General features: G+C 66.1%; 364 protein-coding genes, 8 tRNA genes, 1 other RNA gene and 1 pseudogene (1 of these 374 only partly in view). 189 read left to right on the forward strand and 185 right to left on the reverse strand.

The features are described from left to right. Window positions 1-239: 239 nt before the first annotated feature. From KF724_04130 to KF724_04150, 5 genes and pseudogenes are all read left to right on the forward strand, one after another. Window positions 240-518, forward strand: coding sequence for a transposase (locus tag KF724_04130; protein MBX3354868.1), 279 nt, complete (start codon window positions 240-242; stop codon window positions 516-518). A gap of 32 nt (window positions 519-550) precedes the next feature. Next, on the forward strand, window positions 551-856 hold the full coding sequence (locus tag KF724_04135) for a hypothetical protein (GenBank protein MBX3354869.1): 306 nt from the start codon (window positions 551-553) through the stop codon (window positions 854-856). A 35-nt stretch (window positions 857-891) separates the two neighbouring features. Then, complete coding sequence (locus KF724_04140) at window positions 892-1,158, forward strand: type II toxin-antitoxin system RelE/ParE family toxin (protein ID MBX3354870.1); 267 nt, start codon at window positions 892-894, stop codon at window positions 1,156-1,158. 7 nt (window positions 1,159-1,165) lie between these two features. Beyond that, window positions 1,166-1,519 carry a helix-turn-helix transcriptional regulator gene (locus tag KF724_04145; GenBank protein ID MBX3354871.1) on the forward strand — a complete coding sequence of 118 codons (354 nt, stop codon included), beginning with the start codon at window positions 1,166-1,168 and terminating at the stop codon, window positions 1,517-1,519. A gap of 940 nt (window positions 1,520-2,459) precedes the next feature. Further along, window positions 2,460-2,756 (forward strand): annotated as a pseudogene (locus KF724_04150) (tyrosine-type recombinase/integrase). 793 nt (window positions 2,757-3,549) lie between these two features. On the opposite strand, the gene KF724_04155 reads toward KF724_04150, so the two are convergent. From KF724_04155 to KF724_04180, 6 genes are all read right to left on the reverse strand, one after another. Continuing rightward, complete coding sequence (locus KF724_04155) at window positions 3,550-4,074, reverse strand: hypothetical protein (GenBank protein ID MBX3354872.1); 525 nt, start codon at window positions 4,072-4,074, stop codon at window positions 3,550-3,552. Between the two features lie 53 nt (window positions 4,075-4,127). After that, on the reverse strand, window positions 4,128-5,174 hold the full coding sequence (locus KF724_04160; GenBank protein MBX3354873.1) for an adenylate/guanylate cyclase domain-containing protein: 1,047 nt from the start codon (window positions 5,172-5,174) through the stop codon (window positions 4,128-4,130). Window positions 5,175-5,435: 261 nt separating this feature from the next. Beyond that, window positions 5,436-5,508 (reverse strand) — tRNA-Gly (locus tag KF724_04165). Window positions 5,509-5,950: 442 nt separating this feature from the next. Beyond that, window positions 5,951-6,805 carry a DUF4405 domain-containing protein gene (locus KF724_04170; GenBank protein MBX3354874.1) on the reverse strand — a complete coding sequence of 285 codons (855 nt, stop codon included), beginning with the start codon at window positions 6,803-6,805 and terminating at the stop codon, window positions 5,951-5,953. Between the two features lie 312 nt (window positions 6,806-7,117). Further along, the gene (locus tag KF724_04175) at window positions 7,118-8,944 is read right to left on the reverse strand and encodes an AAA family ATPase (protein MBX3354875.1); all 1,827 of its coding nucleotides are present in this window, start codon (window positions 8,942-8,944) and stop codon (window positions 7,118-7,120) included. 82 nt (window positions 8,945-9,026) lie between these two features. Further along, a complete protein-coding gene (locus KF724_04180; GenBank protein ID MBX3354876.1) occupies window positions 9,027-10,403 on the reverse strand; it encodes an alkaline phosphatase family protein in 1,377 nt (458 codons plus the stop codon). Between the two features lie 296 nt (window positions 10,404-10,699). On the opposite strand from KF724_04180, the gene KF724_04185 reads away from it, so the two are divergent. The 8 genes from KF724_04185 to KF724_04220 all read left to right on the forward strand — a co-directional run bounded on the left by KF724_04185 (window position 10,700) and on the right by KF724_04220 (window position 23,160). After that, window positions 10,700-12,967, forward strand: a complete 2,268-nt coding sequence (locus KF724_04185) for a hypothetical protein (protein MBX3354877.1) — start codon at window positions 10,700-10,702, stop codon at window positions 12,965-12,967. Window positions 12,968-13,053: 86 nt separating this feature from the next. Continuing rightward, on the forward strand, window positions 13,054-14,076 hold the full coding sequence (locus KF724_04190; protein ID MBX3354878.1) for a hypothetical protein: 1,023 nt from the start codon (window positions 13,054-13,056) through the stop codon (window positions 14,074-14,076). A 49-nt stretch (window positions 14,077-14,125) separates the two neighbouring features. After that, window positions 14,126-15,559 carry an MFS transporter gene (locus tag KF724_04195; protein ID MBX3354879.1) on the forward strand — a complete coding sequence of 478 codons (1,434 nt, stop codon included), beginning with the start codon at window positions 14,126-14,128 and terminating at the stop codon, window positions 15,557-15,559. A gap of 211 nt (window positions 15,560-15,770) precedes the next feature. After that, window positions 15,771-17,123 (forward strand): endonuclease/exonuclease/phosphatase family protein, encoded by a 1,353-nt coding sequence (locus KF724_04200; GenBank protein MBX3354880.1) that lies wholly within the window; start codon window positions 15,771-15,773, stop codon window positions 17,121-17,123. After that, window positions 17,120-18,763, forward strand: a complete 1,644-nt coding sequence (locus tag KF724_04205) for a lipase maturation factor family protein (protein ID MBX3354881.1) — start codon at window positions 17,120-17,122, stop codon at window positions 18,761-18,763. Before KF724_04200 ends, KF724_04205 begins: the two co-directional genes overlap by 4 nt. 3 nt (window positions 18,764-18,766) lie before the next feature. Further along, entirely contained in the window at window positions 18,767-20,656 is a 1,890-nt protein-coding gene (locus tag KF724_04210; protein MBX3354882.1) for a M20/M25/M40 family metallo-hydrolase, read from the forward strand. Between the two features lie 50 nt (window positions 20,657-20,706). Next, complete coding sequence (locus KF724_04215; GenBank protein MBX3354883.1) at window positions 20,707-22,275, forward strand: gamma-glutamyltransferase family protein; 1,569 nt, start codon at window positions 20,707-20,709, stop codon at window positions 22,273-22,275. A gap of 192 nt (window positions 22,276-22,467) precedes the next feature. Next, window positions 22,468-23,160, forward strand: a complete 693-nt coding sequence (locus tag KF724_04220) for a hypothetical protein (GenBank protein ID MBX3354884.1) — start codon at window positions 22,468-22,470, stop codon at window positions 23,158-23,160. 312 nt (window positions 23,161-23,472) lie between these two features. Here the strand turns inward: KF724_04220 and KF724_04225 are convergent, their stop codons facing one another. From KF724_04225 to KF724_04245, 5 genes are all read right to left on the reverse strand, one after another. Continuing rightward, complete coding sequence (locus KF724_04225; protein ID MBX3354885.1) at window positions 23,473-24,798, reverse strand: PDZ domain-containing protein; 1,326 nt, start codon at window positions 24,796-24,798, stop codon at window positions 23,473-23,475. 119 nt (window positions 24,799-24,917) lie between these two features. Next, a complete protein-coding gene (locus KF724_04230) occupies window positions 24,918-25,442 on the reverse strand; it encodes a hypothetical protein (protein MBX3354886.1) in 525 nt (174 codons plus the stop codon). Continuing rightward, a complete protein-coding gene (locus KF724_04235; GenBank protein MBX3354887.1) occupies window positions 25,439-25,948 on the reverse strand; it encodes a sigma-70 family RNA polymerase sigma factor in 510 nt (169 codons plus the stop codon). The genes KF724_04230 and KF724_04235 overlap by 4 nt, the downstream gene beginning before the upstream one ends. A 126-nt stretch (window positions 25,949-26,074) precedes the next feature. Next, the gene (locus tag KF724_04240; protein MBX3354888.1) at window positions 26,075-27,298 is read right to left on the reverse strand and encodes a 23S rRNA (adenine(2503)-C(2))-methyltransferase RlmN; all 1,224 of its coding nucleotides are present in this window, start codon (window positions 27,296-27,298) and stop codon (window positions 26,075-26,077) included. Further along, window positions 27,295-27,693, reverse strand: coding sequence for a lipid-A-disaccharide synthase N-terminal domain-containing protein (locus KF724_04245; GenBank protein ID MBX3354889.1), 399 nt, complete (start codon window positions 27,691-27,693; stop codon window positions 27,295-27,297). The genes KF724_04240 and KF724_04245 overlap by 4 nt, the downstream gene beginning before the upstream one ends. Window positions 27,694-27,782: 89 nt before the next feature. Between KF724_04245 and KF724_04250 the strand changes: the two genes are divergently transcribed. From KF724_04250 to KF724_04275, 6 genes are all read left to right on the forward strand, one after another. Further along, entirely contained in the window at window positions 27,783-28,184 is a 402-nt protein-coding gene (locus KF724_04250) for a 2Fe-2S iron-sulfur cluster binding domain-containing protein (protein MBX3354890.1), read from the forward strand. Beyond that, window positions 28,184-28,399, forward strand: coding sequence for a Fe-S cluster assembly protein IscX (iscX, locus tag KF724_04255; protein ID MBX3354891.1), 216 nt, complete (start codon window positions 28,184-28,186; stop codon window positions 28,397-28,399). Before KF724_04250 ends, iscX begins: the two co-directional genes overlap by 1 nt. 46 nt (window positions 28,400-28,445) lie before the next feature. Beyond that, entirely contained in the window at window positions 28,446-29,435 is a 990-nt protein-coding gene (locus tag KF724_04260; protein MBX3354892.1) for a hypothetical protein, read from the forward strand. Beyond that, entirely contained in the window at window positions 29,432-33,676 is a 4,245-nt protein-coding gene (locus KF724_04265; GenBank protein MBX3354893.1) for a VCBS repeat-containing protein, read from the forward strand. The genes KF724_04260 and KF724_04265 overlap by 4 nt, the downstream gene beginning before the upstream one ends. A gap of 72 nt (window positions 33,677-33,748) precedes the next feature. Then, complete coding sequence (locus KF724_04270) at window positions 33,749-36,643, forward strand: hypothetical protein (protein ID MBX3354894.1); 2,895 nt, start codon at window positions 33,749-33,751, stop codon at window positions 36,641-36,643. Beyond that, entirely contained in the window at window positions 36,640-38,499 is a 1,860-nt protein-coding gene (locus KF724_04275; protein ID MBX3354895.1) for a CRTAC1 family protein, read from the forward strand. The genes KF724_04270 and KF724_04275 overlap by 4 nt, the downstream gene beginning before the upstream one ends. A gap of 206 nt (window positions 38,500-38,705) precedes the next feature. Here KF724_04275 and KF724_04280 read toward each other — a convergent pair whose 3' ends face one another. The 3 genes from KF724_04280 to KF724_04290 all read right to left on the reverse strand — a co-directional run bounded on the left by KF724_04280 (window position 38,706) and on the right by KF724_04290 (window position 45,396). Then, window positions 38,706-40,895 (reverse strand): hypothetical protein, encoded by a 2,190-nt coding sequence (locus tag KF724_04280; GenBank protein MBX3354896.1) that lies wholly within the window; start codon window positions 40,893-40,895, stop codon window positions 38,706-38,708. A gap of 137 nt (window positions 40,896-41,032) precedes the next feature. Continuing rightward, a complete protein-coding gene (locus KF724_04285; GenBank protein ID MBX3354897.1) occupies window positions 41,033-43,639 on the reverse strand; it encodes a VCBS repeat-containing protein in 2,607 nt (868 codons plus the stop codon). Window positions 43,640-43,770: 131 nt separating this feature from the next. Continuing rightward, window positions 43,771-45,396: a hypothetical protein gene (locus KF724_04290; GenBank protein ID MBX3354898.1), complete on the reverse strand. Its 1,626-nt coding sequence runs from the start codon at window positions 45,394-45,396 to the stop codon at window positions 43,771-43,773. Between the two features lie 357 nt (window positions 45,397-45,753). On the opposite strand from KF724_04290, the gene KF724_04295 reads away from it, so the two are divergent. After that, a complete protein-coding gene (locus KF724_04295; GenBank protein ID MBX3354899.1) occupies window positions 45,754-46,800 on the forward strand; it encodes a tetratricopeptide repeat protein in 1,047 nt (348 codons plus the stop codon). Window positions 46,801-46,831: 31 nt separating this feature from the next. Further along, the gene (locus KF724_04300) at window positions 46,832-48,583 is read left to right on the forward strand and encodes a CRTAC1 family protein (protein ID MBX3354900.1); all 1,752 of its coding nucleotides are present in this window, start codon (window positions 46,832-46,834) and stop codon (window positions 48,581-48,583) included. Window positions 48,584-48,714: 131 nt separating this feature from the next. On the opposite strand, the gene cls is transcribed toward KF724_04300, so the two are convergent. The 4 genes from cls to KF724_04320 form a co-directional block, all read right to left on the reverse strand. Continuing rightward, window positions 48,715-50,148 carry a cardiolipin synthase gene (gene cls / locus KF724_04305; protein ID MBX3354901.1) on the reverse strand — a complete coding sequence of 478 codons (1,434 nt, stop codon included), beginning with the start codon at window positions 50,146-50,148 and terminating at the stop codon, window positions 48,715-48,717. A 77-nt stretch (window positions 50,149-50,225) separates the two neighbouring features. Further along, window positions 50,226-50,693 (reverse strand): transcription elongation factor GreA, encoded by a 468-nt coding sequence (locus tag KF724_04310; protein MBX3354902.1) that lies wholly within the window; start codon window positions 50,691-50,693, stop codon window positions 50,226-50,228. Beyond that, window positions 50,684-51,394: a hypothetical protein gene (locus KF724_04315; GenBank protein MBX3354903.1), complete on the reverse strand. Its 711-nt coding sequence runs from the start codon at window positions 51,392-51,394 to the stop codon at window positions 50,684-50,686. The genes KF724_04310 and KF724_04315 overlap by 10 nt, the downstream gene beginning before the upstream one ends. 13 nt (window positions 51,395-51,407) lie before the next feature. Further along, the gene (locus KF724_04320; protein MBX3354904.1) at window positions 51,408-52,220 is read right to left on the reverse strand and encodes a cell division protein FtsQ; all 813 of its coding nucleotides are present in this window, start codon (window positions 52,218-52,220) and stop codon (window positions 51,408-51,410) included. Window positions 52,221-52,363: 143 nt separating this feature from the next. Here KF724_04320 and KF724_04325 point away from each other — a divergent pair, with 143 nt between their 5' ends. After that, window positions 52,364-53,152 (forward strand): heme-binding protein, encoded by a 789-nt coding sequence (locus KF724_04325; GenBank protein ID MBX3354905.1) that lies wholly within the window; start codon window positions 52,364-52,366, stop codon window positions 53,150-53,152. Between the two features lie 185 nt (window positions 53,153-53,337). Here the strand turns inward: KF724_04325 and KF724_04330 are convergent, their stop codons facing one another. Then, on the reverse strand, window positions 53,338-55,050 hold the full coding sequence (locus KF724_04330; GenBank protein ID MBX3354906.1) for a S8 family serine peptidase: 1,713 nt from the start codon (window positions 55,048-55,050) through the stop codon (window positions 53,338-53,340). Between the two features lie 232 nt (window positions 55,051-55,282). Between KF724_04330 and KF724_04335 the strand changes: the two genes are divergently transcribed. Then, window positions 55,283-55,870 carry a sigma-70 family RNA polymerase sigma factor gene (locus tag KF724_04335; protein ID MBX3354907.1) on the forward strand — a complete coding sequence of 196 codons (588 nt, stop codon included), beginning with the start codon at window positions 55,283-55,285 and terminating at the stop codon, window positions 55,868-55,870. A 12-nt stretch (window positions 55,871-55,882) separates the two neighbouring features. Beyond that, on the forward strand, window positions 55,883-58,660 hold the full coding sequence (locus KF724_04340) for a serine/threonine protein kinase (protein ID MBX3354908.1): 2,778 nt from the start codon (window positions 55,883-55,885) through the stop codon (window positions 58,658-58,660). Window positions 58,661-58,761: 101 nt separating this feature from the next. Here the strand turns inward: KF724_04340 and KF724_04345 are convergent, their stop codons facing one another. The 3 genes from KF724_04345 to murC all read right to left on the reverse strand — a co-directional run bounded on the left by KF724_04345 (window position 58,762) and on the right by murC (window position 62,445). Continuing rightward, window positions 58,762-59,847, reverse strand: coding sequence for a D-alanine--D-alanine ligase (locus KF724_04345; GenBank protein MBX3354909.1), 1,086 nt, complete (start codon window positions 59,845-59,847; stop codon window positions 58,762-58,764). Window positions 59,848-59,911: 64 nt separating this feature from the next. Beyond that, complete coding sequence (murB, locus tag KF724_04350) at window positions 59,912-60,850, reverse strand: UDP-N-acetylmuramate dehydrogenase (GenBank protein MBX3354910.1); 939 nt, start codon at window positions 60,848-60,850, stop codon at window positions 59,912-59,914. A gap of 8 nt (window positions 60,851-60,858) precedes the next feature. After that, window positions 60,859-62,445 (reverse strand): UDP-N-acetylmuramate--L-alanine ligase, encoded by a 1,587-nt coding sequence (gene murC / locus KF724_04355; GenBank protein MBX3354911.1) that lies wholly within the window; start codon window positions 62,443-62,445, stop codon window positions 60,859-60,861. Between the two features lie 81 nt (window positions 62,446-62,526). On the opposite strand from murC, the gene KF724_04360 reads away from it, so the two are divergent. The 3 genes from KF724_04360 to KF724_04370 are packed head-to-tail and all read left to right on the forward strand — an operon-like array spanning window position 62,527 to window position 66,721. Then, a complete protein-coding gene (locus KF724_04360) occupies window positions 62,527-63,912 on the forward strand; it encodes a sigma-54-dependent Fis family transcriptional regulator (GenBank protein MBX3354912.1) in 1,386 nt (461 codons plus the stop codon). Between the two features lie 2 nt (window positions 63,913-63,914). Continuing rightward, window positions 63,915-65,561, forward strand: a complete 1,647-nt coding sequence (locus tag KF724_04365; protein ID MBX3354913.1) for an LptF/LptG family permease — start codon at window positions 63,915-63,917, stop codon at window positions 65,559-65,561. Continuing rightward, entirely contained in the window at window positions 65,561-66,721 is a 1,161-nt protein-coding gene (locus KF724_04370; protein ID MBX3354914.1) for an LptF/LptG family permease, read from the forward strand. Before KF724_04365 ends, KF724_04370 begins: the two co-directional genes overlap by 1 nt. A gap of 71 nt (window positions 66,722-66,792) precedes the next feature. Here KF724_04370 and KF724_04375 read toward each other — a convergent pair whose 3' ends face one another. The 3 genes from KF724_04375 to KF724_04385 form a co-directional block, all read right to left on the reverse strand. Next, entirely contained in the window at window positions 66,793-67,872 is a 1,080-nt protein-coding gene (locus tag KF724_04375) for a peptidylprolyl isomerase (GenBank protein MBX3354915.1), read from the reverse strand. Then, complete coding sequence (locus KF724_04380) at window positions 67,869-69,068, reverse strand: hypothetical protein (GenBank protein MBX3354916.1); 1,200 nt, start codon at window positions 69,066-69,068, stop codon at window positions 67,869-67,871. Before KF724_04380 ends, KF724_04375 begins: the two co-directional genes overlap by 4 nt. 70 nt (window positions 69,069-69,138) lie before the next feature. After that, entirely contained in the window at window positions 69,139-71,361 is a 2,223-nt protein-coding gene (locus KF724_04385; protein ID MBX3354917.1) for a hypothetical protein, read from the reverse strand. Window positions 71,362-71,477: 116 nt separating this feature from the next. Here KF724_04385 and KF724_04390 point away from each other — a divergent pair, with 116 nt between their 5' ends. From KF724_04390 to KF724_04425, 8 genes are read left to right on the forward strand one after another with little or no spacing between them, the layout of a single operon-like run. Beyond that, window positions 71,478-72,638: a flagellar basal body P-ring protein FlgI gene (locus KF724_04390; GenBank protein ID MBX3354918.1), complete on the forward strand. Its 1,161-nt coding sequence runs from the start codon at window positions 71,478-71,480 to the stop codon at window positions 72,636-72,638. Continuing rightward, the gene (locus KF724_04395; GenBank protein ID MBX3354919.1) at window positions 72,635-73,024 is read left to right on the forward strand and encodes a hypothetical protein; all 390 of its coding nucleotides are present in this window, start codon (window positions 72,635-72,637) and stop codon (window positions 73,022-73,024) included. Before KF724_04390 ends, KF724_04395 begins: the two co-directional genes overlap by 4 nt. Beyond that, on the forward strand, window positions 73,021-73,563 hold the full coding sequence (flgN, locus tag KF724_04400; protein MBX3354920.1) for a flagellar export chaperone FlgN: 543 nt from the start codon (window positions 73,021-73,023) through the stop codon (window positions 73,561-73,563). The genes KF724_04395 and flgN overlap by 4 nt, the downstream gene beginning before the upstream one ends. 18 nt (window positions 73,564-73,581) lie before the next feature. Further along, window positions 73,582-75,246, forward strand: coding sequence for a flagellar hook-associated protein FlgK (gene flgK, locus KF724_04405; protein ID MBX3354921.1), 1,665 nt, complete (start codon window positions 73,582-73,584; stop codon window positions 75,244-75,246). A gap of 21 nt (window positions 75,247-75,267) precedes the next feature. Next, window positions 75,268-76,887 carry a hypothetical protein gene (locus KF724_04410; GenBank protein ID MBX3354922.1) on the forward strand — a complete coding sequence of 540 codons (1,620 nt, stop codon included), beginning with the start codon at window positions 75,268-75,270 and terminating at the stop codon, window positions 76,885-76,887. 41 nt (window positions 76,888-76,928) lie between these two features. Next, window positions 76,929-77,372, forward strand: coding sequence for a flagellar assembly protein FliW (gene fliW, locus KF724_04415; GenBank protein ID MBX3354923.1), 444 nt, complete (start codon window positions 76,929-76,931; stop codon window positions 77,370-77,372). Window positions 77,373-77,426: 54 nt separating this feature from the next. Beyond that, a complete protein-coding gene (gene csrA / locus KF724_04420) occupies window positions 77,427-77,717 on the forward strand; it encodes a carbon storage regulator CsrA (GenBank protein MBX3354924.1) in 291 nt (96 codons plus the stop codon). Window positions 77,718-77,730: 13 nt separating this feature from the next. Further along, window positions 77,731-79,206 (forward strand): flagellin, encoded by a 1,476-nt coding sequence (locus tag KF724_04425; protein MBX3354925.1) that lies wholly within the window; start codon window positions 77,731-77,733, stop codon window positions 79,204-79,206. A 152-nt stretch (window positions 79,207-79,358) separates the two neighbouring features. Here the strand turns inward: KF724_04425 and rplT are convergent, their stop codons facing one another. From rplT to KF724_04445, 4 genes are all read right to left on the reverse strand, one after another. After that, window positions 79,359-79,718 carry a 50S ribosomal protein L20 gene (rplT, locus tag KF724_04430; GenBank protein MBX3354926.1) on the reverse strand — a complete coding sequence of 120 codons (360 nt, stop codon included), beginning with the start codon at window positions 79,716-79,718 and terminating at the stop codon, window positions 79,359-79,361. A 106-nt stretch (window positions 79,719-79,824) separates the two neighbouring features. Beyond that, a complete protein-coding gene (locus tag KF724_04435) occupies window positions 79,825-80,085 on the reverse strand; it encodes a 50S ribosomal protein L35 (GenBank protein MBX3354927.1) in 261 nt (86 codons plus the stop codon). 48 nt (window positions 80,086-80,133) lie between these two features. Further along, the gene (locus tag KF724_04440; protein ID MBX3354928.1) at window positions 80,134-81,087 is read right to left on the reverse strand and encodes an anti-sigma factor; all 954 of its coding nucleotides are present in this window, start codon (window positions 81,085-81,087) and stop codon (window positions 80,134-80,136) included. 21 nt (window positions 81,088-81,108) lie between these two features. Continuing rightward, window positions 81,109-81,729 carry an RNA polymerase sigma factor gene (locus KF724_04445; GenBank protein MBX3354929.1) on the reverse strand — a complete coding sequence of 207 codons (621 nt, stop codon included), beginning with the start codon at window positions 81,727-81,729 and terminating at the stop codon, window positions 81,109-81,111. 318 nt (window positions 81,730-82,047) lie between these two features. On the opposite strand from KF724_04445, the gene hpnH reads away from it, so the two are divergent. Continuing rightward, a complete protein-coding gene (gene hpnH / locus KF724_04450) occupies window positions 82,048-83,202 on the forward strand; it encodes an adenosyl-hopene transferase HpnH (protein ID MBX3354930.1) in 1,155 nt (384 codons plus the stop codon). A 79-nt stretch (window positions 83,203-83,281) separates the two neighbouring features. On the opposite strand, the gene KF724_04455 is transcribed toward hpnH, so the two are convergent. Both KF724_04455 and KF724_04460 read right to left on the reverse strand, forming a co-directional pair. After that, complete coding sequence (locus KF724_04455) at window positions 83,282-85,450, reverse strand: hypothetical protein (GenBank protein ID MBX3354931.1); 2,169 nt, start codon at window positions 85,448-85,450, stop codon at window positions 83,282-83,284. Window positions 85,451-85,656: 206 nt separating this feature from the next. Beyond that, window positions 85,657-86,214 (reverse strand): phosphoribosylanthranilate isomerase, encoded by a 558-nt coding sequence (locus KF724_04460; protein ID MBX3354932.1) that lies wholly within the window; start codon window positions 86,212-86,214, stop codon window positions 85,657-85,659. 101 nt (window positions 86,215-86,315) lie between these two features. Here KF724_04460 and KF724_04465 point away from each other — a divergent pair, with 101 nt between their 5' ends. Beyond that, window positions 86,316-87,473 (forward strand): citrate synthase, encoded by a 1,158-nt coding sequence (locus KF724_04465; protein ID MBX3354933.1) that lies wholly within the window; start codon window positions 86,316-86,318, stop codon window positions 87,471-87,473. 90 nt (window positions 87,474-87,563) lie between these two features. Here the strand turns inward: KF724_04465 and KF724_04470 are convergent, their stop codons facing one another. Then, window positions 87,564-88,292: an MBL fold metallo-hydrolase gene (locus KF724_04470; GenBank protein ID MBX3354934.1), complete on the reverse strand. Its 729-nt coding sequence runs from the start codon at window positions 88,290-88,292 to the stop codon at window positions 87,564-87,566. Between the two features lie 58 nt (window positions 88,293-88,350). Here KF724_04470 and KF724_04475 point away from each other — a divergent pair, with 58 nt between their 5' ends. The 5 genes from KF724_04475 (at window position 88,351) to KF724_04495 (ending at window position 99,293) form a co-directional block, all read left to right on the forward strand. Next, complete coding sequence (locus KF724_04475) at window positions 88,351-89,877, forward strand: alginate export family protein (protein ID MBX3354935.1); 1,527 nt, start codon at window positions 88,351-88,353, stop codon at window positions 89,875-89,877. Continuing rightward, window positions 89,867-90,553, forward strand: coding sequence for a hypothetical protein (locus KF724_04480; GenBank protein MBX3354936.1), 687 nt, complete (start codon window positions 89,867-89,869; stop codon window positions 90,551-90,553). Before KF724_04475 ends, KF724_04480 begins: the two co-directional genes overlap by 11 nt. A gap of 220 nt (window positions 90,554-90,773) precedes the next feature. Then, complete coding sequence (locus KF724_04485; GenBank protein MBX3354937.1) at window positions 90,774-92,507, forward strand: FecR domain-containing protein; 1,734 nt, start codon at window positions 90,774-90,776, stop codon at window positions 92,505-92,507. 294 nt (window positions 92,508-92,801) lie between these two features. Beyond that, a complete protein-coding gene (locus KF724_04490) occupies window positions 92,802-96,287 on the forward strand; it encodes a FecR domain-containing protein (protein ID MBX3354938.1) in 3,486 nt (1,161 codons plus the stop codon). Window positions 96,288-96,563: 276 nt separating this feature from the next. Continuing rightward, on the forward strand, window positions 96,564-99,293 hold the full coding sequence (locus tag KF724_04495) for an adenylate/guanylate cyclase domain-containing protein (protein MBX3354939.1): 2,730 nt from the start codon (window positions 96,564-96,566) through the stop codon (window positions 99,291-99,293). Between the two features lie 28 nt (window positions 99,294-99,321). Here KF724_04495 and KF724_04500 read toward each other — a convergent pair whose 3' ends face one another. From KF724_04500 to KF724_04520, 5 genes are all read right to left on the reverse strand, one after another. Continuing rightward, a complete protein-coding gene (locus KF724_04500) occupies window positions 99,322-100,686 on the reverse strand; it encodes a SpoIIE family protein phosphatase (protein MBX3354940.1) in 1,365 nt (454 codons plus the stop codon). A 106-nt stretch (window positions 100,687-100,792) separates the two neighbouring features. Next, on the reverse strand, window positions 100,793-102,649 hold the full coding sequence (locus tag KF724_04505; protein MBX3354941.1) for an ABC transporter ATP-binding protein: 1,857 nt from the start codon (window positions 102,647-102,649) through the stop codon (window positions 100,793-100,795). Next, window positions 102,646-104,559, reverse strand: a complete 1,914-nt coding sequence (locus tag KF724_04510) for an ABC transporter ATP-binding protein (GenBank protein MBX3354942.1) — start codon at window positions 104,557-104,559, stop codon at window positions 102,646-102,648. The genes KF724_04505 and KF724_04510 overlap by 4 nt, the downstream gene beginning before the upstream one ends. Beyond that, window positions 104,556-105,860, reverse strand: a complete 1,305-nt coding sequence (gene eno / locus KF724_04515; protein MBX3354943.1) for a phosphopyruvate hydratase — start codon at window positions 105,858-105,860, stop codon at window positions 104,556-104,558. The genes KF724_04510 and eno overlap by 4 nt, the downstream gene beginning before the upstream one ends. A gap of 88 nt (window positions 105,861-105,948) precedes the next feature. Next, window positions 105,949-106,968 carry a hypothetical protein gene (locus KF724_04520; GenBank protein ID MBX3354944.1) on the reverse strand — a complete coding sequence of 340 codons (1,020 nt, stop codon included), beginning with the start codon at window positions 106,966-106,968 and terminating at the stop codon, window positions 105,949-105,951. Between the two features lie 141 nt (window positions 106,969-107,109). Between KF724_04520 and KF724_04525 the strand changes: the two genes are divergently transcribed. The 10 genes from KF724_04525 to KF724_04570 all read left to right on the forward strand — a co-directional run bounded on the left by KF724_04525 (window position 107,110) and on the right by KF724_04570 (window position 117,751). Continuing rightward, the gene (locus KF724_04525; protein MBX3354945.1) at window positions 107,110-107,889 is read left to right on the forward strand and encodes a MotA/TolQ/ExbB proton channel family protein; all 780 of its coding nucleotides are present in this window, start codon (window positions 107,110-107,112) and stop codon (window positions 107,887-107,889) included. A 28-nt stretch (window positions 107,890-107,917) separates the two neighbouring features. Beyond that, entirely contained in the window at window positions 107,918-108,811 is an 894-nt protein-coding gene (locus KF724_04530; protein ID MBX3354946.1) for an OmpA family protein, read from the forward strand. A gap of 102 nt (window positions 108,812-108,913) precedes the next feature. Continuing rightward, window positions 108,914-110,443, forward strand: a complete 1,530-nt coding sequence (locus KF724_04535; GenBank protein ID MBX3354947.1) for a hypothetical protein — start codon at window positions 108,914-108,916, stop codon at window positions 110,441-110,443. A 37-nt stretch (window positions 110,444-110,480) separates the two neighbouring features. Next, window positions 110,481-112,202: an iron ABC transporter permease gene (locus tag KF724_04540; protein MBX3354948.1), complete on the forward strand. Its 1,722-nt coding sequence runs from the start codon at window positions 110,481-110,483 to the stop codon at window positions 112,200-112,202. Between the two features lie 182 nt (window positions 112,203-112,384). Then, window positions 112,385-113,674, forward strand: a complete 1,290-nt coding sequence (locus KF724_04545; protein ID MBX3354949.1) for an NADH-quinone oxidoreductase subunit D — start codon at window positions 112,385-112,387, stop codon at window positions 113,672-113,674. A 72-nt stretch (window positions 113,675-113,746) separates the two neighbouring features. Beyond that, on the forward strand, window positions 113,747-114,346 hold the full coding sequence (locus tag KF724_04550) for an NAD(P)H-dependent oxidoreductase subunit E (GenBank protein ID MBX3354950.1): 600 nt from the start codon (window positions 113,747-113,749) through the stop codon (window positions 114,344-114,346). Further along, the gene (locus KF724_04555; protein MBX3354951.1) at window positions 114,346-114,579 is read left to right on the forward strand and encodes a hypothetical protein; all 234 of its coding nucleotides are present in this window, start codon (window positions 114,346-114,348) and stop codon (window positions 114,577-114,579) included. Before KF724_04550 ends, KF724_04555 begins: the two co-directional genes overlap by 1 nt. Before the next feature lie 18 nt (window positions 114,580-114,597). Beyond that, window positions 114,598-115,947, forward strand: coding sequence for an NADH-quinone oxidoreductase subunit NuoF (gene nuoF, locus KF724_04560; protein ID MBX3354952.1), 1,350 nt, complete (start codon window positions 114,598-114,600; stop codon window positions 115,945-115,947). Then, window positions 115,944-116,471: an rRNA maturation RNase YbeY gene (ybeY, locus tag KF724_04565; GenBank protein ID MBX3354953.1), complete on the forward strand. Its 528-nt coding sequence runs from the start codon at window positions 115,944-115,946 to the stop codon at window positions 116,469-116,471. Before nuoF ends, ybeY begins: the two co-directional genes overlap by 4 nt. Continuing rightward, window positions 116,465-117,751: an HlyC/CorC family transporter gene (locus tag KF724_04570; GenBank protein ID MBX3354954.1), complete on the forward strand. Its 1,287-nt coding sequence runs from the start codon at window positions 116,465-116,467 to the stop codon at window positions 117,749-117,751. Before ybeY ends, KF724_04570 begins: the two co-directional genes overlap by 7 nt. 12 nt (window positions 117,752-117,763) lie before the next feature. Here the strand turns inward: KF724_04570 and lptB are convergent, their stop codons facing one another. Both lptB and KF724_04580 read right to left on the reverse strand, forming a co-directional pair. Further along, on the reverse strand, window positions 117,764-118,498 hold the full coding sequence (gene lptB / locus KF724_04575) for an LPS export ABC transporter ATP-binding protein (protein ID MBX3354955.1): 735 nt from the start codon (window positions 118,496-118,498) through the stop codon (window positions 117,764-117,766). Window position 118,499: 1 nt separating this feature from the next. Next, window positions 118,500-119,042, reverse strand: coding sequence for a PEGA domain-containing protein (locus tag KF724_04580; protein MBX3354956.1), 543 nt, complete (start codon window positions 119,040-119,042; stop codon window positions 118,500-118,502). Between the two features lie 416 nt (window positions 119,043-119,458). Between KF724_04580 and KF724_04585 the strand changes: the two genes are divergently transcribed. Beyond that, window positions 119,459-120,172: an acyloxyacyl hydrolase gene (locus KF724_04585; protein ID MBX3354957.1), complete on the forward strand. Its 714-nt coding sequence runs from the start codon at window positions 119,459-119,461 to the stop codon at window positions 120,170-120,172. An 18-nt stretch (window positions 120,173-120,190) separates the two neighbouring features. Here KF724_04585 and galE read toward each other — a convergent pair whose 3' ends face one another. Then, complete coding sequence (gene galE, locus KF724_04590; GenBank protein ID MBX3354958.1) at window positions 120,191-121,234, reverse strand: UDP-glucose 4-epimerase GalE; 1,044 nt, start codon at window positions 121,232-121,234, stop codon at window positions 120,191-120,193. A 281-nt stretch (window positions 121,235-121,515) separates the two neighbouring features. On the opposite strand from galE, the gene KF724_04595 reads away from it, so the two are divergent. Then, the gene (locus KF724_04595; GenBank protein MBX3354959.1) at window positions 121,516-121,767 is read left to right on the forward strand and encodes a hypothetical protein; all 252 of its coding nucleotides are present in this window, start codon (window positions 121,516-121,518) and stop codon (window positions 121,765-121,767) included. A 4-nt stretch (window positions 121,768-121,771) separates the two neighbouring features. After that, window positions 121,772-122,140, forward strand: a complete 369-nt coding sequence (locus tag KF724_04600; GenBank protein ID MBX3354960.1) for a hypothetical protein — start codon at window positions 121,772-121,774, stop codon at window positions 122,138-122,140. A gap of 53 nt (window positions 122,141-122,193) precedes the next feature. Here the strand turns inward: KF724_04600 and KF724_04605 are convergent, their stop codons facing one another. From KF724_04605 to tadA (KF724_04625), 5 genes are all read right to left on the reverse strand, one after another. Beyond that, complete coding sequence (locus tag KF724_04605) at window positions 122,194-122,502, reverse strand: hypothetical protein (GenBank protein MBX3354961.1); 309 nt, start codon at window positions 122,500-122,502, stop codon at window positions 122,194-122,196. 249 nt (window positions 122,503-122,751) lie between these two features. Beyond that, a complete protein-coding gene (locus KF724_04610; GenBank protein ID MBX3354962.1) occupies window positions 122,752-123,297 on the reverse strand; it encodes a response regulator in 546 nt (181 codons plus the stop codon). Between the two features lie 2 nt (window positions 123,298-123,299). Next, a complete protein-coding gene (locus KF724_04615) occupies window positions 123,300-124,307 on the reverse strand; it encodes a lysophospholipid acyltransferase family protein (protein ID MBX3354963.1) in 1,008 nt (335 codons plus the stop codon). A gap of 61 nt (window positions 124,308-124,368) precedes the next feature. Next, window positions 124,369-125,751, reverse strand: coding sequence for a hypothetical protein (locus KF724_04620; protein ID MBX3354964.1), 1,383 nt, complete (start codon window positions 125,749-125,751; stop codon window positions 124,369-124,371). 64 nt (window positions 125,752-125,815) lie between these two features. After that, window positions 125,816-127,483 (reverse strand): Flp pilus assembly complex ATPase component TadA, encoded by a 1,668-nt coding sequence (gene tadA / locus KF724_04625; protein ID MBX3354965.1) that lies wholly within the window; start codon window positions 127,481-127,483, stop codon window positions 125,816-125,818. 116 nt (window positions 127,484-127,599) lie between these two features. Between tadA (KF724_04625) and rpsT the strand changes: the two genes are divergently transcribed. After that, window positions 127,600-127,881, forward strand: coding sequence for a 30S ribosomal protein S20 (rpsT, locus tag KF724_04630; GenBank protein MBX3354966.1), 282 nt, complete (start codon window positions 127,600-127,602; stop codon window positions 127,879-127,881). 61 nt (window positions 127,882-127,942) lie between these two features. Then, entirely contained in the window at window positions 127,943-128,713 is a 771-nt protein-coding gene (locus KF724_04635) for a CPBP family intramembrane metalloprotease (GenBank protein ID MBX3354967.1), read from the forward strand. 16 nt (window positions 128,714-128,729) lie between these two features. Here KF724_04635 and KF724_04640 read toward each other — a convergent pair whose 3' ends face one another. Beyond that, window positions 128,730-129,746, reverse strand: coding sequence for a magnesium transporter (locus tag KF724_04640; GenBank protein MBX3354968.1), 1,017 nt, complete (start codon window positions 129,744-129,746; stop codon window positions 128,730-128,732). Window positions 129,747-129,786: 40 nt separating this feature from the next. Between KF724_04640 and KF724_04645 the strand changes: the two genes are divergently transcribed. Both KF724_04645 and KF724_04650 read left to right on the forward strand, forming a co-directional pair. Beyond that, complete coding sequence (locus tag KF724_04645) at window positions 129,787-130,314, forward strand: HAD-IIIA family hydrolase (protein ID MBX3354969.1); 528 nt, start codon at window positions 129,787-129,789, stop codon at window positions 130,312-130,314. A gap of 6 nt (window positions 130,315-130,320) precedes the next feature. Next, window positions 130,321-133,872, forward strand: a complete 3,552-nt coding sequence (locus KF724_04650; protein ID MBX3354970.1) for a hypothetical protein — start codon at window positions 130,321-130,323, stop codon at window positions 133,870-133,872. A 46-nt stretch (window positions 133,873-133,918) separates the two neighbouring features. Here the strand turns inward: KF724_04650 and KF724_04655 are convergent, their stop codons facing one another. The 3 genes from KF724_04655 to KF724_04665 form a co-directional block, all read right to left on the reverse strand. Then, window positions 133,919-134,641 (reverse strand): PEP-CTERM sorting domain-containing protein, encoded by a 723-nt coding sequence (locus KF724_04655; protein MBX3354971.1) that lies wholly within the window; start codon window positions 134,639-134,641, stop codon window positions 133,919-133,921. Window positions 134,642-134,808: 167 nt separating this feature from the next. Next, window positions 134,809-135,591, reverse strand: a complete 783-nt coding sequence (locus KF724_04660; protein ID MBX3354972.1) for a hypothetical protein — start codon at window positions 135,589-135,591, stop codon at window positions 134,809-134,811. Next, window positions 135,515-137,257, reverse strand: a complete 1,743-nt coding sequence (locus tag KF724_04665; protein MBX3354973.1) for an FAD-dependent oxidoreductase — start codon at window positions 137,255-137,257, stop codon at window positions 135,515-135,517. Before KF724_04665 ends, KF724_04660 begins: the two co-directional genes overlap by 77 nt. A 113-nt stretch (window positions 137,258-137,370) precedes the next feature. Between KF724_04665 and KF724_04670 the strand changes: the two genes are divergently transcribed. Genes KF724_04670 through pdeM form a run of 7 tightly spaced genes read left to right on the forward strand, consistent with a single transcriptional unit; the run spans window position 137,371 to window position 148,330 of the window. Further along, the gene (locus tag KF724_04670; GenBank protein MBX3354974.1) at window positions 137,371-138,678 is read left to right on the forward strand and encodes an aldehyde dehydrogenase family protein; all 1,308 of its coding nucleotides are present in this window, start codon (window positions 137,371-137,373) and stop codon (window positions 138,676-138,678) included. A gap of 10 nt (window positions 138,679-138,688) precedes the next feature. After that, window positions 138,689-140,305: a phytoene desaturase gene (crtI, locus tag KF724_04675; protein ID MBX3354975.1), complete on the forward strand. Its 1,617-nt coding sequence runs from the start codon at window positions 138,689-138,691 to the stop codon at window positions 140,303-140,305. Next, the gene (locus tag KF724_04680; GenBank protein MBX3354976.1) at window positions 140,281-141,078 is read left to right on the forward strand and encodes a lysophospholipid acyltransferase family protein; all 798 of its coding nucleotides are present in this window, start codon (window positions 140,281-140,283) and stop codon (window positions 141,076-141,078) included. The genes crtI and KF724_04680 overlap by 25 nt, the downstream gene beginning before the upstream one ends. Further along, complete coding sequence (locus KF724_04685; GenBank protein MBX3354977.1) at window positions 141,075-142,289, forward strand: glycosyltransferase; 1,215 nt, start codon at window positions 141,075-141,077, stop codon at window positions 142,287-142,289. The genes KF724_04680 and KF724_04685 overlap by 4 nt, the downstream gene beginning before the upstream one ends. Further along, window positions 142,282-145,071 (forward strand): DUF2339 domain-containing protein, encoded by a 2,790-nt coding sequence (locus tag KF724_04690; GenBank protein MBX3354978.1) that lies wholly within the window; start codon window positions 142,282-142,284, stop codon window positions 145,069-145,071. The genes KF724_04685 and KF724_04690 overlap by 8 nt, the downstream gene beginning before the upstream one ends. A gap of 32 nt (window positions 145,072-145,103) precedes the next feature. Beyond that, window positions 145,104-147,647 carry a ligase-associated DNA damage response DEXH box helicase gene (locus tag KF724_04695; protein MBX3354979.1) on the forward strand — a complete coding sequence of 848 codons (2,544 nt, stop codon included), beginning with the start codon at window positions 145,104-145,106 and terminating at the stop codon, window positions 147,645-147,647. Then, window positions 147,644-148,330, forward strand: a complete 687-nt coding sequence (pdeM, locus tag KF724_04700; GenBank protein ID MBX3354980.1) for a ligase-associated DNA damage response endonuclease PdeM — start codon at window positions 147,644-147,646, stop codon at window positions 148,328-148,330. The genes KF724_04695 and pdeM overlap by 4 nt, the downstream gene beginning before the upstream one ends. Here the strand turns inward: pdeM and KF724_04705 are convergent. Next, complete coding sequence (locus KF724_04705; GenBank protein ID MBX3354981.1) at window positions 148,288-150,303, reverse strand: ABC transporter ATP-binding protein; 2,016 nt, start codon at window positions 150,301-150,303, stop codon at window positions 148,288-148,290. The genes pdeM and KF724_04705 overlap by 43 nt on opposite strands. A 66-nt stretch (window positions 150,304-150,369) precedes the next feature. Here KF724_04705 and KF724_04710 point away from each other — a divergent pair, with 66 nt between their 5' ends. After that, complete coding sequence (locus KF724_04710; protein ID MBX3354982.1) at window positions 150,370-151,710, forward strand: endonuclease/exonuclease/phosphatase family protein; 1,341 nt, start codon at window positions 150,370-150,372, stop codon at window positions 151,708-151,710. Between the two features lie 108 nt (window positions 151,711-151,818). Here KF724_04710 and trpB read toward each other — a convergent pair whose 3' ends face one another. The 5 genes from trpB to KF724_04735 form a co-directional block, all read right to left on the reverse strand. After that, entirely contained in the window at window positions 151,819-152,943 is a 1,125-nt protein-coding gene (gene trpB / locus KF724_04715) for a tryptophan synthase subunit beta (GenBank protein ID MBX3354983.1), read from the reverse strand. Window positions 152,944-153,063: 120 nt separating this feature from the next. Next, on the reverse strand, window positions 153,064-154,083 hold the full coding sequence (locus KF724_04720) for a phosphatidylcholine/phosphatidylserine synthase (GenBank protein MBX3354984.1): 1,020 nt from the start codon (window positions 154,081-154,083) through the stop codon (window positions 153,064-153,066). After that, a complete protein-coding gene (locus KF724_04725; protein ID MBX3354985.1) occupies window positions 154,080-154,970 on the reverse strand; it encodes a hypothetical protein in 891 nt (296 codons plus the stop codon). The genes KF724_04720 and KF724_04725 overlap by 4 nt, the downstream gene beginning before the upstream one ends. After that, the gene (locus KF724_04730; GenBank protein ID MBX3354986.1) at window positions 154,967-156,049 is read right to left on the reverse strand and encodes an LOG family protein; all 1,083 of its coding nucleotides are present in this window, start codon (window positions 156,047-156,049) and stop codon (window positions 154,967-154,969) included. The genes KF724_04725 and KF724_04730 overlap by 4 nt, the downstream gene beginning before the upstream one ends. Beyond that, a complete protein-coding gene (locus tag KF724_04735; GenBank protein MBX3354987.1) occupies window positions 156,046-160,467 on the reverse strand; it encodes a hypothetical protein in 4,422 nt (1,473 codons plus the stop codon). The genes KF724_04730 and KF724_04735 overlap by 4 nt, the downstream gene beginning before the upstream one ends. A gap of 153 nt (window positions 160,468-160,620) precedes the next feature. Between KF724_04735 and KF724_04740 the strand changes: the two genes are divergently transcribed. Then, the gene (locus tag KF724_04740; protein ID MBX3354988.1) at window positions 160,621-160,884 is read left to right on the forward strand and encodes a hypothetical protein; all 264 of its coding nucleotides are present in this window, start codon (window positions 160,621-160,623) and stop codon (window positions 160,882-160,884) included. After that, on the forward strand, window positions 160,881-161,693 hold the full coding sequence (locus KF724_04745) for an SDR family oxidoreductase (GenBank protein ID MBX3354989.1): 813 nt from the start codon (window positions 160,881-160,883) through the stop codon (window positions 161,691-161,693). Before KF724_04740 ends, KF724_04745 begins: the two co-directional genes overlap by 4 nt. Before the next feature lie 55 nt (window positions 161,694-161,748). Here KF724_04745 and KF724_04750 read toward each other — a convergent pair whose 3' ends face one another. Next, complete coding sequence (locus KF724_04750) at window positions 161,749-162,900, reverse strand: hypothetical protein (GenBank protein ID MBX3354990.1); 1,152 nt, start codon at window positions 162,898-162,900, stop codon at window positions 161,749-161,751. On the opposite strand from KF724_04750, the gene KF724_04755 reads away from it, so the two are divergent. Continuing rightward, window positions 162,899-166,087, forward strand: a complete 3,189-nt coding sequence (locus KF724_04755; protein MBX3354991.1) for a valine--tRNA ligase — start codon at window positions 162,899-162,901, stop codon at window positions 166,085-166,087. The genes KF724_04750 and KF724_04755 overlap by 2 nt on opposite strands. 47 nt (window positions 166,088-166,134) lie before the next feature. Then, on the forward strand, window positions 166,135-167,427 hold the full coding sequence (locus KF724_04760) for a hypothetical protein (protein MBX3354992.1): 1,293 nt from the start codon (window positions 166,135-166,137) through the stop codon (window positions 167,425-167,427). A gap of 122 nt (window positions 167,428-167,549) precedes the next feature. Here KF724_04760 and KF724_04765 read toward each other — a convergent pair. Together KF724_04765 and KF724_04770 are read right to left on the reverse strand one after the other, a co-directional pair. Beyond that, window positions 167,550-167,636 (reverse strand) — tRNA-Ser (locus tag KF724_04765). Between the two features lie 27 nt (window positions 167,637-167,663). Then, on the reverse strand, window positions 167,664-168,305 hold the full coding sequence (locus KF724_04770) for a hypothetical protein (GenBank protein ID MBX3354993.1): 642 nt from the start codon (window positions 168,303-168,305) through the stop codon (window positions 167,664-167,666). On the opposite strand from KF724_04770, the gene KF724_04775 reads away from it, so the two are divergent. The 6 genes from KF724_04775 to accC all read left to right on the forward strand — a co-directional run bounded on the left by KF724_04775 (window position 168,304) and on the right by accC (window position 173,837). Beyond that, a complete protein-coding gene (locus KF724_04775; protein MBX3354994.1) occupies window positions 168,304-169,317 on the forward strand; it encodes an ABC transporter substrate-binding protein in 1,014 nt (337 codons plus the stop codon). The two genes, KF724_04770 and KF724_04775, sit on opposite strands and share 2 nt — an antisense overlap. Then, entirely contained in the window at window positions 169,314-170,360 is a 1,047-nt protein-coding gene (locus KF724_04780) for an iron ABC transporter permease (protein MBX3354995.1), read from the forward strand. Before KF724_04775 ends, KF724_04780 begins: the two co-directional genes overlap by 4 nt. Beyond that, window positions 170,357-171,133 (forward strand): ABC transporter ATP-binding protein, encoded by a 777-nt coding sequence (locus KF724_04785; protein MBX3354996.1) that lies wholly within the window; start codon window positions 170,357-170,359, stop codon window positions 171,131-171,133. The genes KF724_04780 and KF724_04785 overlap by 4 nt, the downstream gene beginning before the upstream one ends. A 9-nt stretch (window positions 171,134-171,142) precedes the next feature. Further along, window positions 171,143-171,865: a hypothetical protein gene (locus KF724_04790; GenBank protein MBX3354997.1), complete on the forward strand. Its 723-nt coding sequence runs from the start codon at window positions 171,143-171,145 to the stop codon at window positions 171,863-171,865. Window positions 171,866-171,967: 102 nt separating this feature from the next. Further along, window positions 171,968-172,438 carry an acetyl-CoA carboxylase biotin carboxyl carrier protein gene (gene accB / locus KF724_04795; GenBank protein ID MBX3354998.1) on the forward strand — a complete coding sequence of 157 codons (471 nt, stop codon included), beginning with the start codon at window positions 171,968-171,970 and terminating at the stop codon, window positions 172,436-172,438. Between the two features lie 46 nt (window positions 172,439-172,484). Continuing rightward, window positions 172,485-173,837 carry an acetyl-CoA carboxylase biotin carboxylase subunit gene (gene accC / locus KF724_04800; protein MBX3354999.1) on the forward strand — a complete coding sequence of 451 codons (1,353 nt, stop codon included), beginning with the start codon at window positions 172,485-172,487 and terminating at the stop codon, window positions 173,835-173,837. 48 nt (window positions 173,838-173,885) lie between these two features. Here accC and KF724_04805 read toward each other — a convergent pair whose 3' ends face one another. From KF724_04805 to KF724_04815, 3 genes are read right to left on the reverse strand one after another with little or no spacing between them, the layout of a single operon-like run. After that, entirely contained in the window at window positions 173,886-175,583 is a 1,698-nt protein-coding gene (locus tag KF724_04805; protein ID MBX3355000.1) for a hypothetical protein, read from the reverse strand. A 37-nt stretch (window positions 175,584-175,620) separates the two neighbouring features. Continuing rightward, window positions 175,621-177,366: a Flp pilus assembly complex ATPase component TadA gene (tadA, locus tag KF724_04810; GenBank protein MBX3355001.1), complete on the reverse strand. Its 1,746-nt coding sequence runs from the start codon at window positions 177,364-177,366 to the stop codon at window positions 175,621-175,623. 43 nt (window positions 177,367-177,409) lie between these two features. Next, complete coding sequence (locus KF724_04815; protein MBX3355002.1) at window positions 177,410-178,555, reverse strand: PilT/PilU family type 4a pilus ATPase; 1,146 nt, start codon at window positions 178,553-178,555, stop codon at window positions 177,410-177,412. 95 nt (window positions 178,556-178,650) lie between these two features. On the opposite strand from KF724_04815, the gene guaB reads away from it, so the two are divergent. The 9 genes from guaB (at window position 178,651) to KF724_04860 (ending at window position 193,417) form a co-directional block, all read left to right on the forward strand. After that, a complete protein-coding gene (gene guaB / locus KF724_04820) occupies window positions 178,651-180,150 on the forward strand; it encodes an IMP dehydrogenase (GenBank protein MBX3355003.1) in 1,500 nt (499 codons plus the stop codon). Between the two features lie 418 nt (window positions 180,151-180,568). Continuing rightward, window positions 180,569-182,683: a hypothetical protein gene (locus tag KF724_04825; protein ID MBX3355004.1), complete on the forward strand. Its 2,115-nt coding sequence runs from the start codon at window positions 180,569-180,571 to the stop codon at window positions 182,681-182,683. Between the two features lie 54 nt (window positions 182,684-182,737). Then, window positions 182,738-184,885 carry a hypothetical protein gene (locus tag KF724_04830; GenBank protein MBX3355005.1) on the forward strand — a complete coding sequence of 716 codons (2,148 nt, stop codon included), beginning with the start codon at window positions 182,738-182,740 and terminating at the stop codon, window positions 184,883-184,885. A gap of 233 nt (window positions 184,886-185,118) precedes the next feature. Continuing rightward, window positions 185,119-185,204, forward strand: a tRNA-Leu gene (locus KF724_04835). A gap of 46 nt (window positions 185,205-185,250) precedes the next feature. Then, on the forward strand, window positions 185,251-186,372 hold the full coding sequence (locus KF724_04840) for an alpha-hydroxy-acid oxidizing protein (protein MBX3355006.1): 1,122 nt from the start codon (window positions 185,251-185,253) through the stop codon (window positions 186,370-186,372). A gap of 2 nt (window positions 186,373-186,374) precedes the next feature. Further along, window positions 186,375-187,106, forward strand: coding sequence for an SOS response-associated peptidase (locus tag KF724_04845; protein ID MBX3355007.1), 732 nt, complete (start codon window positions 186,375-186,377; stop codon window positions 187,104-187,106). Window positions 187,107-187,115: 9 nt separating this feature from the next. Further along, a complete protein-coding gene (locus tag KF724_04850) occupies window positions 187,116-187,832 on the forward strand; it encodes a hypothetical protein (protein MBX3355008.1) in 717 nt (238 codons plus the stop codon). A gap of 52 nt (window positions 187,833-187,884) precedes the next feature. Then, window positions 187,885-189,591 (forward strand): DNA polymerase Y family protein, encoded by a 1,707-nt coding sequence (locus KF724_04855; GenBank protein MBX3355009.1) that lies wholly within the window; start codon window positions 187,885-187,887, stop codon window positions 189,589-189,591. A 16-nt stretch (window positions 189,592-189,607) separates the two neighbouring features. Further along, the gene (locus KF724_04860) at window positions 189,608-193,417 is read left to right on the forward strand and encodes an error-prone DNA polymerase (protein ID MBX3355010.1); all 3,810 of its coding nucleotides are present in this window, start codon (window positions 189,608-189,610) and stop codon (window positions 193,415-193,417) included. On the opposite strand, the gene KF724_04865 is transcribed toward KF724_04860, so the two are convergent. From KF724_04865 to KF724_04875, 3 genes are all read right to left on the reverse strand, one after another. Next, the gene (locus KF724_04865) at window positions 193,411-193,569 is read right to left on the reverse strand and encodes a hypothetical protein (protein ID MBX3355011.1); all 159 of its coding nucleotides are present in this window, start codon (window positions 193,567-193,569) and stop codon (window positions 193,411-193,413) included. The two genes, KF724_04860 and KF724_04865, sit on opposite strands and share 7 nt — an antisense overlap. A 146-nt stretch (window positions 193,570-193,715) precedes the next feature. Further along, window positions 193,716-194,477 (reverse strand): di-trans,poly-cis-decaprenylcistransferase, encoded by a 762-nt coding sequence (uppS, locus tag KF724_04870; GenBank protein MBX3355012.1) that lies wholly within the window; start codon window positions 194,475-194,477, stop codon window positions 193,716-193,718. Beyond that, complete coding sequence (locus KF724_04875; protein MBX3355013.1) at window positions 194,474-195,847, reverse strand: adenylosuccinate synthase; 1,374 nt, start codon at window positions 195,845-195,847, stop codon at window positions 194,474-194,476. The genes uppS and KF724_04875 overlap by 4 nt, the downstream gene beginning before the upstream one ends. A gap of 102 nt (window positions 195,848-195,949) precedes the next feature. On the opposite strand from KF724_04875, the gene KF724_04880 reads away from it, so the two are divergent. Both KF724_04880 and hemW read left to right on the forward strand, forming a co-directional pair. Beyond that, the gene (locus KF724_04880) at window positions 195,950-196,153 is read left to right on the forward strand and encodes a hypothetical protein (GenBank protein MBX3355014.1); all 204 of its coding nucleotides are present in this window, start codon (window positions 195,950-195,952) and stop codon (window positions 196,151-196,153) included. Window positions 196,154-196,183: 30 nt separating this feature from the next. Then, entirely contained in the window at window positions 196,184-197,425 is a 1,242-nt protein-coding gene (gene hemW / locus KF724_04885; protein ID MBX3355015.1) for a radical SAM family heme chaperone HemW, read from the forward strand. Here hemW and KF724_04890 read toward each other — a convergent pair. Beyond that, complete coding sequence (locus tag KF724_04890; GenBank protein MBX3355016.1) at window positions 197,422-201,597, reverse strand: hydantoinase B/oxoprolinase family protein; 4,176 nt, start codon at window positions 201,595-201,597, stop codon at window positions 197,422-197,424. The two genes, hemW and KF724_04890, sit on opposite strands and share 4 nt — an antisense overlap. Window positions 201,598-201,684: 87 nt before the next feature. Further along, window positions 201,685-202,092, reverse strand: a complete 408-nt coding sequence (locus KF724_04895) for a hypothetical protein (protein ID MBX3355017.1) — start codon at window positions 202,090-202,092, stop codon at window positions 201,685-201,687. Between the two features lie 51 nt (window positions 202,093-202,143). On the opposite strand from KF724_04895, the gene KF724_04900 reads away from it, so the two are divergent. Then, window positions 202,144-203,067, forward strand: coding sequence for a hypothetical protein (locus KF724_04900; protein ID MBX3355018.1), 924 nt, complete (start codon window positions 202,144-202,146; stop codon window positions 203,065-203,067). Beyond that, a complete protein-coding gene (gene fahA / locus KF724_04905; GenBank protein ID MBX3355019.1) occupies window positions 203,061-204,389 on the forward strand; it encodes a fumarylacetoacetase in 1,329 nt (442 codons plus the stop codon). The genes KF724_04900 and fahA overlap by 7 nt, the downstream gene beginning before the upstream one ends. A 99-nt stretch (window positions 204,390-204,488) precedes the next feature. Here fahA and KF724_04910 read toward each other — a convergent pair whose 3' ends face one another. The 5 genes from KF724_04910 to KF724_04930 form a co-directional block, all read right to left on the reverse strand. Continuing rightward, window positions 204,489-205,247 (reverse strand): DUF899 domain-containing protein, encoded by a 759-nt coding sequence (locus KF724_04910; protein MBX3355020.1) that lies wholly within the window; start codon window positions 205,245-205,247, stop codon window positions 204,489-204,491. 58 nt (window positions 205,248-205,305) lie between these two features. Beyond that, entirely contained in the window at window positions 205,306-205,785 is a 480-nt protein-coding gene (locus tag KF724_04915; GenBank protein ID MBX3355021.1) for an SRPBCC domain-containing protein, read from the reverse strand. 12 nt (window positions 205,786-205,797) lie between these two features. Then, complete coding sequence (locus KF724_04920; GenBank protein ID MBX3355022.1) at window positions 205,798-206,160, reverse strand: helix-turn-helix transcriptional regulator; 363 nt, start codon at window positions 206,158-206,160, stop codon at window positions 205,798-205,800. A gap of 143 nt (window positions 206,161-206,303) precedes the next feature. Next, window positions 206,304-206,846, reverse strand: a complete 543-nt coding sequence (locus KF724_04925; protein MBX3355023.1) for a DUF192 domain-containing protein — start codon at window positions 206,844-206,846, stop codon at window positions 206,304-206,306. Beyond that, window positions 206,843-208,168 (reverse strand): homogentisate 1,2-dioxygenase, encoded by a 1,326-nt coding sequence (locus KF724_04930; GenBank protein ID MBX3355024.1) that lies wholly within the window; start codon window positions 208,166-208,168, stop codon window positions 206,843-206,845. Before KF724_04930 ends, KF724_04925 begins: the two co-directional genes overlap by 4 nt. A 165-nt stretch (window positions 208,169-208,333) precedes the next feature. Between KF724_04930 and KF724_04935 the strand changes: the two genes are divergently transcribed. Then, window positions 208,334-209,152 (forward strand): RNA pseudouridine synthase, encoded by an 819-nt coding sequence (locus tag KF724_04935; GenBank protein MBX3355025.1) that lies wholly within the window; start codon window positions 208,334-208,336, stop codon window positions 209,150-209,152. Here the strand turns inward: KF724_04935 and KF724_04940 are convergent. Next, a complete protein-coding gene (locus tag KF724_04940) occupies window positions 209,083-209,664 on the reverse strand; it encodes a hypothetical protein (GenBank protein MBX3355026.1) in 582 nt (193 codons plus the stop codon). The genes KF724_04935 and KF724_04940 overlap by 70 nt on opposite strands. Then, window positions 209,661-210,881 carry a 4-hydroxyphenylpyruvate dioxygenase gene (hppD, locus tag KF724_04945; GenBank protein ID MBX3355027.1) on the reverse strand — a complete coding sequence of 407 codons (1,221 nt, stop codon included), beginning with the start codon at window positions 210,879-210,881 and terminating at the stop codon, window positions 209,661-209,663. The genes KF724_04940 and hppD overlap by 4 nt, the downstream gene beginning before the upstream one ends. Before the next feature lie 57 nt (window positions 210,882-210,938). On the opposite strand from hppD, the gene KF724_04950 reads away from it, so the two are divergent. Then, complete coding sequence (locus KF724_04950; protein MBX3355028.1) at window positions 210,939-211,076, forward strand: hypothetical protein; 138 nt, start codon at window positions 210,939-210,941, stop codon at window positions 211,074-211,076. 46 nt (window positions 211,077-211,122) lie between these two features. On the opposite strand, the gene KF724_04955 is transcribed toward KF724_04950, so the two are convergent. Further along, complete coding sequence (locus KF724_04955) at window positions 211,123-211,641, reverse strand: adenine phosphoribosyltransferase (protein MBX3355029.1); 519 nt, start codon at window positions 211,639-211,641, stop codon at window positions 211,123-211,125. A gap of 130 nt (window positions 211,642-211,771) precedes the next feature. Here KF724_04955 and KF724_04960 point away from each other — a divergent pair, with 130 nt between their 5' ends. The 3 genes from KF724_04960 to KF724_04970 are packed head-to-tail and all read left to right on the forward strand — an operon-like array spanning window position 211,772 to window position 215,426. Beyond that, complete coding sequence (locus tag KF724_04960; GenBank protein MBX3355030.1) at window positions 211,772-212,113, forward strand: co-chaperone GroES; 342 nt, start codon at window positions 211,772-211,774, stop codon at window positions 212,111-212,113. Then, a complete protein-coding gene (locus tag KF724_04965; protein ID MBX3355031.1) occupies window positions 212,110-213,537 on the forward strand; it encodes a 3-phosphoshikimate 1-carboxyvinyltransferase in 1,428 nt (475 codons plus the stop codon). The genes KF724_04960 and KF724_04965 overlap by 4 nt, the downstream gene beginning before the upstream one ends. A gap of 32 nt (window positions 213,538-213,569) precedes the next feature. Continuing rightward, on the forward strand, window positions 213,570-215,426 hold the full coding sequence (locus KF724_04970; protein MBX3355032.1) for an ABC transporter ATP-binding protein: 1,857 nt from the start codon (window positions 213,570-213,572) through the stop codon (window positions 215,424-215,426). A 22-nt stretch (window positions 215,427-215,448) separates the two neighbouring features. Here KF724_04970 and KF724_04975 read toward each other — a convergent pair whose 3' ends face one another. After that, the gene (locus KF724_04975; GenBank protein MBX3355033.1) at window positions 215,449-216,273 is read right to left on the reverse strand and encodes an alpha/beta fold hydrolase; all 825 of its coding nucleotides are present in this window, start codon (window positions 216,271-216,273) and stop codon (window positions 215,449-215,451) included. A gap of 41 nt (window positions 216,274-216,314) precedes the next feature. Between KF724_04975 and KF724_04980 the strand changes: the two genes are divergently transcribed. Further along, window positions 216,315-217,109 (forward strand): RsmD family RNA methyltransferase, encoded by a 795-nt coding sequence (locus KF724_04980; protein MBX3355034.1) that lies wholly within the window; start codon window positions 216,315-216,317, stop codon window positions 217,107-217,109. A 15-nt stretch (window positions 217,110-217,124) separates the two neighbouring features. Here the strand turns inward: KF724_04980 and KF724_04985 are convergent, their stop codons facing one another. The 9 genes from KF724_04985 to KF724_05025 all read right to left on the reverse strand — a co-directional run bounded on the left by KF724_04985 (window position 217,125) and on the right by KF724_05025 (window position 226,739). Further along, window positions 217,125-218,348 (reverse strand): acetate/propionate family kinase, encoded by a 1,224-nt coding sequence (locus tag KF724_04985; GenBank protein ID MBX3355035.1) that lies wholly within the window; start codon window positions 218,346-218,348, stop codon window positions 217,125-217,127. After that, window positions 218,348-219,361, reverse strand: a complete 1,014-nt coding sequence (locus KF724_04990; GenBank protein ID MBX3355036.1) for a phosphate acetyltransferase — start codon at window positions 219,359-219,361, stop codon at window positions 218,348-218,350. The genes KF724_04985 and KF724_04990 overlap by 1 nt, the downstream gene beginning before the upstream one ends. Further along, window positions 219,358-221,841: a DUF3141 domain-containing protein gene (locus tag KF724_04995; protein ID MBX3355037.1), complete on the reverse strand. Its 2,484-nt coding sequence runs from the start codon at window positions 221,839-221,841 to the stop codon at window positions 219,358-219,360. The genes KF724_04990 and KF724_04995 overlap by 4 nt, the downstream gene beginning before the upstream one ends. 99 nt (window positions 221,842-221,940) lie before the next feature. Beyond that, window positions 221,941-222,735: a 2-C-methyl-D-erythritol 4-phosphate cytidylyltransferase gene (locus tag KF724_05000; GenBank protein ID MBX3355038.1), complete on the reverse strand. Its 795-nt coding sequence runs from the start codon at window positions 222,733-222,735 to the stop codon at window positions 221,941-221,943. Window positions 222,736-222,818: 83 nt separating this feature from the next. Beyond that, complete coding sequence (locus tag KF724_05005; protein ID MBX3355039.1) at window positions 222,819-223,052, reverse strand: hypothetical protein; 234 nt, start codon at window positions 223,050-223,052, stop codon at window positions 222,819-222,821. Next, complete coding sequence (locus KF724_05010) at window positions 223,052-225,130, reverse strand: ferrous iron transporter B (protein ID MBX3355040.1); 2,079 nt, start codon at window positions 225,128-225,130, stop codon at window positions 223,052-223,054. Before KF724_05010 ends, KF724_05005 begins: the two co-directional genes overlap by 1 nt. Continuing rightward, window positions 225,105-225,416, reverse strand: a complete 312-nt coding sequence (locus KF724_05015; protein MBX3355041.1) for a ferrous iron transport protein A — start codon at window positions 225,414-225,416, stop codon at window positions 225,105-225,107. Before KF724_05015 ends, KF724_05010 begins: the two co-directional genes overlap by 26 nt. A gap of 58 nt (window positions 225,417-225,474) precedes the next feature. Next, window positions 225,475-225,783 carry a (2Fe-2S)-binding protein gene (locus tag KF724_05020; protein MBX3355042.1) on the reverse strand — a complete coding sequence of 103 codons (309 nt, stop codon included), beginning with the start codon at window positions 225,781-225,783 and terminating at the stop codon, window positions 225,475-225,477. Further along, window positions 225,780-226,739, reverse strand: a complete 960-nt coding sequence (locus KF724_05025) for a hypothetical protein (GenBank protein MBX3355043.1) — start codon at window positions 226,737-226,739, stop codon at window positions 225,780-225,782. Before KF724_05025 ends, KF724_05020 begins: the two co-directional genes overlap by 4 nt. A gap of 91 nt (window positions 226,740-226,830) precedes the next feature. Here KF724_05025 and KF724_05030 point away from each other — a divergent pair, with 91 nt between their 5' ends. The 11 genes from KF724_05030 (at window position 226,831) to KF724_05080 (ending at window position 241,733) form a co-directional block, all read left to right on the forward strand. Beyond that, entirely contained in the window at window positions 226,831-228,609 is a 1,779-nt protein-coding gene (locus KF724_05030; protein ID MBX3355044.1) for a hypothetical protein, read from the forward strand. Between the two features lie 4 nt (window positions 228,610-228,613). After that, entirely contained in the window at window positions 228,614-229,660 is a 1,047-nt protein-coding gene (locus tag KF724_05035; protein ID MBX3355045.1) for an extracellular solute-binding protein, read from the forward strand. Next, window positions 229,657-232,320, forward strand: coding sequence for an SMP-30/gluconolactonase/LRE family protein (locus KF724_05040; GenBank protein ID MBX3355046.1), 2,664 nt, complete (start codon window positions 229,657-229,659; stop codon window positions 232,318-232,320). The genes KF724_05035 and KF724_05040 overlap by 4 nt, the downstream gene beginning before the upstream one ends. 20 nt (window positions 232,321-232,340) lie before the next feature. Then, window positions 232,341-235,310 (forward strand): VWA domain-containing protein, encoded by a 2,970-nt coding sequence (locus KF724_05045; GenBank protein ID MBX3355047.1) that lies wholly within the window; start codon window positions 232,341-232,343, stop codon window positions 235,308-235,310. A 68-nt stretch (window positions 235,311-235,378) separates the two neighbouring features. Then, window positions 235,379-236,398 carry an AAA family ATPase gene (locus KF724_05050; protein MBX3355048.1) on the forward strand — a complete coding sequence of 340 codons (1,020 nt, stop codon included), beginning with the start codon at window positions 235,379-235,381 and terminating at the stop codon, window positions 236,396-236,398. Between the two features lie 34 nt (window positions 236,399-236,432). After that, the gene (locus KF724_05055) at window positions 236,433-237,374 is read left to right on the forward strand and encodes a DUF58 domain-containing protein (GenBank protein MBX3355049.1); all 942 of its coding nucleotides are present in this window, start codon (window positions 236,433-236,435) and stop codon (window positions 237,372-237,374) included. Then, window positions 237,371-239,359: a VWA domain-containing protein gene (locus KF724_05060; protein MBX3355050.1), complete on the forward strand. Its 1,989-nt coding sequence runs from the start codon at window positions 237,371-237,373 to the stop codon at window positions 239,357-239,359. Before KF724_05055 ends, KF724_05060 begins: the two co-directional genes overlap by 4 nt. 49 nt (window positions 239,360-239,408) lie before the next feature. Next, window positions 239,409-239,735 carry an STAS domain-containing protein gene (locus KF724_05065; protein ID MBX3355051.1) on the forward strand — a complete coding sequence of 109 codons (327 nt, stop codon included), beginning with the start codon at window positions 239,409-239,411 and terminating at the stop codon, window positions 239,733-239,735. A gap of 2 nt (window positions 239,736-239,737) precedes the next feature. Continuing rightward, a complete protein-coding gene (locus KF724_05070) occupies window positions 239,738-240,370 on the forward strand; it encodes a Fe(2+)-trafficking protein (protein MBX3355052.1) in 633 nt (210 codons plus the stop codon). Beyond that, window positions 240,367-241,314: a dihydroorotate dehydrogenase gene (locus tag KF724_05075; protein ID MBX3355053.1), complete on the forward strand. Its 948-nt coding sequence runs from the start codon at window positions 240,367-240,369 to the stop codon at window positions 241,312-241,314. Before KF724_05070 ends, KF724_05075 begins: the two co-directional genes overlap by 4 nt. After that, window positions 241,305-241,733 (forward strand): metallopeptidase family protein, encoded by a 429-nt coding sequence (locus KF724_05080; protein MBX3355054.1) that lies wholly within the window; start codon window positions 241,305-241,307, stop codon window positions 241,731-241,733. The genes KF724_05075 and KF724_05080 overlap by 10 nt, the downstream gene beginning before the upstream one ends. A gap of 3 nt (window positions 241,734-241,736) precedes the next feature. Here KF724_05080 and KF724_05085 read toward each other — a convergent pair whose 3' ends face one another. Genes KF724_05085 through KF724_05105 form a run of 5 tightly spaced genes read right to left on the reverse strand, consistent with a single transcriptional unit; the run spans window position 241,737 to window position 245,036 of the window. Beyond that, entirely contained in the window at window positions 241,737-242,498 is a 762-nt protein-coding gene (locus KF724_05085) for a hypothetical protein (GenBank protein ID MBX3355055.1), read from the reverse strand. A gap of 38 nt (window positions 242,499-242,536) precedes the next feature. Further along, the gene (locus KF724_05090) at window positions 242,537-243,379 is read right to left on the reverse strand and encodes a phosphatidate cytidylyltransferase (GenBank protein MBX3355056.1); all 843 of its coding nucleotides are present in this window, start codon (window positions 243,377-243,379) and stop codon (window positions 242,537-242,539) included. 15 nt (window positions 243,380-243,394) lie between these two features. Next, window positions 243,395-243,778 (reverse strand): rhodanese-like domain-containing protein, encoded by a 384-nt coding sequence (locus KF724_05095; GenBank protein ID MBX3355057.1) that lies wholly within the window; start codon window positions 243,776-243,778, stop codon window positions 243,395-243,397. Next, window positions 243,775-244,347 carry a hypothetical protein gene (locus tag KF724_05100; GenBank protein MBX3355058.1) on the reverse strand — a complete coding sequence of 191 codons (573 nt, stop codon included), beginning with the start codon at window positions 244,345-244,347 and terminating at the stop codon, window positions 243,775-243,777. The genes KF724_05095 and KF724_05100 overlap by 4 nt, the downstream gene beginning before the upstream one ends. Before the next feature lie 50 nt (window positions 244,348-244,397). Further along, window positions 244,398-245,036, reverse strand: a complete 639-nt coding sequence (locus tag KF724_05105) for a RecX family transcriptional regulator (protein ID MBX3355059.1) — start codon at window positions 245,034-245,036, stop codon at window positions 244,398-244,400. A gap of 79 nt (window positions 245,037-245,115) precedes the next feature. Here KF724_05105 and KF724_05110 point away from each other — a divergent pair, with 79 nt between their 5' ends. Then, entirely contained in the window at window positions 245,116-246,687 is a 1,572-nt protein-coding gene (locus tag KF724_05110) for a hypothetical protein (GenBank protein MBX3355060.1), read from the forward strand. On the opposite strand, the gene nth is transcribed toward KF724_05110, so the two are convergent. Together nth and KF724_05120 are read right to left on the reverse strand one after the other, a co-directional pair. Continuing rightward, a complete protein-coding gene (gene nth / locus KF724_05115; GenBank protein MBX3355061.1) occupies window positions 246,599-247,378 on the reverse strand; it encodes an endonuclease III in 780 nt (259 codons plus the stop codon). The genes KF724_05110 and nth overlap by 89 nt on opposite strands. Continuing rightward, window positions 247,375-248,022, reverse strand: a complete 648-nt coding sequence (locus KF724_05120; protein MBX3355062.1) for a hypothetical protein — start codon at window positions 248,020-248,022, stop codon at window positions 247,375-247,377. The genes nth and KF724_05120 overlap by 4 nt, the downstream gene beginning before the upstream one ends. A gap of 50 nt (window positions 248,023-248,072) precedes the next feature. On the opposite strand from KF724_05120, the gene KF724_05125 reads away from it, so the two are divergent. From KF724_05125 to KF724_05145, 5 genes are read left to right on the forward strand one after another with little or no spacing between them, the layout of a single operon-like run. Beyond that, a complete protein-coding gene (locus KF724_05125) occupies window positions 248,073-248,816 on the forward strand; it encodes a hypothetical protein (protein ID MBX3355063.1) in 744 nt (247 codons plus the stop codon). 47 nt (window positions 248,817-248,863) lie between these two features. Then, window positions 248,864-249,268 carry a holo-ACP synthase gene (gene acpS, locus KF724_05130; GenBank protein ID MBX3355064.1) on the forward strand — a complete coding sequence of 135 codons (405 nt, stop codon included), beginning with the start codon at window positions 248,864-248,866 and terminating at the stop codon, window positions 249,266-249,268. A gap of 10 nt (window positions 249,269-249,278) precedes the next feature. After that, window positions 249,279-250,010: a hypothetical protein gene (locus KF724_05135; protein MBX3355065.1), complete on the forward strand. Its 732-nt coding sequence runs from the start codon at window positions 249,279-249,281 to the stop codon at window positions 250,008-250,010. Window positions 250,011-250,014: 4 nt separating this feature from the next. Then, the gene (locus KF724_05140) at window positions 250,015-250,320 is read left to right on the forward strand and encodes a hypothetical protein (GenBank protein MBX3355066.1); all 306 of its coding nucleotides are present in this window, start codon (window positions 250,015-250,017) and stop codon (window positions 250,318-250,320) included. Window positions 250,321-250,366: 46 nt separating this feature from the next. Continuing rightward, on the forward strand, window positions 250,367-251,509 hold the full coding sequence (locus tag KF724_05145; protein ID MBX3355067.1) for an aminotransferase class I/II-fold pyridoxal phosphate-dependent enzyme: 1,143 nt from the start codon (window positions 250,367-250,369) through the stop codon (window positions 251,507-251,509). Window positions 251,510-251,512: 3 nt separating this feature from the next. Here the strand turns inward: KF724_05145 and KF724_05150 are convergent, their stop codons facing one another. Together KF724_05150 and thiS are read right to left on the reverse strand one after the other, a co-directional pair. Next, the gene (locus KF724_05150; protein MBX3355068.1) at window positions 251,513-252,397 is read right to left on the reverse strand and encodes a thiazole synthase; all 885 of its coding nucleotides are present in this window, start codon (window positions 252,395-252,397) and stop codon (window positions 251,513-251,515) included. Window positions 252,398-252,409: 12 nt separating this feature from the next. Then, the gene (gene thiS, locus KF724_05155) at window positions 252,410-252,616 is read right to left on the reverse strand and encodes a sulfur carrier protein ThiS (GenBank protein MBX3355069.1); all 207 of its coding nucleotides are present in this window, start codon (window positions 252,614-252,616) and stop codon (window positions 252,410-252,412) included. A 36-nt stretch (window positions 252,617-252,652) separates the two neighbouring features. Here thiS and KF724_05160 point away from each other — a divergent pair, with 36 nt between their 5' ends. Both KF724_05160 and KF724_05165 read left to right on the forward strand, forming a co-directional pair. Beyond that, window positions 252,653-253,492, forward strand: a complete 840-nt coding sequence (locus KF724_05160; GenBank protein MBX3355070.1) for a hypothetical protein — start codon at window positions 252,653-252,655, stop codon at window positions 253,490-253,492. A 208-nt stretch (window positions 253,493-253,700) separates the two neighbouring features. Next, window positions 253,701-254,156, forward strand: coding sequence for an Hsp20/alpha crystallin family protein (locus tag KF724_05165; protein MBX3355071.1), 456 nt, complete (start codon window positions 253,701-253,703; stop codon window positions 254,154-254,156). Between the two features lie 361 nt (window positions 254,157-254,517). Here KF724_05165 and smc read toward each other — a convergent pair whose 3' ends face one another. From smc to KF724_05180, 3 genes are read right to left on the reverse strand one after another with little or no spacing between them, the layout of a single operon-like run. Next, entirely contained in the window at window positions 254,518-258,348 is a 3,831-nt protein-coding gene (gene smc, locus KF724_05170) for a chromosome segregation protein SMC (protein ID MBX3355072.1), read from the reverse strand. 49 nt (window positions 258,349-258,397) lie between these two features. Continuing rightward, complete coding sequence (locus KF724_05175; GenBank protein ID MBX3355073.1) at window positions 258,398-260,260, reverse strand: flagellar basal body P-ring protein FlgI; 1,863 nt, start codon at window positions 260,258-260,260, stop codon at window positions 258,398-258,400. A 55-nt stretch (window positions 260,261-260,315) separates the two neighbouring features. Next, window positions 260,316-261,044, reverse strand: coding sequence for an RluA family pseudouridine synthase (locus tag KF724_05180; protein MBX3355074.1), 729 nt, complete (start codon window positions 261,042-261,044; stop codon window positions 260,316-260,318). A 97-nt stretch (window positions 261,045-261,141) separates the two neighbouring features. On the opposite strand from KF724_05180, the gene KF724_05185 reads away from it, so the two are divergent. From KF724_05185 to KF724_05210, 6 genes are all read left to right on the forward strand, one after another. Next, a complete protein-coding gene (locus KF724_05185) occupies window positions 261,142-264,606 on the forward strand; it encodes a mechanosensitive ion channel (protein MBX3355075.1) in 3,465 nt (1,154 codons plus the stop codon). Next, window positions 264,603-265,820, forward strand: coding sequence for an aminotransferase class I/II-fold pyridoxal phosphate-dependent enzyme (locus tag KF724_05190; protein ID MBX3355076.1), 1,218 nt, complete (start codon window positions 264,603-264,605; stop codon window positions 265,818-265,820). Before KF724_05185 ends, KF724_05190 begins: the two co-directional genes overlap by 4 nt. A 131-nt stretch (window positions 265,821-265,951) precedes the next feature. Beyond that, a complete protein-coding gene (gene rplU, locus KF724_05195) occupies window positions 265,952-266,272 on the forward strand; it encodes a 50S ribosomal protein L21 (protein MBX3355077.1) in 321 nt (106 codons plus the stop codon). A gap of 68 nt (window positions 266,273-266,340) precedes the next feature. Then, window positions 266,341-266,709: RNase P RNA component class A (rnpB, locus tag KF724_05200), an RNA gene on the forward strand. Window positions 266,710-266,959: 250 nt separating this feature from the next. After that, complete coding sequence (locus tag KF724_05205; GenBank protein MBX3355078.1) at window positions 266,960-267,535, forward strand: hypothetical protein; 576 nt, start codon at window positions 266,960-266,962, stop codon at window positions 267,533-267,535. A gap of 242 nt (window positions 267,536-267,777) precedes the next feature. Beyond that, window positions 267,778-268,452 (forward strand): uracil-DNA glycosylase, encoded by a 675-nt coding sequence (locus KF724_05210; protein MBX3355079.1) that lies wholly within the window; start codon window positions 267,778-267,780, stop codon window positions 268,450-268,452. Between the two features lie 348 nt (window positions 268,453-268,800). Here the strand turns inward: KF724_05210 and dtd are convergent, their stop codons facing one another. Together dtd and amrB are read right to left on the reverse strand one after the other, a co-directional pair. Further along, a complete protein-coding gene (gene dtd / locus KF724_05215; GenBank protein MBX3355080.1) occupies window positions 268,801-269,277 on the reverse strand; it encodes a D-tyrosyl-tRNA(Tyr) deacylase in 477 nt (158 codons plus the stop codon). Further along, entirely contained in the window at window positions 269,274-270,488 is a 1,215-nt protein-coding gene (gene amrB, locus KF724_05220) for an AmmeMemoRadiSam system protein B (GenBank protein MBX3355081.1), read from the reverse strand. Before amrB ends, dtd begins: the two co-directional genes overlap by 4 nt. Window positions 270,489-270,639: 151 nt before the next feature. On the opposite strand from amrB, the gene KF724_05225 reads away from it, so the two are divergent. The 7 genes from KF724_05225 to KF724_05255 all read left to right on the forward strand — a co-directional run bounded on the left by KF724_05225 (window position 270,640) and on the right by KF724_05255 (window position 280,060). Further along, window positions 270,640-272,442 carry an ankyrin repeat domain-containing protein gene (locus KF724_05225; protein ID MBX3355082.1) on the forward strand — a complete coding sequence of 601 codons (1,803 nt, stop codon included), beginning with the start codon at window positions 270,640-270,642 and terminating at the stop codon, window positions 272,440-272,442. Window positions 272,443-272,644: 202 nt separating this feature from the next. Beyond that, complete coding sequence (locus tag KF724_05230) at window positions 272,645-274,192, forward strand: carboxypeptidase M32 (protein ID MBX3355083.1); 1,548 nt, start codon at window positions 272,645-272,647, stop codon at window positions 274,190-274,192. Window positions 274,193-274,286: 94 nt separating this feature from the next. Further along, window positions 274,287-276,149, forward strand: coding sequence for a translational GTPase TypA (gene typA / locus KF724_05235; protein ID MBX3355084.1), 1,863 nt, complete (start codon window positions 274,287-274,289; stop codon window positions 276,147-276,149). Between the two features lie 66 nt (window positions 276,150-276,215). Further along, window positions 276,216-277,043 (forward strand): serine acetyltransferase, encoded by an 828-nt coding sequence (locus KF724_05240; GenBank protein ID MBX3355085.1) that lies wholly within the window; start codon window positions 276,216-276,218, stop codon window positions 277,041-277,043. Window positions 277,044-277,121: 78 nt separating this feature from the next. Further along, window positions 277,122-278,039 (forward strand): cysteine synthase A, encoded by a 918-nt coding sequence (gene cysK, locus KF724_05245; GenBank protein MBX3355086.1) that lies wholly within the window; start codon window positions 277,122-277,124, stop codon window positions 278,037-278,039. 45 nt (window positions 278,040-278,084) lie between these two features. Then, the gene (locus tag KF724_05250; GenBank protein MBX3355087.1) at window positions 278,085-279,356 is read left to right on the forward strand and encodes an aspartate kinase; all 1,272 of its coding nucleotides are present in this window, start codon (window positions 278,085-278,087) and stop codon (window positions 279,354-279,356) included. A gap of 68 nt (window positions 279,357-279,424) precedes the next feature. Continuing rightward, complete coding sequence (locus KF724_05255) at window positions 279,425-280,060, forward strand: transcriptional repressor (GenBank protein ID MBX3355088.1); 636 nt, start codon at window positions 279,425-279,427, stop codon at window positions 280,058-280,060. A 77-nt stretch (window positions 280,061-280,137) separates the two neighbouring features. Here the strand turns inward: KF724_05255 and tsaE are convergent, their stop codons facing one another. The 13 genes from tsaE to tadA (KF724_05320) form a co-directional block, all read right to left on the reverse strand. Further along, the gene (gene tsaE, locus KF724_05260; GenBank protein MBX3355089.1) at window positions 280,138-280,653 is read right to left on the reverse strand and encodes a tRNA (adenosine(37)-N6)-threonylcarbamoyltransferase complex ATPase subunit type 1 TsaE; all 516 of its coding nucleotides are present in this window, start codon (window positions 280,651-280,653) and stop codon (window positions 280,138-280,140) included. After that, window positions 280,640-281,656 carry a thiamine-monophosphate kinase gene (locus tag KF724_05265; GenBank protein MBX3355090.1) on the reverse strand — a complete coding sequence of 339 codons (1,017 nt, stop codon included), beginning with the start codon at window positions 281,654-281,656 and terminating at the stop codon, window positions 280,640-280,642. The genes tsaE and KF724_05265 overlap by 14 nt, the downstream gene beginning before the upstream one ends. After that, window positions 281,653-283,035, reverse strand: a complete 1,383-nt coding sequence (locus KF724_05270; GenBank protein MBX3355091.1) for a hypothetical protein — start codon at window positions 283,033-283,035, stop codon at window positions 281,653-281,655. The genes KF724_05265 and KF724_05270 overlap by 4 nt, the downstream gene beginning before the upstream one ends. Window positions 283,036-283,246: 211 nt before the next feature. Continuing rightward, entirely contained in the window at window positions 283,247-289,906 is a 6,660-nt protein-coding gene (locus KF724_05275) for a hypothetical protein (protein ID MBX3355092.1), read from the reverse strand. Between the two features lie 5 nt (window positions 289,907-289,911). Further along, window positions 289,912-291,744 (reverse strand): hypothetical protein, encoded by a 1,833-nt coding sequence (locus KF724_05280; GenBank protein MBX3355093.1) that lies wholly within the window; start codon window positions 291,742-291,744, stop codon window positions 289,912-289,914. A 3-nt stretch (window positions 291,745-291,747) separates the two neighbouring features. Then, window positions 291,748-293,214: a type II secretion system protein gene (locus tag KF724_05285; GenBank protein MBX3355094.1), complete on the reverse strand. Its 1,467-nt coding sequence runs from the start codon at window positions 293,212-293,214 to the stop codon at window positions 291,748-291,750. Then, on the reverse strand, window positions 293,211-294,155 hold the full coding sequence (locus KF724_05290; protein ID MBX3355095.1) for a prepilin-type N-terminal cleavage/methylation domain-containing protein: 945 nt from the start codon (window positions 294,153-294,155) through the stop codon (window positions 293,211-293,213). Before KF724_05290 ends, KF724_05285 begins: the two co-directional genes overlap by 4 nt. Before the next feature lie 8 nt (window positions 294,156-294,163). Continuing rightward, on the reverse strand, window positions 294,164-294,964 hold the full coding sequence (locus KF724_05295; protein ID MBX3355096.1) for a type II secretion system protein: 801 nt from the start codon (window positions 294,962-294,964) through the stop codon (window positions 294,164-294,166). Then, the gene (locus tag KF724_05300; GenBank protein MBX3355097.1) at window positions 294,961-296,220 is read right to left on the reverse strand and encodes a type II secretion system protein; all 1,260 of its coding nucleotides are present in this window, start codon (window positions 296,218-296,220) and stop codon (window positions 294,961-294,963) included. Before KF724_05300 ends, KF724_05295 begins: the two co-directional genes overlap by 4 nt. Beyond that, window positions 296,220-297,539 (reverse strand): type II secretion system F family protein, encoded by a 1,320-nt coding sequence (locus tag KF724_05305; protein ID MBX3355098.1) that lies wholly within the window; start codon window positions 297,537-297,539, stop codon window positions 296,220-296,222. Before KF724_05305 ends, KF724_05300 begins: the two co-directional genes overlap by 1 nt. Before the next feature lie 71 nt (window positions 297,540-297,610). Beyond that, complete coding sequence (tadA, locus tag KF724_05310; GenBank protein MBX3355099.1) at window positions 297,611-299,353, reverse strand: Flp pilus assembly complex ATPase component TadA; 1,743 nt, start codon at window positions 299,351-299,353, stop codon at window positions 297,611-297,613. Window positions 299,354-299,528: 175 nt separating this feature from the next. Next, window positions 299,529-300,638, reverse strand: a complete 1,110-nt coding sequence (locus KF724_05315; protein ID MBX3355100.1) for a type IV pilus twitching motility protein PilT — start codon at window positions 300,636-300,638, stop codon at window positions 299,529-299,531. A gap of 6 nt (window positions 300,639-300,644) precedes the next feature. Then, on the reverse strand, window positions 300,645-302,387 hold the full coding sequence (tadA, locus tag KF724_05320; GenBank protein ID MBX3355101.1) for a Flp pilus assembly complex ATPase component TadA: 1,743 nt from the start codon (window positions 302,385-302,387) through the stop codon (window positions 300,645-300,647). Between the two features lie 154 nt (window positions 302,388-302,541). On the opposite strand from tadA (KF724_05320), the gene KF724_05325 reads away from it, so the two are divergent. Then, on the forward strand, window positions 302,542-303,222 hold the full coding sequence (locus tag KF724_05325) for a phosphopantothenoylcysteine decarboxylase (protein ID MBX3355102.1): 681 nt from the start codon (window positions 302,542-302,544) through the stop codon (window positions 303,220-303,222). On the opposite strand, the gene KF724_05330 is transcribed toward KF724_05325, so the two are convergent. Continuing rightward, complete coding sequence (locus KF724_05330; GenBank protein MBX3355103.1) at window positions 303,164-304,444, reverse strand: hypothetical protein; 1,281 nt, start codon at window positions 304,442-304,444, stop codon at window positions 303,164-303,166. The genes KF724_05325 and KF724_05330 overlap by 59 nt on opposite strands. Further along, window positions 304,437-305,882, reverse strand: a complete 1,446-nt coding sequence (locus KF724_05335) for a hypothetical protein (protein ID MBX3355104.1) — start codon at window positions 305,880-305,882, stop codon at window positions 304,437-304,439. The genes KF724_05330 and KF724_05335 overlap by 8 nt, the downstream gene beginning before the upstream one ends. A gap of 106 nt (window positions 305,883-305,988) precedes the next feature. On the opposite strand from KF724_05335, the gene gnd reads away from it, so the two are divergent. The 11 genes from gnd to KF724_05390 all read left to right on the forward strand — a co-directional run bounded on the left by gnd (window position 305,989) and on the right by KF724_05390 (window position 318,193). Further along, window positions 305,989-307,002 (forward strand): decarboxylating 6-phosphogluconate dehydrogenase, encoded by a 1,014-nt coding sequence (gene gnd, locus KF724_05340; protein ID MBX3355105.1) that lies wholly within the window; start codon window positions 305,989-305,991, stop codon window positions 307,000-307,002. A 2-nt stretch (window positions 307,003-307,004) separates the two neighbouring features. Then, entirely contained in the window at window positions 307,005-308,447 is a 1,443-nt protein-coding gene (gene zwf / locus KF724_05345; GenBank protein MBX3355106.1) for a glucose-6-phosphate dehydrogenase, read from the forward strand. A gap of 34 nt (window positions 308,448-308,481) precedes the next feature. After that, a tRNA-Leu gene (locus KF724_05350) sits at window positions 308,482-308,567 on the forward strand. Window positions 308,568-308,625: 58 nt separating this feature from the next. Beyond that, entirely contained in the window at window positions 308,626-310,260 is a 1,635-nt protein-coding gene (locus KF724_05355) for a methyl-accepting chemotaxis protein (protein MBX3355107.1), read from the forward strand. A 51-nt stretch (window positions 310,261-310,311) separates the two neighbouring features. Further along, window positions 310,312-310,821, forward strand: a complete 510-nt coding sequence (locus KF724_05360; GenBank protein MBX3355108.1) for a chemotaxis protein CheW — start codon at window positions 310,312-310,314, stop codon at window positions 310,819-310,821. Then, window positions 310,818-311,909 (forward strand): methyltransferase domain-containing protein, encoded by a 1,092-nt coding sequence (locus KF724_05365; GenBank protein MBX3355109.1) that lies wholly within the window; start codon window positions 310,818-310,820, stop codon window positions 311,907-311,909. The genes KF724_05360 and KF724_05365 overlap by 4 nt, the downstream gene beginning before the upstream one ends. Further along, window positions 311,902-312,477, forward strand: coding sequence for a chemotaxis protein CheW (locus KF724_05370; protein ID MBX3355110.1), 576 nt, complete (start codon window positions 311,902-311,904; stop codon window positions 312,475-312,477). The genes KF724_05365 and KF724_05370 overlap by 8 nt, the downstream gene beginning before the upstream one ends. After that, window positions 312,474-314,891 (forward strand): hybrid sensor histidine kinase/response regulator, encoded by a 2,418-nt coding sequence (locus KF724_05375; protein ID MBX3355111.1) that lies wholly within the window; start codon window positions 312,474-312,476, stop codon window positions 314,889-314,891. Before KF724_05370 ends, KF724_05375 begins: the two co-directional genes overlap by 4 nt. After that, window positions 314,888-315,937 carry a chemotaxis-specific protein-glutamate methyltransferase CheB gene (cheB, locus tag KF724_05380; GenBank protein ID MBX3355112.1) on the forward strand — a complete coding sequence of 350 codons (1,050 nt, stop codon included), beginning with the start codon at window positions 314,888-314,890 and terminating at the stop codon, window positions 315,935-315,937. The genes KF724_05375 and cheB overlap by 4 nt, the downstream gene beginning before the upstream one ends. Window positions 315,938-315,943: 6 nt before the next feature. Then, window positions 315,944-317,125 (forward strand): fused response regulator/phosphatase, encoded by a 1,182-nt coding sequence (locus tag KF724_05385; GenBank protein MBX3355113.1) that lies wholly within the window; start codon window positions 315,944-315,946, stop codon window positions 317,123-317,125. Between the two features lie 3 nt (window positions 317,126-317,128). Then, window positions 317,129-318,193 carry an FAD:protein FMN transferase gene (locus KF724_05390; GenBank protein ID MBX3355114.1) on the forward strand — a complete coding sequence of 355 codons (1,065 nt, stop codon included), beginning with the start codon at window positions 317,129-317,131 and terminating at the stop codon, window positions 318,191-318,193. Here the strand turns inward: KF724_05390 and KF724_05395 are convergent. The 8 genes from KF724_05395 to KF724_05430 all read right to left on the reverse strand — a co-directional run bounded on the left by KF724_05395 (window position 318,129) and on the right by KF724_05430 (window position 329,075). Next, entirely contained in the window at window positions 318,129-318,836 is a 708-nt protein-coding gene (locus KF724_05395) for a hypothetical protein (protein MBX3355115.1), read from the reverse strand. The genes KF724_05390 and KF724_05395 overlap by 65 nt on opposite strands. A 12-nt stretch (window positions 318,837-318,848) precedes the next feature. Continuing rightward, on the reverse strand, window positions 318,849-319,433 hold the full coding sequence (locus KF724_05400; protein ID MBX3355116.1) for a Gfo/Idh/MocA family oxidoreductase: 585 nt from the start codon (window positions 319,431-319,433) through the stop codon (window positions 318,849-318,851). Next, window positions 319,430-320,719 carry a Gfo/Idh/MocA family oxidoreductase gene (locus KF724_05405; protein MBX3355117.1) on the reverse strand — a complete coding sequence of 430 codons (1,290 nt, stop codon included), beginning with the start codon at window positions 320,717-320,719 and terminating at the stop codon, window positions 319,430-319,432. The genes KF724_05400 and KF724_05405 overlap by 4 nt, the downstream gene beginning before the upstream one ends. After that, window positions 320,716-321,744: an SUMF1/EgtB/PvdO family nonheme iron enzyme gene (locus KF724_05410; protein MBX3355118.1), complete on the reverse strand. Its 1,029-nt coding sequence runs from the start codon at window positions 321,742-321,744 to the stop codon at window positions 320,716-320,718. Before KF724_05410 ends, KF724_05405 begins: the two co-directional genes overlap by 4 nt. A gap of 3 nt (window positions 321,745-321,747) precedes the next feature. Then, window positions 321,748-324,009: a choice-of-anchor B family protein gene (locus KF724_05415; GenBank protein ID MBX3355119.1), complete on the reverse strand. Its 2,262-nt coding sequence runs from the start codon at window positions 324,007-324,009 to the stop codon at window positions 321,748-321,750. 126 nt (window positions 324,010-324,135) lie between these two features. Next, window positions 324,136-325,434 carry a c-type cytochrome gene (locus tag KF724_05420; GenBank protein MBX3355120.1) on the reverse strand — a complete coding sequence of 433 codons (1,299 nt, stop codon included), beginning with the start codon at window positions 325,432-325,434 and terminating at the stop codon, window positions 324,136-324,138. Continuing rightward, window positions 325,431-327,881, reverse strand: coding sequence for a hypothetical protein (locus tag KF724_05425; protein MBX3355121.1), 2,451 nt, complete (start codon window positions 327,879-327,881; stop codon window positions 325,431-325,433). Before KF724_05425 ends, KF724_05420 begins: the two co-directional genes overlap by 4 nt. 174 nt (window positions 327,882-328,055) lie before the next feature. Continuing rightward, window positions 328,056-329,075: an isocitrate/isopropylmalate dehydrogenase family protein gene (locus tag KF724_05430; protein MBX3355122.1), complete on the reverse strand. Its 1,020-nt coding sequence runs from the start codon at window positions 329,073-329,075 to the stop codon at window positions 328,056-328,058. Window positions 329,076-329,296: 221 nt separating this feature from the next. Between KF724_05430 and KF724_05435 the strand changes: the two genes are divergently transcribed. Together KF724_05435 and KF724_05440 are read left to right on the forward strand one after the other, a co-directional pair. Next, entirely contained in the window at window positions 329,297-330,517 is a 1,221-nt protein-coding gene (locus KF724_05435) for an FAD-dependent oxidoreductase (GenBank protein ID MBX3355123.1), read from the forward strand. Continuing rightward, window positions 330,514-331,308, forward strand: coding sequence for an aldo/keto reductase (locus KF724_05440; GenBank protein ID MBX3355124.1), 795 nt, complete (start codon window positions 330,514-330,516; stop codon window positions 331,306-331,308). Before KF724_05435 ends, KF724_05440 begins: the two co-directional genes overlap by 4 nt. A gap of 55 nt (window positions 331,309-331,363) precedes the next feature. Here the strand turns inward: KF724_05440 and KF724_05445 are convergent, their stop codons facing one another. The 7 genes from KF724_05445 to KF724_05475 all read right to left on the reverse strand — a co-directional run bounded on the left by KF724_05445 (window position 331,364) and on the right by KF724_05475 (window position 340,634). After that, the gene (locus KF724_05445; GenBank protein ID MBX3355125.1) at window positions 331,364-332,341 is read right to left on the reverse strand and encodes a LysM peptidoglycan-binding domain-containing protein; all 978 of its coding nucleotides are present in this window, start codon (window positions 332,339-332,341) and stop codon (window positions 331,364-331,366) included. 30 nt (window positions 332,342-332,371) lie between these two features. Further along, complete coding sequence (gene secF / locus KF724_05450) at window positions 332,372-336,046, reverse strand: protein translocase subunit SecF (protein MBX3355126.1); 3,675 nt, start codon at window positions 336,044-336,046, stop codon at window positions 332,372-332,374. Window positions 336,047-336,135: 89 nt separating this feature from the next. Then, on the reverse strand, window positions 336,136-336,582 hold the full coding sequence (gene yajC / locus KF724_05455) for a preprotein translocase subunit YajC (protein MBX3355127.1): 447 nt from the start codon (window positions 336,580-336,582) through the stop codon (window positions 336,136-336,138). A 10-nt stretch (window positions 336,583-336,592) separates the two neighbouring features. Further along, window positions 336,593-337,879 (reverse strand): queuine tRNA-ribosyltransferase, encoded by a 1,287-nt coding sequence (locus KF724_05460; GenBank protein MBX3355128.1) that lies wholly within the window; start codon window positions 337,877-337,879, stop codon window positions 336,593-336,595. 2 nt (window positions 337,880-337,881) lie between these two features. Next, a complete protein-coding gene (locus KF724_05465) occupies window positions 337,882-339,054 on the reverse strand; it encodes a rhomboid family intramembrane serine protease (GenBank protein ID MBX3355129.1) in 1,173 nt (390 codons plus the stop codon). 12 nt (window positions 339,055-339,066) lie between these two features. Further along, on the reverse strand, window positions 339,067-340,125 hold the full coding sequence (locus tag KF724_05470) for a site-2 protease family protein (protein MBX3355130.1): 1,059 nt from the start codon (window positions 340,123-340,125) through the stop codon (window positions 339,067-339,069). Beyond that, window positions 340,122-340,634, reverse strand: a complete 513-nt coding sequence (locus tag KF724_05475; GenBank protein MBX3355131.1) for an NUDIX hydrolase — start codon at window positions 340,632-340,634, stop codon at window positions 340,122-340,124. Before KF724_05475 ends, KF724_05470 begins: the two co-directional genes overlap by 4 nt. Window positions 340,635-340,688: 54 nt before the next feature. Between KF724_05475 and KF724_05480 the strand changes: the two genes are divergently transcribed. Both KF724_05480 and KF724_05485 read left to right on the forward strand, forming a co-directional pair. Continuing rightward, a complete protein-coding gene (locus KF724_05480) occupies window positions 340,689-341,516 on the forward strand; it encodes an ABC transporter ATP-binding protein (protein ID MBX3355132.1) in 828 nt (275 codons plus the stop codon). 12 nt (window positions 341,517-341,528) lie between these two features. Beyond that, entirely contained in the window at window positions 341,529-342,473 is a 945-nt protein-coding gene (locus KF724_05485) for an MCE family protein (GenBank protein ID MBX3355133.1), read from the forward strand. A 33-nt stretch (window positions 342,474-342,506) separates the two neighbouring features. Here the strand turns inward: KF724_05485 and KF724_05490 are convergent, their stop codons facing one another. The 4 genes from KF724_05490 to xseA are packed head-to-tail and all read right to left on the reverse strand — an operon-like array spanning window position 342,507 to window position 346,354. Next, window positions 342,507-343,157: an OmpA family protein gene (locus tag KF724_05490; GenBank protein MBX3355134.1), complete on the reverse strand. Its 651-nt coding sequence runs from the start codon at window positions 343,155-343,157 to the stop codon at window positions 342,507-342,509. A 2-nt stretch (window positions 343,158-343,159) separates the two neighbouring features. Next, window positions 343,160-344,494 (reverse strand): prepilin peptidase, encoded by a 1,335-nt coding sequence (locus KF724_05495; protein ID MBX3355135.1) that lies wholly within the window; start codon window positions 344,492-344,494, stop codon window positions 343,160-343,162. Window positions 344,495-344,518: 24 nt separating this feature from the next. Further along, window positions 344,519-344,809, reverse strand: coding sequence for an exodeoxyribonuclease VII small subunit (gene xseB, locus KF724_05500; protein MBX3355136.1), 291 nt, complete (start codon window positions 344,807-344,809; stop codon window positions 344,519-344,521). A gap of 12 nt (window positions 344,810-344,821) precedes the next feature. Then, window positions 344,822-346,354, reverse strand: coding sequence for an exodeoxyribonuclease VII large subunit (xseA, locus tag KF724_05505; GenBank protein ID MBX3355137.1), 1,533 nt, complete (start codon window positions 346,352-346,354; stop codon window positions 344,822-344,824). A 24-nt stretch (window positions 346,355-346,378) separates the two neighbouring features. Here xseA and recG point away from each other — a divergent pair, with 24 nt between their 5' ends. The 7 genes from recG (at window position 346,379) to dacB (ending at window position 358,174) form a co-directional block, all read left to right on the forward strand. Next, window positions 346,379-348,484 (forward strand): ATP-dependent DNA helicase RecG, encoded by a 2,106-nt coding sequence (recG, locus tag KF724_05510; protein ID MBX3355138.1) that lies wholly within the window; start codon window positions 346,379-346,381, stop codon window positions 348,482-348,484. A 26-nt stretch (window positions 348,485-348,510) separates the two neighbouring features. Continuing rightward, window positions 348,511-349,242, forward strand: a complete 732-nt coding sequence (locus KF724_05515) for an ABC transporter ATP-binding protein (protein ID MBX3355139.1) — start codon at window positions 348,511-348,513, stop codon at window positions 349,240-349,242. Beyond that, the gene (locus tag KF724_05520; protein ID MBX3355140.1) at window positions 349,239-350,585 is read left to right on the forward strand and encodes an ABC transporter permease; all 1,347 of its coding nucleotides are present in this window, start codon (window positions 349,239-349,241) and stop codon (window positions 350,583-350,585) included. The genes KF724_05515 and KF724_05520 overlap by 4 nt, the downstream gene beginning before the upstream one ends. 68 nt (window positions 350,586-350,653) lie before the next feature. Then, window positions 350,654-351,433, forward strand: coding sequence for a hypothetical protein (locus KF724_05525; protein ID MBX3355141.1), 780 nt, complete (start codon window positions 350,654-350,656; stop codon window positions 351,431-351,433). Window positions 351,434-351,502: 69 nt separating this feature from the next. Further along, a complete protein-coding gene (locus KF724_05530; GenBank protein MBX3355142.1) occupies window positions 351,503-355,210 on the forward strand; it encodes a hypothetical protein in 3,708 nt (1,235 codons plus the stop codon). A 28-nt stretch (window positions 355,211-355,238) separates the two neighbouring features. Further along, window positions 355,239-356,573: an aminoacetone oxidase family FAD-binding enzyme gene (locus tag KF724_05535; protein ID MBX3355143.1), complete on the forward strand. Its 1,335-nt coding sequence runs from the start codon at window positions 355,239-355,241 to the stop codon at window positions 356,571-356,573. A gap of 8 nt (window positions 356,574-356,581) precedes the next feature. Next, window positions 356,582-358,174, forward strand: coding sequence for a D-alanyl-D-alanine carboxypeptidase/D-alanyl-D-alanine-endopeptidase (gene dacB / locus KF724_05540; protein ID MBX3355144.1), 1,593 nt, complete (start codon window positions 356,582-356,584; stop codon window positions 358,172-358,174). A 16-nt stretch (window positions 358,175-358,190) separates the two neighbouring features. Here dacB and KF724_05545 read toward each other — a convergent pair whose 3' ends face one another. After that, window positions 358,191-358,961: a segregation/condensation protein A gene (locus KF724_05545; protein ID MBX3355145.1), complete on the reverse strand. Its 771-nt coding sequence runs from the start codon at window positions 358,959-358,961 to the stop codon at window positions 358,191-358,193. 40 nt (window positions 358,962-359,001) lie between these two features. On the opposite strand from KF724_05545, the gene KF724_05550 reads away from it, so the two are divergent. The 3 genes from KF724_05550 to KF724_05560 all read left to right on the forward strand — a co-directional run bounded on the left by KF724_05550 (window position 359,002) and on the right by KF724_05560 (window position 360,910). Further along, window positions 359,002-360,009 (forward strand): KpsF/GutQ family sugar-phosphate isomerase, encoded by a 1,008-nt coding sequence (locus KF724_05550; protein ID MBX3355146.1) that lies wholly within the window; start codon window positions 359,002-359,004, stop codon window positions 360,007-360,009. Window positions 360,010-360,026: 17 nt separating this feature from the next. Further along, window positions 360,027-360,371, forward strand: a complete 345-nt coding sequence (locus KF724_05555) for an STAS domain-containing protein (protein MBX3355147.1) — start codon at window positions 360,027-360,029, stop codon at window positions 360,369-360,371. Between the two features lie 326 nt (window positions 360,372-360,697). Then, window positions 360,698-360,910 (forward strand): hypothetical protein, encoded by a 213-nt coding sequence (locus KF724_05560; GenBank protein MBX3355148.1) that lies wholly within the window; start codon window positions 360,698-360,700, stop codon window positions 360,908-360,910. Between the two features lie 24 nt (window positions 360,911-360,934). On the opposite strand, the gene KF724_05565 is transcribed toward KF724_05560, so the two are convergent. The 7 genes from KF724_05565 to pyrF all read right to left on the reverse strand — a co-directional run bounded on the left by KF724_05565 (window position 360,935) and on the right by pyrF (window position 371,191). Further along, window positions 360,935-361,420: a response regulator gene (locus KF724_05565; protein MBX3355149.1), complete on the reverse strand. Its 486-nt coding sequence runs from the start codon at window positions 361,418-361,420 to the stop codon at window positions 360,935-360,937. Then, the gene (locus KF724_05570; protein MBX3355150.1) at window positions 361,417-364,437 is read right to left on the reverse strand and encodes an FAD-binding protein; all 3,021 of its coding nucleotides are present in this window, start codon (window positions 364,435-364,437) and stop codon (window positions 361,417-361,419) included. Before KF724_05570 ends, KF724_05565 begins: the two co-directional genes overlap by 4 nt. Next, on the reverse strand, window positions 364,434-365,906 hold the full coding sequence (locus KF724_05575) for a TlpA family protein disulfide reductase (GenBank protein ID MBX3355151.1): 1,473 nt from the start codon (window positions 365,904-365,906) through the stop codon (window positions 364,434-364,436). The genes KF724_05570 and KF724_05575 overlap by 4 nt, the downstream gene beginning before the upstream one ends. Continuing rightward, window positions 365,906-367,264 carry a TlpA family protein disulfide reductase gene (locus tag KF724_05580; GenBank protein MBX3355152.1) on the reverse strand — a complete coding sequence of 453 codons (1,359 nt, stop codon included), beginning with the start codon at window positions 367,262-367,264 and terminating at the stop codon, window positions 365,906-365,908. The genes KF724_05575 and KF724_05580 overlap by 1 nt, the downstream gene beginning before the upstream one ends. A gap of 122 nt (window positions 367,265-367,386) precedes the next feature. Next, window positions 367,387-368,682, reverse strand: a complete 1,296-nt coding sequence (locus KF724_05585; protein MBX3355153.1) for a CinA family nicotinamide mononucleotide deamidase-related protein — start codon at window positions 368,680-368,682, stop codon at window positions 367,387-367,389. Next, window positions 368,679-370,325: an extracellular solute-binding protein gene (locus KF724_05590; protein MBX3355154.1), complete on the reverse strand. Its 1,647-nt coding sequence runs from the start codon at window positions 370,323-370,325 to the stop codon at window positions 368,679-368,681. Before KF724_05590 ends, KF724_05585 begins: the two co-directional genes overlap by 4 nt. Then, window positions 370,322-371,191, reverse strand: coding sequence for an orotidine-5'-phosphate decarboxylase (pyrF, locus tag KF724_05595; GenBank protein MBX3355155.1), 870 nt, complete (start codon window positions 371,189-371,191; stop codon window positions 370,322-370,324). The genes KF724_05590 and pyrF overlap by 4 nt, the downstream gene beginning before the upstream one ends. A 193-nt stretch (window positions 371,192-371,384) precedes the next feature. On the opposite strand from pyrF, the gene KF724_05600 reads away from it, so the two are divergent. From KF724_05600 to KF724_05615, 4 genes are all read left to right on the forward strand, one after another. After that, complete coding sequence (locus KF724_05600) at window positions 371,385-371,789, forward strand: DUF971 domain-containing protein (GenBank protein ID MBX3355156.1); 405 nt, start codon at window positions 371,385-371,387, stop codon at window positions 371,787-371,789. Next, entirely contained in the window at window positions 371,786-372,307 is a 522-nt protein-coding gene (locus KF724_05605; protein MBX3355157.1) for an acyl-CoA thioesterase, read from the forward strand. Before KF724_05600 ends, KF724_05605 begins: the two co-directional genes overlap by 4 nt. Window positions 372,308-372,764: 457 nt before the next feature. After that, window positions 372,765-374,633 (forward strand): metallophosphoesterase, encoded by a 1,869-nt coding sequence (locus KF724_05610; protein MBX3355158.1) that lies wholly within the window; start codon window positions 372,765-372,767, stop codon window positions 374,631-374,633. 138 nt (window positions 374,634-374,771) lie between these two features. Then, complete coding sequence (locus KF724_05615) at window positions 374,772-374,978, forward strand: hypothetical protein (protein ID MBX3355159.1); 207 nt, start codon at window positions 374,772-374,774, stop codon at window positions 374,976-374,978. Window positions 374,979-375,181: 203 nt separating this feature from the next. Here KF724_05615 and KF724_05620 read toward each other — a convergent pair whose 3' ends face one another. After that, entirely contained in the window at window positions 375,182-376,579 is a 1,398-nt protein-coding gene (locus KF724_05620; protein ID MBX3355160.1) for a phosphomannomutase/phosphoglucomutase, read from the reverse strand. 170 nt (window positions 376,580-376,749) lie between these two features. Continuing rightward, a complete protein-coding gene (locus KF724_05625; protein MBX3355161.1) occupies window positions 376,750-377,445 on the reverse strand; it encodes a hypothetical protein in 696 nt (231 codons plus the stop codon). Between the two features lie 476 nt (window positions 377,446-377,921). Here KF724_05625 and rpsB point away from each other — a divergent pair, with 476 nt between their 5' ends. Together rpsB and tsf are read left to right on the forward strand one after the other, a co-directional pair. Next, window positions 377,922-378,794 carry a 30S ribosomal protein S2 gene (rpsB, locus tag KF724_05630; protein ID MBX3355162.1) on the forward strand — a complete coding sequence of 291 codons (873 nt, stop codon included), beginning with the start codon at window positions 377,922-377,924 and terminating at the stop codon, window positions 378,792-378,794. Between the two features lie 103 nt (window positions 378,795-378,897). Beyond that, window positions 378,898-379,719, forward strand: coding sequence for a translation elongation factor Ts (tsf, locus tag KF724_05635; protein MBX3355163.1), 822 nt, complete (start codon window positions 378,898-378,900; stop codon window positions 379,717-379,719). 116 nt (window positions 379,720-379,835) lie between these two features. On the opposite strand, the gene KF724_05640 is transcribed toward tsf, so the two are convergent. The 4 genes from KF724_05640 to KF724_05655 form a co-directional block, all read right to left on the reverse strand. Further along, window positions 379,836-380,306 (reverse strand): hypothetical protein, encoded by a 471-nt coding sequence (locus tag KF724_05640; protein ID MBX3355164.1) that lies wholly within the window; start codon window positions 380,304-380,306, stop codon window positions 379,836-379,838. Then, window positions 380,303-381,598 carry a hypothetical protein gene (locus KF724_05645; protein ID MBX3355165.1) on the reverse strand — a complete coding sequence of 432 codons (1,296 nt, stop codon included), beginning with the start codon at window positions 381,596-381,598 and terminating at the stop codon, window positions 380,303-380,305. Before KF724_05645 ends, KF724_05640 begins: the two co-directional genes overlap by 4 nt. 271 nt (window positions 381,599-381,869) lie before the next feature. Then, the gene (locus KF724_05650; protein ID MBX3355166.1) at window positions 381,870-382,160 is read right to left on the reverse strand and encodes a hypothetical protein; all 291 of its coding nucleotides are present in this window, start codon (window positions 382,158-382,160) and stop codon (window positions 381,870-381,872) included. A gap of 57 nt (window positions 382,161-382,217) precedes the next feature. Further along, window positions 382,218-382,291, reverse strand: a tRNA-Arg gene (locus KF724_05655). A gap of 25 nt (window positions 382,292-382,316) precedes the next feature. On the opposite strand from KF724_05655, the gene KF724_05660 reads away from it, so the two are divergent. Further along, window positions 382,317-383,774 (forward strand): MFS transporter, encoded by a 1,458-nt coding sequence (locus KF724_05660; GenBank protein ID MBX3355167.1) that lies wholly within the window; start codon window positions 382,317-382,319, stop codon window positions 383,772-383,774. 92 nt (window positions 383,775-383,866) lie between these two features. Here KF724_05660 and KF724_05665 read toward each other — a convergent pair whose 3' ends face one another. From KF724_05665 to KF724_05675, 3 genes are read right to left on the reverse strand one after another with little or no spacing between them, the layout of a single operon-like run. Then, the gene (locus KF724_05665) at window positions 383,867-385,630 is read right to left on the reverse strand and encodes a dienelactone hydrolase family protein (protein ID MBX3355168.1); all 1,764 of its coding nucleotides are present in this window, start codon (window positions 385,628-385,630) and stop codon (window positions 383,867-383,869) included. Then, window positions 385,627-387,114, reverse strand: a complete 1,488-nt coding sequence (locus KF724_05670) for a deoxyribodipyrimidine photo-lyase (protein ID MBX3355169.1) — start codon at window positions 387,112-387,114, stop codon at window positions 385,627-385,629. The genes KF724_05665 and KF724_05670 overlap by 4 nt, the downstream gene beginning before the upstream one ends. A 28-nt stretch (window positions 387,115-387,142) precedes the next feature. Next, on the reverse strand, window positions 387,143-388,528 hold the full coding sequence (locus KF724_05675) for a TIGR01777 family oxidoreductase (GenBank protein MBX3355170.1): 1,386 nt from the start codon (window positions 388,526-388,528) through the stop codon (window positions 387,143-387,145). A 65-nt stretch (window positions 388,529-388,593) separates the two neighbouring features. Between KF724_05675 and KF724_05680 the strand changes: the two genes are divergently transcribed. The 3 genes from KF724_05680 to KF724_05690 all read left to right on the forward strand — a co-directional run bounded on the left by KF724_05680 (window position 388,594) and on the right by KF724_05690 (window position 391,390). Beyond that, complete coding sequence (locus KF724_05680; protein ID MBX3355171.1) at window positions 388,594-389,193, forward strand: SIS domain-containing protein; 600 nt, start codon at window positions 388,594-388,596, stop codon at window positions 389,191-389,193. Window positions 389,194-389,272: 79 nt separating this feature from the next. Continuing rightward, window positions 389,273-390,424 carry a hypothetical protein gene (locus KF724_05685; protein MBX3355172.1) on the forward strand — a complete coding sequence of 384 codons (1,152 nt, stop codon included), beginning with the start codon at window positions 389,273-389,275 and terminating at the stop codon, window positions 390,422-390,424. A gap of 27 nt (window positions 390,425-390,451) precedes the next feature. After that, entirely contained in the window at window positions 390,452-391,390 is a 939-nt protein-coding gene (locus KF724_05690; protein MBX3355173.1) for a hypothetical protein, read from the forward strand. Here the strand turns inward: KF724_05690 and tilS are convergent. The 5 genes from tilS to KF724_05715 form a co-directional block, all read right to left on the reverse strand. After that, entirely contained in the window at window positions 391,341-392,522 is a 1,182-nt protein-coding gene (gene tilS / locus KF724_05695) for a tRNA lysidine(34) synthetase TilS (GenBank protein ID MBX3355174.1), read from the reverse strand. The two genes, KF724_05690 and tilS, sit on opposite strands and share 50 nt — an antisense overlap. Then, on the reverse strand, window positions 392,519-394,201 hold the full coding sequence (locus KF724_05700) for a hypothetical protein (GenBank protein MBX3355175.1): 1,683 nt from the start codon (window positions 394,199-394,201) through the stop codon (window positions 392,519-392,521). The genes tilS and KF724_05700 overlap by 4 nt, the downstream gene beginning before the upstream one ends. Window positions 394,202-394,204: 3 nt before the next feature. After that, window positions 394,205-394,762 (reverse strand): hypothetical protein, encoded by a 558-nt coding sequence (locus tag KF724_05705; protein MBX3355176.1) that lies wholly within the window; start codon window positions 394,760-394,762, stop codon window positions 394,205-394,207. Beyond that, complete coding sequence (locus KF724_05710) at window positions 394,759-395,346, reverse strand: RNA polymerase sigma factor (protein MBX3355177.1); 588 nt, start codon at window positions 395,344-395,346, stop codon at window positions 394,759-394,761. Before KF724_05710 ends, KF724_05705 begins: the two co-directional genes overlap by 4 nt. Window positions 395,347-395,601: 255 nt before the next feature. Continuing rightward, the gene (locus KF724_05715) at window positions 395,602-396,384 is read right to left on the reverse strand and encodes a hypothetical protein (protein ID MBX3355178.1); all 783 of its coding nucleotides are present in this window, start codon (window positions 396,382-396,384) and stop codon (window positions 395,602-395,604) included. 209 nt (window positions 396,385-396,593) lie between these two features. On the opposite strand from KF724_05715, the gene ubiE reads away from it, so the two are divergent. The 3 genes from ubiE (at window position 396,594) to KF724_05730 (ending at window position 399,143) form a co-directional block, all read left to right on the forward strand. Further along, entirely contained in the window at window positions 396,594-397,400 is an 807-nt protein-coding gene (gene ubiE, locus KF724_05720) for a bifunctional demethylmenaquinone methyltransferase/2-methoxy-6-polyprenyl-1,4-benzoquinol methylase UbiE (GenBank protein ID MBX3355179.1), read from the forward strand. A gap of 100 nt (window positions 397,401-397,500) precedes the next feature. Further along, on the forward strand, window positions 397,501-398,415 hold the full coding sequence (locus tag KF724_05725; protein MBX3355180.1) for an amidohydrolase family protein: 915 nt from the start codon (window positions 397,501-397,503) through the stop codon (window positions 398,413-398,415). 68 nt (window positions 398,416-398,483) lie between these two features. Further along, window positions 398,484-399,143: a hypothetical protein gene (locus KF724_05730; protein ID MBX3355181.1), complete on the forward strand. Its 660-nt coding sequence runs from the start codon at window positions 398,484-398,486 to the stop codon at window positions 399,141-399,143. Here the strand turns inward: KF724_05730 and KF724_05735 are convergent. The 6 genes from KF724_05735 to pheA all read right to left on the reverse strand — a co-directional run bounded on the left by KF724_05735 (window position 399,080) and on the right by pheA (window position 407,266). Beyond that, window positions 399,080-399,784: an RNA pseudouridine synthase gene (locus tag KF724_05735; GenBank protein ID MBX3355182.1), complete on the reverse strand. Its 705-nt coding sequence runs from the start codon at window positions 399,782-399,784 to the stop codon at window positions 399,080-399,082. The genes KF724_05730 and KF724_05735 overlap by 64 nt on opposite strands. Next, window positions 399,781-400,524 carry an NUDIX domain-containing protein gene (locus tag KF724_05740; protein ID MBX3355183.1) on the reverse strand — a complete coding sequence of 248 codons (744 nt, stop codon included), beginning with the start codon at window positions 400,522-400,524 and terminating at the stop codon, window positions 399,781-399,783. The genes KF724_05735 and KF724_05740 overlap by 4 nt, the downstream gene beginning before the upstream one ends. Before the next feature lie 7 nt (window positions 400,525-400,531). Further along, window positions 400,532-402,703 (reverse strand): hypothetical protein, encoded by a 2,172-nt coding sequence (locus KF724_05745; GenBank protein ID MBX3355184.1) that lies wholly within the window; start codon window positions 402,701-402,703, stop codon window positions 400,532-400,534. A 30-nt stretch (window positions 402,704-402,733) separates the two neighbouring features. Next, window positions 402,734-404,305, reverse strand: coding sequence for an AbgT family transporter (locus KF724_05750; GenBank protein MBX3355185.1), 1,572 nt, complete (start codon window positions 404,303-404,305; stop codon window positions 402,734-402,736). Between the two features lie 253 nt (window positions 404,306-404,558). Next, window positions 404,559-406,046 carry an alpha/beta fold hydrolase gene (locus tag KF724_05755; GenBank protein MBX3355186.1) on the reverse strand — a complete coding sequence of 496 codons (1,488 nt, stop codon included), beginning with the start codon at window positions 406,044-406,046 and terminating at the stop codon, window positions 404,559-404,561. Window positions 406,047-406,096: 50 nt separating this feature from the next. Further along, entirely contained in the window at window positions 406,097-407,266 is a 1,170-nt protein-coding gene (pheA, locus tag KF724_05760) for a prephenate dehydratase (protein ID MBX3355187.1), read from the reverse strand. Window positions 407,267-407,366: 100 nt separating this feature from the next. Here pheA and KF724_05765 point away from each other — a divergent pair, with 100 nt between their 5' ends. From KF724_05765 to KF724_05780, 4 genes are all read left to right on the forward strand, one after another. Continuing rightward, window positions 407,367-408,248 carry a hypothetical protein gene (locus KF724_05765; GenBank protein MBX3355188.1) on the forward strand — a complete coding sequence of 294 codons (882 nt, stop codon included), beginning with the start codon at window positions 407,367-407,369 and terminating at the stop codon, window positions 408,246-408,248. 75 nt (window positions 408,249-408,323) lie between these two features. Further along, window positions 408,324-409,670 carry a diaminopimelate decarboxylase gene (gene lysA, locus KF724_05770; protein ID MBX3355189.1) on the forward strand — a complete coding sequence of 449 codons (1,347 nt, stop codon included), beginning with the start codon at window positions 408,324-408,326 and terminating at the stop codon, window positions 409,668-409,670. 9 nt (window positions 409,671-409,679) lie between these two features. Beyond that, window positions 409,680-410,141 carry an SRPBCC domain-containing protein gene (locus tag KF724_05775; protein MBX3355190.1) on the forward strand — a complete coding sequence of 154 codons (462 nt, stop codon included), beginning with the start codon at window positions 409,680-409,682 and terminating at the stop codon, window positions 410,139-410,141. A gap of 241 nt (window positions 410,142-410,382) precedes the next feature. Beyond that, window positions 410,383-410,772, forward strand: a complete 390-nt coding sequence (locus tag KF724_05780; GenBank protein ID MBX3355191.1) for a hypothetical protein — start codon at window positions 410,383-410,385, stop codon at window positions 410,770-410,772. Window positions 410,773-411,002: 230 nt separating this feature from the next. On the opposite strand, the gene KF724_05785 is transcribed toward KF724_05780, so the two are convergent. Both KF724_05785 and KF724_05790 read right to left on the reverse strand, forming a co-directional pair. After that, window positions 411,003-411,701, reverse strand: a complete 699-nt coding sequence (locus KF724_05785) for a phosphatidylglycerophosphatase A (protein MBX3355192.1) — start codon at window positions 411,699-411,701, stop codon at window positions 411,003-411,005. Then, window positions 411,698-412,345 carry a CDP-alcohol phosphatidyltransferase family protein gene (locus KF724_05790; GenBank protein MBX3355193.1) on the reverse strand — a complete coding sequence of 216 codons (648 nt, stop codon included), beginning with the start codon at window positions 412,343-412,345 and terminating at the stop codon, window positions 411,698-411,700. Before KF724_05790 ends, KF724_05785 begins: the two co-directional genes overlap by 4 nt. A gap of 120 nt (window positions 412,346-412,465) precedes the next feature. On the opposite strand from KF724_05790, the gene KF724_05795 reads away from it, so the two are divergent. The 7 genes from KF724_05795 (at window position 412,466) to KF724_05825 (ending at window position 421,766) form a co-directional block, all read left to right on the forward strand. Then, window positions 412,466-413,491 (forward strand): NADH-quinone oxidoreductase subunit J, encoded by a 1,026-nt coding sequence (locus KF724_05795; protein ID MBX3355194.1) that lies wholly within the window; start codon window positions 412,466-412,468, stop codon window positions 413,489-413,491. Window positions 413,492-413,565: 74 nt separating this feature from the next. After that, window positions 413,566-413,874, forward strand: a complete 309-nt coding sequence (gene nuoK, locus KF724_05800) for an NADH-quinone oxidoreductase subunit NuoK (GenBank protein MBX3355195.1) — start codon at window positions 413,566-413,568, stop codon at window positions 413,872-413,874. Then, window positions 413,871-416,288: an NADH-quinone oxidoreductase subunit L gene (locus KF724_05805; GenBank protein MBX3355196.1), complete on the forward strand. Its 2,418-nt coding sequence runs from the start codon at window positions 413,871-413,873 to the stop codon at window positions 416,286-416,288. Before nuoK ends, KF724_05805 begins: the two co-directional genes overlap by 4 nt. Continuing rightward, complete coding sequence (locus KF724_05810) at window positions 416,285-417,994, forward strand: NADH-quinone oxidoreductase subunit M (GenBank protein ID MBX3355197.1); 1,710 nt, start codon at window positions 416,285-416,287, stop codon at window positions 417,992-417,994. The genes KF724_05805 and KF724_05810 overlap by 4 nt, the downstream gene beginning before the upstream one ends. Next, window positions 417,991-419,700: an NADH-quinone oxidoreductase subunit N gene (locus KF724_05815; GenBank protein MBX3355198.1), complete on the forward strand. Its 1,710-nt coding sequence runs from the start codon at window positions 417,991-417,993 to the stop codon at window positions 419,698-419,700. The genes KF724_05810 and KF724_05815 overlap by 4 nt, the downstream gene beginning before the upstream one ends. Next, window positions 419,678-419,751: transfer RNA gene (locus KF724_05820), tRNA-Arg, on the forward strand. The genes KF724_05815 and KF724_05820 overlap by 23 nt, the downstream gene beginning before the upstream one ends. A gap of 62 nt (window positions 419,752-419,813) precedes the next feature. Then, a complete protein-coding gene (locus tag KF724_05825; GenBank protein MBX3355199.1) occupies window positions 419,814-421,766 on the forward strand; it encodes a PHP domain-containing protein in 1,953 nt (650 codons plus the stop codon). Window positions 421,767-421,966: 200 nt separating this feature from the next. Here the strand turns inward: KF724_05825 and KF724_05830 are convergent, their stop codons facing one another. After that, window positions 421,967-422,707, reverse strand: coding sequence for a type 1 glutamine amidotransferase (locus tag KF724_05830; protein ID MBX3355200.1), 741 nt, complete (start codon window positions 422,705-422,707; stop codon window positions 421,967-421,969). A gap of 69 nt (window positions 422,708-422,776) precedes the next feature. On the opposite strand from KF724_05830, the gene KF724_05835 reads away from it, so the two are divergent. Continuing rightward, a complete protein-coding gene (locus KF724_05835; GenBank protein MBX3355201.1) occupies window positions 422,777-423,130 on the forward strand; it encodes a YraN family protein in 354 nt (117 codons plus the stop codon). Between the two features lie 114 nt (window positions 423,131-423,244). Here KF724_05835 and KF724_05840 read toward each other — a convergent pair whose 3' ends face one another. Then, the gene (locus tag KF724_05840; protein ID MBX3355202.1) at window positions 423,245-424,690 is read right to left on the reverse strand and encodes a peptidylprolyl isomerase; all 1,446 of its coding nucleotides are present in this window, start codon (window positions 424,688-424,690) and stop codon (window positions 423,245-423,247) included. A gap of 83 nt (window positions 424,691-424,773) precedes the next feature. On the opposite strand from KF724_05840, the gene KF724_05845 reads away from it, so the two are divergent. Continuing rightward, window positions 424,774-425,301 (forward strand): DUF1844 domain-containing protein, encoded by a 528-nt coding sequence (locus KF724_05845; protein ID MBX3355203.1) that lies wholly within the window; start codon window positions 424,774-424,776, stop codon window positions 425,299-425,301. Between the two features lie 18 nt (window positions 425,302-425,319). Here the strand turns inward: KF724_05845 and KF724_05850 are convergent, their stop codons facing one another. Next, a complete protein-coding gene (locus tag KF724_05850) occupies window positions 425,320-426,318 on the reverse strand; it encodes a UbiA prenyltransferase family protein (protein ID MBX3355204.1) in 999 nt (332 codons plus the stop codon). After that, entirely contained in the window at window positions 426,311-427,117 is an 807-nt protein-coding gene (locus KF724_05855; protein MBX3355205.1) for a YmdB family metallophosphoesterase, read from the reverse strand. Before KF724_05855 ends, KF724_05850 begins: the two co-directional genes overlap by 8 nt. 64 nt (window positions 427,118-427,181) lie before the next feature. Here KF724_05855 and KF724_05860 point away from each other — a divergent pair, with 64 nt between their 5' ends. Then, a complete protein-coding gene (locus KF724_05860; GenBank protein MBX3355206.1) occupies window positions 427,182-427,817 on the forward strand; it encodes a DUF3553 domain-containing protein in 636 nt (211 codons plus the stop codon). Between the two features lie 221 nt (window positions 427,818-428,038). Continuing rightward, the gene (locus KF724_05865; GenBank protein MBX3355207.1) at window positions 428,039-428,287 is read left to right on the forward strand and encodes a hypothetical protein; all 249 of its coding nucleotides are present in this window, start codon (window positions 428,039-428,041) and stop codon (window positions 428,285-428,287) included. A gap of 33 nt (window positions 428,288-428,320) precedes the next feature. Here the strand turns inward: KF724_05865 and KF724_05870 are convergent, their stop codons facing one another. From KF724_05870 to KF724_05945, 16 genes are all read right to left on the reverse strand, one after another. Beyond that, window positions 428,321-430,159 (reverse strand): VCBS repeat-containing protein, encoded by a 1,839-nt coding sequence (locus KF724_05870; protein MBX3355208.1) that lies wholly within the window; start codon window positions 430,157-430,159, stop codon window positions 428,321-428,323. 194 nt (window positions 430,160-430,353) lie between these two features. Further along, complete coding sequence (locus KF724_05875) at window positions 430,354-434,400, reverse strand: DUF3418 domain-containing protein (GenBank protein MBX3355209.1); 4,047 nt, start codon at window positions 434,398-434,400, stop codon at window positions 430,354-430,356. Next, window positions 434,400-434,472 (reverse strand) — tRNA-Val (locus KF724_05880). The genes KF724_05875 and KF724_05880 overlap by 1 nt, the downstream gene beginning before the upstream one ends. A gap of 78 nt (window positions 434,473-434,550) precedes the next feature. Further along, window positions 434,551-434,624: transfer RNA gene (locus tag KF724_05885), tRNA-Asp, on the reverse strand. Between the two features lie 109 nt (window positions 434,625-434,733). Continuing rightward, window positions 434,734-437,763, reverse strand: a complete 3,030-nt coding sequence (gene polA, locus KF724_05890; protein MBX3355210.1) for a DNA polymerase I — start codon at window positions 437,761-437,763, stop codon at window positions 434,734-434,736. Window positions 437,764-437,779: 16 nt separating this feature from the next. Further along, on the reverse strand, window positions 437,780-439,006 hold the full coding sequence (locus tag KF724_05895; protein ID MBX3355211.1) for a hypothetical protein: 1,227 nt from the start codon (window positions 439,004-439,006) through the stop codon (window positions 437,780-437,782). Between the two features lie 41 nt (window positions 439,007-439,047). Further along, window positions 439,048-439,608 (reverse strand): hypothetical protein, encoded by a 561-nt coding sequence (locus tag KF724_05900; GenBank protein ID MBX3355212.1) that lies wholly within the window; start codon window positions 439,606-439,608, stop codon window positions 439,048-439,050. Beyond that, the gene (locus KF724_05905) at window positions 439,605-440,414 is read right to left on the reverse strand and encodes a hypothetical protein (protein MBX3355213.1); all 810 of its coding nucleotides are present in this window, start codon (window positions 440,412-440,414) and stop codon (window positions 439,605-439,607) included. The genes KF724_05900 and KF724_05905 overlap by 4 nt, the downstream gene beginning before the upstream one ends. A gap of 82 nt (window positions 440,415-440,496) precedes the next feature. Beyond that, complete coding sequence (locus tag KF724_05910) at window positions 440,497-441,534, reverse strand: rod shape-determining protein (GenBank protein MBX3355214.1); 1,038 nt, start codon at window positions 441,532-441,534, stop codon at window positions 440,497-440,499. A gap of 58 nt (window positions 441,535-441,592) precedes the next feature. Next, complete coding sequence (locus KF724_05915; GenBank protein ID MBX3355215.1) at window positions 441,593-441,772, reverse strand: hypothetical protein; 180 nt, start codon at window positions 441,770-441,772, stop codon at window positions 441,593-441,595. Window positions 441,773-441,838: 66 nt separating this feature from the next. Next, complete coding sequence (locus KF724_05920) at window positions 441,839-442,741, reverse strand: hypothetical protein (protein MBX3355216.1); 903 nt, start codon at window positions 442,739-442,741, stop codon at window positions 441,839-441,841. A 101-nt stretch (window positions 442,742-442,842) separates the two neighbouring features. Continuing rightward, a complete protein-coding gene (gene lnt / locus KF724_05925) occupies window positions 442,843-445,704 on the reverse strand; it encodes an apolipoprotein N-acyltransferase (protein ID MBX3355217.1) in 2,862 nt (953 codons plus the stop codon). 57 nt (window positions 445,705-445,761) lie between these two features. After that, window positions 445,762-446,595, reverse strand: a complete 834-nt coding sequence (gene accD, locus KF724_05930) for an acetyl-CoA carboxylase, carboxyltransferase subunit beta (protein MBX3355218.1) — start codon at window positions 446,593-446,595, stop codon at window positions 445,762-445,764. 12 nt (window positions 446,596-446,607) lie between these two features. Continuing rightward, a complete protein-coding gene (gene rpe / locus KF724_05935) occupies window positions 446,608-447,297 on the reverse strand; it encodes a ribulose-phosphate 3-epimerase (GenBank protein MBX3355219.1) in 690 nt (229 codons plus the stop codon). Between the two features lie 79 nt (window positions 447,298-447,376). Then, window positions 447,377-448,477 carry a TlpA family protein disulfide reductase gene (locus KF724_05940; GenBank protein MBX3355220.1) on the reverse strand — a complete coding sequence of 367 codons (1,101 nt, stop codon included), beginning with the start codon at window positions 448,475-448,477 and terminating at the stop codon, window positions 447,377-447,379. Between the two features lie 81 nt (window positions 448,478-448,558). Then, window positions 448,559-449,773, reverse strand: a complete 1,215-nt coding sequence (locus KF724_05945; GenBank protein ID MBX3355221.1) for a phosphoglycerate kinase — start codon at window positions 449,771-449,773, stop codon at window positions 448,559-448,561. On the opposite strand from KF724_05945, the gene miaA reads away from it, so the two are divergent. Both miaA and KF724_05955 read left to right on the forward strand, forming a co-directional pair. After that, window positions 449,757-450,791 carry a tRNA (adenosine(37)-N6)-dimethylallyltransferase MiaA gene (miaA, locus tag KF724_05950; GenBank protein ID MBX3355222.1) on the forward strand — a complete coding sequence of 345 codons (1,035 nt, stop codon included), beginning with the start codon at window positions 449,757-449,759 and terminating at the stop codon, window positions 450,789-450,791. The genes KF724_05945 and miaA overlap by 17 nt on opposite strands. A gap of 83 nt (window positions 450,792-450,874) precedes the next feature. After that, a complete protein-coding gene (locus KF724_05955; protein ID MBX3355223.1) occupies window positions 450,875-453,664 on the forward strand; it encodes a topoisomerase DNA-binding C4 zinc finger domain-containing protein in 2,790 nt (929 codons plus the stop codon). Between the two features lie 41 nt (window positions 453,665-453,705). On the opposite strand, the gene KF724_05960 is transcribed toward KF724_05955, so the two are convergent. Together KF724_05960 and KF724_05965 are read right to left on the reverse strand one after the other, a co-directional pair. Next, window positions 453,706-453,990 carry a hypothetical protein gene (locus KF724_05960; protein MBX3355224.1) on the reverse strand — a complete coding sequence of 95 codons (285 nt, stop codon included), beginning with the start codon at window positions 453,988-453,990 and terminating at the stop codon, window positions 453,706-453,708. A 92-nt stretch (window positions 453,991-454,082) separates the two neighbouring features. Beyond that, the gene (locus tag KF724_05965; GenBank protein ID MBX3355225.1) at window positions 454,083-455,462 is read right to left on the reverse strand and encodes an MFS transporter; all 1,380 of its coding nucleotides are present in this window, start codon (window positions 455,460-455,462) and stop codon (window positions 454,083-454,085) included. Between KF724_05965 and KF724_05970 the strand changes: the two genes are divergently transcribed. The 5 genes from KF724_05970 to KF724_05990 all read left to right on the forward strand — a co-directional run bounded on the left by KF724_05970 (window position 455,446) and on the right by KF724_05990 (window position 459,678). Further along, the gene (locus KF724_05970) at window positions 455,446-455,652 is read left to right on the forward strand and encodes a hypothetical protein (protein MBX3355226.1); all 207 of its coding nucleotides are present in this window, start codon (window positions 455,446-455,448) and stop codon (window positions 455,650-455,652) included. The two genes, KF724_05965 and KF724_05970, sit on opposite strands and share 17 nt — an antisense overlap. 66 nt (window positions 455,653-455,718) lie before the next feature. Continuing rightward, the gene (ispG, locus tag KF724_05975; protein ID MBX3355227.1) at window positions 455,719-456,972 is read left to right on the forward strand and encodes a flavodoxin-dependent (E)-4-hydroxy-3-methylbut-2-enyl-diphosphate synthase; all 1,254 of its coding nucleotides are present in this window, start codon (window positions 455,719-455,721) and stop codon (window positions 456,970-456,972) included. 165 nt (window positions 456,973-457,137) lie between these two features. After that, window positions 457,138-458,109, forward strand: coding sequence for a prepilin-type N-terminal cleavage/methylation domain-containing protein (locus tag KF724_05980; protein MBX3355228.1), 972 nt, complete (start codon window positions 457,138-457,140; stop codon window positions 458,107-458,109). 4 nt (window positions 458,110-458,113) lie between these two features. Next, a complete protein-coding gene (locus KF724_05985) occupies window positions 458,114-458,746 on the forward strand; it encodes a paraquat-inducible protein A (GenBank protein MBX3355229.1) in 633 nt (210 codons plus the stop codon). Further along, window positions 458,743-459,678, forward strand: a complete 936-nt coding sequence (locus KF724_05990; GenBank protein MBX3355230.1) for an MCE family protein — start codon at window positions 458,743-458,745, stop codon at window positions 459,676-459,678. The genes KF724_05985 and KF724_05990 overlap by 4 nt, the downstream gene beginning before the upstream one ends. Before the next feature lie 38 nt (window positions 459,679-459,716). On the opposite strand, the gene KF724_05995 is transcribed toward KF724_05990, so the two are convergent. After that, window positions 459,717-461,373, reverse strand: partial view of a SpoIIE family protein phosphatase gene (locus KF724_05995; GenBank protein MBX3355231.1) — the 3' portion only. Its footprint extends 113 nt past the window's final position; only the last 1,657 of its 1,770 coding nucleotides appear in the window; its start codon lies beyond the right edge, outside the window; its stop codon occupies window positions 459,717-459,719.

Raw genomic sequence — 461,373 nt, forward strand, 5'->3', positions numbered from 1 at the left:
CAACTGGCGGTGGCGAATCCACGCCGTGGGCGTCGGCACGTCATGGACCTGCTGCACCAGGAAGGCTGGGCGATCGGAACGAGACTGATGAAGCGGCTGTGGCGGGTGGAGGGTCTGCTGGTGCCGCAGAATCGCAGGACACGCAGGCGGATCGGGACGGGCGAGCATGACCTGCTCCCCTGGAACTGGTCCGGTCGGAGAGTTGTACTCCTCGATTCCGGATCTGAAAGGAGCCGGACATGGGCAGGCGTCGATTCACGGCGGAGCAGATCGTGCAGATGCTTCGTGAGGCCGAGGTCGAAATGTCGAAGGGGCAGACGATCGCGGTGACGGCGAAGAAGCTTGGCATCACGGACCAGACCTACTACCGGTGGCGTCGCGAGTACGGTGGTCTGAAGGTGGACCAGGCAAAGCGATTCAAGGAGCTCGAGCAGGGGAACACGCGTCTGAAGCGCGTCGTGGCGGATCTCACACTCGACTACCTGATCCTGAAGGAAGCGGCCCGCCCAAACTTCTGAGCCCGCCGAGACGGCGCGAGACGGTCGAGCGCGTGGTGCAAGCGCTGAGCGTGCCGGAGCGGCGGGTCTGCAAGGTCCTGGGTCAGAACCGGGCGACGCATCGGTACGCGGCGAAGCCGCGGAACGATGAGTTGCCGTCGACGGCGCGGATCATCGAGCTGGCAACGACCTACGGGCGCTACGGGTATCGCACGGTGACGGGGCTGAGTGGCCGGGCGATGAGTGAATCTGAGCGGAGAGTCTGGCAGTTCTGTGCGAGCGCCTTGCAGCAGTGTTTGCACGGGGTCGCGGGGCTGTTCGGCCCCGACCGGCGCGTTGACTCAACAAGTGATCAGTGATTGACTATGTCGTCAATTGCCGCTAGAATCGGCGTGTGGCCCGCGTTGTCCTGACCGATTCCGCCGCCAAGGAGCTCGAAGCCCTGCCACTGGTCGCCCATACGCGCATCCTCAAGGTGCTCGAGCGCCTTGCCGATTGGCCGGATGTGAGCGGCGCCAAGCCGATGCGAGGGAGGCTCGCCGGCAGGTTTCGGATCCGGACTGGGGACTATCGAGTCCTCTTCTCTGTGCGCGGTCGAGGAATCGAGACGACAGTCGTCGTCGAGCAGATCGGGCATCGCGACGGCTTCTACGAGGAGTGAACTGATCATGGATCGAGTCAAGGTCAAGCTGGACGATCGCGAATATGTCATCCTCCCCCGCGCCGAGTACGACCGTCTTGCGGGTCGCGCGAAGGCGGCGGACATGCCACCGCTCCCGAAGGCGGATCGCGCTGGAAATGTGCCTGCGGTCGACTACGCCCGGGCATCCCTCGCGCGCAAGATCATCTCGCGGCGAACCGAGGCCGGGCTCAACCAGCGCCAGCTTGCCAAGCTGGCGGGGATCGCGTTCGAGCAACTGAATCGGATCGAGCGGGGCAAGGTGACTCCGACGCTGGCGACGATCGAGTCGATCGAGCGCGGATTCAGGAAGGCGAAAGGGATCAGCAAGAGGCGGAGTTGATGTCGGAATCGGGGACGCGGGGACCACCCGGCCGTTCGGACATCGCCGCAGACTCCCGCGCCACAATCGCCTCGATGTCTGCCAGACTCAGCGGAGCGAACGCATTGCGATCGACGCCGACATCCCACGAGCGTGAAGGGGAGCTGCGACCACTGGCTCACGCAGGCGCCGCGCCGCGTGCGGCGGGTCTGCCAAGAAGCAGGAGCAGGACGGGGGATTCGGCGACTTCGTGATCTCACGGTTCCGGCGGTCGAGCGCTGGCTGCGCGAGCGGGCGGACGAGGGGATGTCAGCGGGCACGCGGAACGGGTACCGCAGGGCGCTCGTGGCGTTTGGGAATTGGTGCGTGCGGAATGGACGACTCGCGGCGAGTCCGCTCGCGAAGGTGGCCACGGCCGACGATCGCGCGGATCGCCGCCGCACGCGCCGGGCGCTCACCGACGACGAGCTCATGCGGCTTCTCGACGCCGCACGGCGACGACCGCTCGCCGAGGCGCTCACGATCCAGAAGGGCAAGCGTCGAGGGCAGCAGGGGGCCAAGGTGAGCGACGCCACGCGCGAGCGACTCGATCGCGCGGGCCGCGAGCGGGCGTTGATCTACAAGACGCTCGTCCTCACCGGCCTCAGAAAGGGCGAGCTCTCGTCGATCTCGATTGGTCAGGTGGATCTCACCGGACCGGTGCCGTACCTGCTCTTGCACCCGAGGGATGAGAAGAACCGTCGCGGCGAGGAGATCCCGCTGCGGAAAGACTTGGCTGCGGAACTGCGTGCGTGGATGGACGAGACGCTGGCCCTCGCGCAGGCGGACGCGCGCGAGCGCGACGAGCCTGTTCCCGCGCGACTGCCGCCGACCACCAAGTTGCTCACGGTGCCGAGCGGCCTGATCCGGATCTTCAATCGCGACCTCGCGTTCGCGGGGATCGCCATGATCAAGAAGGACGAGAAGCGCGGCGGCAAGGAGATCGTTTCGAAGACCGACGAGCGCGGCCGCACGGTCGACATCCATCCGGATCATGGCGCTGCGACACACCTTCGGCACGCACCTCTGCCGCGCCGGCGTCCCGCTGCGCACCGCGCAGGCCGCGATGCGTCACAGCGACCCGAGTCTCACCGCGAATGTCTACACCGACCCGAAGCTGCTCGATGTGGCGGGGGCGGTGGAGAGGTTGCCGAGTCTTCGAAACGTCTCTCCGGAGAGATGCGCGCTTGAATCTGCGAGAGGAGAGTCACGACGATGACCCGCTTCTCCTAGCCGAGGCCGCGCTCGGAGTACGCTGGGGAGGCTAGCCCGCCGCGCCGACTGGTGATTGTCGGTGGCGACCAAGTAGCCTAACCTCTCGTGAGACCGATGGGATCCGGCATTCGCATCAGTGCAATCATGGTCTTGGCCTGCGCGCCACTCGCCGGCTGTCAAACCGTCTCGATGCACGGTGATGCCAAGTGGGTCACGCGCCACCAGCAATGGTTTCAGCTGGCAACCGTAGACACGCTCTCACTCCCCGCAGTCGACGTCGGGCGCCGGGGCGTTTCGTCGTTCCGTGTCCGCGACCTCCCCATGCCGTTGCTTCCAGACACCGTGTACATGGATGTGCCCGAAGACGAGGATGTTGGCTCTGCGCGGACGCAGCCATGGCGCACAGTCGTACTGCGTGTCTGGATAGAGGCCGTCGGCGGGCCGCCGACGAGCGCTGCCGAGATCGCATTCGCTGACGCGAACTGGTCGATGCCCGCGAATGGCTGGGGGCAGCGCAGAGTGGCCGTCCCACTCGATCTTGTTGGAGCTCGCGAATCTTGCGCGGACACGGACTGGCGCAGCTATGACCTCACGGTCGAGGTCTTTGCGCCGTCGGGGCGCGTAGGAGACACAGTGTGGTTGGAAGGCTCTGCGGTCTCGCGAGACTCGGTCTCGGCTGGGACGGGAAGAGACGTCGCCGGTTCTTTGCGAGCCGGAAACGGGAGAGGTGCGAGCTGGTTCTGACGGGAATGCGCCTCGACAAACGGCTCGAGAAGCACAGTTCCGGCGAGATCTATTCAGCCAGACGCGAACCCATCCGCGAGTGGTTCCATATCCCACTCGCCCAAACCCGCAACCTCATGGATGTTCGTACACGTCTTGCGCACCGCGTCCAGAGCACGCTCTGCACCTTTCAACTCATTCCATTCGCGCATATAGCTCGGGATCATCGCGCCTCTTCCAGCGCCGGGACTTCCGTCGTCAGTGTATTCCAACACCTGAGTCTCGGTTCGACTGTGAGCAAGGCCATCTCTGAGTTTGAAAGGGGCCGCGATGACCTGCAGCTCACCCTCACCCCAGTTACATGGGAGACCTAGATCGCTAAGCAAAATCTCCGTCTTGCTTCTCCATGGAAGCCGTTCAAAGTGCTCCCAGTGTCGGATCTTCAAGGGCCCTACATGGTTCAGATATCCCTCGAACATGAAAGCTGAGAACAGCGCGGTCGTCACGCATTCAAGGCCGCTGCCACGCTCTATGGTCTTGGCGTGCTTGAGTGAATGGGCGGCCAGGTTCTCGATCTGCCGGTAGCCGCGTACGGTCATGTGGCCTCGAATCTTGCGAGGTGTGTGCGGCGGTTGTTGACCTTGAGGATCTCTCATCCGGAGATGTCTGTTGGGGCGAGGGTGGGAGTCGTTCCTAACACAATGGTGGGCGGAGGCGCGCTGGGTGGCCACTGCACGCGAGCCAATTGGTAGATCTCTCCCTGACGGTCCTGGTACTCCCAGTCCTGAGGAGGCGTGACAGGTTCGCAGATCTCGCGCCATTGCACATGGAGACCCCGGAGCATTGATTGGCCTATTCTGATCTCCCCCGGTGCAGCCGTAGCTTGAATCTTGGCTGCAAGGTTTGCTACAGCGCCGATGATGTCGAGTGAAGGCGTCCCGCAACCCAGACCAAGGTCCTCGACCACGGCTCTCCCAGAATCAATGCCGACACGAATCTGGATGGCTGGGAGTCCAGCCCGGCCGAGCGATGGCGATATCGCATCCGTCGCAAGCCGCTGAAGGGTAATGGCCCCGTCTATTGCAAGATCGTGGTTCCCGGTGAAGTTCGGTTCGGGAAAGTAGGCGAGCAAGCCATCGCCGGTGAACTTGAGTACGTGTCCGCCGAATCCCCAGATGACGGCGGCGAACTCGCGCAAACACACACGAACCAGTCGCGCGTACGCGTCGCTAGAGAGCGTCGTTGCTAAACGAGTCGAGCCGACAATGTCCGCGGACAGAATGACGAAGTGCGATGTCCCCGGACGGATGTTCGGAACGTGACGCTCGGGGAATGGTTCGTGTGCGGGCGCGTCGCCTGACGATTGCGATAGCGCAGAGTTGATGCAGGGAATGCGCGACTCGACGTACTCGGCGGCGTTGCGTATCTGCGGCAGACTGAAACAGAGGTGCCGTTCACTGAACTGAGAAGCGATGGCTGCCAGAAAGTCTGGCCTCGGATAGAGGACATTGTCGTGAGTGTCCTCCCAGTATTGCCGTCCGTCGACCTCGACCTCCTTGTAGCGGCGAGGATCTGGACGCATGGTAATGGTGACGACCTTGGGATCGTCCGTGTCCTTCACGCTCGTGAATATCAGATCGAACCGGCGAAAGTCGCCGTCTTCGGAAAGCGCCGCAGGACGATCCGTGTCACCGCTCATGGTTCGATCGTACCCGCGCCAACTCGCGTAGCGATCGACGACCGCGCTGCCTCACCCCTTGCCCTTCCCCTTGCACAAGCGCTTGCACAAACTCCCGGCCGCGCCTGTCATCTCGGGTCTACTTGTGGCAATCTAGCGGCCTCTGGCCGACCTCCCGAAGCGCTCGCAAGCCTTGGCGCAACTCGCGCCCGTGTCGCCTCTTGTCCGCTCCGGTCGCGTGCTGTCCGCTCCGGTCGCCTGCTGTCCTCTCGTGACCACGAAAGCGGGTGAAGGGACTCGAACCCTCGACATTCAGCTTGGGAAGCTGACGCTCTACCAACTGAGCTACACCCGCGTGCGCCGGGATTCTACTCGGGGCCCGCGAGGATCGTCACCACACGAGTGATGCCCGCCATCTCGTCGGCGGGTCGGCGCACGCCCAGGCCGTGTGGCAGCAGGAGCCAGGCTGGGGGCCCTCTCTCGACCTCGGGATCGTTACGCCAACCCACGCCGACAGGCAGCGGACGACACCCGCCCCCGTGCGACTGCACCGTCGCAGTCCGGACGCACGCACACTCGGACCACCGCACGCCTGATACTCCCAACGCTCGGACCGTTGAACACTGGGTCCCTCGAATGGCATGACCACCCAACGCTCGGGCCTTCGAACAGTCGCGCGCCCTCACGCGGGAATCTCCCAACGCTCGGACCGTTGAACACTCGGAACTCCGATTGCTCTTGCGCTCGAGCCCCCGGTTGGATGACCCCACTCCCCGGACCCACACAACCGCAGGCCGTCAGGGCTTGATCGCCTCGACCCAGCTCCACAGGAGTTCGAAGTCCGATGACGAGAGCTCATGGCGCCGCAGCGATCGTCCTGCTGAAGGCTCGCGGGCCGCTCTGCTCACCACGCGAAACAGGGCGCTCCTCGCCGCATCGCCGGGCTGGACCCATCGCGTCCCGTGCTGCTCGATCAACAGCCACGCCACAGTATCCGCGCGAACACCTTCCGCCGCATGGCGCGAACCATGGCAGTCAGCGCATCGGTCTGCCAGCAGGCGCGCCACGCGCCGCTCCACTTCGATGAACGGCAGTCCCGTGCCGCCGCGCGCTGGGGCATTGATCGGGTCCGAGTCTGGTCCTGTGTCACCGTCGCCAGCTCGCGCCGCCGCGCCGCTTTCGCGCTGCTCGCTAGTCCCAACGGCTCCGTCGCTCGCATCCGGCAGCACCTCTGTGGCGGCCAACCGATCCCCCTCGGCCCGCAGCGGGTGAAGGGGCGCTGAAAGCGGCCGCACCGCAGCATGGGCGATCACGATCGTCGCGAGCAGGGGCATGACCGCGATGAGGAGCGCCAGCACCGTCGCAAGCCAGGGCCGACCTTCGACGGTAGAACCAAGTCCGAGCCGCTTGCACAGGCCCATCGAGAGCCATCGCCAGTGGAGCGCCACATGCACGGCCAGCACCGCCAGAAGCACGGCGGCGAGCCAGAAGTGAAGCTCGCCCCATTCGTGGCGGAGCCAGCCAAGCAGTTCGTGCGTGCGATTCGTTCCTGGAGGAAGCGCGAACCAGAGCACATAGCCTGTGGCGACCAGCGCCGTCAGGATCACTGCCGCGATAGAGTCGATCAACAGGTTGAGCACGGCACGATTCATGACGAGCGCTCATGGACCATAGAGGCTGTTTCAGAACCCCGCGTCGCTGAGACCGAGCGAGGACGAGCGGCACAAGGAGAGCGAGCGAGGCGCGCTTCAGGGTAGCCGCCGAGCGAAGCTCGAGGCGGTGCTGCGAAGTCGGAGCCTGTCGAAGGCAGCGCGGGTTCTGAAACATCTCTTTCGGCCCGGTGCACCTTTCGACAACTTCCGGCAACCCATGGCGGTTCCCGACCGCACAGGGCCACTTCTGGCGACACCCTGCGGCCCATGGCTCATGACACACCGCTCACTCCGTTGAGTGGAGCACCAGCGTCACATGATTAGTCCTTCCATCAGGCGCTCGAGAACAACCGTTCGCACGCGCTCCATGGGGGAGGCACTCTCGACACGAACCCTCCGCCTGGCATCGATCTCTCCGGGTGACTCAAAGCGGGCCGCCATCGACTGCATCACCGCGACATCGGCGTCAGAGACCTCCTGCGCATCGTGCACCCGGTGCTCAAGCCGACGCCTGAGCTCCATGAGTGGAGCGACACACTCGACAACGATCCACGGCACGGTGGCGGTCGCCGACGCTGGTGCGCGATCGTGAGCACCGGGAGCTCGCTTCTGCCGTCGCTCGACTGCCGATCCGGCAGTGGCGGCCGAGAGCATCGAGACGGTCTCCCTCGCCATCGCCCGAAGCTCCGCCGTGGGGAACGCCGCGTCCACAATCACATGGCGTCCGCACCGGATCGCCTCGGCGGCCATCGTCAAGAGCTCCGAGTAGACGCGCGTGGTGACCGATGCCTCGTACAGCGACGCATCGCCTCGCGCCGTCGGTGGCAGCCCCGCTTGCTGCTTGCGATGCTCATCGCTCCGCAGCACCACCGCTCGCAACGGTCCGGCCAATCCACGCGCCACGGTGCTCTTTCCGCTTCCTGGAAGCCCGCACATCAGGACGAGTGACGGCGGCAGCGCATAACCGACCGCCAGATGCAGGAAGCGAAGCGACTCGCCCTTCGCCCCTCGCATGCGCTCGACCATCGCCCGCACGAGCGCATCATGCAGTCGATACCAGGTCTGGGGAACGAGAAAGTCGCGCTCATGATCGGCATCTTGGGGGTCGCGCGCCACCTCATCGAGGTACGCGTGAGTCACCCGCTCCGCGAGATCGGCGCGCCCGTGCGCATCGAGGTCCATCGCGAGAAACGCCATTTCCGCGCTCGTGTCCCGGACGCGCAGTTCGCGGGAGAAGTCGATGCAGTCAAACGCCGTGGGCGCTCCGGGCACCATGCAGATGTTGCGAGAGTGAAGGTCGCCGTGGCCGTCGACCACGCATCCGCGAGCCCTTCGCGACTCAAGGAGCGGCATGATGTCATCCAGCATGATCAACGCCCGTCGGCTCACGAACTCGATGAGCGTCGTGGTGTCGCCGCTCGAACAGTTCGTTGCCTCCTCCACGGGAGCCTTGGCCGCCCCAGCCTCCGCCACTTGAGCGGTGACCACATGAGCCTCGGGCACTTGAGCCTCAGCCAAATCAGCCTCGGCCGTGCGCGGCTCCCAGCTCGCGAGCGCGGCGAGCGTCTTCGAAAGAGCCAGACGCACGCGCTCGGGGGTGCGCAGCGACGCAAGGTCCCCGCCGCGCGGGGCCGTGCGATGAAAGCGGGCCAGGTGGCGCGCCAGCAGCTCAAGCTCGGCTTCAACGCGGCGGTCCACCCGCCCTTCATCGAGCAGCCGGTTCAGCATCCACTCCGCCGGAAGCGCGCGCATCACCACGCACCAGTCGATCACCCGGCCGCTGGTGCCCGATGGCGGCCAGTCGAGTTGCAGCAGTGAGGATGCACCGAGGTCACCGGCGGCCGCGGCGCAGGGGTGTTCATCCATCGTCCGCAGCGCCGCGACCCCCAGGTAGACCGCCGGTGCAAGGCGGGCATTCAGGACGACCTCATCGCGCACATGGGCCTGCCGCGCGTCGAGCGAGCGATGATCGACGAAACCGAGGTCGAGCCATCGCTTGAACTTGAAGACCAGTTCGGCCGTGATGAACACCCGCGACAGGTGCGTCGTCTCCACTCTGACCGCGTGCTCGTCGACACCAACCGCGCGGGCCACGGCGGCCTTGAGCGCCTCATCCGATGGCTCAGTCAGCGGACTCATCTGATGGTCCTGCGATCCTCCGTTCCGATGGTACCGCCAGCCAGCTCATCCGCCGGTTCACTCAGGGCCATCGTCTGAAGGCTCAATCCGCAGGCTCATCGTGGCCATCGGGCGCCGTCGCGACCGGCGAACCGGCGATACGCGCACTGGGCGAGGTCGCCACCGCAGTTGTGTCAGGTCGAACCACGCGCCACGCCTCGCCCTCTGAGACAACGGCGAGTGGCGTCGCGCCGCCGATGGAACTCCCGTCAATCGTCGGAAGTCCAAGGAGTGCCAGACACAGATTGCCCGCGTCTCCGTTGCGGATAGGAGGCAAGCCGATTCCGATCTCTGGATTCTCCAGTGGACTTGGTCGCACCCGCGACTGCGCGTTGAGCTTGTAGAGATCGGACGGCGCTCGATCTTCGCCCAGCCAGACGAGGAACGGAATGATGAAGTTGCACGGCGCGTCGGGGTTCGTGTGCGTCTTCGCGGGGTCGCCGCCGCCATGGTCGGTGGTGATGACCAGCGCCGTCGAGCCGCGAAGAGCGGGGTTGGACTCGATGTGTGCGATCAGTCGCGACATCCACGCGTCCACGCGGGCCATCGTGCGCAGATAGTGCGAGCCTGGAGTCAGATCCCACTCTTCGGCGTGACCGGCGGTGTCCGGTTCGGCGATGTGAAGAAAGTCCAGCGTGCGCCGATCCTGCGAGGCGAGCCGCGTGAGCCGCGCCATCAGCGCTTCAACAAGATCCTCGCTCGACTCGGCGTGGAGGAAGGCATCGATCTTCGCGCGGCCGTTGTTCTCTCCGGTGCGGTCCTTGGCGCCGCGCGCGCTGCCGTAGGTCTGCTGGAGGAGCCAGAACTTCGTCTTGCCTGTCGACAGGGAGGTCGCCAGGCCGTGGTCGTGCGCGACATCGAACATGCTGGGGACATACCGATTCGCCCGATCGTGAATCGTGCCGCCATGCTTCGGCCCGGGCGGTTCGTCGTTGCGCAGCCATGCGTGTTCGGCCGCGTGCAGGCCTGTCACCATCGCGACATGATTGGGAAGCGTGACGGTGAAGTCCGGATCGGTCCGTGCCTCGAGCGTGTGCGGTCCGCGCATCAGGCGAGCCATCGAAGGCAGCGTCTCGATGATGGGTGACTTCAGAACATCGGCGTGCACGCCGTCGATGCTGATGAGGATCACATGCGGAAAGGCGTCCGGTCGTGCCGCGGCCGCGGCCCGTGCGGCTGCTCTGGCGCGCTCCTCGGCGGTCGGCGGCGTGGCGTTCTCGGAGGCGGCCTCAGGTGATGCCGGAGTTGGATCGGATGCCACCGGCGCTCCGCCGACACCCCGGCGCCCTCCGACGCGTTGGCGCCCGCCAGCATCCTGGCGTGCATCAGCAATCTGAAGTTCGCCCGCAACCTGGAGTTCGCCGATCGGGCCACTGCTCGCCGACACGAACAACGAAAGCGCAAGAAGGAGTGTCGTCATGGCGCCACACGGTAGGTCATCCGCGCAAGGAATCGGTGAGTCCCGTTTCAATCCGCATCGATCCGGCGCGGGGCAGCCATCGTCACATTCGCCTCAGCATGCCGCAAGCCACTGCACGGCACGCGCGAGCGCGGTGCGCCTGTGCGGAAGGACCACCACGATCGGAGATCGGCTGCCCAAGCAGCCGGCATTGGCCCTGGTCGGTCCTCGGGTGTTCATGCACTCCGCATGGCCATCTGTACACTGTGAGCCCACGAAGGGGCGAAACTCATACCTTCAGTTCCCAAGGAGGGACCATGGGGCACGAAGCGATTTCAGCGGAGGGGTGGAACGGGCACCATCGACAGCGGTCGGGCGCGAGGAGCGCTCTCGCGGCTGCCATGGCGGGCATTCTCGGCAGTGCTGCACCTGCGTGGAGTGGCGCCGCAGTTTCGCCACAGGGGCAGGAGCAGGAGCAGGCGGCTCCCGCGCCGTTTCTGACCATCTATGCCGCAGGAGTCGAGAGCCTTCTTCGAAGTCCGAAGGACGCGTGGCTGCGTGGGGCGATCGAACGCATCGAGACCCAGGGAGTGCAACTTCCCCCGGACCTCGCCGCCCAGTTCAACGCCACTCCGCAGAATCGAGTCATGGTGAAGCTCGTGCGCGATCTGCTCACCACTCGAATCATCGGATCGCTCGCGCTCACCGGAGATGACGCAGAGGAGCCGCCGATCCCCCGGGGGCAGATCGCCTTTCTTGGCAACAGCCGTCGCCCGGGGGCGGACCTTGAACCGAACATGATCGACGCGATGCGGCTGTCGGGGCTCTGGTCGAACTTCAAGCCCGTGCCTGGCGCGGCGGGACTCTTCAGCTTCGATCAGGCGGGCTCGCCCACCGTTTACTTCGGATCTGGTCCGGGCGGTGACGGGTCCATCACCTCGCTCAGCGTGGGCATGCGGCCGGTTGAACCAGTGCTCGACTTCACCCGATTCGGAGTGCCCGCAACGCTGCAACCGCAGGGCGTCTTCGAACTCGACTTCACCCCTCTGCAGTCGCTCCTTGGCCTTGGTGCGGCCATGATGCCACAAGGGCCAGATGGTCGCTCGCCCCTCGAAACACTCGGCCTTCTGAGCCGAACGCCGATGATCTTTCGCGCCGCCGCGACCAACGATGGTGTTGAAGGTCGCATCCAGGCGCGCCTCGTCAACGCCGTGCCCGCGATGCAACTTGAGTCAGCGGCGAATGGCCGCACACTGGGGGCGAAGGAGCTGCGGTGGATTCCCGCCGACGCGCAGTGGGCTGCAATGGCGCGCATCGATCTGCCGAGGGCCTTCAATCAGCTCGTTGATCAATACAACCTTCAGGCGGCGCTCTGGGGCGACGACGAGGACTTCATGGATGATGATGAGAGCAGCGCCCTGCTCGGCGTAGCCGACCAATGGACGAAGGAGAACCTCGGCCTCGATCTGCGACGAGACATCATCGCGCCGCTCGGCGACATGGTCGCGTACCAGACGAGCGTCTCGATGGGCGGCGGTGTTTTTGGCTCCGCGGTCATTGTCGGCCTCCGTGATGCGGCCACCATGCAACGCTCGATTGAGCGACTCAGCACCTTGCTTGCCGCCGATTCCTCGGCTTCGAACTCCGGCCTCGGTCTGCGAGCCCGCTCGGTCCCGGGCACGAGGGCCTTCTACTCCTTCTCACTGGCGGGCCTTCCGATTCCCTTCCAGATCGTGATCGGCATGACGGACGACGCGATGGTGATCGGCTTTATGCCGCAGACTGTGACGGCGGCAATCGCACAGGCGTCGAATCCCACCTCGATCGCGACGAGCCCCGCGCTCGCTCCGCTCGGTGGAGCAAAGGCACTCGAGAACGCCCATGCGCTCCTGTGGTTCGACGCCGCGTCGAGCGTGCAGGCGGGCTATGGAACGCTGCTCGGAGTGGCGACCGCAATCGACAGCGCGCTCCTTCCGCAGGCGGGGGCTCCAACGCCGATCGCGACCACCGTGCCGCCCCTCGCCGAACTCGCCAGAGGCGTTCGGCCGAGTCTGCTGGTCGGTCGCATCGACGGCAATGACCTCACATGGGACTATCGCTGCGACGGCAGCTTCACCGTTCAACTGGCAGCCTGGGGATCGCTGGTCGGTGGTGGATTCACTCCCATGTCCATGGCCCTTGCTTCCGCAGTGCTCTCTGCGAGAGCGGTGGATCGGGCCGCATCCGTGGCTGAGACCAGAGGGGGCGCTCGGGACATGCAGCCAGCGACGGAGCTTCGACAGCTCGGAATGGGAATCATGTCCTTCGCCGCCAGTCGCGAGTTCCAGTTCCCCGCGACGCTTGATGAGCTCGTGGCAGCCGGAGCCGTCAAGCAACTGCCACGATCCAGACGAGACGCTCCAGGACTCAACGGCAGGATCGAGTACCGGGCGCCAGCGCCTTCGGAGGCCTTCAACTCGGAACTCCCCATGCTCTGGGAGGGCTACGACTTCTGGCCGGACGGCGGGATCCTTGTGGTCTTCGCCGATCTCAGCCTCAGGAGAATCACAGACGAGCAGGACTTCAGGGGGATGCCCGACCGCTGACACCCAGACGGGCGGCAGATCCTCCGACCCCGCAGAGTCGCCCATCCGCGCGTACGCTGTCGCCAATCCACTGAGGAGCTACATCCATGCGTGTGTCGTCCTGCTGGTCTCTTCATGCTGTCATTGGCGCCGGGATTCTCTTCATCGCATCGACCACCGACGCGCTGGCGAGACAGAGCGCGGGGACCGTCGCGGCCGCTGCAGGGGCGCGAGCGGCAGCGGCATCACCGGCGGATGCCAGATCGGGCACGCCGTTCGTGCTCGCTGTGGAACAGCGTGTGAAGCTCGAGCCGCCGGAATGGGACACGCTGGAGCTGAGAGAACTTGAAGCGCGAATCGTGAACGCCACCTCGGATGCCTGGCGCGCTGAACTCGAGGCGCAGGCCGCGGTACTGCGCGAGCGCATGGATCGAGATGGCGCGTGCGTCCTCCTCGGGCGCTCGGCCGCACGCGGCGACGCTGGCGGGCGACCGACGGCCGTCTTCGTGCCTGCAGGCATGAGCGGATGGGAAGCCGAGCGAGGCAGCACAGTGCGCGTGACACCCTCCGCACGGCCGTGGCCGTCATTGGGGCTTGGCCTGGCCGCGCAGGCGTTCCCGGAGTTGCGAACATTCGGCACGGAGGCTCGTCCCGGATTCGTGGCCTCGGCCATCGAGATCGTGACTCGGAGTGACACGGCTCCGGGCGCGGCCGGCGCCACCACCGAGTCGGTGATCAGGGCGATCCCGGGCCGCGACAAGTCGCCGTGGACGCGAGCAGTGGCTTCGCCACGCACCGAAAGCGCGTCGCTTCAAGTGGAAGGTGGCCCGGAGTCGGGGCCGATCCTGAACGGGCGCGTGCCGATGTCCATCACTGTGCGAAACGCAGGAGTCCAGGCTCTTCCGCCGAGTGAGGTCTTCTTCGAATTCATGGATGCCTCGGGCAATCTCATTCATCGAGAGTTCCAATGGGTCACACCGCAGCGGGCCGCGGCCCTCGAGGCGCGGCTGCCAGCGCTTGCGCCGGGTGCCGTGGCCACCATCGAAACGCCCGTTCCACCGGAGATCGCCGCGCAGGCGCGCTCCTGCCGAGTGCTGATCCTGAGGTTCCTCTCCGGGGTGCCCCGCTGACAGAAGGGTGATGGAGGCGCACCCTCGCCGCCGCGTGATGCGGCGATGAGTGACGCCTCGACTCCGCCATCGCACTCTTGCTGTGCCCGCCCAGCGATCGACCATCCTTGCGGTTGTCGTTGCCGCGCTCGGCTACTTCGTTGACATCTTCGACCTGCTCCTCTTTGCACTGGTGCGACGCGAGTCGCTGCTCGATGTGCTCGGACCGCAGATCGCCGAGCTCCGCGCGGAGCTCGAGGTGCGCTTCGCCGAGATCGTCGATGTGGCGCAGCGCGAGGCTGCGATTGATCTCGCCGTCGACACCTTCCTGCGCAACTGGGGAGCGTGGCTTGACAATGTGCTCCAGACGACCGGCCTGCTCGTCGGTGGACTCGTCTGGGGCATCATTGCCGATCGACGCGGCCGACTCGCCGTGCTCTTCGGCTCGATTCTCTGCTATTCGGTGGCCAACCTTCTCAATGGGCTCATCACCGATGTCGATCGAAACGGGCTCTTCGGCTTCATGCATCTGTTCGGAGTCGGAACGGCGATCGGCCAATACGAAGTGCTCCGCTTTGTCGCCGGTTTCGGCCTGGCTGGAGAACTCGGCGCAGGTGTCACCCTGGTGGCGGAGCTCGTCTCGAAGGAGAATCGCGGCTACGCGACGACGCTGATTGCCACGGTCGGCATTCTCGGCGCAGTCGCGGGCTACTTCGTCACGCAGGTGACCGAATGGCGCACCGCGTTCATCATCGGCGGCGTGCTCGGGCTCGGACTGCTGGCCCTTCGCGTGGGTGTGGTCGAGAGTGGCATGTTCCACCAGGCGCAGCAGCGGCAGGTGCGCGGGCGCGGCGCATTCTGGCTTCTCTTCTGGCCGCCTGAACGACTGGTGCGCTACGCGAGCGTGGTGCTGCTGGCTGTTCCGATCTGGTTCGTGGTGGGCACGCTCGTCAAGTACGCCGATCTCCTCGGTGGCTCGATGGGACTTGTGGGTGAGAACAAGCCTTCGCCCGGACTTGCGGTGATGTGGTGCTATGTGGGGTTGGCCGGGGGCGATCTCGCGAGCGGCCTCCTGAGCCAGTTCATTCGATCAAGACGCGGAGCGATTCTCATCTTCCATGGCCTGACCGGGCTCGCAATGCTCGCGTACTTCACCCTCGCGCCGAGAAGCGTTGAACTCTTCTACGGCGTGGTGGTCGCGCTCGGCTTCGCGTGCGGCTACTGGGCGGTCTTCGTCACGAGTGCGGCGGAGCAGTTCGGAACCAACCTTCGCGCCACGGCCGCGACGACCGCACCGAATGTGGTGCGCTGGTCTGCCGCCGGCAGCTTCCTGCTGTGGCACTGGCTCGAAGGGTGGATCGCCGCCATGCCCGGCCGTACGCAGGCGGAGGCGACCTGGATGGCGGCGGCGGTGGGCGGGGCGCTCGTCCTGACGATCGCGCTCGTGGCGCTCGGCGGCATTCGCGAGACCTTTGGCATCTCCCTCGACTACGAGGAGGAGTAGCGGGGGAGTCATGTCCAAGTGCGGTCGGCCTTCGAGACCGTTTGGCTTCGTCGCTCGCTCAGGATTCTCTGAGGGCGCGACGCCGGGCGGCACCCGCGGGGAGTGGCGGCGGGCCCATGAATCTCCCGGGGGACTCGGGTGCTTGGGGCCAGAAGGGCTCATCGGCTCCCACAATGGTGCGGTGAGAGCACGGCCCCGGTATCGTGAATGCATGCACGCCACTGCGTCGGCTGAATGGAGCATGGGGTGCCGGGGCCGCGAGGCCGCGCGGCGCGTGTTCGCGGCGCTCCGTGTCGTGGTCGCGGCGATCTTGTCGGTCATGCCTGTCAGGGCGTTCATGCCGGCGATGTCATTCACGGTGGCCGTTGCGATCGTGGTTGTTGCAGCCATGGGCACCGCCACAACCGCGAGTGCAGCCGCCGCGAAGATCTCATCCGCGACTGCGCAGGAGAGCGAGCGGGCTGGTGCACCGCGCGCGCTTCGTGTGATCTCCTTCAACATTCGCTTCGATACGCCGAGAGATGAGGAGCGACGGTGGCGCTTCCGCAGCCATCGCGTGATCGAGTTCCTCTCGACCTCGAGCGCCGATTTCATCGGTCTCCAGGAAGTCCTTCCCTCGCAGGGAGCCGAACTCGCCGAGGCGCTGCCCAACTACGGCGTGATCGGCCGCACGCGCGAGCGCAGTTCCGCCGAGGGCGAGGCGAATCCGATCTTCTTCGACCGCGCGAAGTGGGCGCTCGTCGAGAGTCGGACGGGGACCTTCTGGCTCTCGGAGACGCCCTCGGTTCCTGGCAGCAAGTCATGGCGATCGTCGCTTCCGCGCATCGCCACATGGGGGGTCTTTCGCGAACGACTGGGAGAGCAACGCATTCTTGTGCTCAACACGCACTGGGATCACCAGAGCCAGGAAGCTCGCGAGCAGAGCGCCGCCGTCATTGCCGAGTTCCTCGGTCAGGAGGCGGGTGACTTGCCGGTCATCGTGATGGGTGACTTCAATGTCGGACCCGCGAACCCCGCTCGCGAGCGTCTGACAGAAGGCTTCGCAGGCTCGCCGCCGCTGGTCGACACCTTCGCCGTGCTGCACCCCGGCGTCGAACGAAACACAGGCACCTATCACGGCTTCCGTGGCCACGCCTCGGGGCCGAGGATCGATGCGATCCTGGCATCGCATGCGTTCACCGTGCTGGGCGCAGAGATCGATCGTCGCGGCTCGGTGGAGGCGCCGCTCTCGGATCACTATCCGGTGGTGGCCGAACTCAGGTTGAAGTTGGCCAACGGACAAGCGGGCGATGGCGCAAGCGGTCAGGCGCCTTCGGTGAAGGGACCGAATCAGGAAGCTCCGGATTCGTCGCCGAAGCCTGGCGACACCGCGCCGACAGGGCCCCCCTCAGGTGTTCCGCCGAAGAGCGCACCGGTGACGAACCCCCCCGCGCGCGGCGAACCCGCGCCGGCGGATCCTCCCGCACCGGCGGAACCCGCGCCGCCACCGCCGCCGCCATTCCCGCCCGTCGACGATCCGCCCGATCCGGGGCGAGTGAGCCACGAGGCACCTGAACGCCCGTGAGCACACCGCGGCGCGACGACGAGAGTGCCATTCCACTCGACGCCCCGCGGCCCGAGTGGGCGCAGAAGCCGCTGCCCGACATCGTGCCCACCGAGGAGGAGGTTCGCCTTCCGGGCGGAAGCGCCGAGCGCCTCTACATTCCGCCATCACCGCCATGGGTGCGCGGGCGCGAGTGGTTCCTTCGCGGCATCGGAGTGACCTATGTCGTTGCGTTCGCATCGCTCGCCGTGCAGGCGAGGGGGCTCCTTGGCCCGCGCGGCCTCGCGCCGATTGAGGCCGCAGTCAAGTCGCTTGACGAACAGGGCGTGGGCCAGCTCGCGTGGCCATCGCTCTTCCGGGTGCTACCGACCATGGCCCACAGCCCGGAGACGCTTGCGTGGATCGGCGCGGGCTTCGGACTCCTGATGATCGTCGGCCTTCTGCCTCCGCTTGCGGCGCTCGGTGCGTGGCTCTGCTACCTCTCCTTTGTCACGCTCGGAGCGCCGTTTCTCTCGTTTCAGTGGGACTCGCTGCTCCTTGAGAGCGGAGTGCTCGCCCTTCTTGCTTCGCCGTGGACATGGGCCCTCGGCCGAGGGCGAGCGAAGCCGGTGCTTCCGCTCCTGCGTTGGTGCCTCTGGTTCCTCATCGGTCGACTCATGCTTCTCTCCGGCCTGGTGAAGCTCGTCTCGGGTTCACTGCCTTGGCGAGATGGCACCGCGCTCGACTTTCACTGGTGGACACAGCCGCTTCCGAATCCCGTGAGCTGGTGGCTCGGCCAGATGCCGCTCGCGTGCGATCGGATCATGACCTTCGGATCACTCGCTATCGAGTTTGCCGTTCCGCTGCTGATTCTCCTCGGACGCTGGCCGCGCGCCATCGCGGCGCTCCTTGTTCTGCTCCTGCAAGGTGGCATCGCTCTCTCGGGCAACTATGGCTTCTTCAATCTGCTCACCGCTGTCCTTGCGCTTTCGCTCGTCGACGACGAGGTGCTGCGACGACTGCTGCGACGGCCACTCAATGTGCCGATTCCACTCGTCCCATCGAGCTTCGCCCGAACCATGCGATGGTGTGGTGCCGGGTCGGCGGTGGCCGTGGCGCTGCTCGTCGCGCTGCCGTCATCGGTCATGTGGCTTGAGCGCGTCTCCGGACGCGGCGCCGGTCCCTTCGATGCGCTTCCGTCGTGGGTGGGCCGCATGCTTGAGGTGCCGCTCGAAGCCGGCATGCGCTGGCGGCTCGCCTCCGGGTATGGACTCTTCGCCGACATGACGACGACGCGGCCGGAACTGGCGGTCGAGGTCACTCTCGATGGCCGCAACTGGGAGCCGGTGATCTTCCGATGGAAGCCGGGCCCGCTCGATCGTGCACCGCCTCTGGCTCTCCTGCACATGCCGCGGCTCGATTGGCAGATGTGGTTCGCGGCGCTCGCCTTCCCGCGCGGGGAAGCGTGGCAGGCTGAACTCGAGCGAGCGATTCTCGAAGGGCGCCCCGAGGTGCTGGCGCTTCTCGATCGGGTGCCCCTTGGCGGCGCTCGCCCGAGAGCCGTGCGATGGCGGCGCGATCTCTACGAGTTCAGTACCCTTGGCAGTGCTGAGGCGCGCGGCGGCGCGTGGTGGATCGTGAGCGAGATTGGCCGAGGCGGCGGTAGCTTTCTGCGGAGGTAATGCATGGCGTCGGATGCTCCAATGCCGCGAGGCGCATGGATCGTGGGTGCGCTCGGCGCGATCGTGCTGGCGGCGGCGCTGCTCTGGCACCACCAGCCCCGATCGCCGATGGCCTCGAAGGAGCTGCTGACCGAGCTTCTGGGCGATGGATCGCCTCACCCGGTCGGCTCGGAGGCGGGCGCGGCGTTCGCAGCGCGCGTGGCCGAGGCGCTTCGGGACACCGGAGCGGCGGTCGAGATCCAGGATGACATGATTGCGGGCCCCGGAGGCGCACCTCTCAGGATCATCAATGTCCTCGGTCGCATTCATGGCACGAGCAATGGTCCAGCGACATTGCTCACGGCCCACCATGACTCGGTGGCCGCCGGGCCCGGTGCGGCCGACGACGGCGCTGGAGTGGTGAGTGTCATCGAGGCGGCGCGCAAACTGGCGCGCGAAGGCACCAACCGCGATGTCATCTTCCTGCTCACCGATGGCGAGGAGGTCGGCCTCTTCGGCGCCATCACCTTTGCCCTCGGCCACCCGTGGTTCGACGAAGTGGGCAGCGTGGTGAACCTCGACGCGCGGGGCAGTTCGGGACCGTGCCACATCTTCCAGATCGGGTACGGTCAGCGCGCGCTCGTGGAGATCCTGCGAGACAGCGTTCCACGCCCGGTGGCGTCGTCAGTTGCGAATGAGGTCTATCGCAACATGGGCAACGACACCGACTTCACCATCTATCTCAAGGCGGGGCTGCCGGGCTTCAACCTCGCGTTCATCGGCGATGTCCAGCACTATCACCAGCCGAGCGACACGCCGGAGAATCTCCATGCGGGGTCGCTTGCGCACATGCAGGAGACCGCGCTCGCGCTCGTGCGAGCCCTTGACCGCGCCGATCCGATTCCAAGTAAGCGGCCTGGGGGAGTGGATGAACTTCGCAGGCGCTTCGCCGAAGGCGATCCGCGCGCGGTGTCACAGTTGCGCCGAGGCGACTTCAAGGCGCCCGTTGATCCGACGGCGCAGAGCTTCGCCTCCTTCGCGCAGCGCTGGGTGCTCACCTTCGATGTCGGGCTCGTCCCATGGTTTGCCGGAGCTACGGGCGTGCTGCTTCTGTTTGCCTTGACCGTGGCGTGGTGGCGAGGCCTGCTGGGATGCGTCGCTTTCCTCGGCGCGATAGGGCGCCTTCTGCTGCTTGTCTCTGCGATTGGCGGCGCGACCGCCATCGTGGCCCTGGGCATGGGCGTCGTTGGCTGGAGAGAAGGCAGCGGTTGGGTTGGCGGGATCTGGCCGGTTCCGGCGTGGCCATGGTTTGCGGCACTCTGGACCGTGGCGTTCGTGACCGGAGTTGCGCTCTGGCAGCTTGTTCCGGCGCGGTCGGCGTGGGCGAATGTCGCCGCGGGAGTGAGTCTCGTTGCGGCGCTCCTGATTTCGATCTCGCTGCTCATTCCGGCAACGGCGGCGATGCTGCTCCCGCCGGTCGTGATCTCGGCGATCGGGCTGCTGCTCGGCGCGACGCTGCCGCTGGTCGCCGCCGGTATCTCGGCCATGCTGGTTGCATCAGTGGCGCTCTGGGCCATGGTGGCGGTGGTGATCCCGCTCGAGCCCTCGCTCATCGATGCGATCGGCTTCGGCGCGGGGCCTGCGGTCGTGGCATGGCGACCGCTGCTCGTGGTGGCCGTCTTCTGCATTCTGCTTCGAGGGGCGACTCGGCGCGGTGTGCCGAGTGAACCTGCTGCGGATGCTCGGACAAGCAGCGCGCCCGCGCCGCTGCCACTTGCGGCTTCGTCCTCGTCTCTCGCCCCGCTCCCCATCGAGGCGCCGCTTGCCCTTGAGGCCCCGATACCGTCGGAAGCGCCACTCCCCGTGGATGACGACCCGCGCCCCAAACGAGATCGAAGCGAGTGGCGCCCGTGACAATGAACGAGATGCGTTGGGCGAGCCCCTTCGCGTCGAGACGAGTCTCCATGTGCGGTCGCTCGGCGGTCGCCACCAGTCAACCGCTCGCGGCACAGGTCGGCATGGAGATCCTTGCGCAGGGAGGGAACGCGGTCGATGCGGCGATCGCCACCGCTGCGGCGTTGACCGTGGTCGAACCGGTGTCCAACGGTCTCGGCTCCGACGCGTTCGCGATCGTGTGGGATGGCGCCCGCGTGCATGGCCTCAATGGAAGTGGACGCTCGCCGTCGTCCGCTTCGCTCGAACGACTCAATGGTGCTGCGGCGGTGCCGTCACTCGGCTGGGCGCCGATCACGGTTCCGGGCGCGGTGTCGTCGTGGGCCGCGCTCCATCAGCGCTTTGGTTCGCGCCCCTTCGAGAGCCTGCTTCGGCCCGCGGTTGAACTCGCGCGGCAGGGCTATCCCGTCTCGCCCATGTGCGCCGCGGCGTGGAGTCGAGCGATGGAGCGCTACCGCGCTCTCGAATGGGCCGAGCCGTGGCGCGCGACCTTCGCTCCAGGCGGCCGGGCACCGCGGCCCGGCGAGATCGTCACCCTTCCCGATCATGCGGCGACACTTGAAGCGATCGCGAGGTCCACCGGGCGCGAGCTCTACGGCGGCGCATTGGCCCAGGCGATCGTGCGGGCGTCGCACGAAGCGGGCGGCTGGATCTCCCGCGACGATCTCGAAGCGCATGAGCCGCTCTGGCAGGAGCCATGGTCGATCGACTTCCACGGCGCCTCGATCCATGAGATGCCGCCGAACGGACAGGGCGTCGCGGCGCTTCAGGCGATTGCGATCTGCGAGGGTTTCGAGCGGGCATGCAAGGGTGATGAAGCCGGTCTCGCCGCGCATCGCCGCATCGAGGCGGTGCGCCGCGCACTCAGCGATGCCTCGGAGTGCGTCGCCGATCCAGATCTCGGTGTCGAGCGGGCCCGATCGCTCATCTCACCGGAGTCGATTGCCGCCGCGCGACGAGCGATTGCGCCCGACCGCGCGGCACCGCAGGGCCGAACGGCGTGGTGTGTCGGAGGAACCGTCTATCTCTGCGCCGCCGATGCGGGGGGCGTGATGGTCAGCTTCATACAGAGCAACTACGAAGGTTTCGGTTCCGGCGTCGTGATTCCGGGCACGGGCATCGCGATGCAGAATCGGGGAGCGTGCTTCTCGACGGAGCCCGGCCACGCCAATGTCTACGGTCCCTCGAAGCGACCGTATCAGACGATCATTCCCGGTTTCATCACTCGAGGGGGCAATGCGCTCGCCGCCTTCGGCGTGATGGGTGGCTTCATGCAGCCGCAGGGACACCTTCAGGTGGTCGAGCGCATGATTGTTGAGGGACATCATCCGCAGGCAGCTCTCGATGCCCCGCGGTGGCAGGTTCTGCCCGACGGTCGCGTTGCGCTTGAACATGGTCTCGCGCCGCTCGCCGACTCTCTCAGGCGTCGTGGTCACCGCGTCGAGGTGTGCGGCGAGGACGACGATCCCGCTGTCCCTCGCCCGTTCTTCGGCGGCGGTCAGGTCATTCTGCGGCTCGACTCGGGCGTGGTGATCGCAGGCAGCGACTTCCGCCGGGATGGCCTGGCCGTGGTGCGCTGAGAGCGCATGGAACTGCACTGCGGGGAGAAGTGCAGACGGCGATCGGCGGTCCCAGACGGCGCTGCCGGTCCGTAGAAACTGCCGACGCGACGCCGTGTGAAGGGCCTTGTCGCACGCCCCGCGAACTCCCCCCTGAATCGTTACCATCGTCGGCCCGGCGCGAGCCAACCACCGCGCCATGGAGCACGCCCCATGCGTATCTACAGTGACGACGGCGATCGACTCATGGATCCCCCGAAGGGCGGTCCTCGCATCACCATTCTTCCAGCAGGAGATCCGCGAGCCGTCTCGGCGCAGAGGAAGATTCGTCTCCAGTGGGGCCAGCACCTTCTCGACGATGTGCTTGATGGGCGCTATCGAACGGTCGTCTGCGGTGTGAACGAGGAGGACAACTCGCACGGTGTCCTCGGGGAGCTGCTCAAGCTCGTTCCGACGAGCCAGTGGACGCTCGCCAGCGCGACCAGTTACGCGAAGGTCTTCCGCAATGCGGTCTCACTGCATGCAAAGGAAGATCGCGAGCCCTACATCCTGAAGTTCGACCTCGACCGACTTCTCGTCCTGGGCCTGCTCCGGCCGGCGGGGCGGGGGCACTTCAATCTCGAGGACATCTATCGCGGGTTCAGGACCATTGCGAACATGCTCGAAGGTCGAAACGATCGACGGCCGGTGGCAAGCGTCTCGTTCCTCGGCGCGAAGAGCAATCGACTTCTTGATCACACCGGCAACGAGCCATCGCTCGAAGCCGTGCTCAAGGCGATGTACACCGCGGGTTTCGACGGCGATGTCTTTCCACCGGTCGCGTCGTGGGAGTTGCCGCCGACGGGCGTCTTCTCGCGCTACCCGTTTCCCGAGAGCATCGATCGAATGCGCCAGGGGAGCAGTTGACGAGGCGACGGCGCTGGAGCGAGATCCACCTGGTTCCCGAGAGCATCGATCGAATGCGCCAGGGGAGCAGTTGACGAGGCGACGGCGCTGGAGCGAGATCCACCTGGTTCCCGAGAGCATCGATCGAATGCGCCAGGGGAGCAGTTGACGAGGCGACGGCGCTGGAGCGAGATCCACCTGGTTCCCGAGAGCATCGATCGAGTGCGCCAGGGGAGCAGTTGACCGGGCAACTGCGCAAGTGCGAGCGCAACCCGAATCGCCGAGGCCGCTCGCGCGGGGGCTCGGCGACTGCGGGCGTTCATGGACGCGTGTTCAGGGCGCGGGCGGCGGCGGTGGTGGTGGTGGTGGTGGTGTCGCAGCGCTCCCGGCCCGCGGTGCGGGTGGGGCTGGCGGCGGCGAGGGTGGCGTCGGAATCGCCATGGCCTCGAACTCAGCGAGCTTGCGCTGGATGTCGGTGGGCAGGGCGCCGCGTCCACTCTGATGGGGCATCGGTCCCCGGTACATCTCCCGACCGGACTGCACGATTCGAACAAGGTCGCTTTCCGGACCGCGCGTGCGCTCGATGCGAGTCGTGCCATCGTCCCAGACGATCTGCTCGGTCCGCGAGCTGCTCGATGCGGAGTCGCGCGCCTGCCTGACCATGCGTGAAGTGTCATTGGAGGAAGAGCTTCGGCTCGAGCCACCGGAATCGCGAGTCGAACCGCTGGCTGAGCCCTGGGCCGAACCTCCATCGTTGCTCTGGCTTGAGACGCTCTTCGAACCGCGCGCCGGGGGCGCGACGGCGCTCCCTCGAGTGCGCTCTCCGGCATTCGATGAACTGCGATGGAGTGCATCTCCCCCAGCCGCTCCTGGCGCGACAACCGCCGAGCCGCGAATCAACTCAACAAGGCGCGGCGCGAGGTCATTCGAGTTCTCGTCTCGCAGCATCACACTGATGGGCATATCGTCATCAAACCCCAGCGATGCGCGTCGGCCTCCCGGGCCGAGGACCGGCTGAAGTCGTGACCCCAGCGTCGTTGTGATCCGCTGCTCGCGACCGCCGCGATAGACGGTCAGCGTGACTGCGTCCCCAGGCTGATAGCTCCGGATGAGCGCCGCAAGTTGCTCTGAGTTGATGAGCAGTTGATCATCGAGCTTCGCGAGAACATCGAGTCGAGTGAGCCCCGCCGCGGCGGCGGGGCTTCCCTCAGTCACCGTGGTGACGAGCAGGCCCGTTCCGCGGCGAATCGGAAGTTGCGCCGCCGTCTCTGACGAAATCGCCTCGGTGCTCACACCGAGAAATGCCGCGTCTTCCCGCCGCTCCTCAGCTCCCGTTGCATCGAAGTTGAATCGGCGAAGCAGCACATCGTTCTGGGCACCATCCATCATCGCTCGAAGCGTGACCGCGATGGGCGGCATGTCGTCACCGCCACGGCCATCGGGGAAGGCCCATTGGATGATGCGCCCCGGACCTTCGTCGTCGCCGATCATGTTCAGAATGACATCGATCGGCACATCGTCAGTGGCGTCCGCCCCGGAGAGATTGACGATCTTGACCTTCGACGAAGCCGTCATGGGAGGAGCCGTCGGAACTTGGGCGGCGGTGACCGAACCGATCGACGCGGTGGCGGCCATGATGAGGATGGGGTTCAGTTGCATGAAGTGATCTCTGAGGGGGATTGGAAGTGCTCGGGAAATGGACCATTCATCTGACGGTTGATGCGACGGTCACGATGGCGAGAGTCGGCGGAGCATCGAGTGGCTCGATGATGAAGCGGTCAATCCGCGGCGGGGGCACCGAGAAGTGTCCATGTCTCGGGATAGGAGCGCTCCACTGAGACTCCGCGACGAGGGTCGAAGTAACGATCGGTTCGGATCCAGAGCGTGTCGGCGGCCTGAAGCGATCCCGCATCGCCGAGATCGAGTGACCTCGGCTGGGCGAGCGCTGCCGGTCGAACGGAACTCTCTCGAAGAACGAGACTCAGGCCGTCGTCATCGGCATGCTGATCAACGACGGAGAGCGGGCCTGGTCCTGACAGCGCGCCCTGGAGCCGCGCCTGAGTGGACCAACTGCCGGTGACATATCCGACGGCGAGTGCAAAGCCCGCGGCGGCGGCGAGCGGAAGTGCACGCCACCACCATGGCGTCGTCCTCCGCTCGATCATCGCTCCGATGCGGGCATCGAGCATTGCGCTCGGGCGCCTGAGCGGCATCCTCGACAGAAGACGCTCGATGGCCAGATCGACCTGGGCCAACTCGCCCCGTGCTTCATCGGGGGACTGATGATTCGTGGGCTCACTCATTGCACCACCTCCTGAAGTTGATGGCGCAGCGCTTCGACGCCGCGCGAGTACCGCGACGCGACGGTGCCCAGCGGGGCACCGACAGCGGCGGCAATCTGTTCGAATCCGAGGCGACCGACGGCTCGCATCAGGAGAACTTCCTGCTGCTCCGGTGGAAGCGCGTCCATGGCCGTTGCAAGCGCGCGTCGCAAGTCAGATCGCTCGGCGGGAATCGAGTCGTCGAAGAGGGCATCCTCGAAGAGGCCTTCGTCGATCGGCTGTGCGCTGCGCACCTTGCGGCGACGCAGGAGATCCCGCGCGGCGTTGCGAACCGCCGCGTAGAGGTACGCCACTGGATCGCGCTCCGCTCGTGTCGAGGCAAGCAGCCGGCTCACTGCGTCATGGACCGCATCTTCGGCGGCGGCTGAGTCGCGAAGGATCGCGAGGCCGACACTGAAGAGACCCTGCGCGTGCTGTCGGTAGAGCTCTGCAATCTGCCGGTCACGAGCCATGGTCAGATGGAACACGCACGGAGGGACCTCTTCTTTCCCACCACTCTGCGGATTTTTCTGCTGCTCGATCGGGATTCGGCTCGGGGGTGGCCTTGGGGCCTCGGAAACGGGGCTGGCGCGACCGAATCCAGGTCGCTTGCGTCACTCAGGCGCCGTTGAGTCGACGCCCTCCGAAGCAGGCCGGGGATCGACTCTTCGTCGTCGGCGGATCGACTCATTGCCAAGCTGTCCGCAGGCTGCCATCGCGCCGCGCCCCTTGGTCTGGCGACGCTTGCAGAATTGACCGTTGGCCACAGCGCGACTGATGAAGCGCTGTGTCTCATCCTCGGTCGGTGCGCGCCACGGCGAGTCGCGTCGGGGGTTGTAGGGAATCACATTGAGCGAGCTGCGCAGGCCCTTCAGGAGGGCACAAACCTGGTCGCAGTGCTCCGGCGCATCATTCACGCCGGGGATCAGGACATACTCGACGCAGATCGCCGCCGTTGGACGACGGGGGAACTCCCGCAGCGCCGCCATCAGTGTTGCGAGCGGCTCGGCGCGATTGATGGGCATGATCCGGGAGCGGATCTCGTCGTTGGGCGCGTTGAGACTCACCGCGAGATTCAGCCGGTGGAAGCCGGGCCTCCGGATGAACGCGCCCAGTCGGCGAATGCCGTCGGTGCGACCAACCGTCGAAATCGAGATGTTGCTCGCGGCAACGCACGGTCCATTGCGATCGGTCAGGATCTCGACCGCCGCAAGGACCGCGTCGAGGTTGTCCATGGGTTCACCCATTCCCATGAAGACGATGTTCTTGATCTCGAAGCCTCGGCGCAGTGAGCCCGGCTCGCCCGTGATGGCTCGATCGCCGGTCGCATCCGGGGCATCCTCATCGCCAAGCGAGTGTTCGACGAGGTGTCGCGCGACGAACCACTGCGCCACGATCTCCCGCGGCGAAAGGGAGCGCAGCAGGCCCATCTGAGCGGTCTCGCAGAAGGTGCACCCCATGGCACAACCGATCTGGCTTGAGACACAGAGCGTGCGTGAGAAACCTCCGCCGGTGTGAGGCATCGGAATCACCACCGACTCGGTCTCGAGCCCGTCGCCGACATCGAGCGTGAACTTCAGCGTGGTTCCGTCGACGATCGTGCGCGTGATCGCCGGCGTGCGAACTTCGGCATGGGGGAGCGCGTCATCGGGCAGGCGGCCCTTGCGATGTACTGCGCGGTAGGCCGCGAGCGCCTTCTCCCATGACCACTCTCGCTCGCGCGCGGCAGTCACGAAGTCGGCGCTCGTCATGGAGAAGGGGTCGAGCCGCAACGAGGCGCGATTCGCGTCACTCCCGATGCTGGCCGCACCCATGATCGGCAGCGGCGTGGCGCTCACGGTTGATCGCTCCCCTCGGCGGCGACTTCCGCCGCCAACTGCCTCTGCTTGTGACGGGCGATGAGCATCAGGTTCCTCACATAGATGAAGAACGCTCCCTGGCCGAGCACTCCCACGAGGTCGCGCCGCCACGAGAAGTAGAGGATGAGCATGATCGATCCGACCAGGCTCATCCACCAGAAGACTGGTGTGACGACGCTCTCGCGGCGCCGCTCCGACTGGATCCACTGGACCACCATGCGTCCTGAAAAGACGACCTGCCCGATCACGCCGATCGAGACCCAGACGAACCCCGCGGCGCTCTCGATGTTCAGGAGGCGGTAGACCCATGGCCGGGCCGCGCTCTCCGGGAGCCCGGAGGCGAGGAGAAGCAGGGGTTCCATCAGGGCGGCCATGGCCTCAAGACTAGGCGATGCCCCCCGAAATCGCCTACGATCCTGCGTCTCGTTCTCAACTAGCCCTGAAGACGGAGCTTTTGTCCGCCATGCACTTCCGACGCAATGACGACCATGAGCACGGCCCGCCCATCGTTCCGGTCAAGTTCATTCTTGAGGACCCTGCGGGTCTGACGAACACCGAGCAGACGGAGTGGTCGCTGATGGGTGGCGAGGGGGAGTCGCTTCTCGAGATCGCGCTCGATCATGGCATTAACATCGAGCACGCCTGCGGTGGGGTCTGCGCCTGCTCAACCTGCCATGTCTACATCGAGGAGGGCATGAAGGACCTCACTGAGGCGACCGAGGCGGAGGAAGATCGCGTTGAAGAGGCTCCGGCCATTCAGCGCAACAGCCGGCTTGCCTGCCAGTGCGAGTTGAAGGGCAAGGGACCGATCATCGTGCGCGTGCCCGCGTGGAATCGCAACGCCATCAAGGAAGTGCCGCACTGATGTCCCAGTCGGAGCGCCTCCATTGGCTCGATGTGGAGCGGCTCGGCGAAGAGTTGGCCGAGCGGCACCCCGACATCGATCCGATGACCATCGCGTTTCCGCGCCTGAAGGCGCTGGTGGTTTCGCTGCCCATGTTCGAGGAGCAGCCCGGTCATCCATGCAACGAGCGCATTCTCGAGGCCATCCAGCAGGCCTGGCTCGACGAACTGAATTAGGCTCCGATGCATCCGGGGCGGGCGCCCTCGGGCGCGACCACTGCCCATGCGATACCACGCCGCGGCCATCCAAACTTCTTTCGAGAATCCCCGCGATCGATCGGAGATCGCTGACCGTGTCACGCGCATGCTCGAAATGGCGGAGCAGACGATCGGGGGCTATGAACCCTTCTTTGATGTGCGCCTGCTTGTCTTCCCGGAGTTCGCCCACGCGGCACCGGTCTATCTGACGGTCAAGGAGCTGCGCGAGCACCTCGCGGTCGAACTGCCCAATGAGCATGTCGATCGCTATGTGGCCTTCTGTCAGCGCCACGGGTGCTTCATGCAGACGGGCTCCTTCATCGAGCGCGACCCTGCATGGCCCGAGTGCCTCTTCAACACGACGCTGCTCGTGGGACCGGGCGGAGTGCTCAGTCGCTATCGCAAGCTGAACCCGTGGATTCCCTGGGAGGTTCACGCGAGCCCCCACGATCTGCCCGGCTACACGGAGCCGATCCTGCCGGTGATCGAGACGGAGATCGGCCGCCTCGGCTGCGCCATCTGTTACGACTGGCTCTTTCCGGAGACGATCAGGCAACTCGCCTTTGATGGCTGCGAGGTCGCGATCCGCGTCAGCGCCTACATGGACCCATGGGGCGCAACGGCGCCACTTGACTGGTGGACGCTCTTCAATCGCGCCCGCGCCGCGGAGAACACGCTCTTCGTCGTGGCCGCCAATCAAGGCGCGTCGATGGCGGGCTACCCGCCCTTCAGTTGGCCGGGCGGCAGCATGGTGGTTGACTTCGATGGTCGGATCCTCGCGCAGGCCGACCCGGGGCCCGGCGAGAAGGTGGTGGTGGCACCGATCGACCTCGCCCAACTTCGCGCAGAGCGAACGAGGCGGCGCGGTCACGACATGCGCGCCCACCTGCGGAGCGAAGCGTTCACCTATCTCTCGCGCCCATGGCTTGCGCGCGGGCACGCAGAGGGGAAGAGCGAGATCGACATCGCCTCGATCGAAGCGCGGATTCGAGAAGCGAAGGAGCGTCTGCCATGAGCGTGCCACAACGATCTGGGGGCAGCGACTCGGCCGAGGCGCGCGCGCCAGGCCCCCGCCAGCCTCGCGGCCGGGACAGCGACATGGGAATGGCGACCGATGGGGTGAACGCGCCTCGCGCCGGCGCGGTTCGAGGAGCGCTTCGCCATCACCCGCGCGGTCGCTCCGCCGGACCTCGTGGCAGTGGTGAGTGGGGCGTCGTGGTCATGATTGCCGTGATGATCCTCATCGGTGCCCTGGTGGCCGGTGGCATCGTGGTCATCATGAATCAGGTTCGTGAGCGTGCGCGGGCCACGGCGTCTGCGGCACGAGCGGAGCAGCTTGCACAGGAGCTGACCCTCTCGCTGGCTGCACAGGAGATGACCGAGCGCTTCTCCGAGGCGATGGATGAACTGGCGACGAAGGCGAGCGGCGGGAGAGTGGCGACCGTCGAACCGGTTGAACCCGCGGAGCCCGTCGATCCCGTGACTCCCTTCGAACCCGCAGAGTCGCCGAGATCGGGGGCAGCCGAAGCTCCGGCGCGACCAATTGAACCAGTGACGACAACGAACGCCCTCAGGCAGCCGCCGCGAGTGGCACAGGACGAGCCTGTCGGCGCGTGTGTGCCGCTCGCCGCCGCAGGAGTGCTCATCGAGCGTGGTCTTGGCCTCATGAGCCAGTTCGAGTTCTCTCAGGCCGAGCGCATCTTCTCGGGTGCCCTCGAGGCTCTCGATCGGGCATCGACACTGGACGCGCGGCTCCGTGCGGCGCCCGGCTGCACCGAGGCGGTCAACCACGCGAAGCATGTGGCGGCGCTCAATCGTGCGATCGCCATTCTGAACCAGAGCGAACCGGGAGCGCAGGAGAGGGCCATCGGGCTCCTTGAGGAGCTCCTTATGGTGCCCACCGATGATGTGCTCGCTCTTCGAGCGGCGTACTGCCTCGGACTTGGCCACGCTTATCTCGGTCAACCCGAGCGAGCGCTGCCCTTCTTCGAGCTCGCGGCGGTTGCAATTCCCGGTGATGGCGCCGTCCTCTATCAGGTGGCGCAAGCCCATGAGATGCTTGGCGATCGGGCGACGGCGCTCGATCGCTATCTACAGGCATCGCGCCTCGACCCCTTCCAGCGATCGGCGCTTCTCGGGGCGCAGCGACTTCTGGCTCGCGACGGCCGCGACGAGGAAGCCGACGCGGCGCTCAAGGCCTTCCTCGAACTCGAGGACAATCCCCGATCGCGCCTCACCGAGTTCAAGTACACGCGGATGGGGCCGCTGAGCGAGGCGATTCCCCTCGACGGCGATCGGCGCAGGCCCGACCCGGAATCGGGGCCACCGACCGCGTCGGGCGATCTCGCGCGAGAGCGTGCGGCCATTGAGGCGCTGCTCCTCGCGATCGCGCCCGAGTTCGGAACGCTTCTTCCCGAAGCGGGCGCAGCGCTGGCGCCGAGAGCGCAGCCTGCGCTCGATCTTGCCAGTGTGGATGGCGTCGCCGCACTTGGCCGAGGCGTGCCGACGGCCGTCGACCTCGATGGTGACGGAGTCACGGATCTCTTCATCGCCGGCGCCCGCGATGGTGGCCGGGGGAGCGCCATCCTCAAGGGGCGCGCCGATGGCACATTCGTGCTCGTCGAGGATGGGTTGTTCGCTTCAATGGCCGGGGCCGAGTTCGTCGCGTTCGGAGATGTGAACCTCGACGGGCGCCTTGAAGCGCTGGTCGTGACCGGAGCCGAGTCGGTGCTCCTGCGACTCACCGCCGATGGCGCTGCCGAGCGCATTGCGGAGTGGCCCAGCGCCGCCGACGCGATCTGGGTCGATCTCGATCACGACGGTGACCTTGACCTGGTTCTCGCGCTGCGCGATCAACCGCCGATCATTGCGATGAACCGCGGAGAGAAGGGCTTTGAGATGCTCGAGGCCAGCAGCGGATTCAAGCCCGCTCTCAGCCACGCCGAGCGAGTTGTGGCCGGTGACTTCACTGGTGATTCGCTCATCGATCTTCTCTTCTGCGGCCCCGACGGTGCGGAGGTCTGGCTCAACGATCGCTTCTGGTCATGGCGTCGCGATTCAGCCTTCGCACCCATCGAGCGCTCCCGTGCCCGACGCGTGGCCAGTGGTGAGCGGGGGAGTGACGGTCGCGCCCTCATCGCGCTTCTTCGCGAGCACACCGATGGAGTTGAAGCAGTGCTCTTCGCGCCCGGCGCAGGCTCGGCACAGGGCGCGTGGGCCGAGGTGGCGTCGCTCACACTCCCGGGCACGATTGACGAAAGTGAGATCGCCCTCACCGATCTGCTCGGCTCGGGACAGTCGGAGGTGGTGGTGTTCACGGACACTTCCGTCGTCCTGACCGAGATGGAGTGGGGTGGCGCAGGTGCTCTCCGCCAGCGCCTCAGAGTCCCCACGAGTGCCGGAAGCGATCGGCGCATCGCGGCGCTCGCGCCCTTCACCGCACCTGTCATCGTCGAGTGGGGCGAGGCGACTCGGCGCGTGCATGTTCCGGTGGCGCTCGCCCCCGAGGGGACTCCGACGGGCTCTTTCGTGGCCGTCGACTTCCGGGGACGCGTCGATCCATCGCAGTCGATGCGCAGCAACACGCACGGCATCGGCACGCGCTGGGCGAGTCGCGCCGGCTTTCGCTGGGGCGGTGGCTGGGTGCTGCCCGCCGGCGGTGGCCCGGGGCAGGGCATCATGCCGACCCTCATCGGCATTGGAAAGGCTGCGCAGATCGACGCCCTCTTCATGGATTGGCCCGATGGTGTGACGCAATCGGAGATGGCCCTTGCCCCAGGCCGCGTGCATGTCATTTCGGAAGCACAGCGGCAGATCTCGAGTTGTCCGGTCATCTTCGCGTGGGATGGAGAGCGCTTCGTCTTTGAGACCGATGCAATTGGCGTCGGCGGCATCGGTTACCTCGTCGGCGTGCAGCGGCTCGAGGATGGCCGGCTCAAGCCCATCTACGCGCCATCGCGACCTCGTGAGAGCATTCGCCTCCACACCGCCCTCGCGGTCAAGGATGGTGTCTTCGAACTCCGCCTGACCGAGCCGATGGAAGAGGCGTGCTACCTCGACGCCGCGCGGCTTCATGCGTGGCGCGTGCCCGAGGGCTGGTCGCTCGCTCTCGATGAGCGCATGGCCATTCACGGACCCGAGCCGAGTGGTGAAGCGCTCTTCTATCGACACTCGATGACACCATCAGCGGCTGAAGGGATTGAAGTGAGCGTCGATGGACGGCGCTGGTCGGCCGCCGAGGCGCTGCGCGACATCGATCGAGTGGCCGCTGAGTTCGGGCACGCGCACGCTCGCTTCCTCGGGCGCCTCGAGGACATCGGATCGCTCACGCTCCACTTCCCGCAGGCGATCGATGCGCATGCTGGAACTCCTGTCCTGCTGATCGAAGGGTGGGTTGAGTACCCCTACAGCCAGACGAGCTTCGCCATGTGGCAGGAGGAGGCGACGCCGAAGGCGGTCTCGATCGACGCCCTTGACCCCGTAAGCGGGGCCTGGGTCACACTCATCGAAGAGGTCGGCTTCCCCGCGGGCATGACGCGCGAGTGCCTGCTGCCCCTCAGCGGCAAGGGCATTGCACCCTTGCCTGTCGGGTGCGTCGCGCTCCGCTTGCGGACCTCGGTTGAGCTCTTCATCGATCACCTGCGTGTCGCGTGGATCGAGCCCTGTCCGCAGGCGGAGCGCATCGATCTTCCACTCCGCAGCGCCGAGGTCGCCGAGTGCGGCTACCCGCGGAAGCTCGACCTTCCGCAGAAGCGCCCGCTCTATGACTACGACGATCGGCGGCCACTCTGGGATTGCCGCACGCAGCCCGGCCTGTACACCGCGTTCGGCGACTGCACGCCGTTGCTCGAAGGGGCCGATGGCGCCCTCGCCATGTTCGGTCCCGGCGAGGAGATCAGGCTGCGCTTCGACGCGGCACCACTGGCTTCGCTCTCGGCGCTTTCAACCGGTTCTTCGCGATCGCATGATTCGCCCCAGCCGTCGGGCCGATCGTCGGCGGCGAATGGAGCGGCCTCGGCGGGAGCGAGTGAGTTCGATGATCTCGTCATCGCACACGAGGAGCACGGCGCGGAAGACGCCCTGACACTGGTGTTCATCCTGGAACTCGACGGATGGTGCAAGGACATGGACCGCTACACGCGCGACGGCGCCACGCTCGAACCGTTGCCTGAACCCGAGGGCCTTGATGAGGCCGCGCGCGTGCGTCGCGATGCGCTTCATCAGCGATGGAACACGCGCCTCGCGGGCGGCCGCTGAAGGCCGTTTCATCATCGAAGGTCATCACGGAGTGCGCTTCCAGAATCGGCGTGTTGGGGCTATCCTTACCCCATGGCGACTCGCAGGTATGTCCCCGCCGTCGGCCCAAAGCTGGCATGGGTCCTGCGGATCGTGCTCGGTCTGTTCGCGCTTCTGTGCGTGAACAGCGTCTATCTGGCGGCGGTGACCTTCATGAGCTGGGCGGCCACGGGCTATGCCGCTGGCTCGGCCGCGATGGCGGCGGGGGGCTACGACGCGCGGCACTTCGAGAACGCCTTCTACCTGTGGATGTTCCTGCTCCACCTGGTGCTCGGGCTGGCGATCGTTGTGCCCGTGGTGGTCTTCGGGATCATCCACATCGCCAACGCGAGGAATCGCCCGAACAAGCGAGCGATTCGCGCGGGCTATGCGCTCTTCGCAGTCGCGCTCGGTGTGCTCGTCACGGGGATTGCGCTCACGCGCGTGGACATTCGCGGCGTCACCGTGGACCTCAAGCACCCCACCACGCGCGAGATCGTCTACTGGCTGCATGTGCTGCTGCCATTGATGGCGGCGTGGCTCTTTGTTCTGCATCGCCTCGCCGGTCGGCGCATCAAGTGGGCCGTGGGTGCCCGCTGGAGCGCCGTGGCCGCAGCCTTCGCCGGGGGCATGGTGCTCTTCCATCTTTGGAATCCCACGGTCCATCGACCCGGTCCGGCGGCTGGCGCGGCGTACTTCGAGCCGTCGCTTGCGCGCACGGCCACGGGCAACTTCATTCCTGCGGAGATCCTGAACAACTCCGACGACTGCATCTCCTGCCACGCGGACATTCATCGCCAGTGGTCGCACAGCGTGCACGCCTTCTCGAGCTTCAACAATCCGCTCTACACCTTCAGCGTGAGGAAGACGCGCGAACATGCGTTTGAGAAGGACGGCCATGTGCAGGACGCCCGCTTCTGCGCAGGCTGTCACGATCCCGTGCCCTTCTTCTCGGGCATGTTCGAGGATCCGAAGTGGGATGATCCCCATTACGATGTCGCGAGCGACCCGATCGGCAAGGCGAGCATCTCCTGCACCGTCTGCCACTCGATCACCTCCATCAATGGCGTACGGGGCAATGCGGACTACACCATCTCCGAGCCCGAGCCCTATCCATTCGAGCGAAGCGGCAATCCCTTCCTGAAGTGGGTGAGCCAGCAGCTCATCAAGGCGAAGCCGGCCTTCCACAAGCGGACCTTCCTGAAGCCCGAGATTCACCGCAGCGCCGAGTTCTGCTCCACCTGCCACAAGGTCTTCCTGCCGGAAGAACTCAATGATTACAAGTGGCTACGCGGCCAGAATCACTACGACAGTTGGCGCCTCTCCGGCGTGAGCGGTCGAGGCATCCTCTCGTGGTACTACCCGAATGAGCCGCAGACGGATTGCAACTCCTGCCACATGCCCACCGTGGCGAGCAGTGACTTCGGCGCCAAGGTGCGTGATGCCAGCGGCACGCTCACCGTCCGCGATCACATGTTCCCAAGCGCCAACACGGCAATCCCGATCCTCGCGGGCATGAGTGATCACGAGGCGGTCATCCGCGCCCACAAGGAGTTCAACAAGGGCGTGATGAGGCTCGACCTGGTGGCCCTGCGCGAGGGCGGCACGCTCGATGGCGCCCTGCACGCGCCATTGCGTCCAGAGGTTCCCGCACTCGTGGCGGGGCAGGAGTACATGCTCGATGCGGTCGTGCGCACCGTGCGCATCGGCCACGAGTTCACGCAGGGCACCGCCGACAGCAACGAGGTCTATCTTGATGTCACGGTGCTCGCCGACGGCCAGGTGATCGGGCGCATGGGCGGCATGGATGCGGCCGGAGGCCTCGATCCGTGGACGCGCTTCTACAACATCTTCCTGCTCGATCGCGACGGGTACAGGATCGACCGCCGCAACCCCGAACACATCTTCATTCCGCTCTACAACAATCAGGTCCCGCCCGGGGCCGGCGATGTGACACACCTTCGCTTCCGCGTGCCCGATGATGTCCGCTCGTCGATCACGGTGAAGGCGGCGCTCCGCTACCGCAAGTTCGACCTGACCTACCTCAGGCATGTCTACGGCCCCGACACGCGCAACGACCTCCCGATCATGACGCTCGCGACCGATGAGATCACCTTCCCGATCGCCGGTGGAGCGGTCGCGGTGACAGGGCAGGAGCCACCCGGCGCTGCGGCGGGTTTCCCCCTGTGGCAGCGCTGGTACGACTACGCCATCGGGCTTCTGCGCACCTCCGACCGGCCGGGCGGGAAGGGCGAGTTCCGCCAGGCGGAGCATGCCTTTGCTCAGGTCGAGCGGCTCGGGCGCCCCGAAGGTCCGCTCGGCCTCGCTCGCGTGCAACTGGCCGAGGGTCGTGTGAACGACGCGGTCGAGTCACTCGCGCGGGCCGCAAGCCATGACCCGCCGGCCTATCCATGGAGCGTGGCTTGGTTCACCGGTATCGCCAACCGTCAGAACGGCGAGCTCGACGCGGCCATCGAGAGCTTCCGGCGCATTCTCGCCAACGACTTCGCACTCGCGCACGAGCGGGGCTTCGACTTCTCGCTTGATGATCGCGTGCTGGCGGAACTCGCCGATGTGCTCATTGAGCGGGCGCGCCGCACGATCGCCCGGAGCGGAGATCGCGATGCCGCCGAGGCGGATCTGCTTGAAGCGCGCTCGCTCTGCGAACGGGCCCTGCGGATGGATCCCGAGCGATCGGCGACCTGGTACATCCTGGCACGAGCCGAACAGGAACTCGGTGACGAGCGCTCGGCGGAGCGTGCCCTCGCCCATCATGCCCGATACAAGGTGGATGACAACGCGCGAGATCACGCGGTGACCGCGGCGCGGCTTCGCTATCCGGCTGCGAATCATGCTGCCGAGGCCATCGTCATTTATGACCTCCAGCGGCCCGGGGCCTATGAACTGCCGGAGTCAGTAAGCCCCGTCCCGGAGCAGGCGGCTCGATGAGCGCACCCGCGCCGCACGACGAAGAGCATGTTCCGGTGGATGACGCGATCATCGGTCGCGTCTTCTGGCGCAGTCTCGCGGTCGTCACGATCGTGGCGCTGGTCGTGAGCGGCATCTGGTTCGCCACCAGGCCGCGGGCGGCGGTGACTACGGGTTCGAGCGAGCCCGTCGCCGCACCAGTGCAGGCGACGCCCGCCGCGCCGCCCGAAGCCGTGCCATCGATTCCCTTCACCGATATCACGCGCAGTGCCGGAATCGACTTCGATCGGATCAGTGGCGCCGATGGACGCAAGCTCCTCCCCGAGACGCTCGGTGGCGGCGCGGGCTTCGTCGATGTGAACGGGAACGGGCATCCGGACCTTGTGCTGGTTGACGGCGACGCGTGGCCCGATGCGCCGGACGGCGCACGCCGGGGGCGCGGCACGGTGATCTACCTCAACGACGGTCGGGGGAACTTCACGCTCGCAGTGGACACCGGGCTTGAGGCGCCACGCCAGGGCATGGGGTTCGCGGCGGCCGACCTCGACGGTGACGGCCTTCCCGAGCTGGCGATCACGACGACGGAGGGAGTCATCCTCTTCCGCAACGAGACGGTGCCGGGCAACTCCAAGGTGCGATTTCGTGACATCACCGAGGAATCCGGCATTCGCGATCAGGGGTGGAGCACGACGGCGATGTTCCTCGACGCCGATGGCGACGGTCACCTCGATCTGCTGGTCGCGCACTATGTGGTCTGGTCGCCGGAGATCGACTTCAAGGTCGATTACCGTCTCGACGGAGTGAACCGCGCCTACGGCCCGCCGCTGGGGTTCGAGGGAACTCAGCTCTCGCTCTGGCGCAACGATGGCGCGGGGCGATTCACCGAGGTCAGCGCCGAGGCGGGGCTTCATGTTGTGAACCCGTCGACCGGCGTTGCGGTGGGGAAGACCCTCGGTCTCCTCGCCGAGGACTTCAACAACGATGGTCGCCTCGATCTCTTCGTGGCGAATGATCGGACGGCGAACTTTCTCTTTGAGAACCTCGGCGGGGGGCGCTTCCGCGAGATCGGCACCGCTGCGGGGGTGGCCTTCGACCGCGCCGGCGCCTCGACCGGCGCCATGGGTGTCGACGCGGCGCGCCTTCGCACCGCCGATGAGATCGGCATCGCGGTCGGCAACTTCGCCAATGAACCTCACTCGCTCTACATGACGCGCGGTGGGCGATTGAACTTCTCCGATGATGCGCTGGTCGAAGGAGTCGGGGCGCCGACGCGCCTTTCGCTCTCGTTCGGCACGCTCTTTCTCGACCTTGACCTTGATGGCCGACCCGATCTGGTGACGGCGAACGGGCACATCGAGGATCAGATCGAGTCCATCCAGGCGAGCCAGGCCTATGCACAGCGGGCGCAGGCATTCTGGAACGCCGGTGCGAAAGCGCCGCGTCTCTTCGTCGAGATTCCCCCGGAGAAGATCGGCGATCTCGCGCGCCCGGTCGTGGGCCGCGCGCTCGCGGCGGCGGACATCGATGGCGACGGCGACATCGACCTGCTCATCACGCAGCCACAGGGGGCCGTTCTGCTGCTGCGAAATGACCAGGCCCTCGGCAACGCCTTCACCCGTGTGCGACTTCGCGGCTCGCCACCCAATCGCGATGCGATCGGTGCGCGGGTCGAGTGCATTTCCGATGCAGGCACGCAGGTGCAGTGGGTGCAGCCGTCTCGGAGCTACCTGACGGCGAATGAACTGCCGCTGACCTTCGGCCTTGGCAAGAGCGCATCGGCCACCATCCGGGTGCGCTGGCCGAACGGCGACATGCAGGAAGTGCCCGCCGTCATGAGAGGGCTCACCGAGGTCACGCAGGTGCCCTCGGTCCGCTGACCGTGGACCGCACGCGGCCCGCACGCTCGGCGCTCCGCAAGCTCTGCCGGGCCTTCGATCGCACGCGACCTGCGCTCTTGACGCTCCGCCGCCTTCTCCATGAACCTTCCGACCAGCGGGCTGCCCATCGGCTCAACTCCCGAGCGCGCGGATCACACCGAGCTGCTCGTCGGTTCGCCGCTCAAGCGATCTCGTCGATCCGTTGACTACCTGCCGCATGGCCCCCACACGCCGAGCAGGATCGCGATGTCCGCGCCATCGATGGCGCCATTGCCGTCGAGGTCGCCAGCGCACTCCGCGCAGGGGCCCCAGCTTCCAAGAAGGAGCGCAAGGTCCGAGCCATCCACGACTCCGTCGCCGTTCGTATCAGCGGGGCATGGTGCCTCGGTGAGCGTGCCTTCGAGAGTGAACGCATGCGAGAGGACGGTGTCTGGCGAGTCGCCATCCTGCACGGCGAGATTCGTCGGGGCGAAGAGGGTGAAGACGCCGGTGTCCGAGCGCCACGCGTGCACAAGGTCGCCCTGAGAGAGCGCCTGCCCGCTCGGTCCGTAGGTCATCCACGACCACGCCGCGGGCGCTTCGGGTGAACCGTTGTCCCCATGCAGTGAGAGGTAGTAGTCGCCCGGCGGAAGCGGCAGGGCCGTCGCAAGGTCGATGGGCCATGCCGAGGTGCCTCGTTCATCGGGCGACTCGTGATAGGGGATGGGCAGCGCCACAAGGCCCGAGGCGACAAGGTCGCCCGCGACCGGCGCGGGATTGCCCGGCTGGCGCTTGAAGATCGACCAGCCGAGCGATTGGACCACGCCTGGTGTGAACCCATCGGCGGGCGTCACGAAGCCCGTGCCGACGATGCGCCGAAGCGCCCACGCGCGGCCGGCGGGAGGCTCTGGCACGGTGAACGGCGCGGCGAAGCGGCGTAGCGGCGCGGTCGGCGCGACATGACCGACGGGCCACCCGAGATGCACGAGTGCGCCATCGACCCAGGTCCGCCGCTGTCCGCCCGTCGAAGCGATGGTGTTGAATTCGACCGGCGGCGCACAGGAGATGGACGCCGCAAGGGAGACCATCTGGTTGACATTCCATGGATTGAACTTGAGGTTGTCGCCACTCAGTCCGCCGCACCCGTTGATGATCGAACACATGATGTTGCAGTTGTCGGCGCCCTGCCCGTTGCAGTGCTGCGCGTTCCAGTTGTGACCGATCTCGTGCGCCGTCAATCCAACTCGACGGAAGAGGGCCGTCGCCGGTCCCTGGTAGAAGGTCTCGCTTAGCCCATAGCCGATGCTGTCGAGTCCGCCGGCGGGACAGGTGGCGGTGTCATTCCACACCAGGTTGCACATGCCGGGTCGCCATGCGAGGCCGATGATGCTGCCTGGGAAGTTGAAGCCGGCCAGGTGATGCACGAGGTCGCGGCGGATGTTCTTGAGCGGCGGCTCATTCCACTGCGATCGAAACGCGCAAAGGCGCGCATAGATTTCCTGCTCGGTGTAGTCCACCTCGGGGCTGGTGCGGACCAGCGTGGCGGTGATCACGAACCCGATCCCGGCATCGCGCCTGAAGATGAGGTCCGTCGTGTTCATCACCGCCTCAAGGTCAAGGAGCGCCGCTTCGAGAGAGCTTCCATTGATCTGGAAGAAGTCGTAGTCGAGATCGAAGGCGATCTCGGTGATCGCGATCAGGGGCGGGTCGCCGCCGGCCGCAAGGCCGCCCTCGGAGCCCGGTGATGACGGCGCCTCGGGATGGTCGAGCAGATCGCTTCCGCACAGGCCCGGCGCCGCTCGCAGGTCGCGACTCGCGTAGAGCACATGCTTGGGGCGGCCATCGGGGGTGGTGGTGTCGAGGTCAGGGGCAAGCTGCTCCATCGGCTCGATGACGAGCACCTCATCTGGAAGGTGAATGGTGGCCCGGAGCAGGCCGTTCCGAAGTGTGGCGGCGACGAGCGACCCGGAAACTCCTCGCACCACGCCTCGATAAGTCCGAGGCGCGGGCGCGGCGAACTCCTGCAATCCGCCCTCCACGATGGGAACAAGCAGCTCGAAGCGCTGCGCCCGAAGCGAGAAGCGTTCGAGATCGAGGGTGAACGCACGCCCGTCGTTGGCCACTGCCACGCTGAAGGCGCCGCTCCCATCGGGCGGCAGGTGCAGGTCCACTTCGTTCCACGCGCGGAATGCGGAGAGGAGATGATCGGGCGACTGCATCGCATCGTTGAGGGACGCCGCCAGAACCGCTCGTGCGGCTCCGGCCACTGGCTCTGGTCCCGCCACCCCCTTCGAGACCCCGGTCGATGTCGCCGCGGCCATCGTCGCCGCCGCGAGCGCCATCGCCGTCGAGAGCCACGGACTGAATGGCCGGTCGATTCGAGCTGGATCTGAGCGACGCATGCGGTTCGTGGCCATGAGCGAACTCCCTCGACACAGCGGCGAGCGAAGGGGCGAGTCAAGAAAAGAGGCCCCGGTCCTTTGACCGGGGCCTCGACGAACATCAGGGGGCAATCAACGGGTGAGTGCCCGAGTTGCAGTGCAGGGCTCCGGGGTCAGTTGCAGCTTCCCCAGTTGCCGAGCACGATGGCCACATCGGCGCCATTGACCGTGCCATCTCCGCTGAGATCGGCGGTCGGGTCATTGGTGTTCCAGGCACCGAGGATGATGGAGAGGTCGGCACCGTCCACAACGCCATCGTTGTTGATGTCACCCACGCAGGCGGGTGCATCGATGCAGACGACACCCGAGACCACGACATTGTCGATCGCGGCTTCGGTGATCGAGTTGTCGGGGAAGTCCGCCACGCTGAAGCGGATCACCATGTTGGCCGTGGGCGTCAGCAGATCGTTGACCTTGACCGACTTGCGGGACCAGGCGTTCTGCTGCCAATCCACTGTCTCGATGTTGACCCAGGTGGCGCCACCATCGTTGGAGATCTCGCAGACGAGCTTGTCCGCCTCGGCGGGGTTGAGCGCGTCATCGCAGAAGAGCCAGCGCGAATAGGAGAGCATGGGTGACTGGAGACCGGTCAGGTCGAAGGTGGGCGAGGTCAGGACGGTCGGACCACCATCGAGGTCGGAGGCGCTGGCCGCGCCACCCGACACGCCATTCCAGGTCACCATGGCACGGGTGCCATGCGCTGCATTCGGCGGGGCCGCCTGCTTGGTGCCGGGCGCGCCGCCACCGACGGTCGTGCCGACGGGGATCGCCACTTCGAAGCCCTTCTGGGCTGCGGTCATGTTGAAGTTCTGGACAGTCCACCCTTCATTGGTCCCGCTCTCCCAGCTCGTGCTGAGCGCGATCACTTCCTCGACGCCGACAGGGGTCACATAGAAGAGGCCGGGGGCCGCCGAGGGCTCGCGGTAGGGGCCGCCATTGCTGAGCGCGGCTTCGACGAACCACTCCATCTCCTGGCCGCACGCGGCCGGGGGCAAGGAGGCCTTGTAGGTGGTGCCCGAGACGAGCGCGAGCGGCGCCTGGGTCCAGCCGCCATCGGAGCCGCCAACGCGATAGTTCAGCTTCACCGAGTCGGTGAGCAGCGAGCCAACGCCGAGCACGGAGAGAGTCACATTGAACTCCGTCGCGTTCTCCGTCGAGATGATCGTCGGACGGCCGTTCGGGAAGGTGAAATTGATCCCCGCGTTGCGGTTCATGTAGACGATGACGCCGCGGCAGGCACCAAGGACGACATCGAGCCAGCCGTCGCCATCGATATCCATGAGGGCCACATCGAACCAGCCCACGCGGTCGGCCACCGCGGGAATCGCCTGGTTGCCGATGGTGCGGTTCAGCAGGTTGTTGACATTGCTGCCGTTCCAGACATTGCGATAGATGTTCGACGAGCGGTTGGTGTTCGGGCAGAAGGGCCCGAGGTCCGCATCGACATCGGTGATGAAGACATCGGGGTTGCCATCCTTGTCCATGTCCGCGATGCGGATGGTGTGGTCGAACTGGCTCGGGGCGCCGGAGATGTTGTAGACGGTGAAGTTCGGTTCACCCGTCACCGAGTTGCCGGTGTTGATCAGGTAGCGATCGACGCCGTCGTCGGCGACCACGATGTCCAGCTTGCCGTCGCCATTCAGGTCGGCGACCTCGTGGAAGTAGGGCTGGTTGCCGACGCCGGTCTTCGGGCCGAGGAAGCTCGAGCCGGTGCCGGTGTTGGTGAAGACCGCGACGGTCTGCGCGATGGGGCCGAAGTTCGGGGCCTGGCCGAAGGTGAAGCCGGTGAGCGTGGTCAGGCGCACAATGTCATTGATGCCGTCGCCGTTCATGTCGGCGATCGACGCCGAGTTGCCGAAGTTCGAATTGATCTGCGGACCGGTGAGCACCGTCCAGTTGGTGTCGTAGAAGTAGCCGGGTCCGGGGCCGCCCTGGGTGTTGCCCCAGTTGTAGAGCAGCTTGTTGTTGAAGTCGTGCGACGCCTGCATGTCGGGGCTGGTGCGGCACTCGCCCGGATCGTTGGTGTCGCCATCGCCATTCAGGTCGATGCAGATGTTCTGGCCGAAGGTCTCGGCGCGGTCGTAGTCGGTGAAGAAGAGGTCAGGGAAGCCGTCGCCGTTCAGGTCACCCACGGCCAGGTGGCAGAAGCGCGGATTGGCGGCGGCGGGGGGATTCGGCGTCAGCGGGAAGAGCTGGGGAATGCGATCGCGCTGATGCTGGAACCCGAGCCAGTTCCCGTTCGCGTCATTACCGAGGTTGATGTAGACGCGAGGCTGTCCGAGGATCACATTGACGCCGTCGGACATGGTGGTGCCTGTGACCAGGTCAAGCCATCCGTCGCCGTTCACATCGGTCGCCTTGATGACGCGGTCGTTCGTCAGGTCGAAGAAGCCGTTGTAGCCGGCCACATCGGAGCTCGACGCATACTCCGCCGTCCGATCGACAAGAACGCCGCCCTCATTCATGAAGAGCATGTTGGTGAAGCCGCCCACCTGGCTGCCCGCGAACTTGCGGGCCATGGCGAGGTCGATCCACCCGTTGTTGTTGAAGTCGCCCCAGGCGAAATCCTTCTCGAGGTTGTCATTGACCACGAGAGCAGGGTTGGCGACGAGGCGCGTGCCTGTCTGGTTTTCGAGCTTCAGCCACTGGGCCGAGGCCGAAGCGCCCAAGAGCAGCGCCGCTCCGGTGGCAATGAAGGCGTACTGTCGGACACGATGCATGCGGGGTCTCCTTGCGGGGGTGGGGAGCCGAGTGGTCCTTCGAATCTCTGGACCGGCGAATGAGAACGGGAATCCCGCCGGCCCATGGGGACCGGCGGGATGTGTGAATCAGAGGATGGAACCGGGGGCGATTACTGGCACGGGCCCCACGCTCCAAGCACGATGGCGATGTCGGCGCCGTTCACGACGCCGTCGAGGTTGAGGTCGGAGGGCGAGCCGGGGTTCACACCCCAGGCGCCCAGGATCAGCGCGAGGTCGGCGCCATTGACCGAACCATCCTTGTCGAGGTCGGCAAGGCAACCGCAGTTGTCGGGAATTCCGTCGAAGTTGTTGTCGGTGGCAAGCCCAAGAATGATGTCGATGATGTCGGCCTGCCCGTTGAAGTTGCAGTCGGCGAAGGGCTCGTCGCCGTAGTAGGCCAGCGCGAAGTAGTGCAGGTCCTCCATGTCGATCACGCCATCCTGATTGATGTCGTGGATGGCGCACTCGTCGTCGGGAGTGACGGTCTCGAAGAGGCAGAAGAGCTTGAGCATGATCGCATCGACGATCGTGATCTGCTCATCGCCGTCGGCATCGAACTCGAGCTGCCCGAGCGAGCCGAGGAAGTTGATCAGGTGGGCCTGATCCTGAGTGCTCAGGTTCTGGAAGTTGTCCGCCACGAAGGCTCCCTCGTTGAAGAGCCCGTGCGCCAAGATGACCGCCGTGACGCGATTCTCGAAGGTGTCGCCTGCGATCGAACCGTTGTGCATCATCGATTCGCGATTGCGGAGGTTCCAGAGCACCGGCGTGCGCATCTCGCGCTCCGAGGCGCCATCCTGCGCGATCATGTCGGCGAAGTCACCGATGTCATGCAGCAGGAAGTTGCTGTAGGGGCGGATGGTCTTGCCGCGGATGGCATCTTCCAGCGTCAGGCTGTCCGAGGTGGTCCACTCCGGGGTGTGGCAGATGGCGCAGCCGATCGCATTGAAGATCACTTCGCCGGTCATGCCCGCCTTCGGCGTCTGCGGGGGAACCCCGAGGTAGCGCTGGAAGTGGGTCACACGGTCGATGAAGGCGAAGCCATCCTCGTCCTCGATGTCTTCCGGATCCGGCACCAGGTCACACGCGGCAAGGAGCTTGAGGTCCCCGTTCGGCGCCGTCTCGGTCGGGATGAGCCGGTTGGTCAGCCCCATCTCGTTGCGTGCGGCGTCGGCGGAGAAGGTGAGCACGGTGGCGACTTGCGCCTTCCAGCCGAAGCGACCTGCGCGGAGTGGGGAGCCCTTGATGTCTTCGAGCGCCTCGACCCAGTTCACGCGACCGCGGATGCCGTCGCCGTTCAAGTCATCGGGATCGGCGCCGGCAGCGATGTCCTCGTCTGGAATCGCCTCGATGAGTCCGAATGCGAGTGAGCTGTTGGTCACGCGACTGGCGGTGTGCGCGCCCATCGGCAGCCACTCCTCGCAGCCGCTGAAGGCCGTGTTCTGGAAGAGCGACTGCTCCTCGCCGGGCCACAGACTGAAGTTGCCGTCCTCGTCGAGGAAACCGAAGCGCGTTACCGCGAGATTGCCCCAGCCACCCAGCGGCGAAGTGTGGCAGCTCGCGCAGCTCGCCTTGTTGAAGATCGGCCCGAGGCCCTCTTCGGGAGAAATGCCTCGCAGGTACGCGGCGCGCCCCTCGTTGAACAGGTTCATTTCCAACGGCGTCAGCCCTTGCAGCGGCTCGCCAGCCTTGGGCTGCAATTCGATGACTCCGGCGTGCGCTGCGCCAGCAATGAACATGGTCACAGCGAGGGTAGAGAAGGACACTCTCATCATGGTGAGGGGCTCCGAGCTTCAATCGGACTGGACTTGGTGGAACTGAGCGGGGAAGTGGCGAACGGAAACGGATGCGAACATCTCTGCAACTCTCTCAGCAGAGAAACGGACCTCTTTCCGTCCATCCGGTCGAAAGGATGCAGGGAAGAACGGAAACCGAACGGAATATGCAGGACCAATCGAAAATCTGCCTTGGTGACTCAGGATCGGCCCTTCGAACACGGCTAGTCTAACCCGTCGCGTGATTCTGGCTAGTCCAGAAAGCGCCGAAGTTGCCACTCTCAGGACGCGCCGCCAAGAGTTCGGCGTGAAGACCGCACCATGCCACTGATAACCATCTCGATTCTCAATGCCAGCGTGATGCTCGCGCCAATCCAGACCGATATCGTGGCGAAGATTTCTTCGGCGAGTGTCGTGGCGCAGGCGGTTCCGCCAAGCGTCCCGAATCGCGCGCCTCCCTCGCCTCCGCCGTCGCCACCTGCGGGCGCTCCCGCCGGCACGGATCCGTCAAAGCCACCTCTGCCCACGAGAGAGTCCACGCCAAGACCCGCCGTGCCCGCACCACAGGGCGCGCCGCCAAGTCAGGGCATGACGGGCGTGGTCGAGACGGCCGATGGGTCGAGGTATCCCGACGATCGACGACTCATCCTGGTGCGGCGCGGCATTCGCGCGGGGCGCTTTGAAGAGGCGGAAATGATCGCGCGCACGGTTCTGAATGAGCAGCCGGACATTGATCGTGCCGTCTTCTTCCTTGCGCTGGCGATTCACAAGCAGAAGCGCTACGGGCAGGCGCGCGAACTCCTTGAGCGGGCGATGCTTTCTTCGCAGCCCTATCCGGAGCGCGGACATGTCGCCCATTTCCTCGGCTGGTGCTGCTACTACACCGGTGATCTCGCGAGTGCGCGCCACTACTTCGAGATCCACGCCTCGCACTGGCCGAACTTCGACGACACGCACTACGGGCTCGGAGTGATCGCACTCGACGAGGATCGCATCGTCGACGCCGAGGAGTCGTTCAAGACAGCACTGCGCCTCCAGCAGATGCAGCCCGATGACATTCGCTCACAGGCGAAGACGGTGGCGCGGCTGGGCGATGTCGCGCTGCGCCAGGATCAGATCGAGGTTGCCATCGGGCGGTACGAGTCCGCGGTGCGCCTCTGGAGCGATCACTATGAAGCGTGGGCGCGTCTCGCTCGCCTCTATCACCGGGAGGGGCGCGAGGAAGATGCGGAACGCGCCGAGCGCGAAGAGCAGTTGGCGCGAGTCCGGATGGGCCGTGCTGAGGCGAGCGTGCTCGACGGAGCGGCGATCGACCCTGGAACGAATGAGCCCGAGCAACCAAGCGGCGCACCGACCCCGGCGCCATGACGATGAACCTGACCCAAGGAGTGCGATGCTGATGCGTGATCGAGTGAATCGTGGTCGCTTTGCGTTTGGCGTGGCGCTGATTGGAGTCTCGCTCGCCGGTGTGGCCGTGCCAGTCGGCGCAGCGTCGGCGCAGCAGGCGGAACCGAGCGCGGAGAGGGGACCAATCCACTTCTCCGACGGGAGCAGCGCCAGCGGTCTCATCAAGGTGGTGACCACCACCGGGTCGAACCCAAGTCGCTCGGTCCTCGAGGTGAAGGGGTGCGGCCTGCTGGTGATCGACTTCGACAATGACGGTCACCTCGATCTCTTCCTGCCCAATGGGGCAACGCTCGAAGACCCAGAGGCGGGGCCCGGCGCCAAGTTGCTGCGGAACAACGGTGATGGCACCTTCACCGAAGTCACGGCCGAGAGCGGCATCAACCTCACGCGCTGGGCCTTCGGCGGCGCCGTCGGTGACTTCGACGGTGATGGCCTCGATGACATCTATGTCTGCTGCTACGGGCCCGATGTGCTTCTGAAGAACATGGGCGGCGGGCGCTTCGAAGATTGGACCGCGAAGGCGGGCGTGGCGACGCCGGGCTGGAGTGCGCAGGCGGCCTTTGCTGATCTTGACGGCGACGGCGATCTCGACCTCTTCGTGACGCGCTACCTCGACTTCGACCCGGAGCGAGCGATGCCGCCCACTCGATTCAAGGGAGTCGAGGTGATGTCGGGGCCGCATGGCTATCCGCCGCTCGTCGACTTCCTCTACGAGAACATGGGCGACGGGACTTTCGTCGACCGCAGCGAGGAGAGCGGCATCCGCGCGGCGAAGCCCGCCTTCGGTCTCGCGGTGGTCATCGCCGACTTCAATGACAACGGCTTGCCTGACATTCTTGTCGGCAACGACAGCCAGAACAATCACCTCTTCGTCAACGAAGGGGGCCTGCGCTTTCGAGACCAGGCGATGCGCCGCGGTGTCGGCACCAACATGGAGGGATCGGCGCAGGCGACCATGGGAACGGCGCTGGGCGATGTCAACAACGACGGTCTGCCCGACCTCTTCACGACCGTCTTCTCGAGCGACACGAACACGCTCTATGTGAACACGCATCGTTTCTTCTTTGATGATCGGACGAATCAGTATGGTGTGGGGGCACCGAGCCGTGCGCTGCTGGGCTGGGCGGCGGCGTTCGCCGACTTTGATCATGACGGTCTCGAAGACCTTGTCGTCGTGAATGGCCATGTCTATCCGCAGGCGACGCGCGCCTCCATGGACTCCGACTACGAGCAGCCGCCGCTGGTGATGCATCGACAGGGCCAGCGCTTCGTTCCCGTCGACGCAGGCGAAGTCATGCGGCAGAGCTTCCGCGATCGCGCCATGGTCGTCGCGGACTTCGATGGTGACGGCGACCTTGATCTGGTAGTGGCCGGGGTCAATCAGCCGCTCCGATTCCTGCGCAACGACCACGGGGGCGCCGATGACTGGATCATCGTGACCTTGCGCGATGCGAGACCGGGCTCGAAGAACCACCGGGGGATCGGCGCGAAGATCGAGTTGCTGGGGCAGGCGGATCAGCCGATGCCGGGAGTGTCCGAAGGCGACGCGGCGCGGAGCCGATTGGCCACACGCTGGTTCTGGGGCGGCGGTCCGTTCATGAGCAATTGGGCACCGGTGGCGCACTTCGGCCTGGGCGATCGCCCCGGACCGTTCACGCTGCGCATCACCTGGCCCGATCGCACCGTGCAGGAAGTGCCCGGCGTGACGAGGGGAGCCCGGATCGAGGTCCGTCGCGAGTCGTGAGCGGTGGGTGGCGATCGGGGCGGAGGAGTCGATCGAGGCGGTTCGTGCAGAGGGTTTCGGCCCATCGGGCTCGCCCGGTGAACGGGCGAGCGCATCGGCCGGCGCGGCGGACCGGTCCGAATGACCCGCGCTCAGAGCAGCGGACTGAGCAGGCCGGCGGCGTTCTGCGCCAAGCGATCCTGCCAGCGGCGGTGGCGCCACGCGTGGGGCGAGAGCACGACCGACTGATCCATGTAGCCCTGCTGATGGAAGCGCAACTGGCTCGCGAAGTCGGTGTCATAGATGAGCACGCTCTGCTCGAAGTTGATCTCGAAGCTGCGGCGGTCGAGATTCGCAGTCATCACCATGGCGAGCGAACGATCGACGGTGATCGTCTTCGCGTGCAGCAGGCCCCTGGTGAACTCGTGGATGTGCACGCCAGAATCCATCAGGCTCTCGTAGTGGCTGCGGCTGGCGAGCCCGACGAGTCGACTGTCATTGCGCTGCGGTACCACCAGGTGGACCTCGACGCCGCGTCGGGCGGCAATCGCCATCGACTGGTGGAGAGCGGCATCGGGCACGAAGTAGGGGGTTGTAAAAACGAGCTCCTCGCGAGCAACCTGCACGGCCGCCTGCACGAGACTCGTCATCGCGGCATTGTTGAAGTTCGGGCCCGTCGCGACGGTCTGCGCCGCGATGCCGTTGTCAAGAACGGGCGGGTGAACGGAGAGAAGATCCTCGAGGGACTCATTGGTATCGAGGAACCAGTCTTCCAGGAAGATGAGCTGGAGCTCGCGCACGAGCGGACCTTCGATGCGCACGGAGCAATCCACCCAGGGGGCGTAGCGCGCCTTGGGTGCGAACCCGGCGGCGGCGATGTTCTGACTGCCAGTGAAGGCGATGAGGCCATCGACGACCAGAAGCTTGCGATGGTTGCGGACATCGATGCGTCGGGCGAGGCCGCGAAGAAAGTGAACGGGCAGCGCTTCAGCCACCTGCACGCCACCACCCTCGATCGCGCGGCGCAACGGGCTTCGCAGGAACGCGCGGCTGCCGAGGCCGTCGACCATGAGGCGAACCTTGACGCCCCGCGCGGCGGCGCGTCGAAGGGAATCCCCGATGCGCTCGCCCGCGGCGTCAGCCAGGTAGATATAGGTGAGCAGGTGGACATGGTGCGACGCGCCGTCGATCGCCTCGACCATGCGGTCGAGCATTTCGTCGGTGTCACCGTGCAGCGAGAGGCGATTCCCGGCCGTCGCATGGCTGTTGCTGACGCTTTCGGCCAGTCGTGCGAGTTGCTGTTCCACCGGAGAGAGGGTGGAACTTCTCGCGCGCGGATCCTTGTGAATGTGGACCTCCGGGCGATCCAGGCGCGCGAGAATCTCCTTGTGGCGCCGCATGCGATAGCGGCCGAACCACACCTCGCCCAGCAACAGGTAGGCGATGACACCGGCGATCGGGATGGTCATGACCACCACCACCCACGCGAGCGCCACCGAGGGGCGATCGCCCTTGCGGATCACCACCCAGCCCGCAGCCGCGAGCTGAAGAAGGAATCCGGCGATGATGACGGCGAAGTGGAGCAGGTCGGCGTCGCAGTCTGGCCGCGCCCAGAATCACGGCGGGCCGATGGTGACCTTCAAGGGCGGTGTGGCGCGCATCATCATGCGACGATCGCCACCACTTCGAAGCGCTTCTCGCCCCTTGGCAGCACGACCCGGATCGTCTCTCCGATCCTGGCGCGCATCAGGGCTTCGCCCATGGGGCTCGACACGGTGACCTCGATCCAGTCGGAGTCGTCGTCGGTCAGCGAGCCGACGAGCTTGAAGAGCTCGATCGACGAAGAACCCACTTCGCGAAGCTGGACCACCGCACCGAGAAAGACCATGTCCTCGGGCACTTCCATGTTCTCGCCCACCACCTGCACGCGGGCCAGGCGGGCCTCCAGATCGCGAATCTTCGCCTCGTTGTGGCCCTGATCCTCGCGTGCGGCGTGATAGTCGGCGTTCTCCTTGAGATCGCCCTGGGCCCGCGCCTCGGCAATCCGCTCCGAAATGGCCTTGCGCGCAAGAATGCACTCGGCCAGCTGGGCCTCGATGCGCTCCTTGTCGGCCTTGGAGATCAGCTCCATGCTTCGAGCCTATCGCGGTGCGCGGGCATGAGCAACCCGCGGCGCTCATCCCGGGAGCGCTCGCGCCGCCGCCGCACGACGCCGACGAGCAGCGCCAGCGCCCACGCGACGAGCGCCACGCCAAGCGCACCCTCGGCGGCGGCCCAGTCGCGCGGCGCAGGTGGCGCGCCTCCGGGTGAAGCGAGCGCGAGAAGCGCTTCGAGCGGGCCGCCGTGGACGCTCGGGAATGGCGCGACCCATTGCGGTGCAACGGCGCGCAGCGGCATGGCACCGAGCGCCACGAGCAGGACGAGCGCCATCGCCGTGGTGCGCACCCAGCGGCGCGCCGATGGCGTGGCCGCGGCGACGATCGCGCCGACGGTCAGGACACCAATCGCCAGCATCGCCATGATGAGCGCCATGCGCACCGGTGGCCACGGGGTCACGAGTCGCAGAGGCCAGAGCACCATGTTCACCATGCCGAGCACCACGATGAGGTCGAGCACCGTGTCGCGCCATGGTGTTCGAGTGGGGCCCTGGCTCAAGCGCAGAAGAGGCCACGCCACCATCGCGCCGATGGCGCTCGAGAGGATCATCAACCGGACGGCTGGCGTGTAGCTGCTCGTCGCTGCAATCAGCGGTGGCTGAATGCCCATCGACGCGATCCATGAGAGGAAGAGCCACGCCGAGGCGAGGAGAATGAGGCCGCGTGGAAGTGGCATGATGGACGCGCGATTATCGTCGCATACCGACGAAGTCGCCCGTCAGGTTCAGTTCGCCATCGCCCACGGCATCGATGCGGCCGTAATGGTCATAGAGGAACTGGAGGTACGAGAGTTTCTGGTGGGTGGGCACCTCGGCGGCGGAGCCTTCACCCGGGGCGCGGCCCCAGCGGAGCTTGGCATCTCTCGTGGTGCGAAGCGTGAGCGAGCCGTCGTCGCGATAGCGCGAAGTGTCGACGGAAGCGATCTGCGCCCGGAAGGGACGCTCATCGAGCACTCGAAGGAGTGCGAGCGCTGCGGTCACTTCACCACCGCCGTAGCGCTCGCCGGGTGCCACCGGTCGCGGCGCACGGACACCGGTAATGCGCGGGAAGGCGGGAGCTGCGGCGGGGAGGTAGCTCCGGGGCAGGAGCCTGCCGCGCGAATCGATGAGGTGATCGCCATCGTCATCGCGCACGAGCGCCGCGGGCTCGGCCCAGGTCGCGCGCACCTCGACGGCACCGAGCGCAGAGCGCCGCACCTGCGAGAGCGTCTCGATCCACCCGGTCGCAAAGAGCGCGTCGGCAGCAACGCGGAGTCCATCCTGGTCGAAGGGGCTGCCGGAGAGCTGCTCGCGCACAAGCTCCTCGAGCGGGGCGAGGTCGGCGGGAGTCATCCACACGGGCGCGTTGACGAAGTTGACGCGGATGCCGTCGGAAGAGCGTGCCAGATCGGCTCGCGCAACCAGCGAGGGGACCGTGGCCACGATCACCGTAGCTCCGCCGACCAGGGCGGCGACCCACGCGGCGGCAATGCCGGCGATGCGAAGTCGTCGAAGTCGCTCCATTCCATGACACTATCGGAACGGCGCTTCGTCTGACTTCAGCCTTCAGCGGATTCAAAGGGGGCTGGCCATGACCCCCGACTCTGGAAACCCCTTCGGCCCGGTGGCTGGCGAATCCCGAGAGCCCCGTAGACGAACACTGCCGCATGCATCGACTCCGTCCCGCACGCATCCGCCAGTTCCGTGCCCACTGCGGCTTCGTGGCGCTCCTTGCCGCCGCCGCCTGCCAGTCGCCCACCTCAACGGTCCCGATTGCGAACGCCCGTTCGGCTGCAGCGGGGGCCGATGGGGCGCCAGCCACACACGCTTCGGCACCCTCGCTCCGCCGCACTCCTGCCGAGGGGGAGTCGATCCGAGTGGGTGGCGACATGACCTCGGAAGTCACAGGTCGGGATGGGGACTTCCGAGCCGGGCCGTGCAGGATCGACACTCCGCTGCCGCTCGGATACCCGATGCCGACGCCTCCGGGGGCAATCGAGATCAAGAGCTACCCCCTTGTGCGTCGCGCCGAAGTGCGCGGTGGCGGCACCCCCGACAGCGGCATGAACCGCGCCTTCTGGCCGCTCTTCAATCACATCAAGAGCCACGACATCGCCATGACCTCGCCTGTCGAGATGGACTATGGCGATGAGCCGGGTGATTGGACCATGGCGTTCCTCTATCGCTCTCCTGACATGAACCGCGTGGGACAGGAGGGGCGCGTCGAGGTGCGCGACGCCGAACCCACGGTGGTCATCGCGGTGGGCCTGAAGGGTGACTACTCGATGTCGCTCGTTCGGCGCGGCCAGCAGGAAATCGACGCATGGATGGCTTCGCAGAGTGAGTGGGTCTACGATGGTCCGTGGCGATCGTTGTACTACAACGGACCGTCGATCTTCTGGTGGAACAAATGGGCCGAAGTGCAGCGACCGATCAGGCTGGCGCCTGCCTCCTGATTCTCGATCAATGACCCCCGCGTGCGTCGGCGAGCGTGAGTGTGGCTCGCCGACGCGCTGTTGTGGGGCGTGGAGCGAGTCGGTCTCGCTTGCGATCCAGTGAAAAGCGCCGAGGCCCGGGCGAGGCGTTGGCCTGCGACGGACCTCGGCGCTTGAACTTCGCGCCGCCGGACTGGAGAGATGGCTCAGTTCGGAGTGGCCACGATTTCAACCGAATCGATGTCTGCGAAGCGAGCCGTGCTGTTGGCATTCACTCGGAATCGGAGCTTGAAGTTGCTCTTGTTGTTGGCGCTCGCCGGGAGTTGGACGCTGATCGTCTCCCATGAGGTGGCCTTCGTCTGCTCGATGATCTGCCACGCCGAGCCCGTCCACCACTCAACATAGAGCCACTGATTGGAGAGAAGACCCGAGGTCCGCCTCGAGTACTGCACCCTGATGTCCTTGAGACCGGCGGTGCTGATCGACTTCTCCATCCATGAGGATGAGCGCACCCTGGCACCCCACGAGCCGTTCAGCTTGGCCGCGGTTGTGGCGAAGGCATTGGTGTTCTGCACGACCCAGCCTCCGGCGGTCAGATTGCCCGACTCGAAACCGTCGGCGAAGACCACCGAGGGCTGTGGCGGGGGGGAATTGGCCACCAACTGAAGGGCTGCGCCGGCGTTCACGCGACCATAGCCAAAGATGTTGTCCACTCCCGCCGCGCCGAGATCGACACAGGTGGCGCGGACGATCGCCTCGACCTGCGCGGGCGTCAGGCTCGGGTCGTAGGACCAGATGAGCGCACAGAGGCCGGCCACGATGGGCGTGGCGAAGCTTGTGCCATCCACATAGGCGTAGGCGTTGGTTGCCGCTGACGCAGTGGTGCGAATGCTGACGCCCGGAGCCACGAGATCGACGAGCGGCCCGTAGTTCGAGAACGACGCCTTCGTGTCGCTCTGCGTGGTCGCGCCGACGACGATGACATCATCCTCGCGGTTTCCCGTCAGGTTGACATTGCTGTTGCCGGCGGCCCACACCAGGAGCGAGCCGAGCGAGCGCACATAGGTGCCGGTCGTGAAGACGCTGGAGCTGTTGACACCGGAGTAGCTGACACTCGCGACCTTGTCGCCGAACTCGGCGGCGCGGCGAGCCGCGAGGGTCAGGTTCGACAGGGAGGCGCTCCCGTTGCTGCTGTCAGTGACGCGGAGCATGCGGTGGCGCAGGTTCCAGCCCATCCCGGCAATGCCGAGGCCATTGTTGCCGGTGGCGGCCGCAGCACCAGTGCACAGCGTGCCGTGGCCGTTGATGTCATTGATCGGCCCCCCCTGGCTCTCCCACTTCTGCGAGGGCACATGGTAGCCCTCGAGCCTGTTCTGCCAGAGGTCCTGATGGTTCGACAGAATGCCTGTGTCGCAGATGGCCACGACCACGGTGGGCGAACCGATGGTGAAGCTCCACGCGAGGCAACTGTTGAGACGATTGGCCGCGTGGTGCCATTGCTGCGAAAGCAATGGATCGTTGGAGCACGACTGGATCGGGAAGAGAATCCAATCCGGCTCGACATAGGAGAAGCCTCCCGTCGCGAGCAGCCGCGCCGCGATGGAATCTTCCGTCTCACCCGCGGGCACTCGAACGAGGTACTCATCGACCTCGGGGAAGTGGCGCTCGATGCCGATGGCAAGCATCTCCCGCTGGCCTGCGGTCACCAAAAGCAGGCGCTGGAACTCAGGGATGGCGCGCTGCACGGCGTCCGCGGGCTGAATGGGTCGGGCAATCAGGCGCCCGCTGAACTCGCGCTCCCCCGGGATTTCGGTGAATCCCCCGGGGTTGGCGGGCGCCTGGGCCAAGGCGGTGGTGGGAATGAGCGCAGCGACAGCGAGCGCGATTGCCCTCGCTCCACGACGAATCAGGTTGAACACGGGAGTCCTCCTACGAGTGGGGGTGAACCCTGAGGCAAGGTGAAGATAACCCGTCCTTCAGCGATGCCAAGTTCATCGAACAGAAATCCTGAAGCGCTCCAATCTCGATGAGATGGCACTGTTTGAAGGCCAATCGGCTCTCTCAGTTGGCTCCGCTCCGGTGGGCTCGCCATAATGAAGGGGTGTCCGGAGATGCCCGAACGGAGCGTGGACCCTGGTGAGCCATGACGACATGTCGAGGAACGGGGGCGACCTGAGTAATCCGCGCCAGCCCGGCGGCCCGAACGCCTGGCTTGACACCGCCTATGAACAGCTCCGAGCCATGGCCGCCGAGCGGTTGCGGGCCGAAGGTGTCGGCCACACCCTCCAGCCCACGGCGCTCGTCCACGAGGCGTGGCTTCGACTCGCCGGGTCTGCCCAGGGAGCCTTCAAGGACGAGGCTCACTTTCGCGCCGTCGCTGCGCACACGATGCGACAGATCCTGATCGATCACGCCCGCAGGAAGAAGGCGGAGAAGCGGGGTGGCGGGCTGCTTCGTGTCACGCTCGATGCCGCCCTCAACGACTTCAACCCAGGCGCTTCAACACCCGCCTCTGTGATTGGCGAGACCGCGGGAGTCGACCTTCTCGAACTCGACGATGCCATGGAGCGACTTGGGGTGCTCGATGAACGCAAGCTGAGGGTGGTGGAACTCCGCTTCTTTGGGGGGCTGACGATGAAGCAGATCGGCACCGCCCTCGACATCTCGCCCAAGACGGCGGAGGCGGACTGGACGATGGCCCGAGCATGGTTGCGGTCACAGCTCACTGCCGCCGGATGACGGGCGAACTCCATGGATGCCGCCCGATTCGAACAGCTCTCGCGGCTCTTTGAGCGCGTCATCGAGCTTGACGCTGGTGAGCGCCAGCGCGTCATCGATGAAGCGTGCGCTCAAGACCCGGAGTTGCGGAGCCAACTTGCGCGCCTGCTTGAAGCCCACGATGCCGAGGAGGGTGGGCACGCGCTGCTCGAAGGGGGGGTGCGCATCACGACCATGCCATTCAGCCCAGCGCCGGATCCGTCCCCGGAGCTCGGTCCGGGAGGCCTCCATCGCATCGGGCGCTACCGCGTCATTCGGGCGATTGCGAGCGGAGGCATGGGCACGGTCTATCTCGCCGAGCAGGATGAACCTCGTCGCCAGGTGGCGATCAAGCTCCTGCATCCAGGGCTTGCTGGTTCGTCCATTCTGCGTCGCTTTCAGCAGGAGGCGGAACTCCTCGCGCGCCTTCAGCATCCCAGCATTGCTCATGTGTACGAGGTCGGTTCGATCGGCGAGCACGCGCGAGCGCAGCCCTTCATCGCGATGGAGTTCATCGACGGTGCGCCGCTGACCCGGTATGCCTCGAAGGCGAAGCTCGACACCGATGCCCGGCTGCTCCTTATCGCGGAGATTGCCGACGCCGTCGAGTATGCCCACCAGCGGGGCGTGGTCCATCGCGATCTGAAGCCCGCGAACATCCTGGTGGATGCGCAGGGGCGGCCGCGCATTCTCGACTTCGGCGTCGCCCGCGCGGTCGGTGATGAGACGCGCCTGGTCACCATGCAGACTGAGACGGGCCAGTTGATCGGCACCATGCCCTACATGAGCCCCGAGCAGGCCGGGGGTATGGTCAATCAGATCGATGCTCGCGCCGACATCTACGCCCTCGGCGTGGTGGCCTTCGAGCTCCTGGCCGGGCGACTCCCCTATGTGCTTGAAGGCCGGGGTATCCACGAGGTTCTTCGAATCATCAGGGAGGATGAGCCGACGCGCCTCGGCGCCGTCAATCGAACCCTCTCGGGTGATGTCGAGACCGTGGTCGCCCACGCGCTCGAGAAGGAGCCGCAGCGCCGCTACCAGAGCGCCGCGGAGTTCGCGGCCGATCTCCGTGCGGCGGCGAAGCGCGAAGCAATCCGAGCGCGACCGCCGAGCCTTGTCTATCGGGTGAAGACTTTCACTCGCCGGCATCGGGCGCTGGTCGCGGGGACGCTGGCGGTCTTCGTCGCGCTGGTGATCGGGATCATCGCAACCTCGCGGGCTCTCCTCCGGGCGCTCGACGCTGAAGAACTCGCCGCGGTGCGGTTGACCTCGGTCTCCCTCGAGGCGGCGAAGGCGCGGGAGATCAATCGCTTCCTGCTCGAGATGCTCGCCTCGGTCGATCCGCGCACTGCGCGTGACCCCGATGTGCGCATGCGCGAGGTCCTCGATGCCGCCGCCGCCCGGGTCGATGCGGGCGGTGCTCCGACGGCGCCCGAGGTCAACGCCGCAATCCGGCACACGATCGCGTCAACCTATCGGGCGCTGGGGGCCTATGAGCCCGCTCGTCGCTTCGGTGAGGAGGCCCTGCGCATCCGCACCGAGGTGCTGGGGGAGGAGCACCAGGAAACGCTGGAGTCGATGATGGAGCTCTCGGAAGTCCTTCGTGAGTCGGGCGATCTCGCAGGCGCTGAACCGTTGGCGGTTGAAGCGATGCGCTTGGCCCGAGCGATCCACTCGGAACCTCATCGAGCCATGGGAATCGCCCTCAACAACCTGGCGCTCATTCGAAGAGCGCAGGGGCGCAGCGCCGAGGCGCGCGAGTTGAACGAGGAGGCGTTAGCGCTGCGGCGTCTGCTTCACTCCGAGCCCCACATCGACAAGGTGGCCAGCCTGAACAACCTTGCGCTGCTGGCCTACACCCAGGAGCGCGATTCCGAGAGGGCCGAAGCGCTCCTGCGTGAAGCCATCGCGATGTTGGAGACGCTCTATCCCGACGGGCATGTCTACCTCGCCTCGTCGCTTGACAGCCTGGCAAGCGTGGTGGCGTCACGCGGCAATCTCGTCGATGCGGAAGCCCTCTCGCGACGATCGGTCGACATGCGGCGTCGTCTGCTTCCGCCGAATCACGACTTGCTCGGCGAGGGACTGAGCAATCTCGGCTTCATTCTGCGGCGGCAGGGGCGGCTGGATGAGGCGGAGCCCTTCTATCGCGAGTCGCTCGAGATTCGCCGGGTGGCGTGGCCGGGCGATCACCCCGGAGTGGCGACATCACTGAACAACTATGGCCAGCTCATGCGGGCGAGCGGGAGACTCGTGGAAGCTGAACCGCTGCTGCGCGAGGCGCTCGAGATGCGACGGCGTCTCTTTCCCGGAGACAGCGCCATCGTGGCGGCGACGGCGCATGTCCTTGGGTTCATGCTGATTTCGATGGAGCGGTTCGATGAGTCGATCGAGCTCATCGAGGAGTCGTTGGCGATGACCGAGCGACTTTCCGGTGACCAACGCGAGGAGATCGCGACCCGGCGCACCAGCCTCGCGGCGGCCTATCGGGCAGCAATTCGGCTTGATGAGGCGATTCCCCATGCGGAGCACGCGCTCCAAGTACGGCGGGAGCTTCAGGGGCCAGATCACGCGGAGATTGCGCAGGCGCTCTTCGGTCTCGCGCGGCTTCACCGAGAGCGAGATGGCGAGGGCGACAAGGCCTTGGCAGAGTCACTCCTGATCGAAGCGGACGAGATGGCGGACCGGCTTCCATCGCCGCCGCAGGAACTGCTGGATCGGATCAGGGCCATGCTCGCCGAACTCCGGGAAGGGCCGACGGCGGGGGCCTGACCCGAGCGAGGGCGCGAGCAAGTGCGCCGTCCAGATCGTGGACAGGGTCGAATGCCGGGTGTCCCATGCATGGCGCTCTTGCGGCGCTCTCGCGGCGTTCCTCATCGGGGACGAGGACCTTCGCGCGGCCGCTCCTTCTGCGAGGAACCGCGTGCCGCCGAGCGATCGGCGGGGACCGCTCCATCGACGAGCATGGTGCAGAGAGAGGGGAAGTCGATGCCCGCGTGCGCAGCGGCCTTCGGTACGAGCGAGTGATCGGTGAAGCCCGGCATCGTGTTGACCTCGAGGAGCCACGGGCCCGCGTCATCGGCCATGAAGTCGACTCGAGCGAGATGCCGCGCACCGAGTGATCGAAGCAGCGTGGCCGCGTACTCACTCGCCCTTGCAACGACCGACTCCGGGAGAGGCGCGCGCCGGGAACGCATCGATGCCCACGACTCCGCGCGGTGGGGGTCGAGCACATACTCCGTGTCATTGCGAAGGTACTTCGCGTCGTAGTCGTAGAAGCCCTCGGCAGGGACGATCTCAATGACAGGAAGAACGCGGCCCAGCACCCACCCGACGGTGATTTCCCTTCCGGCGATGAGTCGCTCGGCCATGGCCCGCGGGCGGCTCGCGTGAATCCTGCGCCGCGCGTCGGCCACTTCGTCAGCGCTTCGGCAGATGAAGACATCGACCGTCGAGCCGTCGTCAATCGGCTTGATCACGAGCGGCGGCTCGAGGTCGCAGGGCTCTCCCGTCCTGAGTTCGCGCGCCGGCGGGGTGGGCACGCCAATCCGCCGCGCCAGCATCTTGGTCGCGAGTTTGTCCATCGCCAGGCGCGCGGGCTTCGCGCGACATCCGACGAAGGGCCGGCCATCGACTTCGAGGAGTTCCTGAAGGGGGCCGCCCTCGCCCCAGGGACCGTGCAGCGCGGGGAAGATCACTCCGCCCGGCATCGCTCGAAGCTCTTCGAGCGTCGGCCTCTCGATGACCTGCTCGTGGACCGTGCGCCCGGCGCGCCTGAGCGCGGATGCGATCATCGCGCCGCTCTTCAGGCTGACTTCTCGCTCCGCGTCGGGGCCACCCATCAGGACAAGGACTTCGAGCGACTCGTGCGAGCCGCCGCTCGATCCGCTGCCGCTAGCGTGCCGCGTGGCCGAGTGCGGGTCATTGGTCGGTTGAATTGAGGGAGTGGAAGTACTCATGGTGACGGAACCAATTGATGGCAGACTCGGGAGTGCGCGCGGGTCGCGGTTGAATCAACGCGCCTCATGCCTCACCGCGTCGCCAGAAGACGACCTCGGTCTCAAGCTCGATGCCGCTCTCGGCGAGGACTCGCTCGCGAATCTGCCGCACGAGGGCTTCGAGATCGATTGTTCGAGTTCCCGGCGAAACGGTGATGAAGTTGCCGTGTCGATCACTGACGGCCGCGCCGCCCACGCGAACACCCTTCAGCCCGGCACGATCGATCAGCGCTCCCGCGGAGACTCGATGACCATCAGGGGCGATGGGGTTGCGGAACATGCACCCGGCCGAGTGGTCGGCGAGCGGCTGCGTGCTCTTCTTGTAGGCGAAGATCTCCTTCACGCGATTCCGCACCTCGACGGGATCATCCTCAGAGAGCGTGAAGGTGGCCCAGAGAATCACGCCCGCGGGAAGCGACGCATGGCGATAGTCGAAGCGCACCTCGCGGCGAGGGAAGACCACCCGGCTTCCATCAGGGAGAAGCATGCTGACCGCGTGCACTGCATCGCCGATCGATCCATAGCGTCCGCCTGCATTCATGCGGACCGCGCCACCGACGCTCGCCGGAATGCCCGCCATGGCGGAGAGGCCCTCGAGTCCTCGGCGGGCGCAATCCTGCACCAGTTGCGGCAGATCGGCGCCCGCGCCCGCGCGCAGCGTGCCGAGCACGCCCTCGGCATTCGCCTGGACGCGCTTGAAGCAGGGAGCATCGAGTTTCACGACCACGCCGTCGACCCCTTCGTCGGCGACGAGCAGATTCGCCCCGGAACCGAGCACACGAAGGGCGAGGCCCGCCTGATGGCAGCGTCGCATCAGCGTCGCGAGCGCCTCCTCGCTCTGCGGGTGGACGAGCACATCGGCGCGGCCGCCAATTCCGAACCATGTGTGCGCAGCGAGAGGCGCATCGGTCTCGGCGCGGACATCGAGATCGGCGAAGAGGGCGGCGGTTCCGGAGGGTGACACGAGCGGAGTCACGATGGATCGAGGGCTCGGGAGACGGCGTTGCTTCGAAGAGTGCCGGCCGAGGGGCGGTCGGTGCGGCCTTCGGGGCCACGCAGGAAATCGTAGGCGATGCTTCCCACCGGACCTGCGCCCATGACAACCAGCAGGTCGCCGTCGCGGCAGACCACTTCGAGATGCTCGACGATCGCCTCGAAGGGATTGAGGTGGATCGCGTGAACGCCCTTCTCGCGGAGGCGATCGACAAGGTCGTCGGCGCTCACCCGCGTGCGCTCCTGTTCACTGTCGCGAACGAAGTAGATGGGCGGCACGATGACCAGGTCGCAGACGGAAAAGCTCTGCGCGAAGTGCTCCAACAGGAACCGTGTGCGACTGTGCTGGTGGGGCTGGAAGACGCAGATGAGGCGCTCGGGGCGCTCCCTTGCCGCCAGGGCCGTCAGTGTCTTCTCGCACTCAGTCGGGTGATGGCCGTAGTCGTCATAGACGACGACCCGCCCGCCGCCCGGGAGCCGACGCTCGCCAAGGCGCTGGCTGCGCCGATCAAGACCCGCGAAGTTCGACACGGCCTCTTCCACGGCGGAGCGCTCGGCGCCAAGCCAGAGCGCAAGAATGGTGGCCGCCGCCGTGTTGAGGACATTGTGAAGGCCCGGCATCGGGCAGGCGAGGCGCGCGATCTCCTCGCCCTTGTGCGTGATTCGCGCCTGCGTCAGGCGCTGGGGTGGGCTCTGGCCCCGCTCGACTTGATCGCCTTCATCGACCAGGGCCACGACATAATCCGCCGAGGGATCCCAGCCGAAGGTCGCCCACTCGCAGGCGAGGCCCGCGGTCACCTCGCGGCGATGCGCCCCTTCGTGGGCGATGAGCAGGCGCCCGCCGCGCGCGGCGGGCGGCAGTCGTTCGGCGAAGTGTCGGAAGCTCGCAATGATCTCATCGAGTGAGCCGTAGCAGTCGAGGTGATCCTCTTCGATGTTGTTGATGAGCGCCAGGACCGGCCGGTGGTGATGGAAGCTGCGATTGAACTCACACGCCTCCGCCACGAGGATGCCCGGGTCGTTCCGGCGTGGGCCCGAAGGGATTGTCTCCGCACCGAGGCGACTGCCGCCGCCAAGTTGTTCGCAATGGGCACCGACAATCACGCTCGGGTCAAGGCCGGCGTGCACCAGAAGGTGCGCGAGCATGGCCGTGGTGGTGCTCTTGCCGTGCGTGCCCGCGATCGAGATCGAGGTGCGGCCCGACTGGGCGCCACCGAGCGCCTCGGCATAGCCGATCACCGGAATCCCGCGACGCTGTGCGGCGATGAGCTCCGGGTGGTCGGGGGCGATGGCGGCGCTTGCGATCACCACATCGCACTCCTCTGGAAGTTCGCCCCGATCCTGATCGTGGGCGACGGGAACGCCGCGGGCGGTGAGTTCGAGCGTGACGGGACTGGCGGCACGATCGCTTCCGGCGCAGTGGGCGCCGCGCTCGGCGAAGAGCCGGGCGAGCGCGCTCATGCCGCATCCGCCCACCCCGGTGAACCAGAGCGACGATCCGCGAACCTGTCCTCGCTGAAGCCGCTCGAGCGCACTCTCTCGCGACGGGGTTTCTCCGTGGGGCACGGAACGCATGCTACGGCGCCTCGGCATGGCGATCGGGATATCGGCAGCGGGAACGCCCGACCCCTACAATCCGCGCTTCCAATGAGTGAACTCGGCTCGAACGCCACCGACCTCCACGCGCAGGTGCTGATCGTCGACGATGAGGCTGACCACGCGGAGACCATGGCGGAGGCCCTTCGCCGGCCCGGGCATGTCTGCACCATCGTCCACAGCCTTCGGGAGGCGGAGAATGAGCTCCGCCACGGGAGTTTCGATGTCATCGTGACCGACCTGGTCATGGAGCACCAGACGGCCGGCCTCGAGGTTCTGAAGCTCCAGCGCGAAGTCCAGCCCGATGCGGCGACCATCATGGTCACGGCCCACGGCGATGTGCCGACGGCAAAGGCGGCGCTTCAGGGGGGGGCCTACGACTTCATCGAGAAGCCCCTCGACCTTGTGGTCTTCCGCAATCTGGTGCAGCGGGCCGCCGAGACGGTGCTGCTGCGCCACCAGAACGAGCGCCTCCGTGGCGAGGTCGATGCCGCGTACGCCTTCGAAGGGATCATCGGCGACTCGGCCGCGATGCGGCGGGTGATCGACCTCATTCGTCAGGTCGCCCCGAGCACCATCCCGGTCCTCATCGTCGGCGAGAGCGGCACGGGCAAGGAGCTGATCGCGCGCGCCATCCATCGCCACTCGAAGCGGCGCGAGAAGCGCTACGCGACCTTCAACGCGGCAGGGCAGAGCGAGAGCCTGCTCGAGGATCAGCTCTTCGGCCATGTCCGCGGCGCCTTCACCGGCGCCGACCGCGATCGCGAGGGCGTCTTCGAGTACGCCGACGGCGGAACGCTCTTTCTGGACGAGATCGGCGACATGCCCCTCACCATGCAGCCCAAGCTGCTTCGAGTGCTTGAGCTCGGCGAGGTCATCCGGCTCGGGTCGAACGAACCCCGCAAGACCGATGTGCGCTTCATCAGTGCGACCAACAAGGATCTCCGCGGCATGAGCGCCGCCGGTCGCTTTCGCGAGGATCTCTACTTCAGGCTCAAGGGGGCGGAGATCGTGGTGCCTCCGCTGCGCGAGCGGCGCGAAGATGTGCCTTTGCTGGTGCAGCACGCGATCGGGACCTTTTCGGCGGAGGTCGGGCGCCCGCGGCCGCAGATCAGCCAGCCCGCGCTCATGCGCCTGGTGAGCTACCACTGGCCGGGCAATGTGCGCGAACTCATGAATGTCGTGCATCGCATCGTGGTCACCTGCGACGGTCCGACCATCGAACTGCGTCACATTCCCGAGGAGATCAGCGCGAAGGATGGCCCCGACGATGCGTCGATCGGATCGCTCGCAGGGGTCGGGCTCGACAAGGTGGAGAAGGAGGCGATCCGCCAGACGCTGGCGATGACGGGAGGGAACCGCGAACAGGCGGCTCAGCTTCTCGGCATTGGCGAGCGCACGCTCTACCGGAAGCTTCGCGAGTACGGGCTGCGCTGATCATGCCGCTGATCCTGTATCGCCATCTCCTCGCGGAGCTTCTCAAGGTGTTCCTGCTGACGACCACCGTGATCGTGGTGGTCATCGCGTTCGGATCGGCCATCAAGCCGCTTGCGGAGAACTTGCTCGGACCTGCGGCGACGGCCAAGTACATCGCGCTGGCCACGGTGCCGATGCTCCAGTTCGCGATTCCCTTCGCGGGCGGCTTCGCGGCCACCATCGTCTTCCACCGCTTCGCGACCGACAACGAGATCGTGGCGATGGCGTGCTGCGGCCTCTCCTATCGGCGCATCCTGATTCCGGTTGCGGCGTTCGGCGTGATCCTGCTCGCCGTCGTCTTCTGGCTGGTGAACTTCGCGGTTCCGCACTTCTGGACGCTGCTGAAGGAGATCATCACCAAGGACGCGACCGTCGTGCTCGCCGCGTCGATCGAGCGCGGCGAGGCGGTCTCCCCCGACGGAAAGCTCTCGATCTTCGCCGACGGCATGCGGCTCGTTCTCGTGTCGCCCGCCTCCGGTGTCGAGAAGCGCATGGTGCTCTTCGGAGTGGCGGCCATCCAGAGCGACGAGCGACGGCGACCGGTCACCGAGTTCACCGCCGAGAGCGCCACGGTCGACCTCTACCGGATCGGCCGCGAGACATGGATGAAGCTCGCGATGTCGAATGCCACCGTCTTCAGGGCGAGTGAAGGCACGGTGGCGATTGTGCCCCGGGCGCTGCCGGATGCGGTTCGCATCGATCGAGGCTTCGTGCGCACGCCGAAGTACCTCTCCCTGCCGGAGCTCGTTGAACTTCGACGCACGGTGGATCGCCGCGGCGAGGATTTTGACGCGCGGCGCCCGGTTGACCTGCTCCTGACCAAGATCGACGGGTGGTCATGCCTTGGAAGGCTGCTCTCGGGAGGCGGCCGCGCGACCTTCGTTGATGAGGCGAATCGGCGCGAGTACCTGGTTGATGGCGGCGTCGTGGCCGGCAGTGGCATCTCTCCGCGCGACCAGTCGCCGATCGTGGTGACGGAGTACGAGCGCGGCGTCGCCACGAGGCGGGCGCTGACCCAGCGCATCGATCTCTTCTTCGACGATGAGCTACCCCCGGAACAGGCGCCACGATTCGACATGGCCGTTTCCCAGCCGGAGGTGATCGACCTGCGCTCTTCGGAGATGGCACGCATGCGCTGGCCGCAGCGCATCATCGGAGTCGAGGTCCGGACCTGCGGGGCGAGGGATTGGAGTTCGCTCGGCAACGAGGATGCCGCGGCCATGGTGGCGGAAGTGTCGCCCGACAACCCGGGGCCAGCGGAGGACCTGGCGGCCCAGGGCGCTGTCGCCGCGCGCGACCTGCGCCGGGCCGTTCGTCGCACGCAGGAGGACATCCTCTCGCAACTCTCGCAGCGCTTCTTCCAGGCGGCGAGTGCGCCGCTGCTTCTGCTGCTCGGGGCGATTCTGGCGACTTGGAAGCGCCACAGCCTTCCGCTCTCGATCTACCTGCTCAGCTTCATTCCGGCGGTGGCGAACATTCTGCTCCTTGCAAGCGGTCAGCAGCTCATGCGCAGCGGACAGGTTCAGGGGGGCTTCATCATGATGCTTGCGGGAACCGTGGTGCTCGCGATCATCGGCATCGTGGGATACCGGAGGCTGTCGAGGAACTGATGTTTCGCCGAGCCTTCCTCCTTCGACCGCCGCTCTTGGACGCCCATGTGGTGTCGCGCTTTCTCGCGAACTTCGTCCTGCTGTTTGCGCTCCTCTTTGTCTTTGCGATCTCGGTCGATGTGATCGTGCAGGCGGAGACCTTCCTCGATGCGGCGACCGCTGCGGTGCGCGACGGCCGCGCGGGCAATCGCGTGACCGGGGTGATCGCGGTCGTCCTCGACTTCCACGGTCCTCGCGTCTTCCAGTTCTATCAGTACATGCTGGGGTTGGTCGCGATCGGTGCCATGGGCTTCACCTGTGCCCAGATGCATCGCTTCCGGGAGCTGACCGCGGTCATGGCGGCGGGCATCAGCTTGCGGCGCATTGCCATTGCCATCCTGCTCGCGGCGGTGGGGTTGAATGTGCTTCAGGCGATCAACCAGGAGCTCATTCTGCCTCGCCTGGCGCCGATGCTGGTGCGTGATCATCGAGATCTTCAGCGCGCCGGAACCCAATCCTTCCCCGTGACGCTCACGCGCGACGGTGAGAACAACCTCTTCTCGGCGGCACTCTTTGATCCAAACTCGGGCGAGGCGGAGGGGCTGCTCGTGATCGAGCGCAACGAGCGCGGTGCGGCACTGCGACGCGTCCAGGCGGAGCGAGCCACCTACGACCCGGCGCGACGCGGCTGGCTGCTCAGCGACGGCAAGGCGATCGGTCGAGGTCTCAATCCCGATGGGGAGATCGGCAGCGCGGGCAGCGAGGCGGTGTTCATGCAGCCCGTCGACTTCGTCGCCTCGCAGATCACGCCCAAGATGATCGTGGTCCGGCGATTCCGGCTCTACTCGCAGATGCTCGACTATCGGCAGGTGCAACTGATGGGCGAACAGGGAGGTGCCGATGATGGCACCGTCGTGCGCCTGACGCTCGCCCGTTTCGCGGGCCCCATGGCGAACCTGCTCGTCCTGGCGGTGTCGATTCCATTTTTCCTGTTGCGCGAGCCAAGACCGCTGCTCATGCAGAGCGTGAAGGCCTCGGCGGTCGCGGTGCCTGCCATGCTGACGGCGCTGATCTTTCTGACGGTGCCGTTTGAAGACCTGCCGGCGGCGGCGAGCGTGGCGCTGCCCATCGCGGTCCTGATGCCCGCTGCCGCGTGGCGCCTGGCGTATCTGCGGACCTGAACGAGCCGCACGAGTTGGTGGAGTTCACCGCCGCGCGATCGTCGCCACGACGGATCGACGCGTTCTCTCCATCACCGCCGCGCGTCGGTGGGGGCGGCGACACGAACGGCTCGCCAGCTTTCAAGGAGAGCGTCATCGAAGATGGTTGCGTTGCTGGTGTCGCGCAGGATGGAACGGGCGTAGTTCTCCATCAGCAGCCGCTCCTGCGCCCGACGAACAGCCATGCGAGCGCGCTCGCGAGCGCCGGGATCGTTGATGGCGGGCTCCGCGGGGATCTCTCGCTCCAGTCGGATGATGACCCACGCGCGGTCGAGAAGCACCGGCGCGGAGACCTGCCCCGGGGCCAGTGACCAGAGTGCGCTTCTGAAGCTCTGGGGATAGTTGGGATCGAGGCGACTGATGGGCGCGAGCAGCCCGCCGCGTTCCGCGGAGCGATCGGTGGAGCGCTCGACGGCGAGATCGGCGAAGGAAAGGCCTCCCGCGAGTTGCGCCCCGATCGATTCGGCCGTGCGCACATCGGGTACCGCGATGATCCGGCAGACACGCTTGGGGCCATGCGCGGCGTCGAGTGCCGCGATGACGGCTTCATCAGTGACCCGCACCTCCTCGGCGATGAGCGCCCGGAGCGCGGCATTGCGGCGTAGGAGGTCGTTCCATCGCTGCCGCCCGAGGCCTTGCGCAAGTCGAAGCTCGCGAAGGAGCGTCTCCGCCCGTTCCCGCGAGGGGGCGAGCGTCTGGAGCAGCAACTGCTCCTCCTGCGCGATGGCGTCGGCGGAAAGCGTGATGCCCCGTTGCGAGAGGACTTGCTCGAGCCTTCGGTCAATCAACATCTCTTCGAGCACCGTGCCTCCGCTTCGCTCGGCGAGGCGAGGGCGCAGATCGCTCCACTCGATGACGACCTCGTTCCAGATGACGGCGGGTCGCGCATCCGAGGCGCTCGCGCCACTGCCGCGGCGCGCTGGACCGGAATTCGGCGCCGCTCCCTCGCTGTTCAAGTCGGCTGTCGGCACACTGGCTGGCCGACCGGAGTCGGCGGAGGTTGAAGCGCTGGGCGACCGGGGCGGCGACTCGCACCCTGTGCAGAAGGTCAGCGAGCCGAAGAAGAGCATGAATGTGAGGGACCGGGCGCGTCGCCCGGAGTTTGAAGTCATGGCGATGAACCTTCTCCAAAGACGAAAACCTCGGCCACGAGCCGTTGCGCCTCTCGTTCAGCTCTCTGCCGGAGCGAGGCGACTCGTGCGGGATCGATGCCGGGGCCATTTCCGTGCGGATCGCCCGGCGTCGCAAGCGTGTGCAGCGCGTCCATAGCCTGCGCCACCCGCGCGCGGCGCTCCGCCCGAGAGCGTTCGGGGTCGCGAGCTTCGCGGAGCAGTGCCTCGATGGGCGCGAGGGGATCAGGCGGCGGGGCGGCGCTCTTGTCGGCGGCCGGTTCAGCCGACGCCGGGAGGTCGGCCTGCGCACTCGCTTGAGCCGGATCGCTCGTGTTCAGGGCGGTGCGCCCGGCTTCGAGTGACCGAGGCGCCGGGTCGGGCGCACTCGAAGCGCCCGATGCCTCCGGTGTCATCGAGTCCGGCTTGGCTGCGCGAGCGTCGTTTCGAGCGGTTGTGACCGAGCCGGAGTCAGCGCCATTCGATCGCGTTGTTCGAGGCGCCATGACGGCAATCACGATCGCCGCCACCACCACCACGCCGGCGCCCGCGAAGAGCCACCACGGCAGCACGCGCCGACGGGCGGCGGTTCCTGGCGGAGAGGATCCATCAGATGGAAGGGGGCCGGCCTGTCCCGAGGATGAAGTTGGCGCGGGGGCGCTCGATCCACCCACCGTCCGCCGTCGCCGCACCTCGTCGTGGAGACCCTCGCGGAGCTCATCATTGGTCGCAAAGGCGCTGAGGCGCGGCGCTTCGGTCTCATCGAGGTGCGCCGCAGGCGGCTCGTCCTTGGTGGGAAGCCCGAGCGCATTCCGGTCGAGTGGCGCCCCGAACGACGCGCGACACGCAGGGCAGGACTCCATGTCGGGCGTCACCGTCGCCCGGCAACTGTGGCAGACGCCGAGCAGGTGCGCAACGCCCGGAGTTCGCCGTGCGACCATCCACAACTGGCTGGTGGTGGGGCCGCGAAGAATGGTGTCGCGCGTGATGATCTTCTGCGCGACGAAGTCCGCGATCTGCTCCCACGAGCACCCCGGCATGTACGGATGAGTCGCACTGCGAATGAACCACGGCCCCATGCGGGCGAGCGTTCGATCGAGGGTCGTCTGGTCGAGCGGAGTGCCGCACCCCGCGCAGGTGTTCGAGCGCGGCTGCGGGGCACCGCAGAAGGGACAGACGATGGCGTCGGATTGACTCACGAGGGGGCCTGAACGAGTTCACCGAGCAGCACGCGAACCCGGTGGGGTTCGCACCCGCGCCGGGGACACATCACCGTATCACGGCTGGCGGCCGGGATGGTGGCGGAACCTCGAAGAGCCTCGCGCCGCCCGGGAACTCCATGATTGGACGGAGCGGCGCTTCGATGCGGGCCACCGACTCCTCATCGAGCGTTGCTGCAAGCCATCCGCTTCGTCGCCAGATCGACATCATGCCGTGATCAACGAGCACCCAGCCGATGCGCGCCTCACGCAGGCGATCAACAATCGCCGAGCCATCGCGCTCCGCAGTCAGCGCCTCGACAAGCGGATCTCGTGTCCAGACCGTGGAACTCTGGTGCGGTGCACGATAGCGAAAGGTCGCTGCATCGCCGATCAGGAGAACGCGCTGCTCGAGCGCCCTGGCGCGCGGCGCAATCTCGAAGTTCAGGACGAACGCCCGTGACTTCGGCGCCGTCGCGGCGATGGCCGGGGGAAACGCCGCTCTCTCATCACCGGTCATCGCGCGCTCGGCGCCGATCATGAGGGCTGCGTTCTCTCCCTCACTCCAGAACGCGGCGACGGGCTGAAGTGAGACGAGCAGCAGCGGCAACGCGGCGATGAGGCGCAGTGGTGAGCGGCCATCGGTGCGCTGATCCGTGCGACTCGCTCCGACCACACGCACCACGCCGAGAGCCACGGTGGCGGCGGCGATCGGCGCGAGGGGCACAAGGAACCGGCTCTGAAGGTGGGTGAAGGTCATCCATGCGATGAGGGCGAAGGCCAGTCCGGTGGCGAAGGCGGCGGCAAGCCTGCGGGTGTCGCGCGACCAAGCGAGGGTCAGGAGCGCGGGCGCCACAAGCCATGGGAGCACTCCCCAGAAGGGGCGCCACGGCTCACCTGACACAGGCGCACTCCCGAGGCCGAAAATGAAGAATTGACGCCAGAGCGCAAGAAGCCGCTCACCGGGCGATCCTTCCGCGCCATGGGCGCGCTGCCACACCTCGATCTGGTCCGCGCTCCAGGCGCCTGCGCCAAGGAGCCCTGATGCAAATGGAAAGAGGGGATTGCCCGTGGCGATCCAGTTCCGAAGAAGCCATGGAGCGCAGAGGAGAAGGGCGATGAGGGCGGCCACGCCCGCGCTCATCAGCATGGTCATGAGGGCGCCGAGTGCGCTCTGATGGCGCCGCCAATCAGCACCGACGAGCACAAGAACGGCTACGGCGGGCAGAAGAAGCACTCCAGCCGAAAGCTTGGAGCCCACCATGAGAGCACCGCAGACGCCGAGGAGTGCACCCCGCGAACGAAGACTCAGTGGGGCGCCACACACGAGCAGGAGTGCAACGCCACCGAGCGCGGCGCCCATCTCGTTGTACGCCATCGAGCCGGTGACGATCACCCACGGGGTGGCGAGGGTCACGGTCGCCGCGATCAAGGCCGCCAGTGACGCGAGTGCATCGCGATCGGCGCGGGCGCTGTCGATGAATGCTCTCGCCACGCCGCGAGCGACCTCCGCGCCGCACCGCGCAGTGACCAGCGTGATCAGCGCATGAAGAAGCTGGGCTCGCAGGCCCATCAGGGTGGAGTCGCCGCCGAGTGCGAAGAGATGGAGAAAGCCCCCTTCGATCCAACTCGGCAGATAGGCGTAGGCGTTCGTCGCGATTGGCGTCATCGCGCCGAAGTCGCGCCAGTCGCGGGGCAGCGCGAGGTGGTAACTGAGGGCGTCGTAACCGCCGAACTCCGTCGACCAGAGGTGCCCCGGACTGCTGGTCGCCGCGAAGACAAGGACTCCGATGGCGGGCGCCATCGGCCACCACCCAATGCCTGATGCGGGGCTGGCGAACTTGCGTGCTGCATGTGGCATGCGCTCGCGCAGGTGTGAGACGAGCCCTCCGCAGGCAACACCCACGCCAGGAAGGAGGAGCGCCCACGCCACCACCGGCCAGCGCAGGAGACCGAGCGACCCCGCCACCTGTGCGACGAAGAGCAGAAGCGCGACGCCGACGGCGCTCGACAGCGCCCACTGCGCCGAGGAACTCCAGTCGAATCGGATGAAGGGCCGCTCGGTCACCGCCTCCCGCCTCTCGCCTCCGAGCGTCGAACGCATGAGAGCGCGGCACACGAGGGTGCCCCATCCCAGCGCGCTCACCATCCACAGGAGTGGCGCCCACAGGTCCTCAATCAGCGCACCGGCGAACTGAAGCAGCGTGACCTCGGCGCCCATGGGCGAACGGGTCGCCAGAAGCGTGACGGTCGCGACAAGGAGCAGGAGCCCGGCCGGGGCGGACCAGCGCATGATCGGCATCATGCCATGGGGGTGCCATCTGGCGGTGGAATGCAGGCTGGCACACGGCTTGCTTCGAGCGAGGTCGGGCGCCCTCCCTCTCCGATGGGGGGTGACCTCCTTCACCCATGGCGAAACCACACTCCAGACCACATTCGGCCGCTCGGATCGCTCGAAGCGTCCTGATCAGGGCTCCCTTCCTCTGGCTTCTTCTTCCGGCAATCCTTGCGCTGCTCGGCGCAGCGGTTGCCCAAGGCGCCACCGTGCAGGAACTGGTGCGCGTGAAGGGCCATGAGCGAAACACGCTCGTCGGTCTCGGCATCGTGATCGGTCTCAACGGGACCGGCGATCGCAACAAGGACTCGCTGGTCGCCGCCCGTCCTTTCGCGCAGTACCTGAAGAACCTCGATGCCAGCGTCGGCAGTCTCGATGAGCTGCGCCGTACCGACTCCTTCGCGGTGGTGCAGGTGTCCATGTCGATTCCGCCGATGGGCGCTGCCGAAGGCGATCGATTCGATGTCACGGTCAGTTCGCTCTTCAACGCGAAGAGCCTTGCAGGCGGAACACTTGTCGTTTCGATGCTGCGCCTGCCGTTGCCCGATGCGAGTGAGATCCCGGTGATGGCCTTCGCGCAGGGCTCCGTCGAGATTCCCGGCGGCAATCCGCGCGACGGTGTCGTGCGAAGCGGAGGTCAGATGCTCCGCTCGGTCATGGGCGATCCGATCCAGCCCGATGGCTCGGTGCTTCTCATCTTGCGCGATGAATTCGCCGGCTATCCGGTGGCGAGCGCACTCACGACGGTCATCAACGAGGAGATGGCGCTCCTGGGCGAGCGCGGCGTGGCTCGCACCGATGATGCGAAGACGATTCGATTGCGCGTGCCGCAGCGCGACCGCGCGGATCCGTCGAACTTCCTGGCTCGCGTCCTCACCTTCCATGTCGATGGCTCGCTGATCCGCACGCCCGCGCGCGTCGTGGTCAATGAGCGCGAGGGCATCATCGTCGTCACCGACAATGTCGAGATCAGGCCGGTGGCGATCACCCATGCCGGTCTTCAGATCACGACGATCACGCCCGAACCGATCGGCACGCCCGAGTTCCCGGTGGCGACGACCACGCGTTGGGCGGGAGTCGCGACCAATGCGGCGCCAGGGGCACCCGGCAGCACGCGGCTTGCGGATCTGCTCCGCACGCTCGATCAGCTCGACATCTCGGCGCGGGATCAGATCGCCATCATCTATGAACTGCGCCGCTCGGGCGCTCTCTCGGCGGAGATCGTGAGCGAATGAGCGCGATCTCCTCACTGGCGTCACCCGATCCCACGCACCTCGCGCGCGAGGCGGCGGCGTCGTGGTCAAAGTCAACGCAGAGCGTTCGGCCGCTCGCGGACGAGAGTGCCGCATCCTTCGATCGCATGATGGCCGAGAGTGATCGGCGTGAGGCGATCTCCGCTGCCGCGCGCGGCCTGGTGGCGCAGTCGCTCATCCTGCCTGTCTTGAAGGAACTTCGAGGCGGCTCGCTCGCGTGGGGGCCCTTCGCGCCGGGTGATGCGGAGAAGCGGTTCGGGCCGATGCTCGATGTGGCTCTTGCCGACCGCATCGCCGCGAGCCCGCGCATGGCGGCGACCAAGGCAATTGAAGCGCGCCTGCTTGCCCGCGAGAGGGGGGTTGCATGAGCCGCCGTCCCGCAGCAGGCGCGACGATCGCGACGCGACCAGCCGCCACCGCCGAATCGCGCGAAGTGCCGAACGCGATCGTCTCCATTCTCTCCCGCGAACTCGACCAGGTTCGAGCCCTCCGCGAGGCGATCACGGAGGAGCGTCGGGCGGTCGAAGAGGCCGACGCAACGCGACTGCGACACGCTGCCGAGCTCATCCGCGAGCGCTCGCGCGAGCTGGCTGATCTCGAGCGCGCACGAGAGCGAGCATCGCTGGCGCTTGGCGTTGAAGCGGGTGCGCCGCTTGAACACCTGCTGGCGCGCCTGAGTGCAGGCGGTCCTGAGCATGAGGGTGCCACGCGAATCGGTGCGCTTCTTCGGCAGGAAGCGGCCGAAGTGGCGCGGGCCATGGCCGTGGTACGGCGTGCGGCGGAGCGGCTTGCCGCGCATCTGGCGGGCGTGCGGGCCACGGTGTCATCCGATGGCGCCGGGGTCTATGGGCGCCGCGGTCGACTGGCCGCAGGCGAAGGACCGCTTGCGGTGGATCTCCGTCACTAGCGGGAAGGAAGACGAAGCATGAACCTCGGCACTGGATTCCAGATCGGCGCATCGGGCCTCAAGGCGGGGCAGGGGGCGATGCACACGGCGGGCCACAACATGGCGAACGCCATGACGCCGGGCTATCGCCGCCAGCGGATCGGCATGCTGCCGATCTCGGGCGTCCCGCACCTCGGTATCGGGCACAGTGGTCATGGCGTGCGGGTAAGTGGCCTCTCGCGAGCGATCGACATGGCGCTCCTCGCTCGCCTTCGCCATGCGCGCGCCGATGAAGCCGCATCGCTCACAGCGCAGCAGCGCTTCGGCACCATTGAGGATCTCCTCGCCTCCGTTGCGCCGGGTGGCGTCGCGGGCGCCGTCGAGTCATTCATCGACGCATGGGGTAGTGTCGCCGAAGCACCCTCCGACCCGGCCATCCGCGGCGTGATCGTGCAGCAGGGAGTCGGTCTCGCCAAGCAGATCCGGACGCTTCGCCAGCAACTTGTGCAACAGCGCCAGGAGATCGATCAGTCGCTCCAGGATGCCGTAAACAAGGTGAACCAGTTGCTGAGCTCGATCGAGGCGCTCTCGAGCCAGATTGCCGCGGCGGAAGCGGCGGGTGGCGCGGCGCCTTCCCTGCGCGATTCGCGCGACCTGCTCGTGGATGAGCTCTCGACACTCCTCGACCTTGCCGTGGTCGATCGCCCCGACGGCTCGCTTGATCTGCTCATCGGAAGCACACCGATCATGCTCTCGGGAACATCGCTCGGCGTCACGCTCGTTCAGACTGCGGCGGGCACCGGAGTGGCCACGGTGACCGATGGTGCACCGCTCGTGGCCGGAGGCGCGATCGGCGCTCTGCTTGCGAGCCGTGCTGAAGGGGTGCAGACGGAGATCGCGCGCCTCGACGAACTTGCTCAACGCCTCATGCAGGCGGTCAACCGAATCCATGTCGCCGGTCGCGGTCTGCATGGCAGGACCTCGATGACGAGCTTCCTCGGCATCGAGAACGCGGCGATCCCGATTGCGCAGAATCCGCTGCCGTCGCCGGTGACGGCGGGCGTCATCCGAATCCAATTCGGCCCGGCGGGCAGCGAGAACCCCTCGGTCATCGAGATCCAAGTGGATCCGGCGGTCGATTCGCTCCAGCAAATCGCCGCATTGATCACCGGTGCTGCCGGCTCGCCGATCGCCACCGTGAATGGGCAGAACCAGTTGGTCATCGAGGTGCCGCCGGGTGAGACCTTCTCGATTCTCGAAGATCAGACGGGGCTCTTCACCGCCATTCAGTTCGGCGCCTTCTTCACGGGGCTCTCGGCTGCTGACATCGATGTCGATGCGGCGCTCGTCAATGACCCGCTCCTTCTCTCGGTGGCGCTTGGCGAGGATGACACGGCCGTGGCCGCCGCGATGCTCAAGCTTCGGACCACGACGATTGATGCGCTCAACGCCACGCTCGGCGACTGGTGGCGCCTGGGCGATGCGTCGCTTTCGGCCCGCGTGGCAGCGCTCAGCAGCGGGGCCGAGGCGGCGGCGATCGTGCGCCTCGGTCTCCAGTCGCAGGAGCAGGCGATTTCGGGCGTCAACCTCGACGAGGAGGCAATGAACCTCATCGCCGCGCAGGGGCAGTATGAAGCGGCGGCACGCTACATCTCGGCGCTGCAGCAGGCGCTTGACACGCTGCTGCGCATGGCCGCGCGGTGAACCATTGGAGCGACTTCTCCCATGACCATCGACTCCATTCTTCCATCGATGCGAATCGGCGGTGCCGGCGCCCCCGGGCTCCTGAACGGAGTCGGGCGAACGAACGCCTCGCTCGCGCGCGTGCAGATGCAGCTTGTCCTCGGGCAGGCGATGCTCCGAGCGAGCGATGACCCGCAGCGATCGGCAGCGCTGGCTCGCCTGACGGCGTCACTCGAGCAATCCCTCACTCGAAGTGATCTGCTCCTGCGGGGCGCCAACCTGCTCGAAGCGTCCGATGCTCCGCTCGCGCGGTCTCTGGATCTGCTGGCCGAGGCCCGCGCGCTTGTCTCCAAGGACACCACCGCCTCGCTTCCCGAATCGGAGCGCCAGGCGATCGCCACGGAACTTGATCAACTGATCGCGCGCCTCACGACGGAAGGAAACGCCCGCTTTGGTTCGGTGCATCTCTTCGGGGGCACGCGCGCCGGAGGAGCTCCGTGGAATCATCGCGGCGATGGCGTGCTCTACATGGGACGCGGCCGAGGGCTGGATGTGGGCCTCGGCGAACCGGTCACGATCTCGGGACACGAGGCCTTCGGCGGAGTCAGCCGCCGCGTGGATCTCAGCGGCACCGTTGATCTCTCGGCCGGACTCGAGACGCCGCTTGCCGCGTGGGGCGCGGGACCGCTCGGCTCCATCCGCATCTCGGTCGGCTCGATGGTGCAGGTGGTCGATCTCTCAGGAGCTGTCACGCTCAGGGACTTGAAGAACATCGTCGAGGGCCTCGACATGGGGGTTCGCGTCGAGTTCGACGCCGCGACCGGAAAGGCGTGGATTCGCAACGCCCTCTCCGGACCGGGGCTCTCAATCTCCGATCTCACCGGCGACGACACGGCCACGCGGCTCGGCATCGACACGCTGGCGACCTACACGCTCCTCTCGGATTTCAACGACGGGCGCGGTGTCCGCTTCGCCGTTCCGGGAATCGATCCGGTCACGGGGCAGCCGGCGAACAACACCGGCGCGGATCTCCTCATTTCACTGAAGGATGGCCGCTTCTTCGTCGTTGACTTCACCAACGAGACCACGGTCGGGCAGGTCCTGGCCACCATCAATGCCGCCGCTGCCGCCGCGGGGATCTCGCAGGCGGAGTTCTTCGCCGGCCTTCGCGCCAATGGCAATGGCCTGCTCCTGACCGACAACACCGCGGGCCCCGGAGGCTTCACGGTTGCCGGGTTCAACAACTCATGGGCCGCCGAGGATCTCGGCATCCTCGGGGGGACCACGGGCGCAGTGATTGCAGGGGAGGATCGCGCACAAGTTGCCGTTGACGGGGCCTTCACCTGGCTGCTGAGGCTCAGGGACGCCGTCATCGCGGGAGATCCGCTTGGCATCTCGATTGCTTTGGACGGTGTCGACCGTGCCGTTGATCGGGTCGCGTTGGCCCGGAGCGGTGCGGGCGCGAAGGCGTCGCGACTCGCCATGGAACGAGTCGCACTCGAGGAGATCGTGGTGCAGCAGAAGTCGCTCCGAAGCCTTCTTGGAGACATCGATCTGGCCGAGGCCTCGACGAGGCTCTCGCAGCTCTCGGTGCAGCTCCAGGCGGGGCTCGCGGCGCTGGCTCGAGCCGGCTCCCTTTCTCTTCTCCGCTATCTCGGATGACCACAGGAGTGCCCGCGGCTGCGGGCCGTCAGGAGGACGACATGATCTTGCAGACCACACGCTTCGGCGCCGTTGAAGTTGACGAGGGACGACTCATCGACTTCCCCGGCGGATTGCTCGGCTTCGCGAACGCCCGTCGATTCGCGCTCCTTCAGCCCGATGCGCGCGGCGTCTTCTTCTGGCTCCAGAGCACGGAGAACCCCGACCTCGCCTTCGTCGTCACCGATCCGGCGCTCTGGGCCGACGACTTCGCTGCTCCGCTTCGGCCTGAGCAGGTGAGCGAGATCGGCCTGAACGATCCATCGGAGGCGCAGACCTTCGTCATTGTGAATCGTCGCGGCGCGGTCCTGACGGCCAACATGCAGGGGCCCCTGGTGATCAGCGCGGTGACGCGACGGGGCGTGCAGGTCGTGCTTGCCGAGCGCCGCTGGTCGACGCGCCACGAGCTCGTGCGGCTTGAAGGGGCACAGGTGGTGGGAGCCTGATCGAGCAGTTCCCACGGTTCAAGGAAGAGACAACTCTCGGAAGGAGTCCGAACAATGCTGGTGCTCTCTCGGCACATCGATGAATCGATCATGATCGGCGACGAGGTGGAACTCACCATCGTCGACATTCGCGGGGACAAGGTGAGGATCGGAATCAACGCACCCGCCAGCGTGGCGGTCCATCGCAAGGAGGTCTACGAGGCGATCAGGCAGGAGAACGAGCATGCGGCGCGCTTCCGCGGCACGCTTGATTCGATGCCGATTCCGCCGAAGACCGGCGTGCAGGGGCAGCGCGGTGCCCGTCTTGCTTCGGAGAAGCACCCGCCACGGCGCGAGAGCGCCTGAGCATGGAGGCTCCATGACCACCATCAACAGCAACATCGCGGCGCTCATCGCGCACCACGGACTGCTGCGGGCCAACGCCGATCTCTCGGTGCGCCTCGAGCGCATCTCGACGGGCCTCCGAATCAATCGCGGGTCGGACGACCCCGCCGGCCTTGTGAAGGCGAATCGCCTTGCCATGGAATTGAGCGGGCTTCGAGCGGCGATTGATGCCGCCACCCGCGGCAGCGCCATGATCGCGGCAATCGACGGTCAGCTCGCCTCGCTCGCCGACCGGCTCGAAACGCTGAAGGCGCTCGTTTCCGAGCAGGGCGACGGTTCGCCGTTGCCGCCCTCCGAGCGGCAGATCGCGATCGACGCGGAGCTTGCAGGCATTGAAGCGATCGCGAACACGGCGACCTTCGGAGGCAAGCGTCTCCTTGATGGATCACTTGCCTACCGCACCAGCCAGCTCAATCCCGCTCGCATCTCGCGCCTGCATGTCCATCAGGCCGACATGGCGACGGGCGCGCTCAATCTCACCTTCGCGCTTACCGTCGGCGCGGAGCGAGGCGTGCTGTATGCGCCCTTGAACGGAGGTTCGTTCCTTGCCGCAGAGCTGACCGAGGATGTCACCCTCGAGATCGCCGGACCCAAGGGAACGCGCGTCCTCAGCTTCTCCGCAGGCGCGCCATCGGCCCTCATGGTGACCGCGATCAACCAGCTTCGCGATCAGACGGGGATTGAGGCGATCATCACGCAACCATCGGGGATTCCCGCGCTCACATTCAGGACGATCGAGTACGGCTCGAGTCAGACCGTGAGCGTGAAGGCCCTCGGCGGCACTGGAGCGAATTGGAGCACGGTTGCCGCAATCGGTGGCCCGAGTGTGAACTCGGACTCCGGGGTTGACGCCGAGGGTTGGATCAATGGGATCCCCTGGGTCGGCAACGGTCTTCAGGTCTCCCTCAACACCCCGATGATCTCGCTCTCCGCGGTCCTGACCGAGGCCTACGGCACCGTGACAGGGCAGAGCACCGAACTCGTTCAGGTGCGCGGAGGCGGGGTCGCCTTCCAGGTCGGTCCGGGCTCGACCTCGAATGATCGCGTCTTCTTCGGTCTGAATCCGATGATCCCGTCGCAGCTCGGGCGAGTGAAGACGCTGCTGGGAACTCCAGTCGTCCTCTCCGACCTGGTGAGCGGCGGCCAGCTTGCTGTCGGCAACGGCGATCCGACCGATGCGGTGCGCGTCGTGGAAGCGGCCATCCAGGAAGTGTCCATCGCACGAGCGCGCCTCGGGGCCATCGATCGCACGCGCCTTCAGGGCGCGATCGAGTCGCTTCAGTCGGCGATCGAAGCCGCCACGGCCGGACGCGACGCCATCATGGAAGCCGATGTCGCGGAAGAGACCTCGGCGCTCGTGCGTGCGCAGATTCTCTCGCAGGCGTCAATCAGCATGATCGGCATCGCGAATCAGCAGGCGGAATCGCTGCTGAGACTGCTGGGGCGGTGACGCCTCGCCCAAGTCCCGGCGTGACTCCCACTCCGTCCGGAAGCACGGTCGATCTTGGCGTGACCGCTCGAAACGCCAAATGAAGTCAGCGTTCACCGCGCCTCGTCTTGAGACGAGGCAAGGTGGACTGAGCCGAAGCAGGGCGTGTGCACTCAGCGAGCAGCCGACGCGGTCGCCTTCTCAACAAGCGCATCGAAGCTCGCAGGGTCGGCGATCGCCAACTCGGAGAGCATCTTGCGGTTGAGGGCGCTGCCGGCGAGGGCGAGGCCGTGAATGAAGCGGCTGTAGCTCGTCCCGCGCATGCGGCAGGCGGCGGTGATGCGGGTGATCCAGAGCGAACGGAAGTCGCGTCGTCGAAGGCGACGATGACGCCAGGCGTTGCGTCCAGCACGAAGCCGGGCGACCTTCGCCTGCTGCTTCAGTCGGCTCTTGGTTCCGTAGTAGCCGCGAGCCTCTCGAAGAAGCTTGCGACGGGCCTGGGTTCGGGCGGCGCCCTTGCGTACACGGGGCATGCGAACTCTCCTCTGGTGTCCGGCGGAGGCCGCTCAGCGGCGCTTCGAGCCCGACGGACGATGGGGTGCGTGGCGCCGGGGCAACACTGACCTGGCGCGGACGAATTCAGCGCGTGGCTTCCGCCACGACGCCGGCCTCCTTCGAGGCGAGCTTGTCCTCATAGCTGCGAAGAGGACGGCCGAGGATCTTCTCAAGCGCGCCGAGATCGCCTCGGCGGGCATAGCGGCGCTTGCGATAGGTCTGCACCTGAACGCCGCGTTTGTTGCTCTTGAGGTGTCGGCTGTTCGGACGGCCGGCGCGGACGAGACCGCTCTTGGTGATCTTGATCCGCTTCAGCAATCCCTTATGGCTCTTCTGCTTGGGCATGGGTGGGCTCGGGAGGACCGCGCAGCATAGCGGAAAGCCCGCCCGGCGTCACTGGGTCACGAAGACATCATCAGCCCGGGTCGGAAGGCGACCGCTTTCGAGGGCGGTGGGGTCCTCCCGCTCGCAGGGCAGCCAGATGGAATCTCCGGAGGGCAGGAGCGGGGAGAAGAGCCAGCGAATCGAGCCATCGTCGAGGAGGACATTCTGCCCCTGGCTCCGGTGGTTGGCGCTGCTCCTGGCGGCGAAGCCGCGCCACTCGAGCCCCTCATGGAAGCGCTCCATGGCGGGGTTCGCATCGGCCACCATGATGCCGTTCAGGGTGGCGAGGGTCAGTCGTTGCCCCGCTGCGGGGACTCGCAGCGCCATGGCGCCGCGCTCCTTCTCGCAGCCGGGGCATGTGAGGCACTTGGCGCCGATGTAGGCGCGGTGATGCAGCAGTTCGAGGTTCTCGCCATGGCGATAGCGGCGCCAATCGACTCGCTCTGGCGCTTGCTCAAGGTCGCGGACCGATCCGCCCGTGCCGGAACTCAGGAATGAGCCGAGGCCCGCGGCGAGCGGCAGACGACCGTCGTGATCGAGCGCGAAGCGCTCCATGCCGACATGGATCGACGCCATGTTGCGCTCGCACTGCTCGCGAATCGCGGCGTTGCGCATCGAGGCGAGAAGAGGCCAGCCGACGCCGAGCGCGACCAGCACCAGTGCGGCAACGGTGAGTGCATCGGGAAGTCGAAGCAGGCGCGCTTTCGGACGAGCGGTCTCGAGGCGCATCCGTCGGCGCTGCGCGTCCTCCGCAGCATCGATCGACTCAGTCAGGCGCTCGAAAAGCGCCGGTGACGGCGATTCGGCGGGCAGCGCATCGAGATGGCCGAACAGTTCCAGCAGCGCTCGAGCGCGCTGCAGATCCTCGCCATCGAGGCGATCGAGGATCTCCGGATTGAACTCATGCTCGACCAGCAGGTCGAGCATTCGCGCGTCAGCATCACTCAGTTGCGGCAGCGTCATTCGATGGTCCCTCTCACGCCCTCACGAGGTCGATTCATCACTCGATTCGGTCCGGCGTCGCCACAGCGTGGCGAACGAAGCCACGGCGGAGTGGAGCCGGCTTTTCACGGTGCCCAGCGGAATGTCGAGCGCTTCGGCGATCTGGGCGTAGCTCATCCGGTGGAAGTAGCTCAGAAGAAGAATCTCGCGGAGCGGAGGCGACAGCTCATCCATGACGGCCTTCACCTGTTCCGCATCATCACGACGGATGCTCTCGGAGTCCGCCTGATCGGCGGGCGTCGCGAGGAGATCAACGAGCGTCGGACCGGCGGGGTCGCTCCCCATTGGCGCATCGATGCTCCGGTGACCGCGCGTGCGCTGGCGTCGCAGCCAATCGCGCGCCTTGTTCGCAGCGATCGTGAAGAGCCAGGGTCGGAATCGGCGCGCCGGATCGAAGGTGCGTCCGGAGGAGAAGACCTGGAGGAAGGTCTCCTGAAAGACATCGTCCGTGGCGGCGGTGGACCCGAGAAACCGGAAGAGGAAGGCGTGGACTTCCTTCATGTGACGGGCCATCAGCGCGTCGAAGGCCTCCCGGGAGCCGTCGAGGAAGTCGAGCATCAGCGACTCGTCGCTCGGCGCGTCGGGAGAATCGTGCTGCTGCACCGATGGGATCCTAACGGCCTCGCCCGCCGGCGCGGCGGCAGCCCGAGGGCCGCGGCCGCGCCAGTGGGCCGGGAAGAGAGAGGAGAGCATGAGGCCTTGCGCCGGAAGAGCGGCGCCGAACATGGTCATCGAACGCTGCTACGATGCTCGCCAGCCCCCGGGTTCGGACGAACCTCGCGATGGATCGCGGGAAGTCACCCGCCACAGGGGGCCGAGAACCCTGCCCCCTGAGCGGCAGGCCTCAGCCCATCGTCCGCGTTCGCCGCCGAGGCTGCCGTGCTCGGCCTCTCTCTGCCTCTCGAATCGCCCAACGACCCAATGCCCGTACCTCTCAGCCAGATGTGGACCGTGGCGACCTATGTCCTGAAGCAGAAGTTTCAGGGCAGGAAGCGCTATCCGCTGGTGCTCATGCTCGAGCCGCTCTTCCGCTGCAACCTCGCCTGCGCAGGGTGCGGCAAGATCCAGTACCCGCCGCACATCCTGAAGCGGCAGCTCACGGTCGATGAGTGCGTGCGCGCGGTCGAGGAGTGCGGCGCTCCCATGGTGAGCATTCCCGGAGGCGAGCCGCTCCTGCATCCGGAGATCGGTGAGATTGTTCGGGCGCTGGTGGCGCGGCGCAAGTACATCTACCTCTGCACCAACGCGCTGCTCCTGAAGGAGAAGCTCGAAGAGGGCCTCTTCACGCCCAGCAAGTACCTCACCTTCTCGGTGCACATGGATGGTCAGGCGGAGCATCACGACTTCGCCGTCTGCCGCGAGGGCACCTATGAGAAGGCGATCGCGGGCATCCGTCTTGCCGTGGAGCAAGGCTTCAGGGTGACGACCAACACGACGCTCTTCGACAATGCCGACCCCAACTCGGTGCGCGCCTTCTTCGACGAGATGATGGAGATCGGCGTCGAGGGCATGATGCTTTCCCCCGGCTATGCCTACGACAAGGCACCGGATCAGAGCGGCTTCCTGAAGCGGCAGAAGACGAATGAACTTTTCGAGATGATCCTGGCCAATCGAGACGCGGGAAAGCGGAAGTGGCGCTTCAACCAGAGCCCGCTCTTCCTCGAGTTCCTGATGGGGCAGCGTCACTACGAGTGCACGCCGTGGGGGATGCCGACCTACAACATCTTTGGTTGGCAGAAGCCCTGCTATCTGCTGAACGAGGGATACGCCGACTCGTTCAAGGAACTCATCGACGGCACGGAGTGGGACAACTACGGTCGCGCGAGCGGCAATCCCAAGTGCGAGAACTGCATGGTGCACTCGGGCTATGAAGCGAGCGCCGTCAATCACACCTTCAGCTCGTTCGGGGGCATGTTCGCCACGGTGAAGGCGATGCTCTTCAATCGCTACGCGAACCCCGCTGCCGCCGAGCGCCTGACCGAAGAGCGAGCGAAGCCCCACGGGCCCATCGCTCATCTCGTGCAGCTCGGGCTGGCCAAGGATCTCGATCGCGAGGTCGAGCGGTCGGCAGCGTGACTTCGCAGGGAAGGCGGGCGGGCGGGGGCGCACCCCTTCGGATGCGCCCCGCGCCAAGGCCTCACGGTCAGATGCGCGGTCAGTTGCTGGTCGGACAGGGGCCCCAGTTGCCGAGGATGTACGCAAGGTCCGCGCCGTTGACCACGCGGTCGACGACGATGTCAAACGGCTCCTCGAAGATGTGCATCGGCGGAATCGGACCCCACACGGAGAGAAGAAGGGCCAGGTCCTGTCCATCCACAATGCCATCCATGTTCAGATCGCCAATGCAGGGTGGATCGGGAATCGGCCGGCCCGGAGTGATCACGCCGGGATCGAAGTTGTCGAACGGGGGCTGATCGTGTTCGCCGGGCACGAAGTTTCCGCGCGGTCGCTCGGGGTCCAGAGCGGCCACTTGGCAGGCCGCTTCGAAGGCACCCTCGATCACCGGCTTCCAGCCCGTCGGGCCATCCGCCTCGGGTGGTGATCGCTCCAGGTGAATGACCTCCGATGCGGCCGTGGAGATGATGACCTCATCATCGCCGAGGAAGTTGATGCCAACCACGGAGGTGCTCTTCGGAAGCTCGATTTCATCAACGATCGCGAGTTCGAGCGGGCCGACACCCGCCCGCTTCTCATCCGGCGGTGCAAGGCCGAAGAGCGAGGTGGAAGTGGCCGAGGCGTACCAGATGACACCGTCGAGAGGGTTCGCGGCCATCGCGCCGCCCTCTCCCGGGCTGGCGCCTTCCGGCACTGCGTAGACCGTGACTTCCTCATCGTCGGCTCCAAGAATGGCCACCTGGAGACCGTCGCTCGAGAGGAGCATCACCTCGTCAGTGAAGTCGTTGAACTCGATCGCGCTCACCTCGAAGGGGAGCTTGAGCGGTGTCGGTGGTGATCCGAAGTCATCATCGCCATCGGGAAGCGGAATCTCCGCTTCAAGCGGCAGCTCCACTCGATGGAGTTCCTGTCCCGCCACGACATAGATGGCTCGGTTTCGACCCACGACCATATGCTCGGCGCCGTCGATGTCGGCGAGGGTCTCGTTCTGGCCAGTCACGGGATCGATGATCACGATCGAGCGCATCGAGTCGGCGCCGGCCACGCCATTGCCCTTGATGAGACCGATGATCCCCCGGCCATCGGGGTGTCGGGCGGCGCCGACCAGCTCGACTCCAAAGTCAATGGGCTCGCAGACCATTCCACCATTGCCGCCACCACCGCCATTGGGAGCCCACGGATTCTGCGGCTTCATCTTGACGAACTGCGGTGGTTGCCCCGGAACGGCTGGCGCGATCTTGCCGATAGCCGTGCGCGGCCTGACGATGGTCATCCCATCAAGCAGGCTCAGAGTGGAGCCCACCACGAAGTTCGGTGCCTGGTTCTCCGGGAAGATGCGCGTCATCCAGCGGGCGGGGAAGCCCGGCGCAAAGATGCGCACCCACATGTCGCCCGCGTTGTAGACATGCTGCTTGTATTCCGCCTGTGTTCCCAGGACTGGATTGCAGCCATCATCGGCAGGGTCCCGAATTCGGAGCTTGCAGATCGGATCATTGCGGTAGGCACCGGTCATGACCACGAAGTGACCGCCATTGCGCTGCACCACCGGCACCGTGCCCATGAAGCCGACGACCTGGTAGTGGCCGTAGGCAACCATCACCAGCGCGCCGGACATGCCGGTGGCGGCAAGCTGATTCAGGTTCAGACCCTTGACGCCCGTCGCCAGGTAGTGGCTCGCCACGAGAGGCTGGCGATTGACACGGAAGGCGGTGTTCAGGCCCTGCATCATGCCCTTGGTCGAGGTTCCCTGAAGCGACCAGCCCGACCACTGCCCCAGCTTGCCGATGTGCGCGGTCGCCGCGCAGAAGAACGCCGGCTGTCGCCAGATGTCGCCCAGTTGATTGGCCGGAAGCAGTCCCGGGTAGCCATGGTTCGCGGCGTAGATGTAGAGGTTTGTTCCCGCCGTGGGTCCGCAATGCATGCCGCCCGGGTGAAGGATGGCGCAGGCTCCACCTGGCGTCGGGATGCCGGGGAAGGGCGGCAGTGCGCAGTTCGCATTGATCGCGCGCATCTGATCCAGATCCGGCATGTTTGCGCGGACATGGAGGTAGTGCGTCGGCCCCTCCCAGAAGTCCACGCCGTCGGCCTGGGCACCGGCGAGCCCCGTGCATGCCGCGATGGAAGCAATCGTTGCGGCGATGGCCCCTCGGCGACTCTTGCATGTCGAAACCACTTGGACCGACCTGGCCCCAACTTCGCTTCTGCTCATCTGAAACCCTCCCTTGTTATGCGAAAGTTTGCACAAAGTATGCAAAACTTGGAACGATCACAGGGTACCAAGGGTTGCAGTCCTAGTCAAGAGTCGTGCAAGCTTTCGCAGAAAAACTCACGATGGCCACACTGTCTGGCCACAGAGGTCGGTGGCCGATCAATGTGATGGTGGCGGCGCCGCATATCGCCGGGACAGGTCACCCCTCACGCCGCTGCGACAGCGTCGCAAAATGCCCGGATGAGGGCTGGATCCTTTTCGCCCGGACTTCGCTCGACGCCGCTGCTGACATCGACGGCGTAGGGCCGGACCTGCTGGATCGCCTCGGCCACGGTGTCCGGTCGCAGTCCGCCCGCCAGAATCACCGGCTTCTCGAGGATCGGCATCAGCGCCGCCAGTTCGCCGTGATCAAAGGGCACCCCCGAGCCGCCCTCGGGTCCATCGAGAAGCAGGGCGGAGACGGAGGCATGCTTGTCCCAGTGTTTCGCCTTCTCCACAGACCATCGCACGCCGCGAATAACCGGCCGCCCCGCCTCCCATAGGCGGTCGGCGGCGTCCTCCCCATGAACCTGCAGTGTTCCCGGCCACCGAGGGGCGATGGCGGGCCAGTCACTGCCACCGGCGACCACGGCGATCACCGGGACAAGGTCACCCACCGAGGCGTGAATCTCGAGCGCCTGCGTGAGCGAGACCCGGCGCTGGCTTCCTTCCGCAAGAACCACCCCGATCGCATCGGCTCCGGCTTCGACAGCGAACGCCGCCATGACGGCGTCGCGGATACCACAGATCTTGACTCGCGTGCGAGCCCTCATGATTGCCCTAGGATACGGATCTTTCGAACCATCACCCTTTCTTCAGCGACACCATGAGCCAGTCAACCGTGACCTCTTCAGGACCCATTCTCGACAAGGGACTCGCCAACACCATCGCCTCCGAGACGCAGATGAGCTTCATCGATGGAGCGAAGGGCGTGCTCGAGTATGTCGGCTACGACATCGATTCGCTCGCGCGAAACTCGACCTTTGAGGAGGTCGTCTTTCTCCTGTGGAATCGTCGCCTTCCTCGCAAGGCGGAACTGGAGGCGTTCACGGCGGAACTGCGGCGCGAGTACGACCTGCCGAAGGGCATGTGGGACCTGCTCGTCCAGATGCCGCGCGACGCGGCGCCGATGCATGTGCTCCGGACGCTCGTCTCGGCGCTCGCCCTCTTCGACGAGGAACGCGATGACAACTCTCCCGCAGCGAACGCCCGCAAGGCAGTCCGTCTTCTCGCAAAGACCCCGGCGCTCATCGCCAACTTCGATCGCCATCGCAAGGGCAAGTCACTCGTCAAGCCCGATGCGTCACACTCGATCGCGCGATCGTTCCTGACGATGCTCAACGGCGCGCCGCCGACAGAAGCGGTGGAGCGAGCCCTCGATGTCTGCCTGATCCTGCACGCCGACCATGGCTTGAACGCCAGCACCTTCGCGGCGCGGGTCACCATCAGCACACTGAGCGATCTCTACTCGGCCATGACCACGGCCATCGGCACCCTCAAGGGTCCGCTCCACGGCGGCGCGAATGAGGAGGTCATGGTGATGCTCCGCGAGATCGAGTCGATGGACCGTGTCGAGCCCTATATTCGCGAGAAGCTGGCGAAGAAGGATCGGATCATGGGCTTCGGCCATCGCGTCTACAAGGCGCTCGATCCTCGCGCCGGCTACCTGAAGACCTTTGCCAAGCAGGTCGCGAGCGACACCGGAAATCTCCATCTCTACGAGATGAGCACGAAGATCGAGGCGATCATGGCCTCGGAGGTGGCGGCGAAGGGCATCTATCCGAATGTCGACTTCTATTCAGCCACGACCTATCACTCGATCGGCATCGACCTCGATCTCTTCACCTGCATGTTCGCGATGAGCCGCATCTCGGGGTGGGCGGGCCACTGCATCGAGCAGCTCGACGGCAACAAGCTCATCCGGCCGATGGCGGAGTACACCGGACCTCACGACCTGAAGTATCGGCCGATCTCGGAGCGCTGAACTCCGCCGTGTCGCCACGACGCCGGGTTCATCGCATGGGTTCAAGACCCGAGGTGCGCCTCAGCTCGCGTCACCGCGCTGATCGAGCGCTCACGGCGTCAGCACTTCGCCCTGACGAAGCGCCTGAATCGAGGCCTTCCTCTGATCGAAGTCATCGGCGATGTGGGAGAGGCGCATCCGGGAGCGCACGGCGTCGGGCAATGCTTCGAGCTTCTCAAGTTCGGTGTGAGCCGGAGGCGAGCTCGTCTCGTGCACGAAGAGATCACTCTCGGAGAGCCACTTGACCAAGTCAGGGTCCCACGGGGTGTCAGCGCTCCATCCGAAGGAGCGAAGGCCATTGGAGAATCGAAGCGCCGTCGTCGGGACGGGGTGCCGCGTGGGGTGCGTCTCCAGCTCGAGGCCTGCGACGCGCACCGGTCGGCCCGGCTCGACCACATGGAGCGTGAAGTAGTCGGCGAGTGACGCTCGCCCGCCTTGGTCCATGGCTGGGGCGAGTCGCTCCCAGATGCGTGCCGCCGCACCCGGGCCCATGTGCAGGCGGGGCGGCGGGGCGGGTCGCTGTCGCCGCGCCAGCCACTGCTTGAAGCCGAGCGCCTCGAGTCCGTTGCAGTGGTCGCCATGCAGATGAGTGACCACGATGTCCTGAATCGACAGCGGATCGAACTCCCAGCCGGATGCTGCGGACGCCTCAGAAAGGGCGCGGAAGATGCTGTCCGGACAATCGACCAAGATGAGGCCTTCGGGCCCCTCCACCACACAGGAGGTGCCGAAATGTCTCACGCTGAACGCGTCGCCAATGCCGATGATGAGGACGCGCATGGAATCGCAGAAGGGTAGCAAGTTGCCAAGCGAGGGGCGCAGCGGCATACTCCCGCCGATGCTGACTCTCGCGAGTGCACGGAGCTCGCTCCTCGCGTTCATGTCGAGCCTCCTGCTGGCCGCCGTGGCGCAGGGCCAGGGCACGGCCTCGCTCGCAGAGAACCTCCAGCGCCAGCTCAATGTCGAAGACGCGATGGCGCGTGCGGCCTACTTCCGCGACACGCCGATTGCCGATCGTCTGCTGCTCGATGCGGGCGGCAGCTTCAGGTACGGCTTCTACATGCTGGACACCCCGCGAAGTCAGAAGCAGTATCTCCAGCAGCCCGACCTTCGTCTCTTTCTTCTGGCCGAGCTCGATGGCGCGCATCGTTTCTTCGGCCGCCTCCGCTTCGAGTACAACGAGTGGGACTTCCGCGGGACTCGTCCGACTGGTACGGAGGCGGGAGAGGAGGGGTGGCAGAACCCCATTGGTGAGATCTACTGGTACCAGTTCGATCTCGCGGGCCTGCTGGCGAGCCAGGGGGAGAGCATCCGCGACTTCAATGTGCAGGTCCGCGGCGGGCGCCAGTACTACATCTGGACGACGGGCTTGGTGCTTTCGAACTACATCTACGGGGCGCAACTGGACATCACGCTCGGCGACTTCGTCGCCACCGGCATGTACGGCCAGACCGCCGGCAGCGACACCGTCGATTTCGACACCTCGCGCCCGGGCTTCGACAATGACACCGCACGCAAGTATGCCGGAGGCAAGCTCGAGTACCGCGGCATCTCGGGCCATCGCCCCTACGCCTTCTACATGACGCAAGTCGATGGGAATGCCGGACAGCAGACTGTCATTCAGCCGAACATCCTCGGGGGCGTCCCGACCACCTTCCGTTACAACTCGAACTACCTCGGCTTCGGAAGTTCGGGGTCGATCGGGCCGAGCATCATCTATCGGGCGGAGTTCGTGCAGCAGTGGGGCACGACCCTGAGTGACCCTCTCAACCGGAATCCGATCTTCACTCCGGAGACGCTCGCGGGGCAGCCGTTGGCCGTGCCGCAGCAGCCGACCAGCATCAACGCACAGGCAGGGCTCGTCGGGCTCACCTGGCTCGCGCGTGATGAGAGCGACTTCCGAATCGATCTCCAGGTCGTGGTCGGTTCCGGCGACAAGAATCGGCTCGATTCCGGTACGACCTTCGGTGGCATCGCGCCTCGCAATGTCGACAACGCCTTCAACTCGAACGGCTACATCAACACCGGCCTTGCCCTCGCGCCGGCGCCGACCAACATGGTCATTCCATCGCTTGGCGTGAGCCTGAATCCTCTGCCGACCATTCCGCTCTTCAAGGACCTTCGCTACGGCATCACCGGCTACATCTTCAACAAGACGGTGAGCGATGCGCCGATCTCAGTCCTGACTCGTCCGGGCGTTCCCTTCATCGGTGGAGAGATCGACCAGAACCTCGACTGGCGCATTTCCAGCGACCTGAATCTCAACATCCGTTACGGAATCTTCATTCCCCACAAGGACGCCTTCTTCCCCAACGAAGGCAAGATCCGTCAGTTCTTCTATGTGGGGATGACCTATGCGTTCTGATCCCCGCCTTGCCTCGCTTCTCATCGCGGTACTCGCCCTCGTCGTGGCGGGCGGATGTCAGCGCCAGGTGCTGCCGTCGAGTGCCGTGAACGAGTTCCCCTCGGCCGATGATGAACTCGACTTCCTCGATGCCGTCTATCGCATGACGGCGGTGACCAATGACGATGCGCTGCACGGTCTCTTCCTGCTCGCTGATGGTGATGATCCTCACCCCGATTACGAGGCGAGAGTGGCCGCTGCGAAGGCGCGGAAGTGGATGCCATCGGGCTTCGATCGGCCCGCCAATGAGAGCGCCCAGATCGGTTGGATGGCCATGGCTGGCTGTGAGATCTGCGGCGTGAAGGGCGGTCTGACGATGCATGTCATTGGCCCGACGCCGCGCTATTGCACGCGAGAGCTCGTCTACCTGCGGGTGCTGCCGCTGCGAACAGAGAACCAGAGTCTGACCGGACCTGAGTTCACCGACTATCTCAATCGACTTCAGCGCCTCCGAGCCGGCCGGCGTGAGCCTGGGCCCCCCACTCCGCAATCGCTGGGACCGTCGGGAGAGCAGTCCGCCACGCCGATGGACGAGGCGGATGTGATGGAAGGATTGCCGTCACCTGATGGCGGGGGCACGAGTGTTCTTCGAGAGCCGTCGAGTGCATCACCAAGCCCGGTGCCCGGGGCCCCCTAGCGCCATGCGGATCGCGTTGTCAACGACTCTTCGGAGATTGGCCGGGACGCGGACATCGTGCTGGCCGATGGCGACTGGGGTGACTCGCTTCACTCTCGCGCCGCTCGCGGACCGCACGATTCGCGTGTCATGTCGGCCGACGAGTCGTTCGAGTTCATCGCGGTCACCTTGGTCATGGGCGTCTCGGGCCTCCAAGCCTTCATGGAGTTCATTGAGTTCATTGAGTTCATGGACTTCATGGGGTTCTCGATGTTCATGGCCCGAGCGCTCGCTGCGGGCGCTCAGCGTCGTCGTTGTCGGCGCGCTCCTCCTGGCGACGCACGCGGCGCTGGCCCAGGTCGACTCGGCAGCCGTGGCACCGGCGTCGAGTGGTCGTCCACTGGTGGCCGTGGTCATGGAGATCGAGGGACGCGTCCGTGCCCGATCGAGTGAGAGTGGCGAGTGGAAGCCGCTCAAGGTGAACGACCAACTCCGTCCCGGCGCAGAGGTCCAGACGGGCTTGCGATCGACGGCGGCCCTGCGGCTCGGAGTCAATGCGACAGTGCTCATGGATCCCGGCACAACGCTTGTGATTCCCCAACTTGAAGAGGACGCAGCCGCGCTTGTCACGCGACTTGGTGTGCGCCGTGGTCGGCTCGACCTCCGAGTCGACTCGACGGGACTCGCCAACGACTTTCAGGTGATCACGCCGTCGGTCACACTTGCGGTTTCCGGGACCTCGCTCGGCGTGGAAGTGGGGGGTCTGACCGGTTCGTCGGTCACCGGTGCTCGTCTGAACCTGCTCCGCGCAATCGAAGTCCGCTGGCTGTCGGGCCAGGTCTTCGCATTCGGAGATGGAACCAGTTCATCGCTCCTCGCCGATCCGGCACTCCTCGCGCTCTTCGAGAAGCTCGCCACCATGCTGCTCGGTGATGACCCGCCCGATCCCGAGGAGTTGGAGCGATGGCTCGCGCAGCTTCGCAATGCCGCATCGATGTCGCCGGAGATCTTCAACCTCGATGGCATCCAGCGCATCCTGAATGCGGACAGCAGCGCCGGGATCCTCGCGGCGGAGTTCTTCGCGGAGAGCGCGGGCCTGGGGCTGGACGCGCTGGAGCGCATTCGTGACCAGAGTGGCGTTGAAGCGCAGCGCGCGGGTGATGCCGCCGTGCTGGCACAGGCCTTCGCCGCGCAGGCGAGCCAGTACGCCAATGCCGCAATCGCATTGATCCCGGACATTCAAAAGGAGATCGAGTTCCAGACAAAGATTGCCGAGAGCGCTGCCGCATCTGCGTCGGCGTTGAAGGGCCTGACCATCTCCGAAGCGTTGTCGGCCGCGGCCAAGAAGGAGGAAACCGTCGACGCGCTGGCGAACACCATCTTCTGGCTCGACAAGGATTTCAAGGCGGCCATGTTTTATGCCAATCTCGCGTCGGCGAGCGCCGCGATGTCAGCGCAGTTTGCAGCGAACGCTTCGGTGTTCTCGCAGGCCTCGTTTGCAGCGGCCCATGATGCAGCGAAGGCCGCCTCCGCGGCACAGAGCGCCATCGACCAGTTCTTCGTGAAGGTCGCTGGTGCCGATCAGAACGCCGCTGGCGCGGCGGTGCAGGCGCAGATTGCGAGCAATGCAGCCGCCACGGCGCAGGCGCTCAATCAGCTCGCCTCACAACTCGGGAGCGCCATCGGGTCGGCCAGCGCCGCTTCACTGCTCGCCCAGATCAACTCGAACACGCAGAACGCGATCAACGCCTCATCCATCGCGGCCGTGGCGCGCGACCAGGCGCTTCAGGCGGCCCAGGGCGCGCGCACTATGGGCGAGAAGATGCTCTTCAATCATGCGGCGGTCTTTGCCGCTCAGGCTGCGACCGACGCGGCCTCGGCCGCAGCGGCGGCGAATCAGGCGGCCCTCGATGCATTGAAAGCCGAAGGCGCGGCCGAACTCGCCAAGTCGCTGGTCGGCGACAAGGGCAAGTAAGAGGTCCGGCCGGCCCAGATCGAGCCATTCGGCCGCCCGGGACTCAAATCAGCGCTGGACTCAACCAGAAGGCAGGGATGTGGCTCTCGGACCCTGCGCTTCCGAAAGATCGCGGCACAGAATGCCCTATGCTGCCGGGAAGCATCCTTCTCCGTCCCGCCTGCGGAAGGCACTCCGGGAGATGTTTTTGGGACGATCCCCTTCCGGTCAGTTGTCTTGGGTGGCCTGGTATTCGACATTCGGAGGTGCCGAGGCTGGACGGCTTCGGTCGAACGCATAGATAAGGTAGGAACCATGAAGATCAGGAAGAGTCGAATCTCAATCGTGCAGGCGATGGCGCCGTTGGCGGCCATGTGGGCGCTTGCAGGAGTGGCCTCCGCCGCGCCGCAGGACGCACCGGCTGGAAGCTCCGGGAATGGAACCGCGGCGGTCAGCTCCTCAGAAGCCGCATCCGCAAAGCCTCAGGCGATTTTCATCGATGTTCGCGGCCGCGTGCAGTGGCAGGGGCCCGCTCGCGAGGATGGCACGCGTCCTGAGTGGCAGGACGCGAAGGTGAACGATGTCGTCTCCGAGGGCACCTCGATTCGAACGGCGGCAAGCGGTGGCGCTCGAGCGACGCTGCGCGTCGGCTGGAATTCGACCGTGCTGATCGACTCGGGCTCGGTGGTCAACCTTGCTCACCTGAGCAGCGACGAAGAGGCGCATCGGACGCTGGTTGAAGTGCCTCGCGGCCGTGTCGACCTGAAGGTCGATCGCCTCGATCGCGCCAACGACTATCAGATCGCGACCTCCAGCACCACGCTGGCGGTGCGCGGCACATCACTCGCGGTGATGACCGGCAGCCTCGGTGGCTTCGAAATCGCCGGCGCGCGGACCAATGCCATCGACTCGATTGAGTTGCGCTACGCGCTCCAGAACCTTCGGTTCTTCCTCTCCGGTGGAGCACGCAGCTCGAACGAGCGGCCCGATCCCGCCGGCAATGCGTGGATGAACACGGTTGGTCCGCCCGCGATCGCTGGTCTGCTCTCGACTCTTGCCGAGGCGGAGCAGCGCGCGAGCCAGGGCTTCACCAAGACTGACGGCACCACCAAGACAACGCAGGAGCAGCAGCAGCTCCGCGAGTCGGAGACCACGACGCGTGGCGTGACCAGCATCACGCTTTCCGACGCCCAGCTCGACAGCTATGCCTCGCGGGCCCTCTTTGCCGCGGCCGGCGCGGCGTCGCTCCGCGATGTCTGGGTGACGGGCCGACAGGTGGCCGGCGAGGCGCGGGACTTGGCGTCGCTCAGGGCGTCCCAGGCGCAGCAGGCGATCACCGCGCATCAGGCGGCGGTGGCGGCCGCTCAGAGCGCGGCGGCTCAGGCACTCAATCAACTCGGCCTCGCGGTGTCCCATCGGGATGGCGCCGCCAGCGACCGGGCTCAGGCTCACTCGCTCCTCGAGGGAATTCTCGTCAAGATCGACAGCTTCGACTTCACCGGCGCTGAGAGCGACACGCTCACGGTGCATGCGAAGATCGACAGCGCTGCGGTGAACGCCGCGTCGGCATCGGCCGCTGCTGCGGCGGCGCACATCCAGGCGAATGCCGCAGCGCTGGCGAGTGCGCAGAGCACGGCCGCGATCAAGGCCTACGGCCAGGCGCTCATCGGAACGCTGGTCGCGGCGGCGAATTCGACCGACGCTTCAGCCATCACCTCGCAGGCTGCGGAGCTCTGTGCCCAGTTGGCGAGTCTCTCCTCGGAGTGGGCAACCTTGTCGACACGGGCACCGGCGCTCGAGGCGGCGGCGAATGCCGCAGCGCTCGCAACCAACGCCGCAGCGGCCGCGGTGGCGGCGCTCGAGGCGCGCGACAGCGCGTTGGCGGCGGCGTCGCAGGCGACCACGCTCGGACAGCTCATCCTCTTCACCGCGGCAGCGCAGGCGGCGCAGCAGGCGCTCGACCGCGCGAACGCGGCATCGGCCGCTGCCCAGGTGGCGCAGGCCGAGGCGGAGCTGGCCCAGGCGCTTCGTACCGAGTACGCAGTGACGAGCGCGACCCGTGCCCTCGCCCGGGAGTTCGAGGCGGCGGCGGCTCTCTCCGACACCATCAATCTCAGGGACCTCGCGATCTCGAAGCAGGCGGCCGCGCAGGTGGCCGTCGACGCTCATGCCGTGGCGGTAAGCCAGGCGCAGGTCGCGGCATCCGCGGCGCAGGTGGCCCTTGCCGGCGCCCTTCAGTCGGCGTCGGAGGCGGCTTCGCATCGCCAGAGTGCCGAGAGCCATGCGGCGCTGGCTGCGGAGATCGGCCAGAAGGGCACCGATGAGGCGCTCTTGAACGGCGCGCCGATCGAAGTCGGCAATGCGCAGGGTTCGGCGATCGCCGCCGATGTTGCCGCGAGCAGCGCGGAGCAGTTCCGAGACGCCGCGGGCGAGTCAATGATGGCTGCCGTGAGCGCGGCGGAGAGCGCTGAAGTCGCTGCGATGAACTTCCTCGCCTCAGTGGACGCGGCTGCGGCCGCGGCCAGTGGCGCGACCACGAAGAGCCAGATCGCGTCGACCGCGTCGGCGGTGGCGGCGGCGTACGCGCAATTGGCGCTCTCGCTCGCGGGTCAGGCGGGAACCTCTGATGCACTCCAGGCGGCGGCCGCCGCGGTCGCGAGCGCCCAGAACGCGGCGGCGAGCGCGGTTGCGGCCATCGATGCGCGGAACCAGGCGCTGGCCGCGGCGGAAGCGGCGGCAACGCTCGGCGAGAAGGTGCTCTTCGGCGCTGCGGCGATCGCCGCCCAGCAGGCGATCGCAAGCTTCGAGTCGGCAGTCGCTGCGGCGCTTGCGGCTCGTGAAGATGCGATCATGGCGGCGGAAGCGGCGGCTTCAGCCAAGATGCTCCTGGCGAACCAGCAGACCGAGGCGGCGATCGAGCGCATGCTCGCAACGACCGTGCAGTCTGAACTTGCCGCAGCCCAGAAGTCGCTCGCGGAGGGCTTCCGCATTCAGGCTGAGGCGTTCGCCGCTCAGGCGATCACCGCCGTCAATGACCATGGTGCCCAGGTCGGCCTTGCGAGCGACTTTGCCAGCCAATCGCTGGCGGCGCTCGAGGCAGCGATTGGTGCTCGCATCTCGGCGGAAGCCTTCGCCTTTGCCGCGGAGCGATACTACGGAGACACCATCGCGGCCATCCAGGCGCAGAACTTCCAGCAGGCGCTGCTGTCGGTCGGTTTGACCTACGAAGCCGCCAAGGCGAGTAAGGGTTCAGCGGCCGAGGCTGCGATGGCTGCTTCTGACGCCGCGAAGGCGGCCAGCGGCGCGGCGAATGCGAGCGTCGCGGCGGACACGGCGGCCAGCCAGTACTTCAGCATGCTTGGCATGTCGAACACCAACGCCCAGAGCGCGGCGAACGCTGCGGCTGCGGCGGTGGCGGCGTCGCAGGCGGCTCAGAACCTCTCGTCGGCAAGCAATGCTCTTGCAAATGCCGCCGGGACCAAGGACGCGCTTCTGGCTGCTGGTCAGGCGACGCTCAAGGCGGCGGCGGCAGCGACCGCGGCCTCTGATGCGCTCATCGCCCGCGACGCCGCGATCCAGGCTGCGGAGATGGCGGGCACGATGGGCCAGAAGGTCTTCTTCGGAGCCGCGGCGCAGTTTGCGGAGTTCGCCGCGTCGAACGCTCTCGCAGCGTCCAAGGAAGCACTCCTGGCGCAGCAGGCGGCACTCAACGCAGCGTCCAGCGCTGCGGCCGCACAGTCGGCGTATGACCTCGCGGTCGGTGGAACGAGCGCTGGCTCGGCCGTCCGCAAGGCGCAGTGAGATTGGAGCGGCGAGATCGATTGATGACTCGCTGAGATGCCTTTGTTCCGGGGACGATTCAGGCGGCGACGGAGAGATCCGTCGCCGTCTTTGTTGGTGATCCGACGAGGCCGCTGCGTTCTCTCCCCGCGTGCAGTCTCGATTCAGCCGACCATGAAGTGCGCCGGGGTGCGCCATTGATCCCCGCGCCACGAATCCGCGCACCCACAATCCACGCGCCCCTGATCGCGGCCACCGCGGCTCGCGGCCTCCCGTCGTCCTCTATGCTCGCTCGTCGTGGCGAAGGGCACCACACTCAATCGGCCAGCGCTCATCGCAGCGCTTGCGGTGACGGCGCTGGTGCTGCTCCTCGAGCGCCTTGGCAGCCTCGCATCGCTGGAAGGGGCGCTGCTCGATGCCCGCTTCACCTATGGCCGCTCGGCGCCGCGTCCGATCTCCGATCGGATCGTGCTCGTCGGCATCGACGACAGCTCCATCGAGGATGTTGGTCGCTGGCCCTGGCCTCGTTCCCTTCAGGCGAAGGGCATCGACGAGATCCGGCGCGCCGGAGCCGCCGTGGTGGCCTTCGATATCCTGTACGACGCGCCGAGCTTCGCCCCGGATGAGGACGAGGCGTTGGCGCTCGCCATCGAGCGCTGCCAAGGGGTGGTCGGAGCCAACTCCGATCCGATCGATTTTGTCGACGGCGCGTGGGTGAATGCGGATCAATCGACGGCGCTGGGGCGATTGCTCGCGCTCCTTGGGGAGTCAGCGGCGCTCCCGACCGAGGCCGCCATTCGACAAGCAAGCCTCGACGACAAGTGGTCGCGGCGCTTCACGGAAACTCCGACTCGCTTCCGTGAACTGGCTGCGTGGATCAGGCTCGGGGCCCTGCGCTCCGCGGGCACTCTCCCGGGGAGCTTCGAGGATTTCACCCGGGCCATCGGCATTCCCGATGACTTCAGCGGCGCGGCGGCCCGGATCGTGGCGCAGCGGATCTGGGAGAGGGACCGCGCATGGCAAGCCCTTGCGAAATGGATGCCACCTGCCTCCGGGCCTCCATCGCCGAAGGAGACGCCGCCCATTCTCACCATTGCGCGCCGTGCAGGGGGCGTCGGCATGGTCTTCGGCGAACCGGACTCCGATGGCCAGATGCGGCGGGTCCATCCCTTCATCACCACGCCAGGAGGCGACTGCCTGCAACTCGGCATTGCCGCCGCCGCGCGCTTCATGCAAGTCGATCCGCAGCGGGTCAGCGTCAGCTCGGAGCGCGTGCAGGTGGGTGATCGAGGAGTCCCACTGCTCGACGGGATGATCGTCGTCGACTGGCCGACGGCGATGTTCACCGATCGATCGGCCCTTCGCGGTGGCGGTGAGCGACGACCCGCCATTCCCTTTGGCACGCTCGTGCGCGTGGCACAGATCCGTGACGCCGCGGAGCGCAACGAGGCCGCGTGGCAGGCCCTGGTCCCGGAGCTCGCGCCGCTCGTGCAATTGCCCGAAGAGTCACTACGGACCTTGCCGCTCTCCACGGAGTTGCGTGCGAAGGTTCTCGATGAGATCGACTTCTTCCTCGGTGATGACGAGGCGGCGACGACGGCCGACGGCCTTGACCCCACGCTCGAGGTGCCAGCCAAGGGCAAGAGCGATGAAGAGAGCGAGGAAGCGCGCGGGCTCTACATCGCCCGCCTGCTGCGGGCTGCACGCGAACTCATGGACCTGATCCCGACGCGGCGCGAAGAACTCGCCGCGGCCGAGGCGGTGCAGCGGCAGCTTCTCGAAGGTCGCATCGTGTTCATCGGCTTCGTGGCCACGGCCATCGCGGCGGATCAGATCAACTCTCCCTTCGGCTATCGAACGCCCGGTGTCTATGTCCATGCGGCGGTCGCGAACATGGCGCTTGAGGGCCGTGGGTTGCGCTTTGCTCCGGCGTGGTCGGAGCCGCTGGCCACGCTTTTGCTCGGCATTCTGAGTGCGCTCGCGGCGGCCCGGATGACGGCGGGGCGCGGGGCGCTCGCCTCGCTCGGCGCCCTTGTCGTGTATGCCGCGGTGGCGTGGACCCTCTTCGCTCCCGCCTCACTGGTGATCCCGATGGCCGGTCCGATCATCGGTGGCTTTGCAAGCTGGGTCGCGGGAGTCGCGCTGGTCGCGGTCATCAGTCAGCGCGAGCGAGCGAAGATCATTCGCCAGTTCCGAGCCCGAGTCTCCTCCGAGCTGGTCGAGCGCCTGACGGGCGACCCCGATGCCCTGAGCGTGAGGGGTGCCGAGCGCGAGATCACCGTGCTCTTCGGCGACCTCGCCGGATTCACCACGCTTTCGGAGCAACTCGGCGGGCCGCAGGTCGTCTCGACGCTTAATCGCTACATGGGCGCCCTCACGCGCGGTCTCACGGCGCGGCGCGCCTATGTCAACAAGTTCCTCGGTGATGGCCTGCTCGCCTTCTGGTCCGCCTTCGGCGCGGAGCCCGATCAATGCTCGCTGGCGATCGAGAGCGCCGGCGTCTGCCAGCAGGAGGTGGCGCAACTCGGTGAATCCCCGGAGTTCCGAGAGCGTCCTCGCATCAGGCTCAGGCTCGGCATTGCGACCGGCCGCGCCGTCGTTGGGGACTGCGGGGCGCCGCCTGACCTCAATGACTACACGGCGATCGGCGATGTGGTGAATCTCGCCTCGCGCCTGGAGAGTGCCAACAAGCAGTTCGGAACAAGTGTGCTCATTGACGGGCGAACCGCGTCGGCGGCCGGCGGGAGCGCGAAGGGGAGTCTCCTGCGCCTCGGCCGCGTGGTCGTGGTGGGCCAGAGTGTGCCCGTTGAGATCTTCACCATGGTGGACCCCGACTTCCCTGAAACCGCGCGTTGCGCCGTGACGGCTGCCGTCGAAGTCTTCGAGCGAGGTGAGCGCCGCGAGGCGATCGCCGCATGGCAGGAGGTCGAACGAGCGGGTGCGCCCTCGATGGCAAAGCCCTTTCTCGCCGCCCTCGCCGATGAAGAAGAGCCCTGTGACGGCGTGCTGCGCCTGCGGGCGAAGTGAGCGCCGGCCTCTCGATCAGCCCTCTTGGTCAGCTCGGCTGGCGGATCAGGATGATGCCGGTGCGATCATCCGCAGGTGGACCGTGGTGGGTGTGCTCGAGGACGGCATCTCCGATCGCGCGGAGAAGCGCATCGGCGCTGGAGTTCGCCATGCTCCGGACGATCGCCTCGACGCCCTCCTGTCCGAACTGGCGTCCCTCGGGTGACTCGGCCTCATAGAAGCCGTCGGTCAGCGCGAGCACCATGTCACCGGAATCGAGAGTCAGGCTCGTGACCGTGACGGGATCGTCCCACTCGAAGACGCCGAAGGGCGGACCGTCGGTCGCCAGCACCTCGAAGGTGTCGGCGGCGCGGCGATAGATGAGAAGCGGACCCTGCCCTGCGGAAAAGCTCTCGACGGCTCCCGTGGCGGGCTCGATCCGCGCGAGCCAGGCGGTCACAAATCGCCCGCCGGGAAGATCCTCGCAGAGCTGGCCGTTGGTCTCTTCCGCGATCCGCGCGAGAGACTGCCCGAGGCGCACGCCGAGTCGCACCATGCCGCGCGTCTGCATGCTCGACAGCGCAGCACCGATGCCGTGACCTGTCGCATCGGCGAGAAGGAGCTGCACCGCATCGGGCGCCTCATCGGGACGCGCCACCTCTCCGCTGCGCAGTGCGAGCACATCGTACGCATCGCCTCCGCACTGGTCCGCGGGCACGCTCGTCGCAGCAATGTCGAAGCCGGAGATCGTCGGAAGATCGCTCGGAAATGTCTGCTGCTGAATGGTGCGGGCCACGAGCAGATCGCGTTCCATGCGATCTCGGGCGAGGCGATCCTCCATGAGGCGCCCTCGCTTGATCGCCACCGCCGCGTTGGCCGCAAGGCCCTCGGCGACGATTTCATCGGCCCGATCAAAGGCGCCATCCACCTTGTTCAGCACCTGCGCCACCCCGACCAGGTTGCGCTCATGATCAATCAGCGGAATGGCGAGTATGGTGCGCGTTCGAAATCCGGTCGCGAGATCGACCGAACGATTGAATCGCTCGTCGGCGTAGGCGTCGGGAATGTTGACGACCTGAAGCGAGGTCGCAGCCGCCCCGGCGATGCCGCGCTGGGCGGGAATGCGAATGACGGTTGGCGGCGGGGGTGCACCGTCGAGCACCGACGCCTTGGTGCCGTCGCCGATGCCATGGGCCACGGCGGTGAAGAGCTCATCGGTGTTTCCGTCATACTCAAAGACCGTCGCCCGCTCGGCCCGCAGCAGATCGCGCAGCGCGTCGATGACCAGTTGAAGGACACTCTCGAGGTCGCCGCTCTCGGCCAGCCGACGGGAGACCGTCAGCAGCTTCGAAACGGTCTCGGCCGGGAGCCGGGAGAGATCCGGTCCCGTCGTGTCCTGTCGTGGCCGGGGCATGAAGGGGGGATTCTCCGCGACAACGCGCCCCGCGGCAAGCGGTGCCGACAGCGATTCCGCTCGGGCGCTCGCGAGAGTCTTGCATACCCACGCCCGAGTCACGCGATCAACCGGCCAGAACTGAGGCTCCGCGCTCCTCCTCAAACTGCTGGAGATAGAGTCGCCGGTAGTGCCCCTCGGGGATCGTCATGAGCAGGTCGTGCGGGCCATCCTCGAGCACACGACCGCCGGCCACGAAGAGAATCCGATCGGCCCGACGCACCGTCGAGAGTCGATGGGCGATGACCACGCTGATCCGACCGCGCAGGACCTCGTCGATGGCCGCCTGGATGGTGCGCTCGGTCTCCGCATCGACGGAGCTCGTCGCCTCATCCATGATGAAGATGGAGGGGTCGCGCAGCACCGTCCGCGCGAGTGAGACGAGTTGTCTCTGGCCCTGCGAGAGGCGCTCGCCGCCTTCACCGACCATGAACTCCCATCCTCCGGGAAGTCGCTCGACGAAGCGATCGGCGCCGACGCGCGAAGCAGCGCGAATGATCTCCTCCATCGATGCGTCGAGGCGACCAAAGCGGATGTTGGCGGCGATGGTGTCGTTGAAGAGCCAGGGTGTCTGCTGCACGACGCCGAGGCTCCGATGGAGCCACGAGAGTGAGCGGTCGCGCTGGTCAATGCCACCGAGCAGGATGCGTCCGGAGTTCGGTTCGTAGAAGCGGCAGAGGAGACTGGCGATGGTCGTCTTCCCGCCACCGGTAGGACCGACGAGAGCCACGGTCTGTCCCGGCTCGATGACGAGCGAGAGGTCGTCGATGATCGGCTGGCCCTCGACATAGTGGAAGGAGACGCCTTCGAACTCGATGCGCCCGGGGTTGAGCGGCCCGCCGTCGTCGGCCGCTCCGGGCACGGGCGAACGGCGCTGCATATCGATGCGTGCGACCACCTCGGGCGAGTCGCAGATGTCCGGCTCGGTGTCGATGAGGGACTGGACACGCTCCGCCGCCGCCTGCGCTGAGAGCAGATCGGCGAAGCGCTGGGCGAGATCCTGCGCGGGGTACATGAAGAGCAGGGCGTACTGGCAGAACGCGATGAGCGCGCCGGTCGAGAGCTCGCCGGAACCAACCAAGCCTCCGCCGACGCTCGCCGCGAGCGCCACTCCGATCGCGGTGATCGTCGAGACGACAGGGGTGTAAATGGCTCCCTGAAGGGCATGACGCGTGCTCCAGAGTTGCATCTCATCGGCCTTCGCACCGAACTCCTCCGAGGCCTGGCGCTCGCGGACGAGCGCCTTCGTGGTGCGCATGCCCGCGATCGACTCGGCGAAGTTCGCGGTGAGAATCGAGTTCAGGCGACGCGATCGCCGCGAGCTGTGCACCATGATCCGAGCGAACATGAAGCTGGAGACGATGAGCACCGGCACGGTGATCAGGACCACGAGCGCGAGGCTCGGGCGCATCCAGAGCATCGCGACGATCGCCGCCGACATCAGCGCGCTCGCCCAGAAGAGGTCGAGAATGACCCACGGCGCTATCGAACTCACCCGCGTGCAGTCGCTCGTCAGGCGCGAGAGGAGCCATCCCACGGGGCGCCGGTCGAAGTAGGCGAAGGGCAACTGCTGGAGGCGACCGAAGGCGTCCTCACGGAGATCGAAGGCGAGACCCGAGGCGAGTCGTCCCGCGGCATCGATGAAGGAGAAGACACCCGCGCAGAAGATCGCCGCGAGTAGGAGCCAGAGGGCGCCGAGCCAGGCGACCTTGGCCGTCAGGCCATGCTCCATCACCTCGTTGAGGAGCGCCGCATTGACCAGTGGTCTGAGCCCTTCGATGATGGCGATGCCGATTCCGCCCGAGATCAATCCGGCGAGCGGGCCGCGGTACTTGAGCGTGCGCCGCGCGAGACGCCGCCAGAGCGTCCAGTCGAGGCGATCGACATCGTCGCCGGTGATGTCCAGGTCATCGGCGCCGCTCATGGTCTCGCTCCCTTTCGGTCGTGCGCGGCGGGACCACCTGCGAGACCGGAGGCTGCTTCGCGCTCGACCTCGGCGTGCACCTCCCAGAGTCGTCGGAAGAGGCCGGGGCGCTGGCGCAGCTCGTCGGCGCGGCCGATGTCGACCACGCGTCCGCGCTCGAGCACCACGACGCGATCGGCGAGGGTGAGGGTCGAGATGCGATGGGCAATCACGATGGTTGTCCGACGGCCATGGCGCGCACGGATTGCGCCGACGATCTCGCGCTCCGTCTCGTTGTCGACGGCGGAGAGGGCGTCATCGAGAATCAGGACCGGGGCATCACGAAGGAGCGCCCGCGCGATCGCGAGACGCTGGCGCTGCCCACCGGAGAGCGTGATGCCTCGCTCGCCGACAATCGTGTCATACCCCTGTTCGAAACGCTCGATGGTGGTCTGGAGCGCTGCATCGGCCGCCGCCGCGTGGATCGAGTGTTCGTCGGCCTGCGGCGCGGCGATGACGAGGTTCTCTCGGATCGAACGGGAGAAGAGGAACGGCTGCTGGAGCACGCTGGAGATCCGGCTTCGGACCCATGCTCTCGGCAGACGCCCGATGTCGACGCCGTCGAGCGAGATGGTGCCGCGGTCTGGATCGGCCAGTCGCAGGAGGAGATCGATGAGTGTGCTCTTCCCGGATCCCGAAGGGCCCATGAGCGCGACGGTCTCTCCGGGCGCAATCTCGAAGGTGACATCATCAAGAGCCGGCGCCGACTTCGCATCGTGCCGGAAGCCCACGCGGTCGAAGCGCAACGCGCCCTTCAGCGGCTCCGGAGGCGGCGCGAGAGGCGCCGTGGGCGAAGTCTCCTCGGGCTCGCGCAGGATCATGTCGAGGCGATCGATCGACACCGTCGCCTTGCCGAGGTCCGCGAGGATTCGTCCCATCATGCGGAAGGGCCAGAGCCAGAGGTTGACCGCGATCAGGAAGAAGGCGTAGTCGGGCACCGAGAGTGTCCCCTCGGACACGCGCCACAGGCCGAGCCCGATCACGATGCCGAGTTGGAGCAGGCAGAGGAGGTCACTGGCCGACCAGAAGATCGCAAAGAGACGGAAGAGCCCCCGATCGAGATCGCGATGGATGGCGTTCGCCTTGCGGAAGCGTGCTCGTTCGAAGTCGCCGCGATCGAAGGCGCGGACGACGCGGATGCCATTGAGATTCTCCTGGGCCCGCGCCGTGAGCGCACCCTCCGCCTCGTCCTTCGCCAGAAAGCGATGGCGCACACGGTGGAAGAAGACGAGCCCGAACCATGTGATGGGCGGAACCAGAAGCAGGGACGCGACGGTCATCCACGCATCGGTGAAGAGCATGATCGGAATCGCAGCGAGCAGCAGGCTGCTGCAACGGACGATCTCAATCACCTGCATCGCCATGAAGGAGAGGACGGTGTCGACATCGGAAGTGCAGCGTTGCAGCAGGTCGCCGCTCTCGTGCTTGCGGAAGAAGGCGGCCGGCAGTCGATGAAGGTGTTCGTGCAGCTCCTGCCTGAGACGCCGGATCGCTCGCTGGCTCGCGTGGGCGACACACCACCCCTTGAGCCAGAGAAGGCCTCCGGCCAGCGCCGCCGAGAGCGCGACAAAGAGACCGACGCGCCACGGCTCGCGCGCGACCGCTTCCTGGCCTCCCAGAAGCGCCATGGTCATGCGGGCACTGGTCGAGAGCGCTTCGTCGGTACCCTCGCCCATCTCGGTGCCGCGGCGCTCGAACGCGCCGGCGATGGCCGATTGCACTCCCAGCGGCACGCCGTAGGCGACGATGCCGGCCACGACTGCCGACGCGGCGCCCAGGAGGTAGAGCCGTCGCTCGGGTCCGAGCCGCGCCCAGAGGAGACGCACGCGAGACGCGGCGCCGCCGTGATTGGATGCGGCCGCCTCGCTCATCGTTGCCGTTGACTTCCTCCGCCATATCGGGCCGCGGGACCGAGGTCCTCGGCGATCCGGAGCAGGCGGTTGTACTTCGCGTTGCGATCACTGCGGCATGGGGCGCCGGTCTTGATCTGTCCGCAATTGGTGGCGACGGCGAGATCGGCGATGGTCGTGTCCTCGCTCTCCCCGCTGCGATGACTCATGACACAGCGCCAGCCGGCGCGGTGGGCGATCTCCATCGCCTCGAAAGTCTCGGTCAGCGTGCCGATCTGGTTCACCTTGACCAGCAGCGCATTGGCGCACCGATCGCGCACACCGCGCTCGATGAACTTCGGATTGGTCACGAAGAGGTCGTCACCGACGAGCTGCACTCGCGCGCCGAGTCGCTCCGTGAGCAGGCGCCAGCCCTTCCAGTCATCCTCCGCGAGACCATCCTCGATGCTCGCGATGGGCCAGCGGCGCGCCCACTTCTCCCAGAGGTCGACCATCTCCTCGCTCGAGAGGATCTTCTTCGGGTCGCTCTTGAAGAAGCAGTAGCCGCGCTTCTTCACCTTCTTCGCGGCGTTGGCGAGTTCGCTCGTCGCGGGGTCGAGGCAGATGACCACCTGGCGGCCGAGGTCATAGCCGGCACGCTTGACCGCGAGCGCAATCAGCTCGCACGCCTCTTCATTGGCCTTGAGGTTCGGTGCAAAGCCGCCCTCGTCGCCGACGGTCGTATCGAGGTGCCGTTCGTGCAGCACCGAGGCGAGCGCGTGGTAGACCTCCACGCCGGCGCGGAGCGCCTCGCCGAAGTCGTCGAACCCGACCGGCTGGATCATGAACTCCTGGAAGTCAACGGTGTTCGACGCGTGCTTGCCGCCATTCAGGATGTTGAGCATCGGCGCGGGGAGCGTCCGCGCCGACGCACCGCCGAGATAGCGATAGAGCGGCAGTCGGCACGCAGCGGCTGCGGCGTGGGCGACGGCGAGAGAGACTCCCAGGAGCGCGTTCGCACCGAGACGGCTCTTGGTGGGAGTGCCATCGAGGGCGAGAAGTCCCTGGTCAATGAGCGGCTGATCGCGCGCATCAAGTCCGCAGAGGGCGGGGGAGATCCGCTCGTTCACATGGCGAACCGCCTTCGACACACCCTTGCCGAGCCACTTGCGACGATCGCCGTCGCGCAGTTCGACCGCCTCGTGTTCACCCGTGCTGGCGCCGGAGGGAACGATCGCATGACCACTTGCGTCACCCTCAAGGACCACCTCGCACTCGAGCGTGGGGTTGCCTCGAGAATCGAGCACCTGGCGAGCGTGAATGTCGACGATGGTGAAGCTCATGAGTCCTCCATGGGCGGGCAAGCCGCAAGGGGTCGGAGGATACATGACGCCCTTCGAGGAGCGGCGCATGCATGCTTGCACCAGGAGATCAGCAGGCCGCGTGCGCCGGAACGCGCCCCTCGAGGACGGCCCAGACATCGCGCACCACCCAGCTCATCGCTTCCATGGCGTGAAGCGTCCGACTCGCGAGATGTGGCGCAAGGTGGACATTCGCCATGCCGAGGAAGGGGCAAGTCTCGGTGAAGGGCTCCTGCGCGTGCACATCGAGAATGGCTGAAGCGCCCGGGCTGCGCCGCATGAAGCGGGCGAGGGCCTGCTCATCGATCACCAAGCCTCGGCTCGTGTTGAGGAGCACGACATCGGGTCGCATCGACTCGATGAGACCTGCGTCGACGAAGCCCCGATTGGAGGGCCGGCCGTCGCAATGCAGGGAGATGACATCACTTTCGGCAAAGAGCTCGGTGAGCGATACGGGCATGGCACCGCAGCGGCGCTCCGATGGAATGTCGAGAAGATCGTTGTAGACCACTTCGAAGCCGATGGCACGGGCCACCTCGGCCACGCGCGATCCGATGCGCCCGAGCCCGAGTATGCCGAGGCGCAGTTCGCTCATCTGCCAGAGGCCGACGACATCTTCGCGGAGCTGCCGCCACTCCGCGTCGCCTACGGGAGCTTCGAGGAAGAGCCGGGGCCGGAGCGCATCGCAGAGGAGGCAGGTCACATACTCGACAACCGCCTGAGTGTTCGCGTCGGGGGTTGAGACGACTCGGATGCCGCGCTGGCGACACGCGTCGAGATCGATCGAGTCGAGTCCGACCCCGGCGCGACCGACCACGCGCAGCGAAGGAAGGCGCTCAAGCAGCGCCGTGTCGACGCGCGTCGCCGTGCGCACGATCAGCGCCTCGGCGGAGGCCGCAGCCGCGCCGAATTCGGCGGAGTCCGGCGGCCCGTGACTCACCCGACAGCGCGCCTCAAGCCACTCGGTGGGGGCCTCGCTCAAGGGTTCGGTCACGATGACGATGGGGAGTGATCCCACGGCGGGGAACGATAGCCATGTCCCGCTCGCGATGCGCCCCGCAGCCGCCTCGCGCGCCGAGGGAGCCGCCACGCTCCGCCGACCCGACAGCCGTCACAGCCGGCATGACCCGATGCCCGAGTTGCGGCACGCGCCAGCACCGGTGGCGAGGCCGCCGTTGCAGGCCGATCTCCCCATGGGGCCGCATTGATCGCCCCGAGGAGTCCCTTGCGCATGGACAAGTCAAGCATCATTGGCGCCTTCATCGGTACGGCCGCTCTCTTCTGGGTGCTCTGGCGCGCAAGCGAAGGGCACTGGGTGATGTTCTGGTCGGAGAAGGGCTTCGTGGCCGTTCTCGGCGGCACCATCAGCGTGGTGCTGATGGCCATGCCGATGGACAAGCTCCGTTGCGTTCCCGGCTACATCAGGCGCTTCCTCTTCCATAAGGGAACATCGCCCGACGACACGGTGCGCACCATGAGCCGACTCAGCGAGAAGGCGCGCCGCGAGGGCGTGCTCGCGCTGGAGCCGGAACTGGAGACGATCGAGGATCCCTTCCTCCAGCAGGGCCTTCGCATGGCCGTGGACGGGGCCGACGAGGAGACGATTGAATCCACGCTGCGGCTCGAGATCATGGCGATGCAGGAGCGCCACAAGGCGGGCAAGAAGTTCTTCGACCTCGTGAAGCTCTACGGTCCGGGCTACGGCCTGGTGGCGACGCTGATTGGACAGATCGGCATGTTCGGCAACCTCGGCGGCGATGTCGAAGTACTCGGCCACATGCTCGCGGTCGCCGTCACGGCGACGATGTACGGCTGCATCCTCGCGAATGCGATCGCCGGACCGATCGGCGACAAGCTCTCTCTCCGAAGCAGCGAGGAGATCGTCTCCAAGGAGATGATGCTCCAGGGCATTCTCTCGATCCAGGCGGGCGACAACCCCCGCGCCACGCAGGACAAGATGCTCGCCTTCGTGCCGCAGGCAATCCGCGTGCAGCACCGCAAGGCGGCGTGATCCCGTTGAAGCGATCGCAGGTGACTTCATGAGCGATGCACCCAGGAAGAAGGAGGAGGTCGAGGTGGTGGTGAGCGGCGGCGAACGCCCCGCTCGCAAGAAGCACCACTTCTCCCCGGGCCATCCCGAGTATCACGAGGGTGCGCCTGAGTGGCTCATCAGCTTCGCCGACATGGTGATGCTGATGATGGGCTTCTTCGTCATCCTCTTTGCCCTCAACTTCACGCCGAAGCAGTCGGCCGCGCAGTCGCAGTCGCCGGATGATGGCTCCGAGCAGCAGCCGACCCCGGACATGATCGACTTCGCGATCGCCGTGCGGAAGGCCTTCAACAACGAGGTCGATCTCGCAAGCACCAATCCGAAGGACAAGCCGCTCATCGACCGCATTCTCGCCCGCCAGTCCGGCGCCGGTGAAGCGCGCGACGAGGGCGAAGCGGGGCGAGAGCGCGAAGTGCGCTCCATTCGTCCAGCCCCGCGCTTCGGCACAGGTGCCAGCGTGACCTTTGCGGATCAGAGCGCCGAACTCACCGCCGAAGATGCCCAGATGCTCGCGTCGCTCGCGCGCAATCTCCGCGGTCTTCAGAGTGTCATCGAAGTCCGCGGCCACGCCTCGGCGTCGGAAGCGTTCCGGGAGCCCGAGCGCGCCATGCGCCTGGGCTTTGAGCGTGGCTTCGCTGTCGCCGAGATCCTCGCTCGCGAAGGCGTCCAGTGGCGTCGCCTGCGAGTGACGAGCGAGGGTGATCACGATCGGGTCGCACCGTTCCCGCGCGACCCGGCCGACGATCGCCGCAATGCCCGTGCCGAAATCCTCGTCCTCGACCAGGTGGCAGGCGACCCGATTCCGACTCGGCCGACGACTGCTGGATCACCTGATGCGTCCGGAAACGACTCCCCGGAAAGCGGACCGTTGCCAGGACGGTGATGGATGCTAGCCTTCGGGAGTCCCCTCCCGAGAGCACACTCCATGATCAAGATGGTCAAGACTCGCCTTGCAACCCCAATTCGGGCCAAAGCCATCGTCACCTTGGCCGTGTCCGCGACCTGCATCGGCGGTGCCGCGACCTTCGCCTCTGACATCGGTTTCGGGGACCTCGTTGACCGACTCGGTGCGGATCAGGTTCCGACCGGCGCGGGTGTCAATGTGAGCCAGACCGAGGTGATTGCCGGAGGTGCCTACGGGCCATGGCAGGATGATCCCGAGTTCTCGACGATCACCTTCACCGCCATGAGCGGGTCGCCGGGAGTGAGCGGTCACGCCACGGAGGTCGCCAAGAACTTCTACGGCAACACGGTCAGCATCGCGCCGGGCATACCCGGTGTCTGGCTTTACGAGGTCAACAGCTTCCTGAACTCCTATCTGCGCGTGGGGCAGGGGAACTCTGCCTTGCCGCTGGTTCCGCCCGGCGGGGTTCGCATCTTCAATCACAGTTGGATCGGGAGCGCCGGCAGTGCGACCGACAACGATGTGAATCGCCGCGCCGACTTCGCGATGAATCGGGACGACACGCTCTTCATCGCTGGCCTGAACAACACGCTCGGGACGCCGCCGCCACTGATGAACTCCATGTTCAACGGCCTCTCCGTGGGGCGCGCCGATGGAGTTCACAGCTACGGCAATGTCGCGGCGGGGGATGTGCCCGGTCGCATGAAGCCCGAGATTGTCGCCCCGGGGTCGGCCACGAGTTGGACGGCGCCCATCGTCGGATCGGTGGCGGCGCTTCTCTACGAGACGGCCAACACGCTGCCGCTGTCCGCCAATCCCAATGCGCGCAAGGGCGTGGTGATCAAGAGCGCCATCATGGCGGGTGCGCATCGTCGCGCCGGGTGGACGAACAACCCGGTGCTCTCAGGTCCCAATCGAGGTGTCGCGGCGAAGCCGCTCGACACCATCTATGGCGCCGATGTCGTCAACATCAATCGAGCTCACCTCATCCTGACCGCCGGTGAACAGGAGGGTTCGGCCACGGTTCCCTCGTCGCCCTCGATCGGTGCCCGCGGCTGGGACTATCGCTCCATGCTGCCGAACACCACCGTCTACTACCGCTTCACGCTCACCGAGGCGGTCGAGGATGTCAGCATCCTCGTCACATGGAATCGCGCATTCGGCTCGACCATTTCTGCGGGCATCCCCGGCAACCTCGATCTTCGCCTCTTCAAGGTTCTGCCGGGCGCCACGGACCTGCTTCCGCTCACCGGCGATGCTGGGATCGGCGTCTTCGATGCGGGCAATGTCGCCTCGCTGAGCACGGTGGACAATGTCGAGCTGCTCTTCCTGCGGGATCTGGCCGCAGGGGAGTATGTCATCGAGCTCAAGCGGGTCGATGCCGCCGGTATCGCGGTGCAGACCGCTCTCTCCTGGATCATGCCTGAGACACCTGAGACTCCTCCCCCGGTGCCCGGCGATGTCAACGGCGACGGCATCGTGAACGGAGCGGACATCGCCATCGTGCTCGGAAGCTGGGGCGTCTGCATCGGTTGCGCTGCGGACCTGAACGGTGACGGCGTTGTCGATGGCGCGGATCTCTCGGTCGTGCTCGGCAACTGGTCGAGCTGACGCGCTCTGAACCGTTGGCCCGTATTCTCCGCACGCGATGCCTCGCCGCGTGCGCGAATATGTCCAACTGGCGCTTCTTGCGGCCCTGCTCGGGGTCTTTCTGCTGCTTCCGATCTGGCTTGTCGTGCGCGGCGGGTTCACCGACGCCTCGGGACGCTTCACACTGGCCGCGATCGCCGATGTCTTCGCCGATGACATTCTGCGCCGGGGTCTGCTCAATTCGCTTCTGATCGCCACCCTGACCACGGTGCTCGCGATCCTCATCGCGCTGCCGCTGGGCGTGATCGTCTCACGAGCGGCCTTTCCCGGCCGAGGCTTGCTCTCGGGGCTGCTCCTGCTGCCGCTCATCCTGCCGCCCTTTGTCGGGGCGATCGGCATGCGTCACATCCTGGGGCGGGAGGGTTCGCTCAACGCGCTCCTTGTCTCGATGGGGGTGATCGATGCGAGCGTCGATCTTCTCGGCCGCGGCGGGCTGCTGGCGATCGTCATCCTCCAGGCGCTCGCGCTCTACCCCATCATCTTCCTGAATGTCACTGCGGCGCTCGCGAACATCGATCCGGCGCTTGAAGAAGCGGCGAGCAATCTCGGCGCCGGCGCGTGGACCCGCTTCCGACGGGTCACACTGCCGCTCGTCAGACCGGGGATCTTCGCTGGCGCGACGATTGTCTTCATCTGGAGCTTCACGGAGCTTGGAACTCCGCTGATGTTCGAGTTCTACACCGTGACGCCGGTGCAGGTCTTCAACGGCCTGAAGGAGATGCAGACCTCGCGCCAGCCCTATGCGCTGGTGACGGTCATGCTGGGCGTGGCGATCACGCTGTACCTGATCGGCAAGCTTCTCTTGGGCGGGGGCGCCTATGCGATGCAGTCGAAGGCGAGCGTGCGCCGTGAGGAGCGGCCCTTGTCGGGCTGGCGCGCGATCGCCGCCTTCGGAGCGTGCGGATCGGTCATCGCGGTGGCATCGCTCCCGCACATCGGCGTGATCCTCGCGAGCCTTTCGGCGCCGGGGCAGTGGTATGGCTCGGTGATTCCGCAAGCCTTCACGACGGAACACTTCCAGAATGCTCTCTCCCATCCGCTTGCCTCGGGCAGCATTCGGAACAGCCTCTTCCTCTCCCTCTCGGCGGCGCTGGCAGCCACCATCGTGGGGCTCTTCGTCGCGCGGCTGATCGTGCGAGGCACCATTCGAGGTCGCGCGGCGCTCGACGCCCTCGCGATGCTCCCCCTCGCGGTGCCCGGTCTCGTGATGGCCTTCGGCTTCGTCGCACTCTCCCTGACCTGGCCGTTCCGAGGCGGACCTCTCGAAGGCTTCGGGAACATTCTCGGGGCCGATCCCAATCCCTTCCCGTTCCTGATCATCGCCTACGCGGTGCGTCGCCTTCCCTATGTCGTCCGCAGCGCCGTCGCCGGCCTCCAGCAGACGAGCGTGTCGCTTGAGGAGGCGGCGGCGAGTGTCGGCGCTGGCAAGTTCACCACCCTCCGGCGCGTAGTGGTTCCACTCATTGCGGCGAACCTTGCGGCGGGGGCGATTCTCGCCTTCAGCTTCAGCATGCTTGAAGTGAGCGACTCCCTGATTCTCGCGCAGCGCGAGCGTGACTACCCGATCACCAAGGCGATCTGGTCGCTCTACGACCGCCTCGGTGACGGAGACGGCATCGCGAGCGCGATGGGGGTCTGGGCGATGGCGCTTCTGGCCACCACGCTGCTTGGAACATCGGCGCTGATCGGCAAGAAGATGGGCGCGCTCTTCCGGGCCTGACGCCTGACACCGGATCCGACCGCGTCGCGGGCCAACCCCGATGAAGTTCCCGCTGGCGACCATCTCGGTGCGATCATCCGCACGCGCGACGATCAAGCCGGTTTCGGCGGCGATGCCCCGAACTGGACCTTGGTCTGACGGGGTTCGGATGACTTCAACCCCCGCCCCTATACTTCCGCCCCATGCCGTACACGCTGGCGCCAGATGACGCCTTCGGACTTGATGTCGAGAGCACGGAGTACCTGAAGGACCATGTCCAGGCCCCTGATCGATGGGTCCTGAACTTCGGTCCGCAGCATCCGGCGACTCACACCACCCTCCGGATCGTGATCGAACTCGATGGCGAACGCGTGGTCCGGGCCACGCCCCACATCGGTTACCTCCACTCGGGTTTTGAGAAGCTCGCGGAGCATCACGACTACAACCAATATGTCTGCACGGTCAGCCGGATGGACTACATCTCGCCGATCGTGAACGACATCGCCTGGCATCAGGCGGTTGAGGCGCTCTTCGGCATCGGCATCACGCCTCGGTGCCGGGTCATCCGGACGATCATGGCCGAGCTCGGCCGAATCCAGAATCACCTGCTCTGCGTCGGGGCTGCGGCGCTCGACCTCGGGGCCTTCACGGGCTTCCTCTACGGCTTCAACGAGCGCGAGTTCATCTACGACATCGTCGAGTACATCTCCGGCCAGCGCTTCCACCCGGATTGGACGCGCGTGGGCGGCGCGTGGCGCGACATTCCCGACGATGAGGTCTTCCGACGGATGGTGAAGTCGCTCATCAACGAGCGGCTCCCTCGGGCGATCGGCGACCTTGAGAACCTTCTCAATCGCAACCGCATCTTCATCGATCGCCTGACCGGTGTCGGCGCCATCTCGCGTGAAGAGGCCATCGCGTGGAGCCTGACCGGCCCGATGGCGCGGGCAAGCGGTGTGCGGCGCGATCTCCGTAAGGACGAGCCTTACCTCTGCTTCGCCGACAATTGGGATGACGAAGGCGCTGAGGCGGTCAAGTTCAGCGTGCCGGTCGCGCAGGATGGAGATTGCCTGAGCCGCTACCTCGTGCGGGTCGAGGAGCTCAAGCAGTCGATCTCGATCATCAACCAGCTCATCGATCGCATCCCCGGCGGATCAATCAACGCGGTCGCCGACGGCAAGAGCCTCATTCCACCCAAGGCCGATGTCTACGGCTCGATCGAGGGCGTCATTCAGCTCTTCTCAATCGTGATGCACAACCGCGGCTGGGACACGCCGATCGGCGAGGCGTACACGGCCATTGAGAGCCCCAACGGCGAGCTTGGATTCTTCATCGTCGCCGACGGCGGCAAGTATCCATGGCGCGCGAAGTGCCGGCCGCCCAGCTTCATCAACTATCAGGTCTTCCCGAAGCTGATCGAGGGCCACCAACTGGCCGATGTCGTCGCGGTCCTGGGCAGCATCAATGTGATCGCCGCCGAGCTCGACCGCTGAGCCTCTTTGACCGGCGCCCCCGCGAGAGGCGGCGTCAAGCTCCTCTGACTACCCACACCACCGCCTTACACCATGGCCTGGATCACCAAACCGAGCGCCACCGAGAAGATCGCCCGCCGCGCCGAGCCCTATGTGACCGATGCGCATCGGGCGCGCTGGGAGCGGGACCTCATCCCGAAGTACGCGACCCGTCATGGCGCGCTCATGCCGATCCTTCACGAGATCCAGCATGAGCATCGCCACATTCCCCACCAGGCGATGATCGAGATCGCGGACTTCCTCAAGATCACTCCCGCCGATGTCCTTGACACGGTGAGCTTCTACGAGGAGTACACGACCGAGCCGGTCGGGCGCTGCGTCATCGGGATCTGCCAGTCGCTCGCGTGCGAGGCGTGTGGACATCGGGCGCTCGTCGATCATGTCCGTGAGAAGCTCGACCTCGAGCCGCATGAGACGACTGAGGACGGTCTCTTCACGCTGCTCACCCTGGAGTGCCTCGGAAGCTGCGACACTGCGCCGGTCGCGCTCCTCAACGATGTGCTCTATGAGAGCCTGACGGTCGAGCGGCTCGATCAGCTCATCGAGCGCGTGCGGGTCGGGGGCAGTGCCGCCATCCCACACGGCCGCAAGGTGGGGCCGGGCGTGGCCGGCACCGAGGACATCGAGAAGTGATGGAGACCACGGCCGTGGGCCTCATGCGAAATCTCGGGCGCTTTGTCGGCCACATCGCCGCGGGCCTTCGAGCGTCGCCCGGAGCCACGGAGCGACATGAGGTCCGTCGGACAATCGAGGAGTCGACTCGCGATGACGGGGTCATCCTTCGACGCACCGTGATCGAAGAGATCGAGGTCCGCTCAGGCGACACGGGCGGACCCGCGGCCTCGAATGACCCCAGAGCTCAGTAAGCCAACCACCAACGAACCATGCGCCTCGACGAACCCATCCTGACCAAGCGAATCCCTTGTGTGCCCTTCGCCGACCCCGCCAAGCGTCGCACGCACTGGTACGACGACTATGTGCGCACCGGCGGCTACAAGGCCCTCGAGATGGCGCTCGACATGGAGCCCGCGGCGGTCGTCAATGCCGTGAAGGATGCCGTGGTCCGCGGTCGTGGCGGCGCCGGCTTCCCGGCCGGACTCAAGTGGTCATTCCTCCCCGCGCCCGATGGAGGTCGCCGCTATCTCGCGGTCAACTGCGACGAAGCGGAGCCATGCACCTTCAAGGACCGCCTGCTGGTCGACTTCGATCCACACCAGGTCCTCGAGGGCATCGCGATCTGCTGCTGGGCATGCCAGCTCGACACGGCGTACTTCTTCATTCGCGGCGAGTACCACCACCAGGCCCGCATCATGCAGGCGGCGATCGACGAGGCCTATGCGAAGGGCATCTTCGGCAAGGGCGGACTCCTGCGCGGCAAGCGTCCCTTCGCGGTGGAGTGCATTCTGCATCGGAGCGCCGGCGCGTACATCTGCGGCGAGGAGACGGGGTTGCTCGAGGCGATCGAGGGAAAGCGCGGCTGGCCTCGCATCAAGCCGCCGTTTCCTGCGGTCAAGGGGCTCTTCGGTCGCCCGACGATCGTGAACAATGTCGAGACGCTCGCTGCGGCGGTGCATGTCATCGAGCGAGGAAGCCCATGGTGGAAGAAGATCGGTGTTGAGAGCCGCTTCGGTGGGATGCCGAGCTGGGGGCCGAAACTCATGGGCGTCTCCGGGCATGTCAATCGACCCGGCTGCTTCGAAGCGCCGCTGGGCATCAAGCTCTCGACGCTCATTGAGGAGTACTGCGGTGGCATGCGCGGCGGGCGGCGCTTCAAGGGCGCCATTGCCGGTGGCGTCAGCATGGGCATTCTCGGGACCGACCAGTATGAGGCGGCGATGGACTTCGACATCGGGCGCGCCTGTGATGTGCTCGGCCTCGGCACCGCGTGCCCCACGGTCTTCGATGAAGACACGGACATGGTGATGGTCGCGCGCAACATCGCCCGCTTCTTCAAGAACGAGTCATGCGGACAGTGCACGCCCTGCCGCGAAGGCAGCGGCTGGCTGCTCAAGATGCTCCTCCGCATCGAACAGGGCGAAGGCACCAGTGCCGACCTCGATCTGCTCCTTGAGATCGCGGGCAGCATGGGGCTCACGCCGGGCACGACCATCTGCGGACTTGCCGACGGCAACAACTGGGCGCTGCGCACGATCGTGAACAAGTTCCGAGGCGACTTCGAGAAGCGGGTCAAGCCTCGCTTTGTTCCGGTCTATGTCTCGGCGGGAGCGCGGTGACCGAAGCGGATAGGGTCCTGACCGGTGTCGTGGGAGCCTGCGTGGAGGCGGAGGTCCGTGCATGGCTCGCGGATCGGATCTCGGCGGTGATTCCCCATCTCGTCGCACCCGATGGTTCGCCCGTCCGCGTGGCGCGTGTGAGTGTTCGCATCGTGCCCGACCCGGAAATGATCCGCCTGCATGTCGAGGCGATGGGCGAGGCGACGCCGACTGATGTGCTCTCATGGGTGACCGAGGGTGAGCGTGGCGGCGTCGAAGTCGATCTCGCGCTCGGCGCCGATGAAGCCGTAAGGCAGGCGCTGATTCGATCGCATGCGCCCAGAGAAGAGCTGCTCCTCTACGCCGTGCATGGGCTCCTGCATGCCGCGGGCTTTGATGATCGAGCGCAGGAGGACTTCATTCGCATGCACGCGGAAGAAGCGCGACTTCTTGGCGTTGTGGGCGGTGCCGCGCGGGTGGAAAGCGCCGAGTCGCCGGCGTCGGGTCCGCAGGGCCCGGCTGGCGGGGGAGAGCGGCGATGGTGACGCTCCTCCTGACCGCCGTCGTGGTGCTGGCGCTCACGACGCTCTTCTCCGCGCTCAACCTTGCGCTCGTTCAGGCGAGTGAGTCGGCGCTCCTGCGGCGGCTGGAGGCGCAGGGGCGACTTCGACAGGGGCAGTGGATCGTGGAGCGCTGGAGTGCCGTCGATGACGCGGTCAGCTTCCTCCGAACATGGGGGCGCATCGGCTTCTTCGCGCTGGTCCTCTGGGCGATGGCGCATCGCGGTGATGGCACGATCGAAGCCGATCCTCAGCGGGTCATCGAAGCGCTGCTCGTCTCGGCGATCCTGATCTGGCTCTTCACCAGTGTGGTTGCGGGCGCCGTCGCGCGCTATGCCGCGATCGAACTCCTGGCCACCACCATGCCCTTCCTGCACATCATCGAGGTCCTGCTGCGACCGGTGACGGCGATCAGCCGCGCGATCGATGAGGCGGTGAAGCGACTCACCGGGGCCAATCTGCGCGAGGGTGAAGCGGAAGAGGATCTCCTCCGCAGCATCGAGGACACGCAGCGCTCCGGTGGCATTGATCCAGTGGCCGCACGGATGATGGAGAGTGTCGTCCAGTTCACCGACACCGTCGTCGGCGAGGTCATGACTCCCCGGACCGCCATCGAGGGGCTCGCCTACACCGACGACATGGGGGAGATCCGCAACTTCATTCATCGCGAGGGTCACTCGCGCATTCCCGTCTACGAGGGAAGCCTCGATCGGATCGTCGGCATTCTCTATGTCAAAGATCTCGTTTCGCTGCTCGGCACCGATGCCGAGGGGTTCACCCTTCGCCCGCTCCTGCGACAGCCGATTCTCGTGCCCGAGACGAAGCCGGTCCGCGATCTTCTCCTTCAGTTCCAGCGCAGCAAGGTGCATCTTGCGATCGTGATCGATGAGTTCGGCGGGACGGCCGGGCTGGTGACCATCGAGGATGTGCTCGAGGAGATCGTCGGCGAGATCACCGATGAACATGAAGGGCCCTCCGATGAGGCGCCGATGCTGAGAACACTCGGCGATCATGAATGCGAGGCCGAGGGGCGGGTGCCCATGGTGGATGTGGCGTCGCACTTCGGGCTGGAGATGGTCGACGAAGCGCCCTACACCACCGTCGCGGGCTTCGCGCTGCACCACTTCGGACGCGTGCCCGAAGCGGGGGAGATCTTCGAGCGCAACGGTCTGCGCGTCACCATCGTTGAAGCCACTCCCACCGCGATCCTGAAGTTGCGCATCGAGCGATCGACTCCACCGAGTGCCGGCCGCAACGGCGCCTGACGGTCGAGCGCCTCAGTCGAACTCGTCGCCGCGGAATGTGCTCGCGAGGTAGGCGTCGCGCACGAGTGGATCGTTGATGATCGACTTCGGGTCACCATCCCGCAGGTTGCGTCCCTCATGGATGATGTACGCCCGGGTGCAGATGCGCAGCGTCTGCTGCACATTGTGGTCCGTGACGAGCATGGCGATGCCGAGGCTCGCGAGCTTGCGGACCTCCGATTGCAACTCCTCGACGGTGTGAGGATCGACGGCGGCGAAGGGTTCATCAAGCAGCATGAGGCGAGGCTCGGTGATCAGCGCGCGGGCGATCTCCAGCCGTCGGCGCTCACCTCCCGAGCAGGTGCGCGCCTGCTCGCGACGCTTGTGTTCAAGGCCGAACTGGTGGAGGAGCACATCGCAGCGCCGCTGCTGATCCGAGCGCGACATGCGGCGCGTCTGGAGAATCGCGAGGAGATTCTCCTCGACGGTCAGCCGCTGGAAGACACTCGGCTCCTGCGAGAGGTAGCCCATGCCCGCTTGTGCGTGCAGGTACATGGGCAGATTCGTGACATCGCGTCCGGCGAATCGCACCTTTCCACCCTCGGGCGTGATCATGCCGATCGCCATGCGGAAGCTCGTGGTCTTGCCGGCGCCATTGCGACCGAGCAGGCCGACGATCTCGCCGGCCTCGACGGTGAACGAGACTCGGTCGACGACACGGCGACCGTTGTAGCTCTTCACGAGCTCATGGGCTTCAAGAAGCGGCATCTCACGGCGCCGAAGGCGCACCTCCGGCGGGAGCCGTATCAGGAGCTGGAGGCAGCACCGAGGGAGGCGTGGGCACCACGCCGCGCTCGCCATCTTCGCGAGCGGCGGCTTCGACACTCGGCGCGGTCATGATCGCGGTCCTGTCAACCGGCAGGTCGCGCTCGATCACCGCGAGATCGCTCCGAAGGGCGCGGGCGCGCTCGACGAGAGACTCAGGATCCGTGCGGTCGGGAACCAACTCGAAGTGCCACGCGGTCCGGCTCACCGAGGTCCAGGGCGCAAGTTCGCTCACCAAGTCGAGGCCGACCCAATCCCACACGGGCGCTTCCGCACGGCCCATGCCGACCACGCTCTCGTAGCCCTCGAGGGCCAGGCGGACCTCGTAGACGCCGTAATGGTCGAATTCGATCTGGCAGGGGGTCCGGCCCACCTCACGGTCATTCACCCGGACGAGGGCTCCGCTGGGGGTGCTGGTGATGTCAATCTGCCGCCTGACGCAACCAGGAAGGATCAGGAGAGCGCCAAGCAGGATGGGCCACCGCATGGGGAGAGTGTAACGACGGGAGAAACGGTGGGTTGGAGTGCCTAAGTCTCGGTCCAGAAGGATCTTGAAAAATAACTTCTCCGCTTCGCGGGCAACCGTTGACCGGCCCGATCCGAGGGCGATACGCTCCGCCGTCCCTTTGCCTTCTTGCGGTCTTCCAAGGCCGCGAAATCCCGCCGCTCGAGCGTGTCGGAGCGTTCGAGCGGCGGCCCTTTTTTTGCCTTGTCAGACGATCGAGTCATGGGGAGGCCGGTGCATCCGTTGGATGTCGCCTGAGCATTGCAATGGCGACCACCATCTCGCGATCGAGTTTGCTTCGTCATGGATGGCACCCGCAAGGTCGCCTTCCTCAGCGGAGTTCTCTCCATCGCCTCCGAATTGACAGCAGCACGCTCCCGGAGTGATCTTCACTCATCATGCGAAGCTCACTCTCGGCTCGGCGGCGAAGCGACCTTGGTCAGCGGTGGAGCGTGCGCGCCATCGCCGCACTCACGACAACCATCGGGTGCGTCTCACCCGGTCTGGCGGCGACAGAGTCGCTTGATGCGACGATCTCGATGCCGATGACGCGCTTCACCGCGAGTGCGCTCTCCCTTGCACCAGGCGTGGCCGCCTCCGACCAGGCGGCTCCCCCCGATCTCTCGAGCGCGCCAGGCCGCAAGCGCTTCGGTGAAGAGGGCATGGTCACCTTCAACATCTTCGGTGACTACGCCAACGATTTCTCGTCGGCGTGGCTGGCGGGCGGACAATTCGGCATCAGTTGGTTCTTCGCCGACAACCTCAGCCTCGATGTTCAGCTTGAGCAGTGGGGCATCAGCCAGGATGGCCCCAACGCCTACGCGATCGGACCGGCGCTGCTGCTGCGCTGGCACTTCCTCGCCTACGAGACATGGTCGCTCTACGCGGATGCGGGGTGTGGATTCTTCTACGCGACGAATCCGGTGCCGACCGATGGCTCACGCTTCAACTTCACGCCGCGCGTCGGCGTGGGCGCCTCGTTTGCCATCACCGACACAGCGCGCGTGCTCACCGGCGTGCGCTGGCTGCACATCTCGAATGCGAACACGAGCACGCCGAATCCAGGCCGTGACAGCCTGGAGGTCTACGCCGGGCTCTCCTTCGGTTTCTGAACGCCGGGCTCCGCTCGATCATTCGGCGTAGCCGTGGGGATGAGCGCGCCGCCAATGCCACGCGGTGGCGACGGTCTCGTCGAGCGAGGTGAAGCGCGGTGACCACTTGAGCAGGCGATGCGCCTCGCCAGGGTCAGAGAAGAGCTCCGCAGGATCGCCCTCGCGTCGCGGTGCGTCGCGATGCGGAATTGCCGCTCCGGTTACTCGCCGACAGGAGTCGATCACTTCGCGCACCGAGAAACCGCGCCCGATGCCGATGTTCGCGATGAGCGCGGTACCCGGTGCCACGCGCTCCAATGCACTGCGATGGGCGTCAACCAGATCGGTGACATGCACATAGTCGCGCACGCAGGTGCCGTCCGGTGTCGGATAGTCGGCACCGAAGACCTCCACGCGCTCGCGCTGCCCGAGCGCGACCTCGAGGCAGATGGGTACGAGATGCGTCTCAGGCCGATGATCCTCGCCAAGGCGCCCCTGTGGATCAGATCCGGCGACATTGAAGTATCGAAGGAGCGCCACTCCCAGTTCGGGCCACTCACGCGAACCGCAGGAGTCAAGAAGCGCCTGTTCCACGGCAAGCTTGCTTCGGCCGTAGGGATTGATCGGCGTCTGCGGGCAGCGCTCGGTGATCGGAAGGTGCGCTGGCGCGGGAGTGCCATAGGTGGCGCAGGTGCTCGAGAAGACGATGCGATGAGCACCGCAGCGTCGCATCGCATCGAGCAGCGAGAGGGAGCCCATCGTGTTGTTGGTCCAGTAGCGGCACGGCTCGTGCACGCTCTCACCGACATACGCGAGCGCCGCAAAGTGGATGACGACCTCAGGCCTGAAGTCGCGCATTACGGAGAGGAGCTGCGCATGATCGAGCAGGTCGGCCTTCACGAAGTCGAAGTTCGGACCGCCGATCTTCTTCAGGATCTGCACGGCACCGAGATGTCCGCGGGAGAGGTTGTCGAGGCCGAGGACACGATCGCCCGATTCGAGCAGGGTGAGCGCCGCGTGGCTGCCGATGTATCCCGCCGCTCCGGTCACGAGCACCCGGCGGCCGTCGCGTGGTGAGGCCATGGCTTGAAGGTATCGGCGGAACGAAGATCCGGCGGCCAGACCTCAAACGGGGTCATTATTGGCATCAGGGGACGAAATCTGGGGTTCAGGGCGGGGGACTTGCCGAGTCACCTTCAAGCGGAGACAATCCCATCCACATGGAACGCTCATCACGGAGCCGCAGTCGGCCTTCAATGGCCGCCGGCCCTGAAACCGAACGCCTCAAGGACGGGCGCGGCTCGGAAGACTCCGAACCTGCCCAGGTTCGCCTCCGGTTGGCAGGAACCCAGCCCTTCTCCGGCATGCCCGCCGATGACCAGGCGCTGGCTGCCCTCCGGGATGCCTGTCGACTTCTTGAGGACCTTCGCCAGGAGCGGGAGCGGCTCGAAGAGCGCCTTCGCTCGGCGGGCCGCAGGGACCCCATTCGAATCGTGACGGGCCAGACCGCCCTCGATCGAGCCTGCGAGGAGACCGAGGAGCTGATCCGCACCATGGACGAGTTGCTCTCCGAGACGGCCGAACGGCTCCTCGCCTCGCACCCGGGCGGCGAGTAGTCGAGTGCAGGGTGTTCGCTTCGACTTCACCGCCTCGGGGCAGGGTGCCGAACAGAGCGCCGAGATCGCTCGCGCGCTGGAAGATGCCTTCAGCTATCGAGGTGATGTGACCATCGAGCTCGACGACGGCTCGTCCATCGACGGCTATGTCTTCGATCGACGGACGGGGCCGACGCTCGAGGCCTCGGTGGTGCGCATTCTTCCTCGCGATTCGAATGATCGGCGCGAGGTGCCCTACGCACGGATTCGTTCGCTGGTCTTCTCTGGGCGCGATCCCGCCGCGGGCAAGACCTGGGAGAACTGGGTGCGCCGTTACGCGGAGAAGAAGCTGCGCGGCGAGAGCGCCGGCATCGAGTGTGAACCGCTCGAGTAGGAAGTCCTGGCGCGGTGGCACTGGCGCCCGCACCGCGGCGCTCGGCGGCCTTGCTATGGATTGAGTTCGCGACCCGTGTTCGGGTCGAGGATCTTCCAGCCGAACTCGCGCGCGAGGCGAATCACCACCACCCACGCGATGTCCTCGTCGGAGATGGAGAGGAGCATCTGCGACACGGGATCCTGTCCGGGAGGCAACTCGATCTCAATGCCCGGGCCGTAGAGAATGTCGCCGTCAGCCGTCTCCGGCGCCGTGTTGCAGTGTTCGAGGCCAGCCACGATGTCGCGCCGCTCACCGATGGGTGGCAGGGAGCCATCGCTGCTGCTGTTGCGTGAGAGAATCACAAACTGACGACGCGACATGGAAACGAGGACGATAGCGGAAAGAGGGGCGCTCCTGCGTCCTGTTGGACGGGTCTGGCATCCCTTCGGTGACTTCGCGACTGTCTCAGAAGCCGCGCACGGTCTTCGACCGGATTGGGAATCGCAGGAGCGTGCTGAGATTCGATCGGCGGCTTCCTTGAAGCCCCGCCTCGCTCGCTCTCCGGATGACGCCCGAGCTCGCCTCGACCCTTCCGGCTCGGTCTCGGCGACCGGGGCTGGAACGGTCTATTACTCCGTCTCGCCCGATTCGCCGGTCGGCCCGCTCTTTCGGGCAGGCTTCCTGCGGCTTCGGGGGGCCTTGCCCTCGGCGGACTCGGTCGCCCGGGGGCTGGTCGCCTTCGCATCGGCCTCCGGGGAAGGGGCTCTCTCGACGGCGGCAGCCTCGTCGTCGGGGACCTCTTCGAAGCAAAGCTCGACGGCTCGCTCGATGAGCTTGCCCAGTGGCACCGGCTTGTAGAAGTAGGCATCCGCCCCGAGAGTCTGGGCATAGGTCTGGTGGCGTCGCCCCTGATTGGCGGTCACCATGATCACCGGCGGCGGGTCGGCGAAGGCGCGAATCTTCTCCAGCACGACGAAGCCGCTCGCGGCCGGGAGCATCACATCGAGGACCACAAGATCCGGCAGTCGATGAGCCGCCGCGCGGATCGCCGAAGCGCCGTCCGCCGCGGTCTCGGTGGTCGCGCCTTCAGTGCGCAGCGCGAGATCGATCCCCGCGAGAATGTCGGGGTCGTCATCGACGACGAGCACATGAATGCCAGCAAGTCGGCCGGGCATGGCTACAGGGTAGGCGAGAGGAGACGATCCAACTCCGCTGCATCAAGCCAGGGCAGGGAGCGGATCTTCTCCCGGTAAGCGTCGGGCATGGGTCGGCCGGAGCGCTCCCATCGAGGCCGGCTCTTCCAGCGGCGGTGGATCCAGAGGTACTGCTCTGGAGCCATGCGGACCGAAGTCTCGATCCCCCGTGTGTATCGAGCGGTGATATAGAACAGGGGATCGGGGTGCGACTCCCACTCCTCCGGACCAAAGAGATCGACGGTCTCCAGACGGTAGTGGAACCCCTCGCCTTCGCGCAGAGCGGCACCGACCACGATTGGAACTCGATGTCGCATCGCCAGCAGGCCGATCGACTTGTAGGCCGACGCGAGGCGACCGAAGAAGGGCACGAAGATGCCGTCATCGCCTGCGTTCTGATCGGCGATGAAGCCGATCCGCCCGCCCTGTTCGACGAGCTTCTGAACTTCATCGGTGGCACCCCACTTGGTGAGCACCTTCAACCCGCGGGATTCGCGCATCTCAAGCAGCCATCGGTTGATGTACGGATTGTCGAGAGGCCGGGCGATGGCGGTCATCGGGAAGCCGAGGAGCGCCAGAACGAAGCCGAGCAATTCCCAGTTGCCGCAGTGACCGGTGACCAGCAGGGCCGGTCGCTTGGAGAGGAGCAGATCCATCGCCCTTTCAATCGACCCGAAACGGACATGGCGAGGCCACGAGCGCACATTGAGCACCTGCGGCATCACCACGCTCTCGACCATGAAGAGCCGGAACATGTTCTCAATGCTCGCCTCGGCCAACCGCTCACGAAACTCGACTGGTGCGTCGGGAAAGGCGAGCTCCAGGTGCTCATTGGCGCGGCGGCCCCGCTTCGGATTCAGGCGATGAAACGCCCGGCCGACGGTCGACGCGGTTCGCAGGTTCTGTTCGGGGCTGAAGGCGTGCATCAGACCCGCGAAGGCGCGCAGGCCCGCGTACTCGGCGGCGTGTCGCAGGGTCAATCCGGCGCTCACGCCGATGCGCTCCGCTCGGAGAAGCGGCGGGCTTCCCCGAGGAGAAGCCGCAACCGTCCGGTCACCGAATGCCCTGGCCGGTCAGCACCTGGAAGCGATTCCAGTTGAGAACGGGAATCTGCGCCTCGACCGCGTCGTTGAAGAGCTTGTCGTAGATCTCGCGCGCTGCACGGGCGTCGATGTACGCGCGCATCTGGGCGTCGGTGACATCAATCGGCAGCGGTGTCGGCATGGGCGGCTGCTGACCGAGAATGAGGAAGTCGAGATCGCCGGTCAGGGAGTCGCCGTCGATGACCTCTCCGCCCCACTCGCGAATGCGGCTGCGGACGAAATCCGCTTCCTCGGAGGTGACTCGACCATCGCCGTCGACATCGAACTTGCCGAAGACGAGGAACTTGTACTTCATGCCCGGCTGGAAGACGGCGTTCACCAGCACATCGCCCTTGACGACCGGCCGAGCGGTGGAGCCGCGTGTCACGCGAGCGGTCGCCGTGTTGTCGGCCACGCGAATCACCTGGATGCTCGCCTTGCCGCGGGTCGTCTGGCCGGTGCGGTCGTCGAACTGGATCGCCTCGGGGGTCTCGTACACCTCGAAGGTCATCCCCGGCTGCACGCGATCATTGCGACCAATGTCAAGGAAGACCACGCCCTCGGCGCTATTGACCTCGATCACACGGCCGTCGACGAGCGTCGAGGGATCGGGGGCCCGCACGGTGAAGGCCGCCAACTTGCGGCCGAGTTCGTTGTTTCGGGTCTTCAGCAGATCACGCTCGGCGTTGAGCGCATCAATCTGCTGCTGGAGATCGCCCAAGCGACCTCGATAGGTCTGCTCGATGCGATCCTTGCTCTCCTGAATGCCGGTGACGGCATCGGCGACATCCTTGCGATAGCCCTCGGCAGCGTCCCGGTATCCGCTGATGGATGCCTGGACTCGGCGAAGTTCTTCTTCCTTGGCGGCGATCTGGCGATCGGTCTCGGCGCGCATCGCCTCCATCTGCTTCAGCAGGTCCTGATTGCGCTGGTCGGTGGCGGCCTGCGCGGCCTTCACTTGCGCGAGCTCCGCCCGCAGTCGCTCCCACTCAGTCCGAAGGCTGGTCCTTGCGGCGTCCTCATCTCGGATGCCGAAGGGGCGGGCGAGATCGGTCAACGCGCGATTTCGATCACCCGTCACGAAGCCCGCAGCGTCCTGCGCCTCTTCGAGCATGTAGGCCACCAGAGGAAGGTTGCGCTTCGACGCTTCAGCCTGGAGTCGCTTGACCTCGTCGCGCTGAAGATCGGCGCTGCGTGCAACCCGGGCGAGTTCACGCCGTGCTGCATCGGCATTCTCCTCGGCGAGCGCCTGATTGCGCCACATGATCACGGAGAAGACGAGAAGCGCCACCGTCGCGATGACGAAGATGACGAGGGAAACGAGCGTGCCGGTGCCGCCAGCGCGAGTGGCCATAAGAAAAGACTCCGTCGAGAACGCGGGGAGAGAGGCGAAAGTGTCCGGGAAGAGGGGCGCGCCGTCAAGCCGAGGTGCTCTGCACGGCCTCTTCGAGCGTGGTCACCCCCTCCATCGCCTTGTCGATGGCCGCCACTCGGAGGAGGTTGAGATCACCGTCGGCCAGGGCCCGTTGGGCGATTCGATTGGCATTGGCTCGCTGCATGACGAGCTCGCGGAGCGGCTCGGTGATGCGCAGCAGTTCGTAGATTCCCACGCGGCCGCGGTAGCCCGTCTGCCGACACTCCCGGCAGCCGCGACCGCGCCAGAGGGAGCCCCCGGCGGGCAGTGAGAATCCGGGCGGCAGTTCCCCGGCGGCCGGCGCATGGGGCTCGCGGCAGCTTGCGCAGATGCGACGAACCAGCCGCTGGGCCATGACGCCTTCAACGGTGCTTGCGACGAGGAAGGGTTCGACTCCCATGTCGAGCAGACGCGTCGTCGCGCCGCAGGAGTCATTCGTGTGGAGCGTGGAGAAGACCAGGTGGCCGGTCAGCGATGCCTGCACCGCGGCTTCGGCCGTCTCGCGATCTCGGATTTCGCCGATCATGATGATGTCGGGGTCGTGTCGCAGGATGGCGCGGAGACCGGCGGCAAAATCGAGGCCGACCAGATGATTCACCTGGATCTGGTTGACCCCGGGCACCTGATACTCGACGGGATCTTCCACGGTGATCGCCTTGATGGCATCGCTGACGATGCGCCTGAGCGACGCGTAGAGCGTGGTGCTCTTGCCGCTGCCCGTCGGCCCGGTGACGAGGAGAATGCCGTGCGGTCGAGCGATCAGGTCATCCCATCGTTGCAGGAGCGAAGCCGGCATCCCCAGCTCATCGAGCCCCAGCAGCACGGCGCTCTTGGAAAGGATGCGCAGCACCACGCCTTCGCCGTGGAGCATGGGAATCACGCTCACGCGGAGATCGAACTCCGCCCCCTTGTGACGCAGGGTGATGCGGCCATCCTGCGGCTTCCGCTTCTCGGCGATGTTGAGATTCGCCATGATCTTCAGGCGACTGATGATCGCGTTCCTGAAGCGGGCCACGGTCGGCGGAACACCAGCTTCCGAGAGAACGCCGTCAATGCGATAGCGGATCGCGAGGTGGTGTTCGTAGGGCTCGATGTGAACATCGGTGGCCCGCTCCTTGATCGCCTCGACCAGCAGGTCGTTGACGAGCCTGATGACACTCGCCTCCTGCGCTTGCTCGGCGTCATCGCCAAGCGCGGGCTGGGCGTCGAGTTCGGCTGGCGCATCTCCGGCAAGGGCATCGAGCGTGTCCCCGGCGACGCCGTAGCGGGCGCGGATGAACTTCTGAAGGTCCCGCTCATCGGCGAGCGCGAGCTCGATCGAGAAGCCCGTCAGCATGCGGAGTTCATCGAGCGCCGCGAGTTCGCTCGGGTCGCTGGTCGCCACTCGGAGGGTCCTCCCGGTTCGGGCGATGGGCACGCACTTCAGCTTGAAGACGACCTTGGCGGGGAGGAGCCGAACCGTCTCATCGGCGACATCGAGGGAACTGAGGTCGACGATCGGCAGGTGAAACTGGGCGGCCAGAGCCTTCAGGACATCGTCGCTGGTCACGAGCCCCAGCCTGAGCAGGGCGTGATCGAGCCGCTCGCCCGTCCTTCGCTGCTCGGCGATCGCCTCGGCCAGTTGAGCCGGGGTCAGGAGACCGCGATCGAGAAGGAAGGTGTCTATGCCCATCGTTCAGAGCGATGCTATCGGCGCCAGGAGGGGCCGGGCATCAGGATGCCTGCCAAGCCCTTGCAGGGCCGGCGCCTTCCTGCCACAATACCCCGTTCTACCAGCGAGGACCCTGCGTGCCCAACACCGAATCGGCCAAGAAGCGAGTCCGGCAGTCCGCGAAGCGGAATGCCCTGAACAACTGGCGTAAGCGCCAGGTCAAGGAGCAGATCAAGGCGTTCCTGAAGGCGGTCCACGACCGCAATGTGGACGACGCCGAGAGCGCGTTCCGCAAGACCGTCGCCATCCTGGACAGGGTTGGCACGACCAGCACGCTTCATCGCAACACCGCGAGCCGGCGCAAGAGCCGGCTTGCGAAGCGCCTCAACACCCTCAAGCAGGGTGGCTCGCGCGCCTGAGCCGGGCCGCCGACCTCGGGGGCGCTCCGCGACTCCCGAGCCGTCACCTCGTCGCGCGCCCATGGCGCGTCCGATCGTCGCGACGACAGCCACGGCCTACTTCGATCGCTCGAAGCAGCCGCTTGAGATCCTCGCGTTCCTCGCACCGCTCATCGTCATCTTCGAGATCGGCCTGGTGGGTGTGCTGCGCCATGGCGATGGCTCGGTCCTGACCAATCGCGCTCACTTGACGCTGCTGCGCCTCTTCGAATGGAGTGGTGTCCGGGCGGAAGCGCTGCTGCTGCCAGCCCTCTCTCTGCCCGCGGCGGCGCTGATCGTCGTACTGCTTACTTGGCACGCGCTCTCGCGCCGATCATGGTCGGTGCATCTGCCGACCGTCGGCGGCATGGCGATCGAGTCGCTGCTCACCGCGCTGCCGCTGGTCACGATCGGGTGGATCGTCGCGTCACTGCCTCTTGCGGCTGCCCCTGACCCTCGAACATTGGGAGTGCCGGCGCAGATCGCCGTGGCTCTCGGCGCAGGTCTCTACGAGGAACTGCTCTTCAGGCTGGCGCTTCTCTCGCTTCTTCACTCGGTGTTCAGGCGCATTCCCAAGTGCACCCCGGCCGTGGCCACGGTCCTTGCGGTCACGATCTCGGCGCTCTGCTTCACCTTCTATCACCCGGTGATCGAAGATGGCCGGCTCGCGCTGCGCACCGCCATCATCCTCTTCCTTGCCGGACTCTGGTGGGGCACGCTCTTTGTGATCCGGGGCTTCGGCATCGCCGTCGGATCGCATGCGGCCTATGACGCGATCGTGCTGCTCCTGCCCGGCTGGCTCGGGACGAACTGATCCGATCGGGTGGCGTTCAGCTGAGGCGCGGCATCACATCCCAGGAAAGGAACATCGTGGCGAGCGCCAGGTAACCGAGCGTGTTCACCACATCGGCCACAACGAGCGCCACGGGGCCGGCGGCCAGTTTCGGGTCGAGCCGCACCATCCGCAGGACGAGCGGGACAAGCGTGCCCGCCAGCGCCGACGCGATCATGCCGAAGATGGCGCCGCTCGCGAGGATGATCGCCATCGGCACGCGCTGGCTCGGTGGTCCGAAGAGCAGCGCCGCTCCACCGGCGACGACGCCGCAGGCGATGCCGAGAAGACCCGCCGTGCCGAACTCAATACGAAGGCGACGAAGCACAGATCGCCAGATGATCGGCTTCTGATCGACGAGCGGCATCGCGATCGTGTGGGCCTGAATCGCGATGGCTTCGCCGAGGGTCAACACCAGCGGGAAGAAGAAGACGAGGGCGACCACCTCGGTTGTGGTCGCCTCGAAGAGGCTCGCGATCGCCGCGCAACTCAGGCCGCCGACAATGTTGCAGGCGAGCCACGGCATGCGAAGGGCAAAGCCCCGAAGAGCGCCTCCCATGCGCGCCTGTTCCACACTCACACCGATCATCTGGAAGAGATCCTCAGCTTGTCGCTGCTCGGCGAGGTCTGCGGCGCTCTCGCTATAGACTTGCACATCGATCGTGCCGAGCAGGCGACGCTCCTCATCCACCACGGGCAGCGCGAGAAGCCGCTGGTGGGAGAAGATCTCAAACGCTTCCCGCATCGGTCGGTCGTAGCGGATCGAGATCGACTGGTGCACCATCACCGCGCCGACGCGCGCTGTCGGCGAGGAGAAGAGCAGGCGCCGAATGGGCAGGACGCCCACGAGCCGGTCGGCGTCATCGACTACATAGATGTAGAGCACCTGCCCGGTGATCACGCGACTCCGCAGCGACTCGATCGCCTCTCCGATCGTCTGATCTTCGGAGACCGCGGTCTGCATCGCGGTCATCGAATGGACGACGGGCTGGCCAAGATCGATCGGTGACTGCACGGGGCCGGGAGGATACCGCCTGAACCGCTACGATCCCGCCATGAGCGACGCGTCGCGCATCCGTCTCCTCTGCCTTGATGTCGATGGGGTGCTCACCGACGGCGGAATCTCAATCGACGACCAGGGGCACGAGACGAAGCGCTTCCATGTGCACGACGGGGCTGGCTTGCGCCTCTGGCGGAAGCTCGGTCTCGAAGTCGCCGTGATCACCGGGCGCAGCGGCATGGCGCTGCGACATCGTCTCGAGGAACTCGGCATCCGATTGGTCGAGGGTGGCGCGGCAGACAAGGTCTCGGTCTTTCGTCGCATTCTCGGGGAACTCAACCTTGATGCGTCTCAAGCGGCGATGGTTGGCGATGACTTGCCGGATCTGCCCCTGCTGCGCCTCTGCGGCTACCCTGTGTCGGTGCCCGATGCTGCGGCGGAAGTCAGGGAGGTGGCTCGTTACATCACCCGGCGTGCCGGGGGCCACGGCGCCGTGCGCGATGCGATCGAGCATCTTCTTCGGGAGATGGGTCGTTGGCAGGAGGCGCTCGCCCTTCATGACTCGGGCGCGCACGGAGGCTGATTGGCGATGACCGCATCTGAACCCCGCATCTCCTTCATCGCCGCGAAGCCCGGATGGGTCGTGGCGCTGGCGGTGGTGGGTGGCGTGGCGCTGCTTCTTCTTTCGCTGCTCTGGCAGGAGAAGCCCGGGCGCGCCGAGCGCCGCTCACGAATCAGTGATGTCGTCGATGTCGTGACACCGACGCCGATCACCGAGGAGGAGATTCGCAGCGGCGCGGGTCAGGTGCGCCAGGAGCGCGTCGCGCTCGAAGCCGGTGCCTGGATTCAGGTGGCCGACGATCAGGGGCGGCTTCAGCAGCGCTATCGCGCGCAGCGCATCGATCCCGAGCCGGATCGATGGATGCGCATGGAGCAGCCGCTCGCGGTCATGTTCCCCCGCGAAGGTCGCGTCGTCACGATGCGAGCCGATCACGGCCGAGCGCGGGTGCCGAGAACGGCCATTCAGGCCGGCCGCTTGACGGGTGGCGTCGAGATCCGCCTCTATCGATCGCGCGATGGTTCGCCGATTCGCTTCGTTGATGGCAACGCCGACCTGCCGATCGGCGAGCCCGCGATGATCATCCGCACCGACGAGGCGCAGTTTGATGAGGTGCTTGGGGAGATCCGCTGCGACGGGTGGGTCGAAGTCGAGGCCGATGAGGAGCAGGTTGAGGCGGGTGTCCTGCGAAGGAACACCGTGCACTTCAAGGGTGAAGGTCTCTCGCTGGTCTTCGATCCCACAGCGCGAACGGTGGAGCGACTTTCGGTCGAGCGCCCCGTGACGCCGATCCGGATCACGCGCCTTGAGCAGAAGGCTCCGGGGACTTCGGAAGGCGCGCACGCGCCGGAGGCCACCGCGACAACGCCCGCGATCGCAGCGCCCTCGGCCTCAACGCCGTCGGGACCGGCGGAAGTTCCCGCCGTGGTGTCGGCCGCTCCAGCGGCTGGTGCGCCGGCGACGGCCCCGACTGACGCGCCAGCATCGTCATTGTCGGCGCTCGAGTCGGAGCGGGCCATCGCGGCGGTGCCCGGCCCATCGTCCGCCTCCGAAACTCCGGATGAGAGCCGGCCCTATCGCCTGACGCTGCAAGATCGTGTCGTCATCCATCGGGTCGTGAATGGTCGGGAGACCTTCGTTCGCGGCGATCGTCTGACGGCCCTCTTCTCACTCCAGAGCAGTGGACTTCGAGATGCCTTCGCATCGAGCGCTCCGCTCGGCGCACTCGGCGGCATCGAGTGGTGCATCGACCACGAAGAGCCCAGTGAGAACGATGAGGTGATCCCGGGATGGATGGGCGTTCCCTGGCCCGGGCGTCTGGTGCTCCTGACCCTCGCGGCCGAGGCGGAGCCGGTGATGTCGCGCGAGACGATCACGATCGGCTACGAGGGCCGTCTGGTGATGATCCCCGCCGATGAGTCGCGCGAGTTGCTCACGAATTCCGAGGATGTGCTCCTCGTCATCGAGTCATTGGAACGGGGCGGCATGGGCTTCGTCGAGATCGAAGATCTCTCGGCACGGGCGACGGTTCGGTGCGATCGACTCGTCTACCAGGGAGCGACGGAGATCGTCGATCTCGAGGGAAGTACGCGACAGCCGCTCCAGGTCAGAAGCCCGCAACTGGAAATGACTGCGGGGCGAATGCTCTTTGATCGGCGGAACGGGGAGGGCCAGGTTCCCGGTGATGGGCGGCTGCGCCTCGGTGATCGTGACAAGCCTGCGGCGCCGAGAGCGCCCGCATCGCCGCCGGGAGTTCTTCCCCGCGAGGTCGAGATCACATGGCAGGAGAGGCTTGACATCGAACTTGAGGATGAGTCGAAGGGCTCCCGCATCCGCAGCGCGCGCTTCCAGGGCGATGTGAAGGTCGATCACGCTGACTTCGCGCTGGGCTCAAGGAGTCTGCTTGCCCAGTTCGGTCCGGGCCGAGCGGGGCGCGATGACGCCGTGCTCAAGCGCATCGTGGCCGACGGCAACGCAAAGGCGTCGCGCCTGGGCGATCAGGGTTCGCTTGCGGCCACACTCATCGACCTTGAACTTGACGAGGATTCACAGGGCAGGCCGATCCCGACGGTGATGAAGGCGCGGGGTCGTGTGGAGGCGCGCGACAGCACGCAGACGATGTGGAGTCCCGACCTGATGGTCTTCTTCGAGCCGAAGGGTGCCGACTCCGCCGCCACACCGCGCGGAGTCCGAGGCGGTCTCGCGCTTGAAGGCGACATGGGCGATGTTGAAGTGACGCGCGTGCTGGCGGGCACGCTCGAGGAACTCGGACCGCCATTGGATGCATCCGCTGGCGGCGACGCCGGACCGATCGAGCGCGGAGTGCAGGTGCTTCTGCGAGACGGCGCCCGGGTGTTTGCGAAGCGGCTCGATGGCAATGCCCGCGATCGGCGGGTCACCCTCGATGGCCCCGATGTGATGATCGTCCAGCGGAATGTCGTTGCCGACGGCCTCCAGCACCTCGACATCGACGAGGCCAAGGGAATGATCGTCTCCGTTGGCCCCGGCCGATTCCGGCAGTTCCGCGAGCCCGTGGTCGACGAAGCCGTTTCGCCGAGGACACGGCCCGTACCCGCCGAGCGTCCGATGCTCGACGCGTCCTGGTCCGAGGCGATGCGCTTCAATGATCGCGCCCATGGTGGCGGCGGCACGCTCGACCTCGATGGCAGTGTTCGTGTTCGAGCGGAGCGGAGCGCCCGCGAGTACTCGGCGCTCGACGCGCGGACCGTGCAGCTTGACTTCCGCCGTGATGCGAATGCGGCGCCCTCAGGGGCCGAGCCGGCTCCTGCGGGAGAGGGCGAGGCGAAGGAATCCGACGGCCTCCTGAAGTCCGGAACCCGAAGCCTCGAGCGCTTCGTGGCCAAGGGCGATGCGCGTCTCGAGAGCCAGACCTGGGCGACCGACGCTCGACAGGGCACGCCGCGACTCTTCGTTGTCACCGGCGATCATGTCGAGTACCAGACGCTCACTGGTCGGGCTGATGTCATCGGCCCAGGCTCGCTTCTCGTCCACGACACGAACGCCAGGGCGGATGGCGGCGGCGGCGTCGACTTGCGCGGAACGACGCGCTTCAAGTGGACTTCTGCGATGCGGATGGTGCCGCTGAGTCCCGGCTCACAGCAGTTCATCATCACCATGGGTGACTCGGTTGAGATGAAGCACGCGGGGCTCGCGCAGGGCAGCGACATGACGCTCTCCTGTCGCACCCTCGAGGCGACGATCGTTCGACCGGGCTTCGAGCCGGGGGCAGCGCCTGGCTCGGCGACCGGCGCCAAACCTGCGGATGCAGCCACGGGTGCCCTTGCGAAGAGCGCCGACATCGATCTCGGCGGGCCGGCGGAACTGAGGCGCATCGTCGGTCGAGGGCAGGTGATGATCACGGCGCCCGATGCGAACATCGAGTGCGAGGAGTTCGACTACGACCTCGCGACGCAGATCGCCCAGATGCGGGCCCGCGACGGACGATTGGTCACGGTGCTTCAGCGCGGTTCGGCCACGCCCGTTCGAGCGGCAAGTGTCATTTGGGATCGTGCGACGGGGCGCATGACCGTGCAGTCAGGCGGCGGCGGCGTCGGCCGTTGAAGCGCCGCCGTTCACCCACGAAGCCATCTCGCCGAGGGGGCGGATCTCATCGCCGCCGGCGCGTGACGGTCAGGCCCGCCGCCAGTGCGAGGAGCGCCAGCGCACCAGGCGCAGGGATGGTCTGAGTGTCGATCATCCCGGTGCCATCGGTGCCGAAAAGCAGACGCACATTGCCGATCTGCATTTCGTTCAGGCCCGAGGCTCCGCTGAAGGTGAGCACGAGCGAGTTCTGGATGAACGGGAACTGCGCGCCGCCGAAGGGCACCGAGGTGCCATCGAAGGTGTTGTTCGCGACGATGCCGTAGTTGGGGCTCGAGTTGCCGAGGGTGATCGAGCCGCCATGGAACGCGCCGGCGAATCCGGTGGTCGCCGCGCCATATCCGGCAAGCGGCTGGGAGCCGAGCACGCTGGTCCATGAACCCGCGAGAGCGCCGGTCGTGTTCGAGGCGGTCTTGCTCGTCCAGATCTCGCTGCCGGGAGCCAATGCAATGCCGCTGAGCACGAGATTCGGACCGCCATTGACGACATCAAAGACGACACCGGTCAGCGCGTTGCCCTGGGCGGTGGTCCGATTCGAGGTCGTATTCGTCAGCACCACGATGAGCGAGCTGCCGCTCACCGAGAAGCTCGCCGTTCCCGAGGCGTTGGAGCTGACCTCCGGGTTCCAGCCCGAACCGGTGAAGAGCACATCGGCGCTGGTGCTCGAGGTGACACCTGTGACGATGAGCGCGGCAAAGGGGAGGGCGATCTTGAGCGTGAAGCGTGGCATGGTGTCCTTCGGGAGAAGGGTTCGAACAGGTGGCGTCCGCCGAACGAACGGCTGCCACCTCAACCATGCGAAACGGCGGGTTCTGTGAGAAGTCCTGGTCGCGTTCAGGGGCCGCCCTGAGCCGAGAGCGCGGTCCATGCCGTCAAAGACGGTGCGATAACGCGGGTTCAGAGGCGAGAGCGAATCGCCCAGAGATCGGGAAAGAAGGGACGGAAGAGCGTGCTTCGAAGGTACTCCGCGCCGGCGGATCCGCCCGTTCCCATCTTGAAGCCGATGGTCCGCTCGACCATCTTCACATGGCGATATCGCCACTCCTGCACGCCCTCGTCGAAGTCGACGAGCAGTTCACAGAGTGTCGTCTCGGGGCGCTGGGCGCGGTAGAGGCCGATCAGCACCTCCTGAATGGCGCTGCTCTCAATCGGCGGAAGCGTCACATCGCGCGTGAGTGCGTCCGCCGGCACCGCATGTCCAGCCTTCGCGAGAAAGCGAAGGAAGGCGTCCCAGATGGTCGGCGCCGCGAGGCGCTGCGCGAGAGCGGCCCGCTCCTCGCTGCCCTCTGGATAGCGATCGAGGGCCTTCGGGTTCTTCTGGCCGAATGCAAACTCGAAGGCGCGAAACTGCCAGCTCTGGAAGCCGCTCGCGCTCGAGAGGAAGCTCCGGAAGGAGAGGAAGTCGACCGGCGACATTGTTTCGAGCACATCAATCTGTGCCACCATCGTCTTCAGGATGGTGAGCATCCGGCGAAGGGTGCGACTGGCGCGCGGCAGGTCGCCGGCCGTCAGCAGCTTGGCGAGCCGGTCGGCCTCGTGAAGCTGCTGTTTGAACCAGAGCTCATAGACCTGATGGATGATGATGAAGAGCGTCTCGTCGTGTTCAACCGGCGTCGACACCGGGGACTGAAGCGACAGGAGCTCCGGAATCCGCAGATAGCTTCCGTAGGTGTGCGTCACGCGGCCGAGCGTAACGCACCGACGGTGCGCCTTCATCCATCGGGTGTCGAAGCCCCGCCTCCTCGCAGAGCAGACGGGTCGTGGTGGTGCTCGACAGGAAGATGACCGGCAGTCCGCTTCCAGGGTGCGTACCGCCGCCGACGAGCCAGAGCCCCTCGAAGGTGGGGAGCTTGTGCTGCGGCCGTCGGTGCAGCATCTGGCTGAAGCCATGGGCGAGATTGAAGGTCGCACCATGATTGATGCGCTCAGACTGCCAGTCGAGTGGCGTGGCCATGCGCTCCTGTCGAATTCGACCCCTCACTCCGCGCAGGCCGAAGACCCGGTCAAGCTGATCGAGCACGCGCTCTCGGAAGCGGGGCGCCTCGGCGGTCCAGTTGATCTTGCAGTGCCCCGGTGCCGCGTTCGGTACGGGCACGAGCACATAGAGCGCCGCGTCTCCCGGCGGCGCGAGAGTCGGGTCACTTCTCGATGGGTTGCAGCAGTACATCGAGGGGTCATCGCTCAGCACGCCTCGCTTCGAGATGTCAGCGAGATTCTCCTCGTAGCTCGGGCTCGTGAAGATGGTGTGGTGGGGCAGATCCACCTCACCGTGCAGACCGAGGTAGAGCATGAAGGTCGAGCAGGACGCGGGCCGCGCGTCGATCTCGGCGTCACCTTCAATTCCGGCGGGATGGGCCAGCCCGAGCGGGCCCGCGAGCGGACCAAGCCATCGCTCGGCGCGGCGGCGGCCTGCTTCCGGAGCCGTTCGCAGCGCCTCGGGGACCAGATTCTTGAGCGCCCACGCGGCATCGGCATTCACAACCACATGATCGTGACGCCGCGCCTCGCCGTGCACCACCACGCCGACGGCTCGGCGGCCTTCGAAGAGGATCCGCTCGACCGGCGACGCCGTTTCGATGGCCACCCCCATCGAGCGGCAGTGCTCCGCCATGGCACTGAAGAGCGCATTGCATCCGCCCTTCGGATGCCAGACCCCGTACTCGTACTCGATGAACGGCAGGATCGTGAAGAGCTCGGGACACTCGTAAGGACTCATGCCCAGGTACTTGGTCTGGAACGAAAGTGCGAGGCGAACCTGCGGATGAGTGAAGCGCCGTTCGAGCTCCTGCGCCACGCTTCGCCACGGTCGCAATGACGACCCGGCGCGCAGGCCGTCGAACGACATGAGGTCCGCGAGCGAGCGCACCGGGCTTCGCAGCACGGGCGTCAATCGCTCGAGCTTGCGACGGTTGTCTCGAATGAAGCGATCGAACGCAGGACCATCGGAGGCGCTGATCGCCTCGATACGCGTGCGCATCGCCGCGATGTCCTGCGTCGTGTCGAGCTCGATCGGCGCCGCGCCGGGCCGTCCCAGCACCAAGCGGTACATGGGATCGAGACGCACGAGCTCCGCCAGATCGCTCATGGTCGTGCCGCAGGCGCCGAGGATCTCCTCGAGCACCCAGGGCATCATGAAGAAGGTCGGACCGCAGTCGAAGCCGTATGGCCCCAACTCAATCCGACGGCTCCGGCCGCCGACCACGGGCTGAGCTTCGTAGATGGTCACTCGGGCGCCCGCAGCGGCAAGCTGCATGGCGGCCGCGATTCCCCCCGGACCGGCCCCGACCACCGCAATTGACTGGGCCGATGGTGGTTGACCGAGAGCAGTGGGGCTGGATTGACGCATTCCGCTGGATCGTTTCGGCCGGGCCCTCCGGGTGGATGCGACGCGGCAGGGAAGCAGTGTAAGTTGAGTGCATGCTCTCGGAGGCGAGTCGACGAGCGTGGATTGACAGCTTCATGCGACGAGTCATCGCGCGCGAGTCGGAGTTCGCGAGCGCCGTCTCGGACGAACTCGATCGGTCGCCATGGGAGACCTTCACCGAGGAGATCGAGCCTTTGATGGCTTCCTGCCGCTGGCATCGGCGGCGGGGCCTCGCGCTCCTTCGACCTCGACGCCTGCCGGGCCGCGCGTGGTGGCAGTTCGGGCAGCGACACTGGAAGCACCGAGTTCCGCGTGGGCAAGTGGCCATCATTGCCACATGGAACTACCCGGTTCAGCTCCTTGGCATCCAACTTGTGCAGGCCATCACCGCGGGAAACCGCGTTGTCGTCAAACCGTCGGAGTACGCCCCGCGAACACAGGGACTTCTGCTTGAGTGCGCGAAGGCCGCGGCGGACGACGCGCACTTTCCGCCTGAGTGGATCACCTCGGTCGAGGCCACGCGCGAAGCCGGGCGCCGACTTCTCGAAGACGAGCGCTTCGACTTCGTGGTTTTCACGGGCTCGACCGAGGTGGGGCGACTCGTCGCAGCGCGCTGCGCCCACTTACTCACCCCCTCGGCGCTTGAACTCTCGGGGCGCGACTCGGCGATCGTTCTGGCCGACGCAGATCTTGCGCTCGCGGCCAGGTCGATCTGGCATGCCCTGACCATGAACGGCGGCCAGACCTGCATGGCGCCGCGGAGAGTCCTCGTGGAGGAAGGCGCCTATCGCGCCTTCCTCTCAGCCCTGGCACCGCTCGCTGCCGGAGCACGGCCGCGCAGGCTCATTTCCGCCGAGTCGGCGCAGCGCTGCCATGCCCTGGTGCAGGAGGCAATCGGGCAAGGGGCTCGGAGTGTCACCGGCTGGGTGGCGTGCCCGGAGGGGCCCGAAGGGCGCTCGCTCAGGCCCATGGCGATCGTTGACTGCCCGACAGAAGGCGGGCTCTTCGAGGGTCGCCACTTCGGGCCGGTGATGGCCGTGACTCCGGTGGCAAGTGTTGATGAGGCACTGGCCCTTGATGCGCGAGGCACCCAGAAACTCGCGACAAGCCTCTTCACCGGATCTCCGACAGTTTGGCGGAGATCACGGCGCATTGCGGACATGAAGGTCGGGATCATCACCATCAACGATGCGGTCATTCCCACCGGACATCCGGCGGCGTCCATCGGCGGAGTCGGCGAGAGCGGCTGGTCGCTGACCCGCGGTGAAGGGGGCTTGCAGGAACTCACGCGCGAGGTCATTCTCTCCACCTCGGCGAGGCGGGTGCGGGTCCCGCTTGAGCCGCCTGGTGCATCGGGAGAGCGATTCCTGCGAAAAGTGGCCCGATGGCTTGCAGGAACCTAAGGAGTGACGCATGAGTTCCCATGTGGTTGTCGTGGGAGGAGGTCTTGCCGGACTTGCCGCCGCCGTCGAGTTGCGCTCGAGGGGGGCTCGCGTCACGGTCGTGGAGCGAAACGCGCACCTCGGCGGCAAGATGAATGTCCTCTCTGAGAAGGGCTTCACCTTTGACATGGGGCCGACGATCCTCACGATGCCGCAGGTGATCAGAGGGATCATTGAGCGAACCGGGCGGCGGCCGGAGGACTACCTCGAGCTCATCAGGCTCGATCCGCAGTGGCGTTGCTTCTACGACGATGGGGTCCGGCTCGATCTCTTTGAGAATCTGGATCGCATGGCCAGCGAGATCGAGCGCGTCACCAATGCGGCAGGCGAAGGTGAGCGCTATCGGCGCTTCATCGAGTACAGCCGACGCATGTACCGCTTGAGCGAGAAGGTCTTCTTCTACAAGGACCTGGGGGGCATGCTGGACCTCATTCGACGGCCTCCGCCGCGCGATCCCGAGGTCCTGCGCGATGTCATGGCCATGCGTCTTCACAGCACCGTGGCCGGCACGGTCCACGGCTATCTGCGCGAGCCCCATCTCCGACAGATGGTCGAACACTTCCTCCAGTATGTCGGCTCCAGCCCCTTCCTCGCCCCCGCCATCCTCACGCTCATCGCCTCGGCGCAGGTTGATCATGGCTGCTGGTACAGCATGGGCGGCACGCGTGCGATCGCGAAGTCGCTCGAACGCATCCTCCGCGAGGAGTCGGTCGAGATCATCACGGGTGTGGGTGTGGAGCGCCTGTTGACCGAGGGAAGCCGCGCTCGCGGTGTGCAGCTTGAGAGTGGTCGGACAATCTTCGCCGATGCCGTCGTGAGCAACTGTGACATCCAGAGGACCTATCGAGATCTCGTCGGAGACAGCCGCTCAACGGCGGAGCAGAAGCGCATCGCGCGCCGCTACACACCCGCGTGCAGCGGCGTGGTTCTCTACCTCGGCTTGTCGCGTCGCTACGACCACCTGCTGCACCACAACTTCATCTTCAGCAAGGACAGTCATCAGGAGTTCGATGACATCTACTCCCGAGGCATCCCCGCGCGGGATCCTTCGCTCTATGTCTGTGCTCCGAGTCGAAGTGACCCCGCGCAAGCTCCCGAGGGCTGCGAAGCGCTCTACATCCTGATCCACACGCCGTTCCTTCGGCGCGGTCAGCAGTGGGAGGGGCCCGGTGGCATGCTCGAGGGCTATCGACCGATCATCATCGACAAGCTGAAGCGCCATGGCATGGAGGACATCGAGCGGTTCATCACGGTTGAGCGTTCGCTGACCCCGGCGTCGATCGAGCGCCTCTACAACGCCGAGGGCGGTGCGATCTACGGGCTCGCGTCGCACGGTCGCCTGCACGGCGGCTTCAAGCCATCGAATCGAAGCCGAGTCTGGCGCGGCCTCTACCTCTGCGGCGGCAGCGCGAATCCGGGGCCTGGTGTTCCGATGGTCCTGATGAGCGGAGTCACCGCGGCCAACGCGCTCTGCGAAGACTTCGGCTGTGGTGATCGAGTGAAGCCTTCGGGCCACGCCGCCGTTCAGGCCGCAGAGAGCGCCCATGCGGTATCGTCCGAGTCATGGACGAGCATTCCGGCGAACTGATCCGCGGACGGTTCGAGCCGCGCGTCGGGGCGGTCTTCGTCTGGCTCGCTCAGCGCATGCTGCGAAAGGCCTTTGCGGCGGTCCGGCTGGAAGCGTCGTCGCGTGCGGAGTTCGAGTCGCTGCGGGGGCACCACGGGCCGGTGATCGTCCTCATCAACCATCCATCGTGGTGGGATCCGATGGTCCTCACGTTCCTGTGGGGGCTCTTCCTTCGTCCGCGCGTGCCGATGGCGCCGATGGATGCGCGCGAACTTCGTCGCTTCCGAATCTTCACACGGATCGGAGTTTTCGGGCTTGATCCCGACAATCCGCACAGCGTGCGCCTGCTGATGGCGGAGAGTGAGCGCATCTGGTCGAAGGAAGCGCAGGCCGTCCTGATGATCACTCCGCAGGGACACTTCACCGATCCGCGCCAGCCGATCGAACTGAGGCCGGGAGCAGCGTTGGTTGCAGCGCGACGGCCGCGAGTGGCCGTCCTGGCGGTCGCCGTCGAGTATCCCTTCTGGAGTTCCAAGAAGCCCGAGGTGCTTCTGCGGGCTCGCCGCGTACCGAATCCGGGGGAGTCCTCACCGCGAAAGTGGCTTGAGTCGATGAGTCAGACGATGGCCGACAATGGTGCCGCGCTCGCCTCACTGACGATGGCGAGATCGGCGAGACCCTTCGAGACGCTCATCGATGGAGAGCGACCTCGGGGGCCATACGCCCTCTGGCTTCGGCTCACCGGACGAGGGAGTGAGATTGACTCGCATGAAAGGCGGGGGGGATCGTCGTGACCGTGTGGCTCATTCTGCTGATCATTGCGGTCGCCATCACGGCGTTCAGCGCCGTGATGGTGGTCATCAATCTCTCTGTCTTTCCAGCGGTCGGCCCCCGCGCGGTGCCGCCAGCGGCTGAGCCGCAATCGGCTGGCGATGTCGACCCGCATGAGCCGCTGGTCTCGATCTGCATTCCAGCGAGGAACGAGGCCGAGAATATCGAGGCGTGCGTTCGAGGGCTGCTTGCTCAACGCGGCGCTTCAGTCGAGTTGCTCATCTACGACGATGGCTCGACTGATGGAACAGGAGAGATCGCGGCTCGTCTCGCCGCCGAAGACGCGCGTGTGCGCCTGGTCAACACCGTTCCCTTGCCCGCGGGCTGGAATGGCAAGCAGCATGGCTGCCAGCGGATGGGCGAAGCGGCGCGTGGATCGTGGCTGCTCTTCACTGACGCTGATGTGCGATTCGAGCCCGACGCCGTGGCGGTCGCCCTCTCAGAAGCCTCGCGGCTCCGCGCCGACCTTGTCTCGACCTTTCCGCGCCAGATCACGGGCTCGCTCGTTGAGCGACTCGTCGTGCCGTTCATTCATTTCATTCTCCTCAGCTACCTGCCATTTCCATTCATGCGCTCGAATCCATCGCCGAGCGCGAGCGCCGGGTGCGGGCAGTTTCTCCTTGTTCGGCGCGAGTGGTGGAGCCGATCCGGCGGTCATGCCGCGTTCCGCGCTTCGATGCACGATGGCATTCGCCTTCCGCGCTCGGTGCGGGCCGCCGGTGGGCGCAGTGATCTCTTTGATGGCACATCGCTTGTGTCCTGCCGCATGTACCGCGATGCGTCGACCTGTTGGCGCGGCTTCGCCAAGAACGCCTATGAGGGGCTTGGCTCCTTCACCGTGCTCTGCGTCTTCACGCTTCTGCATCTGCTCGGTCATGTCCTTCCATGGATCTGGCTGATCGTGGCGCTGGTCACGGGCCACTGGCAGGCGCCCGAGATGGCGCTGGCCCTGACGGCGATCGGATTAGCCCTTGGAAGTCGGCTGCTTCTGGCGAGGCGATTCCGGCAGTCATTGGTCGGGGTGGTGCTCCATCCTGTGGGCCTGCTCCTCGTCACGGCGATTCAGTGGCACAGCTTCAAGCTTCATCGCTCAGGGCGCCGCGAATGGCGCGGCCGAGTGAGCGGGAGTTTGCAGCAGGACCCGGCCTCTGGCATGCTCTCAGGGCATGGATGAACGCTCCATCGAGGAGGCGCTCCGGAAGCTCGAGGCACGACTCGAGCGGTTGGAGCAGCGCCTCGGTGACGCTCGCGGGGACCATCATGCACCGCCACCACCGCCGCCGCCGCTCACTGGGCCCGCGCCTTTGCTGGCTGAGCACGAGCCGCCAAGCGCGCCCGCGCAGCCTCCTCTTGCGGCCGTCGCGCCGCCGCTTGCTTCGGTTGCGCCATCGCAGTCGGGCCACGCGCCGCCGCTTGCTTCGGTTGCGCCATCGCAGTCGGGCCACGCGCCGCCACTTGCGTCGGTTGCGCCATCACAGTCGGGCCACGCGCCGCCACTTGCGTCGGCAATACCGCTCGTGGCAGCGCAGCTCGGCGTTCGACAGGACCCCGCCGTCGAGGCGCGTCGAGCACGCGGTGGGCCCGAGCTTTCCGAACAGCTGGTCGGCGGTCGACTGGCCGCGTGGATCGGCGCGCTGCTGGTCATGCTCGCGGCGGGCGTCTTCGTGAAGTACGCCTATGACCAGGGCTGGCTCCAGCGCCTGGGTGGCCTCGGGCGTTTCTCCGCGGCGACAGCGGGGGCGCTGCTGCTGATCGGGCTCGGTGAGTTTGCTCGTCATCGCTGGGGGCGCGCGGCTGCGGCCGGTCTCTTCGCGGCTGGCGTCGGGTCGCTCTTCGTCATTGTCGCCGCGGGGACACAGCCCAATGTCATGAAGGTCTATGGACCCGGCGGGGCGGCGCTCAATGCCCTGCTCGCCTGCGCCCTCGGAGTGATCGTCTCGCGGCGATCAGGATTGCAATCGGTCGGTGTCGTCAGCATCCTCGGCGCCTATCTCGTTCCGCTGGCGGCGGGCATTCTCCGGATGGAGCACACGGTCACGGCGCCGGCGTATCTGGTGGCCGTGCTGGCGATGTCCCTTGTCCTCGCCCATGCAGGTCCGGGTGGCCGGGCGCTTCGGGCGTTGACCCTTGTCCTGCACGGAACACTCTCCGTCCTCCTGCTGTGGCGAGGGTGGACACCATCCCTCACAGCGGAGCTCTTTGTGGTGCTCTCATGGGGGCTCTTCCTTGCAGCGACGGTGGCTGCAACCGTGACCGAAGAGCGGAGGCAGATCGACACCGGGGAGCTTGCGGACGCTCATCCTCGCGACGAAGCGGACGCGACACGGGGAGAGGCGACGCGCGTCGGTCGCGCGATGGACTCGATCAGCAGTGACGGCGTCGTCATCACGGTCGCCACCCTCTTCGCCGTCGGGGCGTCCTTCTTCTTCGCAGGGGCGTGGTCGGGGTGGCGCGATCTGTGGGCATGGCTGCCCCTGGGGCAGGCGGTCCTGACGCTGGCCACGGCGGCTCAGCTCAGCGCGATGAGCGTGCGACCGGCGCAGGCACCGACGGCAGCGCTGTCGTCGCTTCTCAGGATTCTCGGAGTGGCGCTTGTCGGTGTGGCGTTGGCGCTTCTCATGTCGGCGGAAGCCGCGAGCTTCGCGTGGGCGATCATGGGCGCGGCCACGGTGATCATTGCGGCTCGGACGGGCTCGAGGGTGCTCGTCGTCCTCGGTGCGCTTGCGCTCCTTCCCGCCGCTGCGGTCGCCTCGTGGCTCGCTGTGGCCAGCCGGTACTTGGGCTTCGGCACGCTGTTCGTCGAGTGGTCACTCCCGGGGTTTCGCAATGCTTCGATCATCCTCGCGCCCAAGTGGTGGGTTCCGTGTGTCGTGACGGTGGCGGCCATGGTGGCGTTTACGGCGCTTCGGGGCGTGAGCAACCCAGCGCTTCGGGCCATCCCGGCGCTCGCGGCATTTCTCGCCTGGGGCGCTTTCGCCCTCGCCATCGATGGCGGTGGCTCGGGCCTCGTCGTGGCGGTCATGCTGCCCGCGGTGTGCATGATCATCGCTCGCCTCCACGGCGATCGCGGTGCGCGACGAGTGGCGGAAGCAGGGGCGATGCTCGTGGTCGGAGCCGTCGTCATGGTGGCGATTGCGGCGGTTCTGGACGCGTCGGGTTCCTCGTCGCTTCGGTCGCTCGCGCTCCTTCTCGCGCTGGGTGTCGTCGCCTCTGGAGCCGATCGTTGGAGCGCGCGGCCGCTCATTCTCGTGCTTGTTCCGTTGCTGAGCATGGCGCTCATCGAATCGTTGGTGCCGATGCGAGGCAGGAGTGGGATGGATTCGGCGATGGAATTGGCAGTAGTCGCCGCACTCGCGGGGCTCGCCGCCTGTGCGGGTCAGGTGGTGCTGCGGCCCGGCTTCTCATCGCACCTGTCGCGCGGTGCGGCGCTCTGGGCCGCGGTGGCGTGGCTCTGGAGCGGTCTCGTGATGGCCCCGCGCGGTGCCGTGATCGGAGATGTGCCCATGGCCAACTCCATGAATGCCACGGCGGCGCTCGTGCTCGCCGCGCTCGGCGTAGCGCTCTGGCGTCGACGCGATGCGGTCATGGCGCTGGCCTTCATGGCGGTCGTTCTGGTGGCAGGTTCATGGGATCTCGCTCGGCTTGTGCCGCACTTTGCGCCTGACCTCGAGAGCGTGGCCACCTTGCGGCAGGCGTCGATCAGCGCCTTCTGGGCGAGCCTTGCGGTGGTGACGGTCATCGTCGGCTTCTCGTGGCGGCTGGTGGCGCTGCGTTGGGCGGCGCTGCTGCTTCTCGCCGTGACCGCATGCAAGGTGCTGCTGATTGACATGCAGCATGCGGCCACGCTCGCTCGTGTGGGCGCGCTGCTGGTGGTCGGGCTCCTGATGGTGGGAACGAGCATCGTCTATGCAAGGGCCGAGCGCCGATTCCGGCAGGGTGAGCCGCAGCGGACATGAACCGGCGTCGGGCATCCAAGGGAGAGAGTGCCGTGTCACCCGGCCTGGCGTGCATTGATCGCTGGTTCGACGCGCTCGGCTGGACGCCATGGGAGTTCCAGCGCCAGGCGTGGAGGGCCTCACGAGACGGTCGCAGCGGCCTGGTGCATGTTCCGACCGGCGCAGGCAAGACGCACGCGGCCTATCTCGGTCCTCTCTCGCGCTTGATCGACAGCCTCGGCCCCGAGGGTGCGAGTGATCGTCGACGCACGCTGCCCAAGTCTGAACGAGGCGTCAGGATTCTCTTCGTGACACCGCTGCGCGCGGTGGCGCGCGACACGGAGCTTGCGCTAAGGGCGCCGATTGAGGCAATGGACCTGCCGTTCACGGTCGGCTCGCGCACCGGCGACACTTCGGCGCGCGAGCGAGCGGCGCAGCGCGAGCGACTGCCCGAGGTGCTCATCACGACACCCGAGAGCCTCTCGCTGCTCCTCTGCCGAGAGGGCGCCGCGGAGCTCTTTGCTCGGTTGGAAGCAGTCATTGTCGATGAGTGGCATGAACTCATGCCCACGAAGCGAGGGGTCCAGACCGAACTCGCGCTTGCGCGCCTGTCGCGATGGCGACCGGAGCTGGTCATCTTGGGGCTGTCGGCGACCGTCGCACGGCCGAAGGACGCCGCACAGCATCTTGTCGGCACGGAGCGGGAGCCGCTGATCATCGAGGGCGGACCGACGCGCGAGGTCGTGGTCGAGTCGCTCCTCCCCGAATCGATCGAAGCCATGCCATGGACCGGTCACATGGGGCTGGCGATGGTCGAACCGCTCTGCCGCCAGCTCGATCCCGACCAGAGCACGCTGATCTTCACCAACACGCGCTCGCAGGCGGAGCGCTGGTTCATGGAAATCATGCGGATCCGGCCGCAGTGGCACGGCCGGATGGGGCTGCATCACGGCTCAATCGCCCTCGATGTGAGGCGTCGCGTGGAGGCGGGCATCAAGGATGGAAGCCTGGGAATCGTGGTGGCAACGAGCAGCCTCGATCTCGGCGTCGACTTCGCGCCGGTCGAGCGCGTCGTCCAGATCGGCTCACCCAAGGGGGTCGCGCGCCTTCTTCAGCGGGCGGGCCGGAGCTCTCATCGCCCAGGCGCCGCGTGTCGAGTGCTCTGCGTGCCCACTCATGCGCTCGAACTTCTTGAGATCGCTGCCGCGCGCGAGGCGATCGCCCGTGGCGAAGTTGAAGCACGCCCCGCCTCGTCGCTGCCGCTTGACTGTCTCATTCAGCACCTGGTCACGGTCGCCACCGGTGGAGGTTTCATGCCCGACGCGCTCTTCGAGGAGGTGCGCCGCGCGTGGAGTTTCCGCACGCTGTCGCGCGAGGAGTTCGACTGGGCGGTCGGGGTGGTGACCGACGGTGGGCGCACCCTTCGTGCGTACGAGCGATATCGGCGGGTTCGCCGCGAGCCGGATGGAGTGCACTTGGTGCGTGACGCGCGAACGGCGCGGACCCATCGCCTCAATGTCGGCACCATTTCGAGCGAGCCCGTGATGACGGTGGCGCTGCGAGGTGGCAGGAAGCTGGGGACGATCGAAGAGGACTTCGTCGCCCGACTCAGGCCTGGTGATGGCTTCATCTTCGCCGGTCGTGCCCTTGAGTTCATTCGCGTTCACGAGATGACGGCCCAGGTGCGCCCGCAGCGGAAGTCAGCGACGCTCACCCCCCGATGGGCGGGGAGTCGATTCCCGCTCTCTTCGGCGCTCTCAGCGTCGCTCAGGCGCATGCTCGACCGGATCGCCACGGGTGAGCCCGGGCCGCCGGAGGTTGAGGCCGCCCGGCCGGTGCTCGAAGCGCAAGCGCGGCGGAGCCGGTTGCCTCGCCCCGGAGAGACGCTGATTGAGGCATGCGTCACCGATGAGGGGTCGCATCTCTTTGTCTATCCCATCGAGGGACGCCTGGTGCATGAAGGACTCGCCGCACTCCTCGCGCTCCGGCTCGGACGGCGGGTGCCGGCGACCTTCACCATCATGATCAACGACTTCGGATTCGAGTTGCTCACGCGTTCGACCGACGACTTGGCGCAGCGCCTCGTCGATGATGCGTCGCTCTGGTCGACCGACGGTCTCGTGGACGATCTCCGCGAAGCGGTGCTCGCGGGTGATCTCTCGCTGCGCCAATTCCGTGAGATCGCGCGGGTGGCTGGATTGGTGCAGGAGCGGGACATTGCCGGTGATCGCGGGGCGAGGCAGCTTCATGCAGGCGCGTCGCTGCTCTACCAGGTCTTCCGCGAGTTCGAACCGACCAGTCCGCTGCTGAAGCAGGCCGAACGAGAGGTGCTTGAGAGGCAGTTCGAGGAGGATCGACTGGTCCGCACCCTCGAGCGACTTCGCCGGGAGCCGCGCATCCTCGTTCGCATGATTCAGCCGGGACCGCTCGCGTGGCCGCTCATTGCCGAGCGCACTGGCGTGACTTCGCTGTCGACTGAGTCCCTCGGTGATCGGTTGGCGGCGCTCCTCTCCGAAGCCGTGGCGGGACCTGGTGCGGGCGCCCCGACGGCACGAGCGCCCCGACGGCGCTCGACGGCCCTACGCTCCCGCTCGTGAGCGTCACATCGGCCCTTCCATCGCAGTGTGTCCTGAGTCTCGGCGGTGAAGAGGTTCACCTCCGCGCCGAGCGAGCGCTCTGGTGGCCCTCTCGGCGGACGCTGGTGGTCGCGGACCTGCACCTCGGCAAGGAAGAGGCCCTGCTCGAACTGGGCATTCCCGTGCCGATCGGTGTGATTGACGAGACACTCGAGCGGCTTCATCGCCTGCTGAAGGAGATCAATGCGGCGCGCTTGCTGGTGCTGGGCGACCTCGTTCATCATCGGAGCGGCCTGACTGCGGAGGTCATCGACCGGGTGACAGAGTGGCGACGCACCTTCGCCGGCCTGGTCGAACTTGTCCCTGGGAATCACGAAGCGACCGTTCGACAACTTCCCGAAGCGTGGGAGGTCACGCGTCTCGCCTCGGAGGTCCGTGAGGGACCGTTCATCTGTCTCCATGAGCCGGAAGCGCGCGACGAAGGCTATCTGCTTGGCGGTCATCTTCACCCGATGGTGCGCATCGAGGGCAGGGTTGACAGGCTCCTTCTCCCATGCTTCGTCATCGGTGTGAAGCGAGCGATTCTGCCCGCCTTCACGCGATTCAGCCGTGGCGTGCGCGTGGAGGCCGCTGTGGGCGATCGCGTGGTGGCCATCGCCGATCAGGCGCTCGTCGAAGTGCCGCCGTCGCTCGCTGCATCCTGAACCGCGGCGCCGGTCGCCTCGAAGGCGTTGGGGGCGGGGGAGGCCTCGCGCTCGGGGCGCGCCGTCTGGGCGGCCACCATGTCTCTGTAGATGCCGCCCCGCGCGAGCAGTGCGTCGTGGGTTCCCTCCTCGACGACGCGACCACCCTTGAGCACGAGAATGCGATCGGCCTCACGGATGGTGCTCAATCGATGGGCGATGACGAAGGTGGTGCGATGCCGCACGAGCGAGGCGATCGCCTCCTGGATGCGTCGCTCGCTCTCACTGTCGAGGTTGCTGGTCGCTTCATCGAGGATGAGCAGTCGTGGATCGGCGAGGATGGCTCTCGCCACGGCGATCCGCTGCCGCTGACCTCCCGAGAGGCGCACCCCGCGCTCGCCGATGAGAGTCTCGTAGCGCTGGGGCAGGGACTCGATCCAGTCGGCGATCGCGGCAGAACGGGCGGCGGCGGCAATCTCAGCGGCCGTCGCATCGCGCCGACCGAAGGCGATGTTCTCCGCGATGGTGCCATCGAAGAGGAAGACATCCTGTTCGACGATCCCCAGCAGCGAGCGATAGCCCGAGAGCGTCCAGTCGCGGAGATCGGTGCCGTCAAGCAGGATCTCACCGGCCGTCGGGTCGAACATTCGTGCGATCAGGTTGCAGAGCGTCGTCTTGCCGGCGCCACTCGCACCGACGAGGGCGACCATCTCACCGGCTTCGGCGCGGAATGAGACGCCGCGCAGGACTTCCTCGGTGGCGCCGGGATACTTGAAGTGAAGATCGCGCACCTCGATGATTCCTCGGATGCGCGCCGAATCGGGCACTCGCGCTCCGGGCCGATCGGGCAGCTCGCGCGATTCGCCGAGGAGGTCGAGCACGCGATCGAAGCCTGCAAGATTCGTCTGGAGCGAGGTGGCGCTCGTCGCCAGCGCCTCGAGTGGCCCGAGAAGCATGACGAGGTAGGTGAGAAAGAGGACGAGGTCGCCGGGAGTCAGCCGACCCTGGAGCACCTGCCAGCCGCCGTAGAGAAGGAGGAGCGCACTCGCAATGGGGATCATCAGCTCCCAGGCGAGTTCGATGCCTCGGCTCCACCACCACGCGAGCAGTTCCTGGCGAGCCATCAGGTGCGTTCCCGTGGCGAAGCGGCGCGTTTCGCTGCGCTCACGCGCGAAGCCGCGGACTACGCGCACTCCAGCGAAGACCTCGGCAGCGTGTGCATCGATGTCGCTGCGCTGCGCGCGAATGTCGCGGAAGATCGGGCGAATCCTCCCGATCCAGGTCCGGTGGGTCAGCCAGACGATCGGAAAGAGAATGAGGGAGCCGAGCAGCAGGCGCCAATCGGTGAAGGCGAGAATCGTCAGCACACCGAGAAGCTGGATGACGGCGCGCCAGGGGTTGTAGATGAGACTGAAGAGCAGTTCGGCGATGCCTCCGGCATCTTCGCGAATGAGGCTCGCGGCGCCGCCCGACTTGAGCGCATAGACCCGATCAAGCGGAAGGTGAACCGAGTGCTGGAAGACCCGTCGGCGCATGTCACTCTGGAGGAGCTTCGTCACGCGAGTCGCCTGCCAGCGCCCTGCCAGATGGACGAGCGCCCTGGCGACCGAGAGAAGGATCACGCCCACGCTCAGGGCGATCAGCAGATTGAAGCGATCATCGACGATGGCGCTCGGCAGCCGCTCCGCAATCACGGGCGGAAGTGGATCGCCGAGGAAGACATTGTCGACGGCGAACTTCGTGGCGGCGGGTGGAACGAGGCCGACGATGGTGGCAAAGGTCAGGGTGCCGAGCGCGAAAGTGATGGCGGTCCGATGCGGCGCAAGGAGCCCGACAAACGCTCGAACAAGCGCCCACGCTGAGCGGGCGCGGCGGTGGCTGCGCTCCGAACCCTCCCGCGTGATCGTGGCTGGCGCCGACTTCGCGCGGCGTTCGCGGACGCGCCGGAGATAGGCGGCGAATCGGCGTCGGCTGCTGGACTCGGCTCCGGGCACTCCGAAGACAGTAGCGTGATCGCCGCATCGCCGTCAGCGGGGAGCCGGCGCTGTACCCTTCACCTCATGCCGATGCTCGTGCTCCCACGCCGTTGGACCCTCGCACGCCTCGCCGGGGCCGTTGCTCTTCTGTCGACCACATCACTGGTGATGGCACTCCAGGGCGCAGCGCCGGGAACTCCCCCGGCGGGAGGCTCGCCCGGCGCAGGCTCTTCGTCGCCGCGCCAGTCTGATGCGCCGCGCGCTCCGAGAAGTGAGTCGGGGCCCGGGGAGAAGCGCGGCGCAGGCGTGCGCTACGGGATTGAGAAGCCGCTGCCGCGTCGAGAGGGGACCATCAGGATCGCCTCGTTCAATGTCGAGAACCTCTTCGACGATGTCGACGATCCGACGCTTTCAGGCGAGTTCGACGACATCAAGATGGCCACCCCTGATGATCGCTGTCAGGCGATCGCTGCAGCAATCCGTGCCATCGACGCGGACATCCTCTGTCTCCAGGAGGTCGAGAGCCTCGATGCGTTGCGATGGTTCCGGGATCGCTACCTCGCAGAGATGGGCTACGAGCACATGGCGTCCGAAGATGTCGGCTACTTCCGTGGTATCGAGCAGAGCATTCTGAGCCGCTTTCCCATCGTGCGTCACAAGGTGTGGCCCGACCTCGATCTCCAGCCGACGCTCGGGCAGCGTGTCGGTGAGGGATGGAGCGATCCCGAGGAAGACCAGGGGCAGAAGTTCCAGCGCAGCCCTCTCTTTGCTCAGGTGCAGATCGCCGATGGCGGAGTGCTCGAGTTCTTTGTGGTGCATCACAAGGCGGGCGGGCGGAACTTCCGCTTCCATCGGGAGGCGGAGGCGCTCGCCATCATCGGCCTCGTGCGCGAGCGGCTGGCCGAGGAACCACAGGCCCGACTTGCAGTGCTGGGCGACTTCAACGCGGGACCTCGGGAGAAGAGCCTCGAGATCTACCTCGATCCTCAGTTCGGAGGGCTCTTCAACGCGTGGGAGGAGCGACATGATCGCAACCTGCCGCGCGAGGCCTACCTGACCCACTCGAGCGGCCGAGTCATCGACTACATCCTGCTCAGTCCCGCCATGCGAGAGTCGATGGTCCCACGCAGCTTCTTCGTGCTCGCCACGCTCGCTCCTCCCGATGGGTGGGATTGGCGCAGCGATCCTCATCCGCCCGGGTATGCAAGCGATCATCGTCCACTGGTGATTGATGTCGTGCCGAAGGGCGATCCCGCCGCGCCGAGGCCGGGGCCGACGGCCCTCTGGGGTCTTGCGCCAGATTCGCCCGCCGCGGGATCGGCGACACCATCGCCGTCGCCAACTCCCGGCCCCGCAAGTGGACCGCGTGCGCCAAATGAGACTCCAGCGACGCCCCCGGCAGCGACTGCGCCAAACGCGCCCTGACCTCGCGTGACCGCATGCACGCGGAGCGCCGACAGCACGCGCCCCCTTCGCGCGATCAATGCGTTCTGCATCTCGCGGCTGGCACCGATCGTGAATGCGTCGGTGGGATCACGCCGGCGCTGAAGTGAGCCGGATGACTTCAGCGACATCCTTGTCGCCGCGCCCGGAGAGATTGATCAGCACATGCGCGTCGCGCGGGAGTGACCGCGCCAGCTCGATGGCCCCGTGCACCGCATGAGCGGTCTCGAGCGCGGGGATGATGCCCTCGAGGCGCGCAAGCAGATCGAACGCCGCGAGCGCTTCGCGATCGGTTGCCACGGTGTAGCGCACGCGGCCCGAATCGCGCCAGAAGCTGTGCTCCGGTCCGACGCCGGGATAGTCGAGACCGGCGGAGCAACTGTGCACATCGGCCGTCTGTCCGAAGGAGTCCTGAAGCACATAGCTGAACGAGCCGTGCAGCACGCCGGGGGAACCGAATGAGAGCGGTGCGGCGTGGGCTCCGGGAGTCGCCCCATGGCCACCCGCCTCCACGCCGACAAGGGCAACCTCGAGGTCGCGGGCGAAGGGATAGAAGATGCCGGCCGCGTTCGAACCTCCGCCCACACAAGCGACAACGGCGTTCGGAAGTCGCCCGAGTCGATCGATGCACTGCGCGCGTGCTTCCCGGCCGATCACGCTCTGGAAGTCTCGCACGATCGTCGGAAAGGGATGGGGGCCCACGACCGAACCGAGGATGTAGTGCGTCTTCCCGACCGACGCCATCCAGTCGCGCATCGCCTCATTCGTCGCGTCCTTGAGCGTGCGGCTTCCCGTGGTGACTTCGACGACCTTCGCGCCGAGCATGCGCATCCGGTGGACATTGAGCGCCTGGCGTCGAACATCCTCGGCGCCCATGTAGATCTCACACGCCATGCCGAATCGGGCGCAGGCCGTGGCCGTCGCCACTCCATGCTGGCCGGCGCCGGTCTCCGCGATGATGCGACTCTTGCCCATGCGCCGAGCGAGCAGCACCTGGCCGATCGTGTTGTTGATCTTGTGCGCCCCGGTGTGAGCCAGATCCTCGCGCTTGAGCCAGATCCTCGCGCCACCCGCGTGGGCCGAAAGGCGATCCGCGGGAGCCAGAGGCGTCGGGCGCCCGACGAAGTCGCGTTGAAGCTCCTCGAGTTCCTTCTGGAACGCGGGGTCTTCAGAAGCCGTCGCATAGGCGGCTTCAAGTTCCTCAAGCGCCGGCATGAGCGTTTCGGGCACATAGCGGCCGCCGAAGCGGCCGAAGCGACCGGAAGTCGACTCAGGAGCGGACCGTGGGGCAGATGAAACGGGTTGCACGGATGAAGTCCTCAAGAGGCTCGACGATCAGCGTTCGCGACCAGTCGGTTCACGCGAACCACCCACGCGCGGGGCGTCCGACGGGCCGGGCGGCTGCCCCGGAACTCCGGATGGTGGGAGTGGACCCGACGCTTCCGCTGCCATCGCCACGGTCGCGCGGTTGCGGCGCATGAGTGCGCCCCACGGACCCGAAAGCGCATAGAGCACGAACGCAATCGCCATGGTCACCTGGAGCCACAGGATGGCCGCCACGAGCGGAACAACCAGCAACACGATGAAACGGAAGCTCCGCCGCCCGCGCAGATAGCGGTTGACGACATGCGCGTAGCGGATGCGGCTCACCATCGCTCCTGCACAGAGGATGGTGACCAGCGGAATGAAGAGGCTCGAGGCCCTTGCAAATCCCGGCGGGGCCACTTCCGCAAAGGTCTTCACCAGCAGGTGCTGATGAAGCACGATGAGGCTCGCCACCGTGCCGCCGGCTCCGGGTGAAGGCAATCCTCGGAAGGAGCGGTGATCTTCCTCGGCCACGCCGGGTGTCTCAATGTTGAATCGCGCAAGGCGCAGCGCCGCGCAGCTCACATAGATCGCGGCAATCGCCCAGATGATCTTGCCATAGGTGCTGTCGGCGTCGGGGCCCAGAATGCTCGGAGCGCCGCCCATCGTCTCGGTCCACCCCGGACCGTAGTAGTGGCTGACGAGCCGCATCATCATGTAGGCGGGCGCGACCCCGAAGCTCACGATGTCGGCGAGCGAATCGAGCTGCGCTCCGAAGTCGCTGGCTGAGCGGGTCAGTCGCGCGACCGTGCCATCGAGCGCATCAAAGAACATCGCGAGGAAGATCATGGCGCCCGCGACCGTGAGTGTGCTCCAGCCGAAGAGCTGGCTCGGTCCGATCGGAAGGGCGGCATAGTGAATCGCCGCGAATCCGCAGAGGAGGTTCCCGAGTGTCAGCAGCGTGGGCGCCACGGAGAGTGGCGGGACGCGCCGGAAGCGTCGCCGGCGAACCCGCTCGCGCCATGGGGGTGGACGGACGACCCGCGTCATGGTCGAGCGACCTCCTCGCTCCCGGGCATCGGAACAAGCCACTCGGGCAGCCGTGCGATGAAGAGGTGCACGGGCGTTCGCCGCTGGAGCGGCCGCCCCTCGATCTCGGGCAACTCCTCGACGGGCATAAGGAGTGCGCCGAGGGTGACGGGGGGATCCACTTCAGGACCGGTCGTGCGCGCCATCGGAGGTGGCGGCGGTTCGGGGGCGAGGATCAGCGACCACCCCTGATCGAGCACGACGGAGAGCCCGGCATCGGGAAAGGGCGTGCCGCGAAGTCGGGAGCGTGGAGCAAGCGAAGAGATCATCGCCGTCGATGAGCCATCCTGACCGACGGAGTGGGGGATCATCTCGAGCCAGAAGAGGCCGCCATCCTCCATCGGCACCGTCCAGCCGCGCACCGCCAGTCGAAGCGAGGTTCCAGCCAGGGGCTGCACGCGATCGCCCGTGTAGATCGCTGCGCCGGGGCGCGGAGTCGCGCGGAGCAGTTCGCGCCACTCCGGGATCTGGCCGTGCCAGTTCCTGACATCGGAGAGAGTGCCGCCGAGCTCCGCCAGCAATGACGGCAGGCTCTCGGTTGGAACTTCGGCGACAACGAAGCCGTTCCGGCGAAGTCGATCGATCGTTTCGGGTGGAAGAGTGCCGCCGCGACCGTGCTCGGAGAGGACACCCGCCACATGCGTGGCATCGGCGGGGGCCATCCAATGCACCACTTCGAGACCATTGTCACCACCTCGCACGCGCGTGGTCGAGAGATCGTCGGCGCGAGCGAAGGGCACCGGGGCGATGACCACGCGCTCCGGCTCCTCGCATCCGGGCGATGCCATCAGCACGGCCGCCATGCCGAGCATGACCACGACCGCACCAGATTGGAATGATCGACTCATGGCCAATGGACATGCTCCTCGGGCAACTCATTGATGCGATCGATGAGCTTCCGAACCAGACCGTAGGCGCGCTTCGTGTGGTGGAAGACGAGTCGCGGCAATTGCGGGAACTCATCCTCCTGCTCGAGCGGGCCCTGTTGTGTCATGGCGCCGCTGCGAACGAGTGCCTTGAACTCATGGTCGAGTTGGAGCACCTGGGCGCTGCTCAACGGACGCTTCATTCGAATGACGAGATGCTCATCGACATAGCGGCTCGAGTGATAGCGTCGGTAGAAGCGCAGGATCCTGTCGACGGCATCGAGCGGCGACTGCGCCACCTGATAGAGGCCGGGGTCCTCGGGACTGATCCACCCCTGCTGGAGCAGGTTGTCGACGCAGCCATGCTCCCAGCGCGGCCAGTAGCCGAGCGGTGCGCCATCCGCTCCAGCGCCCTCGACGAGCACGATCGGCACGATCGGGCTCTTCCCCGTCTGGACCAGCGTGAGCACCTCGAAGATCTCATCCATGGTGCCGAAGCCGCCGGGGAAGACCGCAACGGCGTCGGAGTGGCTCACGAACATCAGCTTGCGCGTGAAGAAGTAGCGGAAGTCGAGAAGCTTCGGATCGCCCTGGATGAACTCATTGGCGTTCGTCTCAAAGGGAAGCCGGATGGAGAGTCCGAAGCTCGCCTCTCGCTGCGGTCCCTCATGACCGGCTCGCATGATGCCGTCGCCAGCGCCGGTGATGGCCATCCACCCCTCGGCGGCGATCGCCGCGCCGAAGTCGCGCGCGGCGACATAGTCGGGATGATCCGGCGGCGTGCGGGCGGAGCCGAAGATGCTGACCTTGCGCACGCCCCGATATCGATTGAACACCTGGTAGGCGCTGCGCATCTCGCGCACGGCGAGCGAGATCAGTCGCAACTGCGCGATGTCGAAGCCCTCGTTCACCAGGCGAAGCGTGGTGCGCACGAGATCGGAAGCCAGCGCGCGGCGGTGGCCGAGAGAACCGGCGTCGCGTCCGGCGCCGCGAGTTGACTCACGGACGAACGATGCGATCGCGTCGCGAAGGGCGCGCTCCTGGGGAGAGGGATGAGTCATGGTGTCGTGCCGCGCCGACTCTGATCCGGGGGGCGGTTGAAGGGTGGAAGCGGCGCCACGGAGACGACAGGGTTGGCCATCGGGCCCGTGACATCGATGGCAAAGAGTGTGTCAGAGACAGCGCCGAAGAGGTCGCGCCAGAGCGGAACCGTACCGCGGTTTCGGAAGCGCAGCGCGAGTTCATCGTTCTGAAGGTTCAGGTCGCCCTTTCCGTTGAACTCGATCGAAGGCGAGGTGAGATCGAAGCGGTCAAAGATGAGAAGGTCTCCGGAGATGTGGAATCGGATATCACCGGAATCGAGCGATGTGCTGAGGGGAAGCATGAACTGGCTCACCTGGAGCAGACTCATCGTGATCGGCAGTTCAGCCATTCGCCCATCGCGGATCTCGACTCGACCCCGGCCCACGCGTTCCTGCGAGCGCCCGATGGGGCCGCCGACGGACACCTCGCCGTCCACCCGACCCCGTGCGCCGGCCCCAAGCATGCTCGATCGCACGGGATCGAGTTCCTCGGGAACGCCCGCAGGCAGCTCGCTCAACTGGCCGCCGACGAGGCGCACCGAGACCTCGTAGGTTCCGTCATCATCGGCTTCCGACTCGAGATTGACGCGCACGGTCGCGGAAGCCGAACCACCGGCAAGCATCCCGTAGAGCTGGGGCACCCGCACGCTTCCAGCCTCGGTGTCGTAGATCACCTCGGCGAAGGCGTCACGGACCTCGTGACCCCAGACTTTGAAGAATGGCGTCTGAACGAGAATCGAAGTCGATCGTGAGGGACGCACATCGATGGTCGCCCGCGCCTCGATTTCGGTGAATGGCACTCCCGTCGTGAAGGATGCGTGAGTTGACTCAAGGACGCCGGTGAAGCGCGCGACCTCCATCTCCGCGCCTGGGGCGAAGACCAGGGTCGCATCGCGCAAGCGCGTTGGACCGTGGAAGGCAAGATCCATCGCTTCGAACGCGGAACGCACCCGCTCGCCCACCAGCAGAAGCTCCGGCGCGCCGACACGCCCGCCTTCATAGGCGATGTCGAGTGCGTGCTCCCGTGGTGCAGCCTCGAGAGGAACCGATCCCGAGAGATGAAGGCGACCGTGCGCTGTCTCCATCTTCAACTCGGGCATGGACAGGATCGATCGGTCGATGAAGATCGGCTCCGAACCCTCGATGAAGCGCAGTTCCGAGGTGACGCCCGATGACTCGACCGTGAGATCCCTCGGTTCCAGCCGGATGCGCCACGCGGGCTCGCCCAGCGCGGGGTGCATGACCGTGGAAAGCATGGCGTCGAACTGACCTCTCGGGCGCCACGCATGCATCAGGTCGAGCACATCGGTTGCACCGGAGAGCGACAGGCCTTCATAGAGGAGCGGCGAGTCGAAGCGTGCCTCGGTCCACGCGGCGCCGAGTTCACGCACCGGGGCGCCTCGCTCCGCGCCGTAGATGCCGTCGATGAGGAGGCCCGAGCGACGCTCGCCCGGCTCATCGATGTCAAAACGCAGGCCGCGCACCTCGAGGACGCGCTCGACGATCTGAAGGTCGCCCGCCCGTCGACTCAAGTGGACTCGCTCCACGGGTGGATCGGCTGGCGTATCGACCGAGCCTGCAAGGAAGGAGATTCGATCAGGCTGCACACGAAGCGTGCGAGTGCGACGACCTTCGCCATCTCGGCGCCAGTCGAGTTCGGCGTCGAAGACCCCGGCTGGTTCGTGCCTTCGCCAGAATGCCCGGGCACGCTCCTGTTCATGCTGTGGCAGGAGGTTCACGAGGTACTCACCCGGCGAGATGTTCGAGAAGGTCGCCTGAAGCGATCGCGCCTCACCCCTGAGGTCGATGGACGCCTCTGCGGTCACGCGGCCCTCACCCGACCATCCTTCAAAGGAGTGAAGCGTTGCGAGTTCTTCGGTCACGGACATCTTCGCGACGCAGCGGTCGAGCGTGAAGCCCTCCGGCCACTCCAATCCGCTCTCGGCAAGTTCCGAACCGATGGTGGCTCTCGGCGCCGCTCGTCCTTCGCTCAGATCAAGCTCGACTCGCCAGAGGATCTCACCGAGTCCATCACCATCGACGACGACCTTGGCAGCCAGCAGCCCCTCAATACCGATCGCGTCCAACAAGTCCGCGGCTTCGGAGCGCCGCACGCCCGGCCAGCCATCGGCAGCGCTCAAGGCGTGGCCATCGAGCGAATCCGCAGGAATGGCCGCAAGAAGCAGCGGATTGAGGCGATCGTTCTCAGTCGAAACGAGGATCCTCGGATGAACGACGCGCTCGCCATCCGGGTCGCGGGGGAGATCGATCAGACCAGTCAGGAATCCAGTACCGCCACCGGGAAGTTGAAGAGGGAGACCCTCGGCGGGCAGCGAGATCTTCTCATCATCCACCGTGATGACGGGGAGCGGGGCGTTCGGAAGACCTCGGACTCGAAGTGGATAAGGGAAGGGTTCGCACAGCGCCAGCGCCTCGAGAATCGTGAGCTTCCCCGTGGTGACGATGTGATCACCTCCGGCCACTTCCCGCTGGACCCTGAGATCGATTCCGCACCAGCCGCCGGGGCGGAAGTTGGCGAGCCACTCCACCGGCGAGGTTCGTGGGAGTTCAGCGGCGATCTCGCTGCGACGGCGATCGATCTCAGCTTGCGGAGCGCCGCTGCGCTCGACCTCCCTGACCCGTGCGAGGAGCCCATCGCGCTCCTGCTGGAGTTCCTCGGTCATGCGCGTGATGAGCCCCGATGCCTCAAGTGAGGCGAAGGCCGGCTGGTTGAAGAGCAGGGTCAGGAAGCGCTGGGCGGGTGAGTAGCGCAGCGCGTCAATGAGCAAGTGATCAATGGGTGCGCGATCTGAAACGATGCGCAGATCGACTCCCGCATCGTCGCCCGGCTCGAGCACCGTGCCGGAGATGGAAATCTCCGCACCCTGACTTCCGCGGCCGCGCAGGTAGTGCACTTCGACGAGGTCGTCGACGAAGGTGATGTCCGCCGAGACATCGGTGAGCTCGTAGGGGAAGTTGAAGTAGCCGCCTCGTCCGCCGGTGATCGACACGGCCCCATCCACGCGAATCTCCGAGGCGATCGGGCCTTCGATCGGGTTGGTGGGGCCTGGAGCGTCGCCTCGCCAATGGGGCGGAGGGCGCCACACATGCGCGGCGATCGAGACCGTGCCTTCACGCACCATGAAGTTCGCCAGGATCTCCGCCGCCGCGCGGGGCAACTCCAGCACCGGCGCTCGCTCCTCCGTCGCCCGCACCGAGAGGTTCTGAATGGTCAATCGAAGATCGAACGGCGCGTGTTCCAGTGCGTCCTCGGCCCACTCCTCCGCGGACACGCCATTCCAGTCGCGCAGGCGGCCGCGATTGAGATCCACCGAGAAGGCGAGTTCGACGGGTACGGGCACGACATCGTCGGCTCCCTTGGGCCCGCCGAGCTGACCCTGAAGTCGCTCGAGCGTGATTCGCCAGTTGTCGAACTTGACGACTCCTTCGCGGACGATGACGCGCGGTGCGCTGTCCATGGGTTCGATGCGGCCATCGCTGAAGCGCGCCCACGCATCCTCCATGCCGAGATCGGGAATGGTCAGTTCGAAGTCCCGCACATCGATTCTCGCTTGGCGCACCGGCGTGGTCCGATCGCCCTGCATGGTCACACGCCGGAGGTTGCCCGTGAGATCGAAGCTGTTCCAGACCTGCCGGATGGGTGTGGCGAAGAGTCGTCGCAGGGGGCGATCGAGTTCGAAGTCGCTCAAGGTGATGGAGTATTCGAAGTCGTCGCCCACGAACCACCCTTCGAGCGTGGCGGGCTTCGCCGTCGAGCGAGTGAGTTGTTCCAGGCGGAAGTCCCACCTGTTGCGGATGGTCCGGTCGCTCGTGAGCGTTCCCGTCAACTCGCGCCGGGCGTCGGGATCAAAGATGGTGTCCTCGGTCCCGGGAGTGACGGCGCCAACCAGCAAGGAGAGCTGACGGATTGAGATGCTTGGCGGTCGCATCCCGCCGCCGCGCGTCCTCGGCGGGGTGATCGCCATGAGGTTGATCGCCTCGCCGTTGTCTCGTTCGACCGCGCGCACTTCCATACGGTCAATGGTGATGTCCGTGAGGGCGAGCGAGCCCCAGAGCAGCGGCATCGGATCGAAGTCGGCGCTCATCCGATCAATGGTGAGCACCTCCGATGCACTCTCCGGCCAGTCGTGCACTCGAACGGAGAGTCCCCCGATCATGGCACGGTTCCAGCCATTCCACTCAAAGTTCTCGATGGTGCAGGTCGCGCCAAGTTGAGCACCAATCGCGCGGGCCACGACAATGCGCAGCAGTGTGCCCTCGACGAGGAGCCCCCAAAGGCAGGCGAGTCCCGCGATGATCGAGAGGAGGATGACGGCGATCCGGCGGCGTCGTCGCCGTAGCCGTTCTCGCAATTGCACCAGCGCGTGGAAGGTCATGCGGCGAGGGGAGTGGAGAGTTTACGCTCGAAGCGCGATCGACCGTGCGGGGGGTGCCCCGCGGATTGCCGCGCGCCGAAGGAGCGTGCTCGACGGCCTCATCGTCGGAAGCGCGGGTCGTGCTGTCGTGAAGGCCTTCCTATAATCGGCCGCGTGACGCCAGATTCATCGGTCACGCTTGAGCAGGGCCGCACCATGCTTGCGGCCACGCTGCTCTTTGCCCTTGTGCTCGTGATCGTGCTGACGGGCGCGGCGTGGCTCTTCCTCTCAATGCATCGGCGCCGCATGCGAAAGGCGCCGCGTGCACTGATTGCCGATCCAGTCGATGCATGGCGTGAATCGGGGCGAAGGCTGGTGGCGCGAGGTGAGGAGCGCGGTGCTGGCCCATCCGCTTCAGATGAGACGCCGGGACCATGAGCGCGCGAGCCGTGATCGTCGGCGCCTCGCGCCGCGTCGGACGCAGCATTGCGCTGGCCATGGCTCGCCGGGGCTTCGATCTCATCCTGACGGCGAGGAGTGATCTCGGCGGCCTTCAAGAGACGGCGGCGATGGTCAGCGCGGTGCGCGGACAATCGGCGGGTGTTTCCTGTGAACGGCTGAATCTCTCTGATCCGGATGAGGTTGAGGCGGCGGGTCGGCGATGGCAGGGCGAGTCGCTCGATGTACTCATTCTCAACGCCTCGATGTATGAGCGAAGCGGCGTGGCGCTGGCGTCTGACTCCGGATGCGCGAGCGATGAGCATGACGGCTCCAACGCTCAGTCGAAGCAAAGCCTGGGTCGACGGCTGGCTGACTCGGCGCTGAAGCACTTCGAGGTCAATGCCGCATCGGCGCTCGCGCTCTCGACACTGCTCGCACCTGCCCTTGCCAGGAGTTCACAGCCGGGCGGCGGCGCGATCACGGCGTTGGGAGACATGCATGTCATGGGGCGGCCCGTGCGAGGATTCGCCCCCTATCTGATGTCGAAGGCGGCCCTCGCGCAGATGGTCCACTCTCTCGCGGTGGAACTCGCGCCGCGCATCCGCGTGAACCTGGTGCATCCGGGGGTGGTCGCGTGGCCCGAGGAGACGACGGACGACATTCGAAGGGCCTATGAAGCGAAGATCCCGCTGGGCCGGAGCGGTACACCTGATGATGCCGCCGAAGCCGTGGCCTGGCTCTCCGTCGACGCCATGTATGTGACCGGCGCGGAGCTCAGGGTCGATGGTGGTCGATGGCTCCGCTGATCGGTGCAGGCGCCGTTGGGCATCGTTGCGCAAGCCAATGGGCAAGTTCGTCGAGTCACTCCGAACCGCGAGGACTCCCGGGCGCTCGTTGCGACGCTTCCTTGGCTTGAGCGCTGTCGCGCGGTGATGGGTGCCCCGATGGCACGGGGCTCGCGCCGCTTTCGAGCGCCGCACGGAGGCGCTCTTCCAGCGCCTCGACCGGCGGTTCGCCGGGCGCCACGCCCTGAGCATGGCGAAGGAAGGTCTCCGCGCGGATGAGATCACCGGCGGAGATCCACGCATGACCCGCACCTACCGCCGAGCGCCAGCGGCGGGAGTCGACCGAGAGCGCCTCCTCCCAGGCGAGCGCCGCGGCCTTGGGCCGCTCGATCACCAGGAGCGCCTCGGCAAGTTCACTTGCAATGGCCTCGTTGGTGCGCGAGGCGCGGGGAAGGGCCAGCAGCATCTCGGCGCACTCGGCGTGGCGTCCGAGCGCTCGCAGTGCCCTCGACTCGGCGATTCGCGCCGCCAGTTCGCCGGGCGCCAGCCGACGCGCCCGCTGCGCTTCCTCGAGAGCCTCGGAGGGCCGATCGGAGGCGAGCGCCACATCGGAGCGAAGGATGGCCACCAGCGGCTCATCGGGAGAGAGCATGGCGGCCCGATCGAGCCGCGCTCGGGCCTCGTCGAGTCGCATCAGCCGTCGCAACGCCATCGCCGCGTAGAGTTCGTACTGGGCCTGCGTCGGATCGAGCAGGCACGCACGGTTGTAGAGTTCGAGAGACTCCGTCGAGCGGCCCGACTGGTCAAGCGCCACGCCAGCGGCGTGGTGCAGCGCTGCGTTCTCGCGATCGAGCGAAAGGGCGACAAGGTATGCCTCCGCGGCTTCGCCGAGCGCGGCGTCTCGGGCGCGGCCTTCGGGATGATCGACCAGTGCCTCCGAGAGCAGCACGCGCGCGTGCACCTCGCGGACCGTCGCATTGCCCGGCTCGACTTCGACCAGACGCGCCGAGATGACTCGCGCTTCGCGCATGCGACCCTGGGCGAGGTACTGCTCAACCGCCCGAACGGACTCATCGACCGAGCGGGCGGAAGCGACGCTCGAGGGTGCCGCTGGCTCCCGCTCGCAGCCGAGCGGTGCCATGAGCGCAACGAGCGCTGCGGTGGTCATGAGCGGTGCCACGCCATGTCCACGATGGCGCCACCGCGAGCGGTATGCTTCGCGACCCATGGCGCGTGAATCCTACAGCCCATCCGACGCGGACCAGCTCGTTGCGGAGCGATGGCAGCAGGCGAAGGCCTTCCACGCCGTTCCAGCACCGCAGTCGAAGGGGCCGCCGTTCGCGATCTTCATTCCGCCTCCGAATGTGACGGCGGCGCTGCACCTCGGTCATGCGCTGAACAACGCGCTTCAGGACATTCTGGTTCGCCGCGCGCGAATGCGCGGCTGCAACACGCTCTGGATGCCCGGCACCGATCACGCCGGCATCGCCACGCAAACCGTGGTTGAGAAGCGGCTGCTCCAGCAGGGGAAGCGCCGAAGCGACTTCTCCCGCGAGGAGTTCATTGCCCAAGTCCAGGCGTGGAAGGATGAGTACGAGGCGACCATCCTCGAGCAGCTCCGCGCCATAGGGGCAAGCTGCGACTTCGACCGCGTGCGATTCACCATGGACCCGGTCTGCACCGCAGCGGTGCGGGCCGCATTCACCCGGCTCTTTGCCGACGGCCTGATCGACAAGGGCAAGCGACTGGTCAACTGGGATCCGGTCTCGCGCACCGCACTCGCTGACGACGAAGTCGAGATGGAGGAGATCGACGGCTTCATGTGGTCGCTCCGCTATCCGCTGGCCGATGGCTCAGGTCATGTGACCGTGGCCACGACCCGACCGGAGACGATGCTTGGCGACACCGCGGTCGCGGTCAATCCTCGCGATCCCCGCGCGCGCGCGCTTCGAGGGAAGCGAGTGAAGCTCCCGATCGTGGGGCGCGAGATCCCGATCGTTGAGGATGACTATGTCGTCATGCCCGCAGCCATGGCTGAGGCCGCCGGTGTGCCCGAGGCGGCGCAGGATCCGAAGGCCGCGTTCGCGACCGGCTTCCTGAAGGTGACGCCGGCGCACGATCCCAATGACTGGGAGATCGGCTTGCGCCACGGCCTGGCCGCCATCAACATCATGGCGCCTGACGCCTCGATCAGCGATCGTCATGGCTGGAGCGATGTGAGCGAAGAGGCGCGGTCCTTCGTCGGGCTTTCCCGAGAGCGGGCGCGTGATGCGGTGGTTGAGTGGTTCCGAAGCCATGGACTGCTCGAAGAGGTGCGGCCCTATCGGCATGCCGTCGGTCACAGCTATCGCTCGCATGTTCCGATCGAGCCCTATCTCTCCGAGCAGTGGTATGTGCTCGTGACCGATGATCGCCTTCGCGGCGCGGCGCTTCGTGCGATGGCTCCCGAACAGCGGAGTCGTGATTCGACCATCGGCGTGGATGGGCGATCGGCCGGTGATGGCGAGCTTCACTTCTTCCCGCCGCGGTATGCGCGCACTTTCGAAGTGTGGCACGAGCAGATCCGCGACTGGTGCATCTCCCGCCAGCTCTGGTGGGGGCACCGCATCCCCGTCTGGTCTCGGGGTGAGGAGGCGCTGTCGCCCGAGGCGACCGCGGCACTCGCGCGGGCGCCCTTCTCCGATGCCTCGACACCCTCGGCGGGTGCGTTGCGGCGAAGCATGATTCCCGTCGAAAGCGCGTGGTCACGCGCGGGGTTGGTCCATCGGGTGCGCCGGCGCGATGATGGCGCGGCCGAGGAGCTCCTCTGCGTGCCCGAGGCGCAGCAGGCCATGGTGCCCGAACTCGAGCGGGCGGGCTTTCGCCAGGACGACGATGTGCTCGACACCTGGTTCAGCTCCGCCCTCTGGCCACTCTCAACGCTCGGTTGGCCCGACCCCGAGCGCTTCGGCATGGAAGGGTTGCTTGAGACCTTCAATCCAAGTTCGGTGCTCTGCACCGCGCGCGAGATCATCACGCTCTGGGTGAGTCGCATGGTGATGTTCAATCGCTACTTCAACGGAGGGCGGCTGCCGTTCCGCCATGTCTACATCCATCCCGTGGTGCAGGATGGCTTCGGGCAGAAGATGTCGAAGAGCCTCGGCAACGGCGTCGACCCTCGCGACATCATTCGGACGCACGGTGCCGACGCGATGCGCTTCGTGCTCGCCCAGATCGCCACCGACACGCAGGATGTGCGACTTCCCGTCGATCTCATTGATCCTCACTCGGGGACGACCTTCACTCCGGCCTTCATCGAGACCGATGCGGGCTACCGCGTCGCCGCGCCCATCCAGGAGAGCCAGTCGCAACGAGGCCGGACGATGGTCTCCTTCTACGGATTCGTGAGCGGCCTGGCCACGCCGACCGATGAGGTGCCGCTCGCGCTCAACACGAGCTCGCGCTTCGATGTCGGCCGTCACTTCTCGACCAAGCTCAGGAATGCGACGCGCTTCGTCCTTGCCTCGGCTGCGGCCCAGGATGGCGCCAGCTCGACGGCCACGATCGACCCCGCGACGAGACCCCTGATTGACCGCTGGCTGCTCTCGCGACTTGCACGCGCTATCGGTCAGATGGACGCAGCCATCGATCACTACCGCTTCAGCGATGCCGTGGAGGTGCTCTATGACATCTTCTGGCGCGACCTCTGCGACTGGTACCTCGAAGGCGTGAAGCCGACCATTCGGGGTGACCCGGTGCAAGAGGCAATCCTGCTGCGCTCGCTCGATGCGATCCTGCGCCTCGCGCATCCGATCTGTCCCTTCGTGACGGAGTCGCTCTGGAGTGAAGTGGGGCCGGCGAGCGCCACTCGTCCTCCGGTGCGCGGTCTGACGATCGCTCCGGGCGAACTTCTCGCCACGGCGAGCTGGCCCGTGGTGGAACCGACGCTGCTCGACACCGAGGCGATCGCGACCTTCGAGCGGGTGCAGACGCTCGTCAACCTCATTCGCAATCTTCGCGGCAGTCGACAGGTCCCGCCGAAGAAGCGCCTGCAACTCGTTGCCGATCGATCGGTGGTGACCCTCATCGGCATGGCGGGCGGCGTGGTCGAGACACTCGCCGGGCTCGATGCCGTGACCGAGCGGAGCGCGGGCTCAGAGCGTGCACGCGGAGCCGTGCCGCTCGTCTTCGAAGGCGGCGAGATCGACCTCCTTGGGCTGCTCGAAGAGAGCGATGCCGCGGGTGAACGAGATCGACTCGGCAAGCGTCGTGATGAACTTCGGCGCGCCGTGGAAGGCTTCGAACGAAAGCTGAACAACCCGGGTTATGTTGCCAAGGCGCCCCCGGAGGTGGTTGCACAGACGAGACAGATGCTGGAAGGAGCACGAAGCGATCTTGCCGCCGTCGAGAGGTCTCTGGCCGCGCTGATCTCCTGAAGTTCCCTCTGGCTCGACATGGTCCCGCGACCTACACTCGAACCATCGTGCGGACCACGCCGACGACTGACTCACCCATGCAGCCCGCCCGTCCTTTGTCGCGTCCCTTCACCGTCGGCGGGATTGCCGCGGCGCCCATCGTGTTGAGTTCACTCTTCTTCGGGGGCTGCGGCAGTGACGCGGTCACGGTCGAGTCGCTCTCCATGCCCCGTCCCGGGTCGGTGTCATCGCTCTCCCACCCCTCCGGAGGGGCGACTGGGACCGCAGCGCCGCCGGTGACGGCACCAGTCACCGCGCCTGGGGCGCGCTCCGGGCCGATCGCGAGTGATCCCGAGGTGACGCCCACCGCCGAGCGAGCGCCAGCGCCGCGGGCCGAAGCGCCCGGCAGCGCGATCATCGAGCCTTGGAACTTCGCGGAGACCCAGGGGCGACTTCATCGCACCGATCACTTCCTGATTCACAGCACTTTGACCGACGGTTCGCTGGAGCGCACGCTCTCACTCTTCTCGGAGCGGGCGCTGGAGCGCTACCGCTCGGAGCTCGGCGCCCTTCCGCCACCTGAGCGACCACTGCAGACCTACATCTTCGGGTCGAGGCCTCAGTGGGAGAGATTTACGCGTGATCGCCTGGGAGCCAATGCGGGGCCATACCTCGCGATGGGCAAGGGCGGGTTCACCACCGAAGGTCATGCGATCCTCTATGACATCGGACGCTTCGACACGCTGACGATTCTCGCGCACGAGGGTTGGCATCAGTACACGCAGACGACCTTCAAGCATCCACTTCCGTTGTGGCTCGAGGAGGGCATCGCCTGCTGGATGGAAGCGGTGAGACCCGGTCGCGGTGAAGGCTCTTCCTCGCCATTCCTCCCGTGGCGGAACTACGAGCGCTTCGGAGAGCTTCGCAACGGCGTCCGCGCCGACATGCTCATTCCGCTCGAGGCGCTCCTCGACCAGAGCCCAGAGCAGTTTCTTCGACAGGGCAAGGATCGATTGCTTCTCTACTACGCGCAGGTCTGGGCGCTCGTCCACTTCCTGAACGAAGGCGAGGACGGTCGCTACGCCGAGGCGCTGCGGCAACTGGTGAGCGATGCGGCGGAAGGCCGCCTCGCCGGGCGCATGGCCAACTCGCAGGCCTTCCCGAATCCCCGGGCGCGCTCGATGCATCTGCACAGCCGCGTGGGCAAGTGGGTGCTCCTTGAGTACTTCAACCCGCGCTTCGCGGAGTTCAAGAGCCAGTATGAGCGCTTCCTTCGCGAAGTGACCTCGCCCAATGCGTCACGCCGCGTCTGGCAGGGGCGCAGTCCGCTGCCCGAGAGTGATGCGCGCAGCGACAGTTGAGCCGACTCATCTTTGAAGGTGAGCGGGGGAGATCGCGGTGGCGCGCCTGCGCCGGCCGAGGCGATCGCAATCGTCGTCATGAATGCCATGGCGGTCACGATCGTGGTGACCACGCGAAGTAACGGTGGGGAGGGGATTCGAACCCCTGAAACCCTGACGGGTTTACCGGTTTTCAAGACCGGTGCGTTCAACCACTCTGCCACCCCACCTTGGGGGACGGAAAGCATACGCGCCGATCAGGAGAGCCGCGACAGCGCCATCCAGCCGAGGATGAGGGCGGAGATGATGAGCAAGCCGCTCATGCCGAGCAGCGCCATCATCCACGCTCGCTGAACCCGCTCATTCCGCTCGCGTACGGCGCCGAGTTCCTGCGAGCGCCGCACGAGCTCGGCCAGCAGGTTGGTTCCCTCACGGTGCGACGCCGTGAGCGACTGCACGGCCTCGGTCAACTGAGCGGTCCCGTCGGCGACGCCGTTGGCCGCCTGAAGATTCAGGTCAAGCTGCTGCTGGATCAAACCAAAGACATCGGTGTGCTGGGAGATCCCGTCCACGATGCGGCCCAGGCTCGCTTCAACCTGCGCATCCCGCTGGCGCGCATGCACGAGGGCCTGGCCGATCATGTCGCCGAAGGACTCCTGTTGCGCGGCCAGGCGAGGTAGCGCCGAGAGGGGCTCGGGAAGTGTCTGAAGGACTCGCAGGACCTCGGTGCGCTCCCGCTCCTGCTCGATCAGGATGGTGCGGAGCGCCTCGGCGGCATCGCCGACCCGCTCGAGTTCCATCGCGGTCCGTTGCATGATCGGCGCAGGATCACTCGGCGTGTCCGCACTCTCGGGTGCGTCTCCGACGATCCACCGTTCCAGCGTCTCGCGCACCGCCATGACCGAAGTGTACGGCGGAGCGAAGGCCGTGGCAGGCCGCACATCCACCGGGTCGCTCCGTACCATGCCCGGCGTGTCGGAGATCCTTCGAGCCCCGCTCGCTGCCTTCCGAAGCCTTCGCCTTGCGCTGCTGGGAGGTGTGGTGGCGATGTCAGCGTGCGAGCGAACTCAGGACTCTTCAGGTGCACCGGATCGCCCGATCGGCGCGGACCACGCCCGAACGAGCGATCAGGGTGAACCACGCACGGCGCCGCTGCGCATCGTCTCGCTTTCGCCGGCGATCACGACCACCATCGAGCACCTTGGTGCCGGGGATCGGATCGTCGGACGGTCGCCATGGTGCCGCACGAGCGGAAGCGCGGCGGTCACATGGGATGGCGCATCCGTGGACGCTGAACGACTGGTGGCGCTCGCGCCCTCACACATCCTCCTCCAGCGCACGGTGGCGGTCGGCCCGCAGGAGGAGATTCGGCGTCTTGCCGCAGGGCGGCCCTGGAAGGTCCACGACTGGCGTCTCGACCGGCTCGATGAGGTTCGCATGATGATCGAAGGTGTCGCGTCGGAACTGGGCCTGGCCGATTCGGATCGGGCCATGGCGCTGCTTGAGCGATTCGATCGCGCCTGCGTGCGCGATGAGGCGATCGCGGCCATGGGGCCGGCGCTTCTCCTCTTCGGTGCCGATCCCCCGATGGCCTTCGGGCCGGGCAGCTATGTCGATGACCTCTGGCTGTCGCTTGGCGGTGAGAATGTCGTCACGCGCGGCGCCTATCCCGAGCTCTCTGTGGAGGAGACCCGCCGCCTTGATCCGAGGTGGGTCGTGGTCATCGGCTCCGAGGCGCTCGCCGCACGAGTCGCAACACTGCCTATCAGGGCGCTTCGCGAAGGGCGAGTGCTGGTGGTCAGTGACCCGGGCCTGCTCGAGCCTGGCGCGGGCGTCATCGATGCGGTCGAGTCGCTGCGCCATGAAGTCTCCCAGCGTGTGTCGACTGCACAGGGGCAGGTGGCGCCATGAGCCGCGAGCCCGAATCCCGGTCGCATGCGGAGCAGGTCCCAGCGCTCCAGCGATGGCGCGGCGTGATTGGAATCTCGACCTTGGTGGCCCTCTTCGTAGGTGTCATCGTCGCGCGAGCACTCATCGGGCGAGGCGCGACGGGGGTCCACTTCGGATGGCCCGAGGAGTGGGACATTCTCAGGCTCCGCGCGACGGCGGCGAGTTCCGCGGCCATCGCCGGCGCGGCGCTCGGGGTCAGCGGCCTGCTTCTTCAGAACCTGCTCAGGAATCCGCTTGCGTCGCCCTTCATCCTCGGACTCTCGGCGGGCGCCGGTCTCGGCATGACGGTCGCCACCTGGCTGGCAACGCTCTCTCCCGCCGCGGCATGGCTGATGGCGGGCGGGGCGCTCCTTCCGGCCACCGCGGGTGCGCTCGCCAGTCTGGCGCTGGTGGTCGCACTCGGGCAGCGGCGGGGCGTGATTGAGCCCCTCACGCTTGTGCTTGCCGGTGTCATCGTCTCCGCGCTTGCATCGGCGCTCGCGCTCCTCATCCAGCATCTCCTGCCCTTTGAAGCGCGCGGGCGCATTGATGCTTGGATGCTCGGCCGAATCCCCGAGGTGTCGCCCGGACTTGTCGCCTGGTGCAGCGGTGGCGTGACCGTGATCGGTGTCTTTCTCGCCGTCCGACTCGGTCGAGCGATGGATGCCGCATCACTCTCCGATGCCGAAGCGATTTCAGTGGGGGTCGATCTTCCCCGGCTGCGCTTGGCGCTTCTGACGGTCGCCGCAGCGCTCGCAGCCGCGGCCACGGCGCTTTGCGGGCCATTGGCATTCGTCGGTCTTGTGGCGCCGCACATGGCGCGCCTGCTCTGCGGGGCGAGACATGGTTCGCTTGTGGTCGGTTCGGCGGTCGCAGGGATCACGCTGCTCGCCGGTGCCGATGTCGTACGCCAGGCCATCGACTTCGGTGCGGGACGCCTGCCGATCGGCGTGGTCACGGCGATCCTCGGTTCGATCGCCTTTCTCTGGCTTCTCCGCCGCTTCCGGCCCGGAGGCGGACCATGAATCTTGTGATCCGCGATCTTCGGGTGCGTCGAGGTCACTTCACGCTCGGACCGCTTTCTGCGGGCGTCGGACCGGGCCGTGTTGTCGCCGTGCTCGGGGGCAATGGCTGCGGCAAGAGCACGCTGCTCGGCGCGATTGCAGGCAGCATCCCCGTCGATCGCGGAGAGCTTCGGCACGATGGCGTCGACCTGCGGCGCCTCCCTCCGATGGCAAGAGCGAAGCGACTGGCGTTTGTACCGCAGCGACCCGGCCTTGACGCCGCGTTCACGGTGAGGGCGTGCGTTGAACTGGGTCGATTTGCGCTTCCTGAGAATCCCCGCCGCGTCAACGAGGCGATCGAACGCTGCGGTCTTGCGTCGCTTGCATGGCGCCGCTGGCACGATCTCTCCGAAGGGCAGCGGCAGCGGGTGGCCATTGCCCGCGCGATGGCGCAGCATGAGCCCGGCGGCCTGCTCCTTCTCGATGAACCCTTCGCAGCCATGGACCCTGCGTCGGCTCGGAGCGCCTTCGAGGTGATCAGGGATGCGGCGAAGGCTGGTGCCTCGGTCTTGCTCGCGACCCACGACCTGGTCCTTGCGGCGGCGACCGACGAGGTCTGGCTCGTCCGCGATGGAGCACTCGTGGCCGCGGGCGAAACGGAGCGGGTGCTCGTTCCCGATGTGCTGGAAACGGTCTATGGCGTGCGCTTCACGATGGTCGAAGGAGTTGCGCCGCGACCTGCACCGCTTCCCAAGTGGCTGCCCGGGACCACGCCGAACGCTCCGTCGGCGTAGACTCCGCCCATGGGCCGCTACTGGTGGATCATCGTTCTGATCGTGGTGGGGTTGAACATGATCCTGCGCGCCGTGGCCAAGAAGGCGGAGCGACTCGCTCGCGAGGAGGCGATGCGCCGCAAGCTCGAGGCCGGAGCGAGGGAGGATGTCGAGAGGAGAGCTGAGGCCGAGGCGCGTGTGCGTGCGGCGCGCGCCGCTTCATCACAGCCGCTGCCGGTCGATCGTTCTTCGTCATCGCGACCGACCATTGCCTCGACCACCGCGAAACCGCGACGACCGTCAGCAGGCGCCTCGGTGCCTGCCGGTCGACCACTGCCCGTGCCGCCGAGTCGGACCTCCGCTCGTCCCGCGGCGCCTGCGCCAGCGCGCACCCCTGCGGGCCGAGTTCAGCCGACTCCGCCCGCGAGGCCGCAGCCCGGCGCTGCGGCGCGACCGCCCTCGGTGGCGCCATCATCGATCGGGCGTTCACCTGCCGGACCTCCGGCACCTCCCAAGGTGCCGACGGCCACCGTCCTTCGCGGGAACGCGGCCGATCCGCTCAGCACGATCGCCGCCGGTTCATTGCTCCAATCGAAGAAGGGGCAGCCCGCTCCTCGAAAGGTGAATCCCCTGCAAGCCTCGGTCGCCCGCGCCGTTGCCAGTCCACGAGACCTGCGCCTCGCCCTGGTTCTCAGCGAGGTCCTCGGACGACCTGTGGCGGATCGTGGCACGATGCCGCGGTTTCCCGCCTGATCCCCCAAAGTTGGCGGCGGTTCGCTACCATTCGCTCCTACACGACGGGGAGGGAGTGTTCGCCTGTGAGGCGACGGCTCCATCCGCAAGGATGCCCAATCCATGATTGACACACGCAAGCTGAAGGAACTCGTGAGACTGATGGTCGAGAACGACCTCGTCGAGATCGATCTTCGCGATGAACAGGAGCAGGTGACGCTCAAGCGCCCGACGGCGATGGCGATGCCGGTGGTGTCCCACCAGCCAATGGCCATGGCGCCGGTCGCGCCGCCACCACCCCCGTCGGCGGGCGCCGCTGCCCCTGCGGCACCTGCGTCGGACCCGAATGCGGGTCTTGTCCCGATTGAGAGTCCGATGGTGGGGACCTTCTATCAGGCTCCTGGGCCCGACAAGCCGCCCTTCGTGGCCGTCGGAGCATCGATCGGACCGGAGAGTGTCGTCTGTCTCGTCGAGGCGATGAAGATCTTCAACGAGATCAAGGCGGGAGTCTCCGGCACCGTGGAGCGAATCCTTGTGCGCAGCGGTGACGCGGTGGAGTTCGGTCAACCGCTCTTCATGGTCCGCCCCGGTTGAGTTCGCCGAGACGCTTCGGCGCCTCGCCCTTGGGAGTTCCGATCAGATGTTCAAGCGCATCCTCATCGCCAATCGAGGCGAGATCGCTCTTCGGATCATTCGAGCCGCCCGCGAGCTGGGCATCGAGACGGCTTGCGTGTACTCGACCGCCGACCGCGACGGTCCGTGGCTTGAGCAGGCGGATCGGCGCATCTGCATCGGTCCGCCCGCCGCCAAGGACAGCTATCTGCGCATCGACCGCATCATCGCGGCGGCGGAGATCACGGGCGCCGATGCGATTCACCCCGGCTACGGCTTTCTCTCCGAGAACGCCCACTTCGCCGAGGTCTGCCGCGATTGCAACATCGCCTTCATCGGTCCGAGCCCCGAGGCGATGTCCCAACTCGGTGACAAGGTCAACTGCAAGCGACTGGCCAAGCGCACCGGAACGCCCGTCTTTCCCGGGACCGACGGTGCCATCGAGGATCTCGAGGAAGCGGTGGCCGTGGCCCATGAGATCGGCTTCCCCGTCATCGTGAAGGCGTCGGCGGGAGGCGGCGGTCGAGGCATGCGCATCGCCCGAGACGAAGCACAGCTTCGCGAGGGCATCGAAAGTGCGCAGCGCGAGGCCGCGGCCGCCTTCGGCAATGGCGCCGTCTATGTCGAGAAGTTCCTTGAGCATGCCAGGCACTTCGAGGTGCAGGTCATCGGAGATCAGCATGGCAACGCCGTGCATCTCTTCGAGCGCGACTGCTCGAGCCAACGGCGCCACCAGAAGTTGATCGAAGAGGCGCCGGCACCAGGAGTCGATCCGGAGCGACGGCGTCGTGTGTGTGAGAGCGCCGCGGCGCTGATCCGCGCGGCGAAGTACTCGGGGGCGGCAACCTGCGAGTTCCTGATGGATGGCGAGCAGAACTTCTACATGCTCGAAGTGAACACGCGTGTTCAGGTGGAACACCCGGTGACGGAGATGATCACGGGCGTCGACATCGTGAAGACGATGATCCGCGTCTCGGCGGGTGAACCGCTCCCGTTCACTCAGGATCAGGTCGCTCTTCGAGGCCATGCCATCGAGTGCCGCATCAATGCCGAAGATCCCGATCGCGGGTTCATGCCGCAGGCGGGTCTCATCGAGCGCTTCTCCGCCCCGGGTGGACCGGGCGTTCGACTCGACACCCACGCCCGTGCGGGGTATCGCATTCCGCCGAACTATGACTCGATGATCGGAAAGCTCATCGTGCACGCCGCCGATCGCGATGCGGCCATTCGACGCATGAAGGGCGCCCTGCGCGAGTTCTCCATCGGTCCGATGCGAACCACCATTCCGCTGCACCTGCGGCTCATGGACCACCCCGAGTTCGTCGGGGCGACATTCGACATTCACTATGTCGAGCGCTGGCTGCGAGCGCAGGGTGCCTGAGCCGCACGCCCGATCGGGACAGCGACAAGCCCCGCCGAACCGCCGCGATCACCTCCGCGGCACGGTCCAGTCGGCGATCGCCGCCACGGCGGCATCGGTGACAGGCCGTGAGGGATCGCGGAAGATCACGCCACGCACGCGGACACCTTCGGGCAGGCGATAGAGCAGATTGAGCCGATCTTCGTCGCCGGCATTGGGGAGATCGCGGAGCGTCCATCGACCGCCCGGTGGCGTATCGAGATAGACACGAATGGTGCTGCCACCGGTTCGCTCCCAGATGTAGCCGAAGGGCTGATAGGTCTCGCCGTTGCTGTCAACGATCTCCACCATCGCCGCCTCACCGGCATTGCGCCGCAGCGCGCGCACGCGATCCATGTTGTAGAGGTCGACCGGCGAGAGGTTCTTCGAGGCATTCAGGCGGACAATGCGCGTGCCTCGCGGCTCGAGGATCCCGTTCACGCGCAAGTCGCGGTTTCCAGTGACATTCGCACCTCGCACGAAGTCGCCGGCACCAGAGACCAGCCAACGATTGTCATTCACCACCAGCGAGCCGGGGAGCGTGTTGATGCTGCTCGACGCGGGATCAATGGTGTTGTTCGCCGAGATGTGCTGTGAGCCGAGGGCCGGGGCGCCTTCGGTCTCGCGCAGAAGCCGATCGAGCGCAATGGCCATTTCGCTGCGAGCGGCCACGGTGCGATCGAGGAGCGCCGCGAGTGTTCCCACCGTCGGTTCGCGGGTCAACTCTGGAAGGCGGAGTCGAAGACCCTTCACCTGGACGAATGCGGGCGATTGGCCGCGAAGGGGACCCTTCGGGAAGGCCAGGAAGAAGGTGGCGCTCTGCGCACCAGAGGGGCTGCTCGCGAAGTAGGTGACATCACTGAAGGTGAATGGTGCGAATGCCGGGTCCGTTGCGGTGAGGCGCTGGCCGAACTCCCTCGGGTGGCTCACGCCTGGACTGTCGTCATCGCTGCCCACCAGTCGAGCCTGCGAGGCGGAGAGGGTGAACATGGCACCTGGATCAAACGCGGGTTGCTCGACATCGAGCCGCACGACATAGAGGCCCTCGCCAGCCGTCGGGAGTTCGAAGAAGTCGGCGACGCGAATCGAGCCGCGGGGCGCGGAAATCTTGCCCTTGCCTTCGTCGAGGCTGTCGCGCATACCGCTGCCGGCAAGTTCGGAGAAGCGCGGCATGGCGCTTGCCAGCGTCGCGCTTCCGCCTACCGGGGAGAAGACGGTTCGGCTCAGGTGGCCGAACGCGAACTCCGTTGCCTCGAGCACCATCGCGGGGGGCATGTTGCCCTGGAGCTGCGATGGCTGCCCGCTCGACTCCTGCGAGCGCCGGAAGCCACCGTAGCCGAGGATCTCGGTGCTCGCCTGCACGAAGCCCCATCCGGTCAGCACGATGCCGACGCTCAGGACGCCGGCGCCCAGCCCGAAGATCGCACCGAAGACCGTGTTGACCGCGGCGTTCGGACGGACTTCCTTGGGGACCAGCTTGTCGGCGGCCAGTCGCAGGATGAAGAGTACGACGACGAAGATGCCCACCAGCGTGACGCCCCACGCGTACTCGTCGAAGCGCACGCCGCGCAGGAAGAAGGTCACGGTGACCCACTCCCAGAGGGAGAAGGCGATGGTGCCGGCCACCAGCACGCAGAGGAAGTGAAGCAATGCACTCGTGGCACCCTGGTTCGCCCACCAATAGGCGATGAGGCCAACGATCGCGACAACGAGAATGGAGAGCATCATGGGCGGACTCCTCTGATGAACTTCATCGGCGGCGCGCTCAGGATGCCGCTGCCGCGGCACCACTGGCGGGTGGCGCGCTTCCGGGTGAACTTGGACGAGCGGAGGCTCCACCCGCGACGCTTGGCTGAGCGAAGACGCGCTGGTACTCCTCGATGCTCGTCACGCCTTCGCGCACTCGCTGAAGCGCTGCCTCCTGCAGAGCCGGGGCCCGCAACTTGCGGCGAGCCGTCGTGTACGCCCCCTTGGCATCATTGGCCGCCAGCATGCCTCGCGTCTCGTCATCGAAGCCAATGACCTCGTGGACGCCGATCTGCCCGAGGAAGCCGCTGCCCTTGCACACGGGGCACTCTTCCACGCGGTTCTTGATCTGCACCTTGCCGCTGGCGGCCATGACCTGCGGGGTGGTGCCGGCCGGAGTGCCGATGCGCTTGATGATGTCCGCCGCCCGCGGATGCGGCTGGCGGCAGTACTCGCAGAGCTTGCGCATCAGTCGCTGCACGATGATGGCCTTGAGATTCTTCGAGCCTGCTTCGAGGTCGCCGACGGCCCGGAACCACTCCCTGAGGACGGCCGCGAGTTCCTGGCCGGGGGGGGTGTTCACGCCGAGGCCCACATAGAAGAGCGCATCGCTTGCCGCGTTCGCCACAAGCGGACCGACGCGCGCCTCCGCACCGTCGCTCACCAGAACGATGTCCGGGCCGCGCCGCACGATCGACTGGAGGTGGTTCGCATAGTCGACGGCTGGGTTCGCGGGGTTCCACACCTGCTGATCGACGCCGTCGACGCGCAGCTCGACGGTCTTCTCGATGCTCTTCACGCTGCAGGTGAAGGCGTCATGGCGGCCGATGAGGCTGTAGAGAAGCGTGGTCAGACCCTGTCCCGGCGCGGCGGAAACCAGCACCACGCCACGCCGCTGGCTGATTTCGGTGAGCGGGGCGAGGATGTCCACCTGTGTGGGAAGCAGGCCGATCGAGTCGAAGGGCTTCGAAAGCTGTCGCTCCCGCTCGAAGTCGATGCGAAGAGTCTGGCCCGATGAACCGCCGGCGACCACAAGCGACGAACGGATCATCGTGTCGCCGGAGACGACGAAGAAGTCAGCCGCCTGCTTCTTGCGGCGCTCGTTGACATCGAGTCCCGCGGCTGCCTTGAGATAGTCGATCGAGGCCGTCGCGAGGTCGGGCGGCATCGCGTCCCGCTTGTAGCGCATGCCATCGACGAACTGGATCGGGATGAACCCCTGCGGTGTCGGGGCGAGCTCAAGGCGCGTCGCCCGCCCCTGGAGCGCCGGATCAATGAGCAGTTCAACCGCCGAATGCACGGCATACAGGGGATCGGTCTTGGTGGGAACGGGCTTCTCCCGCTTGCTTGAGTCAAGGAAACGCAGACGAGCCGCCTTGAGCGCCGCGGCCTCCTTGCGAGCCTGCATCGACTCGCCGATCTTCAGCGCACCGAAGGTCCATCGCTCCTGCTCGATCACCCGCGGGTTGCGGATCTGCACATAGATCACGACCGGCGCCGCGAGGATGATCAGCGCGATCGGCATTCCAATCCAGAAGATGGGAATGGCGAGCAGCACCGCCAGTGCCAGCACTGGCGCGACGACGAAGATGAGCGACCACCGCGCCGGCTCAATCTGGTTGCGTCGGCAATCCCGTCCGAGGTGACTGCCGGTGACCCAGGCGTAGGCGATGAAGGGAATGAAGGCGAGCAGGGGCTTCACCACGCTCAAGAGGAGCGTCGGCTCAACCTCGGCGCCGGAGGTGGTCTGGGCAATGATGGACAACTCGAGTTCTCCGAAGCGGAGGGTTACGGCGCCGCCGGCGCCATCAGGAGATTCCCTTGAGCCGCATCTTCAGCTCCTCGGGCTTGGGCGTGGCTTCCAGCGCCACCTTCTGATGAATGTATTCCTGTTCCACCAGGCGCACAAGGGCGGTGGTGAAGTCGACCATGCCTTCCTCGTGGCTGTTCTTGATGATGTCGAGCAGCTCGCCCTCGCGCGCATCGAGGATGTACTTCTGCACCGGCGGCGTGCTGATGAGAATCTCGAGCGCCGGGATTCGGGCGATCTCCGGCCGCAGGGTCGGTAGGAGCTTCTGGTAGATGATCGCCCGGAGGTTGTAGGCGAGGAGCTTGCGGATCTGGTCGCGCTCCGCCTCGGGGAAGAGGTCGTAGATTCGGCCGAAGGTCTGCCATGCGGAGCTGGCGTGAATGGTCCCGAAGACGAGGTGGCCCGTTTCCGCGGCGCGAATGGCGGCTTCGAAGGTCTCGTAGTCGCGCATTTCGCCGACGAGCACGACATCCGGGTTCTCTCGCACCAGCGCGCGGAGGGCGTCATTGAAGTTGGTGCAGTCGATGCCGACTTCGCGCTGATTGATGGTTGCCTTGTCGTCGCGGAAGATGTACTCGATCGGATCTTCGATGGTGACGATGTGCACCTTCTTGCGCTCGTTCACATACTGGAGCATCGCGGCGATCGAGGTGCTCTTGCCGGAGCCGGTGACGCCTGAGAAGAGGATCAGCCCCTGCGCGCTCATGGCGATGTCGCCGAGGCTCGCGGGCAGGAAGAGCTCCTCGAACTTCTTGATGTTGCTCGTGATGAGTCGGGCGGCAACCGCGGGCTTGCCGCGCGCCATGAAGAGATTCACGCGGAAGCGGTTGCGGTCGTCGTAGTCATAGGCGAGGTCGACTGAGCCCTTGTGGCGGAACATGTCGAGCTGACCCTCGTCGAGCATGTCCTTGGCCACCTGGAACATGAGATCGCGCGTGACGACCTCGGTCTCCAGATCCTTCAGGACGCCGCGGTGACGGATTCGAGGCCTGAGGTCGGCCTTCACGATGAGGTCGCTGGCGCCGAACTTGATGGCCGCGGCCAGCCAGGTGTGCCACGCCTTCTTGCCGTCGCCCGGGTGAAGTCCGCGGTCGACATTGATGGGACTGGCGAGCGTGACGGTTCGATCGGTATGTGAAGCCAAGGCAGGAGAACTCCGTGGGGCGTCGGTCCGTTCCGGCGGACGCGAGGGATTGGAAAGGGTAGCAGCAAGGGGGGGGCCACTGGTAGGCTTTCGCGATGGACCCCCGAGACTCGAAGATCGTTGCCGACGGCATCACCTTCGACGATGTCCTGCTGCTTCCGAGGTACAGCGAAGTCACCCCGGACCGGGCCGACACGCTGACGGTGTTCACGCGGTCGATCCCACTTCGGATCCCGCTTGTCTCGGCGCCGATGGACACCGTGACCGAATCGGCGCTCGCCATCGCCCTGGCGCAGGAAGGTGGCCTCGGGGTGATTCATCGCAACATGCCGCCGGAACGGCAGGCCCGCGAGGTCGCCAAGGTGAAGCGGTGCGAGAACGGCGTCATCACGGACCCGATCACGCTGGCGCCGACGGACACCGTGGCGCGCGCGGTGCAGCTCATGGCGGAGCAGAATGTCTCCGGCTTCCCGGTCACCCAGGATGGTTCGAGTCACGGAACGCTCGTCGGGATTCTCACCCGGCGCGACATGAAGTTCCTGCACGACGCGCGCGCCGATGTGAAGGTCGGCGATGTGATGACTCGAGAGAAGCTGGTCACCGCCGGGCCGGAGACGACGCCGGTCGACGCCGAGACCATTCTCAGCCGAGCGCGGGTCGAGAAGCTGCTGCTCGTCGATGGCGCAGGTCGCCTTCGCGGCATGATCACCATGCGCGACTGCGAGAACTTCACCAAGCACCCGAACGCCTGTCGTGACGCCCGGGGCCGACTCCGGGTCGGCGCCGCGTGCGGAGTCATGCAACTTGATCGCGTGGAGCGGCTGGTCGACGCCGAGGCCGATGTGCTCATCGTCGACACGGCCCATGGCCACAGCCGCAATGTGCTCGCGACCGTGGCGGAGATCAAGAAGCGGCATCGCATCGAGGTGGTCGCGGGCAATGTCGCGACGGTCGAGGGTGCGAAGGCGCTCATTGACGCGGGTGCTGACGCGATCAAGGTCGGCATCGGTCCCGGTTCGATCTGCACCACGCGCGTGGTGACTGGCGTCGGTGTTCCCCAGATCACGGCCATCATGAATGCCGTCGAGGCGGCGCAGGCGAGCGGAACTCCGGTCATCGCCGATGGCGGGATTCGAATGTCGGGAGATATCGCGAAGGCGATCGCGGCAGGGGCGCACGCGGTGATGCTCGGAGGGCTCTTCGCAGGGCTTGATGAGAGCCCCGGAGAACTGGTGCTGCATCGTGGCCGTCGTTTCAAGAGCTATCGCGGCATGGGGAGTGAGGGCGCGATGGCGCAGGGCTCTGCCGATCGATACGGCCAGGCGGTCAGCGCGGGTCCGAGCAAGTTCGTGCCCGAGGGTGTGGAAGGTCGCGTGCCCTATCGCGGACCGCTCTCGGAGTTCGTCTACCAGATGGTCGGTGGCCTTCGGGCGGCGATGGGGTATTGCGGCTGTGCGACGCTCGAAGAGCTCAGGCGACACGGTCGCTTCATTCGAGTGTCGGCGGCGAGCGTGATCGAGAGTCATCCGCACGACATCCAGATCACCAAGGAAAGTCCGAACTACACCATGGCGGCGACGAGCGGCTCGGAGTAGCGGTCGGGCAGGGCGTCGCGTGCAGATTGAAGCGCTCCGCGGCAGTCGTGGAGCGCTTGATTCAAGGTGAGCGGTTGCAGGCGCATGGCCAAGGCCGGGAGTGGCGTCGGTTGACGCCGCCTGCAATCGGGACGCCAATCCGGGAGAAAGTTATCGTTCGCCATTCAACAGTCGCCTGTCGCAACTTGACTTCACTGCGCTGGAGATCTCGTTCAGCTCGCCGGCAGACTGCCTTCTCAGGCCGTGCTCCGACGCCGCCTGGATCCAGCCGACCCCGTGATTTTTCTGGTCTGCACGATGCTGGGCCCTTGACATGACCTCCCCCTCGCGGGCATTCTGGCCCTCTGTAGACCGGCTCGACTTTGTCAGGCCGCAGTGATCTGCGGCAGGCCGGCTGCGTGCGAGGGGAGCGATTCGGATGCAGGGTTGTGCGCTCGTGCTGGCCGGGAGTGCCGCTGCGCTCTCCTTTTGGCCCACGATCGCGCCTGGCTCGCCGCAGGCCGCTGGGCCGCCGAGCGAATGCGCCTCGTGCATCCAGCGAGCACCGGCCGTCAGTGGTTTCACCGGACCGAGTCTGCTGGTCACCGACCGGGGTGATTCGTCGACGGCCTTTGTGCTGCATCTCTTCGATGTCACCGGCTTCGGCTCCGTACCGCCCGGACTCTGGAGCCCGCCGCGCTATGAGCACCCCTCGTGGACGCAGGTGAACCTCGGCTCGGTGTTCGGTGTGACGAGCGACGAAGCGGGCCATGTGTACCTCGCGCATGGAAGCTTCATGTTGGGGGCAACGGCGGGCACCGTCGGGGGAGGCAGTGGAGCGGTGATCCGGATCTCAACCGCGACCGGCTCTCCCACGCTGCTTGCGACGCTGCCTCAGTCGAGCTTTGCGACGGGACCCGGACTCGGCAACATCGCATGGAGTTGCTCGACGCAAAGCCTCTTCGTGAGCAACTTCGAGGATGGGCGGATCTACCGGATCGATCCCGCGCTGCCACCTGCATTGCGCGTGCGCAGCGCATGGGACTTCGCGACTGATGTGCTTTCTTCAGGCGGCGCGCCAGAGGCTGGCGACGCGCCGGGTGTCGTCCCGCGCGGGGAGCGTGTCTGGGCCGTGGCCCCGGCGGGTGGTCGTCTCTTCTTCTCGGTGTGGAGCCGCGATGCGGCGCATCCCTCGGATCCGCCCAACTCGATCTGGTCCGTTGACCTCGACGCCAATGGCGATCCCTTGCCCGGCACGAAGGCGCTCGAGGTGCTGCTTGATGGTCCCGGCTTCCTGCCGTCGCCCGTGTCCGATCTCGCCTTCACCGCCGACTGCGAGCTCTTTGCCGTGCAGCGCCCGATGTTCGATCTCGTCACCGGCGCGCACTTCGGCGAGCTGATGAAGTTTCGTTGGGATCCGATGATCGGCGGCGGTTCTTGGCAGCGCGAAGGTGCCTTCGAGGTCGGCGCCCTCGGTGGAGTTGCCTTCGGCAAGTCCACAGCGGGCGGCGTCGCCGTCGATCCATCACCCGACGGCTTGGTCTGGGCCACGGGTGACTTCCTTCTCCTTGCGCCGCCGACCTACGGCGTCCAGGGATTGCCGCAGTCGGGAGGCGGGCTCGCCAACTCACTGATGATCGACGCGGACGGCGACTCGGGCTCGATCGGCGATGGTGACAAGCTTCAGCAGGGCTCGGTGTCGTTCGCGAAGGGCACGGTTCCCGGCTGTGAGATTGAGCTCGAGCGCGTCGAGTGTGTGCTCGGGCCCGATGGACTTCCCACCGGGCAGTTCGCGATCACGCTGAGCGTCATCAACAACTCGGGGAAGGCCGTCACCTCGCTCCTGCTTCGCACTCTGGGGCAGGTGGTCTCTCTCAATCCACCTCTGCCGAGCGGCTCATCGACATCGGTCACGGTCGTGGTCAGTGGAAATGGTGGCGATCTGATCTCGCTGCTGGTTGGTTTCTACGGCGGCGGCGCCCATTGCTGCAGCGCGTCGATCACGGTCGAACTGCCCATCTGCGAGTGCATGCTGATCCGCGATGTCGAGGTCGAGTGCATCGATGACGGCAATCCCAACACCTTCACCTATGCGGTGTCATTCAAGCTCAGGAACATCGCGCTCAATCCATCATTCACGGCCTCGTGGCTCTTCCTGACTCCGCCGCCGGGGTCCGACTGGTTCTTCCTGCCGACGGTGGTCTCGGTGTTGCCGCTTCCGCCCGGCGCGGAGACGACGATCCAGACCACGCTCATCTTCACCTCACCGCCGATGCCGGGACCTCCGGGACTCTGGTCCATCACCGTCCCGCTGAGCCTGCATCAATCGAATCTCGCCATCTGCTGCAGTGGGGAGGTCGCGCTGGAAGGCCCCCTGAACTGCGGCCCGCCATGTTCGCCTGATCTCAACGGCGATGGCGTGGTGAATGGCGCTGATCTCGCCATCCTGCTGGGCCTCTGGGGGCCGGCAGGTGCTGGCACCTGTGCTGACCTCAACGGCGACGGCATTGTTGACGGCGCCGATCTTGCCATCCTGCTCGGAGCGTGGAGCTGAGCATGACGACAGGCCTTTTTGTGCTGGTTTCTTTTTCGCAAAGGAGATGACATCGTGAATCGACACTCGACACAACTTGCCGCCCTCTCAGCATCGCTGATGGTCGGCACTGCGGCGCTTGCGCAGATTCCGCCGCTGCCCAACCCGCAGGGGCCGGGCACCGTCTGCGGCACCTGCTGCCAGGCGCAGCCGCCCATCGCTGGCTTCAACCGCCCCGTTGCCATTACCACCGATTACCAGTTCGATCTGGTGACCTTCCAGAATGGTGATCCCAACAAGATCGTCCTGCATGTCTATGAGGTTGGCTCGCCCCCCGCACCGCCCGCCGTCTGGAATGCACCGCGATACGAGCACCCGAGCTGGCGCCTCGGTGACATCGGCACGGTCTTCGGCGTGACCACCGATGACCAGGGGAACATCTATGTCGCGCACACCTCGATCTTCATGAGCAACGAGGTGGGCACACTCGGCGGAACAACCGGGGCCATCACCCGCATCGACGGCGCGACCGGCGTTCCGTCCCTGCTCGTGAACCTGCCAAACTCCCAGGATGGTCCGGGACTTGGCAACCTCACCTGGAGCTGCGCGCGACGCTGCCTCTATGTCACCAACTTCGAGGATGGCCGGATCTACCGTGTCGACCCCTTCGCTGCTCCGGGCAACCGAATCAAGAGCGCCTGGGACTTTGCAACTGATACCCTCGACCTGAGCGGCAATCCCGATCCCAATGACCCACCCGGTGCCGTGCCATACGGCGAGCGCGTCTGGGCGGTGGCTGACGGCGGTGACCGCCTCTTCTTCTCCGTCTGGAGCGAGGATCTCGCCGGTGGGGTCGGGAGCAACACCATCCAGTCGGTGTCCCTCGATGCCAACGGAAACCCGATCCCGGGAACGACCAGCATCGAGATCGTGCTCTTCGGTGCCAACATCTTCCGCACCCCCGTCGCCGATCTCGCCTTTGACGGAGAGTGCTGTCTCTTTGCCGCCCAGCGTTCGATGTTCGGCTTCATGACCTCGGCCCATGTGAGCGACCTGCTTCAGTTCTGCTGGGTTTCACCGCAGCCGGGCGGCGGCGGCTTCTGGCAGCAGGGTGGGACCTTCCTGATCGGTGACGCCAATGCCGGCGGTCTCGAACACTCGGCGGCTGGTGGTGTAGGTGTCGACTTGGGCGCCAACGGCCGGGTCTGGGCCTCGGGCGATGCCCTCGCCTTCGGATCCGCCAAGTTCAGTGGCGCGATCGCCTATGGAATCCAGGGGCTTCCCCCCTTCGGCGGCTCTTCGGCCAACAGCATCGTGATTGACAATGACAATGACATCCTCGGACAGGACAAGACTCTTCAAGGCTCGGTTGAAGTGATCTGCCAGCTCGGGCCTCCGCCGGACCCGTGCACCGTCGAGGTGAACGAAGTCGAGTGCATCCTTGGGCCCGATGGCTATCCGAGCGGCCAGTACTCGGTGACCTTCACCGTCGTCAACAACAGCGGGCAAAGCGCCAATCTCCTCCTGCTGCCGACGCTCGGGACATTCATCTACATCGATCCGGCGCTCCAGAACGGTCAGTCGAAGACCTTCAAGATCGTGGTCTCCGGCAACGGTGGCACGGTTCTGAACATCCCCATGGGTCTCTATGACGGGACCACGAACTGCTGCGGCTTCGAGCTCGATGTCGAACTGCCGTTCTGCGAGTGTGCGCTCTTCTCGGAGGTGCATGTCCAGTGCATCTCGGATGGGAATCCCAACACCTACCAGTACTCCGTCACCTTCGTGGTGAACAACATCTCGCAGAACCCGGCGTTCACGGCGACCTGGCTCTTCTTCATTCCGCCGCCGAACTCGGGCTACTCGTTCTCGCCGACGGTGGTGAATGTCTTCCCGCTGACCTCGCCCGGACAGACCGTGGTGGGACCGGTGACGCTGAACTTCTCATCGCCGCCGCCTGCGGGATGGACGCTGAATGTCCCGGTGAGCATTCACAACGCGAATCTCGCCATCTGCTGTGATGCGATCCTGACGCTCGAGGATCCGGGCCCGTGCCCGGCGTCGTGCTCGCCGGATCTGAATGGCGATGGCGTGGTGAATGGAGCCGATCTCGCCATCCTGCTCGGGCAGTGGGGCTCGAGCAACGGCGGCTGCGCTGACCTGAACTCTGACGGCGTGGTCAACGGTTCGGACATCGCGATTCTCCTTGGCAATTGGAGCTGACCGCACGGTCGCTCCAGAGAGCCACGGAATCGTGTCGACCCTTTGGCGGGGTCGCGGTCGAAGGCGGCCGCGATCCCGCCTTTCAATTTGGAGCCATGGGCCGTGAGGGTCCGTCACGGCGCGGACTTGCCAACAGCGGTGGCGTGGTGCAGACTCCACCGTTCCGATGGGTCCGCCTCCACGCCGCCTGCGCCGCGGGCGGATGAAGGGGCACGCGGGAGCGGGGGCACACGGCCGGTGTGGCGGAATTGGCAGACGCGACGGATTCAAAATCCGTTTCCCCTGACGGGGAGTGCAGGTTCGATTCCTGTCGCCGGCATTCACCTCGAAGCGCGGATCATGGTGAGTACCATGGCCCGTTCACGATGACCGCCGTCACCGCGCACCACGATCTCGAGGGACTCCTCTCGCTGCGTGATTTCGAGCAGGTGGCGCAGGAGACCCTTGACCCCGTCGCGTGGGACTACTTCCGCAGCGGCGCCTGGGATGAAACAACGCTCCGCGCGAACGAAGCCGCTTGGGGGGCGCTGCGCCTTCGGCATCGGGTGCTCGTCGATGTGTCGACTCGATCGACGGCGTCGACGCTCCTCGGAATCAACGCGTCGATGCCGGTCTGGATCGCACCGACGGCCATGCATCGACTCTGCACCGACGAAGGGGAGTGCGACACGGCCCGGGCGGCGCGCGACGAGGGCGTGCCAATGGTCCTCAGCAGCCTCGCGACGCGATCGGTCGAAGAGGTGAGCGCCGCCGCGCGAGGCTCCGGCTCCGGCCCAGCCGGCGATCTGCTCATGCAGATCTATGTCTCCGCCGATCGCGGCTTCACGAGGGCGCTCGTGGCCCGCTGCGAAGCAGCCGGGGTGCGCGGGTTCGTCCTGACGGTGGACACGCCGGTGTGGGGCGTGCGCGAACGCGATGTCCGCAACGGCTTCCGGGTACCCGATGGCCTGCGCATGGCGAATCTCGAGCGTCCCGGCGGACCGACGGGACACACGGGGCGCGGTATCGGCGAGTGCCTCGGGTGGACGATCGATGCGGCGCTCTCCTGGAGCGACCTTGAGGCGCTCTGCGGGTGGACTTCTCTTCCAGTGCTCGTGAAGGGGCTCTGTCGCGGCGATGATGCGCGACAGGCGCTTGAGTGTGGCGCGAAGGGCGTGATCGTGAGTAACCACGGTGGGCGCCAACTCGATGGGGCGCCGCCGACGGCCGAGAGCCTGCCGGAGGTCGTCGGTGCCGTCGAACGCAAGGCCGCGGTGCTCGTCGACGGCGGCATCCGCCGCGGCGTCGATGTCATTCGCGCGCTCGCGCTCGGGGCCGACGCGGTGCTGCTCGGTCGACCGATCCTCTGGGGCCTGGCCGCAGGTGCCGAGCGTGGTGTGCGCCGAGTGCTCGAACTCATGCGCCGCGAACTCGATCTCGCGATGGCGCTCTGCGGTTGCCCTGGGCTCGACGCGATCTCGCGCGATCTCGTGTCGCGGGGGGACTGACGATGTGTGGTCGCTACGCCATCACGGCGAGCGCGGAGCACCTCGCCGTCATCTTCGATGCGATGTGGGAGGAGGCGTGCCGTGAACTCGCCGCTTCGTCACTGCCTCGATTCAACATCGCACCGACTCAGATGGCGCCGGTGGTGCGCGCCCTTGACGGCGCTCGACGCCTCTCATGGCTCAGGTGGGGCCTGGTTCCCTCGTGGGCGGATGATCCCTCGATCGGGTCGCGCATGATCAATGCGCGCCTTGAGAGCGCCGCGGAGAAGCCATCCTTCCGAAAGGCGTGGCGCCAGAGGCGCTGTCTGGTGCCCGCGACGCACTTCTATGAGTGGCCGCGTGTCGGCGCCCGGAAGCAGCCGACGGCGATCACCGCCATGGCGAATGAGCCCGGTGCGGAGGGTGCAGTCGTCGCGCTCGCCTTCGCGGGACTCTGGGAGTCGTGGCACGGAGAACTCGAGAGCTTCACGATCCTGACCACGGAAGCGGACGATGTCATGCGACCGATCCACGATCGCATGCCCTTGATCCTGCCTCGCGATCGCTGGGCGCAGTGGCTCGATCCCGACTGGCCCGTGCCGGGCGATCCTGCGGGTATGCGCGAGTGGCTCGCACCCTCGCGGTCCGATCCGATCCGCGCGTATCCGGTGACTTCACTCGTCAATGCGCCGAGGAATGAGAGCCGGGCGTGCCTCGAACCCATGCCCGTACAGAACCCGAACGACGGGCTATGATCCCGGGCCATGCCGGCCATCAGTGAGGCGCTGCGGGAGCGACTGCGAACGATCACGGAACTCGGCGATGCGCCGGAGGATCGCATTCCCACCGGCTGGCCGACGATCGATCGCATGCTGGGTGGCGGGCTGGCCCGTCGCGGGATTCACGAGTGGTGCTCGGTCGGCGATCGGGCATCGCTGCGCCTGCCGCCGATGGGTGTGCTCATCGAAGTCGCATGGCGCGCGCTTGATCACGATCGCGATCGTCGCGGAGCGATGGGCCATGTCGTGTGGATCGGTCGGGCGTGTCATCCCCATCCGGTCTCACTGCGGCGCGGCGGTCAGGCGCTCGTCGCGGGGCGGGTCGAGCCGGTTGATGCCGCGCTCCTTGAGCGTTCACTGATGATCGATGCCGGCTCAAGACAGGAGCGGGCCTGGGCCATCGAGCAGGCGGCGCGCTGCCCCGGCGTTTCCGTGGTCGTGGGTGATGGCGCCGGCTTCGACATGGCGCTCTCGCGGCGCGTCCAACTCGCGGCGACGCACTCGGCGCTCGTGCTGCTGGTGCGACTCGAAGAGGAACGCGCAGCGCCATCGATCGCCCTCACGCGCTGGCTCGTCGAGCCATCGGAGGCGCTGGCACCGCCGGGATGGCGCACGCGCCTTCTCCGATCGAAGCAGGGAGGCGCCACGGTTCCACTCGCAGAGACGCCCGGAGAGCACGCTCGCTGCGAAGAAGGGGCTTGACTCGGAGCCCCTCGAGGGTACCCTAACAAAGTACGAACATCACGAGGGGATCATGGATGCCGAACAGCCTCGGTCAGCCGCGGCAACATCGTCGAAATCACCAGAACCACCGCCACTGTCGAAGCGCTGGCTGGTGGCCGCGCTGCCGTGGTGGTCGAGCGATCTCGCGCGGCGGCGACTGGCCCGAGAGAGACTGGTCCGCGACACGGTGACGGGTGATCCGGGACCGCGGGCCGGGAGCGGATCGCACCTGGCGCCCATGCTCATTCATCGGCTCACCCGCCAGACGAAGCAGGTGGTCGCGCTCTGTCCTCACGCGCACACCGCGGGGGCGAGGCCAGGCATGCCGCTCGCCGAGGCGACAGCGCTCTGCGGCGCCGATGTGATCTTGCTCGAGTGGACGCCTGAAAGTGATGCGCGGGCGCTGCGCCGACTGGGGCGCTGGTGCATGCGCTATGCCCCACTTGTCATGCCGCTGCCGGGTTCGATCGGTGCGGTCGATCCCTGTACCGAGCCTGCGCCGGCCATCGTGATCGACATCACCGGATGCGATCGCGTGCATGGAGGCGAAGCGCGACTGGCGGCGGGAGTTCTGCGGGATCTCCATCGGCGCGGGGTTCATGTGCAGGTGGCCATCGCGGCGACGCTCCGAGCGGCCCTCGCCGCCAGCAGCGCATGGCCCTGCCGCATTCTCCCGGAGGAGCCGATGGAGGCGGCGGAGGCGCTCGCGGATCTTCCCCTTGCGGCACTGCGGCTCCCCGCAGCCACTCTCGACGCGCTGCGCGAGGTCAATGTCCGTCGTATCGGCGAGGCGATGCGCCTGCCCCGGCGCGAGACCGCGGATCGCTTCGGCGCGGAACTGCTGGCCGTGCTTGATGAGATGCGAGGCCTGCGCCCCGAACCGTTCAAACCGCTGCCGTGGACAGCGACTCTGGAAGTTCACCTGTCCTTCGAGGGGCCGACCACGCGCCTGGATTCCGTGGAGCAGGCGCTGGTGACGGCGCTCGATCGCTTCGTCGCCAAACTCGCCCGGCAAACTCGAGGCACGCGCCTCCTCGAGGTCACTCTCGAACGCGTGCAGGCGCTCCCGGTGGTGGAACGCATCCCGCTCGGACGGCCATCACGCCACGCCAGGCATCTCTGGACTCTCCTGCGCCCGCGCGTGGAGAAGGCCAACCTGGGGTTTGGTGTGGAGGGAGTGCGTCTGCGATCGCTCATCGACGCGCCGCTCGCGTCATCCCAGGGGGCATGGCATGGCACCGAAGAGTCTGAGGCGCAGGCGTCAGGTTCGCGCGCCGACCGCGGGCGCGTCATCGAGACCAGCGTGGCGGAGATGATCGACCTCGTCTCGGCGCGCCTGGGGCCTGCGTCGGTGCGTCTGGCGGTCGATGAGGCGGGGGATCCCGCATCATGGTTGATGCACGCCGCCGCCACGCCCGCTGCGCCATTGCTGCGTCCCACGGTGATCTTCCCCGCGGCGCTCGCGGCAGAGGTGGTCGCCGACGAGGCCCCGATCAGCGCAGCACCGGGCGCGAGGCGTCCCATCGAGGTGCGATGGCCGGGAGGTGGCGGACGCGTGCGCGAAGCCGATGGGCCGGAGCGCCACTCGCCGAAGTGGTGGCTCAGGCTCGATGCGAGGCGCTCGCCGGCACCCGATGGCGATCGCGATTTCTGGCGCGTGCGCACCACCGATGGTCGCTGGCTGTGGTTGCTCCATCGTCGACCCGACCGCTGGTCGGTCATCGGCGCCTGGGCCTGAGGGAGTGGCGCATCGCATGACCGAGCCATCGACTGGATCGATCCCGCGAGCGCCCTTCGTGGAGCTCTCCTGCATGAGCAACTTCTCCTTTCTCGAAGGAGCGAGTCACCCCGAGGAGCTCGTGGAGCGCGCGGCCCAGCTCGGTTATGACGCGCTCGGCATCGCCGATCGCAACACGCTGGCCGGTGCGGTCCGTGCCTTCGTGGCCGCAAAGGAGAAGGGGGTCAGGCTGGTCATCGGCGCTCGCGTGGAGTTCACGGTCGCCGATGACCTGAGTTGCTCGCATGATTCACATGACTCGCCTGATTCACATGATGCAGATCACGCGAGTGATGTGCGTGATCCCAATGATTCAACTCACGCGCGTGCTTTGCGAGATTCGCTTGATTCGCGAATTTGGCGTGACGCCCCTGATTCGAATGCCCCAGAGGACGCGCCCCGCACCCCCGCAGCGGCCCGCTCGCCGGTCATGCCCATGGCACGCGGCGCCGGCAGGCCTTCGTCGCTGCCGAGGCCGCGCACGGTGGAGATCCTTCTCTTTCCCACGAGTCTTGCGTCATATGGACGGCTCTGTCGACTGCTCTCGCGCGGGCGTGAGATCGGCTCCGTCACCATGCGACCGCATGCGCAGGACTCGAATGACCTCTTCCATCTGCCGATCCATGTGCTGCTCGAGCGTCCCGGGGCCGACGGCGCCGCACTGCATGAGGGGCTCGAGGCGATCGTCATCGCGCCGCGCGGTGTGCTCTGCATGGAGCAGTGGTTCCTCGAGGTGCTCGAGGGAGTGCGACGGATCATTGATGGCGATCGTCTCTCGCTCGCGGTCTGGCGACTGGGCGAGGCGGAGACGGAGTGGCGCGTGCGTCACATGCGCTGGCTCTCCGAGGCGCATGGCATCCCGCTGGTGGCGGTGAACGATGTTCATATGCATGTGCCGGAGCGACGCCCGCTCCAGGACATCCTCGCGTGCATCCGTCATGGATGCACCATCGAGAGTGCGGGGCGGCGCCTCTTTCCGAATGCCGAGCGCCACCTGCGTGCTCCGGAAGTGATGGGCTCGCTCATGGCCGATCTCGATCGCGAGACGGGCGCCCTGCGCCGCGCCCGTCTGGTGGCGGATCGCTGCGCCGGATTCTCTCTCGACCAGGTGCGCTATCGCTACCCATCGGAGGTCGTCCCCGGCGGCGCGACGGCCATCGAGGAACTCCGTCGCCTGGTCCATGAGGGGACCATCGAGCGCTATCCCGGTGGTGCGTCACCGGCGGTGCAGGCGCGGCTCGAGCATGAGCTGGCGCTGATCGATGAACTCGACTACGCCCCGTACTTCCTGACAGTCCACGACATCGTGCGCCACGCCCGGTCGCGCGGCATCCTCTGCCAGGGGCGAGGCGCCGCCGCCAACAGCGCCGTCTGCTTCGTGCTGGGTGTAACCGCGGTGGACCCCGCCCGCATCGACATGCTCTTCGAGCGGTTCATCAGCCGGGAGCGCAACGAGCCGCCGGACATCGATGTCGACTTCGAGCATGAGCGCCGCGAGGAGGTCATCCAGTACATCTATGCGAAGTACGGACGACACCGAGCGGCGATTGCCGCGGAAGTGATCTCCTATCGCGGTCGCAGCGCCATCCGCGATGTCGGCAAGGCGCTCGGATTCGGCCTGGATGCCGTGGACTCCCTCGCGTCGGGCATCGACTGGTGGCATCGCGACCTCGAGGACGCCGGGCATGAGAGCCGCTTGCGGGAGCGGGGGCTCGATCCGCGCGATGAGCGCCTTCGCACGCTCTTTGCACTGGCGAGTGAGCTGCTCGGCTTTCCTCGTCATCTCTCGCAGCATGTGGGAGGCTTCGTCATCACCGAGGGCGCGCTGGTCGAACTGGTGCCCGTGCGCGCCGCAGCCATGCCCGATCGCACCATCATCGAGTGGGACAAGGATGACCTCGATGCCATGGGGCTCATGAAGGTTGATGTCCTGGCGCTCGGCATGTTGACCGCCATTCGCAAGGCGATCGATCTCGTGAACGGGGCGACTTCGCGCGGGATCGAGTCGGATCAATCGTGGAGGGGAGCTCGCGCCTCACGCGTGAGCCCCGACGCACCGGCGAAAGAGGTGAGCGAAGGTTCACCGTCGCTTGAGTTTCACCGCATTCCCGCCGAGGATCCGGCCGTCTACGAGATGGTGTCGCGCGCCGACACGGTGGGCGTCTTCCAGATCGAGAGCCGCGCCCAGATGTCGATGCTGCCGCGCCTGCGCCCGAGGTGCTTCTACGACCTCGTCATCGAGGTGGCCATCGTGCGGCCGGGGCCCATCGTCGGCAACATGGTGCATCCCTATCTACGGCGTCGCAGTGGCGAGGAGCCGGTCGTCTATCCCAACGAGTCGATCCGGCGCGTCTTGGGGAAGACCCTCGGTGTGCCGCTCTTCCAGGAGCAGGCGATGACGCTGGCGATCGTGGCTGCGGGCTTCACACCGGGTGAAGCTGATGCGCTCCGTCGCGCCATCGCCGCATGGAAGCGCATGGGACAGCAGATTGCCCGATTCGGGGAGAAGCTCATCGGCGGCATGATTGCGCGGGGCTATGAGCGCATCTTCGCCGAGCAGGTCTTCAGACAGATCCAGGGCTTCTCCGGCTACGGCTTCCCCGAGAGTCACGCCGCGAGTTTCGCGCACCTGGTCTATGTCTCCTCGTGGCTCAAGTGTCACCATCCGGCGGCGTTCACCGCGGCGCTCATCAACAGTCAGCCGATGGGGTTCTACGCGCCGGCGCAGCTCGTCGCCGATGCGAAGGCTCACGGCGTGGAGGTGCGCGAGATCGATGTCAACACGAGCGCGTGGGAGTGCTCACTCGAAGCCGGCAGTGTGGGGGGGGTGGGGGGTGTGAACCGGGTGCTCGGTGAGTCGGCGCTTCCCCGGGGGCCGGGAGCGTCGGGACCGGCGCTGCGCCTCGGTCTCCGACTCGTGTCGGGGCTCGGTCGCGAGGATGGCGATCGCATCGTCGAGGCGGTGGGTCGGCATGGGACCTTCCGCTCCATCGAAGCGCTCTGGCGCGCAAGTGGAGTGGGCGTTGGCGCGCTGCGGCGTCTGGCTCGTGCCGACGCCTTCCGCGCGATGGGGTTTCCGCGCCAGCAGGCACTCTGGCAGATTCGTCGACTGAGGGATGATGCGGCGCCGCTCTTTCTGTCGGAGTCAACCGAGATGGGGCGGAGTGAAGACGAGGCGATGCACGAGGGGCGACCGAGGGGGGACGCCATTCCGCCAAGCGCCAAGGTGGAAGCGGAACCGGGCGCCGCGCGGCCGACGCCATCGGAACCACTCGCCTCACGCGCTGGGTTGTCGTGGGCGAGTGAGCGTGAGTCGCCGGAAGCACCGGTCGCGCTCCCGCCGATGACGCGTCCCGTGGAGATCTCGATGGATTACGGCGCTGTCGGTGTCTCGCTCAGGGGGCATCCGATCGAGTTCCTGCGCCAGCGCCTCGGAGCCATCGGTGCGGTCACCTGCGCGAAGGTGCGTCGTTCGGCGGAGATCCCCTCGGGCGCGTGGGTCCGCTGTGCGGGAATCGTGCTGGTCCGCCAGCGACCAAGCACCGCCAAGGGAGTTCTCTTCATGACGATCGAAGATGAGACGGACTCGGCGAATCTCATCATCAGGCCGAAGGTCTACGAGCGCCATCGGCGTCATGCGAGACACGCGGCAGTCATCCTGGCCGAGGGCAAAGTGGAGCGGCGCGGCGAAGTCTCCCATCTGCTGGTGCGACGACTCCGCTCGCTGGATCGCTGGCTCGCCGAGCAGGAGGTGGCCATTGGCACGCGTTCGCGGGACTTTCACTGAGAGCCACGATCGAGGTCGCCGACTGGAGAGCCGATCAACCACTGTGCCGACCGAAGCTGCGACAACTCACGCGCGAGGCTGGCGCACGCGACCGGCACGAGCGTGAGATCGCGCGGCTGCGTTGCGACGGCCCACGCGCGAGGCAGGTGCATGCGACCAACCCAGGAGTGAGACCGTGTGGCTGCGCTGCAAGGACTCAAGCGCGAGACAGGTGCATGGGACCGGCACGAGAGTGAGATGGCGTAACCGCGCTGCGACGCGACGACTCACGCTCGAGCGGCGGGGCCGCTCAGCCGAATCATGATTCCGCCAGGGGGGTCGTCGGGGCGCCTTCGGCGTGGGTCGGTAGCCCGCCATAGGTGCGCTTCCGCTGACTGAAGCACTCGCAAGCGACTTCGAGATCCGAGACGGTGAAGTCCGGCCAGAGCGTCTCAGTCACATGAAGCTCGGCATAGCTCAATTGCCAGAGCAGGTAGTTGCTCAGTCGCATCTGGCCCGCCGTGCGAATCAGCAGATCGGGGTCGGGGAGACCGGCGGTGGAGAGGTTCTCCGAGATCAACGCCTCGTCGATCGACTCGGGGTCGAGTCGCTCGTCGCGCACCCGGCGGGCGATCGCACGCACCGCATCGGTGATCTCGGCGCGGCTGCCATAGTTGAGGGCGAGACAGAGCGTCATGCGCGTGTGCGTCGCGGTCATCTCCTCGGTTCGATCGAGTTCCTCGAGAACCGGTCCGGGCAGCCCTTCGCGCCGACCGATCCGCCGCAGTCGAACGCCATTCTCCATGAGAAGCGCTCGCTCGGCGATGAGTCGCTCCCGTGTCAGCAGCATGAGCGCCTCGACCTCGGCGGGAGGGCGCTTCCAGTTCTCAAGCGAGAAGGAGTAGAGGGTCAGCGCCTCGACCCCTCGACGCACGCACTCCGCCGTGATGGGGGGCACCCGTCGCGCTCCCGCGGAGTGGCCGGCGATACGAGGCAGACCTCGCTGCTGCGCCCAGCGGCCGTTGCCATCCATGATGATGGCGATGTGGCGCGGCACGCTGCTGGAGGAGTCACTGCTCATGCGGAGGCCGCCATCAGGGTCTGTGCTCGCTCGGGTCCGACGCCGACCATCTCGATCGGAAGCCCGACGATCTCTTCAACACGGTCGAGATAGCGCCGCGCTGCCGCGGGAAGCGCCGAACGGTCGGCCGCGTCGCGGATCGGTTCGCTCCAGCCAGGCAGCGTCTCGTAGATCGGCTCGACGCCTTCGAGCAGATGCGCATCGGGAAGGAATCGCTCAGTTCGCGTGCCATCGGGAAGGCGATAGGCGTGGCAGATCCTGAGTTCGGGGATTCCCGAGAGGACATCGAAGAGCGTGCAGGCGATGCCGGTCGCACCCGAGATCATCGCGCTGTAGCGCACCGCAACGAGGTCGAGCCAGCCGCAGCGGCGTGGCCGCCCGGTGGTGGTTCCATACTCGCGGCCGCGCTCACGGATGTGCGCGCCGGTTTCATCGAGGAGCTCAGTCGGGAATGGTCCGGCGCCGACGCGCGTCGAGTACGCCTTCATGATGCCGAGCACGCGGCCGACGGCTCCGCCGGGCAGCCCGGAACCTGCGGGAATGCCCAGCGCCGAGCAGTTCGAGCTGGTCACATAGGGATAGGTGCCATGGTCGATGTCGAGGAGACAGGCGTTCGCTCCTTCAAAGAGAATCGACTTCCCGGCGCGCCATGCGTCGTGCAGCAGGTAGGTGGTGTCGACAATGTGCTCGCGCAGTTCTTCTCCGAACGCCGAGTAGCGCTCTGCAAGCGCTTCGGGATCAAGCGGCTTGGTCCGAACGCCGAGCGCCTTGAGTTCCGCGGTCCGCAGTCGGCAGATCACGCGAAGGCGTCGGCGGAGGTAGTCCCCGTCGAGCAGATCAGCCATGCGGATCGCCGTCGATCGCTGCACCTTGTCGGAGTAGGCGGGGCCGATGCCGCGCCGCGTCGTGCCGATCGAAAGGTTGCCTTCCTCGCCCTTGGCGACGCTCTCGAGAAACTCTTCAAGCGCTGCGTCCTGCTCCTTGTGATAGGGCATCACCACATGCGCCCGCGAGGAGAGACGCAGGTTGCGTCCCACTTCGATGCCGCGGGCTCGGAGCTTCGCGACCTCGTCGAGAAGTTTCTCCGGATCGACCACGACACCATTGCCGATGACGCAGGTCTTCTCCGGGTAGAGGATTCCGCTCGGCACGAGGTGGAGCGGGTAGCGCTCCTCGCCGACCTGCACCGTGTGACCGGCATTGGCGCCGCCGTTGTAGCGCACGATGACATCGTGGCGGGCGGTCAGGAGATCGACGATCTTGCCCTTGCCCTCGTCGCCCCACTGGAGCCCGACCACGGCGGTGCCGGGGATAGCGCTTGAACTTGGCGAAAGTGTGGGGGCACTCGGACCAGTCGGAACAATCGGCATGAACGGCATCCTACGATCGAGCCCCCCGGCACGGTTCGCGCCACCGCGGGCAAGGGGGATGAAGCGGTCAAGTGGCGGCCCGATCGGGTCGAAGGCATCTCCGTGCAGGAGCGCACCCCGACCATTCGCATTCAATGCCCGAACCTGGCCTGCCAGCGCATTCTCGCAGTCACCGAGATCTGCCGAGGTCGACTGGTGCGCTGCAAGGGATGCCAGACGGTCGTTCGCGTGCCCGAGCGCGGCACTCGCGGCGCAGGCGGCGCCTTGGCGAAGGCTCGCCAGGGCGAGCGTGCGGAAGAGGCCTGATCGCGGCTTGAGCGCGGCGTACACTTTGGCATGGAGTTGCGGGCCGCCTCACTGGCGCCATTCGAGTGCGCCGATGCTCGCGTGATTGCGGAGTCGATCGAGCGGGGCGGGGCGGGGCCGGTGGCCATGCGCGGCGCCTATGTCCATGTGCCCTTCTGCTTCCACAAGTGTCACTACTGCGACTTCTACAGCTTCGTCGAGAGTCAGGGGCGCGAGTCGATCTTCGTTGATCGTCTGCTCGACGAGGCTCGCGCCTGGAGCGAGGTGCTTGCGCGCTCGGGTGCCCGCGGCGATCGAACGAGCGGGCTAGAGACTCTCTTCGTCGGTGGCGGCACGCCCACGCTGCTGGCCCCCGACCTTCTCGATCGCCTCTTGCGGGGCCTGCGCTCGCTCCTGCCTTGGCGCGACGACGCCGAGTGGACGGTCGAGGCGAATCCCGAGACGGTCTCCGAGGAGGTGGCCCGGGTGCTCGCCGCATGCGGTGTGAATCGCGTGAGTGTCGGCTGCCAGAGCTTTCACCCCGACCTTCTGAAGACGCTCGAGCGCTGGCATGACCCCGCGAGCGTTCCTCGCGCCATCGATCGCCTCCGCGCGGCGGGAATCACCGCCATCAACCTCGATCTCATCTTCGCGATTCCCGGTGAGAGCGAGGCGCAGTGGAGCGCCGATCTCGATGCAGCGCTGGCCCTTGGACCCGATCATCTCTCCTGCTACGGACTCGTCTATGAGCCGAACACGGCGATGACGAAGCGGCGCGACATGGGGGCGATCGAGCCTGCCGAGGAAGACCTCGAAGCGGCGATGTATGAAGCGACCCGAGAGCGCCTCGCTGCCGCAGGCTTCGAGCACTATGAGATCTCGAATTGGGCGCGCCCCGGCCGCCGGTGCAGGCACAACGAGCTCTATTGGAGCGGCGCGGATTGGCTGGCGCTTGGGCCGAGCGCGAGCGGCCATGCCGGGGCATTGCGATGGAAGAATGTCCCGCGCCTGGGTGATTGGCTGGCGACCTCGCCCTTCTCGCCGCTTGCACACGCCGAGTCGGTCAGCGAACGACAGCGGAGCGGTGAGGGGTTCATGCTCGGGCTGCGGCGCATCGAAGGAGTTCCGCTCGCCGAGGTCGAGCTCTGGCTCGCCTGTGGCGATGAGTCGCTGCGCCGCGCCGCGATCGAAGAGGCATGCCGCGATGGACGGCTTGAGCGCGTCGCCGGCCGCCTCCGGCTCACCGCATCGGGGCAGCTCGTGGCTGACTCAGTTCTCGCGGCGCTTGTTTAGTCGCGCGCGGAGGGCTCGTTCGAGTGGCCCCAGCCGCCACCGCCCGGAGTCTCGATCGTGACTCGGTCACCCGCCTGCACCTCGATGTCGAAGAGACCGGGCAGTGGAGTGCTGTGTCCATCGGAGCGCCTGAGCCGCTGACCACCCGGTTCTCCTGGGGCGCCACCATCGACCCCCTCGGGCCCCGAGGCGCGCCGCTGCGAGGTGAGCGCGACCAGCGCCGGGGTGAGGAACTCGAACTCGCGGATGAGACCGCTGCCGCCGCGACGAGCGCCGTGATGAAGTGAACCTGCGCCATGGGGCGGCCTTGACTCGGTCAAGGAGATGCCAGCGCCGAATGCCTCTCGTGACTCTGTGGCGTGCGAGGGGGGCGCTGGTTCGCCGGAACTCCGAGGAGTGGCGCCATCGCGTGCGATCGCTGCGGCGCCAGGAAGGCGCCGATAGGCGAACCGTCGCAGCCGAAGAGGGAAGTGCGCTTCGAGCGTCTCGGGGTCGGTGATGCGCGTGTTGGTCATGTGGGCATGCACGCCCGAAGCGCCGTCGGCGCGCGCCGTGGCGCCGAGACCACCCGCAATCGTCTCATAGAAACTCCATCCCGCACCGCCCATCACGAGGTTGTTCATGGTGCCCTGGCTGCACGCGGCCACTCCGAGGGCAAGCAGCAGCGCGTCGACCACCCGCTGGCTCGTCTCCGTGTTGCCGGCTGCAACAGGAACTCCCGATTCAGCAGGTGGATTGAGGAATCCCTCGGGCACGATCAGGTCAACCGGCTCGAGAAGCCCGTCATTGAGTGGCAGCACGCGATCATCCGTCGGCTCAATGGACTCAACAAGAACTCGGATCGCATACATCACCGCGCTGCGCGTGACGGCGAGCGGGGCATTGAACGAGCCCGGGTGCACCGGCCCGCTTCCAGTGAAGTCGATGCGGACGCGGCGTCCCCTCGGTTCAACGCGCACCTCGATCGGCCACCCGTCATCGAGGGTCTGCCGGGAGTGGAGCCCACGGCGCCCGGCACCCCGTGCGCGTTCCGAAAGCACCTCAATCGCCCGTTCGACGCAGGCGCGGCTCCTCGCACGCAGGGCGTCAAAGGCATTGAGGAGCGCGGCGAGACCATCGCGTTGAACAAGCGCGTCAAGCGCATCCGCACCGCGCCGCAGCGCCGCCACTGCGGCGGCGACATCGGCGAGGTTGTCATCGATCGCTCGTGACGGATGCCGGCCGCCTGCGAGGATCGTTCGGAGCGGCGCGAGGTTGACCACGCCGTCGGCGGCAATGCGCGTCGGCGGGATCACCACGCCCTCGTCGGTCAACTGACGGGCCGTCGGCGTCATCGAGCCGGGCCGGATGCCACCGATCTCGGCATGATGAGCGCGGGCCGCGAGAAAGCCTGCGAGGGCCGCATCGTTGCCAACGATCGCCGATCGTGACTCGGAGCCGCGATTCGCATCACCCTGCTGTGAAGCGATCGAATCGCGGCCATCGACCTTGGTAAAGAAGGGCATGACGACGGTGACATCGGGAAGATGAGAGCCGCCGAACGCGGGGTGATTCGTGACGAGCACCTCGCCCGGCGCCCAGGTGTGCCGCTTCGAGATCTCGACCACGCAGGCGCCGAGGGCGCCGAGATGGACGGGCACATGCGGAGCGTTGGTGGCGAGACGACCCTGGTGATCGAGGATGCCGCAGGAGTAGTCGAGTCGATCGCGCACATTCACGCTGACGGCGGTGCGCCGAAGCTGTTCGCCCATCTCGGCTGCGGCGGAGGCGAGGGCAGAGGCGCGGATCTCTTCGACGCCATGCACGGAGAGCGAGCCTGCGTCGGCCGAGTTCACGCGGATCACCTCGATATCGCCACGGTCGACCAGCGTGCCGCGCCAGCCGACATCGATGACGAGCGTGGAGTGGGCATCGGCAATGATGGCCGGCCCCTCAATTGGCGCGCCGGGCACAAGAGAAGCTCGGTGGATGGTGATTGCGTCATGCCACTCGCCGCGGCTCCACATTCGATGGGGCGAGCATGCGATGGCCGGGACACCGACTGCCGTCGGAGAGGCGTCGGCATGTTCATCCGCCGACGACGGCTCGCTCCACCGCGCCGTCACTCGAACAAAGGAGATGCGCATCGAGGCCCCGGGGCCGCTGGGTGGATCGGTGCCGAAGATGGCCCGGTAGCGCTGGCGCGCCGCGGTCTCGATTGCTTCAATCCGGCCGGTGGGCCGACCCTGCAAATCCGTGTCGATCTCGATCTCGAGGACGGCGCTTCGATTCCCCCAGGCGAGAGCTGCGTCGACGCGCTCGACCATGAGTTCGCTCGCCGAGTGGGGCGGCGCTTCCTCTCGCAGCGCCACACGAGCCCGGGCGACTCCTCCGCTCAGCGCCTCGATCGACAGTGCGCTCTCGACGCTCTCGCTCCTCAAGCGATCACGCCGGAGCGAGAACATGCCCGAGGCACTCAGGAGCCCTGCCGCCGCCGGATGGATGACGCGACGGATGCCGAGAAGCTCAGCCACGGTGCAGGCATGCTGGCCGCCCGCCCCTCCGTAGGCGATGAGCGCGTGAGTTGAAGGTTCGAAGCCCTCGCGCACGGAGATGAGCCGCAGCGCCGAGGCCATCGCATCATCGGTGATCGCGTTGAAGCGGGCCAAGTGCTCGGTGAGGTCATCATTGCTGACTGCTCCACTAACAGCGTCACTCAGAACCTCGCTCCTGAGAGCCCGCTCCGCGGCGCGGGGGTCGAGCGGTACCGCGAAGTGGCGCGGGTCGCAGCGACCCAGAAGAAGGTCGATGTCCGTCACCGTCAGCGGTCCTCCGCGTCCATAGCACGCGGGACCTGGAACACTCCCCGCACTCTCGGGTCCCACGCGCCACACGCCGTGGTCAAGGCGACAGCGGCTGCCACCACCCGCGGCAACACTTTCGATGACCAGACTCGGCAGCGCCATCGTTCGGCCGGCGATGGGGGTCTGATCGCGCCGGGGCAGATGATCGGTGACGCGGATGGCATCGGTGCTGGTACCGCCCATGTCGAAGCCAAGCAGGGCGGCGACCGGTGGCACACGCGCGTCGCCCTCGTCGCGGCGCATCACGCGCTCCCGCATGAAATGGAGCGACGCGGCGCCACCCGCCGGACCGCTGAGCAGGCACTCCCGCGGTGGAAAGCGAAGTGCCGGGCGCAGCGCCGCGGAGCTCGTGGCCACCTCAAGCATCGAGCCCCTGGAGAGCCCCGCCCGGACCGCGTCGAGGAAGTCACCGACGGCGCTCGAAAGCGCCGCATCGACCACCGTCGCCATCCCGCGGGGCAGGTAGCCCTCGATCCCGCTGCACTCATGCGAGGCAACGACCCGCGTGAATCCGATGTCGCGGAGGATCGTCGCCAAGCGCTCCTCCGGCCCCGGGTTCCTCCACGCATGAAGGAGCACCACTGCGGCGTGCGTGACGCCGTGGTTGGCGAGCGCGTCGCGCGCATCAGCTCGCAAGACCGCTTCATCGAGGGGCTCAATCTCGCGTCCCGACGCATCCTGCCGCAGCGTGACTTCAAGAGTCCGTCGATGGATGGCGGGCTGAGTGCGAGGTGCCGGCGCAAAGAGCTGACTCCTTCGCTGATCGCCGATCTGGAGCGCATCGCCAAGGCCGGCATTCGTCACCAGAAGCACGGGATCGAAGCGGCCTTCGAGCACCGCGTTGGTCCCTCGTGTGGTGCCGAGGCGCATCGCGAGTGGAGGAAGCGGCTCGTCGCCCGGACAGCAGAGGAGAAGCCTCGCCGCGAGAATCGGTGCGGGCCAGGGGGATGCGAGGTCGAGCAGCGCACCAACGGGGAGAGCTTCGAGGGATGCCTCTCCACGGAACTCGACCGTGGCACGATTGCATCGCAGGTGAAGCAGACCTGAGCGCCACTCCGCGTCGACAACGACACCAGCGCTTCGCTGGCCACGCAAGCGCCAGCCGAGCACGAGGCGTGCGCAGAGGGCCGGGTCGCCTTCAGATGCCAACCGCTCAAGCGCCGGGACTTCGACGGCCAACTCAGATTGACTCGCACTCCGGGCCACCCGCGCCCGGATCGCACTCGAGGAGAGCACCTTGATGCGCTGCTCGGTCTTGCCACTCTGGCGCACGACCGCATCGGTGAAAGTCCCTCCGGTGTCAACCGCAATGTCAATGGCGCCTGTCATGGCCAACCGCGCGCAGAGTCTCTGTTCCGCCGGGAGCAGCCGGGAGCGCCCGGCGCCGAGCACGACCCTGTCGGGAGACCCGAGTCATCAAGCCGCCGAGAGGATCGCCTCGAGCTTCGACGCATCATTGTCCGTGACCCAGATGAAGCAGCCGAATTGGCCGCGGTAGGCCATCGCCTGAATCAGTTCGATGTTGATGCCCGCGTTGGCGATCACTTCGAGCGTCGCCACGAGATTTCCACCCTTGAACTCCTCACTCAACCAGAAGCAGGGCTCCTCCCAGATCGCGAGCTCTGCGCTCGATGCAAAGTTGCGGAACTGTCCGGGGTTCTCCGGGATGCAATGCACGCCATCGGCAGTGCGGCCGGGCGTGGGCCCCCAGAAGGCGAGCATGCCGACATCGGCTTCGTGCAACCGGCGCGTCAGGCGCGCCAACTCGCCCGCGTGGTGGGGCAGGCGAACGATGAACTCCGTGGTGCGCTTCCAATGGGCCATGCGCGGAGGATAGCGGGACGGCGCCGTCAGTTTCGGCCATAATCATGCCCCATGCTTGCCACGCGCGCGCTCATGTCGGAAGTCCTCGACTACGCCGGCCTCTTTCCACCGGCGAAGCTCGACATGCCGACGACCGTTCGCAACTATGCAGAGCTTCGAACTGCACCCGACCGATGGATGCTTGGTCGGCTCATCGTGCCCGTGGCAAGGCTCACCGAGTTCGAAGAGTCGGCGCGATCGCTCCTGCCGCAGGTGGTCGAGGGCGGACCGGACGACGCGTGGCTCATCAGCGCCATTGCGGTGCCGGTGGAGGATCCGAACCTCGAACGCGATCTCGCGATCATCGCCGCCTTCAATGAGCGGCATGGATCACCCGGTACCGGTGCCGCGTGCATCGATGCCATTGAACTCCGCGCCGAGACCGCGGAAGGTCTTGAGCGCGCCCTTGACCTGATGCCGGATGATCTCTTCCCGTGGTTTGAACTCCCCGTCGCCCGAGATGTCCGCGGGCTGGTTGCCGCTCTTGCTGACATGGAAGCGGGCGCGAAGATCAGGACGGGAGGCACCGAGGCTGCGACCCACCCGGCGGTCGACGCCGTCGCGGCGTTTCTCGAAGCCTGTCGTGCGGCACGAGTCCCCTTCAAGGCAACGGCCGGACTGCACCACGCTGTCCGCCAGTTCGTTCCCGCGGTGGCGACCCGCCAGTTCGGCTTCCTGAATGTCATGCTCGGCGCGGCGCTCCTCTGGCATGGGCGTGTCACCGGAAGCACGCTCCGAGAGATCCTCTCCGATGAGCAGGCGTCACACTTCGCGCTCGATGATCGCGGTGCCCGCTGGTGCGATCACGCCATCACAACAGAGGAGATTGAGATCGCGCGCGGGCGATTCGTTCGATCTTTCGGAAGTTGCAGCTTCGACGAGCCGCTCCAGGAGCTGCGCACGCTTCACCTTCTCTCGGAGACACGCTCATGTTGACGAAAGAGCCCGGCCCGGGCGAAGGCGCTGGCGCCGGACCACGCTCGTGGGTTTCCGGCGCATCGGTCGAGAGCGACTTCTCGCTCGCGAATCTGCCGTGGGGGGTCTTTGAGCGTGCCGATCGTCCGGGCGAGGCGCGAGTCGGTGTGGCGATCGGCGATCATGCGCTCGATGTGCACGAGCTGCTCGGCTCCGGTCTCTGGCCCGAGTGCGACCCGGCCCTTCGGTCGGCGCTCATGGAGGAGTCGCTCAATGCCTTCATGGCGCTCGGTCGGGACGCGTGGCGAAGTGCAAGACTTCACCTGACCTCGCTGCTGGCCGACGGAGGCTCCAATGCTCTCCGCGACCACGCGCGTCGGGAGTCGATGCTGCCGAAGCGCGAGACGCTCACCATGCGTCTGCCCGCGGTGATCGGTGACTACACCGACTTCTACGCTTCCGAGGCTCATGCCACGAATGTCGGAAGCATGTTCCGTCCGCAGAATCCACTCATGCCCAACTGGAAGCACCTTCCGGTCGGCTATCACGGTCGCGCGAGTTCGATCGTGGTGGATGGCGCGCCCATCCGCCGTCCGATGGGCCAGACGGTCTCCAGTGACGATGGACCGCCGTCCTTCGGACCTTCGAAGCTCCTCGACTATGAGCTCGAGATGGGGATCTTCGTGGGGCCGGGCAATGCCCTCGGTACGCGCATCGACATCAACCGCGCCGTTGCTCATCTCTTCGGCATGGTCATCCTGAACGACTGGTCGGCGCGCGATGTCCAGCGATGGGAATACCAACCACTCGGGCCCTTCAACGCAAAGAACTTCGTGAGCACGATCTCTCCGTGGGTCGTGACTTTCGAGGCGCTCGCACCTTTCATGACGCCTCGGCCTGCGCGTCGCGAGGGTGATCCCGAAGTGCTTCCCTATCTCCGCGCCGATCGCGACGCGCTCCCCGAGATCATCGTCGAGGTGTTGATTGCCTCCGCAGCCATGAGATCGCAGGGGATGGCGCCGACGCTCATCTCACGAGGGGTGACGACGAATCTCTACTGGTCGCCCTTGCAGATGCTCGCGCATCACACGAGCACCGGTTGCAACATGCGGCCCGGAGATCTCCTCGGGACAGGCACCATCAGCGGATGGGAGAAGGAGAGCCGAGGCTGTCTGCTCGAGCGGACCTGGCGCGGCAGCGAGCCGGTGACACTTGGCGATGGTTCGCAGCGCAAGTTCCTCGAGGACGGTGACGAGGTCATCATGCGCGCCTGGTGCGAGCGCCCCGGCCTCCCGCGCATCGGCTTCGGGGACTGCCGCGGCGTGGTCGTGCCGGCCGTTTGATCCGGCCTGCACGCGGGACGCTTCCGTGAACTCCGAATCGCACGACCGAGGAGTCTGTGGCTCCAACGACGCGTCACTCCGACTGCGCTTGGCGCAGTCTCAGTACCGATCCCGGTGGCGCAGCCAGTAGCCATCGCCCTCGTTGCGGCCTTTGGGGGCGCGGTCCAGCCATTGGTACATGTTCCACAGCGCGTCGAGTCCCCTCGAATACGCAGAGTAGGTGTGGTGCACGACGCCGTCCTGCAGCGCGAACGCGCTCATACCGGGCCGCTCCCGGACAAACGCCGCCGCGTCGGTCCCGGCTTGTGATGCAACGCCAGCCAGCGCGCTGTGTCCCGAGAGACTTGCGGCATCCGGCAGGCCGGGCTCGTGCTGGTAGTTGTATTCAATGCCGGAGCGCTGCGCTTCGGGCGTGAACGACGCGCCGAAGTCGAAGTTGAAGTCGCCTGGCGCCGAGGACGCCCATGGAAATGCCCACCCCATGCGCGCCTTGAACGCGCAGATTCGATCAAGCGGCGCGCGCGACACGGCCCAGAGCATCACATCGTGATTGGCCAGGTGCGTGGCGATGCCGTCAAAGCTGTCCGCAATGGATGAACATGATGGACAGGGCACGGCGTAATCCGGTCCGAACATCAGGTGGTAGACGATGAGCTGCGATCGCCCGCGGAACAAGTCGCGCAGCGAGCAGTCGCCAACCTCCGTGTGAAAGGCGTAGGGCTTCTCGATGCGAACCCAGGGGAGTTCGCGCCGGAGACGCGCGAGTTCATCTCCACGGCGAGTGTGGGCCTTCTCCAATTCCAGCAGGCGGAGGCGCGCGGTGTTCCACTCTTGACGGGAGACGGTGGGGTGGGGCATGGCAGTCACTTGTTTGAGAGATGCGGTGGTGTGGGAGGATCGTGCCCGGCCTCTGGTCTCAGTGGCCGGCGGGAACGACCTTCAACTCGGCAAGCCGCTTCACGGACTCAAGCCCATGCGCCCAGCCCTCCTGCATTCCATCCTGATGCTCCTGGGGGATGATCCCCATGGCGCGGTGCGTGAGTGTCAGGGTTGTGCCGGCACCTTCGGTGGTCAGCCGGTACTGCACATGATTGACGGCCGCGTAGGACATCATCATTGGGCCGGTCAGTTCCAGCAGAAACGGCGCCCTGATGACCTGGACATGGCCCCACAGATGTCCCCACGGATGCTCGCCCGAGGTGCCGCGATCACGAAACCAGCGACCACCCGGCCAGGGCTCGATGGTCATGGGAAAGGGAGTTCCATCGGGCATGACGCTGCCTGGCCCGAGTTCTTCAAGAAGCGCAGCGAAGGCAATCTCCGGTGGTGCGCTGATGTGGATGTCCTTCTGGATTCGGATCGTCTGGATGGCGTCGCGTTCAATGGTGAGTGACATTCAATCTCCCTTTCATGAGGTGTGACGGCCTGGTGGAGTCGCGGCGTGCTGCATGCGTTCGGCGCGCTCGCGAATCCTTGACAATTGATGCGTCCACAGTCGCTCGTACTGAGACAGCCAGTCGTGCATCGCCTTGAGCCTCTCGGGACGAAGGTGGTAGATCCGGTTTGGGCCGTCGCGTTCCACTTCGACGATGCCCACCTCCCGCAGGACGCCGAGGTGTTTGGAGACCGACGGCTGGGAAAGTCCAATGATCGCCACGATGGCGCTCACGCCGAGCCCGGAGCTGGCTCGCGCCAACGCATCCACGATCTGCCGTCGGCGAGGCTCCGCCAGGGCACAGAAGGGGTCGGCGGTGGTCCGTGATCGCGGCACGAGTCAATCATATTCCGATATAGGAATATGTCAAGTTCGCGGCTCAAAAATCGACGCTTGGGACGCGCGAGAGGGCGGTCAGAGCCTCCTGGCAACGATCGCCAGTCCGCTCGCCGTGTGGTCTCAATGAGAGAACAATTCGTTCAGCGCAGATACGCGCGCATCTTGCCGTGATCGAGAGTGATCGTCTGCCCAGGCTTCAGTCCAAGGCGCTGAATCGTGCCAGCCTTGAATTCCATCGCGTAGAGCGCTTCCTTGTCGGAGCTGTAGAAGGGCAACCGCGCCTGGTACTGCGCGTCACTCTCACCGGGTTGCTTGGCCGGCTCCTGCTTCATCTCGTGAGTCGCGGTGATGCGTCCCGTGCGATCGAGGAAGACGATGTCCACATCCATCAGGCAATCCTTCATCCAGAAGCGCTGAATGTCGGATTGCCTGAAGACAAAGAGCATCGCCTCCTGTGCACCGATGGAGGTGCGCCCGCCGAGCCCCTTCGCGCGGCTCGCGTCGTCCGCGGCGATCTCGGTCTCGAAGGCCTCTCCGTTCACCCGGATCGTCTCGATCGGCAGCCCGGCCGGACTTCGCTTGGGTGCCGTGCTCGCCGAGCCACCGGAGCCCTGAGCAACAACCATTCCGATCATCACGGCGACGACGGCGATGAGAATGGCGAGCTTGTGAGTCCAGTTCATGTCCAGGTGTCCGTGGTCGGGGTGTCCTTCGCCTGTCGCGACGGGGCGACGGCTTCACGACGAACGGGGGTGGTCGCCGCAGCGCCCTGTCCGGCGGGCAGGTGCTTCGCGCCATTGGTGTGGCCGAGCGAGCGGGGGAAGTGTTCACCATCCCAACTCCTCGGGTAGGCCATGTCGTCGATCTCCAGCGCCGCCTTCGTCGGGAAGAGCGGGCGGAAGGTGTCACACATCACGGCGAGTTCGTCGGTCCACTTGGCACCGATCGATGACTCCACCGTGCCCGGGTGAGGACCGTGGGGAATGCCCTGCGGATGGAGCGAAATGGAGCACTGCTCGATGCCCTTGCGAGCCTTGTAGTTGCCCTCGACATAGTAAAGAACCTCATCAGAGTCGAGATTCGAGTGGTTGTAGGGAACCACGATCGCCTGCGGATGGAAGTCGAGCACGCGCGGACAGAAGGAGCAGATGACGAAGTTGTGCCCTTCGAAGGTCTGATGCGTCGGAGGCGGCATGTGATGTTTGCCGACGATCGGGCTGAAGTCATCGATGTTGAAGAGATACGGGTAGTAGCAGCCATCCCAGCCGACGACATCGAGAGGGTGATAGGCGTAGATGTAGCTGTGAACGCAGTCGCGCGCCTTGATGCGCACTTCGAACTCACCCTTCTCATCGAAGGTCAGCGGGAGCTCGGGAAGCCGCAGGTCGCGCTCGCAGTAGGGGGCGTGCTCGAGGAACTGCGCCGTGTCCTTGGACATGTAACGACTCGGCGGCAGAATGTGACTGCCGTTGGCCGTCTCGAAGCAGACGAAGCGAGGCTCGGGTTCGCCCTCCTTGCGAGGGTCGAACTCCATGCGGTAGATCACGCCCTTGGGGATGACGATGTAATCCTTCGCCCGAAAACGAAGCGTGCCGAAGGTGGTGTAGACGGTGCCCGAGCCGAAGTGCACGAAGATGCACTCATCACCCTGGGCGTTCTTGAAGTGGTAGTCCATCGGCTCCGCGGGGACGCAGATCGACATCTCCACATCGGCGTTGCCGAAGAGAATCACGCGACCGGTGATGGGGTCGCCCTTGGCGGGCATCTGCGCGGTCTTCGCGTGACGCATCCGCATGACCGTCTGCTCGACATACTCCGGCCTCGTCTCATAGAGGGTCTTCCACCCATGCACCTGAGTCGGCGGATGAATGTGGTACATCGTCGAGGTCGGCCCGGAGAAGCCCTCGGTGCCGAAGACCTCCTCCGAGTAGAGCGCCCCGTCGGGGCGGCGGAACTGGATGTGGCGCTTGGGGGGGAGAAGCCCGAGCTTGGTGTAGTACGGCATGTCCGCAGTGTACGCGCCGCGCCGCGAAGCGAGGCCATGGCGACGCCACGGTGAGGGGCGGCGATCTCGCCCACGAAGCCGCCGTGAGAAGCGCGGCCCGGTGCTGCCACGCGGGAGCCAGTCGAAGGCAGCGCGGGTTCTGAAGCAGCATCTAAGATCGTCCTCGTGACCGACATCACCTCGGGGCCAATCACCGCGTCGAACTCCGGGAACATGGTTCCACGCCCGTCGATCCTCTTCGAGAGTGAGGAGTGGCTGGTGGTCGACAAGCCCGCCGGGTGGCACTCGGTCGAACAGGCTGCGGGCGCCGAAAAGCGATCGTCGCCCCGTCGTCGCGGCGGCGTTTCCGTCGTGCGTGTGGCCGGTGCGCCGACGATCGAGGCGTGGTTGAGGAGCGAGCGCCCCGAACTCGTCTCACTGCATGAATCGGGATTGGTCCATCGCCTCGATCAGCCGACCAGCGGTTGCCTGCTCGTGGCGCGAAAGGCCGTGGCGCAGCAGGCGCTGCGGACCGCGATCTCGGAGGAGGGATCGCTGATTCGGAAGACCTACTGTGCGGCGCTTCGATGCGGAGTCTCCGAAGAGGGACTCTTCGACCTCTTCTTTCACGGCCGACATCGTCGAAGTTCGAAGACTTCCGTGCGCAGCCGCGGTGAGGAGCATGAGCGGGGTCGCTGCCGCTGGCGTCGGATCGAGAAGTCAGTCGCCGGTGACCTCGTCGAAGTGGAACTCATCGGTCCGGGGCGGCGGCACCAGATCCGCGCGGGCTTCGCGCACCTCGGTTTCCCGCTGCTCGGTGATGCTCTCTATCTCGGTGATGCACCACTCCCCGGCCTCGATGGCCCGGCCCTGCATGCCTGGCGCCTCGAGATCGGCGATGTGCGCGTCGAATCGCCACCGCCGGGACCGTGGCTCTACTTCCAGGTCTTCGCTTCGTTGCGCACGCCCGGGAGCAGTGCAATCAACCCGACAATCACCGGGTAGATGAAGGGAAGGGCGGCGATCCAGCGTGTGGCGTGGCTGGCGCCCTCAATGAACATCTCGTAGCGTCCGAAGGGGCGCGCGATGCCGATGGGGTTCTGGAGCGCATGCTCGCGCCACGCGGTCGCCATCGCGAGATACTCGAGTCGCTGTTCTTCGAGCAGCATCGACCACGCGTAGAAGATGGCTTGGACCAGCAGTGTCGCGACGGCCCAGAACCCGAGCATCGAAATGCTGCCTCGCTGGCGTCGGATGAGAGCCGACGCAGCGCAGAGCAGGACGACGGCCATCGCGAAGACGAAGATCGACTCAAGCGCGATCTCGTACCTCAACTGGACCGGAGCAATCGGCGGTCGATCGCCGGCGGGGCCGGGAATGACCGGACCGAACGCCGCATGCACGAAGCGCGCGATCGAGTGCAGGATAAGCAGCAGGCCGTAGATGCCCGAAACACCGCCCAGCACCACCGGCCAGACGGGCGCTCTCGGCGCCTGCATCGCGACCGCGCTCGTCACAGGTTGCCGCGCCTCTCCTGTTCGAGCTCGAGTGACTCGAAGAGGGCCTTGAAGTTGCCCTTTCCGAAGCTCTGGCTGCCGCGTCGGCAGATGATCTCGAAGAAGAGCGTCGGACGATCCTGGAGCGGCTTAGTGAAAAGCTGAAGGAGATAGCCTTCGTCATCAGCGTCCACGAGGATGCCCAGCTTCCGAATGCGCTCATGATCTTCGCGCACCGGCGAATGGCCATGGGCCCGCAGCATGGTGTCGACGCGCTCCCAGACGCTCTCGTAGTAGGTCTCTGGAATGGAGAGGAAGTCGACCCCGCGGCGCCGCAATTCCGCCACCGAGTGCAGCTCATCGTCGGTGCGAAGCGCCAGGTGCTGGATGCCCGGCGTCTGCGAGTGCCAGTCGAGGTACTCCTGGATCTGGCTCTTCTTCCTTCCCTCGGCCGGCTCGTTGATCGGCATCTTGATGAGGTGATTGCCCGAGGCCATCACCTTGCTCATGAGCGCCGAGTACTCCGTCGAGATGTCCTTGTCATCGAAGTGCTTGAACATCTTGAAGCCGAGGACATCCTCGTACCACTTCACCCAGTGGTTCATCCTGCCGAGTTCGACATTGCCTACGCAATGGTCGAAGTACTTGAGACCGCAGGGGTGCTCGCGATTGAAGTCATTGAGCGCGAAGGCTCCGAACTTCCGGAAGCCCGGCATGAAGGGACCGCCCTGCTTCACGGCGGGCAGGGCGTATCCGCCCGATCGGCTCACGAACGAGTGAACCACGCGACCGTAGGTTCGGATCGACGCGATGGTGACCGTGCCATGGCCATCCTTCAGGGTGCGCGGCTCGGCGGCGCTCTCACCGCCATTGCGAAGAGCCTGCTCATAGGCCTTCTCGGCGTCGAAGACGGTGAGCGCGATGTCCTTGATGCCGTCGCCGTAGCGCTTCAGTTCCTCGGCCGCCGGATGGTCGGCGGTCAGGGGCGTCTCGAGGAGAATGCGGATGTTGCCCTGGGTCAGGAGGTACTGCGCCGAGGTGCGGTTGCCCGTCGTCAGATCGCTGATCTCCTCGACCGTGAAGCCGAAGGCATGGGCGTAGAAGAACGCCGCCTGCTTGGCATTGCCGACATAGAAGCGGGCATGGTCGACATCGATGAGGGCCAGTGGGTCCTTGGATACATCCACCTCGCCAGCGGGGTGGGCGGTCTGTGATCCATGAGGGGAGATGGTGCTCATGCCGGAAGTGTACGGCGACCACCCGCGCCGACGCGAGTGTCTGCTAGCCTCCGCTTCGTGAGCAGCAAGAAGACCATTGCATGGCTTGTCGGAGGTCTCCTCCTGGTTGCCCTCGTCTTCGTCATTGTCGCGGTGACGGCGGGCAAGCCGAAGGTCCTCCAGCCGCCCCCGACCATGGCTCCAAGTCCCGATTGACGCCCCGGTCCGCGGGCGTGCGGCGGTCCGGATCGCCGCACGCGAGTCAGTAGCGCAACAGCGACTCGAGGCGCCGCATGCCGACATGCTCGCGGCCACGGAGTTCGGGAAGCTCAATGAGCACCGTGACTCCGATGATCTCGGCCCCGAGGCTCGAGACAAGCTCGCAACACGCCTTCATGGTTCCACCCGTGGCGAGAAGATCATCCACGATGATGACGCGCTGACTGCGCGCGATCGCATCGGCGTGAATCTCGAGCGTGTCCTCGCCGTACTCGAGGGCGTAGCGCACGGAGCGACGCATGGCCGGGAGTTTGCCGGGCTTCCGAACGGGAATGAAGCCAGCATTGAGGCTCTGGGCGATGGCCGTTCCAAAGATGAACCCGCGGCTCTCCGCCCCGACCACCAGTTCGATCCGCTCGTTGCGGAATGGACTGGCCATCAGTTCCACCGCCAGCGCCAGGCCCGCCGGATCGGCCAGAAGCGGCGTGATGTCCTTGAAGAGAATGCCTGGCTTCGGAAAGTCGGGCACATCGCGGATGAGGTGCTTCAGCCGATCGAGCATGGCGAGGATCGTAGAAGCTGCGGCAACATTGTGCGAGAGCATCCGCGCGGGGCGCGCATCCGCTCACGCGGCCCGGAGCACTTCGACCCACCGGACCATCGCTCGGCCCGGCAGTGTCTACGATGGACGCATGACCAGAGCTGCGTCGGGACGGAGCAAACTCGAGACCGTGGAGCCGATCGGCAAGCGCGTCCTGATCCGCAAGGATGAGGATCGCAAGGTGACCAAGGTCGGCATCCATCTTCCCGACAAGATCGAGATTCCCACACTCACCGGGCGCGTCGTGGCGATCTCCGCGCAGGTCGCGCGCGACCTCGACTATCCGATCCAGCAGTACGACCGGGTGCTCTTCAATCCGAAGCACGGGATTCCCGTCGACTTCGAGGGAGACAATCGGCTCTTCGTCATTCCTGTCGAGGACATCGTGGCGGTCTTTCGAGCCGCGGGTGACTCCGGGCCCGCCGTGCCGTGACGGGTGGCGGCTCCATGCGGATCGAGGCGGCGGGCGCTCCGCTCATCGGGGAGATTCGCGTTCCCGGATCGAAGAGCCTATCGACACGGGCGCTGATTCTCGCGGTGATCTCGCCCCGACCGGTGGTGCTCCGTGACCTTCTGATGGCGGAGGACACGGAGCGATTGCTCGGCGCGATCAACGCCATGGGGTGTTGCGCGTCGCGCCTCTTCGGCAGTGACTGGCGCATCGATGGACGCGGTCTGAAGCTCGGCGAGACGCTCGCCCGCATCAATCTCGGAGATGGTGGCGCGCCGACGCGCTTTGCTCTCGCCCTGGCGGCGCTGCGGACGGGTGACACGATCATCGATGGAAGCGCCCGCATGCGCGAGCGACCGATTCAGGATGGCGTGCGGCTTCTTCGCGAGTTGGGCGTCACCATCGAGGCGCTCGAAGATGAAGGTCGGCTTCCACTGCGGGTCAGAGGGGGAGCGTTCGAAGCGCGGAGTGACGACGAGAGGCCGGAGATCGCGATCGGTGCCACGGCCAGCAGCCAGTTCATCTCGGGGCTCATGCTGGTGGCGCCGGCGATGGCGGCAGGGCTGCGCCTGCGATTTGTCGAAGCGCCGACGAGCGCGTCGTACTTGGCGCTCTCGATCGACGCGCTTCGAGCCTTCGGCGCGAAGGTCACCCTGAACGGTGCCGCGCCGCGCGTGGCGCGAATGCCGGAGGGCGCCGCAGACCGCGCCGCCGGTGGGGCCGATCCGCATCTTGTCGAGCTGGCGCCACTTCCGACGCGGGGCAGTGTGATCGATATCTCGCCCGGTCTCGATCCCCCCTCATCGTGGGATGTCCCCGTTGACGCAAGCAGCGCCGTCGTCTGGGTGGCGGCGGCCGCCATGGCTCCGGGGAGCCGCGTGACCCTGCCGGGCCTTTGCCGCGACGCGCAACCTGATCTCGGCGCCATCGATGCGATCGCGTCGATGGGGGCATCACTCGAGTGGAGTGACGAGGGGCTCACGGTCTCTCATGGGCCACTGCATGGCGTCGACCTTGATGCGGGGCCATGGCCCGATGGGGCGCTTGCGGTCGCGGCAGTCGCGGCCGTGGCGAGTGGACCGACGCGCCTCCGTTCGCTTGGCACCCTTCGAGTGAAGGAGAGCGATCGTCTCGCCTCGATCGCACAGGAGTTCGGGCGCCTTGGCATCACCGTCATGGTCGAAGGTGATGATCTTGTGATTGAGCCGGACCTCAGTCGGCCGACCCCCGAGATGCCGACCGTCGAGACCCACAACGATCACCGCATCGCGATGGTCACCACGCTGCTCGGTCTGGCGCGGCGAGGTGTCGAAGTGCTCGACCCCGGCTGTGTGGCGAAGAGCTATCCCGGCTTCTGGAGGCATCTGAAGGCCGTTCATCCAGCGGGCCACACGATCGCCGTTTGAGCGATCGGGCCGTTTCCGGGATACTCCGGGGAATGCCTTCGTTCTGGCACTTCGCGGCACGGATGCTGCGCTTCCGCGGCCAGTTGGCCGCCGCACTCTTCTTCGCCGCGCTTTCGGCGGCGGGTCTCGGTGCGGGTCTCGTCAGTCTGGGACCGATTCTGCGCCTCCTGATCGATCCGTCGTCGGGCGAGGGGCTTCGCGCGCTCGCTCAGGAACACAACATGGGGGGAAGCTGGCCCGCCATTCCCGAGTCGATCGTGGCGGCGCTGCCCGAGGCACCATACGACGGCGTCGTGCTGCTCATGATGGCGCTGGCGGTCCTGACGATCTTCGGCGCCACGGCGAACTTCCTCCACCAGTTCCTGTCGCTCACGCTCTGCACGCGCGTCGTGGCCGCGGTGCGGATGGAGATCTTCCGACACGCCGTTCACCTCCCGCTGTCGCTGGTGGTGCGGCGCGGTCCGGCGGAGTTCACCAGCCGGGTCCTGCGCGACTCGAGCGAACTCCAGCAGGGGCTCGTTGCATTGACCAGCCGCGCGGTGGCCCAGATCACAAAGGGCCTCGCCGCCTTTGCCGCGGCGCTCTGGTTCGACTGGCGCCTCACCGCGGTCGCGCTGGTGGTCGCTCCGGTCATTGCCGTCGTCCTCAGGAAGTTCGGCAAGCGCATTCGGCGGGCGACTCGAGGAGCGCTTGAAGCGCAGGAGACGCTCCTTCGAGTGACGAGCGAGTCGATGCAGGGGCTTCGCGCCGTCAAGAGCGGAACGGCGGAGAGTGACGCGGTCCATCGCTTCGATCGCGCCAATCGCGAGGTGGTGAAGGAGGAGCTGCGCGTCAGGACCGCGCGGGCGGCGAGCGGTCCGGTGGTCGAACTCCTCGCGGTGATCATCGTGATCGGGCTTGCGCTCGTGGCCGCAAAGCAGATCGTGGGCGGGCACATCCTCATCGATGACTTCGTGATGACCCTCGGAGCGCTCGCCGTAGCGGCAGGCAGTTTCAGGCCGCTCGCCGGGCTGGTGAATGACATTCAGGCGGCTTCCGCCCCCTCGGATCGACTGCTCGAAGTGCTTCGCGAGGCGCGAGAAGATGAGCCTGACCGACATGGAGTTCGTCGACCGGCGCTCGCGCGTCACTCGCGCGACATCCGATTCGAGTCGGTGACCTTCGGCTACCCCGGCCAGGAGCGGCCGGCGCTTGATGCGGTCGACTTGACCATCCGGTTCGGCGAGCGCGTGGCGATCGTCGGACCCAACGGCTGTGGCAAGACGACGCTGCTTGCGCTCCTGCCACGGCTGCTGGTGCCACAACAGGGTCGGGTGCTCATCGATGGGGTCGAACTCGGCGAGGTGTCGCTCCGGTCGCTGCGACAGCAGATGGGCGTGGTCACTCAGGAGACGGTGCTGTTCAGGGGCACGATCGCGGAGAACATCCGATTCGGCAACTTCGGCGCGACGCATGAGCAGGTGATCGATGCGGCGCGGCGCGCCCATGCTGCGGAGTTCATTGAGCGGCTGCCCGACGTCTACGATTCGTCCGTCTCCGAACAGGGCGCGTCCCTCTCGGGCGGGCAGCGGCAGCGTCTTGCCATCGCCCGCGCCATCCTCCGCGATCCGACGATTCTCATCCTTGATGAGGCGACGAGCCAGATCGACGCCGAAAGCGAGGCGCAGATCGGCGAGGCAATTGCGGAGTTCGGACGCGGACGCACCGTCATTCTCATCGCTCACCGGTTGAGCACCATCCTCGGTGCCGATCGCATTGTGATGATGGACTCGGGTCGAGTCGTCGATGTCGGGCCCCACGAAGAACTCCTTCGGCGCTGCGAGGGCTACCGACGACTGTTCCGTGGACAGTTTGCCGCGAGCGACGAACCTGCGGCGATCGGCCGATAGCAGGCGCGTGGCGCGGCCGGGCTCAGGCGGAGTTCCGAGGACCATCGCCTGTGGCGCTGGCCTCATTCAGCAGGTGACGCCGCAGGAAGTCGGTGCCGAGGTCCTTTGCCTGCACGGCAAATCGTCCGAAGCCGATGTGCTCAGCCGGCGCCCCCGTGCGGCCGAAGGTGTGGAACTCGATGAGCTCGCGCGGCACGCCATGTGCTTCGAGCGCCTTCACGAAGGAGCGCTGCGCGTCAACGGGCACCCACTCATCGTGCTCGGCGTGCAGGATCATCAACGGAATCGGCCGCCATCCTTCGAGATGCGCAATCGGGTTCATGCGCTCAAGTCGTTCGGGATCGTGAAGATCGCGCCGCTGGAGCGACTCCCAGTTGCCGCTCGTCGCTTCGACGAGAGCTGCTCGGAAGATGTGGGGCCGGCAGAGGCGAACAAGGGTCGCCATGCCGCCCGCGGAGAATCCGCCGATGGCCAGGTGGTCACGCCTGATGAGCCCCTCGGCCGCGGCTGCGCCGACGACGCCATCGATCTCGCCGACCATGCGCTCGACCACTTCGAGGGACGCTCCGGGAGTGGCCAGGCGCTCCTCGAGCCTCTCGCCATGACCGGGCAGGTCGAGCGAGATGACGCCGATACCAGCTCGAGTCAGGCGCAGGAAGCGTCCCGGATCGATCTCCTTGTGTGCCGTGCGCCCATGCATCCAGAGGAGCGTCGGCGCGGCGATCGCCGAGGTCGCAGACGCCGCCGTCGATGCCTCGGGTGCCATCGCCAGCGCAGGAACACCGGCGAGTCGCAGCCAGCGACTGCGACTTCGTAGGGAAAGCGGAAGGGCACCAAGGTCAGGCATGGCGGCGACGAAGAGGAATCCGGGAGCGTACTCTTGACGCTGTGCTGCGCATTCTTGGTGGAGAGTTTCGATCGCGACCGCTGGTCGTGCCCCGCGGCCGGGACCTGACGAGGCCGATGGGAAGTCGGACGCGCGAAGCGCTCTTCGACCTGCTGCGTGGCTGGTTCGAAGGAAGCACGGTCATCGACCTCTTCGCCGGTGTCGGCACCTTGGGGCTTGAGGCGGCGAGTCGCGGGGCGACGCAGGTCATTGCGGTCGAGTCCGATCGGCTCATTGCGCGCCTGCTCAGGGAGAACATCGACACCCTGAAGTGCGGCGATCGCGTGCGGGTGATCGAGGGCGATGTCCTCTCCGAGGGGCTTCGCGCCGCGCTGCCGCGCCCCGTCGATGTCATCTTCTGCGATCCGCCGTTCGCCATGATTCTGCCGCCGCGACGCGCGGCTTCGGACTCTGGTCGCTCGGAGTCCATCTCGCTCGACGACGACGAATCGCTCGAGCCCGATCGGCGCGATGGCGAAGAAGCATTCGACTCGTTCGAAGGCCGACGGTCGAAGCACCGCCGACGCCGTCGTCGCCCGTCGAGCGAGCCCGACGGTCCTGCATCGATCGAGGCCATCGAAGAGGTCGACCAGCGCTTCGAACGGCAGCGGCTCAGGCTCCAGGCGATGCTCGACTCTCTCCGCGGGCTCTTCGCCGAGAGGGGATTTCTCGCCCTGCGCCTTCCGATCGAGCGAGCGGGAAGTGAAGGCGCCATTCAGGGCTTTGAAGGTCCCGAGATCCACGGCTACGGCGATCAGCAGTGGATTCACCTCTACGCGCCGAAGCGCAGCGTGTGAGCCCCGCGAGCTGCTTCAGTTTGCACGCGCCGCCGGCGCGGCGAGCCGCTCGAGGGTGTGCCTGGCAATCATCAGCTCCTCATTGGTCGGGATCACCCAGACGGCCACTCGACTGCCGGGCGTGGAGATCTTCCACCCCTCTTCGCGCCACGGCGCCGAGTTGGCCGACTCATCGACTTCGACTCCGAGCCATGCGGCCGCCTGACCGATGCGAGATCTGATCGGCGCCGCATGTTCGCCAATGCCGGCCGTGAGCACGAGGCCGTCGAGTCCACCCACCGCGGCCGCCAGCGAGCCGAGTTCGCGACCGATGCGATACACAAAGAGATCCACCGCCTCAGCCGCGCGGGGATCGCGACTGGTCAGCAATGCCCGCATGTCGCTTGAAATCCCTGAGACGCCGAGAAGTCCAGACTGCGTGTAGATGAGCTTCTCGATCGCGCGCAAGTCCATCTTCAGTTCGTCCATCAGGTAGAGCACCAGCCCGGGATCGACCGAGCCACAGCGGGTCCCCATCGGGAGACCGTCGACCGCGGTGAAGCCCATGGTCGTCGCCATGCTCCGACACCCGAGCATCGCGCACATGCTGGATCCATTGCCAAGATGCGCCACGACCACCCGACCCGAGGCCACCTCGGGGTCGAGGCGACGGATGGCCTCGGCGACATACTCATAGGAAAGTCCGTGGAAACCGTAGCGCCGAACTCCGCGCTCGGTGATGTCAGGCGGCAGGGCGTAGGCCTGGGCGACCTCGGGTTGTGAGCGATGAAAGGCCGTGTCGAAGCAAGCGACCTGCGGGAGATTCGGAAGTCGCTCGGCGATCATGCGAATGGGCGCCAGATTGTGGGGTTGATGGAGCGGTGCGAGGGGATTGAGCCTGGCCAGAGAGTCGAGGATCGTCGCATCAACGATGACCGGGCAGGAGTAGAGCAGTCCGCCATGCACCACCCTGTGACCGACCGCACGGAGCGTCCACTCGGAGGCGCGCTCTCGAAGGAACTCGACGAGATGGGCCACGGCGCCTTCGTGGCCGATTCCCCCTGCGTTCGACCACTCGTGCCGACTGCACTCCACGCCCCCAGCGTCATGAGCGACGAAACGAGAATGGGTGTGAAGCCCCTCGACCTGCCCTCGGACCACAAGGCGCAGGGACTGCCCGTGGCTCTCCTCCACGATCACGAAGAGGGAGAATTTGATGCTGGAGGAGCCCGCGTTGAGAACAACAACGGCACCGGGCATCAGGAGACCGCCTTGGTGGTCGACTCCCGTCGCGCCTTGGCGACGAGAACCGCGACGCAACAGGACGCGAGGCGCGCCATCACGGAGTCCGCTCGACTGGTGAGGATGATCGGCACCCGAGCGCCCAAAACGATCCCGGCGCAGTCAGCTCCGGCGAGGAAGGAGAGGCTCTTCGCGAGCATGTTGCCCGCCTCGAGATCGGGCACAACCAGGATGTTCGCTCGTCCGGCGACGGACGAGGCAATCTGCTTGATCCTCGCCGCCTCGGGGCTGATGGCGTTGTCGAGGGCAAGCGGACCGTCGAGCAGGGCCCCGGTGATCTGCTTGCGATCCGCCATTTTGCAGAGCGCCGCCGCCTCGATCGTCGACGGCACATTGGGGTTGACGGTCTCCATGGCCGAGAGAATGGCCACACGCATCTCGCGCGGTCCGCGGAGTTCGAGAATCGCATGGGCGAGGTCGATCGCGTTCTGAACGATGTCGACCTTCTCCGCGAGGGTTGGAGCGACATTGACTGCGGCGTCGGTCACGATCAGCGTTTCCGGGTAACTGGGCACATCCATGACGAAGCAGTGACTGATTCGCCGGCCGGTTCGCAATCCGGCATCGCGCTGGACCACGGCCCCGAGCAGTTCGTCCGTGTGGAGAGAGCCCTTCATCAGCGCCTCGGCGCGACCTTCGCGAATGATCGCCACGGCCTTGGCCGCCGAGTCATGGCTGTGCGCCGCGTCGACGATGGCTGCGCCCGTGAGATCCATCGAGTGCTCTCGTGCCACGGCCTCGATCCTCTCCTTCGGTCCGACAAGAATCGGAGAGATGAGCCCTTCGCGCATCGCGTCGACCACCGCCTGAAGCGAACTCTGGTCACAGGGGTGCGCGACCACCGTCGGGAGCGGCGGAAGTGTGCGGCAATAGTCGAGAAGAAGCTTGTACTTCGCGTGGCGCTCCGCTCCGGCCGTTGAGGTGGCGAGCGAGGCGCCTGGAGCGCGACCGGCGATGGGCGCGGTGGTCATGGTCGGGGGTCCCTGGGAGTGTCGCTGCGCTGTCGCGGCGGCGGCGAGGCGCTGCGCTTCGTGTCCGCGCTTCGTTCGGCAGGCGCGACGGTCGTGGGATCGACGAGCTTCGGTTCAACCTGGGGTTGAATGTGGGGCTCACGCTCACGGTCATGGCCCGGAGCGCGCAGGACGGATCGAATCGCCGCGAGCATCTCGATCTGTCCCGGCGTCGGCCGGGCGGCCCGCACGCGATCATCGCGCTCGACGGCATCGAGCACGGCGAGAAGTCGCTCTCGATCGTCCGCCTGGTGCACCAGGCGAGGGAGTGTCGCGATGGCTCGCTCCGGCGCGTGCCGCACGATGAGCTGCTGCCGGCCTCGAATGGCTCGATACGGAGCGAGGGTGGAGAGGTCCTGGAGCGCCATTGGCAGCATCGGCAGCAGATCGCGGTGAAGTTCGCGGCGCAGTTCGAGATGACTCAACTCGATCGGTCCGTCACGGGCGAGCAGCTCCACCGTTCGCGCAAAGGCTTCGTCGTAGCCACCGTGATCGATGGCGGCGAGCGCCTCCGCCACGATCGCTTCCCCATCGCCTGGCGATCCGATTGCCGACGGTGCATCCGGCAGGAAGGAGAGCATGGGCTGATAGGTGGCGTAGAAGAGCGCCTCGCTGAGCGCATCTCGAATGGCGCGAACACGATCAAGCGAAGCGCTCACGACCGAATCAACCAGGCGCTCGAAACGACGGGCGGGGTCTCCCGAGGCGACGGGCATGCGGCACGCCCGCACGGCATCCGCGGCGGGTGCCAGCCACCACACCCATGGATTGAGATCAGAGAAGGCCCATCGCTCGAATCGCAGCGGATGGAAGTGCCGCATCACTTCCGCCGAGAAGTCGTTGGACACCATCTGAACCCACGGCCGCAGCAGCGACTCATAGGCCTGTGAGTTCACCTCTGAGACGCGAGCCGCCGCGTGGAATGCACGCTCATCGCGCCGCTCGAAGCGGTTGATTCGGGCGACGACCTCTTCCAGTCGCCGCTCGGAGAAGCTCACCGCGTACTCGACACGACCGTCGGGGCCTGTCGTCTCCGTGATCTGCATCGCGTGGAGGCCTGGCGGAAGGGCGTCGATCGCCTCGAGGGTGGAGACGATCTGGGCATGCTCCTTCTGGGCTACACGACCGCTCACAAAGATGCCGAGGTGACCGACGCTCTCATGCACCAGGCCGACGATCACCTGCCCGCGAGCCTTGATCTCCTCGGTGCTTCCATAGATGTCCGCGACCCAGTTGAACGCCTGCTGCGGAGGAGTGATGTTGTCACCGAGCGACGCGAACAGAATGATGGGCGAGCGGATCTCCCGCAGATCAAGCGGCGGGCCCGAGGCGCGCTCCGATCTGCCGCTCCAGAGGCTGTTGCCGATGAACAGATTGCCGACAATCCACTCGATCTCCTCGCGGTTCATCAGATAGAAGCCTCCCCACCAGCGCTCGAACTCGAGGAAGCGAGGGGGCTCGGTGTCGGCGTCGGCAAAGACCTTGTAGGGCTTGCTCCAGAGCGTGTTCGCTGGGTTCAGGTTCTCGAAGTTCTGGACGAGCCATGCGCCGTCGAAGAGCCCGTGACCGAGATCGGCGGTGAGTGAGGCGAGCCATGAACCACCGAGCAGGCCACCGGCATACCGCATTGGGTTGTCGCCAGCGCCATCCGTGCCCGCGCCGCTCCAGTACGACATGGGTGCGCCATTGATGACCAGGGGACCGGCCTCGGCCGGATCGGACGCGGCCAGCATCATCGCCGCCCAGCCACCCTGGCAGTTGCCGACGATGGCGGGCTTTGGTGCGTTGGGATGGCGAGCCCTGATCTCCTGTACGAAGCGCCGCTCGGCGGCACAGACATCGTCGAGAGTCTGGCCCGGTTGCGGCGTGACGAAGAAGATCACGAAGTACACCGGGTGCCCCGCGCGGAGGGCGACCCCGACCTGCGACTCATCCTTGAAGCCTCCGATGCCTGGACCATGGCCGGCGCGAGGGTCGATGATGAGATAGGGGCGTGACTTCGGATCGACGGTCACTCCCTGGGGTGGAATGATCCGCACGAGCGCATAGTTGACCGGTCGATCGAAGGTCCGACCATCGAGAACCGTCTCCCACTCGAAGTCGAGCACGGGCGGATGTCCCGCACGAGCCCGAGCGAGGAACTGATTGCCTCGCTGGCGCATGGTGTCGCCGAAGAGGACGGCGCGCTGGACGAAGTCGACGGAGGCCCTGCACCACTCGGAGCTCGCCTCCATCCAGAGGTCCCACGGCGACTTCGGCTCGGTTGGCAGAGAGGTGAGAAACTCCGAGGTCGCCGTCTGCATGCGATCAATGAAGCGCGCCTCGGCGACGGCCACCCGATGACTGCACACATCGGCGAGACGGGCGAGCATGGCGCCATGGTCACCCTCGGGCAGGGGGCGGCCTGCGGGGGGCGAAGAATCGGGATTCGACGGGGTCACGAGAGTTCTCCCAGGGGGACTTCGGCGCGATCTGCGTGGAGTGTACTTGTCGGGTGTGAGCAGCCCGTGAACTCATCGTGCGCGGCTGGTGAAGAGCGGTCAGAAGCGCTTGTGGACGGCGCGGCCCTCGAGTTCGCGAGCGCCAAGGATCGCCCGAACGAGCATGAGGTCCGATGGCGTGGTCACCTTGACATTGCGGCTCTCACCGTCGACCACGATGACCGGCTCGCCGATGCGTTCGACGAGTTGGGCATCATCGGTGGCCCCGGAGAGATCGGGCTGGGCGTAGGCGCGCCTGAGCAGGTCCGCCCTGAAGACCTGCGGTGTCTGCACGGCGACAAGACCGACGCGCGGGATCGTCTCGATCACGCGCCGCCCGACGGGGCGCGTCTCATCAGCCATCTCACCGAGGATGGCCTCGGCCACATCGTCGTGTTCCTCGGCCTCGACGGCTTCTTCACTGACCCGCTTGAGCGTGCTCGACACCGGATCGCCGGGAATGACGGCATCATGGATCTTCGCCGCCTCGAAGAGGCGTGAGAGGAGCTCGTCACTCGCTGCCGGTCGCGCCGCGTCGTGCACCGCGATGTGCCTGCACTCCTCGGGCACAGCGGCGAGGGCGTTCCGCACGGTCTCCCAGCGCTCGAGGCGCCCGCCCTCGACCATGCGCACGCCGTGGAAGGAGAGCGGCGCCCCATAGCGCTCACGGAACTCCTCGAATCGATCGGGCGGTGCGGCCACGACGATCGCTCGGACTTCCTCGCGTTTGGTGAAGAGCTCGACCGTTCGAAGGAGCAGGGCTCGGCCGCCCAGGTCCTGCCCGAGCTTGTCACCGCCGAAGCGGCGGCTCTCTCCCGCGGCCGGAATGATGACGCCGATCGACATGGCACTCATGGGATGACCATGATGACAGAAGCGCCCCGCGCTGTGAACAGAGCCACATCCGGAATCCCGGCGACCCGGTCGCTGAGCTCGCTTCAGCGCAGCCGTTCGCCGTCAATCGTGAGCGGCGTGGTGCGCTTCGGGGCGTCGGCTGAGCAGCCGGGGCAGGTGGCTTTGCGACCGCGCGATGGCAGGAGCGGGCGAACGATGGCGATGGCGGCGCCGATCGCCAGGAGCGTGACGAGCCAGAACTGCCAGTCGCCCACAGGTAGCGACGCCATGAGGCTCTGCGCAACCGGGAGATGCGCCGTTCCGTGAAGACCGGTCATCATGCAGAGGCTCCAGCCATGATGGCCACATGGTAGGCGATCCACGCTGCCATCCATGCAAGGCCGCTCATCCAGATGAACTGGAGCGCCATCCACCCCCAGCTTCCGCTCTCGCGCTTGACCAGCACCATCGTGGGAAGGCACTGCATCGCCAGCACGAAGAAGACCAGCACGCTCCAACTCGTTGCAGCAGTGAAGACGGGAGCGCCATCGTCGCGCGTCATCGAACGCACTGCAGCGATGGCGCCCAGCTCGTCGTCGTCGCCTTGCGGCCCCTCGGCGAGCACCGACATCGTCGAAGTGAACACTTCGCGCGCAAGAAAGCTTGTCAGGACGCCCACCGTGAGCTGTCGATCAAAGCCAAGCGGGCTGAAGAGGGGTTCGAACAGGGAACCGAGGCGTCCGGCGAAGCTGCCCGCCTGCTGAACGCGGCCCTGAAGACGGTCGGCATCGTCGCTCAGTTCGGCGGCCTCCTCGGTTGCACCGCGCTCCTCGGCGGCGCTCGCCTGAGCCCTGAGGTCAGCGACCTCGGCGCCCTCGTCGGCAATGGGATAGGCGCTCAACCACCACATGACGATCGAGATCGCGAGGATCACGCTGCCGGCATTGCGAAGAAAGAGGCGACCTCGCTCCCACATCGTGATCGCCGCCGTGCGCAGGCTCGGCCAGCGATAGTCGGGCAACTCGATGACCATTGGACGCGATCGGCCTCGCAGGAGCGTCGATCGCACGAGAAGGGCCGTGAAGAGCCCCGCGAGGGCACCCAGCGCATAGCAGCCCACAAAAGCGAGTGCCGCGGCGACGGGGCGATCGATGAAGAGGATGGAGACGACCAGGGTGTACACGGGCAGTCGCGCGGAGCAGCTCATGAATGGCGCGACAAAGATCGCCGCCAGTCGGTCGCGCCGATCGGGGATCAGTCGCGTGGAGAGGACGCCCGGCAGGGCGCAGGCGTGGCTTGAGAGGAGCGGCACGAAGGCCTGTCCCGGAAGTCCGAAGCGCGACATCACTCGATCGACTGCGATGGCGGCTCGCGCAAGGTAGCCGGAGTCCTCGAGCAGCGAAATCAGGAAGAAGAGCAGGCAGATCTGCGGAAGGAAGACGAGCGCAATGCCGACACCCGCAATGACGCCATCGATGATGAGATCGCGGAACGCACCCTCGGGCAGCACCGTGGACACCGCCTCGCCGAGCGAGGCGATCAGCCAGTCAATTCCATCCATCGGAAAGGTGGCGACCCAGAAGATCGCCGTGAAGAGGGCCACCATCACCACGGCGAAGGCACCGATGCCCAGCAGCGGATGCGTCAGCAGGAGGTCGGCTCGTTCATGGATCGACTCGCGCTCATGGTGAGCCGCCGGGCCGCCGACGGCCGAAGCCACAGCGGTCTCCGTCGCCCACTCGGCCACGGCATTGGATGCCTCGGGGTTCGCGGGAAGCTGCGCCGAACGAGCCGCGAACTTCGCCTCGCTCCAGCCCTCACTCGCTTCGCGCTCCACAGTGTGAAGGAGTTGGTCAAGGCCATGGCCGCTCCTCGCCGAAATGGGAACGACCGGACACCCCAGTCGCCGCGAGAGCTCGCTCGCATCGATCGAGAGGCCGCGTCGCTGCGCGACATCGACCAGGTTGAGCGCCACGACCATCGGCAGGTGCCGTCGCAGCGCGGCCTGCACGAACTGGAGGTTTCGCGCGAGGTTCGTCGCATCAATCACGAGGATCGCGGCGTCGGGTACGCAGTCGCCGATGCGCCCCTCGATGCACTCGGCGCAGATGCGCGACTCGGGCAGTTCGAGCGACAGGCTGTAGGTGCCCGGAAGGTCGATCAGTTCATGCGTGCTGTTCGTGCCTCGCCATGCACCGGAGTGGCGCTCCACGGTGCTGCCGGGGAAGTTCGCGGTCTTTGCGCGCAGTCCGCAGAGGCGGTTGAAGAGCGTCGTCTTTCCCGTGTTCGGGTTGCCCAAGAGCGCAATGCGCCAACCCGCGGAGGTGCTGCCTCGCTTCGTCGGAGGGTGCGTCTCGCCCCCGGGGGCGGAGCCATGGGGCGGCGCTGGATCAGCGGCGCTCGGCGTCGGAGTCATGGCAGGGGGTCACAAGGATCTTGCTCGCCACCGAACCGGCCAGGCCGAGGCGAGTCGAGTCGACCTGCACGATGCATGGTGTGCCGGGCCGACAGACCCTGACTGTGCAGCGATCGTATAGGCCCATGGCGCGAAGAAGACAGCGCTCCTCTTCAGGCAGGTGCGTGAGCGTGGAGCAGTCCACCACCGCGCGGTCGCCCCGCTTGAGCTGAGTCAAGGGGACGCGGCGATCGGGAGCGGGGGTGTTGGCGTGGCCGGGAAGGGTCGGCATCGGAGGAGGACTCATGGGGAACGAGGCCTGGGCAGGCCACGAATCCTAGCAGGTCGTTGCGAATGAGTCTCAATTACCCGGGGCCCATGGCGTCCGGGGGCGCAGGAGGATCACTCCCCTCGCTGGGGCGTTCGCCGGTCGCACGGTAGTGCACCCGCTGAGAGGCATATTCCTCGGGCGAGATTCTCAGGTCGGGAAACACGCCTCTCTCGTACTGCCCGTGCAGGTGCTTCAGAAAGGGAATGCACCAGTGACAGCCGGTGCCCGCTCCCAGGCACTCGCTGAGTTGGCTGGGCACCGTCGGCTTCGTTCGCACCATGAAGTGGCGGAGCTTTCGAAGGCTCACCCGGAAGCAGAGACAGACATGGTCGTCGGGATTCACGGCGCGGCGCCACCGGCGCCCGGCGGCGCATCCGCTGGAGTTGAGGGTGGCATTCCACCCGGAGCGGTGCCGCCGCTTCCTGAAGGTGCCGAGCGATCCGTGGGCGTGGACGGGCTTCGTCCGCTGCGCCGCTCCGACGGCACCAGGCTCGTGACCGTGATGCGGAACCCATACTCGACGAATGTCCCGATGAACGGGGGATTGTCGAAAGTGCCTGCCTCGTACCGCGTGGGGTTCAGCGTGACCTGTGGGATGAAGACACCTCGAAGCGTGAAGTCACCGCCCGCGGTACCGGTTCGAACGGCGAGGTCATAGGGCCCGGTCTGAGGCTGTTGAAGCTGAATGAAGAAGGGGCGCCCGACATCCGTGCCGGTCGAGGGATCAACACAGATCACCTCCATCCGAATGCTCCGGCCCGACTGCTCGGTGGAGATGACGCGAACATTCCATGTGATGGGGCGCCGCAACTCGCGGTTCACGCCATTCATCCACCGTTCGACATCGGAGAACCAGCGCCGGGAGAGCAGCTCATCCGATCCACCTTCCTGCGGGGCTTGCTTCCCCGCGAAGTCGGCGGCGAAGCGAGCGCGAATGGCGTCAAGGATGCTCTGCGAACTGTCAAGCGGATTCGTGGGCGATGAAGGCGCGGAGCTGGCTGGCCCTGGTGCGTCGCCTGGTGGCGCTGGCGGAGTTGGCGAAGTGGCGTCGGGTGGCGGCGGCACGCGCCCGGGGCGAGGTTCAGCCGCGGCCTCCTCGAGTTCGCGAATCTTCGCGAGCGCAACGGCGAGGTCGGCCTCGAGCTTCTGGACGCGCTGGCGCAGACGCTCGTTCTCGAGTCGAAGTTCGCTGTCGCTCTGCGGCGCCAATGGGGCTGCCGCACTCGGCGAGGTCAGGCCGCCAAGGCAACCGAGGGCGAGCGTGGCCGAGATCACGAGCTTCGAGGCGAAGGTGCACATGGTGGGGTCCTCTCTTGTTCCGGGCGCGACGCGGGCCGATGATACCGCGGCGGAACTTCGCTCATTGCGAGTTGAGGGATAGACTGTGGGCATGACTTCGAACGACACTTCCAGGGCTTCCGTTCGATCTCTCCCCTCTGTCGAGCGCGTCGTCTCAGTCGCATCGCGTCGGCGCCGCGCTGCGACGGCATTGACGAGGCTCTTCACAACGGCGGCCATCTCCGCGGGCGCAGTGCTTCTGCTCGTGCTCATCGCGAGAGTGACACCCGCTCTCGGACTCCCGCCCGACTCAGCGTGGTGGACTTGGTTGATCGCGGCCGCGGCCGCTGTGCCGCTCGTTGCTGCGATCGTGCCGCTCGTTCGTCGGTCGCCGCTGCTTGACGACGCAATTGAAGTCGATCGACGCCTTGACCTCAGAGACCGCCTGTCGAGCGCGGTGTCGCTCGTGCGCGACGATGCGCCCTTCGCCGTGGCCGCGGTCCATGACGGCGAAGCGCTCGCGCGTGATCGATCGCTGCCTGCGCGAATCGCGAAGGCCTTTGCTGTTCAGGCGCCTCGGACCTGGTGGGTCGCGCCAGTGGTCGCGCTCGCTGCGTTCATGGCGCTCTGGCTTTTGCCCCAGTTCGACCCATGGTCGAGTGGTGCCGCCACGCGACAGGAGATTCAGCAGGCACGCGATGAGACCCTGCGCGAGGTGGAGGGCATTGTCAGGCAGATCGAGGAGAACCCCGAGCTTGCCGCCGCTCTCTCTGAGGATCTCGAAATGGCCCTCAAGGACCTTGAGCTCTCGACGCCCAAGGCACCCGAAGAGATTCGTCGCGAGGGGCTGCGCAAGCTCACCGAACTTGCCAACAAGCTCGATGACCTGCTGAAGGACGAGAAGATGCAGGCGCTTGAGGCGCTGAAAGACCAGCTCGCATCCCTCGAACTGCCCTCGTCGCCCGAAGCAGCGAAGTTCGCCGAGGCGCTCAAGCGTGGCGACTTCGGACGAGCCCACGAGGCGCTCAAGGCGCTTCAGGAAGAGCTGCGCGAAGGCACCCTCTCCGAGGAACAGCGAGAAGCGCTCGCCGAGGCGCTTGAGCAGATGGCGGAACAGCTCGCCAGCAGCGAGGCGGAGCGATCGGCGCTTGAGGATGCGCTACGAGCGGCCGGGCTCGATCCGGACCTTGCCGCCAATCCGAGCGCGATGCAGCAAGCCGTTGAGAACAGCCAGAACTTGAATGAAGCGCAGAGGCAGGCCCTGCGCGAGGCGATGAAGAGCCAGCAGAAGGCGTCCGAGATGCGCCGCGAACTGGCCGAACGAATGAGCAAGATGTCCAGCCAGTGCAAGGGCGGACAGGATTCCAAGGATGGTGGCGAGCCCGGTTCATGCATGTCGGAGACTCTCAGCCAACTCGAGATGCAGCAGGTCATGCGAATGCAGGCCGACGCGGCGCGGAGCGCATGCAGGGACGGCAAGGCGAGCATGTGCTCCGGCGGAAGCTGCTCCGGTACTGGCAGTGGAGCGGCCGATGGCAACGGGCAGGGCACCAGTGGTGGCATCGGATCGGGATTTCGACCGGAGATGCGGACGGCAACTCGGACCCGGGTCGAGCAGGCCAGCGGTCGCAAAGAGGGCGCCGATGTGATTGCCCGCGAGTTCATCGAGGGCGCACCGATCGTCGGTGAGAGCCATGCCGTCCTGCGTCGAGTCGAAGTGAACGCGACGGCAGTCGCTGAGGAAGGGAGTGACGACGATCCGATCCCGCCTCACCTCCAGTCGGTCCACAAGCAGTACTTCGGAACGCTCCGGCGCGAGATCGAGGCCCGTCGCCGCGCCGCGGAGTCAGCGGCTCCCGCACCGGCTGAGGCGGCGCCGGAGGCGCGTTGAGGTGATGGCGCCGCGCGTCGTGGCGGCGTGGTCATGCGGCATCACTCCGCGCGCGTGGACCGCATGCGTCGTCCTGCTGGCGCTCGCCGGCGGGATGATCTCCTGCCGCGGGGATCGAGAGCAGGAAGTGGTCGTCTACACCGCGCTTGACGATCACGCGGCGCGCCCCGTGCTTCGGCTCTTCACGGAACGGACGGGCGTGCGAGTCCGCCCGCTCTACGACACCGAGGTCAACAAGACGGCGGCGCTCGCGGCGCGGTTGAGAGCCGAGAGGGAGCGACCACGGGCCGATCTCTTCTGGTCGGGGGAGGCTGTTCACGCAGGACGGTTGGCTGCCGAGGGCATTCTCGAAGGCGGCGCCGATGGTCTCACTCCCACCATGCTTCGAGGCCGGGTGCTGGTCTTTGATCCAGCTCGCGTCGAGCGCGAGGAGGTTCCCACCGAATGGTGGGAGCTCTCGCAGGAGCGCTACGCCGGGCGCCTCGTCATGGCCGATCCTCGTTTCGGTTCAACCGGCGGTCACATGGCCGCGATGTATGCGATGGCGCAGGAGCGAGGCACCCCTGAACGGTTCGAGGCTTGGGCGCGGGACCTGAATCGCCATGGCGTTCGGCGCTTGACTTCGGGAAACGCCGGAGTCGTCCGAGCGGTGGCCGCAGGCGAGGCGGACTTCGGCATGACCGACATCGACGATGTGATGGCCTATCTCGCCCAACCCGGCGCGAAGTCGCTCGAGTACGCCGTTCTGCGACACGGCCCGAATCCTGGCGAGGGTCCTTTCCTCGTGATCGGCGTGGCGGGCATCGTGACCGCGGCGCCCAATCGCAAGGGCGCGCAGCGGCTGCTCGAATTCCTTGCGACCGATGAGGCGCAGCGGGCGCTCGAAGAGGCGGCGCCCGGCTTCTTTGCCTTGGACGCAGGAGAAGGGATCGGCCTTGCCGATGGCCTTCGAGTTGACGCCGCAGCCGTTGAAGCAGCGCTGCCGCGGGCGATCGAGGCGCTGCTCGGTGTCGGGTCAGCCTCCGAGCCCGGGGCGGGCTCCGAAACATGACCCTTGCGGCGCCGCGACGGGCGACCATGCTTCGCGGCGCACTCTTCGCAGCGGTGCTCGTCGTGTGGTTCATCGCGGCCTGCTTGCCACTGCTTGCAGTGATCTTCCCTGCACCAGAGCACATCGACGCCCCGGGTTCACTCGCGGCGGTCTCCCTCGCCGACCGTGCGCTGCTTGTTCGGACACTCGCCTGGCACGCGGTCGCGGCCTTCGCCGCAGCGCTCCTTGGGTGGCCAGTCGCTGCCTCGCTCGAAACGCGCTTGCGCCGCGGTGAAGGGCGGCAGCCGCTCCTGATGGTCACCGTGGCCGTGACTCTCCTTGCGCCATGGGTGCTCTTCGCCGCATGGTGGACCGTTCTTGCGCCCGGCAATCTGCTGCACGACTGGCTGGCCAGTCACGGTCATGGCACGAGCCTGCGCCGGGCAACCCTTCTCGCCGGATTGATCGGCTGGGGCTGGGCACCGGCGGCGCTCGTCATCATGGTGTGGCGAATGGCCGATGATGGAGCCTCGCGCGTGCTCGATCGCCTCGATGGGGTGCGCGGTGCGCGTCGGCTCACCAGTGCTCTTCGCCGCGATGCGGGGGCGCTCGTGGCGGCCGTCATCATCGGCATGCTCGCCTTTGGTGCGGACACCGTCTGTTTCGATCTCGCGCAGGAGCCCTCGATCGGCTTCGAGCTTCGTTCGCTCGAGGCGCAGGGCGCCGCGAGCGCGGTCATCATGAAGGCGGCCATGCCAATGATGATCACAAGTGCCGTGTTGGTCGCCGCGGCCATGATCCTCATGATCCTGATGATCTCGGTGAACGCGGGTCTGGCCGTGGGGCGAACTCGAGGCGCATCGGTATGGTCGACGGAAGTAGGATGCGCACCATCGAGTCTGCGGCTCGCGGCGCTTCTGGCTTTCGTTCCTGGCGTGCTGGTGGCCATGCCCCTCGCCGTGCTCGCTTGGCGCACGCTTCGCGATCAGCGAGGATTGGAGTTCGTGGTGCTCCATGGACAGGGAGCCGTGAACGCGCTCCTGGTCGTGGGAAGCGTGGCCCTTCTCGGCGGTCTTCTTGCCGCCTTGCACGCGGAACTCGCGATTCGAGGCGCTCCGGAAAGTGGCAGCTTCGGGCGGCGAAGCACTCTTGCTGCGAAGCTTTTCATGGTGATGCAGTTCGTGGTGGTCGGCGGGTGGCTGCTCGCCGCCACGCTGCCCGCGGCGCTCTATGCCGCGGCCGTTCGTCGAGCGTGGATGGCGCTTCCGATCCTGCACGAACCCCTCGAGACGCCGGTGGCAATGGTCGTGGCCGAGGTCGGGCGATTCGGGGTCATCGCCGTGCTCCTCGGTGCCTGGGCGGGGCGTACCTGGCGAGCAAGCCGAGGTGAGATCGACCATCTGGACGGTGCCGCGCGAGCGATCATCGTGCCCCTCGCGGGTCATCGACGATCGCTCCTTCTGGCGGCCCTCGCCGGAAGCGCTGCGCTCGGTGCGCTTGCAGCCAGCGAGATCGCCGTCGCCGCCGCACTTGAACCTCCTGGCTTCGACTGGCTCGCGTCGAGCCTTCTCAATGCGATCCACTATCAGCGGCCCGCGTCCGTCTCACTTGCCATCCTGGTCACCGTCGCGCTCGCCCTCGGGGCTGCCACCGTCGTCGTCATCACGGGCGGACAGGCGATCTCGCCCCGCCGGCTTCACCGGAGTCGCATGGCGGTGCTGCTTCTTGCCCTACTTTCAGGGATGGCGAGCCTCAATCCTGGATGCGCCCGCCATGAGGAGAGCGAACTTCCTGAACTTCGGGCCTCGCGGGTGACGGGTGGGCCTGGCATCATCGACGGGACCTTCGAGCGGCCTCGGGCGATCGCGGTCGATCCCACCGACGGCGCGCTGGTGGTCATCGACAGGACGGCGCGGGTGCAGCGCTTCGTCGACGGCGTGTTCGCGGGTTCCTTTCGAATGCCGGAGTGGGCGCTCGGCCAGCCGGTCGGAGTCTCCATTGCGCCCGATGGCACGATGCTGATTCCCGACACGCACTATCACCGCATCATTCGATATGACCGCTCGGGTCGGGAGATCGAGCGCTTCGGGCGTTACGGCTTCGGAAATGGAGAGTTCATCTATCCGACCGACATCGCCATTGCGGGCGATGGCCTGATGTACATCGGCGAGTACGGCAGCAATGACCGGATTCAGGTCTTCACGGGAGATGGCACCTTCGTGAAGGCCTTCGGAGGCCCGGGTGATGCGCCAGGTCGCTTCGAGCGGCCGCAGTCTCTGGCCCTCTCGCGCGATGAAGCCGAGCTCTTCGTGGTCGACTCCTGCAATCACCGCATTCAGGTGTTCGATCGGCAGAGTGGAGAGTTGAAACGAATCCTCGGACGGCTCGGGCGCAATCCCGGGGAGTTCGCCTATCCGTGGGCGATGGCACTCCTGCCCGATGACTCGCTGCTTGTCGCGGAGTGGGGCAACGATCGAGTGCAGCGCATCGATCCGCTCGATGGGCGCTCGCTCGGTCTCTTCGGCGGACGAGGTCATGCCAGCGGGCGACTGATTCACCCGTGGGCAATCGCCGTTGATGCGGAGTCGGCCCACATCGTCGACATGGGCAACCATCGCGTCATCACCGTCCCTCTCTCGTCGCTGGGAATCGACCTGCCTTCAGGGACGGCACGCCGCTGACTGCTAGCCTGTCAATGCTGATGCCCATCACCTTCGAGCATCCCTGGTGGCTTCTTCTGCTGCTGATCCTCCTGCCGCTCTGGTGGCTGGCCTGGCACAGCGAAGCGGTGCTGGGGCGGTTCAAGGCGCGCCTCTCCTTTGCGCTCAGGGTGATGGTGGTCCTGCTTCTGACTGGAAGTCTCGCCCGTCCCCTCATTGAGCGCACGGGCGAGGGCGTGACTTCGCTCATCATCTTCGATGCGAGCCGCTCGGTGCCGTTGTCTCTCCAGGAGCAGGCCACGGCGTTCCTTCAGCGCGCGGCGGCGTCGCGCGAGCGTCCTGAGGATGGGGTCGGGCTCATCACGGTCGCGATGGAACCGGAGATTGCAGCGCTTCCCTCGCCGGTGACGGTCGTTTCGGAGATTGGCCACGCGGGTCCGACGGAGGAGACCAATCTCGAGGCCGCACTTCGACTTGCCCTGGCCACACTGCCGCGCACGACGGCGAATCGCATCCTGCTCGTGTCCGATGGCAACGAAACCTCGGGCTCGCTGATCGCGGCGGCTGAAGAGGCCTATGCCGCCGGCGTGCCGATCGATGTTGTTCCACTCGAGTTCCAACTGACCTCTGAAGTGGTGGTCGAGGAGTTGCGAGCGCCTTCAAGAGTTCGCATCGGCCAGCCATTCGAGGCGCGCGTGACCATTCGGTCGCCGGTCGATGCGCCGGGCAACCTGCGCCTGCTGGTCGACGATCAGCCGATCGATCTCGACCCCTCGACACCGGGCGATGGCCAGCGGGTCACGCTGCGATCGGGCCCCTCGCAGTTCCCGATTCCGCTCACCTTCGAGGGTTCAGGGGCGCGGCGTCTACGGGTGATCTTCGAACCCGATCCCTCCGTTGGGGACGCGATCGAGGAGAACAATGTCGGCGAAGCGATCGTCTTCGTCTCGGGCGAAGGGCGCGTGCTCTTCGTCGACGGCGGGGGCGCTGGCGCCGAGGTGGAGGTGCTCGCGACGGCCATGCGACGATCCGGCATCGATGCTGAAGTGGTCGAGCCGCGCGCGCTCGACGCGGGCGCCGCGTTCATGGCCGGTTTCGATTCAGTCGTGCTCGCGAATGTTCCGCGTTGGTCACTAGGCCTTGAGACGGATGCGGCGCTCTATAGCTATGTGCATGACCTCGGCGGGGGGCTGGTCATGCTCGGCGGAGATCAATCCTTTGGCGCTGGTGGATGGATCGACTCGGAGACGGCCAAGGCGCTCCCCCTTCGCCTCGACCCTCCACAGACGCGGCAGATTCTCCGCGGGGCTCTTGCGCTCGTGATGCACTCCTGCGAGATGCCGCAGGGCAACTACTGGGGGAAGCAGGTGGCCATCTCCGCGATTGAGGCGCTGACGCGACTCGATCATGTGGGCATCGTCGTCTATGACTGGGCGGCGGGCATGACCGGCGCAAGCTGGGCCTTTCCGATGCAGCCCGCGGGTGACAAGCGCGCGGCACTCGCGGCCGCGAATGCGATGCAGGTGGGCGACATGCCCGACTTCGCCCCATCCCTTCGCATGGCGCGTGAGGGGCTCCTTTCGGTGAAGGGAGGGGTCAAGCATGCGATCATCATTTCTGACGGCGATCCACAGGCGCCGCCCCCGTCGCTGCTCAACGACTATCGCCGCGACGGCATCACCATCACCACGGTGCTCGTGGTGGGTCACGGGACGCAGGCGGATCACGACAAGATGAAGTTCATGGCGGATTCGACTGGTGGGCGCTTCTACTTTGTGAGGAACCCGCGCGATCTCCCGCAGATCTTCATCAAGGAGGCGTCCGTCGTCTCCCGCTCGCTGCTCCAGGAGGGGCGCTTCGCGCCCCAGCTTCAACCCATGGCCAGCGGTCCGACCAAGGGCGTCACGACGGTGCCGCCTGTTGATGGCTTCGTGCTCACCGTGGCGCGCGAAGGTCTGGCGCAGACGCCGATCACGCTGCAAACGGCTGAAGGCCCCGATCCGCTCCTTGCCTATTGGAATCATGGCCTTGGTCGAGCCGTCGCCTTCACCAGCGATGTCAGTGGACGCTGGGGCGCGCCGTGGGCGGCCTGGCAGGGGGTTGGTCCATTCTGGGAGCAGGTCATTCGATGGTGCATGCGACCGCCGCAGCCACGCGACGCCTCGCTTCGTGTGCAACTCGAGGGCGGCCGCGCGACGGTGGAACTCGAAAGCGCCGTGACGACGGGGGCCGCGGTCCAGGCGACGATGGTCGGACCCGACGGCCGCGCCAGAGTTCTTCCGCTCAGGCAGGTGGCGGCGGGGCGCTGGCGTGGTGAGTTTGAGACCAGCGACCAAGGGGCCTATCTCGTCAATGCGGGCTTTGCCTCGGAGTCACCCGATGGAGAGCGGCGCGTGAGTTCAGTGCAGGCCGCCGTCAGCGTGCCCTACGCGCGCGAGTTCCGCTCACTGCGCGACAACAGCGCCGTGCTCGAGGCCGTGGCCAAGCGCACCGGCGGTCGGGTGATCAAGCTCTCCGACACGGTCGGGGTTTCGCTCTTTGAGCGAGCAGGCATCCAGGCGCCGCGCACGGCTCGACGGGTCTGGGATCTTCTGGCGATCCTTGCGGCTGCTCTCTTCCTGGTCGATGTCGCGTCGCGTCGCCTCGCCTTTGATTCAAAGGAAGCTCGAGAGAGAGCCGCTCGCGCCATGGGGCGCGTCGAAGCGGTCGGTGACGCGAGCGTCGCCGCATGGCGGAAGGCACGGGAGCGCGCCGCACGGGGGGATTCGGAGCCGAAGGCAGGCGACGAGGTCTCGGCAGTGCCGCCGCCGACCCGGCGTGCAGCCCCGGTTCGTCCCGAGGGCCAGGCGGCACCTGAGGGCGAAGCTCCGCGAAAGACACCGGACCCGCGCTCGGCGCCTCCCGGCACCGGCAACGAAGCCGATGGCCTCGCTCGCCTGCGTGAAGCAAAGCGCCGCGCCCGAGGCGATGATCGCGACTCCCAAGGACCTGAACAGGGAGGTGGCACTTGACCCCGCCACAACCGTCCAATCCAGCACCACCATCAACCGCAGCGAGCGGACCAGCCGGCGTCGCGACCATCGATGCCAATGCCGCCGATGTCGAGGCGGTGCGCCACGCCTGCGCCGCCTTTCGCACGACGGGTGAGGCGCTTCGCAAGGCCGTCGGTCGGCGCCTGGTCGGTCAGACGCAAGTCGTCGAAGAGACGCTGCTCGCGCTCTTTGCCGGCGGCCATGTGCTCCTTGAGGGCGTCCCCGGCCTCGGCAAGACCTTGCTGGTGCGCACGCTCGGCGAAGTGATGGCGCTCTCGTTCAATCGAATTCAGTTCACACCTGACCTCATGCCCGCCGATGTGACGGGCACGACCATTCTCGTCGAGGATGCTGCGGGCGGGCACCGAACCTTCCAGTTCCGCGAGGGGCCGATCTTCGCGAACATCGTCCTCGCCGATGAGATCAATCGAGCCACTCCGAAGAGCCAGTCGGCGCTGCTTGAAGCGATGCAGGAGCGCTCCGTCTCTGTCGGCGGAGTCACGCGACGACTGCCCGAGCCCTTCCTGGTGCTTGCGACGCAGAACCCGATCGAGCAGGAGGGGACCTATCCGCTCCCCGAGGCACAACTCGATCGCTTCCTCTTCAAGGTCACCGTGCCCGCGGCGTCGCGCGAGGAGCTCAACGAGATCATCAAGCGAACGACCGCAGGCGAAGCGGCCCATCTTGAGGCCGTGATCGACACGCAGGCGATCGTCGCCGCCCAGCGCCTCGCGCGGCGCGTGGTGGTCGCCCCGCATGTGAAGGACTGGTGCATTCGAGTCGTGCTCGGGACCCATCCGGGTGGCCCGTTCGGAGACGCGTTCGTCGCCCGCTACCTGCGCGTCGGTGCAAGTCCGCGCGGCGCTCAGTCGATGTTGGCCGCCGCCAAGGTTCGCGCCCTGCTTGATGGTCGCTATGCCGCGAGTGTCGCGGATCTCCGTGCGGTGGCGCTGCCGGCCCTCAGGCATCGCGTCTTCCGCTCCTTCGAAGCGGAAGCCGAGGGGCGGACGGCCGACGAGATCGTGACGCGCGTCATCGATCGCACCCCGGTGGAGGCGGCACCGTGAATCCGGGCATTGGTGCCATGATGGAGTGTGAACGATGAGCGAGCGCAGCTTCAGCGAGAAGCCTCCGATCCTTCGCCGCGCGACGCGCCTGGACGAGCTCATCGACGGTCGGTTGATGGCCAAGCTCGATCAGGTCGATGTGGTCAGCCGCAAGATCTTCCAGGGCAAGATCCAGGGTGAGCGGCGGAGCAAGCGGCGCGGCCAGAGCGTCGAGTTCGCCGACTTCCGACCCTATGTGCATGGCGATGACCTTCGCTTCGTCGACTGGAACATCTACGGACGGCTCGACCGCCTCTTCCTGAAGATGTTTCTCGAGGAAGAGGACCTCTCGCTGCTGATTGCGATCGACGCCAGCGCCTCGATGGACTGGGGCAACCCGAACAAGCTCGAGTATGCACGGCGGCTGGCGATGGCGCTGGGCTATGTGGGGCTGGTCAATCACAACCGTGTGACGCTCATCTCGTTCAATGGCAGCGGCATCAGGAGACTCTCCAATCTTCGAGGCCGGCGTCGGACCTCGGAGATGGGTCGATGGCTCCTCCAGATGGAGGCATCCGGCGAAGCGCCGTTCGGTGACACGATGCGCTCGATCGCGCTGTCGCGCCAGGGTCGCGGCGTCATGCTGGTCCTCTCGGACTTCATGGTGCGCGAGGGCTATGAACGAGGCCTGCGCTACCTGGTCGGCCGCGGCTATGACCTCTTCCTGATGCAACTCCTGTCACCAGAAGAGCTCGATCCCGGCACGCACGGTCTTTCCGGCGATCTCCGCCTTGAGGACATCGAGGATGGCTCCACCGCAGAGGTCACGGTGAGCGGCGGGCTGCTGCGCCATTACCGCGAGCGCCTCGATGCCTATCTCGCCGGATTGCGCGACTTCTCGATTCGCCGCTCCATGACCCATGTGGTCATCGACACCTCGACCGACATGGATGTCCTGCTCATGGAGTACCTGCGGCGTCGAGGTCTCCTGCGATGACTTGGCTGACGCCATTCACCGGGATCGTGCTTGCGGCCATCACGGTGCCGCTTCTGCTGGCGCTCTACTTCCTGAAGCTGCGTCGGCGACGCCGCGCCGCACCGACCACCATGCTCTGGCGCCGGGCGGTGGAAGACCTCCGCGCGAACGCACCATTCCAGCGCCTGCGACCGAGCTGGTTGCTCTTTCTCCAGCTTCTCGTCCTGATTCTGGTGGCGCTCGCCGTGATGCAGCCGCGCATCGACCTGGGAGCGGCGCGCGGCGGTCGCGTCGTCATCCTGATCGACAACTCCGCGAGCATGAACACCACCGATGGTCCCGGTGGGCGCACGCGGCTGGATGAAGCCAAACGGCTCGCGCGCGAACGCATCGACAAGCTGATGTCCGGCGGGCTCTTCTCCGGAGCGCCCAGCGAGGTGATGGTGATCGCCTTCAGCGATCGCGCCGAGGTTCGATCGCCCTTTTCGGGTTCCCGCGAACAGGTGCTCGCGTCGGTGGATGGCATCGAGCCGTCCGACGCCGCGACACGCATCGGTGAAGCCCTCACGCTGGCCCGGGCCTTCACCACGCAAGTGGACCCTGATGCGGTCGATCTTCCTCCGGAGCGCCCGGCGCAGCTTGAACTCTTCTCCGATGGCCGGATCGCCGATCTTGCCCAGCATCCACTTCGCAGCGGAGAGACGCTCCGGTATGTCGTCATCGGTCGACCTGACACGGTCAACGCCGGCATCGAGACGATTGCCGCGGACCGCTCCGTGCAGCGACCGGAGGAGATCGAGGTCTTTGCCGCCTTCCGAAACACGGGGCGCGAAGCGGTTCGTGCCGACGCCCAGCTTCTCGTCGACGGTCTGACTCGCGCGATCACGCCGAGACCGGTGGAGATTCCCGCAGCCCAGGAGGTAGGTGGCCGTCTCGAGCCGGGCGTGGCACGGCTTACCTTCAGGCCGTTTGAGCAGACGCGTCAGGGAACCGTCGAGGTGCGCCTCGTGCTCGACGACGCCTACGCGGTTGACAATGTCGCCCGGCTTGTCACGAATGCCCCGAAGCGGCTCCGCGCTGTTCTGGTGGGCGACCAGCTCTCGCTGCTTCAGGCTCTGCTTGAAGCGCTGCCGCTGGCTGAGCTGCGTGTCATGACCTGCGCGCAGTTCACCACGGAGGTCGATGGGGGTCGTGTCGGCCCGGACTACGCCGATGTTCTGATCCTCTCGAACTGTTGGCCCGAGGCGCTGAGCCATGGGCGCATTCTCTCCTTCGGCCTTCCCAAGGGCAGCGCTGCGCCGGCGTTCAATGCCTTCGGGGAGAAGTCCGCGGTGCGCATCGCCAGCGCCCAGCGCGACCATCCCACGCTCAGCGCCGTCAATCTCGATGAGGTCGTGATCGCCCGCATGACTGCGACGGCACCTTCGCGGGAAGTGCAGATCCTGGCCGAGTCAATCGACGGCCCGGCGATCGCCTTTGCGCAGCGAGGCACGCTTCAGGCGGTGGTGGTGACCTTCGATCCGCTCGACAGCAACTGGCCCTTCCAGCGCAGCTTCGTCAACTTCGTCGCCAATGCCATCGAATGGCTAGGCGCGCTCGGTGATGCGGCGATCGGCGGCACGCTGGTCCCCGGCGATGTGATCACCGCGCGCCTCCCCGCGAGCGCCCGCGACATCCAATTGACGCTGCCTGATGGTCGTCGCGAATCACCCGCGGTGGCCCATCCCACGCAGTTTGCCTGGGGGCCGGTGCGACGGGCCGGCGTCTACGAGTTGAGCTGGGTCCAGCGCAATGAACGCGAGAGTCGTCGCTTCGCGGTGAACATGCTCGATGCCGACGAAGCGGTCATCGGTGCCGCCGAGGCGATTGCCGTCGGGACCGAGCGTGTGCAGGGGCGCGGGGGTGGAGGTGGTGTGCTCACCGACCTCTGGCCGTGGGTCATCGGCGCTTGTCTGCTGCTGCTCGCCGCGGAGTGGTGGGTGTATCACCGACGGCACTGGCTCTGAGCCCAGCGCCTCGTCAGCACCCGCGGCGGCTCGGATACCATGCCGAACCATGCGGGAGTTCGTCTGCCACTGGCGCGAAGAGGAAGGGGTCGATGTGATCGCCTTCGCAGGCGCAATCGGCAGCCGCTCGGCCACGCTCTTCGGGGCGGTCCTCGAGGCGCTCTCCCAGTCGCCCACGAGAGATCTTCGTATCGACTGCGACCGAGTGACCTTCATGGCCAGTGCCAGCGTCGGACAGTTGGTCAAGCTGGTCAACGATGTGCGCGGCAGGGGAGGTCGAGTGACGCTGGAACCGCTTCCGGTGCATCTCTCTGAGCTCTTCCGCAGAATGCGACTTGAGACCTTTCTTGGAGCCGACCCTGACCGGTCGAGGTGATGATGTCGAGCAGTGATCGAATCGCGCAGTTTCAGCGGATGGCGGAGGCGGACCCGTCAAACGAGATGGCCCACTTCTCGCTCGGCAACGCTCTTCTTGGAGAGAAGCGCTTCGCCGAGGCGTCTCGCTCCCTCGAGCGTTGCATTGAGCTCGTTCCTGAGATGAGCCGTGCCTACGAACTCGTCGGCCGCGCCATGATTGGTGCCGGATGGGCCGATCGCGCCGTGGTGCTCCTTGAGCGGGGCTATCGCATCGCCGCCGAGCGAGGCGATCTCCAGCCACGGGATGCGATCGCGGCCCTCTTGCGCGAGATCGGACGGGAGCCGCCCGTCATCGAGACGCGCGCGAGTCGCCCCGCAGCTGCGAGTGGCTCGAACGGCTTCACCTGCAGGCGCACCGGGCGCCCAGGCACGCGGCTCGAGCGCCCGCCCTTCAAGGGCGCGCTCGGTGCCTGGATTCAGGAGAACATCTCCTCTGAGACATGGAACCAGTGGATCGGGCAGGGCACCAAGGTCATCAATGAGCTGCGCCTCGACTTCTCGCGGGAGAAGGACCAGCAGGTCTACGACCAGCACATGTACGAGTACCTCGGCATCGATGAGGCGCTGCTGAAGCAGCTCAGTGCATCGTCGTGACGACGCCGAGCGCCTCGCTTCTGGAAGTGTCGCTGGCTGGCGTGCGCCTGCGCAATCCCGTGGTGCTTGCGGCGGGCACGGCGGGGGAGGTCGATGAGATCTCCGACGCGCTGCCGCTCGACGCGATCGGAGCGATCACGACCAAGAGCATCACGCGCGAGGCGCGTGTCGGCAACGCGCCGTGGCGCCTCATCGAGACGCGCGTGGGCATGTTGAACGCGATCGGGCTCGCCAATCCGGGCATCGAGGCCTTCGTGCGCGATCGCCTGCCCCGCGCAGCCGCGCTTCCCTGTGCCGTCATCGCCTCCGCGGCAGGTCACTCGATCGACGACTATGTCGCCGTCGCCTCCACCTTCGACACGCGATCCGAGCCCGGCATCATCGAGCTCAATGTGAGCTGTCCGAACACCGCCACCGGCCTCCAGTTCGGCGACGATCCGAAGCTGCTGACGGATCTCCTCAAGGCCGTACGCCCGACGGTCATCCGCAAGCGCCTCTTTGTGAAGCTCTCGCCCGGCGCCGGTGATCTCGTGCGTCTCTCGCAGGTGGCGGTCGAGCATGGCGCTGATGGTCTCACCCTCTGCAACACCTTCCCGGCGCTGGCGATCGACCCCGAGAGCCGGCGCAGCAGGCTCGCCCGGGGCGGCGGCGGGCTGAGCGGCCCCGCCATTCACCCGATCGCCGTCCGCGTCGTTCACGATGTGCACAGGCTGGTCACGCGCGGTGCGGCGATTCCGATCATCGGTCTCGGCGGCGTGATGCACTGGGAGGATGCGGCGGAGTTCATCCTCGCGGGCGCGACGGCAGTCGGCATGGGGACGGCCCTCTTCGTCAATCCCCGCGCTCCACTCGCCATCGTGAAGGGGCTGGCGAAGTGGGCGGAGCGGCAGGGGGTCGCTTCAATTCAGGATCTCATCGGCGCCATGGAGCCTCCATGCGCCTGAGCGACGAGGAACGGCAGCGCTTCGACGCGCTCCTCGATGAGGTGGTCGAACAGCTCCCCGCGAGGCTCCGAAAGTTGCTTGAAGAGAAGCCCCTCGTCGTCGACGATGCGCCTTCGCGGCGGCTCCTCCGTGAACTCGGAATGGACCCCGACGAAGAGGACCTCTGCGGACTTCACACGGGCATTCCTCTGACCGAGCGCAGCGTGCAGGATGATGTCGAGGTCCCGGAGCACATCTGCATTTTCCGTCGCGGCGTCATCGACCAGGCGGGTGGATGGGAGCCGTGGGTCGATGAGGACGGCACTCCTCTCGGTGGACAAGAACTGGTGCGGCGCGAGATCAGAATCACGCTGCTGCATGAAATCGGCCACCACTTCGGCCTCGATGAAGAGGACCTGGAGCAGCTCGGCTACGGATGAGCGTCAGGTGGTGGTCTCTTCCACCGACTCGAGGTGGAGAATCCGCTGGCAGTTCATGCACTGCACGATTGCGTTGGGGTGACTGCGCAGGCGCGACAGGCTCTCGAAGGGAATCTCGCAGTTGCAGGCACCGCAGGCGTACTCGCGATGGCGCGCCGAGATCGTCACGATCGGCGCCATGGCTTCACCCTCGTGGAGATGCGCCACATGATCGAAGACCGCCAACTGCACCGCTGGAATCGCCGACGCCGCGCGGGCCCGCTCCGCCTCGAGTTCGCTCAGGCGATCGGCGACATCGTTGCGTCGCTCAGCGAGTTCGGCGGCGGCCCGATCCCGAAGGGCGCTCCGCTCGGTCACCTGGAGTTCGATGGCATCGAGTCGCGCCTTCACCTGAGCGACCTTCTCCTCGAGCGCCGTCTCCTGCTTGTCCGCGTCGCTCTTGGAGGTCTCCACGCCCTTCAGACCGGCGAGCAGCATCGTGTACTGCTTCGAGTTCGTGGTCGAGTTGAGTTCGGCGCGGATCTTCGCGATGCGCTCGTCGAAGGAGCGCTTCTCATTCTGGAGGTTGCCGATCTGGGCGTGAAGCTGGCGAAGCTGCGTGGCGAGGTCGCCTCGCTGCTGCTCCAGATCATCCAATTGCCGCTGCTGTCCATTCAGAAACCGCTCGGCAGAGTCAAGCCGCCCTCGAAGGGCCCGCACCTGGGTGTCGACGAGGTGAAGGGCGATGAGATTCGACAGAAGCATGGGTGTGGATGAGGCGCTCAAGGACTTCATCCTAGCAGCAGGGACGCCGGGATTGATGCTCAGAGCCGCAGCAGGATCCATGCCAGCGGGCCGGCGGCGAGCAGCGAGTCGAGGACATCGAAGATGCCGCCCATCCCCGGAAGCACCCGCCCGGAGTCCTTCACGCCTGCGTCGCGCTTGAGCAAGCTCTCCGCGAGGTCGCCCATGGCGCCAACCGCTCCGAGCAACGCCCCGCCCGCCAAGGCCCATGGGAGCGGGGGAACCCATGCTCGCCCCTCCCAGAGCCACGCGAAGAGCGCGGCGATGAGGGCCGAAGCGACGATGCCACAGGCGAGGCCCTCGCGCGTCTTGCCGGGGCTCAGCCATGGAATCAGCTTGCTCCGACCGATGAGTCGGCCTCCGAAATAGGCGCCGATATCTGCGCTCTTGACCACCAGCACGCAGGCGACGAACAGCGGTGCCGTGAAGTCGAGCCTCACCTTGATCCAGAAGCCAGGGAGGACTCCGGCGATCACAAAGACGAGAAGAGCGCCTCCGACCATGGTCGTTGCGCCTTGAGGAGTGCGCCGGCTCGCCGCGGTGAAGAGGCCAGCGCCGGTGAGCAGCGCAAGGGAGACCGCCGCCGTGCTCGGGGCCGGTTCCATCACGCAGGGCACGCCAGCAGTCGCCAGCACACCCGCGACGGCGGCGACGATCGCGAGGCCCGTCGGCAGGTGGACTCCGACCGCTCGCAGGAGTCTGGCGACTTCCGTGGCCAGCAGCGGGACCACCACGATGAAGACGAGCGCTGCAAGCACCACTCCCGGTCGTTGATGAGCCACATCGATCGAGTGGTCAAGCCAGAGCAGGCCGCCGAGCGCGGCGATCAGCAGCGAACCTGTCAGGAGTCGCGGTCCCAGCATGCCTTCGTCCGGCGCTCAGTAAGTCGGCACGCTCGGATCAATGTCGATTGACCAGAGGTGGATGCCACCCGCCATCGAGCGCACATTGCTGAAACCCTCGCGTCGCAGGAGCGCGGTCATGCGAAGACTTCGTCCACCCTGGTGACAGTGAATCACGATCGGCCGATCTTCATGTTCTCGAAGAGCCTCGAGATGCGACGCAACATCCTGAAAGGGCACATGGACCGATCCGGCGATCGACGCGAGCTCGCGCTCCTGGGCCGTCCGGCAGTCGATCAGCAGGAGATCCTCGCCGCCTTCGATGCGCGCCTTGAGTTCGCGCGGGGCGATCTCCCACTCAGACTGAAAGGGATAGCCCGACGGGAGACCGTTGGCATCGAGCGCAGGGGCGTGACTCATTGGGGCTCCACCCAGCGCCAATCGACGGGGGCGCTCTCCGCGGCGCTTGGACGGGGAGTTGACGGCGCCCGATGCACGCTCCACGGCGGATCGATGATCGCGCGGATCGGCAGGATCAGCAGTTCGCCTCCGAAGATGAAGGGGGCCGCGACGGTCTCAATCGCGAGCGAGCCGCCATCCGAGGCGCCTTCGAGAACCGTGTCGGTGGTCGGTGCCGCACCGGTGTTGCGCGCGGGTCCGCTCGCGAGCAGCACCGGCTCGAAGTAGGTCGGCTGGTGCTCCACCTGACCCCCGGGAACACGGATGATGACGGGGTCCCAGTGCCTGCGATCGAGTCCGCGCAGTGACGGCTCGCCCGACGACGCGATGTCCTGGACCTGCGCTTTTCCGTGGAGATCGGGCAACGCTCCCGGCTCCGCATCGAGCAGGCCGTTCTCCATGTTCATCGAGTTGCAGCCAGCGACAACGAGCGTCAGCAGGGTGGTGCCTGTGCACGCGAGCGGGGCGAGGCGCCTGGAGAGGTCACGGGAGCGTGTCGCGGCGGATTCAAATGGTCGCATGCATGTCATGGCGGTTCCTTCGAACTCGGCTCGGTCGGATGGCAAGACTTGAAAGAGGCTCATGCGAGCTCGCGGGTGGAATCGGTGCGTCGTCCGATTCGCTCCATCGTCAACTCGATCGTATCGGAATCAAAGCCGAGTCGCGCCAGGTGGCGTGCAACGGCGGCGTCCCCGCGTCGCCTGAGCGAGGCGTGGCGCGCCGATCGCAGGGCACGCTCAAGATCAGGTTCATCGCCGATCGCTTGGCGCGCTGCGGGCGCGGCGTGGCGACCAAAGCCCTCCGCCTCGAGTCGAGCGGCGAGAAGCGGAACCGTCATGGCTTGCCGCCTCGAGAGGACCTCGGCTCGCTCGAGTGCGGCCCGTGCCTCGTCGAGCCAGCCATCATCGACCAACTGATCGAGGGCCGTGCGAATCGCCTCGGCGGCATGTCCTCGGGCACCGAGGCGCTCTGCGAGGCGTTCGCGTGAAATCGAACTTCGAGCGAGCGCCGCGAGTGCAACCCGGCGCGCCACAGCGACAGCGATGAGCGCCTCCACGCGACGCTCCAGTGCGGTCGTCCATCGCGTCCCGGGGCCGATCCCCAGTCGCTCCGCATCATCGCGGCGCAGGGGGCCGAAGCGACGGTCTGCCACTTCCACCCGGCAGAATCCGGGGTCATTGGCAAGGGTGCGAAGGGCGGTGACGGTTCTGGAAGGCACGAGTGGGACACCCCCGGCAGCGCACCACCGGCATGCACCGGATTGGAGCGGGGCTTGCCGGTCATGTTACGCTGCCCCGATGCTGCGATTGAACTTCATTCGCAGGGGGGCCCTGTTGCCGGTGATGCTCTCGCTCGTTGCGCTCGCGGGCTGCATCAACGATACCTACATCCCGGAGGATCGCACTGATCGAACGCCGCGCGAGCTGCGCGTGACCCACCAGGTCGGCGGCATTCATCACTGCGGTCTGCTCCATGGCGGAACATGGTTCGTTTCTCAGGGCACGACGCTCTTGAGCATCGATCCCCGAACGGGTCGGATTCGCAGTGAGGAGAGCGTGGTCCCGATCGGCTCGTCAGGTGCCATCGTGGACATGACCATCTGGCGTGAAGATCTTCTCGTGGTCCTCGAGGAGACGGGGCTTGCACGCATCGACTTGCGCTCGGGCCGCCAGCCGGTGACCGTCGAAGTGATCGATGCGGCGCGCCTGGGCATCCAGCCTCGAAGCGTCTCGGTGGTCGATGACATGCTCTACATCTCGGGTGTCGGCGGCGTCGTGCGCTTGCCTGACATGAAGCGATTCCTTCAGGGCTCCGACCTGGTTGGTCGCGTGGTGGCCACGCCATCTGGCCCTGTCGCGCCTGTTGGGCGGCGCGTCGTTCGTCTCGATGACGGCGCCTATGCAGGCGCCGCCACGATGCTCGAACCTCTCCCGCCATCGATCGGAATCGATGGTGGGCTTGCCTTCGTGCTTCAGAGCCGCGATGGCGCCACGATCGGCCTCATGGGCGGTGACATTCGCGAGATCGCGAGTGAGGTTGTGCCCGGATTTGTGCGACGCCTGCGGGTGCTTGAAGGTCACCTCTGGGCGGTCACCGATTCCGAGCTCGTCGCGTGGCGCATCAAGGGTCGCACCCTGGGCGAAGAGGAGCGCTTTCCGCTCAAGGGCGGTGCGGACATTGATGCGATCAACGAAAACTACTTCGCCGTCGTCGGCAGCTTCGGGCGAGCGATTCTTCGTAAGGAGAGCGACACGACCGGACCAGGCGATGACTTCCTGCGCGTCACGCGGGTGCCCGGTCGAATGGATCTCGCGCTCACCGACCAGCGCACCTGGATCGGCTCAAGCGCTGAGGGCACCTGGCGCTATGCGCTCCGTGGCAAGCCCGAACTGATCGAGCGAAAGGTCGAGGTCTGGGGAGTGCCCTCGCGAGAGGCGAGCGCGAACTGGGGCACCGCCAAACTCGCGGGCGATGAGGAGGATTTCCGTCGCGTGGAGATCTCCGCCGGTTTCGCCGGAGCGAAGGGAACATGGACAGCGCCTGATGAGGGGCGCATCTGGGTGGTGACCGTGGTCGATGGCGACCTCTGGATCGGTCACGATCGAGGCATTGCCGTGCTGCGCGCGAGAACTGGCGGCGTCGTGGTCGATGGCGCCTATCCCGTGGTTTCTTCGCCAGCTCGTGGCGTGACCTCTTCAACCTCTCCGCTTGTCGAAATCGGATCGGTCACCCTCGAAGGTCCGGTGTTCAACATTGCGCCGTTGCGCACCGGGCAGGGTGTCAGCTTCGTGAGCCGGTGGGGCGGCTTCGGCGTCGTCGAGTGGGTGATCCCCTCGTCGAAGCAGGCAACCTTGTTGCGGCCGACCTGACCTTCGGCGACGGCGCTCGTCGGGCGTCGGAGCACCACTCCTGGCAGATGCGGTCTGTTGCGCAGAGCCCTCCGCGCGCCTTGCAGACCCGTCGGCCATGCAGGATGAGCAGGTGGGAGAGAAGGCCCCATTTCTCCTTCGGAATGAGAGCCATGAGGTCTCGTTCGATCTTCTCCGGCGTGGTGGCCCGGGAGAGCCCCATGCGTCGAGAGAGCCGCATGACATGGGTGTCGACGACGACGCCCTCGTTGATCCCGAACGCCGTGCTCAGGACGACATTGGCGGTCTTGCGAGCGACGCCTCGAAGCGTGAGAAGCTCCTCCATCGTGCGGGGAACTTCGCCGCCGAAGCGCTCCTCGATCACGCGCATGCTTTCGGCGACCGCCTTCGCCTTCATGCGCCAGAAGTTCAGCGTGCGCAGATAGGGGGCGATGCCCTCGACGCCCGCGCGAGCGAAATCGGCGGGGGCGCGAAAGGCGCGAAAGAGCGCCGGAGTCGCCTTGTTGACGCCGACATCGGTCGCTTGCGCGGAGAGGATCGTGGCAATCAGCAGTTCGTGGGGCGTGGTGAAGTCGAGTTCGCAGCGAGCGTCGGGATAGCGCTGTTCGAGCGCCTGCACGAGCGCCAGCGCCCGGTCGCGCTTGGCGGACACCTGGCGCCGAGTCACTGGAGCACGGCCGCGCGCCTTCATGGCACTGAACCCCGGCGCGGAAGCAGCGAGAGTCCAGCCATGGCGACTGCCGCGAGCGCAGTGGCGAACTGCACACCGTTGAGGCGCTCCGCCGCTCGATGGCGACGATCGAAGACCTCACGGCGGGCCTCGGCCTCGACCTTGTCACCGGCACGGGCCTGCTCGAGATACGCCCCAAGCTCGCTCCTGAGTGCGTCCGCCTGAAAGAGCGCTCCGAGTGAGAGCGAGCAGAGCAGCACGATCGCCACATTGGTCATCCGAGTGATTCCCCGCCGCGGCGTCACGGCTCCGCCGATCTGCGACAGGATCCACGCCACGAGTGCGCCAAATGAAAGGAGGAGCGTCGCCTGCATTGACATCTGGAAGACGGGCTGCATCACCATGCCGGCCGCGATCCGACCCATCACGGCGCTCTCTGACCCCGCGTACGCCGTGTAGTCCGGGAGAGAGAGACCGAGCTTCGGCAGCGTTCGGAACGCTCCGATCGCCGCAACCCCGGGCGCTGCGATGGAGACGGTGATCAGCGCCATCACGACGAAGAAGAGGGCGATCGCGGCGGAGCCCACGCGCGTGGGTGGTCTTGTGTTGAGGGCTCCGGGAGCCGAGGCGTGCCTCGATTGGGGCGTGGGGTCGACGCGAGTCATGAGGCAGATGGTAGCCACGCACCGGAGCGCACTTCGTATTCTCGGCGCGCATGGAGGCCGATCCCACGCAGCGCCCTGCTGAGCTTGCCGCGACGCTTGCACCGCTTGGTGAGCCGATCGAGGGTCTTCAGTGGATCGCGGAGAGCGGCTTTCGCGGAGTGCAACTCAGCGCGGCTCAACCCGGAATGCGTCCGCGCGAGCTCGACGCCGGCGCTCGGCGCGGCCTGCGCGAGACCCTTCGGCGCCTCGATCTTCTCCCTGCGGGCCTCGATCTCTGGATTCCGCCCGCGCACTTCATCAAGGAGCAGGAAGTGGCCCGCGCGGTGGATGCGATGTTCGCGGCGCTCGCCTTTGCCGAAGCGCTCGGCCGCATCTCGGTGAGTTGCGTGCTGCCCCCTCCCTCCGTGCCGGCGCGGGGCGCCATCGTCGAGGAGGCGGCGAGGCGCGGTGTTCGTCTTGCTGACTTCGCACTTGAGGCGACGGCCGAAGAGTGGATCGGCCTTGGATTCGATCTCGCGATCTGTCGGGAGCGGCATGCCGATCCGGTCGAGGCGATCGCCCGTGCCGGCGCCGCGCTCGCCGCCGTTCGGATGGGTGAAGTCACCCCCGACGGCCGTCGCACACCGATCGAGCCCGGGGGAGCCTCGGCCCACGCCCTCGGGGAACTACGAGTGGCGCTCGCCTTGGGCGCGCCGGTCGAGCTTCCCGTTGCCGATGCGCGCGGGTGGAGCGACCCCCGCGCCGGATTGCGCTCCACGCTGGCGGCATGGCGCGGTGATCCACCCCCGGCTTGAAGTCGTGATCGAGCGCCGGGGGCCACACTTCGATTACCGTGCTGTCGATGGATGTCATCGCCCACGGCGTCGATGTGGTGGCCATCGAGCGGATCGCCCTTCTGCTCGAAGCGCATGGTCCGCGCTTCATCCAGCGCGTCTACACGACCGAGGAGCAGCGCTACGCGGAGATCTCTCCCGTGCGCCGCGCCGAGCGCTACGCGGTGCGCTTCGCCGCCAAGGAAGCGGCGCTCAAGGCACTGGGCACAGGACTTCGAGGTGGGATCCAGTGGACGGACATCGAGGTCGTTGGAACCCTGCTCGGAGCACCACAGCTCATCCTGCATGGCGAGGCACTGGTGGTCGCCGAGCGGCTCGGCATTGAACGATGGCTGATCAGCATGAGCCATTCGGGCGGCATGGCGCTCGCGAGCGTGCTGGGCGGGCGGCCCTCGCTGGCAGAAGGCGGATAAACTCCCGCGTATGGCGAGACGCGGTCGACCCGTTCTCTACGAGCTGCTCGACCCTTCGCAAACGGAGACAGTGCCCGGAGCGCGCAGCGCACCGGGGCGCAGCGAGGGCGCGGTCGCCTCATCGCGACAATCGATCCGCGTGCCCATCGGTTGGTTCTGGCTTGCGGCGGTCGTGGCTCTGGCGCTGGTCGCGGTCGCGTACCAGTTCGGTCGCGCCGCAGGTGAGCGCTCCGGCTTTGCGCGCGGACAGGAGTGGCGCGGCGATCGAGAGGAGCAGTCGCGCCTGGCCACGGCCACTCCCGATCCAGCGCGGAGTGCGACGGCCGTGCCCGACCGCCCATCGGCGGGTCGATCCGAGAGCGCATCAGGAGGCACCCGAACGAGCGAAGTAGAGCGAACCACTGCGGGTCGAGGCCGAGAGAGCGCTTCCGCAGGCTCAGGTCTGATCGAGAGTGATCCCCGCCAGAAGGGCCTGAACTACTGGATCGTGGCCCGCACAAGCCCCGATGAGGCCGCCCGCATGGCGCCCTTCATCAGGAGCCAGGGACTTGAAGTTGCGGTCGTTCCCGACAATAATCCCCGATTCGTCCGAATCGTCGCGCTGCCAGGCACCACCGAGGGTCGTTCCTCGGAGGCCTCGAGGCGCATGGAAGCCAGAATCAAGTCGATCGGAAAGCTCTGGAAGAACGCCGGACGCGGCAACCGAGACTTCGACGACACCTACCCCGAACTCTACCGCTGACACCATGAGCCTCCACTCCAGTTTGAAGACCGCTTCCGGCGCCCTGAATCGTCATCGCAATGTCCTGACCCGGACCGAGCGCATCGAGAAGCTCGTGCTCGCCGAGAAGCTCGACCTCGAGAAGGGCTCTGCGCTCGGGCTGGTGAAGGTGCGCTCCATCAAGGCCTCGACGGGCAAGAAGCCGAAGAAGGCCGAGGGCGAGGGCGGTGATGCCGCCGCCGCGGCACCGGCCGCAGGCAAGGCTGGCGCTTCAGCCGCAGGGGGCAAGGCTGCGGCTCCCGCGAAGGATGCAGGCGCGAAGAAGAAGTGAGCCGTTGACTTCTTCCTCGCCGAGCGCGTCAAACATGCCGGTCTCGATCGACCACCTTCTCTCGGAGCGGGTGCGCGGGATGGATGCGTCCGGCATTCGCCGCGTCTTCGAGCTCGGCGTCAAGCTTGCTCGTCCGATCAACCTGTCGATCGGACAGCCCGACTTCGTTGTGCCTGAAGTGATGCGCAACGCCATGGCCCATGCGGCTCAGGCGAATCACAACGGCTACTCGGTGACGCAGGGAATCCCCTCGCTCATCGAAGTGATCCGTCGCCATCTTCACGAGGACCTTGGATGGACCGGTGGTCCGGATCAGACCGGCTGCATCGTCACCTCGGGGACGAGCGGCGGCCTGCTCTGCGCGGCCATGGCGCTGCTCGATCCGGGCGATGAGATCATCATTCCCGATCCCTACTTCGTCATGTACCCGCAGCTCGGGGCGCTGACCGGAGCCAGGGCCGTCACCTGCAACACCTATCCCGACTTTCGGATGACCGCGGAGCGCATCGAGCCGCTCATCACGCCTCGCACAAAGGCGGTCCTTCTCAATTCGCCCTCCAATCCCTGCGGCACGGTCCTCACGCAGGCCGAAACGGCCGAGGTGCTGGAACTCTGCCGATCGCGTCGCGTGCTCCTGATCAGCGATGAGATCTACGACGCCTTCTGCTTCGAAGATGCGAGGGAGCAGGGGCGCTGCCCGAGCCCCGCGCGCGGTGCCGAGGATGTCCTGCTCATTCGCGGCTTCGGCAAGAGCTATGGATGCACGGGCTGGCGCGTCGGCTATGCCGCCGGCCCGAGGGCGCTGATTCAGGAGATGGCCAAGGTGCAGCAGTACACCTTCGTCTGTGCGCCGACTCCGGCGCAGCATGCGTGCATTCACGCCTTCGACATCGATCTCACGACGATCGTCTCGGAGTACGCCAATCGGCGCGATCTCGTTCTGCGTGCCTTCGACGGAGTCACGCGCGTGGCCAGACCGGGTGGCGCGTTCTACGCGTTCGTCGAAGTTCCGCCCCATCTCGGCAAGAGCGCGAGTGAGTTCGTCGAGCGAGCCATCGAGCGCAGTGTGCTGACAATTCCTGGCAAGGTCTTCAGCAGCCGCGACACGCACTTCCGCCTGAGCTTCGCCACGCGAAGGGAGGTCCTCGACGAGGGCCTTGCCATTCTTCGCGAACTCATGCTGGCGTAGGTGTCACTCCCCCGGAATCTCGTGGATGGTGTCCTGCCAGGGGCTGCTCGCGCTCGCATGGAGCCGGCGCGGAATGCGTCCGGCGCGGAAGCCGAGCCACCCCGCATCACAGGCAAGACGCATGGCCCGGGCCATGGAGACAGGATCGCGCGCGAGCGCCACGCCGGTGTTGAGAAGCACGCCATCGGCACCCAGTTCCATGGCGCGGGTCACATCACTGGGCGTGCCGACTCCGGCATCGACGATCACCGGGTAGTCGGGCGAACCACCTTGGTCGGGATCCTTCATCGCTTCAAGCAGCAACTTGATGGCGAGAGGATTGGCGATGCCTCGACCGGAGCCGATCGGACTACCGGCAGGCATGACGCTCGCGGCCCCCGCGTCTCGCAGGCGCTGCGCGATGATGGGATCGTCGCTCGAATAGCAGAGGACGGAGAAGCCATCGGCCACCAGCGTCCGGCAGGCTTCGAGCGTGCCGACCGGATCGGGGAGAAGGGTGCGACGATCGCCGAGCACTTCGAGCTTCACCCACCCCGCGCCGGCGTTTCCCATCTGCGAGAGAAGTTCGCGTCCGAGTCGCGCCACGCGCACGGCGTCATCGGCAGTGAAGCAGCCCGCGGTATTCGGAAGGATCGTGTAGCGCGCGAGGTCGATCGAGTCGAGCAGTGAACGCCCCTGCGCATCGAGCAGGCGCTCGCGCCGGACGGCGACGGTGATTGCGTCGGCGCCGCTCGCATCGAGGGCCTGCTGCATGAGGGCAGGGGTCGCATACTTGCCGGTGCCGAGGACCAGGCGCGATCGAAGCTCGAAGGGACCCACGCGCAGGGGAGGCGGCGCGATCGGCGCGGCGGCGGGAGAGACCTCGGGGAAGGGCTGTGTCGAACTCATCTCGAAAGGTTCCTATCCACCGCCGACGAAGGTGACGATCTCGACTTCATCGCCCTCCCGGAGCGGCACCTCAGGGCGCTTCGCCATGGGCACGATGGCCCGGTTGACTTCAACGGCACAGGGGCGCCCCTGAGGCACCATCGCGGAGACCAGGGCCGCCACGGTTGGTGCGGATCCAAGGTCCACCTCATGCTCCTGTCCGTTCACGCGAAGTCGCATCTCCTTGATGGTAGCCGGGACCTACGATGGGTTGCGATGGGCGCAGCCACCCTCAACCAACCTCTCTTCGATCGGCCGGCGGCCTTCGCGACGGGCCATGTTCGCTCGCGGGTGCTCCGGATCCTGACCGCGGCGCTGCTCCTTTCGCTGCTCGCCGCCGGAGGGTGTCGGCGCAAGACGGTGGGGGAGTACGACACGAGCACGCCGGACGCCGCGCTTGAAGCGATCCGACTGATGATTCTCGAGGGGCGAGCGGATCTCCTGCCCCAGATGATCGAGCTGCGTGCTCGCGACATCACCTTCGACGACGGCGTGACCGAGGCGAGCGCCATCGCCGATGTCAAGGCGAAGTCGGGCGACATGCTGGCTCGTCTCTGGCGCATCAGTACGAAGATTCGCGAGCGCTGGCCGAAGCAGGTCGAGCGCGAGGTCAATAGCGCCAGTCGTGGGCGCGACTTCGAAGACACCGTCACGAGAGTCATCGTCGACCCCTTCGCCGCCCTCGATGCACAGCGAGGTCGGTTGAGCGTCGAAGATCTCACCGACGGCACCGCGGCCATCCTCTGGGAAGATGAGCCGGTGCTGGGTGGATTCGTTCGCATGGTCGAAACGAACAATGGTTGGCGCGTTGAGATCGAAGCGAGTGCGCTCCGGACGAGCCGCTTCTGGCCGGACACGCGCCACGAGTGGGCGGTCATCGCGAGCATGATGCTGGGCATCGAGAACGCGTTGAAGGACTTCGAGCGGGAACTCGACTCGGGGCGCTTCCGCGATCTCGCTGCCGCCAGTTCCAGGGTCGGGCGCCTCGTCGGTGAGTCGGTGGTCGCCCAGAGCATCATCTACGCGATGATGCGTCGCGAGCCTGCGACTCCCTGAGCGGGAGAGGTCGATCGAGCGGGGGGCGAGGGCGCAGAGAGGGCGTTCGGTTCTCCGGACTGTCAACCCGGCAGCCGCTCAGCCCCGGCGCGCTGCAGACGGCAGCCCGGAGGCCATTCTCTCGAGAATCTCGGGGGTTCCCGCGGCTGGCATGCGCTTCGCATATGGGCTCCTCGACCAACTAGCACTGGTCAGAAGGAGAAACCCCATGCTCAACATTCTCTCTCGGTCGTTCAACCACAACCCCTTCACGGCGCTCGATGAGGTCATGAACCTGATGTCGCGCGAGAACTCGAACGGCAACTGCTGCACGGTGCATGCGCCGGCCGCGCTCGCCATCGACATCCGCGAGCGGAAGAGTGACTTCATCGTCGAGGCTTCGCTGCCCGGCTTCAGGAAGGACGAGGTCGATGTGCAGATGCACGACGGCATGCTCACCATCACGGCGCATCGCGAGACTTCAAACGAGGCGAGCGATGCAAGCGCCGAGAGCCACGGTCAGTGGATCCGGCGTGAGCGATCGGTGACCAGCCTCGCTCGCCAGGTTCGTCTGCCCGAGGGCGTGAGCGGTGACGGCATCAAGGCCGAGCTCACCAATGGCGTGCTCACGCTGCACATTCCGAAGCCGGCCCAGCTTCAGCCGAGGAAGATCTCGATCGGCTGATTCATGAGATCCGTTGTCGCGGCGCACCATCGCTCGCGATGGAGAGAACACAACGGGTGTGGTCTGCGCTGCCGACGGATGCGCAGCCACGCCCGTCTCTCGTTCCGACCCCGACAGACATCGCGAACTTCACCCAAAGAACAAGCCGTCCGAGGCTGGGAAGCGGGGCACGGTCCCCCACGAACGACCGTGCCCTGTCGGAAGGACCTTCCGGGTCGCTTCAAAGCCTCGGGCGGCTAGGGGCGAGAATACTGCGGAAACGATCGCACACAAGAACTTTCCGAAGATTCCTCGTCATCTCGCAGAATTGTTGCATCCACGGGGCCCGATGGCGCGATCTACCCCGCGTCCTGACTCGGACTCACGGGGCTGCTGCGGAAGCGTGAGGCTCGCGACTCTCCCTGGCGTGGATCTTTCCGTCCTCTCCAACCTGTTCGAACCGGACCGCGACCCGCCGGCTGACCCCGCGCTCGGGCATGGTGACGCCATAGAGCATGTCGCAGGCCTGCATGGTGCGCTTGTGGTGGGTGATGAGGACGAAGTGGCTCCGCTCGAGGAATGGCCTGAGCGTGGCGCAGAAGCGCTCGACATTGGCCTCATCAAGGGCCGCGTCAACCTCGTCCAGGATGCAGAAGGGAGCCGGCTTGCTGCGGAAGATCGCCATCAGGAGCGCGACCGCTGCGAGTGTCTTCTCGCCACCGGAGAGCTGACTGATGACGCGCGGCTCCTTGCCGGGCGGCTTCGCGCGGATCTCGATGCCGGACTCGAGCCAGTCCACCTCGCCGGTCTCCTCGATCGGCAGCAGAAAGAGGTCGGCGCTGCCGCCCCCGAAGAGCATTCGGAAGGTGCCCGAGGTTCCACCGAAGTGCTCGCGGACCGCCTCGAAGGTGGTGCGGAATCGTTCACGGCTGACCGAGTCGAGCTCGCCGATCAACTGCTCGAGTTGGCTGCGGGCGTCATCGATGTCACGGACCTGAAGGGAGAGCGTCTCGAAGCGGCGCTCGAGCTCGGTGAGCTCGTCGATCGCGTCGAGATTGACATTGCCGAGCGAGCGAAGCTCCGCTCGCAGGGCATCGACCTGGGCGGTCGCACCATCGCGATCGACAGGTGTGAAGCCTTCGGAGCGACGCTCGTCGAGGTGCTCCTCGTAGCTGGCCGCGAGATCGAAGCCCTCCTCGTTCTGCGTGCTCTCTTCGAGGAGTTCGCGCCGCGTCTCCAACTCACGACGGCTCATTTCGACCGCGTTGAAGTCGCGTTCACAGTGCAGAACCTGCTCGCGAACGGCGTGCATCCGCTGCGCCACCTGCGAGAGATCCGCTTGGAGCGAAGTCAATCGCGTCTCGACCTCACCGAGCGACGAGGCCACTTCCGCGCCGCGGGCTGCCGCCTCTCGCCCCGCTTGCTCAGCCTCGAGAATCGTCTCGCGAAGACGCTCGATCTGGCCGGCGCGGCGCTCCTGCTGCTCGAAAGCCGCCGCCGCACGGCGCCGCGCCTCGTCGAGATCGGCGCCGGCCAGGCGGCGCTCCCGGCGAAGGGCGTCAAGTCGGGCCGCCGACTCCGCCACGAGCGCGTTCGCATGCGCGACGCGCTCAGCCGCCTCACTTGCCGCCGCCGCCATGTGTTCCGCGGTCGCCCGCACCGTGTCACAGGCGTGGCGACGCGATTCGAGCGTGCGCTGCGCTTCGGCGATGGTCTGATCGAACCCCGTGCGATCTCGCTCAGCGGCCATCTCGCGCTCAGCAAGAGCGCTGGCCTCTTCGTCGACCACGCTCAACTCGTGTTCCTCACGAGCCTCGAGCTGGCGGGTGCGATCGGCGTGGAAACGAGCTTCAACGGCGCTGCGCCGCGCCTCGGAGAGCCGTCGATCGACCTCCTGCTGCTGGCGCCGGGCGTCGTCTCCCTCCGCAAGGAGCGAGGCGGCCTCGCTCTCATGCATTGCCAACTCATGTCCCACGGCCGCCAGGCTCGCCCGCAGTTCGCCGATTTCGGCGCGGCGCACGATGACGCCATGTTCGGGTGACCCCGGCGCTGTACCGCCGAGGCGGAAGGTGCCATCCCGCTCGAGCACATCACCATCTCGGGTGACCAGCCGTGCGCCCCGAAGCGGCCCGGATGCAAGGCGACGAGCGATCTCGAGGTCGGCGACCATCCAAGTATCTGAAAGCAGGCGGCGGGCGAGCGCTTCAAATCCCGGGGCCACTCGAACGAGCGAAAGAAGGGGAGTCGCCTCATCGGGGTGAGGGAACGCCGGCTCAGGTTCAACGGACTCCTCGTGCGAACGCTCGATGCAGCGCACCTGCCCGTCAAGACCGCGCCAGCGGTCAATCGCCTCGACGACGCGGGCGAGATCGTCAACGACGATCAGGTCGAGATCGGTGCCCAGCGCCCGCTCGACCACCGCGGCATGTTCACGGTCGGCCTCGATGAGGTCCGCCAGAGCCGCCACGACGCCGGGGAAGCGATCTCCGGCGTCGAGCACCTCCCGAACGCCACGGCCGAAGCCTTCGCGGGCCGCGCGCATCTCTTCGAGGATCTGGAGGCGGCTCTCGAGAGCGCTGCGCTCCTGCCGAAGCTCGCCGACGCGCCTCGCGGTCTCCGCCTGACGATGCCCAAGCGCCGCCACCCGCGCGAGGTGTTCTTCAACACGCGCACTCAGTTCGGAGGCTTCCTCTTCCGACTCCGCAGCTCGGCGCTCCGCAATCCGGCGATTCTCGCCATGCGAAGCGAGGCCCTCACGAAGACGAGTCTCCCTCGCCACGAGGCGCCGACGCTCTTCAGCGAGGCTGGCGACGCGCTCGTCGAGTGAGTGGCGTCGCCCCATCAGTGCGGCAAGCTCACGCTCCGCAGCCGCGACATCATCACGGCTTCGGTCGAGCGAGCGGGCGGCCTCCGCAGCGGCGCTCGTCGCCTCCGCTCGCGCCCGTCCGACGGCGGCGAGATTCCGGTCGGCGTCCGCCGCAGACTCGGCGAGGGCCGCGAGCGACTCATCGAGTTCCTCGATGCGCACTTCGAGTTCGCGACTCTTCGTTTCGAGCTCCTGCGTGTGAAGAGCATCATCGCGCGCGGCGACCTCAGCATCCGAGAGCGACTTGGAGGCAAAGTCCGCCCGCTGCTCCGCCTGGCGCACCATGCCGAGCGCTTCGAGCCGCTGCTCTTCGAGTGACCTTCGTCGCTCCTGAAGCGCCTCTCGTTCCCCGTACAGACGATCCTGTTCCGCCTCAACCTCCGCTGCCTGGCGCTCGATCGTGGCTCGCTCCACTTCGAGCTGGCTGATCCGGCTCGTCAGGCCGCTCAGTCGCTCGCGGTACTCGTGATAGACATCAAGGGCGATTGCGCGGCGCAGCGTCTTCCGCTCGGCTTCGAGCGCCTGGAAGCGACGCGCCTTCTCCGCCTGTCCTCGCACGATCCGCAGGCGCCGCTCCGTACCCGAGAGTTGCTCACGCACCTGCACGAGGTTGCGCTCGGCAGCGTCGAGCTTTCGGGCCGCCTCAACCTTGCGGAGACGGAACTTCGCCACACCCGCCGCTTCCTCGAGAATCGCCCGCCGTTCGATCGGCTGCGCGCGAAGCATCGCGTCGACCTTGCCCTGCTCGATGATCGAATAGGCCTCGTTGCCGATGCCCGTATCGAGAAAGAGCTCCTTGACATCGCGCAGTCGCACGCGACGACCGTTGATCAGGTACTCGCTCTTGCCGTCCGCGTGCAGTCGGCGCGTCACTTCGACCGTGTCGTGATCAACCGGCAGGGCGCGATGACGCACCTGGTCGCGACGAATGGCCGGTCCTTCGAGATCGTCGTCACCGTGACTGTCGGGGACTGCGGAACAATCAACCGATCCATCCGCCAGCGCCTCGGCGGCGCCTTCCGCCGAAGTCGGCGACGGCTCGATGGCCGAGGTGTCGACGGCGACCGCGCGCGGCTGCTCCAGGATGGGGTTGTCGAAGACCAGCGTGACCGACGCCATGCCGAGCGGCTTGCGCCCGGCGCTTCCCGCGAAGATGACATCGATCATCGCCCCGCCGCGCAGGCTCTTCGCGCTGCGCTCGCCGAGAACCCACTTCACGGCATCGACGACATTGCTCTTGCCGCACCCGTTGGGGCCGACAATGCCCGTGATGGGAGCGTCGAAGGAGAACTCAGTTTCGTCGGCGAAGCTCTTGAATCCCGAAAGAATCAGCTTGGCGAGGCGCATCGGACCTCCTGTCGCGGCGGGCGAGCCCATCCTGGGCACGCGTCATGAATCAACGAGGCACAGTATCGGCTGGCGCGCTTCGCGGAGCAAGCGAGGGCACGGGAATCGACCCGAGGTCACTCTCGCGGCTTCGCGTGAGCGCCGGGACCGCGGCCGAGGAGTCCTCCTCATCGTCGAACTCAGGTCGGTCGAAGTCACCCTGCTCGCGCTCGCGGCGAATGATGGCGGCGAGCACACGATCCTGCTCGGCCTTGAAGTCGGTTCGACCGAGGTACCCCGCCTTCCAAATCTCATGCAGGGCGCCGATCGTCTCGGAGTAGCTCATGCCGAGGCCCGCCTCCGGGCTCTCGGGACTCGGGCGATGTCCGAGATAGGCGACGAAGTCGCTGACCAGCGGATTGACCCGGTCGATCATCGGCGGGCCGTCGTCACGCGGACGATAGAAGACCTCGATCTTGGGTTCATCGGGCTCGCCTTTGAGCATGAAACGGTTCCCCCAGGCCATGACCGTGGTCGGGCGATCGATCTCGAGGTCCTCTCCGAAGAGCACGATCTTGGGCCTGCCGCTCTGCTGGACATAGACCATGGGCGATCGGCTCGGGACGAGCACCACATCGAACTTGTCATCGAGTGATCGGACGAGCAGCGTGGGATCGCGGCGCTTCTCAAGCGCCTCATACGCCTTCAAGCGAATGTCGACCTCGGGGTCATCGAGCAGTGGACGGAGGCCAAGATCGATGGCGGGATTTCGCCCCATCGCACCGAGGAGTTCGATCGCACCAAAGCGATTCTCGAGCGTGCCGTTCCTGGCCATCTCGATGAGCGGGGGCACGCAGAGCGGATCGTCGAGCTTGGCGCCGGCCTGGAGCGCCGCGAAGCGAGGCTGCTCCTCGGGATAGTCGTAGAGATCCTGCACCGAAGCGAGGGCCTTCTTGCCGAGTGACTGCCAGCGCCAACTGGCGGCGCCGGCTGCGCCGGGGTTCGCCAGGAGGCTGCGACGCACCGCCTCGGCCGTCTGCTCGATCGCGTCGACTCGAATCGGCAGGTGTCGAAGCAACTGCACGAACTCCTGCGGGCGCGATCGGAAGCTCGGAGGCACCGTGATGAGGATGGTGTCGTCGCTCTTGCCATGGGCTGTCGCGCTCGATTGCCCAGGCTCACGCGGAAAGACGCTGTTGATGGCGCTCTGAAGGGTGAGCGCACGATTGTGGCTTGGCGTCGCGAGTCGCAACTTCAGCGGCATGTCCTTGACGACGCGGCCTCCATCGAGAATGCGGCCCGAAGTTCGGTTGATGCCGTCATTGCGCGACGGACTCGGATCGACGAATGGATTGACGAAGAGCGGACCTCGGGCCTCGGCCAGAACCTGAGCCTGCTTGTTGCCCGGAAGGATCGGACCGGGCCTGAGCGCCGTCGTCCAGAGCCGACCTCCCTCAAGGCTCGTGGCACCGCTGCCGGGCACGTTGTAGACGCGCACATCGAAGCGAGAATCCTTCGTGCTGCCGGGCTGAATGACGCCCTCGACGATGACGGCGGCGACATCGTTCGAGTTGAGCATTCCCTCGGGCGACAGTTCATTGCCGATCGTCGGGTCACCGACGCCGCGACGAGCCATCTCCTGAAGCAGATAGGCGCGGACTTCGGCAGGCATGATTCGACTGCCGGTACCGGTGAGACCGACCACCAGGCCATAGCCGCGCACGACGGTGGCATCGAAACCGACGAGCACCGACTCGCCCGCAATGGTCCCGCGCATGATCGGATCGACTTCCATCGGAAGCGGCTCGCGGTCGATGCGCTCTCCGGGCTTGGTTGCTCGATCGGCCCGTTCGACATTCTCGATGCAGCCGACGCCGGTCAGCGCCACCCCCACGAAGGACGCGACCACGATCAAAGGTGTCCACTTCTTCATGGAAGCGGAAATCCTACCGGGGAACAGCCTCCACCGAAACCGAATCAGGGTGACTTCAGGCTCGAAGGGCCATCTCCAGGCGCTCCGGCGGCGGTGATTCCACATGAACGCGCTGCCCCGTCCGCGGATGCGAGAACCAGAGTCGCCATGCGTGCAGCATGAGTGGCGTGGGCTTCGCGCCCGCTGGTGGTCGTGAGGTTCGCGGCGGAAGGTCCGGTCGGTAGATCGGGTCGCCGACGACGGGGGAGCCCATGAGCGCCATGTGAGCCCTGATCTGGTGCAGGCGACCCGTCGCGATTCGAATGGTGAGAAGGGCCCGCCTTCCCACGATGTCTCTGACCTGCCATCCCGTCAGTGCTGCCTTGCCTGTGCCGCGGCGGGCAGGAATGCTGACCTTCATCTCATCGCGCCGCTCCTCCCTGAGCGGCACGGAGATCTCTCCGTGCGGCCTGGTCGGCGGTGGCGATACAACCGCGAGGTACTCCTTGTCCACGCGGCGCTCTTCAAACTGCTCGCGAAGCGCGGCGTGCGAAGGAGCGTCAAGCGCCACCAGAAGACATCCGCTCGTGTCACGGTCGAGGCGATGGACCAGCCCCCAATCATGACGCTCGCCGAGGGCTCCAAGGCCAGGTTCGAGCGCCATCAATCCGTTCAGGAGTGAATCGCGCATGTGCCCTGCGCCAGGCTCGGTGACAATTCCCGCTGGTTTGTCGACCACCAGAAAGCAGGGATCGCGATAGAGGATCGAAGGTGCAATGTCCGGGTTCGGTGGGGGGCGACTCACGGGATTGGCCGGGGAGTTGCTGCACCGTAGCAAGCCTCGGCCGTCGTCGTGTTCAAGGGTGCATTGGATGGGGGCTCACTTCCTATCATGGCCACCCATGCGTTCGCTTCTCGCACGCTGCCTCGCCCCCTTTGTGTTGGCGCTGCTCGCGTCGGCGCTCATCGCTCCGGGAGTCATGGCCGCTGTGCAGGAGTCGCCCGCCGCGGCGGCATCCGCGCCGAGCACGCCGCCAGCGCAACCGCCAGCCGATTCACCGCCGTCGGAAGCGCCTTCTCCGGTACCTGCTGAGGCCATTGAAGAGACCGAGGTTGCCGCGGCCATTGCCGCAGTCCCCGGCCTCGAGCCGGAGGCGGAGATTCGTCGTCGCCTTGAAGCCCTGCGGCGGATCGAGTCGCCCTCGGAGGAAGACAAGGCGCGCATCGAGCGTCTTCAGCAGGTCCTTGATGCGATCGGCCGAACCAGCGGGCTGATTGAGCGGGCGGAGGAGAATCGCGACCTCGTCGTACAGCTTCAGCAGCGACTTGAACGAGCTCGAACCCCTGCGGAGCCCCCGGCGCCACTGGCGGAGGACGCCACGCTCGACCAGCTTGAACAGGTGGGGCGTGTGGCCACGGCTGAGGTCGCAGCCGCAAGAGATGCAGTGACGCAGGTGGACGCACTGATCGCGCAGCTCGCCGAGCGGCGCCGAACACTGCCGGAAGAACTGGCCCGCGCCAGGAGTTCGCTGACCGAGTCGCAACAGGCCGCCGATGGTCTTCCCATACGGCAGCCGGGTGGCACCGACAGTACACGGCAACTGGCGCTCTCGAAGGTGCTCGAGAACCGCGCCCAGATCATGGTGCTCGAAACGGAGCTCGCTGCGCTTGATGCGCGGGGTCAACTGCTCGCAGCCCAGCGCGAGATGGCGCAGGCGCGACTGGCGCTGGCCGAAGCGCGATCCTCGGAGATTCGGAACCGAATCGATCTGGAGCGCCGACGCGTCGCCGAGGCGGCCGAGGCCGCGGCACGCGTGCTCGAAGCGGAACCGGCCGCCACGGTCGATCCCCGTTTGCTCGAAGCGCGCCAGATCAACCTGGAGATCGCAACGGCGAGCCGCGAGGCGAATCAGCAACTCACCGAGGTGCGAGCGCGGATTGAGAGTCACCGCGCCGAGTTTCAGCGGATTGACCGGCTCTTCAAGGTCGACAAGGAGCGAGCCGAAGTCGCGGGAACGACGGGAGAGATCTCCGCTGTCCTCCGAAGTCAGCGCGAGGCTCTGCCCAGCCTCAGGCGTTTGGCGACCGAGTCCGTGAATACGAATGCCGCGCGGATCCGCACCGATCTCGCATTGATCAACTGGCGATTGCAACTCGATGAGTTGGCGGCCGAGGAGGCGGCCGCGAAGGAGCGTCCTCAATCGGAGGCGCTGCTCGAAGTCCTGGCGGAGCGACGGACCAGTCTTCTTCCGGTCCTGATCGCCACGATGGATGACCTCAGCGGCGATCTCGGCAAGCTTGCGAAGGCCACGACTGATCTCACCGAACTGGTGACCTCGTTCAGAAACTTCATTGACGAGCGCATCCTGTGGGCTCGAAGCGGCCCGCCGGTCTGGTCCCTTCAGGCAGGCGATGTCCAGAAGGGCTGGACGCTGGTCAGGCAACTTCTTGGAAGTCCCGCGTCCTGGAGCAGCGCCTGGAATCAGGTCATGGGTGCGCCCTTCTGGGCGATCGTGGGACTGGGGCTCGCGTTCGTGCTGCTGGTCACGCGGCCGATCCAGAACTCCATGCTCATTCGCCTCGCGGGCCGCGTCTCGCGTGGGAGCAGCGATCGCTTCGCCTTGACCCTCGAGGCGCTCGGCATCACTCTCTGCCAGTCGATGGCGGTGCCCATTGCGATGGTGGGAGTGGGCCTCTCACTACGGGCGAGTGAACTTGCGCCGCCCTTCGCGCTGGCGCTGGGCTCGACGCTGCTGACGGGGGCTTGGTGGGTGGCGTTGCTCCTCCTCGTCTACCGCCTGGTGGGACGCCAGGGGGTCGCCGCCGAGCACTTCGGCTGGCGCCAGGAGCAGATCGAGCTTCTGCGTCGAAGCAGCATTCGACTCTTCTGGGTCAGCACGCCGTTCCTTCTCTTCGCGGTCATGCTCAGTCAACTGACCGGTGTCGAGCGATCGGCGGCGCCAACGGAGTTCACCCAGGCCGGTGCCACGGGCGTGCTCCGAAGTGTGATCTCCATTTCGTTCCTGCCCGTCCTCGCCATTCTCTTCTGGTCGGCGTGGCGGCTCTTTGCGCCGAGCCGCGGGTTGCTCTCCGCCCACATCGCCCAGAACCCGAACGGCTGGGTCGCCAAGTTCCGCATTGTCTGGTTCCTGCTGATCATCTCCGTCCCGGCGTCCGCGTTCATGCTCACGCTGCTGGGGTGGGGATACACCTCGGGGGTGCTGACGCGGAAGTACATCAACAGCGCGATTCTCGCTCTGGCCGTTGTTGTCGTCGAAGCAATCTTCCTTCGAGCGCTTGAGTTTGCAGCGCGATCGATGGCCAACCAATGGCGCGAGAAGTTGCTCGAAGCCGCGCCGACCGTAGCCGGAGTTGACCAGGCGCAGAAGCAGGATGTTCGCACCGAGGTCGCGGCGCTGAGCCGGAAGACGCGCTCGACCATCAAGGGGCTCTCCATGGCCATCCTCTTCGGAGGATTGCTCATCATCTGGAGCGATTTGCTTCCGGCACTCAGGGTGCTGGACACCTGGTGGCTGTGGGAAGGGGCCCACGGGCCGGTGTCGTTCGGGGCGCTGCTCTCCGCCGCCGCGATCGCCGTGGTGGCCATCTTTGCAGCGAAGAACCTGCCGGGAGCTGTCGAAGTCCTCATCCTGCAGCACACGGGCATGAGCCCCGCGGGCCGATATGCGACGAGTTCGGTGATGGGCTACTGCATCGTCTTTGTCGGCATCCTCACGACGGCTTCGTGGGTCGGCATCTCGTGGCAGAGCGTGCAGTGGCTCGTGGCGGCAGTCGGTGTCGGCATCGGCTTCGGTCTGCAGGAGATCGTCGGTAATTTCATCGCGGGACTCATCGTGTTGCTCGAACAGCCGGTCCGCGTGGGCGATGTCGTGACCGTCGGCGACAAGACGGGACAGATCGTGCGAATCCGCATCCGTTCGACCACCATTCGCGACTGGGACGGCAAGGATCTCATCCTGCCCAACAAGCACCTCATCACCGAGCGCGTGGTGAACTGGACCCTCTCGGGGGCGCCACTCCGGCTCTCGCTCCCGATCGGCGTGGCCTACGGCACCGACCTCGCGCTCGCCGAGAAGATCCTCCTCGAGTGTGCGCGCTCCATGCCGCATGTCATTGCGACACCACCACCCAACGCCCAACTCATGGGGTTCGGCAACAGCTCGATCGACTTCGAGCTGCGATGCCATGTGGGACGCCTTGAGCATCTGAATCCCACTCGGCACGCGCTCATGATCCGAATCCAGTCGGCGTTTGACGAAGCGGGCGTGACCATCGCCTTCCCGCAGCTTGATATTCATGTCGAGCCCGCCGCCGTGGAGCGATTCACCAAGGAGGTCAACCGTTGACACAGCGCGCCCCCGAGCGTCGAAGCCCTCACGGAACCGTGGCGCGACTGGCCCCCTTCGGTGAAAGCGTCTTCGCGCGCATCAGCCGCATGGCCGTGGCGCACAACGCCGTGAATCTCGGACAGGGCTTTCCGAACTTCGATGGCCCTGAGTTTGTGAAGGAGGCGGCGATCCGCGCGATTCGCGAGGGGTTCGGGCAGTACGCACGAAGCGCGGGGCTTCCAGTCGCGAACGCCGCCATAGCCGAACGCTGGCGTGAGTCGAGCGGTTTCGCCGTGGATCCGGACACCGAGGTCACGGTCACGGCAGGGTGCACGGAGGCGATTGCCGCGGCGATCCTCGGGTTGGTCGAGCCGGGCGACGAAGTCATTCTCGTCGAGCCGTTCTATGACTCCTATGCGGCGAGCGTCGCCATGGCCGGCGGTGTGGTGCGCACAGTGCGTCTCGAGCCACCGGACTTCTCGTTTCCCGTCGAGGCGCTCCGACGAGCCATTTCTCCGAAGACCCGACTTCTCCTTCTCAACACACCGCACAATCCCACCGGGCGCGTGCTCTCGGCGGAAGAACTGTCAGCGATTGCGGATCTTGCTCAGCGCCACGACTTCATCGTCATCAGCGACGAGGTCTACGAGAAGCTCGTCTACGAGGGCACGCACCGATCGATCGCGACGCTGCCTGGCATGCGCGAGCGCACCGTGGTCCTCTCGAGCCTTGGCAAGACCTTCTCCCTGACAGGGTGGAAGATCGGCTGGTCGATTGCGCCTCCGCACCTCACGAGCGCCGTGCGCGCGGCGCATCAGTTTCTCACCTTCGCAGCACCGACGCCGCTCCAGCGTGCCGCCGCCGACGCTCTTCATGCGCCTCCGGAGTACTACGAACAGCTTCGAAGCGACTACTTCGAGCGCCGCCGAGTGATGCTCGAGGAACTCCGCTCCGCTGGCTTTGAACCGTTCGTGCCGGAGGGGAGCTACTTCGTCATCGCCGATCACCGACACTTCGGCTTTCCCGACGACGAGCGCTTCTGCGAGCACCTGATCACGGAGGTCGGCGTCGCCGCCATCCCGTGCAGCGCCTTCTACGCCCCGCCGGCGGAACGCGGCCTCGTCCGCTTCGCCTTCTGCAAGACCCCGGAGACCATGCGCGAAGCGGGGGCGAGGATGAGGGAGCGGCTTCGACCCCAGGGGGTGTCCCAGTCGATCGGGCGAGCGTCGTAACTGGTCGGCCAGGGGCGGGGCTGCCTGCGGGGGCGTCCCGAACTCCCGGCCCGCAGCGATCGGTGGGGTCTTGCCAAAGCCGGAGACGCTGTTACACTTCGCGATTCCCCATTTGAAGCGAGGAGCCTGAGGTGTACGCAATCATCGAGGACAGCGGAACGCAGATCAAGGTGCGCAAGGGCGACGAACTGGAGCTCGATTTGCGCAGCCTCAATGGTGACTCGAAGACGCTCGTCTTTGACAAGGTGCTCGCGATCGGCAGCGGCGATGGGGCTCCCGCCAAGCTTGGCTTCCCCTATCTCAGCGGCGCCCGCGTGACCGGTGAGGTCCTTGGCGAAGTTCAGGGCGACAAGCTGAGGCTCGCGAAGTACAAGCGCCGCAAGGGCTATCGCCGAACGAAGGGCCATCGGCAGTCCTACCTCTCGGTTCGAATCACCGAGATCGCCAGCTGAGCCCGCCTTCGGCGGGGTTCTTCTTCTTGTGTCGAACAACAGCGCGGCACGCCGCGTACACTGTCTCCGTGGACAGGCGATCGCCCCCGGATGTCCCGGGCGAGGAAAGTCCGAACACGAAAGGACACGGTGGTGGCTAACGGCCACCGGCTGCTGCTGAAGCCAGGGAAAGTGCCACAGAAATGACACCGCCCACGATCCTTCGGGGTCAGGCAAGGGTGAAATGGTGCGGTAAGAGCGCACCGCCCGGCCGGTGACGGCCGGGGCAGGGCAAACCCCACCGCGTGCAAGCGCAAGCAGTCCCAGCCGACTTGTCGGCACCTGTGGTCCGCAGGATGGGACGGGTCGCGTGCTTCGAGGTCGTCGGCAACGGCGGCCCAGAGAGAAATGATCGCCAGCCCCAAGTGGGCGACAGGATTCGGCTTATGTCCACACCAGCCGCGACAGGCCACCACCTGTCGTGTTTCCACAGTTCGAATGCTCCCACTACAGGTCGTGGGCAGGGAAGTCCAGGAACCCCAAGGATCGTGTTCAGAAAGTTGAAACTTCTCCCCTTGCCAATTCCAATTCAGCGGGGAGAATCTTCCCCCGAATCCCCGCAAGCAGGAAGAAGGGCCAGCGCCACGGCCTCCTGCATGGACGCAGACGGCCGTAGTCCACAGCACGGATGAACCAAGGACCTCACCCATGAACCTCGGATCGAAGACGACCACCCTTCAGACTTACTGCATGCTGCTCTACCGCAAGGCAGTTCATCCGGAGTTCTTCGGGATTGCCGGACGGAAGCAGATCGAACATGGCCTCTGCGAGTTCGAGGGGTGGATCTACCGAGGCGGCCATACGGGGCGCCTCCAGATCGGCAATGTGTGTGTGTGTGAAGTCGTGATCGATCAGGCGAATCATCTACCCGATCGCGGCCTCGTCACGACGCTGCCGTGTGCCGGGGAGCGCGACCACGAGGAGCGCTTCGGCGACCAGGTGCTGTACATGACCACCATCCAGACGGAGACGCTCTCGGAGCACCTCTACCTGAGCACCTACAAGGAGATGGTGGCCCACGGACGCGAGAGCGACTCGATCACCACCGCGTGGATGGATGACTCCGGGCGCCCCAACCTTTCGCTGCTCGACATGCAGCGCTACCGGAACGAGATTCACATTCAGGGCTACCACCTCCGCAGCGATTGCGGCCTCGTGCTGCGAACACAGTCGATGTTCCAGTTGCTTGGAACCCAGTCGTCAGGTGCCGGTCCGGTCGCGTGAGTCACGCGGCACTTCCACGGAAGATCCTTCTCGAAGTCGACCTCGCCTTGGGTGTCGACTTCGTGCCTCGGCCCGGGACGGAGCCCGAGGAAGCCCCTCTTGCTGCGGCGCACGCAGGCGAGTCGAAGTTCGCGCGTCCAAGGGAGGCTCCATCGCCTCCTGTGCGAAGCCGCGGTCCCGAGCAGACTGTTGCAACTCCGACAGTGACTGACAGACGGGAGACGCGTCCAGCCGCTCCTCCGATGGTCGCGCTCTCCTTGGGGGACGCGGTCACACCGGACTTTCCCACGCTTCGCCTCGAGGGGGAGTCAAACTCCGATGCGCTTGAGCGCCTTCGGCGCTTTCACGCTGAGCACTGCCCGCACTGCACTCGAGTGAACACGCACCGCAACCTCGTCTTCGGAGAGGGCGACCCCGAAGCGTCCCTTGTCTTCGTCGGCGAAGCTCCAGGGGAGACGGAAGATGAACTCGGCCGCCCCTTCGTTGGTCGTGCTGGCCAGAAGCTCGATGAGATGATCGCGGCCATGGGCCTTGAGCGCGACTCGGTCTACATCGCGAACATCCTGAAGGCGCGGCCGCCCAACAATCGAACGCCGCTCCCCGACGAGGTCATGCGATGCGGGCCAACCCTGCTCCGGCAACTGGCGATCATCAGGCCGACGGCCATCGTCGCGCTCGGTGCTCCCTCGACCAAGTTCCTTCTCGGAACCAGCGAAGGCATCACGCGAATCAGGGGGGTGTGGGCTCGGCTGACGCTGCCAGAGGAGATCGGTGGTGGCGAGATCGAGGTCATGCCCACCTTCCACCCCGCCTATCTCCTGCGAAACTACACGGTGGAGACAAGGAAGGCGGTCTGGTCCGACCTTCAGCATGTCATGCGGCGGCTGGAACTTCCGACTCCCAACACCGGCGGGTGAGCCTCCGAGGTCGTATCCAAGATCACGCTCCGCCAGGAACCGCTATCGGACCACTCGTTGCCAATCGAACGATCGACAAAAAATTCTGCATCAGGCATGGAACCGATCTCGGGGGATCAGCGAATAGAGGGGTGTCAGACAGTTGACCTCATCTGACTGACATCAACCCTGCCCCCCACGAGGAGCCTGTCGCGGTCTCACGATCAGCGGCGGGCTCTTTTATTTTCGCTCCTATCGCCCGCAAGCCGGGATGCCGTTTTCGAACTTGCACTCGCCCGGGATCCTTGGGCCGCCAAAGCAGCGCCCCCTGCGTATCGGAACCCTTGCTCGAGCCCAGAAGTGCAGCGGTCAGCTCGGCGTCGAGCGATCGGACACCGCCGCTGGCGATCGCAGGGGAATCGTGACCGGGCCGTCATTGATGAGTTCGAGTTCCATCTCGGCGCCGAATCGACCGGTCTCGACTTCGAAGCCCTCCCGGCGAAGTCCGTCAATGACCTGATTCACAAGCGTTTCCCCCTCGGCAGGGGGCGCCGCACCGAGAAAGCTCGGCCTGTGTCCGCGGCTCGTGTCGGCGGCAAGCGTGAACTGGCTCACGATCAGCATGCCTCCGCCAAACTGGCGGCAGTCGAGGTTCATGCGCCCTTCGCCATCGCGGAAGATTCGCAGTCCGGCGAGGCGACGGACCATCCACGCCGCGTCGCTCGCGGCATCTCCCTGTTCAGCGCAGAGCAGCACACAAAGGCCGGGGCCGATTCGACCGAGAAGGGCGCCATCTTCGCGCAGCCGGACCTCCGCGCGGCGCACACGCTGAACAACGGCGATCATGCGTCGACGCCGACCCAGGCGAGCGCGGCGCAGGAGACGAGCGCAATCCGCTTCGGGTCGATCGACTGTCGATAATCGATGAGCTCCATGGTCGCGCCGGGACAGGCCGCGATCGCGGCGCTCATCGCACCGACGCTGCACCATCGCGTGGAATTCTGGCTCTCGGCGATCGCCCGGATGAAGGCATCGCCGTCACCCCGCTCGAAGACCGCGAGCATCTCTCGGTCGTGTCGCTCGACTTCATCCTGCTGAAGTTCATCAACGGGCTTCTCATCGCCGAAGCCGGGTCCGACATGGCTCAGATCACACGAGGCCACAACGAGCGTTCGTCCAGGCAGCAACGCCACCACCTCCGCGAGCGCTGATCGAAACTCCGCAAAGCTCACGCGCGCGCCGTCGTCGGCCACCATCGGCGCATTCGGATCGGGCACGAGCGCGGTCGTCACCGGCACACCGCCGAAGAGATGCTGAACCCATGGAAGATGGAGCTGCACCGAGTGCTCACCGACATGATCCATCTCGTCCTTGAGCAATCGCTCACCGAGCTTGGCAACCAGTCCGTCAACCAGCGCCGCATCAGGTTGCGCCACGCCGAACGGTGTGTCGAAGCCGAGGCGGCTCATGACCACGCCGTCGCCCTGGCCGAAGTGATTGGTTCCGAGCACGATCACTCGCGCCGGCGAAGGCGCACCGACCCACGCTCGATAGGCCGCGGCGTAGATCTCACCGCCTCGTTCGGGATCAAGGTGCGGCGCCATGACTCCGATCACTCCACCGCCGAGTTCGGGATCCTCCGCCGCATCGAGAAGGGCACCGATCGCCGTTCGGCACGCATCGGCGTCCTCACCCCACATGCGAGTGATCGCACCGGGAAAACAGCCCGCCTCAGCGCAACGGCGGCGCAACGCGCTCTCGATGGTCGAAAAGGTTGGCCCCCACAGCATTCCGATCTCATCAAGCTTTGACGCGAGGTCCCGAAGCGGCACGATGGGAACCCCCAGTCGCGCCGAGATCTCATCGAGCGAGAACTGACCGTTGAAGTGCTCAACCACCGGCAGAATCTGCATGGGCAGCACGATCATCTGCTGAGCAATCATGCTGGGATCGCGCAATCCAACGAAGACCTGTCCATCCCGTTCAACCGGCATGCGCTGGAAGGTCCGGATCTCGGGTCGCTCGATATGTTCGGGGAGTGGGGCGGTGTCGGCCATGACGGCGAGTGTATGGGGGCTGCGCAAACCCGCGGAGGTTCCTTGATGGAGGATGTCGATACGCCGAAGTGACTTTGAGAATGATGACCTCGGGTTAGACTCGGAGTCCTGATCAGGCATCTCATTTTTGGAGCGAGGAGCAACTGAAGTCATGAGTCCCACCACCACCCTTCGAACCGTGATCGTGCCATCCATGGCGGTCCTTCTTCTCGGCGGCACGCTGATGGCCCAGCAGGGCGCGCCGGCCGGTGATCGCAAGCCCGGTGCCCGCCCCGACGATGGTGCCCGCTCACTGTCGCCGTCGGGTCCTTCGGCCCCGCGACAGGCGCCCACGCGAGGCGACATGTCGCCCACCCAGACCCAGCCCGGCGCGGCGAATGTCGCCCGCGATGTCACGGTTGGCGATGATCTCGATACCGCGGCGGTGCTTCGCTTCGAGCCTGCGGAACTCGATCTTGGTGAACTCGCGCCCGATCGATCGAAGTCCGGCATGGTGAAGATCGTCAACATCAGCGACCAGCCGGTGACCATCACGCGGGCCATCGCAAGCTGCGGCTGCACGACCCCGGTGTGGCCTCGCGATCCGATTCCGCCAGGCGGCAGTGGCGAAATGGAGATCACGCTGAAGGCCGGTGCCAAGGCGGGCGTGACGCTCGTCAAGAATGTCACCTTGCAACTCGATGGCGGCCACGCTCCGGTGCGCTATGTCCTCCGCGGCACGGTGCCCGAGTATGTCCGCATTGCCCCTGACATCGTGGAAGCCCCCGGCAGCTCCGAGCGACCGGTCTCGAACATCATCACGCTCACCTCGGTTGACGGAACCCCGTTCCGCGTCACCTCGGTGACCCCTCCCATCATCATGACCGAGGATGCCCGGTCCGCCTCCGGAACCGCGGCGCTCGAGCACACGCTTCGAATCGACTGGGACAAGTGGACCGAAGCAGGTCGTCCGTTCCGCGCCCAGTTTGCGACCGATCATCCGAAGGCTTCGTCACTGGCCGCGATGATTCGACGACCGATCGACCGCAGCATGGCGGCACAGGATCCTGACTCGCCGCTCTTCACTGGCAATCGTCCTCCGACGGCACCTGCGGCCCAGCGCCCCGCGCCGGCTGGAGTCGTCTTCGCCGCTCAGCGCGGCGATCGAGCCGAGGTCGAGCGTCGCCTGGCGGCTGGTGATGATCCAAACGCGCATGATCCGCAGAGCCTGCGCACCGCGCTGCACTGGGCTGCCCGAAACAACAATGTGGAGCTCATCGATGTGCTCCTTGAGAACGGCGCGGATGTTCGCGTCGTGGAGCGCATGGGCCGTCAGGCGCTCGCTCTTGCGGCCGAAAGCGGTTCGGTCGATGCCATGAACCGGCTGATCGCTGCGAAGGCAGATGTCAACGCCCGTGATGAGTACGGCGGATCACCGGTGCTCTGGGCATCAGGTCTCGGTTCTCCCGAGGCGGTGCAACTGCTGATCGACGCCGGCGCGGATCCGAACATCCAGGACTCCAATGGCATGACCCCGCTCATGTGGGCCGCCACGCTCGGCAATCCGCGGAGCGTTGCGGTGCTTGCATCGACCCCGGGCATCAGGCTCGATTCCGTCGATGTGATCTCGGCGGAGACGGCCCTCATGCGCGCGGCTCGCAACGGCAAGGCGGAGTCGGTGAAGATTCTCATCGACCACGGCGCCAAGGTTGACGCCAAGAACCAGCAGGGCATGACCCCATTCCTCTTCGCCTGTGCGACCGGCAACCTCGATTCCGTGAAGGCCGTGCTTGAGGGCAAGCCGGACATCGCCGTGACCGATCCTCGCGGACGAAACGCCCTTGACTTCGCGTCGGCCCGCACCGAGACCGAAGGCAAGCGCATCGCCGAGTTCCTCTCCTCCGAACTCAAGCTCAAGCCCTCCGGCACCGTGGCGGCATCCCCAGCCAGCGGTGACGCAGCCAAGGGAAGTTGATCGCGAGAGCGTTCTCCCGCGGAGCCCGCGTCCGCGAGAGGGTCTCCAAAACCCGTCTCGAAGGCCCGCCCTTGCGGCGGGCCTTCGTTTTGGGGAGGCTGCACATCCAGACTCGGCGCGGAAGGTGACTCTCGGAGGGTGGCCCCTGAGCCGGCCGCAAGCCATTCACACCGAGCCATGACCTTGAACTCCCGGAGCTCCCATGCCAGCAACCACAACCGCACCGTCCGCCACGACACCAGCCTCGCTCGGCAAGCTCTGTGACCTTGTTCGACAAGGCAAGCTCCTCGAAAGCAGCGCCGCCATTCTCGGCTGGGACCAGGAGACCATGATGCCTCCCGAGGGGGTCGAGCATCGCAGCCGCCAACTGGCCCAGTTGGCCAAGCTCGCGCATGGCATGCTGACTGACCCGAAGATCGGCGAGCTTCTCGCGAAGGCTGACACGGAGTGCGCCTCCCATGACCCGCTCTCACGCGAGCGGGTGAATCTGCGGGAGATCCGCAGGGACTATGAGCGATCCGTGAAGCTTCCCGCAGATCTCGTGGAAGAGCTCGCCGAAGTGTCGAGCAAGGCGCAGCATGAGTGGGCCGAGGCGCGGCGTGACTCCGACTTCGCTCGCTTCCGCCCCTGGCTCGAGAAGATCGTGAAGCTCAATCGCCGAAAGGCCGAATGCTTCGGATGGGATCGAACTTCGGGCGAGCCGTGGGACGCGCTCTCCGACAGCTTCGAGCCCGGTTGCACCGCCCGCATGGTCGAAGGGGTTTTCACACCACTGCGCAAGCGACTGGTCGCGCTGCTTGACCGTGTCGACGGCGCCTCCAAGCGGCCATCCAACGCGTTCAACGATCACGAGCTTCCCATTGAGGCCCAGGAGCGCTTCTCACGCATGATCGCCGGGCGCATCGGCTTTGACTTCAATCGAGGGCGCCTCGATCGAAGCACCCATCCCTTCTGCGGTGGAAGTCACTGCCGCGATGTCCGCATGACCTCGCGCTATGCGCCGCGTTGCGTGCTCGACGGGCTTGGAAGCACCATGCACGAGTCGGGCCACGGCATGTATGAACAGGGGCTTCTGCCCGAGTGGATCGGCCTTCCCATGGGCGAGGCGGTGTCGCTCTCGGTGCATGAGAGTCAGAGCCGCCTCTGGGAGAACCAGGTCGGGCGCTCGCAGGCATTCTGGCGCTGGTGCCATGGAACGCTGCCTGAGTTCTTCGGGTCGGCGTGCGACCGCTTCTCGCCGGAGGAGATCTATGGAGCTGCGAATCTCGTCGAACGAGGACTCATCCGAGTCGATGCCGACGAGGCGACCTACAACCTCCATGTGATCGTTCGCTTCACCATCGAGCGTCGCCTGCTTGATGAGTCGCTGCCGGTCGCTGATCTGCCCCAGGCGTGGAATGAGCTCTACCGTGACATCGTTGGGGTGAAGGTGCCGGACGATCGGCGCGGTTGCCTCCAGGATGTGCACTGGAGCATGGGAGCGATCGGCTATTTCCCGACCTACACGCTGGGCACGCTCTACGCCGCCCAGTTCTTCGATGCAGCGCGACGCGACCTGCCCGGCCTCGAAGAAGGCTTTGCCCGCGGCGAGTTCGCCCCGCTCCTGGCGTGGCTTCGCACGCACATTCACTCGCAGGGACGCCGATATCTGCCTGAGGACCTCTGCAAGGCCGTGACCGGCGCTACACTCTCCGCCGATCCGTTCATGCGCTACCTCGAAGGGAAGCTCGCACCGCTCTACGGTCTCTGAGCCAGCCGAGCGCACTCGGCCATCATCACGACTCTCTTCCCCCCCCGGCCCCGGGATCTCCCGCGACCGTTCGCCTTCCTCAGAGTGAATCGACCTGCTCATGGAACTTCGGAATGTTGCCATCATCGCCCATGTCGACCACGGCAAGACCACGCTGGTCGACGCCATGCTCCAGCAATCGGGAGTGGTCAACGATGGCGGCGCCACCGATTGCGTGCTCGACTCGAATCCTCTCGAGCGTGAGCGGGGGATCACCATCCTCGCGAAGAACTGCGCGGTCAACTACACGATCCGCCATGGCCCGCGGCGCGGCGCCTCGCTGCGCGTCAATGTGATCGACACCCCGGGCCACGCCGACTTCGGCGGCGAAGTGGAGCGGGTGCTCCGCATGGCCGACGGGTGCCTGCTGCTCGTCTGCGCCCTCGAAGGCCCAATGCCGCAGACGCGCTTCGTGCTCGGCAAGGCGCTCGAACTCGGGTTGCGTCCGATCGTGGTCGTGAACAAGTGCGACCGTCCCGACGCCCGCGTGCAGGAGGTCGTGAACGAAGTCTTCGACCTCCTGGTCGATCTCGGCGCCGATGATGTTGCCCTTGACTTTCCAATCCTCTACGCGAGCGGCCGCGGAGGATGGGCGGCGCGCGACGCCGATCGGCGCGATCACGGCGTGGACGAACTCTTCGAGACGATCCTCGAGCGCGTCCCTCCGCCGAAGCGCCCGGTCGATGAGCCGCTTCAGATGCTCGTGACGAACCTCGACTACAGCGACTATGTCGGGCGCATTGCGATCGGCCGTGTCTACGCGGGGGTGCTCCGCTCTGGTCAGCCCGTCGCCATCTGTCGCGATGACGGTCGCGTGACCCGCGGCCGCGTCCTGAAGGTCGATCGCTTCGAAGGGCTCGGCCGCCGTGGCGTTGAGGCGATCGAGGCAGGGGACCTCTGTGCCGTCGAAGGCCTTCCCGACATTGAGATCGGCGACACCATTGCGGATGTCGAGCGACCGATCCCCATGCCTCGCGTGCGTGTCGACGAACCGACGCTGCACATGGTCTTCCGCATCAACGACGGTCCCTTCGGCGGGCGCGAGGGGAAGTTCGTCACGAGCCGCCAAATCGGCGAGCGCCTCGAGCGCGAATTGCGCTCGAATGTGGCGCTCCGCGTCTCCCCGGGCGACGGCGCTGACGAGTTCCGCGTCTCGGGGCGAGGCTTGCTTCACCTCGGCGTGCTGCTTGAGACTATGCGGCGAGAAGGATATGAACTCACCGTCGGAAAGCCGGAGGTGATCGAGCGCGAAATCGACGGCGTGAAGTGTGAACCGTGGGAGCGATTGACGCTCGACACCGATCAAGCCTCGATGGGTGGCGCGCTCGAACTCCTGGGCGGTCGCGGCGCGGAAGTTCTCAAGATCGAAACCCGCGGCACGCGTTTCCATGTCGAGGCGGAGATTCCCGCTCGCGGACTCATCGGCTTCCGAACACGGCTTCTCAACGCCACCGGCGGCGAAGCCGTCATGCACCACAGCTTCGTCGGCTACCGCCCCTTCACCGGGCAGATCAAGAAGCGACAGAACGGTGTCATGATCGCCAACGAAGGGGGATCGGCCACCACCTATGCGCTGCTGCAGCTCTCCGAGCGGGCGGTGATGTTCGTGCGCCCCGGCGACCCGGTCTACGAGGGCATGGTGGTGGGGGAGAACAGCCGCGACAACGACCTGGTCGTGAACGCCGTGAGGCCGAAGCCATTCTCCAATGTCCGTGAGTCGAGCAAGGAGGCGACCGTGGTCCTGAAGGCCCCGAGACTCATGTCGCTCGAGATTGCACTTGAGTACATCGAGGATGACGAGTTGGTCGAGGTGACACCCGTGGCCATCCGGGTGCGGAAGAAGCTGCTCAAGGAGACCGATCGCCGCCGGGTGGAGCGCGCCGCGCGCGATCGAGAGGCAGCCAATGCGCGCTCGTGAGGCCGCTGGTCGCCTCGTCGCCATGGCGCCCCGCGGACATCCGCTTTCTGCGATCCTTGTGCACGCATGAGCCAGCGACCGCCTCCTTCGCGTGACGATCAGCGCCTGCGACGCCTGGGCGAGCTTCAGGAAGGGCTCTCTTCGAGCGGTGTGCTCGCCTTTGATCCGGCGACCTTCTTCGATGCCGTTCGAGCCGTCCTCTTCCCGCAGTTTCGCGGAGGACGACGCCTCGTCTCAGCCCACCTCAGGCTGGTGCATGCCCGAGCCGAGGAGATGGCGGCGGCGATCAACGACGACAGCCGCGCCGAGTGGACTGACGCATTGATCGACGCGCTCCCCGAGATCGCCGCCGGCCTCTACGAGGATGCCCGCTTCACCCTGACCCAGGATCCGGCGGCGGCGAGTCTTGACGAAGTGATCATCGCCTACCCCGGATTCGCAGCGATCACGACCTATCGTCTGGCGCACTTCCTCCACTTGCATCAGGTTCCGCTGCTTCCGCGGGCTCTCACCGAGCATGCCCACGCGCGCACTGGCATCGATATTCACCCCGGCGCGGAGATCGGCGTGCCGTTCTGCATCGATCACGGCACGGGTGTGGTGATCGGCGAGACGGCTGTCATTGGACGCCGCGTGGTCATCTATCAGGGCGTGACGCTCGGCGCCGTCAGCGTCCGCAAGAGCGCCGCCGACACGAAGCGCCATCCCACCATCGAGGACGATGTGGTCATCTACGCGAGCGCGACGGTGCTCGGCGGCCGGACCGTCATCGGGCGGGGGAGCATCATCGGCGGCAACACATGGGTCACCCGGAGCGTTCCGGCGGGTTCCTATGTGGTCCGACGCTCGGATGTGCCGGCGATCAAGGAAGCCAGCGACGAGTATGTGATCTGACGATTGACCGCGTCGCGCGAGCTCGGGGCGTGTGGCGCTCTCGACACTCCGCCGGGGCATGAAAGGGAGAAGGCACGCGTGCGAGTCTCAGACATTCTTGGAACGATCGGGCGAACGCCCCATGTCCGGGTGAACCGCCTCTTTGGAAGCGCGGAGGTCTGGCTCAAGCTCGAGCGCGCCAATCCAGGCGCCTCAATCAAGGATCGAATCGCCCTCGGCATGATCGAGGATGCGGAGGCGAAAGGCCTGCTCAGGCCCGGTGTCACGATCGTCGAGCCGACCTCGGGCAACACCGGCGTGGGGCTCGCGATGGTCGCGGCGGTGCGCGGCTATCGACTGATCCTCGTCATGCCTGAGTCGATGAGCCTCGAGCGCCGCACGATCATGCGGGCGCATGGTGCCGAGCTCGTCCTGACTCCGCGCGAACAGGGCATGAAGGGCGCCATCGCTCGGGCGCGAGAGCTCCTCTCGGAGCGCGACCCCGCCTGGATGCCGATGCAGTTTGACAACCCTGCGAATGTCGAGATCCACCGGCGCACGACGGTCGCCGAGATCATCGAAGACTTTCCCGAGGGCCTCGATGCGATCATCACCGGCGTCGGCACGGGGGGGCACATCACCGCGTGCGGCCAGCTCCTCAAGCCGCGCTGGCCATCACTCAAGGTCATCGCGGTCGAGCCGACGAAAAGCCCCGTCCTGAGTGGAGGATCGCACACACCGCACGCCATTCAGGGGATCGGCGCCGGCTTCGTCCCTTCGATCCTCGATCGATCGTCCCTCGACGGAATCATCCAGGTGAGTGACGACGACGCCAAGGCGATGGCCCGGCGCGCCGCGCGTGAAGAGGGAATCCTGATGGGCATCTCGAGCGGCGCGACGCTTGCGGCCATCGAACAGGCGCTACCGACGCTGCCAGCGGGCAGCAGGGTGCTCGGCTTCTGCTACGACACGGGTGAGCGATATCTCTCGGTCGACGGCCTCTTTCCTAATGCCTGACCGCCGATGAGGACGCGTTCCCGCCGCTGGTAGAGTGCTCGATCCATGGCCACCCTGGTGATGAAGTTCGGAGGGACCTCCGTCGCCGACCCGGATCTCATTCGGCGTTGCGCGCTGCGACTGGCTGCCGCGAGCGCCGAAGGGCACCGTGTCGTGGCCGTCGTCAGCGCCATGGGCCACTCGACGGACCATCTCATCGACCTCGCGGAGAAGGTCTCACCGGCGCCGAGGCGTCGCGAACTCGACGCCCTGATGGCGACCGGTGAGCAGGTCTCCTGTGCGCTCGTGGCGATGGCACTCGCCGAGCTCGGCATCGAGGGGGTGAGCCTCACCGGCGCCCAGGTGGGAATTCACACCGACGACTCCCATGGGCGCGCTCGCGTCCTGAGAATCGAACGCCATCGCCTCGAGCATGAGCTCGCGCATGGCCGGCTGCCGATCGTTGCAGGCTTCCAGGGAATTCGGTCCAACGGCGACATCACGACGCTCGGCCGTGGCGGGAGTGATACGACCGCGGTCGCGCTCGCCGCAGCACTCGATGTCTCGCGCGACGGCGGCTGCTGCGAGATCTACACCGATGTCGACGGCGTCTACACGGCGGACCCGCGCATCGTGCCGCAGGCCGTCAAGCTCGCCCGCATCAGCTACGAGGAGATGCTCGAACTCGCCGCGCTCGGCGCCGGCGTCATGCATGCCCGCGCCGTCATCTTCGGTGAGAAGTTCGGCGTTCCCATCCATGTCCGACACAGCCAGAAGCCCGACGCGGGAACGATCATTTCAGAGGAGACACCCGACATGGAGGAGATCACCGTCATCGGTGCGGCCCTCAAGCCCGATCTCGGCCGCGTAACTCTGCGTGGATTGCCGGCGGTGGTCGGCCTCCAGGGCCGGCTCTTCGAGGCGATCGCGAAGCGCGGCATCCTGGTCGATGACATCGTGCAGACCGAGAGTCAGGATGCGATGACCATCTCGGTCACCGTCGAACATGGCGACCTCGCCGAAACGAAGACCGTCGCCGGGCAGTTCATCACCGAGCTCGGTCGAGGCGATCTCTCGGTCGAGGTCGGACTGGCGAAGGTCTCCGCCGTCGGCACCGGGATGAAGAGTCACTCCGGAGTCGCGAGTCGCATGTTCCGAGCCCTCGGCGACGCGGGCATTCCCATCCAGAACATCACGACCAGCGAGATCAAGATCTCCTGCATTGTTCCGCGGGAGCACGGGGAGCATGGTCTTCGCGTGATTCACCAGGCCTTCGAACTCGAAAAGGGCGATCGCTCGCGGGCCGTTGACCAGCCGGATCGCGCCGCAGCCCAGTAGGGTGTGATTTTACATAACACACATTCTCAGACCTTGGCCATGCGGCAGGGGTCGTAGGATCGACCGAGATGAACATGCCGCACGATCCCAGGATCCCGCCGGTTGCGCCGTTGTGTTCGGTGTTCCGCCGGCATCTGAAGTCGCTGGACCTCAAGTACACCCAGGAACGGGCGGACATTCTCGCTTCGGTCATGGAGCGCGATGGCTTCTTCGAACCGGAGACGCTCTTCCTTGAGATGACGCGCGCCGGTCATCGTGTCTCTCGCGCGACGATCTACCGCACGCTTCGATTGCTTCAGGATTGCGGCATCATCGTGCCCGCACTCGTCGATGCGAAGCAGACTCGATACGAACTCGCCTATGGTCGGCGGCCGCGCAATCTGCTCGTCTGCGTGCGCAGCGGCAAGGTCGTCGAGTTCGAGAGCCCCGAGCTCGCGTCCCTGCGTGACGAGATCTGCCGGCGTCACGGCTTCGCACCGATCGGTCACCGCGTGATGGTCTATGGCGTCTCCGGCGAGAACGATGCCGTACCGAGCCACCGTGCGACTTCTCGGGAGGCACCTTCCGATGATCGTCGACCGGGAGGCGAACCGCGAGTGACATCGGAGCGGGCGCCGGGCTCCGCGAGTCGCTCGCCGCGTCCACGCCACAGCACCAATGGCGGTCGATCGAAGCCTGGCGCGTCGTCGCGACTGCGGCGCTGAGTGGAACCCGCGCAGGCTCGATCGAGCCGCGGTGCCGGTGAGTCAAGCCATTCGTTGCAGGTCCCTTCCGGTTCCATCTACTTGTTGAGAGCTGTGCGCAGCAGCGTGCGCAAGGTTGACTGCTGCGCGACATCGCTGCTCGTCAGTCGCAGTCGACGAAGGTTGCTCGGTTCTCCGGGAGCGGGCAGGTCGAGTTCGATCGTCACCGTGTCTGGCGGCAGGAGCTCCGTGATTCGTGAGGCCCACTCGACAGCCGTGATCGTCGCCGGCTCGGAGATGAGTTCGCTCCAACCGACCGCCTCGAACTCCTGCGGCGAACGCACCCGGTAGGCATCTGCATGCACGAGCGCGAGCCCAGGCCCGGCATAGCGCTGCATCAGGACGAAGGTCGGGCTTGAGACGAGCGATGGGTCAATGCTCAGACCTTCCGCCATGCCTCGCACCAGAACGCTCTTCCCCGCACCGAGCGGACCATCGATGGCGACGACATCGCCCGACTGAAGGGCCCCGGCAAGCGCGGCGCCGGCCCGCGCCATCGCCTCGGGCGAGTGAACCGCAAGCCCCTCCGCGTCGATCGACTCATGGGCCGTCATGCGCTGACTCCGATCGGCCCGTGTGCTCCCATCCGAGGTTCGAGGCATCGACAAGGGTGCCATCGATGTCGATCACGCACCTCGCTTCGCCGGGTGCACGCCGTTGAAGGACTCCAATGCGCGTGATCGGCACCGGCCGCCCGAAGCGATCGGAGAGCGACGGAGGCACCTCGCCGGCCGCCGCGAAACAGAGTTCATAGTCCTCGCCATCGGAGAGCGCGTTCATCAACGAACAGCTCTCGGCACATGGCACCTGATCGGCGAAGAGGCGGACCTGGCCATCCTCCGGAGCGAGTGCGGCCGCATCTCGACCAAGACCATCGCTGAGATCGATCATCGCGTGAAGGCGATCTCCAAGATGCCGACGCAACTCCCGCGCCTCGAACACGCGCGGCTCGAAGGCCAGATGACGGCCGAACCCATCGGGTCGGAACGAGCCTCCGAGGGCGCCCGTGACGAAGAGGCCATCGCCCTCCCGGGCGCCGCGCCGAGTGATCGCGGGCTGATCGCGCCACTCGGGCCATGGCTCCGCGAGGATCGTGACCGCCAGATGGAGCGGTTCGCGCCCGCCGTGCATCGCAAGGTCGCCGCCGATGAGCGGGCACTCCCACTCGAGCGCGGCTTGGCGCAGCGCTTCAAAGAGAGCCGTCGCGCGCGCCTTCGCCCAATCTGCGGGCAGTGTGCACGCGGCGAGGATCGCCTTCGGTCGCACGGCCATCGCGGCGACATCGCTCAGGTTCCGCGCGAGCGCCTTCCAGGCGATCTGAGACTCAGGAGTACCACGAATGAAGTGACGCCCCTCGATCACCTGGTCGACCGCCAACTGGATCACGCGGCTGTCGAGCTTGATCTCCGCCATGTCGTCACCGGGTCCCACCCGGATCCACGGCGGCAGCCCGCATCCGGCACGCTCAAAGTGTTCAAGCAGCGGACGCTCCTGAGCGATCTCCTCGCCCTCGCCGCGCCCGCCGCTCGAGCCGCGCGCCTCACGCGATTCGCTCATGGCTTGGCCGCCTGCACCGCATGGTCTCCGCACGCGGCCGATGCGTCGGCGTGCTGCGGCGGTTTCTGCGGCGCCGAGACTCGGTGCCCGGCGAGAAGATCAACGAGCAGTCGCGCCACTCTCTCGGAAGCCCCCTGCCGCGCACGAATCTCCGCTCGACCACGCTCCGCAAGCGCCGCTCGCTCCGCGGAGTTCGAGAGGAGTTCAGCGAGGGTCGCCTTCAGGGACTCCGCGTCGCAGCGGACGAGACCACGAGCCTCGTGCAACTGGGTCACTGTCTCCGAGAAGTTCGAGGTGTCCGGCCCCACCACTGTCGCCTTCCCGAGCGCCACGGGCTCAATCATGTCAGAGCCGCCGTAGCGACGATCGACCGCAAAAGTCCGTCCGATCACAACGAGATCGGCAAGCGCATAAGCCTGTCGAAGCTCGCCGATCGAGTCGAGCAGGAAGAGGTCGTTTGAAGGTCGATGCGGCGCCTCGCGGTTCGTCCCCTGCGATGCTCCCCTGCCGCCCCGTCGCTCGCTCCGCCGCACGCATCCCGGCAAAGCTCGCGCCGCGGCCTCGAACCACTCCGGCTTGCGCGGCGCGCAGAGGAGCTGCGCCCCCGGCGGAAGCGACCTGAGCAGCAGCGCCTCTTCTCCCGGCGAGGTTGATCCGGCCACGATCAGCGGTCGGCTGCGGTCGATCGAGAGCGCCTCGGCCAAAGCCGCAGCCCCAGGGACTTCATCGGCGATCTCCGCCGTATCCCACTTCATGGTGCCCTCGACGCGAACGCGCTCGGCCGGCGTGCCCATCCAACGAAAGCGCGCGGCATACGCCTCGCTCTGCGCGGCGACCAGCGTCAGCGCACCAAAAGTGCTCCGCACGAAGGGGCGAATCATCCGGTAGCGCCCTTCGCTTCGATCGCTCAGCCGTCCATTGATGACCGCCACCGGCACCCCGCGAGCACGGCACTCTGTAACGAAGTTCGGCCAGACTTCAAGCTCCGTCAGCGCGACTACATCGGGACGAACTGCGTCGAGGAAGCGCCGCACCGACCGGCTGAAGTCAAAGGGATAGCGCACCACGCGATGCCGATCGGCATAGAGGGCACGAGCTCGCGCGGTCCCCGTGTCCGTCGTGACCGAGATCACGAGTTCAGGCGCCGAGGGGTCTCGCTCAAGCGCCGCCACCAGGTGTCGGATCGCATTGACCTCGCCCACGCTGACGGCGTGCACAAGCAGGCGCCGACGGTCGGGCTGCCGAGGCCAGGGCTCCGCGTGACCAAACCGGGCCCGCCAGTCCGTCCTGAGTTTGCCGTGCATGGCCATGCGGACCGCCCAGATCGGCAGCGTCGTCAGAGCGGCCACGGCGTAGGCGGCGTCAGTCAGCAGGGCCATGAGAGGGAGAGGCGCATCATCCGGAATGAAAGCGTAGCGACTGCCGCGCGAATGACCGGCCCGCGCCCACTGGGATGAAAAAATGCCCCACGCCTGTCAGCGGATGAGCGTGACGAGGCGTGGGGCTGAATTGGACTGGTCGAACGGTCGAGCCCTTCGTGGGCCTTGGGTGGTCAGGTGGAGTCTCGGGCCCACTCCCCTGCCCGGTGCATCAGTGTGGAACCTTCTGGAAGAAGAGGATGCGCGGCGCATCACCTGGACGCTCCACCTGCGTGCGATCGACTCCGATCACATAGCGGCTGTCATCCACAATGAGTTGCGGATCGGTCCCGTCATATCGGCCGGTGATCGGATCCGCCTTGACGCTGCGCACGCGCAGGTAGACGGTGAAGACATCGCTTCGAGTGGTCAGGATGTTCGACAGGCTCGACAGGAGCAGGTTCTGATCGAGCGCATCGCCGTAGGTTGGCGCGAACATCGGCGTCTCGCGAAGCTCCACGAAGTTACCGCTCAGAGAGGCTTCCATTCGGCGGGTCCTGAAGGCATCGGTGCTGATCCGGGCGCCGTAGGGCGGCGCCGGATAGCTGGGATTGGCGTTGAGCTGCCGATAGCCGCCACCGACATTCAGTTCGTTCGCGGCGGAGGCCTGGGCGCGGCGGAAGGGATCAAGACCCGCGAAGCGCACCGACCAGCTCTGGTTGTCGTTCCAACCCCAGTTGCTGGATGGCCCGCCGTTGGGCGCTGCCGTTCCACGCGTCAGCAGCATGGTCTCACCCAGGCTGTCAAAGCCGCGCTCGGCGCGCATGCCCGGGAAGAAGCCGATGTCCTGGTACTGCGTTGATGGCGGAGGCGACTGTCCGCGATCGAAGTAATGCGGCATGGCCGCCGTGTTGCCCGGGAAAGGACGGCTGGGGTAGATCCCGCTCGGGGCCCAGTTCTGGACTGACGGCGTGCGGCTCCGATAGAGATCGATCGAATCCGCCACGCGCACGAATGGGTTCGCGGCGGGAAGCGGCGGCTGACGACCGGCATCGAGAAGCCCATCGTTGTTGGTGTCGAGATCGGCGAGATCGTTGACACCATCGCCGTCGAGATCCGTCGAATCGTTGTAGACGAGCTGCGACATGTGCGGCAGGGCGCGCAGCACCTCGACTGGCGCCGTATTCACATTGATCAGGCCGGGGGTACCCCTGCCGGTGAACCCGCCCGCAAGTCGGAAGCGGCGATCTTCGAGCCACTGGGCCAACTCGTTCGTCGTGATGACGCCATCGCCATCGAGGTCCGCTCCCGGCGGGAGCGCACCGTAGTTGCCCTCAACCAGCGCCGTCCCGCGATCATCCATGGTGAAGGCCTCGATCAATCGAGTGCCCTGCGGCAGGCTCGACGCGAAGGCGCCGACGGCCCCTGCTGCTCCGCCCCACTGCGTCAGGAAGCGCTGCTGCGGCGGAGAGGCCTGATTGCCGTTGCGATCGAACCAACTGAAGGCGATGCTCGGGTTGTCGACATGAATGCGGTTGAGGAACGGCCACGCGGGACTCTGCTCCTCGGGGAAGGAACGGCCGTCGCCGTCGACATCGACATAGCGATGCACGAGACCGACCGGGTAGCCGGGTACTCGATCGGTCAGGATCTCTCCAAGAGTGTGGCGCGTCGCGCCTCCGAGTTCAGAGACCGGTCCCCAGACCATCAGGTTCTTGACCTCGGCGATGGTGTCGAAGTCCTCCTGGCGATGGCCCAGCACGAACGCGCCATCCATCGGGAGCAGACGATCGATGGCCCGGGCCAGCGCGACGCCACCGGAGACCTCGGTCTCCATGTTGGTGTCGAGCACCGGCGGTCGCATGCCCTTGTCCGCCACGAAGGTGATGGGCGACGAGACACCCGAGCCCGGCAGCGCATTGAAGGGCAATCCGAAGATCTGGCGCGGATTGACCTCACCGGACGGCAGGCCGACGACGGTGCGAGTTGTGAAGCTCGTCGGCTTCATCGCGACGCGCAGGATCGGGTCGTTCAGGTTCGATGAGCCGTTCGACGGCGGCCAGTTGCTCCCGGAGGCGTTCTCCGCAGTGAGGCTCACCGTGTAGTTCCTGATGAGCGGAAGCAGGTGGTTGCCCTTCAGAGGAATGCCTGCGAAGAGTGTTCCGACGAGGTCGGGATCACCTGAACCCTGATCGGCGGGGTTTGAGTTCGCCGGGTTCTTCAGGATGGTCGGCAGCGGATAGGGCGCGGGGTTCGCGTAGTTGAAGGTGAAGTCCTGCACCCAGGGGGTCAGACCAACCTGCGCCTGGAAGGCGGCGCCGCGGTAGGTCTCCGAGTTGTTGCGACCTCGGAACGGACCCTGGCCATCGGCGAAGATCGCCCCCGAGGTGGCGCTGCCGTCGAGCGGCAGATCGGGGCGCTGCTTGCTCGAAGCAAAGACATAGCGCGGAGCGCGCTCGTCGGGCGTAATGAGATTGTCGCCCTTGCCGTTGTTGCCCGGAGTCGGCCAGCGGTCATAGGCGACCGGATCGCCGTTCAGACCGTAGACCACTGCGAAGTCCTTGCCCCAGAGGCGCGAGGAGCGCGTCCAAGTCACATAGTAATCATTTGTGTCGATGCGAATGCCGTTGAAGGTGCCGCTCTGTTGCGGCTTGAGATGCCACGGCGGCGGCGGCTGCGGAGCCGGGGGTGGAGGCGGAGGCGAATTCAGCAGCGGCCACATCTGGTCCTCGTTGCTTGAGTGACCGAGATCGATGGGCGGCGGCCAGAAGCGACCATCCTCTTCAAGCAGCAGCGCGGCGGCCATGGAGATGTTCCAGCCGCTTACGGGATCGGCACTCGACTGGTCCGTGTCGCCCGGATCGCGATCGAAGCGATCGACCACGACGGTCCCGAGCTGCACGCCGGTCTCGGGATTGCGAAGTACACGGCGAACCTGGATGCCGAGCTCCGGACGGAACGCGGCGACATCGGTGCCGATCTCCTGCGTCGCATCGAGAATCTTCGACTGGGCAATGGGGTTGTTCGCGTTCAACTGGCATCCGAAGAGCACCGAGCTCGGCCGGCTCGAACCGAGCAGGCGGCGGCGCGGGAAGCGCGAAGTCAGAGTCGCCTGGCTGTCCTCGTTACCCCAGACACCCTGATTGTGCGGACAGAAGGCGCTCGCGGGAGCGCCGGCGAGCCCGGCGCTCTGAAGGCCGGGGTTCGCTCCGCCGAGATCGTTCGCCTCGACGATGTCGAGGTAGTCGAGCCAGCGGGCACGGAAGAAGGGATCGAACTCAACACCCTTGGTGAGCGGATAGCGACGCTGAAGCTGATCGCTGTCACCAGGGCGATAATTGATCTGATTGTGATCGGTGATGGCGAAGACGATCGCCGTGCGCGGCTCGGCCTCGGTGGTCGGCCCGAGCATCAGCGGAATCGGATCGTTCTGGCCGTCGCCATCGAGGTCATAGGGATATCGAATGATGTTCCCGTTGACATCGGTCTCGTAGAGAGGGAACTGGTAGGTCTGGCCGAAGATCTCAAGTCGATAGTCGGCGAGTCGGATGGGGTACGGGAAGGGATTGGCCACCTGCACCGCAACAACGGCCGTCGACTGGCGCTGCCATGCATTCGGGGCCGCGGTCGACCAGTCATAAAGCTGATCGACGAACTTGTCCGCGGGCACGATGGCGACGAAGTGGCTCTCGTTGCCGGAGTCGTTGTATCCCCCGGGAATCGAGTATGGGTCTGCGGGCTTCGGCGCAATGACGCTGGGATTGGTCGTGCCCATCACGAACTGCCAGCTCGAACCGAGGCGCGTCTTCGGCCAGACAACCGCGAAGAAGGCCTCCATGACCACGGGATGTGCCTCGATCCCCGAGAAGGCGATGCCTGCACCGCCCGGTGGCGCACTGCCGGGCAGCGTCGGATCGGGATCTTCGGCGAAGAGCCGCGTGTCGGGGATGTTGCCGAGCGCCGGGTTCACACCCGCGAAGCTCGGCAAGAGAGGCTGAGAGGTGAACCACGAGCCCAGCACCTGCCCGCCGGGGCCGGTGGTGAACGGACCGATGAACTGCGGGCCGCGCCGCGCCACCGCGGCGTTCGCGGCGAGGCTCGCCGCCATCGCATTCGTGATCTTCTCCGACTTGAGGGCCGTGTCGACGGTCTGACCTGATTGACCGTCGGCGACGATACTGCGGGGACGATTGGTTCCCGTCAGCGTCTGGAACCCGGTGCTGGGCATGTCGCTGCCCACCTGGAATCGGTCGGCGTAGCTGCTGACCGTGCGGATCGGAAGTCCAGTGGTCGAGTCGATCGGACCGCGATACTCGCTCTTGAGCGAGGAGAGCGCGCGGCGGCGGAAGTCACGCGTCCACTCGTTGATCGAGAAGGCGTGATCGTAGGAGTCGGTTGCGCTCGAGCCTGGGCCGCGCACCAGCACGCCGCCATCGATCGCGCCGAAGATGCCGTACACGGGATCGACCACGGGGTTCTGTCCCCCGACGCGATTGAGATCAATCGGCGCGCGGAGGTCGAGCTTCGCGTTCCAGAGGAAGAAGTCGCGCCGCGCCGCATCGAGATCGCGCGCGTCGAACACTCCATCGTTGTTGGCATCGCCCGCGACGGCGCGAATCACCTCAGGCCGCCAGCCACCGAGCGTGAAGACCTGACTCGCGGGGATCGCGGCGTAGGCTGGTGGATCGGCCGTCCCCAGATCAGCCTGGAGCTGCGCGAGAGTGGGATAGGCAAAGGGAAGATCATCCAGCTCAGGCGGGCCATACCACGGCAAGGGCTGATTCGGATCGATCGGCCGGAGACGACCGTTGTCGACATTCCACCATCTGGTCCAGAGCGCCGGGGGCATGAGCTCATTTCGCGCACCGGAGATGGTGGTGATCTTGCGACGATTGTCGACGAGCAGTTCCTCCGCCGAGAGCTGCTTTCCGCTCCACTCATTGGCCTCTTCCCGGGTCTGGGCCGAACGAAGGTAGGCAAACGCATTGGCGTCGGCATTCAGAGCACGCTCGAGTCGGCTGAGAATGAAGGGCTGGTTCTGACCGTGGCTCATGCGCAGTTCCACCTCGTCGGCCACGGTGAAGGGCGAGAGCGGAGTGGTGAAGCCGCCAGGCGAGTAGCCCGGTGCGGTGGGATCGAGCGGGGGAATCGGAAGGGTGCCTGCGGGTGCGTGGTAGAAGCGCACCTGCCCATCCTCGAAGTTGCTCTTGAAGGCCCTGAGGCGCTCCGACTGAAGTCGAAGCTGCTCACCGAAGAGGCTCCACGCGCCCGGAGCATTCGCGGGGTACGCGCTGCTTCGCTGGAATCCGCGCTCGCGGAGGAAGGTGGGATTGGTCTCCGCCGTACCTGCCCAGCGGTTCGCCGTGTCGAAGGCGACCGTCATCTGCGGGCTCGAAGCGAAGAACCCGGTGGGAAGCTGATTGTCGGGCGAGTTGAAGAAACCGACGGGCGTGTCGAGCTGGTCGAGATCGGAGACGAGCGCGAGATCGCCCGGCGTGTGTCCGCGCGTCTCACGCGTGGCGGGCGCGAGCGCCGTTGCCGGCACCTGGTTCCGTCGCTGGAAGCGGGTGGCGACATTCAGGTTGAGCATCGCCGAGTTGTCGATAATGCGGAGGGCGACGAGGTGACGGACGCCCCGATCGACCGAGGTCGGCGCGAGGTACCAGAAGCTGTCGGTGAACCCATCGCCATCGGTGTCGGCAAGGGTGCGCTCAATGATGTTGCGGATGGTGTTGTTCGCGTCATCCGGCTGGCCGTTCGCGAGGAAGCGCGTGGGGCCCACATCAGTCGGCCGGGTGCCCGGGGCAAGCAGCGTGCCGGTTCCGAACGGGTCAGCGAGCCGGATGAAGTTCGGCAGCATCCGGGACGAATCGGGAAAGGAGTTGCCACCGCCGAAGGGCTCGGTGACCGCGAGCGCGTAGCCACCCGGCGTGAACCAGTTGTTGCGCCGCTGGATGAAGTCCGATGCGTTCGTGAGCGGCGTCGGCGGCACACTGGGCAGCCACTGCTCATAGGGAATCCCCAAAGCGGCGAGGCCTGAGTTGACGGGAATCTGCGCCGGATCGGCGGGCACGATCAACGGCGTTCCGAGCGTTCCCGTGCGTGCGTTGTTGACGACATCGGAAATGTCCGGCACCACGCGGTAGCCGTTCTCCGCGGTCGGCAGCCAGGAGAGGTGTGCCCAGTGTGAGAAGGTGCTGCCGAGCGGGTCGGGGAAGATGTCATTGCCCACACGAGTCGCCCGCTGCGGTTCGAAACTCGCCAGCCAGCGATGATCGCCGTAGCCGGGGTTGCCAAGTGGATTGCTCTCGCCGTAGATCACACCGATGTGATCCGGCCAGTTGGTCCATGGTTTGACCGAATACGGCGCGAAGTTGAAGCCATCGGGATAGCCATCGGATCCGAGGGTGTAGACGGTGTTGAGATTGCCCGGGTCGAGCAGGTTGGTGAGATAGTCAAGAGGGTCAATCCCGTAGCGCGTGGAGGTGGGCAGCGCAGGCCGCCGCGGCCAATCGCTGCGCGCCATCGGCCGGATGCCTGGTGCGTTGTTCGCGGCAAGGAGGCCCGGATCTCCCCCTTCGGCCACAGTGCCCGGAGGCACGATCGGCTTCACGAAGAGGCTCGTGGTGACTTCGTCGATCACGCTGCCCGCGATCGCGTCGATACGGCTGTCGAGGAGCGACCGGGTTTGCGTAGCGCTGGCGATCTCACCGGCACCCTGCGTGCGGACGATGTACGCCATGCCCATGACGGCCAGAAGCAGCAGCACGCCGGCGACCAGCACCAGCGCATTCCCGCGGGGGGCGCGGGCCGCATGGCGGTTGGAGCGAGGCAGCGCCGAGAGGCGCTTCGCGCGAGCGGTGGAGATTCGACTCTTGATTCGATCGGTCATTCGTGTCACTCCTGCGTCTGTCGCGGCAGATCAACCACGAACTGGACGGTTCGGCCCGCCTCCACCGTGAGACGGGGGTCGTGCAGCCTCAGCGTGAAACGAAGGGCGCTGGGCCACGGGGTGTAGTCATCTCGAAGGACCTTCAGTCCGTTGAAGGTCTCGCTCACCGGCTGGTTGTGGTTGAAGCCGAAGACGGCCGTGTAGACCCACACCGGCATGTTCACGCCGAGAGGACGCGTGATGCCGAAGGGGCCCTCGATGTTTCCCGGTCGCACCGGCGGACCAATCACGGCGGCCGCGCCACCACCACTCGGAAAGAGCGAACCGTTGAACTGCTGCCACTGATTGGTGCCGTGATTGAAGATGTTGGTACCGATGTAGGTGGCGGCGTTCGGAACGCTCGTTGCCACGGCGTCCCACGCAGGTTGCGGCCCCATGAGTGAAGTGACCCCCCGCCACTGCGACTGCGGAATCACGAAGGTGCCGCCCTCGGGCAAAGCGACATTGTTCTGAAGACCATCGGGAAGACCGAACCACACCTGGCCCGCGGCGGGATCGAAGGCGACACCGGGAAGTCCAACGGTGCTGGCGCTCGATCCGCTGAAGGCGTACGCCGCGGTCTCGAGGAAACCGGTGGTGCGTTCCACGCGTCCCGTGCCCTCGCGCCACGCCCAGTCGATCTCAATCGAGGAGCAGTTTCCGGAGAGCATCGTCGCCGTGAGGATCTCCTCCATGCGTCCGGGCGAAGGCGGAGACTTCTCCGAGCGAGGCCAGCCCCAGATTCCGGCGAGTGTCGCGCCCGCACCAGCGCTGACTGGAGGACCGACGCTCATGTTGCGAATGCGCTGCCATTGGCTGTTGGCGCCCTGGAGCCACGGCAAGGTGGCGCCATTGGCACCCTTGGTGGCCGTGCGACGAATGTCATCGAGTGTGCTCGCCGCGATATCCACGCGCCCCGAGGCGATCCAAGAATCCGGGAAGAGCGAGTCGGTTGCGGTGAAGCCCTGATAGGCAATCGTGTCGTCGGCCGCGGCGCCGAAGTGAGGCGCCGGGAAGGCGCGCGACCAGATGGCGGTCGCCGAGTTCGGGCCGAACTCATTGTCGCTGTTGAACCAGCGCTTGGCGCCGCCATCGTCGGCGAGCAGCGTTGCCTGCCGAGCGAGCACCCACTGCCGCGCCGGAGGCTGTGTTCCGAAGACATTGGGCGCACTCCCGTTGGCCACCGCCCACGGTGAAACCGTCAGGTTCGGCTGCGGAGGCCCATCAAAGGCCCAGGGCACGGCAGGCATGACGGCCGTGTTGAAATCGAAGAGGCCGGGATCGGGAAGAAGTCCGTTGTTGAGTCGTCGCAGCGTGGGGAACTGCACACCCGGTCCGATGTAGATGCGACTTGCGAGCGCCTGCTGATTGCCCCCCTGCGTGCCCATGTTGAAGCTGCCGACGAAGCGGGCGGTCTGATCGAAGCCATCGGTGAAGAAGATCACTCGATCGCAGCGGATGATCGCCTCGGCCGGCCTCGTCGGGTCGAGCAGCGGAGCAATGGCCGACCCGCCGAAGTTCTGCGCCTGCGGCCATCGGGTCGTCTGGTTGATGTCGTTTCGAACGGCGATGCACTGGATGACGAGGAATCCCTCAGGGCTCATCCGCGCCACATCCTGGCGAATGACGCGCTCGACGGCGGCGGCAGTCTGCTGAATGTTCGCATTCGCCTCGCCGTAGCTGGTCACGGCGCTGGCGGTGCCGAAGATGCGCGCCGTGGCGAGAATGATCACGACCAACACGGCCACGGCGATCAGGAGTTCGACGACGGTGAAACCGAAGGTGCGTGCTCGTCTCATGGTTCAGAGCTCCTGCACCGTGCAGAACACGGGGATGATGGTGTTGCCCGCCGCGTCGCGACCAGGCAGGTACCAGATCTGGTCGATGCTGGTCGAACCCTGATCATCGGGATCGGGCCCCGACGCGCGGCCGACCAGAGCGGGCACTGGTGGAACAGCGGGAATCGGGCGAGCCAGTCGAACGGGGCCATTGGTCGGCACGCGCCGGCCTCCGACCACGCGGTGGACATTGTTGAATTTGTCGAGGATCCACTGCCCGGGCAACTGCCATGCGCCTGACTGCGCCACGGCGTTGTAAGGGGTCCATGTCGTGCCCGGATTCGTGTTCGGAACAATGTCCCGATTCGCCACAGTCCAGAGGGGGCCGGGGTTCGCGCCGATGGCGCCGACACCCTGGTTCGATGTGTTGCCCAGGCGGATGGTCACCGGCAAGGGCGGAAGGTCGGCATTGGATTGGGGCTGTCCGAGATTGGCGGGGTTGTTCGGAGCCCGTGCCACCGAATAGGTGCGCGGCTCACCACCCGGCGCGGCCACTCGATAGACGAAGATGGCCACATAGATCCGACCCTCGAAGCGCCGGAACATGCAATCCCAGTAGTACTGCCCGGGATTGGCGCGAGTGCCGGATCCCTGCGGCCAGGTGCGCTCCGCCTGCGAGATATAGAAGGCAGGCACCTTCGGCCGACGGATCGCTGCGCCATTGGTGTCATAGCCGACCACTTCCGCTTCGACGGAGCGAACATTGAGATCGGAGTCGAACCTGCTCCGGTTGTACGGGATGCCGTAGAGCGTGTGCGTGAAGTTCTGAATCGCTGCGGGAATCGGCAGCGGGGCGAGACTCGCCGGTTCGCTTGCAGCGTTGCGCCCGGCGGGAAACTCCGTCGCCATGTCCAGCGCGGTGTTGACACTCAGCAGCGGGAAGTCGGGACTCGTGGGCTGTTGAGGGAAGAAGGACGCCGCGCCGAGTCCTCGATAGGTCGCATCCCAACTGAAGATGTCGATCCTTGCTTCATTGAACGGCGTGTTGGGGTTGTCGAAGACGAACCCCGGGCGCTTCCATCCCCAGTCTCCAGCGAGGCCGAAGAGATTTGGCGCACTCCCGGCGGAGCTGCCCGCCGAGCGATACGGCAGCTCCAGAGAGCCGCCGTCACCGGTTGATCGCGCATCTCGAAGATAGAACTGCTCGAAGGTGCCGAAGTCTTCCTGTCGCACCTTGCTGCGGATGACAGCGATCGCGTGGTCGGCGACCACGCGTCCGAAGACATCGTCATTGGAGAACTGCTGCTGGGCGATGCCCGCCGGGAAGATCGCCGCGAGCATGACCAGCCCCATCCCGAGCACCAGAATGGCGATGATGAGCTCAACCAGCGTGAAGCCGCGTCGATGAAGCGCACGGCGAGGGCATGGCATGGGCAATGGCGACCCATCGGCCGACCCCGCGCCGCTGACATGGACTGTGAAGAGCCTCATCGCTTGACCACCTCCGCCACGCCGGTGAAGCGGTTGAAGTTGATTTTCTCGGCGAACTGGTTGATGAACTGACTCTGCTCGCAGCGCAGGCGGGACTGTCCTGCGGGCAAGCTGCTGCAATCGGCAGGTAGCGCTGCACCGCTCGCGTCGCCCGGAGCCTGGTTCGAGCCCGACCAGTTTGAGACGACGAAGAACTCTCGCGCCGCGGCGTCGTCGAAGACCGCCAGCGAACGCACATACTGGATGCTCGGCTCATCGACCTCTTCGTTGTATTCAAAGAAGCGCGCCGCACCCGTGGAGGTTCCGACATTCTGGACGGGCCACCCATTGGCATTCTTCACTCCGTCGAAATCGAAGTAGACGCTCTCGTAGTTGGCGAGACCTATCCCATTCGGGAAGCGCGTGATGACCGTGCCGTCCGGACCGAAGAGCACGCCGATCGCTCGGCCATACTCGTTGTTCGAGAACTCCGGCTGGGAGACCCAGATCGAATCCTGATCGAAGTCGGTGCGCGGACCGGCCACCTTGACTCCCGGGGGGAGCGTGCGGGTCACGGCTTCGGGGTGCGCGTTGAAGGGCATGTTCCAGACATCCACGACCGGATTGTTCGGACCGCCATCAACGACCTTGACCACCATGCCCGACCAGAGGGCGATGACCACATCGGTCACCTGGCCGCGCGCGGGAACCAGCGGATCGACGGCGCGAGCACGGAAGGTGATCAGCACCGGCTGGTTTTCCTTCATCGCCCTCGCTCGTGCTTCACCTAGCGCCGCAATGACCTGGTTCGTGCCGATCGCAAGACGGCTGTCGCGCGAAAGGCGGGTCACCGAAACAGCCGTCAGCACGGCGAGAGTGGTGATGATCCCGATGACGACCAGCAGCTCAATGAGCGTGAAGCCGCGGGAGGGACCAACATGGATGGATCGTGGATTGACCATGGGGTTCCTCACTGGAGCGGCGGCACGGGCCAGATGAGCTCGTAGCTGTAGACATTGTCGTCGCGCGTCCCGAAGTTGCCGTCGGGTCCGGCGCTCACGAAGCAGATGCGCCGATCGCGGCAGACGCCGAGGATCTGTTCATCGCCTGTGCGCACTGTGCCATCGGGATCGCGCCCCTCTCCCGGACCTGCGGGCCGACCGGGGAAGACCACGCCAATCCTGTTGCCCCAGGGGTCGATGAGTTCAAGTCGAGCGATGGCCGCGTTCGGAGTGGTGCCAGGGACTCGGGGATCGGGAACGAATGCCAGCGACGGAACGGGGCCACCCGGATATCCCGGCGCGGTCGACGGATCGCGTCGCAGCAGGTCGGGGCTGATGCGCTTCAGGATCTCCATGGAAGGTTCGTGCGAGGCGAGGAGCGGACGGAACTGGTGGTTGTTTCCCGTCCCGTCGATGTCCATGCCGTTGAGCAAGCAGACAATCAGATATGCGCCGCCAATGTCCAACTCGACGATGTCGTAATCCCCCACCGGGTCGCCATTGAGCCGCCGATAGGTGATCTTCTGGCCTCGCGCCCTTTCGAACTCGGCGACCGCCTGATCGAGAGCCTGGAAGGCCATCTCCAACTGCTTGCGCTCGGAGTTGCGGAGGACCGACGCGCTTACCGCGAGCACGATCGCCGCCAGGAGCGCGATGATGCCGATGGTCACGAGCAGTTCAAGCAGCGTGAAGCCGGCGCGAGCGCGACCGAACCGACACCGAGGCACCAGTCGCGCGGAGAGGAAGGCGATCGTTCGAGTGCTGGTCATGGTCCGAACTCCACGATGTTGTCGGCGTTGAAGCCGCGCGAATCGACGCGGCGGAGCGGATTCCATCGCCGGTCCGGGCCGCAGGAGTGCAGGCCGTAGCTGGCCGCCTGAAGGGCCCGAAGCGTGGAGGTGTCGCCATTCAGATCCGCGATGCCGTCGGCGTCGGCGCCACGCGGAATCGAGACCGGGCGCAACGCGAAGAAGTCACCCAGATCGAACTGGCTGCCATTGGTCGAGGGATCGGGCAGCGAGGGATCAAGCTGCACATAGGCCTTGCGGAAGTAACGGATCGGTCGGCCCCAGTAATCGATGAAGACCTTGGGAAGCGCATCGAAGTTGGTGACTTCATTCGCGCGCACGATCCGGGGCTCCCACCACGAGCCGCCTCCATCGGGATCATCGACCTGGTCCCAACCGTTGATACCCCCGATGACGCTCTCGTCGCGAACATCCATGTAAGGACCGAAGACCTTGCCTTCGAGGTTGATCCGAGTGCGCGGAATCGCCGCACTGTCGTTGTTGCCGGTGTCGTTGAAGGTCGTCGCCGCCAGTGTGATGCGCGGCGGCGGCGCCAGATTGCGCTGCGCGTAGAGCCCGGAGAGCACAGTGGGGCTCGCATTGAAGGTTGCTCCGCTGTAAAGCGAACCGAGCCCGGCGGCACCGACCTCGGACGCAACGACCGGTGAGAGCGCCGCGCCCCAGACACCATCGCGGCCCGGAGAGCGAAGACCGAGCCTCGGAGTCTCACGACCGCCTGGAAGCGTGGTCGAGCCATTGACCACGGTGCCGTAGCCGTCGGCGGAGCGATCGCCATAGCCAAGGAGGTACTCGGGAAGTGTGGTGGTTGAGTGCCAGCGCTGAAGACCGAGTCGCTTCGGCACGGTGTTCCACTGGTCGATCTTCGTGGTGCCTGAGCCATCGGTGTTGAATGGAGGCACGAGCAGATCACGCCCCGCACCGATGTTGGCCAGATTGGTGCTCGGCGGAGTGCCAGGCCAGCCGAGCGTCGCCCCGATGCCGGCGGAGGTGAGCTGCGTCGGCACGCCGAGCGTGGGCGGGTAGTAGCCGTGATCGGCCTTGAATCGCTCGAGACCGTTGCGGATCGAGGTCATCAGGAACTCGGTGTTGGCCCGCTGGGCGCGACGGCTCGCGAAGGAGAGCGCGGCGAGGACCGTGCCGAGAATCAGCAGGATGATCCCGATGGTGACGAGCAGCTCCACCAGCGTGAAGCCCGTGCGACGACCGTGGCCATGCATCAACCGCCACCACCCTTCTTGTTGGCGCCAGCAACACCTTCGATCATGGAGACCAGCGGAAGGAAGAGCGCGAGCACGATGGTGCCGACGATGCCTCCGAGCACCACGACCATGAATGGTTCGAGAAGGCTCAGAAGACTGCTCACGGCCACATCGACCTCTTCATCGTAGTTGTCCGCGATCTTCATGAGCATGACATCGAGGTCACCGGTCTCTTCACCGACATCGATCATGTTCACGACGATCGCGTCGCAGACCTTGCTCTCGCGGAGCGGTGCCGCAAAGGTCTCGCCCTCGCGGATCGAGTCGTGCACCTTGGTCAGTGCCTTCTCGAAGACATAGTTCCCCGAGGTATCCCTGGTGATCGAGATGGCTTCAAGAATGGGCACACCGGCCGCGACCAGCGTGCCGAGCGTGCGGGTGAAGCGCGCGATCGAGGTCTTCTTCACCAGCGGGCCGATGACGGGCAGCTTGGTTCGGATGATGTCCGTGGCGGCTCGTCCGAAGCCTGTTTTCCGCAGCAGTTTGAAGAAGATGAAGATGATGAACGGACTGGTGATGATCCAGATGGCACCGGGCACCGCCTGGTTCGGCGTCAGCGTGCCGGCCACCCACTTGCTGGCCGTGATGAGCCGCTTGGTGAGTTGCGGCAGCTCAACGCCGAAGTCCTCGAAGATCGTCTGGAACTTCGGGATCACGTAGTACATGATGCCGGTCACAATCGCGACCGCGATGGTGATGACCACCGAGGGGTAGATCATGGCGCCCTTGATGCGGCGACGGAGGCGCTGCCCCTTCTCCATGAAGTCGGCAAGGCGCTGGAGAATGACATCGAGCACACCGCCGACCTCGCCGGCCGCGACCATCTTGCAATAGAGGCGGTCGAAGGCCTTCGGATGCTTGGCGAATGCATCGGAGAGCGTGCTGCCCGCCTCGACATCCTCGCAGACGGAACCGAGGATCGACTTCAGCTTGCCGGGCTTCTGCTGCTGCTCGAGGATCTGGAGTGAGCGAAGGAGCGGCAGACCGGCATCCTGGAGCGTGCTGAGCTGGCGGGTGAAGAGCGTCATCCGCTTGAGCGGCACCCGGCCGATGCTCGGCAACGAGAGCGAGATGCTCCCCTTCTTCTTCTTTTTCTTGCCGCCGGATGAGGCCTTCTCCTCCTGATCACCGCCCTTGATCTTCTGCTCACGGACGCTGGTGGGAAAGAGACCCTGGGACTTGATCTGCTTGATCGCATCCTCGCTCGAGGGCGCCTCGATGGTGCCCTTCTGGTTCTTGCCGGCGGGATTGAGTGCCTCGTAGGCAAAGGTCGGCATGCCTGTGTCCTCCAAACGCGGCGACGCCCCGCCGCGGTGTGATCGGGACGGCGGCCGCCGCCCCGAGTCGGTCATTCATCAACGATCGTCTCGCGGACCACTTCGTCGATGGTGGTCCGCCCGTCATAAATCCCCAGGAGTCCGTTCTCACGCAGCGTGCGCATGCCGCGCTTGCGGCACTCGGCCCGAAGCGCCGCGGTCGACGCCTGGGCCATGATCATCTCCCGAATCTCATCATCGAGTTGCATGATCTCGAAGATGGCCATTCGGCCTCGATAGCCCGAGCGATTGCAGTTCTCGCAGCCGCGTCCGCGGAAGAAGGTGCGGCCCTCGACCTCGGCAAGGCGGAGCTGAAGCTCCATGAGCTGCTCCTCGGTCGGGACATACTCCTCCTTGCACTTGCCGCAGACGCGCCGCACCAGCCGCTGCGCGACAATCGCCTCGAGCGTCGCCGTCAGCAGGAAGTTCTCCACGCCCAGGTCCACCAGACGCAGGATGCTGCTCGGCGCGTCGTTGGTGTGCAGCGTGCTGAACACGAGATGCCCCGTGAGCGACGCCTGAATGGCGATCTGCGCCGTTTCGAGGTCGCGGATCTCGCCCACCAGAATGATGTCGGGGTCCTGGCGAAGGAAGCTCCGCAACAGGCGCCCGAAAGTGAGTTCCTGCTCGACATTGACCTGGCACTGGACGAGGCCGTCGATGTCGTACTCCACCGGATCCTCGGCGGTGAGAATCTTCACATCGGGCTGATTGAGTTCGTTGAGCGCGGCGTAGAGCGTGGTCGTCTTGCCGCTGCCGGTGGGGCCGGTGACGATCACGATGCCGTTGGGCTTGTTGATCAGCACTCGGACAAGCTCGAGTTCATCGTCGCGCAATCCGATGCGATCGAGCGAGAGTTGCACATTGCCTCGATCGAGGACACGCATGACGACGCTCTCGCCGAACATCGTCGGAAGAACTGCCACACGAAGGTCGATGGGTGCGTTGCCGACGGTGAGCTCGATTCGACCGTCCTGCGGAAGGCGCCGTTCGGCGATGTTGAGCTTCGCCATGACCTTGATGCGGCTGACGATCGGGAGCGCGAGGTGCTTGGGCGGCGGGACCATCTCGTAGAGCACGCCGTCGATGCGATAGCGCATCTTGAACTCGCCCTCGAAGGGCTCGAAGTGGATGTCGCTCGCCTTGTCGCGAATGGCCTGAAGCAGGACGAGGTTCAGCAGTCGGACGACCTTGTTGTCGTCGGCGGCCTCCTGTAGGGTCGCGAGATCGATCGAGTCGCCTCGGCCTTCGAGCGCCGCGAGCGCCTCGGAGTTGCCCATTTCGGCATAGATGCTCTGGACCGACCCCGCCTTTCCGGCGTAGCGCTTGCGAAGGACATCGTCGATCTGGTCCGAGGCCGCCACGACCGCGGAGACCTTGAAGCCCATCAGGAGCTTGAGGTCATCCACGGCGCGGAAGTTGTCCGGGCTCTTGAGAGCCACCGTCAGCCGCTTGGTCGCCGGCTCGAACTCGATGGGCACGATCTGATAACTGTTGGCGGTCTCTGCGGGGACGGCATTGATGACCTCATCTGGGATCTCCATGGACCCGAGGTCAATGAACTTCATCCCAGCCTGACCGGCCAAAGCGACCTGAACATCCCTGGGCTCGACCAGACCAAGCTCGACCAGAATCTCGCCGAGGCGCTTGCCCTTCTTCTCCCCCTGTTGGAGGCTGAGCCCTTGGTGAACCTGATCGCGCGTGACCTTGCCAAGCTTGGTCAGGACACGGCCGATCATTCGGCCCTTCAGCTCTGAGACATCAATGGGTGGCATTGAAAAGAGGCTCCCGCTCCATCAATTCGGCTGACGGAGTGCAATTGTTGCGTGTTATCCACAAGATCAAAGCGCACAAGGCGGATTTGATCGTTACGCCAATCGTCAATCGAATCAGCGCACAGAGTCGACTGGGCCAATCCGACCCCCCAGATCGGCATCCCAAGGCGCGTCGTCACTCCGAGGCCTGATCAAGCTCGGACCTGCCCACGGTCTTGCCGGAACGGTGCACCCGCTCCGTCAGATCCGCAGGATTACGGGCCTTGTCGATCATCTCCTCCGCCGAAATCAGGTTGCGGCTGTAGAGCGACCAGAGGTGGTCGTCGAGGAGCTGCATGCCGAACTTCTTACCGGTCTGAATGGCGGAGTCGATTCGGAAGGTCTTGTTCTCGCGGATCAGGTTCGCAATGGCCGGCGTGACCACCAGGAATTCGAATCCTGCCACTCGGCCAGGGCGGTCCTCGCGAGGCATGAGGACCTGGCTGAGCACGCAGAGGAGGCTGGTCGAGAGCTGGACGCGAACCTGCTCCTGCTGGTTGGTCGGGAAGGCGTCGATGATTCGGTTGATGGTGCCCGCCGCCCCGGTGGTGTGGAGGGTGGCGAACACCAAGTGACCCGTTTCAGCGGCCCGGATGGCGGCCTCGATCGTCTCGAGGTCTCGCATTTCGCCGACCAGGATCACATCGGGGTCGGAGCGGAGCACTCGGCGGAGGGCTTCCGGGAAGCTCGGAACATCGGTTCCGACCTCACGCTGGTTGACGATCGACTTCTTATGGCTGTGGTAGTACTCGATCGGGTCCTCGACGGTCACAATGTGCCGTTCGAGGTTGATGTTCACATAGTCGATCTTGGTGGCCAGCGAAGTCGTCTTGCCCGAGCCGGTGGGACCGGTCACCACAAAGAGGCCACGGGGCCTGCGCAGAAGTTCCTTGCAGATGTCCGGGAGGCCGATCTGCTCGAAGGTCAGCAGCCGACTTGGGATGAGTCGCAAGACCATCGAGATGTGGCCCTTCTGCCGAAAGACGGACACACGGAATCGGGCCTGATCACCGTAGGCGAAGCCGAAGTCGCAGCCGCCGAGTTCCTGAAGCTCCTGCTGGCGCTTCTCCGGCGTGATGCTCTTCATCAGCGCGACCGTGTCATCGGGCTCCAGCACCTTGGTCGCCAGGTTGCGAAGCCGTCCGTTCAGACGGATCGTCGGCGGTCGGCCAACCGAGATGTGCAGGTCGGACGCATCCTGCCGCACCACCACATCAAGCAGACGATCGATCTGAATACTGCTCACGGACGATCACTCCTGGACGATTTCGTTCGGGTTGAAGCCTTCCACCTGGGCGAAGTTGGCGATCTCTTCCATGGTGGTCACGCCATTGAGAATCTTGATTCGGCCGTCGCCCAAAAGGCTGCGCATGCCGTTGCGAATGGCCGCCTGTCGAAGCTTGCCGATGGTCGATCGCTCGAAGGCGAGTTGGCGGATCTCCGAGTTCATCACCATCAGCTCGAAGATCGCCTTTCGACCGCGGAACCCCGTACCTCCGCAGTTCGCACAGCCGACGGCCTTCATGATCCGCCCGCTGCCGGCCTCATCGGGGGAGATGTTCACCAGCCTCATCAGCTTGCGGTCGGCATTCGTCTCCGGGGCCTTGCACTTCGGGCAGAGAACACGGATGAGGCGCTGCGCCATGACCGCCTGAATGGAGCTCGCCACCAGGAAGGGCTTCACGCCCATGTCGATGAGTCGGGTGATGGCGCTCGGGGCATCGTTGGTATGCAGCGTGCTGAAGACGAGGTGGCCCGTGAGCGCCGCCTGAATGGCAATGTCCGCCACTTCGCGATCTCGGATCTCGCCGACCAGGATGATGTTCGGCGCCTGACGCAACATCGACTTGAGGATCGCCGGGAAGGTCAGGCCAATGGCGTCGCGCACCTGCACCTGATTGATGCCGGTGAAGCTGTACTCGACCGGATCTTCGGCAGTAATGATCTTCTTGTCCGGGCGGTTCAGCACATCGAGCGCCGAGTACAGCGTGGTCGTCTTGCCGCTTCCCGTCGGTCCGGTGACCAGGAAGATGCCGTTCGGGCGACGGATGATGCGATTGAAGATGTCGAGGTTGTCCTGCTCGAACCCGAGGTTGACCAGGCCGATGCGGACGGAGTCCGGTCGAAGAATTCGAAGCACGACGCTCTCGCCGTGATACGCGGGGCAGGTGCTGACGCGGAAGTCGACCTGGTTGCCCTCGATCGGCAGCTTGATGCGGCCATCCTGCGGAACGCGACGCTCGGCGATGTTCACTCCGGCCATCAGCTTCAAACGCGCGAGAAGAGCCCCCTGCATGCGCTTGGGGAGATTGTCGCGAATGTGGCAGACGCCGTCGATGCGATAGCGGAGCAGGACGCGATCGGCCATCGGCTCGATGTGGATATCGCTCGCCCGGCCCCGCACCGCTTCCACGATGATGCGATTGCAGAGGCGAACAATGGGCGCGTCGTCCTTGGCATCAACATCGATCGAGCTGTCAATCGAGGTGTCGACGGAGCGATCGACGGTGACATCCACCGAGTCGGTGACGAGACTCTTGTCCGCGAAGAGCGGCTTCTCCGACTTGCCCCCGTCGATGAAGGATTTGATCTGCCGCTTGCTCGCAATGGCCGTGTCGATCTCGCTGTTGAGCCTGAAGCGCAGGACATCGAGCGCTTCAAGATCCATCGGATCGTGAATGAGGAGCTTCAGCCGGCCGTTGGTCTTGGCGAGCGGAAGGACGAGGTACTTCTTGATGATGTCGTCGGGAAGGAGCTTCAGATCGACGCGGTTGGAGTCTTCGGCGCGATCGAGATTGAGGAACTCCATGCCGAACTGGAGACCAAGCGCCCTGGCGAGGTCCTCGTCGGAACAGGCCTTCATCTCAATCAGGGCTTCACCGAGGCGTCGGCCCGTGCCGCGCGTCGCCGCCACAGCTTCGTCGAGCTGCTTCTGCGAGATCAACTTGTTGGCGACGAGGATCTCGCCGAGTTTCTGTCGGAGCTTGCGGGCCACAGGCGTTCCGGGAGGGTAGGTCTGTTCGGGCGACGGACGACGGCTTCGAACCTCGGAAGGCTCGGGTCTCCCGACGGAGCGCGGCCACCGACCGAGTTCGGGAGGATCCGTAGTATGAGTACGGCCCACGGATCCCGCAACACGCGACCTTGGCATGAACTCGACTCCCCTCCGAGTGCTGATCACCGCCGGACCCACCCATGAACGGATCGATGCCGTCCGGTATCTGGCCAATCGCTCGAGCGGCAGGATGGGTGAGGCCCTCGCGGATGCCGCATGCGAGGCGGGAGCCGAGGTCACCCTGCTCCTTGGCCCCACTGGTCGGGACCCCGGAGCAAGGTGGCGAAATGCAATCCGATTCGAGTCGAGCGAGGATCTCTTCCGGATGCTCGCCGATGCAATGCCCGGCCACGATTGCCTGATCATGGCTGCCGCTGTCGCGGACTTCCGTCCGGCGACCGATCATCCCGGGAAGATCCGACGAGGCGATTCGCGGCTGACGCTCGAACTCCTGCCCACAGAAGACCTTCTGGCCTCGGCCGCAGCCCGCCGACGGCCGGATCAGTTCATTGTTGGCTTCGCTCTCGAAGATCCCCAGGAGCTCGAACACTCCGCGCGGTCCAAGCTCGACCGCAAGAAGTGCGACGCCATCGTCGCCAACGAACTGAGCGCAATGGGTTCCCCCACCGTGACCGGGTGCATCTACCTCGCGGATGGTCGCCGCGAATCGCCGCCCCGCGCCGGTCCTCTCCCCAAGGATGAGTTCGCTCGCTGGGTCATGGCCGTGCTTCTGCCAATGGCCGCGACTCGTCGATCAGCGGCCGAAGGGCGTTGAGCGAGAGCATCGCATAGCCGGTTGCGTAGGCGTGGCCATAGCCATAGAGCGGAAAGTCGAACCACGAGCCGTCGCTGTTCTGGTCGGCGATGAGCACCCCCGCGAGCCACTCGGCCAGTTCGCGTCGAGTCGAGCCTTCGTCGAGCGCCACCGCCACGAGCGCCGCGTAGAAATGACCGAAGAAGTAGTAGTAGCCACTGTTTGCGTACCAGGCTTCGTGTGGCCAGACACGACCCCGCGCGATCGCGATGTAGTGATGGTGATCCCGAAGGAGTTGAAGGCCTGCGGCGAGATCAGACTGGTTGGTGCCCGCATCTTCGATGTACATCGCCAGGTTGCAGACCTGGAGCCGGCCGCTCGCTCCGCGAGGCTGATTGGCCACCATGCGCGGCACATACTGGAGATAGATGCCGTAGGCCCACGCACCATCGGGCTGCTGCATGCGGCGAAGGCAGATCATGCCGTCACGGATCATTTCGGCGGGAACCTCGACGCCCTGTCGCTCGACTGCCCGCAGCGCAAGAATCATGGCCGCCGTGTTGAAACTGGTGCTGAGATGGCCGCTTGGATGGACGAGCGCCTCGCCGAAGTCGTAGTAGCCCCAGCCGCCGTTACTCGATTGCCGTTCGCGCGAAAGGAGAACCTCTCGCTCAGCGAGCGCCCGCATGGCTTCGTGGCGCGACTCGAGCCGCGGGTCGGCGAGCACCGCCGCCGCGAGGTCGAGCAGATAGGTGTGGGCCCAGGTGTCGTAAAAGGTGCTGCCCGTCGCACGCCCGGTGGGCGGTGCGGCGATGATCCAGTCGAGCGCGCGATCAAGGGCTGCGGCGGCTTTCGGATCGTCGCGCGCCGGTTCCACCAGCGACCATGTGGCGAGCGCGCTCGTGGCGACATGGAACGCGCGGTGACTCGAGAGGTTGTCGAGATAGATCTCGACCGGACGGGCACTCGCGAAGGTACCGAAGGAGCCATCGGGGTTCTGGTTCTCGATGAGCCAGCGGACGCCATCGGCCCGGGCGTCCGCAAGAGTCCGGATCGGCCTCAATGGCGCGCCCGCACCCGTCAGAGCAGCGGGTTCCGACGGTGGTTGAAATGCCGAAGTCGCTCTGCACCCGGCGAGCCCTGCCAGTGGAACGAGCAACAGCCACGCCCACCGGCGCAGGAAGGCCACCGCGCCCGACGGGTTCGGACGCCGATCGTGGGCGAAGGGCGCTCGCTCAACCATCGGGTGTCACCACTCGATCGCCTTCAGAAAGCCCTTCCACGACGACCGTCTTGCCGTCGACCGTGGGACCGATTCGAACGGGCACATCCTGACGCTCCTCGCCGACGAGGCGCGTCACCATGGGTCGGGCCGGGGCGCCACGCACGGCCTTCTCAGGAACGAGGAGCACGCCGCTCCAAGTCCGCTCGCCAAGCACCAGGGCTTCGATTCCCGTCTCGACCAGGGCGGCAGCAGCGTCGCCGATGAGCGATCCCTCGATCGATTCGATCGTGGCCACGAATGGGAACGCGGTCGAGTCACCCTCGGGCGATCCGACGAAGACCAGTTCGGTGATGAGCGCCCGGCCGCTCAATTCCGGCCTCGAGGGAAAGCGCACGGTGACTCGACGCTCCGATGCCGGGAGCGAGCCGATCACTCGAACCGCGGTCGGGTCGAGCGTTCCGCGAAGTCGCTGCGATCCGATGGCGACCACTTCACCCAGGTTCTGCCATGGCTGGGCCGAGTCACCCTCTTCTCGAACCTGCGGAATCCAGTAGCCATCCACGGGTGCGCGGAGCGAAAGCCTCTCGCGATCACGCTCGAGTCGATCGGCCCGCCGACGGGCATCACGAACCCCGCGCTCGGCAGCGGCGAGGTCGAGTTCAGCCCGGACGCCGGAGAGGCGCGCGTTGACCCGCGCCACCTCAAGGTCGAATGCGGAAAAGCGGGCGGCTTCTTCGACGCGCTTCGCCTCCTGAGGATGCTGAATCTCGACGAAGTTGCGGTAGTCCTGCTCCCAGAACTGCGACTGGCGCTCGGTACGAGCCAGCGCCCGGCGCGCTCGCTCGAGCACGATGTCCTTTGTCTCCTCGGCGAGGCTCGTCCCCTGATACATCTTCTCGAGCTGGGCGAGTTCCTGACGCTCATCCTTGAGGGCGTCCTGCTGCCACTGGAAGCTGATCGCGCGCTGCTCGAGCTGCTTCGCCGACTCGTGGGATTGGAAGATCTCGAGGGTTCGCTGCGCCACGGCGGCTGCGAACTCCGCCCGGTCAACGGCAAGGCGCGACTGTTCAATCGCGATGCGTCGCTCCTGCCGCTGCACTTCGAGGCGTCGCTCCGCCTCGGCGGCCAGCGTCTGGGCATCCTCGAACTGATCTTCGAACTCGCGGCCGACCAGCTCGACGAGCAGATCCCCGGCCTTCACCTCGCCCGGGGCCCGAGCGGGAGAGGCCAACTGGAGCCGCCCCTGAAAGACCTCGGGCTCGAAGCGCACGGGACGCTTCCACGGTGCCTCAACGCGAGCCTTCCGATCGAAACGAATCGTCAGATCGCCGCGCTCCACCACCGCTTCACCGGCCGAAGCAAGTGGTGAGAGCGCGACCGAGCCCACGAGCGCTGTCGCGATCGCCGATGCCCATGCACCACTCCGAGTGGCCGACCTTCGCGTCTCACGATTCATGCTCCGAGTCCTCCGAGGATGATGCTCATCGCGTTCACGCCGAAGCCTTGCGCTTCGCCGACGAGACATTCTTATACTCCACCGAACTCTCGCAAAGGAGCGCGGAATGCAACTCGGCATGATCGGTCTCGGGCGGATGGGCGCCAACATGACGGTGCGCCTCATGAAGGCTGGCCACTCCTGCGTCGTCTGGGATGTCGCCCAGGACAATGTGAAGGCGGTCGCCGGGAAGGGCGCCACGGGGGTTCCCACCCTCGAGGCGCTGGTGAAGGCATTGACCCCGCCGCGCAATGTCTGGCTGATGATTCCTGCAGCGTTCGTCGACTCGACGATCGATCAACTCGCCCCCCTGCTCAGTCGCGATGACACGATCATCGATGGCGGCAACAGTTACTACAAGGATGACATCCGCCGCGCGAAGCACCTGGCCTCCCGCGGAATCCACTATGTCGACTGCGGAACCTCCGGCGGCGTCTGGGGGCTTGAACGCGGCTACTGCCTGATGATCGGCGGCGAGAAGGAGGCGGTCGCCAGACTCGACCCGATCTTCCGAACTCTCGCCCCCGGTGTGGGCTCGATCGCACGGACACCCGGTCGAGAGTCGCGGGGCGGCACCGCGGAGCAGGGCTATCTCCACTGCGGTCCCAACGGCGCCGGGCACTTCGTCAAGATGGTCCACAATGGCATCGAGTACGGAATCATGGCGGCTTACGCCGAGGGTTTGAACATTCTGGCCCACGCGAACGCAGGACTGCACACGCGGGAGCAGGACGCGGAGACGACACCGCTCCGGGAGCCCGAGGCCTTCCAATACGAAATCGACCTCGCCGATGTCGCCGAGGTCTGGCGGCGAGGCAGCGTGATCTCGAGTTGGCTGCTCGATCTGACGGCGCAGGCCCTCGCGGGCGATCCGAAGCTCGAGCGATTCTCAGGCCGGGTGAGCGACTCCGGCGAGGGGCGCTGGACCGTCGAAGCGGCCGTCGATGTCGGCGTCCCCGCTCATGTGCTGACGGCGGCGCTCTATGAGCGCTTCTCAAGCCGCGGTGCGGCGTTGCTCGCCGACAAGCTCTGTTCCGCCATGCGGTATGAGTTCGGCGGCCATGTCGAGAAGAAGGCCTGACCATGGGCGCCTCTTCCACCACTGCGGCCGCGGCTGGAACAAAGGGCTCCGCGACGGCGTCGGCGAGTGATCGCTCCTCCGATGCGATGGTCCTCTTTGGTGCCACCGGCGACCTCGCCCACAAGAAGCTCTTTGACACGATCCAGGCGCTCGTGCGTCGCGGCGTCCTCGATGCGCCGGTGGTCGGAATTGCCAAGAGCGGCATGAGCCGCGAGCAGGTCATCGAGCGAGCCCGGGATGGAATCACGAAGTTCGGTCGCGGCGTCGATGAGAAGGCGTTCGCTCGTTTCGCCGAGCGCTTCCGCTATGTCGACGGCGATTACGGCGATCCGAAGACCTTCGCCGCACTGCGCGAGGCGCTGGGCGAGTCGAAGCGGCCGTTGCACTACCTCGCCATTCCACCGTCACTCTTCGGTCCGGTCGGTCAAGCGCTGAAGAGTTCGGGCTGCACTCGCGGCGCAAGGGTTGTCGTCGAGAAGCCCTTCGGCCGCGATCTTCAGAGCGCCCGCGCGCTCAATCGATCGCTGCACGAAGTCTTTGACGAGTCGAGTGTCTTCCGAATCGATCACTATCTGGGCAAGGAAGCGACACAGAACATTCTCTTCACGCGCTTCTCGAATGCCATGCTCGAGCCGATCTGGAATCGCACGCATGTCCGGCAGATCCAGATCACGATGGCCGAAGCCTTCGGAGTCGAGGGTCGCGGTGCGTTCTATGACCAGACCGGCTGCCTCAGGGATGTCATCGAGAACCACCTCATGCAGGTGGTTGGCTTCCTCTGCATGGAACCCCCCTACTGGCCTGAGGTGGAGCGCACTCGTGATGCCCAGGTCGAGCTCTTCCGCTCAATCCGCACCGTCTCCGCAAACGACATCGTGCGAGGGCAATTCGAGGGCTATCGCAAGGAACCGGGCGTCTCGCCAAGCTCCAATGTCGAGACATGGGCGGCGGTGCGCATCTGGATTGACAACTGGCGCTGGGAGGGCGTGCCCATTTTCATCAGGGCCGGCAAGCACATGCCCGTCACCGCCACGGAGGTTCGGGTCGAGTTCCATCGCCCGCCCGCGGTCGTCTTCCCCCACGCGCCCCGCGCCCACCACAACTTCGTGCGCTTCCGCTTCAATCCCTCGATCGAGATCGGTATCAATCTGGAGGTGAAGTCCGCGGGTGAGCGCATGATCGGTGAGCCGATGGAACTCATGGTGGTCGACCAGCAGCCCGACGAGATGACTCCCTACGAGCGACTGATCGGCGATGCGCTCCACGGCGATGGAACGCTCTTTGCGCGCCAGGATGTCGTCGAGGAAGGGTGGCGGATCGTCGACCCCATCCTGGGTGACGCCGTGCCTGTCCATCGATATGACCAGGGGACCTGGGGCCCGGACGCTGCCCAGGATCTTCTTCTTCCCCCGGGCGGATGGCACAATCCGGTCGTGCGATCGTGAGCATGACCTTGCTCGCACCGCATTGCGTGTCCCGGGGTCCGTGGCGGAACTGGCAGACGCAGCGGCCTTAAAAGCCGCGGCCCCGCAAGGGGCGTGAGGGTTCGATCCCCTCCGGACCCATCGCTGACCTATTGAGCGACTCTCGCGCAGTGGCGCAGGCGTCGTTAGCATCATGCCGGTGCGCTACCGAACTCAAGTGCTCGTCCTCGTGGCCTCGGTGGCCGTGACCTGCGCTGCGGTCGTGGCGTGGCTCAGCTATCGCACCTCCCGAGAGCTGCTTGAGAGCACGCTGAAGGCGCAGGTGCGTGGTCTTGCGATCGGCGCGGCGTCGATGGTGAACGCCGAGACGCACGAGCGCGCGACGGCCCGTGCGACTTCCGACTCCGATGACTATCGAGTGATCGAGAGGGAACTCCGTCGACTGCGTGACCAGTGGCGGAGCGCAGGAGTGCCGGTGCGATTCGTCTACACGATGGTGCCCGATCCCCGCACTCCTTCAGGCGCCGCGTTCATGGTGGACGCCGAAGAAGATGGACCTGACAAGAGCCTCCCCGGTGATGCGGTCGAAGGCTCGCTCGACTCGAGGATGTTCCAGACAGCCCTCGCCGCGGGCGCCACCTACTCCCGCGATCAATGGGGAACAGCGCTCACGGGCACCGCGCCGATTCTGGGGCCGGATGGCCGCATGGTGGCTGTTGCAGGAGTTGATATTCCTCTTGAGAGCATTCGAGAACTCGATCGCTCGCTCGCCATTTCAGGTGGGGTCGCCCTTCTTGGCGCGGCTGTGGTCGCCCTGCTTGCAGGCTGGATTCTCGCCGGCCGGGTGACACGCCCGCTCGAACTGCTGCGTGCTCGCGCGGGCGCGATGGCCGACGGCGACCTCGCCGAGTCAGCCCTCACCTACGGCGGAGCGCGCGAGACCGAAGCCGTTGCAGTGAGCCTCGATTCGCTGCGCCAAGCGCTTCGCTCGATCGTCGCCCGCATTCAGGAGGCGAGCGTCTGCGCGAATGCCTCCTGCACGACGCTTCACGATCGGACCACCCACGAAGCCGATCGCGCCCGCGAAGCGGCGAGCAACGCCGTCGAGGCGGCGGGACGCGCGGGTGAGATTGCGACGACCGCACGAACACTGGCCGACGCGGCGAGCGACCTGCGATCGATGGCTGGCACCGTCATCGCGACCGGGACAGAGGGGATCGAGAATCTTCGGAACATTGCGGCCGGTGTCATGCAGATCCGTGAGTCGAGCACCTCACTGGCGGCCCAGCTCGAATCGCTTCGTGATCGCGCCCGCGCCGTCGATGGACTTCTCGAAGCCATGGTGTCGGTGGCCGATCGCAGCAATCTCCTCAGCCTGAACGCCGAGATCGAGGCGGCCAAGGCCGGTGAGTCGGGGCGCGGCTTCATGGTCGTGGCCGGTGAGATTCGCCGACTGGCCGAGCAGGCGGCGGCGAGCGCCCTTCAGATCGAGGCGAATGTGCAGCGCATGCATGCGGCCGTCGACGAAGGAGTCCGCTCCGTCAACGAGCTCGTTGAGGTCCTCGGGCGAGGCGCTGATCGCACGCAGCATGGCAGCGAGCTCCTGCAATCGACCATCCGTGGGATCGAAGAACTGGCACCGCGGATCGCGGCCATTGCCGATGCAAGCGTCCGCCAGCGCGAAGCGGCGGAAGCCATCTCCCGCCTGCTCGGGACGACGGCGGAGAACGCCACCAATGCCCTCGACTTCTTCGAGTCAGTGGATGGACTCCTCGTTGACTTCCAGCGCCGAGGAAGCGAGATGGCGGCGGCCGCAAGCCGCTTTCGGTGCTGATGGGATCGGATGCGGTCGATCCCGAGAACGACGACGCCGTACGATGCCCGCATGGAAGTGCTGATCGTGGTCCTCGCCGGCCGCCGCTACGCACTTCCCTCTGCGCGGGTGGAGGAGATCGTGGCAAGAACGAAGTGCAGCCCGATTCCCGGCGCCCCCGACTTCGTGGTCGGACTTATCGATCATCGCGGCTCGCTGCTTCCGGTCATTGACGGATGCAGGCTGATCCACGGTGAGCCCGCAGCCTCCATCCTCGGCTCGCGGATCATCATTCTCCGTCTGGTGATGCCGACGGGAGGCCAACCTGAAGCGCGGATGTTCGGACTGCTCTGCGATCTTGTCCTCGAGCGCACGACAATCAATGTCGAGACTGGCGCGTGGCGCGCGGGCCGGGTCACTGCGGAGCCTCTGCCGATCAGCGCCGTGGGTCGGGTCAACGGCGAGACCATTCCGCTCATCGATCCCGAGCATCTGCTTCGGTCCACACCCCTTCTTGACGCCCCAGCCGTCGATCGCTCGATCTCCCGGCCCGACGCTCGAGCTCTGGAGCAACAGTCGTGAGTAGTGACGACAAGGCTGCCCGTCGATCGAGTGACGAGCGGACGGTGGAGATCCCGGGCGAGACATGGTTCTTTCGCTACCCCGACTCCTTTGAACATCTGCGGCAGGTGGCGCGTTCGTCGCCGAAGGCTGGCCCGTGGCGCGTGGCGAGCCTCGGCTGCGCTTCCGGTGCCGAGCCATGCTCCATCGTTGCGGCCCTCGATGGCATCCGTCCCGTCCGCGTGGTCGCCGTTGACCGATCGAGAGAGTTGCTGGCCATGGCTCGCAGCGGACGCCTGCGTCCATTTGTGGTGCGCTCCGAACGACCGTCGTGGGCGCCGACAGTCTGGACGATCGACGAAGGCGCGGTGGTGGTTCCGCCATCGATCCTGTCGCAGATCGATTTCGTCGAGGCCGACCTGCTCAACCCGCGGCTTGCCGATGACCTCGGCGCATTCGATGTGGTCTTCTGTCGAAACATCCTCATCTACATGAGCCCGACGGAGCGGCGGACCCTCGGCCAGCTCATCGCGCGGCTCCTGAAGCCCGGAGGCTGGCTGTATCTCGGCCATGCGGAGCAACCTTCGGCGCTGGAACTTCCATGGCGCAAGGGCGCGAGCAAGGCGTTCGCCTTTCTTGCCCCTTCAAGCGTCGCCGAGGTGCACGACATCACGACTGCACCGCGCTCGAAGGCGTCGGACACTCAGTCGCGGGCGGGTCGGTTGGATCAGCACGCCGGAGGCTCGCGTTCCGCCGCCTCACCACCGCCGCCGTCGACGAAGCCAGCGCGCGCGGCGCCGCTGGAGTCGAGGGGTGTCAACGAACCCCCTTCGATCGAGCACATTCGCGAAATGGCCGACTCCGGGCAGGTGGTCCCGGCGCTCGAGGCAGCGCGGCGGCGGCACGATGCTGGAGAACGAAGCGCCGAGTTGCTCGAACTCCTCGGCACGCTCCTTCTCGCCGAAGGCGAAACTGAGGAGGCCGAGCGACACCTGAGAGCCGCCGTCTATCTTGAACCTGATCGAGCGGAAGCGGCCATGCAACTTGATCTCCTGCGCGAGGGTCGTCTTCGTGGCGTGACCGCGCCGAGTGAGCATCCTCATGAGTGAGGCCAAGCCATCCCCGCACTCGCTCCCGATCGAGGAGTTGCTCTCGCGCCCGCTCTCTGAGAGCCAGCTTGCGAGTAACACGGCGATCGTCGCCCGCACGGCTCTCCCGACTCAGGCCGATGGAGAGACGCTGCTCTTCTTCGCAAGGCACGGAGAGCTCTTCGCGCTGCCTGCGTCGAGTGTGGTGCGAGCGTTCGCACCTCTTCCGATTCACCAGGTTCCTCATCGGCCGGGGCCGATCTTTCGCGGAGTTGCGAGCGATCACGGTGATCTGCGTCTGGTGGCGAGCCTTGAAGCGGCGCTTGACCTCGGTCCATGGGAGGGCGCGGCGACCGAGACCACCCGACGGATGCTGCTGGTCAGCCACGGCTCGGAGCAGTGGCTCATGGAAGTCGACGCCGTCCTCGGCATCCATCGCTGTGCGCGGGAGCGATGGTCGCCTCCACCCGCCACCCTTTCGCACGCGCGCGGTGCGGCGACGGTGGCCCTTGTTCCGCTGGGTTCGCGGCGAGCGGCGCTGCTCGATCCTGCGAAGTTGGTCCACCGCTTCCGGGACGGGATCTCATGAGTGACGATGCTCCGAGCCTCTTCGAGCTCTTCCGCAGTGAGGTCGAGGAGCACTGCCGCGCCCTCTCCGACGGCCTGCTCTCGATCGAGCGCGACGGACTCTCGAAGGAGCGTGCGGCAGGGCTGATGCGCGCCGCCCACTCGATCAAGGGCGCCGCACGCGTGATGGGCCTCGACGCCGCAGTCAGCTTCGCGCACGAGGTTGAAGATGTCTTTGACCGCTACCGAGCCGGTACGGAGCCGATCCATCGAGGTCGGATCGATCAACTGCTCAGGGCGACCGATCTCCTGGCAGCGCTTGCTGTGGGCAGCGAGATCGATGCAGCGCAGTGGGGCGAGCGAAATGCCGGTGATCTCAACGCGCTCCTGACCGAACTGGCGGCACCGGCACCGGCGGATGAAGTTCGCCCTTTGGCGAGGAGCGAAGCGTCCGCTTTGCCGCAGGTGGAGGCCAGCGGAGCGCCGATGGTGACGCCGATCGCGGATCCTTCGGCGCCTCGCGCAGCATCGCCAGCCGGCTCGCCCGGCCCGCAGGAGACGAACACACCAGCGCCACCTCGCTCCTCCCCGACGACACCAGCCCTTGCGCCGGCCGCGTCGGCGGCACCGGGGGCAGGCGGCGTCGGCGCGCTCGTGAGCGGAGGCACGGCCACCATTGACGCTGCGGCGCCAAAGGCCGCAGAGAGCGAGAGTCGCGTGGTCCGTGTGGCTGCGGATCACCTCGATCGCATGATGCGACTGGCCGGCGAAAGCATGGTCGAAGCGCGTCGAGCGCCGCTCCTTCGCGCGGACTTGGCGCAGTTGAAGGAGCAGATCCAGGAGCTCCGTCGCACCACGCTTCAGGTTCGGCATGCCACCGAGGATCCGCGCCTCGCGGAGCTCACCGCGAGAGTCGAGGATCTCGAACGGCTGCTCCGTCGGCACACGGCCTCCCTCGACGGTGTCTTCCATCGCGGCGAAGAGGCGGCCACCGCCCTCTATCACGAGGTGCTGGCAAGCCGAATGAGGCCCTTCTCGGAGATCACCTCGGGGCATGCGCGACTGGTGCGTGACCTTGCCAGGCAACTCGGCAAGGAGGTCACCCTCGAACTGATCGGTGGATCGACCCCGGTGGATCGGGACATTCTCGCGAAGCTCGAGTCACCGGTGACTCACATGCTCCGGAATGCCGTCGATCATGGCATCGAATCTCCGGCCGAGCGCACGGCCTCAGGCAAGGCGATCCCCGCGCGGATCGAGCTCGAGGCGCGACATCAGGCGAGCCAGTTGATTGTTGAGATTCGCGATGACGGTCGCGGAATCGATCCGGGCGCAGTGCGGCGCCGCGCGATCGAGCGTGGGCTCATCAGCCCAGACATGTCCGAGTCACTGTCGCGCACCGAGATCCATGACTTCCTCTTCCTTCCCGGCTTCACCACGGCTTCCACCGTCAGCGATGTCTCAGGCCGAGGCGTGGGGCTCGATGTGGTGCAGCGCATGGTGCAGGCGGCGAGCGGCACGATTTCCGTCCGCAGTGAGCCGGGAGAAGGGACCGTCTTCACCCTTCGACTGCCGATCACGCTCTCGGTCATCCGGGCGGCGCTCGTCGAGATCGCCGGGGAGCCCTATGCACTGCCGCTTGCGCGGCTCGATCGAATCGTCCGAGTCTCCGCGGAGCGCCTTCAGCCTGTCGAGGGGCGGATGCAGTTCGAACTCGACGGGCGCTCCATCGGGCTCATTCAGGCTTCGCGCGTGCTCGATCTTCCCCACACCGAGGTGCCGTCGTCTCACTCGAGCGTCATTCTTCTCGAGGATGGATCGGAGCGCTACGGCCTCATCGTCGATCGCTTCCTCGGCGAACAGGATCTTGTCGTGCGCTCGCTCGACCCGCGCCTTGGCCGTGTCCCCCATGTCTCGGCAGCCGCTCACCTCGACGATGGATCCGTCACGATCATTCTCGATGTGGAAGATCTGCTCGCAAGCGTAAGGCGGGCGCTCGAAGAGGATCGCGGTGATCGGCTCGGCGTCAAGGAGAAGGCATCTCCGGACATTCGGCGTCGGCGGCGCATTCTCGTGGTCGACGACTCGATCACCGTGCGGGAAGTGGAGCGTCAGCTTCTCCAGCGCCTCGGCTACGAGGTCGAGACTGCGGTCGATGGTGCTGACGGATGGAACCTGCTTCGCCGCGGAAGTTTCGATCTGCTCATCACCGATGTCGACATGCCACGCATGAATGGCATCGAGCTCGTGCGCCTGGCCCGACGCGACCCGCGATTCGCCTCCCTGCCGATCGCCATCGTGAGTTACAAGGATCGCGAGGAGGATCGGCAGGCCGGTCTCGATGCAGGGGCCAACGCCTATCTCACCAAGGGCTCCTTCCAGGATGATCGCTTCGCCCAGACCGTGGCTCGACTCGCGGGAGCACCGCAGGCATGAGAGTGGCGATCGTCAATGATCTCGCGCTGGCGACCGAGACGCTGCGGCGCCTGCTCCTGGAACTGCCCGATGTGCGGATCGCGTGGACGGCCATCGACGGTGCCGAGGCCGTCGAGAAGGCGAAGCGCGATCGCCCAGACCTCATCCTCATGGACATGGTGATGCCGGTGCTCGACGGCGCCGAAGCGACGCGGCGCATCATGAAGGAGAGCCCCTGCGCGATCGTCGTGGTCACGGCGAGTATCGGAGGCAATGCGGGCCGCGTCTACGAAGCGCTCTCCGCCGGTGCGCTCGATGCGACGGAGACGCCATCGATTGGCCCGGGCTGGGCCGCAGCCCGCGCGATGCTCGCGAAGAAGATCGAGCAGGTCCGTCGCCTGAAGGGGCCTGACGAGCGGGCACCGACGCGCGCGCATCCCCAGGCGGCGCCGCCCCGCCCCGACCCGCCGCCTCGCGGCTTCGATTCGGGCGTGCCCATTGCCCTTCTCGGCTCCTCGACCGGTGGACCGCAGGCACTCGCCGAAGTGATTTCCGACCTTCCACGCGACTTTCCCTTCGCGATCGTCGCCGTGCAGCATCTCGACGCGGCGTTTGTTCCCGGTCTCGTCCAGTGGCTCGGACGCGAAACGGGCCGCGTGGTCGAAGTCGCGCACAGCGGCAGTATGCCCCGGCCGAGTGTGCTGAGCATCGCCGCGGGGAATGCCCACCTGCGCCTCGGTCTTCGGGGTCGCTTCGAACACTCGCTCGAACCCGCTGGGAGCGTCCATCGCCCCTCCGTCGATGAACTCTTCCTGAGTGCCGTTGAAAGTCGAGTCAACCCCTTCGTCGCCGTGCTCCTGACCGGCATGGGACGCGATGGCGCTGACGGTCTGCTCGCGCTCCGTCGCGCCGGCTGGCAGACCATCGCCCAGGATCGCGCGACGAGCGTCGTCTGGGGCATGCCTGGCGCCGCGGTCCGGATCGAGGCGGCGTCGCTCATCCTTCCCATCCAGGCGATCGGCGCCGAACTCATGCGCTGCGCCACGAACCGCCGAGAGACCTCCTGAGGAATCATGCCCGTGCCCAACGAAACCGCACGATGTCGAGTCCTGCTCGTCGACGACCAGCCCATCATCGGCGAGGCCGTCCGTCGGATGCTGAGTGCGCAGCCGGACTTCGAGTTCGAGTACTGCCGCGACCCGCATCAGGCGATCGATCGGGCGATCGCCATTCGCCCGACGGTCATCCTCCAGGACCTCGTGATGCCCGAGGTCGACGGCCTCGATCTGGTCAAGGCCTATCGCGAGCGGGAGGAGACGCGAGAGATTCCACTCGTCGTCCTGAGTTCAAAGGAGGAGGCCGCGACCAAGGCGGATGCCTTCGCTCGCGGCGCCAATGACTATCTCGTGAAGCTCCCCGATGCCCTCGAGGTCCTCGCGCGCCTGCGCTACCACTCGCGCGGCTACATCGCGCAGCTCGAACGCAACGCCGCCTACAAGGCGCTCGATGAGAGCCGGGCGATGCTCATGGAGGAGGTTCGCCGCGCGGCGGAGTATGTGCAGAGCCTTCTGCCCGCGCCCCTCGAAGGACCAATCTCCACGCAGTGGCGCTTCATTCCCTCGGAATCTCTCGGGGGCGATTGCTTCGGCTATCACTGGATCGATGACGAGCGCCTCGCGATCTACCTGCTGGATGTCTGCGGCCATGGCGTCGGGCCCGCCCTGCTGGCCGTGAGTGCCATGAACATGATTCGCGGCGCTTCGATGCCCGGCGCGACGCCCGAGGATCCGGCGTCAGTGCTGCGAGGGCTGAACGAACTCTTCCCGATGACCCGCCACAACGGCATGTTCTTCACGCTCTTCTACGGGGTCTACGAGCGGCCATCGCGCACGCTGCGCTGGTCGAATGCAGGCCATCCACCGGCGCTGGTGGTCGCGCCCGACGGCGCTGCCCGCCGCCTCGATTCGCAGGGCCTGATGATCGGAGCGGTCGACGAGATGACCTGGTCGGCGGTGGAGACCGTCATCGAACCGGGAGCACGGCTGCTGATCTACAGCGATGGCCTCTATGAGCTCCGAATGAGCGATGGCTCCATGTGGAGTCTCGACGACTTCCTCGTTGGCGCCGCCACGGCCGAGCACGAGAGCGGCAACGCCCACGCCCTCGACGCGATTCTCGCACGCAGCAGGGCGATTCAGCGCCGCGACGACTTCTCTGACGACGCGAGCCTGCTCGAAGTCACCTTCCGGACATGAGCCGTGCGTTGGCCTGCGATCTCATTGACGCTGCTGACGATCATCGGCTGCGCCTCGCCACGCGCGGTCGAGCGACCTCCTGCCTTGCGAGAGACCTTCTCCGAGGTGCACATGGGCTCTCGCGCCCGGATCGTGATCGCCGGGGTCGATCACGCGACCGCGCGCGCCGCCGCCCGCGCCGCGTTTGACCGCATCGCGTGCCTCGAACGCACCCTTTCGGATTGGATGATCGACAGCGAGGTCGCTCGCGTTGCGCAGGCCGTGGCCGACGAGCCCGGCGCGATCGAAGTCTCCGAGGATCTTGCGAGGGCACTCTCCTGCGCACTCGTCATGTGGCAGGTGACCGATGGTCGTTTCGACCCAGCGCTCGGGGCCCTCACCACGCTCTGGCGCAGGGCGAAGCGCGAAGGATCACTTCCCTCCGAGGCCGAGATTGCTCTGGCTCGCCGCGCCACCGGCGCCGATGCGTTGCGCCTCGAGGGTCGGACGCTGATGATCAATCGCCCCGGCGTCAGCCTCGACTTCGGAGCGATCGGCAAGGGATGGGCCGCCGATGAGGCTCTCATGGTCCTCCGCGCGCATGGCTGCGGTGCGGCGCTCATCGACTTCGGTGGTGACCTCGTCTCAGGCGATGCGCCTCTCGGTGAATCGGGGTGGCGCGTGCGCATCGGCACCGCGGGCGATGTCATTCGCCTGCCTCCGGGAAGCGCCGTGGCCACCAGTGGCGACGCCGAGCGCTCGCTCGATGCCGACGGTACGCGACGCTCCCACCTGATCGCGCCCGATGTAGGGCTCGGCGTCATCGGAATTCCGGAGATCACGGTGATGGTGGTGCCCCATGACGGCACCGCCGATCACCTCAGCGGCGCATGCGGTCCCGGCGCGATCGCCGACGCACTCGCGACAGCCTTGGGAACGAGTGATCAAGCGGCTCGTGAGCGGCTGCTTCGACATCGTCCCGAGGTCACCGTGTGGATCAACGATGGCCTCGGAACAACGCGGCTCAGCCCTTCGCTCGGCGCGGCGGTCGACCGGGCACCGCGATCGGATCCTGCTCTCGCGCCGTGAAGGCAAGATCTTCAGGCGGGCGAAGGTCGAGCGGGTGATCGAGCGCCTCCTGCCATGAAAGATCGCGTCCCGTGTACGCGGCGATGCGCCCCATGATTGCGGCCAGTGTGCTGAGCGCCACCGTCTCACCCTCGTTCATCGGTGAACCGCTTCGAATGGCCGCGATGAAATCAACCCACGACTCGAGGTAGGGATTGCGCGCTTCGCCTTGGAAGCGCCAGGCGCGACGACCCCGCGCCTCGGCCATGCCAGGCGCCAGGCGGATGACTCCATCGGGCCCGTGAATGATCTCCTCCACTCGCCCGGTGGTGCCCTCCTGCTGGCGCGCCATGCTCAGGGCGAAGCGCTCGCCGGGATACTCGAAGTCAACGGCGAAGTGGTCATAGATGTGACCGAACTCGGGCGTCGTGCGCGCCTGTCGGCCGCCCACGGCGCAGGCTCGAACTGGCCACGCGTCAAACACCCAATTCACCACATCGATGTTGTGGACATGCTGCTCTACGATGTGGTCGCCGGAAAGCCATGTGTGATAGAGCCAGTTGCGAATCTGATTCTCGACATCGCTTCGAGACTCCTGCGGAGGGACGCTCCAGAGTCCACCCATGTTCCAGAAGCAGCGGGCGGCAACCGGTTCTCCGATCACTCCCCCGCGGAGTCAATCGATCGCTTGGCGATAGCTCTGCTCGTGGCGTCGCTGCGTGCCTGCAAGCACCTTGAGATCGCGCCTGTCGGCGAGTTCTGCCGCCGCGCGAACCTGCCGCACTCCCGCAGGGCACACCGCGACCGGCTTCTCAATGAAGGCGTGTCGCCCTCGCTCGATCACCGCCTGGAAGTGCGCTGGCCTGAAACCCGGCGGCGTGGCGAGAATGACGATGTCGAGATCGACATCGAGGAGTTGGCGATTGGCGTCGAAGCCTGCAAAGCAGCGCTCCGGCGAAACCTCCCCACGGCTTCCGCCATGCTCGGAGAGATTGCGGCGAGCGGTCTCAAGTCGATCGCCGAAGAGGTCGGCAAGGGCCACGATCCGCACCGAGGGGTCCGCGTGCAGCGCATTGAGCGCAGCGCCTGAACCGCGTCCTCCGCAACCGATGACCCCGACTCGGAGTTCATCGATCGGCGCGGAGCCGCCGGGAGCGGGCTCATCGTCGGCTCGGGCCTCTCCCAGCGCCGCCGCGCCGAGAGCGCCCGCAGCGGTCGCAGCCCCGTGCAACATGAAGGTGCGCCGCGTCAGGTCGCTCACGCGCGCCTCCTCTGTCCAGGTCGCCGAGGCTCGGGGAATGGAAGTGGACCGAACTCATAGGTCTCCGGCCCGAGGCGATCGTTGTTTCCCTGGAAGCGATCCCATTCCATCAAGGCGCCCGAGTACGCCGCCTCACGACCGAGAATGGCCATGTAGCAACTGTCCGCCATGAAGTCGTGGAAGATGCGCTCCCGTCGCCCGAGAATCGCCTCCACCAGCTCGCGCTGCTGTACTTCGTACATGTTCGGCGGCATGCGATCCGAGGACCACTGCCATGGATCAGCACCAGTCAGTTCGAGGCGTGGTCCCCAGCCGTTCACGAAGCCGAAACCCCGCGTGCCGACGAGTCCCTCGGTGTTCTCCTGGTGCGTGCCCGGTTGCTGACGGCACATGAGCAATGAGCGGCGACCGTCGGCATACTCGTAGCTGACCGCGAAGTGATCCCAACTGTCGCCTCGCTCGGGAATCGACTCTCGAACTCCGCGCCCGCCGGTGGCGGTGCAGCGCACGGGCAGGGCGCCGTCCATGAACCAGAGCAGCTTGTCGGCGGAGTGCACCGCCTGCTCGACAAGGTGATCGCCCGAGAGCCAGGTGAAGTGCTGCCAGTTCCGAAGCTGGAATTCAAGATCGCTCCAAGACTCCTGCCGGGGCCGAGTGCCGAGCGGCGAGGTCAGGTAGAGCGCATGGATCGCGACCACATCGCCGATCCGACCTGCCCGCAGCCGTTCAACCAGTTGGCGCTCCGGTTCACTGGAACGCCAGCAGAACCCGCTCGCGATGTTGAGCCCCTTCGGCTGCGCCTCGCGCAACGCGCGCTGCACGCGGTGATATCCGGGCACATCGACACAGACCGGCTTCTCGCAGAAGACATGCTTGCCCGCCGCAACAGCCGCTTCGAGATGCGCAGGCCTGAAGTGAGGCGGCGTCGCCAGGATGACCATGTCCACGCCGGAGTCGATCACCTTCTGAAAGGCATCGATGCCGACGAACTGGCGCTCCGGTGGAAGATCGATGCGATCGGCGAGCTCCGTGATGCCCGCGAAACTCTGAACGGCCGCATCGACATGATCGGGAAAGACATCGCCCACGGCCCACAACTGCACCGCGGGATCGGCGCTGATCGCCTGAACCGCAGCACCTCGTCCTCGCCCGCCACACCCGATGAGCCCTACTCGCAGCCGCTCGCTGCCGGGCGCGCGGCCCCACACCCTCGGCACGGCGAGAAGAGCTGCGGCGGCGGTCGTGGCTTGGACGAAGGTCCGGCGCGAGAGTGGCGCAGCGGTCATGGTCGTGGCTCCGTAGCTGGAACGGGTCGTGGGGTCGGTGCGGCAGGCTCTTCCGTCGGCGGGGTGGTTGATGGGAGTGATTCGGATGGCTGACGCGATGGCTCCTCAACGACCACACGAAAGCCGACGAACCCCCCATCAGCGAGCCACCAGATGCTCTTGGGAATCTGCGGGTCGCTCGCGTTCCAGGCTGGATCGCGCTCGAGCGCCATCGCACAGCTCATGGTCGCCGCCGAGTCGCGGAAGGAGCCGCCAACCACCCGGAACGCCCCATCACCGGCATCGACCCACTCCGCGGCGTTCCCGAAGAGGTCATGAAGCCCGAGCCGATCGGCTTGACGACTCCGAACCGGATGGGTCTTCTGCCCTGCGTTCTCGGCGCACCATGCGAAGTCGGGAAGCGACGCGGCATCGATCCCGCTTCGCTCACAGGCGCGGCGCCACTCATCGAGCGTGGGAAGCCGCAGCGTCCTGCCACTTCGGGCGGAGAGCCATTGACAGAACTCCGTGGCGAGGCGGTGGTTGACACTGATTGCAGGGAATCCGCTCTTTCCGAAGCCCCGGTCCATGCTGATGTAGGGCTTGCTGGGCCGAGTGATGCCATCAACTTCGGTGGCCTCATCATCTTCGAGGTCGAAGGCGTAGACAAAGGCATCGAGCATGTCCCAGGTGATCTCGCTGCGACTCATCCAGAGAGGGCGATCGAGTCCGAGGTCGACGCGGACCAACTCAAGGTCGAGGGCGGAGCCGGGAATGGGAATGACGACGCGCTCGATCGACTCGACGCTCGGCTGAGAGTCCGCACGCTGCTCACGGGGGACTGGCGGCGTTGCGACCGCTGGCTCCTCGCGCGCCTGGCTCCCTTCCGGCGCGGAGTGAAGCTGCGGTGCGAGCGCACTCCCGATCAACGAGATGGCGAACACAAGTCGAGCGGCCCACCGGCGCGTGTCACGGGGGCCACCACCGTGCAGCCCATCGAGGTGGACCGCTTGACAGTGATCCTCGCCGTCACCCGTGAAGGACACGACTCAGCTCCAGTTGCCCAGCAGAATCGCCAGATCCGATCCGTCGACCGTCCCGTCGCCGTTCAGGTCGCCAGTGCCGGATCCGCCCCAGTTGCCGAGGAGGAGCGCGATGTCGGCACCATTGACCACGCCGTCGCCGTTCAGGTCACCAGGCACCACCGGCGTGCATCCGTAGCCAACAATGGCGACGGTGTCGACGGCAGCTTCAACCAGCGCCTGAGCACCGAGATCCTGGGCACGGAAGCGCACCCGCATGTTCTCAGTCAGCGGCACATAGTCAGCCAAGCGCCAGGAGTACGGCACCCACGAGGTCGTGCTGTTGTTGATGTTCGTGATCAGCGTCCATGTGGCGCCGCCATTGTTCGAGACATGCACTGGCATGACATCGACGCCGGGGTTCGCGCCCTTGTCATTGCTGTACCAGACGAACGCGGTGAAGTAGATGTCGTCGGCGCCGCCGGTTCCAAAGACGGGCGAGATGAGCGTCGTGATGCCGTTGTCGACATCGTTTGCACCTGCGCCGCCGCCGGGGTGCTGACCGGTGAAGGCGCAGTTGGGACCGGAGACTTCAGGCTGATGGCCGCCGTTGGGCTGGGCCGTCGTTCCGATCGGATTGCCTCGCTCCCACACTCCACCCGTCGCAGTGTCGCCCGCGACGCCGTAGGTCCAGCCCTTGTCGCTCTCGAAGTCATCGTCCCAGACCATCGACTGGCTCACGGCGATGAGCGCCGAGTAGGCCCCCGGCGCCGCGGGATCGGAGACGGTCACGCCTCCGGCCACCTTGGCGGTGAATCGAAGTCCGATCTTTGTTCCGCACGGCAGCGATGGCACGGTTGCCGACCAGAGCTCTCCACCAACAGGTGACATCGGCACCTCGATCGGTGCCCCGGCGCCGGTCACGATCATCTTCGCTGTTCCGGGTTCGATCTCGGCGCCGGCGATCGGCGTGATCTGCACGGTGATCGACTGCCCCGCAGGCGAGACAAGCGAAGGCACACCATTGGGATAGGAGATCGCCAGGGTCTCGTTGGAGATGCGCCAGACAAAGAGGCCCCTCTGAAGATCACTGCCGATCACGGTGCCGCTTGGGAAGAACGGGTAGTTGCTCCAGAGCCCGGCGTAGCCCGCCGTATCGTTCTCCGGGTAGGTATCGAACCACGCCACCTCCACGGGATTCGTTCGATTGGAGATGTCGAAGATGCGGAGCCCGCTCTTGTAGTTCGAGCAGAAGAGCAGATCCCCTCGAACATACTCATTGTGGTCCACCGTCTGGAGACCGGTGGTGTAGGTGCCCGCCAGCGTGGGCTGACTCAGATTGGAGATGTCGATGATCCGGCCGACGGAGAAGAGCCCGTGGTTCTGCTCGTCGATCTCATCATTGAGATACGCGAACTGGAGATCCTCGCTCGGCCAGAGCTGGTGCGAGTAGGCCGCATTCGGGTAGTAGAACTGCGACATGACCTGGAGCGATGACTTGTTGGTCACATCGATGATGGTCACCCCCGTGTCGACATGACCGCTGTTGAAACCGCCGCAGGCGAAGAAGACCTCGCGACCGGCGTAAGGCCCGCTCTCATAGGTCACCACATAGCCGTCGTGGACATAGCGATCGGGCCACGACGCCACGAACTGCGGCTGTGCCGGATTGGGTTCAAGGTTGTAGATGCGAAGTCCGTTGCTTCCCCCGCCCATGCGATAGAGGTAGCCGGACTTCTCATTGATGATCATGGTGTGCGTCGCCTGCGTTCCGCCCGTGGTCACGCTCGGGAATGTCGTCACGAGGCCCGCGTCGATGAGCGAGAGATCGAAGACCTGGATGCCGCCACCACCTTCACTCACGGCATACATCCAGTTCTTGTAGGTCTTGATGTTGCGCCAGAGGCTCTGCGGTCCCGGCAGGAACGCCACGATCTGCGCCTGCTCGGGATTGGTGATCTCGACGATGCCGGTACCGTGACTCAGCCCCATCAGCGCGTACTCGCGCCCCGACGGGCTCACATAGCCCCAGCAGTCATTGCCGCTGGTGTTCTGCGTGCCGAAGGTGGTCACCGGGAACCAGGAGAGAAGCTGCACGCCGTCCGAAGTGAAGCTCTCGGCCACACCACCTTCGCTCGACGCCCCTTCGATTCCGAGTCGCCACGCCGGCGCGACGACCGGTGGTTCCCAGTGCTTCGCCTTCGGGTCGTCCGCGTGCCCAAGGACACCAGCCGCAAGCATGGCGGCCGACAGCGACGCGGCGATCGATCGGGGCATCATCATCGTCATCAACATCTCCAGGCGAAGTGCGGTCAGGGATGCCCCGGACAACTCGATCGAGTGTAGTCCCGATTCCGATGCCTGGCGCTCTCGGAACTTCGACTCTGGGTGTGATCGACGAATTCTCTTCGCTGGTTACTCGGGCTCGTTGAGCGAGATCGGTCGAAGCAGTGACTCATCAGGCAGAGGCCCGTCGAGAGTCCGAAGAAAGGCGACCAAGTCGGCGACCTGTTCGTCCGAGAGCCCCAGCGGTTCCAGTACGCGCTCGCCATGATGGTCCGCGATCGCACCATCGAGGGTGTTGTAGAAGTTGACCACCTCTTCGAGCGTTTCGAACTGACCTGCGTGCATGTATGGGGCTGTGCGCCCGACATTGCGCAGTGAGGGCGTCCGAACCGCGCCCCACAGTCCCGGCTCTTCGGTGAGGGCCAGCGTCAGTTGGGCTCGCGAGCCGGAGGGATCGTCGGAGTAGCGCCCCGCTGCATTGAAGTCGCTCGCCTGGAGTCGTGCGATCGCATCAAGGCGTCCCCGATCCTTCGGCAGACCACCACCCAGCGGCGGCACACCAATCGAGTGGAAGGCGCCATCAGAGAGGAACGCGCCATGGTGGCAGCGCCAGCACCCTGCCGTGGTCAGGAAGAGCTTCAAGCCCCGCTGCTCGGAGTCGCCGAATCCGGGCACCGGCATGTTGCTTCGGGCGCGGTGCCGCTCGATCTCCATGTCGAAGAGGCTCGGACCAGTGCGCAGCCGGCGCTCGTAGGCAGCGATCGCCTTCCCGATGTTGCTGAACGCGCGATTGACCGCCACGCGCTCATCGCTGGTCGCATGGTCCGGATCGGCGGTCGGCGGCAGAGCCCCGAAGACGGCTTCGAACTCACGCTTCAACTCCGGGATGGCGCGGATGCGCTCGATGACTTCGAAGCGCGTGAGGCCCATTTCGGCAGGGTCCTCAAAGGGATGAAGCGCCTGACTCCACAAGGAGTCGGCCCGACCATCCCAGGTGAAGAAGGGAAAGTCGGAGATGTCAAGCAGCGTCTGGGTGTTCCGGGTTCCCTCGGAGAGTCCCATGGCAAGACGCCTTCCATCGGTGAAGCCCCGCTGTGGATCGTGGCAGGTGGCGCAACTCACTTCGTTGTTGGCCGAGAGCCGCGGCTCGAAGAAGAGAATCTGGCCAAGCCGGGCCGCTTCACGAGAGTCGGCCACCAGGTTCGTCGAATCGGGCATGAAGTCGCGCGGCCTCGACATGCGAAGGAGCCGACGCAATTGACTGCTTCCGATCTCTCGAGGATCCTCGACTTCGGCTGGAGCTTGATCATCGTCGCGACCGGGGACCGAGGCCGCCGTAGCCACCATGGCCGCGGAGAGGAGTCCCGCCCCGATGCAGAGTGACATGACGACTCGAGAAGTGCGCGGACAGCGTCGGACCGTGTTCATTCGTCATCCTCCATGATCACTTCATCCTGATAGCGAATGGTGCGACCATCACGCTTGAGGTCGAAGTAGAGTTCCCATGCTCCCGGCATGTGAAAGAGCATCGGGCCGACAACGAAGTCATCGGATCCCTCGGGCCGGATGGTCCGAGGAGCAAGGTTCATCCCATGACCGTGATGCGGCATCGCCGCATCGGCCTCGAGAGCGAAGTGATCGGCGAGAGGGCGCGTGTTTCGAGGCTCGGATTCGAGACTCACCCGCATGTAGAAGAGATCGGCGAGCGGAATCTCCGCGAGCACCTCGCCCCGCTCAGAGATGGGAGTCCACTTCAGTCGAGGCCCCTTCGCGTGCGCCTCGAGTGTTCGAGGAAAGGGCCCGGCCTCGGTCGCCGGCACAGGCCGCGCAAATCCGCTCGGTGCCCGCTTCGGAAGGATGACCGGCGGCATCGCGTCGGGCATGCGCGGACGAAGCACCGCTCGGCCAATTCCGAAGCGGCTCAGCCACTGGCCCTCCGCGTCGTAGCGCTGCATGCGGTGGTTGCCCCAGTCGATCACGAAGATGGAGCGATCGCCTCCGCCCGCCACACCTCGCGGATGCCAGAGCAGACCATCCTCGACGCCATGAAGGCGCTGCGACGATCGCACCGAGCCATCGAGAGCGAGGATGACAAGACGATCATCGGTGCCCGTGGCCGCCAGCGTCTCTTCATCGATCCAGGTGATCGCCTTGGCTCGGCGGAGTTCTGGCGGCCGGGCCACGACGCGCGCATTGCCCGTGCCGCGAAGAGGCACGATTGCAGCAAGTCGCTCCGGATCATCACGATCGAGAATCGCCAGTTGCAGGCCATCGGGCGACACGGCGATGGCGGTCGGTCGGCGAGGAAACCCCATATCGGCACCGGGGAGAAGCGCCCTCGGCTCGAGTGATTGATCATCAAGGCGCAACACGGCGCCTCGGGCGCGATCAAGAAGGAGAACCTCTCCCGGCGCGCGGGCGATGGCGATGGGTTCCACGCGCTCCCCGAGACCATCTGAGGCGTGGGCTGCGCGGCCGATCGGATCGAAGTCGATCGCCTGCGTGACCGAACCCATGAAGGGATCGAATCGGAGCCCCTGATCGACATCGCGCCGGAGGGTCCACTCGACGAGGCGATCATTGCCTTCATCGAGAATCCAGACGCGCTCGCTCGCTTCGTCGGCGGCAATCGAGGTGATCCGCCCGATCTCATGGACGCGCCGGCCCGGGGCTCCGAAAGTCGTCACATGCGTCGGACGCTCCTGCCTCAGGTCGAAGATGACGACGGCGGAGGCCTCGGGCTCCCACGCGGCGAGCAGGGTTCCATCCACCGCGATGCCTTCGCCGAAGTGGCTAGAGACACCATCGCGGAAGGAGAGCGGCGGCTCGAGCGGAACTCGCTCCCCCTCCATGCTGCGGCGGAAGATCTGCACGCGGCGCTCGAAGGGCTCCGCCACGGCGAAGGTGTTCCTGCCCGGATCGGCGGCAACCGCGACGGGATAGTGGATGCGCCCCCCCGCTTCGCGCGGCACGACCGCATGCATCCCCCACATGAGGATGAAGTCACCATCCTCGTTGAAGCGCTGCACTCGGTGATTGAAGTGATCCACCACCAGCAGCGTGCCGTCACTCGCCTTGATGGACCACGGGCGTTCGAACTGGCCAGGCATGGCGCCGCGCGTGCCGAAGGTGAGTTCATGCCGGCCGTTCACACCGAAGCGCTGAACGCGATGGTTGTCCGAGTCGACCACGAAGAGTCGCCCTGCCGGATCGAAGACGACGGCAGATGGTGCCCTGAACTCTCCGTTGGCGGTGCCGCGAGAGCCGATGACGGTGGGATCGCGGTCGAGATTCGAAGCATCAAAGAGCAGCACGCGATCGCTTCCGGTGTCGGCCACAGCGATGCGAGCGCCATCGGGCGAGAGCGCGATCCCCTGCGCATGGCGCAAGGAGCCGAAGCGTGCGACAACCTCGCCGTCACGCGAGAGGCGCTCACCGCGGCCTCGCAAGGCATCGATGAGGAAGATGGACCCATCGGGCGAGAGCGCCATCGCCGCGACCTCGCGCTCGGGCAATCCGGGCACGCGCACGCGATGGATGGCCATCCCGACTGGATCGAGTTCGAGAATGCCCTCCTCACCGGCCGCGACGAGAAGAGTGCCGTCTGATTCAAAGGCAAGATCGAGCGGCTGCTCGACCCCGATGACACCCACACCCACCGCCTCGGGCGCCGGCTGGGTGGCGCGGGGGAACGCACCGGAGTCGGACTGACCAGCCGGTGCGGCGGCGGGCGAGCGAGGTGCCGGCGCGGATTGTGGCGCGGCGGCCGGAGATCGGGGCACTGGCGCGGGTTGCGGCGCGGCAGACCATGCGGGCGAAAGGAGCGTGGCGGCGAAACACGAGGCCACCGACATGGACCATCGAACGGAGTGCATGAAGGGCGAAGTCTATCCCCGGGTCGCGCGGATGACTCTCGAACTCCGGGAACACTCCCTCCCCGGCGCGCCACTTCAGTCGGATTGTGGACACAGGCGCCCGCCTGCTGCACGCGGGTGCAGCACTCCCGTGCTGCGACGCGCACGCGCCGATCAGTCAGCCGTCAATGCCCGTCAAAGTCGCGCGATGATCGCGTCGGCGAAGGCCTCGGTGCCAAGCGATCCGCCGAGATCGCGCGTTCGGGCGCCATCGACGAGGGCGCGGTTGTATGCGTTTCGAATGCGCGTCGCGATCTCACCCGCCGCCGTGTCACCGCGCGTGGCCGCGAGGTGGTTGAGCAGCATGACGGAGCTCATCAGGAGCGAGAGCGGATTGGCCACCCCCTTGCCGGCGATATCCGGGGCGCTGCCATGGACGGCCTCGAAGACCGCATCGCCCTCGCCATAGTTGGCCCCCGGTGCGACGCCAAGACCACCGACGAGACCAGCGCAGAGATCGCTGACCACATCGCCGTAGAGGTTCTCCATCAGGATGACATCGAAGCGCGCGGGATCCTGCACCAGGCGCATGCAGGCGGCGTCGATGATCAACTCCTCGTACTCAACCTGCGGGAACTTCGCCTCGCGCACCTCGCGGGCGCAGCGGATGAAGAGTCCATCGGTCAGCTTCATGATGTTCGCCTTGTGGAAGACGCTGATCTTGCGGCGCCCCCGTGCAATGGCATAGGTGAAGGCGAACTCAGCAATGCGCCGGCACGCCGCGTCGGTCGCCACCTTCAGGCTGGTGACGACCCCCTTCGTGACCTCGTTCTCGATGCCCGCATAAAGCCCCTCGGTGTTCTCACGAACAATGACAAGGTCGACACCTTCATATCGAGTCTTCACGCCCTCGAGGGAGCGCACGGGACGCACCGCGGCGTAGAGGTTGAGCGTCTTTCGAAGCGCGACATTCACGCTCGAGAATCCCGCGCCGACCGGGGTGGTGCAGGGCCCCTTGAGCGCCACACCACACGACCTGATCGCCTCGACCGTGTCAGCCGGCAGCGTTTCGGTTGCCCCGCGCTCGATGGCTCCAAGCCCCGCGTGCCGCTCGATCCACTCGATGTCCGCGCCCGCCGCATCGAGGATGCGGACGACAGCTCGGCTGACTTCGGGACCAATCCCATCTCCAGGAATCAGGACCGCACGACGCATGCAACACGCTCCAGTGAAGAGGCGATCGACTCACCAGGGCTGCGGGAGTCGTCTGGTTCTCGGGGTTCGGGAGAGACCAAGGGGAATCGGAAGGCGGAAGGCACTCGGGCGTTCATCGGCAGAGTCGATCAACAGCTCGATCAAGCAGCGACGGAATCGCGTCATCGCATCGGGCCCGCCCCGGCGCGAATCGACAAGGGTACCATCGCGCTCACCAACGCATGACCACGGCTGATCCTGCGTGCGAGTGTCTCATCTTCGGCGGCGGCGCCGCCGGGCTCTTTACGCTCGCAGCCCTTCGAAGCGAGGGAATCTCAACCCTGCTTCTCGAGCGGAGCGCCCTCGGTGCCGGACAGACGCGCTGCGCTCAGGGCATCATTCATGGCGGAACGAAGTACGCCCTTGGCGGCATCGTCGGTGCCGACTCGCGAGCCATTGCAGGCATGCCGGAGCGCTGGCTCCGAATGTACCGGGGCGAGGAGAGCCCATCGCTGGCGACCGCCACGCTGCGCAGCGGACATGGCTGGCTATGGGCGAGTGATGGCCTCGCCGGGCGGCTCGGCATGCTCGGTGCGTCGGTGGCGCTTCGGACGCGTCCCGAGGCCTCGTCGCTCGAAGAGCGCCCTGAACCACTGCGCCGTGTGCGCGGCCGCGTGCTTCGACTTCCGGAGCCGATCTTCGATCCCTCATCGGTGCTCGCCGCCATCGCCGAGGCGCACCGCGGCTTCATCGCCCGATACGACGAGGAGAGCCTCGAGATCGACTCGACTTCACCGGAACCTCGGCTTCGGGTCAGCCTGCATGGAGCGCGAGGCCCGCTCGCCATTGAACTCAGGCCGCGCTGCGTGATTCTCGCCGCCGGTGTCGGGAACGAACAGCTTCGCGCTCGATTTCATCTCACGCCGAATGCAACACAGCGTCGTCCGCTGCATCAGGTGCTTCTGCGTTCACGGGAGCTTCCTTGGCTCGATGGTCACTGCGTCCAGGGGGACCGTACGCGCGTGACCATCACCAGTGCGCGTGATGACGAGGGTCGGACCATCTGGCACCTGGGCGGCCAACTCGCCGAGGAGGGCGTCGAACGCGAGAGGCCCGCGCAGTGCCGGCACGCGATCGCGGAGCTCCGGTCGATCCTTCCCGACGCGGCGATTGATGGGGCTGAGATCACGAGCTATCGGGTCGATCGAGCGGAGCCGAGCCATGGCCAGCGGCGCCCCGATGATGCCTGTGCCCGCTCCGAGGGGCGCACGCTCTCGCTCTGGCCGACGAAGCTGGCACTGGCCCCGCGGGCCGCGGAGCTCGCACTCGACCACATCCGAACCACGGCTCAACGATCCACGGGGGCCGCGAGCCGGGCCTTGATGGAGCCTCTCGACCTTGAGCCTCCCCCATGCGCCCCCGCGCCATGGCATGATGCCCTCGAGTGGAGCGTCATCCAGTGAGCCGAGTCCAACTGCCGACACGCCCCTTTCCCACTCTCGAGCGCGAGGTCGGAGTCATCTCGCTCGGCGCGTTCAAGATCGGGCGGCGCGACCCGGGCAAGTACGCCACCGATGATCCCCTGCCCTCCGACGCCGAAAGCACTTCACTCATTCACGGAGCGATCGATTTCGGCATCGATCTGATCGACACCGCGCCTGCCTACGGTCTCAGCGAAGCGCGGGTCGGTGCGGCGCTGGCGTCGCGGCACAGCGGCGTCGTCATCTCGACCAAGGCTGGAGAAGAGCTAGGTCCGACAGGTTCCATCTTCAACTATTCCGAGGCGGCGATTGAAGCGAGCGTCTGTCGCAGCCTGGTGCGGCTGCGACGGCCGTCGCTCGACCTCGTCTTCATCCACTCCGATGGCAATGACCTGCACATTCTCGGCGAAGGCACCGCCGTCGCCACGCTCGATCGGCTGCGGCGCCAGGGTCTGCTCCGTGCGGTGGGCTTCAGCGGAAAGCGCGTCGAGGGAGGGCTCGCCGCGCTCAACGATCCGAGGATCAACGCGGTGATGGTCGAGTACAACCCTGCGTCGACCTCGCAGCTTCCCGTGATCGAGATGGCGGGCCGGCTCGGCAAGGCGGTGCTCGTGAAGAAACCACTCGCGCAAGGGCGGCTGGCACCCGAAGAGGCCATTCCCTTCATTCTGGCGCGACCCGAGGTGACGACCGTGGTCATCGGTTCGCTTCGCCTCGAGCATCTCGAACGCGCATGTCGCATCGCGGCGGGAGTCACTCCCCGGACGGTGTGAACCTCCGGGCTGCAGCCCGTCACGAGCGCGAGATCACAGCAGACGCTGCGATGGCTCAGTTCGTGCCGCGAGCCGGAATCACGAGAGAGTCGCCGACGCGAAGGCGCGACGGATCGTCACCGATCGTCGAGCGATTCGCCTCGAAGATCCTTCGCCAGGCGCTCTCGGCCTTCGTGCCGTAGTAGCGCTCGGCAATGGCCGCGAGCGTCTCGCCGCGCTTCACAATGTGGCGCCCCGCCGCCGTGGCCGTCGGAGCCTGATCGGCCGGCGGAGCGCCGCCACTTGCGGCGCCTCCGGTCGATCCACCTGCGGTTCCCGATCCCGAGCCCGCCGCCGGTGTTGTAGCGGACGCCGGCAGCGGAGTGTCCTGCGCCGGAAGTCGGATGCGCTGCCCGACTGCGAGGCGGTTCGGATCAACTCCAGGATTCGCTTCGACAATCAGGACCACCTTGCGACGATCTCCGAAGTACTCCTCGGCGATCGAGGTGAAGGTGTCACCTTCAATGATGATGTACTCGCGCGCGCCGCTCGGTGCCGGGGCGGGTCGCGGCGGTGCCGGAACGACAGGGGCCGGAGTCACCGGTGCAGGTGTGACGGGCGCGGGGGCGACCGGCGTCGGCGCGGGAGTGACCGGAGTGTCAGACGATGGCGCGTCTGCGGCGCCCTCGCCCGCGTTCACGGGCGCGGGGTCCGGCGTTGGACGGACCGGTGCGACGGGTGACGGTGCCGATGCGCCGGATTCACCGACCGAAGTGCCATTCCGCTCCGGTCGCGGAGTCACGGGGTCAGGAGTCGGCGTGCGAACGGGTGGCTGTGCAACAGGACGAGATGGCGCTTCGTCGCGCCACCCACCGGGCCGCTCATTCGCAGGAAGTCGACCGGGCGATGGAGGCGCCGACGGTGTCGTGCGAGGCTCAGGGTCCGGCGAGCTCGTCGCCGGCTTCGAACCTCCCGGCGGAAAGAACGCCATGTAAAGACCGGCGCCTGCGAAGACCAGGACGAGCGCGACGAGCAGCTTGGCTCCGTTGTTCATGACGACCTCCTCCGTGAGGGTCTCATTGCGTCAGATCGGACGAGCGAGTGCCGACTTGTCCGACGGGTGTTCTGCCAGGCCCGCCTCCTCCTCGGCACGCTGACCAGAATACACCAGCGGTGCGGCAATCGCGATTGAACTGAAGGTGCCTGCAATCAGCCCCACCAGCAGGGTCATGCTGAACGGACGAATCGCGTCGCCACCCAGCACCACCAGGATGACTGCGGACATGATCGTGGTTCCGCTGGTCAGCAGGGTTCGGCTGAAAGTCTGGTTGATGGCGTCGTTCACCACCTGCCGCGTGGCCAGCGCCATTCGCCCTCGTCGCTCACGGACTCGGTCGAGAATGACAATGCTGTCATTGATGTTGTAGCCCGTGATCGCCAGCAGGCCGGCGATGACATTGAGGTCGATGCGGAAGTCCTGCACGCCGATCGAGGCGCCGAAGTTGGTCATGGCCAACCACTCGCTGCCGGCGAGGAAGCCGAGACAGACGCAGAGATTGAAGCTCAGCGCCAGGATCACACCAAGCGAATAGCGAAGCGAACCGAAGCGCACCCAGATGTACCCGAGCATCAGGATGAGGCTCAGGCAGACGGCGATGACCGCGTTGGCGAGAAGGGACTGGGCCACCGTGGGCGAGAAGCTCGCAACCTGATCGAGCGAGGTCTCCGTTGCGAGCGCCTGCGTCACGAGCGCCCACTCTCGCTGCGCAAGTTGCGCGTCCCATGTCTCGAAGGGAACCTTCGGCAGGTTGACGAGCGGATCACTGACGAGAATCGCAATCGAGGTGTAGCCGCGCTCCGGGACCTCGGCATTCGCAAGATCGAGGCCGACGATCCGTACTTCGCGCCCCGCCGCATCGCTGAAGTCCGGCTGCGTGCGCATGCGGCTCAAGCGACCTCGCGCTTCATCGAGCGTGATCGGTGGGTCGATGGCCTCGAGCGTGATGGCCACACCGCCCCGGAAGCGACCGATCGGATCAGTGAGCTCGGGGCGCCCCACCACTTCACCAAGGGAGCGCTGCTGAATCGGTCGGGTGTGAGCCGTGTGGCCGCCCTCCGAACCTCGGAAGGAGCGAGAGAGCTGGGCGTCGAGCTCGGCCGCAAATGCGCCGGTGAGCGCACGGACCGCATCATCGGTGAGGGCACTCTCATCCACGGCCCCCGGCGGATTGCCGATCTTGACCTGGAAGCTGCTTGCCTGGAAGTCGGAAGTCATCTCGCCCAGGGTCAGCACGCCTGCCGTGCGGAACTGCCCGGCCACGCTCTCCGAAGGCCCCGATCGGCCGATCTCCTGCAAGCGCCGCTCGACCTCCTGCCGCGAGATGAGAATGCGTCCGTCGGACGAACTTGGTCCGGTCGGAATCCGAAGCTCCGTTCCCGGCTGCAAGGCCGCGAAGTCGACACCCGGGTTGAGCGCGACGATTGCCTCGGGGGGCACGCCGGTGATTTGCGCGGCGATCGAGGCCGGCGTATCACCCGCTCGGGCCTGATACGGCCGCGTCTCGACGCGCTTCGTGGTCATCGTCATGGCGACACCACCGCGGAACTCCGTGTCGAGCATGTAGGAGCCGCGCGAGGCCACGAGGCCGATACCGATGATCGCCAGCGTGATGGTCGTGCCGAAGAGCATCGGCCGCAGTCGGATCCAGTCGATGCTCGGGACGAGGAAGCGATTCACCGCCGGGAAGACAGTGGTCACCATCGGCAGCTTCTTCGCGCCGATCCAGTCGGTGTAGATGACCATCAGCACTCGGGAGAGCCAGACACCGCCGAGCACCGTCGCAAAGGCGCCGATCATCATCGTGACACCGAAGCCCTTGACCTCGGCGCCCGCGAAGTAGATGAGCACGATGCAGACCATGATGTTCGTCACATTGCCGTCGAGAATCGCGCTCAAGGCCCGTGCGAAGCCGAGTCGCGCCGCCTTCTTCAAGGGTTCCTTGTTGTTCACGATCTCCTCGCGCATGCGCTCGAAGATGAGCACATTGGCGTCGACCGCCATGCCGATCGCCAGCGCGATACCCGCGAGTCCCGGCATCGTGAAGGTCGAGTCGATGAAGGCCATCATCCCGAAAATGCTCAGGATGATGAAGGCCAGCGCGATGTTCGCGATGATGCCCGCCACCATGTAGTAGCAGAGCATCAGGATGGCCACGGCCACCACGGAGAAGAGCACGGCACTGAGGCCGCGAACGAGATTGTCAGCTCCGAGCGAAGGTCCGAGGACATTCACCGAGATCGGTTCAGGCGAGAGCTGTCCTGCGAGCGCACCGGCCTGAAGCACGCGCGTGAGGTAGTTGATGTCGTCGCGACTGAAGTTGCCGTAGATCACACCCCGATCGCGGATGACGCCGTTGATGTTCGCCGCGGTGTAGACCTGCCGGTCAAGGACGACCGCCATCGGCTTCTGAAGATTGTTGGCTGTCAGCACGCCCATCAGCGCTCCGCCGGCGGTGTCGAGACGGAAGCTCACCGCCGGGCGACCCAGGTCATCGACATCAGGCCTTGCGCCCACCATCGCCCAGCTTCGCCCCGGGTCATGGGTGATGCTCTTCCCGTCGGTGGTGTAGAGCAGCAGGTAGGGCTCGCCCTCGAACACACCCGCGACGAGTTGACGCCGCTGCTGGAAGTAGCTCACCGGATCCGCCCGCGCTTCCGCGAGGAGCGCCGGAGTGTCCGCCCACTGCTTCAGGTCCTGCACCTTGAACCATCGGGCGACGGGCGAGTCGGTCGCCTCGGGGCCTCGCTCGGCGAGCTGCTGACGCAACTCGACGGGGTTCACACCCTCGGGGTTGGCGGCATCAACCGCGATGAAGAACTCGAGCACACCGGCGCCACGGAAGAGCCGCTTCAGGTCCTCCGGACCGTCCAAGCCCGTTCGCCGCGCTTCGAAGGCGGCCCAGGTTTCGAGCACGCGGTCAAGTTCCGGTGCGAGCCACGGAATCTGCTCCCGGATGATCGCGATCTCTTCATCGCGCTCACTCGGGCCCATGACCACCCTGTTGCGGTCGTCCATGCGAGGCTTGCCCGTGACAGGGTCGAGGACCGCCCTCGGCCTTGGTGAGAGGGCGAGTGCGCGGATCAGGCGGCGCTCCGAAATCCCCGCGCTCGCCAGCATGTCCGCCCCCTGTTCGAGCGCCACTTCCGCCTCTGCGAGCGACGCTGTCGCTGCCCGAAGCGCAGCATCGTCGCCGGCCAGTGCCGCCGACTCCAACGCCTGACGAGCCTCCATGGCCCGCGCCGCAGCTCGTTCAAGCGCCGCGAGCTGCGCCCGGCGTCCCTCGTCGGCGCCGCCGAATCTCGTGACGGCGGTGCCCGCCTTGGCCGCCGCAACGAGCTCGTCATCATCCACGCGCGACGAAGAGACGAGATTCTCAAGCGCTGAGCGGAAGGTGAGCTGGAGCGCCTGCACCTCGGGGCTCGGCAGCGGCATGACCACTTCGAAGCGGTTGAAGCCCTGCGGCAGGAAGGAGATATCGAAGACGCCCTGCGGGTTCGCACGATCCTTCAGGACATTGATGACATCGGTCACCACCGCGGAGTTGTCCGACCCTGGTGGAATCTCGACCGAGTAAATCAGGCTGACGCCGCCGCGAAGATCGCGACCAAGGCGGAGGGACTCCTTCGGTGGCACGAGGAGATAGACAAAGCCTGCCGCAAGCAGCGCGATGATGAGAAGGTGAATGCCAGGTCGTTTCATGGGTGATTCGTTCGTTCAGGGCGTCGAGGTGCGATCGTGCCCCAACCCTGAGGCCGGGGGACGCATCTCCGCGTGTGCAGTCAGGGAGATCAGGTCTTCGCCTCTTCGCTGCTCTCCGGGGCCTCTTCCAGCACCGATTGAATGGCGTCACGGGAGAAGGTGATCCGCGTGTTGGAGCTCTCGTCGACCTTCAGGACCACCGTGCGCGGCTTGATCTCGACGACGGACCCGATGATGCCGCCCGAGGTCACCACCCGGTCGTGCTTGCGGAGGGCGCTGAGCATCGCCTCTCGCTGCTTGCGCTGGCGTCTCCCGGTGAAGATGGTCATCATGAAGAGGACCGCCACCATCGCGAGCACGATGAAGATGAAGGGGTCCATCCCCCGCTGCGTCGCGGCCCCGGCGGGTGGGTTCGCCGCCGAATTGTCGACAGCAGTTCCGCCACCCTGGCCGCGGGCGCTGGTGGCGTTGACGGCCTGATCGAGGGGCGTTCCCTGGAGCGCAAGGGTCCAGGCCGAGGGGCTGAGATCGAACATGGTCATTCCTTCACTTCGCTGGCGGGGTCGGCGACAGGCAGGGCCACGCCCCCCTGATTGAGGACCACGCATCATCCCGGATCGCCCGCCGGATGTCCAGCAGCAGGCATTGGAAGTGCCGGAGGTTATGGAGGCTTGCCAGGATCGGCCCCAGCATCTCGCCCGCCTGAAAGAGATGTCTCAGGTATCCGCGACCGAAGCCGCCGGCACACACCTCGCAATCGCACGAGGCATCAAGCGGCTCGGGATCGTCCGCAAAGCACGCATTGCGCAGGCGAAGCGGACCCTGGCGGGTGAAGACGAGCGCATTCCGCCCGCTCCGTGTCGGCAGGACGCAGTCGAACATGTCGACTCCCGCCTCAACGGCCGCCACAATGTCGCGCTCATAGCCGACCCCCATCAGGTAGCGCGGCTTGTCTTCGGGCAGGAGCGGCGCCGTGAAGCGGACGACGCGCTCGATCTCTTCGGGCGTCTCGCCGACCGCCACTCCGCCGATCGCATAGCCGGGCAGCTCGATCGCGCAGGTCAGTTCGGCCGACTGACGACGAAGGTCAAGATCAGTGCCGCCCTGCACGATGCCGAAGAGCGCTTGGCGCTCCGGTGCACGGTGCGCGGCAACGCACCTCTTGAGCCAGCGCGCGCTGCGGTCGACCGCCTCACGACGCCGCGCCGCAAGATCCTGCGGTCGCGCCACGCGCGAGGCTCGGAGTGTCGATGGCGCGCTCGCACGCCGCGCGGGCGCGGCGGGGCGCTCGCCAGACTCGGATCGTGCGCTTCGGGAGTCGTCGTCTCGCTGACCACCATCACCCCGGTCACTGTCCGCATCTTCCTCGCCCCCATGCGCCGGCGGGCAGTCGTCGAAGGCCATGATGATGTCCGCGCCGAGATCGTTCTGCACCGCCATCGATGACTCGGGCCCCATGTGCACGCGCGACCCATCGATGAAACTTCGGAAGGTCACGCCATCCTCGTTGATCTGATTGGAGGCGCTCATCGAGAAGGCCTGGAAACCGCCGGAGTCGGTCAGGATCGGACCATCCCAGCGCATGAAGGCATGCACGCCCCCGAAGCGGCGCACACGCTCGCTCCCCGGACGCAGCATGAGATGAAACGCGTTGTTCAGGATGCACTGCGCGCCGCTTGAGCGCACCTGCGATGGCGTCAATCCCTTCATTGCCGCGGCGGTAGCCACCGGCATGAACGCCGGTGTCTCGAACGCGCCATGCGGCGTCGTCACTCGTCCGAGGCGCGCCTGGACGCCTCGAGCGCGAGCGAGAATGTCAAAGCGAATGGCCATGCTCAGTTGCGCGACGACCTGCTGGCCCTTCGAAGCGCCTCCTGCTCGGCGCGGGAGAGCGATTGGAGCCCCTCGCGGCTCACCTTCTCGAGAATGCGATCGACTTCGGCACGATCCGGTGCCAGGTCCCGCGGCGAGGGGCGGGGTGCCGCGCCGCCGGACCTCGCGCGACGCGAGCGGCTCGTGGGATCGGCGCGGCCGAGAAAGTCAAAGAAGCCGTGGAGGTGATTCGGGTTCCTGATGAAGTACCACCCGGCGATCGCGCCTCCGATGTGCGCGGCCTCCCCTCCGGCGTTGTTGCCCTGCATGATCACGGTGAAGAGCGCCACACCCACGAGGACATACGCCAGCGTGTCCATTCGCATCGGCAGGATGCCCCAGACATAGACGCGAGCGTGGGGCACGAGGTACGCGCCGGCCATGAGCACGCCGAAGACACCGGCACTGGCTCCGACCAAGGGCGTCTCGGGATCATTGAAGAGCAGGAAGGGCGCCCACTTCATCGCCTGCGGCCCGAACATGATCACCGCCTGCGTCCCCACACCATTCAGGAGCAGGTACATGAGCGCTCCCGCGATACCGCAGAGGAGATAAAACGCGAGATAGCGCTTGCCGCCGAGCGTGCGTTCCACAATGGGTCCGAAGAACCAGAGACCGATCATGTTGAACGCGATGTGCCAGATTCCCCCGTGAAGGAACTGAAAGCCGATGAAGCGCCAGAACTCGAAGCCACGGAGCGAGCCGTCGGGTGCGCGATGCACCACCGCCGAGCTCGTGGAGAAGTAGAGCCATGAATAGAAGAACGGCTCGGCGCGATAGACCTCGCGAGCCACGGGGCGACCGGCGGCATCGAGCAGCAACCGAACTCCCACCGATCCGGGAACGACCGGTCCCTGCGTCACCGGCTTGATGCCATCGGGCGCTGCGGTCAGGGTCTTGAAGCGCTCATGCTCCTCACGGGAGTCGGCGAACATCATGCCCCGCGGCCACTCAACTCCCTGAAAGACCCAGCGCGCGGGCAGGAATGGGTCGAGGATGAAGACCGCGGCGCAGAGAATGATCAGCCATGTGTTCACCGAGAACCGTGGAAATCCCCCGACGGCGCCGGGTGAGAAGCTCGGGCCACGGCCCCGTGCCGGGCGGTCGGTCATGTACGAGCGGTCGGCAAGTCCCATGGATGACTCACTCTACTGGCCACGCCGTCGCTTCGTGGCCCGCTTGAGGAAGCGACGCTCGGACCAGGTCAGTGCGGCGCGTCCCTCCCGACCGATCTTGGCGAGAATCTCATCGAGCTTTCGATCCTCCTGTTCGAGCGCGTCGCGACGACGCGCCTCAAGCGCCGCGCGTCGTCGGGCCATCCGCTCGGCGCGCTGCCGCTCGGCGAGCGATCGCGGATCCTCGAGACCTTCATCCATCGCATCGGTGAACTCGATCCGGCGCATCGAGATGAAGCAGGTCAGGCCGCCCACGAAGGCAACCGCACCCAGAACCCAGCTCCCGATGACGATCGCCGCCACCATCACCACGATCGCCATGATGAACCCGACGCGCGCCGCGGTTCGCGCTGCTTCCACCGCCTCCATGCGGCGCGAGAGCATCGCCCGAAGCGCCTGCCCCCCGTCGAGCGGAATCATCGGCAGCAGGTTGATGAGCAGCAGGATCCAGTTGACCCAGTGAACGATGAAGAGCGCCTCGAGATCGCGCCCCGAAAGAGTGACGAAGGCCGCAGGTGAGAACGGATTGGGAAGGAGGAGCGAGGTGCGCCAGCCGGCCATGAGCCCGAGCAGCGTCGCCGTGATGCACCAGATGGCCAGATTGACAAGCGGGCCGCCGAGGGCCGTCCAGAGTTCCGCCGTCCAGCGCGGCGGCGGTGAACACCACGCGAGACCGCCAAGCGGCCAGATCAGGATCTCATCTGCATCACCGCCCGAGGTCCGACAGGCGACGACATGCCCCGTCTCATGCGCGAGAACCAGCAGAAAGAGCGCGCCGAGCGCGACCAGCATGCGCGGCAGATCGAATGGGGTCGCCGCGCCTTCGCCGGGATCGGCGAGCACGCTCTTGAGCAGGGCGATCACGATGACCACGAGGAAGAGCGCATGCACCCTGACCGTCACGCCGCCCGCATGGCCGATCGGCAGCGACCAGCTCAGCGGATCATCGAAGCGAGGATGCGCGCTGCGCCAATCGCCCATGAGTCCTCCCCGATCGCCGCGACCCTCGCCCCAGCCATCGCTCCCCTTCACGGCGCCGCCAATCTCCAGAGGGCGAACGCGGCAATGGTCTTGCCATCGCAGATCCGGCCATCCCGGAGCATGTCTTCGACCTCGGTCGCCGGGACCAGATCAACTTCGATCCGCTCGCCCACCTCGAGGCGCCGCTCACCAGGCGAGAGCCCCCGAGCGACAAAGGCGTGCATGAGTTCATCGGCGAAGCCCGGCGATGTGTAGAAGGTGCCAAGCGGTCGGATCTCGGAGGCGGAGTAGCCCGTTTCCTCCTCGAGTTCGCGCGCTGCGGCGAGAGCGGGGTCCTCGCCCCGCTCGAGCTTTCCGGCGCAGAACTCGCGCAGCCAACTGCCGACGGACACTCGAAGATTTCGGATCATGACCAGGCGACCATCGTCAAGTTGTGGAACGACGACGACCGCTCCCGGATGGCGCACGATGTGGCGCGTGATCTCCCGACCCCCTTCGAGGTTCACGCGCAGTCGATCAATGCTGAAGATTTCGCAGTCGAGCACTCGATCGACTTGCACGCCGGGCTCCTCCGGCCGGATCATAGACGGATGCCGAAGGAGCCGGACCTCACCATGCCCGCGCCGCCCCAGATGCGGGTGGTGGACCTGCACAAGTCCTTCGGCAGACTCCAGGTTCTCACGGGGATCTCTGTCGACTTTCCTCGAGGTCAGACGACCGTTGTCCTCGGTCCATCGGGCTGCGGCAAGAGCGTGCTGCTCAAGCACCTCGTCGTCATCGAGCGCCCGACGCGCGGCGAAGTCTGGTTTGAAGCGACTCGCATCGACAGGCTCTCCGAGACGGCGCTTGGACCGATCCGCCGTCGCATCGGGTTTCTCTTCCAGCAGAGCGCTCTCTTTGACTCGCTGACGGTCTTTGAAAATGTCGCCTTCCCGCTCCGCGAGCAGGGCATGCGCGACGGCGACGAGATCGCCGGCCGCGTCGAGCGTGTCCTTCGCATGGTGGGATTGCCCGAGAAGGCGAAGCAGATGCCCGCCGATCTCTCCGGCGGCCAGCGGAAGCGCATCGCGCTCGCGCGGGCGATTGTCCTCGAACCCGCGGTGGTCCTCTACGACGAGCCGACCACCGGACTCGACCCGATCCGCGCCGATGTCATCAATGAACTGGTCCTGAAGCTTCGGGATGAGCTCTCGATCACCGGCATCGTGGTCACCCATGATCTTCACAGTGCCTTCAAGCTGGCCGATCGGATGGTGATGATTCACGAGGGCAAGGTGCGGCTCCAGGGCGTTCCGGAGCTCTTCCGCGAGTCCACCGACGAGATGATCCGTCGATTCCTCGCGGGCGAAGCACTTCCGGAGGAGCTGGCGGAAATCCGCAGGAACGGCCATGATCCGGTGTTGCGACCGCCCCCCACGCGAAGCACCCCAGCCTCGCTCTGAGCCACCACTCCCATGAACGCACGCCTTCGGGACTTCATTGTCGGACTGACATCCATCGTGGCCCTCGTCGGATTCGCGGCGCTGCTGCTGCTCTTCGGTGAGCTTGCGTCGCTCTGGCAGACGCGCTATCCACTCGTGGTCCGAGCGAACACAAGCGCCGGCCTGCGCGTCGGCAGCCAGGTCACCGTCAATGGGGTCGTCGTCGGAACCGTGCAGGATGTCTCGCTGGATCTCAATGACCGCGAGCACCCGGTGCGCATCCTCGCCCTGATCGACGAGCGCTTCGATGTTCCCCTCGATGCCCGCCCCGCCGTCGCCATCTCGCTGCTCGGCGGCGGCCAGAGGCTTGATCTCCAGGTCCCCTCGACATTCGAGGGCGAGGTGCGCATGGCAAGCCGCACCGCGCCGTCGGTGATCCTCGGTCGCTTCGAATCGCTCGGGGACATTCTCGACCAGGTGAAGAACGCGGCGGTCAATGCCTCCTCCGCCATCGCCAGGCTCGAGGGGTCGTTCGACGAGGTCGGTTCGCTCATGGAGCGAGCGGGCAACGCCTTCGATGGCGTCGGTCGCGCCGCTGGGCAAGCTCAGGAGACGCTGGCCAAGGCCGACCTCTGGCTCGGCGATGAGCAGATGCGCGAGGACATTCGCGGCACGCTCTTCAATGCACGCCAGGCGACGGCCGCGATCGCCCGGATTGCCGATGGCGTCGAGGTCGACGCCCCGAAGCTTCTGGCGAGCCTCACGCGCGCGAGCGATCAGCTCTCGGTGTCCTTGAGGGAGATTGACCGGCTCATCGTGCAGGCGCGCGAGGGTCAGGGCACCGTGGGCCGCCTCATGAGCAATCCCGATCTCTATCAGAACCTCAACGACGCGGCGCAGCGCCTCTCCGCCGTGCTGCGCGAGGCACAACTCCTGCTTCAGAAGGTGAAGCAGGAGGGCCTTGACATCAAGTTCTGACGAAGACGCGGCGTGCCGTACCGCGCCAGAATCTCACGCGCCGATGACGATGATCTCGACGCGCCGACTCTGCGCCTTCGTTGCGCGGGGCTGATCTGGCCCAAAGCTCGCGAGTGAGATGCGGCGACCATCGAGCCCCTTGCTCACCAGATACTCGCGGACCGTGTAGGCGCGATCGAATCCGAGGTGGTAGTTGCTCTTGAAGCCGCTTCGACGAATCGGGTCAGTGTCGGTGAAGCCGACCACGCGAATGTCGCGGCCGGGATACTTCTCACGAATGACGGAGGCGACACGATCGAGCGAGCGCCGCGACGCGGGCTTGAGTTCGGTTCGACCGCTGTCAAAGAGCACATCGCCTTCGATGGAGACATGCACTTCGTTGCCCACCCGAGTTGCGGTGACGCCGGTGATGCCCTCGAAGCCGCTCTCGCTGAATCCCATCTGCGGCTGCGCGGTCGGAGTGGCAGAGGGACCGGATCGTTCCGCGGCATCGGCTCGCGCAACAGCAGCAAGGCGCTCGCGCTCGAGGGAATCGAGAGCCGCGTTTCGGTCTGCAAGTTGCTTCCGAAGGTCGTCCGTCTCCTGCTTGAGGAGGGCGATCTCGTCCTTCTGGGCGCTGTCGCAGCCTCCAAGAAGGGAGAGCGCGAAGGTGAAAGGCAGGAGGGCAATGGCCAGTCGACGCATGTTCAGACTCCTTTCCGAATCTCTGACGGGGATGCGGCCCCGACGGGCCACCTGAACCCGGTCTCCGCCGGGAATCCGCGGATTCCACCCGATCCGGCAGGCTTTGTAAAGACCCCGGGAATCTCGCTGGGGATGACCTGCGGAATGATGAGCCGCCCGAGGTCCACGAAGAGTGGCCGTCCGAACAGGATTGCCAGGACCCCGATGGCGAGATAGGGACCGAGCGGCAGTTCCCGGCTCGATCGACCTCGCAGGAGCGCCACCCCCCGCAGTCCGAAGGTCACGATGAGCGCCACGAAGATCGCCGGGATGAGCGCCGCGGTCGGAACAACCCAACCGAGAGCCGCCCCCACGGCCGCCATCAGGTGCACATCGCCCATGCCCATCGCCTCGCGCCCGAAGGCCAATGATCCGAGGACTCGAATCGCCCAGAGGACCCCGCCGCCCACGATGAACCCAAGCGCCGAAGCGCCGACGGCCGCGAACCACAGTGGTGGCGAGCCGTCCGGCAATCTCGGCTCAAACACGATGATCGCGGTCATTCCCGCAACGCACGGGGCGAGGAAGACGAGTTCGCGCACCATCTCGCGTCGGGCATGGGGATAGTCGGCGAAGGTCTCGCCCGGCTTCACGAAGTCCTCGTAGTCGGCGAAGCTCCGCGCGATGCCCCCGAAACGCAGGAGGGCGCAAGACGCGAGGATGCCTGCGAGCCCGGCAACCCCCACCGAGGCGCCGAACCATCCGGCGAGCGGAATCGCCCACCAGCCACTCGCTGCGGCGCGGGGCGTCTCCGGCATGAAGGCTTGTACGGCGATCCCGGCGAAACCGGTGACCGCCATGAAGGTCGTGATCTGACTTGGAATGATGAAGCTCTTCGCATCAATGAGCGATGCGGCGACAAGCCCGCCGACGATCGCCAGAAGCGCGACGAACGCAGGCGCCGCGCGGAGTGGGCCCATGTCCACCCACCAGGGGTTCGTCATGAGTCCGGCGCCGCTTCCGAAACGCACCTCGAAGAGAAGCAGATAGAGCGCCCCAAAGAGAAGCGCGACCAGCAGCTCGACCAGCGGATAGTGCACGCCGACGCGAGTCCCGCAGCTCCAGCAGCGGCCGCGCGCGAGAAGCCAGCCGAGGATCGGGAGATTCTCATGCCATGCGAGTCGACGACCGCAGACCGGACAGCGACTCGGCGGCGAGCGCAGGCTCATCCCCCGCGGAAGGCGATACACCACGACATTGATGAAACTCCCGACGCAGGCGCCGAAGGCGAAGACGAACGCCCCCGACACCAGCGCGGGGACGAGCGACAGGAGCGTCGACCATGGGTCATCGAACATGGGGCGCCCGAAGGTGGTCGAGGGTCACACCGGCTCATCCGGTGCGGCGGGAAGATCACGACCTGCCACCTGGTCGACCTGGGTCTGCGCGGCATCGAGAATGCGCTCGCAGTGGCGCAGGAGAAGAACCGCTCGACGGTGGGAGCGGATGCCATCTTCCAGTGAAAGCGTCCCCTCTTCGACCTGCTGGATCAGCGACTCCAGTTCGCCTAGCGCCTGCTCATAGCTGAGCGCCGCGACTCCCGCAGCCTCCGCCTCGGCGGCGGGAGTCTCTGAAGTCTTGCCCGAATCAGTGGATCGCGCCGACTTGGCCATGAGCGCACTCTATCACGCGACACCATCGTCGCCCGGCGGCACGCCTCTTTGGACTTCGCTGAAGAGGGAGCCGGTGGCAAGACGCGTGCGGATCACAACGCCGGGTCGGACGCTCGCCGCATCCCGCACCACGCGCCCGTTCGGATCGGTGGTGATCGAGTAACCACGGGCGAGCACCTGCTCGGGCCCGATGCCTTCGAGATGTCGTCGCACGGAGGTGAGTTCGCCCCGTTTCCGAGAGAGCGCACTGCGAATCGCACGATCGGCTCGCCCCCGCAACTGCGCCAATCGCTCTCGCGCTGCCGTGTGCCGCGCCCGCGGCGAAGAGCGCTCCAGTCGCCGCTCCGAAAGCAGCAGGCGCTCCCGCTCCACCCTGAGGAAATCACGAATCGCATCAGAGAGATCGCGACGGACCACGGCGAGCGACTCCCGTCGGCGATCGATGAGAGCCTCGCGCGGTCGGCGCACGAAGGTGCTTCGCGCGAGCCCGCGAAGGGACTCTCGCTCGGCGCTGAGCTGCCGACGGACGGCGCGATCGACCCGGACTCGCCAGTGGGCGATCTGGTCGAGGAGCGCCCGGCGATCGGGAAGCAGGAGCGTGATGCCGCGCGTCGGCGTCGCGGCGCGATGCGCAACGAGTTCGATCACTTCGATATCGGGTTCATGGCCGATCGCCGCGACAAGCGGAGTACGGCATGCGAAGGCCGCTTCGGCGACGACGCGCTCGTTGAAGGCCCAGAGGTCCTCGCGGCTGCCGCCGCCGCGGGTCACCAGAATCGCATCGATGCCGAGCCTCGACGCCGCGTGATCGACACGGTGAATGGCCCGAGCGACCTCAAGCGCAGCGCCCTCGCCCTGAACAGGGACATCGACGACCAGGATGCCGACACTTGGACAGCGGGCTGCCGCGGTCGCAAGGCAGTCGCGAAGCGCCGCTCCAGCCCTGCTCGTGATGATGGCGATGCGCCGCGGCAGGAGTGGAAGCGGCGGCTTGCGATCGTCGTCGAACCAGCCTTTCGCGCGCAATTCCTCGCAGAGTGCGCGGAAGCGAGCTTCAAGGGCCCCCAGCCCGCGAGGCTCGATCCGCTCCACGATGAACGAGGTCTTGCCTGAGGGAGCGTAGAAGGAGAAGGTTCCAGTCACCCGGACTTCGTCGCCCTCACGGATCTCCTGGGCGCGGCTTGCGCGAGTCTTCCAGAGGACGCACTGGATGACGCTCGACTCATCCTTCAGGTTGAAGTACCAGTGGGTTCGCGTGCTCAGTCCGCTCACCTGTCCGACGATCCGAATGGGGCGGGCGATCGATGCGAGCGCGTCATCGACGAGCTTGGCTGCCGCCGTCACCGAGAGGTCCCGCGGCTCCCGCTCGGAGTTCGCCGCAGAGGGATCCTCAGGGCGTTCGATCGCAGGCGCGGGCGGTGCGTCAGGCGCCGGCGGCGGATTCACAGGCGCCGGGGAGGGCGCAGCCGGCGGCACCGGTGGTCGGGCGGGATCTGGAAAGAGTCCCCCGAAGGCGAGCTGAGCATCAAAGGGTCGCCGTGCCACGCTCCGTATAGTACGGGAGCCTCCATGTCGTCGACCGCCATCACCCTGAATGGAGCGCTCGAGTCGCTGCCGGGTGTCGGTCCGCGCACCGCGGCGGCGCTCGCGCGACTGGGGCTTCACACGATCGCCGATCTGCTGCGCCACCTGCCGCTGCGTTACGAGCATGAGCGCGCCGAGCACTCGATCTCCGAGTGCGAAGCGATGATCCCGCAGCGCCCCGGCGCTGAAGCGCACCTCTCCGTCCGAGGGGAGATCGCCGTCTCGCGCATCATCCGCCGTGCCCGGCCGCGGGTCGAGGCGACGCTCGAAGATGAGACGGGCTCCATGCGACTCGTCTGGTTCAATGCGACATGGATGGATCGTCGCGTTCGCCCGGGCACGCGAGGCGTTGCGCAAGGGAAGGCCGCTCGACGGCAGGGCTATCTCGAGATGGTCAATCCCACATGGGAAGTGATCGCCGGGGAGCGCGAGCCACCGCCGAGGTCGGAGCGCATCAGGCCGATCTACCCGGCCAGCGAGGCGCTCCCTTCGTCGCGACTCGAGGCGATGGTCGAGACGGTCCTCGACGCCGCCATCGCGCAGATCGACGATCCGCTTCCCCCCGACTATCGCCGCACACGCGATCTGCCGGAAGTTGCGTGGGCGTGGCGCGCCATGCATCGGCCCACCGATCTCGACGAGGTGTCAGTCGCACGGCGGAGGCTCGCCTTCGACGAACTCTTCATTCTTCAACTCGGCGTGATGATGCGGCGATCGCAGTGGCGCCGCGCCGGTCGTGCCGCCACGCTGCCTCTCACGCGGACGATCGATGAGCGGATTCGCGCGAGGCTTCCTCACCGCCTGACACCGGAGCAGGAAGTGGTGGTCGCGGAAATCGTCCAGGACCTTGCCCGCGGCGTTCCGATGAACCGCCTGCTCCAGGGCGATGTCGGCAGCGGCAAGACCCTCGTTGCGCTCTTTGCGATGCTTCTCGCCGTGGCGCAGGGACACCAGGCGGCGCTCGTTGCGCCTACTGAGATTCTCGCCGAGCAGCATCATCAGGTCCTCCGGACCATGCTGGCGATGAGCCAGGTGGAGGTCGCCCTCCTCACTGCGGGTCGTGGCGCGGCGCGACGAGCCGAAACGCTCGCCGCCCTTGCCGACGGCAGCGCCGGAATCGTGATCGGAACCCACGCGATCCTTGAGCCGAGCGTGCGCTTCAAGAGCCTCGCCCTTGCGGTCATCGATGAACAGCATCGCTTCGGCGTTCACCAGCGAGCGGCGCTCCGCGCCAAGAGTGACGGTCCCGTGCCCCATGTGCTCGTGATGACCGCGACGCCGATCCCACGAACGATGGGCATGACGCTCTACGGCGACCTCGATGTGAGCACGCTGCGAGGCCGCCCCCCGGGCCGACGCCCCGTGCTGACGCGCTTCGTCTCCGGCACGAAGGCGCCCGAGGTCTACGCCTATGTGCGCGGAAGGCTCGATCGGGGGGAGCAGGCCTTTGTTGTCGTGCCCGCGGTGGACGAGAGTGATGCGGGCCTCAAGGATGTCCGCAGCCATCTTGAGTTTCTGCGCAGCGGCCCCTTTCAAGGTCTCGAAATCGACATGGTCCATGGTCGCATGGGCGGCGAGGAGCGTGATGCGGTCATGTCGCGCTTTCGTCGCGGAGCGCTCGCGGCGCTCGTGGCGACGGTGGTCATCGAGGTCGGCGTCGATGTGCCCAACGCCACGATGATGATCGTGGAACATGCGGATCGCTTCGGGCTCGCCCAGCTTCACCAGTTGCGGGGCCGGGTCGGTCGCGGCGAGAAGGCGAGCCTCTGCGTCTTCATCGCCGATCCGGTCACGCCGGAAGCCACCGAGCGACTCGAGTCGATCGCGCGCATCGATGACGGCTTTGAGATCGCCGAGATTGACCTGAAGCTGCGCGGACCGGGCGAGCTCTTCGGCGCCCGGCAGTCGGGCCTGCCCCCCTTCCGAGTTGCCGATCTCACGCGAGATGGCGATCTGCTCCGCATGGCGCGACGCGATGCGCAGGAGTGGATCGATCGAGACCCGGACCTCCGCGCGCCGGAAGTTGCGCGACTGAAGCGCAAACTCATGGCCACCTGCGGCGAGGCGCTGGGGCTCGCCGATGTTGGCTGAGCCTGGTCGGGCTACCATGCGTCCGCATGCCTGCCGCACTTGAAATCGAACGGTTGCGCTTCGCTTACGGCAGCGGCCCCGAGGGCTTCGCACTCGTGGTCGAGCGCTTCGAGCTTGCGCCGGGTGAACAGGTGCTTCTGGCTGGCCCCTCGGGCAGCGGCAAGAGCACGCTGCTTGCGCTCATTGCCGGGCTGCTCGAACCTGCGTCGGGTTCGATCCGTGTCGGCGGCGATTCCATCAGCGCCATGCAAGGCGCCGCACGCGATCTCTTTCGCGGGCGACGGATCGGCATGATCTTCCAGACCTTCAATCTGCTGCATGGCTTCTCGGCGCGCGAGAATGTCGAGGTGGCACTGCTGGCGACCAATGCGCCTCGCTCGGAGCAGCGCACAAGAGCAGAGGCGCTCCTGGGGGAGCTCGGCATCGAGCGCATCGACGCCCTCGTCGACGAACTCTCCGTGGGTCAGCAGCAGCGCGTGGCCGTGGCCCGCGCGGTTGCCTGTCGACCGGCGCTCGTCCTCGCCGATGAGCCCACCGCGAGCCTCGATCCGCCGACCGCGCAGGCCGCCATGGAGACGATCCAGCGCTGCTGCCGGGAGGCCGGCGCCGCCCTTCTCTGCACCAGCCACGATCCGCAGATGCGCGAGCGGTTCAGGCGCGTCGAGTCGATCGATGCATTCCTCAATGGCCGCGCCGGACACGCACCCGCAACGCCAGTCGCCTCCGGATCGGTGCCGAGCCGAGGTGACCACGCATGAGCGATCTCCTCATCGTGCTCCGCAGCTTGCGGGCTCGGCGCCTGAGCACGCTGATCACCTCGCTCACCGTCGCGATCGCGGTGGCCCTCCTGATGGTGCTGCTCACTCTTCGAGCGGCGGCCTCCAAGGCGTTCGAGCGCGGAAGCGGCAATGCGCACCTTCTGGTCAGCGCCGATTCGAGCCCGCTCACCACCGTGCTCAACGGGCTCTTCTATGCGGCCCCGCCGCAGCGCCCGCTGACCCTCGCGAAGGTCGAGGAGATCCGAGGCATGTTCCCCTTCGAGTGGGCCATTCCCACGCAGCAGGGCGACAGCTACCGCGGCTTTCCCACCCTCGCGACCGAGTCGATCTACTTTGAAAAGTTCGAGCCCGTGGCCGGAGAGCCATGGAAGTTCGTTTCGGGGCGTCCCTTTCGACGCACGGCCCCGGGCAAGCCATTCGAAATGGTTGCAGGCGCTGCCGCGGCGCGAGGGGCTCAACTCTCCGTGGGCGATGTCATCCACCTCACGCATGGCGCGGGGTCGAGTCGCGAGGGTGTCGGCCACATTCACGAGGAGTATGGCTTCGAGGTCGTTGGAATACTCGAGCCGACCGGCTCGGCCCATGACCGAGCGCTCTTCGTCGACCTCGAGGCGAGCTGGATCCTTCACGCACATGATCGCCTCGAGATGGAGGGCAAGCTCCATGCCGACGAAGATGAAGCCTGCGATGAAGATCACGACCACGGGCCCGAGTGCAATCACCCGATCGTGACGGTGGACGACCTGCTCGACGATGACCGTCTGGCCACGGGCATCCTGCTCCGGCTCCCCACCCGCGGTGGCACCGGCGCTCCCGCCGCCCTCCAGCAGGTTCACGACATGCTGCGGCGCGACACGACGATCATGGTCGCGAGCCCATCGGAGGAGGTCCGCAAGCTCCTCAACATCGTGGGCAATGTCGACGGTCTCTTTGTCCTGATGGCGGTCGCGGTGCTCGTCTCAAGCGCGATTGCCATCATGCTGGCGCTCTACGACGGCATGGCGGCCCGGCGTCGGCAGATCGCGGTGCTTCGTGTGCTCGGCTTCAGTCGAGGGCGCATCGCCTCGCTGGTCCTCACGGAGAGCGCCGTGATCGGTGCTGTCGGCGCAGCACTCGGGGTCGCCTTCAGCATCGGCGGCATGCGCTTCGCCTCGTCATTTCTCGAAGCACGCGTTGGACTGGTCTTCGACGCCGGTCTCGATGTTCGCGTGGCGCTCCTTGTCGCCGGTTCCGCGGTGCTGCTCGCGGCACTCGCTGGTTGCCTTCCCGCGATGGCCGCCTATCGCACCGCGGTCTGGCGCTCGCTTCGTCCTCTCGCATGAAGTGCGCTCTCGCGATCACCTCCGATGATCCTGTCCACTCGCCTTGATTCGACTCGGATCGTTCCCCCATGAAGTGGCTCTGGCTCTGTTTCGGTCTGCTCATGGTCGGTGCCGTCATTGTCCTGTGGCAGGAGACGACACCGACGCGCGCCCTGTCACCAACTCCCGCGACATCGGCGCGCACGCTCGAACCGGTGCGGCCTTCAGCGCAGCCACCGGCGGTGCGCCAGGCGAGCGTCGCCGCCGCGGTACCGGCAGCGGCGACCTCCGCGAATGTGACCGAGACCACTGGCGCAGTTCGCCCCGCATCGGGTGCGGCTGCCGAGACACCGTCGCGGCCCCTGCCCACCATCGAGCACGCCACGGTTGTTCCAAGCCGACTCGAGGTGCAACCCGATGGATCGATCATCGCGGACAATCGCTTTCGCATCATGGGCAAGGGAACAGCGGCCGATCCCTACCGCGTGAGCTGGGAAGCGCTCGCGAGCGCGCAGGAGACCTACATCCCGCGCCTCTCCGAGGATCAGATTCCCGAGCGCATCGCCATGCTCGATGGGAAAGTCGTGTCGATCGAGGGCTATGTCACCTTCCCGCTGCTCCAGCGCGAGGCGAGCGAACTGATCGTCATGCTGAATCAGTGGGATGGCTGCTGCATCGGTCTGCCACCGACCCCCTACGACGCGATCGAGGTCAAGCTCGCCCAGCCCGTCACCAACACACGGCGACATGCGGGCTTCACCTTCGGCAGTGTCACGGGGACCTTCAAGGTCGAGCCATTCCTTGTCGAGAATTGGCTGGTCGGCCTCTATGTCATGGAGGATGCGGTCTACGAGCCTGAAGGGCTCTGATCGCGGTGAGGAGCGGTTTCTCCCGCTTGCCTGCAGCGAGCGCGGCGTGAGGCGGGTAGAACGCCGAACATGGTGTCCCTGCTCTCCGTTGCGCTGGTCGCTTTCGCCGTCCCGGCCGCCGTCGTTCCTCCCGCAACTTCTCCCCCTCCCTCGCCTGCGGAAGTCGAGCGCGAACTCAAGGCCATTGTCGACAGTTCCGGTGGCCGCGCCACACTCTCTTCGATCGGGCGCTCACTCGAAGGGCGAGAGCTTCATCTCCTGACGATCTCGCGGGACCCGGCGCTCGCTCTCGAACAGCCCTCGCTGCTGGTGGTGGCGGGACTCGACGGCACGCGCGGAGCCACGACCAGCGTCGCTCTTCGCATGGCCAAGCTGCTCGCCGACATGGCCGCCGTCGAGGCGAGTTCCGCCACGGACGCCGGCGAAGGCGGGCAAGCTGCCGCTATGAGTGGCGAGATCGATGGCGTCACCTTCCACTTCATTGTCAGCGCGAATCCCGACGCGGCCGTGCGCCAGGCGGCGCTTCCATCCGCGCGCGGAGCTCTGAACGCCAGACCCGTCGACGAGGATCGCGATGGGCGCATGAACGAGGATGGTCCCGTTGATCTCAACAGTGACGGCGTCATCACGATCATGCGACAACTTGATCCCAAGCCGGGGGTGGCCGTACCGACATTGATGGCGGATCCCGCCGACCCGCGTCTGCTCCGAGCGCCCAATCGCGCTCGCGGTGAAGTGGCCCGCTACGCGATCTGGGTCGAAGGCCTCGATCAGGATGGCGATGGTCGCATCGCCGAGGATGGCCCGGGAGGCGTCGATCCCGATCGCAACTTCCCCCACCGCTGGCAGGAATTCGAGCCGACGGCCGGGGTCGCGCCGCTGTCTGAGCCCGAATCATGGGCGCTCGCACAATTCGTGCTTGAACACCCCAGGATCTTCGCGATTCATGTCCTCGGTCGCCACGACACCGTCGTGCAGCCCCCCGATGGTCGCGGCCGTGATGTCTCCGGTCGACTGCCGATCGTTCTTGAGGAAGCCGATGTTCCACTCTGGAACGAACTCGCGAAGCTCTATCGGGACACGACGGGTCAAAGTCGCGCGCAGGGTGCCGACATGGCCGGGAGCTTCGCGCTCTGGGCAATGGTGCATCGAGGCATTCCCACCTTTGCGACCACCATGTGGGGGCGCCCCGATCTTCCGGAGCGGGCTTCGCCGGAGCGTGGTGCAGGTGATGGCGCGGCTCCCGCAGCGACGGCGCCGCCCGAAAGTGAGATCGCAGCGCCCGCCACACCAACGCCGGGTGCCGCAGCGGCCGAAGCACCTCGCCCTGCAGCGCGACCTCGAGGCCGCAGCGCGCCACCAGCGCGAGCACCCGCGCGACCCGTCGAGCCCACCCCCGCCGGCGCCGTCGAAGCCGAGGGTGCCGACTGGCTCAAGTACAGCGACTCCCAGCGCGATGGCGCAGGATTCGTCGAGTGGACGCCATTCGATCACCCGACACTCGGTCCCGTGGAGATTGGCGGATTCGTGCCGGGCTTCCGCGAGAATCCACCAGCCGACCAGTTCGATGAGATCGCGTCGAAACAGCGCGACTGGCTCGTGCGCCTCGCCTCGATGAGGCCCCAGATCGAGGTGCGCGGTCCTGAGGTTCGGACGCTGGCCCCGAGGTTGATCCAGGTGGACCTCGGATTGAAGCAAGTAGGACGACTGCCACTCACGCTCACGCCCGGCAAGAGCGCCGGCATGGCGCGCGCGGTGGTCACGCGCCTGAGCACGCCCCTTGATCGCGTCAAGAGCGGTCGCCGCGTCGATGTCCGTCGCGGCTTCGATCCCGGCGAGTTCATCGAGGCGCAGTGGATCGTGGACACCTCGAGTGGCGAACCCTTCGAAATCACCATCGCCCATCCCGTCTTCGGCGAATGGGTGTCAACGGTTCGCGATGGTGCGGCGAGCGCGCCTGCTCATCGCGCGGGGACCTTCCATGCCGAAGCGCCGATCGGCAACGAGTCGGGCGATCTCCTTGCGCCCCCCCTGCCGGACACCTCGGAGAGCCGTGCCCTCGCCGCAAAGCCGGACGGCACTCGACCGCCACTCCCTCGACCGGCGTGGAATCGGTACTACACCCAGGACGAAGTCGACGAGATGCTGCGCGCGTTCGCCGCGGCGCGGCCGGATCTTGCGCGACTTGAGAGCCTCGGAGACAGCGTGGAGGGGCGCCCCGTCTGGCTTCTCACGGTCACCAACTTCGCCACCGGTGAAGCGGAGACGAAGCCAGCGATGTATGTCGACGGCTCGATTCATGCGAATGAGATCCAGGCGACGGAAACCGTGCTCTACTCGATCTGGTACCTGCTTGAGAACTACGGGCGGCTCGCCCCAATCACTGACTTTCTCGATCGCGGCGCCTTCTACTTCGTGCCCGTAGTCGCTCCCGACAGTCGCGCGGCGTGGTTCCGCGATCCCAACACGCCGCACAGCCATCGCACGGGGCGTCAACCGACCGATGATGACGGCGACGGGCTCGTCGACGAAGACGGCCCGGTCGATCTCGATGGAGATGGCTCCATCGGCCAGATGTGGCGGCGCGATCCATTCGGAACGCATCGACGCAACCCGCGCGATCCGCGCATTCTCGAGCCGGTGCCGACGGAGCCCCGCGCCGACGGAACCCGCGAGTACGGCGATTGGAGCTTCGCCGGCCCCGAGGGCATCGATCAGGATGGCGACGGCCGCATCGGCGAGGACCCGCCCGGGGTCTACGACATGAATCGCAACTTCCCGAGCGACTGGCAGCCGAGCGGCGTGCAGTCGGGCGCCGGGCCGTGGCCACTCTTCTATCCCGAGACCCGCGCCATCGGGCGCTTGCTCATTTCGCGATCGAATATCGCGGCGGGTCAGGCGTTCCACAACATGGGGGGAATGATTCTCCGCGGACCAGGCGCCCCCTATCGCGAGGGCGAGTATCCGCGGCGCGACCTTGCGGTCTATGACGCAATCAGCAGCGCGGGGGCGGAAATGCTCCCCTTCTATCGCCCGCTGGTGATTCACTCGGGGCTCTACACGGTGCATGGCGGCCTGGTGAACTGGATCGCCGAGGGGCTCGGCATCGTCTCGTTCACGAACGAACTCTGGACCACCAAGCGCATTCTTCAGACGGGGCAGGATCCAACCCCCGAGCAGATGCGGCGCTGGCGCGATCGCATGCTCTTCGGCGAGACCTTCACCGACTGGACGGAGATGGACCATCCTGACCTCGGTCGCGTGCTCGTCGGCGGTGGAGACAAGTACTCCTCACGGATCCCGCCGGGATTCATGCTGGAAGAGGAGTGCCATCGCAACTTCGCCTTCGTCTTCTTCCATGCCGAGCAGATGCCGCTGCTGCGCTGGGAGTCGATGGAGTCGAAGTCTCTCGGAGGGGATCTCTGGGAGGTCACTGTGGCCGTGGCGAACGATCGCCTGATCCCGACTCGCACCGCGCGAGCTGCGGAGAAGAGCATCGGACGGCCAGATCTCCTCGTTGTTGACGGCGGCCCCGGTGTCGAGGTGATCGCCTCGGGACTTGTGCAGGGGCGCGAACAGCGCACCTTCACACCGCAGCCACAAGAGCCAGCGCGCCTCATGGTCAACGACGGTGTGCCGAGCCACGGAAGCACGCTCATGCGTCTGATCGTCAAGGGCCCCGCCGGCGCCCCGCTCAAGCTCAACTACCAGGCGGAGAAGGCGCGGGACCTCGAAGGCTCGCTGGTGCTCGGTGCTGAACCGACGCGGACCCCGTGATGCGACGGTGCCGAACGACGAAGCCGCGATGAGCCCTGAGCGTGCCGACCTGGTCGTGGTGGGCGCTGGCGCCGCGGGACTCTTCGCGTCGATCTGGGCCGGGCGAAGCGAACCGGGGAAGCGGATCGTCGCGTTCGACGGCGCGAAGCGCCTCGGCGCCAAGATTCTCGTTGCAGGCGGCGGCCGTTGCAATGTGACGCATCACGCCGTCTCCGAACGAGACTTCAACGGCTCAACGCCCGCGTCGATTCGTCGAATCCTCTCGAAGTTCGGAGTGGACGCGACGGTCACCTTCTTTCGAGCGCTCGGCGTCGAGCTCAAGCGTGAGGAGACGGGCAAGCTCTTTCCCGTGACTGATGACGCCCACACCGTGCTGAACGCCCTGCTGGGAGAGGCCCGAAGGGTCGGCGTCGAGCTGCGGCATCCTTCGCGAGTGCGAAGCGTGCGTCGTCTCAGAGTCCTCGCCGAAGCGGGCGCGACGGATCGGGCCAGCGTTTGCGGGGAGCGTGTTGACTCCATTCGACCCGGCGCTTTGAAGCTGGAGTTCCTGATCGACCACGATGGCGGACAGTTGATCGCGCCGCGCGTCATCCTCGCGACGGGCGGGCGCGCCCTGCCCAAGAGCGGTTCCGATGGCTTTGGATTCGAACTCGCCCGGGCGCTCGGACACTCGATCACTCCGCGAATCACCGCCGCGCTCGTGCCGCTCAAGGTGGCTGACGGGCATTGGGTTCGCAGCATTCCCGGGGTTTCGAGCGATGCGGAGATCGTCGTGCGCGATCGGCCCGGGGGCCCTATTGTCGGACGATTCGCCGGGAGCGTGCTCTGCACGCACTTCGGTCTCTCGGGCCCCGCCATTCTCGATGCGAGTCGCCATCTCCTGCACACCGATGGCGGAACCCTCTCGGTGCGATGGATCCCGAGTGTTCCAGAAGAGCGCATGGAAGCGTGGCTGCTCGAAGGCGCGCGGGAGACTCTCCTCAGCCGCCTTCGACGCCACCTCCCGGAGCGGCTCGCGCGAACGCTCCTCCTCGTCGCCGGAATTGATCCCGCCACCTCGGCTCATCAGATCCCCCGCGCGATGCGAGCGAAACTCGCGGGCGAACTGGGAGCGGCACCGATTCCGATCGTTGGTGACCGAGGTGATACCTTCGCCGAGGCAACGGCTGGTGGCGTGCCTCTCCGTGAGGTCCACCTCGAAACCCTCGAGAGCCGTTTCACCCCGGGACTTCACTTCTGTGGCGAACTGCTCGATGTCGATGGACGCATCGGCGGCTTCAATTTCCAGTGGGCTTGGGCCAGTGGATTTGTCGCGGGTTGCGCCGCCATCAAACTCCTGCGGGACCTCTGCCCGATAGAGTGATCAACACCATGCGAACCGCATCGCTCCCACTCCGTATCGTCGGATCGGGCCTTCTCGCACTGGCTTGGCTCGCCCCCTCCGCCGACGCGATGCCGCAATCGAGCGGAGGCGCATCGACGCCAGCTCGCCCTGCGGCGCGCCCGACGGCGCCAGCCCAGGCTCGCCCCGCGGCGGAGACGGGCGACCTCGCCCTTGAAGTCCGCCGCCTGATCGAGGCGACCGCACTCCGTCGAGCGAAGTTCGCCGTGAGCATCCGTGATGCAGGCGGCCGCGAGATCGTCTCGATCCAAGGCGATGAACCGATGCTGCCGGCGAGCAACATGAAGCTCGTGACGACCGGCGTCGCACTGCGCACATTGGGGCCCGACTTCTCCTTCCGCACGCGACTGCTCCACGATCGAGACCGTCTGACCGTGGTGGGCGACGGCGACCCGGCGTTCGGCGACCCCGAGCTCCTCGCAACACTGGTTTCAACCGACGCCCAGGGGCGCGAAGTGCGCGGACTGACCGTCGAGTCGCTCCTCGCACGCTGGGTCGATGCCGTCGTTGCCGCCGGCATCCGGCGTGTGGGCGAACTGGTCGTCGACGATCGCATCTTCGAGCGCGAGTTCGTCCACCCGATGTGGCCACGCGACCAGCTCAACGAGCGCTACTGCGCCGAGGTCGCCGGGCTCAACTTTCATCTCAACCGACTGCATCTCTTTCCGCGGCCGGTCCCGGGAGGGCAGCCCGACCTCTCGCGCGTCGAACCCGCGGTGCCCTTCCTCCAGATCAGGAATCGCGCGACTTCCAAGAGCGGTAGGAACGACTCCAACTCGCTCTGGATTTCACGCAGCCCCGGGCGCAATGACCTCACGCTGAATGGCAACTTGAAGGAACCGCAGGTCGCTCCGATCCCCGCGGTCGTCCACGACATGCCGTCGCTCTTCGGCGAGATCCTCGCCGATCGGCTTCGTCGCGCAGGGGTCGAAGTGGAGCGAGTCCGACTCGCCGAGACCTCCGAGGCGCCCCCTCGCGGCACGCCCATCGGACCAGTGTTCCGCACGCCGATCGCCTCAGTCATCGAGCGGGCGAACACCGACAGTGACAACCTGCACGCGGAGTCGCTGCTGAAGCGCAGTGCGGCGCACGCCACGGGAGCGCCGGGCTCCTGGGGATCGGGCGCTGAACTCTTCCAGGCGACGCTGATTTCCACGCTCGGCCGGGATGGCGAACCCTTCGTCGTCTCCGATGGATCGGGGCTCTCGCGCGGCAATCGCGTGACGGCCCGCGGCCTGAGCCGATGGATCGAGACCTTCGTCCGTGACTCCTCGGTGCGCGACGCCTTCATGGAGAGCCTCGCGGTCGGGGGGCAGAGCGGCACCGTGCGTCGCCGCTTTCGCGATCTCGATCCAGCCAAGGCGATGGTGCGCTGCAAGACCGGCTACATCGCCGGCGTGAGCACGCTGTCAGGCGTCGTGCAGGCGGGCGGGCAGGAGTGGACCTTCAGCATTCTCGGCAACGATCTCACCGAGGCCAATGCCGTGGGCAAGGCGCGGCAGCTTCAGGAACAGATCGTCCGTGCCATCGCGCGACGCATGGACCGGGGCTCGGTCAACTGATCACGCGGCTGGCGCCTCACGCATCAACGAGTTCGAGTTGGAGCGCGTCACTCGGTCGAGGTTGCTCAACCCTGATGCGTTGATTGCGTACCAGTTCAAGAAGCGCCAGAAAGAGACCGATCATCTCGCTGCGACGGCGTCCGCGGAAGAGTTCGACGATGGTCGTTCGCTTCCCCGGCAATCGCGTGAGCTGATCTTCGAGATCCGCCGCATAGAGCGAGATGGGCGTGTCGTCGTACTCGACGCGATGTTCGCCCAGACGCGTGAAGTCGACCGCGGCAATGATGCGTTCATAGGCCTTGAGCAGGTCGAGCACATGGGCGTCTTCGACATCGATTGGCGGATCTTCGTCGGGCGAGAGCCCCGGGAGCGCTCCACCGCTCGCCTCGGCGCGCGCCAGGTGATCCTGTCGAAGGCGATCGAGATCCTCCGCCGCGCCGCGATACTTCTGATACTCGATGAGTTGCCGCACGAGCTCGGTGCGAGGGTCCTCCGACTCCGGCGCGTCGAGCCCAGTCTCGTCCGCCGAGCCATCGCCACTCACTCCCCGCGGTGAGAGCGTGCGACTCTTGATCTCGACGAGCGTCGCTGCCATCACCAGGAACTCCCCCGCGAGGTCGACATCGACCTCGTCGATCTCCTTCAGGAAGGCGAGATACTGCTCCGTGAGCGTGTGAATGGGAATGTCGTTGATGTCGACTTCGTGCCGTCGCACGAGAAAGAGCAGCAGATCGAGCGGCCCTTCGAAGGAGGCGAGCCGGACGCGGTAGTCGTCCTGGAGCGGCATGGATGAGAGGGTAACACGCCCCACGGGTAAACTTCTCTCCATGCACGACGGGTCTGCGACCGATCACGAGACGACCTTCATCCAGGAAGCGCTTGAGGCCGAGGCGGAGGCGATCCGCCGGATCGCAGCCGGCGTCGCGGCCGATGCGCGGAACTGGGATGCCGCCGTCGCCCTGCTTGAGTCCTGCCGCGGCCATGTCGTCGTCTCCGGAATGGGCAAGAGCGGCCTGATCGGGCTGAAGATTTCGGCGACCCTCGCGTCACTTGGGGCGCCCTCGCACTTCATTCACCCCGCCGAGGCGGTCCATGGCGATCTTGGACGAATCCGGCCGGACGATGTGGCCCTGCTCGTCTCCTACAGCGGTGAGACGGATGAGGTCGTCAACCTCGCCCTCCTGCTCCGCGCCGACTCGATTCCCATTCTGGCGATCACAGGACGGCCGCGCAGCGCGCTGGCGCGACATGCCACGGTTCATCTCTCGCTCGGAGAAGTGGAGGAGGCGTGCCCTCACAACCTCGCCCCGACCGCGACGACCACCGCCATGGTTGCCGTCGGCGATACGCTCGCCCTGGCTCTCGCGCGGCGGCGCAACTTCGCGGCCGATGACTTCCACCGTCGCCATCCCGGCGGCATGCTCGGCGTGGGTCTTCGCCCCATCACCGAGGCGCTGCGCTTTCGAGTCGGCCAGAATCTCGCCGTTGTCAGGGACGATCTTTCAGTTCGGAGTGCTCTCGCAGCCGCAGGCGAGGGGCGTCGTGCGGGTGCCGTGGTGCTCGTGGATGTCCATGGACGGCTCTCCGGAATCCTCACCGACGGCGATCTCCGTCGGCTCATCAATCGCCATGGAAACGCCGTGCTCGACATCACGATTCACGAGGTCATGACGGCGCGCCCGCGCTCGCTCGGTGTCGAGGCGCAGGTCCGCGACGCGGTCCGAATGGTGCAGGAGTGCCGCGTGGACGAGATCCCCGTCGTCGATGGCGAGGGCCGGCCCGTGGGCCTCGTCGATGTCCAGGACCTCATCGCCATGAAGGTGGTCCGCGAGTAGCATGCCGGAAACTCCCCATGGAAACCTACGCCCAGGAAATTGACGGCGACCTGCTGATTCTCTCCGCCGACGGCGGCATCAATCGCGGCACCGCCACGCAGCTTGTCGAGAGCGTCGGGAAGCTCGTCGATGCCGGAGTCCGGAAGATCATCATCGACTTCTCGAAGGTGGAGATGATCACTTCGAGCGGAATCAGCACGCTCATGCTGCTGAGCCGTTCAATGCGGAATCGCGGCGCCGAGGTGAAGCTCGCCGCGCTCTCGGGCATGGTGTCTCAGGTGCTGCAGCTGGTTCGACTCGATCGCATCTTCGAGATGTATCCCGATGTGAACCAGGCGCGCCTCGCGTTCCGGCCTTCGTGATTGTTCGAAGGGCGTCGGAGGATGCGGCGCCCCCTCGCGGCGAGCGGGGCGTCATGCGGGCCTGACCGCGCGCCAACGGGTGATTGGCGACCGCCCCGAAACCGACGGCGTCACAACCCACGACTCTCCAGCGACTTCCGAGGAGGAGGTCCAACGCCCCGGCCGCGGCTGTTGGCCCTCTGGCAGTCTGTATCAGGTGATGATTGTTGGAGCTCCCCGTCTCATGCCGATCAGTTCATGGACGCGGGCGGAGCCGGCGTGAGATGGATCGCCGATGGCAAGGAGACCGGCATGGAGGCGCCGGAGTTTCTCGCCGAGGATCTCCCATGCTGACCAAGGCTCAGTTGATCGACTCCGTGATCGAACTCAACCCGGGTGCACGTCGCGAGTGGCTCGCCCAGTTCGCCGCCGATGCCCTTCGCGAATACTTCGAGCGCCTCCAGTTCGCAGCAGGTCCTCGCGGGACCTCGCGCTCGAACGGACCCTCGCGAACCAGCCGACAGTTCTCTCGTCCGCTGCCGCAGCGCCAGGCCGCCTGAGGCGCCTCGGCGACCCCGCGCCGCTCAGCTGCCGCGTCGCTCGCGCATCAGCGCTTCGATCTTCCGCTTCAGGAGCCGCACCCGAAGCAGACTCTTCGTGCGCGTCAGCAGTTCGAGCTTGTTGACCGGCTTCGTCAGGAAGTCATCGCAGCCGCTCTCGACCGCGCGTTCGTAGTCCCCCACTTCGTGCAGAGCTGTGACCATGATGACCACCACATCGCGCGTGGCCGGATTCTGCTTGATCTTCTGGCAGACTTCGAAGCCGCTCATGCGCGGCATCATCACATCGAGCAGAACCAGGTCGGGCTGAACCCGATCGATCGCCGCGACCGCCTCGATGCCGTCGTGGGCCGTCTCGATCCGTACCGGGAGCATCTCGAGATACGCCTGCATGAGCTCGAGATTCTGCTGGTTGTCATCGACCAGCAGGATGCACGCACCATCGATGTCGGGGCCGGCGCCGTCGGCGTCCAGGTCGAGCGAGAGCGATTCGGGGCGTTCGGCGGTCATGATGGGGATGGTACTTGGTTGGCGAGCGCCCGGGCGCAGAGGTCGATCGGATGGAGCGCCCCCACGCCCATCCCCTCCCGAAGCTGCTGGCGACAACTCGTGCCGGCAGCGACCACGACGCTTTGTGAATCACCGCACGCGCGCTGTTCCGTCCCGGGTACCTCGCCCCTCGTCGCTGAGTCCGCAAGCGCGCGGCGCAATGGGGCGAAGAGTGAGATCTCGCCGATGCGCATCGAGAGGTCGAAGCGATGCGCCGAGTACCCGAAGCTGCCGGCCATGCCGCAGCACCCGCTGTCGAGCACCTCGACCGCACCCGGGAAGAGTCGCTCCAGGAGCGCCGCCGACGACGCACTTCCATGCAGCGCCCGCTGGTGACAGTGGGTGTGGACCAGTATCCGCTCACCCTTCGGCTCAATCGAGGGGCGTCGCGGATGGTGTTCCCAGGCCCGAGCGAGAAACTCATCAACCAGCATCGTTCTCGCCGCAATCGCCTTGACACGCTCGGAGTCGAGGCCGAGCTGAAGGTCGGTCCAGTCGTCGCGCATCGCGCTGTCACAACTCGGCTCGAGCGTGAGCAGCGGGGCCTCGGGATGGCGTTCAAGAGCCGCCTCGAGGTGCAGCGCCGTGACCGTCGAGGTCCGGACGGCCTGATCCAGCAGCCCCAGCGAAATCTGTGGCCGAGCGCAGCAGCCGGCATCGATGAGTTCCACGCGATATCCGAAGGCTTCGAGAACCTTGACGGCGGCCAGACCGATCTCGGAGTTCTGAAAGCAACTGAAGCAATCGCCCATGAGAAGGACGACCGGGCCGTCTGTGGGAACGCGCCTGCAGGCATGCCGTCGAAGCGCTCGCGCAAGCGATCGTGAGAAGGTCAACGGTTCACGGCGGGGATCAAAGCGGAGCATCGAGAAGAGCGCCCGATGCGCCGCGGGGATCGCGGCGATGAGATTTGAGAGCGGCGCGAGTGCCGAGCCTGCACGGCTCATCATTCGAAGTCGTCCGAGCAGGCGCGCGGCCCAGGGAGCACCCCCACTGCTCCGATAGGCCTGCGCCAGGTACTCCGACTTCAGCTTGGCGATGTCGACATTCGACGGGCACTCGCTCTTGCACGCCTTGCAGCCGAGACAGAGGTCGAGCGTATCGAGCGTCTCAGGGTCATTCCACGAGGGCGCACCATCGCCGAATTGCCCGGTGAGGGCCAGTCGAAGCGCATTGCCCCGGCCGCGCGTAGCGTGGCGCTCTTCGAGCGTCGCTCGATAGCTCGGGCACATGGCACCCGGCGCCATGCGCCGACAGAGTCCGGCGCCATTGCACTGGTCGATCGCATGCCCGAACCCCCCTTCCCGCTCATATCGATAGAAGGTCACACCGTCGCCAAGCGGCGCGTCGATCACTCGATCGATCGGCTTCACGCGATGATGATCGAGAATGCGGAGCGGTGTCCCCGAATCGACGATGTTGCCGGGATTGAGAAGGCCCTGCGGGTCGAAGAGGCGCTTCACCTTGCGGAACGCGTCGCAGAGCGCGGGACCGAGCACGCGCTCGAGCAAGGGCGTGCGGACGCGCCCATCTCCATGCTCACCCGAGAGGGCCCCGCCGTGCCGCATCACCAGGTCCGCCACCTCTTTCGCGATCGCGACCATCGCCGCCCGGTCGCGCTCGTCGCGCAGGTTGATGAGCGGGCGAATATGGAGGCAGCCGACGGAAGCGTGAGCCCAATACGCCGCGCGCGTCCCGTGACGCTCCACGATCGCCTTGAACTCGTGAACGAACGCACGCAGACGGCTCGGATCGACCGCCGTGTCCTCGACGAAAGTGACCGGCTTTCGTTCACCGGGAATCGCATGCAGCAGCGGCTCTCCTGCCTTCCGCAGGTGCCACGCGCGGCGCATCGACTCAGCGTCGAGGTACTCCAATCGCGGTGCATCTGGCGCCGCCGAGGCGATGGCCTTGAGCTTCGACTCCACTTCACTTCTCGAGGCGCCGAAGTGTTCGACATAGAGCACTGCCCCGGGGTCCCGGCCATTCACACGCGGCAGAAGTTCGACCGTCGCCGCATGCTCGCGATTCAGGCGCGCCGTCTCGATGATGACCTCGTCGATCATCTCAACGGCGGCGGGCCGCTGGGCGAGAATGGCTCCAAGTGCCTCAAGCGCCGCATCGACTGTGGCGAAGGCGACCATCGCCAACCCGCGCGTCACGGGGCGATCAACCAGCGAGACCTCGGCGCCGAGGGTCACCGCGAGGGTGCCTTCACTTCCGCAGAGGAGCGTTGCGAGGTTCACGCGGTCAAAGGTGCCGGGTGGACTCGCGTCGAGCTGGGCAAGCAGCAGGTCGAGGTTGTACCCATCCACATGGCGGCGGATCTTCGGCACTCGACGCGCGATCTCCTCCCGGAGGGGGAGCACGATCTCCGCCAGGCGTTCGACCAGGGCGAATTCGCGCTCGTTGGCCATGCAGGAGCCTTCGCGAAACTCATGGCGTGATCCATCGGCCAGGAGCGCGTCGATCGCGACGACATGCTCCACTGTCCGACCATGGAGAATGGAGTACGCGCCCGCCGAGTTGTTTCCGATCATGCCGCCGAGGTTCGCGTGACTCGCGGTCGCCACATCGGGCCCGAACATGAGGCCATGCGGCGCAAGGTGGGCATTCAACTGGTCGAGCACCACACCCGGCTCCACCCGCGCGCGGCGCTTCTCAACGCTTACCGAGCGAATCGTTCGACAACGCGCGCTGAAGTCGAGGATGACGGCGCGATTGACACTCTGCCCCGCGAGCGCCGTGCCTGCGCCGCGAGGCAGAATGGGCAGTCCCGCCTCCGCGCAGGTGCGCACCACGGCAGGCGCCTGCTCGACCGAGTCAAGGATCACCACCGCGAGCGGTTCGACCTGGTAGATGCTCGCATCGGTGGCGTAGAGCATCCGCGTGTGACGATCGGTGCGGACATCGGTGATCCCCAACTCACGCAGCGCGCGGACCAGATGATCCAGCGCCGGATCTCGAATGACGCTCATGTGCCGTCATCGTCCGCGTCGGGCGCCACGGGTGCACCGAAGGGGCGTTGCGCCCGCTCGATCACCGCTTCGAGTTCCTCTTCCCAGCGCTCGGAGAGCCCCACCTGGTACCAGTGCACCACGCCATCGCTCCCGATCACCACGGTGGTTGGAAGACCGCGCACACCAAAGGCATCGGCGGCCTCACCCTTCTCATCGAGAACAAGCGAGAGCGAGAAGTTCCTGTCGCGCCAGAAGCCATCCACGCGCCGGCGCAGGGCCTCGCCTTCGAGACCCTCCATCGTGTTGACGGCGGCCACTTCGAGCGGCACACCCTTCGCCGCGAGTCGCCTGGCGACGGCGTCGAGCTTGGGCAGGCCGACTCGGCACGGGCCGCACCAGGTCGCCCAGAAGTCAAGGACCACCACCCTGCGTCCTCGGAAGTTCGAAAGATCGAAATCGCCTCCATCCCAGCGCTCCATGGAGACATCGGGTGCTCGTCGCCCGACCATGCCCGGGTTCGCCGCAACCACGCCGCGCCGCTCGCCTCCCTGCTGCTCCTGAACGCGGGCGAGCGCCGCGATCGAGTCGATGCGGCGCCGCGCTCCAGGGTCAAAGGCGAATCGAGCCGCAACATCCTCCGGCGGAAGGGGGCTCTCCTCGCAATCGATCTCAACCTGCAAGGTCGCGCCCTGCGCCACCATCGGACCACCGGTGAGCTTCAGCCGGCTTCCGAGGATCGCCTGCGAGAGCGGATCGACATCAATCTCAAGGTGCTCGAAATCACTGGTGAAGTGAATGCGCTGCGCCCGGCGGGTCAGGTCAGTTGGCCGGTCCGGCACCGCTGGCGACGACTCATCCGCGGGCGCCAGCCTCGGCGCCGCGCCATCGTCCGCCGCCCCGCTCGTGCGCCGATTCACCGGACGCTCGACCTCCTCGACCTTGGTCGGCACGATCCAACCCGCCCGTGAAGTGAGCTGAGTCAGCAGGTCTCCAGGATCGTCATCACCCAAGATCAGACCGATCTGTGGGTACGGGAGATCGACGAATGACAGGAGCAGCGTGTAATAGGGCGATCCGTCGTCCTCGATCGAGACATAGTCGCGCTCGTTCGAGGCGTGGGTGACATCGATCCGCCCCTCATGCACTCTGACGGTGAAGCCGCGGAGCTCAAGCACCGCTCGCCGTGGCGTCGAGCGCGGATCAAAGAAGAGCTTCGCCTCGAGGGGCGGCGCGTCGGCGCTGTGCTCGCCCTCGCTCGCCCGCACCACCAGCGAAGTCTGCGCGGAGTAAGGGGCCCTTTCGCGCGTGGTCTTGACCAGCGCCTCGAAGGCGCGCTGCGCCGCCGGCTCGGGCGTATGCGATTGCCGGAGCGCTCCCCCATGCAGTGCGGTCGACAAGCCCCCGAACGCACCGGCCACCAACGCCAGCGCGGCGCCCCCGCGAAGGGACGCCGCGCCAGCGCCAGTGGCGGCACGAATCAAACGCATCAGCCGGCCGCAGGCGTCTTGGCGAGCGCCTTCTCGACATCTCGCTTGAGCGTCTCGACCATTTCGGGATCAAAGCCCTGGTGGACCGCGGCGACATTCCCGTCGGGTCCGATGACGACCGTTACGGGGATGCCCTGGAAGCCGTAGCCACCGATGAGCTCGTCGGACTCATCCACGAGCGTCGCAAAGCTGAAGCCCTTCTGATCCCAGAACTTCTTGGCGAAGGCCTGGCGCTCCGAGGCTTCGACACGCTCCCAGACATCGACACCAAAGACCTTGATCGGCTTGCCGCTGGCGGCCGCCCACTGGGCGAACTCATTGAGCTTCGGCAGCGCCATCTGGCACGGCGCACACCAGGTCGCCCAGAAGTCGAGGACAACAACCTGACCCTTGAGGTCGGCGGAAGTGATCTTCCTGCCTTCGGTATCCATCAGGGCAAACTCGACGGCGGGCTCACCGATCGCCACCGGCATCATCAGGTCCTGAATCGTGGCGACGATCATCCGACCCTGCGCCTCGGGCGCGGTGATCGGCGATGGAAGCGCGCTCATGACCGTCGGTCCCAGGTCAATGTCGAGAGCGACCGTCATTCCGGGAGGCGCGCCCTCGGGCGAAAAGACGGCCATGATCGACTTCGCCAGTCCGGTCTTCGGGTCGATGGCCACTTCGGCGTCACCGTTGGAACCCTTCATGAGAACTCGGTCGGCGCCATCCACCTGCCGAAGGCCGACGACCTTGAGATCGTTCAGCATGCCGCCCAAGGAAAAACCCTCGATCAGCGCATCGCCGGAGAGGCCCTTGCGCAGCTCGATGAGCGGGAATGGCAGTGGCGAAGGAAGCACTTCCTTCAGCGTCGCCAAGGCGCTCTCCTTGACCGGGACCTTGAGGAACTTCCGCTTGTTGCCCGCGATCTCGAGGAAGATCGATTCATCGGCGCTGGTGAGCGTCATCGGCCCGCCGCTCAAGCGGAAGGTGTCGCCGCTGCCGAAGGAGGCATCGAGCGTGTCGCTCTGCTCGCCGAGCGCATGACGGGTCGTGAAGACCACCTTGTTCTGGATCGCCGGTGCGTCCTGATGCGCCTTGACGAGCGCCTTGAGTGCGGCGTTCGCCTTCTCGATCGCTTCAGGAGTGAGAGCGCCGGCATCCCAGCCCTCAGAGAGCGGCTTCGGTCCCGGCGGCAACTGGAACTGGCTGAAGTCAATCTCCATCTCCTCTTCCGCCTGCGCGAGCGCAGGAGCGGTCACGAGGGCGAGCGACGCGAGCGCGACCGCGGGTGCGAGGAAGGAGCGGAACGGACGGGCCGACAGACGAGATCTGCTGGACTTGATCATCTTGATCACCTTGATCATCTTCAACATGGCTTCTCCAAGGGTCCGGTGGCACGCGTGGTGCTCAACCGGCCTCGACGACAACGACCCGTACGCAGGATGCTTCTCGAGGAATAGGAATGCCCGATTCTACCGGCGAGGCCTCAGAGCGTTTACGGGCTGACCGCCCGGGCGGGCTCTGCTTCGCCCAGAAGCGGAACGCTTCCCCAGCCGAGCAGGTGAAGCCGCAGCGCCCCGATCGCCGATCGGGCCGATCGCTCCTGAATCGCCTTTCGAAGGCCGGGCAGACGGAAACGGCGCACTACCACCTCAGGCAGGCGGCCGACCGCCGTGGCGATGAAGACGGTTCCGACGGGCTTCGACTCGCTGCCTCCATCGGGTCCGGCGACTCCCGTGATCGAGGCGGCGGCAGAGACGCCGAACTTCTCGATGGCGCCCCTCACCATGGCCGCCGCGCTCTCGGCGCTCACGGCGCCATGTCGATTGAGAATCTCGGGCGGCACCCCGAGCATCGATGCCTTGATCTCATTGGAGTAACTCACCACGGAACCCTCGAGCCAGCGACTCGCGCCCGGCACTTCGCCGAGCATGGCGCTTGCGAGTCCCGCCGTGCAGCTTTCGGCAAACGCCGCGCGGACGCCCTTCGCGAGCGCGACCTCGGCGAAGGCCTCGGCGATCGTCATGGGGCTGCGACCGAGCGCATACGGATGCACCCGCTCGATCACCCCGTCGACAAAGGCGTCGAACGCCTCGGCGTCGTGGGCCATCGCCTGTTCACTTCGAATGCGGATCGTGACGACCAAGTTGCTCGCGGTGGTGCCGACGAGGGGATCGCGATCGCGCGCCATCAACTCGCCGAGGCGCTCGGCCACGACGCTCTCGCCCAGTCCGAAGCAGGGAATCGACGCAAGCTTCACCACGCGCATCCGCCGTCCCGCCTCAAGCGCCGGCCGGATGAAGCGCTCGAACATCGGGTGCATCTCGACCGGTGGTCCCGGAAGACACCAGACTCGACTCTCTCCACATGGGGCGACGAGGCCCGGCGCCGTGCCGTGAGGGTTCTCAAGACACGAGGCCGACACGGGCCGCTGCGCCTGGCGAAGATTGATTTCCGGCATGACCCGGTGCTGGTTCGCGAACCAGCGCTCGAGCGCTGCGCGAGCCTCGGGGTCTTCGACGAGGGGCTCATCGCCGAGCACTCGGGCGAGCGCGGGCCTGAGAAGGTCATCGTCGGTTGGTCCGAGTCCGCCCGTGGTGATGACGACCCGCGCTTGATCGAGAAGCTCGCGAAGTGCGCGAACGATCGCCTCGAGATCGTCGGCCACCGTGCGATGTTCACGGGTCAGCACGCCGATCTCGGCGAGTTGTGCAGAGAGCCACCCGGCATTGCGCTCGGCGATCTGCCCGAGAATGAGTTCATCCCCGATCGAGAGAATCGCCGCCTTCAAGGCGCTCTCCCATCCGCGCGATTCCGCGACGCCGAGTGGGGCACTCCCGTTGACGGCGTCGCCTCGCGATCTTCGATGATCGCGCGATACTGCGCTTCAAAGAAATCCCGAAGGCGACGCCGAAGCGCCTCGTCGCCACGAATGCTCGAGGGCCAGAGCCCCTGCCCGGCCCATGCGGCGGGCCGACCATCGACGCCGATCCACCCCGCGGCGACCTGCCTCAGGTTGGCGGGATCCGCGAGGTCGAAGGTCGTGCCATCGGGACCGGGGATCTTTGGCATCGCATCGAAATGTTCAAGCCAGCGGCGCAACTGCGGGTCATCGACCATTGACGCGGTCACGATGCCGTCCTTCTTCGGATAGGCCGGATGCTCCACGATTCGGCGCCACGCGGCCGTCAGAAGTCCATGGAGGTCCATCGCCATGCCGGAGAAGATCGGCGTGACGAAGAGCCGAGTCGACTCGTTCGGATGCGACGGAGCCTGCGCGATCCTGAAGGGATCGACGCGGTCGACGAAGCGATCGAGATTGCCCTCGATGAAGTCGCGCCGAATCGGCATGCGACGAAGTTCGAATCGCTCCGGACCATCGGGCGAACCAGCCCGGAACTGCCAGAGCGCCTGACCCTGGTCGGAGACGACGAACTCGATGAAGCGCCGCGCCATCTCACGGTCTAGCGGATTCCGCAGCATCGCGATCGGGTCGGAGTCGATGACCGTTCGACCAACGGGATCGGCGTAGCCGACGCGGGGCCGCGCCGTCGGACCAAGCCGAGCGCGATCCGCTTCGAGCAGGGTCTGCGCCTGCGAGCGACCGTAGAAGTCGATGCAGATGCCGGCACCAGCGTCACCCTGGCTCACATCGATCGGCACGCGCGTGGAGCTGGCGCTATAGCTCCGTGAATTCGCAGTCGCGCGACGGAGGATGCGCCACCCCTCTTCCCAACCCTCCCGCTCGAGAATCGCCTGAATGGCGGTGGCAATGGAACTCGACTGCGCCGGATTCACCATCGAGATCCAGCCTCGAAAGCGCGGATCCGCAAGGTCGCTCCATGTCGTCGGCTCCTCCAGGCCGAGGCGCGCGAGAACATCGTTGTTCCAGACGATGCCGAACCCGGAGAGCGCAGCCCCCACCCAGCGCCCGCGCGGGTCATAGAGCGTGCGACCTCCAATGTCGTTGTCACCGAATGTCTCAACGAGCCACTCCTCAGAGAACTCCACAGGCTCAAGGACCGCCGCCGATCGATCACCATCCGGCGTGCGCACGACGATCGGCTCGGCCAAGCGGTCAAACTCGAAGGAGCCGCCGCCAAAGAGAATGTCCGCATCACCGCCCGGTTCCTGGCCGCTCTTCAGCGCCGCTTCCCAGCTCGAACGCAGCAATCGCGAAATCTCACTCGTGCCACCGGGGGTGTTCCAGATCACCTTCGCCGGCTCGCCGTAACGCTCCCGGTGCCAGCGCTCGAAGGCGAGTCCGAACTCGTGACGGATCTGCTCATTGTGCGGGGTCACAATGATGACGCGTCTCGCGCCGGGCTCGACGACGACACTCGACGGGCGCACCAGGAGAGGCACTCCGACAAGGACCAGAAGAGCCGCGAGAAAGCCGCCCATCACCAGTCGATGACGCCTTGCCTCGTTCACGGGTGAACCACCTGGGCAATGTCTCGGGCGAAGGCCTCGGCTGCCGCGCGCACCGAGTCACTCCACGCCCGATCACCCGGCTCAAAGGCGTAAATGACGCTTCGGCTCGCCGTGATGAGGGCACCGCTCCCATCGGCCCGGAAGCACGCCGCCGCCTCGCGCGGCCCGGCGCCCTGTGCTCCATAGCCGGGCACCAGGAAGATCTGCTTCGGCATGAGGGCACGGAGCCGTGCTGCATCGGCGAACTTGGTGGCTCCCACGACAGCGCCAAGCGAACTCAATCCAGAGGCACCGACCCAGCGCTCGCCCTCGCTTGCAATCAGCGCCGCCACGGCCTCGGCGACGGTGCCTCCCTCGCCATCATCAAGGCGCCGCGACTGCACGCGATCGCCGTCGGCGTTGCTGGTCCGCACCAGCGCGAAGACGCCAAGCCCGGCGTCAAGGAAGGGTCGCACGCCGTCGAGGCCGAGATAGGGACTCGCCGTCACCCAATCAGCCCCGAGCGCCACCGCACCCGCGGCGTAGTGCTCCGAGGAGACCCCGATGTCGCCACGCTTCCAGTCGAGGATGATCTCGAAACGACCGCGAGCCGCCTTCATCACACGCTCGAGGGCCAGGTACCCCGCCGCGCCGTAACGCTCGAAGCACGCCGCCTGCGGCTTGACCGCGGGCACCACTCCCTCAACGGCATCGAGCAGCACCACCGAGAAGCGCTCGATTGCCTCGACCTCGCTCGGGGCCTGCGTCCGTATCACCTCCGGGAGCCGCGCGAACACGGGATCGAGGCCCACGCAGACGGGCGCCTCCAGCGCCCGAATGCGAGCTTCGAGGCGATCCGATGGCGCGACCTCGTCATCGGGGTTCATCACGGCGGTGATCTTAGAGACTGCTTCAGATTCCTCGCGTTGCCGATATCGTGCGAAGACGATCCCGATCTGGGCGGGCGGCACAATCCGAGCGGGCCGGACCGGCGTCCGGGGACCCGCCGAGGAGAACCTGACGCAGGCCCGCGGAGCCGGAGCGGATCAGCGCCAAGTGGCTCACGAATACACTGGCCGCATGGACCCAGCGCCCCCGTCGGGAGCCAGCGATTCACCCGTCCATCTCGACCTTGACCGTCAGAGTGGACTCACCGTGCGCTGGCGCGACGGACACATCAGCTTCTATCCGATCGCGCACCTGAGGCGCATGAGCCCTTCGGCCGATGCCAGGGCGATCCGGGAGAGCCTCGCGAAGAACCCTCTCACAGTCCTGCCCGCACGAAAGGCCCCCGACGGGCCGATTCACGCTCAGGATGCCGAGCTCGTCGGAAACTACGCCCTTCGAATTCGCTTCTCCGATGGGCACGACACCGGGCTCTTCTCGTGGGCTTACCTTCGCTCCATTGAGCCGCCACCTTCGGCGGTCCCCCGCTCGGAGAAGCCCGTCGAGCCCGGGCCAACGGGCAAAGAGCACCCCGCGTGATCGGCGTGTCGACCTCACTCCCCGAACTCATCCATTCGCCCGCCTCGGAAGTCCCCGAGTGGGCGGTGGTTGCCCACCCTCGTCCCTACCTCTGCACACTCACGCCCGATGGGGCGACCGCGAGCCGGGCGGTGCCTCATGTCAACAACATCGAGTACCTGCGATGGGTCGATCGCGCCGCCGAGCTTCATGCACGGGCCATCGGCATGTCCCGCGAGAGCCTGCTTGAGCAGGGCCAGATGTGGTTCGTCGCACGGCACGAACTCGACTACGAAGCCGAGGCGTGGCCGGGCGATGCGCTTGTGGTGGCGACCTGGGTTCGCAATGTTGGCAAGGCCCGCTCATGGCGCGACACGGTGGTCTGGAGGCCTCGAGATCGAACCGTCGTCCTCCGCGCGGCGACCTCCTGGGTGTTGGTGGACATCCTGTCTCGGAAGCCGGCGAGGCTCACCGACGAGGTCGCCCTTCAGCTCGACCCGCTCGAACCTCGCGATCTCGCAGGCCGTAGCATTCCCTGACTTGCCTGCCAGCGCACTTGCCAAAGGCAGGTCGGCCGAGGTAATACACGCATCAACTTCTCGCGGACCCTCAGAAAAAGTCGAAGCCGGAAAGGGTCCGCGTCCGAAAAGTCTGACAGCGCTGGGTTGTGCGGGCGCTCTTCACGAGCATCTTTCTCCCCTCCGCCCCGTCGACCCGATCAGTTTGGATCGACGGGGTTTTTCTCGCTCTTCAGCGAGTCTCGCGCATTTCCGTTCAGGTCGCATTGACCTTGTTGGAGATCCTGTGCGAAGTTGCTTGGCCGATCTTCGCATCGCGTGTTCGATGCCTCCCCTCCGGGACTCCGAGAGGTGTGGCCCAGCGCTCGGCGCCTTGTCATGGCACGCACGAGCGGCCCGCGATTGACCCGGCTCGGGGAGAAATCTCAAAATTCCGCGCTCCTTTGACCTGAGGGGCTGAAGCGCAGAGGATGCGGTCATGCTGATCCACCTACTCGCCGCGATTCTGGCCGCGCTCGTCGCCTCGCCTCAGCAGTTCACGAGGGTTGACGGCCTGGCTGTTGATGGCCAGACCGTCGCCGTTGCCGACCTGCCGCCCATCCAACGGATCGCCATCCTTCCCGATCGGACGACCGGTCGGGACTGGGGGTTGCCCTACCTGCGTCGCGCGGTCGAGGACCTGAACCGGACGAGCCCCGACGCGGTCTTCTGCATCGGGGACATGGTGCAGGGCTACACCCGAAGCGTCGAGGAGTGGGAGCGCCAGGCCGAAGAGTTCAAGTCGATCATTGCTCCCTTGACCATGCCCTTCTTTCCCGTGGCCGGCAACCACGATGTCATGGGAGGAACCCGCCGTCCCGACGACGACACCTTCATCGCCCACTACCGGCGGGTCTTCGGACCGCTCTGGTACACGGTCGAGCTCGATCACCTGACCTCGATCATTTTGTACTCCGAAGAGGGGCTCTTTGAGCGCAGAGCCCGACTCTCCGACGAGCAGTTGCAGTGGCTCTCGGGCGCCTTGACCGCCGCGAAGGCGCGGGGGAAGCCGATCATCGTGCTGCTTCACCGCCCGCTCTGGCGGATTGGCGCGGTCGGTTGGAGCGAGCGGGTGCAGCCGCTGCTCGATGCGGCCGGCGTGAAGGCCGTCTTTGCAGGCCACTTCCACTCCATGCAGCGGGATGAGAGTGTCGGCGGGGTCGACTACCACATCGTCGGAGTGTGCGGCGGCGCGATCGACCAGCATCCGTTGAGCGGACAGTTCCATCACCTGACCTACATCGATGTGCGGGCCGACGGCACCCTTCGAGTGCACCACTCCCCCGTGGGGGCCACGCTTCCCGATGATTGGGTGGCGCGGGACGATCAGGATCGCGTCTACAAGCTGCGCTTCGATCGTGATGTGCTCACTTGGAAGGGTGTCTTTCCCGACCCTTCGATGGCTTCCGCGCCCATCGTGGGCGAAGTGGAGCTTGAGTTCCGCAACCCGCTCGATGTGCAGGTCGAGGTCTCCCTCGAACAGGTCCGCGCGGCACCTGGGCCGTGGATCGTGCCGAACGAGCACTTCCTGAGTTGGACCCCGGTGGACATCTTCAACCGGGCTACGCACGAGCTGATCGGTCCATTCAACATCTCGGGGCTCGATCGCCATCCGGTCGATCCGGGCGATCGAACGCAGATTCCCGTGCGCCTCCGGGCCATCCCCGTGAGCGCGCCCGTGGCTCCGCCACCCATCGAGTTCCGGGTGAAGCTGCTCGACCGTCGCAGCCGCGAGATCCCGGTCTTCATGCCGCTTCGGCTTCCGATCCAGCGCATCATTCCGCTGCCCGACCGCCTCGAGAGCGCCACGCCCTACCCGATCTGTGTTTGGGAGCCCTCGCCCTACGACACACTCGAAGAGAATCCGACGGTTCGACTGGCGCTCGAGCGGAGCGCCACGGCCGACGCGCTCCTCGTGGAAGTCCGTGTGCCCGACTCGGTCGTCAGCGCGTATGAGGATGACCAGCGCACCTTCGAAGAGCGGCGTGATGACCCCCTCGCCGATGCCGTGCGAATCCAGATCGGGACAACCCGTCGCAGCGTCGATGTCCTGACCGAACCATTTGCGGGCCAGACTTTCGGAGATGCCTGCGAAGCGGAAACCCCGGAGCGCTGGCCCAACAACGCGGGCTGGACGCAGCGCATTCGTGTGCCCTGGCCGGGTGGACGCTTCGACCCCAATGCCTCTCCGACCCTCAACATCGGCGTGGCTGACAACGACGACACCTATCACACCCAGTGGCGCTGGCTCTCCCCCAAGTCCCATCCCGCCCGCCTCATGCTTCAGCCCAGCGCGGGAAGGCGCTGAGTGCTGGTGGGAGCCTTGGCATCCCTCAACCCGGGGGCCAATGGCGGAACCGCCCTCAGCGTGGTTAGAATCGCATGCACTCGTCAAGGCCGCCCGAGGTGACGGCCGTTGCGAGGGTCAGTTTCAGGAGATCCTTCCATGAAGAGAGCACTCGCAACCGCAAGTCTCCTCGCCACAGCGGCGATCTTTGTCTGCGCCGCCGCTGGCTGCGACAACAACAACACCCCTGCCGCCCAGAAGGTCACGCCCCGGAAGCCCGGCGCGGACTATGACGGCCCGCCGATTCAGGCTCCGAAGCCACCGCCGATGGGTAGCGTCGACGATCCGAGCCGCCGGGCCAACTGAGCCTGCCGCAGCCCGCGGCGTGCTTGAGCAAGTGGCCGTGTGGCCCGTGGCAGTCACGGGCCGCGTCAATCAGACGCCGAGAATGTGGCGCGCCTCATCGCGGCCTCTCTGCTGACCACGGCCCCCGCGCTCATTCGATGATGGAGTGAAGAGCCCCGTCGGAACAGGTGAAGCGCTTCCTCGCTCCCTGCTCCGGCGGGTGTTCAATGCGCCACGCGGCGACCGAGGTGACGCGAGAGTTCCCTGACCATCGTGTCGACGGTGCCTCGATCGGCAGCCTCGAGATTCAGTCGGAGGAGCGGCTCGGTGTTGCTCATGCGCACATTGCACCACCAGATGCCGGCGTCGAGGCTGAGGCCGTCGAGCGAGGTGACCTTGGCCTTCGGAAAGGCGCGCCGAAGCGCATCAAGCGCCCCCTGCTTGTTCTCATTCTCGAAGTTGATCTCGCCGCTCTGGTGGTAGCGGCGCAGAGGCGCGAGCGCCTTGGAGAGCGGCCGACCGTCGCGCAGCGCCTGGTTCAGCACGGCGACGAGCGCTCGGGCACCCGAGTCCGTGTTGAACATGTCGCGGAAGTAGAAGTGCCCGGAGAGTTCGCCACCCACGATGCCGCCACTCTCGGCGAGCTTCGACTTCATGAAGACATGGCCGACCCGACTCTCGATGGGGACGCCGCCAGCGGCCCGGATCGCCTCGGGCACGGCCCGGCTCGATCGAAGGTCGTAGATCACACCCGCCCCCGGCGCCGAGGCGAGGAAGCCGGGCACCAGCCACGCGAGCAGCAGGTCACAGCCGATCGGCGCCCCGGTCTCATCGACGATCATGCAGCGGTCCGCATCGCCATCGAAGCAGACGCCGAAGGCGGCGCCTCGCTTGACGACCTCGCGCCTGAGGTCGGCGAGATTCGCCTCGACCAGCGGATTGGGCTCATGCACGAACTCACCGCTTGAGTTGTCGAAGTGGAGACGCGTAACGCGGAGTCCCTTCACGCCGTCGAAGAGCTTCGGCACCATGGTGCCCGCCATGCCGTTGCTGGCATCGATGACCACCTCGAGGGTGGCGCGACCGTCGAGAAGGCGAGGATCGAGAAGTCGAAGCACATGCTCGCGGTAGGCGGGCCAGAGGTCGCGCTTCTCCTCCCGGCCGCCACGACGATCAGCTTTCTCACGCTCAACGAGCGCTGCGAATTCGCGAATGCGCTCGAGGCCGCTCCCCTCGCCGACGGGCTTCGCCTTCATGCGGCTGATCTTGAAGCCGTTGTACTCCGCTGGATTGTGGCTGGCGGTGGTCTGCACTCCTCCGGCGCAGCCGAGGTGGTTGATCGCAAAGGAGATGAAGGGTGTGTCAACGAGCCCCACATCGATGACATCGGCGCCGAAGTCGAGCATCCCCTGCCGCAGGGCCTGAGAGAGCGCCGGTGAGCTCTTCCGCATGTCACGACCCACGACGACCGTGCGAGCCATCGGGTCTGGGTCGAGCGCGTTGGCCGCTTCTCCCAGCAGGAGTTCAGCCGTACCCCATCCGATCTGCCACGCGATCTTCTCGTTCAGGGGCCGAGGGTAGGTCGCGCGGATGTCATACGCCTTGAAGACCTTCGCCAGCATGGCGGCGATCTTACAGGTCGAGTCGACGGGGCGATCGTCGGTCGTGCGTGCGTTGCACTGCCCCAAGTGAAACGGGCGCCGCGGGAATCTCTTCCACGCGGCGCCCGCAGGAGACGGTCTCTGGAGTCCAGAGCCGGCGCGATCATGTTCGCGCCAGATGTGTCGCGAGATCAGGCCCGACGACGACGAGCACCGACGATGCCCGCGAAGCCGAGCATGGCGATCGCGCCGGGAGTCGGAATCGCGTAGCCGAATCGACCCACCGCGATCCCATTGCTGCCATCACCAATGACCTGCACCCGAACGGATTCGATGAAGGTGCTGCCGTCGGTGAACGCGCCAGCCCAGGTCGCGCCACCGAAACCGTCGGCGGTCTGATTCATCATGGCGACATTGCCGAGGTTGTCGAATGCGGCGATCTGGTAGTCAAATGTGGAGAAGGCATTCGACTCGAAGAAGAGCGAGAACGCCACCGTTCCCGGGCTCATCGTCAGGGTGATCGCGGTCGAAGAGGTACCGGCGAAGTAGACGCTGCCGTCGTAACCGCCGCTCCAGCTCGCCCAGCCGCTGCCAACATGGAAGTGGGTGGTCGGATTCGCGAAGCTCGCCGTGTGGGTTGAGAAGGGATCAGAGGACGCGAGCGAGGTGGTGTCACCGGGCGAGAGGAACGGATCGAAATTGTCGTACTGAGTCATGTTCCATCCACCGAGCAGCGCCGGGGGAACATCCCATCCCGCCCCGCTGCCGGTGGCGCCGCCGCCGATGATCGAGACATTGGCCGAGGCGAATGATGCGGCCAGAAGGACGCCTGCTCCCGCCACGGCGGAGGGTGCGAGACCGAGGTTCTTGAGAATCTGAGATACCATAGGAAAACCAGCTTTCTTTCTGCCCCACTGCGGGGGATTGCAACGGACCGGCTGCAGCCCTGGCAGGACATCTGCCAAAGGGTCACGGCCACAACAGGAACCGTCTTACCACAAACACGGCGACTTGAGCGTTCAGGCGCAATGAACCCGCGACTTCTTTGCCGCTTCCTGAAGAATTCGCTACACTCGGCGATTCGCCCGGGTGGGGTTGTGGGGGTCGGCATGTCCGACCCCACTGCCCCTCCGACGCCGGTCTCCCGGCGTGCCCCGGTCGAAGGCTGCAGCGATGTGGACCTGCCGCCAGTGCCGGGAACGGCCGAGTGTCGGTCGTTCCGCTGTTCGTCCGTCCAAAGCGCCCTGTTGGACGGGTCGACCGCCATCGGAGCCCCCCGTGGGGTGCCTCCCTGGAATCCACCGGTCACCCGTCGGTGTCGCTGCTCACGCGCGGAGCTCCGCGCAGAAGGAAGCCGTTCGTCATGGCATCGCTCGTCAAGGAACTCGTTGAGGCCGGCATTCACTTCGGCCAGCGTCGGAGCAACTGGAATCCGCGCATGGCGCCGTACATCCACGGCGTCAAGAATCAGATCCACATCATCGACATCCGGGAGACCATCAAGGGTCTTCTCCTGGCGAAGAAGTTCGTCGCACGCACCGTCGCCGAGGGGAAGGATGTCTGCTTCGTGGGCACCAAGCGACAGGCGCGCGGTGCCATCGAGCAGTACTGCACCGATGTGAAGATGCCCTATGTCACCGAGCGCTGGCTCGGTGGAACGCTCACCAACTTCCGCACCATTCGAGATCGCCTCAAGCGGCTCGAGGAGCTGGAAGGACTCATGACGAGCGGCGAGATCAAGAACTACTCCAAGAAGATGGAGTCGCAGCTCACACGCGAGCAGAAGAAGATCTTCCGGAATCTCAACGGCATTCGAAGCATGACCCGGCTCCCTGGGGCCCTTGTGGTCATTGATGTGAACCGCGAGACCAATGCGCTCAACGAGGCGAGAAACCTCGGCATTCCGACGATCTGCCTCATCGACACCGACGGTAATCCGGAACTTGCCGACATTCCGATCCCAGGCAACGACGACTCGATGCGCTCGATCGACATCGTGGTCCGCGAGCTCTGCGGCGCCGTCACCGATGGACGGTCCCTGCGCAGCGAGCAGGCCGTGACCGAAGGCCAGCGCAGCGATGGCGCCTCCGAAGGCTCCGCCGTGCCGCCGCGCCGACGATCAAGCCGCAGCCAGTTCCGCGCCGATGGCCGAGCCGAGGCGTCGGAAGCCGTCGAGGCCCCGGCGGCGGCGCGAAGTGCGTCGCCTGCGCCCGAGAGCATCGCCGACAACGCCTGAGGCGTCTCGGAGTCCCGAGCGCCGACGGTCGGCGCTTCCCCAACTCGACCAATTGAAGATCACCTGAAGACCATGTGATCATGGACCGCAAGGAGTCCCTTTCGTGACCAGCATGAGCACCCCCGAGATCAACCCCAAGGATGTGATGGAGCTGCGCCGCCGAACCGGCCTCGGCATGATGGACTGCAAGAAGGCGCTCGCCGAGAACGGCGGCGACATGAAGAAGGCCGAGGCATGGCTGCGCGAGAAGCTCAAGGACAAGATGGATTCGCGCACCGACCGCGCTGCGGGCGAAGGGTGCGTCACCATCGCGATCCGAGGTGATCGCGGGGCGATCATCGAGGTCCGCAGCGAAACCGACTTCACCAGCCGCAACGCCGAGTTCCGTGCGATGGCTGATGCCCTGGCCGACGATGCGCTCGCGCAGAGCGGCGCCGTTGCGATGACGCCCGCGATGACGGCGCGTCTTGACGAGGTCCGCATCAAGACGGGCGAGAACATCAGCTTTGCGCGAGGCACGGCCCTCTCGGGCGGCTCATTCGCCAAGTACATCCATCACGACGGCAAGCTCGGCGTGCTCATGCAGTTCGAGGGCCCGATCAAGCCCGAGGATGCCGCCGGCATCTGTCTTCACATCGCCGGTGCAGTGCCGACGCCGATTTCGGTCGATGAGCAGGGCCTGCCGAAGGAACTCGTCGATGCCAAACGGGCCGAGGCCGTGGCCGAGGCGCAGGCGACGGGCAAGCCGGAGCAGGTCGCTCAGAAGATCGCCGAGGGCAAGCTTCGCAAGTTCTTCGAGGAGAACACGCTGCTGGGCCAGCCCTACCTGAAGGACCCCGAGGGCAAGATGGTCGTCCGCCAGCTCGTTCCCGCCGGTGCGAAGATCGTTCGCTTCGTGCGACTTCGGGTGGGCGAGAGCGCCTGAGGCGCTTCGTCGATCCTGCGGTGACGCGACTGTTCACATCGGCGCGCTCGATCGCCACTCGGCGCTCGCCGTGTTGACTCTGGCTCCGCGCCGGGCCCCGGCGTTTGAGTCCGCCGTCACGCGTGAGTCGCGTTGACGCGCTCGATGGCGGCTCGGCAGATCCGTGCATGCGCCATGGCGTCCGCCGGCTCCGCGCGCCCTTCAGCCACCGCGCGGTAGCGGTCGGCGATGCCCCATCCACGCTGCCCAGGATCACTCCCATGGCGCGGCGCGAGATGCGCATGGAGGTGCGGAACCATCTCGGTAAAGGAGAGGAGATAGATCCGCTCGGCGCCACTTGCCTCCCGGAGAGCACTCGAGAGACGCTGCATGAGATGACCGAACTCCGAGGCCTCGTCGCTGTCGATCGCATGCCACCCCTCGGCGTGGCGATCGAGGTCCACGATGAGCCAGCCCGCCATCGGCACGGGCTCGGGGTGAGGCCGCACTCGCCATCGTGTGACGCCGGTCAGCCGTTCACCGGGTTCGCGCAGGTTGCAGATGGCGCACGGCGCGGCGGGAGCCCCATGCGCTCGCTCGAAGGTCATGGATTGCCCTGGCGCTCCCGGAGCTCACCCAGCGCTTCGATCTCTTCGCGAGCGGCGGTGAACCTGGGCTGCATGGCCGCAAGGCGCTCGAGAAGCTCGGCGAGCTCGCTCTCGATCCGGGCCATCGCCTCCTTGATTCCCGGATCGTCACTTTCGGCGTGGCTTGCTTCAAGCGCCACGAGGTCGCTTCGCACCGAAAGAAGGTGCTGTCGCGCCGCCTCGCCGAATGAGAGGACACGCCGCCAGTTGGCGATGGCGATGTCGCACGCCCGCTGCCATGCGCCGATCGACGCACTGGTGGGGTGCCACGCGCCACCCTCGAAGTTGAGCCGAATCACGGGAACCTCATTCGATCGCACGCGCGGGTCCGACTCGGCGGCCGTCTGCATCGCACCGGCAATCTGTCCAAGTGTGGCATTCGACGCTTCGAGAGAAGTGAAGGCGCGAGCGATGACCCGCGCTCGATAGAGCTCGCGCTGCTGCTGGTAGAGCGCGCTCTGGCGCAGCAGGTCTTCAACCTGCCGGCCGGAGAAGATCCACGGCTCCTTGCGCATGGCACGGCCGAGCGCCGTCACACCTCCCTCGAGCGGCTCCGCGATCCCCACGGCGTAGGCCTGTCGCGCCGTCAGTTGCCACGCCTTGGGTTCAGTTGCGATCGGTTCAAGCGCTCCGCCGCGCGGCGATCGCTGCAATCGCTCTGCGAGCCGGCGCTGGAAGTTCTCAATACTGCGAGCCACTGACTCCTCCAAACGCGGATCGAACTCCGGTTGGAAGGCGATGAGGGTCGCTGCCGGCGCCGGCTCCGGAATGAACACCCGATGCCCCGCGGGCAGGAGCCAAGCCGCCGGCCCGATGGCGCGCTGCACCACCAGGATCACGGGCACTTCCTTGCCGATCTCGATGAGCGACTCGGCGATGCGCAGCGCTGCCTGATCACTGCCTCCATCGCTGTCGATCTCCACCACGAATGCCGTGGCGCCTCGAAGTGAACTTCGCTTGGCCGCCAGCGCTTCGAAGCCCTCGGGAGCGACATCCGATCCGATGCGGCCGATCACGGGAATCTGGACATAGCGCCCGGAAAGTGAGAGGCGTCGAATCGCATCATCGATGTCGGGGGCTTGAGGGGGTCGTTCGCTGCTGGTCCTGCGCAGCGTCGAGCGACCAGCGTCATCGAGCTGGGCCGACGCCGCGCCCGCAGCGCCGAACATCAGCAGGCAGGCGAGAAGTGGCAGCGTCGGAATCCACGCCCCGGGCCCCGTCCCCGCCCGGGCGCCCGCGATTCGCCTTGTCATGGCGAGCCGAAAGGAGCTCTGGCCTGCTGGCAAGGCGCCGACGCGATCAGTCAACCGAAGAGTCATAGCCCACAGTCTAGGGGCTGCGGGAGAGTGCCCGCGCATGCAGGATTCGCTCGGAGTTTCCGGCCGGGCGAACCTTCTCGACCGCCCCGACAACGATCGCTCCGCCAACAACCGCAACTTCAACACCAGACCTCGCGGCTCTCGCGTTGCGCGAAGCGACGGCGCCTTGGGCCGGCTTCCCAGGTCTGCGACGCTCGCTCAGCGATCACTTCGTCCCGCGCGGTCCGCCGTTGCGCAGGTACTTCTCGGCGATCGCCTGCTCGAGATCGACCTCGAGAATGTTGGCGATCGTCGTCAGCCACGCCAGAACATCGGCGAACTCCTCGCGAAGGTTCGCGTGGTCCGGTTCACCCTTCTCCGAGCTGGCGATGGCGCTCGCGAGTTCACCGATCTCCTCGGTCAGCCAGAGGAAGGTCGCCGCGGCGCCTCGACGACGATCGGTCTCGAGGTAGCGTTCACGGATGAGGGCCTGAAACTCGGCGATGGTCATGGTCACGCACGGCGCCCCGAGGCCGCCGGAGCGACCGGGCCTCGGACGGAGCCGTCTTTCAAGCGTCCATGGCGGGGCTCGAACCTGCAACCTTCGCCTTCGGAGGGCGATGCTCTATCCAATTGAGCTACATGGACCCGCAGGAACGGCGATGATAGCACGATGCGCCACCCCTCCGAGCAGCCTCCGAGCGACGCGTTCTCGCGAAGCGACGCGGCGCCGACCCTTCGATCGAAGGGCGAAGGCGCCCATGCGGGCCACGATCAGGGCGAGGCGCAGCCACCGCACCGCAGCGATGGCCACGGCAACTCGCCCGACCAAGATGGTGACGATGTCAATCCTGACGCGGCCGTCGTTGCCGGAGCACCTGCAGCACCGAGCAACGCGAAGCCCGCATCTCTGCCGATCGTCGCGCTGATCACCTTTCTCAATTCGCTCGGCTCCGGGCTGCTCTGGTCCGGCGTCTTCTTCGTCACGGAGCAGTCCTTCCAGTGGGGCGAGGTGCGCAACTTCCAGCTTGCGCTTGGTTCGACCGTCGTCTACGCCGTCGCTGCCTTCATGAGTGGCAGCCTCGTGGCTCGAATGGGTCGTCGCATCAGCGTGCGTCAGATCGTCGCGGTTCTGATGGTGCTGCAATTGCTCGGTGGCGCCGCCGCGCTCTTCGGACCTCCCGGCGTCATCACTTGCGCGCTGGTCGCCTCGGGTGCGAGTGCCATGCTCTGGCCGATCATGGAGTCCTACCTGAGCGCGGGCCGCCATGGTCACGCGCTCAGGCGCGCCATCGGGATCTTCAATCTCACATGGATGAGCGCGGTCGGCTTCGCGCTCCTGCTCATGGCGCCCGCGATGGCGGCGGGACAGGCCACACTCGGACTGCTCTTCTTCATTCCGATCAGCGGCATCTCGCTGTTGCTCCTGCCGTGGCTGCCGAAGGCTCCACCACCGCATGGAGCGCCCGACGCACCTGCACACCTCGACCCCACCGGCCCCGCAGAGCCGGGTGGTGTTGCCGCTCTCGCTGCCCAGCGGATGCCGGAACATCGACATCGACCTGAAGCGGAGAGGGCGCTGCGCGACGCAACGCGAGTGCTGCTTCCGGTCGGGTACATCCTGATCGGTGCGCTCGGACCGGCGATGCCCTTTCTCCTTGGCGGACTCGAAGTCGAGCCGGGCTGGCGAACTCCGGTGACGGCAACATGGATGGCGGCGCGCCTCGTCATGGTGGCGCTCCTCCTTCGCTTCAGTTTCTGGCATGGGCGGCCCTCGGCGCTGGTCGTCGGGTTCCTCTGTGCGGCCGGTGGCTTCGGCATGATCGCGCTCGCCGGCTCGCTCTCCACCATGCTGATCGGCCTCACACTCTTCGGCGCGGGACAGGCGATCATCTACTACGCCGCGCTCTACTACGCGATGGCCGTCGGCGGCGCTGAGGTGCATGCGGGAAGCGTCTTCGAGGCGCTCATCGGTCTCGGCTATGGCGTGGGCCCGATCGTCGGGCTCATCGTCGGCGGAGCCGAGCGCAGCTATGTGCTCGGAGTCCTCGGGATCAGTGTCATCCTGACCGCGCTCGCCTTCGACAAGGTGCTCGCGGCGCGAGCGGCCCGGCGCTCCCGGGCTCCATGAGAGCGAGAGCACGGCGCGCGAGCACTCTGCCTACCACGGCTGATCGCTCGCACGCTCCTCGAAGGCGACACCACGCCGCAGGAGCACTCGTCCTATCGCGACTGGTCGCTCGCACGCTCGTTGAGGAGCCATGCGACGACCTCGGGCAGCACCTCACCGACGATCAGCGTGTGGCCGCGCCCCTCGTGGGCGGTGAAGACGACATCGAGCCCGGCTCGCCGCATCTCCTCGGCCGCCCGGGCGAGACGGGACGCGGGAATGAGCGGATCGAGCGCCCCCGCGTCAATGCGGATCGGCGGCACACCGCCGCCTCGCGCCGAGATCGAGGCACCACCGGCCATCATCGCCGCCGCCGCGATCGACTCCGCTCGCTGGCTGACAATCGACGCGGTCGCCCCCGCGCCCATCGAGTGCCCGAGGATCATCACTCGCGCGGGGTCGATGCCGTGGCAGCGCTCCATCTCACGAACCAGTGCATCAAAATGAAGCGGAGAAGTCGCGAAGACCGTTGTCAGCGGTGACACCGCCACGAATCCATGTTCCTCGGCGAGATTGCGGAGAAGGCCGGCGCCGTAGGCCTCCATGAACATGTTCTCATCACCACCGGCGCCGTGGAGTGCGATGACAAGCGGCCGAGGTGCGATCGGGCCTTCAGGGCGGGCCTGGCCGCAGACGGCCCCATCGGGCGACGGCGCGAAGACGCGCATCGGAATCCGCACTCCGCTCGAGTCGAACTCGCGCCAACCATCGAAGGTCGCGGTGCGATAGGGATCCCGGCCTTCAAGCAGCGCTTCAAGTTCCCTCGTGACAGCGGTGGCGTGCGCTGCCATGTCGACGACCTGCATCGCGAGGCGCGAGCGCCGCGCGGGTGCTTCGGCCGTTCGCGCGTCGATCATGCCACGAAGGAGCTCGACGCGCGACTCCACGGCAATGAGCGAATGAGGGTCGATGGCGAACGGGGGGTTGTCGGCACTTGCGCGGGATGCCTCCGCACGAGCGCGAATCTCGGCAAGTTTCGAATCGAGGCGAGCGAGCAACGCCTCCGCCTCTCCGTCGATCGCATCGAGGTGAGCGACCGCGAGCGGGACACCGGTGAGCCGGACTTCAAGGCGACAGGGTGACGAGAGGGGCGTGATCATCACCGTCGCACGACCATCCGCGCCGAAGTCGACGGCCACGCCAACGGCGCAGGATCCGGCAAGGACTCCGGAGCGGGCGCTCTCGGCAAGGGACGCGCCCGGTGCGAGGCGTCCGAGAGAGACTTCCACCGTTGCTCCCTTCTGCGCATTGATCAGCCCGGGAGCACAGGTCCCGTCTCCGCGCGCGATGAGTGCGGCCGTATCCGGCGCGATCCCCAACCGCTCAAGGAGCGACTTGGTGAGGTCTTCAAGTTGCGATCGCGCCTGATCCATGCGGCCTGCGAAGAAGCCGAGCGTAAGCCGGTCGAAGCGCTCGTTCATGTCGCGCATGAGCGACTCGTGCGCTTCACCGCCGTGTGGCAGGAGTGCAGCGGCGAGGGCGAGCGCCTGCTCGAAGCGGATCAGCGCCGCGGCGAGGTCGGCTCGGGAGGTCGGTCGATCGCTCGTGTCGACGGCGTTGTTCGCCGGTGCGGCCTGCGGCGCTCGCGGCGTGACGGGCTGAGCGGACGATGCCGATCGCTCGACCCCGGCGGTTGCCATCATCAGCACGAGCGCGACCATCCCGCCATTGAACCGCCCAATTCCGCGGCGTCTCGATCGCCGATTCATCAAGCGCCGGTCCTGCGCCAGTGAAGGAGGGGCGTCATCGGCGCGGCGCGATCGCTCACGGTCAAGGGAATGATCGACCATGAACTGGCTGATACCACGAATGCTCATCCCGACTTCTCCTTCAAGGGGGAGACGGCCGCGAGCGCGTCGAGCGCCTTGGCCCGTGCCGAGGCGTGCTCCACGATCGGTGCTGGATAGGTTCGACCGATCTCGACACCTGCCGCGCGAAGAACGGCGGGCTGAGCTTCCCAAGGCTGGTGGATCCACTCCGCCGGAAGTCTCGCAAGCTCAGGCACGAACTCGCGGACATAGGCGCCGTCCGCGTCGAAGCGTTCCCCCTGGCTCACTGGGTTGAAGATCCTGAAGTACGGCGCTGCATCGGCGCCACATCCCGCGGTCCACTGCCAGCCGAGCGTGTTGTTGGCGAGATCGGCGTCGACGAGCGTATCCCAGAACCATCTCGCACCATCGAGCCACGGTTGCAGCAGGTGCTTCACGAGGAAGCTCGCGACGACCATGCGCACCCGATTGTGCATCCATCCCGTGCGCCAAAGCTGCCGCATGCCCGCGTCAACGAGCGGATAGCCAGTCAACCCCTTCTGCCAGGCGCGAAGGAGCACGGCATCGCGGCGCCAAGGAAAGCTTGCAAACTCCGGTCGCAATGGCTGAGTCGGTGTCTTCGGCTGATGGATGAGCACATGGTGCGCGAACTCGCGCCAGCCCATCTCCGCGCGGAAGACGCGCAGGCTTTCGAGCGCCGCCTTCACTCCATCGCCTGCGGAACCGCGCGAGTCGCCCGGCCGCAGCCGATGTTCGACCTTCGCGACCTCGTGCCAGAGGCGACGAGGCGAGATCTCGCCGAAGTGAAGATGCGGCGAAAGTCCGCTCGTTCCCTCAGCTCCGCAGAGGTTTCGATCACCGGCGTACGAGGTGATCGCCGCGGCCGCGAAGCGCGTCCAGCGCGCCTTCGCCCCCTCCTCCCCGGGCTGCCAGCGCTTCGGGAACTCGGCGGCCCACGGAATGCTCGGCAGAAGACCGAGCTCGTCGATCGAACCCTCCTTCAGCCCACGCGAGCCATCCTCGAGTCGCTCCGGAGGTCGAAGTGGCACCGTGTCGAAGCCGCGGGCAAGGCACGCCTTCCAGAACGGGGTGAAGACCTTGAACGGCGTTCCCGAGCCGCTGCGGATCTCCGCGGGCTCATGAAGGAGAGCGCCGGGCATGAATGCACACTCGACTCCCCGCCGCGCGAGCGCCGCCGCCACAAGCCGCTCGTGACTGATGGCCGCTGGCTCGTGGCGAGCGCTCGCCACGACTCGATCGGCGCCACTCGCGGATGCGACCTCGGCGAGGATGCCTGCCGCCGCGCCGCGCCGCACAAGAAGCTTCGCCCCCAGCGCCGACAATCTCGCCCGAAGTGCAACGAGCGAGTGATGCAGCCACCATCGAGCGGCACCACCCGCGGGCCACTCCCCCTCGGCGGCGTCATCAAGGATGAAGAGCGCGACGACCGCGCCCCGCTCCGCCGCGCTTCGCAGCGCCGGGTGATCGTCGATGCGAAGATCATGTCGGAACCAGACGATGGTGGAAGGCACGCAATGGCTCCGTGCGGCGCGGCCGCACTCAATCCTGGAACTTCATGAACTCAAAGCGCAGCGCCGGCTCCAGCGTCGGGAAGTCGAAGCGGAAGCGATGGTCCATGAGCCGCGCGGGCTTGACGAACGCGCCGCGCAGGAGCAGTTGATCGCCCATCTCCCCGAAGAGCGCGCGCATGCCGAAGCTCGGGGCGGGAAGGAGGAAGGGCCGTCGGAGCACCCGCGCCAGAGTCCGCCCGAAGTCGCGGTTCGACATGGGTTCAGGCGCCGTCGCGTTCACTGCGCCATGCACGCTGGGGGTGACGATCGAGAAGAGAATCGCCCCGAGAAGATCATCGAGCGCAATCCAGCTCATCCCCTGCTGCCCAGAACCCACCGGACCGCCGCCACCGAGCTTGAAGATCGGCGCCAGCTTGGCGAGCGCTCCGCCCCGGGTCGAGAGCACGATCCCGATGCGGAGATGGACCACTCGAATGCCCGCATCCTCGGCGGCCCGTGTCGCCTGTTCCCACTCGGCGCAGACCTCGGAGAGGAAGCCGCTGCCGCGCTCGTCGCGTTCATCGACGACGCGCGGACCACGATCGCCGTACCAGCCGATCGCGCTCGCCGCGACGAGCACCCGCGGCGGTGCGGAGAGCGAGGCGAGCGTCTCCGAGAGGAGGCGCGTTCCATCCACGCGACTGCGCCGAATCTCCTCCTTCCTCGCGGCGCTCCAGCGGCGATCGGCAATGCCCGCTCCCGCAAGGTGGACGACGGCGTCGAGTCCCTCAAGTGCATTCGCGTCGATCTTCTTCGCCGAAGGGTCCCATGCGATATCGAAGCGGCTCTCCGCATGGGGCGCAGTCGTGCGCACCATCTTGCGCACCTGATGACCGCCGGTGGTCAGGAACGGCACGAGCGCCGAACCCACCAGTCCGCTTGCTCCACTGACGGCCACGCGCAGCGGCTCCGCAGTCACGCATTCCGCGTGGCGCCGAAGATCGTTCGCCGTCCGTCGATGGCGGAAGTCGAAAGTCTGTCGCAACTGACTGCGCACCCAGCGCCCGAGGAGCGCCGAACCGATTCGCCCCCCCGGTGGTTCATACTCGAGATGATCCTCCAGCCGGCTCGCCGTCGGGCCTTCGGGGAGAAAACGGTGCACATGCTTCCAGCGCGGGAAGGGCCCCTTCTCGATCTCGTCAGTGAAGCGCTCGCCTGGAATCACCTCTCGATGGACAGCGGTCCAAGCGCTTCGAAAGGGCCCCTTCCTGAGGACGATGGTTGCTCGTGAGCCTTCGGCGATGCCCGCGTGCGACTCCACGGTCGCGCGAACTCCCGGCGGGAGAAGGCGCTCAAGCGCGCCGGGTGCGAAGTGCCACGCGGAGAGCCGCTCGGCGGAGACAGGCATGGTGCTGGTGTGAATGAAGAGCGGCACGCGTTCATCTTCTCCGCGACCCCCCGTCTTCGCCAGAGGTGAGGCTGTGGATGTAGCATGACCACATGAGCGATCCCAGGCCCTCGATCGCTCGGCGGCTGGTGCAGGCCCGCATGGGCATCGAAGCGCTCGAAGCCGCCGAGGAACCACTCGCCGAGGTGATCAATGCCATCGCCTCGAGCCTCGCGGCAGGTGGCACGCTCTTCACTTGCGGCAATGGTGGCTCGGCGGCGCAGGCGCTGCATCTGGCCGAAGAGCTCATCGGACGCTTCCGTCACGACCGCCCTCCCCTCCGCGCGATCTGCCTGAATGCCGATCCCACGGCGCTCACCTGCATTGCCAATGACTTCGGCTATGAGCAGGTGTTTGCGCGGCAGCTCAAGGCGCTTGGTCGGGCGGGCGACTGCCTGATGGTGCTCTCGACCAGCGGGCGAAGTCCGAACATTCTCGCGGCACTCGAAGTCGCCCGTGAACTCGGCGTGCACGGCCTCGGGCTTCTCGGCGGCGAAGGCGGCCCCGCCCTTCCGCTGTGCCACCGCGCCGTCGCGTTGCATGGATGTGACTCCGCCGCCGTGCAGGAGGCCCATCTCATGGCTATTCATATGATCTGCGAGGTCTTCGAGCACTCCGCCGCTCTGGCGAGCGCCGCTCGAATTCCCGGCTGATCGATCGACCTGTGGCGCATTCGGCGCCGAGCATCTCGTCAACTCGCTCTCGACTTACGCCCTCGCTCCATCCACCACCATGAGTTCATCGCCGAAGTCCCACCAGGCGCAAGCCGCCGAGCGTCCCCTGACCACGCCCGAGATCATCGGCTCGTTCATCTGCCGCGGAGTCATTCCGCTCTGGATCATCGCCGGCGCTGGCTTCAAACTGGCGGAGCGCAACCCGAATCTCCTGCCGAAGCCGGTCAAGGATGTCATTCGCGACATGCACATGATGGTGGGCCCAGGCTCTCTTGAAGACTTCATGCATGCCTCCCTGCGAGGCATCATCGCGGTTGAGTTCGTGCTCGCCGCAGCCATGATCATGCTGCCCAGGGCTTCTCGGCTGCTTTCGCTGGCGGTGATGGGGCTCTTCATGGCCATCCTCACGACCTTGATCGTGACGGGACAGGACAAGTGCGGATGCTTCGGCGCCGCCGGTCCAAGCCCACGGTGGATGCTCGCGATCGACTCGGGGCTCTTCCTTCTCGCGGCCATCTTCCCCGTGGCCCATCGCGGCGCGAGCGGCTTCGGTTTCGCCTTCTCGACCCTGCTCGGAGTGGCGCTCGCCTTCGGTCTCCCTGAGAAGGATGTCAAGATCGAATTTGGCGAACCGGCCACGCCGAACCAGCCCGCCTCGGTGGCGCCGCCCGTGAGTGATTCGACCTCGCCCACTACCGGATTGACCGAGGTGCCGACGGCGCCAGCGAGCGGCGACGGTGCACGAACCGCCTCGCCTCCGGTGGCCGCGGCGCCACCATGGCCAGACCCGCCCGCCCGACCGCGCGGCTTCTACCTGCCCGAGTTCGGCAAATGGGTCGGTCAGCGCCTCTCAGCACAACCGATGATGCACCTGCTCGAGCGGCCCCTCCCCGACGGACTCGATGAGGGCAAGTGGCATGTCGTCTTCTATCGGGTCGACTGCGATCACTGCCAGAAGGTGCTCAACCGCCACTTCGCCGGACCCCTCGAGACTCGGACGCTGCTCGTGACCGTTCCCGATTCAACGGGGGCGCCGCTTCCCAATCGAGTGACCGACGCCGTCAGGACATCGCTGATGCGAGGTGCCAATGGTCCCGACTATGTGCTCACGCCGCCGATCATCCTCACGATCGTCAACGGCGTGGTGGTGGCGGCCTGCGAGAACGCCGATGACGAAGCCGCGCTTCGTGCCACGCTCGATGCCTCCTGAATCGATGGCGGCGGGTGATCTCCACCCGTGAGCGGATCTTCGCCAAGGGTGAGCGCGTTCATGGTCCTGCGCGTTGCCGCCGCGCTGGTGGCATTCGGCGCGGCGCTCTCGCACCTGGCGGGAGGAGAGGCGTCGCTTCCACTCTGGATCTGGAATCTCGCGAAGCGCGTTGACCTCGATGCGGAGCGTGCGCTGCGTCTGCTCGCGGCCGTCGAACTGACCTTCGGGCTGGTGATCCTCCTTTGCGGGCGCGCGGCGACATGGACGGCGCTCGTGGCGCTGCTCGGGCTGATGTTCGCGTCGATTGCGGAGGTCACGGCCCGTCTCGGCAGTGGCGCGTCGATCGACCTCTTTGTCGGACCCGGTGCCGCACTGGTCGTCTCCGGCGCTCTCTTCGCCTCCCGCGATCGCTGGTGGCCGCGGCCCGATGAGTTGGCGCGGCGTCGTCCCGGTCTCGGAAGCGCCCTTGCGGTCGTGGGTCTGCTGCTCTTCTCGATGGGCGCAACGGCGCGCCTGCCGATTGGCGATCGGCCGCATCCGCGCCAGGCTGCCGCCAGCGGCGAGATGGAGTTCGTCTTCCCGAACCCCGAGCAGTGGATCGGCGACACGATTCCTTCGGCGGGCCTCGGACGAGTCCTTCCTCGACTCACCGCCGATTCACTCGAAGGTCGCCACCTCGTCGTCTTCCACTCCGCCCGCTGTGGACGCTGCCACGATCTCTTCAGGACCTTCTTCAGCGATGGTTCGCACCCCGAGGTGATCGCCGTCGAAGTGCCTCCCCCGAGAGAGGCTCGGCTCATCGAGAGCGATCAGCCCGAAAGTGTGCAATGCCTCGACTGCCGGCGGCTGGTGCTGCCCGAAGGTCCCGCGTACTTCAGACACCTTCCGATGGTGCTCGTCGTCGAGAACGGACGAATCACTTGCGTCGAGCATCTCGAGCCGGAGCGCTGCCTGCTGGGGCCGTGATCCGAATCACCCTGGCGGAGAGACGAATCTCGACGCCACCGCGACTGCGCCATCGGCGGCCATGTTCGCGGCCGTCGATCAGCGCCGCATCGATCGCTTCAAGAAGTCGCCGAGCGGCGCGGTCACCCGACGCGGCGATCATCTGTCGCAGCATCGTGAGTCGAAGCGGCGCGGGGTGACAGGCAAGGGCGCCGCGGTCATATGAAACTGTCGGCGCGGGCGCGTCGCAAGGTCGCCCAGGCCCGTCATCACTTCGCGACGAGACATCACCGGCCCGCCCCGACGCTTTGATCGCTCGTCTCGACACATCGCCAGGCGGCCCCGGTGGTTTGCTCACTCGTGCCGACGCGTCGCTCAGTAGCGCACGCTTCAGCGCGCGAGCCGCTCGCCGCTCGAAGAGCGCCCCCGCTGCGCGAAGGAGGTCTCCAGCCGCAGCCATGCGCTTCACCGCACCGAGCCGCACCCGCTCGAACTCCGGCAACACCGCCCCGCGAAGGCGCGCTCGTGGGGCGCGCGGATCGCGATTCGAAGGGTCCTCGCGCCACTCGATGTCGAGCCTGCGGCAGAGGCGCTCGAGGTCGCCTCGCGAGACCGAGAGGAGCGGCCTGATGAGGTCGACGCCCTGGCCGAGCCTGCGCCTGAGCGGCATGCCTCCCGCCGCCTTCGGTCCCGCGCCGCGCAGGAGCGCAAGCAACATCGTCTCGCACTGATCCTCAGCGTGGTGCGCCGTGATGACGGCCCTCAGTGTCCTCGCCCGCGCGTGCTCGGCCAGCAGGCGATAGCGCTCCGCTCGCGCCCGCGCGGGTGCCCCGGGGCCGCCGCCCGGATGCGCATCGAGCGTGACAGCAGGCACCCCGAGCCGTTCCGCGAGCGCCATGGCATGGGCCGCATCCCCGCCCGACTCGCTTCGCAGGTGATGATCGACGGTGGCCGCCTCGATGCGCCAGGCGTTGCGTTGCGCCACCCCTGCGGCCAGCGCCAGCAGCGCGCTTGAATCCACGCCTCCGCTGATCGCCACCAGCATCGTTCCGTGCTCGTGCACACCCGCCGCACGCAGCGCTGATTCAATCGTGGCCGTCAGCGCCGATCGCGCCGCACGGGCGGGAAGGTCAAGCGTTCGCGAGCGACTCACGGCGTCCGCACTGCGGCGAAGTCGATCCAGCACTCCGCTTCCATGGTGCGATCGTCCTCGCGCTCCAGGCGCCATCGCACCTGTTCCACACCACGCAGCATCGAGGAGAGCAGGCGCAAAGCCTCGCGGAAGCGCGTGGCGTCGCCCTCGACGAAGCTGGCGGCCACGCCATCCCAGCTCTGGACCATGGTCGACGCGCGACCTCCTCGAAGGAAACCCTGCGTGCCCGCGGGGAAGCCGCTCGGCGGCGCCGAGGCACCACCGCTCAACTCGGGGTGCGCCAGTTCCGCTCGTTCGAGCCGCTGGGCCACACGGTCAAGCCACTCGCGATGCGTCGCATAGAGCTGCCAGTTGCAGGTGTCACCAGCGACCGCCCGCCAGTGGAGCGAGACGGTCCTGAAAAGCGGATGATCGCCCGTCAGCAGGCGGACCTGCCGGGAGAGATCGCACTGACGAGGGTCCTCGATGTCCGCGCAGGCTGCCACCATCGGCGGCGTGATCTCGCCGCCGAGCGTCTTCGCGTAGCGGGTGTTGAAACCTTCGACGGCCTTGCGAATCATCGCCTCGTGCAGGCGTCGACCTTCGCAGGGTTCGCGCACCTCGAAGGCCACCGCGAATGCGGGCACCTTGCAGTCGAGTCCCGGTCCACCATCGACATCGCCGAGGACAATGACCATGCGGTCGCCCGCGTTTCGACGCATGCCCTCGCAGGGCATGGACTCAGGAAGGACCTGCTGCATGAGGGGCGACATCGCCCCGGCGCAGAGCGGGCGCACGAGTGTGGCAGTCGCCATCGACTCGAAGCGGGCCAGCAGCGTGGTGTCGAGCGGCGTCTCATCAAATGGCGCACCAAACGCGGGGAGGTGATCGAAACTGCCGCGCGCCCGGACAATCGCCTGCTCATCACGAAGTTCAAGTGTGAGCACCGCCTCGCCTCCCAGCCAGCCGCGATGCCGGGAGTAGATCTGCACTCGGGAGGAGGGCCAACCGATGGCCGACTGGATGATCGGAAGATCGACGAGCGGGCTCGAACTCGATGCTCCGGGGGTCGACTCCGCCGGCGCCGCGATCGACGCCTGAGATGCACCGATGCCCGAGGTCCTCCGTCGTGCACCATCCTGCCGCGCGAGCACCGTCTGAGGCTGCGCGCGGGCCATCACCTCGGCGAAGAGCGGCGATGACTGGCTTGGAGCGATGTAGAGCATCGGCTCCGACCACCATGCCGCCACCCCCTGGCATGGGAACTCCATGACGCCTCTGCCGCAGAGGCGCGGCCGAAGCCGCTCGACCACGCGCTCCAAGGTGCGCGGATCGACTCGCGTCGCAAGAATCCAGTCGCTCGGCGCACCGCCGGGCATGCGCCGAAGAGCCATCATCATGTCATTGCCGAAGAGATCGTCGAAGCACTGCTCGCCGCTGCGACCCATGCGCCGCGCGATCGCCGCCCACCGCGCGCGAACTTCGTCATCGATGATCGACGCATGCACCGCGTCGGCCAACGGCAGCGAGGAGAGCTCCCCGCGCAGGCGCGACGCGTTGTCGACATGCACGAAGAGATCGACATCGCTCGGCAGAAGCTCTGCGCCCGACCATGGCGGCGCCGACGCGCTGAGCGGCGACGCCAGTGAGCACGCCAGCACGCAGGAGGTCACGAGACGGTGAAGGCACAGCGAGGGCATCGCTCAGGTCTGGGGAAAGGGCACACTCGCCGCCGCGCGCCGAAGCGAAGGGCAATCGCGATCGAGAAAGTCGGGCATGGGGGCCACGGGCTGCTCCACCACCGGCATGGGAATCACGAGCACACGCCACTCGACAAAGGCGGGCAGCGGCACCATCGGCATGGTGCCGGGCGCCTGGCTCCAGCTGGCTTCGCTCACGCGGAAGCGAGGAAGGCCGTCGACGATGGCTGCGAAACTCTGGCCCTTGCGCTCCATGACTCCGCCAACCGCGGGCGCGAGCGCCTGCGGCGCGACGGCTTCACCACGCGGAGCAACGAGGTATCCCGCAAAGGCTGCCAGAAGCGCGAGCGCCAGGATGCCGCAGCGACGCAACATTCGATCGCGGCGCTCGCGGCTCGCTTCAAGCGCCGAGCAACGCACGAAGCCGAGGCGACCCATCACGGCATCGGTCAGGTCGGGCGCGCGCTCACGACCCGCAGCCAGCTCCGAGAGCAGTTGCCGAAGGAGCGCATCCTCTGCAGGATGCTCCCGAGGGTCATGATGCGGTCCGCCGTCGATCACGCGAGCGCCTCCCGCGCGATTCGCGCATCGCGCGCGTCGGATTCAATGAACGCCTGCATACGGCGCCTCGCCCGGAAGAGGTGACTCTTGACCGTTCCCTCGGGGATGCCGAGCGTTCCGGCGATCTCACCGATCGACCACTGCTGCTGATGGAAGAGCAGCACGATCTCGCGCTGAAGCGGACCCAGTGTCTCGATCGCGCGATCAAGCAGATCACGCAGATGCTTGCGGGTCTCCTCGTTGGCCGTGATCGAGCCGGGCGTCTCGCTGTCAGATTGCCAGCGGCCGATCGCCTCGGAGTCGCTCGCCGGCCGCATCTTCTGCATGTAGTTGACGAAGAGCCGCCGCGCGATCGTGAAGAGCCATGTGCTGAAGCGGAAGCGATCGTCGAAGCGATCGATCGAGCGAATGACCCGGACGAAGGCCTCTTGCACCATGTCCTGGGCGACCTCCGGGCGCCCGGACAAGCGAAGCATGAAGCCGTACAACTGCTCCTGGTGAGCCCGAATCAGCGCTTCGATGGCGGCCGGATCGCCCCGGCGGGCACGCCGAACGAGCTTCAGTTCCTCGACCTTGTCATCCATGGGTCGTTCTCCTGTACCGGTGGTCTAGGAAACAGTTCGCAAGGCTACCCGCAGAGGTGCGTCACCAGATCGTCACAACTCCAGTTTCTGACGGCGATTGCGGGCGACAACTCCCGCACACCGCTGCGGTTATCCACTCTCCCAACGAAGAAAGGCCGGCCCCGTTGGAGGCCGACCCTTCTTCATCGAATGTTTGCGATCTAGGCCGTGAACTTCGCCGAAAGGGCCTCTCCCCTCCGCCCCGCAGAAATGTGCTCAGGCTGCGTCCCGGTGGCGATCGAAGGCGATCCCCTCCCCGTCGGCGGCCGACGCCGAGCGGCGCGAGTCGGAGTGTCGCGCGGTCGGAGTCTCACTGCCGCAGGAGGCCGCAAGGCCCCGTCGCGACGCGGTGGCGCGACGGTTGGTCGAGGCGAGTTCGTCAGCAAGATCAAAGGGAGTGCTCGCCGATGCATCGGCGCCAAGCTCTTCAGCGAGCCCCGGAGCGCGATTGAAGATGCCGCCACCCAGGGCCACCAGGAGATCAGGATGCCCCCCGATCGAGCGCACCGTGTGAATCACCTCGCGCGCCCGTGCGGTGTCTTCCTTGGCCGGTGAGAACATGACGAGCCACTTCGGCCGCCGCGAATGCACCTCGGCGACGACATCATCGGTGGCCGGCAGCGGTCCGCCGAACCACACATCCCAGCCCGCCGCCTCGAGAAAATCCGCCGCGAGCTGGCCGCCGAGGTCATCGATCTCCTCGCGACCGCCGAAGAGCAGGACACTCTCCCCGCGCCGGGGAGCCTGCTCGTAGCCCGACTGAAGCTGATCCACCGTCGTCCGCAGCAGTCGCAACGCGTAGTTGAACGCGAGCGGACAGACTTCATCCCTCCGATGATGCTTGAAGAGCGTCTCATGCACCGGCCAGATCACATCGTTGGCGAACTGCGCGGGGGTGACGCCCGACGCGAGCACGCGACCAACGAAGTGGCGCACGCGAACGCGGTCGCCGGTGAGGAGGAGGTTGAAGTACTGCTCGATGACGGCGGTCGTCTGCATGGTTCGGGTCTCCTGTCTGGTGTTGAGAGTCGAGGGGAGTCGTGTGCTGTTGCGGGACGGTTACTCGTCCGCGTGGCGAGCCTCTCCATCGGCCGCCCGCCGAGCGACCGTAGAGTGCTCCAAAATCTCGGATTATTGGACTTCGTTCCGCGCGTTATCGCCGCCCAACTTCCCTCGAAGCGGCGGTTCGCGGAGAATGAGGGGCTCCAATGACCCCTCCCGGCCTGCGTCATGCCCCGGCTGAATCGGATGCCGCGTGGACTCCGGACGACCTTGCTGCGGATCCCCATCGCGATCCGGAGAAGGCGCAGCGGGTCCAGCGGATGTTCGCGGCCATCGCGGCCCGCTATGACCTGAACAACCGACTTCACTCCTTCGGCATGGACCAGGGTTGGCGCCGCCGCGCCGTGCGAGCCGCGGCGCCGCTTGAGGGCGCCCGCGTGCTCGATGTCGCCTGCGGCACGGGCGATCTCTCCCTCGCGATGGCGGCGGGCGGAGCGGCCGAGGTCGTTGGCGTCGACTTCACGGAGCCGATGCTCGACATCGCTCGGCAGAAGTCGACGGCACGGACGAGTGGCACATCGCCTCGATTCCAGTGGGGCGATGCGATGGCGCTTGACTTTCCCGATGCCTCATTCAACCGCGTATCGATCGCGTTCGGACTGCGGAATGTCAGCGATCCGTCGCGGGCGCTTCGAGAGTTCCAGCGCGTGCTCAAGCCCGGTGGCCGACTCATCATTCTCGAGTTCGATGAGCCGCGCGTGCCCATCATCCGACAACTCTCCCGCTTCTATACGCGGGTCATCATGCCGTGGACAGCCACGCTGATTGCGCGCGATCGCTCGGGGGCCTATCGCTACCTGCCTCGAAGCGTGGAGACATTCCTGGATCGCAACGCGCTCGCGGAGCTGCTCCGCAAGCTGGGCTTCCAGGCGATCCGGCAACAATCGCTCTCGATGGGGATCGCGGTGGTGACCACGGCTGAAGTTCCCGCCCCGCGGGCCCCAGGCCCGTGAGTTTTGAGACTTTGCCTGCGGGTCTTCGCATCCAAGGAGAGCTTCGCTATGCTCCGCACTTCGGCCACCGAGGCAGGGACGCCTCGCCCCGAAACCCTCAATGATCATTGACCTCCACACGCGCGTTTGGAAGACGCCCGAGCAACTCGGGCAGGCCCTCTGGGATCAGATTGCACGACGGCACGCCGGCCGATGGCTTCGCGTTGACGCGACGCCAACGGCGCTCGCTCCGGCGGTCGAGTGCCTCTCCGGCGCCGCGGTGCTCGGCTACCGCAGCGACTTGATCGGCGCGTGTGTTCCGCACGAGTTCATCGCCGAGTGTGTCCGACGCGATCCGCAGCGCCTCTTCGGAATCGGCGGTGTCGACCCGATGGCACCCGATCCGCTCGGCCAGGTCGATCGCGCGGTGGCCCTTGGATTGGTCGGCGTCACGGTGAGTCCTGCCTCGCAGGGCTTCCACCCCGCTCACTCAGTGGCGATGCGCGTCTACGAGCGCTGCCTGCGACTGGGACTTCCGGTGCTTTCTTCGCGTTGCGGTCCGCTGGTCTCGAGCGCAGTGCTGGAGTTCGATCGGCCCGCCGCGTGGGATGAAGTCGCCCGCACCTTCCCTCGCCTGCCGATCGTCATCTCCGGACTCGGCTGGCCATGGATCGACGAGTGCCTCGAGCTGCTCGGCAAGCACGAGTGCGTCTACGCCGACATCTCGGGGTTTGCGTCGCGACCGTGGGATCTCCATCAGGCGCTGCTCGCCGCATCCTCGCATGGCGTTCTTGAGCGCATCCTCTTCGGCAGCGGCTTCCCCTTCGAGTTGCCGGCGCGCATGATCGAGTGCATCTATTCGCTCCAGTCATTCGCCCATGGCACGCAACTGCCCGCCGTGCCCCGTGCGGCGCTGCGAGCCATCGTCGAACGCAATGCGCTCGAAGCGCTCGGGATCGACGCCCCCGGATTCATCGGTGGCGCTCGGCGGGCGGAGCGATCGATTGAATCCGATCGAGGCAGGGCCCGACCGTGACCCGGTGGGGCTTCTCGTGGGTCGTCGGCCGCTTGTTTCGCAGCGCGCTCCTCTGTTCGGCCGCGATCATGGTGCTCGCGTCCACGGGGTGCGGAACCTTCATCCAGCGCCACTTCGGAGCACGGGAACTTGTGACTGAGAGCGTGGGCGACGATGCCGCCGCCCTGCCCTTCACCTTTCCCTACGCCTGGTATGACAACGAGCCCGCGAGCGCGTCGCTTTACCTCTCCGATCTCTCGCCGGAGGAACTCGCTCGCGGTGGAGAGCTGACCGGGCAGGTGGTGCACATCCAGATGCTCTGGCTTCCCCGACCGGGCTGGACGCCGGCGCGCAAGGGCTGCACCAATGTCGTCATCAGACTGCTCGTCCTGAGTCGCGGGGAACTCGGTCTCTACGGAGGAGGCGGTTTCGCGTGGCCATGGGATGAGCCCGGTGACCGCACCTTCGGCATGGAGGTGCTCGCCAGTTCGCTCTCGCTGCTCGAGCGCACACCTGGGTTTGTCGATCTCCTGAGCCCGGCGGAGATGCGCGGCATTGCCGACGCTCCGCTCGACTCGGGTGCAACACAGCGCATGCGCATGCTCACGAGCCAGCTCGTGACGAATGCCCTCGGCGAGGTGCGCTGGGTGCGTGCGTGGGAAGGCCGCGAGCTCCTTGCCTCCGATCAGCCCGACGCCGCGATGCTCGCGAGGGCCGAGGCGAGGTCCGCTGAGATCGCCTCGCGCTGAGGATCGTCGGCCCAGAACACGCGAGCGGGCTCATTGCGATCGAGGTCGATCAGCTCGAGGAGCGCGTGCTCCAGATAGAAGCTCCCGGGTCGACCGCCATAGGCCTCATCACCCGTGAGCGGGAAGCCGAGTTCGGCGCACATCACCCGGATCTGGTGGTAACGGCCGGTGTCGAGTCGGATGAGAAGGTGCCGCTGGCCCGGCCACTGAGGCGCCGGCGCCTCGGCGAGAACTTCGAGGTGGGACGGATCTCCACCCGATCGCACCACCGTCGAAAGGCGTCCGCGCCGACGGAGATAGGCGCGGTGCTCGCCGACGAGCGACGCCCCAGCCGCCACGCGCGCCAGATAGAACTTCCGCCAGCGTCGCGCTCGCACATGCTCGTTGTGACGCGCGATGGCGTCGCGCGACAGCGCCGCGACGAGCAGGCCCCGCGTGGGTCGATCGAGGCGGTGCGGCAGTTCGACTTCGCAGCCGGGGAGCGCCTTGCGGAGTCGCGCAACAACCGAGCGATCGTCACGATCGGCGCTCATCTCGCTCGGAAGGTCCGCGGGCTTCACGATGACAACCTCGTGCTCGCTCCGTCGAAGGAGCGGGAAGCCGGCGAGCACCGCGACGGGGCCCTTCGGTGCGCCACTCACGACCGCGCTCCTGGCGGCGCTCCTGGCGACTCCCATGACTGCACTCCTGACCAGGGTCGCCTTGGCCAGAGCAGCGGCAGCATCAATTGCGCCGAGCGGGTCAACGGCCGCTGCGGGACCTCCGTTGGAGAGACCGAGGCCAGTCGCCTCAACTCCCACGACTCGATCGGTGGCGCCTTGAACTCCTCCGTCGGGATCGGAGTCGCATCGAGCTCGTGAATGAGCTCCCAGGTGCACATCGCATCATCGAAGAGGAGCGCGGTCGGAACGGGCGTGCGAGTCGGCATCCACCGTGCCTCCTCTCTCAGTTCGGCAGTGACCGCGACGGCCGGTTGCACGCCCGGCTCGAGCGTGCCGCCCGGAACGAACTCCCAGCGGTTCGGCTCCGCATGCACAAGGCTCGATCGCTGGCCGATGAGCACCTGATCGTTGCGCCACACGATTCCCTTCACACCGAGCGGCCGCACGCCCGTCTCAACGCCGATCGCCCGCACCGCGTGAAAGCGATAGCTCGACTCGATGACATGGAGCGTCACACCGCCATGGCCGTTCCGCGAGCAGCCGGCGACATGCCAGAGCGGGCCATCGAAGAGACGCGGATTGCGCTCGCACGCGCAGCTCCACGCTTGATCGACCTCGTCCATGCCGACCGACAACGGCACGAATCGGCCCGGCTGCGCCTGGAGGAGCGCCGGCCTTCGCAGTCGGAAGAGGCGTGCCGGTCCATGCACCTGCGCCACGGTCGACTCAGCCTTCCAGGGCGGCGCCATCACCTCGGGCCCGCTGCTCCGACACCGAGCGCTCCTCCTGGAGGTAGTCACGCGATCGGTAGAGGCGCACGACGACGAGGAAGGCGAGCGACGAGGCCGCCATCATCCATGTGAAGAACCAGTAGTACGACGGCCCTTCGAGCGAGGAGACGCCCGTGAGCGGATCGGTGGTGAATCGATTGACGAGATAGATGATGCCGTTCCCCGCCGAGACCGAGAGAAGGAAGAGGCCCATGACGAAGCTCTTCATCTGGCGTGGCGCCTGCGTGTAGCTGAACTCGAGGCAGGTGATGCTCACCATGACCTCCGCCGCGGTGATGATGAGGAAGGCGAGCAACTGCCAACTGATGTTCGGCACCTCGCTGCGAATGAAACCCGTTCGAGTCTCCAGCACTCCGGCCTGCGTGATGGTCGAGACGAGCGCCTGGCTGACTGCTCGTTCGAGCGCCACGCCTCGCGCCTCGCGCACCGCCTGGTCGCTCCAGAGATCGATGCCTTCGATGAGCGAACCATCCGGGCGCCTGATCTCGACCGAGATCCATGCGTCCTCGCCGATGGAGTCGCCCTCGAAGAGGAGGCCGCCGAGGAGCGTCGCCTCGAGCAGGCCCACTTCCGCCTCCGACCAGCCTGCCGGTGGTTCGCCGAGGTCGCGGAGCGCCTCCGCGAGCTGTGCCACGGTGCGGCCGGCGCGAGCCTGCTCCTCGAACACCGTGCCCGCAACCACGCGCACGCGCTCGCCCTCGCCGGTGCCATCCATCACGCTGACCGCGATGGCGGGGTCCTTCGCGGAGCTGCGCACGGCCTCGCGAACGATCTGCCGAATCCGGCCCATCGAAACGCCCGCGGGAGCGTCAACGGTGACCTCGCCCTGCTCACTTCGAAGGGTCAGCGAGAGCGGCGTTGCCGTCCGCTGCGCTTCGCCTGGAACAATCGCCTCTCGAGGCACGAAGAGCAGCGGCGCGCCGCCTAGGCGTCGGATCCGATCGGCGGCCCCGTCGTGACCGGCCTGCGCCGCCGCCTCGCGTGTCTTCGCGAGATCGATCTCACCGGAGCGGAGCGCGCTTTCGACCAGCGGCTTGAAGCGCGCCTGCGCGTCGCCGATGCGTCCTTCGACCATCGCCGCGAGCGCAAAGGAGGCGATGGTGATGAAGAAGCCGATTGCGATCTTCCGAATCGGCGTCAGGGTGATGACCTTGCCAAGGGCGGGATAGATGAGGTAGGTGAAGATCGGAATGAGGATGAGAATGAGCAGCGGGTTGACCGCCTGCACCTGGCTCTCGAGGAGGAGCATGCCCATGAAGCGTCGATCCATCGTCTGCGCCTGCTGCACCCATGCCGAGCCGGTCTGGTCGTAGAGCGCCCAGAAGACCGCCACGAAGAGATAGACCGGCACGAGCTTCGCGATCACCGTCAGGCCTTCGCGCGAGAGGAAGGTCTCGCGCACGAAGTCGAGTCCGCGCGGCGGAATGTGGACGAATCGCTTGCGTCCGGCCCAGAAGCAAAGCGTCGCGATCGCCATGAGGATGCCGGGAATGCCGAACGCCCACGCCGGCCCGCCGATGATCACATCGGGCCCCTTGCGGTCGAGGATCCACGGCGTCAGCAGCGTCGAGAAGAGCGAACCGAAGTTGATCGAGAAGTAGAACCAGCCGTAGACGCGCGACAGAAGGCCCTTGTTGCTCTCTCCGAACTGATCGCCGACATGGGCCGAGACGCAGGGCTTGATTCCACCGGAGCCGACCGCGATCAGGAAGAGACCGATGAAGAGCCATGTGCGCGGCTCCATGGTCGCTTCCAGCGCCGCCGGCGGCATGTCCATGAGCGCGAGCGCCAGGTGCCCGATGCAGTAGACGATCGACAGCAGCATGATCGTCAGGTACTTGCCGAGGATCGCATCAGCGACGAGCGCGCCGAGGATCGGGAAGAAGTACGCGCCCGCGGTGAAGAGCGCCATCGCCTGGCGCGCCTCGGACGCCTCCATCGGGCTCGGCTGGCCCGATGAGCTGGTGAGGTACTGCGTCATGAAGACGACGAGGATCGCCTTCATGCCGTAGAAGCTGAACCGCTCCGCCGCCTCGTTCCCGATGATGAAGGGAATCCCGCTCGGCATCCGCGTGCTGGGCACTGGAGCCGTGAGGTACTTGCTCATGGGCCGCAAGCGTACGGTGAACGCCGGGAATCAGCCGACCGGCGCGATCGCGGTGAGCGTCGGGCCGTCGGGCCCAAGGGGGATTCCAAGCGCAAGCCACGCCAGCAGGAAGCAGGTCCAGACGACGAGCGCCACCAGCGAGTACGGCAGCACCAGCGCAATGAGCGTGCCGAGCCCCGCCCCCGCCTCATAGCGGCGAATGGCCACAAGGATCACCACCAGGTAGGCGTTGAGCGGCGTGATCGGGTTCGACACCGAGTCACCGACGCGATACGCCGCCTGGGTGATCTCGGGCGCCACGCCGAGCCCCGCCAGCAGCGGCACCAGCACGGGAGCCAGCACAGCCCACTTGGCGCTCGCACTCGACATGATGATGTTGACGACCGCCGTCAGCAGCACCGTGCTCGTGACGAGGAAGTACGGTGAGAGATTCAACTGCTCGAGCGCTTCAACTCCCTGAATCGCGATCATGCTTCCAAGGCGCGAGTGATCGAACCACTTGATGAACTGCCCGGCGAAAAAGGCGAGCACGAGGTAGGCCCCCATGCTCGCCATGGTGTCCCCCATGCGAGAGGCGACATCGCGATCGCTGCGGACCGTGCCCGCGGCGACGCCATAGGCGATGCCGGGAAGCAGGAAGCCGATGAAGATGATCGGCACGATGGCACCGGTCCAGAGCGGCGCCGTGCGTCCGGGGGCGGGTGCGTACTCGCCCTGGAGCGGCCAGCCTGGAACGAGCGTCATCGCGACAAGCACGCCTCCGGTCGCAAGCGCCGTCGCCAGCGCCACCAGCAGGCCGCGCCGCTCTTCCGCGTGCAGCGGCTCGGGACCATCGGCGCTCAGGCCCGCCGCAGCAATCTGCCGGTCGATGGTCGCGCGGCTGAATCGTGGCTCGCTCACGAAGTGGCAGACGGCCCAGCCGATCAGCACCACGAGCCCGGTCGAACCGATCATGAAGAACCAGTTGCAGGCGACATCGACCTGGGCGTTGGGATTCGTGAGCTGCGCCGCCTGTTGCGTGAGCCCCTGAAGCAGCGGATCGAGCGCCGTCAGCAGCAGGTTGGCGCTGAATCCACCCGCCACACCGAAGGTCACCGCTGCCAAACCCGCCAGAGGCGCGCGGCCTGCCTTCGCGAAGACCGCGGCAGCGAGGGGCGGCAGGATGACATAGCCCGCATCGGCTGCGGCGCTCGACATCACGCCGGCAAAGACCACCGCCGGCGTGAGCAGCGCCGCTGGCGTCGCCAGGACGATCAGCTTCAGGACGGCGCCGAAGAGACCGGTGCGCTCCGCGACGCCGATGCCGAGCATCGCGACCAGCACGACGCCGAGCGGATGGAACTCGAGGAAGTTCTTGACCGCGTTGAGCCACATCCACTGGATGCCCTCCGAGGTCAGCAGATTGCGCGCACGAATCTCCTGGTTGGCGTTGATCGGATCTGCGACGGTCCAGCCGCTCCACGCTGCCCACGCCGAACCGAGCGCCACCAGGATGCAGCCGATGACAAAGAGGGTTGCCGGATCGGGCAGGCGATTCCCGATGCGCTCGATCCAGCCCAGAATCCCGCGCAGCTCCTGCGATGATCGGGGTGCACTCGTCATGGTCGGGAGACTAGAAGAACCGGGCGGTGCTCGCGAGGGCGCGGGCGGCATCGGCTTGCGCCTGCCGCGCGGCTTCATGGTTGCGCTGACTCTGGCGGCGCATTCTCTGACGGCTCATCGTTCGCGTCGCGCAGGGATCACGGCAGCGAGCTGCTGTCGACCTGTGAGAGGGGGCCGGAACAGGGCCGCATCGCTCCCTTGCCCGCGCCGAAGTGTCGGACACACCGCTGCGTCGCGGAGATTGCGCCGAGGGTCACTTGCCGCCAGCGGCTTGCGCGGCGATCGCCTCGCGCACGCGAGCCATCATCGTGGCGTGAAACGGATTGTGGCGCAGCCGCATGAGGTCATCGGCGGAGACCGCCAGCGCTCCTCGCTCTCCGCGCATCGAGAGGCTGCCGAGATGAAGACGCGGCGTGAGCGACGGAACACGGCCATCGCCATAGAGGGGATCTTCGGGCGGGAATGGAATCGCCACATGGGCCAGCGAGAAGACCTGAAGCGGCCACTGCGCATCGAGCGGGCGACGCTCGAGCTCCCCCTGACCGCGCCGGTGATCGACCTCCTCGAGTTCGCGGCTGCCCGGATTCACATTGGTGATGAGCGTGAAGCGATAGGGAAGGCTCGGATCCCGGAGCAGTCGCTCGATGTCGGGCACGGAGCGCGAAAGCAGGCCGTCGAGTTGATGGCCGCGGTTGACATCGAAGCAGACGATCTCACTGCCGTTGTCGGGCAGCCGGTCATAGAGGCGCGTGATGAGGTCGCGGGCCACGATCGTCGAATCGACGAGCGACTGGAACGAGAGGATCGGCGGCACGCGGGCGATCACACCGCTTGAGACGGCGCGGTCGATCGCCGTGGTGACCGCGCCGGTCAGCGCCCAAGACTGGGCGCCGGCATGCTGCGGAAAACTGTTGTACTTGAACGGGTCGTATTCGGGCTCCACCGAGAGCCAGCGGGCCTTGTTGTAGAAGGGCATCCACGAGTAGAGCCGGTGCACATTCGAGAACGCGGCGAGCGGCGTGATGCCGATCGCGGGCGAGAAGAGAATGAGTTGATCAGGCGCGCGCTCACCCTTCTCGAGCAGTTCGAGCGTGAGCAGGACGGCCAGCGCGCCTCCAGTCGAGTAGCCGACAAGAACGAGTGGCGTTCCTGCCGGCACGCGCTCTTCCAAACCTCGCCACGCAATCTTGACCGCCTCGTACCAATCCTGCCAATCGGCCTTCAGAATGCCCGCGGGAACAGTGCCATGACCGGGATAGCGCAGGCAGATGGAGAGGAAGCCCGCGTCGGTGAGTTCCTCGGCGGTCGAGCGCATGCTGTAGGGCGAATCGGTGAGTCCATGCAGGAGCAGCGCGCCGCCGACGGCGGGGCCGTTCGGGATCAGGATCTGCGTGCGATTCCAGTTGGGGCTGAAGGTCGCGGGGTCGCCGAGCCCGCCCTTCACGAAGCGGATCACCGGCGAAGTGCGCTGCGCCTCCGCCGAGTCGAGGTAGTAGCCGTCGAGCTCGGCGAAGACCTCGTCTTCAAGGCGCAGGTAGTCATCGAAGCTCATGCCCTTGCGTGCGAGGCGCGCGGTGAACTCCGAGCGCGGCGCCTCCTGATGCCAGCGAGCCAGTGGCGCCATCGATCGAACCCGCATGGCCTCGGCCGCAAGGAGCGTGCCAATCACCAGAACCACCGTCCATGCGATGAGGAGCGAGACACCAAGAAGCAGATGGCGCGTGCGCGACGAGAGACTCATGGGCGGGAGCGTACCGCCGCCCAATGCCGACCAGAGGAGTTGCCGCACGCTCAGAGAATGCGCTCGGCCTGCGGATAGCTGCCGAGCACCGTCAGCGAAAGGCAGTGCGCCGATGCGTCTGCAATGGCGAGCTGCAGAGCCGGGTCGTCCCGATGCGCCTCGACATCGATGAAGAAGATGTAGCGCCAGTTCTCGCGGGAACTCGGCCGCTTCTCGATGTGACTCAGGTTGAGCTTCTGGCGCCGAAAGGCATCGAGCACCTCGACAAGCGCGCCAGGTGTGTGTTGCGCGGCGAACATGATCGTGGTCTTGTCGCGTCCGCTCGGGCGCGACGGCTCGCGGCCGATGACGAGGAAGCGCGTCACATTGCCCGCGCGATCCTGGATTCCTTCGAAGAGCACATGCAGGCCGTAGATCTCTCCTGCAATCGGGCTGCCGATCGCGGCCGCACCGGAAGACGCCTCGCTCGCTGCAATCTTCGCGGCCGCGGCGGTGCTCGCCTCGGGCACGAGTTCAGCCTGCGGATAGCGACGCGAAAGCCAGTGACGACACTGGGCGAAAACCTCGCCTCGGGAGTGAATGCGACGAATCTCATTGGGGGCGCAGTTGGCAAGCAGCACCTGGTTCACTTCGACGAGCGCCTCGGCGGCGATCGTGACGGCGTGCTCCTGGAAGGCGTCGAGCGTCTCGGTGACGCTGCCCCCGATCGAGTTCTCGTAGGGCACCAATCCGTAATGGATGTGACCCTTCGTGATCTCCTCGAAGACGAGCGAGATCTCGGAGAGATCGGCGTACTCGACGCTCGAGCCGAAGTGCCGCACCGCCGCGAGATGGCTGAAGGTGCCCGGCGGACCGAGGTAGCCGATGCGCAGCGGTCGCTCGAGCGCAAAACTCCCCGACATGATCTCGCGGAAGACCGCCTCGACGGTCCGTGCCTGCAATGGACCGGGATTGCGCCGGACTGCGCGTTCGATCACCTCGCGTTCGCGATGGGGGGCGTAGATCGCGCCGCCGCCGGCCCGTTTCGCGTGGCCCACCTCGACCACCAGCGACGCGCGCTCCGCCATGAGCTTCACGATCGCCTCATCGATCGAGTCGATTCGAACGCGGAGGTCCGCGAGTGTCTGCTCCATCGCCTGGCTGGCCGACGGGGAACCCGGGCCACCGGCGGGCGTTGAGAGCGTGGGTTCGGGGGGCGGGTCGGGGGGCACTTGTGGCATTTGATCGGCGATTGGGGCGGGCCGCCAGAGGGTCAGCCGCATCTCGGCAGGAAGATGCCGCCGCAACGCCCCGAAGGACCGATAGAGTGACCGTCGCATCATGACGGTGGTCGCAACTGTGTCGACTGGTTCGCTCGTCTCGCCGTTCGTCCCGGCGGGCGGGGTGCTGTTGCTCCTGCTCGCGGCGGGGCTGCTGCTCTGGGCGTTCGGTGGGCGACTCCTGCGACCCGGTCTCGCGATCATCGGATTGCTCGCGGGCATTCCGGCGGGACTGTGGCTTGGAGCGGTCGCCGCGCCCGAGGTGCCGCCTGCCTTCTTCGCCGCGGGCGGTGCGCTCGCCGGTCTCGTCATCGCGTGCGTGAGTTACCTGGTGGCGCTTGCGTCGGTCACGGCGGCCCTGGCGGGCGTGGTTGCGCTTCTTGGTGCGTGGAGCGCCGCGGACCTCGGCTTCATCGATGCGGGCGCGGCATCGAATCGCATCGAGAGCGCGACCGAGGCGCTCGCTGCGCCACATGATTCGCCCATTGCGCGCGAAGCTCTCACCCAGATCTGGCTTGCAACGAAGGGCTCGGGAGCGAGCTCGGGCACCGTCGCGCTCCGCGATGACGGCGAAGAGGGGCAGGCGAAGACGGGCGTGCTCGTTCGCCTTGTTGATGCGACGCGGCAGACCTGGGAGGAGATGCCGCCACCGCGGCGCACGCTGCTCTCAGCGTCGCTTGCGACAGGTCTGGTGATCGGCCTTCTCTTCGGGCTGCTCTTTGCCGACGCGGCGGCCAAGCTCGTCACGAGTCTCGCGGGCAGCTTGCTGCTGCTTGTTGCCGGCATGCCGCTCCTTTCAGCGGCGCTCGGGCGGAGCGAGGACCTGCTGCCCCCCCGCCCCGCGTCGTGGTTTGTTGCGCTCGGGCTCCTCACGATCATCGGCTTCGGCGTGCAGCGGATGACGGGCGCCCCGCCGCGCCGCGAGTCGAAGCGCGACCAGTGATCCCCGCGGCCGGTGAAGGGCCTATGCTCCGCGACTCCCTTGACCGCCACGGTGGTCGATGATCGCAAACCACGCATGGACCATTTCACCTATCTCGATGGCCGTCTCTTCTGCGAGCAACTCTCCGCCGAGTCGCTGGCCAAGGCTGCCGGAACGCCGCTCTATGTCTACTCCGCGGCCACGCTGAGGGATCACTTCAAGCGCCTCGAGCAGGCGTTCACGCCCGTCAAGCCGCTCGTCTGTTTCAGCGTCAAGTGCAATGCGAATCTCTCGGTGCTGCGCCTGCTGGCCGCCGAGGGTGCGGGCATGGATGTCGTGAGCGGCGGCGAATTGATGCGGGCGCGGCGCGCCGGTGTGCCCGCCTCGAGCTGCGTCTTCGCCGGTGTCGGCAAGAGCGACGAGGAGATCGAACTCGCTCTTCGCGAGGGCATCGGGCTGCTGAACATCGAGAGCGAGGCGGAGTTTGAGAATGTCGCCGCGATCGCGCGGCGCCTCGGCCTGCGGTGCGACGCCGCGCTGCGGATCAACCCCGATGTCGACCCCAAGACGCATCGCTACACGACCACCGGTCGCAAGGAGACGAAGTTCGGCGTCGACCTCGAGCGGGCGCGCGCCTTCTTCGCTCGTTACGGCCGCGATGAGTTCGCGCGGTTGCGCGGGCTGCACCTGCACATCGGCTCACCCGTGTACACGACCGATCCCTATGTGCAGAGTGTGACGAAGGCGCTGGCGCTCAAGGAACAACTGGAGCGCGATGGGTTCACCATCGACGCCCTCGACCTCGGCGGCGGCTTCGGCGCCGACTACACCACGGGTCAGAGCCCGATGGTGCAGGCCTATGCCGATGCGATCGTTCCCCTGCTCTTGCCGCATCATGCGCGCGGGCTTCGCCTCTTCCTCGAGCCCGGGCGCACGATTGCCGCGAATGCGGGCATCCTGCTGACGCGCGTCCTCTACATGAAGCGCTCGGGCGACAAGCGCTTCGCGATCTGTGATGCGGGCATGCAGACCCTTCTGCGGCCAAGCCACTACGAGGCGTTTCACTTCATCTGGCCCGCGAACCCGGGCACGCCGATGGTGCCGCCGTCGCGCTCGACCGATCCCGGGCTGCCCGGACTGTCGCCGTGCGATGTTGTCGGCCCGATCTGCGAGACGGGTGACTTCCTGGCGGTCGATCGGGCGCTTCCCGAGCTTGCGCGAGGCGACTTGCTCGCCGTCTTCTCAGCCGGTGCCTATGGCATGACCATGGCCAGCCGCTACAACAGTTCGCCGCTTCCCGCGGAGGTGCTGGTCGATGGCGACACGGCCACCGTGGTGCGGCAGCGCGAGGCGTGGGATGACCTGATGGCGCATGAGTCGGCGCCGGTGCCGCTCAAGGTGTCAGCCGGTGCGACCGCCGCGCGACCCGCTGGCGTGCGTTGAGGAGTCCCGATGGTTCGACTCGAGAATGATGGCGTCTGGGTCACGCTGAAGGAGACGATCGCCGCACATCACGAGGAGGTCTTCGCGTGTCTCACGACCGAAGCGGGCCTCATTCGGTGGTTTCCCGTGGCGTGCCAGGTTGAGTTGCGGACGGGCGGCCAGATGAAACTCGCCTTTGATGCGAAGTTCCGAAGGCCGCTCACGATTCCGATCCTCGAGTATCACGAAGATGGTCGCGTCTCATGGGGCTGGTACCCGGGCATCGGCGATGAGATGGTGCCGATTCACTGGACGGTGACCCCTGAAGTTGAACAGGGCGCGCGGGTGATTCATCGCCACGGACCGTTTCGAAACGACACCGAGCACCTGATCGAACTTGCCAACGATGCAGAGAGCTGGCGCTGGTACATGTGCAATCTCCGCACCGTGCTTGAGGCCCGCGTGGACATGCGCCACGAGAGGCCGTTGTGAGGTGAGATGAGGCAAGGCGAGGCGAGCGCGTGACGGTCCGGTGTCGCGGAACACGCCACGGACAGATCCAACTCTCACAAGAGCAGGGCCGACGAGAACAACCCTGTCACATCGAACCGCTCCAGTCGATCGGCCTTCTCGCTGCGACAAGTGGCAAGCAGCGTGATCTCGCACTTGCAGCCACCCCCACGCAGCTTCCCACCGACCCCATCGAGCCCACAGCCTCCCGTACGATGTGTCCATGCGGACCTTCCTCGTGAACATCGGCTACGGCCTGAACATCGTCTTGCTGGGACTGGTCGGCTTCACGCTGACCACCGATGGAAGCCGCACGCTCGCGCTTGTCATTCCACTCATCCTCGGATCGCTGGTCGTCATCATGTCCTGGCTGACCCTCCAGGATCAGCGCAATGAGCGCCTCGGCAAGACCGGCCGGCTCGGCGTGCTCATCGTGCCGATCATTGCGGCGGTCACCTTCCTCTGGATGGCTGGAAGCGCCTCCGCACTCGAGGGCCAGCGTGCCCGCGTGCTCCTCTACATCGCGATGACACTCATCAGCGTGCAGACGCTCGGCCAGATCTGGTTGCTCCGAGATCACGAGAAGCCTGATCGCCCCGCCGACGCGTCGTGACGCACCCCCGATTCCCCGCCCGGCGGCGAGACCAGGCACCCAGCAGCATTGGAGCCGCGATCAGCCCGCGATGACGACTCGTTGCGCCACTCCGCAAGAGTGCGCGGCAGCCTCATGCCGCGCTCGCCTGACCACGCGGACCTTGCCGCCACCGTCCACCCGGATCGACCGCGCTCGCATCACCCCGCAAACGCCCGCGCCACGAATCACGCGACTCCGCTTCGCTCACTTCACGCCGCATAGCCCCGAGCCACGAACCACGCGACGCACCACGCCGCACCGAGCGCATACGCCCCGGCCAGCAGGTCATCGATGAGAATGCCAACTCCCCCGCCCAGCCGCTGCAATCCGCGTGCTGGCGGCGGTTTCACGATATCGAACGCGCGGAAGAGAAAGAACGCCGCAATGGCGACGACCGTCTGCGGCATCGTCAGGTGGCCGACGATCGTCTCTCCTTCAAGCCACCACCACGGAAGCACCAGCAGCGCCACCGCCTGCCCCGCCACTTCGTCGATGACGACTTGCGAAGGATCCTTGCGCCCGAAGGTCCGCTCCGCACCACTGCCGAAGTGCACGCAGAGCCACGACGCGACGACGACCAGCAGCGCCATCGACGCCGAAATCGCCCACCACGGCGCGCCAAGCGCAAGCAAGAGCATCGCCACCACCACCGGCGGCAGCGAACCCCATGTGCCCGGCGCCGGTCGCAGGTGACCGAGCCCCATCGCCGTCACGGTCAGGCGACCGATCGCCGTGAGCCGATCACCGCTCGCTGCGTCAGACCGTGTTGAGTGAGCCGCCCGCTCCTCCCCCACCGCACTAGCCGCTGCCAACTCAGCCGCCGAGTCAGCCGCAGCCGGGAGCCGATCACCGCGTGCACCACGGTCGCCGTCATCAGCGCTCGACGCATCGTGCCCCCCGCCGCTCATGATCCGCGCGTCTCCTTGGAACGACCGACGGTCGCCATCAACCGCTGACCCCTGATCGCGTACGGCAGCGCCGACAGGACCGTGACCGCCACGGTGCCCCAGACGAGGCCATCCCTGAGCCACTTCCACGCCGAACCAGGCTCCCCGAGTTGGTTCACCGCCACGAAGAGCGACACGGGCACCGTCACCGACTGGACGAACATCTTGATCTTGCCCCAGCGGTCGGCACCGAACGCGATGCCCTCCGCTTCGAGCACGCCTCTCACACTGGTCACCAGCAACTCCCGGGTCAGGATCACCACCACCATCCAAGGGGCGATCGCGGAGACAAGCCTTCCCGGTTCGCTCGCCGCAAATGGCGGCGCCGCAAGGAAGATGAAGGCCCCCAGCACCAGCACCTTGTCGACCACGGGGTCCATCACCCGCCCGAAGACGCTCACCACCTGCCAACGGCGGGCGAGCCAGCCGTCAATCACATCGGTGATCGCCGCGAAGGCAAACATCCAGACCGCCAGGTTGCCCCAGAGCCTCGTTGATTCCTCCGTCCGCAGGCCGACCGCCAAGGCCGCGAAGAAGCCGGCGGCCACGACAAGCCGGAGCATCGTGATCGCATTGGGGATGGCCGCCCTGACGCCCTCGGGCATGGTCGAATGGTAGAGGAACGGCCGCGATTGCGCCATGCTTGCGGCCCCTATCGCGCGCCACTAACCTTCCCGCTCTTCGATCGTCAGGAGGGCGATCGAGTCGCGCCGAACCGTTACCCGATGCCCACGGAACCATCGTTTGCGTCGCTCCCGCTCTTTGTCGCGGGAGTCCTCTGCGTTCTGGGCCTCTTCGGGCTGATGCGGCCCTCGCGCCTCACCTTCCGAAGCGGAGCCACCATCGTCGGCCTTGCGGGCGTCGGCATGCTGATGGCGCTCGCCGTGCAGGCTGGCGGCGGGCCCCAGGGACCTCCCGCGTCGGCCACACTGTGCATCGCATTCGCGACCATTGCCATTGCAGGCGCCGTGCGCATGGTCACCCATCCGCGACCCGTCTTCGCGGCGCTCTACTTCATTCTGGTCGTGCTCGCCTCGGCGGCGCTCTTCCTGCTGATGCAGGCGGAGTTTGTCGCCTTCGCGCTCATCATCGTCTACGCGGGTGCGATCCTCATCACCTACATGTTCGTCCTGATGCTGGCGCAGGAGAGCCCTGAAGCTCGCCCCGGCCGCACCTCCCAGGAAGACTACGACCGAATCCCGCGTGAACCGGCCGTCGCCGTCGTCGTCGGCTTCTTCATGCTGATGGTTCTCTCCGAGGCCTTCCTCGGACCGAAGGGCCCCATGCCCGATCACTCCGGCCGCGTCGAGCGCGAGGCGCGGGAGATCCGCTGGGACGCCCTTTCGCGCATGCCGAAACTGGTGCTCGAGTCGGCACGCACCGTTGATCGATCGATCGCGGAGGTGCACCCCTGGTCGCCCGGCGTCTATCTCGAGCATCGAGATGGCGCTCACTTCGCGATCGTCTCAAGCGCCGGGTCGGACCAGACCCGCGAGGTCGAGATTCCCAACGACCGCGCCCTCACGAACACGCGCGGCGTCGGCATGGCGCTCGTGGCCGACTTCCCCGTGAGCCTCGAACTCGCGGGCGTCATTCTGCTCATGGCGATGTTCGGCGCCGTCGTCCTCGCTCGCAAGCAGATCGAACTCGGCGATGATGAGCGCCGCGAAGCGGCCGGGCTCCGCAGGCTGAACCCCGATGAACCGGGCGATTCCGGAGAGAGCGCCTCGTGGCGAGGGGGCCAGTCATGAGCCCGTGGCTCGTGGACTCGGCGCTTCCGATCGCGCACTCCGCGGTCGCCTCGCCGCTCCTCGCGGTTGAGTCGATGGGCGGCGGACCACTCAAGGTGCTGCTCATCACGAGCGCCCTTCTCTTCTCGATCGGTCTCGTCGGCTTCCTCTCCCGGCGGAACATGATCCTGATGTTCCTCTGCACCGAGCTCATGTTCCAGGCGGCGGCGCTCGCCTTCGTCGCCTTCGGTCGCATGCACCTCGATTACTCGGGGCAGACCTTCGTCATCTTCATTCTCACCGTGGCCGCGGCGGAAGCGGCACTCGCGCTGGGATTGGTCGTGCTTCTCTTCCGTCGTCGCGACACGCTCAACAGCGAGGTCTGGTCGGAGTTGCAGGAATGACGCATTCACCCGCCACGACTTCGCAGCGACTCCTGAGCTCGGCGCTTCGCGCGCCGGTGATGGTCATCGGCGCGCTCCTGTCGCTGCTGGTGGCCATGCCCGCGTCTGCGGTCGGTGACGAGGGTTCGGCAGCGCTCGCCGCGTTCCTCGCCCAGCCGATCGATCCCGCGGTCGTCTCCCCGGACCTCTCCTGGGCGGGGTGGATCATCGGGCTGCCGGCGATCTCCGCCATCATCTGCGGCCTCTGCTGCGCGCTGCGCATCCGCAACAAGCTGCCCGCGGCGGTCACGGTCATCTCCTTCGCGATCTCGTTCGTTCTCGTCTTCCTCCTCTTCCGGACTGTGAATCCGAATCAGGCGGTGGTGATCCCGCTCTTCGACTGGATCGCCTTCACCTGGGGTGACGGGCGCTGGCACGGCATCGGGGCGCACTTCGCGCTCTATGTCGACCAGCTCACGCTCTTCTGGATGCTCTTTGTCACCGGACTCGGCACGCTCATCGCGATCTTCGCGAGCGAGTACATGGAGTCCGATGTCGGCAAGGGCTACGCCCGCTTCTTCTTCGGGGTGAGCCTCTTCATCGTCGCAATGGCGGCGCTGGTGATGGCGGACAATCTCGTCCTCCTCTACCTCGGCTGGGAAGGCGTCGGCCTCGCGAGCTATCTGCTCATTGGCTACTACTACACGAAGCCGAGCGCGGTCGCCGCTGCAAAGAAGGCCTTCATCGTCAACCGCATCGGCGACCTCGGCCTCGCGATCGGCATCTTCCTGATCTGGGTCAACTACGGCACGCTCCAGTACGACGGGCTCTTCCAGGCGATCCAGGAAGCGGACAATCCCGCCGGTGGCTGGGACGCTTCGCTCATTCCCTTCTGCCTGATGCTCGGCGCCTTCGGCAAGAGCGCGCAGATTCCGCTCTATGTCTGGCTTCCCGACGCGATGGAAGGACCGACGCCGGTCTCCGCGCTCATCCACGCCGCAACGATGGTCACGGCAGGTGTCTACCTGATCGCGCGGATGTTCCCGCTCTTCGTGATCAACCCCGAGGCGATGACGACGGTCGCCTGGGTCGGAGGTCTGACGGCGCTTCTCGCCGCGACCATCGGCATGGCGCAGTACGACATCAAACGGATCTTCGCCTACAGCACGGTGAGCCAGCTCGGGTACATGTTCCTGGGCCTCGGCGTGGGCACCACCTACGGCGCGTGCTACCACACCTTCACGCACGCCTTCTTCAAGGCGCTGCTCTTCCTCACCTCGGGCGCGATCATGCATGGCTTCGCGGGCCAGCTCGACCTGCGTCGACTTTCAGGTCTTCGACGCGTGCCCGGGTTCACGCTGGTGAGCTGGACCATGCTCATCGGCTGCCTCTGGCTTGCCGCGTTCCCCTTCTCCGCCGGCTTCTTCTCGAAGGACACGATCCTCTACTGGGCGATGTTCCACCCGACCTTCGCCCAGCCCGCGCTCGCGTGGATCGGGCTGGTCGTGGCGGGCTTGACGGCGTACTACACCTTCCGAGTCTGGTTCCGCGTCTGCGCCGGTCCGGTCGCCTATGTGCCGGGTGAAGACGACCACGGCGCCGCACACGACGATCATGGCGCCAGTCACGCGGGCCACGGTGCGCACGGTGAGCATGGCGGGCATGCTGGGCATGGTGGGCATGGCCACGATGCGCATGCATCAGGCGCCGCTCATGGCAGCGCGTCTCATGCGGCAAGCGCCGGGCATGGTGGGCATGGTGGGCATGGTGGGCATGGCGGTCGTGGCGGGCACGGCTCCGGCGACTTCCACCCCCACGCGCCGCGACTTGCGATCAAGGGCGTCCTCTTCATTCTTGCCGTCGGAGCGATCCTCGCCGGTCTGCCGACCTATCTCGTGATGTCCGGTCACTCCTCGGTGAACTGGGTCGAGTCGATGGTCGGCAACTCGAGCGCCATCATGGGCGTGGTGCCCGAGGCGCTCGACACCTCGCATCCGCATCTGCTCGGCATGGACGGTCACACGGCGATGTTCGTCCTCTCGACCATCGTCGGGCTCACGGGCATCTTCGTGGCGTTCATCCTTCACCTGCAGAATCGGCGCCTCGCCGATCGCATCAGGAGCGGCCTGCTCGCCTCGAGCGCCACGCGATGGCTCCCGACCGCGATGGAGAACAAGTGGTATGTCGATGAGGCCTACCACGCCTGCTTCCGACTGCCGATGTGGGTCGGCGGTCACCTGCTCCACTTCTTCGACAAGCACTTCATCGACGGCCTTCTGGTGAACGGCATCGGTCGCATTCCGCCGATGCTCGGCAGGCTCTTCCAGCCGCTCTACAACGGTGTGCTCCAGGGCTACGCGACGACCATGGCCGGAGCGGTCGGACTCATCCTCGCGTGGATCATCTGGCGCTGGGTGGCGGGAGGTGGCGCGTGACCATCGCCGTTCTTCTTCTGCTGCTGCCGCTCGTCGCCGTCGGCGCCATCATCGCCGCGCCGGAGCGGCAGGCGAAGTGGGTCGCCTTCGGCGCCTCATCAGTCGTCTTCCTCCTGAGCGTCATCTGGGCCTTCCAGTTCCCGGAGTGGACCACCGGTCGCTTCTGGCCCGAAGAGGGCGGCGCGGGCGTCATGACGCGGTTCGGCGTGAGCCTCGAGCTCGGCGTCGACTCGGTCAGCATGATGCTGATCCTGCTCACCACCTTCCTCACGCCGCTTTCGATCCTCGGCTCCTTCACGAGCATCACCACGCGCGAGCGCGAGTTCTACGGCTGGTTCATGGTGCTGCTCTCCGCGATGCAGCTCGCGTTCATGAGCCGCGACGCGATCCTCTTCTATGTGGGCTATGAGTTCACGCTCGCCCCAATGTTCTTCCTGATCTCGATCTGGGGAGGACCGGAACGCCGCGCCGCGGGCATCAAGTTCTTCCTCTTCACCTTCCTCGGATCGGTGCTCACGCTGGCGGGCATCGTCTATGTGGCGGTGCAGCAGTGGGACGCAACGGGCACCTGGAGCTTCCGCATCACCGACCTCGTGAACTTCGCGAATCACCCGGAGCATGGGCTCACTTCGCGGCAGCAGTTCTGGGTCTTCGCGGCGCTCATGGCCGGATTCGCGGTCAAGACCCCCTTCTTCCCCGTGCACACCTGGCTGCCCTTGGCGCACGACCAGGCACCGACCGCAGGCAGCGTCATCCTCGCAGGCACGCTCCTCAAGCTCGGCACCTACGGCGTCTATCGCATCGCGCTCCCCATGACTCCCGAGGGGGCGGTGGCGCTCTGCACCTTCTTCGCCGTGCTCTGTCTCCTCGCCATCGTCAACATGGCGCTCGTCTGCTGGGTGCAGCGCGATGTGAAGAAACTTATCGCCTACAGCTCGGTGAGCCACATGGGCTTCGCCATGCTCGGCCTCTTCGCCTTCAACCCGATCGGCGCCGAAGGGTCCGTGATGTACATGGTGAACCACGGCCTCTCGACTGGCGCGCTCTTCCTCTGCATCGGCATGATGTACGAGCGCTACCACACGAAGGACATGGAGGAGATCGGCGGCCTCGCGAAGCGCATGCCCGTGTGGGCGTTCTTCATGGTCTTCTTCACGCTCTCGAGCGTCGGTCTCCCTGGACTCAACGGCTTCGTCGGCGAGTTCCTCTGTCTCTTCGGCGCCTTCACGGCATCGCACGATGCGGCAACGGGCTATCCCGGCGTGCTTGGACCGTGGTTCGCCCTGATCGGCGCCGTGGGACTCATTCTCGGCGCGATGTACCTGCTCATCATGCTCGGCAAGGTGGTGTGGGGCCCGCTGCGCGAGCCGCATCTCCACAGCCGCGATCCGATCCGCGATCTCGGGTTCCGGGAGATCGCGATCCTCACGCCGCTGGCGCTGGTGTGCCTCTGGATCGGACTCCAGCCGACGCCGCTTCTCAAGGCGATCATGCCGAGCGCGAGGATCGTGCTTGCCGACTACCCCGCCGCGGTGCAGCGCTACCACGCCGAGCGCGAACGCCGCGCCTCGGAGGCGCTGGTGCGTGACGAGGTGCGACCCGCTCCGTCAGAGCCGACGCCGGCGGCCGAGGCTGCGGCGCTGGTCGGAACCTCACCGCTCTCGCTGCTGATCGCGCCGTCACAGACCGCTGGAGGCCGCCCATGACCGACATGAGCCTGCGCCTCATCACGATCATTCCCGAGATCGTCCTCTTCGCAGGCGCGGTGATCGTGAGCATCCTGGGGCTCTCCCCCGCGAAGCAGCTTCGAGACGCCGTGCCCGCCATCACGGCCGCGTTCCTCTTCGCAGCACTCGTCATCATTCCCTTCGTCTCGCAGCCCGATCGAGTGGCCGATGCGGGCCACCTGCTTCCGAACCTCGGCATGGTCGCGAAGATGCTGATCGCGGGTGTTTCGCTGCTCCTGGTCGCGGTCGGCGCAGGCGCGGTCGATCGCCGCCTTGAAGAGTCGATCGCGCGGGGTCGCTCTCCCTTCGACCCCGTGCGCGTGTTGCGCGGCGAGTACCACGCCTTCCTGCTCCTCTCGGTGTCAGGCGCCATGCTGCTTGCAAGCGCCAGCGACCTCATCTGGCTCTTCCTCGCCCTTGAACTCTCGAGCCTGCCGACCTATGTGATGGTCGCAATCAGCCGCGGCACGCGACGCGCCCAGGAGGCGGCGGTCAAGTACTTCTTCCTCGGCGCCATGGCCGCGGCCATGGTCCTCTACGGCTTCGCGCTCCTCTACGGGTCGACCGGCACGCTGCGGCTCGTGGATATGCACTCCGTCTTCTCGGCGCAGATCGCCGCGGGCGGTGTCGACGGCCTCGCAATCATCGGCGCGGCGCTCGTGATCCTCGGCCTCACCTTCAAGATCACCGCAGTGCCGATGCACTTCTACGCCCCCGATGTCTACGAGGGCGCCGGGGTCCATGTCACCGCGTTCCTGAGCTTCATTCCGAAGGTTGCCGGCTTCATCACACTCATCATGGTGCTCTCGACCATCGGCTGGGAGGGCCACCGCCCGGGAGCCGACGGGGCGCTCCTCAACGGCCTGCCGCTGCCGCTCACTTCGCTGCTTTGGATGCTGGCGGTGATGACGATGACGCTCGGCAACATCGGCGCTCTCCTCCAGCGGAGCGTGAAGCGCATGCTGGCCTATAGCTCGATCGCGCATTCGGGGTACATGCTGATCGGCATCATCGTCGGCCCCGCGCTCGGCGGCTTCGATGCGCTCTTCTTCTACCTCGTCTGCTACGGACTCATGAACACCGCGGTGTTCGGGGCGCTCGCGGCGATCGAGCGCTCCAACGGCGACGAGGTCGACTCCTTCGACGACCTCTCCGGACTCTGGGTCCGTCACCCGATGGTGGCGGCGATGCTTGCGGCCGGCGCAGGCAGTCTCGTCGGACTCCCGCCACTGCTCGGCTTCTGGGGCAAGCTCGATCTCTTCATCGCCGGTATCAACGACGCCCAGACGGTGCTGATCGTGATCGCGGCCGTGAACAGTGCGATCAGCGCCTGGTACTACCTGCGACTCGCGGGATTGCCGATCGTCGGTGTTGCCGATCGCCGCGCGGAACTGGTTGTGAGCGTGCCGAGTCGATGGCCGAAGGTCGCTGCGGTCATCTGCGGGCTCGGCGTCATCGTGCTGCCGCTGCCGCTCGTCGATTCGATCATCGAAGCCTCCGCCGTCGTCGGCGCCGAGCGTCGGGGCGTGGCGCAAACTCCGTTGGAGCCGATGACTGATCCGCTGCCGGAGCACGCGTCGCAACCTCTCTCCGTGGCTCCCACGGCTCCCGGAGAGGATGCTGCCGCAGACGCGCCATCTCCGCTACAATCTCCGCCCCGCAGCGCCCGTAGCTCAACTGGATAGAGCGTCGGCCTACGAAGCCGAAGGTTGCTGGTTCGAGTCCAGCCGGGCGCGTTCGGACGCCCCCACTCCGGGTTGACCGGCCGATCGTCGATCGATCGCTCAACCGCGATCCCATGAGCACGAATGCATCGCTCGCCGAGATCTTCGAGAGCATGGCGGACCTGCTCGAGCTGACCGGCGCCAATCCCTTTCGCGTGAATGCCCATCGGCGCGTGGCGCGAGCGATGGAATCGCTCGGCGAGGATGCCGCGGCGATCGTGGGACGAGATCCCTCGGAGCTCACCACCATCGAGGGAATCGGAGGCGGGAGCGCGAAAAAGATCGAGGAATTCGTCCGCACCGGGCGCATCAAGGAGCATCAGGAGCTGCTCGCGGAGGTGCCGCCGGGCGTGCCCGCGATGCTCAGGATTCCGGGGCTCGGACCCAAGACCGTGCGGATGCTCTGGAACGATGCGGGCATCGAGGATATCGCTGGCCTTCGCACCGCACTCGATGCCGGTCGCCTCGAGGGCCTGCCGCGACTCGGGCCGAAATCGATCGCGAACCTTCGCGAGTCGCTCGACTTCCTCGAGAAGTCTGGCGGTCGCGCCCGGCTCGGCAGCGCCATGCCAGTGGCCGAGGCGATCGTCGCCATGCTTGCGGGCCTGCCCGGGGTTGAGCGCGCTGCGTTTGCGGGAAGCCTCAGACGCGGGCGGGAGACGATCGGCGATCTCGACATCCTGGTCGCCGCCGACAACGCCGGCCCCGTCTCAGAGGCCTTCCAGGCAATGGACCCGAAGGCAGGCGGCGCTCCGACCAGCGGAGCGCGAAAGGGCGCGAAGGGCCGCGGCGCCGCAGGCAAGGCGCGAAAGGGTGCACCCGCCGCAGCTCAAGCCGATGAGCCTCAGGCGGTGGACGGCGAAGCGCTCGCACACGCGGCCACGGGTGACGCCGCTTCGAGTCCCCATGCCGAACTGCCGCGCGTCGCGAAGGTGCTCGCCGCCGGAGAAACCAAGACCTCGGTGCGCCTCGACAACGGCATGCAGGCGGACTTGCGCGTCGTACCGCTTGGCGCCTTCGGCGCCGCGCTTCTCCATTTCACCGGTAGCAAGGAGCACAATGTCCGTCTGCGCGAGCGTGCCATCGCGCGCGGCTTCCGCCTGAATGAGTACGGGCTCTTCCCCGACGATGGCGAGCCCGCGCCGCAGGATCGGGGCGTTCGTCCTGTGGCAGGGAAGACCGAGGAGGAGATCTACGAGGCTCTCGGGCTGCCGTGGATCCCCCCCGAGCTGCGCGAGGATCATGGCGAGTGTTCCGAGCCGATCCCCACTGACCTCGTGACGATCGACGACATTCGCGCCGAGCTCCACGCGCACACGACCGCCAGTGACGGCGCCATGAGCATCGAAGCGCTCGCCCGCGCGGCGAAGGCGCAAGGGTTCCACACGATCGCCGTCACCGACCACAGCCGCTCGAGCGTGCAGGCGAATGGACTCTCTCCGGAGAGGCTTCTTGCCCACATCGACGCGATTCGAGCCGCCGAAGCGAAGATCGGCGGCATCCGACTCCTCGCCGGCAGCGAGGTGGACATTCACGCCGATGGCTCCCTCGACTACGACGATGAACTCCTCGCCCGGCTCGACCTCGTCATCGCGAGCCCTCATGCGTCACTGCGGCAGGAGCCCGCCACGGCGACCGCGCGACTGCTCGCGGCGGTGCGCCACCCGCTGGTCCACTGCATCGGTCACCCCACCGGTCGCATCATCAACGGACGCCCGGGACTCGAGCCCGACATGCCCGCGATCATCGCCGCCGCGCGGGAGTGCGGCACGGCGCTTGAGATCAACGCGAATCACCTGCGCCTCGATCTTCGCGATGCGCATGTCCGGATGGCGGTCGATGCCGGAGTCACCATCGCCATCAACTGCGATGTCCACGGCGAAGGCGACTTCAACGAATTGCGCTACGGAGTCATGACCGCCCGGCGCGGCTGGCTTCCGCGCTCCCTCTGCATCAATACCTGGGAGCGTGATGCCATCGAAGCGTGGCTCCGCGCGAAGCGAACAACCTCGACTTCCCGCCGTTGAGCGGTGCCGCGCAAGGCGACCTTCGGCGGCCAACTCACTCACGGCCTGCCGTTCCACGCTGACCAGCGTGTCACTCACTCACGGCCTGCCATTCCATGATGACCAGCGTGCCGCGATGGAACAGGACTGATTCGACTCACTCTGATCGAAGGCGACCAGCCTCGACCTTCTCAATCATCGGCTTCCGCGCAACGCCTCGATCAGTGATGCAGATCACGCACGATGCCGCGGTTCACTCGATCGACCGGCATCAGGCAGAGCGCGATCCGCTCGGTCAGCCGTTCCGCAAGTCGCTCCGCAACAGCCGCGTGCTGATCGACGCCGCTCCGGATCGCCTCGGGTGACGCTCCCGCGGAGCGCACCTCATCGCCATACTCATCGACTTCCTTCAGGATGATCGCTCGATCCCATTCGAAGTGGTACTGGAAGCCGTAACTGAAGAGACCGACGGCAAAGGCCTGCACCCGGCAGCGCTCACTCGAGGCGAGGATGCGGGCCTCCGGCGGCGCCGTCACGATCTCGTCGAAGTGCCAGCAGAACTGCGTCGAAGTCCATGGAATGCCCGCGAGGACTGGATCCTCGCGACCCACTGGGGAGAGTGAGACATTGAACCAACCGAGTTCAGGAGTCGCGCTCTTCTTCACTTCGCCACCGAGCGCCTGCGCGAGAAGCTGGGCACCGAGGCAGAGCCCCACCACCGGAACTCCCGCGCCATGCGCATCGCGAATGAGCGACATCTCCGCCGCAAGCCACGGCTCGTTGCCGTAGGCCGACTGCGGACCGCCGCAGCTCACGAGGCCGGTGATTCCATCGAGGTCGGGCGGCAGCGCCTCGCCTCGATCGACTCGAATGATCCGAAGGCGGGAGCCGAGCGTACGAAGGCCGCGTGCGAGAATGCCTGCGCCAAAGTTCGGAGAATGTTCCAGGATCACGATCGACATGGTGAGCCAAGCGTAGCATTCGCCCTCATGGGGCGACCGGGGCAACCAGATCCAGTGGCCGGTGCACGCATGCGGGCAGCACGCGAGGGCGAGTCGGCCGCCGCCGGCTTTCTCGAACGGCAGGGCTATCGCATCCTGGCCCGGAATCTCCGGGTGGGACGAGATGAGCTTGACCTGCTGGCGATTGCTCCCGACGAGCGCACCGTCGTGGTCGTTGAGGTCAAGTGTCGCCGCGCGAGCTCCTCCCGCCCAGAGGAGCGAGTCGACCACCGCAAGCGCCATCGCCTGAGCCGGGCCGCTCTCACTCTCTCGCAGCACCGCGAGTTCGCCGGCGCCCGCTTCCGATTCGATGTGATCAGCGTGGTCCAGATGCCGGGCGAGCCCGCCATCGAGCACTGGCCCGCGGCATTCGACGCCGAGTGAGAGCGAGTACACCGCCCGAGTGGTGCGCCCGCGCAACTGGCTGCGCCGCCCTCGTGCTCGCCCCATCGAGCCGCCAGAGCGCCCGGCACGATGACCCCGCGACGGCAGTGGGCCTCAGGGCAGGAAGTAACGCCGCAGCGCAATCTCGATCAGGCGCATCCGCATGTCGTCGATGCTCTCGGTGATCCAGCGATTGCGCAGCGAGTCGAAGTAGCGCTCCTGCTCCTGCCAGAGGCGCGTCTGCTCAAGCTCGTTGCGAATCGAGATCTGCACCTCGGGGTCAAAGAGCGATCGGGAAGGCGCCTGCTCGCGGCCGAGCAAGCTGATCCACATCGTGGCTGGCCCAAGCACCAATGGCGGGCTCGTCTGCCCCGGTGAAAGCTCCGCGAGCGCCTTGCGAACCTCGGGGAGAAGATCAGTCATCCCCTCAATTCCACCCTCGCCCAATTGACGCTCGAACCAGAAGCCGTCATCACGCATGCGAAGCTCACGCGCGATGGTCGTGAAGTCCGCGCCCGCCGCAAGCTGCGACTGGATCTCCGCGATGCGATTGGTGTTTCCCTGCGTCGGCACGATGATCCGCCCCACTCGGAGCGTCGGACCTGGGTTGTACTTGTCGAAGTTCCGCTCATAGGCGCGCTCGATGTCGCGCCAGCTCACGATCGCGCGAGGTCGAAGACGGCGATTGATGAGGTCCGCCGCAAGCGCCTCGTTCTTGCGTCGCTCCATGAACTGCTCGACGCTCATGCCGAACTGATCCTGAAGACTCGCCTCGGCCGCCGATCGCGTGCCGCCGCGTTCGGCGACTTCCTGCTCCTGAAGCGTGCGCAACCACTGAAAGAGACCTTCCCGAGCCTCGGGTGGAATGCGACTCTCCGCCTCCGAGATGATGAGTCGGTTGTTCACCTCCTGCTCAAAGCGCTCGGTGACCATGGCGACGATCTCGCGGCGCGCCTGCGCGCGGTCGGTGTTGGCGCCCACGCGCGCCAGGCGATCGGCCATCGGCTCGAGGAAGTCATCGGCGTAGATCGCCTTGCCGTTGATCTGCCCGACGAGCCCATCAACCGGCCACGGCCGACCCGGTGGAAGCTCTGAAGCGATCTTCTCGGGGCCGAGTGGAATCGCCGCGGGCTGTCCATCGGGAAGCGTGGTGCGCGCGAGCTCGCGGCTCTCGACGATGTCCGTCGCGGGGCCCTCGATCTCCCGTGACTCATCGACGACCTCGGGTTGCGTGAAGACCGCCTCGGGGACGCTGATCCGAGGCGTGCGATCCTCGGGTGCCTCGCGCACATTAAACTGCTCGGGCGAAAGGGTCGGCAATGAGCCCGGAATGAACCCATTCGTGCCGCAGCCGCCAGCGACGATCGCGTGCACGATCGCAAACAGTCCTACAAGCCACACGACCATCGGGGTCACCTGCGCCATCGCACCGCCATGGGCCAGGTGACGCGTGCCCGCACTCTGTGCTGCCTGCGATGAGCCCTGTTCACGACTGTTGCAGCGCCCCCGCGTCGCCGAGACAATCGGCTCGAAATCCCGTGATGGCTGGTGCAGTGCCATGGCGGTCGATTGTACGGCGCTGCGGACGACTATGATCCGACCGGCGCCCGCCGGGCGCGAACCCTCGCACACGGAGAAGCACCATGACCCAGCCGCCCGACGAGCCCCGCCTGCAAGTTGACGCCGATTGGAAGGCGCAGGCGCAGGCGGAGAAGGAGCGACTCGCGAAGATCGACGAGGAGCGTGCGTCGCGCGAGGGTGCTCGCGGAACCTCGCCGGAAGGTCTTCCCCCCGCCGACTTCCGGAGTCTTGTCGGCATCCTCGCGAGCCAGGCGATGTCGGGCCTCGGCGCCTATGGCGACGAGAAGGGTCGCGTGATCGTTGACCCGATCGGCGCGAAGTTCGCGATCGATCTCCTGGCGGTGCTCGAAGAGAAGACCAAGGGCAATCTCACCCCCGAGGAATCGAAGGACCTCGAAGGCATCATCCGCGAACTGCGCATGCGGTTCGTGCAGATCATGCAGCTCGTCGCCCGCCAGGGGGAGATCGATGCTGCCGCAGGTCAAGGCGGTGCCGCCGGCCCCGGGTCGGCCTCGTCCGCTGCGGCCACTCCAGCGGCGCGTCCTCCCGCCAAGGGCGGTGATGGTGGCCCCCGACTCATCGTGCCCTGAGCGGGCACCCGACCCCTCTCAATACGCCACAAGCTTCGCGAACCACGGAGCGACCTGAGGCACGAAGAGCGTCACCAGCGTGCCTGCTGCAAAGAGCAGGACGGCGACGAGGACGGTGCGATCCTCGGTCAGAATGCCCAGCGGACTGTCGGAGCGTGCGAGATTCGCGCGGCGGAAGAAGCGGTGGATGACCACCACCACCAGCGGTGAAAGCAGCGCGAATCCGATGGCCCGCTCGCCGAAAAGCCGCTTCGCGTGATCGGAGAGGGCGTACATCAGGTACATCAGGATCGTCATGACGCCGCTCATCGCGAGCAGCCAGTTGAGTTCATCGCGATGCTCGTACCCAGCGCGCGGTTTCCACTCGACGGCGTCGCCGCGCCGCCGCGCCGCGTCCGCCGACGCGAGGTCGCAGAGTCGCTTGATGAAACCAAGGTAGAGAGTCAGGAAGAAGACGCACAGCAGCAGCCAGATGCTGATGGGCACCTGAATGGCCACCGCGCCACCAATCGCCCGCAGACAGAATCCCAGCGAGATCGAGGCGACATCGACGAAGGGCACGCGCTTCAGCCGGAGGTTGTAGCCCACCTGGAGGAGCGCATAGAGCGCCACCGTCAAGGCCAGCCCGTGGTTCACCGTAAGGGCGAGCAGCATCGCACCCGCGATCAGAGCCGCACCGAGGGTGATCGCGCTCCCCGGCGTGATCGCCCCCGATGCCACGGGACGCCGACGCTTGACCGGGTGCGTGCGATCCTCCGGCGCATCGAGCGCATCGTTCACGGCGTAGAAGCCGCTCGCGGCCATGCAGAAACAGACGAAGGCGATCGCCGAGGCGAAGATCGCCGCGCGGATCGCCTCGGCATCGGCGCCGCGACCTTCACCTGCGAAATAGAAGACGATCGGAATGAGAACGAAGACATTCTTGACCCAATCGCCCGGGCGCAGAAGGCGCAAGATCGCCTTCGCACCGCGAGGTGTCGTTGCCGACAGGTCGCTCGGGCCGGCGTGGTCAGCCATTGCGAAGCTCGAACCGCTCGATGCCCAGGGACAGGCCCGAATCGACATCGACCTTCACTGCGGCACCGCAGATGCGGACATCACCGCTGGCAACCTCGAACTGCACGGGAAGTGACGAGACCATGTGCTTCACCACCATCGACGCATCCCGGCCGATGACCGAGTCATAAGGGCCGCACATTCCAACATCGGTCTGAAAGGCCGTTCCACCCCGCAAGCGCCGCTCATCAGCTGTGGGCACATGGGTATGCGACCCCAGCACCGCGGCGACACGGCCATCCAGGTGGTGGGCAAGGGCCGCCTTCTCGCTTGTGGCCTCCATGTGCGCTTCAACGAGGACGACTGGTGACCGCTCCGGGATCGACGCCAGAAAGGCGTCGGCCGTGGCGAAGGGATCCCCCGCCGGCATGGGAAAGAAGATTCTTCCGAGCAGCGTGATGATCCAGATATCCCGCGGTCGCTCCGGCGTCGCGGGAAGTCTGATCCAGCGCTTTCCGGGAGCCCGATCGGCCAGATTGGCGGGGCGGGCGATCGGCTCCTGGGGGTCCTCGAGCACCGGAACGATCTTCAGGTCCCGAAAGCAGTGATCGCCGAGGGTGACGGCGTCCACGCCCATCTCCCGCAGGGCCTTGTAGAGCTCCGGCGTGATCCCCGACCCATTCCGAATGTTTTCTCCATTGGCGATGATCGCCGATGGAGTGTATTGTTCACGCAGCGTCGTCAGGTGGTGCCGTAGGGCCTGTCGCCCCGGTGCACCGACGATGTCGCCCAGGAATACGAGCGTCATCGCGCGTGGCATGGCTGCAATGTAGCAGCGTGGCACCGATGCCGCCCAAGGCACGCGCGAAGCGCGGGGAAGCATTATGCCGATTGCGGCGTTGAAGCAAGGGGATCAGATCCGACATCCAAAGCGACCCGAGTGGGGAATCGGGGTCGTCACGCGCATCGAACTCATCTCCCGAGAGGGACAGAGCGATCAGCGCATCTGGGTTCGTTTTCCCTCGGTCGGCGTGAAGACCCTGCTGGCGAGTGTCGCGGCACCTGAACTGGTCGGCGACGCGGCCGATGCGGCAGGTCAGTTCCATGTCCAGCCGACGCTCGTCGATCTCGAAGCGCTGCGCGAAGGTGGCTGGCTCGGTGAGATCGCGAAGAACAAGCCCGAGGATGCGATGCGTTCGCTGCCCCCGCGTGCGACCGATCCCTTCCTCAGCACAGGCCGACGCCTTGAGAACACACTCTCCCTCTACCGCTTCTCGGGCCAGGGGCGCAGCCTGATCGAGTGGGCCATTGCCCAGAGCGGGCTCGACGACCCGCTCAGTCGTTTCAGTCGTCACGAACTCGAAGAGTTCCACAAGCGCTGGCGCTTCGACCTTGATGCCCACCTCGGTCGTCTGCTCGGTGAGATGCGTCGGGAGCCTCAGACCGTGCAGGCCGCGCTCTCGCGGGCGCCTGCTGCGGCGGTCTCGGCGGTCAAGCGCATCCAGCAGATGCGCGGCTGATCGGCCGGACTGCGGGCGATCGCGCATCAACCCCGACCGTCAGTCTCAATCGCTCCTCCCGGGAGTCCGCTCAGTTCGACTGTGCGGATGTTGCGGACCCATTCCTCCGAAACATGGCGGTTTGCCTTCACTCGCCCCCGGATGCCGCGCACCATGGCAGCAGGCGAACCCCGGGTGGTTCGGGAGTCGCCGACAGTCATCATCGAAAGAGCGGAGTTGTGATGGATCCTTCTTTGCAGGCAAGGCTCGCGGAGATCGTCGATCGAATGCTCGCCCAGACTCACCCCGACGCCGCCGGTGCCGAACCGGTGCTGCGGCGCCACATCTTCGAGCTTCGAGATGCGCTTGACTCGCTGCGCCTGACTGTCAAGTACCTCGCCTTCGATCTTGAGGCGACGCGTCGCGAGAACGCCCTGCTTCGGCGCGAGTTGGAGCAGCGGCCTGGTGGTGGGAACTCCGGCCGCTCCTGAGCGTTCGGTTCGGACCAGCTTGACCCGCGGCGCTCAGCCCCAGTTGCCCAGCAGGATCGCCAGGTCGGCGCCGTTGACCACGCCATCAAGGTTCAGGTCGAATCCAGTCCCGTTCTCGCCCCAAGCTTCGAGCAGAAGCGCGAGATCGGCGCCATTCACCACGCCATCGAGATTGAAGTCGCCCATCGAACCGGTGAGGATCGCGGTCAGCAACAGGTAGTCCTCGAAGTCGATCATGCCGTCGCCGTTGAGGTCGAGGCGCTCGAGGCCGGGCGTCACCGGGTTGTAGCAGTTCACCGCCAGCAACGAGAGATCCTGTTGGTTGACGATGCCGTCACCATTGGCATCGCCCAGCGCCGAGGGAGGCCAGAGCGTCCACCTCTGGTTCACCGAATAGTTGGTCAGGACTCGAGTGGTCCCCGTGTTGGGCCAGAGAATCTGAATCTCATCCATGACACTCGCCTGCGCGAGGCCAAAGTGGAGGGTCATTTCGTTCTGTCCGAGGTAGCCGTTGGCGCCGATCATCGGCTGGCGCATCTGCCAACTGGAACCTGTTCGTACCCGCACCGTTCCACCAAGCGCGTGGAGGTCCTTGTTCTCTCCGCGCAGGTCGAATCTCGCCCACTTGTTGCTGGCCCCTGAGTGATTGATGTAGAGCTGCACATTCGAACCGAGGTGCGCCACTGCAAGGTCAAGATCGCCGTCACCGTCGATGTCCGCATATGCCGCGCTGTAGGGATTGGTGATCGGTCCGGCGAGACCGAGGAATGCCGTCATGTCCATCATGGGCGGCGAGCCCATGTTGTAGAAGAGGATGTTCGACGCAGTCTGATTGACGACGAAGAGGTCTTCCCAGCCATCACAATCAATGTCGAGGAAGATCGACGCCCACCCCGAGGCGTAGACCGGAACGCCCCACTCCTGCTGCTGCTGAACCCACATGCCCGGCGAGGTCTGGAGAAGCAGCGGATTCTGCCCGAAGAGCGGCGCCACATTCCCAGGCAGATTGGTGCAGTAGAGATCGGTTCGGCCATCGCGATCGACATCGCCGACCGCGACTCCCATGCTGAAGAGCGCCACGCCCGTGCCATTCTGCTGGCCGATCTCGACGAATTTCCCCGGACCGTCATTGCGCCAGTAGCGATTGGGCTCGAAGAGCATCATCATGCCGCGGTCGTTGCTCAGGTAGATGTCGAGGTCACCATCGCCATCGAGATCGGTCAGGACCGCAATGAATGAGAAGGCCTTGCTGTCGAGGCCCCACGCCTCGGCCACATTGGTGAAGGTCCCGTTGCCGTTGTTCCGCCACACACGGTTGCGGGCGTTGGAGGTTCCGGGAATTGCGCTGACATAGTTGCAAACGAAGAGATCGATCCAGCCATCCCCGTCGAGGTCACCCCACGAAAGGCCCTTCGTCGCCGCGAACTCCGTGAGCCCCGCCTGCGCCGTCACTTCGACAAAGGTGAAGTTCCCGAGGTTCCGGAAGAGATGAATGCCTCCGCCGAACTTTGCGATGGCGAGATCCACTAAGCCGTCGCCGTCATAGTCGCCCGCTGCGAAGTTGCTTCCCTTGACCATCGGCGGAATGCCCACAGTCCCGGTTCGATCGATGAAGTGGCCGGTCCCATCGTTCTCGAAGATGCCGACTCGATTCTCGGCATTGCCGATCACGATGAGATCAGGGTGACCATCGCCATTGAGGTCGGCGAAGCCGATGGGGGTCCCGCTGTACAAGGCTCCCGCGGGAACTGGCGTGTAGTTGACGCCACGAGCCAACGCCTCCTGGGTGAATGGCACAAGTTGAGCCGCCACAGGCGACACCAGAACCGCGCCAAACATGACCGCCGCCAACCACCACGAGTTCTGGTTCATCCCACTAGTCCTCGAAGAGAACATCCCACACCACCCAACGCCCCCGACACTGCATGAAGAATAGCCGCGCCCCGGTTCGCTGCAAGGCCGACGCCGCCAGCACCCAGCAATGCGCTCCCCGCCCGGCCCTCCCGCTGTTCCCCGGCCGGTCGGCCTGGACGCGGCACCTCCCCCACTGCCCCGATTGGCCCGAGCTAGCCGAGCTTGGCCCAGAGAGCTTCAAGCCGCTCCAGCACGGAAGCCCGGGGCGGCGCCCCCTCGGCCCACACTCGAATCCGAAGCTGTTCGACCTCTCTAGCGAACTGAACGGCCTCGCCATGCCGAGCGGCCCCCGAAGGATGCGCAGCGAGTACGGCCGCCCGGCGATGCAGCCAGGTCACCAGATGAGCGGAGAGGTCGTGGTCGCGTTGCACGCCTCCTCGGGGGAGCCGCTCCCATCGCCGCAGCGCCGCATCGAGGAGTTCACCTCGTCGCTCGATCTCATCGAGAGGCTCGGTGGACGGAAATGGAACCGCGTTCGACCTGAGCGCGTCGGCGACTGACTCCTTCGCAAGTTGCCACTCGGCGGGTGACGCTGCTGCGAGTCGTGCTTCGAGCGCCGCGCGGGCACGAAGGAGACGCAGCGCTGCTCGAGCCACGCGATCGGCAAGCTGATGAACTTTCGGCGCTGCATCGGTCACGCGCACATCGAATGCCTCAGCGGATCGGGGCTCTGGTGGTGCCGTGACCGCAAGCTCCGCAACCACGCCTCGAAGGGACGCGAGCGCCGTGGAGGCCGGCTCGAGCGCTTGCCACAGTGACTCGATCTCCTTCCACTGCGCGTGGAAGGTGAGATGATGATCGATGGCTGAGCCGAGATCGGCGAGGGCCAGTCGTCGGAGTCCGAGCCGCATGGCCGAGGCCGCCTCATCGATCGATGGGAAGAGCTGAACCCCGACGGTTGAACCTTCATCAACCACCGCGGGATAGGCGACGCCCACCTGCGGGCCGAGGTCGACCTGCTCCGGCAGCGGAGGAAAGTCCCACGCCACACGGCCCGAACAGGCGATCGACGCGGACACTTCCTTCGCCCGTTCCGCGAATCGGCGCTCGGCCGCCCCCGCCCAGCGCTGCTGAAGTTCTGCAAGGTTCCGCCCCGAATCGAGGACGCGCTGCTCCTCATCGATCACCTCGAAACGCATGGCAAACTCGGGCGAGAGCGCGTCGAGACTGAAGTCCGTCGGCTCGACCGGCAGACCTCCCAGCTCCGACAGGTACGCCGCCAGTGCTCGGCGAAGCGATCCCTTCCCCTCAATCGACGCAAAGTGCTCGGTCGCCCCCGCCGCCACCTCGCGCGCCGGAGAGAAGCGCACACGCAAGCGCTTGGGAAGGGTGCGGAGGAGCGCCTCGATCTTCGATTGGAGCATCCCGGGGACGAGCCACTCCATGCGCTCGCCGTCGAGCGTGCGCAGCGCTCCGAGGGGCACCTGCATGGTGACGCCATCGGCACCAGCGCCCGGGGCATGTTCATAGCGCAGCGGCAACTCGCCCGCCGTCGTCGCGAGAGTGTCCGGGTAGGCGCTCGTATCGATCGGGGCACGAAGAAGATCCCGCTCACTCATGAAGAGAGTCTCGGGCTGTCGCGCCTCGACGCGTCGCCGCCACGAGTTGAACGACGGCGCATTGACGACACTCCGCGGCACTCGAGCGTCATAGAACGCAAAGCGAGCCTCGACATCGACCAGAAGCCCATGTTCGCGCCGCTTGTGTTCCACGGCCTCGAGGCGCTGCCGAAGGGCGCGATTGTGCTCGAGGAAGGCCGCCCCACCGCGAAGCTGCTCCTCGACGAGCGCCGCGTGAATGAAGACCTGCCTCGCTCCCTCGGGATCGATGGGTTCATAGGGCACACGGCGACGGGCGGTCAGGACCAGGGCACCGAGCACGACCTTCTCCCATGCGGCGACATGCCCCGACTCCGGCAGGTAGTGGGGCTCGCTCGCCTGTCGCTTCACCATGTGCGGCGCAACCCGTTCGACCCAATCGGCCTGAATGCGAGCCACCATCCGCGCGCTGCGGCGACCGATGTCCACGACCTCCGAGGCGACGATCCAGGTCGGCGAGCGCCGCGCGAGCACGCTGTCGCGATGAATCACGAAGGCCGCGCCGGTCACCCCCGCGTAGGTGCCATCATCCTGCCGTCGGCCGATCTGGGAGACGAATCCGGCGATGACGGCGCGGTGGATCTCCGACTCGCGCTGCGGGGGCAAAGGGCGCGGCACCGCGTGATCATTGGGAGCTCTGGCAGCGCTGGCGGCGCTTGCGGGGCCGGTAGCGTTGGCGGGGTTCGCGTCGCTGGCAGCCCCTGCAGCGTTTGCAGCGCTTGGCGTGTTCGCAGCGCTCGCAGCTCGCGCGGACGGCGCCTTCGGACCTGAGTCCGCCCGATTCGGACGGCGTCGTCGGCGTCGCCAGGAGTCGACCTCGAGGCGCGCCAGTTGATCATGGACCTCGATCCACTCCCGCACACGCCGCGGCGCCAAGCCCTCCTCACGACACCAGCGCGAGAAGGCGTTCGAGCCCATCGTTCGCTTCGCCAGCATGACCTCATGCCAGAGACGAAGAAGCGTCAGGAAGTCGGAGTCGGGGTGCCTCACTCGGGCGAGCAGGCGAATCGCGGTGGTGGCCTCATCAGGTGCGGGTCCGTCGACGGCATCCACACCCGGCTCGACTTTCGGCGCTGGCACATCCTTGCCATGCGGCACCCCTCCGCGGGCTTCGGCCATGCCAGCGCTCGCGGGTCGGCTCGAATGCCTCGACGCGGCGGCGACGGTGATCGGGTTCTGCACGGAGAGCGCGGCCGCAATCGGCAGCACCTCGGGAAGGCACTCCGACTCCCGCGCCGCCAGAAGCATGCGCGAGGTCCGAGGGTCAATCGGCAGGAGCGCCATCCGACGGCCGATGGGCGCAAGTTCACCGCGCCGCGAGATCGCACCGAGTTCGACCAGTGTGTCGAGGCCATCATGCCAGAGGCGCGCCGCGGGCGGGTCGATGAATGGAAATGACTCTGGATCGCCGAGGCCCGAGGCCTTCATGCGAAGGACGACACCGGCGAGATTGCTGCGCAGGATCTCCGGCGTGGTCTGCGCCGATCGCTCGGCCAACGACGCCTCGGTGTAGAGGCGAATGCAGAGGCCCGGACCGATGCGACCGCAACGCCCCGCTCGCTGGGCCGCGCTCGCGATCGAAATGGGCTCGACGAGCAGTCGCTCGACGCGGGCCCGCGACGAGTACCGTCGCAGTCGCGCGACGCCACTGTCAACCACGGCGCGAATGCGCGGCACCGTGAGACTCGTCTCCGCCACATTGGTCGAGAGAATCACCCGCCTCGGGCCGGTCGGACGAAGCACGCGGTCCTGCGCCTCGGCGGGCAGACTGGCCGAGAGGCGCCAGATGGTCACGCCGCGCCGCTCGAGCTGCGGACCGAGCGCTTCATGACACTCCGCGATCTCCCGTTCGCCCGGCAGGAAGACGAGCACATCACCGCCCGGCGTTCGATCGAGCGCCTCAAGCACGGCGGGAGCCACCACCTCGGGTGAAGCCGGGTCGTCGACATCGCCCTGCTCCGGGTCGCGATGGTTGATCTCGATCGGGAAGAGGCGCCCCGAGACCTCGACGATCGGTGCGCCGCCGAAGTGCTCCGAGAATCGCGCCGGCTCGATCGTGGCGCTCGTGACGATGACGCGCAGGTCGCGCCGTCGATCAACGATCCGGCGCAGGGCGCCGAGCAGCAGGTCGACATTCAGGCTGCGCTCATGCGCCTCGTCGATGATGATCGTGTCATAGCGCTGGAGCCAGGGGTCTCCCGCCAACTCCGCGAGCAGGATGCCGTCCGTCATCAGGCGGATGCGGGTGCGCTCGCTTGCCTTCGAGTCGAAGCGAACCTGATAGCCAACCAGCGTGCCGAGTTCCGTTCCGCTTTCGGCCGCGATGCGAGCGGCCACCGATCGGGCGGCCAGTCGCCTCGGCTGGGTGTGGGCGATGGCACCGCGGGCTCCTCGACCCGCGTCGAGGGCCATGCGAGGCAATCGTGTGGTCTTCCCCGATCCCGTCTCACCGCAGACGATCACCACCGGGTGCGCGTGCAGGAGCGCGATGATCTCCTCGCGGTGATCGTCGATGGGCAGCGCCGCCCGCTCCGGGTCGACCAAGGGGCTCGATGGCGAACCTTCCTGCATGCCTCTGACCTGTCCGATGGCCCCGGCCATGAGCGCTGCTGGATTCGAACCAGCGACCCCTGCTGTGTAAGAGCAGTGCTCTTGCCGCTGAGCTAAGCGCCCGCAGGTCGCTCATCGTCGACGCGACGCGGAGCGACCTCGAAACGAAGAGAGCCGCCGCATCTGCGACGGCTCGAGGAACGAGGCGGACGGGAATCGAACCCGCAACCACCGGCGTGACAAGCCGGTACTCTAACCAATTGAGCTACCGCCCCTAAGTTCCGAGGGGTGGCCTCGGCCCCGTAGTGTAGGGCGCCTTCGCAACTCGTCAAGTCCACCGGCGCGTTCAGGTTCCCGGCTCTTCGTCGGCCGCTCCCGGAGCGATCACGCTTCGAACCAGTTCGGGCCGACACCGGTGTCGACGCGCAGCGGAACGCTCAGCGCCATCGCCGCCTCCATGCTGGAGACGACGCTCATCCGCAGCGACTCCGCATCGGCGGCGGGAACTTCGAGCACCAGTTCATCGTGAATCTGGAGAAGCAGGCGACTGCCCGGGTGGCGCTCCGGAAGGAGGCGCTGCACCTCGATCATGGCGAGCTTGATGAGGTCGGCGGCGCTCCCCTGCACCACCGTGTTGATCGCGATCCGCTCGCCCAGGGCTCGCTCGGCCGGATTGCGCGAGTGCACCTGGGGCACGGGGCGACGCCGCCCCATGATGGTCGAGACGAATCCCTCGCGCCGCGCCTGCTCCACGCACGCGGAGAGAAAGGCATCGATCCCGTGAAAGCGGGCCTTGTAGTCCTCGATGATCTTCCTCGCCCGCTCCACCGTTGCGCCGCCTCCGAGCCGTCGCGCCAACCCCCACGCCGTAATGCCGTAGACGATGCCGAAGTTGACCATCTTCGCGGCGGAGCGCTGCTCGTCGCTCACTTGATCCGGGGGGACGCCGTAGACCTCCGCAGCGACCGCGCGGTGGATGTCATCGCCGCGGCGGAAGGCCTCCCGAAGCGCTTCATCGCCCGAGAGGTGCGCGAGCAGACGAAGCTCGATCTGCGAGTAATCGGCGGCCAGAAGAAGGTTCCCGGGATCGGCCACGAACGCGCGACGGATCTCCCGCCCCACCTCGCTCCGGATGGGAATGTTCTGCAGATTGGGGTCACTTGAACTCAACCGGCCGGTCGCCGTCACCGCCTGGTGGAAGCTCGCGTGAATGCGGCCGTCACTGGGGTCGATCGCCTCGCGCAGCGCGACGAGATAGGTGTTCACCAGCTTGGTGAGCCGGCGATAGTGCACGATCATCGAGGGGAGCTCACTCGTGACCTCGGGGTTCAGGGTGAGCTTCTCAAGCACTTCGACATCGGTGCTGGCGCCGGTCTTCGTGCGCTTGATGACGGGCAGACCAAGGCCCGGTGGATCATCGGTCGGCTTGCGAAAGAGCACTTCGGCGAGCTGCTTGGGTGAGTCGGGATTGAAGGGGCGCGGCGCGAGGTCGATGATCTGGCGACGCAGCTCGTGGATGGACTTCTCGAGACCGGCCCGCTGCCTTTCGAGCTCCTCCGCGTCGACGCGAATGCCGTTCCACTCAAGCTCCGCCAGCACGCGCACGATCGGCACTTCGAGGTCGCGATAGAGCGCTTCGAGCCCCTTCTCGCGGACCTCTCGGATCAGGCGCTCATGAAGGCGCCATGCAATGTCCGCGTCCTCGGCCGCGTAGGTCGCCGCGCGGTCGAGCGGCGCGGTGTCGAAGGTCCTCATCTCCCGGCCCCGTCCGATGAGTGCCGAGATCGGGATGCATCGATAGCCGAGCAGGCTCTCGGCAAGGGCGTCGAGACCGTGGCTCGCGCGGGTCGAATCAACGAGGTAGCTCGCGACCATTGAATCGCCTGCGAGCGTGCCGATGCGCACCCCATGCCTTCGCAGCACATTGAGATCGAACTTGAGGTTGTGACCGATGACAGGTGTCGCCGGGTCCGAAAGGAGCGGCCCGACGATCGCCACGACCTCATCGAGTGTGCAGTGCGACGACGGCTCCGGCGATCGGACTGGGATATAGACCCCCGTGCCAACGCCGAGACTCAGGCTGATGCCGCAGAGATTCGCTCTGACCGGTGAGAGACCGTCGGTCTCGGTGTCAACCGCGAGGTTGGCTCCGCGTGCGATCGCCTCGCGCGCCCGCGCCACGAAGTCGGCGATGGACGCCGGATCCCTGAGCAGCCGATAGGCCCCCTTCGCGAAGGCTTCACTCGCCGGATGAGCGAGCCAGAGATCGGCGCCATCACTCCCGGCCCCGACGCTCCCCGCGAAAAGCGTGCCCTCCGCATCGAGCGCATCGGCGACCGCGGCCGTTTCACCGTCTCCCGAGCCGTCAACTTCTCGCCCACCGTCGCGCTCGCCTGCATTGGTCGGTGGCTTCGAGCCTGTTCCCGTCCCTCGCGTTCTTCCCCTTGATCGCGAAGCCGTACCAGCTGGCACCTCGCCCTCGGCGAGCCCGGCCGGCGGAGTCTCGCCCGCGCGGCGCGCGGTGCCCGCCCCGAGAAGCGCCGAGATCTCATCGCGCAGGCGCCCGAAGCCGAGCGTGTGCATGAGCTCGAGGACCGCCGCCGGATCGATCGAGCGCAGATCAACGCAGGTGCTCGCGAGGTCAAAGGGCACCTCGCAATCGGCCTTGAGTGCGACCAGTTGCTTCGAGAGCGCGAGCACACCACGCGCCTGCTCGATCGCCTCGCGCTTCTTGCCCTTCACCTTGTCGAGATTGGCGAGGAGCGCCTCAAGTGAGCCGAACTCTGTGATCAGCGCCGCTGCGGTCTTGGGGCCGATGCCGCGGACTCCGGGCACATTATCGACTGTGTCACCCATGAGCGCCAACATGTCGACGACCTGAGACGGCGAAACGCCCTTGGAGTCGAAAAGGCGCTCGACATTGAGCTCTTCCCCGGTGTGCGCATCAAAGAGTGTCGTTTGCTCATCGAGAAGCTGGCCGAGATCCTTGTCCTTGCTGACGATCCTGATGCGCACTTCCGGGTGTTCGCGGCGGACGCGCCCGACCACGGTCGCAATGACATCGTCCGCCTCGACCTCTTCGATCGCGAGTACGGGAATGTGCAGCAACTTGCAGAGCTCAATGCAGCGCTCGACCTGCGGCTCGAAGTCATCGGGTGGTGGATCGCGGTGCGCCTTGTACTCCGGGTAGAGCTGGCTCCGGAAGGTCCCATGGTCGCCCGAGGCATCGATCACCACCGCGAGAAACTCCGGCGTCTGCTCACGCAGGAGCTTCGTGAGCATGCCCGTGAAGCCGAAGACCATGTTGGTCGGCTCATTGGTGATTGCGCTTCGCAGCCCGGTGCGAATGGCGTGATAGGCGCGGAAGAACTGGGCGTGACCGTCGATCAGGTAGAGAGTGGGCGGATGGCTCATGCTCCTTCACCGCCCATCACGCGGAGGCCGTGGGCCAGGTGCCGCGCGATCGCTTGTGCAGGGCGCGAAGTCGAGCCTCCATCGCCGGCGGCATCGTGACCCCGCGCCGCGACCAGACGGCGCGAGCCACCTCGATGAACTTCTCGAATCGGTAGAGCCTGCTTCCATCATCGGTCAGCCATGCGAAGCGCGGCACGAACGCCGGCGCGAACACACTGGTGGCGATCATCGCGCCGGTGCCGATGACGCAACCCGTCGTGAGACGCGTCAGGATCGCTGTCTTCGCGTGGTCGCCGATGATGGAACCGAGGAACTGGCGACCGCTGCGCTCGAGCGGCGCATCGGCTTCAAGCCGCAGCGTCACTTCGCCGTAGGTGTTCAGGAGGTTCGAGTTCGTCGTGCCCGCACCGAGATTGACCCACTCGCCCACGAAGGAGTCGCCGAGGTGACCGTCGTGGGCCTTGTTCGAGAAGCCCTGGAAGATCGTGTTCCCGATCTCGCCCGCCGCGCGGCAATGCGGACCGATCACCGTGCGCGCCTTGAGCAGCGCTCGCTCGGCCACAATCGACCGAGCACCGATGAAGGTCGGCCCGACAAGCACCGCTCCGGGACGGATCGTCGCCCCTTCATCGATCACCACCGGCCCCTCCTGCGCATCGATGATGACACCGGGGAGCACGGTCGCCGAGGAATGGGCCAATGCGGGTGCCGCGCCAATGACGGTCACTCCCGCCCGAGTGGCGAGAGAAGGCAGCGAGGCGAAGCGCTGCCGGACATCGTCGGCGATTCGCGCCGCGAACGACGACGGTTCGAGCAGGTCCCAGGGCCTCGCCGCAAGGAGCGTTCCATCCTCTTCCACTCGCCCGGCGGCTCCGGAAAGATCCCCATGCTCCAGCCAGCGCAGCGCCGCCGCGGCGGAGAGCCGGGCCGCAACGAGATGACCACTGCGCTTTTCAAAGAGAGGCGTGGTCGCATCGACGAAGCGCCGCGCATCGAGGAGCCGACCGTTCAGGAGGAGCACTTCACCCACTCCTTCGGGAATCCGATTGACCGGAAGGGAGTGCCTCGCGTCAAGGAGAGGTGCGAGGTCCGGCGCACTCCAGAGTGCGGCGACGGGCGCCAGACGCTCGATGTTGGACAGCGCACCACTCCTGAGTTCAAAGCTCGCGCGGAGGTCAGTCAGCGGCCCGAATCGACCCAAGCCATCGTCGAAGAGGATGATCGGCGGATGTGATCGCGCCATGGATGCACTCTAACAGTGGACGGCGGCAGGCTCCGGGGCGCTTACCTCAGCGATCGCCCCGCCACGCCCGGGAAGCCCCACGCGGGAATGGTGCGCATCAGCAACCAGCCAATCGGCAGGGCAACGGCACCCGACCAGAGCGCCCAGCGGCTTCGCATGGCGAACTCTCGAAGCACCGAGTCGCCTCCCCATGGTGGCAGCGACTCAGGCAGCCACCCTCGAAGCGACCAGATGGCGCACCACACGACGGTCGACGCCATCAGGAAGACGAAGGTCGCCACCGCCAGCGTCAGCGCATGTCGGCGCACGAGGGCACCGCGCAGCGTCAGGACGAGTTGGCCTCCGAAGGCGAAACCCAGCGCCCATGGCCCGACGACGACGATCGTTCGGCCATCGAAGGGAATCGGCGCCATCAGGTCGAGCGCCGCCCCTCCGGCCACCGCCGCGAACCATGCCGCGTCGCGCGACGCGAGGAGCAGCACGAACACGACCAAGATGGCGGTGGTCGAAGGAACCGCGCCGCCGAGCTCGAGCGCGGGCATCAGCGCAGCGTCGACAGCGAGGGTGACTCCAAGCACAAGAATGAAGAGGGCGAACCTCACGGCTCGGCGTCCCCCTTGACCACCACCACGCCGACCCGCGAGACCTCCACCTCGGGAATGACCTCGATGCGCAGGCGCAGCGGATTGCTGTCGAGCGGTCGCATCGAGCGCACGACGCCCAGTCTCATCCCCTGCGCCGCCCGCTTCCACGCAGGATCGGCGAGGCGCACGATGTCTCCGACCGCCACGCGACCACCGGCCGCGATCTCCCCCACAAGACGATCACCACCCTGCGGCGAGAGTTGCACCGGCACGAAGGCGGCATCACCGCCGGAAGGATCACCGCCGCTCCCCGGGTCGATGAGTGCGTCGATCCGTCCGTTCAATCGATGGGTCGTCGGCACGATCAGCGCCCGGTGCGACTGTGGCTGGTCGGCGATCCGGCCCAGCAGACGGTCGCCCTTGACGACGACCGGATCACCGGCGCTGACGCCTGCGTCGCGCCCGACATCCACGGCGAGAAGTTCGGAGCCCGGACCCGCGACATGGGCCAGAATCGACGCGGAGATCGGCCTCGCACCGGAGCGGTCCAAGCGCCGGACCGCCTCCACCGCCTCAAGCCTCGCCTCGACCTCGCCCACGCGAAGCCGTTCGGCAAACCAGAGCGCTCGATAGTGATCCCGGTCTTCGGTCAGTTCGCGCAGGCGCTCGTCGATATCTCCCGGCGCCGTCGCCGCCGGCCGCAGCGCCCGACGCACGCGCGCGAGCGTCCACTCGAGTGGACGGATCGGCACCGCTGCGATCGCCGCGACATCGCTGCTCCACGGCGCAAGCCACGCCGGGGGCATGCATGCCGCCACTCCCATGACCACCATGAGGGCAAACTTCGACCGGCGATGTTGAGAGCGCACCCGAAGAATGTCGCCTCCTCTTCAGGCGTGGCGCCACTCACGGGCCATCCGCATCGGACTCCATGGTGACCTTGAGCAGCTCGAGATTGTCGAGATAGATCGAGGTCCCGCGAGCGACGCAGGTCAGCGGCTCATCGGCGATCTTCACCTCGAGCCCCGTGGCGTTCGAAAGGACGACATCAATGCCGCGCAGGAGCGCTCCGCCACCGGCAAGGGTGATGCCGTTGTTGACGAGGTCGGCCGCAAGCTCGGGCTCGGCCTTCTCGAGGGTGCGAAGCACCGCCTCGGTGATCGCCCGACAGGGCTCCGCGAGTGCCTCGCGAATCTCATCACTCGTGACGACAGTCTTCCGCGGAAGTCCGGTGACCATGTCCCGCCCGCGCACCTCCATGGTGAGCGTCTCCGTCACCGGCGCCGCCGAGCCGATCTCGATCTTGATCTTCTCAGCCGTCTGCTCGCCGATCGTGAGCGAGTAGTGCTTCTTCATGTGGCTGATGATCGCCTCGTCGAGGTCATCGCCCGCCACGCGGACGCTCTCGCAACTGGCAATGTCGCCGAGGCTCATGATCGCGACCTCGGTCGTGCCTCCGCCGATGTCGACGATCATGCTCGCCGTCGGCTCAAGGAACGGAAGCCCAGCGCCCATCGCGGCGGCCATCGGCTCTTCGACGAGATAGACCCGCCGAGCACCCGCCCGCTCGGCGGAGTCGAGCACGGCCCGCTTCTCGACGGCGGTGATGCCGCTCGGCACCGCGATGACGACGCGCGGCCCGATGACCCGGCTGCGCCCATTCACCTTGCGGATGAAGTAGCTCAGCATCGCCTCGGTGATTTCGAAGTCACTGATGACGCCATCCTTGAGCGGGCGAATGGCGCTGATCGAGCCCGGAGTCTTGCCGAGCATCTCCTTCGCCGCCCAACCCACGGCGGTCCCATTGTTGATGACCTTGTTGGTGCCCTTGCGTACCGCCACCACGGAAGGCTCGTTGAGCACGATGCCCTCGCCCCGGACGCACACGAGCGTGTTGCAGGTCCCCAGGTCGATACCCATGTCGACGCTGAACCACCCAAGCAGCGAGTCGAGATTCACCGCGATCGCCTCCTTGCGGCGGTGCAGTCACGCCGCCGCGTGTTCAGCGCTCGAGATAGTGCAACGGTCCCCCGGTCTGACCCTGCACCGTGGTCTGCTCCACATTCCGCAAGGCCACGAAGATGATCCCGACGAGCAGCATCAGCGCCGCCGCGGCCAGGAGACCCGAGTAGACATCCGGGCGGCTGCCGGTTCGGGCGACGGGTGTGGTGAGCTGGGTCATGAATGCACCAAAGGTGAGCGAACGGAGAGTCGACGGCGTGAGAGCAGAGTGGACGCAACGATGCGATCACTCGCCCTTTCGGGCCACGGCCTTCTGGCCGGTGCGCACTTCGCCGCGAGCCTGCGAATCTTCGAGTTCCACCACGCCGGTCGACCGGGTCAGGTCCACGGTGGTCAGACGGAGGTTCCCGATGAACTTGCCGCCATCGGCGATGGTCATGACCCAGCCCGGCTGAACGCCATCACGGCTGCCGGCGTTGATTTCCGCAAGCACCGAATCAGGCCCGCGCCGCACCTGAATGATGGTGGCCGAGAGCGACCGATCGGCGGGAATCCGCAGCGCGTCGGTCATGGAGGAGACATTGCCGCCCGTGGGCAGCGGTCCGACCCACGCGACGAACTTGCTGATGGTGCTCATCGCCTGATCGCGCTCTTCCATGAGGCGCTGAACCTCTTCCTGGAGGGCGCGACGCGAGGCGTCGGCGACATCAAGCTTCGCGCGGGTGGCCGTCAGGTCCTCGTCGAGCTTCACGAACTCCTGCTCCACCTGCGTCAGCCGGCTGCGCACCGCAATGATCTCGCGGTTGAGCATGTTCACGATCTCAGTCTTCGCCTTGTCGTTCTCGGCGTAGGTCTTCATGATCGCGTTGAAGTCATCCTGCCGAGCGCGAAGACCGATCAGCTCGCTATCGCGGGTGGTGATCTGGCTTCGGAACTCACTGTTGCGAGCCTCGGACTCCCGAAGCGCGACCTTCAGTCCCTCGAGTTCGATCGAGCGAGCCTGAAGTTCGCTCTCCGATCGAGCGCGGGTGGCGTCTCGATCACGAATCGCCTCGTTGGCGCGAGCCTGTTCCGACTCCCAGCGGCTCTTGAAGGTTCGCTCGTTGGCGGCATTGACCATCACCAGCGGCACGAGGGCCACGGTGAAGAGCGACACGATGACGATGAAAATCTTGGTCAGGATGTGCACGGATGGTCCTCAGGCGATCCAGCGAGCGTTCGTTCGCCACTGGGGCAATGGAGCGAATGAAAATCGCAAGTCTTGGTTGTACATCGACGCCTCGCGTCCTGTCAACGACTCCGGGGAATGTGTCCACCTGCGGCAAGCCGGAGCAATGCCCCGGCGGCGGCAATCTGAACCTCCGGATTTGAGTCGTAGAGGCGCGCCTCCACCTGCGGAAGTGCGGACCCGTGGCCGCACGCCGCCATCGCCCGGACCGCGAGGGAGCGAAGCTGCGGATTACGGTCCATGAGCCAGGTCCGGGCAAAGTCGGTGCAGATGGTCGGGTCGCCGGCGCCGAGATCGGCAAGTGCGATCAGGGCGAGAAGGCGAATCTCCGGCGGCCGCGTCGCGTCCCCGCCCGCATACGCCACGGCCTGGAGGGTTCCGATCGATCCGCCGTCCCTGATTCGGGCCACCATCTGGCAGGCGAGCGCGATGAACTCCGCCTGGTGCGATGGAGCGAAGAGAGCCGCCCGAATCGGCTCGAGCTCCGAATCTTCGCCGAGCTTCGCGAGCGCCTCGGCGGTCTGGAGGTCGGTAATGCGGCGCCGGGCGGGATCGGCGCGGGTCATGCCGAGTCCGATGGTGCTGCGAAGGAGTGGAATCGCCGAGGGATTCCCCAGGTCACCGAGGATCATCACGGCGTTTCCACGGACCTCTGGGTTGTCGCTTCGCACCATCTCGGCGAGCGGCGTCATGTCCACCGGCAAACCCAGGCGGGCGAGCGCGAAGATGGCGGCGGCACGGACGGACTCGCTCTGATCCATCAACAGGGGCTGAACGAGATTCGCCATCTCATCGAGCCGCGCCTTGCCGACGGCCATCGCCGCAACGAAGCGAACACCTCGATTGGGATGGACGAGCGCCTTGCCGACGACAGGCCGCAGCGCCTCAGGGTCGATGGTCAACTCCTCGATCGCATTGGCGACGAGGATCGGCGAGTTTGATCGGGCCGCAGTCTGAAGGAGATCAACCGCGCTGCGATAGGCGCTGCCCGAACTCATCACGGGAATCCCGGGCGAGGTCGGCCGCGCCGGAGATTCACTCGATGCCCGAGCGACTTCAGGCGCCACGCTCTGCTCGCGCGTGCTCCAGGCCTGCTGATCAACCGGCGCGTTGAGACCGAGGTCAGCGCGGGCCACTCCCGGTGAGGCGACCGGGGGCGTGGGTTGCGGCGAACGCTTCGCAGGCGGCGCATCGCAGGCGAGCGGCAGCGCCAGCAGCGCGAAGAGCGCCATGGCACGAGCGGATGAACGAGCGCGGCGATGATTGGGCATGAAGGTCCTTGCTGCGAGAAGTGCGGCGCCGAGCATCATGATCCACGATCCTACATCCCCGATTCGGGCGTAGAGCGACAGGCCCTTCGCCAGCGGCGGCTCGACCAGCAGCCAGCCATCCTCGCGCGGAGGAAGGCGGGTGATCACCCGACCCGCTGGATCGATGAGCGAACTGAGCCCCGTGTTGGCGACCCTGACGACCGGCGTCCGAAGCTCGACCGCGCGCCAGCGGGCCGCGAGTTCGTGAGCTCGACGCCCGTCGTCGACCGAACCGAACCAGCCGTCATTGGAGAGATTGATGATGAGATCGGCGCGTCGCTCACCAGCTTCGACGACGAGCCTTCGACAGAGCCCCGGGATCGTGATCTCGAAACAGATCGGAGTCACGATCCGCGTTCCATCGCCGAGGGTGAACACGACGAGTTCGGTGCCTTCATCGAGGTCGAAGGTGAAACCCCGGGCCCCGAGATCAAGGAGCTTCTGCTCGAGCCACTTCGAGGCGCGGATGTACGGCATCGTCTCGCCGAAGGGGGTGAGCTGCATCTTGTCGTAGCGCTCGTACGGCGGCTCCCCGCGCACGAGATAGGCGCTGTTGTAGCGCCGGTGCCAGTGCCAACGCCGACCATCCTCCGTCAACCCTTCAAAGGCGTTGCTTCCGAGGAGCATGGGCACGCCCCCCTTCTCCACCAGTTCCTCGATGGCCGAGGAGAAGAGGTCGGCAGGCGGAGTTTGAAGAGCGATTTGGAGTCGAATGGTGTCCCGCTCAAGCCCGAAGCCGGGGAGCATCGTCTCCGGCCATGCGATCAGTTGAAGATCGCTCCCTCGCCGACGCGCTTCAACGATCGCTTCGACCGAGAGATCTCGGAAGCGCTCGAAGTCCCTGATCTGCTGTTCGAACTTCCACGCCACCTTGTTGCTCGAGGGCACATTCGTCTGGATGACGGCCAATGAAGGGCCGGGGCGAAGGTCGAGGCGCCCGAGTTCGATCGGTCCGATCACGATCACGACGATCCACGCCGAGACCACCGGGGCGAGCGCCTTCCAAGGCCGTGGTCTGCTCTCTCGATGGATGATCACTCGCGCCACTTCGGAGCCGGTCCACGCACAAACGGCGCTCAGCACCGTGACTCCGCCCAATGCGGCGATCTGCGCCACCCAGGTCGCGTCGATCAGCGGATGGGCCAGCAGATACCAGGGATAGCCATCGAAGAAGAGATGCGCACGGAAGCACTCGATGCCGGTCCAGAGGAGCGCTGCGGCCAGTGGAATCGCGCGCCACGAGAGCCCCGGGCTCGTGCGGACGACGCGCGCGAGCCCGCCGACGAAGAGCGCCGGCCAGATGGCCATGAGCGCCGAGAGGGCGGGCCATCCGGCGTCGCTGACATCGATGATCCAGCGCTCGGTCCACAGCCACGCCGGCAGCGCGAAGAGCCAGACGATCGCGACACCCGCGAGCCTGACCGCCCCACTCGCGCGGGCGAGGTGCACGGCCGCGATCACGAGCGGCGTGATGACCACCGGCGCGAGAATCCAGAGGCTCCACGGAGGAAACGACGCGAGCAGCAGGAGTCCATAGGCGAGCGTGCAACCCGCAACCATGAAAAGCGTGCGCCAACGCCCTGGAGACGGCGCGACCGCGGACGGAGCCGTCATGGCTCTGGCACCGCCGCAGGCCGCTCCCGCGCGACGCGTCGCCCGCTCGGGAGAAGGTCACTTGCCCGCATAGTCGATGACGCGGCTGATCTCACTGCGGAGCTGGGAGCGGTGCACGATCCGATCGACGAAACCCTTGTCGAGCAGGAACTCCGAGGTCTGGAAGCCATCGGGGAGTTCCTGACGGATGGTCTGCGCAATCACCCGCGGCCCCGCAAAGCCGATCATGGCACGCGGCTCCGCGAGGATCACATCGCCGAGCATGGCGAAGCTCGCCGTGACGCCGCCGGTGGTCGGGTCAGCAAGAATCGAAATGAACAATCCGCCGGCCGCATCGAAGCGGGCGAGCGCGGCCGAGGTCTTCGCCATCTGCATGAGCGAGAAGCCCGACTCCTGCATTCTGGCCCCGCCTGAACAACTCACGACGATGAGCGGCAGATCCTGGTCCGTGGCGCACTCGACGCAGCGCGTGATCTTCTCCCCCACGACCGATCCCATGGAGCCGCCCAGAAAGGTGAAGTCGAGCGCCGCCAGCACGACCTTGCGACCCTTGATGAAGCCGGTTCCCGTCTGGATGCCGTCATTCTCGCCGGTCTTGCGCTGGGCCTCGGAGATCCGCGCCAGGTAGGGCTTCTGATCGACAAAGTGCAGGGGATCCATCGGCGCCATGTCGGCGTTCATCGCCTCGAAGCTGTCGGGGTCGACGAGTTGCTGGACGCGCATCCGGCCGCTGATGCGGTGATGATGGTCGCAGCGCGGGCAGACATGGAGGTTCGCTTCGAGGCTCTTGCGGAAGATGCTCTCTCCGCACGCGGGGCACTGAAGCCAGAGCCCGTCGGGGACCCCCTTCTTGGCGACCGTCTCCTGTGGTTCCCAGATCTGTTCAGCCACGCGTGCTCCTCGTCAGACGCGGATCGTACCGCCCCCCGAGCCTCGGAGCGAAGCGATCGCTCCGGCATAGTCCCTTGAGCCGAAGAGCGCGCTCGCGCTGACGAGGACATCGCAGCCGGCTTCGACGCAGGCATGCGCGGTAGCCGGCGAGACGCCTCCGTCGATCTCGACCCGAACCCGAGTTCCGAGGCGTGCCCGAACGGCGCGAACCTTGTCGAGCACCGAGCTGATGAACTTCTGACCGGAGAACCCGGGGTGCACGCTCATGATGAGCACGAGATCGAAGCGATCAAGGAGCGGCCACGCGCTCTCGATCGGCGTGTCCGGATTGAGCGCAAGGCCGGCGCTCATGCCGAGTCGATGCGCCTGCTCCGCCAGCGCCGCATGATCGCCCTTCGCTTCAAGGTGCACGGTGCAGTGGTTTGCCCCTGCCTCAGCGAACGGCTTGAGAAAGGCGCCGGGGTCCTCGACCATCAGGTGCACATCGATCATGGTCGACGGCACCGCGCGACGCACCGCGGCGCAGATGGCAGGACCCATCGAGAGGTTCGGCACGAAGTGGCCATCCATGACATCCACATGGATCGCATCGGCCCCAGCCTGAACGACGGCCAGACACTCATCGCCCAGTCGTGTGAAGTCCGCCGAAAGCACACTCGCCGCCACCAGGGGGCCTGATGGCGGCGAGCGAAAGGTCGTCATGGTCGGCGTCACACTTCCGGTGGCGGGCGAGGGAGTCACGCGTGAGGTCGCTGCCGAATCCGCAAGGTGAAGGTCTCTCTCACTCGGAGAAGAGCTTGGCCTGATCGCGTCGCGCCTTCATGCGCTGATACTCGTCAAGGCGTCGCTTCATTTCAGGCTTTTCGTCGACGGGCGCACCGAGGAACGCTGTGGTCTGGACTTCCACGGCCTGATCGAGTTCTCCGCGGGTCGCGTGCACGAGGGCCACGGCCGCGAGCCCGGGCGCTTGCATGGCGCCTGAGGCGCGCTTCATCTGCTCGGCGAACACCATCGCCGAATCGAGATCCCGGGTGCTGATCCGCGGGTCCTTGCAGAGGGCGTCAACGACGATGCCGAGGGAGTACGGGTCGGTCGCAATCCCCGGGAACATCCGGCGGAGGTACGCCTTCGCCTCGGCCTCATTCTTCTCCTGCTCGAGCGTCATCACATAGCGCTCGACGATCAACCACCCGAAGAGCGGAGGATCGACCTCCACACCCTTGTCCAAGTGCATGTACGCCTCGCGCCAGTTGCGGAGGTTTGCGGCCCGCTTCGCGGCTTCGAGCGCCTCGAAGCCCTTGGGAGTCAGAATCGGGTCGTACTTGTTGGCGATGGCCAAATCCACAATCTTCTCGAATCGATCGTCGTGGGGGTTGCCGATCCAGAGGACTCGACCGCCGCGTCCGATGACGAAGGTGCATGGAATGCCGGAGCGCCCTGCCGCCTCCATGTAGCGTCGCTTGGCATCCTGAGCCGTGTCGACCGCGACTCGGTACGACATTGCCGCCCCCTGCTGCTTCACGAAGTTGCGAACACCGGTCACATTCTCCTGCATCGCCGTCCCTCGCTCGTCGGCGGCAACGCCCACCACACTGAACGCCGGGCTCTGATACTTGCGATAGATGCGGTTCAGGTGCGGAATCGCGCGCCGGCATGGACCACACCAGGTCGCCCAGAACTCGATCACATGCACGCCGACATTGAGGTTCGGCTTCTCGCCCTGCACCCAGTCGGTGATGCCATCCAGCGGCGGCGCGGCGTCACCGAGCTTCAACTTCTTGTCCTGCTGCGGAGCAGCTTCGACCGCGGTTCCGACCCCGGCGATCGAAACAAGGACGAGTGCGGCAGCGAGCGAGATGCGGGCGAGAACACTCTGTGTCATGGAAGATCTCCGATCTGTTGGTCCACTATACCGCGGCACTTCCCACGGGATTCAACTCCTTCGACTCCGGAGGCGGTCCGATCAGGCGTCTTCCAGGGCATCAAGGCTCTCGAAGTGCTTGCCTTCGAGCATTTCGAGACTTGCCCCACCCCCGGTCGAGATGTGGCTCAACTGCTCCGCCACCCCCGCCGCCTCGACGGCCGCCGCCGTGTCACCGCCGCCGGCAATGGTCGTAGCACCGCGCCGAGTGGCTTCGGCAACGGCCTTGGCGATGGCATTGGTCCCGCGATTGAACGGTGGTGTTTCAAAGACGCCCATTGGCCCGTTCCAGACGATGGTCTTCGCCTTGAGCAGGTGGCTGGCAAACGCCTCCTCGGACGCGGGACCGATGTCGAGGCCCATCAAGTCTCCAGGAATGTCACCGCAGACTGTGCGTGTCACCGCCGACGGCGCAAGCTCCGCCGCACAGACATGGTCAAGCGGCAGGATGATCTGGGTGCCCTTCTCCGCGGCAAGGGCGAGAATGGCCTTCGCGTCATCGACCATCTCCGATTGGACGCGGCTTCGACCCATCGAGTGCCCTTGCGCGAGGAGGAAGGTGTATGCCATCGCGCCTCCCACGATGATCGACTCCACGCGCCCGATCAGGTTCTTCAACGCGGGCAGCTTGTCGGAGACCTTCGCGCCACCGAGGATCGCGACGAATGGTCGCGCCGGGTTGGCGAGGGTCTCCGAGAGGTAGATCAGTTCACGAGCGAGCAGAAGTCCCGCGACACGATGACGGGGCTTCATGGCCATCGGCAGCGCAAGCATGCTCGCGTCGGTGCGGTGACTGGCGCCGAAGGCATCGTTGCAGTAGATCGTTCCGTAGCCCGCGAGCTTGGCGGCGAAGGCGGGGTCTCCCTTCTTCTCGCCCTTCTCGAAACGGAGGTTCTCAAGGAGGAGCACCTCGCCCGGCTTCAGTGCCGCCGCTGCCGCCGCCGCTTCGGGATCGGTGGGGACCTTGCCGACGAGCTTCACTCCGCCTCGAGCCTTCGATCCGAGGAGTTCTTCGAGCTTCTTCCGGACCGGCTCGATCGAGGAGTCCGCCTCGAAGCCCTTGCCCTCGGGTCGGCCGAGGTGGCTCGCGGCGATGATGCTGCCGCCGCGGGAAAGAACGCTCTCGAGGGTCGGGAGCGTCAGGCGAATGCGCCGATCGTCCGTGATTTCCCGACCATCCAGGGGGACATTGAAGTCCGCCCGCACGAAGACTCGCTGGTCCGCCACTTCCACGCTGTCGATGGTGCGCTTTGCCACGGGATTCCTCGAGGGGGAATATACGCGGGTGAGCACGCCGCGCCGATCGAGCGACGCCCAGGAACCCTTCAACGGCCCGACGCTCCTGCTCGCCGGCCCGACCGCAGGGGGAAAGACCGCACTCGCGCTCGCCATTGCGCGGCGCGTTCGCAACATCGAGATCGTCTCCGCCGACAGCATGCAGGTCTATCGGGGCATGGACATCGGAACGGCGAAGCCGACACCCGAGGAGCGCTCAGTTGCGCCGCACCATCTCATCGACTGCGCCAATCCACACGAGGGTGAGTTCACCATGGCGCAGTGGCTTCGCGGCGCTCGGGAGGCGATCGACTCGGCCCACGCGCGCGGCGCGGCGGTGATCGTGGTCGGCGGCACGAATCTCTATGTGCGGGCACTTCTTGAGGGCGTCGTCCAGGCACCTGAGGTCGATCCAACACTTCGACAGGAGCTCGAGTCGCTGCCGACGGCAGAGGCCCGGGCGCGCCTTGAAGCGATCGACCCGGAAGCGGCGGCGCGGATTCACTCGAACGACCGACGACGCACGCTGCGGGCGCTCGAACTGCATCGACTGACCGGAAAGGCGCCTTCGGTCCTTCGCACGCAGTGGAGCGACACTCCGCGTCCCCTGCCCGAGGGCCTCTCGCTCGTCGGGCTCGAGTGGCCGGTTGACGCGATCAACCGGCGCATCAATGAGCGCGTCCGGACCATGCTGAAGCGCGGGCTCGTCGAGGAAGTGCGGGCGCTCCTGGCCAAGGGCCCTCTCACGCGGCAGGCGATTGAGGCGGTCGGCTACCGGGAGATGGCCGAGCACCTTGCCGGTCGAGTCACGCTGGAAGAGGCGACTGAAGAGACGAAGATCCGCTCCCGTCGCTTGGGAAAGCAGCAACGCACCTGGCTTCGGCGCTTTCGGCTGATCCCGAACACCCTCTGGCTCGATGGAGAAATGGGACCCGAAGCTCTGGTGGAACGGGTCCTTGGTTATTGGCCGCTCAAAGGATTCACCTTGACGGAGCGATGAGCCGATCGCTTCAATCCGCCCCCCGGAGAGGCGTCTCGTCCTGAAGCGACCCCGCCAATCCCGGTTGTTCGCCGAACCTCATCATGGCTGCACGGAAGAAAACCTCGTCGAAAGCCGCGAAGGACCCAGCCTTGCGCCGGGGCCGTGCGGACACCGCGGCGGGAGTGGCCGAGGCGGGCGATCCGCCGGTGGCTTCCGTGCGAGGCCGCAAGCTCGTCATCGTCGAGAGCCCGGCCAAGGCGAAGACCATCAACAAGTATCTGGGCGGCGACTTCGTGGTGAAGGCGTCCGTGGGTCACATTCGAGACCTGCCGGGCAAGGCGCCCAAGGGATCGAAGCAGCCGGTCCCCGGTGTTGACCTCGAAAACGACTTCGAACCCGAGTACCAGGTCCTTCCCGAGAAGCAGAAGATTGCGACCGAACTCCGCAAGGCGGCGCGGGAAGCAAGTGAAATCTGGTTCGCGACCGACCTTGACCGCGAAGGCGAGGCGATCGCGTGGCACCTCGCCGAACTGCTCGGAGTCAAGGCGGAGCAGGCGAAGCGCGTGGTCTTCAATGCGATCACGAAGGATGAGATTCGCCGCGCGTTCGAACACCCAAGGCAGATCGACCTCGACAAGGTCAATGCTCAGCAGGCGCGGCGCATTCTCGATCGGATCGTGGGCTACCAGGTCTCGCCGCTCCTCTGGAAGAAGGTGGCGCGAGGCACAAGCGCCGGTCGCGTGCAGAGCGTGGCGCTGCGATTGATCGTCGAGCGCGAGCGGGAGATCCGCGCGTTCATTCCTGACGAGCGCTGGCAGATCGATGCGGAGATGACCTTTGGGCTCGACCTCGCCTCAAAGCTCGGGCCGGAGTGGGAGCGCTTCCAGTCCACGCCCGATGCGCGCGGACGAGTACCGAATCGCGCCGCGCGGCTCAAGTGGCTCTCCGAGCACAAGGCGCTCGAATGCGAACTGGTTGAGTTGAACGGCGAGAAGTTCGAGATCGGCGCAACCGCCCTCGAGTCGGTTGGGGTTGCTACGAGCGACGGATCGGGACTTGCGCCAGGTGCGGCCGCCGGCCGAGAGCCCCTCGACCTGACGGCTGCGGTCATGAAGGCCGCCGAGGCGACCGGGCTCGTCGACATCTCGGTCGAGTCGAAGCCCGACCCGGAGGGCAAGGGGCCCGCGTCAATCGTGCGGACGGTTCGCGGCCGGATCGGTCCGGGTGTGCGCTACACCGTCGAATCGATCGAGCGCAAGCGCACCACCAGTCGGCCCTACCCGCCGTTCATCACGAGCTCACTCCAGATCGGCGCGAGCTCCGTGCTCGGCTTCCACACCGACCGCACGATGGCGCTCGCGCAGCAGCTTTATCAGGGCGTCGCCATTCCCGGCGAGGGTCCTGTGGCGCTCATCACCTACATGCGCACCGATTCGACGCACCTCTCGGGTGAGGCGATCGGCATGGCGCGCGACCACATCGGCCGCGCGTTCGGCACCAAGTACCTGCCGGAGAAGCCCAACTTCTTCGGTTCGAGCAACAAGGCGGCGCAGGAAGCACACGAAGCCATCCGCCCCACCGATGTCACGCGCACGCCCGCGTCGCTGCGCGGCAAGCTCTCGGAGGAGCAGTGGAAGCTCTACGACCTCATCTGGCGGCGCTTCGTCGCCTGCCAGATGGTGAATGCCGAATGGGACTCAACGAGCGTCACCCTGCGCCGCAGCGATGAGGGTGCACCGAAGCCCGCGAGCAAGGCGCCGCTCTTCAAGGCGAGTGGCCGACAGCTTGCGTTCGATGGCTTCTACAAGGCCTTCGGCGAGCCCGAGTCCGCCGATGATCCGGTGCTTCCAGCCGAGCTCAAGGAAGGCGCCGCGCTCGCTCCCTTCTCGATCGAGCCGATCCAGAAGTTCACGAATCCGCCGCCGCGATTCACCGAGGCGAGCCTCGTCAAGAAGCTCGAGGAGGAAGGCATCGGCCGACCCTCGACCTACGCCTCGATCATCAACACGATCGAGCGCCAGAAGTATGTGGAGCAGGTCGATCGCCGCTTCCATGCCACCGATCGCGGCATGGTCGTCTCGGACAAGCTCGTCCAGGGCTTCCCCGACCTCATGGATGTCGGCTACACGCGCGAGATGGAGAAGCAGCTCGACCTGATCGAGGAGGAGCACATCTCGTGGCAGAAGATGCTGCGGGATTTCTACGGACCTTTCCGGGAGGCGCTCGATCACGCCGACGAGCGCATGACCCACGCCAAGGCGGAGCTCGTGCCCGCCATCTACGCCTGCCCCAAGTGCGGCAGCCGCACGGCGTATCGCTTCGGCAAGAACGGTCGCTTCCTCTCCTGCACCGCGTATCCCGAGTGCGACTTCGCCAGCCCGATCGACCGCGACGGGCGGCCCCAGCTCACGCAGAAGATCGATCTCCTCTGCCCCGTCGACGGCTCACCGATGGTGCTGCGCACCGGACGCTTCGGCGACTTCCTGACCAGCGAGAACCCGAAGACCAAGTTCGTCCTGAATCTGGACAAGAAGAAGCGCACGCTCAAGTTCCCGGCGCCGCCTCCGTTGGTCACGGACCTCAAGTGCACCAAGTGCGATGCGGCGTTGAACCTGCGGGAAGGCAAGCGCGGGCCGTGGCTCGGCTGTTCGCGCTTCCCCAAGTGTCGCGGGCGCGAGCCGTGGGCGAAGGTCGACGATGCGACGAAGAAGAAGCTCGAAGCCTCGCTCGCTGAAGCGGTCAGGCGCTTCGAACCGCTGAAGCTTACGCGGCTGGACGGCAAGACTCCGGTGGCCAACGGCACGCCGCTTGACGACCTCATGCTTCCCGGCGAGCAGCTTGAGCTGGCGGTTCATCCCGACGCGCAGCGCGAACTCCGCAAGGCGGGGTGAGCCCGCCGAATGACCACCGCCGCTCGCCGTCGCTCGGACCGTCAACCGTCCCCGGTTCCTCGATCGATCGCCTCGACATCGGCTGTCGCGCTCATTGCTCCATGGTGCCCCACGGCGTATCCACCGACAATGACATACTCAACGCGATGAGCGTTGAACAGCGTCAGCGGATCGCGAAAGTCGGGGTAGATGTCCATGCTCGTGCCTGCGAAGTCGTTCGATCTGGGCCATGCGCTCGGAGGAAGGCCTGGAGAGCCAGTACTGCAGATCGCGCTTCGCCAGCGAGCGATCTGCAGAGAGCCCTTGAAGACGACCTTCTCGATCATGGGTGATTGGTACGAAGGTTCCTCAGGTCGGGCGCTCCGGGGAGATTCGAGCATCAAACAACGCGACAGAGGCGCGGACGCACGGGGCTCTCTCACCGACGCTCGGCTGCGGCGGCGCCAGCCGCTCCCCTGCTCCTTGATGGATAGAAGGCCAGCAGCAGCACCAGGCAGCCGAGCGCGATCCACATCGGCACGGTGAAGAGACGCGTGTAGTTCATCACGCGCGCCGGGCTTCCATCAGCGTTCAGCACCGCCCGGCCCGCGGCGTCGAGCACGGGATCCATGGCGTAGTTGCCCACGACCGCCGTGGCGAAGTAGCTGCCCACGATGATGCCGATCCCGATGAAGACGAGGTTGTAGAGATTCTGCGCGGTCGCTCGCACATCGGCGGTGGTGTTCTCATCGACCACCATGAACGCAATGAAGATGAAGCAGCCGAAGCAGAGGCCATGCAGCGCCACGCCGAAGATCACCGGCCCAAGCTCGGGCGCGTAGGCGAAGATGGCCATGCGCGCCGCATACGCGCAGAGGCCCACCGCCAGCAGCCATTTCCTCGCCACCTTCGGTGCGACGAGCGGCATGAGCGCGAGCACCGCGATCTCCGTCATCTGCCCGATGGTCATCAATCCACCGCCGCCGACGCCGAGAATCTGATTGACGGCTGCGGCAAAGCGATCGGCCCCGAGGCTGTTCGCCGCATTCTGGACCTTGCCGACGAAGTCGCTGGTGAAGATGAAATAGAACTGGTGGATCATGCTCACCGGGATCGAGATGAGGAAGAGCGTGATCAATGGCTGAAGGCGGATCTCACGGAACGCCTCGGCAAAGGCGAGCTTCTCCTTCGCCTTCCGTGCGGGCGGCGTATGCGGTAGCGTCAGGCAATAGAGCGACATCACGAAACCGAGCACCGCGCTCAACTGGAAGGCGATGGCACGACCTGCGTTCTGGGCAGATGCCACGCTCGCCTCGAAGGCCGCCCGCGCCTCGGGTGACTCGAAGCCGCCGGCCGGAGCCGCAGGCGTGTGCCAGCGCAGGAGCACCTGTCCCACCAGAATGCCCGCCGCGATCCAGCCGATCGTTCCCCAGAGTCGCACGGGACCGAAGTCGCGATCACGGTTCTTCAGGTGCGCGAACGCGAGCGAGTTCGTCAGCGCCAAGGTCGGCGCGTAGACGAATCCGTAGAGCGCGCTCAGCAGCAGGAAGACATTGAAGGTCTCAACATAGGCCAGTGAGAGGACGAGTATCGCGCCCACGAAGTGACTCGCCGCGAGCAGCTTCTCCGTGGAGAAGTTGCGATCGGCGAGCTGGCCCGCGATGAACGGCCCGAAGATGGCGCCGAGCGCACCGGCCGAGAGGCAGAGCCCCGTCTGTTCCAGCGTGAACCCTCTGTGCCCGAGCAGGAAGGGATAAAGGATCGGAAGCCACGCCCCCCAGATGGCGTACTGGAGGAACATCATGGCGCTCAGGCGCATGCCCAAGATCGCGGGCGCGTCCGACGGTGAGCCGCTGGATCCGGCTGAAGCGAAGTGTGCAGGCGTCTGTTCTGACCCCATCGAGTGCCTCCTTGATGAGCGGCGGCGAGAATACGGCGCGGCGGGGGCGAGTGCGTTGCCCGTCGAGCGCTCGAGTCACACCGGACTGGCGAGCGCTCCCATCACCTGAGGGCTTCGGCCTTCGATCGGCGAGCGCGTCCGGGTCCCGGTCAGCGCCCGCGTAGAATCCCCAAGCATGCAACCACGACGCATCACGCGCCAGGTCTCGGTCGGCGACTCCCGGGTCGGCATCGTGAAGATCGGAGGCGACGCCCCCATCGCCGTCCAGACGATGACCGCCGGCTACACGCACGAGATCGACGCCTGTGTCGCGGAGATCGAGCGCTATCGCGAGGCCGGCGCCGACATCGTCCGGGTGGCCGTCCCCGAGCGAAAGGACACCGACGCCCTGCGGGAGATCATCAAGCAGGTCCGCATCCCCATCGTGGCCGATGTCCACTTCCACTACCAGCGAGCCCTTGAAGCGGTCGAGGTGGGCGTTCACAAGATCCGCCTGAACCCCGGCAACATCAGCGACCGCGAGCAGGTCAACAAGGTGATCGACGCCTGCAAGGAGCGCGGCATCCCCATCCGGATCGGCGTCAACGAAGGCTCGATCATCGAGCGCAAGGACAAGCAGCGCCGCGCCGCGGAGCTCGGCATGTACTTCCAGGGGCACAAGTCGGGCCACCTGCTGGCGCTCATGATCGCGAAGCTCGAGGAGTACTTGGAGATCTTCGACGCTCGCAACTTCCATGACATCGTGATCAGCGCCAAGTCGATGGACGCGACGCTCGTGATCGACGCGTACACTGAGATTTCCAAGCGATTCGACTACCCCCTGCACCTCGGCGTCACCCACGCCGGACCGAAGTCGACCGGCGCGATCCGTTCGGTGGTCGCGCTCGGCTCGCTCATCGCCAACGGCATCGGCGACACGGTGCGCATTTCCTATGCAAGCGACCACATCGACGAGGTGAAGGATGCGCTCGAGCTCCTCTACTGCCTCGACAAGCGCACGCGCCGCGGCGTCGACCTCATTGCATGCCCCACCTGCGGCCGCATCCAGGTCGACCTCTTCACACTGGTCAAGGAAGTGGAGCGGACCCTCGAGCGCGAGATCACGCTTCCGATCAAGGTGGCGGTCATGGGCTGCGTGGTGAACGGTCCCGGCGAGGCCGAGGGTGCCGATGTCGCCGTCTTTGCAGGCGACCGTCGCGGCATCATCTATGTGCAGGGCCAGCGGGTCGCGAATGTTCCCGAGGAGGAGATCCTCCCCAAGCTCCTTGAAGAGTGCCGCAAGTTCCAGGATCGAGTGAACCGAGGCGAGGCGAAACTGGGCGAGAAGGTCGTCGAGATCGTGCCACCGGACCCGATCGGCGAGCTGGGATCAGGCATCGACAAGATCAAGGCGGGGCTCGTCGAGAAGGTCACCGTCAGCGGGCGTTGAGCACCTGCTCGAGCCCCTTGGGCGGGAACAGCCGCTGGGCTTCCGCACCCGATGTCGAGGGGCCCGTGGCACGCTGCCGAAGGGCTTCATGTCACTTTCGATGCATCTTTCTTGCAGCATGACCCTCGACTGAACCGTATCTTTCCGGAAACCGGAGACCTCCATATGCGGACATTCAAGAACCGACACCCCGGGCAGGCGTCCGGCTTCACGCTGGTTGAGATGCTGGTGGCCATCGCCATCATCACGATTCTCATCGGCCTCCTGCTCACGGGACTTCGCGCCGCACGAGGCAGTGCAAGGGAAACCCAGCAGTTGGCCAACGCTCGTCAGCTCTTTCTCGGGTGGAGCACATACTCGACGCAGTACGACGGCAACTGCCTGCCGGGCTTTCTCGATACCGGGGTGCAGAACTCGTGGAAGGTGCGATACCGGTTGCCGGGTGGTCAGCAGGTCAATCCCGAACTCTCGCAGACCTATGTCTGGCGCCTTGCCGGCTTCCTCGACTTCAACACCGAACTGTTCCTCGGATACCTGAGTCGTTCGGGCGAACTGCTCGCCGAAGGTCGTTTCGACGATGGCTCTCTGCCCTTTGCGCTGCCACCGTCGCTCGTCAATGCGGCGACGCTTCCCGGCGCGGCCGCGGCTCTGCAACCTGAGTTCGGCTACAACGCCTACTACCTCGGTGGATGGTGGGAAACGGTGAGCAATGCACCGACGATGCGCTTCGTGGACGCGAGAAATCCCTCGACGAACGCACGCATCGTGCCGGTGGCTCGCACCATCGCGGCCATCGCCCGCCCAGACCAGATGATCACCTTCTGCGCCAGCGTCTTCTCCGATCCGGGAGTCATCAAGGATGTGCCCGACACCGAGCCCGGCGCCGCCTGGGTAACGCCGCCGTTCCTTGCGCAGACGCCCGTCTGGACCATCGGACCAGGCGGTGACACAACCTCCGTGACCGTGCTCTCACCCGGCGCCGTGCCGCTGAGGCGCTACAACTCGGTGGTCTACGCGACCGCCGACGGCAGCCAGCGCAAGGCGAGCTACAAGGAGCTCTGGGACATGTCGCTCTGGACCAACCGCGCCGACCTGAGCGACCCGGATCGCCTCCAGCCCGTGCACACTGAGAATTGACGCTTTGACTGATCCCGCCACGCGGCGCGGAGAAACTGTGGATGCCTGTCCGCGTTGCGGGCTCGTTCATCGCATTCCGCCCCATGGCGCCGGACGGACACCCTTCTGCGCCCGCTGCGGCGCAGCCATCACCCATCGCCGGGGAAGCCTTGAACGCACCGCGGCGTTGGCGCTCGCCGCGCTGGCGATGTACCTCCCCGCGAATCTCCTTCCGATCCTCTCGATTGAACGCTTCGGAGTCCGGCAGGATGCCACGGTCTGGGAGAGCGTCGTGCAGCTTTATGAGCGCGGAAGTGTCGGCGTGGCCACGGTGGTCTTCATCGCGAGCATGGTCATTCCACTGGCGAAGCTCATCGGCATGTTCTGGCTCTGCGTCGCGGCGACTCACCCGCGCGGGCGCCGCGAGCGGGCCCGACTCCATCGCGTGCTCGACTTCCTTGGCCCATGGGCCATGATCGATGTCTTCCTCGCCGCAGTCATGATCGCGCTCGTCAAGTTCGGTGACCTGGCCGTGGTCCTGCCCGGTCCCGGTCTCATCGCCTACACCGCACTGGTGGTGCTCTCCCTTCTTGCGGCGGCCAGCTTCGATCCGCGTCTGATCTGGCAGAATGCCCCTGTGGTCGAGGCGCAACCATGAGCGACGAAGTGCACGCCACTCGAGCGTCCAGCGAAACCGCTCCGGATGCGCCCCGCCCGATCACGCCACCCTCGCGCCCACCCGACGCATTGCCCGTCGCCGAGCTTCGACCGGCGGGTGGCCTCTCGCCGGTCTGGATCATTCCACTGCTGGCCCTTCTGATTGCAGCCGCGCTCGTCCTTCGCGACTGGCTTTCTCAGGGCCCGCGATTCGAAGTGGTGGTAGCCAGCGCCGATGGTCTCGAAGCGGGCCGCACGCCAGTCAAGAGCGGCGGTGTCGTCATCGGCCGCGTGGTGGAGGTGACGCTGCTGCCGGACGGCCTGCGCCCGATGGCGGTCATCGAGATTCAGCCGTGGGCACGCACCCTGCTGCACGCCGACGCCCGCTTCTGGATCGAGCGGCCCGAAATCTCGCTCCAGGGAATTCGCGGTCTCGGCACGCTCGCCAGCGGTCCCTTTATCGTCTGCCAGCCGGGTCAGAAGGGGGCGGCTCCGCGCCGCTTCGAGGCGCTCGCGCGGCCCCCCGTCGCCGATGAACCAGGCTTGATTGTGCAGCTCCGTGCCCCGCGCCTGAAGGCGCTGCGCCGAGGCTCTCCGATCCTCTTCCGCGACATGCCGATCGGTCAGGTGGTCGACCTCCAGCTCTCGACCGATGCGCGAAGCGCGATCGTCACGGCCCGAATCGAACCGCGCTTCGCGACGCTCGTCCGCGAGCGCTCGCGCTTCTGGAATGCATCGGGCTTCTCGCTCGACCTCGGCATCACGGGCCTCTCCACGCAGGTCGAGAGCGTCGAGAGCGTGCTCGTTGGAGGCATCGGCTTTGCGACTCCCGATCCTCCCGGCGCGCAGGCCGAGTCCGGCGCCATCTTCGATCTCGCCGACAAGGTCGATCCTCGCTGGCTGAACTGGGCCCCGGCGATTCCGCTGCCATAAGAGATGGCTCGCCCTTCGCGCGGCGGGTGCGTCGCCATTCAGGCGAGGTCGATCCCGAGGATCGTCACATCGTCGGCGAAGACATCGCCGCCGGCATGCCCGCGGAGCAGTCGATCCATGCGCTCCACCGCCTCCGACGCCGACGACGAGCCCGCCAGCGCTTCGTGAATGCGGCGTGAACCGAGCATGTCGCCACCATCGGCCGCGCACTGCTCACTCACGCCATCGGTGTAGATGACGAGCCGGTCGCCCCGAAGCAACTCGAAGCGGCTGACGCCGAAGTGGGTCTTCTCCGAGATCCCCAGTGGCGGTCCGCCTTCGGCCTCGATCGTCTCAGCGCGACCGTCTCTCAGCCGCATGACGAGTCCGTGCCCCGCATCCACGCAGGTCCAGGAGCGCACGGAGGGGTCAATCCGTGCGAGAAAGAGCGACGCGAAGTCCGACTCGTCGCGGCGATGGCGGTGCACGAAGCCGTTGAGGCGCGCCATGATCTCCTCAAGCGCCCCGCCATGTTCGATGGCTGCGGCGAGATGGGAGGCGATCATCGACATCACGATGGCCGCATCGACCCCCTTGCCGCGGACATCGCCGACGAAGATCGTCGGTCCATCGGCGTGATCGATGACCCCGGCGATGTCGCCGGCCACGACCAGTCCGGGCTTCGTCATCAGGCGCCAGCGACACCCCCTCGCAACTCCCTCATCACCGGGAAGCAGGCGCTGCTGCGCCCGCCTCGCGAGGGCGAGCTGCTCTTCAAGTTCGCGCTGCCGCGCCTCGGCCGCCATCCGGCGGAGGTTGGCAATCGCGAGTCCGCACACCTTCGCGACCAGATGACAGAAGGTCGCGGCGTCGGCATTGGGCCGGGCCGACCGGCGCTGCGAATCGAGATAGAGATAGGCCTCGATGAGCGGCGGAATGACAACCGGAGCGCAGAGTGCCGCCGCCACACCGGAACTCACGATGCTCTCCGCCTCCCGCCAGGTTGCATGATCTTCCAGCACGACCGGGGCGGCATCGGTGACGGCGCGAAGGAGCGTGCGGCTGACCCTGGCGCTCGGCGCATCGGTGCCGTCACCGGCCATGCGGATCGAGAGCGTGCGAAGGTCGTCGAGATCGCTCGTCCACTTGAGGAACATCGCGCGGGCAAACCCGGTGCCGGTGATGAGCGCTTCGGTCGCGGCTTCGGCCACACCTCGCTCATCACGCGCCGAATGAATCGCCTCGATCGCTTGAAGGAGGAGCGAGAGCCGCCGACTGTTGAGCGCTTCGAGCCTCGCCGGATCGAGTCGTTGGACGACACTCGAGAGGTCTTCCTCGGAGTCGATGGGCGAGCCCGTGAAGGGCGCCTCGCTGTTGAGCGGATCGCTGGCGGCGGCTCCCCTCGAGTCATCGGAGTTCGACACTGGTGCATCATGCGCCTGCGCTGCTCGCCCGGCGTTCGCTTGCACCATCCCGCCCAAGTTGAATCTCAGAGCGAAGGGCCGGACCACGATCGTTCCGGTGGTGGCCGCCGGCACGGGGCGATTCGGAGGAAGCAGGAGACCATCGAGAATGGTGCCGTGACGACTCCCGAGATCCTCCGCGAACCAGCGACCATGGCGCTCGAAGAGGCGCATGTGGCGACGGCTCACCGCATCGTGGGCCAGCCTGATCGTTGAGCTCGCGTCGCGCCCGACGACAATCTCCATGCCACTG

Source organism: Phycisphaeraceae bacterium (assembly GCA_019636735.1).
Classification (GTDB): domain Bacteria; phylum Planctomycetota; class Phycisphaerae; order Phycisphaerales; family SM1A02; genus VGXK01.

Coding starts and splice junctions, on each gene's coding strand:
- KF724_05615 (MBX3355159.1), top strand. CDS start 374,772: ATGAAGAGAGCACTCGCAACCGCAAGTCTCCTCGCCACAGCGGCGATC.
- tadA (MBX3355099.1), bottom strand. CDS start 299,353: ATGCCACCCATTGATGTCTCAGAGCTGAAGGGCCGAATGATCGGCCGT.
- KF724_05915 (MBX3355215.1), bottom strand. CDS start 441,772: ATGACCCAGCTCACCACACCCGTCGCCCGAACCGGCAGCCGCCCGGAT.
- KF724_05610 (MBX3355158.1), top strand. CDS start 372,765: ATGCTGATCCACCTACTCGCCGCGATTCTGGCCGCGCTCGTCGCCTCG.
- KF724_04930 (MBX3355024.1), bottom strand. CDS start 208,168: ATGCCGTACTACACCAAGCTCGGGCTTCTCCCCCCCAAGCGCCACATC.
- KF724_05580 (MBX3355152.1), bottom strand. CDS start 367,264: ATGTTGAAGATGATCAAGGTGATCAAGATGATCAAGTCCAGCAGATCT.
- KF724_05680 (MBX3355171.1), top strand. CDS start 388,594: ATGAGCGATCCCAGGCCCTCGATCGCTCGGCGGCTGGTGCAGGCCCGC.
- KF724_04525 (MBX3354945.1), top strand. CDS start 107,110: ATGGACAAGTCAAGCATCATTGGCGCCTTCATCGGTACGGCCGCTCTC.
- KF724_04745 (MBX3354989.1), top strand. CDS start 160,881: ATGAGCGCGCGAGCCGTGATCGTCGGCGCCTCGCGCCGCGTCGGACGC.
- KF724_05135 (MBX3355065.1), top strand. CDS start 249,279: ATGGCGAGACGCGGTCGACCCGTTCTCTACGAGCTGCTCGACCCTTCG.
- KF724_05425 (MBX3355121.1), bottom strand. CDS start 327,881: ATGCACTCCGTTCGATGGTCCATGTCGGTGGCCTCGTGTTTCGCCGCC.
- KF724_04395 (MBX3354919.1), top strand. CDS start 72,635: ATGAGCGCGATCTCCTCACTGGCGTCACCCGATCCCACGCACCTCGCG.
- KF724_05040 (MBX3355046.1), top strand. CDS start 229,657: ATGACCCTTGCGGCGCCGCGACGGGCGACCATGCTTCGCGGCGCACTC.
- KF724_05295 (MBX3355096.1), bottom strand. CDS start 294,964: ATGACCAGCACTCGAACGATCGCCTTCCTCTCCGCGCGACTGGTGCCT.
- KF724_04850 (MBX3355008.1), top strand. CDS start 187,116: ATGCCGGCCATCAGTGAGGCGCTGCGGGAGCGACTGCGAACGATCACG.
- hemW (MBX3355015.1), top strand. CDS start 196,184: ATGGAGTTGCGGGCCGCCTCACTGGCGCCATTCGAGTGCGCCGATGCT.
- KF724_04900 (MBX3355018.1), top strand. CDS start 202,144: ATGCTTGCCACGCGCGCGCTCATGTCGGAAGTCCTCGACTACGCCGGC.
- KF724_04645 (MBX3354969.1), top strand. CDS start 129,787: ATGAGCGACGCGTCGCGCATCCGTCTCCTCTGCCTTGATGTCGATGGG.
- KF724_05485 (MBX3355133.1), top strand. CDS start 341,529: ATGAACGCACGCCTTCGGGACTTCATTGTCGGACTGACATCCATCGTG.
- KF724_05625 (MBX3355161.1), bottom strand. CDS start 377,445: ATGGTATCTCAGATTCTCAAGAACCTCGGTCTCGCACCCTCCGCCGTG.
- KF724_05435 (MBX3355123.1), top strand. CDS start 329,297: ATGACCACGGCTGATCCTGCGTGCGAGTGTCTCATCTTCGGCGGCGGC.
- KF724_04840 (MBX3355006.1), top strand. CDS start 185,251: ATGACCGCCGTCACCGCGCACCACGATCTCGAGGGACTCCTCTCGCTG.
- KF724_04440 (MBX3354928.1), bottom strand. CDS start 81,087: ATGACGCTGCCGCAACTGAGTGATGCTGACGCGCGAATGCTCGACCTG.
- KF724_05240 (MBX3355085.1), top strand. CDS start 276,216: ATGAGCCAGCGACCGCCTCCTTCGCGTGACGATCAGCGCCTGCGACGC.
- KF724_04770 (MBX3354993.1), bottom strand. CDS start 168,305: ATGGCGGTGCGCGAGACGCTGGAACGGTGGATCGTCGGAGACGCACCC.
- ispG (MBX3355227.1), top strand. CDS start 455,719: ATGCAACCACGACGCATCACGCGCCAGGTCTCGGTCGGCGACTCCCGG.
- KF724_05905 (MBX3355213.1), bottom strand. CDS start 440,414: ATGGGAGTGGCGGCATGCATGCCCCCGGCGTGGCTTGCGCCGTGGAGC.
- KF724_05465 (MBX3355129.1), bottom strand. CDS start 339,054: ATGGGACTTGCCGACCGCTCGTACATGACCGACCGCCCGGCACGGGGC.
- KF724_05850 (MBX3355204.1), bottom strand. CDS start 426,318: ATGGCTGACCACGCCGGCCCGAGCGACCTGTCGGCAACGACACCTCGC.
- KF724_04825 (MBX3355004.1), top strand. CDS start 180,569: ATGCAGGGTTGTGCGCTCGTGCTGGCCGGGAGTGCCGCTGCGCTCTCC.
- KF724_04390 (MBX3354918.1), top strand. CDS start 71,478: ATGGCGAAACCACACTCCAGACCACATTCGGCCGCTCGGATCGCTCGA.
- KF724_05785 (MBX3355192.1), bottom strand. CDS start 411,701: ATGAGCGGCGGGGGGCACGATGCGTCGAGCGCTGATGACGGCGACCGT.
- xseB (MBX3355136.1), bottom strand. CDS start 344,809: ATGGCCAAGTCGGCGCGATCCACTGATTCGGGCAAGACTTCAGAGACT.
- KF724_04170 (MBX3354874.1), bottom strand. CDS start 6,805: ATGAATCGTGCCGTGCTCAACCTGTTGATCGACTCTATCGCGGCAGTG.
- KF724_04500 (MBX3354940.1), bottom strand. CDS start 100,686: ATGCCCCGGCCACGACAGGACACGACGGGACCGGATCTCTCCCGGCTC.
- KF724_05560 (MBX3355148.1), top strand. CDS start 360,698: ATGCTGACCAAGGCTCAGTTGATCGACTCCGTGATCGAACTCAACCCG.
- KF724_05855 (MBX3355205.1), bottom strand. CDS start 427,117: ATGCCACGCGCGATGACGCTCGTATTCCTGGGCGACATCGTCGGTGCA.
- KF724_05520 (MBX3355140.1), top strand. CDS start 349,239: ATGAGCGATCTCCTCATCGTGCTCCGCAGCTTGCGGGCTCGGCGCCTG.
- accB (MBX3354998.1), top strand. CDS start 171,968: ATGATTGACACACGCAAGCTGAAGGAACTCGTGAGACTGATGGTCGAG.
- KF724_05265 (MBX3355090.1), bottom strand. CDS start 281,656: ATGAGCGAATCGCGTGAGGCGCGCGGCTCGAGCGGCGGGCGCGGCGAG.
- KF724_04925 (MBX3355023.1), bottom strand. CDS start 206,846: ATGAACTGGACTCACAAGCTCGCCATTCTCATCGCCGTCGTCGCCGTG.
- KF724_05700 (MBX3355175.1), bottom strand. CDS start 394,201: ATGCCCTCGCTGTGCCTTCACCGTCTCGTGACCTCCTGCGTGCTGGCG.
- KF724_05965 (MBX3355225.1), bottom strand. CDS start 455,462: ATGCGCCTGAGCGCCATGATGTTCCTCCAGTACGCCATCTGGGGGGCG.
- KF724_05445 (MBX3355125.1), bottom strand. CDS start 332,341: ATGAACAACGGAGCCAAGCTGCTCGTCGCGCTCGTCCTGGTCTTCGCA.
- KF724_04655 (MBX3354971.1), bottom strand. CDS start 134,641: ATGCCACGCTTCACGCTCAAGATCGCCCTCCCCTTTGCCGCGCTCATC.
- secF (MBX3355126.1), bottom strand. CDS start 336,046: ATGAAACGACCTGGCATTCACCTTCTCATCATCGCGCTGCTTGCGGCA.
- pyrF (MBX3355155.1), bottom strand. CDS start 371,191: ATGAACCCCGATGACGAGGTCGCGCCATCGGATCGCCTCGAAGCTCGC.
- KF724_05515 (MBX3355139.1), top strand. CDS start 348,511: ATGCCTGCCGCACTTGAAATCGAACGGTTGCGCTTCGCTTACGGCAGC.
- KF724_04910 (MBX3355020.1), bottom strand. CDS start 205,247: ATGCCCCACCCCACCGTCTCCCGTCAAGAGTGGAACACCGCGCGCCTC.
- KF724_05715 (MBX3355178.1), bottom strand. CDS start 396,384: ATGCAGACGACCGCCGTCATCGAGCAGTACTTCAACCTCCTCCTCACC.
- KF724_04750 (MBX3354990.1), bottom strand. CDS start 162,900: ATGGGTCGCGAAGCATACCGCTCGCGGTGGCGCCATCGTGGACATGGC.
- KF724_05710 (MBX3355177.1), bottom strand. CDS start 395,346: ATGGATGACAAGGTCGAGGAACTGAAGCTCGTTCGGCGTGCCCGCCGG.
- KF724_04290 (MBX3354898.1), bottom strand. CDS start 45,396: ATGTTCATTGCTGGCGCAGCGCACGCCGGAGTCATCGAATTGCAGCCC.
- KF724_04505 (MBX3354941.1), bottom strand. CDS start 102,649: ATGAGCGGCGCCGATGACCTGGACATCACCGGCGACGATGTCGATCGC.
- KF724_04320 (MBX3354904.1), bottom strand. CDS start 52,220: ATGGAGCGACTTCGACGACTTCGCATCGCCGGCATTGCCGCCGCGTGG.
- KF724_05940 (MBX3355220.1), bottom strand. CDS start 448,477: ATGACACAGAGTGTTCTCGCCCGCATCTCGCTCGCTGCCGCACTCGTC.
- KF724_05015 (MBX3355041.1), bottom strand. CDS start 225,416: ATGAGTCCTCCTCCGATGCCGACCCTTCCCGGCCACGCCAACACCCCC.
- KF724_05460 (MBX3355128.1), bottom strand. CDS start 337,879: ATGGCCATTCGCTTTGACATTCTCGCTCGCGCTCGAGGCGTCCAGGCG.
- KF724_05335 (MBX3355104.1), bottom strand. CDS start 305,882: ATGAATCGTGAGACGCGAAGGTCGGCCACTCGGAGTGGTGCATGGGCA.
- KF724_05660 (MBX3355167.1), top strand. CDS start 382,317: ATGCGCCACCCCTCCGAGCAGCCTCCGAGCGACGCGTTCTCGCGAAGC.
- KF724_04315 (MBX3354903.1), bottom strand. CDS start 51,394: ATGCCACTTCCACGCGGCCTCATTCTCCTCGCCTCGGCGTGGCTCTTC.
- KF724_04220 (MBX3354884.1), top strand. CDS start 22,468: ATGCGTATCTACAGTGACGACGGCGATCGACTCATGGATCCCCCGAAG.
- KF724_04180 (MBX3354876.1), bottom strand. CDS start 10,403: ATGACGACACTCCTTCTTGCGCTTTCGTTGTTCGTGTCGGCGAGCAGT.
- KF724_05290 (MBX3355095.1), bottom strand. CDS start 294,155: ATGGTCAATCCACGATCCATCCATGTTGGTCCCTCCCGCGGCTTCACG.
- KF724_05550 (MBX3355146.1), top strand. CDS start 359,002: ATGCACGACGGGTCTGCGACCGATCACGAGACGACCTTCATCCAGGAA.
- KF724_04145 (MBX3354871.1), top strand. CDS start 1,166: ATGGATCGAGTCAAGGTCAAGCTGGACGATCGCGAATATGTCATCCTC.
- KF724_04775 (MBX3354994.1), top strand. CDS start 168,304: ATGACCGAAGTGTACGGCGGAGCGAAGGCCGTGGCAGGCCGCACATCC.
- KF724_04915 (MBX3355021.1), bottom strand. CDS start 205,785: ATGTCACTCACCATTGAACGCGACGCCATCCAGACGATCCGAATCCAG.
- KF724_04845 (MBX3355007.1), top strand. CDS start 186,375: ATGTGTGGTCGCTACGCCATCACGGCGAGCGCGGAGCACCTCGCCGTC.
- KF724_05545 (MBX3355145.1), bottom strand. CDS start 358,961: ATGCCGCTCCAGGACGACTACCGCGTCCGGCTCGCCTCCTTCGAAGGG.
- KF724_04155 (MBX3354872.1), bottom strand. CDS start 4,074: ATGACCGTACGCGGCTACCGGCAGATCGAGAACCTGGCCGCCCATTCA.
- recG (MBX3355138.1), top strand. CDS start 346,379: ATGTCGTCGACCGCCATCACCCTGAATGGAGCGCTCGAGTCGCTGCCG.
- KF724_05480 (MBX3355132.1), top strand. CDS start 340,689: ATGCCCGCGCCGCCCCAGATGCGGGTGGTGGACCTGCACAAGTCCTTC.
- KF724_05250 (MBX3355087.1), top strand. CDS start 278,085: ATGGCCACCCTGGTGATGAAGTTCGGAGGGACCTCCGTCGCCGACCCG.
- ubiE (MBX3355179.1), top strand. CDS start 396,594: ATGACCCCTCCCGGCCTGCGTCATGCCCCGGCTGAATCGGATGCCGCG.
- KF724_04530 (MBX3354946.1), top strand. CDS start 107,918: ATGAGCGATGCACCCAGGAAGAAGGAGGAGGTCGAGGTGGTGGTGAGC.
- KF724_05490 (MBX3355134.1), bottom strand. CDS start 343,157: ATGCGTCGACTGGCCATTGCCCTCCTGCCTTTCACCTTCGCGCTCTCC.
- KF724_04285 (MBX3354897.1), bottom strand. CDS start 43,639: ATGCATCGTGTCCGACAGTACGCCTTCATTGCCACCGGAGCGGCGCTG.
- KF724_04340 (MBX3354908.1), top strand. CDS start 55,883: ATGGATGCCGCCCGATTCGAACAGCTCTCGCGGCTCTTTGAGCGCGTC.
- KF724_04470 (MBX3354934.1), bottom strand. CDS start 88,292: ATGCGCGTCCTCATCATCGGCATTGGCGACGCGTTCAGCGTGAGACAT.
- KF724_04300 (MBX3354900.1), top strand. CDS start 46,832: ATGCGTGATCGAGTGAATCGTGGTCGCTTTGCGTTTGGCGTGGCGCTG.
- uppS (MBX3355012.1), bottom strand. CDS start 194,477: ATGAGCAGTGACTCCTCCAGCAGCGTGCCGCGCCACATCGCCATCATC.
- KF724_05990 (MBX3355230.1), top strand. CDS start 458,743: ATGAGCGACGAAGTGCACGCCACTCGAGCGTCCAGCGAAACCGCTCCG.
- KF724_05270 (MBX3355091.1), bottom strand. CDS start 283,035: ATGGCCCTGCTGACTGACGCCGCCTACGCCGTGGCCGCTCTGACGACG.
- KF724_04490 (MBX3354938.1), top strand. CDS start 92,802: ATGAAGATCAGGAAGAGTCGAATCTCAATCGTGCAGGCGATGGCGCCG.
- KF724_05535 (MBX3355143.1), top strand. CDS start 355,239: ATGAGCCCTGAGCGTGCCGACCTGGTCGTGGTGGGCGCTGGCGCCGCG.
- trpB (MBX3354983.1), bottom strand. CDS start 152,943: ATGCCGGCGCTTGAGGAACTTGAAGCCGCCTATGCGACGGCTTCTGAA.
- KF724_05185 (MBX3355075.1), top strand. CDS start 261,142: ATGCGTTCGCTTCTCGCACGCTGCCTCGCCCCCTTTGTGTTGGCGCTG.
- KF724_05225 (MBX3355082.1), top strand. CDS start 270,640: ATGAGTCCCACCACCACCCTTCGAACCGTGATCGTGCCATCCATGGCG.
- KF724_05150 (MBX3355068.1), bottom strand. CDS start 252,397: ATGAGTTCGACACAGCCCTTCCCCGAGGTCTCTCCCGCCGCCGCGCCG.
- tadA (MBX3354965.1), bottom strand. CDS start 127,483: ATGGGCATAGACACCTTCCTTCTCGATCGCGGTCTCCTGACCCCGGCT.
- KF724_05870 (MBX3355208.1), bottom strand. CDS start 430,159: ATGAACCAGAACTCGTGGTGGTTGGCGGCGGTCATGTTTGGCGCGGTT.
- KF724_05255 (MBX3355088.1), top strand. CDS start 279,425: ATGAACATGCCGCACGATCCCAGGATCCCGCCGGTTGCGCCGTTGTGT.
- KF724_04730 (MBX3354986.1), bottom strand. CDS start 156,049: ATGACTCATCCCTCTCCCCAGGAGCGCGCCCTTCGCGACGCGATCGCA.
- gnd (MBX3355105.1), top strand. CDS start 305,989: ATGCAACTCGGCATGATCGGTCTCGGGCGGATGGGCGCCAACATGACG.
- KF724_04755 (MBX3354991.1), top strand. CDS start 162,899: ATGGCGCGTGAATCCTACAGCCCATCCGACGCGGACCAGCTCGTTGCG.
- KF724_04370 (MBX3354914.1), top strand. CDS start 65,561: ATGTTTCGCCGAGCCTTCCTCCTTCGACCGCCGCTCTTGGACGCCCAT.
- KF724_04160 (MBX3354873.1), bottom strand. CDS start 5,174: ATGAGCGGTGACACGGATCGTCCTGCGGCGCTTTCCGAAGACGGCGAC.
- polA (MBX3355210.1), bottom strand. CDS start 437,763: ATGAGCCATCCGCCCACTCTCTACCTGATCGACGGTCACGCCCAGTTC.
- KF724_05525 (MBX3355141.1), top strand. CDS start 350,654: ATGAAGTGGCTCTGGCTCTGTTTCGGTCTGCTCATGGTCGGTGCCGTC.
- KF724_04455 (MBX3354931.1), bottom strand. CDS start 85,450: ATGAGCAGAAGCGAAGTTGGGGCCAGGTCGGTCCAAGTGGTTTCGACA.
- KF724_04200 (MBX3354880.1), top strand. CDS start 15,771: ATGCACGCCACTGCGTCGGCTGAATGGAGCATGGGGTGCCGGGGCCGC.
- KF724_04785 (MBX3354996.1), top strand. CDS start 170,357: ATGAATCTTGTGATCCGCGATCTTCGGGTGCGTCGAGGTCACTTCACG.
- KF724_04975 (MBX3355033.1), bottom strand. CDS start 216,273: ATGCCTGACCTTGGTGCCCTTCCGCTTTCCCTACGAAGTCGCAGTCGC.
- KF724_04665 (MBX3354973.1), bottom strand. CDS start 137,257: ATGCGTCAATCCAGCCCCACTGCTCTCGGTCAACCACCATCGGCCCAG.
- KF724_04720 (MBX3354984.1), bottom strand. CDS start 154,083: ATGACGCGGGTCGTCCGTCCACCCCCATGGCGCGAGCGGGTTCGCCGG.
- KF724_05955 (MBX3355223.1), top strand. CDS start 450,875: ATGGCTGCACGGAAGAAAACCTCGTCGAAAGCCGCGAAGGACCCAGCC.
- KF724_05685 (MBX3355172.1), top strand. CDS start 389,273: ATGAGTTCATCGCCGAAGTCCCACCAGGCGCAAGCCGCCGAGCGTCCC.
- KF724_05030 (MBX3355044.1), top strand. CDS start 226,831: ATGACTTCGAACGACACTTCCAGGGCTTCCGTTCGATCTCTCCCCTCT.
- KF724_04480 (MBX3354936.1), top strand. CDS start 89,867: ATGCGTTCTGATCCCCGCCTTGCCTCGCTTCTCATCGCGGTACTCGCC.
- KF724_05865 (MBX3355207.1), top strand. CDS start 428,039: ATGGATCCTTCTTTGCAGGCAAGGCTCGCGGAGATCGTCGATCGAATG.
- KF724_04955 (MBX3355029.1), bottom strand. CDS start 211,641: ATGCTCGATCGGCTGAAGCACCTCATCCGCGATGTGCCCGACTTTCCG.
- KF724_04970 (MBX3355032.1), top strand. CDS start 213,570: ATGCCTTCGTTCTGGCACTTCGCGGCACGGATGCTGCGCTTCCGCGGC.
- hpnH (MBX3354930.1), top strand. CDS start 82,048: ATGCCCGTACCTCTCAGCCAGATGTGGACCGTGGCGACCTATGTCCTG.
- KF724_04895 (MBX3355017.1), bottom strand. CDS start 202,092: ATGGCCCATTGGAAGCGCACCACGGAGTTCATCGTTCGCCTGCCCCAC.
- KF724_05555 (MBX3355147.1), top strand. CDS start 360,027: ATGGAAACCTACGCCCAGGAAATTGACGGCGACCTGCTGATTCTCTCC.
- KF724_04735 (MBX3354987.1), bottom strand. CDS start 160,467: ATGACCTTCCACGCGCTGGTGCAATTGCGAGAACGGCTACGGCGACGA.
- KF724_05645 (MBX3355165.1), bottom strand. CDS start 381,598: ATGACAAGGCGAATCGCGGGCGCCCGGGCGGGGACGGGGCCCGGGGCG.
- KF724_05080 (MBX3355054.1), top strand. CDS start 241,305: ATGCGCCTGAGCGACGAGGAACGGCAGCGCTTCGACGCGCTCCTCGAT.
- KF724_04960 (MBX3355030.1), top strand. CDS start 211,772: ATGACCAGAGCTGCGTCGGGACGGAGCAAACTCGAGACCGTGGAGCCG.
- KF724_04570 (MBX3354954.1), top strand. CDS start 116,465: ATGGTGACGCTCCTCCTGACCGCCGTCGTGGTGCTGGCGCTCACGACG.
- flgK (MBX3354921.1), top strand. CDS start 73,582: ATGAACCTCGGCACTGGATTCCAGATCGGCGCATCGGGCCTCAAGGCG.
- KF724_05775 (MBX3355190.1), top strand. CDS start 409,680: ATGGTTCGACTCGAGAATGATGGCGTCTGGGTCACGCTGAAGGAGACG.
- KF724_05665 (MBX3355168.1), bottom strand. CDS start 385,630: ATGAGCATTCGTGGTATCAGCCAGTTCATGGTCGATCATTCCCTTGAC.
- KF724_05980 (MBX3355228.1), top strand. CDS start 457,138: ATGCGGACATTCAAGAACCGACACCCCGGGCAGGCGTCCGGCTTCACG.
- KF724_04805 (MBX3355000.1), bottom strand. CDS start 175,583: ATGATGCTCTCCATTCTCGTTGTCGCGATCGTTGGCCTCATCGCCTAT.
- KF724_05730 (MBX3355181.1), top strand. CDS start 398,484: ATGGTGCTCGCGTCCACGGGGTGCGGAACCTTCATCCAGCGCCACTTC.
- KF724_05790 (MBX3355193.1), bottom strand. CDS start 412,345: ATGCCCGAGGGCGTCAGGGCGGCCATCCCCAATGCGATCACGATGCTC.
- KF724_04555 (MBX3354951.1), top strand. CDS start 114,346: ATGGAGACCACGGCCGTGGGCCTCATGCGAAATCTCGGGCGCTTTGTC.
- KF724_04280 (MBX3354896.1), bottom strand. CDS start 40,895: ATGGCCACGAACCGCATGCGTCGCTCAGATCCAGCTCGAATCGACCGG.
- KF724_04465 (MBX3354933.1), top strand. CDS start 86,316: ATGAGCCAGTCAACCGTGACCTCTTCAGGACCCATTCTCGACAAGGGA.
- KF724_04435 (MBX3354927.1), bottom strand. CDS start 80,085: ATGCCCAAGCAGAAGAGCCATAAGGGATTGCTGAAGCGGATCAAGATC.
- KF724_05095 (MBX3355057.1), bottom strand. CDS start 243,778: ATGAGTCACGCCCCTGCGCTCGATGCCAACGGTCTCCCGTCGGGCTAT.
- KF724_05895 (MBX3355211.1), bottom strand. CDS start 439,006: ATGGCGCGATCACATCCGCCGATCATCCTCTTCGACGATGGCTTGGGT.
- KF724_05305 (MBX3355098.1), bottom strand. CDS start 297,539: ATGCCGACCTTTGCCTACGAGGCACTCAATCCCGCCGGCAAGAACCAG.
- KF724_05275 (MBX3355092.1), bottom strand. CDS start 289,906: ATGACCGATCGAATCAAGAGTCGAATCTCCACCGCTCGCGCGAAGCGC.
- KF724_05000 (MBX3355038.1), bottom strand. CDS start 222,735: ATGAGTGCCATGTCGATCGGCGTCATCATTCCGGCCGCGGGAGAGAGC.
- KF724_04670 (MBX3354974.1), top strand. CDS start 137,371: ATGCGACGAGTCATCGCGCGCGAGTCGGAGTTCGCGAGCGCCGTCTCG.
- nth (MBX3355061.1), bottom strand. CDS start 247,378: ATGAAGGCGCGCGGCCGTGCTCCAGTGACTCGGCGCCAGGTGTCCGCC.
- KF724_05385 (MBX3355113.1), top strand. CDS start 315,944: ATGCCCGTGCCCAACGAAACCGCACGATGTCGAGTCCTGCTCGTCGAC.
- KF724_05125 (MBX3355063.1), top strand. CDS start 248,073: ATGGAGGCCGATCCCACGCAGCGCCCTGCTGAGCTTGCCGCGACGCTT.
- KF724_04610 (MBX3354962.1), bottom strand. CDS start 123,297: ATGCCCGGCCGACTTGCTGGCATTCATGTGCTCGTCGTCGATGACGAC.
- KF724_04360 (MBX3354912.1), top strand. CDS start 62,527: ATGAGTGAACTCGGCTCGAACGCCACCGACCTCCACGCGCAGGTGCTG.
- KF724_04245 (MBX3354889.1), bottom strand. CDS start 27,693: ATGGCCGCCCTGATGGAACCCCTGCTTCTCCTCGCCTCCGGGCTCCCG.
- KF724_05430 (MBX3355122.1), bottom strand. CDS start 329,075: ATGCGTCGTGCGGTCCTGATTCCTGGAGATGGGATTGGTCCCGAAGTC.
- KF724_04690 (MBX3354978.1), top strand. CDS start 142,282: ATGGATGAACGCTCCATCGAGGAGGCGCTCCGGAAGCTCGAGGCACGA.
- KF724_05750 (MBX3355185.1), bottom strand. CDS start 404,305: ATGACGAGTGCACCCCGATCATCGCAGGAGCTGCGCGGGATTCTGGGC.
- KF724_04130 (MBX3354868.1), top strand. CDS start 240: ATGGGCAGGCGTCGATTCACGGCGGAGCAGATCGTGCAGATGCTTCGT.
- KF724_05815 (MBX3355198.1), top strand. CDS start 417,991: ATGACCGACATGAGCCTGCGCCTCATCACGATCATTCCCGAGATCGTC.
- KF724_05045 (MBX3355047.1), top strand. CDS start 232,341: ATGCCCATCACCTTCGAGCATCCCTGGTGGCTTCTTCTGCTGCTGATC.
- KF724_04225 (MBX3354885.1), bottom strand. CDS start 24,798: ATGCAACTGAACCCCATCCTCATCATGGCCGCCACCGCGTCGATCGGT.
- KF724_05835 (MBX3355201.1), top strand. CDS start 422,777: ATGCGGGCAGCACGCGAGGGCGAGTCGGCCGCCGCCGGCTTTCTCGAA.
- dacB (MBX3355144.1), top strand. CDS start 356,582: ATGCGAACCGCATCGCTCCCACTCCGTATCGTCGGATCGGGCCTTCTC.
- KF724_04550 (MBX3354950.1), top strand. CDS start 113,747: ATGGCCTGGATCACCAAACCGAGCGCCACCGAGAAGATCGCCCGCCGC.
- KF724_05090 (MBX3355056.1), bottom strand. CDS start 243,379: ATGCTGGGACCGCGACTCCTGACAGGTTCGCTGCTGATCGCCGCGCTC.
- KF724_04990 (MBX3355036.1), bottom strand. CDS start 219,361: ATGACCACCGCGCCCATCGCCGGTCGCGCTCCAGGCGCCTCGCTCGCC.
- KF724_04710 (MBX3354982.1), top strand. CDS start 150,370: ATGCCGATGCTCGTGCTCCCACGCCGTTGGACCCTCGCACGCCTCGCC.
- KF724_04680 (MBX3354976.1), top strand. CDS start 140,281: ATGGACGAGCATTCCGGCGAACTGATCCGCGGACGGTTCGAGCCGCGC.
- KF724_04365 (MBX3354913.1), top strand. CDS start 63,915: ATGCCGCTGATCCTGTATCGCCATCTCCTCGCGGAGCTTCTCAAGGTG.
- amrB (MBX3355081.1), bottom strand. CDS start 270,488: ATGGCCGACACCGCCCCACTCCCCGAACATATCGAGCGACCCGAGATC.
- KF724_04510 (MBX3354942.1), bottom strand. CDS start 104,559: ATGAGCGAGGCGGCCGCATCCAATCACGGCGGCGCCGCGTCTCGCGTG.
- pheA (MBX3355187.1), bottom strand. CDS start 407,266: ATGCCACAAGTGCCCCCCGACCCGCCCCCCGAACCCACGCTCTCAACG.
- miaA (MBX3355222.1), top strand. CDS start 449,757: ATGGTGCGCTTTGCCACGGGATTCCTCGAGGGGGAATATACGCGGGTG.
- KF724_05160 (MBX3355070.1), top strand. CDS start 252,653: ATGGGCGCAGCCACCCTCAACCAACCTCTCTTCGATCGGCCGGCGGCC.
- KF724_04585 (MBX3354957.1), top strand. CDS start 119,459: ATGCGAAGCTCACTCTCGGCTCGGCGGCGAAGCGACCTTGGTCAGCGG.
- KF724_05565 (MBX3355149.1), bottom strand. CDS start 361,420: ATGACCGCCGAACGCCCCGAATCGCTCTCGCTCGACCTGGACGCCGAC.
- KF724_05765 (MBX3355188.1), top strand. CDS start 407,367: ATGACGGTGGTCGCAACTGTGTCGACTGGTTCGCTCGTCTCGCCGTTC.
- KF724_04345 (MBX3354909.1), bottom strand. CDS start 59,847: ATGAGTACTTCCACTCCCTCAATTCAACCGACCAATGACCCGCACTCG.
- hppD (MBX3355027.1), bottom strand. CDS start 210,881: ATGAGCACCATCTCCCCTCATGGATCACAGACCGCCCACCCCGCTGGC.
- KF724_05005 (MBX3355039.1), bottom strand. CDS start 223,052: ATGACCGGTCTTCACGGAACGGCGCATCTCCCGGTTGCGCAGAGCCTC.
- KF724_05285 (MBX3355094.1), bottom strand. CDS start 293,214: ATGAGGCTCTTCACAGTCCATGTCAGCGGCGCGGGGTCGGCCGATGGG.
- KF724_05420 (MBX3355120.1), bottom strand. CDS start 325,434: ATGAACACGGTCCGACGCTGTCCGCGCACTTCTCGAGTCGTCATGTCA.
- KF724_04375 (MBX3354915.1), bottom strand. CDS start 67,872: ATGACTTCAAACTCCGGGCGACGCGCCCGGTCCCTCACATTCATGCTC.
- KF724_04210 (MBX3354882.1), top strand. CDS start 18,767: ATGGCGTCGGATGCTCCAATGCCGCGAGGCGCATGGATCGTGGGTGCG.
- KF724_04780 (MBX3354995.1), top strand. CDS start 169,314: ATGAGCCGCGAGCCCGAATCCCGGTCGCATGCGGAGCAGGTCCCAGCG.
- KF724_04250 (MBX3354890.1), top strand. CDS start 27,783: ATGCACTTCCGACGCAATGACGACCATGAGCACGGCCCGCCCATCGTT.
- KF724_04270 (MBX3354894.1), top strand. CDS start 33,749: ATGGCGACTCGCAGGTATGTCCCCGCCGTCGGCCCAAAGCTGGCATGG.
- csrA (MBX3354924.1), top strand. CDS start 77,427: ATGCTGGTGCTCTCTCGGCACATCGATGAATCGATCATGATCGGCGAC.
- crtI (MBX3354975.1), top strand. CDS start 138,689: ATGAGTTCCCATGTGGTTGTCGTGGGAGGAGGTCTTGCCGGACTTGCC.
- KF724_04275 (MBX3354895.1), top strand. CDS start 36,640: ATGAGCGCACCCGCGCCGCACGACGAAGAGCATGTTCCGGTGGATGAC.
- KF724_05060 (MBX3355050.1), top strand. CDS start 237,371: ATGACTTGGCTGACGCCATTCACCGGGATCGTGCTTGCGGCCATCACG.
- KF724_05405 (MBX3355117.1), bottom strand. CDS start 320,719: ATGACCGCTGCGCCACTCTCGCGCCGGACCTTCGTCCAAGCCACGACC.
- KF724_05035 (MBX3355045.1), top strand. CDS start 228,614: ATGGCGCCGCGCGTCGTGGCGGCGTGGTCATGCGGCATCACTCCGCGC.
- KF724_04725 (MBX3354985.1), bottom strand. CDS start 154,970: ATGAGTCGATCATTCCAATCTGGTGCGGTCGTGGTCATGCTCGGCATG.
- KF724_04650 (MBX3354970.1), top strand. CDS start 130,321: ATGACCGCATCTGAACCCCGCATCTCCTTCATCGCCGCGAAGCCCGGA.
- KF724_05875 (MBX3355209.1), bottom strand. CDS start 434,400: ATGGCCGGGGCCATCGGACAGGTCAGAGGCATGCAGGAAGGTTCGCCA.
- KF724_05845 (MBX3355203.1), top strand. CDS start 424,774: ATGACCCAGCCGCCCGACGAGCCCCGCCTGCAAGTTGACGCCGATTGG.
- KF724_04865 (MBX3355011.1), bottom strand. CDS start 193,569: ATGCACCTGCCTCGCGCGTGGGCCGTCGCAACGCAGCCGCGCGATCTC.
- KF724_05010 (MBX3355040.1), bottom strand. CDS start 225,130: ATGACTCCGACGCCGAGCGCCGCTGATCCAGCGCCGCCCCATGGCTCC.
- rplT (MBX3354926.1), bottom strand. CDS start 79,718: ATGCCCCGTGTACGCAAGGGCGCCGCCCGAACCCAGGCCCGTCGCAAG.
- KF724_05065 (MBX3355051.1), top strand. CDS start 239,409: ATGCGGGAGTTCGTCTGCCACTGGCGCGAAGAGGAAGGGGTCGATGTG.
- KF724_05745 (MBX3355184.1), bottom strand. CDS start 402,703: ATGAGCAAGTACCTCACGGCTCCAGTGCCCAGCACGCGGATGCCGAGC.
- KF724_05025 (MBX3355043.1), bottom strand. CDS start 226,739: ATGTGCACCTTCGCCTCGAAGCTCGTGATCTCGGCCACGCTCGCCCTC.
- KF724_05165 (MBX3355071.1), top strand. CDS start 253,701: ATGCTCAACATTCTCTCTCGGTCGTTCAACCACAACCCCTTCACGGCG.
- KF724_05620 (MBX3355160.1), bottom strand. CDS start 376,579: ATGCTGGCGAAGGTCTTCAAGGCGTATGACATCCGCGCGACCTACCCT.
- lptB (MBX3354955.1), bottom strand. CDS start 118,498: ATGCCGCTTCTTGAAGCCCATGAGCTCGTGAAGAGCTACAACGGTCGC.
- lysA (MBX3355189.1), top strand. CDS start 408,324: ATGGACCATTTCACCTATCTCGATGGCCGTCTCTTCTGCGAGCAACTC.
- KF724_05330 (MBX3355103.1), bottom strand. CDS start 304,444: ATGGTTGAGCGAGCGCCCTTCGCCCACGATCGGCGTCCGAACCCGTCG.
- KF724_05495 (MBX3355135.1), bottom strand. CDS start 344,494: ATGTTCGATGACCCATGGTCGACGCTCCTGTCGCTCGTCCCCGCGCTG.
- KF724_05805 (MBX3355196.1), top strand. CDS start 413,871: ATGACGCATTCACCCGCCACGACTTCGCAGCGACTCCTGAGCTCGGCG.
- galE (MBX3354958.1), bottom strand. CDS start 121,234: ATGGCCTCACCACGCGACGGCCGCCGGGTGCTCGTGACCGGAGCGGCG.
- KF724_04425 (MBX3354925.1), top strand. CDS start 77,731: ATGACCACCATCAACAGCAACATCGCGGCGCTCATCGCGCACCACGGA.
- KF724_04790 (MBX3354997.1), top strand. CDS start 171,143: ATGGGCCGCTACTGGTGGATCATCGTTCTGATCGTGGTGGGGTTGAAC.
- KF724_04385 (MBX3354917.1), bottom strand. CDS start 71,361: ATGCGCTGGTCCGCCCCGGCCGGGCTCCTGCTCCTTGTCGCGACCGTC.
- KF724_05780 (MBX3355191.1), top strand. CDS start 410,383: ATGCGGACCTTCCTCGTGAACATCGGCTACGGCCTGAACATCGTCTTG.
- KF724_04855 (MBX3355009.1), top strand. CDS start 187,885: ATGGATGCCGAACAGCCTCGGTCAGCCGCGGCAACATCGTCGAAATCA.
- tsaE (MBX3355089.1), bottom strand. CDS start 280,653: ATGACGGCCCATGAGTCGATCGACGCGGAGGGGCTTGCGGTTCACTCG.
- KF724_05860 (MBX3355206.1), top strand. CDS start 427,182: ATGCCGATTGCGGCGTTGAAGCAAGGGGATCAGATCCGACATCCAAAG.
- yajC (MBX3355127.1), bottom strand. CDS start 336,582: ATGTTCGATCTCAGCCCCTCGGCCTGGACCCTTGCGCTCCAGGGAACG.
- KF724_05325 (MBX3355102.1), top strand. CDS start 302,542: ATGAACTCGACTCCCCTCCGAGTGCTGATCACCGCCGGACCCACCCAT.
- KF724_04475 (MBX3354935.1), top strand. CDS start 88,351: ATGCTGACTCTCGCGAGTGCACGGAGCTCGCTCCTCGCGTTCATGTCG.
- KF724_05415 (MBX3355119.1), bottom strand. CDS start 324,009: ATGACGATGATGATGCCCCGATCGATCGCCGCGTCGCTGTCGGCCGCC.
- KF724_05600 (MBX3355156.1), top strand. CDS start 371,385: ATGGACCCAGCGCCCCCGTCGGGAGCCAGCGATTCACCCGTCCATCTC.
- KF724_04260 (MBX3354892.1), top strand. CDS start 28,446: ATGCGATACCACGCCGCGGCCATCCAAACTTCTTTCGAGAATCCCCGC.
- KF724_05795 (MBX3355194.1), top strand. CDS start 412,466: ATGCCCACGGAACCATCGTTTGCGTCGCTCCCGCTCTTTGTCGCGGGA.
- KF724_05360 (MBX3355108.1), top strand. CDS start 310,312: ATGGAAGTGCTGATCGTGGTCCTCGCCGGCCGCCGCTACGCACTTCCC.
- KF724_05755 (MBX3355186.1), bottom strand. CDS start 406,046: ATGAGTCTCTCGTCGCGCACGCGCCATCTGCTTCTTGGTGTCTCGCTC.
- KF724_04410 (MBX3354922.1), top strand. CDS start 75,268: ATGACCATCGACTCCATTCTTCCATCGATGCGAATCGGCGGTGCCGGC.
- KF724_04295 (MBX3354899.1), top strand. CDS start 45,754: ATGCCACTGATAACCATCTCGATTCTCAATGCCAGCGTGATGCTCGCG.
- acpS (MBX3355064.1), top strand. CDS start 248,864: ATGGATGTCATCGCCCACGGCGTCGATGTGGTGGCCATCGAGCGGATC.
- KF724_05070 (MBX3355052.1), top strand. CDS start 239,738: ATGTCGAGCAGTGATCGAATCGCGCAGTTTCAGCGGATGGCGGAGGCG.
- KF724_05375 (MBX3355111.1), top strand. CDS start 312,474: ATGAGTGACGATGCTCCGAGCCTCTTCGAGCTCTTCCGCAGTGAGGTC.
- KF724_04310 (MBX3354902.1), bottom strand. CDS start 50,693: ATGGAGCTGATCTCCAAGGCCGACAAGGAGCGCATCGAGGCCCAGCTG.
- KF724_04175 (MBX3354875.1), bottom strand. CDS start 8,944: ATGAGTCCGCTGACTGAGCCATCGGATGAGGCGCTCAAGGCCGCCGTG.
- KF724_04595 (MBX3354959.1), top strand. CDS start 121,516: ATGCCCGCCGATGACCAGGCGCTGGCTGCCCTCCGGGATGCCTGTCGA.
- KF724_05110 (MBX3355060.1), top strand. CDS start 245,116: ATGCTGCGATTGAACTTCATTCGCAGGGGGGCCCTGTTGCCGGTGATG.
- KF724_05640 (MBX3355164.1), bottom strand. CDS start 380,306: ATGACCTTCGAGCGAGCGCATGGGGCTCCCGCCGCGCCGTGCGCCATC.
- KF724_05300 (MBX3355097.1), bottom strand. CDS start 296,220: ATGCATGGCCACGGTCGTCGCACGGGCTTCACGCTGGTGGAGCTGCTC.
- KF724_04620 (MBX3354964.1), bottom strand. CDS start 125,751: ATGGCCACTCGCGCTGGCGGCACCGGCACGCTCGTTTCCCTCGTCATC.
- smc (MBX3355072.1), bottom strand. CDS start 258,348: ATGCGCCTCGCCAAGCTGATTCTTTCGGGATTCAAGAGCTTCGCCGAC.
- eno (MBX3354943.1), bottom strand. CDS start 105,860: ATGAGCTTCACCATCGTCGACATTCACGCTCGCCAGGTGCTCGATTCT.
- KF724_04635 (MBX3354967.1), top strand. CDS start 127,943: ATGGCGCGTCCGATCGTCGCGACGACAGCCACGGCCTACTTCGATCGC.
- KF724_05570 (MBX3355150.1), bottom strand. CDS start 364,437: ATGAGCGTCATTCGAGATCCGGCGCTGGATCATCTGGTCCGCGCGCTG.
- cheB (MBX3355112.1), top strand. CDS start 314,888: ATGAGAGTGGCGATCGTCAATGATCTCGCGCTGGCGACCGAGACGCTG.
- KF724_05055 (MBX3355049.1), top strand. CDS start 236,433: ATGAGCGAGCGCAGCTTCAGCGAGAAGCCTCCGATCCTTCGCCGCGCG.
- KF724_04215 (MBX3354883.1), top strand. CDS start 20,707: ATGTGCGGTCGCTCGGCGGTCGCCACCAGTCAACCGCTCGCGGCACAG.
- KF724_05280 (MBX3355093.1), bottom strand. CDS start 291,744: ATGAGACGAGCACGCACCTTCGGTTTCACCGTCGTCGAACTCCTGATC.
- KF724_05120 (MBX3355062.1), bottom strand. CDS start 248,022: ATGACTCGCGTCGACCCCACGCCCCAATCGAGGCACGCCTCGGCTCCC.
- KF724_04460 (MBX3354932.1), bottom strand. CDS start 86,214: ATGGCGGCGTTCGCTGTCGAAGCCGGAGCCGATGCGATCGGGGTGGTT.
- fahA (MBX3355019.1), top strand. CDS start 203,061: ATGTTGACGAAAGAGCCCGGCCCGGGCGAAGGCGCTGGCGCCGGACCA.
- KF724_05205 (MBX3355078.1), top strand. CDS start 266,960: ATGAACCTCGGATCGAAGACGACCACCCTTCAGACTTACTGCATGCTG.
- KF724_04545 (MBX3354949.1), top strand. CDS start 112,385: ATGCCGTACACGCTGGCGCCAGATGACGCCTTCGGACTTGATGTCGAG.
- KF724_04605 (MBX3354961.1), bottom strand. CDS start 122,502: ATGTCGCGTCGTCAGTTTGTGATTCTCTCACGCAACAGCAGCAGCGAT.
- KF724_05175 (MBX3355073.1), bottom strand. CDS start 260,260: ATGAAGAAGTGGACACCTTTGATCGTGGTCGCGTCCTTCGTGGGGGTG.
- KF724_05960 (MBX3355224.1), bottom strand. CDS start 453,990: ATGATCGAGAAGGTCGTCTTCAAGGGCTCTCTGCAGATCGCTCGCTGG.
- accC (MBX3354999.1), top strand. CDS start 172,485: ATGTTCAAGCGCATCCTCATCGCCAATCGAGGCGAGATCGCTCTTCGG.
- KF724_05825 (MBX3355199.1), top strand. CDS start 419,814: ATGAGCACGAATGCATCGCTCGCCGAGATCTTCGAGAGCATGGCGGAC.
- KF724_05725 (MBX3355180.1), top strand. CDS start 397,501: ATGATCATTGACCTCCACACGCGCGTTTGGAAGACGCCCGAGCAACTC.
- KF724_04875 (MBX3355013.1), bottom strand. CDS start 195,847: ATGCCGATTGTTCCGACTGGTCCGAGTGCCCCCACACTTTCGCCAAGT.
- nuoK (MBX3355195.1), top strand. CDS start 413,566: ATGGGCGGCGGACCACTCAAGGTGCTGCTCATCACGAGCGCCCTTCTC.
- KF724_05575 (MBX3355151.1), bottom strand. CDS start 365,906: ATGCGTTTGATTCGTGCCGCCACTGGCGCTGGCGCGGCGTCCCTTCGC.
- KF724_04860 (MBX3355010.1), top strand. CDS start 189,608: ATGACCGAGCCATCGACTGGATCGATCCCGCGAGCGCCCTTCGTGGAG.
- KF724_05970 (MBX3355226.1), top strand. CDS start 455,446: ATGGCGCTCAGGCGCATGCCCAAGATCGCGGGCGCGTCCGACGGTGAG.
- KF724_04540 (MBX3354948.1), top strand. CDS start 110,481: ATGCCTCGCCGCGTGCGCGAATATGTCCAACTGGCGCTTCTTGCGGCC.
- KF724_04325 (MBX3354905.1), top strand. CDS start 52,364: ATGCATCGACTCCGTCCCGCACGCATCCGCCAGTTCCGTGCCCACTGC.
- KF724_04890 (MBX3355016.1), bottom strand. CDS start 201,597: ATGACAGGCGCCATTGACATTGCGGTTGACACCGGAGGGACTTTCACC.
- fliW (MBX3354923.1), top strand. CDS start 76,929: ATGATCTTGCAGACCACACGCTTCGGCGCCGTTGAAGTTGACGAGGGA.
- guaB (MBX3355003.1), top strand. CDS start 178,651: ATGGACCCCCGAGACTCGAAGATCGTTGCCGACGGCATCACCTTCGAC.
- KF724_05140 (MBX3355066.1), top strand. CDS start 250,015: ATGAGCCTCCACTCCAGTTTGAAGACCGCTTCCGGCGCCCTGAATCGT.
- KF724_04580 (MBX3354956.1), bottom strand. CDS start 119,042: ATGCGGTGGCCCATCCTGCTTGGCGCTCTCCTGATCCTTCCTGGTTGC.
- thiS (MBX3355069.1), bottom strand. CDS start 252,616: ATGCGACTTCGCGTGAACGGACAGGAGCATGAGGTGGACCTTGGATCC.
- dtd (MBX3355080.1), bottom strand. CDS start 269,277: ATGATCGCCGTTGTTCAGCGTGTGCGCCGCGCGGAGGTCCGGCTGCGC.
- KF724_05210 (MBX3355079.1), top strand. CDS start 267,778: ATGGTCGCGCTCTCCTTGGGGGACGCGGTCACACCGGACTTTCCCACG.
- nuoF (MBX3354952.1), top strand. CDS start 114,598: ATGCGCCTCGACGAACCCATCCTGACCAAGCGAATCCCTTGTGTGCCC.
- lnt (MBX3355217.1), bottom strand. CDS start 445,704: ATGACGGCTCCGTCCGCGGTCGCGCCGTCTCCAGGGCGTTGGCGCACG.
- KF724_05830 (MBX3355200.1), bottom strand. CDS start 422,707: ATGTCGATCGTGATCCTGGAACATTCTCCGAACTTTGGCGCAGGCATT.
- KF724_04985 (MBX3355035.1), bottom strand. CDS start 218,348: ATGCCCGGTGCCGTTGTTGTTCTCAACGCGGGCTCCTCCAGCATCAAA.
- flgN (MBX3354920.1), top strand. CDS start 73,021: ATGAGCCGCCGTCCCGCAGCAGGCGCGACGATCGCGACGCGACCAGCC.
- KF724_05370 (MBX3355110.1), top strand. CDS start 311,902: ATGAGTGAGGCCAAGCCATCCCCGCACTCGCTCCCGATCGAGGAGTTG.
- zwf (MBX3355106.1), top strand. CDS start 307,005: ATGGGCGCCTCTTCCACCACTGCGGCCGCGGCTGGAACAAAGGGCTCC.
- KF724_04230 (MBX3354886.1), bottom strand. CDS start 25,442: ATGAGTGAGCCCACGAATCATCAGTCCCCCGATGAAGCACGGGGCGAG.
- iscX (MBX3354891.1), top strand. CDS start 28,184: ATGTCCCAGTCGGAGCGCCTCCATTGGCTCGATGTGGAGCGGCTCGGC.
- KF724_04265 (MBX3354893.1), top strand. CDS start 29,432: ATGAGCGTGCCACAACGATCTGGGGGCAGCGACTCGGCCGAGGCGCGC.
- KF724_04185 (MBX3354877.1), top strand. CDS start 10,700: ATGGGGCACGAAGCGATTTCAGCGGAGGGGTGGAACGGGCACCATCGA.
- KF724_05100 (MBX3355058.1), bottom strand. CDS start 244,347: ATGACATGCATGCGACCATTTGAATCCGCCGCGACACGCTCCCGTGAC.
- KF724_05230 (MBX3355083.1), top strand. CDS start 272,645: ATGCCAGCAACCACAACCGCACCGTCCGCCACGACACCAGCCTCGCTC.
- KF724_04190 (MBX3354878.1), top strand. CDS start 13,054: ATGCGTGTGTCGTCCTGCTGGTCTCTTCATGCTGTCATTGGCGCCGGG.
- KF724_05840 (MBX3355202.1), bottom strand. CDS start 424,690: ATGGCACTGCACCAGCCATCACGGGATTTCGAGCCGATTGTCTCGGCG.
- rpe (MBX3355219.1), bottom strand. CDS start 447,297: ATGACGACCTTTCGCTCGCCGCCATCAGGCCCCCTGGTGGCGGCGAGT.
- KF724_04335 (MBX3354907.1), top strand. CDS start 55,283: ATGTCGAGGAACGGGGGCGACCTGAGTAATCCGCGCCAGCCCGGCGGC.
- rpsB (MBX3355162.1), top strand. CDS start 377,922: ATGGCATCGCTCGTCAAGGAACTCGTTGAGGCCGGCATTCACTTCGGC.
- KF724_05530 (MBX3355142.1), top strand. CDS start 351,503: ATGGTGTCCCTGCTCTCCGTTGCGCTGGTCGCTTTCGCCGTCCCGGCC.